The 461,373-nt window shown below is 62.6% G+C and carries 411 protein-coding genes, 6 tRNA genes, 3 rRNA genes and 11 pseudogenes (2 of these 431 running past the window's edge); 262 read left to right on the forward strand and 169 right to left on the reverse strand.

Going from position 1 to position 461,373, the window contains the following annotated elements:
- The 8 genes from PGC08_RS05830 to PGC08_RS05860 all read left to right on the forward strand — a co-directional run.
- Positions 1–362: the 3' portion of a fumarylacetoacetate hydrolase family protein gene (locus PGC08_RS05830; protein ID WP_271709739.1), read on the forward strand. 811 nt of this gene lie to the left of the window's left edge; 362 of the gene's 1,173 nt are visible here — the last part of the coding sequence; its start codon lies off the left edge, out of view; the stop codon is at positions 360–362.
- Between the two features lie 62 nt (positions 363–424).
- A complete protein-coding gene (locus PGC08_RS05835) occupies positions 425–976 on the forward strand; it encodes a cupin domain-containing protein (protein ID WP_271709740.1) in 552 nt (183 codons plus the stop codon).
- Between the two features lie 19 nt (positions 977–995).
- On the forward strand, positions 996–3,458 hold the full coding sequence (locus PGC08_RS05840) for a xanthine dehydrogenase family protein molybdopterin-binding subunit (protein ID WP_271709741.1): 2,463 nt from the start codon (positions 996–998) through the stop codon (positions 3,456–3,458).
- Positions 3,455–4,312 (forward strand): FAD binding domain-containing protein, encoded by an 858-nt coding sequence (locus tag PGC08_RS05845; RefSeq protein WP_271709742.1) that lies wholly within the window; start codon positions 3,455–3,457, stop codon positions 4,310–4,312. Before PGC08_RS05840 ends, PGC08_RS05845 begins: the two co-directional genes overlap by 4 nt.
- A complete protein-coding gene (locus PGC08_RS05850; protein WP_271709743.1) occupies positions 4,309–4,791 on the forward strand; it encodes a (2Fe-2S)-binding protein in 483 nt (160 codons plus the stop codon). The genes PGC08_RS05845 and PGC08_RS05850 overlap by 4 nt, the downstream gene beginning before the upstream one ends.
- 86 nt (positions 4,792–4,877) lie before the next feature.
- Complete coding sequence (locus PGC08_RS05855; RefSeq protein ID WP_271709744.1) at positions 4,878–6,191, forward strand: MFS transporter; 1,314 nt, start codon at positions 4,878–4,880, stop codon at positions 6,189–6,191.
- Between the two features lie 30 nt (positions 6,192–6,221).
- Positions 6,222–6,911 (forward strand): nucleotidyltransferase family protein, encoded by a 690-nt coding sequence (locus tag PGC08_RS19545; RefSeq protein WP_442868155.1) that lies wholly within the window; start codon positions 6,222–6,224, stop codon positions 6,909–6,911.
- Positions 6,912–6,919: 8 nt separating this feature from the next.
- Positions 6,920–8,011, forward strand: a complete 1,092-nt coding sequence (locus PGC08_RS05860) for an XdhC family protein (protein ID WP_271709745.1) — start codon at positions 6,920–6,922, stop codon at positions 8,009–8,011.
- Between the two features lie 1,533 nt (positions 8,012–9,544).
- On the opposite strand, the gene PGC08_RS19550 is transcribed toward PGC08_RS05860, so the two are convergent.
- Positions 9,545–9,853: a helix-turn-helix domain-containing protein gene (locus PGC08_RS19550; RefSeq protein ID WP_442868156.1), complete on the reverse strand. Its 309-nt coding sequence runs from the start codon at positions 9,851–9,853 to the stop codon at positions 9,545–9,547.
- A gap of 79 nt (positions 9,854–9,932) precedes the next feature.
- On the opposite strand from PGC08_RS19550, the gene PGC08_RS05865 reads away from it, so the two are divergent.
- Together PGC08_RS05865 and PGC08_RS05870 are read left to right on the forward strand one after the other, a co-directional pair.
- Positions 9,933–10,547, forward strand: a complete 615-nt coding sequence (locus PGC08_RS05865; RefSeq protein ID WP_271709746.1) for a helix-turn-helix domain-containing protein — start codon at positions 9,933–9,935, stop codon at positions 10,545–10,547.
- Between the two features lie 480 nt (positions 10,548–11,027).
- Positions 11,028–11,690: a tyrosine-type recombinase/integrase gene (locus PGC08_RS05870; RefSeq protein WP_271710044.1), complete on the forward strand. Its 663-nt coding sequence runs from the start codon at positions 11,028–11,030 to the stop codon at positions 11,688–11,690.
- 16 nt (positions 11,691–11,706) lie between these two features.
- Here the strand turns inward: PGC08_RS05870 and PGC08_RS05875 are convergent, their stop codons facing one another.
- The gene (locus tag PGC08_RS05875) at positions 11,707–12,624 is read right to left on the reverse strand and encodes a 1,4-dihydroxy-2-naphthoyl-CoA synthase (RefSeq protein WP_271709747.1); all 918 of its coding nucleotides are present in this window, start codon (positions 12,622–12,624) and stop codon (positions 11,707–11,709) included.
- A 44-nt stretch (positions 12,625–12,668) separates the two neighbouring features.
- On the opposite strand from PGC08_RS05875, the gene PGC08_RS05880 reads away from it, so the two are divergent.
- Positions 12,669–13,751, forward strand: a complete 1,083-nt coding sequence (locus tag PGC08_RS05880; protein ID WP_271709748.1) for an o-succinylbenzoate synthase — start codon at positions 12,669–12,671, stop codon at positions 13,749–13,751.
- Here the strand turns inward: PGC08_RS05880 and PGC08_RS05885 are convergent.
- Positions 13,735–14,439 (reverse strand): hypothetical protein, encoded by a 705-nt coding sequence (locus PGC08_RS05885; protein ID WP_009882901.1) that lies wholly within the window; start codon positions 14,437–14,439, stop codon positions 13,735–13,737. The genes PGC08_RS05880 and PGC08_RS05885 overlap by 17 nt on opposite strands.
- A gap of 23 nt (positions 14,440–14,462) precedes the next feature.
- On the reverse strand, positions 14,463–16,109 hold the full coding sequence (locus PGC08_RS05890) for an alpha/beta hydrolase (protein ID WP_271709749.1): 1,647 nt from the start codon (positions 16,107–16,109) through the stop codon (positions 14,463–14,465).
- 59 nt (positions 16,110–16,168) lie between these two features.
- Here PGC08_RS05890 and menD point away from each other — a divergent pair, with 59 nt between their 5' ends.
- The gene (gene menD, locus PGC08_RS05895; RefSeq protein WP_271709750.1) at positions 16,169–18,103 is read left to right on the forward strand and encodes a 2-succinyl-5-enolpyruvyl-6-hydroxy-3-cyclohexene-1-carboxylic-acid synthase; all 1,935 of its coding nucleotides are present in this window, start codon (positions 16,169–16,171) and stop codon (positions 18,101–18,103) included.
- 172 nt (positions 18,104–18,275) lie between these two features.
- Here menD and PGC08_RS05900 read toward each other — a convergent pair whose 3' ends face one another.
- Positions 18,276–19,694 (reverse strand): HNH endonuclease, encoded by a 1,419-nt coding sequence (locus PGC08_RS05900; RefSeq protein ID WP_009882897.1) that lies wholly within the window; start codon positions 19,692–19,694, stop codon positions 18,276–18,278.
- A 91-nt stretch (positions 19,695–19,785) separates the two neighbouring features.
- A complete protein-coding gene (locus PGC08_RS05905) occupies positions 19,786–21,150 on the reverse strand; it encodes an isochorismate synthase (RefSeq protein WP_271709751.1) in 1,365 nt (454 codons plus the stop codon).
- A gap of 148 nt (positions 21,151–21,298) precedes the next feature.
- On the opposite strand from PGC08_RS05905, the gene PGC08_RS05910 reads away from it, so the two are divergent.
- Genes PGC08_RS05910 through PGC08_RS05925 form a run of 4 tightly spaced genes read left to right on the forward strand, consistent with a single transcriptional unit; the run spans position 21,299 to position 25,426 of the window.
- A complete protein-coding gene (locus PGC08_RS05910) occupies positions 21,299–21,991 on the forward strand; it encodes a demethylmenaquinone methyltransferase (protein WP_009882894.1) in 693 nt (230 codons plus the stop codon).
- Positions 21,988–23,289 (forward strand): geranylgeranyl reductase family protein, encoded by a 1,302-nt coding sequence (locus PGC08_RS05915; protein WP_009882892.1) that lies wholly within the window; start codon positions 21,988–21,990, stop codon positions 23,287–23,289. The genes PGC08_RS05910 and PGC08_RS05915 overlap by 4 nt, the downstream gene beginning before the upstream one ends.
- A 29-nt stretch (positions 23,290–23,318) precedes the next feature.
- Positions 23,319–24,344: a polyprenyl synthetase family protein gene (locus PGC08_RS05920; RefSeq protein ID WP_407060774.1), complete on the forward strand. Its 1,026-nt coding sequence runs from the start codon at positions 23,319–23,321 to the stop codon at positions 24,342–24,344.
- Positions 24,345–24,346: 2 nt separating this feature from the next.
- Complete coding sequence (locus tag PGC08_RS05925) at positions 24,347–25,426, forward strand: permease (protein ID WP_271709752.1); 1,080 nt, start codon at positions 24,347–24,349, stop codon at positions 25,424–25,426.
- Here the strand turns inward: PGC08_RS05925 and rarD (PGC08_RS05930) are convergent.
- Complete coding sequence (gene rarD / locus PGC08_RS05930) at positions 25,423–26,337, reverse strand: EamA family transporter RarD (protein WP_096158413.1); 915 nt, start codon at positions 26,335–26,337, stop codon at positions 25,423–25,425. The two genes, PGC08_RS05925 and rarD (PGC08_RS05930), sit on opposite strands and share 4 nt — an antisense overlap.
- A 70-nt stretch (positions 26,338–26,407) precedes the next feature.
- Positions 26,408–27,328: an EamA family transporter RarD gene (gene rarD / locus PGC08_RS05935; RefSeq protein WP_271709753.1), complete on the reverse strand. Its 921-nt coding sequence runs from the start codon at positions 27,326–27,328 to the stop codon at positions 26,408–26,410.
- Positions 27,329–27,479: 151 nt separating this feature from the next.
- Between rarD (PGC08_RS05935) and PGC08_RS05940 the strand changes: the two genes are divergently transcribed.
- From PGC08_RS05940 to PGC08_RS19555, 3 genes are all read left to right on the forward strand, one after another.
- Positions 27,480–28,898 (forward strand): FAD-dependent oxidoreductase, encoded by a 1,419-nt coding sequence (locus PGC08_RS05940; RefSeq protein ID WP_271709754.1) that lies wholly within the window; start codon positions 27,480–27,482, stop codon positions 28,896–28,898.
- A gap of 153 nt (positions 28,899–29,051) precedes the next feature.
- Positions 29,052–29,966 carry a GTP pyrophosphokinase gene (locus PGC08_RS05945; RefSeq protein ID WP_009882882.1) on the forward strand — a complete coding sequence of 305 codons (915 nt, stop codon included), beginning with the start codon at positions 29,052–29,054 and terminating at the stop codon, positions 29,964–29,966.
- 52 nt (positions 29,967–30,018) lie between these two features.
- A complete protein-coding gene (locus tag PGC08_RS19555; RefSeq protein ID WP_442868157.1) occupies positions 30,019–30,657 on the forward strand; it encodes a TetR/AcrR family transcriptional regulator in 639 nt (212 codons plus the stop codon).
- A gap of 231 nt (positions 30,658–30,888) precedes the next feature.
- Here the strand turns inward: PGC08_RS19555 and PGC08_RS19560 are convergent.
- Both PGC08_RS19560 and PGC08_RS05960 read right to left on the reverse strand, forming a co-directional pair.
- A pseudogene (locus PGC08_RS19560) lies at positions 30,889–31,827 on the reverse strand (5-methyltetrahydropteroyltriglutamate--homocysteine S-methyltransferase); the annotation flags it as partial.
- Between the two features lie 86 nt (positions 31,828–31,913).
- A complete protein-coding gene (locus PGC08_RS05960) occupies positions 31,914–32,405 on the reverse strand; it encodes a YajQ family cyclic di-GMP-binding protein (protein ID WP_271709756.1) in 492 nt (163 codons plus the stop codon).
- 145 nt (positions 32,406–32,550) lie between these two features.
- Between PGC08_RS05960 and PGC08_RS05965 the strand changes: the two genes are divergently transcribed.
- Together PGC08_RS05965 and PGC08_RS05970 are read left to right on the forward strand one after the other, a co-directional pair.
- A tRNA-Tyr gene (locus tag PGC08_RS05965) sits at positions 32,551–32,632 on the forward strand.
- Between the two features lie 125 nt (positions 32,633–32,757).
- Entirely contained in the window at positions 32,758–33,276 is a 519-nt protein-coding gene (locus PGC08_RS05970) for a J-domain-containing protein (RefSeq protein WP_096158415.1), read from the forward strand.
- Here the strand turns inward: PGC08_RS05970 and PGC08_RS05975 are convergent.
- Complete coding sequence (locus PGC08_RS05975; protein WP_271709757.1) at positions 33,273–34,478, reverse strand: M20 metallopeptidase family protein; 1,206 nt, start codon at positions 34,476–34,478, stop codon at positions 33,273–33,275. The two genes, PGC08_RS05970 and PGC08_RS05975, sit on opposite strands and share 4 nt — an antisense overlap.
- Entirely contained in the window at positions 34,475–35,647 is a 1,173-nt protein-coding gene (locus PGC08_RS05980; RefSeq protein ID WP_271709758.1) for a hypothetical protein, read from the reverse strand. The genes PGC08_RS05975 and PGC08_RS05980 overlap by 4 nt, the downstream gene beginning before the upstream one ends.
- A gap of 244 nt (positions 35,648–35,891) precedes the next feature.
- Here PGC08_RS05980 and PGC08_RS05985 point away from each other — a divergent pair, with 244 nt between their 5' ends.
- From PGC08_RS05985 to PGC08_RS05995, 3 genes are all read left to right on the forward strand, one after another.
- Positions 35,892–36,692, forward strand: a complete 801-nt coding sequence (locus PGC08_RS05985) for a glycerophosphodiester phosphodiesterase (RefSeq protein WP_009882871.1) — start codon at positions 35,892–35,894, stop codon at positions 36,690–36,692.
- A 78-nt stretch (positions 36,693–36,770) separates the two neighbouring features.
- Positions 36,771–36,843 (forward strand) — tRNA-Thr (locus PGC08_RS05990).
- 26 nt (positions 36,844–36,869) lie between these two features.
- Positions 36,870–36,943, forward strand: a tRNA-Met gene (locus PGC08_RS05995).
- Between the two features lie 54 nt (positions 36,944–36,997).
- Here PGC08_RS05995 and PGC08_RS06000 read toward each other — a convergent pair.
- Complete coding sequence (locus PGC08_RS06000) at positions 36,998–37,243, reverse strand: hypothetical protein (protein WP_271709759.1); 246 nt, start codon at positions 37,241–37,243, stop codon at positions 36,998–37,000.
- Positions 37,244–37,444: 201 nt separating this feature from the next.
- Here PGC08_RS06000 and PGC08_RS06005 point away from each other — a divergent pair, with 201 nt between their 5' ends.
- The 6 genes from PGC08_RS06005 (at position 37,445) to PGC08_RS06030 (ending at position 41,763) form a co-directional block, all read left to right on the forward strand.
- Positions 37,445–38,230, forward strand: coding sequence for an SGNH/GDSL hydrolase family protein (locus tag PGC08_RS06005; protein WP_271709760.1), 786 nt, complete (start codon positions 37,445–37,447; stop codon positions 38,228–38,230).
- Between the two features lie 116 nt (positions 38,231–38,346).
- Complete coding sequence (locus PGC08_RS06010; RefSeq protein ID WP_271709761.1) at positions 38,347–39,309, forward strand: squalene cyclase; 963 nt, start codon at positions 38,347–38,349, stop codon at positions 39,307–39,309.
- Between the two features lie 112 nt (positions 39,310–39,421).
- Positions 39,422–40,396 (forward strand): intradiol ring-cleavage dioxygenase, encoded by a 975-nt coding sequence (locus tag PGC08_RS06015; protein ID WP_096163006.1) that lies wholly within the window; start codon positions 39,422–39,424, stop codon positions 40,394–40,396.
- A gap of 26 nt (positions 40,397–40,422) precedes the next feature.
- Positions 40,423–40,674: a twin-arginine translocase TatA/TatE family subunit gene (locus PGC08_RS06020; protein ID WP_271709762.1), complete on the forward strand. Its 252-nt coding sequence runs from the start codon at positions 40,423–40,425 to the stop codon at positions 40,672–40,674.
- Positions 40,671–41,450: a twin-arginine translocase subunit TatC gene (gene tatC / locus PGC08_RS06025; protein ID WP_271709763.1), complete on the forward strand. Its 780-nt coding sequence runs from the start codon at positions 40,671–40,673 to the stop codon at positions 41,448–41,450. Before PGC08_RS06020 ends, tatC begins: the two co-directional genes overlap by 4 nt.
- Positions 41,431–41,763: a Sec-independent protein translocase subunit TatA/TatB gene (locus tag PGC08_RS06030; RefSeq protein ID WP_009883617.1), complete on the forward strand. Its 333-nt coding sequence runs from the start codon at positions 41,431–41,433 to the stop codon at positions 41,761–41,763. The genes tatC and PGC08_RS06030 overlap by 20 nt, the downstream gene beginning before the upstream one ends.
- Here PGC08_RS06030 and PGC08_RS06035 read toward each other — a convergent pair.
- Complete coding sequence (locus tag PGC08_RS06035; RefSeq protein WP_009883616.1) at positions 41,760–42,338, reverse strand: hypothetical protein; 579 nt, start codon at positions 42,336–42,338, stop codon at positions 41,760–41,762. The genes PGC08_RS06030 and PGC08_RS06035 overlap by 4 nt on opposite strands.
- Positions 42,339–42,524: 186 nt before the next feature.
- On the opposite strand from PGC08_RS06035, the gene PGC08_RS06040 reads away from it, so the two are divergent.
- From PGC08_RS06040 to PGC08_RS06090, 11 genes and pseudogenes are all read left to right on the forward strand, one after another.
- Positions 42,525–43,352, forward strand: coding sequence for an aldo/keto reductase (locus PGC08_RS06040; protein ID WP_271709764.1), 828 nt, complete (start codon positions 42,525–42,527; stop codon positions 43,350–43,352).
- Positions 43,353–44,096, forward strand: a complete 744-nt coding sequence (locus tag PGC08_RS06045) for a sirohydrochlorin chelatase (protein ID WP_271709765.1) — start codon at positions 43,353–43,355, stop codon at positions 44,094–44,096. It begins immediately after the preceding gene.
- Between the two features lie 154 nt (positions 44,097–44,250).
- Positions 44,251–45,974 (forward strand): annotated as a pseudogene (locus tag PGC08_RS06050) (nitrite/sulfite reductase).
- Positions 45,971–46,744, forward strand: coding sequence for a phosphoadenylyl-sulfate reductase (locus PGC08_RS06055; RefSeq protein WP_009883612.1), 774 nt, complete (start codon positions 45,971–45,973; stop codon positions 46,742–46,744). The pseudogene PGC08_RS06050 and the gene PGC08_RS06055 overlap by 4 nt, the downstream one beginning before the upstream one ends.
- Entirely contained in the window at positions 46,741–47,667 is a 927-nt protein-coding gene (gene cysD / locus PGC08_RS06060; RefSeq protein ID WP_180957509.1) for a sulfate adenylyltransferase subunit CysD, read from the forward strand. The genes PGC08_RS06055 and cysD overlap by 4 nt, the downstream gene beginning before the upstream one ends.
- Entirely contained in the window at positions 47,667–49,013 is a 1,347-nt protein-coding gene (locus PGC08_RS06065; protein ID WP_009883610.1) for a sulfate adenylyltransferase subunit 1, read from the forward strand. The genes cysD and PGC08_RS06065 overlap by 1 nt, the downstream gene beginning before the upstream one ends.
- Positions 49,010–49,810 (forward strand): uroporphyrinogen-III C-methyltransferase, encoded by an 801-nt coding sequence (gene cobA / locus PGC08_RS06070; protein WP_009883609.1) that lies wholly within the window; start codon positions 49,010–49,012, stop codon positions 49,808–49,810. The genes PGC08_RS06065 and cobA overlap by 4 nt, the downstream gene beginning before the upstream one ends.
- Positions 49,807–50,133, forward strand: coding sequence for a ferredoxin (gene fdxA, locus PGC08_RS06075; RefSeq protein ID WP_069599761.1), 327 nt, complete (start codon positions 49,807–49,809; stop codon positions 50,131–50,133). The genes cobA and fdxA overlap by 4 nt, the downstream gene beginning before the upstream one ends.
- A gap of 17 nt (positions 50,134–50,150) precedes the next feature.
- Positions 50,151–51,560, forward strand: a complete 1,410-nt coding sequence (locus tag PGC08_RS06080) for an FAD-dependent oxidoreductase (protein WP_271709766.1) — start codon at positions 50,151–50,153, stop codon at positions 51,558–51,560.
- A gap of 274 nt (positions 51,561–51,834) precedes the next feature.
- Positions 51,835–52,971: an NAD(P)/FAD-dependent oxidoreductase gene (locus PGC08_RS06085; RefSeq protein ID WP_164513947.1), complete on the forward strand. Its 1,137-nt coding sequence runs from the start codon at positions 51,835–51,837 to the stop codon at positions 52,969–52,971.
- 21 nt (positions 52,972–52,992) lie between these two features.
- On the forward strand, positions 52,993–54,240 hold the full coding sequence (locus PGC08_RS06090; RefSeq protein WP_271709767.1) for an MFS transporter: 1,248 nt from the start codon (positions 52,993–52,995) through the stop codon (positions 54,238–54,240).
- A 60-nt stretch (positions 54,241–54,300) separates the two neighbouring features.
- Here the strand turns inward: PGC08_RS06090 and PGC08_RS06095 are convergent, their stop codons facing one another.
- Both PGC08_RS06095 and PGC08_RS06100 read right to left on the reverse strand, forming a co-directional pair.
- Positions 54,301–55,512 carry a serine hydrolase domain-containing protein gene (locus tag PGC08_RS06095; RefSeq protein ID WP_096168102.1) on the reverse strand — a complete coding sequence of 404 codons (1,212 nt, stop codon included), beginning with the start codon at positions 55,510–55,512 and terminating at the stop codon, positions 54,301–54,303.
- Positions 55,513–55,573: 61 nt separating this feature from the next.
- Positions 55,574–57,325 (reverse strand): biotin carboxylase, encoded by a 1,752-nt coding sequence (locus PGC08_RS06100; protein ID WP_271709768.1) that lies wholly within the window; start codon positions 57,323–57,325, stop codon positions 55,574–55,576.
- A gap of 282 nt (positions 57,326–57,607) precedes the next feature.
- Here PGC08_RS06100 and PGC08_RS06105 point away from each other — a divergent pair, with 282 nt between their 5' ends.
- From PGC08_RS06105 to PGC08_RS06185, 17 genes are all read left to right on the forward strand, one after another.
- Positions 57,608–58,057, forward strand: a complete 450-nt coding sequence (locus tag PGC08_RS06105) for an FAS1-like dehydratase domain-containing protein (protein WP_009883602.1) — start codon at positions 57,608–57,610, stop codon at positions 58,055–58,057.
- Positions 58,054–58,497 carry a MaoC family dehydratase gene (locus tag PGC08_RS06110; protein WP_096160994.1) on the forward strand — a complete coding sequence of 148 codons (444 nt, stop codon included), beginning with the start codon at positions 58,054–58,056 and terminating at the stop codon, positions 58,495–58,497. Before PGC08_RS06105 ends, PGC08_RS06110 begins: the two co-directional genes overlap by 4 nt.
- Positions 58,494–59,573 carry a UDP-N-acetylmuramate dehydrogenase gene (locus PGC08_RS06115; protein WP_271709769.1) on the forward strand — a complete coding sequence of 360 codons (1,080 nt, stop codon included), beginning with the start codon at positions 58,494–58,496 and terminating at the stop codon, positions 59,571–59,573. The genes PGC08_RS06110 and PGC08_RS06115 overlap by 4 nt, the downstream gene beginning before the upstream one ends.
- On the forward strand, positions 59,570–61,264 hold the full coding sequence (locus PGC08_RS06120; RefSeq protein ID WP_271709770.1) for a metallophosphoesterase family protein: 1,695 nt from the start codon (positions 59,570–59,572) through the stop codon (positions 61,262–61,264). The genes PGC08_RS06115 and PGC08_RS06120 overlap by 4 nt, the downstream gene beginning before the upstream one ends.
- Before the next feature lie 126 nt (positions 61,265–61,390).
- Positions 61,391–61,463: transfer RNA gene (locus tag PGC08_RS06125), tRNA-Trp, on the forward strand.
- A 98-nt stretch (positions 61,464–61,561) separates the two neighbouring features.
- Positions 61,562–61,837, forward strand: coding sequence for a preprotein translocase subunit SecE (gene secE / locus PGC08_RS06130; RefSeq protein ID WP_009883598.1), 276 nt, complete (start codon positions 61,562–61,564; stop codon positions 61,835–61,837).
- Positions 61,838–61,931: 94 nt separating this feature from the next.
- Positions 61,932–62,840 carry a transcription termination/antitermination protein NusG gene (nusG, locus tag PGC08_RS06135; RefSeq protein WP_009883597.1) on the forward strand — a complete coding sequence of 303 codons (909 nt, stop codon included), beginning with the start codon at positions 61,932–61,934 and terminating at the stop codon, positions 62,838–62,840.
- 207 nt (positions 62,841–63,047) lie between these two features.
- Positions 63,048–63,485 carry a 50S ribosomal protein L11 gene (gene rplK, locus PGC08_RS06140; protein ID WP_069599770.1) on the forward strand — a complete coding sequence of 146 codons (438 nt, stop codon included), beginning with the start codon at positions 63,048–63,050 and terminating at the stop codon, positions 63,483–63,485.
- A 64-nt stretch (positions 63,486–63,549) separates the two neighbouring features.
- On the forward strand, positions 63,550–64,248 hold the full coding sequence (gene rplA / locus PGC08_RS06145; RefSeq protein WP_069599771.1) for a 50S ribosomal protein L1: 699 nt from the start codon (positions 63,550–63,552) through the stop codon (positions 64,246–64,248).
- A 180-nt stretch (positions 64,249–64,428) separates the two neighbouring features.
- Complete coding sequence (locus PGC08_RS06150; RefSeq protein WP_271709771.1) at positions 64,429–65,694, forward strand: helix-turn-helix domain-containing protein; 1,266 nt, start codon at positions 64,429–64,431, stop codon at positions 65,692–65,694.
- A 172-nt stretch (positions 65,695–65,866) separates the two neighbouring features.
- Positions 65,867–67,390 (forward strand): acetaldehyde dehydrogenase ExaC, encoded by a 1,524-nt coding sequence (exaC, locus tag PGC08_RS06155; RefSeq protein ID WP_096158447.1) that lies wholly within the window; start codon positions 65,867–65,869, stop codon positions 67,388–67,390.
- An 85-nt stretch (positions 67,391–67,475) separates the two neighbouring features.
- Complete coding sequence (gene adhP, locus PGC08_RS06160) at positions 67,476–68,495, forward strand: alcohol dehydrogenase AdhP (protein ID WP_009883592.1); 1,020 nt, start codon at positions 67,476–67,478, stop codon at positions 68,493–68,495.
- Positions 68,496–68,900: 405 nt separating this feature from the next.
- Positions 68,901–69,434: a 50S ribosomal protein L10 gene (gene rplJ, locus PGC08_RS06165; protein ID WP_009883591.1), complete on the forward strand. Its 534-nt coding sequence runs from the start codon at positions 68,901–68,903 to the stop codon at positions 69,432–69,434.
- Between the two features lie 57 nt (positions 69,435–69,491).
- Positions 69,492–69,872: a 50S ribosomal protein L7/L12 gene (gene rplL, locus PGC08_RS06170; protein ID WP_009883590.1), complete on the forward strand. Its 381-nt coding sequence runs from the start codon at positions 69,492–69,494 to the stop codon at positions 69,870–69,872.
- 172 nt (positions 69,873–70,044) lie between these two features.
- Complete coding sequence (locus PGC08_RS06175; RefSeq protein WP_122992778.1) at positions 70,045–71,274, forward strand: hypothetical protein; 1,230 nt, start codon at positions 70,045–70,047, stop codon at positions 71,272–71,274.
- Positions 71,271–72,059 (forward strand): hypothetical protein, encoded by a 789-nt coding sequence (locus tag PGC08_RS06180; protein WP_125178032.1) that lies wholly within the window; start codon positions 71,271–71,273, stop codon positions 72,057–72,059. Before PGC08_RS06175 ends, PGC08_RS06180 begins: the two co-directional genes overlap by 4 nt.
- Complete coding sequence (locus PGC08_RS06185; protein ID WP_271709772.1) at positions 72,056–73,213, forward strand: hypothetical protein; 1,158 nt, start codon at positions 72,056–72,058, stop codon at positions 73,211–73,213. Before PGC08_RS06180 ends, PGC08_RS06185 begins: the two co-directional genes overlap by 4 nt.
- Here PGC08_RS06185 and PGC08_RS06190 read toward each other — a convergent pair.
- Positions 73,185–73,997 carry an MBL fold metallo-hydrolase gene (locus tag PGC08_RS06190; protein ID WP_114319673.1) on the reverse strand — a complete coding sequence of 271 codons (813 nt, stop codon included), beginning with the start codon at positions 73,995–73,997 and terminating at the stop codon, positions 73,185–73,187. The two genes, PGC08_RS06185 and PGC08_RS06190, sit on opposite strands and share 29 nt — an antisense overlap.
- Positions 73,998–74,021: 24 nt before the next feature.
- Between PGC08_RS06190 and PGC08_RS06195 the strand changes: the two genes are divergently transcribed.
- From PGC08_RS06195 to PGC08_RS06205, 3 genes are all read left to right on the forward strand, one after another.
- Complete coding sequence (locus PGC08_RS06195) at positions 74,022–75,080, forward strand: GNAT family N-acetyltransferase (RefSeq protein ID WP_271709773.1); 1,059 nt, start codon at positions 74,022–74,024, stop codon at positions 75,078–75,080.
- A 196-nt stretch (positions 75,081–75,276) separates the two neighbouring features.
- Positions 75,277–78,756, forward strand: coding sequence for a DNA-directed RNA polymerase subunit beta (gene rpoB, locus PGC08_RS06200; protein ID WP_009883584.1), 3,480 nt, complete (start codon positions 75,277–75,279; stop codon positions 78,754–78,756).
- 68 nt (positions 78,757–78,824) lie between these two features.
- A complete protein-coding gene (locus PGC08_RS06205; protein WP_271709774.1) occupies positions 78,825–82,697 on the forward strand; it encodes a DNA-directed RNA polymerase subunit beta' in 3,873 nt (1,290 codons plus the stop codon).
- 124 nt (positions 82,698–82,821) lie between these two features.
- Here PGC08_RS06205 and PGC08_RS06210 read toward each other — a convergent pair whose 3' ends face one another.
- Entirely contained in the window at positions 82,822–83,847 is a 1,026-nt protein-coding gene (locus PGC08_RS06210; protein WP_009883582.1) for a 6-phosphofructokinase, read from the reverse strand.
- Entirely contained in the window at positions 83,844–84,530 is a 687-nt protein-coding gene (locus PGC08_RS06215) for a DUF1707 SHOCT-like domain-containing protein (RefSeq protein WP_009883581.1), read from the reverse strand. Before PGC08_RS06215 ends, PGC08_RS06210 begins: the two co-directional genes overlap by 4 nt.
- 139 nt (positions 84,531–84,669) lie before the next feature.
- On the opposite strand from PGC08_RS06215, the gene PGC08_RS06220 reads away from it, so the two are divergent.
- The 5 genes from PGC08_RS06220 to PGC08_RS06240 all read left to right on the forward strand — a co-directional run bounded on the left by PGC08_RS06220 (position 84,670) and on the right by PGC08_RS06240 (position 91,038).
- Positions 84,670–85,914, forward strand: a complete 1,245-nt coding sequence (locus PGC08_RS06220; protein ID WP_193084561.1) for a glycosyltransferase — start codon at positions 84,670–84,672, stop codon at positions 85,912–85,914.
- Positions 85,907–87,982 carry an ArnT family glycosyltransferase gene (locus PGC08_RS06225; RefSeq protein ID WP_271709775.1) on the forward strand — a complete coding sequence of 692 codons (2,076 nt, stop codon included), beginning with the start codon at positions 85,907–85,909 and terminating at the stop codon, positions 87,980–87,982. The genes PGC08_RS06220 and PGC08_RS06225 overlap by 8 nt, the downstream gene beginning before the upstream one ends.
- A gap of 16 nt (positions 87,983–87,998) precedes the next feature.
- On the forward strand, positions 87,999–88,727 hold the full coding sequence (locus tag PGC08_RS06230) for a response regulator transcription factor (RefSeq protein ID WP_271709776.1): 729 nt from the start codon (positions 87,999–88,001) through the stop codon (positions 88,725–88,727).
- Positions 88,728–88,756: 29 nt separating this feature from the next.
- Complete coding sequence (locus tag PGC08_RS06235) at positions 88,757–90,307, forward strand: sensor histidine kinase (protein WP_271709777.1); 1,551 nt, start codon at positions 88,757–88,759, stop codon at positions 90,305–90,307.
- Positions 90,308–90,417: 110 nt separating this feature from the next.
- Complete coding sequence (locus tag PGC08_RS06240; RefSeq protein ID WP_271709778.1) at positions 90,418–91,038, forward strand: hypothetical protein; 621 nt, start codon at positions 90,418–90,420, stop codon at positions 91,036–91,038.
- Positions 91,039–91,150: 112 nt separating this feature from the next.
- Here the strand turns inward: PGC08_RS06240 and katG are convergent, their stop codons facing one another.
- Together katG and PGC08_RS06250 are read right to left on the reverse strand one after the other, a co-directional pair.
- Positions 91,151–93,355 carry a catalase/peroxidase HPI gene (gene katG, locus PGC08_RS06245; protein WP_271709779.1) on the reverse strand — a complete coding sequence of 735 codons (2,205 nt, stop codon included), beginning with the start codon at positions 93,353–93,355 and terminating at the stop codon, positions 91,151–91,153.
- 79 nt (positions 93,356–93,434) lie between these two features.
- Positions 93,435–93,923, reverse strand: a complete 489-nt coding sequence (locus PGC08_RS06250; protein ID WP_009883574.1) for a Fur family transcriptional regulator — start codon at positions 93,921–93,923, stop codon at positions 93,435–93,437.
- Positions 93,924–94,390: 467 nt separating this feature from the next.
- Between PGC08_RS06250 and rpsL the strand changes: the two genes are divergently transcribed.
- The 27 genes from rpsL (at position 94,391) to map (ending at position 111,778) form a co-directional block, all read left to right on the forward strand.
- Positions 94,391–94,765 carry a 30S ribosomal protein S12 gene (gene rpsL / locus PGC08_RS06255; RefSeq protein WP_069599774.1) on the forward strand — a complete coding sequence of 125 codons (375 nt, stop codon included), beginning with the start codon at positions 94,391–94,393 and terminating at the stop codon, positions 94,763–94,765.
- Entirely contained in the window at positions 94,765–95,235 is a 471-nt protein-coding gene (gene rpsG / locus PGC08_RS06260) for a 30S ribosomal protein S7 (protein WP_009883572.1), read from the forward strand. The genes rpsL and rpsG overlap by 1 nt, the downstream gene beginning before the upstream one ends.
- A gap of 96 nt (positions 95,236–95,331) precedes the next feature.
- Positions 95,332–97,437: an elongation factor G gene (gene fusA / locus PGC08_RS06265; protein ID WP_271709780.1), complete on the forward strand. Its 2,106-nt coding sequence runs from the start codon at positions 95,332–95,334 to the stop codon at positions 97,435–97,437.
- A 115-nt stretch (positions 97,438–97,552) separates the two neighbouring features.
- Positions 97,553–98,746: an elongation factor Tu gene (tuf, locus tag PGC08_RS06270; RefSeq protein WP_101639271.1), complete on the forward strand. Its 1,194-nt coding sequence runs from the start codon at positions 97,553–97,555 to the stop codon at positions 98,744–98,746.
- A 499-nt stretch (positions 98,747–99,245) separates the two neighbouring features.
- Positions 99,246–99,554: a 30S ribosomal protein S10 gene (rpsJ, locus tag PGC08_RS06275; protein WP_009379191.1), complete on the forward strand. Its 309-nt coding sequence runs from the start codon at positions 99,246–99,248 to the stop codon at positions 99,552–99,554.
- Between the two features lie 11 nt (positions 99,555–99,565).
- Entirely contained in the window at positions 99,566–100,240 is a 675-nt protein-coding gene (gene rplC / locus PGC08_RS06280) for a 50S ribosomal protein L3 (protein WP_069599775.1), read from the forward strand.
- A gap of 5 nt (positions 100,241–100,245) precedes the next feature.
- Complete coding sequence (rplD, locus tag PGC08_RS06285) at positions 100,246–100,899, forward strand: 50S ribosomal protein L4 (protein WP_009883568.1); 654 nt, start codon at positions 100,246–100,248, stop codon at positions 100,897–100,899.
- Positions 100,896–101,195 (forward strand): 50S ribosomal protein L23, encoded by a 300-nt coding sequence (gene rplW / locus PGC08_RS06290; RefSeq protein ID WP_009883567.1) that lies wholly within the window; start codon positions 100,896–100,898, stop codon positions 101,193–101,195. The genes rplD and rplW overlap by 4 nt, the downstream gene beginning before the upstream one ends.
- 30 nt (positions 101,196–101,225) lie before the next feature.
- Positions 101,226–102,062 (forward strand): 50S ribosomal protein L2, encoded by an 837-nt coding sequence (gene rplB, locus PGC08_RS06295; RefSeq protein ID WP_009883566.1) that lies wholly within the window; start codon positions 101,226–101,228, stop codon positions 102,060–102,062.
- 15 nt (positions 102,063–102,077) lie between these two features.
- The gene (gene rpsS, locus PGC08_RS06300; protein WP_009883565.1) at positions 102,078–102,359 is read left to right on the forward strand and encodes a 30S ribosomal protein S19; all 282 of its coding nucleotides are present in this window, start codon (positions 102,078–102,080) and stop codon (positions 102,357–102,359) included.
- A gap of 42 nt (positions 102,360–102,401) precedes the next feature.
- Positions 102,402–102,788 (forward strand): 50S ribosomal protein L22, encoded by a 387-nt coding sequence (rplV, locus tag PGC08_RS06305; protein ID WP_009883564.1) that lies wholly within the window; start codon positions 102,402–102,404, stop codon positions 102,786–102,788.
- A complete protein-coding gene (rpsC, locus tag PGC08_RS06310) occupies positions 102,788–103,609 on the forward strand; it encodes a 30S ribosomal protein S3 (RefSeq protein ID WP_009883563.1) in 822 nt (273 codons plus the stop codon). Before rplV ends, rpsC begins: the two co-directional genes overlap by 1 nt.
- Positions 103,610–103,612: 3 nt before the next feature.
- The gene (gene rplP / locus PGC08_RS06315) at positions 103,613–104,029 is read left to right on the forward strand and encodes a 50S ribosomal protein L16 (protein WP_009883562.1); all 417 of its coding nucleotides are present in this window, start codon (positions 103,613–103,615) and stop codon (positions 104,027–104,029) included.
- A gap of 2 nt (positions 104,030–104,031) precedes the next feature.
- Positions 104,032–104,283, forward strand: coding sequence for a 50S ribosomal protein L29 (gene rpmC / locus PGC08_RS06320; protein ID WP_271710045.1), 252 nt, complete (start codon positions 104,032–104,034; stop codon positions 104,281–104,283).
- Positions 104,283–104,570 (forward strand): 30S ribosomal protein S17, encoded by a 288-nt coding sequence (rpsQ, locus tag PGC08_RS06325; protein ID WP_009883560.1) that lies wholly within the window; start codon positions 104,283–104,285, stop codon positions 104,568–104,570. Before rpmC ends, rpsQ begins: the two co-directional genes overlap by 1 nt.
- Before the next feature lie 144 nt (positions 104,571–104,714).
- Positions 104,715–105,083 (forward strand): 50S ribosomal protein L14, encoded by a 369-nt coding sequence (gene rplN / locus PGC08_RS06330; RefSeq protein WP_009883559.1) that lies wholly within the window; start codon positions 104,715–104,717, stop codon positions 105,081–105,083.
- 2 nt (positions 105,084–105,085) lie between these two features.
- Complete coding sequence (gene rplX / locus PGC08_RS06335) at positions 105,086–105,454, forward strand: 50S ribosomal protein L24 (RefSeq protein WP_009883558.1); 369 nt, start codon at positions 105,086–105,088, stop codon at positions 105,452–105,454.
- On the forward strand, positions 105,454–106,023 hold the full coding sequence (gene rplE / locus PGC08_RS06340) for a 50S ribosomal protein L5 (RefSeq protein WP_009883557.1): 570 nt from the start codon (positions 105,454–105,456) through the stop codon (positions 106,021–106,023). Before rplX ends, rplE begins: the two co-directional genes overlap by 1 nt.
- 69 nt (positions 106,024–106,092) lie before the next feature.
- Positions 106,093–106,491 (forward strand): 30S ribosomal protein S8, encoded by a 399-nt coding sequence (rpsH, locus tag PGC08_RS06345; protein WP_009883556.1) that lies wholly within the window; start codon positions 106,093–106,095, stop codon positions 106,489–106,491.
- 16 nt (positions 106,492–106,507) lie between these two features.
- Positions 106,508–107,044 (forward strand): 50S ribosomal protein L6, encoded by a 537-nt coding sequence (rplF, locus tag PGC08_RS06350; RefSeq protein ID WP_009883555.1) that lies wholly within the window; start codon positions 106,508–106,510, stop codon positions 107,042–107,044.
- A 2-nt stretch (positions 107,045–107,046) separates the two neighbouring features.
- Entirely contained in the window at positions 107,047–107,427 is a 381-nt protein-coding gene (rplR, locus tag PGC08_RS06355; RefSeq protein WP_009883554.1) for a 50S ribosomal protein L18, read from the forward strand.
- Entirely contained in the window at positions 107,424–108,116 is a 693-nt protein-coding gene (rpsE, locus tag PGC08_RS06360; RefSeq protein ID WP_069599776.1) for a 30S ribosomal protein S5, read from the forward strand. The genes rplR and rpsE overlap by 4 nt, the downstream gene beginning before the upstream one ends.
- The gene (gene rpmD / locus PGC08_RS06365; RefSeq protein WP_009884970.1) at positions 108,116–108,298 is read left to right on the forward strand and encodes a 50S ribosomal protein L30; all 183 of its coding nucleotides are present in this window, start codon (positions 108,116–108,118) and stop codon (positions 108,296–108,298) included. Before rpsE ends, rpmD begins: the two co-directional genes overlap by 1 nt.
- Position 108,299: 1 nt before the next feature.
- Entirely contained in the window at positions 108,300–108,752 is a 453-nt protein-coding gene (gene rplO, locus PGC08_RS06370) for a 50S ribosomal protein L15 (RefSeq protein ID WP_009884969.1), read from the forward strand.
- A gap of 281 nt (positions 108,753–109,033) precedes the next feature.
- Complete coding sequence (gene secY / locus PGC08_RS06375) at positions 109,034–110,335, forward strand: preprotein translocase subunit SecY (protein ID WP_101557429.1); 1,302 nt, start codon at positions 109,034–109,036, stop codon at positions 110,333–110,335.
- Positions 110,336–110,378: 43 nt separating this feature from the next.
- Positions 110,379–110,945 (forward strand): adenylate kinase, encoded by a 567-nt coding sequence (locus PGC08_RS06380; RefSeq protein ID WP_096161018.1) that lies wholly within the window; start codon positions 110,379–110,381, stop codon positions 110,943–110,945.
- Positions 110,942–111,778 (forward strand): type I methionyl aminopeptidase, encoded by an 837-nt coding sequence (gene map, locus PGC08_RS06385; protein ID WP_271709781.1) that lies wholly within the window; start codon positions 110,942–110,944, stop codon positions 111,776–111,778. Before PGC08_RS06380 ends, map begins: the two co-directional genes overlap by 4 nt.
- 39 nt (positions 111,779–111,817) lie before the next feature.
- Here the strand turns inward: map and PGC08_RS06390 are convergent, their stop codons facing one another.
- Positions 111,818–112,063: a hypothetical protein gene (locus PGC08_RS06390; protein ID WP_009884965.1), complete on the reverse strand. Its 246-nt coding sequence runs from the start codon at positions 112,061–112,063 to the stop codon at positions 111,818–111,820.
- A gap of 79 nt (positions 112,064–112,142) precedes the next feature.
- Between PGC08_RS06390 and PGC08_RS06395 the strand changes: the two genes are divergently transcribed.
- On the forward strand, positions 112,143–113,027 hold the full coding sequence (locus tag PGC08_RS06395) for a PaaX family transcriptional regulator (RefSeq protein ID WP_096158459.1): 885 nt from the start codon (positions 112,143–112,145) through the stop codon (positions 113,025–113,027).
- A gap of 30 nt (positions 113,028–113,057) precedes the next feature.
- Here PGC08_RS06395 and PGC08_RS06400 read toward each other — a convergent pair whose 3' ends face one another.
- The gene (locus PGC08_RS06400; protein WP_009884963.1) at positions 113,058–114,203 is read right to left on the reverse strand and encodes a MalY/PatB family protein; all 1,146 of its coding nucleotides are present in this window, start codon (positions 114,201–114,203) and stop codon (positions 113,058–113,060) included.
- Between the two features lie 162 nt (positions 114,204–114,365).
- On the opposite strand from PGC08_RS06400, the gene PGC08_RS06405 reads away from it, so the two are divergent.
- The 8 genes from PGC08_RS06405 (at position 114,366) to rplQ (ending at position 118,988) form a co-directional block, all read left to right on the forward strand.
- Positions 114,366–115,091 carry a hypothetical protein gene (locus PGC08_RS06405; protein WP_271709782.1) on the forward strand — a complete coding sequence of 242 codons (726 nt, stop codon included), beginning with the start codon at positions 114,366–114,368 and terminating at the stop codon, positions 115,089–115,091.
- Complete coding sequence (locus tag PGC08_RS06410) at positions 115,091–115,588, forward strand: MFS transporter (RefSeq protein WP_271709783.1); 498 nt, start codon at positions 115,091–115,093, stop codon at positions 115,586–115,588. Before PGC08_RS06405 ends, PGC08_RS06410 begins: the two co-directional genes overlap by 1 nt.
- 274 nt (positions 115,589–115,862) lie before the next feature.
- On the forward strand, positions 115,863–116,084 hold the full coding sequence (gene infA, locus PGC08_RS06415; RefSeq protein WP_009884961.1) for a translation initiation factor IF-1: 222 nt from the start codon (positions 115,863–115,865) through the stop codon (positions 116,082–116,084).
- Positions 116,085–116,145: 61 nt separating this feature from the next.
- Positions 116,146–116,259, forward strand: coding sequence for a 50S ribosomal protein L36 (rpmJ, locus tag PGC08_RS06420; RefSeq protein ID WP_009884960.1), 114 nt, complete (start codon positions 116,146–116,148; stop codon positions 116,257–116,259).
- A 189-nt stretch (positions 116,260–116,448) separates the two neighbouring features.
- Entirely contained in the window at positions 116,449–116,817 is a 369-nt protein-coding gene (gene rpsM / locus PGC08_RS06425) for a 30S ribosomal protein S13 (RefSeq protein WP_009884959.1), read from the forward strand.
- A gap of 51 nt (positions 116,818–116,868) precedes the next feature.
- Complete coding sequence (gene rpsK / locus PGC08_RS06430) at positions 116,869–117,273, forward strand: 30S ribosomal protein S11 (RefSeq protein ID WP_009884958.1); 405 nt, start codon at positions 116,869–116,871, stop codon at positions 117,271–117,273.
- Between the two features lie 150 nt (positions 117,274–117,423).
- The gene (locus tag PGC08_RS06435; RefSeq protein WP_009884957.1) at positions 117,424–118,422 is read left to right on the forward strand and encodes a DNA-directed RNA polymerase subunit alpha; all 999 of its coding nucleotides are present in this window, start codon (positions 117,424–117,426) and stop codon (positions 118,420–118,422) included.
- A gap of 23 nt (positions 118,423–118,445) precedes the next feature.
- Positions 118,446–118,988: a 50S ribosomal protein L17 gene (gene rplQ / locus PGC08_RS06440; protein ID WP_096158460.1), complete on the forward strand. Its 543-nt coding sequence runs from the start codon at positions 118,446–118,448 to the stop codon at positions 118,986–118,988.
- Between the two features lie 283 nt (positions 118,989–119,271).
- Here the strand turns inward: rplQ and putP are convergent, their stop codons facing one another.
- From putP to purU, 6 genes are all read right to left on the reverse strand, one after another.
- Positions 119,272–120,792 carry a sodium/proline symporter PutP gene (putP, locus tag PGC08_RS06445; RefSeq protein ID WP_271709784.1) on the reverse strand — a complete coding sequence of 507 codons (1,521 nt, stop codon included), beginning with the start codon at positions 120,790–120,792 and terminating at the stop codon, positions 119,272–119,274.
- Positions 120,793–120,855: 63 nt separating this feature from the next.
- Positions 120,856–122,025 carry a hypothetical protein gene (locus tag PGC08_RS06450; RefSeq protein WP_271709785.1) on the reverse strand — a complete coding sequence of 390 codons (1,170 nt, stop codon included), beginning with the start codon at positions 122,023–122,025 and terminating at the stop codon, positions 120,856–120,858.
- Positions 122,022–123,224 (reverse strand): hypothetical protein, encoded by a 1,203-nt coding sequence (locus tag PGC08_RS06455; RefSeq protein WP_271709786.1) that lies wholly within the window; start codon positions 123,222–123,224, stop codon positions 122,022–122,024. The genes PGC08_RS06450 and PGC08_RS06455 overlap by 4 nt, the downstream gene beginning before the upstream one ends.
- 13 nt (positions 123,225–123,237) lie before the next feature.
- The gene (locus tag PGC08_RS06460; RefSeq protein WP_069599783.1) at positions 123,238–123,660 is read right to left on the reverse strand and encodes a hypothetical protein; all 423 of its coding nucleotides are present in this window, start codon (positions 123,658–123,660) and stop codon (positions 123,238–123,240) included.
- A 38-nt stretch (positions 123,661–123,698) separates the two neighbouring features.
- Positions 123,699–125,297, reverse strand: coding sequence for a phenylacetate--CoA ligase family protein (locus PGC08_RS06465; RefSeq protein ID WP_096158463.1), 1,599 nt, complete (start codon positions 125,295–125,297; stop codon positions 123,699–123,701).
- Positions 125,298–125,417: 120 nt separating this feature from the next.
- Complete coding sequence (gene purU, locus PGC08_RS06470; RefSeq protein WP_096161024.1) at positions 125,418–126,269, reverse strand: formyltetrahydrofolate deformylase; 852 nt, start codon at positions 126,267–126,269, stop codon at positions 125,418–125,420.
- 168 nt (positions 126,270–126,437) lie between these two features.
- Here purU and glyA point away from each other — a divergent pair, with 168 nt between their 5' ends.
- Both glyA and PGC08_RS06480 read left to right on the forward strand, forming a co-directional pair.
- Entirely contained in the window at positions 126,438–127,712 is a 1,275-nt protein-coding gene (gene glyA / locus PGC08_RS06475) for a serine hydroxymethyltransferase (RefSeq protein WP_271709787.1), read from the forward strand.
- Complete coding sequence (locus PGC08_RS06480) at positions 127,712–128,599, forward strand: bifunctional methylenetetrahydrofolate dehydrogenase/methenyltetrahydrofolate cyclohydrolase (protein WP_009884943.1); 888 nt, start codon at positions 127,712–127,714, stop codon at positions 128,597–128,599. The genes glyA and PGC08_RS06480 overlap by 1 nt, the downstream gene beginning before the upstream one ends.
- 98 nt (positions 128,600–128,697) lie before the next feature.
- Here PGC08_RS06480 and PGC08_RS06485 read toward each other — a convergent pair whose 3' ends face one another.
- Complete coding sequence (locus PGC08_RS06485) at positions 128,698–129,186, reverse strand: GNAT family N-acetyltransferase (protein ID WP_009884942.1); 489 nt, start codon at positions 129,184–129,186, stop codon at positions 128,698–128,700.
- A 141-nt stretch (positions 129,187–129,327) separates the two neighbouring features.
- Here PGC08_RS06485 and PGC08_RS06490 point away from each other — a divergent pair, with 141 nt between their 5' ends.
- The 3 genes from PGC08_RS06490 (at position 129,328) to PGC08_RS06500 (ending at position 132,403) form a co-directional block, all read left to right on the forward strand.
- Entirely contained in the window at positions 129,328–130,083 is a 756-nt protein-coding gene (locus PGC08_RS06490; protein WP_442868158.1) for an exodeoxyribonuclease III, read from the forward strand.
- A 172-nt stretch (positions 130,084–130,255) separates the two neighbouring features.
- Positions 130,256–131,254: a tryptophan--tRNA ligase gene (gene trpS, locus PGC08_RS06495; RefSeq protein WP_069599789.1), complete on the forward strand. Its 999-nt coding sequence runs from the start codon at positions 130,256–130,258 to the stop codon at positions 131,252–131,254.
- Positions 131,255–131,353: 99 nt separating this feature from the next.
- Complete coding sequence (locus PGC08_RS06500; RefSeq protein ID WP_069599790.1) at positions 131,354–132,403, forward strand: App1 family protein; 1,050 nt, start codon at positions 131,354–131,356, stop codon at positions 132,401–132,403.
- Positions 132,404–132,445: 42 nt separating this feature from the next.
- Here PGC08_RS06500 and PGC08_RS06505 read toward each other — a convergent pair whose 3' ends face one another.
- The 5 genes from PGC08_RS06505 to PGC08_RS06525 all read right to left on the reverse strand — a co-directional run bounded on the left by PGC08_RS06505 (position 132,446) and on the right by PGC08_RS06525 (position 137,244).
- Positions 132,446–133,414 carry an NAD(P)H-dependent flavin oxidoreductase gene (locus tag PGC08_RS06505; RefSeq protein ID WP_271709789.1) on the reverse strand — a complete coding sequence of 323 codons (969 nt, stop codon included), beginning with the start codon at positions 133,412–133,414 and terminating at the stop codon, positions 132,446–132,448.
- 168 nt (positions 133,415–133,582) lie between these two features.
- Positions 133,583–134,359 (reverse strand): enoyl-CoA hydratase, encoded by a 777-nt coding sequence (locus tag PGC08_RS06510; protein ID WP_096161026.1) that lies wholly within the window; start codon positions 134,357–134,359, stop codon positions 133,583–133,585.
- A complete protein-coding gene (locus PGC08_RS06515) occupies positions 134,356–135,414 on the reverse strand; it encodes an enoyl-CoA hydratase/isomerase family protein (RefSeq protein WP_271709790.1) in 1,059 nt (352 codons plus the stop codon). Before PGC08_RS06515 ends, PGC08_RS06510 begins: the two co-directional genes overlap by 4 nt.
- A gap of 1 nt (position 135,415) precedes the next feature.
- Positions 135,416–136,582, reverse strand: coding sequence for an acyl-CoA dehydrogenase family protein (locus PGC08_RS06520; RefSeq protein ID WP_096161028.1), 1,167 nt, complete (start codon positions 136,580–136,582; stop codon positions 135,416–135,418).
- Between the two features lie 146 nt (positions 136,583–136,728).
- Positions 136,729–137,244: a MarR family winged helix-turn-helix transcriptional regulator gene (locus tag PGC08_RS06525; RefSeq protein WP_069599793.1), complete on the reverse strand. Its 516-nt coding sequence runs from the start codon at positions 137,242–137,244 to the stop codon at positions 136,729–136,731.
- A gap of 52 nt (positions 137,245–137,296) precedes the next feature.
- On the opposite strand from PGC08_RS06525, the gene PGC08_RS06530 reads away from it, so the two are divergent.
- The 4 genes from PGC08_RS06530 to rrf all read left to right on the forward strand — a co-directional run bounded on the left by PGC08_RS06530 (position 137,297) and on the right by rrf (position 143,867).
- On the forward strand, positions 137,297–137,971 hold the full coding sequence (locus tag PGC08_RS06530) for an SOS response-associated peptidase (RefSeq protein ID WP_009884933.1): 675 nt from the start codon (positions 137,297–137,299) through the stop codon (positions 137,969–137,971).
- A 560-nt stretch (positions 137,972–138,531) separates the two neighbouring features.
- Positions 138,532–140,065 (forward strand): 16S ribosomal RNA (locus PGC08_RS06535).
- Positions 140,066–140,475: 410 nt separating this feature from the next.
- A 23S ribosomal RNA gene (locus PGC08_RS06540) occupies positions 140,476–143,591 on the forward strand.
- Positions 143,592–143,748: 157 nt separating this feature from the next.
- Positions 143,749–143,867 (forward strand): 5S ribosomal RNA (gene rrf, locus PGC08_RS06545).
- Together the 16S, 23S and 5S rRNA genes form the textbook arrangement of a ribosomal RNA operon.
- Before the next feature lie 284 nt (positions 143,868–144,151).
- Here the strand turns inward: rrf and PGC08_RS06550 are convergent.
- Positions 144,152–144,712, reverse strand: a complete 561-nt coding sequence (locus PGC08_RS06550) for a GNAT family N-acetyltransferase (RefSeq protein ID WP_442868159.1) — start codon at positions 144,710–144,712, stop codon at positions 144,152–144,154.
- 233 nt (positions 144,713–144,945) lie between these two features.
- Here PGC08_RS06550 and gdhA point away from each other — a divergent pair, with 233 nt between their 5' ends.
- Positions 144,946–146,292 carry an NADP-specific glutamate dehydrogenase gene (gdhA, locus tag PGC08_RS06555; protein WP_009884035.1) on the forward strand — a complete coding sequence of 449 codons (1,347 nt, stop codon included), beginning with the start codon at positions 144,946–144,948 and terminating at the stop codon, positions 146,290–146,292.
- Positions 146,293–146,410: 118 nt separating this feature from the next.
- Here gdhA and PGC08_RS06560 read toward each other — a convergent pair whose 3' ends face one another.
- On the reverse strand, positions 146,411–146,926 hold the full coding sequence (locus PGC08_RS06560) for a flavin reductase family protein (protein ID WP_009884034.1): 516 nt from the start codon (positions 146,924–146,926) through the stop codon (positions 146,411–146,413).
- Positions 146,927–146,957: 31 nt separating this feature from the next.
- On the opposite strand from PGC08_RS06560, the gene PGC08_RS06565 reads away from it, so the two are divergent.
- Positions 146,958–147,212, forward strand: coding sequence for a DUF3039 domain-containing protein (locus tag PGC08_RS06565; RefSeq protein WP_009884033.1), 255 nt, complete (start codon positions 146,958–146,960; stop codon positions 147,210–147,212).
- Entirely contained in the window at positions 147,213–148,997 is a 1,785-nt protein-coding gene (locus PGC08_RS06570) for a DEAD/DEAH box helicase (RefSeq protein ID WP_069599796.1), read from the forward strand.
- 37 nt (positions 148,998–149,034) lie between these two features.
- Here PGC08_RS06570 and PGC08_RS06575 read toward each other — a convergent pair whose 3' ends face one another.
- The gene (locus PGC08_RS06575) at positions 149,035–150,354 is read right to left on the reverse strand and encodes a nicotinate phosphoribosyltransferase (protein WP_009884031.1); all 1,320 of its coding nucleotides are present in this window, start codon (positions 150,352–150,354) and stop codon (positions 149,035–149,037) included.
- A 52-nt stretch (positions 150,355–150,406) separates the two neighbouring features.
- Between PGC08_RS06575 and clpS the strand changes: the two genes are divergently transcribed.
- The 10 genes from clpS (at position 150,407) to PGC08_RS06625 (ending at position 160,293) form a co-directional block, all read left to right on the forward strand.
- The gene (clpS, locus tag PGC08_RS06580) at positions 150,407–150,712 is read left to right on the forward strand and encodes an ATP-dependent Clp protease adapter ClpS (RefSeq protein WP_009884030.1); all 306 of its coding nucleotides are present in this window, start codon (positions 150,407–150,409) and stop codon (positions 150,710–150,712) included.
- A 3-nt stretch (positions 150,713–150,715) separates the two neighbouring features.
- Positions 150,716–151,288: a DUF2017 family protein gene (locus PGC08_RS06585; RefSeq protein ID WP_271709792.1), complete on the forward strand. Its 573-nt coding sequence runs from the start codon at positions 150,716–150,718 to the stop codon at positions 151,286–151,288.
- Positions 151,285–152,106 carry an MBL fold metallo-hydrolase gene (locus PGC08_RS06590; protein WP_096158470.1) on the forward strand — a complete coding sequence of 274 codons (822 nt, stop codon included), beginning with the start codon at positions 151,285–151,287 and terminating at the stop codon, positions 152,104–152,106. Before PGC08_RS06585 ends, PGC08_RS06590 begins: the two co-directional genes overlap by 4 nt.
- A gap of 86 nt (positions 152,107–152,192) precedes the next feature.
- Complete coding sequence (gene rph / locus PGC08_RS06595) at positions 152,193–152,915, forward strand: ribonuclease PH (protein WP_009884027.1); 723 nt, start codon at positions 152,193–152,195, stop codon at positions 152,913–152,915.
- A complete protein-coding gene (rdgB, locus tag PGC08_RS06600; protein WP_096161583.1) occupies positions 152,912–153,517 on the forward strand; it encodes an RdgB/HAM1 family non-canonical purine NTP pyrophosphatase in 606 nt (201 codons plus the stop codon). Before rph ends, rdgB begins: the two co-directional genes overlap by 4 nt.
- 182 nt (positions 153,518–153,699) lie before the next feature.
- Entirely contained in the window at positions 153,700–155,202 is a 1,503-nt protein-coding gene (locus PGC08_RS06605) for an ABC transporter substrate-binding protein (RefSeq protein WP_069599801.1), read from the forward strand.
- Between the two features lie 13 nt (positions 155,203–155,215).
- Positions 155,216–156,163, forward strand: coding sequence for an ABC transporter permease (locus tag PGC08_RS06610; RefSeq protein WP_193078710.1), 948 nt, complete (start codon positions 155,216–155,218; stop codon positions 156,161–156,163).
- Positions 156,160–157,062, forward strand: a complete 903-nt coding sequence (locus PGC08_RS06615) for an ABC transporter permease (protein WP_069599803.1) — start codon at positions 156,160–156,162, stop codon at positions 157,060–157,062. Before PGC08_RS06610 ends, PGC08_RS06615 begins: the two co-directional genes overlap by 4 nt.
- Entirely contained in the window at positions 157,055–158,848 is a 1,794-nt protein-coding gene (locus PGC08_RS06620; RefSeq protein WP_193078711.1) for a dipeptide ABC transporter ATP-binding protein, read from the forward strand. Before PGC08_RS06615 ends, PGC08_RS06620 begins: the two co-directional genes overlap by 8 nt.
- A gap of 50 nt (positions 158,849–158,898) precedes the next feature.
- Positions 158,899–160,293: an amidase gene (locus PGC08_RS06625; protein WP_125187867.1), complete on the forward strand. Its 1,395-nt coding sequence runs from the start codon at positions 158,899–158,901 to the stop codon at positions 160,291–160,293.
- 119 nt (positions 160,294–160,412) lie between these two features.
- Here the strand turns inward: PGC08_RS06625 and PGC08_RS06630 are convergent, their stop codons facing one another.
- A complete protein-coding gene (locus PGC08_RS06630; RefSeq protein WP_271709793.1) occupies positions 160,413–162,116 on the reverse strand; it encodes a hypothetical protein in 1,704 nt (567 codons plus the stop codon).
- A gap of 116 nt (positions 162,117–162,232) precedes the next feature.
- On the opposite strand from PGC08_RS06630, the gene PGC08_RS06635 reads away from it, so the two are divergent.
- A complete protein-coding gene (locus PGC08_RS06635) occupies positions 162,233–163,513 on the forward strand; it encodes a cell division protein PerM (RefSeq protein ID WP_271709794.1) in 1,281 nt (426 codons plus the stop codon).
- A 36-nt stretch (positions 163,514–163,549) separates the two neighbouring features.
- Here PGC08_RS06635 and PGC08_RS06640 read toward each other — a convergent pair whose 3' ends face one another.
- A complete protein-coding gene (locus tag PGC08_RS06640; protein ID WP_271709795.1) occupies positions 163,550–163,996 on the reverse strand; it encodes a hypothetical protein in 447 nt (148 codons plus the stop codon).
- A 105-nt stretch (positions 163,997–164,101) separates the two neighbouring features.
- Between PGC08_RS06640 and purN the strand changes: the two genes are divergently transcribed.
- From purN to PGC08_RS06660, 4 genes are all read left to right on the forward strand, one after another.
- Complete coding sequence (gene purN, locus PGC08_RS06645) at positions 164,102–164,722, forward strand: phosphoribosylglycinamide formyltransferase (RefSeq protein WP_101556636.1); 621 nt, start codon at positions 164,102–164,104, stop codon at positions 164,720–164,722.
- A gap of 49 nt (positions 164,723–164,771) precedes the next feature.
- On the forward strand, positions 164,772–166,355 hold the full coding sequence (gene purH / locus PGC08_RS06650) for a bifunctional phosphoribosylaminoimidazolecarboxamide formyltransferase/IMP cyclohydrolase (protein WP_271709796.1): 1,584 nt from the start codon (positions 164,772–164,774) through the stop codon (positions 166,353–166,355).
- Positions 166,356–166,359: 4 nt separating this feature from the next.
- Positions 166,360–166,698 (forward strand): hypothetical protein, encoded by a 339-nt coding sequence (locus PGC08_RS06655; protein WP_009884015.1) that lies wholly within the window; start codon positions 166,360–166,362, stop codon positions 166,696–166,698.
- Positions 166,699–166,837: 139 nt separating this feature from the next.
- On the forward strand, positions 166,838–167,020 hold the full coding sequence (locus PGC08_RS06660; RefSeq protein WP_009884014.1) for an antitoxin: 183 nt from the start codon (positions 166,838–166,840) through the stop codon (positions 167,018–167,020).
- 79 nt (positions 167,021–167,099) lie between these two features.
- Here the strand turns inward: PGC08_RS06660 and PGC08_RS06665 are convergent, their stop codons facing one another.
- Positions 167,100–169,652 (reverse strand): UvrD-helicase domain-containing protein, encoded by a 2,553-nt coding sequence (locus PGC08_RS06665; protein WP_193101963.1) that lies wholly within the window; start codon positions 169,650–169,652, stop codon positions 167,100–167,102.
- Positions 169,653–169,788: 136 nt separating this feature from the next.
- Positions 169,789–170,205 (reverse strand): hypothetical protein, encoded by a 417-nt coding sequence (locus PGC08_RS06670; RefSeq protein WP_009884012.1) that lies wholly within the window; start codon positions 170,203–170,205, stop codon positions 169,789–169,791.
- A gap of 63 nt (positions 170,206–170,268) precedes the next feature.
- On the opposite strand from PGC08_RS06670, the gene PGC08_RS06675 reads away from it, so the two are divergent.
- The 6 genes from PGC08_RS06675 to pth all read left to right on the forward strand — a co-directional run bounded on the left by PGC08_RS06675 (position 170,269) and on the right by pth (position 175,527).
- Positions 170,269–170,340 (forward strand) — tRNA-Gln (locus PGC08_RS06675).
- Positions 170,341–170,372: 32 nt separating this feature from the next.
- A complete protein-coding gene (gene glmU, locus PGC08_RS06680; protein WP_271709797.1) occupies positions 170,373–171,830 on the forward strand; it encodes a bifunctional UDP-N-acetylglucosamine diphosphorylase/glucosamine-1-phosphate N-acetyltransferase GlmU in 1,458 nt (485 codons plus the stop codon).
- On the forward strand, positions 171,823–172,794 hold the full coding sequence (locus tag PGC08_RS06685; RefSeq protein WP_009884010.1) for a ribose-phosphate diphosphokinase: 972 nt from the start codon (positions 171,823–171,825) through the stop codon (positions 172,792–172,794). Before glmU ends, PGC08_RS06685 begins: the two co-directional genes overlap by 8 nt.
- A 103-nt stretch (positions 172,795–172,897) precedes the next feature.
- The gene (locus tag PGC08_RS06690) at positions 172,898–173,935 is read left to right on the forward strand and encodes an alpha/beta fold hydrolase (RefSeq protein ID WP_009884009.1); all 1,038 of its coding nucleotides are present in this window, start codon (positions 172,898–172,900) and stop codon (positions 173,933–173,935) included.
- Positions 173,936–174,095: 160 nt separating this feature from the next.
- Positions 174,096–174,737: a 50S ribosomal protein L25/general stress protein Ctc gene (locus tag PGC08_RS06695; RefSeq protein ID WP_271709798.1), complete on the forward strand. Its 642-nt coding sequence runs from the start codon at positions 174,096–174,098 to the stop codon at positions 174,735–174,737.
- 190 nt (positions 174,738–174,927) lie between these two features.
- Positions 174,928–175,527 (forward strand): aminoacyl-tRNA hydrolase, encoded by a 600-nt coding sequence (gene pth / locus PGC08_RS06700; RefSeq protein WP_009884007.1) that lies wholly within the window; start codon positions 174,928–174,930, stop codon positions 175,525–175,527.
- Between the two features lie 9 nt (positions 175,528–175,536).
- Here pth and PGC08_RS06705 read toward each other — a convergent pair whose 3' ends face one another.
- A complete protein-coding gene (locus PGC08_RS06705) occupies positions 175,537–176,289 on the reverse strand; it encodes a rhomboid family intramembrane serine protease (protein ID WP_271709799.1) in 753 nt (250 codons plus the stop codon).
- A 107-nt stretch (positions 176,290–176,396) separates the two neighbouring features.
- Positions 176,397–177,860 (reverse strand): arylsulfotransferase family protein, encoded by a 1,464-nt coding sequence (locus tag PGC08_RS06710; RefSeq protein WP_009884005.1) that lies wholly within the window; start codon positions 177,858–177,860, stop codon positions 176,397–176,399.
- A gap of 85 nt (positions 177,861–177,945) precedes the next feature.
- Here PGC08_RS06710 and mfd point away from each other — a divergent pair.
- The 5 genes and pseudogenes from mfd to eno all read left to right on the forward strand — a co-directional run bounded on the left by mfd (position 177,946) and on the right by eno (position 184,647).
- Positions 177,946–181,538: pseudogene (gene mfd / locus PGC08_RS06715) on the forward strand (transcription-repair coupling factor).
- 145 nt (positions 181,539–181,683) lie between these two features.
- Complete coding sequence (locus PGC08_RS06720) at positions 181,684–181,878, forward strand: CsbD family protein (RefSeq protein WP_271709800.1); 195 nt, start codon at positions 181,684–181,686, stop codon at positions 181,876–181,878.
- A gap of 106 nt (positions 181,879–181,984) precedes the next feature.
- Positions 181,985–182,467, forward strand: coding sequence for a MazG nucleotide pyrophosphohydrolase domain-containing protein (locus PGC08_RS06725; protein WP_096158488.1), 483 nt, complete (start codon positions 181,985–181,987; stop codon positions 182,465–182,467).
- Positions 182,464–183,278, forward strand: a pseudogene (locus PGC08_RS06730) (tyrosine-protein phosphatase). The gene PGC08_RS06725 and the pseudogene PGC08_RS06730 overlap by 4 nt, the downstream one beginning before the upstream one ends.
- An 88-nt stretch (positions 183,279–183,366) precedes the next feature.
- A complete protein-coding gene (gene eno, locus PGC08_RS06735; RefSeq protein ID WP_009884000.1) occupies positions 183,367–184,647 on the forward strand; it encodes a phosphopyruvate hydratase in 1,281 nt (426 codons plus the stop codon).
- Between the two features lie 358 nt (positions 184,648–185,005).
- Here the strand turns inward: eno and PGC08_RS06740 are convergent, their stop codons facing one another.
- Positions 185,006–186,043, reverse strand: a complete 1,038-nt coding sequence (locus tag PGC08_RS06740; RefSeq protein ID WP_271709801.1) for a DUF559 domain-containing protein — start codon at positions 186,041–186,043, stop codon at positions 185,006–185,008.
- A 553-nt stretch (positions 186,044–186,596) separates the two neighbouring features.
- Here PGC08_RS06740 and PGC08_RS06745 point away from each other — a divergent pair.
- The 5 genes from PGC08_RS06745 to PGC08_RS06765 all read left to right on the forward strand — a co-directional run bounded on the left by PGC08_RS06745 (position 186,597) and on the right by PGC08_RS06765 (position 191,320).
- Positions 186,597–187,088, forward strand: a complete 492-nt coding sequence (locus tag PGC08_RS06745; protein WP_009883998.1) for an FtsB family cell division protein — start codon at positions 186,597–186,599, stop codon at positions 187,086–187,088.
- Positions 187,088–187,618: a DUF501 domain-containing protein gene (locus PGC08_RS06750; RefSeq protein ID WP_096161595.1), complete on the forward strand. Its 531-nt coding sequence runs from the start codon at positions 187,088–187,090 to the stop codon at positions 187,616–187,618. The genes PGC08_RS06745 and PGC08_RS06750 overlap by 1 nt, the downstream gene beginning before the upstream one ends.
- Before the next feature lie 8 nt (positions 187,619–187,626).
- Positions 187,627–188,574, forward strand: a complete 948-nt coding sequence (locus PGC08_RS06755; protein WP_271709802.1) for a Ppx/GppA phosphatase family protein — start codon at positions 187,627–187,629, stop codon at positions 188,572–188,574.
- Positions 188,571–189,866: a S8 family peptidase gene (locus PGC08_RS06760; protein ID WP_271709803.1), complete on the forward strand. Its 1,296-nt coding sequence runs from the start codon at positions 188,571–188,573 to the stop codon at positions 189,864–189,866. The genes PGC08_RS06755 and PGC08_RS06760 overlap by 4 nt, the downstream gene beginning before the upstream one ends.
- Positions 189,867–189,946: 80 nt before the next feature.
- Positions 189,947–191,320 carry an NAD(P)/FAD-dependent oxidoreductase gene (locus tag PGC08_RS06765; RefSeq protein WP_271709804.1) on the forward strand — a complete coding sequence of 458 codons (1,374 nt, stop codon included), beginning with the start codon at positions 189,947–189,949 and terminating at the stop codon, positions 191,318–191,320.
- Positions 191,321–191,461: 141 nt separating this feature from the next.
- Here PGC08_RS06765 and PGC08_RS06770 read toward each other — a convergent pair whose 3' ends face one another.
- Positions 191,462–192,067 carry an NAD(P)-dependent oxidoreductase gene (locus PGC08_RS06770; RefSeq protein ID WP_271709805.1) on the reverse strand — a complete coding sequence of 202 codons (606 nt, stop codon included), beginning with the start codon at positions 192,065–192,067 and terminating at the stop codon, positions 191,462–191,464.
- Positions 192,068–192,147: 80 nt separating this feature from the next.
- Here PGC08_RS06770 and PGC08_RS06775 point away from each other — a divergent pair, with 80 nt between their 5' ends.
- The gene (locus PGC08_RS06775; RefSeq protein WP_009883992.1) at positions 192,148–192,516 is read left to right on the forward strand and encodes a winged helix-turn-helix transcriptional regulator; all 369 of its coding nucleotides are present in this window, start codon (positions 192,148–192,150) and stop codon (positions 192,514–192,516) included.
- A gap of 12 nt (positions 192,517–192,528) precedes the next feature.
- On the opposite strand, the gene PGC08_RS06780 is transcribed toward PGC08_RS06775, so the two are convergent.
- The 4 genes from PGC08_RS06780 to PGC08_RS06795 form a co-directional block, all read right to left on the reverse strand.
- Positions 192,529–193,626, reverse strand: a complete 1,098-nt coding sequence (locus tag PGC08_RS06780) for a carcinine hydrolase/isopenicillin-N N-acyltransferase family protein (RefSeq protein WP_083248697.1) — start codon at positions 193,624–193,626, stop codon at positions 192,529–192,531.
- 107 nt (positions 193,627–193,733) lie between these two features.
- Positions 193,734–194,192: a hypothetical protein gene (locus PGC08_RS06785; protein WP_271709806.1), complete on the reverse strand. Its 459-nt coding sequence runs from the start codon at positions 194,190–194,192 to the stop codon at positions 193,734–193,736.
- 66 nt (positions 194,193–194,258) lie between these two features.
- A complete protein-coding gene (locus PGC08_RS06790) occupies positions 194,259–194,828 on the reverse strand; it encodes a dienelactone hydrolase family protein (protein WP_009883989.1) in 570 nt (189 codons plus the stop codon).
- 78 nt (positions 194,829–194,906) lie between these two features.
- A tRNA-Leu gene (locus PGC08_RS06795) sits at positions 194,907–194,980 on the reverse strand.
- A gap of 162 nt (positions 194,981–195,142) precedes the next feature.
- On the opposite strand from PGC08_RS06795, the gene PGC08_RS06800 reads away from it, so the two are divergent.
- Positions 195,143–196,399, forward strand: a complete 1,257-nt coding sequence (locus PGC08_RS06800; RefSeq protein WP_271709807.1) for an MFS transporter — start codon at positions 195,143–195,145, stop codon at positions 196,397–196,399.
- A 104-nt stretch (positions 196,400–196,503) separates the two neighbouring features.
- A complete protein-coding gene (gene ppk2 / locus PGC08_RS06805) occupies positions 196,504–197,406 on the forward strand; it encodes a polyphosphate kinase 2 (protein WP_009883987.1) in 903 nt (300 codons plus the stop codon).
- A 191-nt stretch (positions 197,407–197,597) separates the two neighbouring features.
- On the opposite strand, the gene PGC08_RS06810 is transcribed toward ppk2, so the two are convergent.
- From PGC08_RS06810 to PGC08_RS06830, 5 genes are all read right to left on the reverse strand, one after another.
- Positions 197,598–198,647, reverse strand: coding sequence for a TIGR01906 family membrane protein (locus PGC08_RS06810; protein ID WP_009883986.1), 1,050 nt, complete (start codon positions 198,645–198,647; stop codon positions 197,598–197,600).
- A gap of 85 nt (positions 198,648–198,732) precedes the next feature.
- Entirely contained in the window at positions 198,733–199,659 is a 927-nt protein-coding gene (locus PGC08_RS06815; protein WP_009883985.1) for an AEC family transporter, read from the reverse strand.
- A gap of 28 nt (positions 199,660–199,687) precedes the next feature.
- The gene (locus PGC08_RS06820; RefSeq protein ID WP_035279090.1) at positions 199,688–200,005 is read right to left on the reverse strand and encodes a hypothetical protein; all 318 of its coding nucleotides are present in this window, start codon (positions 200,003–200,005) and stop codon (positions 199,688–199,690) included.
- Positions 200,006–200,064: 59 nt separating this feature from the next.
- A complete protein-coding gene (locus PGC08_RS06825; protein ID WP_271709808.1) occupies positions 200,065–200,415 on the reverse strand; it encodes a YidH family protein in 351 nt (116 codons plus the stop codon).
- Positions 200,412–200,825, reverse strand: a complete 414-nt coding sequence (locus tag PGC08_RS06830) for a YidH family protein (RefSeq protein WP_009883982.1) — start codon at positions 200,823–200,825, stop codon at positions 200,412–200,414. The genes PGC08_RS06825 and PGC08_RS06830 overlap by 4 nt, the downstream gene beginning before the upstream one ends.
- Before the next feature lie 132 nt (positions 200,826–200,957).
- Here PGC08_RS06830 and PGC08_RS06835 point away from each other — a divergent pair, with 132 nt between their 5' ends.
- The 3 genes from PGC08_RS06835 to hrpA all read left to right on the forward strand — a co-directional run bounded on the left by PGC08_RS06835 (position 200,958) and on the right by hrpA (position 207,350).
- Positions 200,958–202,283: an Nramp family divalent metal transporter gene (locus PGC08_RS06835; RefSeq protein WP_096158499.1), complete on the forward strand. Its 1,326-nt coding sequence runs from the start codon at positions 200,958–200,960 to the stop codon at positions 202,281–202,283.
- A gap of 85 nt (positions 202,284–202,368) precedes the next feature.
- Entirely contained in the window at positions 202,369–202,956 is a 588-nt protein-coding gene (locus PGC08_RS06840; RefSeq protein ID WP_009883980.1) for a DinB family protein, read from the forward strand.
- A gap of 77 nt (positions 202,957–203,033) precedes the next feature.
- Positions 203,034–207,350, forward strand: coding sequence for an ATP-dependent RNA helicase HrpA (gene hrpA, locus PGC08_RS06845; RefSeq protein ID WP_271709809.1), 4,317 nt, complete (start codon positions 203,034–203,036; stop codon positions 207,348–207,350).
- A gap of 16 nt (positions 207,351–207,366) precedes the next feature.
- Here hrpA and PGC08_RS06850 read toward each other — a convergent pair whose 3' ends face one another.
- The gene (locus PGC08_RS06850; RefSeq protein WP_069599828.1) at positions 207,367–207,741 is read right to left on the reverse strand and encodes a hypothetical protein; all 375 of its coding nucleotides are present in this window, start codon (positions 207,739–207,741) and stop codon (positions 207,367–207,369) included.
- Between the two features lie 201 nt (positions 207,742–207,942).
- Between PGC08_RS06850 and PGC08_RS06855 the strand changes: the two genes are divergently transcribed.
- The 12 genes from PGC08_RS06855 (at position 207,943) to PGC08_RS06910 (ending at position 222,090) form a co-directional block, all read left to right on the forward strand.
- Complete coding sequence (locus PGC08_RS06855) at positions 207,943–209,535, forward strand: peptide chain release factor 3 (protein WP_009883977.1); 1,593 nt, start codon at positions 207,943–207,945, stop codon at positions 209,533–209,535.
- Positions 209,536–209,739: 204 nt separating this feature from the next.
- Positions 209,740–210,825 (forward strand): inositol-3-phosphate synthase, encoded by a 1,086-nt coding sequence (locus PGC08_RS06860; protein ID WP_271709810.1) that lies wholly within the window; start codon positions 209,740–209,742, stop codon positions 210,823–210,825.
- A 288-nt stretch (positions 210,826–211,113) separates the two neighbouring features.
- Positions 211,114–212,697, forward strand: coding sequence for an AbgT family transporter (locus PGC08_RS06865; protein ID WP_009883975.1), 1,584 nt, complete (start codon positions 211,114–211,116; stop codon positions 212,695–212,697).
- Positions 212,698–212,932: 235 nt separating this feature from the next.
- Positions 212,933–213,727: a Bax inhibitor-1/YccA family protein gene (locus PGC08_RS06870; protein ID WP_069599829.1), complete on the forward strand. Its 795-nt coding sequence runs from the start codon at positions 212,933–212,935 to the stop codon at positions 213,725–213,727.
- Between the two features lie 262 nt (positions 213,728–213,989).
- Positions 213,990–214,892 carry a dihydrodipicolinate synthase family protein gene (locus PGC08_RS06875; protein ID WP_271709811.1) on the forward strand — a complete coding sequence of 301 codons (903 nt, stop codon included), beginning with the start codon at positions 213,990–213,992 and terminating at the stop codon, positions 214,890–214,892.
- A complete protein-coding gene (locus PGC08_RS06880) occupies positions 214,885–216,369 on the forward strand; it encodes an aldehyde dehydrogenase family protein (protein WP_271709812.1) in 1,485 nt (494 codons plus the stop codon). The genes PGC08_RS06875 and PGC08_RS06880 overlap by 8 nt, the downstream gene beginning before the upstream one ends.
- An 81-nt stretch (positions 216,370–216,450) precedes the next feature.
- Positions 216,451–217,338, forward strand: a complete 888-nt coding sequence (locus tag PGC08_RS06885; RefSeq protein ID WP_096160504.1) for a LysR family transcriptional regulator — start codon at positions 216,451–216,453, stop codon at positions 217,336–217,338.
- A 71-nt stretch (positions 217,339–217,409) separates the two neighbouring features.
- Positions 217,410–217,757, forward strand: coding sequence for a hypothetical protein (locus tag PGC08_RS06890; RefSeq protein WP_009885280.1), 348 nt, complete (start codon positions 217,410–217,412; stop codon positions 217,755–217,757).
- 127 nt (positions 217,758–217,884) lie between these two features.
- Entirely contained in the window at positions 217,885–219,477 is a 1,593-nt protein-coding gene (locus PGC08_RS06895; RefSeq protein ID WP_271709813.1) for a molybdopterin-dependent oxidoreductase, read from the forward strand.
- 207 nt (positions 219,478–219,684) lie between these two features.
- The gene (locus PGC08_RS06900; protein WP_009885278.1) at positions 219,685–219,888 is read left to right on the forward strand and encodes a hypothetical protein; all 204 of its coding nucleotides are present in this window, start codon (positions 219,685–219,687) and stop codon (positions 219,886–219,888) included.
- Positions 219,885–221,423 (forward strand): sodium/proline symporter, encoded by a 1,539-nt coding sequence (locus PGC08_RS06905; protein ID WP_009885277.1) that lies wholly within the window; start codon positions 219,885–219,887, stop codon positions 221,421–221,423. Before PGC08_RS06900 ends, PGC08_RS06905 begins: the two co-directional genes overlap by 4 nt.
- A complete protein-coding gene (locus tag PGC08_RS06910) occupies positions 221,416–222,090 on the forward strand; it encodes a hypothetical protein (protein WP_009885276.1) in 675 nt (224 codons plus the stop codon). Before PGC08_RS06905 ends, PGC08_RS06910 begins: the two co-directional genes overlap by 8 nt.
- Before the next feature lie 56 nt (positions 222,091–222,146).
- On the opposite strand, the gene PGC08_RS06915 is transcribed toward PGC08_RS06910, so the two are convergent.
- Complete coding sequence (locus tag PGC08_RS06915; protein ID WP_101556698.1) at positions 222,147–222,557, reverse strand: VOC family protein; 411 nt, start codon at positions 222,555–222,557, stop codon at positions 222,147–222,149.
- Between the two features lie 18 nt (positions 222,558–222,575).
- On the opposite strand from PGC08_RS06915, the gene PGC08_RS06920 reads away from it, so the two are divergent.
- On the forward strand, positions 222,576–223,499 hold the full coding sequence (locus PGC08_RS06920; RefSeq protein ID WP_069599834.1) for a helix-turn-helix domain-containing protein: 924 nt from the start codon (positions 222,576–222,578) through the stop codon (positions 223,497–223,499).
- Positions 223,500–223,551: 52 nt separating this feature from the next.
- Here PGC08_RS06920 and nhaC read toward each other — a convergent pair whose 3' ends face one another.
- From nhaC to PGC08_RS06960, 8 genes are all read right to left on the reverse strand, one after another.
- Positions 223,552–224,994: a Na+/H+ antiporter NhaC gene (gene nhaC, locus PGC08_RS06925; RefSeq protein ID WP_096158508.1), complete on the reverse strand. Its 1,443-nt coding sequence runs from the start codon at positions 224,992–224,994 to the stop codon at positions 223,552–223,554.
- A complete protein-coding gene (gene iadA / locus PGC08_RS06930; protein ID WP_271709814.1) occupies positions 224,991–226,133 on the reverse strand; it encodes a beta-aspartyl-peptidase in 1,143 nt (380 codons plus the stop codon). The genes nhaC and iadA overlap by 4 nt, the downstream gene beginning before the upstream one ends.
- Positions 226,134–226,168: 35 nt before the next feature.
- On the reverse strand, positions 226,169–226,987 hold the full coding sequence (locus tag PGC08_RS06935; RefSeq protein ID WP_096158510.1) for an ABC transporter ATP-binding protein: 819 nt from the start codon (positions 226,985–226,987) through the stop codon (positions 226,169–226,171).
- A complete protein-coding gene (locus tag PGC08_RS06940) occupies positions 226,987–227,778 on the reverse strand; it encodes an ABC transporter ATP-binding protein (protein ID WP_096158511.1) in 792 nt (263 codons plus the stop codon). Before PGC08_RS06940 ends, PGC08_RS06935 begins: the two co-directional genes overlap by 1 nt.
- Entirely contained in the window at positions 227,775–228,716 is a 942-nt protein-coding gene (locus tag PGC08_RS06945; protein ID WP_096158512.1) for an ABC transporter permease, read from the reverse strand. The genes PGC08_RS06940 and PGC08_RS06945 overlap by 4 nt, the downstream gene beginning before the upstream one ends.
- Positions 228,713–229,813 (reverse strand): ABC transporter permease, encoded by a 1,101-nt coding sequence (locus PGC08_RS06950; protein ID WP_226829747.1) that lies wholly within the window; start codon positions 229,811–229,813, stop codon positions 228,713–228,715. Before PGC08_RS06950 ends, PGC08_RS06945 begins: the two co-directional genes overlap by 4 nt.
- A gap of 2 nt (positions 229,814–229,815) precedes the next feature.
- Positions 229,816–231,381, reverse strand: a complete 1,566-nt coding sequence (locus PGC08_RS06955) for an ABC transporter substrate-binding protein (protein WP_096160500.1) — start codon at positions 231,379–231,381, stop codon at positions 229,816–229,818.
- 171 nt (positions 231,382–231,552) lie between these two features.
- Positions 231,553–233,082, reverse strand: coding sequence for a malate:quinone oxidoreductase (locus tag PGC08_RS06960; RefSeq protein WP_271709815.1), 1,530 nt, complete (start codon positions 233,080–233,082; stop codon positions 231,553–231,555).
- A 64-nt stretch (positions 233,083–233,146) separates the two neighbouring features.
- Here PGC08_RS06960 and PGC08_RS06965 point away from each other — a divergent pair, with 64 nt between their 5' ends.
- From PGC08_RS06965 to PGC08_RS06975, 3 genes are all read left to right on the forward strand, one after another.
- The gene (locus PGC08_RS06965; protein ID WP_096161614.1) at positions 233,147–234,049 is read left to right on the forward strand and encodes a LysR family transcriptional regulator; all 903 of its coding nucleotides are present in this window, start codon (positions 233,147–233,149) and stop codon (positions 234,047–234,049) included.
- Between the two features lie 95 nt (positions 234,050–234,144).
- Positions 234,145–235,278 carry a metallophosphoesterase family protein gene (locus PGC08_RS06970; protein ID WP_096161615.1) on the forward strand — a complete coding sequence of 378 codons (1,134 nt, stop codon included), beginning with the start codon at positions 234,145–234,147 and terminating at the stop codon, positions 235,276–235,278.
- Positions 235,275–237,887 (forward strand): AAA family ATPase, encoded by a 2,613-nt coding sequence (locus PGC08_RS06975; protein WP_271709816.1) that lies wholly within the window; start codon positions 235,275–235,277, stop codon positions 237,885–237,887. Before PGC08_RS06970 ends, PGC08_RS06975 begins: the two co-directional genes overlap by 4 nt.
- A 25-nt stretch (positions 237,888–237,912) precedes the next feature.
- On the opposite strand, the gene PGC08_RS06980 is transcribed toward PGC08_RS06975, so the two are convergent.
- Genes PGC08_RS06980 through PGC08_RS06995 form a run of 4 tightly spaced genes read right to left on the reverse strand, consistent with a single transcriptional unit; the run spans position 237,913 to position 242,723 of the window.
- Positions 237,913–239,643 (reverse strand): class I adenylate-forming enzyme family protein, encoded by a 1,731-nt coding sequence (locus PGC08_RS06980; RefSeq protein ID WP_271709817.1) that lies wholly within the window; start codon positions 239,641–239,643, stop codon positions 237,913–237,915.
- A gap of 52 nt (positions 239,644–239,695) precedes the next feature.
- Positions 239,696–240,847: an acyl-CoA dehydrogenase family protein gene (locus PGC08_RS06985; RefSeq protein ID WP_271709818.1), complete on the reverse strand. Its 1,152-nt coding sequence runs from the start codon at positions 240,845–240,847 to the stop codon at positions 239,696–239,698.
- A gap of 36 nt (positions 240,848–240,883) precedes the next feature.
- Positions 240,884–241,642: an SDR family oxidoreductase gene (locus PGC08_RS06990; protein WP_333937922.1), complete on the reverse strand. Its 759-nt coding sequence runs from the start codon at positions 241,640–241,642 to the stop codon at positions 240,884–240,886.
- A 46-nt stretch (positions 241,643–241,688) separates the two neighbouring features.
- Positions 241,689–242,723, reverse strand: a complete 1,035-nt coding sequence (locus tag PGC08_RS06995; protein ID WP_271709819.1) for a phosphotransferase family protein — start codon at positions 242,721–242,723, stop codon at positions 241,689–241,691.
- A 216-nt stretch (positions 242,724–242,939) separates the two neighbouring features.
- Between PGC08_RS06995 and PGC08_RS07000 the strand changes: the two genes are divergently transcribed.
- Entirely contained in the window at positions 242,940–243,911 is a 972-nt protein-coding gene (locus PGC08_RS07000) for an NADPH:quinone oxidoreductase family protein (RefSeq protein WP_096158526.1), read from the forward strand.
- 40 nt (positions 243,912–243,951) lie between these two features.
- Here the strand turns inward: PGC08_RS07000 and PGC08_RS07005 are convergent, their stop codons facing one another.
- Both PGC08_RS07005 and PGC08_RS07010 read right to left on the reverse strand, forming a co-directional pair.
- Positions 243,952–245,568 (reverse strand): nuclease-related domain-containing DEAD/DEAH box helicase, encoded by a 1,617-nt coding sequence (locus tag PGC08_RS07005; protein ID WP_096158527.1) that lies wholly within the window; start codon positions 245,566–245,568, stop codon positions 243,952–243,954.
- Positions 245,569–245,593: 25 nt separating this feature from the next.
- On the reverse strand, positions 245,594–247,543 hold the full coding sequence (locus PGC08_RS07010; protein WP_271709820.1) for a TRAP transporter permease: 1,950 nt from the start codon (positions 247,541–247,543) through the stop codon (positions 245,594–245,596).
- A gap of 274 nt (positions 247,544–247,817) precedes the next feature.
- Between PGC08_RS07010 and PGC08_RS07015 the strand changes: the two genes are divergently transcribed.
- Positions 247,818–248,933: a TAXI family TRAP transporter solute-binding subunit gene (locus PGC08_RS07015; RefSeq protein WP_231446283.1), complete on the forward strand. Its 1,116-nt coding sequence runs from the start codon at positions 247,818–247,820 to the stop codon at positions 248,931–248,933.
- A gap of 128 nt (positions 248,934–249,061) precedes the next feature.
- The gene (locus PGC08_RS07020) at positions 249,062–249,970 is read left to right on the forward strand and encodes a LysR family transcriptional regulator (protein WP_231446285.1); all 909 of its coding nucleotides are present in this window, start codon (positions 249,062–249,064) and stop codon (positions 249,968–249,970) included.
- Between the two features lie 92 nt (positions 249,971–250,062).
- On the opposite strand, the gene PGC08_RS07025 is transcribed toward PGC08_RS07020, so the two are convergent.
- Both PGC08_RS07025 and PGC08_RS07030 read right to left on the reverse strand, forming a co-directional pair.
- Complete coding sequence (locus PGC08_RS07025) at positions 250,063–251,448, reverse strand: MFS transporter (RefSeq protein WP_114385073.1); 1,386 nt, start codon at positions 251,446–251,448, stop codon at positions 250,063–250,065.
- 448 nt (positions 251,449–251,896) lie between these two features.
- Positions 251,897–252,898: an AraC family transcriptional regulator gene (locus tag PGC08_RS07030; protein WP_271709821.1), complete on the reverse strand. Its 1,002-nt coding sequence runs from the start codon at positions 252,896–252,898 to the stop codon at positions 251,897–251,899.
- A gap of 161 nt (positions 252,899–253,059) precedes the next feature.
- Here PGC08_RS07030 and PGC08_RS07035 point away from each other — a divergent pair, with 161 nt between their 5' ends.
- From PGC08_RS07035 to PGC08_RS07050, 4 genes and pseudogenes are all read left to right on the forward strand, one after another.
- The gene (locus tag PGC08_RS07035) at positions 253,060–254,958 is read left to right on the forward strand and encodes an FAD-dependent oxidoreductase (RefSeq protein ID WP_271709822.1); all 1,899 of its coding nucleotides are present in this window, start codon (positions 253,060–253,062) and stop codon (positions 254,956–254,958) included.
- A gap of 2 nt (positions 254,959–254,960) precedes the next feature.
- Positions 254,961–255,932, forward strand: a pseudogene (locus tag PGC08_RS07040) (maleylacetate reductase); the annotation flags it as partial.
- 60 nt (positions 255,933–255,992) lie between these two features.
- Positions 255,993–256,904 carry a dioxygenase family protein gene (locus PGC08_RS07045; RefSeq protein ID WP_226830311.1) on the forward strand — a complete coding sequence of 304 codons (912 nt, stop codon included), beginning with the start codon at positions 255,993–255,995 and terminating at the stop codon, positions 256,902–256,904.
- A 49-nt stretch (positions 256,905–256,953) separates the two neighbouring features.
- Entirely contained in the window at positions 256,954–257,928 is a 975-nt protein-coding gene (locus tag PGC08_RS07050) for an NADP-dependent oxidoreductase (protein WP_271709823.1), read from the forward strand.
- A 60-nt stretch (positions 257,929–257,988) separates the two neighbouring features.
- Here the strand turns inward: PGC08_RS07050 and PGC08_RS07055 are convergent, their stop codons facing one another.
- The 4 genes from PGC08_RS07055 to PGC08_RS07070 form a co-directional block, all read right to left on the reverse strand.
- Positions 257,989–258,720, reverse strand: a complete 732-nt coding sequence (locus tag PGC08_RS07055; protein WP_096161622.1) for a DeoR/GlpR family DNA-binding transcription regulator — start codon at positions 258,718–258,720, stop codon at positions 257,989–257,991.
- Between the two features lie 48 nt (positions 258,721–258,768).
- Positions 258,769–259,812, reverse strand: a complete 1,044-nt coding sequence (gene pdxA / locus PGC08_RS07060) for a 4-hydroxythreonine-4-phosphate dehydrogenase PdxA (protein ID WP_181871749.1) — start codon at positions 259,810–259,812, stop codon at positions 258,769–258,771.
- A gap of 76 nt (positions 259,813–259,888) precedes the next feature.
- Complete coding sequence (locus PGC08_RS07065; RefSeq protein ID WP_271709824.1) at positions 259,889–261,217, reverse strand: four-carbon acid sugar kinase family protein; 1,329 nt, start codon at positions 261,215–261,217, stop codon at positions 259,889–259,891.
- A complete protein-coding gene (locus PGC08_RS07070; protein ID WP_271709825.1) occupies positions 261,214–262,725 on the reverse strand; it encodes a GntP family permease in 1,512 nt (503 codons plus the stop codon). The genes PGC08_RS07065 and PGC08_RS07070 overlap by 4 nt, the downstream gene beginning before the upstream one ends.
- Positions 262,726–262,946: 221 nt before the next feature.
- Here PGC08_RS07070 and PGC08_RS07075 point away from each other — a divergent pair, with 221 nt between their 5' ends.
- Positions 262,947–265,088: a heavy metal translocating P-type ATPase gene (locus PGC08_RS07075; RefSeq protein WP_271709826.1), complete on the forward strand. Its 2,142-nt coding sequence runs from the start codon at positions 262,947–262,949 to the stop codon at positions 265,086–265,088.
- A gap of 151 nt (positions 265,089–265,239) precedes the next feature.
- Here PGC08_RS07075 and PGC08_RS07080 read toward each other — a convergent pair whose 3' ends face one another.
- Entirely contained in the window at positions 265,240–266,193 is a 954-nt protein-coding gene (locus PGC08_RS07080; RefSeq protein ID WP_096161625.1) for a VOC family protein, read from the reverse strand.
- A gap of 169 nt (positions 266,194–266,362) precedes the next feature.
- Here PGC08_RS07080 and PGC08_RS07085 point away from each other — a divergent pair, with 169 nt between their 5' ends.
- Complete coding sequence (locus tag PGC08_RS07085; protein ID WP_271709827.1) at positions 266,363–268,009, forward strand: acetolactate synthase large subunit; 1,647 nt, start codon at positions 266,363–266,365, stop codon at positions 268,007–268,009.
- A 25-nt stretch (positions 268,010–268,034) separates the two neighbouring features.
- On the opposite strand, the gene PGC08_RS07090 is transcribed toward PGC08_RS07085, so the two are convergent.
- Positions 268,035–268,265 (reverse strand): hypothetical protein, encoded by a 231-nt coding sequence (locus PGC08_RS07090; protein WP_101556655.1) that lies wholly within the window; start codon positions 268,263–268,265, stop codon positions 268,035–268,037.
- 181 nt (positions 268,266–268,446) lie between these two features.
- Here PGC08_RS07090 and PGC08_RS07095 point away from each other — a divergent pair, with 181 nt between their 5' ends.
- Positions 268,447–268,944 carry a hypothetical protein gene (locus PGC08_RS07095; protein ID WP_271709828.1) on the forward strand — a complete coding sequence of 166 codons (498 nt, stop codon included), beginning with the start codon at positions 268,447–268,449 and terminating at the stop codon, positions 268,942–268,944.
- Between the two features lie 78 nt (positions 268,945–269,022).
- Here PGC08_RS07095 and PGC08_RS07100 read toward each other — a convergent pair whose 3' ends face one another.
- The 5 genes from PGC08_RS07100 to PGC08_RS07120 all read right to left on the reverse strand — a co-directional run bounded on the left by PGC08_RS07100 (position 269,023) and on the right by PGC08_RS07120 (position 274,312).
- Complete coding sequence (locus tag PGC08_RS07100; RefSeq protein WP_096158537.1) at positions 269,023–270,084, reverse strand: 2,3-butanediol dehydrogenase; 1,062 nt, start codon at positions 270,082–270,084, stop codon at positions 269,023–269,025.
- A 549-nt stretch (positions 270,085–270,633) separates the two neighbouring features.
- Complete coding sequence (gene rraA, locus PGC08_RS07105) at positions 270,634–271,101, reverse strand: ribonuclease E activity regulator RraA (protein WP_096159559.1); 468 nt, start codon at positions 271,099–271,101, stop codon at positions 270,634–270,636.
- Positions 271,102–271,171: 70 nt separating this feature from the next.
- Positions 271,172–272,197, reverse strand: coding sequence for a D-cysteine desulfhydrase (locus tag PGC08_RS07110; RefSeq protein WP_271709829.1), 1,026 nt, complete (start codon positions 272,195–272,197; stop codon positions 271,172–271,174).
- 37 nt (positions 272,198–272,234) lie between these two features.
- On the reverse strand, positions 272,235–272,711 hold the full coding sequence (locus tag PGC08_RS07115) for a hypothetical protein (RefSeq protein WP_125178056.1): 477 nt from the start codon (positions 272,709–272,711) through the stop codon (positions 272,235–272,237).
- A gap of 257 nt (positions 272,712–272,968) precedes the next feature.
- A complete protein-coding gene (locus tag PGC08_RS07120; RefSeq protein ID WP_114319964.1) occupies positions 272,969–274,312 on the reverse strand; it encodes a dicarboxylate/amino acid:cation symporter in 1,344 nt (447 codons plus the stop codon).
- Between the two features lie 151 nt (positions 274,313–274,463).
- Here PGC08_RS07120 and PGC08_RS07125 point away from each other — a divergent pair, with 151 nt between their 5' ends.
- Together PGC08_RS07125 and thpD are read left to right on the forward strand one after the other, a co-directional pair.
- On the forward strand, positions 274,464–276,320 hold the full coding sequence (locus PGC08_RS07125; protein ID WP_271709830.1) for an acyl-CoA dehydrogenase: 1,857 nt from the start codon (positions 274,464–274,466) through the stop codon (positions 276,318–276,320).
- Positions 276,321–276,467: 147 nt separating this feature from the next.
- Positions 276,468–277,373: an ectoine hydroxylase gene (thpD, locus tag PGC08_RS07130; RefSeq protein WP_101598129.1), complete on the forward strand. Its 906-nt coding sequence runs from the start codon at positions 276,468–276,470 to the stop codon at positions 277,371–277,373.
- 146 nt (positions 277,374–277,519) lie between these two features.
- Here thpD and PGC08_RS07135 read toward each other — a convergent pair whose 3' ends face one another.
- Together PGC08_RS07135 and PGC08_RS07140 are read right to left on the reverse strand one after the other, a co-directional pair.
- On the reverse strand, positions 277,520–278,278 hold the full coding sequence (locus tag PGC08_RS07135; protein ID WP_271709831.1) for a hypothetical protein: 759 nt from the start codon (positions 278,276–278,278) through the stop codon (positions 277,520–277,522).
- Between the two features lie 362 nt (positions 278,279–278,640).
- Positions 278,641–278,889, reverse strand: a complete 249-nt coding sequence (locus tag PGC08_RS07140) for a hypothetical protein (RefSeq protein ID WP_096161630.1) — start codon at positions 278,887–278,889, stop codon at positions 278,641–278,643.
- Positions 278,890–279,106: 217 nt separating this feature from the next.
- Between PGC08_RS07140 and PGC08_RS07145 the strand changes: the two genes are divergently transcribed.
- The 4 genes from PGC08_RS07145 (at position 279,107) to PGC08_RS07160 (ending at position 281,806) form a co-directional block, all read left to right on the forward strand.
- The gene (locus PGC08_RS07145; protein ID WP_096161631.1) at positions 279,107–279,289 is read left to right on the forward strand and encodes a hypothetical protein; all 183 of its coding nucleotides are present in this window, start codon (positions 279,107–279,109) and stop codon (positions 279,287–279,289) included.
- Positions 279,290–279,488: 199 nt separating this feature from the next.
- Positions 279,489–280,361, forward strand: a complete 873-nt coding sequence (locus tag PGC08_RS07150; RefSeq protein WP_271709832.1) for a hypothetical protein — start codon at positions 279,489–279,491, stop codon at positions 280,359–280,361.
- A 346-nt stretch (positions 280,362–280,707) separates the two neighbouring features.
- Complete coding sequence (locus PGC08_RS07155; RefSeq protein WP_271709833.1) at positions 280,708–281,211, forward strand: DUF805 domain-containing protein; 504 nt, start codon at positions 280,708–280,710, stop codon at positions 281,209–281,211.
- Positions 281,212–281,275: 64 nt separating this feature from the next.
- Positions 281,276–281,806, forward strand: a complete 531-nt coding sequence (locus PGC08_RS07160; protein ID WP_226824220.1) for a DUF3237 domain-containing protein — start codon at positions 281,276–281,278, stop codon at positions 281,804–281,806.
- Positions 281,807–281,866: 60 nt separating this feature from the next.
- On the opposite strand, the gene PGC08_RS07165 is transcribed toward PGC08_RS07160, so the two are convergent.
- Positions 281,867–283,213 (reverse strand): MFS transporter, encoded by a 1,347-nt coding sequence (locus PGC08_RS07165; RefSeq protein WP_096161634.1) that lies wholly within the window; start codon positions 283,211–283,213, stop codon positions 281,867–281,869.
- 195 nt (positions 283,214–283,408) lie between these two features.
- On the opposite strand from PGC08_RS07165, the gene PGC08_RS07170 reads away from it, so the two are divergent.
- The 3 genes from PGC08_RS07170 (at position 283,409) to PGC08_RS07180 (ending at position 286,379) form a co-directional block, all read left to right on the forward strand.
- Positions 283,409–284,260 (forward strand): methylenetetrahydrofolate reductase, encoded by an 852-nt coding sequence (locus tag PGC08_RS07170; RefSeq protein ID WP_096161635.1) that lies wholly within the window; start codon positions 283,409–283,411, stop codon positions 284,258–284,260.
- Between the two features lie 42 nt (positions 284,261–284,302).
- Positions 284,303–285,706 (forward strand): vanillate/3-O-methylgallate O-demethylase, encoded by a 1,404-nt coding sequence (gene ligM, locus PGC08_RS07175; protein ID WP_096159552.1) that lies wholly within the window; start codon positions 284,303–284,305, stop codon positions 285,704–285,706.
- 70 nt (positions 285,707–285,776) lie between these two features.
- Positions 285,777–286,379, forward strand: coding sequence for a PadR family transcriptional regulator (locus tag PGC08_RS07180; RefSeq protein ID WP_271709834.1), 603 nt, complete (start codon positions 285,777–285,779; stop codon positions 286,377–286,379).
- 17 nt (positions 286,380–286,396) lie between these two features.
- Here PGC08_RS07180 and PGC08_RS07185 read toward each other — a convergent pair whose 3' ends face one another.
- Positions 286,397–287,029, reverse strand: coding sequence for a phosphatase PAP2 family protein (locus PGC08_RS07185; protein WP_271709835.1), 633 nt, complete (start codon positions 287,027–287,029; stop codon positions 286,397–286,399).
- Positions 287,030–287,287: 258 nt separating this feature from the next.
- Here PGC08_RS07185 and PGC08_RS07190 point away from each other — a divergent pair, with 258 nt between their 5' ends.
- The gene (locus tag PGC08_RS07190; protein ID WP_096159549.1) at positions 287,288–288,289 is read left to right on the forward strand and encodes an acetamidase/formamidase family protein; all 1,002 of its coding nucleotides are present in this window, start codon (positions 287,288–287,290) and stop codon (positions 288,287–288,289) included.
- Positions 288,290–288,321: 32 nt separating this feature from the next.
- Positions 288,322–289,080 carry an SDR family NAD(P)-dependent oxidoreductase gene (locus PGC08_RS07195; RefSeq protein ID WP_271709836.1) on the forward strand — a complete coding sequence of 253 codons (759 nt, stop codon included), beginning with the start codon at positions 288,322–288,324 and terminating at the stop codon, positions 289,078–289,080.
- Between the two features lie 15 nt (positions 289,081–289,095).
- Here the strand turns inward: PGC08_RS07195 and PGC08_RS07200 are convergent, their stop codons facing one another.
- The 8 genes from PGC08_RS07200 to PGC08_RS07235 form a co-directional block, all read right to left on the reverse strand.
- Positions 289,096–289,317, reverse strand: coding sequence for a hypothetical protein (locus PGC08_RS07200; RefSeq protein WP_127362916.1), 222 nt, complete (start codon positions 289,315–289,317; stop codon positions 289,096–289,098).
- A gap of 157 nt (positions 289,318–289,474) precedes the next feature.
- Positions 289,475–290,575: an NAD(P)-dependent alcohol dehydrogenase gene (locus tag PGC08_RS07205; RefSeq protein WP_096159546.1), complete on the reverse strand. Its 1,101-nt coding sequence runs from the start codon at positions 290,573–290,575 to the stop codon at positions 289,475–289,477.
- Between the two features lie 331 nt (positions 290,576–290,906).
- Complete coding sequence (locus tag PGC08_RS07210) at positions 290,907–291,791, reverse strand: amidohydrolase family protein (protein ID WP_271709837.1); 885 nt, start codon at positions 291,789–291,791, stop codon at positions 290,907–290,909.
- Positions 291,792–291,844: 53 nt separating this feature from the next.
- Positions 291,845–292,780 carry a 3-hydroxyacyl-CoA dehydrogenase NAD-binding domain-containing protein gene (locus PGC08_RS07215; RefSeq protein WP_271709838.1) on the reverse strand — a complete coding sequence of 312 codons (936 nt, stop codon included), beginning with the start codon at positions 292,778–292,780 and terminating at the stop codon, positions 291,845–291,847.
- On the reverse strand, positions 292,777–294,819 hold the full coding sequence (locus PGC08_RS07220; RefSeq protein ID WP_271709839.1) for an acetoacetate--CoA ligase: 2,043 nt from the start codon (positions 294,817–294,819) through the stop codon (positions 292,777–292,779). The genes PGC08_RS07215 and PGC08_RS07220 overlap by 4 nt, the downstream gene beginning before the upstream one ends.
- Positions 294,820–294,830: 11 nt before the next feature.
- Positions 294,831–295,673: a crotonase/enoyl-CoA hydratase family protein gene (locus PGC08_RS07225; protein ID WP_271709840.1), complete on the reverse strand. Its 843-nt coding sequence runs from the start codon at positions 295,671–295,673 to the stop codon at positions 294,831–294,833.
- Entirely contained in the window at positions 295,670–297,262 is a 1,593-nt protein-coding gene (locus PGC08_RS07230; RefSeq protein WP_271709841.1) for an acyl-CoA synthetase, read from the reverse strand. The genes PGC08_RS07225 and PGC08_RS07230 overlap by 4 nt, the downstream gene beginning before the upstream one ends.
- Entirely contained in the window at positions 297,259–298,641 is a 1,383-nt protein-coding gene (locus PGC08_RS07235) for an MFS transporter (protein WP_096159541.1), read from the reverse strand. Before PGC08_RS07235 ends, PGC08_RS07230 begins: the two co-directional genes overlap by 4 nt.
- Before the next feature lie 169 nt (positions 298,642–298,810).
- Here PGC08_RS07235 and PGC08_RS07240 point away from each other — a divergent pair, with 169 nt between their 5' ends.
- Complete coding sequence (locus PGC08_RS07240; protein ID WP_096159540.1) at positions 298,811–299,626, forward strand: PaaX family transcriptional regulator; 816 nt, start codon at positions 298,811–298,813, stop codon at positions 299,624–299,626.
- A 938-nt stretch (positions 299,627–300,564) separates the two neighbouring features.
- On the opposite strand, the gene PGC08_RS07245 is transcribed toward PGC08_RS07240, so the two are convergent.
- The 5 genes from PGC08_RS07245 to PGC08_RS07265 form a co-directional block, all read right to left on the reverse strand.
- A complete protein-coding gene (locus PGC08_RS07245) occupies positions 300,565–301,719 on the reverse strand; it encodes a hypothetical protein (RefSeq protein ID WP_271709842.1) in 1,155 nt (384 codons plus the stop codon).
- Entirely contained in the window at positions 301,719–302,666 is a 948-nt protein-coding gene (locus PGC08_RS07250) for a cytochrome c biogenesis CcdA family protein (protein WP_271709843.1), read from the reverse strand. The genes PGC08_RS07245 and PGC08_RS07250 overlap by 1 nt, the downstream gene beginning before the upstream one ends.
- Positions 302,666–303,409 (reverse strand): DsbA family protein, encoded by a 744-nt coding sequence (locus tag PGC08_RS07255; RefSeq protein ID WP_271709844.1) that lies wholly within the window; start codon positions 303,407–303,409, stop codon positions 302,666–302,668. The genes PGC08_RS07250 and PGC08_RS07255 overlap by 1 nt, the downstream gene beginning before the upstream one ends.
- A gap of 67 nt (positions 303,410–303,476) precedes the next feature.
- A complete protein-coding gene (locus PGC08_RS07260; protein ID WP_271709845.1) occupies positions 303,477–304,706 on the reverse strand; it encodes a hypothetical protein in 1,230 nt (409 codons plus the stop codon).
- A gap of 6 nt (positions 304,707–304,712) precedes the next feature.
- A complete protein-coding gene (locus PGC08_RS07265) occupies positions 304,713–305,405 on the reverse strand; it encodes a DsbA family protein (RefSeq protein WP_271709846.1) in 693 nt (230 codons plus the stop codon).
- 169 nt (positions 305,406–305,574) lie between these two features.
- Here PGC08_RS07265 and PGC08_RS07270 point away from each other — a divergent pair, with 169 nt between their 5' ends.
- Genes PGC08_RS07270 through PGC08_RS07280 form a run of 3 tightly spaced genes read left to right on the forward strand, consistent with a single transcriptional unit; the run spans position 305,575 to position 307,510 of the window.
- A complete protein-coding gene (locus tag PGC08_RS07270; RefSeq protein ID WP_271709847.1) occupies positions 305,575–306,144 on the forward strand; it encodes a hypothetical protein in 570 nt (189 codons plus the stop codon).
- Positions 306,141–306,530, forward strand: coding sequence for a BlaI/MecI/CopY family transcriptional regulator (locus tag PGC08_RS07275; protein ID WP_271709848.1), 390 nt, complete (start codon positions 306,141–306,143; stop codon positions 306,528–306,530). The genes PGC08_RS07270 and PGC08_RS07275 overlap by 4 nt, the downstream gene beginning before the upstream one ends.
- On the forward strand, positions 306,527–307,510 hold the full coding sequence (locus tag PGC08_RS07280; RefSeq protein WP_271709849.1) for a M56 family metallopeptidase: 984 nt from the start codon (positions 306,527–306,529) through the stop codon (positions 307,508–307,510). Before PGC08_RS07275 ends, PGC08_RS07280 begins: the two co-directional genes overlap by 4 nt.
- A 68-nt stretch (positions 307,511–307,578) precedes the next feature.
- Here the strand turns inward: PGC08_RS07280 and PGC08_RS07285 are convergent.
- The 3 genes and pseudogenes from PGC08_RS07285 to PGC08_RS07295 all read right to left on the reverse strand — a co-directional run.
- Positions 307,579–308,067 (reverse strand): annotated as a pseudogene (locus tag PGC08_RS07285) (IS3 family transposase); the annotation flags it as partial.
- Between the two features lie 474 nt (positions 308,068–308,541).
- Positions 308,542–309,126 carry a rhodanese-like domain-containing protein gene (locus tag PGC08_RS07290; RefSeq protein ID WP_271709850.1) on the reverse strand — a complete coding sequence of 195 codons (585 nt, stop codon included), beginning with the start codon at positions 309,124–309,126 and terminating at the stop codon, positions 308,542–308,544.
- 114 nt (positions 309,127–309,240) lie between these two features.
- Positions 309,241–310,629, reverse strand: a complete 1,389-nt coding sequence (locus PGC08_RS07295) for an MBL fold metallo-hydrolase (RefSeq protein ID WP_271709851.1) — start codon at positions 310,627–310,629, stop codon at positions 309,241–309,243.
- 495 nt (positions 310,630–311,124) lie between these two features.
- On the opposite strand from PGC08_RS07295, the gene PGC08_RS07300 reads away from it, so the two are divergent.
- Positions 311,125–311,382: a metal-sensitive transcriptional regulator gene (locus PGC08_RS07300; RefSeq protein ID WP_271709852.1), complete on the forward strand. Its 258-nt coding sequence runs from the start codon at positions 311,125–311,127 to the stop codon at positions 311,380–311,382.
- A 70-nt stretch (positions 311,383–311,452) separates the two neighbouring features.
- Here the strand turns inward: PGC08_RS07300 and PGC08_RS07305 are convergent, their stop codons facing one another.
- The 6 genes and pseudogenes from PGC08_RS07305 to PGC08_RS19565 all read right to left on the reverse strand — a co-directional run bounded on the left by PGC08_RS07305 (position 311,453) and on the right by PGC08_RS19565 (position 316,137).
- Positions 311,453–312,223, reverse strand: coding sequence for a sulfite exporter TauE/SafE family protein (locus tag PGC08_RS07305; protein ID WP_271709853.1), 771 nt, complete (start codon positions 312,221–312,223; stop codon positions 311,453–311,455).
- 68 nt (positions 312,224–312,291) lie between these two features.
- Positions 312,292–313,677, reverse strand: coding sequence for an MBL fold metallo-hydrolase (locus PGC08_RS07310; RefSeq protein WP_271709854.1), 1,386 nt, complete (start codon positions 313,675–313,677; stop codon positions 312,292–312,294).
- Between the two features lie 48 nt (positions 313,678–313,725).
- The gene (locus PGC08_RS07315; protein WP_271709855.1) at positions 313,726–314,922 is read right to left on the reverse strand and encodes an NAD(P)/FAD-dependent oxidoreductase; all 1,197 of its coding nucleotides are present in this window, start codon (positions 314,920–314,922) and stop codon (positions 313,726–313,728) included.
- A 164-nt stretch (positions 314,923–315,086) separates the two neighbouring features.
- Positions 315,087–315,512 carry a GntR family transcriptional regulator gene (locus PGC08_RS07320; protein ID WP_271710047.1) on the reverse strand — a complete coding sequence of 142 codons (426 nt, stop codon included), beginning with the start codon at positions 315,510–315,512 and terminating at the stop codon, positions 315,087–315,089.
- 129 nt (positions 315,513–315,641) lie between these two features.
- Positions 315,642–315,827 (reverse strand): annotated as a pseudogene (locus PGC08_RS07325) (GntR family transcriptional regulator); the annotation flags it as partial.
- 208 nt (positions 315,828–316,035) lie between these two features.
- Positions 316,036–316,137 carry a hypothetical protein gene (locus tag PGC08_RS19565; protein ID WP_442868161.1) on the reverse strand — a complete coding sequence of 34 codons (102 nt, stop codon included), beginning with the start codon at positions 316,135–316,137 and terminating at the stop codon, positions 316,036–316,038.
- Here PGC08_RS19565 and PGC08_RS19570 point away from each other — a divergent pair.
- The 3 genes and pseudogenes from PGC08_RS19570 (at position 316,132) to PGC08_RS07335 (ending at position 317,719) form a co-directional block, all read left to right on the forward strand.
- Positions 316,132–316,380, forward strand: a complete 249-nt coding sequence (locus tag PGC08_RS19570; protein ID WP_442868162.1) for an integrase core domain-containing protein — start codon at positions 316,132–316,134, stop codon at positions 316,378–316,380. The genes PGC08_RS19565 and PGC08_RS19570 overlap by 6 nt on opposite strands.
- 42 nt (positions 316,381–316,422) lie before the next feature.
- Positions 316,423–316,902, forward strand: a pseudogene (locus PGC08_RS07330) (cbb3-type cytochrome c oxidase subunit I); the annotation flags it as partial.
- A 517-nt stretch (positions 316,903–317,419) separates the two neighbouring features.
- Positions 317,420–317,719: a hypothetical protein gene (locus PGC08_RS07335; RefSeq protein ID WP_271709856.1), complete on the forward strand. Its 300-nt coding sequence runs from the start codon at positions 317,420–317,422 to the stop codon at positions 317,717–317,719.
- A gap of 207 nt (positions 317,720–317,926) precedes the next feature.
- Here PGC08_RS07335 and PGC08_RS07340 read toward each other — a convergent pair whose 3' ends face one another.
- From PGC08_RS07340 to cmtR, 4 genes are read right to left on the reverse strand one after another with little or no spacing between them, the layout of a single operon-like run.
- Positions 317,927–318,553 carry a vitamin K epoxide reductase family protein gene (locus PGC08_RS07340; RefSeq protein WP_025777896.1) on the reverse strand — a complete coding sequence of 209 codons (627 nt, stop codon included), beginning with the start codon at positions 318,551–318,553 and terminating at the stop codon, positions 317,927–317,929.
- On the reverse strand, positions 318,534–319,154 hold the full coding sequence (locus tag PGC08_RS07345; RefSeq protein WP_271710048.1) for a DsbA family protein: 621 nt from the start codon (positions 319,152–319,154) through the stop codon (positions 318,534–318,536). The genes PGC08_RS07340 and PGC08_RS07345 overlap by 20 nt, the downstream gene beginning before the upstream one ends.
- A 26-nt stretch (positions 319,155–319,180) precedes the next feature.
- Positions 319,181–321,178, reverse strand: a complete 1,998-nt coding sequence (locus PGC08_RS07350) for a heavy metal translocating P-type ATPase (RefSeq protein WP_271709857.1) — start codon at positions 321,176–321,178, stop codon at positions 319,181–319,183.
- Positions 321,175–321,552, reverse strand: a complete 378-nt coding sequence (gene cmtR / locus PGC08_RS07355) for a Cd(II)/Pb(II)-sensing metalloregulatory transcriptional regulator CmtR (RefSeq protein WP_271709858.1) — start codon at positions 321,550–321,552, stop codon at positions 321,175–321,177. Before cmtR ends, PGC08_RS07350 begins: the two co-directional genes overlap by 4 nt.
- Positions 321,553–321,776: 224 nt before the next feature.
- Between cmtR and PGC08_RS07360 the strand changes: the two genes are divergently transcribed.
- On the forward strand, positions 321,777–322,328 hold the full coding sequence (locus PGC08_RS07360) for a TlpA family protein disulfide reductase (protein ID WP_271709859.1): 552 nt from the start codon (positions 321,777–321,779) through the stop codon (positions 322,326–322,328).
- Positions 322,325–323,104, forward strand: a complete 780-nt coding sequence (locus tag PGC08_RS07365) for a cytochrome c biogenesis CcdA family protein (RefSeq protein ID WP_009885369.1) — start codon at positions 322,325–322,327, stop codon at positions 323,102–323,104. Before PGC08_RS07360 ends, PGC08_RS07365 begins: the two co-directional genes overlap by 4 nt.
- Before the next feature lie 149 nt (positions 323,105–323,253).
- Here PGC08_RS07365 and PGC08_RS07370 read toward each other — a convergent pair whose 3' ends face one another.
- The 4 genes from PGC08_RS07370 to PGC08_RS07385 all read right to left on the reverse strand — a co-directional run bounded on the left by PGC08_RS07370 (position 323,254) and on the right by PGC08_RS07385 (position 328,342).
- A complete protein-coding gene (locus tag PGC08_RS07370; protein WP_271709860.1) occupies positions 323,254–325,179 on the reverse strand; it encodes a cytochrome c oxidase assembly protein in 1,926 nt (641 codons plus the stop codon).
- A gap of 91 nt (positions 325,180–325,270) precedes the next feature.
- The gene (locus tag PGC08_RS07375) at positions 325,271–325,810 is read right to left on the reverse strand and encodes a copper resistance CopC family protein (protein ID WP_271709861.1); all 540 of its coding nucleotides are present in this window, start codon (positions 325,808–325,810) and stop codon (positions 325,271–325,273) included.
- A gap of 464 nt (positions 325,811–326,274) precedes the next feature.
- Positions 326,275–327,228: a cytochrome c oxidase assembly protein gene (locus PGC08_RS07380; RefSeq protein ID WP_271709862.1), complete on the reverse strand. Its 954-nt coding sequence runs from the start codon at positions 327,226–327,228 to the stop codon at positions 326,275–326,277.
- A gap of 127 nt (positions 327,229–327,355) precedes the next feature.
- The gene (locus tag PGC08_RS07385) at positions 327,356–328,342 is read right to left on the reverse strand and encodes an arsenic resistance protein (RefSeq protein WP_442868163.1); all 987 of its coding nucleotides are present in this window, start codon (positions 328,340–328,342) and stop codon (positions 327,356–327,358) included.
- Positions 328,343–328,529: 187 nt separating this feature from the next.
- On the opposite strand from PGC08_RS07385, the pseudogene PGC08_RS07390 reads away from it, so the two are divergent.
- The 4 genes and pseudogenes from PGC08_RS07390 to PGC08_RS07405 all read left to right on the forward strand — a co-directional run bounded on the left by PGC08_RS07390 (position 328,530) and on the right by PGC08_RS07405 (position 331,156).
- Positions 328,530–329,125: pseudogene (locus PGC08_RS07390) on the forward strand (recombinase family protein).
- A gap of 136 nt (positions 329,126–329,261) precedes the next feature.
- Entirely contained in the window at positions 329,262–329,678 is a 417-nt protein-coding gene (locus tag PGC08_RS07395; RefSeq protein WP_271710050.1) for a Mu transposase C-terminal domain-containing protein, read from the forward strand.
- On the forward strand, positions 329,665–330,570 hold the full coding sequence (locus PGC08_RS07400) for an AAA family ATPase (RefSeq protein ID WP_180959270.1): 906 nt from the start codon (positions 329,665–329,667) through the stop codon (positions 330,568–330,570). Before PGC08_RS07395 ends, PGC08_RS07400 begins: the two co-directional genes overlap by 14 nt.
- Positions 330,530–331,156, forward strand: coding sequence for a recombinase family protein (locus PGC08_RS07405; protein WP_271709863.1), 627 nt, complete (start codon positions 330,530–330,532; stop codon positions 331,154–331,156). Before PGC08_RS07400 ends, PGC08_RS07405 begins: the two co-directional genes overlap by 41 nt.
- Before the next feature lie 36 nt (positions 331,157–331,192).
- Here the strand turns inward: PGC08_RS07405 and PGC08_RS07410 are convergent, their stop codons facing one another.
- Positions 331,193–331,546, reverse strand: a complete 354-nt coding sequence (locus tag PGC08_RS07410; protein WP_333937881.1) for a hypothetical protein — start codon at positions 331,544–331,546, stop codon at positions 331,193–331,195.
- A 229-nt stretch (positions 331,547–331,775) separates the two neighbouring features.
- On the reverse strand, positions 331,776–333,086 hold the full coding sequence (locus tag PGC08_RS07415) for an ISL3 family transposase (RefSeq protein ID WP_271709865.1): 1,311 nt from the start codon (positions 333,084–333,086) through the stop codon (positions 331,776–331,778).
- Between the two features lie 223 nt (positions 333,087–333,309).
- On the opposite strand from PGC08_RS07415, the gene PGC08_RS07420 reads away from it, so the two are divergent.
- Together PGC08_RS07420 and PGC08_RS07425 are read left to right on the forward strand one after the other, a co-directional pair.
- A complete protein-coding gene (locus PGC08_RS07420) occupies positions 333,310–333,570 on the forward strand; it encodes a hypothetical protein (protein WP_271709866.1) in 261 nt (86 codons plus the stop codon).
- Between the two features lie 93 nt (positions 333,571–333,663).
- Positions 333,664–334,779 carry an HNH endonuclease family protein gene (locus PGC08_RS07425; protein WP_271709867.1) on the forward strand — a complete coding sequence of 372 codons (1,116 nt, stop codon included), beginning with the start codon at positions 333,664–333,666 and terminating at the stop codon, positions 334,777–334,779.
- A gap of 30 nt (positions 334,780–334,809) precedes the next feature.
- Here PGC08_RS07425 and PGC08_RS07430 read toward each other — a convergent pair whose 3' ends face one another.
- A complete protein-coding gene (locus PGC08_RS07430; RefSeq protein WP_096160864.1) occupies positions 334,810–335,505 on the reverse strand; it encodes a response regulator transcription factor in 696 nt (231 codons plus the stop codon).
- 45 nt (positions 335,506–335,550) lie between these two features.
- Positions 335,551–336,993 carry a sensor histidine kinase gene (locus PGC08_RS07435; protein ID WP_271709868.1) on the reverse strand — a complete coding sequence of 481 codons (1,443 nt, stop codon included), beginning with the start codon at positions 336,991–336,993 and terminating at the stop codon, positions 335,551–335,553.
- A 171-nt stretch (positions 336,994–337,164) separates the two neighbouring features.
- On the opposite strand from PGC08_RS07435, the gene PGC08_RS07440 reads away from it, so the two are divergent.
- Positions 337,165–338,058: a DUF4352 domain-containing protein gene (locus PGC08_RS07440; RefSeq protein WP_271709869.1), complete on the forward strand. Its 894-nt coding sequence runs from the start codon at positions 337,165–337,167 to the stop codon at positions 338,056–338,058.
- Positions 338,059–338,142: 84 nt separating this feature from the next.
- Here PGC08_RS07440 and PGC08_RS07445 read toward each other — a convergent pair whose 3' ends face one another.
- The 6 genes from PGC08_RS07445 to PGC08_RS07470 all read right to left on the reverse strand — a co-directional run bounded on the left by PGC08_RS07445 (position 338,143) and on the right by PGC08_RS07470 (position 344,511).
- The gene (locus PGC08_RS07445) at positions 338,143–338,901 is read right to left on the reverse strand and encodes a fructosamine kinase family protein (RefSeq protein ID WP_271709870.1); all 759 of its coding nucleotides are present in this window, start codon (positions 338,899–338,901) and stop codon (positions 338,143–338,145) included.
- Positions 338,902–338,983: 82 nt separating this feature from the next.
- The gene (locus PGC08_RS07450) at positions 338,984–340,426 is read right to left on the reverse strand and encodes a YfcC family protein (RefSeq protein WP_096163103.1); all 1,443 of its coding nucleotides are present in this window, start codon (positions 340,424–340,426) and stop codon (positions 338,984–338,986) included.
- A 123-nt stretch (positions 340,427–340,549) separates the two neighbouring features.
- The gene (locus PGC08_RS07455) at positions 340,550–342,004 is read right to left on the reverse strand and encodes a dihydrolipoyl dehydrogenase family protein (RefSeq protein WP_096160869.1); all 1,455 of its coding nucleotides are present in this window, start codon (positions 342,002–342,004) and stop codon (positions 340,550–340,552) included.
- Positions 342,005–342,022: 18 nt separating this feature from the next.
- Positions 342,023–342,922, reverse strand: a complete 900-nt coding sequence (locus PGC08_RS07460) for a macrolide 2'-phosphotransferase (protein ID WP_096160870.1) — start codon at positions 342,920–342,922, stop codon at positions 342,023–342,025.
- Positions 342,923–342,973: 51 nt separating this feature from the next.
- Positions 342,974–343,705, reverse strand: a complete 732-nt coding sequence (locus tag PGC08_RS07465) for a 3-keto-5-aminohexanoate cleavage protein (protein ID WP_096163101.1) — start codon at positions 343,703–343,705, stop codon at positions 342,974–342,976.
- Positions 343,706–343,740: 35 nt separating this feature from the next.
- Positions 343,741–344,511, reverse strand: coding sequence for a DUF998 domain-containing protein (locus tag PGC08_RS07470; protein WP_333937889.1), 771 nt, complete (start codon positions 344,509–344,511; stop codon positions 343,741–343,743).
- Between the two features lie 187 nt (positions 344,512–344,698).
- Here PGC08_RS07470 and PGC08_RS07475 point away from each other — a divergent pair, with 187 nt between their 5' ends.
- Both PGC08_RS07475 and PGC08_RS07480 read left to right on the forward strand, forming a co-directional pair.
- Complete coding sequence (locus PGC08_RS07475; protein ID WP_271709872.1) at positions 344,699–345,952, forward strand: hypothetical protein; 1,254 nt, start codon at positions 344,699–344,701, stop codon at positions 345,950–345,952.
- An 83-nt stretch (positions 345,953–346,035) separates the two neighbouring features.
- Positions 346,036–346,179 carry a GPGG-motif small membrane protein gene (locus PGC08_RS07480; RefSeq protein WP_164743327.1) on the forward strand — a complete coding sequence of 48 codons (144 nt, stop codon included), beginning with the start codon at positions 346,036–346,038 and terminating at the stop codon, positions 346,177–346,179.
- 94 nt (positions 346,180–346,273) lie between these two features.
- Here PGC08_RS07480 and PGC08_RS07485 read toward each other — a convergent pair whose 3' ends face one another.
- A complete protein-coding gene (locus PGC08_RS07485) occupies positions 346,274–347,188 on the reverse strand; it encodes an Ltp family lipoprotein (protein ID WP_271709873.1) in 915 nt (304 codons plus the stop codon).
- Positions 347,189–347,393: 205 nt separating this feature from the next.
- Here PGC08_RS07485 and PGC08_RS07490 point away from each other — a divergent pair, with 205 nt between their 5' ends.
- Both PGC08_RS07490 and PGC08_RS07495 read left to right on the forward strand, forming a co-directional pair.
- Entirely contained in the window at positions 347,394–347,855 is a 462-nt protein-coding gene (locus PGC08_RS07490) for a nuclear transport factor 2 family protein (protein ID WP_096160874.1), read from the forward strand.
- Positions 347,856–347,937: 82 nt separating this feature from the next.
- Complete coding sequence (locus tag PGC08_RS07495; protein ID WP_096160875.1) at positions 347,938–349,197, forward strand: phospholipase D-like domain-containing protein; 1,260 nt, start codon at positions 347,938–347,940, stop codon at positions 349,195–349,197.
- Positions 349,198–349,225: 28 nt separating this feature from the next.
- Here PGC08_RS07495 and PGC08_RS07500 read toward each other — a convergent pair whose 3' ends face one another.
- The gene (locus tag PGC08_RS07500; protein ID WP_096160876.1) at positions 349,226–349,447 is read right to left on the reverse strand and encodes a hypothetical protein; all 222 of its coding nucleotides are present in this window, start codon (positions 349,445–349,447) and stop codon (positions 349,226–349,228) included.
- The gene (locus PGC08_RS07505; protein WP_271709874.1) at positions 349,444–350,100 is read right to left on the reverse strand and encodes an RNA polymerase sigma factor; all 657 of its coding nucleotides are present in this window, start codon (positions 350,098–350,100) and stop codon (positions 349,444–349,446) included. The genes PGC08_RS07500 and PGC08_RS07505 overlap by 4 nt, the downstream gene beginning before the upstream one ends.
- A 206-nt stretch (positions 350,101–350,306) precedes the next feature.
- Here PGC08_RS07505 and PGC08_RS07510 point away from each other — a divergent pair, with 206 nt between their 5' ends.
- The gene (locus tag PGC08_RS07510; RefSeq protein ID WP_271709875.1) at positions 350,307–350,828 is read left to right on the forward strand and encodes a hypothetical protein; all 522 of its coding nucleotides are present in this window, start codon (positions 350,307–350,309) and stop codon (positions 350,826–350,828) included.
- Here the strand turns inward: PGC08_RS07510 and PGC08_RS07515 are convergent.
- The gene (locus PGC08_RS07515) at positions 350,809–351,735 is read right to left on the reverse strand and encodes a carbon-nitrogen hydrolase family protein (RefSeq protein ID WP_271709876.1); all 927 of its coding nucleotides are present in this window, start codon (positions 351,733–351,735) and stop codon (positions 350,809–350,811) included. The two genes, PGC08_RS07510 and PGC08_RS07515, sit on opposite strands and share 20 nt — an antisense overlap.
- A gap of 144 nt (positions 351,736–351,879) precedes the next feature.
- On the opposite strand from PGC08_RS07515, the gene PGC08_RS07520 reads away from it, so the two are divergent.
- Positions 351,880–352,911: an ATP-binding cassette domain-containing protein gene (locus tag PGC08_RS07520; protein ID WP_092108673.1), complete on the forward strand. Its 1,032-nt coding sequence runs from the start codon at positions 351,880–351,882 to the stop codon at positions 352,909–352,911.
- 110 nt (positions 352,912–353,021) lie between these two features.
- The gene (locus tag PGC08_RS07525; protein ID WP_271709877.1) at positions 353,022–353,753 is read left to right on the forward strand and encodes an ABC transporter permease; all 732 of its coding nucleotides are present in this window, start codon (positions 353,022–353,024) and stop codon (positions 353,751–353,753) included.
- 4 nt (positions 353,754–353,757) lie between these two features.
- Here the strand turns inward: PGC08_RS07525 and PGC08_RS07530 are convergent, their stop codons facing one another.
- Together PGC08_RS07530 and PGC08_RS07535 are read right to left on the reverse strand one after the other, a co-directional pair.
- On the reverse strand, positions 353,758–355,440 hold the full coding sequence (locus PGC08_RS07530) for a hypothetical protein (protein WP_271709878.1): 1,683 nt from the start codon (positions 355,438–355,440) through the stop codon (positions 353,758–353,760).
- A 90-nt stretch (positions 355,441–355,530) separates the two neighbouring features.
- The gene (locus PGC08_RS07535; RefSeq protein ID WP_271709879.1) at positions 355,531–356,910 is read right to left on the reverse strand and encodes a BTAD domain-containing putative transcriptional regulator; all 1,380 of its coding nucleotides are present in this window, start codon (positions 356,908–356,910) and stop codon (positions 355,531–355,533) included.
- A 107-nt stretch (positions 356,911–357,017) separates the two neighbouring features.
- Here PGC08_RS07535 and PGC08_RS07540 point away from each other — a divergent pair, with 107 nt between their 5' ends.
- The 5 genes from PGC08_RS07540 to PGC08_RS07560 are packed head-to-tail and all read left to right on the forward strand — an operon-like array spanning position 357,018 to position 361,259.
- A complete protein-coding gene (locus tag PGC08_RS07540) occupies positions 357,018–358,022 on the forward strand; it encodes a zinc-dependent alcohol dehydrogenase (protein ID WP_271709880.1) in 1,005 nt (334 codons plus the stop codon).
- A complete protein-coding gene (locus PGC08_RS07545) occupies positions 358,023–358,406 on the forward strand; it encodes a 6-pyruvoyl trahydropterin synthase family protein (protein WP_092102483.1) in 384 nt (127 codons plus the stop codon). It abuts the gene before it with no gap.
- Positions 358,403–359,395, forward strand: coding sequence for a glycosyltransferase family 4 protein (locus PGC08_RS07550; protein WP_271709881.1), 993 nt, complete (start codon positions 358,403–358,405; stop codon positions 359,393–359,395). Before PGC08_RS07545 ends, PGC08_RS07550 begins: the two co-directional genes overlap by 4 nt.
- Positions 359,392–360,390: a class I SAM-dependent methyltransferase gene (locus PGC08_RS07555; protein ID WP_271709882.1), complete on the forward strand. Its 999-nt coding sequence runs from the start codon at positions 359,392–359,394 to the stop codon at positions 360,388–360,390. Before PGC08_RS07550 ends, PGC08_RS07555 begins: the two co-directional genes overlap by 4 nt.
- Complete coding sequence (locus PGC08_RS07560; RefSeq protein ID WP_157691299.1) at positions 360,387–361,259, forward strand: lysylphosphatidylglycerol synthase domain-containing protein; 873 nt, start codon at positions 360,387–360,389, stop codon at positions 361,257–361,259. The genes PGC08_RS07555 and PGC08_RS07560 overlap by 4 nt, the downstream gene beginning before the upstream one ends.
- Here PGC08_RS07560 and PGC08_RS07565 read toward each other — a convergent pair.
- The 3 genes and pseudogenes from PGC08_RS07565 to PGC08_RS07575 form a co-directional block, all read right to left on the reverse strand.
- A complete protein-coding gene (locus PGC08_RS07565) occupies positions 361,189–362,043 on the reverse strand; it encodes a RibD family protein (RefSeq protein ID WP_271709883.1) in 855 nt (284 codons plus the stop codon). The genes PGC08_RS07560 and PGC08_RS07565 overlap by 71 nt on opposite strands.
- A gap of 101 nt (positions 362,044–362,144) precedes the next feature.
- Positions 362,145–362,636: pseudogene (locus PGC08_RS07570) on the reverse strand (GTP cyclohydrolase II); the annotation flags it as partial.
- On the reverse strand, positions 362,633–363,454 hold the full coding sequence (locus PGC08_RS07575; protein ID WP_092102471.1) for a CDP-alcohol phosphatidyltransferase family protein: 822 nt from the start codon (positions 363,452–363,454) through the stop codon (positions 362,633–362,635). The gene PGC08_RS07575 and the pseudogene PGC08_RS07570, both read right to left, overlap by 4 nt.
- Before the next feature lie 142 nt (positions 363,455–363,596).
- Between PGC08_RS07575 and PGC08_RS07580 the strand changes: the two genes are divergently transcribed.
- Together PGC08_RS07580 and PGC08_RS07585 are read left to right on the forward strand one after the other, a co-directional pair.
- Complete coding sequence (locus tag PGC08_RS07580) at positions 363,597–364,895, forward strand: amidohydrolase (protein ID WP_271709884.1); 1,299 nt, start codon at positions 363,597–363,599, stop codon at positions 364,893–364,895.
- 65 nt (positions 364,896–364,960) lie between these two features.
- A complete protein-coding gene (locus PGC08_RS07585; RefSeq protein WP_096146765.1) occupies positions 364,961–366,466 on the forward strand; it encodes an acetyl-CoA hydrolase/transferase family protein in 1,506 nt (501 codons plus the stop codon).
- Between the two features lie 37 nt (positions 366,467–366,503).
- Here PGC08_RS07585 and PGC08_RS07590 read toward each other — a convergent pair whose 3' ends face one another.
- Complete coding sequence (locus PGC08_RS07590) at positions 366,504–367,775, reverse strand: ArgE/DapE family deacylase (protein ID WP_271709885.1); 1,272 nt, start codon at positions 367,773–367,775, stop codon at positions 366,504–366,506.
- Positions 367,776–367,893: 118 nt separating this feature from the next.
- Positions 367,894–369,207 (reverse strand): SLC13 family permease, encoded by a 1,314-nt coding sequence (locus PGC08_RS07595; RefSeq protein WP_096146763.1) that lies wholly within the window; start codon positions 369,205–369,207, stop codon positions 367,894–367,896.
- 459 nt (positions 369,208–369,666) lie between these two features.
- On the opposite strand from PGC08_RS07595, the gene PGC08_RS07600 reads away from it, so the two are divergent.
- The 4 genes from PGC08_RS07600 to PGC08_RS07615 all read left to right on the forward strand — a co-directional run bounded on the left by PGC08_RS07600 (position 369,667) and on the right by PGC08_RS07615 (position 375,801).
- Positions 369,667–372,018 (forward strand): HNH endonuclease signature motif containing protein, encoded by a 2,352-nt coding sequence (locus tag PGC08_RS07600; RefSeq protein WP_271709886.1) that lies wholly within the window; start codon positions 369,667–369,669, stop codon positions 372,016–372,018.
- A 274-nt stretch (positions 372,019–372,292) separates the two neighbouring features.
- Positions 372,293–373,765, forward strand: a complete 1,473-nt coding sequence (locus tag PGC08_RS07605; RefSeq protein ID WP_271709887.1) for a sensor histidine kinase — start codon at positions 372,293–372,295, stop codon at positions 373,763–373,765.
- The gene (locus PGC08_RS07610; protein ID WP_271709888.1) at positions 373,762–374,562 is read left to right on the forward strand and encodes a response regulator transcription factor; all 801 of its coding nucleotides are present in this window, start codon (positions 373,762–373,764) and stop codon (positions 374,560–374,562) included. Before PGC08_RS07605 ends, PGC08_RS07610 begins: the two co-directional genes overlap by 4 nt.
- An 87-nt stretch (positions 374,563–374,649) precedes the next feature.
- On the forward strand, positions 374,650–375,801 hold the full coding sequence (locus PGC08_RS07615) for a fatty acid desaturase family protein (protein ID WP_271709889.1): 1,152 nt from the start codon (positions 374,650–374,652) through the stop codon (positions 375,799–375,801).
- A 153-nt stretch (positions 375,802–375,954) separates the two neighbouring features.
- Here the strand turns inward: PGC08_RS07615 and PGC08_RS07620 are convergent, their stop codons facing one another.
- Positions 375,955–376,782, reverse strand: a complete 828-nt coding sequence (locus PGC08_RS07620; RefSeq protein WP_271709890.1) for a hydrolase — start codon at positions 376,780–376,782, stop codon at positions 375,955–375,957.
- A 136-nt stretch (positions 376,783–376,918) separates the two neighbouring features.
- Positions 376,919–378,112, reverse strand: coding sequence for an ABC transporter permease (locus PGC08_RS07625; protein WP_271709891.1), 1,194 nt, complete (start codon positions 378,110–378,112; stop codon positions 376,919–376,921).
- Between the two features lie 122 nt (positions 378,113–378,234).
- On the opposite strand from PGC08_RS07625, the gene PGC08_RS07630 reads away from it, so the two are divergent.
- The 3 genes from PGC08_RS07630 (at position 378,235) to PGC08_RS07640 (ending at position 381,575) form a co-directional block, all read left to right on the forward strand.
- On the forward strand, positions 378,235–378,804 hold the full coding sequence (locus PGC08_RS07630; RefSeq protein ID WP_271709892.1) for a TetR/AcrR family transcriptional regulator: 570 nt from the start codon (positions 378,235–378,237) through the stop codon (positions 378,802–378,804).
- A gap of 187 nt (positions 378,805–378,991) precedes the next feature.
- Positions 378,992–380,314, forward strand: coding sequence for a metal-dependent hydrolase family protein (locus PGC08_RS07635; RefSeq protein WP_271709893.1), 1,323 nt, complete (start codon positions 378,992–378,994; stop codon positions 380,312–380,314).
- Positions 380,315–380,384: 70 nt separating this feature from the next.
- Positions 380,385–381,575: a M20 metallopeptidase family protein gene (locus PGC08_RS07640; RefSeq protein ID WP_271709894.1), complete on the forward strand. Its 1,191-nt coding sequence runs from the start codon at positions 380,385–380,387 to the stop codon at positions 381,573–381,575.
- 63 nt (positions 381,576–381,638) lie between these two features.
- Here PGC08_RS07640 and PGC08_RS07645 read toward each other — a convergent pair whose 3' ends face one another.
- Both PGC08_RS07645 and PGC08_RS07650 read right to left on the reverse strand, forming a co-directional pair.
- Positions 381,639–382,376 carry an MgtC/SapB family protein gene (locus PGC08_RS07645; RefSeq protein WP_009883044.1) on the reverse strand — a complete coding sequence of 246 codons (738 nt, stop codon included), beginning with the start codon at positions 382,374–382,376 and terminating at the stop codon, positions 381,639–381,641.
- A gap of 174 nt (positions 382,377–382,550) precedes the next feature.
- Positions 382,551–385,049, reverse strand: a complete 2,499-nt coding sequence (locus PGC08_RS07650) for an ABC transporter permease (RefSeq protein WP_271709895.1) — start codon at positions 385,047–385,049, stop codon at positions 382,551–382,553.
- Between the two features lie 202 nt (positions 385,050–385,251).
- Between PGC08_RS07650 and PGC08_RS07655 the strand changes: the two genes are divergently transcribed.
- A complete protein-coding gene (locus PGC08_RS07655; RefSeq protein ID WP_069599866.1) occupies positions 385,252–385,908 on the forward strand; it encodes a TetR/AcrR family transcriptional regulator in 657 nt (218 codons plus the stop codon).
- A 39-nt stretch (positions 385,909–385,947) separates the two neighbouring features.
- Here the strand turns inward: PGC08_RS07655 and PGC08_RS07660 are convergent, their stop codons facing one another.
- The 3 genes from PGC08_RS07660 to PGC08_RS07670 all read right to left on the reverse strand — a co-directional run bounded on the left by PGC08_RS07660 (position 385,948) and on the right by PGC08_RS07670 (position 388,468).
- A complete protein-coding gene (locus PGC08_RS07660; protein WP_069599867.1) occupies positions 385,948–386,658 on the reverse strand; it encodes a DsbA family oxidoreductase in 711 nt (236 codons plus the stop codon).
- A 79-nt stretch (positions 386,659–386,737) separates the two neighbouring features.
- A complete protein-coding gene (locus tag PGC08_RS07665; protein ID WP_271709896.1) occupies positions 386,738–387,868 on the reverse strand; it encodes an Rv2578c family radical SAM protein in 1,131 nt (376 codons plus the stop codon).
- A gap of 63 nt (positions 387,869–387,931) precedes the next feature.
- Positions 387,932–388,468 (reverse strand): flavin reductase family protein, encoded by a 537-nt coding sequence (locus PGC08_RS07670; protein ID WP_096160893.1) that lies wholly within the window; start codon positions 388,466–388,468, stop codon positions 387,932–387,934.
- A gap of 305 nt (positions 388,469–388,773) precedes the next feature.
- Here PGC08_RS07670 and PGC08_RS07675 point away from each other — a divergent pair, with 305 nt between their 5' ends.
- The 6 genes from PGC08_RS07675 (at position 388,774) to PGC08_RS07700 (ending at position 397,159) form a co-directional block, all read left to right on the forward strand.
- Positions 388,774–390,114, forward strand: a complete 1,341-nt coding sequence (locus PGC08_RS07675; RefSeq protein WP_096160895.1) for an MFS transporter — start codon at positions 388,774–388,776, stop codon at positions 390,112–390,114.
- Positions 390,115–390,172: 58 nt separating this feature from the next.
- Positions 390,173–391,552 (forward strand): LLM class flavin-dependent oxidoreductase, encoded by a 1,380-nt coding sequence (locus PGC08_RS07680; RefSeq protein ID WP_193069808.1) that lies wholly within the window; start codon positions 390,173–390,175, stop codon positions 391,550–391,552.
- A gap of 137 nt (positions 391,553–391,689) precedes the next feature.
- Entirely contained in the window at positions 391,690–392,994 is a 1,305-nt protein-coding gene (locus PGC08_RS07685) for an MFS transporter (RefSeq protein WP_271709897.1), read from the forward strand.
- 89 nt (positions 392,995–393,083) lie between these two features.
- A complete protein-coding gene (locus PGC08_RS07690; RefSeq protein WP_271709898.1) occupies positions 393,084–394,670 on the forward strand; it encodes an MFS transporter in 1,587 nt (528 codons plus the stop codon).
- 231 nt (positions 394,671–394,901) lie between these two features.
- Complete coding sequence (locus tag PGC08_RS07695) at positions 394,902–396,419, forward strand: NCS1 family nucleobase:cation symporter-1 (RefSeq protein WP_442868164.1); 1,518 nt, start codon at positions 394,902–394,904, stop codon at positions 396,417–396,419.
- 14 nt (positions 396,420–396,433) lie between these two features.
- On the forward strand, positions 396,434–397,159 hold the full coding sequence (locus PGC08_RS07700) for an aspartate/glutamate racemase family protein (RefSeq protein ID WP_096146743.1): 726 nt from the start codon (positions 396,434–396,436) through the stop codon (positions 397,157–397,159).
- 18 nt (positions 397,160–397,177) lie between these two features.
- Here PGC08_RS07700 and PGC08_RS07705 read toward each other — a convergent pair whose 3' ends face one another.
- Genes PGC08_RS07705 through PGC08_RS07715 form a run of 3 tightly spaced genes read right to left on the reverse strand, consistent with a single transcriptional unit; the run spans position 397,178 to position 399,871 of the window.
- Positions 397,178–397,912 (reverse strand): GntR family transcriptional regulator, encoded by a 735-nt coding sequence (locus tag PGC08_RS07705; RefSeq protein ID WP_096146742.1) that lies wholly within the window; start codon positions 397,910–397,912, stop codon positions 397,178–397,180.
- Between the two features lie 33 nt (positions 397,913–397,945).
- The gene (locus PGC08_RS07710) at positions 397,946–399,628 is read right to left on the reverse strand and encodes a DUF885 domain-containing protein (protein ID WP_069601315.1); all 1,683 of its coding nucleotides are present in this window, start codon (positions 399,626–399,628) and stop codon (positions 397,946–397,948) included.
- Between the two features lie 33 nt (positions 399,629–399,661).
- A complete protein-coding gene (locus tag PGC08_RS07715; RefSeq protein ID WP_096160899.1) occupies positions 399,662–399,871 on the reverse strand; it encodes a hypothetical protein in 210 nt (69 codons plus the stop codon).
- Positions 399,872–399,897: 26 nt separating this feature from the next.
- Between PGC08_RS07715 and PGC08_RS07720 the strand changes: the two genes are divergently transcribed.
- The 4 genes from PGC08_RS07720 (at position 399,898) to PGC08_RS07735 (ending at position 404,667) form a co-directional block, all read left to right on the forward strand.
- Complete coding sequence (locus PGC08_RS07720) at positions 399,898–401,094, forward strand: MFS transporter (RefSeq protein WP_096146739.1); 1,197 nt, start codon at positions 399,898–399,900, stop codon at positions 401,092–401,094.
- Between the two features lie 131 nt (positions 401,095–401,225).
- Entirely contained in the window at positions 401,226–402,023 is a 798-nt protein-coding gene (locus PGC08_RS07725) for a carbon-nitrogen hydrolase family protein (protein WP_271709899.1), read from the forward strand.
- A 98-nt stretch (positions 402,024–402,121) separates the two neighbouring features.
- The gene (locus PGC08_RS07730; protein ID WP_271709900.1) at positions 402,122–402,877 is read left to right on the forward strand and encodes a TetR/AcrR family transcriptional regulator; all 756 of its coding nucleotides are present in this window, start codon (positions 402,122–402,124) and stop codon (positions 402,875–402,877) included.
- Positions 402,874–404,667: an MDR family MFS transporter gene (locus PGC08_RS07735; protein WP_271709901.1), complete on the forward strand. Its 1,794-nt coding sequence runs from the start codon at positions 402,874–402,876 to the stop codon at positions 404,665–404,667. The genes PGC08_RS07730 and PGC08_RS07735 overlap by 4 nt, the downstream gene beginning before the upstream one ends.
- Before the next feature lie 130 nt (positions 404,668–404,797).
- Here PGC08_RS07735 and PGC08_RS07740 read toward each other — a convergent pair whose 3' ends face one another.
- Together PGC08_RS07740 and PGC08_RS07745 are read right to left on the reverse strand one after the other, a co-directional pair.
- Positions 404,798–405,118 (reverse strand): hypothetical protein, encoded by a 321-nt coding sequence (locus PGC08_RS07740; protein WP_009884553.1) that lies wholly within the window; start codon positions 405,116–405,118, stop codon positions 404,798–404,800.
- Positions 405,115–406,695, reverse strand: a complete 1,581-nt coding sequence (locus tag PGC08_RS07745) for an acyl-CoA carboxylase subunit beta (protein ID WP_069599879.1) — start codon at positions 406,693–406,695, stop codon at positions 405,115–405,117. The genes PGC08_RS07740 and PGC08_RS07745 overlap by 4 nt, the downstream gene beginning before the upstream one ends.
- A gap of 67 nt (positions 406,696–406,762) precedes the next feature.
- Between PGC08_RS07745 and PGC08_RS07750 the strand changes: the two genes are divergently transcribed.
- Together PGC08_RS07750 and PGC08_RS07755 are read left to right on the forward strand one after the other, a co-directional pair.
- A complete protein-coding gene (locus PGC08_RS07750; RefSeq protein WP_271709902.1) occupies positions 406,763–407,737 on the forward strand; it encodes a biotin--[acetyl-CoA-carboxylase] ligase in 975 nt (324 codons plus the stop codon).
- Positions 407,734–409,317, forward strand: coding sequence for an adenylate/guanylate cyclase domain-containing protein (locus tag PGC08_RS07755; RefSeq protein ID WP_271709903.1), 1,584 nt, complete (start codon positions 407,734–407,736; stop codon positions 409,315–409,317). The genes PGC08_RS07750 and PGC08_RS07755 overlap by 4 nt, the downstream gene beginning before the upstream one ends.
- 240 nt (positions 409,318–409,557) lie before the next feature.
- On the opposite strand, the gene PGC08_RS07760 is transcribed toward PGC08_RS07755, so the two are convergent.
- The 3 genes from PGC08_RS07760 to PGC08_RS07770 all read right to left on the reverse strand — a co-directional run bounded on the left by PGC08_RS07760 (position 409,558) and on the right by PGC08_RS07770 (position 416,079).
- Positions 409,558–412,305, reverse strand: coding sequence for a DNA gyrase/topoisomerase IV subunit A (locus PGC08_RS07760; protein WP_009884549.1), 2,748 nt, complete (start codon positions 412,303–412,305; stop codon positions 409,558–409,560).
- Positions 412,306–412,604: 299 nt separating this feature from the next.
- On the reverse strand, positions 412,605–413,168 hold the full coding sequence (locus PGC08_RS07765; protein ID WP_271709904.1) for a TetR/AcrR family transcriptional regulator: 564 nt from the start codon (positions 413,166–413,168) through the stop codon (positions 412,605–412,607).
- A gap of 238 nt (positions 413,169–413,406) precedes the next feature.
- Positions 413,407–416,079, reverse strand: a complete 2,673-nt coding sequence (locus PGC08_RS07770; protein WP_271709905.1) for a bifunctional acetate--CoA ligase family protein/GNAT family N-acetyltransferase — start codon at positions 416,077–416,079, stop codon at positions 413,407–413,409.
- Between the two features lie 122 nt (positions 416,080–416,201).
- Here PGC08_RS07770 and PGC08_RS07775 point away from each other — a divergent pair, with 122 nt between their 5' ends.
- The 9 genes from PGC08_RS07775 to manA all read left to right on the forward strand — a co-directional run bounded on the left by PGC08_RS07775 (position 416,202) and on the right by manA (position 429,145).
- The gene (locus PGC08_RS07775; protein WP_009884546.1) at positions 416,202–416,789 is read left to right on the forward strand and encodes a DUF5998 family protein; all 588 of its coding nucleotides are present in this window, start codon (positions 416,202–416,204) and stop codon (positions 416,787–416,789) included.
- Positions 416,789–417,952 (forward strand): alkaline phosphatase family protein, encoded by a 1,164-nt coding sequence (locus PGC08_RS07780; protein WP_009884545.1) that lies wholly within the window; start codon positions 416,789–416,791, stop codon positions 417,950–417,952. Before PGC08_RS07775 ends, PGC08_RS07780 begins: the two co-directional genes overlap by 1 nt.
- A 64-nt stretch (positions 417,953–418,016) precedes the next feature.
- The gene (locus PGC08_RS07785; RefSeq protein ID WP_226838478.1) at positions 418,017–419,318 is read left to right on the forward strand and encodes a methyltransferase; all 1,302 of its coding nucleotides are present in this window, start codon (positions 418,017–418,019) and stop codon (positions 419,316–419,318) included.
- Positions 419,319–419,439: 121 nt separating this feature from the next.
- Positions 419,440–420,681 (forward strand): 5-(carboxyamino)imidazole ribonucleotide synthase, encoded by a 1,242-nt coding sequence (locus PGC08_RS07790; RefSeq protein WP_083248704.1) that lies wholly within the window; start codon positions 419,440–419,442, stop codon positions 420,679–420,681.
- 1 nt (position 420,682) lies between these two features.
- A complete protein-coding gene (gene purE / locus PGC08_RS07795) occupies positions 420,683–421,237 on the forward strand; it encodes a 5-(carboxyamino)imidazole ribonucleotide mutase (protein WP_009884542.1) in 555 nt (184 codons plus the stop codon).
- A gap of 37 nt (positions 421,238–421,274) precedes the next feature.
- Positions 421,275–422,423: an acyl-CoA dehydrogenase family protein gene (locus PGC08_RS07800; protein WP_029417529.1), complete on the forward strand. Its 1,149-nt coding sequence runs from the start codon at positions 421,275–421,277 to the stop codon at positions 422,421–422,423.
- 329 nt (positions 422,424–422,752) lie between these two features.
- Positions 422,753–424,282: an LCP family protein gene (locus tag PGC08_RS07805; protein ID WP_096160904.1), complete on the forward strand. Its 1,530-nt coding sequence runs from the start codon at positions 422,753–422,755 to the stop codon at positions 424,280–424,282.
- Between the two features lie 262 nt (positions 424,283–424,544).
- Entirely contained in the window at positions 424,545–427,463 is a 2,919-nt protein-coding gene (locus PGC08_RS07810; RefSeq protein ID WP_240516291.1) for an NlpC/P60 family protein, read from the forward strand.
- Positions 427,464–427,831: 368 nt separating this feature from the next.
- Positions 427,832–429,145, forward strand: a complete 1,314-nt coding sequence (manA, locus tag PGC08_RS07815; protein ID WP_009884538.1) for a mannose-6-phosphate isomerase, class I — start codon at positions 427,832–427,834, stop codon at positions 429,143–429,145.
- 502 nt (positions 429,146–429,647) lie between these two features.
- Here the strand turns inward: manA and PGC08_RS07820 are convergent.
- From PGC08_RS07820 to PGC08_RS07835, 4 genes are read right to left on the reverse strand one after another with little or no spacing between them, the layout of a single operon-like run.
- The gene (locus PGC08_RS07820; RefSeq protein WP_069599887.1) at positions 429,648–430,313 is read right to left on the reverse strand and encodes a 3-oxoacid CoA-transferase subunit B; all 666 of its coding nucleotides are present in this window, start codon (positions 430,311–430,313) and stop codon (positions 429,648–429,650) included.
- Between the two features lie 9 nt (positions 430,314–430,322).
- A complete protein-coding gene (locus PGC08_RS07825) occupies positions 430,323–431,093 on the reverse strand; it encodes a CoA transferase subunit A (RefSeq protein WP_009884536.1) in 771 nt (256 codons plus the stop codon).
- Positions 431,081–431,815: a hypothetical protein gene (locus PGC08_RS07830; protein WP_096146730.1), complete on the reverse strand. Its 735-nt coding sequence runs from the start codon at positions 431,813–431,815 to the stop codon at positions 431,081–431,083. Before PGC08_RS07830 ends, PGC08_RS07825 begins: the two co-directional genes overlap by 13 nt.
- Before the next feature lie 46 nt (positions 431,816–431,861).
- On the reverse strand, positions 431,862–432,989 hold the full coding sequence (locus PGC08_RS07835) for a coenzyme F420-0:L-glutamate ligase (protein ID WP_096146729.1): 1,128 nt from the start codon (positions 432,987–432,989) through the stop codon (positions 431,862–431,864).
- A 479-nt stretch (positions 432,990–433,468) separates the two neighbouring features.
- On the opposite strand from PGC08_RS07835, the gene PGC08_RS07840 reads away from it, so the two are divergent.
- From PGC08_RS07840 to PGC08_RS07850, 3 genes are read left to right on the forward strand one after another with little or no spacing between them, the layout of a single operon-like run.
- On the forward strand, positions 433,469–433,930 hold the full coding sequence (locus PGC08_RS07840; protein ID WP_271709906.1) for a WhiB family transcriptional regulator: 462 nt from the start codon (positions 433,469–433,471) through the stop codon (positions 433,928–433,930).
- Entirely contained in the window at positions 433,927–437,079 is a 3,153-nt protein-coding gene (locus tag PGC08_RS07845) for a glycosyltransferase (RefSeq protein ID WP_271709907.1), read from the forward strand. Before PGC08_RS07840 ends, PGC08_RS07845 begins: the two co-directional genes overlap by 4 nt.
- Positions 437,076–438,533, forward strand: coding sequence for a DUF5719 family protein (locus tag PGC08_RS07850; protein WP_069599891.1), 1,458 nt, complete (start codon positions 437,076–437,078; stop codon positions 438,531–438,533). Before PGC08_RS07845 ends, PGC08_RS07850 begins: the two co-directional genes overlap by 4 nt.
- 20 nt (positions 438,534–438,553) lie before the next feature.
- Here PGC08_RS07850 and PGC08_RS07855 read toward each other — a convergent pair whose 3' ends face one another.
- On the reverse strand, positions 438,554–438,913 hold the full coding sequence (locus PGC08_RS07855; RefSeq protein WP_009884529.1) for a metallopeptidase family protein: 360 nt from the start codon (positions 438,911–438,913) through the stop codon (positions 438,554–438,556).
- Between the two features lie 130 nt (positions 438,914–439,043).
- Here PGC08_RS07855 and PGC08_RS07860 point away from each other — a divergent pair, with 130 nt between their 5' ends.
- The 3 genes and pseudogenes from PGC08_RS07860 (at position 439,044) to ahcY (ending at position 442,395) form a co-directional block, all read left to right on the forward strand.
- The gene (locus tag PGC08_RS07860; RefSeq protein ID WP_069599892.1) at positions 439,044–439,418 is read left to right on the forward strand and encodes a DUF3499 family protein; all 375 of its coding nucleotides are present in this window, start codon (positions 439,044–439,046) and stop codon (positions 439,416–439,418) included.
- Positions 439,415–440,890 carry a phosphomannomutase/phosphoglucomutase gene (gene manB, locus PGC08_RS07865; protein WP_271709908.1) on the forward strand — a complete coding sequence of 492 codons (1,476 nt, stop codon included), beginning with the start codon at positions 439,415–439,417 and terminating at the stop codon, positions 440,888–440,890. The genes PGC08_RS07860 and manB overlap by 4 nt, the downstream gene beginning before the upstream one ends.
- Positions 440,891–440,935: 45 nt before the next feature.
- Positions 440,936–442,395, forward strand: a pseudogene (gene ahcY / locus PGC08_RS07870) (adenosylhomocysteinase).
- A 116-nt stretch (positions 442,396–442,511) separates the two neighbouring features.
- Here ahcY and PGC08_RS07875 read toward each other — a convergent pair.
- On the reverse strand, positions 442,512–443,336 hold the full coding sequence (locus PGC08_RS07875) for an RDD family protein (RefSeq protein ID WP_029417523.1): 825 nt from the start codon (positions 443,334–443,336) through the stop codon (positions 442,512–442,514).
- A gap of 93 nt (positions 443,337–443,429) precedes the next feature.
- On the opposite strand from PGC08_RS07875, the gene PGC08_RS07880 reads away from it, so the two are divergent.
- Positions 443,430–444,428 carry a stage II sporulation protein M gene (locus tag PGC08_RS07880; protein WP_069599895.1) on the forward strand — a complete coding sequence of 333 codons (999 nt, stop codon included), beginning with the start codon at positions 443,430–443,432 and terminating at the stop codon, positions 444,426–444,428.
- 134 nt (positions 444,429–444,562) lie between these two features.
- Positions 444,563–445,759 (forward strand): MFS transporter, encoded by a 1,197-nt coding sequence (locus tag PGC08_RS07885; RefSeq protein WP_219618405.1) that lies wholly within the window; start codon positions 444,563–444,565, stop codon positions 445,757–445,759.
- Positions 445,760–445,903: 144 nt separating this feature from the next.
- On the opposite strand, the gene PGC08_RS07890 is transcribed toward PGC08_RS07885, so the two are convergent.
- Genes PGC08_RS07890 through PGC08_RS07910 form a run of 5 tightly spaced genes read right to left on the reverse strand, consistent with a single transcriptional unit; the run spans position 445,904 to position 451,249 of the window.
- Positions 445,904–447,190 (reverse strand): DUF58 domain-containing protein, encoded by a 1,287-nt coding sequence (locus tag PGC08_RS07890; protein ID WP_271709909.1) that lies wholly within the window; start codon positions 447,188–447,190, stop codon positions 445,904–445,906.
- Positions 447,191–448,285, reverse strand: coding sequence for an AAA family ATPase (locus PGC08_RS07895; RefSeq protein ID WP_009884706.1), 1,095 nt, complete (start codon positions 448,283–448,285; stop codon positions 447,191–447,193).
- The gene (locus tag PGC08_RS07900) at positions 448,282–449,547 is read right to left on the reverse strand and encodes a DUF4350 domain-containing protein (RefSeq protein WP_069599897.1); all 1,266 of its coding nucleotides are present in this window, start codon (positions 449,545–449,547) and stop codon (positions 448,282–448,284) included. The genes PGC08_RS07895 and PGC08_RS07900 overlap by 4 nt, the downstream gene beginning before the upstream one ends.
- Positions 449,544–450,200: a hypothetical protein gene (locus PGC08_RS07905; RefSeq protein WP_271709910.1), complete on the reverse strand. Its 657-nt coding sequence runs from the start codon at positions 450,198–450,200 to the stop codon at positions 449,544–449,546. Before PGC08_RS07905 ends, PGC08_RS07900 begins: the two co-directional genes overlap by 4 nt.
- A complete protein-coding gene (locus tag PGC08_RS07910; RefSeq protein ID WP_009884703.1) occupies positions 450,197–451,249 on the reverse strand; it encodes a DUF7847 domain-containing protein in 1,053 nt (350 codons plus the stop codon). Before PGC08_RS07910 ends, PGC08_RS07905 begins: the two co-directional genes overlap by 4 nt.
- A gap of 135 nt (positions 451,250–451,384) precedes the next feature.
- Between PGC08_RS07910 and mtrA the strand changes: the two genes are divergently transcribed.
- From mtrA to hpf, 5 genes are all read left to right on the forward strand, one after another.
- Positions 451,385–452,065: an MtrAB system response regulator MtrA gene (gene mtrA / locus PGC08_RS07915; RefSeq protein WP_009884702.1), complete on the forward strand. Its 681-nt coding sequence runs from the start codon at positions 451,385–451,387 to the stop codon at positions 452,063–452,065.
- Positions 452,062–454,128 (forward strand): MtrAB system histidine kinase MtrB, encoded by a 2,067-nt coding sequence (mtrB, locus tag PGC08_RS07920; protein ID WP_271709911.1) that lies wholly within the window; start codon positions 452,062–452,064, stop codon positions 454,126–454,128. The genes mtrA and mtrB overlap by 4 nt, the downstream gene beginning before the upstream one ends.
- Positions 454,125–455,846: an LpqB family beta-propeller domain-containing protein gene (locus PGC08_RS07925; protein ID WP_271709912.1), complete on the forward strand. Its 1,722-nt coding sequence runs from the start codon at positions 454,125–454,127 to the stop codon at positions 455,844–455,846. The genes mtrB and PGC08_RS07925 overlap by 4 nt, the downstream gene beginning before the upstream one ends.
- 31 nt (positions 455,847–455,877) lie before the next feature.
- Positions 455,878–456,600, forward strand: a complete 723-nt coding sequence (locus PGC08_RS07930) for a ComF family protein (protein ID WP_069599902.1) — start codon at positions 455,878–455,880, stop codon at positions 456,598–456,600.
- Positions 456,601–456,666: 66 nt separating this feature from the next.
- Positions 456,667–457,326: a ribosome hibernation-promoting factor, HPF/YfiA family gene (hpf, locus tag PGC08_RS07935; protein WP_193078476.1), complete on the forward strand. Its 660-nt coding sequence runs from the start codon at positions 456,667–456,669 to the stop codon at positions 457,324–457,326.
- Positions 457,327–457,454: 128 nt separating this feature from the next.
- Here the strand turns inward: hpf and PGC08_RS07940 are convergent, their stop codons facing one another.
- The 4 genes from PGC08_RS07940 to PGC08_RS07955 form a co-directional block, all read right to left on the reverse strand.
- Positions 457,455–458,519, reverse strand: a complete 1,065-nt coding sequence (locus tag PGC08_RS07940; RefSeq protein ID WP_096160913.1) for a DUF418 domain-containing protein — start codon at positions 458,517–458,519, stop codon at positions 457,455–457,457.
- A gap of 85 nt (positions 458,520–458,604) precedes the next feature.
- Positions 458,605–459,246, reverse strand: a complete 642-nt coding sequence (locus tag PGC08_RS07945) for a response regulator (RefSeq protein WP_096160914.1) — start codon at positions 459,244–459,246, stop codon at positions 458,605–458,607.
- Positions 459,247–459,283: 37 nt separating this feature from the next.
- Positions 459,284–460,426, reverse strand: a complete 1,143-nt coding sequence (locus tag PGC08_RS07950; RefSeq protein ID WP_271709913.1) for a sensor histidine kinase — start codon at positions 460,424–460,426, stop codon at positions 459,284–459,286.
- A 47-nt stretch (positions 460,427–460,473) separates the two neighbouring features.
- Positions 460,474–461,043, reverse strand: coding sequence for a hypothetical protein (locus PGC08_RS07955; RefSeq protein WP_271709914.1), 570 nt, complete (start codon positions 461,041–461,043; stop codon positions 460,474–460,476).
- A gap of 161 nt (positions 461,044–461,204) precedes the next feature.
- Between PGC08_RS07955 and PGC08_RS07960 the strand changes: the two genes are divergently transcribed.
- On the forward strand, positions 461,205–461,373 hold the beginning of the coding sequence (locus tag PGC08_RS07960) for a winged helix-turn-helix domain-containing protein (RefSeq protein WP_271709915.1). The gene runs 1,076 nt beyond the window's last position; the window shows 169 of its 1,245 coding nt (coding positions 1–169); it begins with the start codon at positions 461,205–461,207; the stop codon falls past the right edge of the window.

A 461,373-nucleotide genomic window follows, 5' to 3' on the forward strand; every position in this document is an offset into this window, starting at 1 on the left:
GCCTCGACCTCGAGCTCGAAGTCGTCATCAACGGTGAAGTCGTGAGCCGCCCGCCCTATTCGCACATGCACTGGTCACCGGCGCAAATGCTTGCCCACACAACAGTCAACGGCGCTCCGTTGAGCACCGGCGACTTCTTCGCCTCCGGGACCGTCAGCGGCCCGGACCTCACCACGGTGGGCTCGCTTCTCGAACTGACGAAGGACGGCACAGAACCGCTCAGCACAAAGCGAGGAGCACTCGGCTACCTCGAAGATGGCGACACGGTTGTGGTGCGCGGCCGTGCGAAGTTCGCCGACGGCTCAACTGCCGAACTCGGCAGCGCGGAAGGCACCGTCTACCCCACTGCCCACACTCACTGAATTCTGGGGACCAGCACTCTCGCAGACACTTGCAACTCCGCATCGAACTGAAAGGCACCATCTTGGACATCAATCCCATTCGCGTCATCGTCACCGAGGAAGACACCGGCGGAACAGCCCGCGTCTCCTCCGACGGACCGGCACCACGCATCTTCCACCGTGATCACCGACCGGTTGCCATGACCGACCTCTGGCAGATCTCACAGGTACCGGCTCGCACACACGAGGATGGCAGACAAAAGCCTGACGAGCCGTTCGTCCTCGCCCCAGACGCCGGTGGTGTCAAGTTCCGCATCGTTCAATTCGACCCCGAACCGGAGCACACCGGCGGTCGCACCGATGGCCAGAACGTCTTCGCTGAAATGGGCGCCGACAGCGAACACGTCAACGGTGCCCGACACCCCTACATGCATCGCACGCAAACCGTCGATTTCGGCATCATCCTCCAAGGCAGCATCACGATGCTTCTGGACGAGGAAGACGTCGAAGTCAGCGCCGGCGATGTCGTCATCCAACGCGGCACAAACCACGCGTGGTCGAATCGGACCGATCAGCCATGCCTCGTCGCGTTCATCCTCGCCGATGCCGACGCGAAACCCACCCCCACGCACTGACTGACGAACGAGACGACCAATGCACAATGACGTGACCCACCACCCACCAGACGAGTCCGCAAAAACGCACTCCTCCACAACGAACACCTATGCAGGGTCCGGCCTCACAGGAAAGAACAACCCGATCCTTGCCGCCGGTCGTGCCACATTCCTCGACGACATCGACCTACCGGGGTGCATGACGATGAGCGTCCTGCGATCTCCGCACGCATCAGCCACCATCGATCACATCGACACCACGGATGCGCTCACCATACCGGGAGTCGAACTGCTCATCACCGGACGAGACACGGTCGAGCACAGCTTGAAAATAGGACCGGCCGGCGCATTCGACTTCCTCTCTGTGAAGCAATCGGACCGCTACCCGCTCGCGGTAGATTCAGTGCGCTACGTCGGCGAACCCGTAGCGGCCGTCGTCGCTACAAGCCCCCAGACAGCCGCGCGTGCCGTTGCCGCCATCGATGTCCACTACACCCTGCGCACACCGGTCGTCACGGTTGAACAAGCCCTCGCCCCCGATGCACCATTGGTCGAATCCGATTGGGCGAACAATCTCATGATCGACTGGGAGTTCGGCAAAGGAAGCCTCGTCAACGGCTGCGCCGGCACCTTTGAGACGACGGCCATTGCCGCTCTGACCGCCTCAGGGCGGCTCGACTGCGGTCGAATCATCCCGACCTCGATCGAACCTCGCGGGATCATCGCCCAATGGGATCGCTGGACCGACTCTCTGACAGTCTGGGCATCTACACAAGGCCCGCACGTACTCAAAACTCAGCTCGGCGGAGTCCTCGGACTAGATGATTCCAAGCTGAGAGTCATCATGCCCAGCGTTGGAGGGGCCTTCGGCGGCAAGATCCCGATCTTTCCCGAGGACATCCTCACAGCATGGGCAGCAATTCAGTTGGCGTGTCCCGTGAAGTTCGTCGAAGAACGGCATGAAGCACTGCCGGCGGCGGGCCACTCACGAGACATCGCCTGCGACTACAAGGTCGCGTTCAGCAGCGACGGCGTCATCGATTCCCTCGACATCGAGCTCGCCGCCAACCTTGGAGCGCCTCAGACCTTCGCCGGTTACCTCATGGCCATCGTCACAGCAGGATGCATCCCGGGGTCCTACGACATCCCCAACTCGCACGTGCATCTCCGCGGTGCCGTCACCAATCTAGGACCCTGGCAGGCCTATCGCGGATACGGCAAGGAAGCCGCAACATACTTCCTCGAACGAATCCTCGACGAAGTCGCCGACATCACCGGCGTCGATCGAGCCGAGGTCCGGAAGCGGAACTTCGTGACCTCAGACCAGTTCCCTTACCAGCTCCCGTCTGGATGGATCATGGACTCTGGCGACTACCACGGCACACTCGACCAGGTGCTCGAACTCATCGACGCCGAATCCTTCGAAACACGACGAGCTACCGCGGCAGCCGAAGGACGAGTACTCGGGCTGGGATTCGCCCACGAACTCACCCCAGAGGGATCCTCGCGACCTGGCAGCCTCCTCGGCGGTACCGACAGCACCACCGTGCGCATCAGCCCACGTGGCTACATCACGGTCCTGACTGGAGTCACCTCACCCGGCGGAGGAAACGAAACCGGCCTTGCCCAGATCGTCGCCGACGTCCTCGGTGCTGACATCGACCACATCACCGTTGTGCAGGGCGACACCCTGTCCTGTCCCCATGGCAACGGCAACTACAGCTCGCGCAGTCTCACGATCGGTGGTGCATCCGCACGACTTGCAGCCGAAGACTGCCGCCGCAAGATCGACACCGTCGCAGCGCGGAAACTCGGTGTCGCTGAAGGTACTCTGACCTTCTCACGGGGAGTCATTCATTCGTCCGCGACGGATGCGTCGACGACCATCGGGGAGATAGCCGGTGAAATCTACCGTCATCCGCACGGTGTTCTGATGGACGGAATCGAGCCGAACCTCGAATCAACCAGATCCTTCAAGATGCCCAACGTCCATCATCAACCGGAGCGTACTGGCCTCTACAACCAGTACCCCACGTGGTCTTTTGGCGCGCTCGCGTGCATCGTCGAAGTCGATCCTGCCACCGGTGAAGTGACCGTTGTCGAATTCGCGCTCTCCCACGACTGCGGAGTCGTGGTCAATCCGACCCTCGCGGAGGCACAACTGCACGGTGCCGTGATGCAAGGCGTTGGGGCCGCGCTGTACGAAGAATTTACCTATGACGAGCGCGGCAATCCTGAATGTCCAAGCTTGCGCGAATACACTCTTCCCTCTGCCAGAGAGTGGTTCCCGATCACCATGGGACATCGCTCCACCCCATCGCCATTCACACACGGCGGAATGAAGGGTGTGGGCGAATCGGGTATCAGCGCACCCTCCCCCGCCATCGCCTCGGCGATTGAAGACGCGCTGGCCGGCTACGACTCGCGACTGAAAGTGAAGCTGAAGACCGTTCCCTTCACCCCGGAAAGAGTCTGGAACGCGATAGAGGAGGTGCGCGCATGATCGTCTCTCAACGCGGCGACCACGGCTCGGAGGTCGACTTCTATCGGCCCGAAGACCTGCACGCGCTCTTCGACACTCTGCAGAATTCCCCGCGGGACACGCTCCTCCTCGGCGGCGGGATGACAGCCATGCCCTACCTCAATCGCAACGAGTGGAGCACCTCCTGCATCATCTCCCTCAGCAGAGTTGCCGAATTACGCGGAATTCAAGTCTCCGCGACAACCCTGCGCATCGGTGCGAGCACCACCCATACTCAATTGGCAGAAAGTGCAGAGGTGAGCGCCCATTGCCCCGTCTTGGCCGTCGCCGCGGGGTCCATCGGAGACCTGCAGGTACGCAACCGGGGAACCATCGGCGGGGTCGTAGCGTTTGCCAACTCAGGAGCCGACTACCTGACAGTGCTCACCGCGCTCGACGCAGTCGTCATCCTACGCTCAGCCCACGGCAGCAGACGGATGCCAGTCCGCGACTTCCTCACCGACTCTCGGTCCACTGCGTTGGCCGCAGGCGAGGTCGTTGAGGCGGTCGAGGTCGCATGCGATCCATCACGGCGTGCGCGCTACCTGCGCCTCACCAGGATTCAAGGTGCTCCTCCCGTCCTCACAGTGGCGGCCGTTGCAGGACGGCAGCAGCAGACCCTCAGCATCGGCGGAGCAACACCGACCCCCACGCTTCTCGGACGGAAGGTGTTCGATGCCGAGGCGCACGAGGTCCGCGATCTCGTGCTCTCTGCGGTGGCGGACCCAGCCGGAGAGGCACATGCACCCCGCCGTTATCGACGCCACATGGCCGCGGAATACTCCGTCCGGGTGCTCAAAGAATTGGCTGACAGTCTCGAGGAGGCGCACTCATGACACACACTGTTTCGCTTCACGTCAACGGCAAGCACCAGCAGTCGGAGGTAGATGCAGGCACCCCACTGATCGACCACCTGCGCCACGGGCTCAGGCTCACCGGTGCCCATGTCGGATGCAGGAGCGCAAGTTGTGGAGCGTGCACCGTCCTTCTCGACGGACGCACCGTGAAGTCGTGTTGCGTGCTCGCCGTCGAAGCAGACGGAGCCGAAGTCGAGACGGTCGAAAACGGCGACGACGAGCTCGATGACATCCAGCGGGCATTCGTGGAGGCTCAGGCCATGCAATGCGGCTTCTGCACGCCCGGCATGATCGTCTCCGTACGAGCGCTGCTTGCGGAGAACCCGCATCCCAGCGACGACGAGGCTCGCGCAGCAATACGAGGCAATCTCTGCCGCTGCACCGGGTATACCAACATCCTCAAGGCCATCACCATGGCCGCCGAGAACCGCGATGAGAGTTCGCTCTCGACCGAATGACACCAGCAAGCCAACTGGTCCACGTATCACCTCACAACGATGAGCCGGACGATTTCTCGCTCACCTACACCAAGGAAAGGTCAACGATGACAACTACTCACCACGCTCCTGCGGGAGCCAAATCGCCACGGCAAGCTGCCGTCGCCAGCCTGATCGGCACCATGATCGAGTGGTACGACTTCTTCGTCTACAGCACAGCTGCAGCTCTAGTCTTCAACCACCTGTTCTTCCCCAACTTCGACCCAACGGCCGGAACGTTGCTCGCCTTCTCCACCTTCACCGCCGGCTTCATCGCGCGACCTATTGGCGCAGCGGTCTTCGGTCACTTCGGCGACCGGATCGGGCGCAAACCAATGATGGTCCTCACGATCCTGATCATGGGTATCGCTACGGTCCTCATTGGCTGCCTGCCGTCCTACGACTCCATCGGGACGCTAGCTCCGGTTCTGCTCGTTACTCTTCGCATCATTCAGGGCTTGGCCCTTGGAGGCGAATGGGGTGGTGCCGCATTGATGTCAACGGAGCACGCACCGGAAGCAAACCGGGGGTTCTTTGGAAGCTTCACACAGGCGGGCCTCACTGTCGGACTCGTGCTCGCCATGCTCGTCTTTCTGCCACTCAACCTGCTCAACGACGCGCAGATGGAGGCCTGGGGCTGGCGGATCCCCTTCCTGCTCAGCTCAATCTTCGTGATCGTCGGAATCCTCATGCGCCTCAAGCTCACCGACACCCCCGACTTCAAGAGAGTCAAAAAATCCAATGAGCGCGCGAAGATGCCGCTGATCGAAGTGGTACGCAAGTTCCCCCTGCAGGTGATCTTCATGGCTGGTGCCTCAATGTCATCGGGCATCCTCTTCTACCTAGTGGCCACCTACAACCTCGTCTACACCGCGGACGGTTCAATCAGCCGCAGCTTCATGCAGATACTGGTGATGACCACGTCTGTTCTCGGATTCTTCGTCGTCCTCGCGGCAGGCAAGATGTCAGATCGCTTCCCCCGCCACAAGGTATACCTGTTCGGATTGATCCTCATCGCCATCATCGCAGTGCCCCTGTACGGAGCGCTGGACAGCGGCAACGCCGGTTTCATCGTGGTGACCTACATTCTGGCAACGATCGCGCTCTACATCCCTTACGCAGTTCAGCCGGCGTTCTTCTCCACGGTATTCTCCGCTGATGTCCGATACAGCGGGCTTTCCCTGGGCGTGACGCTGGGACACCTCGTAGGCAGCTCCATTGCGCCACTCATCGCAGGTGCGCTGGTAGCAGCAACAGGCAGTTCGTTCGCCGTCGCCGGGTATCTGCTTGTCGCCACCGTGATCTCCTTTGTCAGCGTCATCGTCCTCGTTCGCCTTAGGAGGCCCGCGGAGTCTGCGCTGGAGCCCTCCGTAGCGGTGTAAATGGACCTCGAGCACACAGTGGAAGCGTCAATGGATTCCGAATCCGAAGCACAGATCGCTGGGCTTGTCCTCGCAGCCGGCTATGGACGCCGCCTTGGGGCTGCCAAAGGTCTTCTGATCGATTCGGACGGGACGCCACGCGTCAGGCGGGTGTGCGATCAGCTCATCGCTGCCGAGTGCCGGCCGCTGGTAGTGCTCGGGCCCGAAGCGTCGTACATACGGTCGCACCTGCCACCGGAGGCATCCAGCGTCGATGTGAGCGAAACGTGCGAAGGCGGCGCACACAAACCTGGCCTCGGGCTTTCGCTCAGAACTGGACTGCAAGTTTTGACGCAGACGACAGCGCAAGCGTGTGCGATCATGCTCATCGATCTACCTGGAGTCACCGCCGCCGCGGTGCTCCGGGTGGTCGGGAGGGCACACACGGCACGCGCCCGAGAGCTGGCGAGCGTTCGAGCGCGTGGCACCTGGGGAGGGCGACCGGGCCATCCTGTTGTGCTCGGTCGTTCGCATTGGCCCGAAGCACTCGATTCTGCCCGAGGAGATCAGGGAGCGCGGATGGTCTTATCTAGGCCAGGCACGGTCGTTGTCGAGTGCGGAGATTTGGGCCACGGGAACGACATCGATCAAGTGAGTGATCTCGAAAGATACGGAATGACGATCGGTACTACGCCGCGGCAAAAGCCCACACCAGACTCAAGACCGCGGCCGAAACCCTGAGGAGGGACATGCGCGACATTGCTGATGAACTGAGAACTTGGGTTGGCTCGGAAACTTTCGCGCTAGCTATGGTCGTCAGGACGTGGAAGTCATCACCGCGACCGGCCGGAACGATGATGGCCGTCAACAAACGTGGCGAGGTCTTAGGCAGCCTGTCCGGCGGATGCGTCGAAGGTGCCGTCTACGAACTCGCACGCGAAGTCATGACCGATGGTAAAACACGCATGGCACACTACGGCGTGGGTGCTGACGATGCTTTCGCCGTGGGTCTCAGTTGCGGCGGCCAACTCGATGTCGTCATCACGTGTGTTGGGGACCAAGGAACAAATGCTGAAGTTCTAGGGAGGTCGCTGGACCTGCTCGACGAAGACCGTGCGTTGACTCTCGGCATTCCGCTCCCCACCTCGGGAATCTGGCCTGCAGATACGAATGAGGAGGGCGGTCTTACGGCCGTCGGCACCGCAACAAACTTCTCGGTTTTCACAGACCTTGAACTGCACCGATGCCAAAGCGAATCGTCGGAGTTCCTTTCCGAAGTCTTCTACGTGCGGGAAGAGCCTCGCCCTCGGTTCCTTGTGTTCGGGGCCATTGACTACGCACAATCACTAGCTGAGGCCGCGGCTTTCTGTGGCTACGAAGTGACGGTCTGTGATGCTCGCCCGGTCTTTGCCACGGCGGCGCGGTTTCCTGCCACCAACGTAGTCGTCGAATGGCCACACCGGTACCTTGCCCGCCAGATCGCCGAGGGCCGTGTTCATCGTTCGACGGTGATCGCAGTGCTGACCCACGACATGAAATTCGACGTTCCGCTACTCAAGGTGGCGCTTCGCAGTCCAGCCGAATACGTCGGAGCACTGGGCAGTCGACGCACCCATACCGTGCGAGTGGAATCGCTCAAAGAAGCCGGCGTCCCTGGAGAGCTGATTCGACGGTTGCATGCTCCCATTGGGCTGGATCTCGGCGCCGAGACACCGCAGGAGACGGCGATATCGATCATGTCCGAAGTCATCCAACTCAAGCGTCAAGGAACCGGAGATCCGCTGAGCGCGATCGATGGCGCCATTCACCGACCAGTAGGCGTGGAATACGCTGCCGTGTGACTGGCTGCGCACCACACAGCGCGTGGCGGCATCCCGAGACCCCCTGTGGAGGTGTCTTCCTCGGTGAGATACATCAGCTCTGTGTCTCACAACGACCTCGTTGTCATGCCTACAGCCTCCTCGGGCCGACATGAAATTGAGAACTCCGACACGCCTCCGACACGAAATTGAGATTCCGACACGAAATCCGAGAACCTACAAGCTGTTGCCGGAGAGTGTCGGTCCAACTTCGGGTTTGGGAAACGGTCCCTGGAGGACGGGCCGATGGCAATCCGGGTCGAGATCCGCCACCGCTGTCTGATCCGATGACGGCGCCAGCGAACAGCTGTTATTCCTGATCGTCACTTCCGCGGTCACGCGGTAACGACACCACAATAGCCACGAGAACCGAAATGACGATGAAGGGTCCGGACACGGTGATGGCTATGCAGCACCTGGCCCCCTTCCCAGTTGCATTGCACCGGCCAGCGTGAAAGCTTCGACCCCGGGTGTACGTCGGCAATGGGGACACAACGGTTCGTCGTTCCGGTTGGGAGCTAAACCGTCGTGTTGGCCGTGCGGGCATTCAGCAACCTCGCGGGGGAGTGCGTTGAGGAGTCGCGTGGTCTCTCCGCGCTCTTCCCGTGCTTGTTGTCCAGCCTTGTCTCGGACTTCGCGAAGGACACGCGCCCTGTAGGCGGGGTCGCTCAGGAGCCTGCCGCTTGCAGAGCGAGTCGTCTTTGGGTCTGCGGTGGCAATGTCAATCATCTCGGTAGCTTCGGCCTGTGTGCAGCTAGCGGCGGATGCAACCTCAGCCACGTCCCTGCTCGCGCCGCCCGCGCGTTTGCGCGCACTGTGGTGGGTGGTCTGGTTATTGATCTGGTCTTGGTCTGGTGGACCCTCCTGCGGGAGGGTGTACGCCACTCCTGTGGGAGGTATGGCGCCCTCCCAGTGGAGGGGCGGTTCCCCTCCTGTGGGAGGGGAACCATCCTCTGGGAGGGGGCGGCCCGGATTAGAGATTTCACGATCCTTTGCTCGTTCCAGGAGCAGATTGCCCCACCGCGAGAAAAGCTCCTCGGAGAGATCTGCCGGTAACGACAACCAATAGACGGCGTTCCATCCAGGGCGACCCGGCGAAACGCAGACAAGTAGCCCGAATTCCTCCAGGGCGCGGATTGCTCTGCGAATTGCCTCGGGCTTACAGCCAGTGTGACTTTGTAGTCGCGCGCTTCCGGGGCGCACGCTACTACCGTCTGGGTCGGCGTAGGTGGCCATGAGTAGTCCGACTAACTTCATCATTGCTGGACTGCTGTGGTGCGACCGAGTTACAACATGGAGCTTTTCTGCTTTGAGGTTGGTGACGGCGCGTTTCCAGTCGAGCTGGCGGGCTGGTGCAACTCGGTCCTTGGCTCCGCTGGTCGCCGTCGGTAGACTATGCATTGAAGTCTCTTTCACGCTAAGGCACTGAATAAGAGTTCTGGCAACTTCGGCAACCGCTGCAACGATTGCCGTATGCGAGTTTCTGAGGGGCGCGTCTATCTTTCGACGCGCCCCTCATACTGTCTCTGTGGGATCTTCGCCGCGACTCGTTCGTGAACTTTCTGACTCGATGTACATTCGAATGTCATCGCTCCTATACACGACTCGGCGTCCGAATCGCACGGAGCGTGGACCAATCCCGGCGTGACGCCAATAGCGGAGTGTTCCCTGCGGAACTCGAAGAAGTTCAGATACCTCAGTGACTGTCAGGAACGCTGGGCCATCCTGGAGAGTGAGGATCTGACGTTCGGGCGGGTTGAATGCAGGCGTGAAGCGAGGGCCGCACTCAACGTTGACGTGTGGTGTCGAAACTGTTCGGCTCATATCAACACAGTAAGCGCATCAATCGAAAATCGCAACTAGCGACTTGCGAAACAAGAGCGGAGTGTATTACTGTGAGTGCATGGCAATAAGAAATGGCGATCAGACCACTGACCAGCGCTTCGGTGAAGTAATCCGCCGACGACGCGAAGCGATCGGGCTAACCCAGGAGGAAGTAGCTACAGTCATGGCCGCCGAGGGTCTCTCCCTTTCAAGCACGAGCCTGGCGAAGGCGGAAGTGGGAACTCGCTCGGTAAAGATCGCCGAGGCTGTTGCGCTTGCACGCGTCCTTTCCTTGCATCTGGACTTACTCGAACTGACCGATTCCGGCGACGAACTGACGGCATTAATGTCACGAGCCTCCGCAGAAGCCGCGACAGCCGTTCGTGCGGCCTCGGAAGCCACAGCGGAAGCCGAGCGGCGGCAAAGGCAAGCTACGGCCCTTGAAGTCCTCAGTCGCGCAAGGACTGAGCCTGCTTCTTGGCCTCGGGGCCTAGCAGATCTCCTGGAGGTCGCGTTCGGAAACGAACGGTCTGCTGCTCGTGCTGGTTTGCAGTCGCTCGGAATACAGTCAGAAATTCTCGACAAGATCGAGAACGAAGAGCCCGTGGTGCGTGGTGGACGTTGGGACTGGGTGGCCTTCGCGGCTGGATTCCGTATTGCGAAGCTGCTTCCTAACCTCAAGATTGGGCAATAAACCGTGGCCAGCATCAAGAGGCGTCCGAACGGGAAGTGGCGAGCACGCTATCGCGATGAGTCTGGACGAGAGCACGCGCGGCACTTCGAGCGAAAGGTTGAGGCACAGCGATGGCTGGACGAGGTCACGGCGTCAGTCATCACGGGGGTGTACGTCGACCCAGGGGCTGGAAAGGTAAGTCTTGGAAAGTTCTACGCTGACTGGGCGGACCGACAGGTCTGGGTTGACTCGACCCGTGCCAACGCGGACCTGAGTATTGCGTCAACAGGTCTTGAAGACTTTCCGATCAAGTCGATCCGGAAGTCGCACATCGAGTCCTGGGTGAAGCGTTTGGTCGGTAACGGGCTTGCTGCATCCACGATCAAGACGAGGTACGTTGTCGTTCGTTCGGCCTTCCGCGCCGCCGTCGCTGACAGGTTCATTGTCGAAGATCCGTGTACCGGAGTTGCCCTACCCCGCCTTCGGAAGCGCGAGGCGGCCATGCGGATACCGACGCCCGAGCAGGTGGGCGAGTTGGTGGCTTGTGCTGATAGCGGGCGAGTTTCAACGCGGAAGGGCTTTGCGGCATACGTTCAACTATGCGCGTTTGCAGGACTTCGCCTGGGCGAGGCCGCGGGTGTCCAGGTTGGGGACATCGACTTCTTGCGCCGAGAACTGCGCGTTCAGCGCCAGGTCCAGCGTGACGGCTCCACCTTCGTTGTACGTGCACCGAAATACAGCTCCGAGCGGACCGTATACCTTCCGGACGCCCTAGTGAACGCTCTGTCGCAGCACGTGGCCAAACACCTACCAGGCGACGATCCTACGAGGTGGCTCTTTCCATATCGTGATGGTCCTCTCTACGACAATGCTGTGATCTGGCGGTGGCGGGCTACCAGGAAGTCAGCGGGACTCACCGAAGTCCGGCTACACGACCTGCGACACTTCTACGCCTCGGGATTGATTGCCGCCGGATGCGACGTGGTCACCGTCCAACGTGCACTCGGCCACGAGTCGGCAAGTACGACGCTCAACACATATGCTCATCTCTGGCCGAAGGCTGAGGATCGTACGCGCGGCGCTGCTGCCAGCCTTATGGAGTCCACTGCGGTTGATACTGCGGACTCTCGGCGGACTCAACCCCGGCTAACCGGCTCTGACTAGGGGTTTTGACCGATACCTAGTAGTACCAGGGGTAGGGAGACCAGTCGGGGTCGCGTTTCTCCAGGAAGGAGTCGCGGCCTTCGACCGCCTCGTCGGTCATGTATCCCAGGCGGGTGGCCTCACCTGCGAAGACCTGCTGGCCCATGAGACCGTCGTCGAGGAGGTTGAAGGCGAACTTCAGCATCCGCTGGGCGTTGGGAGACTTGCCGAGGATCTCCTTGGCCATGGTCAGCGCCGCGGTCTCAAGCTCTTCGTGGACGACGACCTCGTTGACGGCGCCCATGTCTGCCATGTCCTGGGCCGAGTAGGTGCGGCCGAGGAAGAAGATCTCGCGGGCCTTCTTCTGGCCGACCATCTTCGCCAGGTAGGCGGACCCGTAGCCGGCGTCGTAGGAGCCGACATCGGCATCGGTCTGCTTGAACTTCGCATGCTGGCGAGAGGCGATGGTCATGTCGCAGACGACGTGGAGGCTGTGGCCGCCGCCTGCTGCCCAGCCGGGAACGACGGCGATGACGATCTTGGGCATGGTGCGGATGAGTCGTTGGACCTCGAGGATGTGGAGGCGTCCGGCGCGGGCCGGATCCACGGATTCGCGGGTCTCACCGGAGGCGTACTGGTAGCCGGAACGTCCGCGGATGCGCTGATCGCCGCCGGAGCAGAAGGCCCAGCCGCCGTCGCGTGAGCTGGGACCGTTGCCGGTGAGCAGGACTGCGCCGACGTCCGAGGTCTGGCGGGCATGGTCGAGGGCACGGTAGAGCTCGTCGACGGTGTGAGGGCGGAAGGCGTTGCGAATATCGGGACGGTCGAAGGCGATGCGCACGCAGCCCAGGTCGGTGCCGTCGGGTTTGACCGCGCGGTGGTAGGTGATGTCGGTGAAGTCGAATCCGGAGACTTCACGCCACTGGGAGGGGTCAAAGATTTCAGAAACCGTCATGACCCCAACCCTATCGCCTGTCGACTGGCCGATAGGGTTGCCTCATGGCTGATGTGCAGCAGTTTCCGGAGTCGATCGCCGAGCTCGTGCCGAAATTCCACGTTCTCAAACTCCCCATGGTCACTCGATTTCGGTCGATCACCGAACGCGAGGTCATGCTCTTCGAAGGCCCCGATGGGTGGGCGGAGTTCTCCCCATTCACCGAATACGGTTCAGTCGAATCCTCCCGCTGGCTGCAGGCTGCCCTCGAGTTCGCGGGTCTGCTGCCGACTGCTGAGGTTGAGCCCAGCGCCGTCGGATCTGCGGCTGAAACAGTCGGCCAGAGTGTTGCCGTGAACGCGACCCTGCCGGCGTGTGCCACCTCAGAGGTGGGACCGATTCTTGCCCGCTACGGGCCGGTCGGCACAGTCAAAGCGAAGGTGGCCGAACACGGGATCGACTCGCTGCCGGAGGACTGGGACCGGTTGCGCGAATTCCGTCGGCTGTTTCCCGAGACGACTCTGCGCCTCGATGCGAACGCTGGCTATACGCTGCCCGAAGCGCTTGCGGCCTGCACGGAATTCGCGGAATTCGACCTGCAGTACTTCGAGCAGCCGGTCGCGGCAGTTGAGGACATGGCGCGATTGCGTGAGCAGCTCTCGGCCCGGGAGCTGCCCGTGGTTTTGGCCGCAGACGAGTCGATCCGAAAGGCCGAAGATCCGGTGCGAGTGGCCGAACTGGGCGCCGCCGAGGTTGTCATCGTCAAGGTCCAACCGCTGGGTGGGATCGCTGCCGCACGCTCAGTCCTGGAAGCCTGCGGACTGCCGGCCGTTGTGTCATCGGCGTTGGAATCCTCCGTCGGGCTAGCCGCCGGAGCCCAGCTGGCGGCCACGCTGCTGCGCACCCAACGAAGCCGGGAGCTGCTCGGCGAACACCCTGCGTGCGGTCTGGGCACGGGTCGGCTCTTCGCCGAGGATGTTGTGGAGCCCGCTCAGAGCCTGAGGCCCGTCGACGGGCAGATACCTGTTACGCGAATCGTCCCGGACCCACAGCGACTGGAGACGCTGGCGGTGGATCCGGGACGATTCGACTGGTGGGAGAAGCGGCTGCAGGAGTGCTGGACTGCTCTGCTCAGCCGGCGTTCTTGACCGCGTCGACGAAGGCCGCCGCGGTGTCAGGAACGATATTCTCATCGCCGGTGTCGGCGATGTTGGCGGCGGTGACGATGTTGTTGCCCACGCGGCTGGTGACGGTGTCGGTGTTGAGGACGGTCTGCCCACCAGCTTCGATGTTGGCACGCACGCCCACGGTCTCGTCGGCACCGTCAACGGTGGCGTCGAAGGTCTCGTAGGACATGTTCATCTCGATGCCCTGGGACTTGATGGTCACATCACTGCACTTCTCGGCGATCTTGGTCGAGTTCTTGAGCTGAGAACCTGCGGCATCCTCATCGGCCAAGCTCATCAGGGCAACGCTCAACGTGTTGTCTGCGGAAGCTCCTGCCAGGGTGGTGCCGTTGCTCGACTCGCTGGCGTTGAGCGCAGACATTGCCAGATCCTTGCATTCGGCAGGCTCGTATTCGGCACTTTCGAGAGCCTTGATGGCTTCGCTGCCTGAGGCATCTCCGATGTCGACCGACTTGAAGGACTGGCCGCCGGCATTGGTGGATTCGATGATCTTCTTGAGCTGAGCCTCGTCGAGCTGCTTTGCTTCGGGTGTCTCGGCGGCTGCGGACTTCTGCTCTCCTGCAGCCTCTTCTTTTGCGGGCCCGGATCCCGAACAGCCTGTCAGGGCCAATCCGGCGATGAGAGCGATGGCGGGGAGTACGCGTTTCATTGGTGACCTCTCGGAGTCAACGTTCATTCAGAAGGACGAAGGGCGGTCACGATGTTGTGACCGTTATAACCATAAACAGAAGTTGCGGTGGATTTGGCATCGACATGTGCCGAATCCGACACATCTGTTGTTTTGACTGCCGGCTCGTCGTTCTTCGCCGAGGCGATGCGCACTGTCGTGACCTCGGCCTGGCCCACAGTCGTGAAGTGCTGAGTGCGCTTGCCGGGGATGATCGGGTCGTGCATGGCCGCGGCCAGACGACCGGTGAAGGTCAGACGCCCCTTCTTGTCAGCTCGCTGCGGATAGTCGTTCGTTCCGGTGGGTCCGACGACGGAGATGTCGTAGCGGCGGCCCGGTTCATACAGGCCCGGCGTGCGGACTCGGAAGCTTCCGGTGCCGGTCAGGGAGAAGCCGGCTGCGCTGACCGAGCCGAAGCACACGATCTGGGCCCGACGCCGTGAGATCTCGACTCGCCACCCGTGGATGTCGAAGAGCGCATGACCTGTCAGATACGAGAACTCACCACCATCGGCCACCCGGGGACCACCTCGGCGGCGGTCGGAGTTGTTGACCGTGGTGGACTCGGGACGAGGCGCATCGTGATCCTCGACGATGCTGCCGCTGGGTTCGAGACTGCCACCTCGGCGTTCGAGATCGCCACCTCGGCGTTCGACGCTGCGGTGGTCGGAGCTGGCATAGTCGCGTTGGCGGCGCAGGGTCTTCAGCCAGGCTCCCAACTCTCGTTCCCAGCTGATCCAGTTGTGCAGGCCGGTGGTGCGGGGGAACCACGAGTGGCGGATGCCGAGTGAGTTCAATCGCGCGGAGAAGCGTTCTCCCTGCTGGTTGACCATGGATTCGAGGAGGTCACGGTCCTTTGACTCCTCGAGGCTGCCGGAGCCGGCACTGAGCCAGAGGTGAAGACCCTGCAGGTTCTCCGCCAGACCGTAGGGGGAGTTCGCGATCCATTCGTTGCGGTCGGCGACGGGATCACCGAACAGGGTCATCGACTTCGCACCCTCCCGCATGGCAATGATGTCGAAGGCCGGTACCGCAGACAGCGGGTCGAGCGGTGAGGAGAAGGCCGCGGCCCAGCTGTAGCGGTCCGGATGCCAGGCGGCGTACTTCATCGCCCCGTAGCCACCCATGGACAGTCCAGCCAGGAGCTGGTTATCCGGGGCGAAATCCACCGAGAAGTTCTTGGCCAGGAACTCCGGGATCTCTTTGGTGTGGAAGGACGGCCAGTCGTGGACCTCGCTTCCGACAGCCACCCGGGAGTAGGTTCCTGCTCCTGCATCGGGCATGACGACCAGGTAGGGCGAGTTGAGTGTGAGTTCCTCGGCTGCACCGAAGTCAGTCCAAGATCGGAAGTCATCGCCGCCGCCGTGATAGAGGTGGATGACCGGGCTGACCTCCTGCGGGATCCCGGGCAGCAGCACGCGCACACCGACGGTCCGGCCCAGCGCGGGGGAGTAGATGAAGAACTCCCGCAGCCGGTTCGACAGCTTGCGTTTGTCGCGGATGTGCCATTTCCTCGCCTCCTTGCCGCGAGGCTCGGGACCGAGGAACGAGCTGTTCTGGTCGAGGGTTGGGAAGCGTCCTCTGTGGGAGCGGGCAGCAGTCAGCGAACGGATTGCACGCGCCCCAACCGCGAAGAGAATCGATCGGCGCATGGGACAACCGTAGAGAGTCAACGTGAACCGCAGGTGGGTTAGTGGTTGAATATCAGGTGATGTTGAATTCGAGCGCAGTGGCGCAGCAGATTGCCCGTGGGTTGGCTTCGTCCGGAGTCACCGAGGTTGTCATCGCGCCTGGTTCCCGGTCGGCGCCGTTGATCTATGCGCTCGCCCCCCTCGCCGAGGCGGGGGTGATCCGTACGCACGTGCGCATCGATGAGCGTGATGCTGGGTTCTTGGCACTGGGGCTGGCGCGGGGTCTGCGCGCGAAGCAGAGTCGTGCTGGTGGGGTACGGACGCGTGCCGGTACCGCGGGGGGCCGAGACGGAGCAGTGGCCTTGGTGACGACCTCAGGGTCGGCGGTGGCGAACCTGCATCCGGCTGTGCTTGAAGCCTCGTACGGTCACCTTCCGCTCATTGCAATCACAGCGGATCGTCCGGCCCGACTGCGAGGGACCGGAGCCAACCAGACGATCGACGACCAATCGCAGGTGCTCAGCGATGTGCGTGTCCGCATCGATGTGCCCGCAGGAAGTGCTGACGCAGGTCAACTCTTCGCCGAGGCGGTCGCACATTCGCTTGGCCTGGTCACGGATCCGGGCTCGGGCAGAGATTTGGTCACGGGCGCAGCTTCGGACACGGAGTCCGAGTCGGGTACGGGGGAGGTCGGCCCTGTCCAGTTCAACGTGCAGTTCGACGTGCCCCTAGTGCCGACAGTCACGGAGCTCGCCGAGTGGAAGGCAGCAGTGCAGTCATTAGCGGCGAAGAGCGCGAATGAAGCCTCGAAGTCTGCGTTCGCAGGCTCAGATGCTGTCTCGTACTCGGACTCAGCCAAAGATATCTCAGTGAGAATTCTCCCGGGAACGGTCATCGTCGCTGGAGATGCAGGAGGTCACGCGGCCACCGCGTTGAAGTCATTGGCCGAGGAACACGCGATCCCCGTTCTGGCTGAGCCCTCGAGCCCTCTGACTTCCGAGTTGCGAGACTCGAGTGTCGTGGTCCCGGCGCACGCGAGGGTGCTCAGCGAACGCGAGGATCTGCGCACAGCGATCAGAACCGTGATCGTGCACGGAAAACCGACTTTGACCAGGCCCGTTGCTGCTCTGCTTGCCGACTCCGAGGTACTGGTCCAGCGTCTACCTGATGACGTCGACGCCGTGTCACTCTCGGCCAGGTCGTCGGAATCACCTTCGGTCGACGAGGTTGCCGGCAGCGGCGGCGACAGCACTGTCTCCGACGTTGCGGCCGCCCCCAACACCGTCTCAGGCGGGACACCCCTTCACCCGAGCATGGACACGGGTTGGCGAGATGAGTGGGTAAGGGCCAGTGAAGCTATCATCGCCGAGTCGCGTCGGACACGTGAGGTCGAGTCGACGCAGTCGAGCGCACGAGCGATCACCGAAGAGTTGGCCAACCGGGATATCAACCTCTTCGCAGCGAGTTCAAACACGATTCGCTATCTCAGCGAAGCCACCGATGTTCGCGCGCACGTTCACGCGTCGCGCGGGCTGGCTGGTATCGACGGCCTGATCTCCACAGCGACTGGGCTATCCCTTGGTCTTGGTGAGCAGGTGGTGCTCGTCATCGGCGATATCGCAATGCTCCACGACGTCGGCGGTCTGCTGACGCCGAGCGCAGAAGAGGGTGGGGATGTGATCATCGTCGTACTCAACGATGATGGTGGTGCGATCTTCTCCGGGCTCGAACATTCGCAGGAACATGTGGCGCCGTACCTCGAAAGATACTTCACTGTTCCTCACGGTCGAGATTTCAAGAATCTTGCTGTGGGCTATGGATGGGAGTACTCGCGGGTGGGATCCCGCAAAGAGTCCAGCCTGCTCGACGATTTCATCGCGGAGTTCGACTCCAACTCAGAGGTCGATTCCACTTCAGAGATCGGGATGGCCGCGCGTGGTGTCGACGGATTGGAATCAAACCAGGTGACGCGGATGCGTCGCGGCCGTCGGATCATCGAAGTTGACCTGACCTGATTGCACCCGCCCCGATCTGATCTGGCCTGACCCGATCTGACTCGATCTGACCTGACCTGATCTGAGGTCGGGGTGATCCTGGACTGCGCAGTATGAGTCGCAGAAGTGCTCACGTCCGCAACATCGAGCCCCGCTGTTGCCAATAATGCAGCTTCTCAGCCGCGATGCGGGTTCAGCCTGTATCCCTGAGGACCAGCTTGTCGAAGAGCTCTTCTACGGGACTCGGAGCGGGGAAGTCGACAACACCATCTCTCGCATTCTCGGTGGAAGACGAACTCGGACCTGGCGGTGGGTGACTGAACTTGGTGACGAATGGGGGAGTGGCAGTTTCAAATTCTTCGCCGGTGGGGGTGGAGACGGTGAGATCATCGGCAGTTGCCTTGTGCTTCCACCCGGGGTGTTCCTTGGCGTAGTTGCAGGCAGCGCAGAGTCCGGATGCGTTGGACCACTCTGTTTCTCCGCCCTCGGCGACCGGAGTCACGTGATCGGCGTGCTTGATCGGGGCGTCGCACCACGGAGTCCGGCAGACATCGTCACGGAAGACGACCATACGTCGCAACAGACCACGGAAGGTGCGTTTGCGCGAGTCCATGCTGACCAATTGTCCTGTGTCCGGTGAAGTGAACATGCGCCGAATGAAAGTTCTGGCTCTATTCGCCGCCACGAAGTTCCGTGCCGTCTTCGCAGGGAGCGGGCCATAGCTCGGAATCCACGCAGGAACCCGACCGTCCGAGAAGAGACTCTCGGCTTCCATGACGACATGGACCTCGGTGGGTACGTTGTCGGCAGAGTCCTGACCGGTAAGACGTTCCACGAAGATATCTGCCATCAGCTGATTGCGAGTACGGTCGAAGTCTTGGCCGATCATCCCGCGCTCGGCGGCGGTGGCCTCCAAACTCTCATAGGCGGCGACAGCCTGCTGCAGAGGCAGCGTGGCACTGAGCTGAGCCATGCCGTTGTTGAGCGCCTTCAGAGACACATGGCGGTCCGCCCTCGCTGATTCGGCCCTCTCATGCGCATTGTCGGACGACACATTGGCCGCCAGCGCGCGAGCTTCTGTACGCAGCCGGCGACTGCCGGCTGCCGTAGCCCGGTCTTTGAGTTCCTCGTCGACGAACTCACGCTCTTCGGGAGTGAGCCAGGCGGTCTCATCGGCGATGATGCGAGCTTTGGCTTCGGAGATGGATCCGCTGGCCAGAGCCTCAAATGTGCGGGGCAGATCGTTGACCACAGCCTTCGAGGTCGACAGAAATTTTCGTCCTGTCGAGGGTGAGACTCTCTTGGCCAAGGCGATCTCATTGCCGGCGTATTTTCCCTGCTCTCGCTTGGGCACATCATTGGCGGCATCTTCGCGTTGGCGGTGCTGGTGAAAAGCCACAGCCTCACGCGCTTGAGCAGCTGCCGCGGCAGACGTGAGCTCCTCGAGAGCGCGAATGCGCGTCTGAGCCTCCCACGCATCATCTGCTGGTTCGAGGTCACGCAGCGTCTGACACCACCGATCGATATCGGTGGTGATGCCCGGTGTCCGGGCCCACGAACCAGGACCCCGATATTCGGGGTGGTCCGGGTCGTTCGCGGGATGCGTGAACATGTGACAAGGGTATGCCGAGGCACTGACACAGCCACTGACACGAACCGCCAAAACCTTGACACAGTGTCAATCTTGCGAAGCAATCAGACTGTTATTCCAACCCCAGCGCACGGCGCATCGGAGCGAATTTGGCTTCGGTCTCGGCCACCTCGGCGAGGGGATCCGAATCGGGCATGATGCCCGCACCGGCGAACAGGCGGATCCGATTGCGATCCTCGAGCTGTCCGCAGCGCAGGGCGATGCCGAACTGTCCGTTGCCGCGATCGTCCATCCAGCCGACCGGTCCCGAATACCGACCGCGATCGAGCGGCTCCAGCTCATCCACGTGTGCGACCGCGCTGGCCTGCGGGTATCCGCCCACAGCCGCGGTCGGGTGCACGGCCGCGGCGATGTCCAGGGCATTGAGGCAGGAGTCCTCGGGCAGGTGCGCCGAGGCGTCGGAGGCCGAATGGATGACATTGGCCAAGGGCAGCAGGTGCGGTCGCTCGTCGACGCTGACATCGTCGGCGACAGAGCTGAGACTGCGCTGCAGGGAGGCGATCGCGAAGGCGTGCTCGGTGCTGTCTTTGTGCGCGCTCAGCAGCTTCCTGGCTGCCGGCATCTCCGAAGTCGGGTCGTTCTCCACTCGATACGTGCCCGCGAGCACGCGCGAGGTCACGCGGGCGTTCTCCACCCCGATGAGCAGCTCTGGGGTGGAGCCGATGAGACCCGCGACATTGAAGGTCCAGCAGCTGGGGTAGCTGCGGTTGAGCTCACCCAGCACGGACCGCACATCGATGTCATCGTCGGAGGTAACCAGCTCGTCCCGGGCCAGCACGATCTTGCGCAGCGTGGAATCCTCGGTGAAGGGGTCCACCTCGGCGGAGTCTCCGACGGGGGTGAGCATCTGCGAGACCTTGGCGACCAGGTCCGCCCACGAGGAGCTGTCGAGATCACCGGGGGAGGACGTCGCCGAGGTGACTCGGCGCAGCGGTTCGGACTTGAGCACCGGCGGGACAGGGGTCGCGCCCTCAGTGATGATCGATGTCATCCAGACGCGACCACCTCGGCGTCCGAGGACGAATTCGGGGACGTGGATGAGGGAATCGACCTCGGACTCTCCCGAGTAGGCGACGGTGGCGAAGCACATGAGTCCCGAGCCGAGCAGGTCGACCTCGTCCTCGATGCTCGCGGCATCCGTGATGGCCTTCCATGCCTTGGAGAGCTCGGTGAAGCGGTCGCGGCCGCGGGCGCGGATGCGCAGTGTGCGGCCGAAGCCGATGAGACCCGAGGTGTCGCGAACCCAGCAGGAGAACGCCGAGGTGGGCAGGAGTTCCAGCGTCTCCTCGACGGAGGTGGGAAGCCCGGATTCGAAGGGGAAGCCCGGGCTCGGCTCGACGTCGTCGACGAAGCGAGAGCTCACGTGCAGGCGCGGGGGCGCGGTGCAGATGTCAGAGGTGCTGAAGGTCGTAGTCATTTCAGCCCCACTCTAGTCCAGAAAATCGTCGCATCCGCCCCAGCGAATTCGCCGAAGTGGACTGACTGTGGCGAGTTCCACACGGCGAACAGCAGGGAAAACGGCCCGCGAATTCGCCCCCGGGTTCAGGTGTTGAGACAATGGTGGAATGAACCGTGCTCAGCTGGACAAGCAGCCCGACGACGTCGCGTCGATGTTCGATGACGTCGCCTCCCGCTACGACCTCACCAACGACGTGCTCACCTTCGGCCTGGCGCGCACCTGGCGCCGGACTGTCGCACATTCGGTGGCTGCCGGCCCCGGCGAACGTGTCCTCGATCTCGCGGCCGGGACGGGAACGTCATCGATGACGTTCACCCATCACGGCGCCGAGGTGGTCGCCGGCGACATCTCACAGGGCATGCTCTCCGAAGGGCGCCGCAGACACCCCAAGATCGACTTCATCTACGCCGATGCGATGGACCTGCCGTTCTCCGATGCCAGCTTCGACGTCGTCACCATCTCCTTCGGCATCCGCAACGTCAATGACGTGGACACCGCGTTGGCAGAGATGCTGCGCGTGCTCAAGCCCGGTGGCCGACTCATCATCTGCGAGTTCTCGACTCCGACGTTCGACCCCTTCAGCCTCGTCTACAAGGAATACCTGATGCGGGCCCTGCCCGCCGTGGCGAAGGCCGTGTCCTCGAACCCCGAGGCCTACGTCTACCTCGCAGAATCGATCCGCGCCTGGCCTGACCAGGACGAATTCGCTCAGCAGATCCTCGGCGCCGGCTTCGACCAGGTCAAGCATCGCAACCTCACAGGCGGAATCGTCGCCGTCCACCACGCCCTCAAGCCGTGAACGAATTCTCCGCCGAGGTCATCGTCGTCGGGGCGGGCCCTGCCGGATCGGCCATCGGCGCCTACCTCGCGCAGGCCGGCCATGAGGTCATCATCCTGGAGAAATCCGGGTTTCCCCGCGACAAGATCTGCGGCGACGCCCTGACCCCGCGCGCGGTCAAAGAGGTCGGCTACCTGGGCATGGCGACCCCTGAATCCGAGGGGTGGCACAAGAACCGAGGACTGCGCCTCATCGGCGGCGGGCACCGCTTGGAGATCGACTGGCCCGATATCGACGGCACCCCGAACTTCGGGCTGACGAAGCCGCGGATGGGCATGGACGAGGCATTCGCCCGTCACGCCCAGCGCAGCGGTGCCAGGCTGTTCGAGCAGGTCAAGGCCATGTCCCCGGACATCGGCGAGGACGGCTGGATTCAGGGCGTCCACGCCTCCGGCACCGACCATCGTGGTCGCAGGGTGGGTCCCGAGGCGCACTTCAGCGCCCCGATCGTCATCGCCGCCGACGGAGTCTCCTCGCGCCTGGCAGTGGCCATGGGCTTGGAGAAGCGCGACGACCGACCGATGGGTGTGGCGGTGCGTGCCTACCATTCCTCACCGAGGCATGCCGACGACTACATCGAGAGCTGGGTCGAGATGCGCTCGCGCAATTCGGCGGGCGAGTCCGAGGTTCTGCCCGGCTACGGCTGGCTCTTCCCGCTGGGCGACGGCACGATCAACATCGGTGCCGGCCTGCTGGACTCCTCACCTCAGTTCGGTTCCGTCGACTTCCGCACCATGATGGGGCAGTGGATCGCGGACATGGGACACGAGTGGGGCATCGACGAGACCACCTCGTTGGGGCCGATCAAGTCCGCGGCGCTGCCGATGGCCTTCAACCGCACCCCGCACTTCCACAAGGGGCTCCTGCTCGTCGGCGATTCGGGTGGGATGGTCAACCCTTTCAACGGCGAGGGCATCGACTATGCCCTCGAGTCCGCTCGTCTGGCCGCCGAGGTGATCTCCACCTATTCCCGCTACCCGAAGCATGTGATGCGGGAGAAACTGCAGGAATACCCGGCGCTCGTGGGTGACTCCCTGGGCGGCTACTTCACTCTGGGACGCGTTTTTTCCGCCATTATCGGCCACCCTGCACTCATGCAGTTCGGAATCAAGTACGGTATGGGTGTTGACGTTGTGATGGAATTCGTCGTGAAATTGTTGGCGAACCTCTACCGCGACCCGAAGGTCTCTGAGGCTGATCTCATCGACCGGGTGATTTCAGCTCTCACCCGAATCGTGCCGGCCACCAGCAATGCCTGAGCCAAGCAGCGACTACAACACTGACTACGATGAATGACGAGGACATGAGCCACCTAGCCTCTCCGGCGACTTTTATTGGTGCCGATGCCCAGCTTGCGGCGGATATCTCCACACAGTTGGAAGCCGTCGAGCGCAGGCTCTACGAAGTGACCGAGCAGACACGGAAGCTGCCGGACACCACCTCCAAACATCTCCTCGCGGCCGGCGGCAAACGCGCCCGCCCCAACCTGCTGCTGCTCACCGCCCGCCTCGGCGAGGCGAACCGCGATGCGATCATCGATGCGGCCGTTGCCGTGGAGCTCATTCACTTGGCCTCCCTGTACCACGACGATGTGATGGACGATGCTCCAGTGCGCCGTGGTGCACCTGCCGCGCACGAGGTGTGGGGCAATTCCGTGGCCATCCTCACCGGTGATCTCCTGTTCTCAAAGGCCTCCGGTGTCACCGCGAAACTGGGTCCCGAGGCTGTGCGGGTCCAGGCCGAGACCTTCGAACGCCTCGTCCTCGGTCAGCTCAACGAATTTGCCGGTCCGCCGGAGGACGCGGATGCGATTGAGCACTACATTCAGGTGCTCGCGGACAAGACCGGATCCCTCATCGCCACCTCGGCGCAGTTCGGGGTCATGTTCTCACAAGCGGATCAGGCCCTGGCCGAGCCCGTGCGGATCTTCGGTGAACGCGTGGGCATCGCCTTCCAACTCGCCGATGACATCATCGACCTGACGACCACCTCATCGGTGTCGGGCAAGACTCCGGGCACGGACCTGCGCGAACGCGTTCCCACACTGCCGGTGCTCTACGTCCGCGCCGCCGCAGCTGACGGTGACGCGACCGCCGCCGAGGTGGTCGAACTTCTGGATGCGGACCTGAGCTCAGATGAGGCCCTCGAATCCGCCCGTGCCGCTCTGGCCGCCCACCCGGTGACGGCCCGAGCCCGCGCCGAGGCGGTTCGCTGGGCTGACGATGCGAAGGCCGCTCTGGCACCGCTGCCCGACGGAGTGGTCAAGGAATCACTGTTCACGTTCGCTGATTCTGTAGTCACCCGCAGCGCCTGACCATGTCGGATACGGTCCGGGCTCAGCCGCTTGAGGCCCCCCATCGGCGGCGTCTGACTCCGGTCGATTGGATCGGTCTTGGCGTCCTCGTGCTCTTCCTCGTGGTGGGGCTGAGCTGGTCGAAGTGGATGCCTTACTGGGACAAGGCCTGGACGCTGAGCCAGACATCGGTCTGGGACGGCAGTCCGCTCTTCGAAGCCGCTGGGGAGACGTTCTCCCTGTCCGGAGCCTGGGACTTCACGCTCGTGTACTTCACCGCCGTGTGGAAAGCACTGCTCGTGGCGCTCGTGGTGGCTGCTGCCATCGACGCGCTGGTGCCGCGCGATTGGCTGCGGCGTGTGATGAATCGTCGTAGCCACACCAGTCAGTCGCTCGTCGGCGCGGCGATGTCGCTGCCGTCCATGATGTGCACCTGCTGCGCGGCTCCGGTGACTGCCGGCCTGCGCGGTTCGGGGGTCAGGCGCAGTGCTGCCTTGGCGTACTGGGTGGGCAATCCGCTGCTCAACCCCGCTGTTCTGATCTTCCTCGCGCTCATTCTGCCCTGGCAGTTCGTCCTCACCCGTCTCGTGGTGGGACTCCTCATCGTCGTCGGGGCCAGTGCCCTCATCGGCCGTTGGATCAAGGGGCGCGCCGAGGTGGTCCCTGAGCAGAGTCTTGAACCGACCACGTTCTCCGCCCTTCCCGTGCGCTACCTGCGGTCGCTGTCGAAATTCACCCTCATCCTCGTGCCCGAGCACCTGGCCCTGGTCTTCATCGTCGGACTCATCAGTCCGTGGCTCTCGGGTGTCTACGGACTCGAAGCACAGGTCGGCGGCTTCGCGGTTCTCATCGCCGCACTCGTGGGCACGCTCCTGGTGATCCCAACCGGCGGCGAGATCCCGATCATCCTGGCATTGTCGGCGGTCGGAGTGGGCGCGGGCGTCACCGGCGCACTGCTGATCGTGCTTCCGGCACTGAGCATTCCCTCGATGGTCATGGTCGGAAAGTCCCTAGGATGGCGCACCACCACCGCCATGGGAACGGCGGTGGCTCTCGGCGGAGTGCTCTCCGGCGCGGTGCTCGTGCTCGGCAGCTGTGGTTAGAGCCTGCGGCGGCTCTGGCGGATCAGGTCGGTGCAGAGCAGCAGCACGGCGATCCAGATGACGAAGAAGCCGACCCACCGCGTCATCGACATCGACTCTCCGAGGATGTAGACACCGGTGATGAACTGCATCGTCGGCGTGATGTACTGCAGCATGCCCACCCACGACAGTGGAATCCTTCGGGCCGCCGCACTGAAGAGGATGAGCGGAATCGCCGTCGCCGGACCCGTGATGAGGATGATGATGACATGGCCGGCGCCGAGGCCGGTGAACGTCGAGAGCCCCATCGCCCCGAGGATCAGCAGGTAGGCGGCGCTGGGGATGGCCAGTACGGCAGACTCGATCGTCATTCCCTCCAAGGCCCCGACTTGATTGCCGACCTTGTTCTTCACCAGGCCGTAGAGTCCGAAGGAGATTGCCACTGTGAACGAGAGGTACGGCATTCGGCCGAGTCCGAGGCCGACGATGATGACGGCGATGAGTCCGAATCCGGCCGCCGTCCACTGCAGGGGGCGCAGCTTCTCACCGAGGAAGATGACACCCAGCCCGATGGAGATGAGCGGGTTGAGGTAGTAGCCCAGCGACACCTCGACGAGGTGGCCGGTTTCGACTCCGTAGATGAACGCCGTCCAGTTGATGGCGATGAGCACAGCGGCCAAGGTCAGCATCCAGAAGGTGCGACCGGACCGGACGACCTGCCAGGTACGTGCGAATCCGCCGGTGAAGACCAGGAGGACGGCACAGAAGAGCAGAGACCAGACGACGCGATGTGAGACGAGTTCCAGGGCCCCGGTCGGCGCCGCGGCGGCGAACAGCAGAGGGATAAGTCCCCACAACAGGTAGGCGGAGAGGCCGTTGATCAGACCGGCACGGCGGAAGGCGTTCTCATCGGGGGCTGAATTTGCGATCACACACAGAGTCTAGTGAGCCGGAGCGGCCTGCCTGATCACGGGTGTCGTCGGGCCACCGGTAGCAGGGGCTTCAGCCCAAGGAAGGGCGTCGTCGGCTCTGGCGGACCATGTCCGTGCACAGCAGGATGACGGCGATCCAGATGATGAGGAATCCGATCCACCTCGTCGTTGACATCGCCTCACCGAAGAGCGCGACGCCGAGGATGAACTGCATCGTCGGGGCAATGTACTGCAGCATTCCCACCCAGGACAGAGGGATTCGCCTGGCGGCCGCGCCGAAGAGGATGAGCGGAATCGCAGTCAGAGGTCCTGTGGCCAGGAGCAGGACGACGTGCCAGGGCCCGAAGCCGATGAATGTGCCCTCGCCCTGCGCGGCGAGGTAGGCGAGGAAGGCAAGACTGGGAACGGTGAGCACGGCCGTCTCGACGGTCATGCCTTCGAGAGCACCGACCTTCCCGCCGACCTTGTTCTTCACCAGGCCGTAGAGACCGAAGGAGACGGCCACGGTGAGCGCCAGGTAGGGGAAGCGTCCGATCCCGAGGCCGACCACGACGACGGCGACCGCGCCGAATCCGACCGCGGCCCACTGCAGCGGGCGCAGCTTCTCCTTGAGGAAGATGACACCTAGTCCGATCGAGATGAGCGGATTGAGGTAGTAGCCCAGAGAGATCTCGACGAGGCGGCCGGTTTCGATGCCGTAGACGTAGGTCGTCCAGTTCACGGCGATGAGCACGGATGCCAGGGCAAGCAGCCAGAAGGTCTTTCCCGAGCGCATCACCAGCCAGGTGCGGGCGAAGCCCTTGGCGAAGAAGAGAAGGATGGCGCAGAAGATCAGCGACCAGATGATCCGGTGGGCGACGATTTCGAGCGCGCCGGTCGGTGCTGCGGCGGCGAAGAGCAGGGGAATGAGACCCCAGATGATGTAGGCAGTGGTTCCGTATCCCAAGCCGACGCGGCGAAAGGCAGATTCTTCAGGTGCAGAGGCGTTCACAGGCCGAGTCTAGGCAACTCACAGGGCGCTGGTGATTGCGACTGCTGTCTGAGATGCGCCCGAGAGTCGGGATGCGAGTTTCGTCACGTGTTTGTTAGGAGGTCCTTCATTGCCGATACAATCGGAGATGACTTACTAGAGAGGTGTGAGAATGACGCGTCCCTTCCGTGTGGCTATTGTGGGTGCCGGTCCTGCCGGGATCTATGCGGCCGATCTGCTGACCAAGGCTGAGCGTGACTTCGAGGTCAGCATCGACCTCTTCGAACGTCTGCCGACTCCGTTCGGACTCGTCCGCTACGGTGTGGCTCCGGACCATCCGCGGATCAAGGGCATCATCAACGCTCTCATCAAGGTCCTCGACCGCGGTGATATCCGCCTGTTCTCCAACGTGGAGTACGGCGTCGACATCAAGCTGGAAGAGCTGACCGACCGTTACGACGCAGTGATCTTCTCCACCGGCTGCTTCATCGATGCCTCGCTGAATCTTCCCGGAGTCGATCTCCCCGGTTCCTACGGTGCCGCCGATTTCGTCAACTGGTACGACTCGCATCCTGATGTGGGCCAGACGTGGACGCTGGATGCTGAGAAGGTTGCGGTCATCGGCAACGGCAACGTGGCCCTCGACGTGGCCCGGGTGCTGGCGAAGCAGGCCGATGACATGCACACCACCGAGATTCCTGACCACGTCTACGAAGGCCTGAAGTCCTCGAAGGTCACTGACGTGCACGTGTTCGGTCGGCGTGGTCCGGCGCAGGCGAAGTTCACGCCCCTTGAGCTCCGTGAGCTGGGGCATGTGAAGGACGTCGACATCATCGTCTACCCCGAGGACTACGAGTTCGATGAGGGCTCGCTGGCCGCGATCGAGTCGAACAACCAGACCAAACAGGTCGCGAAGACTCTGACCGACTTCACGATGCGTGAGCCTGTCGGTGCCAAGCGTCGTCTGCACCTGCACTTCCTCCATTCCCCGGTCGCCATCCTCGGCGAGGACAAGGTCACGGGGCTGCGCACGGAACGGATGGAGCTCGACGGCAAGGGCGGAGCAGCCGGCACCGGCACCTTCCACGATTGGGAGATCGACGCCGTGTACCGAGCAATCGGGTATGCGGGCACGGCACTTCCGCAGCTGCCGTTCGACTCAGGCAAGGGAGTCATTCCGAACCATGAGGGCCGCGTCGTCGATGCAGAAGCGCAAGCAGCCTCTGCCGATGCAGACGTGGTGCAGGGCGTGTACACGACCGGCTGGATCAAGCGCGGACCCGTCGGCCTGATCGGCCACACCAAGGGCGACGCCCTGGAGACGATCGGCCACATCCTCGATGACCGCGCCGCCGGAGCGCTGACAGAGCCCGTCTACCCGGATGACTCTGCGATCGTCGAACTGCTCGAATCCAAGGGCGTCGACTACGTGGATTGGGAAGGCTACCACCGTGTGGAGACCGCCGAGAAGGCTCTCGGTGAGGCCGAAGGCCGCGAGCGTGTGAAGATTGCGACCCGCGAGGGCATGCTGGCCGAGGCTCGCAGCCATCTGCAGGCGGAAGCCGCCAGTCAGCCAGCCTCCGGGCACTGATTCCGACGAACTCTGGTTCCGACAGACTCTGGTTCTGACAAACTCTGAGTTCGACAGGCACTCGACACAGAAATCTGCGAGCGCGTCACCGTAACGGTGGCGCGCTCGTGGTTTGATGGGAGCAATGACGATCCCTGTGACAGAGGAGGAACGGTGAGTGCGGATTCGGCGATGAGGGAAGTGGTCTCGCAGGCCTATGCGCAGCGCCGTGACGCCTGGGAATCTGCCGCCGTGCGGATCAAGCACTGGCTCAAGCAGCAGCAGAAGGGTCTGCTGAAGAACAAGGACATCTCTCGCCTCGACGTCGACGGGCATCGAATCAAAGATCCGGCTCGCACTTTGGCGAAGCTCGTCGAGAAGGCGGCCGATGATCCCGATCTGCGGGTCTCGACACCTCAGGACGTGGAGAATCACATTCGCGACATCGTCGGAGTCAAGGTGCTGTGCAAATCACCGCGAGACCAGAAGATGATGTTCGACTCTCTGACGGACCCCCAGCAGCTCGGCGCCTTCGCTCTCATCGAGCAGAAGAACTACGTCGACCCACCGAAGCCAAGCGGCTACCGGGCCTGCCACGTGACGCTGCAGATCCCCTCCGATCAGGGGGAGCCTGTCTTTGCGGAGATCCAGGTCAAGACCAGGTTGCAGGACGCATGGGGCGAACTGACCCACGAAGATATGTACAAACCGGGCGCGGCGATGAAGCCCAGTGAGCTGCACGGTGAGTTTGCCCGCGCAATGGCGAACATGCTCGCCACGGTCGATGACATGGCCGACACCCTCGCCGTTGAGCTCTCTGCTCTGACGAATCCGGATCTAGACACCACCGTCCCCTCCGCTGCCGATGACACGATAGAGGTCAAGGTGAGGGCGACAGGACCGAAGTACGCACTGGCGGTCGACGGTGACGGTCGTCAGGGTCTCATTCCTGCATTTGCGGTTCGCAAACTCAGTGACTCCAAGGGCACGATCAAGGTCAATGACTTCATCAGTGTCGATGATCGCCTGCGAGCCACCGTCGAAGAGGATTCGAAGGGTCTCTACTACATCCCGATGGCATTGCCCTGAGGCTCAGTTTCGGCATCGGTACATTTATGGAGCGTCTGCTTCATAAATAATTATGGATCAGTCGTTCTACAATGTAAGTGTGGAAGCGAATAACCGCGGACGACCTCCCGAGTTCGATCGAGCCCGGGCCGTGCTCGAGGCCGCACGACTGTTCTGGCGCCTCGGCTACAGCGGAACGTCGACCCGGGACCTGAGCTCGGCGATCGGGATCTCGACCTCGAGCCTCTACTCGGCATTCGGCAGCAAGGCCGGACTGTTCGGCGAATCCGTTCGGGTCTACGCCCGGCGGTACACGGAACTGTACGAAAAGGCCGTCGCTGCACAGTCCATCAGAACCGTCGTCGATGAGCTGCTGAGGTCCTCGGTCATCGAGTTCACCCAGCCGCCGGACTCACACCCTGGCTGTCTCATCACCAGCGCAGTCATGTCAGAGGTTCCGGCGACGCGAAAGACGCGTGGAGGCATCACCACCATGTTGACGAAGAACGAACGCCTCCTCCGCGACCGCGTCACCACGGCGATCGATGAGGGCGAGATCCTGGGAGGAACCGACGCTGATGCCGTCGCTGGATTTGTGCAGGCGAACTGGCATGGTCTGGCCGCCCAGGCGAAACACGGTGTGAGACGCAACGAGCTGCTGCGGGTCGCCGGTTTCGCGCAGCGGGCGATGTGGTCGACTTACTCGAGATGAGGCATGCGCCTTGGCCAGGGCCTTCACCTCGGTGACCTTCGCCTCGGCGACATCTTCCTCGGCGGGGCAGGCCCGGGCTGAGTCGGCAGCCGGCAGATCGGCATCGGGTGACACCGGTTGGGGAATCAGCAGCAGCGACGTCGAGGTGGAGACGCTGAGCGATTCGCGACCAAGGCACTGCAGGACCGACAGACTAGTCGGCAGGTCGTCTGTTAGCACGCTGCGGGCGTCGATGACACCGGCGACGAGGTGGACCGACGCCGGAGTCTCCGCGGCAATGCGGACGATGTAGTCCGGATCGATCGCGCGGGTAGCCGCGGAGACATCCACACCAAGGGCATCGATGCCCGAATGTGCCAGCGCAGGCAATCCTCCTCGCAGGCTTCCGTGTGGAGCGGTGACGAAGATCTGCGGGCGCGTGCTCGCCCTGCTCAGAGTGGCATAGGCACGGGAGGCCGCCTCGACGAGCTCGGTGTCGGAGTGCTCGTCGACATCGGTCGTAAAGGCAGGTTCGTCCAACTGGACCCAGTCGACCCCGGCCGCAGCAAGAATGCTGATGACGTCGACGTAGGCGGTGGTGAGTTCGTCGAGCCGCTCGAACGCCGAGGTGCTTGTGCCTGGGCTCGTCTGCGCCAGTGCCAGCAGGGTCACAGGACCGATGAGGACAGGTCGGATCGTGTGATCGGCGGCTTTGGCCTCCGCTACGAGTGAGAGCAGATGCTGGGGGCGGGCCCTGAACCGGGTGGAGTCCTCGAGCTCCGGGGCAAAGGGCACTTGTTGCCCCATGCCTCGTGCCGCAGCGAAGTATTCGTCGACGTCGAAGTCGGTGCCGGTCGGCTCTGATGCGACGAGCCCGACGCTTAAGGCAGTGTCGAGGACATGGTCGTAGTGGGTGTAGGAGGCGGGGATCGAATAGTCCTCGTCCAAACCAAGTACTCGCAGGTGACTGTAAATGTTCAACCGCAGGGAGTGCATGGACTGTGAGAACGCCTCGGCATCGAGGCGGCCGGCCCAATAGTCCTTAAGCGCTTTTGTCTGCTCACAGTTCGGGCCAAGGTGCGTATAGCCGGTGATGGTGGCTGTGGGGAATGTGCTGAGCATGCCGCCATACTGCCGCCGGGTTCGGGGCGGTGACGGTGGGGGGAGACCATCGCTGTCACCTGCCGTCATGACCAGGTCACACAGCGACACGAAGAGTCAGGCAGTGACTTGCTGCGTCATGACGGCAGAAGCGACGATTCAACGACAGCGACGACTCAGCGGTAGTTGACGAACTGGACGTCGAGATCGAGGTCCTTGCCCTTGAGCAGGGAGATGACCTCCTGCAGGTCATCGCGCTTCTTCGAGCTCACGCGCAGCTCCTCACCCTGGATCTGCGATTTCACGCCCTTGGGGCCCTCATCCCGGATGTACTTCGAGATCTTCTTCGCGTTGTCCTTGTCGATGCCTTCCTTGAGGCTCGCATCGATGCGGTACTCCTTGCCCGAGGGGTAGGGCTCGCTGTCGTCGAGGGACTTCAGGGAGATGCCGCGCTTGACCAGCTTCGACTGGAAGACGTCGAGGATCGCCTTCACCCGGTCCTCGCTGACGGCCTTCATCTGAATCGCTTCACCGGTCCACGCGATCGAGGCGTCGGTGCCGCGGAAGTCGTAGCGGGAATTGATCTCTTTGGCCGCCTGGTTCAAGGCATTGTCGGCTTCCTGCCGGTCGACCTTGCTGACGACGTCGAATGAGGATTCGCTGGCCATGAATGCTCCTTGTGTGGTGAGAGGATGGACGGGTATCTGGTCACCGAGTGTAGTCGAGACGCATAATTGTGACCTGCGTCTATCGAGTTGGTGATTCGGGGGTCGTGCTTGTAGTATTTTCAAGTGCTCATCGAGCACACACTGCGGCAGATTGCCCGAGCGGCCAAAGGGAGCTGACTGTAAATCAGCCGGCATTGCCTTCGAAGGTTCGAATCCTTCATCTGCCACGCAGACGGAAGAAGCCCTGTGATCATCACCTGATCACAGGGCTTCTTCGCATTCACCCCCATTGCGCAGCCCCGGCCACCTCTATAGCGTGGAGACACGTGGCCAGGACAATGGAGGCACCGCCATGACTGAGGATGAGGCTCCTCGCCGGATCAGCTCGCTCGAAGACCGGAACGCGATCGTCGAATCCGCGCTGGACAAGGCCATCAGACGCGGCGATTTCGACGACCTGCCCGGTCTGGGCAAGCCCCTGTCCGGTCTCCACAACTCGGAAGATCCCGACTGGTGGATCAAGCAGAAGATGGACAGCGAAGACATGAGCGGCGTCGCCCCGGCCGCCTTCCAGCTGCGCAAGGAGAACGCGGTCCTCGAAGACACCCTCGATGCGTTCTCAAAGGAGGCCGATGTCCGCGCCTATCTCGCCGGCTTCAACGATCGAGTCCGGGCCGCCATCATGGACCTGCGGGAGGGCCCACCCGTCTTCACCCCGCCCCGCAAGGTCGAGGACGAGGTCGCGGCCTGGCGCCAACGCCGAAGCGCGAAGACTGCATTAACGACGAACCCGCCCCCGACTCCGACGGATGGTCGGGATCAGGAGCGGGAACAACCGCCTCGGCGATGGTGGCAGCGGAAGCGGAGCTAGCGCTGGGTGCGCAGGCGTTCGAGTGCCAGGTGGGCCAGCAGCGCCGCCTGATCACCGAGCACGGAGTCGTCGAAGATGACGAAGGGGGAGTGGTTGTCTCCCTGCCGTTCCTCGGGCACGTCCGTGCGTTTGGCGCCGAGCATCATATACGTGCCCGGAACCTCGTGCAGGACGAATGAGAAGTCCTCACTGGGCATGATCGGGTGTGCGGAGACCTCCACCCGATCCTCACCCAGCAGGCCGCGGACCTGGTCAAGAGTCCATTCGGTCTCCACCCCGTCGTTGACGGTCACGGGGTACTGCACTTGGAAATCCACCTCGGCGGTGCATCCGTGAGCCTCCGCGATGCCCCTGGCCAGCTGCTTCGACTGGGCACGCACAATGTCCAGCGACTCCTGGGACAGGGTGCGCACGGTGGCGCCGAGGCTCGCCGAAGCGGGGATGACGTTGACAGCATCACCCGCCTGCAGCTGTGTCACGGACAAAGCGATCGGGTCGAAGGTGCTGATGCGTCGGCTGACCATGTTCTGCAGGGCTGTGACGAGCTCGGCCAGGGCAGGGACCGGATCGATCGCCGACTGCGGCTGGGATCCGTGACCCCCGCGCCCGTGGAGGGTGATACTGAGGACGTTGGACCCGGCCTGCAGGGTCCCCGCCTTCGTCGAGACGACACCCTTGGCTCCCATATGGACGTGGGCTCCGTAGGCCGCGATCACTCGAGGCCCGGCGGCGTCGAGGACACCCTCCTTGATCATCACCGAGGCGCCGTTATATCCCTCCTCACCGGGCTGGAACATGAAGACGACGTCGCCGGCGAGCTCGGCGCGGTGCGCATGCAGCAGCTCGACAGCGCCCACGAGGCCCGCGGTGTGCAGGTCGTGACCGCAGGCGTGCATGTTCGCATTCGCCGAGGTGAACGGTTCGTCTGTCTGCTCCTGAATGGGCAGTGCGTCCATGTCCCCGCGCAGGAGGACAGCTGGTGCATCCGCGGGCTTCTGCGGATGAGTGCCACGCAGGACCGCCACCACCGAGGTGGTCTCAACTCCCGTACTGATCTCCAGATCGAGGCCCTCGAGGGCGGCGAGAACCGCAGCCTGCGTGTGCGGCAGGTCGAGGCCCACCTCGGGGTCGGCATGCAGCCGTCGTCGCAGATCCTGCAGTTGCGGCAGCAGAGCGTTCGCCTCGGCGAGGAGCGCGCTCACAGCATTCCCACGAGGACACTGGCGATGATGACTGAACCAGAGCTGACCGAGGTGAAGCCGCCGACAAGCATCGGCGGCAGCATGACATTGAGGAGGGCTTCCTTCTCGTCGTCATCGCGGGCGATGGAGCGTGCCACCTCGTTGGTCAGCAGATAGTCGGCGGGGAAGCCGTACATGGCCGTCAGTGCCACCGACATACCCAGCGGAGCCTTCCACCTCAGCAGCTTCGTGGCGATGTAGCCACCACCGACGATGCCGATGATGCCGATGATGAGGATCGAGATGGTGGGCAGGAACGCGTCGATGACGTCCTGCACGGAGGCCGAGACCAGCGGGGCCATAACGATCGCGATCACGCCGGCCATGGCGACGCCGAAGGAGTTCGACCGTTCCATCGCCTTGTCGGGCGAGAGGCCGATCGCGGTGGCGGCGATGCCGAGGATGAGAGCGAGAATCGATGACGGGATGTGCGTCGGGACGGCCAGCAGTGTCGCGATGGAGCCGCCGACGAGGATGAGGAAGAGCATGAACAGCTGGTTGTCGACGAGGAACGCCGGCAGTGTGACGAGCTTCTTCTTCGTGGCGGCCTCTGCCTCGTCTTCGTGGTGAGCGGCAGCGAGTTCGTGGAGTTCGCCGCTGTCGCGCAGGTTCTTGGCGTAGCGACGGAGCAGGAAATTCGTCATCGGCATCGACGGCAGGGACTGCAGCATGAGCACGAGAGCCGGGAGAACGATGATCGCCGAGGCGGCTCCGGACGCTGTCAGGCCCTCGGTTGTGAGGCTGGTGGCGACGATGCCGCCGGCCAGGGGCCCGGAACCGGCCACGGAGGTCTCGAACCCGAAGATGGGCGCGATGATGAGGAAGATGAGGCCGACGGCGACCGCCATCCCGGACAGTGCGATGACCACTGAACGCCATTGCTTGAGCATCACCCGGAGCGGAATGAGCGTACCCATGTGGAAGAGCAGCGGAGCGACGAGAATCGTGTAGACCTGGACCAGCATCGAGTCATCGATGACGGTTTCCGGGACGATGCCGATCTTGGCGAAGATGAAGATGCCCAGCATCGCCACGAGGAGACTGGGGACTCGGGCCTTGGACCAGATCGAGACCAATTCGCCGACGGCGATGAAGCCGAGCACGATCGCGGCAGCGTAGATGCCTTCCATAGCGATCCTTTCAAAGGTGGTAGGTGGAGCATGAGTGCGGTCGTCACATCCACGACAGTGAGGATATGAACTAACTCACAGAGAGTACGTTATTGCCTGTTCTGCCCCAGTGCCTATGTCTTTCTCAGTATTCAAGATATTGAAAATGCTTCATGGCGGGTCCTGCTGGCTGAGGCATCGGCTGTGGCAGGGCGTCGTGAGAGCGAATTGAGACGAGAACTGGTGCAGGGCATAGGCTGGACGTATGAGCTTTCTGCAGTTCCTGCACGAACGAGGAATCACCGAACGACCAGGGTCGTCCAAGCGCCCCCTGGTGATCGCCCACCGCGGCTATTCCGCGGTGGCCCCGGAGAACAGTCTCGCCGCGGTGGATGCCGCCCGCGCCCTCGACGTGGACTTCATCGAAGTCGACACCTCCACGAGCGCCGATGGGGTTCCGGTCATCCTCCACGACCCCGACCTCGACAGGACCACGAATCGCAAGGGTCCGGTGGCCAACCTGACCGCGGAGGAGCTGTCCTTCGTCGACGCCGGCTCGTGGATGGGGCCGGGATTCACCGGAGTTCGGATTCCCACGCTGGCGGCCGTCATGCGAGATATCCAGCACCGAGGTGGTGAGCTGCTCCTCGAGCTCAAGGGGGAGTGGTCCTCCGGAGCGGTGGCCCAGATCTCAGAGCTCGTCGTCGAGACCGGCACTGCCGATCGGATGGTCGTGCAGTCGTTCAACACAGAGACCCTCGCCGCCTGCAGAGACATGCTGCCGATGGTGTCGCGGTTCCTTCTGCGCATGGTTCCACGCCCCGAGGACATCGAGACCGCACGGGCACTGGGCGCCGTTGCGATCAATCCTTCATACAAGGGATTCTCCATGCGCAGGTCCGTGGTCACCGAGATTCGGGACAACGACCTGGGCGTCTTCGTCTGGACGGCCGATTCCATGAACGAGTGGCGCGAACTCCTCGACGCCGAGGTTGATGGCATCATCACCAACCACCCGGGGCGTCTGCAGGGTTTTCTGGCGGGTCGCTTTGACCCAGTGAAGTGAACTTCCGTGATCTGTGAGTGACGTCACTGAACGCCGATTTGCCCTCGCTGCGCGAAGCCGTGTAAATTCTTACCTGTTGCCCCGATAGCTCAGTCGGTAGAGCATCTCCATGGTAAGGAGAAGGTCAAGGGTTCGAATCCCTTTCGGGGCTCTCGTGCCGCTTAAATGCGGCGCTGGGGCGGGGTAGCTCAGCTGGTTAGAGCGCACGACTCATAATCGTGAGGTCGGGGGATCGAGTCCCCCTCCCGCTACTTCGACGAAAAGGACCTCCACTGTCCGGGTGGGGGTCCTTTCTGATTCACGGCTCAATTCCGCAGCCTCGGCGAGACATCCTCCGCATCCGGCCTACAGTCCGCAAGCTTGCGAAATGCAGTGGCGAGCAACCAGTAGATCGCCGCGGACACGGGGGCGACCAGAATGACCTGCCACCAGGACAGATCCTGTGAGCCCCAGCCCAGGAGCTTGAAGCAGGAGTGGACGCACAGAACGAGGGCCATCAGGATGAGCGCTTCTCGCCGGTTGCGCCGACGGTCGGAGGTTGGCTCCTTCATAAAAAACAAGGCTACCTGAATAATTGAAACTTCAGTGTGTCTATTTTCGATGGACCCGGGGTAGGTGCGGGACTAGGATGATCGTTGCTCAGCCAGTTGACCGATGGAGCCTAAGATGAAAGACCTCTTCCCCCGCAGGCACGAAGCGCACGAACTCGGTTGTCGGCCCTCGTGCGGTCGGGTCCTGATGACGGTGACGCTGTGAGCGGCGATTCCAGCCTGCCGCTGCGCTACATTGCGATCGGCGACAGTCTCTCCGAGGGGGTGGGTGACGAGCCCTGGCACGATGGCAGCCCGCGAGGCTGGACCGATCGCCTGGCATCCCTGCTGACTGCGCACTACGGACAGCACCGGGCCATCCACTATGCGAATCTGGCCGTGCGCGGTTACAAGACGGGCCAGGTCGTCGACACGCAGATCCGGACGGCCATCGCGCTGCGGCCCGATTTCGTCACGCTGACCGCCGGGATGAATGACATCATGCGACCCCGTGTCGACTTCGGCGCGCTGAAGTCCGCCCTCATAGGGATCGTCGAGCCACTGACGGCTGCTGGCACCAAGGTCTACGTCGTCCCCATCCCCAATATCGTCGGAGTCTCGCCAGCTGGGCCGCTGATCAACACCCGTCGACTGCGTCTCAATGCGATCTATCAGCACCTCGTCGATTCCCACGGAGTCCTGCCACTGACCAACACCACCAATTCGGTGTTCGAAGATCCCCGTGCATGGGACGAAGATCGCCTTCACCTTGCCGCGCTGGGCCACGAGCGGCTCGCCTGTGCCGCGGCAGCGAGCTTCGGCGTCCCGATCGACTTCGATTTCCTCAGCCCTCCTGAGGGTCCGGCGCCGGTGCGCACAGCCAGCATCGAGGCACAATGGTGGTGGAAGCACGTCAGGCCGTGGATCTATCGACGGCTGACGGGCAAGTCCTCAGGGGACGGACGAGTGGCCAAGCGCCCTGAACTGGGCCCGATCGTCGACGAATAGTAGTCGTCACCGACGAGTAGTAAGGGGCTGCCTGCCGGGATCTCGACTCATCACCACGACGGTTGCTCCGGACGTAGACTCGGTTTCACACATGTGCCCACCGTAGGGAATCAACGATGATTGACACTCGGCTCAGCAACTGGCTCCTCGACTCCGACCCGGCACTGCGCTGGCAGGTCGAACGCGACCTGTTGGACCGTGACGAAGACATCTGGCAGGCGACTCGGGCGAAGGTGCCGAGCGAGGGGTTCGGCCGTGAGCTTCTGCGTCTCCAGGACGTGGACGGGCAGTGGGCTGGAGGCGCATACTTTCCGTCGGACTTCAGGGGCGAAGGTCCGCAGCCGTGGACGGCCACCACATGGGCGCTCAACCAGCTTCGAGACTGGGGAGCTCCCGCCTCGGCGCTGGAGGGTACCGCTGAGAAGCTGATCCCGGTGCGCTGGGAATACGAGGACATGCCCTATTGGGGCGGGGAAGTCGACGTGTGCATCAACGCGATGACGCTGTCGAACGGCCTGTGGCTCGGTGCCGACGTCGACGCGATCGTCGACTGGTTCCTCGACCATCAGCTCGACGACGGGGGCTGGAACTGCGAATGGGTGGAAGGGTCGACGGTGGCCTCCTTCCATTCCACGCTCAACGCACTGATCGGCCTCCTCGATTATCAGGTGCGCACCGGGGACACGGAGCGGGTTGCGGACGCTCGCGCCCGCGGAGAGGAATACCTGCTGCGTCGCGACCTCTTCCGCAGGCTGTCGACAGGGGAGCCCTTCTATGACCGCGTATTCAGCCTCGCCCATCCTCGGCGGGCCTATTACAACGTCCTCGCCGCGGCCGACTACTTCCGGGAGGCCGACAACACCACCCCAGATCCGCGCATGGGCGAGGCGATCGAGGTCATCAGGTCTCAGCGTCGCAGCGACGGAACCTGGCTGCAGGGACACCGACTGGACGGTGATGTCTGGTTCCACATCGACGCGCCGACCGGTGAACCGTCGAAATGGGTGACCCTCCAGGCAACCCGAGTTCTGCAGTGGTGGGACGCGGCGCAGTCTGCGCCGCGCGACCGGCAGGTCTGATCGATCCACAGGCCCGAGCGATCCACAGGCCTGACATAGGAATGCCACAGTTCGTGGCCAGAGCCGGTCCGCACGATGGAGTCATCAACATCCACCGAACGAAGGACACACCATGGCTCGAGTACCAGAACCAGAGGAGACCCCCGACGGACCGACCTATGAAGGGCGGCTCCTCGATCACCCCGACGAGGAGGTCGTCGACCAGGGCGCGGCGTTCGACATTCGCACCCTCTTCAGCCGTCGCAGCGTCCTCGGGGTCGTCGGCGCCGGCATCGGAACGGTGGCGCTGGCCGCCTGCGGAATGAACTCTGCCTCCGGCAGCGACAGCTTAGTGACGGAGATCCCCGATGAGACCGCCGGCCCCTACCCGGCTGATGGCTCAAACGGTCCGGACATCCTCGAACAATCGGGAATCGTGCGCTCCGACATCCGGTCGAACATCGACGGCAGTGAAACGGTCGAGGGCGTGGCACTGACCTTCACCCTCAAGGTCACCGACATGGCCAATGACAACAAGGCATTCGAAGGGGTGGCCGTCTACGCCTGGCACTGCGATGCACAGGGCCGCTACTCCATGTACTCCGAGGGCGTCGAGGATGCGACCTGGCTGCGCGGTGTCCAAGTCGCCGACGAGAAGGGGGAAGTCACCTTCACCTCGGTCTTCCCCGCCTGCTACACCGGAAGATGGACTCACATCCACTTCGAGATCTACCCGGACGTCGACTCCATCACCGATGCCGACAACGCCATTGCCACCTCACAGATGGCTCTGCCCGAGGACGCCTGCAACGCGGTCTTCGAACTCTCCGCCTACGACGGATCGGCCGAGAATCTGTCCAACGTCAGCCTCGATGATGACAATGTCTTCGGCGATGACGGGGGAGAGCACCAGATGGCGACGATCAGCGGCGACACTGACAAGGGCTACGTAGCCTCGCTGGACGTGCCCGTCGACACAGGCACAGAGCCGACCGGAGGAGCCGAACCCGGAGGCGGCGGCGGGGAAGGCGGCGAACCTCCGGAAGGCGGAGCACCACCCGAGGGCGGCACGCCTGCGGAAGGTGGAGCTGCCTCGGCGGAGAAATAGACGAGCAACCGAAAGGACTTCAGATCATGCTGCACAATCTCACGGGCTGGCACGCCCTCATCGTTTTGGCCATCATCATCCTCGTCTTCGGCGCCGCCAAACTCCCGGCCCTGGCCAAGAGCCTCGGCCAATCGATGCGCATCCTCAAGGACGAAGCATCCGATCCGAGAGGCGACGACAGGAAAGACAACGACAAGAAAGACAACAGCAAGACGGCAGACCAGTCGGCCAACCCGTATGAAGCGGTGACCGACCCCATCGCGCAGCGGCACTCATGAGCACCGCCACCGCCGCACACGCGCCCTCGCCTGCTGCGCAGAAGATGCCGCTGGCCGCGCACCTGAAGGAGGCCCGCACCCGGGCGATGCGCGCGGCGGTGGCACTGCTGGTGGGCACCATCATCGGCTATGTGCTCTCGGAATCTGTCCTCGACGTGCTCCGGGCACCGATCACAGAACTGGCCGAATCTCGCAGCGCATCCTTAAACTATGACAGCGTCACGAGCGCATTCGATCTGCGGCTGCGCATCGCCCTGTATTCGGGAGTCATCCTCTCCAGCCCGGTCTGGCTGACGGAGCTCTTCGGCTTCCTCACACCGGGACTGACAGCCAAGGAGAGGCGCTATGGTCTCGGCTTTCTCGCGGCCGCTCTGCCCCTGTTCGCCTCCGGGTGTGCGACCGGCTTCCTCATCTTCCCGCGCATGGTCGAGGTGCTCACCTCATTCGCCTCGGCCGAAGACAGCACCATCCTGCAGGCCGCCTACTATTTCGACTTCGTCATGAAGACCGTTCTGGCCAGCGGAGTAGCCTTCGTCCTGCCGGTCTTCCTCGTCGTCCTCAACCTCATGGGCATACTTTCGGCGTCTGCCATCGCGAAGAGCTGGCGACTCAGCGTCGTCGCCATCGTGGTCTTCGCTGCCTTAGTGACTCCGGCGGCTGACGTGCTCTCGATGGTCTTCGTCGCCGCGCCCATGGTGCTGCTCTTTCTCACCGCCCTCGCGATCACCTGGATCCACGATCGGAAAGGAACAGATCATGCTCGGTCTCAGCTTTGAGAAGATGCTGATCGCCGGCCTCATCGCCGTCATCGTCATCGGCCCCCGACGCCTGCCCCACTATGCCCAGAAGCTGGGCGAGCTGATCCGCATGTTTCGGGCCCAACTGACAACTGCGCAGACTCGGGCGGCCCAGTCGGTGGGGGCCGAGGACTGGGAGTCACTCGATCCCAGACGCTACGACCCACGGCGAATCGTGCGGGAGGCGCTGCACGAGCCCGCACCCGATCCCGCGCCTGCGCCCGATCCCGCCGAGGCAGGGGATCGGGCCGTCGTCACCGGCTCATCCGGTCATCCCAGGAGGAAGGCTTAGAAGTCGACTTCCTTCTTGTCGAGACCGGGGAACTTGACCTCATACTTGATCATGTTGTCCTTGTGGTCGACGAGTTTGACCGTTCCGAAGTAGGTCTTCTTCTTCGTCTGAACTTCACAGCTGGTCAGTCCCCACCAGTCCATGACCTTCATATCGTCTCTGCACTCGACAGCATCGACGTCCATCTTGAACTTGTTCTTGAACAGGTCGTCGATATCGGCCTGAAGTGATGCCTTCGGGACTGTTCCGTCACCCTCTTTGTTGACCTTGATCCCGTCATCGCTGGCCCACGAGGTGGTTCGGGGAGCGTCGGCGAAGAGATCTTTCGACTTGCTCGGCTCAGGCTCGGCAGATTTGCTGGGGTCCGGGGCCGATGCACTCTCCGACTCGCCTGGGGCCGCCTTGCCCTGCATGCCACCGCCGTCATCGGCCTTCTCGGTCTGCGCCGCCTCATCGGTCTTCTTCTGGGATTCGTCCTTGTCACCGCCGCAGCCAGTCAGCGCCAGGGCGAGAGCGACACCGACCGCGGCGGTGATCGTCCGGGGTGAGAATGCTGCCTTGGTCATCGGTTTCATCGTCATACTCCTCGTGGAACATCGCTGGTGCCCGGTGAGCGATCATCTGGCAATCACGGGCGTCGTTCGTACACAGTCGATTCTGCCATCACCGGGCCCCGATCCGGGCGCTGAGCGTGTGCACATCCGGAGACACATGTGTCGATCCGGGCACATGAGTCACAGAGCCTCGACTACGATGACCGAATGATCCCCACGACGACACTGGCCGATGGCACGGAACTTCCACTTCTGGGACAGGGCACGTGGCACATCGGTGATGATCCTGGGCGACGTCGAACCGAGATCGCAGCATTGCGCCACGGCATCGAAGCCGGAATGACCCTCGTCGACACCGCGGAGATGTACGGATCCGGCCGCTCCGAAGACCTCGTCGGAGAGGCGATCGCACCGGTGCGCGATGAGGTGTACCTCGTCGACAAGGTCCTACCCACGAATGCCTCGGAATCCGGGACCATCGCGGCCTGTGAACGATCCCTGGCCGTTCTCGGCACCGACCACATCGACCTCTACCTCCTCCACTGGCCCGGCCCGCACCCCGTCGAAGAGACGATTGCGGCCTTCGAATCACTCCGTGCCCGGGGCCTCATCGGCGGCTGGGGCGTGAGCAACTTCGACCCGGCCGAGATCGCGGAACTGCCCGCGACGCCGCTGGTCAACCAGGTTCTGCTCAACCCGTCGCGCCGCGGTCCGGAGCACGATCTCCTGCCCGCCCACCGCGATCGTCGCCCCCACATCACGACGATGGCCTACTCGCCGATCGAACAGGGCCGACTGCTTGAGGACCCCACCCTCGCCGAGGTGGCCCGCCGTCACGAAGTGAGCACCGCCCAGATCCTGTTGGCCTGGGCAATGCGCTCCGGTGATGTCATTGCGATACCCAAGGCCTCGACACCCGACCACGTGAAGGCCAATGCCGAGGCAGTCGACATCGCACTGACGAGTGATGACCTCGCCGACATCGATCGTGCATTCCCCGCCCCGACATCGCCGATGCCACTGGAAGTGATCTGAATGCCCCTGCCATCGATCGGTCTCATCTCCCACGGCACCTCGTCGGCAGAAGGGCGCCGGGTCATCGAGGCACTCGCCGCCGCCGTCACCGAGGACCTGGTCTCACGTGGGCTGGCCGCCGAGGTGATGCTGGGTCACGTCGATGTTCAGCATCCCGATGTCGCCGAGGTGCTTTCGACCCTTCCGTCTGATTCCCCGGTTGTCCTTGTGCCGCTGCTGCTCTCCCCGGGCTATCACGTGCATGTCGACCTGGCTGAAGCCGTCCGTGCCGCGGGAGGTGCCGATGGAAGCAAAGCGCAAGGAACAGAGACTCGTGACATCCGACTGACGCCGACGCTGGGACCGGATCCTCGTCTGGCCCAGATTCTGGCCGAGCGTCTGCCGGATCTGGGTGACGAGGACCACGTGGTGCTCGCGGCCGCCGGATCAAGTGACGAGCGGGCCAATGATGCCTGTCGGGACATGGCTGAATCTCTGTCTCATGAGCTTTCAAGGCCCGTCGTTGCAGGGTTTCATGCCGGTGAGGGAGACCGCTTGGGTGAGATTGTTGAGCAGAAAAGAAGGGCTGGTGGACGGGTAGTGCTCTCGAGCTACCTTTTGGCCCCGGGCTTCTTCCAGGACCTCGCTTCGGCTCTCATTTCTGACTCCAGCGACATCCTTGCTCCACCGCTGCTCCATGACGGCGCGAAACCCCCGCCATTGCTGGTCGACGTCGTCCGCGACCGCATAATCTCAGCACTCTGACCGGGCGTCAATTTTCTCGACTCGCAGCGTCATCGTCTGACTTATGACGTCGTGCGTCACGAAACGACATGATTGGACACCCTAATTTGTTGAGCAATCTATTTCTCTTGTAGCGTGACTCACCAAAGGTTCACCGCAGCGTTTGGAGACGATCGTGTCCGCACATGTAGACGAAATCAAGCAAGTTCCGAGGTCCGGGGCTTCCACGCGTCCGGCCCGACCGAAGAAGTCCAACGGTCAGTGGAAGGTCGACGGTCAGGAACCGTTGAACAAAAACGAGATCGACAAGGCCGCAGATAACGGTCTCAACGTGCGCACGCGCATCGAAGAGGTGTACTCCAAGGGCGGTTTCGCCTCAATCGATCCGGATGACCTGCATGGTCGTTTCCGCTGGTGGGGGCTGTACACCCAGCGCAAACCCGGTATCGACGGCGGCCGTACCGCGAAGCTCGAACCCCACGAGCTCGAAGACGAGTACTTCATGATGCGCATTCGCACCGACGGTGGAGCGCTCAATCTCGAGCAGCTGCGCACCATCGCAGAGATCGCCGAGGAGTTTGCCCGTGGCAGTGCGGACCTGACAGACCGTCAGAACATCCAGCTGCACTGGATCGAGATCGAGAACGTGCCCGAGATCTGGCGCCGCCTCGAAGCCGTGGGCATGCAGACGACGGAGGCCTGCGGAGATGTTCCGCGTGGCTTCCTCGGTTCGCCGGTAGCCGGAATCGCCGCGGATGAGCTCATCGATCCCACCCCAGCGATCGAAGAGATCACTCGCCGCTATATCGGCGACCCGAGCCTGTCGAACCTACCGCGCAAGTACAAGACTGCGATCACCGGTCACCCCAGTCAGGACGTCGTCCACGAGATCAACGACTGCTCGTTCGTCGCCGTTGATCACCCCGAACACGGCATCGGCTACGACCTGTGGGTCGGCGGGGCATTGTCAGTTGTTCCCCGCTTCGCCGAGCGCCTCGGTGCCTGGGTCGCCCCGGACCAGGTCGTCGATGTCTGGCTCGGCGTCACGGAGATCTTCCGTGACTACGGCTATCGCCGCCTGCGCAACAAAGCCCGCATGAAGTTCCTGCTGGCCGACTGGGGCCCGAGAAGCTGCGCGATGTCCTCGAGACCGAGTACCTCGGCTACCGACTCGCAGACGGTCCGCCCCCACCGAAGCCCATGGTCTCCGGAGACCACGTCGGCGTCCACCGGCAGAAGGATGGAAAGTACTTCATCGGCACCAGCCTCGTGGCTGGGCGCGCCTCAGGCACGCTGTTCCACCAGATGGCTGACCTGATCGAAGAGTACGGGATCGATCGGATCCGATTGACCCCGATGCAGAAGATCCTCGTGCTCGATGTCGACGAGACTGATCTTGATGATGTCGTCGCCCGCCTCGACGCCCTGGGACTGTCCAGCCGCAAGGACCTGTTCCGGCGCTCGGTGATGGCGTGCACGGGAATCGAATACTGCAAGCTGGCTATCGTCGAGACGAAGCAGACAGCCATCGACGCCGTCACTCGACTCGAAGAACGCCTCGCTGACATCGACCTGCCCCACCCGATCAGTCTCCATCTCAACGGCTGCCCGAACTCCTGCGCGCGCATCCAGACGGCTGACATCGGACTCAAAGGTCAGATCGTGACCACTGACGAGGGCGAACAGGTCCCCGGGTTCCAGGTCCACGTCGGCGGAGGTCTGGCATCGAAGGACCGTGACGAAGCAGGCTTGGGCCGCACGGTGCGTGGACTCAAGGTCACTGTCGACGGTCTCGAGGAGTACGTCGAGAAGATGGTCCGCCGATTCCTCGACGGACGGTCCGAGTCTGAGACATTCTCCGAATGGGCACACCGAGTCGAAGACGAGGAGCTGGTATGAGCACGACACCATCCCGAACCGCAGCACCGCTGCCCACGCCCACCCGCCAGCGTCGCGACATTGACGAGCTCAAGTCCCTCGCCGAGGCGGGGGCTAAGCAGCTCGCGGGCGATCCCGACAACGGCGTGGCCGAGGCCAACCCGGCCGACGTCATCCGCTGGGTCTCACGAAACTTCGACACCTCCACCTGCGCGGTGGCCTGCTCGATGGCCGATGCGGCCCTGCCGCACTATGTCGCCCAGTACCTGCCGGGCGTCGACGTGCTCTTCCTCGACACCGGCTACCACTTCAAAGAGACCTATTCGACCCGCGACGAGGTGGCCAGCAAGGTCGACGTCAACATCGTCGACGTCCTCCCGGAGCAGACCGTGGCACAGCAGGATGCGGAATTCGGTGCCGAACTGTTCAACCGCGACCCCGGCCTCTGCTGTGCCCGGCGCAAGGTCGCACCTCTGAAGAAGTCGCTGGCCGGCTACGAACTCTGGTTCACCGGAGTCCGCCGGGACGAAGCACCGACGCGGGCGAACACACCGCTGGTGACCTTCGATGAGAAGAACGGGCTGGTCAAGGTCAACCCCCTGGCCGCCTGGTCCTTCGACGATCTTCTCGACTACGCCGGTGCCTTCGACGTGCCGGTCAATCCACTGCTGTCGCAGGGGTACCCGTCCATCGGGTGCCAGCCCTGCACCAACCCCGTGGCCGAGGGGGAGGACCCCCGTGCCGGCCGTTGGGCTGGAACCTCGAAAACAGAATGCGGGCTGCACGTATGAGCATCGATCACACACCACTGTCCACACAGAAACCACTGTCCACCCTCGACGTCCTCGAATCCGAAGCGATCCACATCATCCGCGAGGTCGCCGCCGAATTCGAGAAGCCCGTGCTGCTGTTCTCCGGCGGCAAGGACTCCGTCACCGTCCTCCACCTCGCGGCCAAGGCCTTCTGGCCCGCGAAGATCCCGTTCGGTCTTCTCCACGTCGACACCGGTCACAACTTCCCGGAGATCCTGAAGTTCCGCGATGAGACCGCCGCCCACTACGGCATCGACCTGAAAGTGGCGAAGGTCCAGGACTACATCGACGACGGCCGTCTGCGCGAGCGCGCCGATGGAACCCGCAACACCCTGCAGACCCAGCCCCTCATCGACGCGATCGCCGAGGGAGGATACGACGCGGTCTTCGGCGGCGCCCGCCGTGACGAGGACAAGGCCCGAGCCAAGGAGCGCATCTTCTCCCTGCGCGATGAATTCGGCCAGTGGGATCCGAGCAACCAGCGCCCCGAACTGTGGAACCTCTACAACGGTCGCCACGTCAATGGCGAGCACGTGCGCGTATTCCCGATCTCGAACTTCACCGAACTCGACGTGTGGAGCTACATCGCCCGGGAGAACATCGCCCTGCCTCACCTCTACTACGCCCATGAGCGCGAGGTCTTCCAGCGCGACGGCATGTGGTGGTCGACGGGTGAGTTCTCGGCCCCGCGGCCCGAGGAGTCGGTCATCCGCAAGTCGGTGCGCTACCGCACCGTCGGCGACATGAGCTGCACAGGTGCCGTGGAATCCGAGGCCGACGACATCGCCTCGGTCCTCGCCGAGGTGGCTGTGACCACTGTGACAGAACGCGGAGCGACCCGCGCCGACGACCGGATCTCGGCCGCGGCGATGGAAGACCGCAAGAAGGACGGATACTTCTGATGACCACAACACCAGACACCACCGCTGCCACACAGACGAAGACACTTCTGCGCTTCGCCACGGCCGGTTCCGTCGACGACGGCAAATCGACGCTCGTGGGCCGCCTCCTCCACGATGCGAAGGCGATCCTCGCCGATCAGCTCGAGGCCGTGACGCGCACCAGCGAGGAACGCGGCTTCGTCGGCGGCGAGTTCGACTTCGCACTGCTCACCGACGGTCTGCGGGCCGAACGGGAACAGGGCATCACGATCGACGTCGCCTACCGCTACTTCGCCACCGACAAGCGCTCATTCATCCTCGCCGACTGCCCCGGACACGTGCAGTACACGCGAAACATGGTTACCGGAGCCACGACCGCCGATGCCGTCGTCGTCCTCATCGACGCACGCACCGGTGCGACCGAGCAGACCCGTCGCCACCTCACGGTCGTTCACCGTCTGGGCATCAGGCACGTCATCCTCGCGATCAACAAGATCGACCTCCTCGACTACGATCAGGCAGCGTATGCGAAGGTGGAGGCCGAGATCGAAGCGCTGACGGCAGAGATCGGCCTCGACTCGGCCCATCTGATCCCCGTCTCGGCACTGGCCGGGGACAATGTGGCCGAGGCTTCGGCGAACACACCCTGGTACCAGGGCCCCGCACTGCTGGAGCTGCTCGAGAACCTGCCCAGCAAGGAAGAGGACACGGCCGACCTCGAGCCCTTCCGCCTCGACGTGCAGTCGGTGCTGCGCCCGCAGGGCGGACTGGCACCGGGACTCGACCCCGATGAGTTCCGCGACTACCGGGCGGTGACCGGACAGGTCACGTCAGGGCGGATCCGCCTCGGCGATGAGATCGACGTGCATCCGGCCGGTCTGCGGACCACTGTGGTCGGCATCGACACGGCAGATGGCCCGCTGGAGACCGCGGGTGCCCCGCTGTCCGTGGCGCTGCGCCTGGCCGATGACATCGACACCGCGCGCGGCAGCGTCCTTGCCGCGGCCGGAAGCCTGCCTGAACCGCGCAAGGCTCTGCGGGCCGAGGTCTTCCCCTTCACCTCGCAGGGACTGCGCTCCGGTGACCGGGTGCTCGTCAAGGCCGGCACCTCGACGGTCAAGGCGATCGTGACGATCGAATCGAAGCACAACCTGCTGACCGCCGGATCCGAACCCGCCGAGGTGCTCGCCGGCAACGACATCGGCACCGCCGAGGTGAAGTTGGCGACCGCTCTGCCGCTCGCGGACTTCCGTGAGCACGGACGCGCAGGTGGATTCCTCATCATCGATCCGCAGACTGGGTCCACCGTGGCCGCGGGAATCCACACTCCCGAAGACGCTCACACTCCTGAGGGCGAACAGTCATGAGCCTCTTCACTCTTCAGGCACCGGGCAGCGTGCTGCTCATCGGTGCCGGACCCGGTGATCTCGGCCTGCTGACCGTCAAAGGTCTGCGCGCATTGGAATCTGCCGAGGTCATCGTTGCCGACCGCCTCGGCGCGCGTTCGGTCATCGACCAGCTCGAGACCGAGCGCGGGGAGTCACTCGACGCCGAGATCATCGACGTCGGCAAAACCCCGGGACACCACCCGGTTCCGCAGCAGCGCATCAATGAGATCCTCGTCGAACAGGCTCGCGCCGGGCGACGTGTGGTCCGACTCAAGGGCGGAGACCCGTTCGTCTTCGGCCGTGGCGGCGAAGAGCTCGCCCACTGCCACGAAGCCGGCGTCGACGTGCAGGTGGTGCCGGGAGTCACGAGTGCGAACTCGGTTCCCGCCGTTGCCGGAATCCCGCTGACGCACAGGGGACTGGCCACCGCGTACACGGTCATCACCGGCCACGATCAGCTCTCCGAGCTCGGCGGAGGACGCGACCACACGGTCGTCGTGCTCATGGGCATCGGCACGCTGGCACATTCGGCGATGATCCTGGCCCGCGGTGGGCGCGGGGGAGACTGCCCCGTCGCGATCATCGAAGACGGGTTCGGAGACAACCAGCGGGTCACCGTGGGCACACTCGATACGATCGCCTTCCAGGCCGCCCGCCGAGGTGTCCGTTCACCGGCCGTCGTCATCGCCGGCGACGTCGTGACCCTGAGCCCGTACGCCGTCGGAGCCTTCGCCGCAGCGCAGGTGCCCGAGCCAGAACTCATGAGGAACCCATGACCTACATCATCGCCCAGCCCTGCGTCGACTTGAAGGACCGGGCCTGCATCGACGAATGCCCCGTCGACTGCATCTACGAGGGCAGCCGCTCGCTCTACATCCATCCCGAGGAATGCGTCGACTGCGGGGCCTGCGAACCCGTCTGCCCCGTCGAAGCGATCTTCTACGAAGACGACGTCCCGGACGAATGGGAGGCCTACTACTCTGCGAACGTCGACTTCTTCGACACCATCGGATCCCCGGGAGGCGCCGCCGCGCACGGAGTCATCGACGGCGACCACCCCTTCATCGCGGCACTGCCGCCCCAGAACACTGACGACTGACTCTCCTGAGGAGAACCATGACGACGAATCCCTTCCGCGTGGCCATCGTGGGCGCGGGCCCCGCAGGCATCTACGCTGCCGACCTGCTGACCAAGGCTGAGCGTGATTTCGAGATCAGCATCGATCTCTTCGACCGGCTGCCGACCCCGTTCGGGCTGGTCCGCTACGGAGTCGCACCTGATCACCCACGCATCAAGGGCATCATCAATGCCCTCATCAAGGTCCTCGACCGTGGTGACATCCGCCTGTTCTCGAACGTCGAGTACGGTGCCGACATCGCCTTGGGTGAGCTGACAGATCGCTACGATGCGGTGATCTTCTCCACCGGCTGCTTCATCGATGCCTCCTTGGATCTGCCCGGAGTAGATCTCCCCGGCTCCTACGGTGCCGCTGACTTCGTCAACTGGTACGACTCGCACCCGGACGTGGCTCAGACGTGGCCGCTGGATGCTGAGAAGGTTGCCGTCATCGGCAACGGCAACGTGGCCCTCGACGTGGCACGCGTGCTGGCCAAGCAGGCCGATGACATGCACACGACTGAGATCCCCGATCATGTCTACGAGGGTCTGAAATCCTCGAAGGTCACGGACGTGCACGTGTTCGGTCGGCGTGGTCCGGCGCAGGCGAAGTTCACGCCCTTGGAGCTGCGTGAGCTCGGCCAGGTCAAGGATGTCGATGTCATCGTCTATCCCGAGGACTTCGAGTTCGATGAGGGTTCGCTGGCCGCGATCGAGGCGAGCAACCAGACCAAGCAGGTCGCGAAGACTCTGACCGACTTCACGATGAGGGAGCCGGTGGGTGCCAAGCGTCGTCTGCACCTGCACTTCCTCCATTCCCCGGTCGCCATCCTCGGCGAGGATGCAGTCACAGGACTGCGCACGGAGCGCCAGGAATTGGACGGCACCGGGGGAGTCAAGGGCACGGGAGAGTTCATCGACTGGGACGTCACAGCCGTCTATCGCGCCGTCGGCTACGCAGGCACTCCGCTGCCGCAGCTGCCCTTCGACGAGACCAAGCGCGTGATCCCGAATCACGAGGGACGCGTCGTCGACACAGGGCAGCAGGCTTCGGCGGCCGAAGCCGATGTGGTCCAGGGCGTGTACGCGACCGGGTGGATCAAACGCGGACCGGTCGGCCTGATCGGTCACACGAAGGGTGATGCGCTGGAGACGATCGGGCACATCCTCGATGACCGCGCCGCCGGTGTACTCACCGAACCGCTGTTCCCCGACGAGGACTCGATCGTCGAGCTGCTTGAGTCCAAGGGCGTCGACTTCGGGGACTGGGAGGGCTACCACCGACTGGAGGCCGCGGAGAAGGCATTGGGCGAAGCCGAAGGCCGAGAGCGCGTGAAGCTCGCTACCCGCGAGGCCATGCTGCGTGAGGCCCGTGATCATGTCAGAAGCGAATCCCACTCCGGCGCCTGAGCCGAATCAGCCGCTGAGCCGAATCAGCCGCTGAGCCGAACCGCTATCACGCCCCGTCAGTCACTGTTCCTCCCGTTGCACGTGTAGGAACAGTCACCGGCGGGGCGTGATGTGTTTTTGACGGTTGTGTATGGCACGGGCGGGAGGTATCGGCTCTAGCGGGAGGTATTGGCACGGGCGGGAGGGCGTAGGCTCGAGGTGTTCAACAGCCACCGTCCAAGGTGCGCACTCGTCAGAATTTAAGGTTCGCACTCGTCATAGGAGACGCACTGCCGTGATCGACACATCAGCTCGGGTTGCCGTCATCGGCGGTGGAATCGCAGGCGCCTGCGTTGCCTTCGGCCTGGCCTCACGAGACGTCAACGTCACCATCTTCGACGAGGCCATGGCCGGTCAGGCGACCGCTGCCAGCGCCGGCATCATCGCACCCTGGGTCTCGACGAGCACCGGCGCCTACTACGAAACCTATGCCGCCGGAGGCAGCTACTATCCCGAATTCCTCGACCGGCTCAGTGCGCTCGGCATCCCCGAGCTGGGGTACCGCAGATCCGGTGCACTCGTCGTCAACGAGGACCCCACAGCGCTCGCCGAGGCGGCCCGACTCATCCGTGAACGTGCCGCGGGTGCCGGGGCTGTCGCTGGCGAGGTCCATGACATGGACTCGGCGAATCTGCGCGAGATCTTCCCGCCGATCGCCCCGGATATGACAGGGCTGTTCATCTCCGGGGGCGGTCGAGTCGATGGGCGTACCCTGCGCGATGCCATCCTCACCGGAGCGAGGACCTATGGGGCCAGGCTGGTGCACGATTCGGCGAGAACCATCACCAGCGAACACGGCAGGTCCACGAATCCAAGCGGCACATGGAAGGTGGGGACCACCTCGGCGGTGGAGGACTTCGACGCCGTGGTCATCGCCGGTGGAGCGCGCAGCTCGGAGATCCTCGAGCACCTCGGGCACACGGTGGCGATCACCCCGCAGCGCGGGCAGCTCATCCACCTGAGCCTGCGCGGAGCCAACACCTCGCCGTGGCCGACGGTCCATCCGCTCGACCACCACTACATCACGCCCTTCGACGGCGGCAGAGTCGTCATCGGAGCCACCCGTGAGGACGGCGTCGGCTTCGACGTGCGCACCACGGCGGCCGGGCAGAAACAGGTCCTCGACGACGCCCTGAGAATTGCTCCCGGATTGGCCGAGGCCACGATCCTCGAGACACGAGTCGGCGTCAGGCCCATGTCCACACGACCCGGCGGGCTGCCCTATGCCGGAGCAGTCCCAGGGGCACCCGGTCTGTGGCTGGCCTCGGGCTTCGGCGCCGGGGGACTGACCATGGGACCGCTGATCGGCGATGGCTTGGCCGCAGCGATCCTCGGTCAGGAAGCACCCCAGATCGCCCACCTGGGGCTGTGACCATCTTGATAGCCTGAGTCCATGAGTGCGGTGCTGCCCCGAGCCTTTCGGTGGTTCTGGGCGGGCGAAACCGTCTCCGGTTTCGGCACCTGGATCACCTTCCTGGCCCTGCAGGTCATCGTCGTCGACCACCTGCACGCGGGCACCGTGGGCCTGGGGTGGATGAACGCGGCGAGGTGGCTTCCGTACCTGCTGTTCGGACTCGTGCTCGGTGCACTCATCGACCGCGTCCGACGTCGACCCGTCATGATCGCCAGCGACCTCTTCCGCGCTCTGCTGCTGTGCGCCATCCCGGCGCTCTGGGCGTTCGGAGTGCTCAGCCTGGGGCCGCTGCTCCTCATCGTGGCCCTGCTGGGTACAGCAACGCTGGTCAACGACAGCGCCTCGCAGGCATTCGTGCCCCGCCTCGTTCCGCGCGGCGGCCTGCAGGCGGCCCACGCGCGAATCGACGGCACGGACGCGGTTGCCCAGACAGCGGGGCCGGCTCTGGGCGGGGGACTGCTTGCCGTGATCGCGGCGCCGATCGCCGTCCTGGTCAATGTGGTGACCTATCTGTTCTCGGCCCTCGTCGTCTCCCGGATTCGAGTTGAAGAGCCGAGACTTCCCGACAAAGAGAATGTGGGCAAACCGAACCTGCGCAAGGAGATCGCGGCGGGACTGAAGTGGGTGTATTCGACGCCGAGCCTGCGTGACCTAGCGATCTGGACCCACGTCTGGTTCACTGCGCAAGCCATCCTCGCCGCAGTCAGCGCGGACTACTTCCTCAGAGTCGTCGGCATCGACGCCTTCTGGTTCGGCATCGTCATGGCCGGAGGCGGGTTGGGCGGCATCGTCGGCGCACTGCTCTCGCCGCGGTTGGGGGAGTGGTATGGCAGCGGGCGAGTCGTCATCCTCGCTCACCTGTGCTCGGCCGCTGGTGCGCTCATCCTGTTTGCGGCCACACCGCTCGCGGGCCGACTACACGGCGACATTGGGTCAGTGGTCGTTCTCTTCGCCGGGGTAGGGCTGCACGGATTCGCCATCGGACTGAGCAACTCTCACGAGATGGCCTACCGACAATCGATCACGCCAGATGCCTTCCAAGCACGGACGAACACGACGATGCGCGCGATGAACCGGGCAGTCATCGTCGTCGTCTCACCGCTGGCAGGAATGCTCGCCGCAGTCACGAACACGCAGCTCCTGCTGGTCAGCGCCGCGATCATCTTCGCACTGAGTGCGATAGGCCTGTGGTTCTCTCCGTTTCGGACGGCCCGGAGCGGCACCTGAGCCAGTCAGGCACCTGAGCCAGTCCGGTGCCGACCTGAGGTTCACACCGGGCTGGCCTGATCAGTCGACGACGGGTGCGCTGACCGACTTCGCCAGTGCGTCGAAGGCGCGGATCGTGGGGAACAGCTTGCGCGCGTCCTGAGGCAGGCCCCAGCTGGAGAGCTTGACGCCGACGAAATTGGCTCCCGGGTTCATGTAGATCATCTGACCGTGGATGCCCAAGGCCAGGAAGCCATGCGAATCGGGGAACGGGAACCAGAACTGGTTGTGGTACATCCCACCGGGCATCCGATTGTCGTCAGGACCGTCGGCGAAGGCCTTTCTGATGTCAGCATCGCCGGTGAGCGTATCGCCGATCCACGAGGTCGGCACCACCTGTTCGCCCGTGAGCGAGGCACCGCGGTTCGCATACAGGTAGCCGAAGCGGGCCAGATCACGCAGCGTGGTGTTGATGCCGCCGTCGAACATGCCCACGCCGTACTGGTCGGTGGCGATGAGCGCATCGTGTTCGGCTCCGATCCGCGACCACAGCACGCGAGACATCAGAGTCTGCATGCTCTCGCCTGCGATCTTCTCGCACACCCAACCGAGCACATCGGTCTCACACGAACGGTATTCGTAGACGCCGCCGTGCTCGGATTTCGCCTCGAGCGTGGTCAGGAAGTCATACATTCCCGTGGGCTGTCCCGCGGGCTTCGTCTCCGACCAGCCGATCGCCTCTTCGATCTGCCTGACCTCGGACTTGGGGTCGAGGTAGTTCTCTGAGAACTTGATTCCCGAGCGCATGTCGAGGATGTGACGCACGGTGGCTCCGGCGTAGCCCGAAGCGGCGAGTTCGGGTACGTAGTCGGTGACCAGCCGGCTCGGATCGAGATCGCCGGCCCCGGCAAGCACCCCGGCCACGGTGCCGACGAGCGATTTGCTCACAGACATCAGCAGATGCTCGGTGCCCGGACCCATCGTGGAGAAGTACTCCTCGGTCAGGACCGTGCCGTTGTGCATGACCAACCAGGCATCCGTGTCGCTGGCCTCGATGACGCTGCGCACGCTGCGAGCCTCGGAGAACTCAGTCTTCGGGACCTCGACGCTGCCCAGATCCTGCAGATCCGCAGGCAGCTGAGCCACTGGCCCGGTCCCACGCGAGATCGGCGTCGTGGGCAGCACCTGATCAACATGCTGGAACGACCAGCGGACATTGTCGGCATCCTGCCAGTTGTCCTTGTCGATGACAGGGGCGTCGGGCACAGTCTGGTCCGGCGACGTCTCAGTCACTCTTCACCTCTTTGCAGTCGTTTCGGGAAGTCCGTGATGAGATTATCACCACAGGAAGATGTCAATCGCCCTTGGCGCCTGGGCCGCCCAGAGCCGGAGACGGATCCTCTGCCGCGACGGGAACACCTGCGTACATCGCCCGAACGGAATCGATGAAGTGCTTGGCCCTGATGCTCAGGGCGTTCGGCCCTCCGGCCTTCGTCTGCAGCGGGTTCTTGGTCACGAGCACGCCGAGGTCGGCGCCCTTCCACCGGTACTCGCCGGCTCCGTAGATGCGCAGGAAGAACACCTCGTTGCCGTTCTGCAGGGGATGCCAGTCAAGCGCGGCACGCTTGTAGGTCAGGGTCCCGAACTGGTCGAGATAGTACTGACCTGTCAATGGTGAGTGCGTGATGTACTCGGTGATGTCAGCGGTCTCCTTGATGACCATCTGGCTCCACTCATCAGCTCCGGAGAGCTCCTCCCAACGCTCGTTGATCTCATCGACGTCGAGATCGAATTCGACGTCGAGGTATTCGAGCAGGTGGAACAGGAACAGCGGGACGTCGGCATAGGCACCGGCCGTGACGTTCGTGATCGCCGAGGCGCCGGAGATCCGCGGATTGAGCTCGCCGAGCCAGACATCGTCGGTGTCGAGGTCGACGAGCACATCGACCTCGAAGAAGCCGCGGTAGCCGCGCTTGCGCAGCCCCTCACCCATGCGCCGCACCAGTTCCCTGGCCCGTGTGCGCTGGTCTGCGGTGAGTACGTCGGGAGTCATCTCATTGCCGCACCAACCGCCCTTGTACGGAGTGAGCTCGGCGAAGCCCGCCAGCTCGGTGAGGAACGGGCCGACGACGACTCCGCTGCTGGTGATCACGGCTTCCACCGCCACCGGGGTGTTGTTGATGCGCTTCATGATCTTCAGCTGCTGGCCGATGATGTCGTGCTTGTGACGGTCCCAATCCGCCTCGGCGGCGATGAAGAACGTCGTCTTCCCCGAATCGCCGTACGGGGTCTGGACGACGAGGTCGGTGCCCAGGTCCGCCTTCTTCGCCTCTGCGTTCAGCTGCGCATAGGTATCAGCAGTGGTGAGCACGTTGGGCACGGAGAAGGCGCCGGCTTCATTGCCGAGCTTCGTCGTCTCGATCTTCGAATCGAGCTGATTGCGCAGATCCGCGGAGGGCAGGATCAGGTCGTAGCCGAGTTCACGGCAGATGCGCTCGGTCTCCTCGTCGAAGAAGACCATGGCCACCTTCGGCCTCTCGCCGTGGGGCACGTTCGCCGTCATATGGGCACGCACCTCGGCGTTGAGGAGGAGCCAGTTGTTGATCGCCTCGCCGCTGTCGAATTCGACGAACGGCTTGTACCGAGGGGAGAAGACGCGCGGGTGCCCGCCGTCCCAGCCGTCGTAATACGTGATGTAGGAGAAGTTGCGAACCCACCGGTCGAGACCGAGGAGGTTGAACGGGGTCGCGCCGATGAAATAGATCGGTGTGATGTTGGTGCGGAAGAAGTGGCGGACCTCGGAGATATTGCGCAGGGGGCGGCGGATCTGGACCCGCTCTGCCTCTTTGCCCGCATAGGCGGCATCGGTGCCGACATGGACCTCGACATCAGCCGGATCCGGTGCCGAGGTGACAGCCGGGGCAGGCGTGGCAGCGACCTGAGGGCGAGCTTCGGCCGTATTGAGACCGCGTCCTGTGCTGGGAACTGCGACGGCGTCCTTGACCACGCGCTTGTTCGTGCTGGTTCCTGAACCGGTCTGCGGGCTCGGCACGTCCTTGTTCCCAGCTGTCTTCGACGCGGTTGAGTCTGCAGGGTTGTTCGTCATCGCACTACTCCTTGTGAATACATCTGGCCTCACTGCTCGCAGTCACCTGAGCCGTCCGTCCGCGTCATCGCGGTGATGATTCGGAAGCCGAACGTCAAACGTGATGTGGACAACAACTTATACCAGTTTTCGGGGGCTGAGGACGATCGTGCACCAATTGAGTGAACCCGATGCGAATTCGTGGTCAATTCCGCGGTGGGAACCACTGGTCGGGAGAATTCCCCTCCCATGAGGGCAGGCCGCTAGGCTGGGATCACGACGTCTTATCGAAAGAGAGCCACTATGCCGGTGAATACCGATAAGCAGGGGACCAGCTACTCCCTGCCCCGCCCCTACGAGGTGTCGCGGGAGGCCGTCGCGGAATTCGCGTTGGCCACCAATGCCACGGCCGACTACCACTTCGAGACCGAGGCGGCGACCGCCCTGGGCTATCACGACGTCGTGGCACCGACGACGTTCGCCGTGATCATCGCGCAGAAGTCCGAAGCGGCCTACATCAGCGATCCCGACTCCGGAATCGACTTCTCCAAGGTCGTCCACGGTTCGGAGCAGTTCAGCATCACCCGGCCCATCGTCGCCGGCGACTCCCTGGCCGCCACGACCCATGTCGACGGCGTGCGCGCCGCGGGCAGCAACGCCATGATCACCACCCGCACCGAGATCACCGACGCAGCGCAGCAGCCGGTCGTCACCGTGACCTCGACCATCGTCGTGAGAGGAGACGGAGAATGAGCGTCAACGATCTCTCCCAACTGACCATCGGAGACACCGTCGTCGAAGCCGAGATCCCCCTGTCACGGGCCTCGCTCGTCGACTACGCAGGCGCCTCGGGCGATCACAACCCGATCCACTGGTCTGAACGCTTCGCCACCGAGGTGGGCCTTGACGGAGTCATCGCCCACGGCATGCTCTCGATGGCCGTCGTCATCGCCCCCGTCGTCGAATGGGTCGGCGACCCGGGCGCGATCGTCGACTACCGGACACGCTTCTCCGCGCCGGTGCTCGTCCCCGACGCCGAATCCGGCACGCCGGCCACACCCACGGCCACACTGTCGATGACCGCAGTCGTCGGAGCCGTCGACAGCGCAGTGGGCACCGCCCGCATCGACGTCACGGTGAAGTCCGGAGACCAGGATGTGCTCAGCCGCACCCAGATCCGAGTCTCACGGTGACCTCGGAGCTGGCAGACTTCACGACGTTCCACCTCGGCGGCCCTGCAGTGAATCTGCATATCTCGGAGACCCGGGACGAGCTCGTCGAATTCTCTCGTGACCATCCCCTGAGCCTCTCGGCTCGTGAGAACGCCGATGTCCTCTTCATCGGCGGCGGGTCGAACCTGCTCATCTCCGACGACGGCTTCGCAGCCGACGTGTGCGTGGTCGCCACCAAAGGTGTGACGATGACCGAGACCTCGGAGACGGAGACCCGTGTGACCGCCGAGGCGGGGGAGAACTGGGACGAATTCGTCGCCTTCACCCTCGACCGCGGTCTCGCCGGCCTCGAAGCCCTGTCAGGTATCCCCGGCTCCGTCGGGGCAACCCCGATCCAGAACGTGGGCGCCTACGGGACCGAGGTCGCCGAGCTCATCACCTCGGTCGAGGTCTTCGATCGCCTCGCCGGCCAAGTCCGCCACCTCAGCGCCGTCGAACTCGAGTTCGGCTACCGCACCTCGACACTCAAACGTGCACAGCAGAGAACGGGCAGCGCCCAGTACCTGGTGCTGTCGGTGACCTTCGACCTCCACCGCAGCCCGGACTCCCTGCCCGTGCGATACGCACAGCTCGCCTCGGCGCTGGACGTCGAGATCGGGGACACGGTGCCGGCCACCCAGGTCCGCTCCAGTGTGATCTCCCTGCGCAGGTCCAAGGGCATGGTCGTGGATCCAGGCGACCATGACACCTGGTCAGCAGGATCCTTCTTCACCAACCCAATCGTCGATGACCCAGCCACGCTGCCCGCCGAGGCACCGCGGTACCCGGTCACGGACCCGCTGAGCGGGTCGACGATCGAGGGGCAGACGAAGACCTCGGCCGCCTGGCTGATCGAGCATGCGGGATTCTCCAAGGGCTTCAGCGTCGGGGCCGGTCGGGCAAGCCTGTCGACCAAGCACACCCTGGCGCTGACGAACCGCGGTGCTGCCGAGACGAACGACGTGCTCGAGTTGGCGCGGACCGTCGTCGACGGAGTCAATGAGAAGTTCGGCATCGTCCTCGAGCCCGAACCGACGTTCATCGCCTGCTCTCTTTGAACCGGTTGTCTCCCGTGTCGTCTCGTCGGAGAACCGCAGCGCTGCTCATCCTCATGGCTGTGGTCGCAGTCGTGACCCTGCCGTGGGCGCTGTTCTCTGCGCGAGCAGATCTCAGCTTCGGTCCTCACGAGGCCCGTTATCAGATCACCGCCGACTCTCGGCTGACCGTAGACTTCGGGCCCCTTGGCAAGCTGCTCATCCCCGCGGATGAGTATCTACCGCTGGGGCTCGGGCTCACCGTCGACATCGGACAGATCCCTGTCTCGGGAGCCGCTGACGACGACTCTCACGCCGGTGCCTCTGAGCGGCGATCCGATCGAGGCTCCTCCGAGGGATCAGACGGTGCCGGACCGGATGCGGGCGTCGGGGGAGGGGCAGTCGATGCGCTGGGCGGCGACATCGCCTCCTACGCCTCCCTGTTCTCGGCACCGCAGGCGCAGGTCGACGAGATCGTCAACGGACTCACGACCGCGATTCTGGCCCGCTGGGCCCTGGCCGTGTGCATCATCAGCGGTGTGGTCGTGGCCACGGCGTTCGTCCTCGGCCCCGCTCGACTGGCCGGAATCGGCAGAGCCTTCGTCGGCAAGGAACTCATCAGCATCGGACTGGTCACGGTCCTCGTCCTGGCCAGCGTGGGCACAGCGGTCCTCACCAGACCCAAGCCCCTCGTCGCCGACCCCGCTTTCGACGGCACTCCGCTGGCGGGTGCCCAGGTCACGGGCCGCCTCGGCGGGGTCATCGATACCGCGTTCACCGCGGTCAAAGACTTCTCTGAGGACAACGACGCCTTCTACGATCAGGTGCTGGCCAACCTCAACGAACAGTGGCGCACGCGCCCTCTGACAGGCAATTGGTCGGATCAGGGAATGGTCCCGCCTGCCCGGGGAACAGCCCAGGAGACGAACGCCGACGTGTCCACGTTCGTGTTCGGCTCTGATCTGCACTGCAACATCGGCATGGCCCGGGTCGTCGGCGCTGTGTCCCGAATGAGCCACGCGGACGCGTACATCGACGGGGGAGATGTGACGATGACGGGCACCTCGGCGGAGAACTACTGCCTCGACGTGCTCGATGACGAACTGCCCGAGAAGCTGCCGCGGATGATCGTCAAAGGCAACCACGACTCCACCGAGACCACGAGCCACGCGCGCAGCAAAGGCTGGAAGGTCCTCGAGGATTCGAGCGCGGAGATGAGCGGGGTGACGTTCTTCGGCGGCCCCGACCCCAGACGCACCGTGTTCGGATCCGGCCCGCAGCTCGAGACGGATCTCACCGCCGACCAGTACGCGCAGAAACTCAACGACGAAGCCTGCGCCAGCGACTTCGACATCATGCTCATCCACGATGCACGGGTCGGGGCGCCGTCCCTGCGCTCCGGATGTGCCCACTACAGCCTCAGCGGACACTGGCACCGACGGGTCGGCCCTGAGACCTTGGGCAGCGGAGTCCGATATGTGAGTTCGACGACAGGAGGGGCACTGGCGAACGCACTGACCCCGGGGCCGCTGAAGATGGTCGCGGAGCTGAGCATCGTGCGCGTGGACAACAAGACCAAACGGCCCATCGACGTCCAGATCGTCACGGTCAGCCCCAACCAGGCGGTCACGATCGAACCTTGGAAGACCTTCCCGGAACCGGTGCCGCTCATCGCTCGGCCGCCGCAGGAACAGCCCGCCGCAACCGAGGAATAGGGGCAGTGACGATCGAATTTCGGCAGCTCTCGGTGGCCGGTTCGACTAACGGCGGTCACAGACGGTATGCTCGTTTCTCGTGGTTGGACACGACTCGGGGAACACGAATCGAGGGTGTCGAATCGAAGGGGTGTGGCGCAATTGGTAGCGCAACGGTCTCCAAAACCGTAGGTTGCAGGTTCGAGTCCTGTCACCCCTGCGCAGTTGATATCTGCTTGAGTCATATCGGCGTAACGCCGTCCTCGACGGGCTTGAACAATTGTGCTGTCCCAATGGAAACCGACCGAGTGAGGATGTGTGAGCGACACACCGGCAAAGAAGACTGGAGATACGCCCAAGGGCGCCAGTCGTAAGCAGCTCGGGTTCTTCGGACGAATCCTGCAGTTCTTCCGCGAAGTCATCGCGGAGCTGAAGAAGGTCGTCACCCCGACACGTAAGCAACTGGTCAATTACACCCTGGTTGTGCTGGGCTTCATCCTCTTCATGATGCTTCTCGTGGTGGTCCTCGACCTCGTGTTCGGCAAGCTCGTCGGATTCGTCTTCGGCGGAACACCCCTGTGGCCATTGTGGTGAATCACCAACAACGGTGATCACTAGGATTTCAAACACGTTGCAGACCCTTCACTCCCATATGGGAATCACTACACGCGAAGCGAGGAATTGATCGGTGTCGGATACCAGTTCACCTGAGCAGGAAACCCCTGAGACACAGAACGCCACTCCAGAGGAGTCGAGCGTTGCACCAGTGGTGGAAGACGTGGACAACGAAACCTCCGCTGTGAGCGCCGACGACGCACAGGTCGAAGACGCTTCTGCTGAGGAAGCCCCGGTCGCCGAGGCTGCCTCCACTGAGGACGCAGTCGACGAGGTCGTCGCAGACGATGCCGAGACCGATTCAGAGTCGGATTCCGACGAAGAGTCCGAGTCCGACGAAGACGGTGCCGCAGCCGACGAGGTCGACCCGGCCGAAGAGTTCAAGTCGGAACTGCGGATGCAGGAGGGTGACTGGTACGTCATCCACTCCTACGCAGGCTACGAGAACCGCGTCAAGCAGAACCTCGAGAACCGTGCGATCAGCCTCAACCTCGAAGAGTTCATCTTCGAGTCCCAGGTGCCGATGGAAGACGTCGTCGAGATCAAGAACGGCCAGCGCAAGCAGGTCCGTCGAGTCCGCATCCCGGGCTATGTGCTCGTACGTATGGAACTCACCGACGAGTCCTGGGGCGCGGTCCGCCACACTCCCGGTGTGACCGGATTCGTGGGCAACGCCTACGACCCGACGCCTCTGTCCATCGATGAGGTCTTCACGATGCTCGCTCCGATCTTCGAAGAGCGTCAGGCCGAAGCCGCCGCCGCTGAAGGTGTGCAGGCTGAGCAGGCAGCGAAGTCCGCCCCCATCACCGAGGTGGAATACGAGGTCGGCGAGTCCGTCCTCGTCAAGGAAGGTTCGTTCGAGGGCCACCCCGCAACGATCCAGGAGATCCGTCCGGAATCGCAGAAGCTCACCGTGCTGCTGTCGATCTTCGAGCGTGACGTTCCCGTTGAGCTCAGCTTCGACCAGGTGTCCAAGCTCTGATCTGATTGTCAAAGCGCGAAAGGGCCCGGTGAATTCCGGGCCCTTTCGCACATTCACACTCAGTGATGCCTGTCACCGACATTTGCTCCGGGGTCTGCAGGCATGGAATACTGGTGTGGTTTGATCTCGGCTCTCATCGGAAGCTGTTTTCAGACGATGCGCCGTATTTCTCTGGCACATCGAAACTATCAAGATTAAGGACCGTATATGCCTCCCAAGAAAAAGGTAGCCGGCCTCGTCAAGCTCCAGATTCAGGCAGGTGCCGCTAACCCGGCTCCTCCGATTGGTCCGGCGCTTGCCCAGCACGGCGTCAACATCATGGAATTCTGCAAGGCTTACAACGCCGCTACAGAGTCCCAGCGCGGGAACATCGTTCCCGTTGAGATCACTGTGTTCGAAGACCGTTCGTTCACCTTCATCCTCAAGACCCCACCGGCTGCAGAACTCATCAAGAAGGCTGCAGGCGTGAAGTCGGGATCGGCTACTCCACACACCGACAAGGTTGCTCACCTGAGCGCCGACCAGGTTCGCGAGATCGCCACCACAAAGATGCCCGACCTCAACGCCAATGACCTGGATCAGGCTGACCGCATCATCGCTGGCACCGCTCGCTCCATGGGCGTGACCACCGACATCGAGGTCTGAGACCAGACATTTCACTGTGGTAGGGCTCGCGCAGCCCGCACCACGACTGCAAGGAGAGAAGCAGATGGCAAAGCGTTCAAAGGCCTACCAGGCCGCGGCAGAGAAGATCGCCGCAGATGTGACATACGAACCGGCTCAGGCAATCGCCCTGGCCAAAGAGACCACAGTGGCGAAGTACGACGCCACCGTTGAGGTCGCCCTCCGCCTGGGTGTTGACCCACGTAAGGCGGATCAGATGGTGCGCGGCACCGTCAACCTTCCGCATGGTACCGGTAAGACCGCTCGGGTCCTGGTGTTCGCTGCCGGCGACCGTGCAGAAGCTGCTCGTGAAGCAGGTGCCGACTTCGTCGGTTCCGATGACCTGCTGGAGAAGGTGGCCAATGGCTTCACCGACTTCGACTCGGCTGTGGCCACCCCTGACATGATGGGCAAGGTCGGACGTCTGGGTAAGGTGCTGGGTCCCCGTGGCCTGATGCCGAACCCCAAGACCGGCACCGTGACCATGGATGTCGCCAAGGCCGTGACCGAGATCAAGGGCGGAAAGATCGAATTCCGCGTTGACAAGCACTCGAACCTGCATTTCATCATCGGAAAGGTCTCCTTCTCCGAGGAAGCACTGCAGGCGAACTTCGATGCTGCCATCGAAGAGATCGTGCGTCTGAAGCCGAGCTCCTCGAAGGGCCGCTACATCTCGAAGGCAACCGTGACCACATCGAACGGTCCTGCCGTTCCGATCGACGGTTCGTCGATGCGCGTGGTCTGATCCCTGTAAGGGATTGAACCGCACACAGCGAGACTGGGCGGGAAGTGAGACTCTCACTTCCCGCCCTTTCTGTTGTCTGGGAATGCGAGACCGGTCTTGCCCGGATGACCCATCGCGGATAGATTGTGAGCACCGAAGACCACTTTGTGACAACCGCCGATGGGGGTGGACAGCTCAGCCATGCATTCGACTCCGCTGCTTCGCGATGACTATCAGCGCATTGTTCGCCGTGCCCATGACAATCTGGCCTCGCTGAACTTAACTTCGGACACTGGTCCCGGCGTTCGCCCCGCAGTCCTCGAATCCTGGAACCGGTCTCTGGATCGTCTTCGGGACCCGGCTGGAGTGCGTGTGCGCATGGCCTACGAGGCCGATCAGCTCGCCGAGGTGAGACGTCGTCACCCCTTCAGCTCCATCATGGGCCTGCTGCAGTCGCACCTCATCGAACCCGCCAAAGAGGCCGGTCTGCTCGTGGCCCTCGGTGATGAACAGGGCCGTCTGCTGTGGGTCGAAGGTGAACGTGCCGTCCGCAGTCGGGCCGAGGCCATGGGCTTCGTGCCCGGCACCGACTGGTCCGAAGACGTGATGGGCACCTCTGCGCCCGGGCTGGCACTGCGCTCGCGCAGTGCCGTGCAGATCAGTCAGGCCGAGCACTTCTCCGCAGAGGTGCACTCGTGGAGCTGCAGCGCAGTGCCGGTGAGCCATCCGCTGACCGGTCAGGTCCTGGGGATCATCGACGTCACCGGCGGTGATGACGCGGTATCATCCATTGTCCTGCCGTTGCTGAATTCCACGGCACAGGCCGCGGGAGTCGGTTTGTCGAAGCTCTACGCCCCGGGCTCCGGCGGGCAGTCTCCTGCCGGTGCTGGTGCCTATCTCGAAGTCACCAGGTCCCGTCCTCAGCTCTCGAGCCCTGACGGCACCCGAATCACGCTGTCGGGACGACATGCTGAGATCCTGTTGCTCCTGGCGCGCAACCCCGGCGGCATCAGCAGCGCCGGGCTCGCCGATCGGCTATGGGCGCTCGGCGGAAGTGAAGTCACGGTCCGGGCGGAGATTGCGCGGCTGCGCAGAACGATTGACGACCTCGGCGACCTGCGGCTCGATGCCCGCCCCTACCGGCTGCGAGGAGACATCGACAGCGACGTCGAACGCACGCATCGGGGCCTGGCTCAAGGCGACGTGGAGACGGCGCTCAACTTCTATCAGGGGCAGGTGCTGCCCGATTCCAACGCCCCTGGAATCCGGGAGATCGGTGCTGAGCTGCAGGCGCTGATTCGGGAGAGCCTGCTGCAGAACGGGACCTGGCAGCAGCTGTGGCGCTATGCGGGATTGGCCGAAGCTCGCGAGGATTCGGAAGTGCTGATGTCGGTGCTGCGCCTGGCCCCACCCGAAGCACCCGAACGCAATGCGGCCGTCGTGCGACTCGAAGCTCTCGGATACTGACGCTGATGGTGCTCGACAAGGCTTTCGGAAGGGCCGCGGACGCATCGCGATAGGGGCTCAGACAGACAGGCCTGTATGTGTGATGCAACCCACTTGCAACGTTGCCTTGCGTAGCGTGTGGAGCAATCGGAGACAGACATCCGATCGTCGAATACGCATCAAAGGAGTTGCAATGACTGTTTACGCTCAGCCTGGTCAAGACGGATCGCTCGTCACCTTCAAATCACGGTATGAGAACTTCATCGGCGGACAGTGGGTCGCTCCCGTCAACGGGAACTATTTCGAGAACCCGACACCGATTACGGGCAAAGCGTTCTGCGAAGTGCCCGCCAGCACCGCAGAAGACATCGAACTCGCACTCGACGCCGCCCACAAGGCGGCTCCCGCCTGGGGCAAGACCTCGCCCGCGGAGCGCGCCGTGATCTTGAACAAGATCGCTGACCGGATCGAGGAGAACCTCGAGATGATCGCGGTGGCGGAGACTTGGGACAACGGCAAGGCAGTCCGCGAATGCCTCAACGCCGACATTCCTCTGGCCATCGATCATTTCCGCTACTTCGCCGGGGCGATCCGGGCGCAAGAGGGCGGCCTCTCGCAGATCGATGACGACACGGTGGCCTATCACTTCCATGAGCCGCTCGGCGTGGTCGGCCAGATCATTCCCTGGAACTTCCCGATACTCATGGGCGTGTGGAAGATCGCCCCAGCGTTGGCAGCAGGCAATGCCATTGTCCTCAAGCCTGCCGAACAGACTCCGGCCTCGATCCTCGTCCTCATGGAACTCATCTCGGACCTGCTTCCCGATGGAGTCCTCAACGTCGTCAACGGCTTCGGCCTCGAAGCGGGCAAGCCCCTGGCATCGAACAAGCGGATCTCGAAGATCGCGTTCACCGGTGAGACGACCACGGGCCGCCTCATCATGCAGTACGCCTCGCAGAACATCATCCCGGTCACCCTGGAACTCGGTGGTAAGTCCCCGAACATCTTCTTCGATGACGTCAATGCCAAGGATGACGCCTACTGGGACAAAGCCCAGGAAGGCTTCACCATGTTCGCCCTCAACCAGGGCGAGGTCTGCACCTGCCCGTCCCGTGCACTGGTCCAGGAATCGATCGCCGATCCCTTCCTCGAGGCGGTTGCGGAACGGGCGAAGAGGATCGTGCAGGGCAACCCTCTCGACACCGACACGATGATGGGTGCGCAAGCCTCGAACGACCAGTTCGAGAAGATCATGTCCTACCTCGACATCGGAAGGCAGGAGGGCGCCGAGGTGCTCACCGGTGGAGCCCGGGCGGACCTCGGCGGGGACTTGTCCGGCGGCTATTACGTGCAGCCGACCATCTTCAGGGGCAACAACAAGATGCGAATCTTCCAGGAGGAGATCTTCGGCCCTGTCGTCTCGGTAGCCACCTTCAGTGACTACGACGACGCCATCTCCACCGCGAACGACACTCTCTACGGATTGGGTGCCGGAGTCTGGTCGCGCAATGGCAACACCGCCTACCGCGCGGGCCGCGACATCCAGGCAGGTCGTGTGTGGGTCAACAACTACCACGCCTACCCGGCGCATGCGGCCTTCGGCGGGTACAAGGCATCTGGCATCGGACGTGAGAACCACCTGATGATGCTCGACCACTACCAGCAGACTAAGAACCTGTTGGTCAGCTACTCGGAGAACGCCCAGGGCTTCTTCTGAGCAGAAACCGCTGCACCGCACCAGAAGTGCTGCGATAAGAGAGACCACCACAGAGATAGAGAACATCGTCACAAAGGAGCGAATGATGTCAGAAATGAAAGCAGCAGTAGTTGAGGGATTCGGACAGGATCTCGTCGTCGGAGACAACGAGATCCCCGAGCCCGGACCCGGCCAGGCATTGGTCAAACTCATCGCCTCGGGGGTCTGCCATACCGACCTGCACGCGGCACACGGCGACTGGCCGGTCAAACCGAAGGTTCCTCTCATCCCCGGCCACGAAGGTGTCGGAACCGTCGAGAAGGTCGGGCCCGACGTCACAGATGTCAAGGTCGGGCAGATGATCGGAAACGCCTGGCTGTGGAGCGCCTGCGGAACATGCGAGCACTGCCGTCAAGGGTGGGAGACGCTCTGCGAGCAGCAGGTCAACGGCGGTTACGGAATCGACGGATCGTTCGGTGAGTACATGCTCGTCGACACGAAGTTCGCCGCCATCATCCCGGAGGGGTCCGACCCATACGAGATCGCACCCGTGCTGTGTGCCGGCGTCACCGTCTACAAGGGACTCAAGCGCACCGAGGTGAAGCCTGGGCAATGGGTCGTCATCTCCGGCATCGGCGGGCTCGGCCACATCGCCGTGCAGTATGCGGTGGCGATGGGGATGCGCGTCATCGCCGTCGACGTCGCCGATGACAAGCTGGCGCTGGCGAAGAAGCACGGAGCGGAGATCACGGTCAATGCCTTTGCTGAGGAGCCGGCCGACATCATCCAGGAGAAGGTCGGAGGCTCACACGGAGTGCTTGTCACAGCGGTGCATCCGAAGGCATTCGGGCAGGCGATCTCGATGACCCGCCGAGGCGGCACGATCGTCTTCAACGGGTTGCCTCCAGGTGAGTTCCCGGCTCCCATCTTCGACATCGTCCTCAAAGGACTGACGATCCGCGGTTCGATCGTCGGCACCCGTCAGGACATGGTGGAGGCCTTGGAATTCTACGCAGCCGGCAAGATCCATCCGACCTACAGCAAGCGTCCGCTCGAGGACATCAACGCGATCCTCGATGAGATGATCCACGGCAAGATCGACGGCCGAGTCGTCATCGAATACTGACCCGCTCGCCGGCTCAGCCACCTTCCGGGCGCTGCGCAACCTGTCTGCAGGTTGCTCAGCGCCCGGAATGTTGCCAGGCTTGTCGTAGAGGTCGAGATCGGTAGAGGTCGAGATCGGCTGAGCGAGCGATGTGTTCAGCATCTCTGCGGTCGATTGGACTTGGCGCGAGCACCTTCGATAGACTTCAACTACCCAAGACCGTCGGTCTTTCCGGAATCTGCAGAATTCGCAATCGGATCCTGTTGCCCGGAAACGAAGACTCCAATGGAGTGACCCGCGCAGGTGAGCACGAGATTCTTCCGGTGAGTTCCTATGAACTCATCATCCGAAGCGTTTCACGCATACCTGCGTGGAGCGCTTTTTTGTTGTCGGGACACGATCGGCGACTGTACGAAAGGAACTACCATGGCGAGGCCAGACAAGGCAGCCGCAGTAGAGGAGCTCAAACAGCAGTTTGAGAACTCCGATGCTGTGTTGCTGACCGAGTACCGCGGTCTCACCGTTGCGCAGATGAAAGATCTGCGCGTTTCACTCGGTGAGAACGTCAGCTACGCCGTGGTAAAGAATACGCTCACTGCTATTGCAGCCAAAGAAGCCGGAATCAACGACCTCGATGAGTTCCTCAACGGACCCACCGCGATCGCATTCGTCAACGGTGAACCACCAGAGGCTGCAAAGGCATTGCGTAACTTTGCCAAGGCGAATTCTCAGCTCGTATTGAAGGGCGGCTACTGGGATGGTGCCGTCCTCAGTGCTGAGAATGTCAACAAACTCGCCGACCTCGAACCACGCGAAGTGCTGCTTGCAAAGGCAGCTGGCGCAATGAAGGCAAGCCTCCACCAGGCGGCTTACCTCTTCACCGCTCCGATGGTCAAGGCCGTGCGCACTGTCGACGCTCTGCGCGAGAAGCAGGACAACGCTCCTGCCTCAGACGCCTGAGCAACACCCCATAAACCCGGTCACTCACCGTGACCACCAAAGGAAGGACTGGCCACCATGGCTAAGCTCACCCCCGAAGAGCTCATCGAAGGCTTCAAAGAGCTCACACTGATCGAACTCTCCGACTTCGTCAAGAAGTTCGAAGAGGTCTTCGAAGTTGAAGCTGCTGCACCTGCCGCTGCTGTTGCCGCTGCACCTGCTGCCGCTGCTGAGGCTGCCGAAGAGCAGACCGAATTCGACGTCATCCTCGAATCGGCCGGCGAGAAGAAGGTTCCTGTCATCAAGGAAGTTCGTGGGCTCACCTCCCTCGGACTGAAGGAAGCCAAGGACCTCGTCGACGGCGCTCCTAAGGCTGTCCTCGAAGGCGTGTCCAAGGACGCAGCCGAGAAGGCCAAGGAAACACTCGAGGGCGCGGGCGCAACCGTCACCGTCAAGTGATTTCGCTGGCAGCAGTCTGACTGCTGCCGCTTGAAAGAACCCCACAGCTGATGCTGTGGGGTTCTTTCTATCTGTGCTGCAGTGCCCGAGGCATGGGTGCTGGGCCGACAATGTTGCAGACTCGGAACCAATGAGGGCGGGTTCGGCAAGTGGCTCATATTAGTCTTGTCAGGTGACCGAAAGTCGACTGTTGGAAAAGCTGCGATCGCGCATCCGCTCAGCTTGGGATGACGATCCGCTGTTCATCGACCCGATCGTCGAACCGGGACTGACAGCGAACCAGCTGAGCGCACTGCGACGTGCCGCAGACGAAACCGAGAAGTCCGGCATTCCCTATTTCATCGCCATCGTGCCGAAGATGCGCGATACCGTCCGTAGTCGTGATGTCTGGGACAGATTCACGGCCGACCTCGCCTTCCGCGTCCACGAAGCCGGTCGTGCCGAGCAGAGCATCGTCCTGTTCACCATGGCGGAGTCCTCAGCGAAGACGTTCGCCTACGTCGTTGACGACAACGGACCCGCGATGCCTCCCGACTCAGCGATGTTTGCTCGATCGGCCAGCGACGACTTCCTGCCCCTCGAACTGTCCGTTCCCCATCATCTCCGTACCCTCGTTGCGACAGCGCAGGGGGAGGAGCTGCCGCCTCCGCCGGACTTCGACACTCGAGACGTCGGCGAACGCGATGAGGACTACATCGAAGCCACGGGCCTGGACAACGGCAACCCTGATGCGCTCGTATTCGGGGCGGCTGCCGTAACGGCACTCGGCCTGAGTGTGTGGCTGATGAGGCGCCGCGCCAAATATTCGTGGCGGACGAGCCTGACTACGAGCCCCGATCCGGTGAAGGACGAGCGATTGCCCCAACGTGTGGACGGCGCACTCGAACCGCTGCCCGAGCCGTCTGAGTCCGACGACGAGCTGTGGCGGATCTACGACCGCGGCAGACGAGTCCAGGACGCGTTGACAGCAATCATGGATGAGCATCCGGACTGGGCGGACGACAGTGATTTCTCCCACCGCTTCGGTGTGCAGAACCTGCTGACGACCCTCGAATGGGTGCGTAAGCGGCTGCGGGGGACCGCCTCGAAAAAGTCCGAGGCACCGCGGTTCTGCTTCCTCTTTCCCCACCATCGGCACGGGATCGAGAGATTCGCCCTGCGGCAGCGCGGAACCGCGGTCACGGTCGATCTGTGTGCGAAGTGCCGCAGCGAGATCAACGACGGACATGATCCCGAATGTCTCATGGTTCCTCAGCGGCCCGGAGCCAAGCGGTCGAAGCCCGTGCCGTACTTTCAGCGCAGTGACGTGTACGCAGTCGCCGGCTTCGGCAGCTTTCAACCTCTCGAGGATGCCGTGCTCGACGCACACGGAGCTGTCTCTGCGAGAGGACGGCAGCGATGAGAACGTGGATGAGATGGACGCTGGCGCTGCTGGTCTTCGCCGCAGTGGTCGTCGGAACGACGATGTACAGCTCAGCGAAGTTCGACGAAGCGAAGTCTGCGCGGATCGAGGCGGAGAGTGGCGATCAGATCTCCGTCGACTCGATCTACTCGGATCGCGTCGCGAGCCGATACGATCCCGACTACGACAGAAGCCGCTACCAGCAGATTGCGAAGGCACTCGAGACGGACCCGGTCTTCATCGACGAATACCAGGTGGTCGGTGTCGAGGACTCCGAGCTGGCAGCAATTCGCAAGGAGGTCGGTGATCTCACAGAGCCGATCTACGTGGCGATTCTGACCACCTCGCAGCTCGACGCCGCAGACGGTGATGGCGAGCTCACCGCCGCCCGGATCGCGACAGAGCTCTCCGATGATCGTGCCACGGTGCTCGTCGCCAATGAGGTCCACGAGGACCTCGGCCACAAAGGAATCGTCCGCCAGCTCGACGATCCTCTGGAGCTCGACCATGATGCCACGGTCTCACGGCGAGCCCTCGACTATGTTCGGGCGCTGAAGTCCACCGAAGCAGAGGATGCCGAGGGTTCCTATGCGAGGATGATCGATGACAACGGCGATCCCATCGTCGTGGACGTCGACAACTCAAGCGATCCGCGCGACCTGACCTACCCCACGGGCGGAGGAGCCGTGGCAGGCATGGTCCTGGGACTCATCGTCGGAGGCGGAGTCGGCATCATCGGAGTTCTGATCTGGCGATCTATCGGAAAGAGGCTACTAGGACAGTGACAGTCGACGCAGAGCAGGTCGCGAAGGCGCTGCAGACCGATCCCGTCTACATCGAGGAGTCCTTGGCGGGGTCCCTCAATCCCGCCCTTATGGACAAAGCCGAGGCCACGATGGGCAATCTCGACTACGACGTCTACGTCATCGCCGTCGACCAGGATTTTCTCGACAGTGACCTCCTTGAGCAGATCAAGGTCTTCAACGGCGGTGAAGGCGTCTACGTCATGATCAACGGGGGCAGCGCTCTCACCGTCGATCAGCATTTCGAGGACCAGCACGAGCTGCAGATGCAGGTCATGGAACAGCTCTCGATTGCCCGCGACGAATGGAATGTGGGCACGCCGTCGACGACCAAGCTCAACACCCTCCTCGACCTCTATGCGGATCCGCAGACGAAGACCGAGGAGGAAGCCGGCACCGCACAGGAGGCTTCGGGCAGCGAAGTCCAGACTGTCGACGATTCGGGATCGTTCGCTCCGATGTTCCTCGGAATCGCCGTGCTGGTGTTGGCGATCGTGATCGCAGGAATCTGGTTCACACGATCATGGCGGCAGAGGTCGACGAAGAAGCGTTTGCGGATGAAGTATCAACTGCCGGACCGGCTGCTCGAACGGGTTGATTCTCTGCAGCGTCGGTCCCTGCGCGAGACGATCAATGCCGACACCACTGAGATCGCCGACGAGATCGATCGTCTGCAGACGCAGAACCTCGACGCACCCGATTCCGAGAAGGTGGAGAGATCCCTCGACGCCTATCAGATCGCACGCCGGATCGTCGACGACGAGGACTCCGAACGCATCGACCTGGCCGGAGCGATGGTTCTGCTCCGGCAGGCAGGACGAGAGATCGCCGAGGTGGGGGCGGGCAGGACGAAGAAGGCTGGGTCACGGGGACGCAGCAAGCTCCCGCAGAGTCTGTGCACGATCAATCCGCTGCACGGAGAGGCACAGTCGACGACCCGCCTCGATGCCGATGGCACAGGGGTCCGGGTTCCCGTGTGCCGCAGCTGTCAGAACGATCGGCAGGCCGCCAACCAGCTGCAGTGGATCTTCGACGGTGACCGTCCCTATGTCGAAGGCGACAGCGTGTGGGCTCAGACGCTGTTCGGTGCCATCGGCTCAGACCTCGTCACCGCTCTGCACCGACAGGGAAGATGACCCGTTCGCGGGGGAGTGTGCGGTCATGGTCACCGGGCATGACACGGGCAGGCAGAGCCACCTCGGCGTCGGCCTGATTCACCCGCAGCCCCTCGAGGTCCGCGAGCTGACGTTCGACGAATTCCCGGTCAACAGGCACCCCGTGACCGGGCACGAAGACGGTGGCCTCGGAAAACGACAGCAGCGTGTGCAAGCTGGTCACCCACTCACTCAGTGAGGCATCATTGCCGGCCTGCGGGGGATCGCCCTCCTCGATCAGGTCACCGGCGAACACGATCCCCTGATCGATCAGGCGCACGACGAGATCCGCTGTGGAATGCCCGCCCAGCACATGGAACTCGACCCGACATTCACCGAGATCGATCCCCGAATCTGCTCCGGGCGCATCGACGGGGGAGACGTCGACGAGGAGGTCGCCGGGATCCTCGGGCAGCTCGGCGGCGAACTCCGCGGTCTCGGGCGCATTGCGGACGGCGTCGAGGGCGATCCACGCGCTCGCCTCCTGATCTCCTGCGAAGGACTGGGAACCGTGGAAGGTCTCAGCCCCTGCTGCGGCGAGGGTGGCGTTGCCGAAGAAATGATCCCAATGGTCGTGAGTGATGACGGCCGCAAGAGGATTGACACGGCCGGTGGCCTCGAGGCTCAGCTGCTGTGCCCTGGCCGCCAGCTGCTTCGCGGCGCTGGGCCCGGGGCCCGAGTCGACGATGAGGCTGGCGTTCGAGCCGGTGATGATTCCGCAGTTGACTGCGGCCGGATTCTGGGAGAGAACACTGACATTGACCATGTTCGAAGTCTAGAATGTCCGTTCATGGAGATCACTCACATCCCCGCCGGATCTCGCCCTGCGAACGAGATCGAGGAGATCCTCGCCGAGGTGGTCGCCTTCGATGCGCTCATCAACCGGGCATCGGGTCTCGGCGTTGATTTCGATCCGCGCGCGGACGAGGTGCGCCAGGAGCTGCTCTCTCCGAACGAGTACACGAGTCATCAGACCTGGATCGGTCGCCTCGGCGGAGCGATTGTGGCCAAAGGCATCGCCTACCTGACCTTGCAGGACAACCTCGATGTCGCCGATGTGTGGTGCGCGGTTCACCCGGACAAACGACGACAGGGCTTCGGCGCCGAAATGCTGACTGCGATGGAGACGAGCCTCGTCGCACAGGGGCGCACCCAACTGACCAGCTACTGCGAAAATCCCGAGTCGGTCCGTGCGTCCGAAGTGCGCAGTGCCCACCTGGCAGCGGAAACCGGTGCGGGAAGCCTGCCCGCCGGGCAGCCGGATGTCGCGTTCCTGAGCCATCATGGATTCGCCTTCAAGCAGCTGGAGAGGTGCTCGGTGGCGAAGACCGCAGTCGCGGCGAGCTTGCCTCGTGTCGAACTCGATCCCGGCTATACGATCGAGACCTGGAGCGGTCCGACTCCTGAACATCGCCTCGAACAGATCGCCTGGCTGCACCAGAAGATGTCCACGGACACCCCGGGAGCCGAAGAATTCGGCGAAGAGGAGAGCTGGGATGCTGAGCGGGTCCGCGCCCTCGATGAGAGGCGCAGGAAGAATCGGGAGCTGCTGGGCACAGCGTTGGCACTCAAAGGGGACAGCGCCGCCGGATTCACCGAGGTCGCCCACTTCGACGAACGCCCCGCAGTGGGATGGCAGGGGTCGACTCTGGTCGCGCGTGAACATCGAGGGCACGGACTCGGCGCAGCCCTGAAGATCGCCAATCATGTGGCGCTGGGGGAGTCGAGCAGAGTGGAGCGAATCTACACGTGGAATGCGGTGGAGAACTCCTGGATGCTGGCCATCAACGATCGAGGTGGATTCGAAACCTGGGCCTGGGTCGGTCTGTGGAAGAAGCGTCTTGCATGACTTGACCGATTGCTATAAGCTTGATATTTGCGTTGATCTGCCTGTGGCGTGCCTTCATATAGCGGGGGGCACCTCATTTCCACTCAAGTGAACCACGTTGTCGCCCGGTGTCGAAATCTGACACACCAGCGGTCGTCTGCGTGACTTCGGGTGGAGGGTCAACCTATCAATTGGTGAAGCACTCGGAAGGATCCCATTGGCCGCCGCCAACGATAACACCAGGACCGCTAACGCCCCCAAGAGAATCTCCTTCGCGAAGATTCGCGAACCGCTCGAGGTTCCCGATCTGCTCGGTCTGCAGACAGACAGCTTCGATTGGCTCATCGGCTCGGAAGCGTGGCAGGACCGCGTCGCCGAAGCCATTGAAATCGGAGACGATTCCGTAGCAACCACCTCGGGACTCGAAGACATCTTCGAAGAGATCTCACCGATCGAGGACTTCGGTGGATCGATGTCACTGTCGTTCCGGGAGCACAGGTTCGAAGCCGCTAAGTACTCCATCGATGAGTGCAAAGAACGCGACATGACCTACTCGGCGCCACTGTATGTGACCGCCGAATTCATGAACAACAACACCGGCGAGATCAAGAGCCAGACCGTCTTCATGGGTGACTTCCCCCTCATGACCGACAAGGGCACGTTCATCGTCAACGGCACCGAGCGTGTCGTCGTCTCGCAGCTCGTGCGTTCGCCCGGTGCCTACTTCGAGTCCAGCGTCGACAAGACCACTGACAAGGACATCTTCACCGCGAAGATCATCCCTTCCCGTGGTGCTTGGCTGGAGTTCGAGGTCGACAAGCGCGACCAGGTCGGCGTTCGCCTCGACCGCAAGCGCAAGCAGTCGGTGACCGTTCTGCTCAAGGCCCTCGGCTGGTCCGAAGCGAAGATCCTCGAGGAGTTCGGCGAGTTCGAATCGATCCGCGAGACCATGGCCAAGGACACGGTCAACACGCAGGACGAAGCGCTGCTCGACATCTACAAGAAGCTGCGCCCGGCAGAGCCCGCGACCGCTGAAGCGGCACGCAATCTGCTCAACAACCTGTACTTCAACCCCAAGCGCTATGACCTGGCCAAGGTCGGCCGCTACAAGGTCAACCGCAAGCTGGGTGTCGATGCGCCGCTGAGCGACTCGGTCCTCTCGACCGACGACGTTGTCGCCACCATCCGCTACCTGGTGTCTCTGCACGCAGGCGTGGACACCTCCAAGGGTGTGCGTGACGGCGAGGACATCGAACTCAGCGTCAAGCTCGATGACATCGACCACTTCGGCAACCGTCGCATCCGCGCGGTCGGCGAGCTCATCGAGAACCAGGTCCGCACCGGACTCTCTCGCATGGAGCGCGTCGTTCGTGAGCGCATGACGACCCAGGACGTCGAAGCGATCACGCCTCAGACCCTGATCAACATCCGCCCTGTGGTGGCTGCGATCAAGGAGTTCTTCGGCACCTCGCAGCTCTCGCAGTTCATGGACCAGAACAACCCGCTCGCGGGTCTGACCCACAAGCGTCGCCTCTCGGCTCTGGGACCTGGCGGTCTCTCGCGTGACCGTGCCGCCATGGAAGTCCGTGACGTCCACCCCTCGCACTACGGACGTATGTGCCCCATCGAGACCCCTGAAGGCCCGAACATCGGTCTGATCGGTTCGCTGGCCTCCTACGCCCGCATCAACCCGTTCGGCTTCATCGAAACGCCGTACCGCAAGGTCGTCGACGGTGTCGTCACGGATGACACCGAGTACCTGACTGCCGATGATGAGCTTGAGTTCAACATCGCACAGGCCAACGCGCCGCTGACCGAAGAGCAGCGTTTCGCCGAGGTCGAGGTTCTCGCACGTCCTAAGGGCGGCGGCGGCGAAGCCGAGCTGGTGCAGTACGACACGATTGACTTCATGGACGTCTCCGCACGTCAGATGGTGTCGGTCGCATCTGCGCTGATTCCGTTCCTCGAGCACGACGATGCGAACCGCGCCCTCATGGGTGCGAACATGCAGCGTCAGGCTGTGCCGCTGGTGATGTCGGAATCACCAGTCGTCGGAACCGGCATGGAATACCGTGCCGCTGTCGACGCCGGTGACGTCATCACCGCCGATCGCCCAGGTGTCATCACCGAGGTGTCGGCTGACTTCGTCACCGTGCTGGCTGACGACGGCACGATGCAGACTTACCGCGCCGCGAAGTTCAAGCGTTCCAACCACGGAACCTCGTACAACCAGCGCATCATCGTCGACGAAGGCGATCGCGTCGAGGCAGGCACCGTCCTGGCTGACGGACCGTCGACTCAGAACGGTGAGATGGCACTGGGCAAGAACCTCCTCGTGGCATTCATGTCCTGGGAAGGCTACAACTTCGAGGATGCGATCATCCTCTCCCAGCGTCTCGTCCAGGACGACGTCCTGTCCTCGATCCACATCGAGGAGCACGAGGTCGATGCTCGCGACACCAAGCTCGGTGCCGAAGAGATCACCCGCGACATCCCGAACATCTCGCCCGACGCCCTGGCAGACCTCGACGATCGCGGAATCATCCGCATCGGCGCCGAGGTCACCGACGGCGACATCCTCGTCGGCAAGGTCACCCCGAAGGGTGAGACCGAGCTGACTCCGGAAGAGCGCCTGCTGCGCGCGATCTTCGGTGAGAAGTCCCGCGAAGTCCGCGACACCTCTCTGCGTGTTCCTCACGGCGAGATCGGCACCGTCATCGGTGTCCGCGTCTTCGACCGCGAGGAAGACGACGAGCTCTCGCCGGGCGTCAACCAGATGGTCCGCGTCTACGTCGCCCAGCGCCGTAAGATCACCATCGGTGACAAGATGGCCGGTCGTCACGGCAACAAGGGTGTCATCTCGACCATCCTGCCTGTTGAGGACATGCCGTTCCTGGCCGACGGAACCCCCGTCGACATCATCCTCAACCCGCACGGTGTTCCACGTCGTATGAACATCGGCCAGGTATTCGAAGTCCATCTCGGATGGATCTCGAAGCAGGGTTGGAAGATCGAGGGCAACCCCGAGTGGGCTGCAGAGCTGCCGGAAGCCGCTCGCGAAGCCGAGGCCGGCACGAACCTGGCCACCCCGGTCTTCGACGGTGCTCACGAGCAGGAACTGCGTGGACTGCTGGACTCAACGACCCCGAACCGCGATGGGGACCGCCTCATCGACTCTTCGGGCAAGGCCCAGCTGTTCGACGGTCGCTCCGGTGAACCATTCCCGTACCCGATCGCTGTCGGCTACATGTACATGCTCAAGCTCCACCACCTCGTCGACGACAAGATCCACGCGCGTTCGACCGGTCCGTACTCGATGATCACCCAGCAGCCGCTGGGCGGTAAGGCACAGTTCGGCGGCCAGCGCTTCGGTGAGATGGAAGTGTGGGCCCTCGAGGCCTACGGTGCGGCTTACACGCTGCAGGAACTGCTGACGATCAAGTCCGATGACATCCCAGGCCGTGTGAAGGTCTACGAAGCCATCGTCAAGGGCGAGAACCTGCCTGACCCGGGAATCCCGGAGTCGTTCAAGGTCCTCATCAAGGAGATGCAGTCCCTGTGCCTCAACGTCGAAGTTCTGTCGTCGGACGGAGCCGAGGTTGAGATGCGTGACGGCGAGGACGAGGTCTACCGAGCAGCTGAAGAGCTCGGCATCGACCTGTCACGCCGCGAAGCCCAGACCGTAGAAGAAGTCTGAGGACTTCCACTTCAACCGACACAACTTCGCGATGAACGGGATGTTCATCGCCAGGAAAGAGGATTTACGTGCCTGACGTCAATTTCTTTGATGAGCTACGTATCGGTCTTGCCACTGCGGAATCCATCCGCGGCTGGTCACACGGTGAGGTGAAAAAGCCTGAGACCATCAACTACCGCACACTCAAGCCCGAAAAGGACGGACTCTTCTGCGAGAAGATCTTCGGTCCGACCCGCGACTGGGAGTGCGCCTGCGGCAAATACAAGCGTGTCCGCTTCAAGGGCATCATCTGTGAGCGCTGCGGCGTCGAGGTCACCCGCGCCAAGGTTCGCCGTGAGCGCATGGGACACATCGAGCTGGCCGCACCGGTCACTCACATCTGGTACTTCAAGGGCGTCCCCTCGCGCTTGGGCTACCTGCTGGACCTGGCACCGAAGGACCTCGAGAAGGTCATCTACTTCGCTGCCTACATGATCACCTCGGTGGACGAGGATTCTCGCCACCGCGATCTGCCCAGCCTGCAGAACAAGATCGACGTCGAAAAGCAGCAGATCGGCACTCGCCGTGACGCTGACATCGATCGTCGTGCCAAGAAGCTCGAAGAGGATCTCGCAGCTCTCGAGGCCGACGGCGGCTCCGCTCCGGCCAAGAAGAAGCTGCGCGATGTCGCCGAGAAGGAAATGGAGAAGCTGCGCAAGAACGCCGACCGTGAGGTCGACCGCCTTGAGCAGGTGTGGGACCGGTTCAAGAGCCTCAAGGTCAACGACCTCGAAGGCGATGAGAGCCTGTACCGCGAAATGTTCCACCGTTTCGGTCTCTACTTCACGGGTGCCATGGGCGCCGAGGCGATCCAGAAGCGTCTGCTCGACTTCGACCTCGAAGCCGAATCCGAGAAGCTGCGCGAACTCATCGCCACCGGCAAGGGCCAGCGCAAGACCCGCGCCCTGAAGCGTCTCAAGGTCGTCAACGCGTTCCTGACCACTGATAACAACCCCGAGGGCATGGTCCTCGACGTTGTTCCCGTGGTGCCGCCGGAACTGCGCCCGATGGTGCAGCTCGACGGTGGACGTTTCGCCACGTCTGACCTCAACGACCTCTACCGTCGCGTGATCAACCGCAACAACCGTCTCAAGCGTCTGTTGGACCTCGGTGCTCCCGAGATCATCGTCAACAACGAGAAGCGGATGCTGCAGGAAGCCGTCGACTCACTGTTCGACAACGGCCGTCGCGGCCGTCCGGTGACCGGACCGGGCAACCGCCCGCTGAAGTCGCTGTCGGACATGCTCAAGGGCAAGCAGGGACGTTTCCGTCAGAACCTCCTGGGCAAGCGTGTGGACTACTCGGGCCGTTCGGTCATCGTGGTCGGTCCGCAGCTGCACCTGCACCAGTGTGGTCTGCCCAAGACCATGGCTCTGGAGTTGTTCAAGCCCTTCGTGATGAAGCGCCTGGTCGATCTCAACCATGCACAGAACATCAAGTCGGCCAAGCGCATGGTCGAGCGTCAGCACCCTCAGGTGTGGGACGTCCTCGAAGAGGTCATCACCGAACACCCGGTGCTGCTCAACCGTGCACCGACCCTGCACCGTCTGGGCATCCAGGCGTTCGAACCGCAGCTCATCGAGGGTAAGGCCATCCAGCTGCACCCCCTCGTCTGCTCGGCCTTCAACGCTGACTTCGACGGTGACCAGATGGCAGTCCACCTGCCGCTGAGCCCCGAAGCTCAGGCAGAGGCACGCGTGCTGATGCTCTCGGCCAACAACATCCTCAAGCCTTCGGACGGCAAGCCCGTGACCATGCCCTCGCAGGACATGATCATCGGTCTGTACCACCTGACCTCCGAGCGCAAGGGCCTGGCCGGCGAGGGACGCTCCTTCACCGGTCTCGGCGAAGCCATCATGGCCTTCGATCGTGGCGAACTGGACCTCGGTTCGGTCATCACGATCCGTCTTGAGAATGTCGTCCCCGGCGACGATCTTGAGGTTCCCGAAGGTTGGGAAGCCGGCGATCCGCTGGACGTGCAGACCACACTGGGCCGCGCACAGTTCAACGATTACCTGCCTGCCGACTACTCGTTCATGAACTCCACGATCGACAAGAAGGCACTCAGCCGCATCATCAACTACCTGGCTGAGGAATACCCCAAGGTCGAGGTCGCGCAGACCCTGGACAACTTCAAGGCCGGCGGCTTCTACTGGGCGACTCGTTCGGGAATCACGATCTCGATGTCCGATGTGGTCTCACCCGAGGCCAAGACCGAGATCATCGACGACGCCGAAGCGTTCGACACGAAGGTTCAGCAGCAGTACGAACTCGGTGCACTCACCGACGACGAACGCCGCAACGAACTGGTCAAGCTGTGGACCGAGACGACCGAGAAGGTCGACCAGGTCATGCGGACGAACTTCCCGGAGGAGAACTCGGTTCTGCGTCTGGTGGAGTCCGGTGCATCCGGTAACTGGATGCAGGTCCGTCAGCTGGCCGGTATGCGTGGACTGGTGACGAACCCGAAGGGTGAGATCATCCCTCGCCCGATCGTCTCGAACTACCGTGAGGGACTGTCGGTCCTCGAGTACTTCATCGCCTCGCACGGTGCTCGTAAGGGTCTGGCCGATACCGCTCTGCGTACCGCTGACTCCGGTTACCTGACCCGTCGACTCGTCGACGTGTCGCAGGACGTCATCATCCGCACCGCTGAAGCCGATACCAACAAGGGCATCACGCTGCCTGCAGTCGAGCGCGACCACGAGGGCAACCTCGTGCCGCACGAGTATGCAGAGACGAGCCTCTACGGCCGCCTCACGGTCTCAGACGTCTCCGACGCCGATGGCAATGTCATCGTGCCAGCGAAGACCGACGTGACCGCAGAGACGATCGATACGCTGGTCGCTGCCGGGATCGAAGAGCTCAAGGTTCACTCCGTGCTCACCGCCGATTCCGACACTCAGATCTCGGCCATGCACTACGGTCGTTCGATGGCCACCGGAAAGCTCGTCGACATCGGCGAAGCAATCGGCACCGTCGCTGCCCAGTCGATCGGTGAGCCGGGAACCCAGCTCACCATGCGTACCTTCCACACGGGTGGTGCGGCGGCGTCCACGGGTGACATCACCCAGGGTCTGCCGCGTGTGACCGAGCTCTTCGAAGCTCGCACACCGAAGGGCTTCGCTCCCATCGCCGAGGCGACCGGACGTGCCAAGATCGACGACAGCCGCAAGACTCGCTTCGTCGTCATCACCCCCGATGACGGTGGCGAAGAGATCGAGCACGCAGTCTCCAAGCGTGCCCGCCTCCTCGTCGAGGACGGACAGAACGTCAAGGCCGGCGAGCAGCTGGTCATCGGCGCTGTCGATCCGAAGCAGGTGCTGCGCATCCGCGGTCGCCGTGAGGCCGAGCGCTTCCTCGTCGAGCAGGTGCAGAAGGTGTACCGCTCGCAGGGCGTGGGCATCCACGACAAGCACATCGAGGTCATCGTGCGGCAGATGCTGCGTCGCGTGACCGTGATCGAGTCGGGCGACACGAACCTGCTGCCCGGCGAGCTGGTCGACCGTGGCCGTTACCAGGCCGAGAACCGCCGTGTGGTCGCCGAAGGCGGCCAGCCGGCATCGGCTCGTGACGAGCTCATGGGCATCACGAAGGCCTCCTTGGCCACCGATTCGTGGCTGTCCGCCGCGTCCTTCCAGGAGACGACACGCGTCCTCACCGAGGCCGCAATGGAAGGCAAGTCGGACACGCTGCTGGGTCTCAAGGAGAACGTCATCCTCGGTAAGCTCATCCCTGCCGGCACCGGCCTGCAGACTCACCGCGACATCGTGGTGGAGCCGACCGAAGAGGCGAAGGCCGAGATGTTCACGAACAGCTACGGCGACTTCTACGCAGGCATCGGCTCCGATTCCGGATCCGCCATCCCGCTGGAAGACTACGACTACGGCGCCTTCAGCTGAAGCGCCTCATCTGAGTCGCGTTCCTGTCGCTGAGTCTCCGGACTGAGCCGACAGGCACAGCAAGAGGGGCACCCACCAACTGGTGGGTGCCCCTCTTCGCTTATTCACACGGAGCCTGCGTCCGCTAGCCGAAGAGGACCTGAGCCTCTTCCCAGCGCTGGAGCGGAACTGATTTGAGGCGATCGACGGCCGAGGCCATGTCGACCGAGACGATGTCGGTGCCCTTGAGACTGGCCATCTTGCCCCAGTCGCCGTTGTGCGCGAGATCTGCCGCAGCCATCCCCAGGCGCGTGGACAGGACCCGGTCATAGGCCGTGGGGGAGCCGCCTCGCTGCAGGTGTCCGAGGATGGTGGCACGGGATTCGATTCCCGTGATCTCCTCGATCTTTGGCGCCAGGAAGTCCGCAATACCGCCGAGGCGGGTCCGGCCCTTGTTGTCGACACCGCGGTCGGCGACCTGTTCGTCGAGACCCTCGGGAATGAAGCCTTCGGCCACGACGACAATCGGGGCACGACCACGGTCCCTGGCCGAGGTCACCCACTCTTCGATCTGGTCGAAGGAGACGGGAAACTCGGGCATGAGGATCGCGTGGGCGCCACCGGCCATTCCCGCATGCAGTGCGATCCACCCGACGTTGCGGCCCATGACCTCGATGACCATGCACCGGTGGTGGGACTCCGCCGTTGTGCGGAGCCGGTCGATGGACTCGGTCGCGATGGCATGGGCCGAGTCGAAGCCGAAGGTGTAGTCGGTGCCGCTGAGATCGTTGTCGATGGTCTTCGGGACGCCGATGATGTTCAGACCCTCTTCGTGCACGAGTCGGGCGGCACCGGCCAGAGTTCCCTCGCCGCCGATCGCAACGATCGCGTCGATGCCGTGGGCGCTCATCACTTCACGCATCCGCTCCGGCCCGCCGCCCTCATAGGGGTGGGTGCGCGAAGTGCCGAGGATGGTGCCGCCGCGGCCGGAGAGTCCACGAACGTCGAGCATCGACATGTCGAACACATCGTCTTCGAGCAGGCCGCGCCACCCGTCGCGGATTCCGACGAACGTATCCTCGTGGGAGCGAATGCCCTTGCGGACGATTCCGCGGATGACCGCGTTGAGTCCGGGGCAGTCACCGCCGGAGGTCAGTACACCTATCTTCATTCCAATTGCCCCTGATCCTTTGCTCGGTAACCTTTGGCCAAATGCACGTCATGACCAGCCATGAAGGACACGCCCTTGAGGACGAGGGTCCCGTTCGAACCGTCTCCTTTGGCGGAGCCGCGGATCTCATTGCCGGCCATGATGTTGATCGTGTCGTCGCGGACACGCACACCCGGGGGAACGTAGATGTCGTGGCCGGCCATCATCGAATACGAGGTCAGTGACACTGTGACTCCCGGTCCCATCACGTCGCACAGGTCGATGTTGTCGCCGCCCATGAGCGAGTAGGTCGTCACCTCGGCCGTGCCGGCGGGCACATCGAGTTCGCGCCCCGACATGATGGCCACCGAGTTCATCGGCTTCGCTGAGCCCGGTTCGGCCATAGGAGCCAGTGAGGCGGGTCCGGCGCTGCGGGCCAGTGATGTCCCCGCTGTCGTTCCACCACCGGTCTGGCGCTGTAGGGTGCGGTAGAGCTCGTGTCCTTCGGGCAGATCGACGATGAGCGGCAGCAGCTCGTCTAGGTACTTCGCAGAAATCGCCTCATCCTGACGTTCGGCGGTCTCCTCCGGGTCGAGCCGACCGTTGCTGACAGCGTCGGTGATGACTCCGAGAACGGCGTCGCGGTCCTTGTCAGAAGCTCGAATGCGGGGCGCGGGCGAGTGCGGGGGATCTTCTTTGGCCATGACGCCCAGTGTAGCGGGGACCACACTTCGGCAGGAGCGATAAAGGCTATGCGACAGCGATAGGGACTCTCCGACTCCCACAGGCTGGCCACAGCTTCGACCAATGCTGGGCCTAAGACCGAGCGGAACTGTTGTCCTCATGAGACAGCACAGCATCCCTTGGGACCAGGCAGGTCCCCACGCCCACCCGTTCACCGCGACTCACGACGCCCCAACGTCCACGAACGTCGATCTCGTCGTTCCCGTCTACAACGAGGAGGCCAGCCTGGCGACATCCGTCGCAACGCTTCTGAGGGCCACGAGCGAAGGGGACAGCCACGTCACGATCATCATCGCTGACAATGCCAGCACCGACGCCACCCCCACCATCGCCGAGGCGCTCGCTGAGAAGCATCCCGACGTGCGGTATGTGCGCCTGGAGCAGAAGGGCCGCGGCCGCGCCCTGTCGAAGGTGTGGTCGGCCTCTGACGCCGACGTCGTGGCATACACCGATGTGGATCTGGCCACCGACATCCGCGCGCTGGATCCGATGGTCGAGGTCATCCGGTCCGGTATCGCCGATGTCGCCATCGCCAGTCGGCTGCTGCCGGGCCTCGACATCAGCCGCGGGGTGAAGCGAGAGGTCATCTCACGCTGCTATAACCGCCTCCTGAGACTCAGCCTGGGAGTCGGCTACAGCGACGCTCAGTGTGGGTTCAAAGCGATGTCCGCGGAGGCCGCGAAGAAGCTGCTGCCGCTGGTTGAAGACACGGCATGGTTCTTCGACACCGAACTGCTCACCCGAGCCGAATGGGCCGGGCTGCGCATCCACGAATTCGGCACAGACTGGGTCGATGACCCCGATTCCTCAGTCGACGTCCTCGCCACCGCATGGGCCGATGTGAAGGGCATCCACCGACTGCGGAGAACGATCCTCCGTTCCGGGGGACAAACGCTGGGCATCGACGACGTTCCCGCTCCGAACACCGGTGCCCAGATCCTGCACTTCATCGATGTCGGCATCGTCAGCACCCTGTTGTATGCGGTCCTCTTCCTCTTCGGCGTGCAGATGTTCTCACCCACTGTGGCCAACCTCGGCGCGCTTCTCATCTCAACTGTGGCCAATACCGGCCTCAACCGGCGACATACCTTCGGAGTCCGCTCGCCTCACCATGGTCTCGCCGCCCAGATCAAGGGTTTGGCGTCGTTCGCGCTGTGTCTCGGGTTCACCTCGGCGGGGCTGGCCGTTGCCGCGAACTTCACCGGTCCCTTGGCATCGATCGGGACTTTGGCGGTGCTGACGTCGGCGAACCTGCTGGCCACGATCGTGCGCTTCGTGCTGCTGCGGACCTGGGTGTTCGCCATCGGCGCACACCATAACTCGAGGAGTGCACACCATGGATGAGAACCGTTCTGCGAACACCGTGGGCCGGCAGCTGCGCCGGTTCTGGTACCCGGCGGCCCTGACCCTGCTGACCTTGGTCACGATTGCAGGGTTCCTCACCAATCTCAGCGCCAACGGTTGGGCGAATTCCTTCTATGCGGCAGCCGTGCAGGCAGGATCCCAGAACTGGGAGGCCTTCCTCTTCGGCTCCCTGGACTCCGCGAATGCCATCACCGTCGACAAGCCTCCGGCATCCCTGTGGGTGATGGCGCTGAGTGCGCGCGTCTTCGGGTTCTCCTCGTTCTCGATGCTCCTACCGCAGGTGCTGCTGGCCGGAGCGAGTGTGCTGCTGGTGGCCCATTCGACGAGGTTGGCCCTGCACGGACACACCAGTGCCACACTCGAGCGGCTCGCCGCGCTGGGCGCAGGCCTCGTGCTCGCGCTCTCACCGATCGTGGCGCTGATGTTTCGGTTCAACAACCCGGACGCTCTGCTGGTCACCCTCATGGCGGCCGCTGTCGTGGCGACGCAGCATGCGCTGAAAGCCGTGGGCAGCACACGAAGGACTGCGACGCGTGCCGCCATTCTGTGGCTTGGCCTCGCCGGCATCTGCCTCGGCTTCGGCTTCCTCACCAAACAGTTCCAAGTGCTGCTCATCGTGCCGGGACTGGCCGTGGCCTGGGTGCTCTTCGCCCGCCGTTCATGGCTGCACCGGTGCCTTCTGCTGCTGGTTCCGATCGCATCAATGGTCATCAGCGCCGGCTGGTGGATCGCCCTCGTAGAGCTCACTCCCGCAGCCGATCGACCCTATGTGGGTGGATCACAGAACAATTCCTTCCTCGAATTGACGTTCGGCTACAACGGCTTCGGAAGACTGACGGGCAACGAGGCCGGTTCCGTCGGAGGTGGTGGAGGCGGCCAGGGCGGTGGCGGTTGGGGAGAGACCGGTATTGCCCGACTGCTCACCGGCAGCTTCGGTGCCCAGATCGCCTGGCTCCTGCCGACTGCTCTGCTCCTGCTCGCCGTGATCGTCGTTCTTCTCATCCGCGCCGAGGTGGCCCGCCGTCGCCGTCGCCGCAGCACACACCTGCCGGTTGCGCGGACATCGGGCAGTCTGGAAGCTGCCGTGATGATGTGGGGCGCATGGCTGGTGGTGACATGGCTGGTGCTCAGCAATATGAACGGCATCGTCCACGAGTACTACACGGTGGCTCTGGTGCCGGCGATCGCTGTGATCCTCGCCCTCGGAGTCGCGCTGCTTCTCACAACGGCAAGTTACGGCGCCATGCTCCTGCTGGCCCTGGCCTGGGCACTGACAGGGGCGTGGCAGTTCATCCTCACGGCCTCGATGAGCGGAACCCCCGGCTGGCTGCGCTGGAGCGTACTCGTGGTCTCCACCCTGGGCGCACTGTTCCTGATCGGCACCGGCCTCAGGTTCCGAGCGGGCCAAGACGGCCTCAGGTGCAACCGCGCTCTGATGTCGGCAGTGGCATCGATGGCTGTCATCGCCAGCCTGGTGATCCCGGCACAGCTGAGCGTGCGCACGATCGCAGCCTCGACCGAAGGGTCGATCGTCACGATCGCCGGAACGAACTCGGGCATGGGCGGCCCGGGTGGCGGAGGCGGAGGCCCTGCAGGTGGGGGCGGCCCCGCAGGCGACGACGGTGGCGGTGACGGCGAGGACGGTGGCGCCGGAGGCGGCGGGATGGGCGGTCTGCTCAGCGGAGCCACCCCCTCAGCCGAACTCACCGAGCTCCTCGGCGAGGACGCGTCCGACTTCACGTGGGCGGCGGCGGCGACCGGCGCCAACCAGGCCGCGGGCTACCAGCTGGCTGTGGAGGAACCCGTGATGGCCATCGGAGGATTCAACGGCACCGATCCCTCCCCAACTCTCGCAGAATTCAAGCAGCTTGTCGCCGAGGGGCAGATCCATTGGTACATCGGCTCCGGATCGGATGGCCAGGGCGGAGGACCCGGCGGAGGCGGAGGCGGGTCATCCACCTCGGCGGAGATCTCCGCATGGGTTGAGGCGAATTTCGAGGCAACGACCGTCGATTCCGTTTCGCTCTACGATCTGAGCGCCGGATGAGGGGGATAATCGAATCATGAACGCGACTCTCACAGGCGCCGACACAGTACCGGCACGTGTGCTCATCGTCGATGACGAAGCCAACCTGGCCGAGCTCCTGGTCATGGCCTGCCAGGTCAAAGGCTGGGAGGCGGCGAGCGTGGGCACCGGCAGGGATGCGGTGGCGCGGGCCAGGAATGAGCATTTCGATGCGATCGTCCTTGACGTCATGCTGCCCGATCTCGACGGATTCGCCGTCATCGAGAAGGTGCGCGGCGAGGGCATCGACACTCCCGTGGTGTTCCTCTCCGCTCGCGACGAGGTCGATGACCGGCTCACCGGGCTGCGCCTGGGCGGGGATGACTACGTGACGAAGCCATTCAACCTCGACGAGGTCATCGCCCGGGTCGAAGCCAGGCTCCGGCGCAGCGCACCGGTCATCCCCAGCGGTGATGAAGATCTGCTGCGGGTGGGCGACCTGGAGCTCGATGCCCGCTCACACGAGGTGAGCAGAGCCGGTCACCCGATCGATCTCACGGCACGGGAGTTCGAGGTGCTGCTGCTGTTCATGCGCAACCCACGGGCCGTGCTGTCGAAGGCGCAGATCCTCGACCGCGTGTGGGACTACGACTTCGGCGGCAACGGCAACATCGTGGAGTTGTACGTGTCGTATCTGCGGAAGAAGATCGACGCACCGTTCGAGGATCTGCCGAACCTCTTCCACACCAAGCGCGGAGCGGGCTACATCCTTCGGGCCGATCAGTGAAGGCCATTCCTCCTGTGCGCCGGTGGCGGTTGCAGACACGGCTGATCGTCCTCGCCAGCCTCGTCCTGATCCTGGTGGGAGCCGGGACCGGGGCCGCCTCATGGTGGAGCGTGCGGACCTCCCTGATGTCTGATCTCGACAGTCAGTTGGCCGGGATGACCCATCATGCCCGAGTCGATCCCGGGCCCGGACAGAAACCGGGGAACCCTCCAGCCTCGGATGAGACTGATTCCTCCACCTCTGTTGACCAGGCATTGCGCTACCTCTTCCAACCGGGAGTCGGCGACGGTGCTCTCGTGGTCGTCGGCACCGATGACTCTGCCGAAGGCCTGATTGCCGAGGCGGGGCGCGAGCAGCCGCAGACGCTTCCCACGGATGCGGTGGATGCTCTCCTCAACGTCGACGCAGCCACCGGTGGTGAGGAGCCGGACGGGGATCGCAGCGGTGAAGCGGCTGGTCCGGGGGAGGGCGGCGCATCCACGGGGCATCGTTCTGTCGACGTTCCCGGCTTCGGCACCTATCGTGTCGCGGCCTTTGACGACGAAGGAACGACGACTGTCTACGGGGTGCCGCAGAACAGCGTCGATTCGGCGCTTGAAAGAACGGCTTACACGACGGCACTCGCGGTGCTCATCGGCGTGCTCGCCACGGCACTGCTCATGGCCGTCATCATCCACAGGCAGCTGCGCGATCTCAGAGATGTTGCACGCACAGCCAGAGAAGTGACCGACCTCGAGCTGGGGGAGGGGGAGCCCGAACTGGCGCTGCGAGTGCCCTCAGAACTCGCGGTGCCCGGCACCGAGGTCGGTGACGTCGGCGCGTCGGTGAATCGGATGCTCGACCACGTCGGCTCCGCTCTTGACGAACGATATCGCGGGACAGAGCAGATGAGAAGATTCGTCGCTGACGCCTCACACGAGCTGCGGACCCCGATCGCCACGATCAGAGGATGGGCAGACCTCACCCGGCCGTATCGGGACGAGCTTCCTGTCCAGGTGCAGACATCGCTGGGCAGGATCGACTCGGGGGCGATGAGGATGTCCTCGCTCGTCGATGACCTGCTCCTCCTCGCCAGATTGGAAGCCGGCCGACAGCCGACCAAGGAAGACACCGTGGATGTGTCTGCACTGCTTTTGGAACTCGTCGAAGATGCGCACGTGCTCAGCCCGGACCATGAGATCCACCTGGATCTGCCCCCGGATGCCTTGGAGATCCGCGGCGCCGCCGATCAGGTGCGCCAGGCGGTCGCAGTCATACTCACCAATGCGTGCGTGCACACGCCAACGGGCACGCGAGTCCACGTTGAGGCCGAACACATTGAGGAGGCTGGGGCTCAGCAGATGGTGGCCGTTCGCCTCAGCGATGACGGGCCGGGCATCCCCGAAGACATTCGCGACACAGTCTTCGACAGGTTCGTCCGCGGTGACGCGGCACGAACCAGAACTGAGGGAGTGCGCGGAGGCTCATCCGGCCTGGGACTTTCCATCGCAGCCGGACTCATCGAACTTATGCACGGCGAGGTGTCGATGACGACCTCGGAGGGCGGCACCGTGTTCGAACTCCGCTTCCGAGCTGCCTGAAGGTCTCTGGTCGCACCCGCGCTCAACTGCACAGGCTGGACACAGCCTCGACTGAGATTGGCGACAGCACGGCACACGAAAGTGGAATCACTGACAACCAAGGAGATTTCATGACTGAGAACCAGAATCAGAACCCTGCCGACTCTGCCGCCCAGCCCAGCCCTGCCGGCCAGAACAGCACAACGGGTCCGATGATTTCGAACGGCACGAGCGGCACGATGATTTCGAACAGCACTGCCGGCACCATGGATTCGAACGATCGGAAGAAGAAGCGGCGCGTTCCGCTGATCCCCGCCATCCTTGCAGGTGCGGCCCTGTTCATCGTCGGTGGACTCGCCGGAGGAGCGGTAGGAGCTTCGACAGTGCTGATGTCGAATGACAGCGGCACAAGCCAGGGTACGGGTGGTCCCGGCGGCCAGCCGGGAGGCGGCCAACAGGGTGGCGGCCAACAAGGTGGTGCAGGACCAGGCGGAGGAATGGCGCCGGGCGGCCAAGCCGGAGACGGACAGGGTTCGAACAGCCAAGACTCGAACGGCCAAGACTCGAACGGCCAGGACTCGGATGGCCAAGACTCGAACAATCAAGGTTCGGACAGACAGTCGTCCCAAAGTTCGGATGACCAGACGGCCGATGACACCTCGGCGGTGGACGACAGCAGCGAAGAGAACGTTGCTCTGTCCTGGCTGAACTCGGTGTCGCAGGAAGTGGCGGTCCTCATCCGAGAACCCTGATTCCATCTGCCGGGACGGAGTCCTGTTCAGGTCCGGAAACAACTGTGCCCCCACCAATTGCGGTGGGGGCACAGTCATGAGCGCTCAGAACACTCTGCGGAGGAGGCCTCCGTCAGCGGTGCAGATCGAAACGGTCTGCCTCGACGAGCTTGCTCCAGGCCTTGACGAAGTCGTTGACGAACTTGTCCTTGGCGTCATCGGAGGCGTACACCTCGGCGATGGCACGCAGCTCTGAGTTGGCACCGAACAGGAGGTCGATGCGGCTGCCGGTCCACAGCTTCTCTCCGGCGGGGGAGAAGCACTCGTAGACGTTGGCGGACTCGGACGGGCCGACCGGCTTCCAGACATTGCCGAGCTCGAGCAGATTGACGAAGAAGTCGTTCGTCAGCTCGCCCGGGCGATCGGTGAACACACCGAGCTCGGAGTCTTCGTAGTTCGCGCCGAGGACGCGCAGTCCGCCGATGAGCACGGTCAGCTCCGACGGGGTCAGGCCGAGGAGGCTGGCCCTGTCCAGGAGAAGGTGCTCGGCCGAGAGCGGAAGGCCCTCTGTCAGGTAGTTGCGGAATCCGTCGTGAGTCGGCTCCAGGAAGGAGAACGAGTTGACGTCGGTCTGCTCCTGGGTGGCGTCTCCGCGGCCTGTGGTCACCGGGACGCTGACATCATGACCGGCTGCCTTCGCTGCGGTCTCGATGCCGACGGCACCGGCGATTGCCAGAACATCGGCGAAGGAGGCGCCGTTGTCGGCTGCGATGCCCTCGAGGACGCTGACGACCTGATCCAGCTTCGCTGGCTCGTTGACGTCCCAGCTCTTCTGCGGCTCAAGGCGCAGACGTCCGCCGTTGACTCCGCCTCGGAAGTCCGAGCGGCGGTGCGTGGAGGCTGCGGCCCAGGTGGTGGACACCAGCTGGGAGACGGTCAGGCCTGAGTTGCGGATGGCGGCCTTGACTGCCTCGAGACCGGCCTCATCAAGCGGGGTGCCTTCTGGGACCGGGTCCTGCCAGATCAGCTCTTCTTCCGGAACCTCGGGTCCGAGGTAACGGGTGGCCGGGCCCATGTCACGGTGGGTGAGCTTGAACCAGGCACGGGCGAAGGCGTCTTCGAACGCCTTCTGATCGTCCTTGAAGCGACGCGAGATCTTCTCGTAGATGGGATCGAAGCGCAGAGACAGGTCGGTCGTGAGCATGCGGGGCTCACGACGGCCGTCGCCCTGTGCCATCGGCACCATGTCATCGCCGCCGCCGTCGACGGGACGCCACTGCAGGTGTCCGCCTTCGTTTTCGAAGACTTCCCATTCGTAGGCGAAGAGGATGTGGAAGAACTCGTTGTCCCAGCGGGTCGGGTGATAGGTCCAGGTGACCTCGATGCCGCTGCCGACGGTGTCGTTGCCCTGTCCGGTGCCGAAGTCGGACTTCCAGCCCAGTCCCTGCTCTTCGATCGGTGCCGCTTCGGGGTCGCCGCCCTTGTGTGACTCCGGGGCTGCGCCGTGGGTCTTGCCGAACGTGTGACCGCCGGCGATGAGGGCGACGGTCTCCTCATCGTCCATGGCCATCCGAGCGAAGGTTTCGCGGATGTCGAGCGCGGCGGCCAGCGGATCGGGCTTGCCTTCCGGGCCTTCCGGGTTGACGTAGATGAGACCCATGGTGGTTGCGGCCAGGGGCTTCTGCAGTTCGCGGTTGCCCACATAGCGCTTGTCGGTGCCCAGCCATTCGGTCTCTGAGCCCCAGTAGACGTCGTTGTCGGGCTCCCACACGTCCTTACGGCCGCCTGCATAGCCGAAGGTCTTGAAGCCCATCGACTCCAGTCCGACGTTGCCGGCGAGGATGAACAGGTCGGCCCAGGAGATCTTCTTGCCGTACTTCTTTTTGACCGGCCAGAGCAGGCGACGAGCCTTGTCGAGACCCACGTTGTCTGGCCAGGAGTTGAGTGGGGCGAAGCGCTGCTGTCCCTCGCCGCCACCGCCGCGTCCGTCCTGGACACGGTAGGTGCCGGCTGAGTGCCAGGCCATGCGGATCATGAATGGGCCGTAGTGCCCGAAGTCGGCAGACCACCAGTCGGCGTTCGTCTTCTGGAGCTCTTCGATATCGGCCTTGAGCGCGAAGTAGTCGAGGCTGGCGAATTCGGCGTCGTAGTCGAAGCCCTCGTCCATGGGGTCGCGTGCAGGCTGGTTCTTGGCCAAGATCTTGAGATTGAGGCGGTTGGGCCACCAGTGCGAGTTCGCGTCGCCCTGGCTGGGAGCGGCCAGCGACTCGGCCTCGGGCGCAGGCGACGCCGAGGTGGTGTGTGCGACTGGGCAGCCGCCTGTGGAGCTTTCGGTCATTATGTACCTTTCACGGTCGAGCCCCGTCGGGCTCGCTTGAAGACAAAAGGGGTGAGGCTTTGTCGAAGGATGGATCGGCTCAGGCCGCCGAGGTGGCCCCGGAGGCTCCAGCAGGAGATGCTGATCCCGACGGCGATGCGTTGCAGTCGGGGCACAGTCCCCAGAAGGTCACCTCGGCCTGTTCGATGACGAATCCCGCGTCGTGCGAAGGTGTCAGGCATGGAGCCTGCCCGACCGTGCAGTCGACATCGACGATGAGATTGCATGATCGGCACACGAGGTGATGATGGTTGTCCCCGATGCGCCGTTCGTAGCGTGCCACGGACCCGGACGGCTGAATGCACCGCACGAGCCCAACCTCGGTGAGGGTGTGCAGTGAGTCGTAGACGGCCTGATGCGACACCTCGGGGAGCTGCTCACGGACGGCGCGAATGACGGTATCGGTGTCTGCATGCTGATGTTCACACACAGCTTCGAGTACCGCGACTCTCTGTTTCGTCACACGAAGGGAACTGTTCCGCAGTGCTGCGGTCGGCTCCGATTCGTGTCCATGCTTCTTCTCAGCCACGGCTTCAGCTTGCCGCCTTTTCTTGAATCAGTCAAGGAAGCGTGTCGAAGAGTTGTTTTGAGGAAGCGGTAGGCGAGGAGCGGCAGATGAGCAACTCTGACGGGGGAGTGGCGGGTATGTCGCCAAGCGCACAGGCGCTGGTTTTGACCAGATGCACGGGGCCGCGATATTCTAGGATGCGACTGATTGTGTTATCTGCGTTCGCGAATGACCATACCGGATGTTTTGTGAGATCCGGACCATTGTGAGAATTCGTCAGAAGCAGGCCGCCGACGTGTCATTCTGCATAGGTCGTGTGTCATTGCGACACACCCGAGTGCAGGGTTCACTGCGTCGCGCGAATACTGGCATCGGGCGTGAAGCTTCACCCGGTGTTCAGTCGGATATGTCCCACGGTTCACAAGCATGGCTGATGCCATGGCCAATGTGGGAATTAGGTTTATCGAGAAGCAAACGGAGAACGCTTAGTGCCGACAATCCAGCAGCTCGTCCGCAAGGGACGACATGTCAAATCCGCAGGATCCGACGCTCCTGCGCTGAAGAACAGCCCGCAGCGTCGTGGGGTGTGCACCCGTGTGTACACCACTACACCCAAGAAGCCGAACTCGGCTCTTCGCAAGGTCGCTCGTGTCAAGCTTTCGAGCCAGATCGAAGTGACTGCCTACATTCCAGGCGAAGGACACAACCTGCAGGAGCACTCGATCGTGCTCGTGCGCGGTGGTCGTGTCAAGGACCTGCCAGGTGTGCGCTACCGAATCGTTCGCGGTTCGCTTGACACCCAGGGTGTCAAGGGCCGCCAGCAGGCACGCAGCAAGTACGGTGCGAAGAGGGAGAAGAAGTAATGCCACGTAAAGGTCCTGCACCCAAGCGACCGATCGTCATTGACCCGGTCTTCAGTTCGCCGATCGTCACGCAGCTGATCAACAAGATTCTGCTCGACGGAAAGCGTTCGACCGCTGAGCGCATCGTCTACGGTGCTCTCGAAGGTACCCGTGAGAAGAACGGCAATGACCCAGTTGTCAACCTGAAGAAGGCTCTCGACAACATCCGTCCGTCCCTCGAGGTTCGCTCCCGCCGTGTCGGCGGCGCGACCTACCAGGTTCCGGTCGATGTTCGTCCGGTTCGTTCGACGACTTTGGCACTGCGCTGGCTCGTGGCTTACTCCCGCCAGCGTCGTGAGAAGACGATGACCGAACGCCTCATGAACGAGATTCTCGATGCAAGCAACGGCCTCGGTGCTGCTGTGAAGCGTCGCGAAGACACCCACAAGATGGCCGAGTCCAACAAGGCCTTCGCCCACTACCGCTGGTAATCGTTCCTCCCTGGAACCCTGGCCGGTCGGCGTCATAAGGCGCCTGCCGGCCAGGCAGCGGGAGTCGATCACATCATCGAGTGAGAGAGAGACACCGTGGCACTTGACGTGCTCACCGACCTGAACAAGGTCCGCAACATCGGCATCATGGCCCACATCGATGCCGGTAAGACCACCACAACCGAACGCATCCTGTACTACACCGGTGTGAACTACAAGATCGGCGAGACCCACGACGGTGCCTCGACGATGGACTGGATGGATCAGGAGCAGGAACGCGGCATCACGATCACGTCGGCCGCCACCACCTGCTACTGGCACGACAACCAGATCAACATCATCGACACCCCGGGCCACGTCGACTTCACCGTCGAGGTTGAGCGCTCGCTGCGCGTCCTCGATGGCGCCGTTGCCGTCTTCGACGGCAAGGAAGGCGTTGAGCCGCAGTCCGAGACCGTGTGGCGTCAGGCTGACAAGTACGACGTGCCGCGCGTGTGCTTCGTCAACAAGATGGACAAGCTCGGTGCTGACTTCTACTTCACCGTCGACACCATCCGCGAACGCCTCGGAGCCAAGCCGCTGGTCATTCAGCTGCCCATCGGTTCCGAGTCTGACTTCGCCGGCGTCGTCGATCTTCTTGAGATGAAGGCCTACATCTGGCCTGATGAGTCCAAGAAGGGTCAGGACATGACCGAGGTCGAGATCCCTGAGGATCTCCAGGCCAAGGCCGAAGAGTACCGTGCTCAGCTCATCGAAGATGTTGCTGAAGCCACTGATGAACTCATGGAGAAGTACCTTGAAGGCGAAGAGATCTCGACTGCCGAGATCAAGGAGGGCATCCGCTCTCTCGTCGTCAACTCCACAGCCTTCCCTGTCATGTGCGGTTCGGCTTACAAGAACAAGGGCGTCCAGCCCATGCTCAATGCCGTCATCGACTACCTGCCTTCGCCTCTCGAGGTTCCTCCCATGATCGGTGAGAACCCTCGTGACGAGGACGAGAAGCTGACTCGCAAGCCTTCCAAGGACGAGCCCTTCTCGGCCCTTGCGTTCAAGGTCGCGACCCACCCGTTCTTCGGCACGCTGACCTACGTCCGCGTGTACTCCGGACAGGTGAAGTCGGGCGAGGCCGTTCTCAACTCGACGAGCGGCAAGAAGGAACGCGTCGGCAAGCTCTTCCAGATGCACTCCAACAAGGAGAACCCTGTCGAAGAGGCCATCGCCGGCCACATCTACGCGTTCATCGGTCTCAAAGAGACAACCACCGGTGACACGCTGTGCGACCCAGCGAACCCGATCGCTCTCGAGTCGATGACCTTCCCTGAGCCGGTCATCTCTGTGGCCATCGAGCCCAAGACCAAGAGCGACCAGGAGAAGCTGTCGGCAGCCATTCAGAAGTTCGTCAGGGAAGACCCGACATACCGGGTCGAACTGGACGTGGAGACCGGCCAGACCGTGATCCGCGGAATGGGCGAGCTTCACCTCGACATCCTCGTCGACCGTATGCGTCGCGAGTTCAAGGTCGAGGCGAATGTCGGCAAGCCGCAGGTCGCCTATCGTGAGACCATTCGTCGCACTGTCGAGAAGTTCGACTACACCCACAAGAAGCAGACGGGTGGATCGGGACAGTTCGCGAAGGTCCAGGTCACCTTCGAGCCTCTCGAGGTCGAAGGCGATACGATCTACGAGTTCGAGAATGCCGTCACGGGCGGACGTATTCCGCGCGAGTACATTCCGAGCGTCGACGCCGGTATCCAGGACGCCATGCAGCTCGGTGTCCTCGCCGGTTACCCGATGGTCGGTGTCAAAGCGACACTGATCGACGGTGCCTACCACGACGTCGACTCTTCGGAGATGGCATTCAAGATCGCCGGTTCGATGGTCTTCAAGGAGGCCGTTCAGAAGGCGAAGCCGGTTCTGCTGGAACCGGTCATGGACGTCGAGGTGCGTACACCTGAGGAATACATGGGTGACGTCATCGGCGACCTCAATTCCCGACGTGGCCAGATCCAGTCCATGGACGATGCTTCCGGTGTGAAGGTCGTCAAGGCTGTGGTCCCGTTGTCGGAGATGTTCGGTTACATCGGTGATCTGCGGTCGAAGACCCAGGGCCGTGCGGTGTACTCGATGACTTTCTCCAGCTATGCGGAGGTCCCCAAGGCAGTCGCCGAGGAGATCGTCCAGAAGATGCGTGGCGGAGAGTAATCTCCGGTCCCCGGTCGCCACGGTGAGCAAGAACATGTTCACCGAAATGAAAGATAACCAACAAAGGTCTAAGATATGAACCGCATATCTTTTGCCAACCACGAGGAGGAACCCAGTGGCAAAGGCTAGTTTCGATAGGACTAAGCCGCACGTCAACATTGGCACCATCGGCCACGTTGACCACGGAAAGACCACCTTGACCGCCGCAATCACCAAGGTGCTGGCGGACAAGTACCCAGATCTCAATGAGGCTCGCGCCTTCGACCAGGTGGATAACGCACCTGAGGAGAAGGAGCGCGGCATCACCATCAACGTCTCGCACGTTGAATACCAGACCGAGAAGCGTCACTACGCTCACGTCGATGCCCCTGGTCACGCCGACTACATCAAGAACATGATTACCGGTGCTGCTCAGATGGACGGCGCAATCCTCGTGGTTGCCGCTACCGACGGTCCGATGCCGCAGACTCGCGAGCACGTTCTGCTCGCCCGTCAGGTTGGCGTGCCTTACATCGTTGTCGCACTGAACAAGTCCGACATGGTCGATGACGAGGAGCTCATCGAGCTCGTCGACTTCGAGGTTCGCGATCTGCTCTCCAGCCAGGACTTCGACGGCGACAACGCTCCCGTCATTCCTGTCTCCGCTCTCAAGGCGCTGGAAGGCGACGAGAAGTGGGTCAAGAGCGTCGAAGACCTCATGCAGGCCGTCGATGACAACGTTCCCGAGCCGGAGCGCGACATCGACAAGCCCTTCCTCATGCCTGTGGAAGACGTCTTCACGATCACCGGTCGTGGAACCGTCGTCACCGGTCGTGTCGAGCGCGGCGTCCTCCTGCCCAACGATGACATCGAAATCGTCGGCATCAAGGAGAAGTCGTCCAAGACGACTGTCACCGCAATCGAGATGTTCCGCAAGACTCTGCCCGACGCACGTGCGGGTGAGAACGTCGGACTGCTGCTGCGCGGAACCAAGCGCGAAGAAGTTGAGCGCGGACAGGTTATCGTGAAGCCGGGTTCGATCACCCCTCACACGAACTTCGAGGGCCAGGTCTACATCCTGAGCAAGGACGAGGGTGGACGCCACAACCCGTTCTACTCGAACTACCGTCCTCAGTTCTACTTCCGCACCACGGACGTCACCGGCGTCATCACGCTGCCTGAGGGCACCGAGATGGTTATGCCCGGCGACAACACCGACATGTCGGTCGAGCTGATCCAGCCGATCGCTATGGAAGAGGGCCTCCGCTTCGCTATCCGCGAGGGTGGACGTACCGTCGGCGCTGGTCGAGTCACCAAGATCACCGCCTGATACACCATCGATCATTAAGGCTTCGGCCTTGAGTTCGGAACATCGGTTCTGAACGATCGATTCGGAACCCCGGTCCATTGGGCCGGGGTTCCGTGCATTCACAACGGGGGACCGCCTCGGCGAGTGACGTGTCTGACTCACACCGGCACCCGATGATGAAATGCCTCACAAGTCAGATGCCTGGAATTGCGCGGATGAAGTGCTATGTGACAAGATAGTGAAGTTGCGTTTTGGACGTTGACCCCTGCACTGCGGTAGAGATACCGCGAACAGTCCGGAACACTATCGGATCGATGAATCTGCGTGAAAGCGGGTTCGGACCGAGCAGCCAATGAGTAAAAGCGCCGTCGGCCCAGAACGAGGATTGAAAAATCCTCCGCAAGGATTAGCCGACACGCCCGACCTCGGGGGTCGGTCATGGTCAGCCGGCACAGACCACAGACGATTTCGATCGACTGTCGGTTGATGGCCGGAAGTAACTAAAGAAAGAGACGACGCCATGGCGGGACAGAAGATCCGCATTCGGCTCAAGTCGTACGACCACGCTGTGATTGACAGTGCTGCACGAAAGATCGTGGACACCGTCACTCGCGCAGGTGCGACTGTTGTGGGCCCCGTGCCGTTGCCAACGGAGAAGAACGTTTACTGCGTCATCCGTTCGCCACACAAGTACAAGGACAGCCGTGAGCATTTCGAAATGCGCACGCACAAGCGTCTGATCGACATCGTCGATCCGACGCCGAAGGCAGTCGATTCGCTGATGCGTCTCGACCTCGCTGACGACGTCAACATCGAGATCAAGCTCTAAGGGAGGCAAACATGGCGAACAATCGTTCATCAGCTCTCCCTACCACCCGCAAGGTCAAGGGCCTTCTGGGAACCAAGCTGGGCATGACCCAGGTTTGGGATGAGCAGAACAATCTCGTACCGGTGACCGTAGTGGCCGCCGGCAGCAACGTCGTGACGCAGGTCCGCAACGAGGAAACCGATGGTTACCCTGCAGTGCAGATCGCGTTCGGCGAGATCGATCCGCGTAAGGTCAACAAGCCGACCGCAGGCCACTTCGAGAAGGCCGGCGTGACCCCACGTCGTCACCTTGTCGAGCTGCGCACTGCAGACGCTGCTGACTACTCACTGGGCCAGGAGCTCGGAGTCGACACGTTCGACGCCGGGATCAAGGTCGATGTGACCGCAAAGACCAAGGGTAAGGGAACCGCCGGTGTCATGAAGCGTCATGGCTTCCATGGTGTCGGCGCCTCCCACGGACAGCACCGCAACCACCGCAAGCCGGGTTCGATCGGCGGAGCCGCGACCCCAGGTCGCGTGTTCAAGGGTATGCGCATGGCTGGCCGTATGGGTGCAGTCAAGCACACCACCCAGAACCTCACGATCCACGCCGTGGACACCGAGAACAACTTCCTGCTCATCAAGGGTGCCGTACCTGGTCCCAAGGGTGCAGTCGTTCTCGTTCGCTCGGCCGCTAAGGAGGGCTGAACGTAATGACTGATGTCAAGACAGTCGACGTCGTCGATGCCGCTGGTGCGAAGACCGGATCCGTTGAGCTGCCTGCCGAGATCTTCGGCGTGCAGACCAATGTGCCGTTGATTCACCAGGTTGTTGTCGCTCAGCTGGCAGCAGCCCGTCAGGGTACACACAAGACAAAGACCCGCTCCGAAGTACGCGGTGGCGGTCGCAAGCCCTACCGTCAGAAGGGAACCGGTAACGCCCGTCAGGGTTCGATCCGCGCTCCTCAGTACAACGGTGGTGGAGTCGTGCACGGGCCGGTTCCTCGCGATTACTCGCAGCGGACCCCCAAGAAGATGAAGGCAGCTGCTCTGCGCGGCGCGCTCTCAGATCGCGCACGTCTCGATCAGGTGTTCGTTGTGAAGAACCTGATCACCGGCGAAGCACCGTCGACCAAGCAGGCGAAGCTCGCCTTGGCTGGCCTCTCCGATCGCAAGAACACCCTCGTGGTGCTCGACCGTGACGATGAGCTCACCGAGCGCAGCGTTCGCAACCTGCCTCACGTTCACGTGCTCACCTCCGATCAGCTCAACACATACGATGTGCTGATCGCAGATGACATCGTGTTCACCGAGTCAGCGCTGGAGACGTTCCTGGGCGGATACCGCAAATCGGAGGACGCATCATGAGTCTGAACTTCAAGGACCCGCGCGACATCATCGTCGCTCCGGTCGTCTCGGAAAAGACCTACAGCCTGATGGACGAGGGTAAGTACACCTTCATCGTCGACCAGGGGTCGAACAAAACTGAGATCAAGAACGCCATTGAATCGATCTTCAATGTGCAGGTCGCCAAGGTCAACACCCTGAACCGTCAGGGAAAGCGCCGCCGCACTCGCACCGGTTGGGGAAAGCGCAAGGACACCAAGCGTGCCATTGTCGCCCTCAAGGACGGATCGATCGACATCTTCGGTGGATCGCTCTAAGCGATCCTTCGTAAAAGAAGGACAAGACTCATGGGAATCCGTAAGCACAAGCCGACGACCCCGGGCCGCCGTGGCTCATCGGTCGCCGACTTCGTCGAAGTGACCCGGTCTACACCGGAGAAGTCACTTCTGCGCCCACTGCCTAAGCGCGGTGGCCGCAACAGCCAGGGACGCGTGACCACTCGCCATCAGGGCGGCGGCCACAAGCGTCAGTACCGTGTCATCGACTTCCGCCGCCATGACAAAGATGGCGTACCGGCGAAGGTCGCACACATCGAATATGACCCGAACCGCACTGCGCGGATCGCTCTTCTGCACTATGCAGATGGCGAAAAGCGCTACATCCTCGCCCCGCAGAACCTCAAGCAGGGCGCACAGGTTGAAGCCGGTCTGGGTGCAGACATCAAGCCGGGCAACAACCTTGCCCTGCGCAACATCCCAGTCGGTACCGTTCTGCACGCAGTTGAAATGCGTCCAGGCGGCGGTGCCAAGATCGCTCGCTCTGCCGGTTCTTCCGTGCAGCTCGTTGCGAAGTACGGCCGGTTCGCTCAGCTGCGGATGCCTTCGGGCGAAATCCGCAACGTTGATGCGCGCTGCCGTGCGACGATCGGCGAGGTCGGCAATGCCGAGCAGTCGAACATCAGCTGGGGTAAAGCAGGCCGCATGCGTTGGAAGGGCAAGCGCCCATCCGTCCGTGGTGTCGTCATGAACCCGATCGATCACCCACATGGTGGTGGCGAGGGCCGTACTTCGGGTGGTCGTCACCCAGTCAGCCCGTGGGGTCAGTCAGAAGGCCGCACTCGCCGGCCGAACAAAGAGAGCGACAAGTACATCGTGCGCCGTCGCCGGACCGGCAAGAAGCGCTGATTGGAGTACTGACTTATGCCTCGTAGCCTCAAAAAGGGTCCTTTCGTCGATGAACACCTGTACCAGAAGGTGGCTCGTCAGAACGAGAAGAACTCTAAAAATGTAATTAAGACATGGTCTCGTCGCTCGATGATCATCCCGGATTTCCTGGGACACACCATCGCAGTACATGACGGACGCAAGCATGTTCCAGTCTTCATCACTGAAGCCATGGTCGGACACAAGCTTGGCGAGTTCGCACAGACACGGACGTTCCGTGGCCACGAAAAGGACGATCGCAAGGGTCGCCGCCGCTGACGCGGGGCACTCTTACGATCCTAGACAAGAGAGAAGGAAGCGATGGAAGCCAAGGCTAAGGCGCGTTACCTGCGCGTCACGCCTCGCAAGGCTCGGCGCGTCATCGACCTCATTCGTGGTCAGCAGGCGACCGAAGCACTTGCAGTGTTGAAGTTTGCAGAACAGTCGGCATCAGATCCGATTTACAAGCTCGTTGCCTCAGGTATCGCCAATGCGCGTACCCGGGCCGACGAGGAGGGCATTGCGTTCGACGAGAACGAACTGGTCATCTCCGAAGCATTCGTGGACGAGGGACCAACCATGAAGCGGTTCCGCCCGCGAGCTCAGGGTCGCGCTTTTCGCATTGAAAAGCGCACAAGCCACGTTTCAGTGGTCCTGGCCAGCGGTGACGACCTGCCTCAGCGCAAGAGCCGGAAGGGGAACCGTTAATGGGCCAGAAAATCAATCCGAACGGATTCCGACTCGGAATCACCACGGATCACAAGTCAAAGTGGTTTGCTGACTCGACTAAGCCGGGACAGCGCTACAGCGACTACGTGCTCGAAGATGTGAAGATCCGACAGATGATGACCAAGGGCCTTGAGCGCGCTGGCATCTCCAAGGTGAACATCGAACGCACACGTGACCGTGTCCGAGTCGACATCCACACTGCCCGCCCGGGCATTGTCATTGGACGTCGTGGAGCCGAAGCCGACCGCATCCGCGGCCAGCTCGAAAAGCTCACCGGCAAGCAGATTCAGCTCAATATCCTTGAGGTGAAGAACGCAGAGATCGACGCGCAGCTCGTGGCTCAGGGAGTTGCCGAGCAGCTCGCCAGCCGCGTGGCATTCCGCCGCGCTATGCGCAAGTCGATCCAGAGCGCTCAGCGCGCAGGTGCCAAGGGCATCCGCGTGCAGTGCTCCGGCCGCCTCGGCGGTGCTGAGATGAGCCGTTCCGAGTTCTACCGTGAAGGTCGTGTGCCTCTGCACACCCTCCGCGCGAACATCGATTACGGCTTCCACGAAGCACACACCACATTCGGGCGCATCGGCGTCAAGGTGTGGATCTACAAGGGCGATATGACCGACAAGGAGCTTGCTGCCGAGCAGGCTAAGGCTCCTGCAGCTCGTGGCCCCAAGGGCCGTGGGCGCGGCCGTGGAGGCCGTGGTCGTGGTCAGGAAGGCGCAGCAGCACCGCGCCGGAACGACGCAGCGCCGAAGACCGAGAACAACGCCGAAGCCCCCGCGGCTGAGGCCGGATCGGAGGGCTGACACATGCTGATCCCTCGTCGGGTTAAGTACCGCAAGCAGCACCACCCCAAGCGGGGCGGCGCAGCCAAGGGCGGCACCAAGGTGTCTTTCGGTGACTACGGCATCCAGGCCACTGAGCCTGCCTACATCACCAACCGGCAGATCGAAGCCGCACGTATTGCCATGACGCGTTACATCAAGCGTGGTGGCAAGGTGTGGATCAACATCTACCCAGATCGACCGCTGACGAAGAAGCCTGCCGAAACCCGCATGGGTTCCGGTAAGGGTTCGCCGGAGTGGTGGGTCGCCAATGTCAAGCCGGGTCGGGTCATGTTTGAACTCGCCGGTGTGTCCGAGGAAGTTGCTCGCGAGGCGCTGCGTCTCGCGATCCACAAGCTTCCGCTCAAGGCCCGTATCGTGGCCCGCGAAGGTGGTGAGTGAGTATGGCAATCGGTTCGAAGAACCTTTCCATGGACGCACTTGACGGTTATGACAACGAGCGTCTGCTCGAGGAGCTCAAGAAGGGCAAGGCCGAGCTGTTCAACCTGCGCTTCCAGTCGGCCACCGGCCAGCTGGAGAGCCACGGTCGTCTCAAGGCCGTGCGTCGCGACATCGCTCGTATCTACACCGTGCTCAATGAGCGGGAATTGGACATTCGTCCGAACCCTGCTGACGCTAAGGAAGAGGACAAGTGATGGCGGAGACCACCAAGCCCGAGGCAACGCCTGCGGACCGTAACTCCCGCAAGACTGCGCGTGGTTACGTTGTTTCCGACAAGATGGAGAAGACCATCGTCGTTGAGGTTGAGGAGCGCAAGACGCACCGCCTCTACGGCAAGGTCCTCCGCCAGTCGGTGAAGTACAAGGTTCACGATGAGGAGAACGCCGCTGGAATCGGCGACCTCGTCCTCGTGTCCGAAACGCGGCCGGTTTCGTCCGCGAAGCGCTGGCGGCTCGTCGAGATCATCGAACGCGCCAAGTAAGCCGACGCCACCCCTCCCACCCGGTCCCGCCCACGGTCTCCAGCAGATCGTGGGCGGCTACCGGGAACGGGGTGAAATGTCATTAATCCGTTCCGCAAGGCTCATCCAATCGTGTGAGAACCGGCGCGACGACAGGAGAAAATAGTGATTCAGCAAGAGTCGCGACTCAAGGTCGCCGACAACACTGGTGCCAAGCAGATCCTGGCAATCAGGATTCTGGGTGGTTCCGGTCGGCGTTATGCCTCGATCGGTGACACCATCGTGGCAACCGTCAAAGACGCAATTCCTGGTGGAAACGTGAAGAAGGGTGACGTCGTCAAGGCTGTCATCGTTCGCACCGCCAAGGAACGCCGTCGTCCCGATGGTTCGTACATCAAGTTCGATGAGAATGCAGCAGTCATTCTCAAGACTGATGGCGAACCACGCGGAACCCGTATCTTCGGACCCGTGGGACGCGAATTGCGCGACAAGAAGTTCATGAAGATCGTCTCCCTGGCACCGGAGGTGTTGTGAGCATGGCGAACAAGCTCAAGATCAAGAAGGGCGACCTCGTCCAGGTGATTGCAGGCGCCCGTCAGTCACGTGGTGGCGATCGTGGGAAGCAGGGCAAGGTTCTTGCCGTGTACCCGGAACGCAACCGTGTCCTCGTTGAGGGCATCAACCGCGTGATCAAGCACAAGAAGGCAACGCAGACTCAGGCCGGCGGCACTGCCGGTGGCCGTGAGACTCACGAAGCCCCAATCCACGTGTCCAACGTGGCGCTCGTTGATCCCAAGGACAACAAGCCCACCCGCGTCGGATACCGCGAGGAAACCGTTGAACGCGATGGTCGCAACAAGACCGTTCGCGTCCGCGTCTCGCGTCGCACCGGGGAGGAGATCTGATGACGGAAACAACAACGAGCCGTCCAGCGCCACGCCTCAAGCAGGTTTACCGCGATGACATCGTGGCGAAGCTGCAGGACGAGTTCAACTACGCAAACCCCATGCAGGTTCCCGGACTGACCAAGGTCGTCGTGAACATGGGTGTGGGTGACGCAGCACGCGATTCGAAGCTGATCGAAGGCGCAATCAACGATTTGACTCTGATCACCGGTCAGAAGCCAATCGTGACTCGGGCGAGGAAGTCGATCGCCCAGTTCAAGTTGCGCGAAGGCCAGCCCATTGGAGCCCACGTCACCATGCGCGGCGCCCGTATGTGGGAATTCGTCGACCGTGTCATCTCTCTGGCACTTCCGCGTATCCGCGACTTCCGCGGCCTCTCGGATCGTCAGTTCGACGGGAACGGTAACTACACCTTCGGTCTCACGGAACAGTCCATGTTCCACGAGATCGACCAGGACCGGATTGACCGTGTCCGAGGTATGGATATCACAGTTGTGACTACAGCGAGCACCGACGACGAGGGACGTGCTCTTCTGCGCCACCTCGGGTTCCCGTTCAAGACCAAATAATCGCTACGTCGCAGGTCCAAGCGCGCACTGCGCGGGCGGAAACCGTGACGAGGAAGGGCTAGAGCCCAAATGACAATGACTGATCCAGTCGCAGACATGTTGACACGTCTGCGTAACGCCAACTCGGCTTATCACGAGGACGTCAGCATGCCGTTCTCGAAGCTGAAATCCAACATCGCTGAGATCCTCAAGAGCGAGGGCTACATCACCGGTTGGAGCGTCGAAGACGCTCAGGTCGGTAAGACCCTGCTCATGGACCTCAAGTTCGGTCCTAACCGTGAGCGTTCGATCGCCGGCCTGCGCCGTGTGTCGAAGCCCGGACTGCGCGTCTACGCGAAGTCGACCAACTTGCCCAAGGTCCTCGGTGGACTCGGCATCGCCATCCTGTCGACATCGTCAGGTCTCCTGACCGATCGCCAGGCCGCCAAGAAGGGTGTGGGTGGGGAAGTCCTCGCCTACGTCTGGTAAGGAAGGAGAGAAGAATATGTCACGTATTGGCAAGAACCCGATCTCCGTCCCTAATGGCGTAGAGGTCAAGATCGACGGCCAGGATGTCGCCGTCAAGGGACCGAAGGGCGAACTGTCCGTCACCATCGCCGAGCCGATCACCGTATCGCTCGAAGACGGCGTCGTGACAGTGGCCCGTCCGAACGAAGAGCGCGAATCGCGTTCTCTGCACGGACTGTCCCGCACGATGATCAACAACATGATCGTCGGCGTGACCGATGGCTACTCGAAGGCTCTCGAGATCGTCGGCACCGGTTACCGCGTGCAGGCCAAGGGATCGAACCTCGAGTTCGCTCTGGGCTACAGCCACTCGATCACCGTCGAACCTGCTGAGGGAATCTCCTTCACGGTTGACGGACAGACCAAGCTGGCAGTTCACGGCATCGACAAGCAGCTGGTCGGAGAGACCGCTGCCAACATCCGTAAGCTGCGCAAGCCTGAGCCTTACAAGGGCAAGGGTGTGCGCTACGTCGGAGAAAATGTCCGTCGCAAGGTCGGAAAGGCTGGTAAGTAGAGATGGCCTTTGGCAAAAAGGAAAGCTACGGCAAGGGCAGGGCTGCGGCCCGCAAACGTCGTCACGCTCGTCTGCGCAAGCATGTCAGCGGTACGCCGGAACGTCCTCGCCTGTCAGTGACTCGCTCCACGCGCCACGTCTTTGTCCAGGTCATCGACGACACCGTCGGCAAGACCTTGGCATCGGCCTCCACCATGGAAGCCGACCTTCGCACACTCGAAGGTGACAAGACCGGCAAGGCCCACAAGGTCGGCGAACTGGTAGCCCAGCGCGCCAAGGAAGCCGGCATCGAAGCCGTCGTATTCGACCGTGGCGGCAACGCCTACCACGGCCGTGTGCAGGCAATCGCCGAAGGTGCACGTGAAGGAGGATTGGCCCTATGAGCACTGAAGAGAACAAGGAACAGCAGCCAGCTGCTGAAACCCGTACCGATAACAACAGTGATCGCTCCTCACGTGGTCGCGGTCAAGGCGGTCAGGGTGGTCAGGGCGGCCAGGGTCGTGGACGCGGCGAAGGCCGTGGACGCGGCGGTCGCGGTGACCGCGAGGAGAAGAGCCAGTTCATCGAGCACGTCGTCACGATCAACCGCGTGTCGAAGGTCGTCAAGGGTGGACGTCGGTTCTCCTTCACCGCCCTCGTCGTCGTCGGTGACGGAGACGGCATGGTCGGAATGGGCTACGGCAAGGCGAAGGAAGTTCCTGCAGCCATTGCCAAGGGTGTCGAGGAGGCGAAGAAGAGCTTCTTCCGCGTCCCTCGCATCCAGAAGACCATTCCGCACCCGATCCAGGGCGAGACCGCTGCCGGTGTCGTCATGCTTCGACCTGCTGCTCCCGGTACCGGCGTCATCGCCGGTGGTCCGGTGCGTGCGGTCCTCGATGCTGCCGGCGTTCAGGACATCCTGTCCAAGTCGCTGGGATCAGCTAACGCAATCAACATCGTTCGCGCGGCGATCAAGGCCCTCCAGAGCCTCGAACGCCCAGAGCAGGTTGCGGCACGCCGTGGTCTGCCTGTGGACGAGGTCGCCCCTCACGCATTGCTGCGGGCGGCTGCTGAAGGCGAGAGGAAATCCTGATGGCAAAGCTCAAGGTAACCCAGCGCAAGTCCGATATCGGTGGCAAGCCGAACCAGCGCGCGTCGCTGCGTTCGCTTGGACTGAAGCGGATCGACGATGTGGTGGTGTGCGAAGATCGCCCCGAACTCCGGGGAATGATCAACGTCGTGCGTCACCTCGTGACTGTGGAAGAGGTGGATTGATATGTCGAACGATGACTCACTCAAGGTCCACGATCTCCGTCCTGCTCCCGGAGCGAAGACCTCCAAGACCCGCGTTGGTCGTGGTGAAGCTTCGAAGGGCAAGACAGCCGGACGCGGAACCAAGGGCACACGTGCCCGTTACCAGGTTCCTCACGGCTTCGAGGGTGGACAGACTCCGATGCACATGCGTCTGCCTAAGCTGCGTGGGTTCAAGAACCCCGCGAAGGTGACGTTCCAGGTTGTCAATCTTGACAAGCTGTCGGCCTTGTACCCAGAGGGCGGCGACGTCACAGTCGCCGACCTGGTGGCCAAGGGCGCCGTGCGTCCGAAGCAGCCAGTGAAGGTTCTGGGCACCGGTGAGATCACCGTGGCTCTGAACATCACTGCAGACAAGGTCTCGGGTTCAGCACTCGAAAAGATCAAGGCTGCAGGCGGAAGCGTCAGCGAAGCCTGAATGACTCCCGCACAGCGGGTCTGAGGATTTCTCAGGAAGGGGCGGTCACGCAAGTGACCGCCCCTTCGTCGTCCCTGTTTCACGGCTCTGAGGACCGTCACCACAACCGGTAGAAGTGGGTGAGGACACAGGTCCGCCGACAACGGGCCCTACCCGCGGCCCAACGGGCCTCTCGGTTTCAGCCTGACGGTCATACCCTGGTAGTCTTTTGCAGGTATTTGACTCGTTCGCCAGGTCGTATCTGCGACCCTGACTTTTTCATCCCCCAATGAGGAGGACGCTTGATCGGCGCAATTCGGAGGGCCTTCAGAACGCCCGACTTGAGGAACAAACTCCTCTTCACCCTGGGCATTCTTGTCATCTTCCGCCTCGGTTCGTTCATTCCCTCGCCGGGAATCGACTACACCCAGGTTCAGGAGTGCGTGGCATCCCCTCAGCTGAATGAGGGCGGGTTCGCAATGATCAACCTGTTCAGCGGCGGCGCACTGCTGCAGCTGTCGATCTTCGCTCTGGGCATCATGCCCTACATCACCGCCAGCATCATCGTCCAGCTCCTGCGCGTGGTCATTCCGCGTTTCGAGTCCCTCCACAAGGAGGGCGCCTCAGGTCAGGCCAAGCTCACTCAGTACACGCGCTACCTCACCATCGGTCTCGCCGTGCTCAACGCCACCACACTGGTTGCGACCGTGCGCTCCGGTGCCCTCTTCGGCCAGATCGAAGGCTGCACCGACCTCATCACCAATGACACCTGGTGGGGCATCTCCGTCCTCGTCGTCACTTTGGTGGCAGGCACCGGCCTCATCATGTGGCTCGGCGAGCAGATCACCGAGCACGGTGTCGGCAACGGTATGTCGCTGCTCATCTTCACCTCCGTGGCATCGGCGTTCCCCTCCTCGCTGGGAGCCATCTTCCGCGAGCAGGGTGTCGACATCTTCCTCATCGTCATCGCAGTCGGACTCGTGCTCGTGGCACTCGTCGTCTTCGTCGAGCAGTCCCAGCGACGCATTCCGGTCCAGTACGCCAAGCGCATGGTCGGACGCCGGATGTTCGGCGGAACCTCGACCTACATCCCGATCAAGGTCAACATGGCCGGCGTGATCCCCGTGATCTTCGCATCCTCGGTTCTCTACCTGCCCAGCCTGATCTCGCAGTTCTTCGATCCGGAGAGCAAGTGGGTGGAGTGGATCAACACCTACTTCACACGCGGGGACCACCCGATCTACATCGCCACCTACGCACTGCTGACGATCTTCTTCGCATACTTCTACGTCGCGATCACCTTCAACCCGGAGGAAGTAGCGGACAACATGAAGAAGTACGGCGGCTTCGTCCCCGGCATTCGTGCCGGACGACCCACAGCCGACTACCTGAGCTTCGTGCTCAGTCGTATCAACTTCCCGGGCTCGCTCTACCTGGCCTTCATCGCGCTGATCCCACTGATCGCGCTCGTGCTCATCAACGCGAACCAGAACTTCCCGTTCGGCGGCACCTCGCTGCTGATTGTGGTGGGAGTCGGCCTCGAGACCGTCAAGCAGATCGACGCACAGATGCAGCAGCGTCATTACGAGGGCCTGCTGCGCTGACCGTTCCCGACCCGCGGAAATCCATTGGAAGGACACACACCTTATGAGCTCACGTATCATCCTGATCGGCCCTCCCGGCGCCGGCAAAGGCACCCAGGCCGCCCGCCTGTCTGAGGCGCTGAACGTCCCGGCCATCTCGACCGGCGACATCTTCCGTGCCAACGTGAAGGGCGAGACCGAACTCGGCAACCTTGCCAAGCGCTACATGGACGCCGGAGAGTACGTTCCCGACGAGGTGACGAACTCCATGGTCGCTGATCGTCTGGGCCAGGACGACGCTGCCGAGGGATTCCTCCTCGACGGCTACCCGCGTACCAGCGCACAGGTCGACGAACTCGATCGGATCCTCGCTGCTGAGGGCCACGAGATCGAACAGGTCGTCGAACTCACTGCAGACGTCGACGAGGTTGTCGCTCGTCTGCTGGCGCGTGCACAGACCGAGGGCCGCAGTGACGACAGCGAGGATGTCATCCGTCACCGTCTCGACGTCTACGCCGAGCAGACGCAGCCGCTGACCGACATCTACCGCGAACGCGGTCTGCTGCGCCAAGTGGACGGCCTCGGCGAAGTCGCCGAGATCACCGACCGGATCCTCGACTCCATTCGATGATCTTCGGTCCCCGGATCGAGCTGAAGTCACCCGAGCAGCTGGTCACGATGCGCCGGGCCGGTCTGCTCACGAGCGCAGTGCTCAAAGCCGCCCGTGAGGCGGCTGTGCCAGGCGCAACCACCGCCGAGGTGGACGCGGCTGCCGAGGCTGTCATCACCGAGGCCGGGGCCCGGTCCAATTTCAAGGGTTACCAGGGTTTCCCCGCCGTCGTGTGCATCTCCGTCAATGAGGAGATCGTGCACGGCATCCCTGGGGACAGGGTCCTCGAGGCCGGGGATCTCGTGTCGATCGACGGTGGAGCCATCGTCGACGGTTTCCATGGGGATTCGGCATTCACCATGATCGTCGGCGGCGACTCCGCCGGCTCGAGCGCCGATATCGCACTGTCGCGGGCGACGGAGAAGGCGATGTGGGTCGGCATCGCCGCGTTCGCCGCCGGAAACAAAGTCAGCGACATCGGTGACGCAATCGACGATCATGTCTCAAGCGAGGCTCCTGAACTCGGGCTGGTGGAGGAATTCACCGGCCACGGCATCGGCACTGCCATGCACATGCCGCCCGAGGTGCTGAACTATCGTGCGAAGTCGAACGGACCGAAGATCAAATCCGGAATGTGTCTGGCAATCGAGCCGATGCTCACAGCCGGCAGCAGCGAGACCATCACCCTGGCAGACGACTGGACCGTCGTGACAGAGGATGGTTCGCGTGCGAGCCATTGGGAGCACAGCGCCGCCAAGCATGATGGGGGAGTCTGGGTACTCACTGCTGAGGATGGGGGAGTGGCGGGACTGGCACCGTTCGGAATCACACCAGTCCCTCCGGCAGGCTCCTGAGTCCGAAGAACGACCAGGCAGCCGTGCCGATGGTTCGGTTCACGGTTGTGGAGTTCGCTGCGTTCGTTTGAGATCGTTCGTCGTGACGATGTGTATGATGACGAACAGTGCCGAACCTGACATGAGGCTCAGCGCGAACATCCACGCTGCAGTGACCTGAATGTCGAAACCTGCGATCATGAAGGCCACAAAGGTGATGAACGCTGTGATCGATGCGGTCAGGACCGCGGTGGTCCGTGCCCTCTGAAATACTCGTAGATTCGTTTCGTATGCCTCGTCGTCCATGACGCTGCTCCTTGTGTTCGGGGCCGATTTCAGCGGCCGTCTCAACACTATCGTTGTGATTTCACGTTAGGATCTGGTCATGACGGGTGTCCACGATCACACGAAACGTTCGGCAGATGTGGGCGATCGGTATCGCCTGACCCGGATCGCCTTTGACGTCATCTCTGCTTTCGGCTGTCTCCGCGCGCAGGGACTTCCGGGTCCTGTCATCGTCGGGATCCTCGATGAACACGGCTATTCGTCCTCAAGCGTGCACAATCAGCTGGTGAGGATGGTCCACCGGAGCATTCTGACCAGTGAAAAGGTCGGTCGGGTGACGGTCTACCGGTTAGGCGAACGCATTCTCTCCGGATTCATGGACATCGCGGGTGACCGGGAGGCGCCGACGTTCGATGGCTGTTTCCATTCTGCCCTGTACTCGATTCCAGAGACCTCGCGGATGCTGCGCGACCGGTTCCAATATGTGGCCAGGATGCTCGGATATCGGCAGCTGCGCCCGGGCCTCCTGCTGTCCTTCGCCGATCTCTCTTATGAGCTCTCCGCGCAGCTGCCCGAGGTCGCCGAGCCGGGGTGGTGCGAATTTGCGACGATACGGCCCGAGAGCCAGGAGACAGCCGTACGAATGACCTCGCGGGCCTTCGACCTGGAGGCGGCGTCTCTGCAGCTGCCACGCCTCGAGGATGCTCTTGCCGCCTTGAGCCTGAACGACAGACAGCCGGGAGCCGGACATCCGGACATGTCGCTGGTGAAGTTCTTCGACATCTACTTTCAAGTCGCCCAGGCGGTCATGTCCCATCCGATACTTCCGCCCGCGCTGGTGGGACCGGATCAGCCGGCTCTGCGTTTTCGCACGCTGATGGACCGGTGCAATCTGGAGTACTACCTGAGGTTCGATCAGCAGCTGTTGGAGCGCGCAGGCGCCAGTTCGGCCTTCGACCTCATCGAATGGCTGCCGAACAGATAAGACAAGCTGGCAGACGCCGGCGACCTCAGCTCAGAGCGCAGAGGCGATGCGTTCGATCGCTCCGGTCAGGAGTGGGCGGGGGAGGGCGAAGTTGAAGCGGATATGGCCCTCTCCGACCTCGCCGCACAGTCGGCCTTCCGTGATGGCGACGTGGGCACGTTCGTTGAAGTGCTGAGACAGACCGGTCTCGAGACCGTATCCGCGCAGATCCAACCAGGCCAGGTACGTCCCCTCAGGCGGGAGGAATGTGGCATTGGGCAGATGAGCGGAGACCAGATCGGTCAGCAGTTCGCGATTGCCTTTGAGATAGGCAGTGATCTCATCAAGCCAGTCTCCGGACTGGGTGTAGGCGGCCGTGGTGGCGAGAATGCCTGGATTCGATGCAGCGCCGGAGACGAAGTTTCCCTTCTCGGCCCAGATCTCTCTGTCCTTCTCACTGCTGAGGATGAGCTGCGCGCATTTGAGTCCGGGGATGTTGAATGCCTTGGAGGCGGCGGTCGCGGTGGCGGTATGCCCCGCGGTGGTCTCATTCAGGCTCGCATAGGAGATGTGACGGGCCGGCGCATAGACGAGGGGTGCGTGGATCTCATCGGAGAACACACGCGCACCATTGCGCTCGACCACCTCGGCGAGGGCCAAGAGCTCAGCTTCTGTGTAGACCTTGCCGATCGGGTTGTGGGGATTGCACAGCACCAGAGTGGCACCCGGCACCAGGGCCGAGTCGAGGGCGTCGAGGTCGACGGACCAGCCGGTCTCGGAGCGGATCATCGGCACCTCGAAGAGCTCGCGCCCGGTGACCTTGGCGACGTCGAAGAAGGGCATGTAGGCAGGGGTCGGAAGGACGATCGGGGTGTCTGCCGGGGTCAGGTGTGTGAGGATGCCCAGGAAGCTGGCGATGACGTCGCTGGCCAGTTCGACGTGATCGGTCGGGAACTGCCAGCCGTAGCGTTCGGCACAGAACGCCGAGGTGGCCGACTTGAGGTCGGAGACGATCGACTGCGGTGCATAGCCGTAGAGGTCACGCTCATCGACTTCGCGCAGTGCCTGACGCACACCCGGTGCGACTCCGAAGTCCATTTCGGCGATGAATGCGCCGAGGCTGCCCGGAAAGCTCGACCACTTCCGGCCGCCCTTGGCGATGAGTGATTCTTCTGTGATCGAATCCAGGTTCTGCACGTGATGCTCCTTCGATGGCCGGTGTGCGACTGTCGGTTTTCACGCTAGCAGGGCAGGCAGCCGTTGTGGCGCCCGTTCCGACATGCACGGTCACGGACTACAGTGGAACCGGCGGCACGAGCCACTGCCACGATGACAGCCCATGAAGATGTGGAGGCCGGGATGCCAGCACAATCGCACTCTGTCTTCCGGCGCAACCAGTGGGCGCTGAGTCTGGCACAGCTCTTCTCCGGCATCGGCATCGCCACGGGGTTCGCCGTCGGTGGGATCCTCGCCGAGCGTCTGACCGGTCGGACCGAACTCGCCGGATTCGCGCAGACTGCGTCCATCCTCGGCGCGGGGCTGCTCGCGGTTCCCCTGGCGAAGCTGGCCGAGCGCAGAAGCCGCAGACTGGCACTGGCCAGCGCCTACGCGATCGCCCTCTGCGGTGCCATTCTCATCGTGTCGGCCATCCTCCTTGGCATCGACATCGCCTTCTTCATCGGCATGGGCTGCTTCGGCGCAGCGACGGCCGCGGGACTGCAGGGACGCTATGCGGCCACCGATGCCGCTCCCGACCACCTCAAGGGCTCCGCCATGTCCGTCGTCATCTGGGCCACGACCATCGGCTCCGTGATCGGACCCAACCTCTCCGGCCCTGGTGCCGGCATCGGGCGAGCCCTGGGGCTCGATCCTCTGGCCGGGCCCTTCGTCATCGCCATCGCCGGCTTCGGTCTCGCCCTGCTCAGTGTGCTGTTCCTGCGCCGGCTCACCCCCGCCACCCGGGACAGTTCCTCGACCTCCCCGCGCCGAGGCGGCACCTGGCAGGCCATCCGACGATCCCCGAGTGCACTGATGGGACTGCTGAGCGTCGTCACCGGGCACATGATCATGTCGCGACCATGGTGATGACGCCGCTGCACATGGACCATCATGGGCTCGGCCTCGAACTGATCGGCATCACAATCGGCGGTCATATCCTCGGCATGTACGGGCTTTCGCCCGTCTTCGGCTACCTCACCGACAAGTACTCCGCCGGACGAGTCATCCTCGGTGGGCATGCGCTGTTCGCGCTGTCGCTGGTCCTCGGGCTCATCGATGCGCTGGGGGAGTCCTCGTTCCTGCGGCTGTCGGTGGCCCTCTTCGTTCTGGGACTCGGATGGAGCGCGTGCCTCATCGCCGGATCCACCCTGCTGACGAAGGAGATCGACCCCACCCATCGCATGTCGGTCCAAGGACTCTCCGATGCGGGAATGAATTTCGGGGCTGCCGCGCTGGCGGCTCTGTCGGGGCCACTGCTGGCAATCGGCGGGTTCGCCGCGATCACCCTGATGGGCTTCGTCGTGCTTGCCGTAGCCGTCATTGCGAGCATCCGGGCGGGGTACGGCACCGCGCATACGACGTGAGCTCGGGCCAGCCTCGGCGATGGTGGCGGTGATTGTAGGGGAGTTCGCGCGGGGAATCCAGCACCGTGTGGAAGAATATCCGACGATAGTGTAGGGTTGTTGATTGGTCTGTTCTCACTCAACTCACCCTTTTTCAGTTGTGGGCGGCATCTGCCATCCGCAACTTTTCATGTGGTGGGGTGAAACGCAGACCATGGGGTCGTCGGGGTAAATCGACGATACACGATTACGTCGAACGCGAAGTTTTCGCGGGAATACGAGGTTAGCGAACGATATGGCCAAAAAAGAAGGGGTCATTGAGATCGAAGGCTCTGTTGTCGAAGCCCTCCCGAACGCATCGTTCCGGGTCGAGCTGAGCAACGGACACAGGGTGCTTGCGCATATCTCAGGGAAGATGCGACAGCACTACATTCGAATCCTGCCCGAGGACCGGGTCATCGTGGAGCTGTCTCCATACGACCTCTCGCGTGGACGAATCGTTTACCGCTACAAGTAAGGATCTTCGATCATTCGTACCCGCCCCTGCGCAGGGGTAAGGGTCGGAAGAAGGAAAAACCATGAAGGTTAAGCCAAGCGTCAAGAAGATCTGTGAGAATTGCCAGATTACCCGCCGTCACGGCCGGGTCATCGTCATCTGCTCCAACCCGCGTCACAAACAGCGCCAGGGTTGAGCAGCTCTTCGAGCAGATAGAGGCACCCGCAAGGGGCTTCAGCAGCACCACACCCGCGCAGACCTCGCCAGCACCACCGCCTTCTGAGGCAGTGACAGGGCGACACCTTCGGTCGGGGGCCGAGGACCTTGGGAAACCAGGGACAGGTCTGCATCAGCACCTCCGGAACTACAACAGGAGATAGTACCTATGGCACGACTTGCCGGAGTCGACATCCCGCGTGAAAAGCGCGTGGAGGTCGCCTTGACTTACATCTATGGTGTGGGCCGCACCCGTGCGAGCCAGACCCTGACAGAAACGGGAATCAGCCCTGATACCCGTGTGAAGGACTTGAGCGATGCCGAGCTCGTCCAGCTGCGTGACTATATCGAGGGCACATTCCAGGTTGAGGGTGACCTCCGCCGTGAGGTTGCTGCCGACATTCGCCGCAAGGTGGAGATCGGAAGCTACGAAGGCCTGCGTCACCGCCGCGGTCTCCCGGTTCGCGGACAGCGGACCAAGACGAATGCGCGTACCCGTAAGGGACCGAAGCGCACCGTGGCCGGTAAGAAGAAGTAACATGCTCACCCGGTTGACCAGCATCAACCACCTCGATCAGGAGTAAAACACATGCCTCCCAAGTCACGCGCCGCTACAGTGCGCAAGCCTCGCCGTAAGCTCAAGAAGAATATCGTTGCCGGCCAGGCACACATCAAATCAACGTTCAACAACACCATCGTGTCGATCACTGATCCGACCGGTGCTGTCATCTCCTGGGCCTCCTCAGGTGAGGTCGGCTTCAAGGGTTCGCGCAAGTCGACCCCTTACGCCGCGCAGATGGCCGCGGAGTCCGCTGCCCGTCGCGCACAGGAGCACGGCCTCAAGAAGGTCGACGTCTTCGTCAAGGGACCAGGCTCGGGACGCGAAACCGCGATCCGTTCGCTGCAGGCCGCCGGTCTGGAACTGGGCACCATTCAGGATGTCACTCCGGTTCCCTTCAACGGCTGCCGTCCCACCAAGCGCCGCCGCGGCTGATCCTTCCGTGGATCTGTGATTGATGTCGGGCTCAGCCCGGCATCGATCACAGAACGGATTCCAAGATAAACCGAACCGTTCTTCATGGCTTCAGGCCATGACGTGCAGTGCGAACGTCATATAGCGGATGTTCGCTGAAAGGAAGCCCACGTGCTCATTGCACAGCGCCCAACGCTCACGGAAGAAGTCGTCTCCGAGAATCGCTCACGGTTCGCCATCGAACCACTTGAGCCAGGATTCGGCTACACCCTCGGCAACTCACTTCGTCGTACCCTGCTGTCGTCGATTCCAGGTGCCGCCGTCACATCCATCCGGATTGACGGAGTGCTCCACGAATTCAGCACCGTTCCAGGAGTCAAGGAGGATGTCACTGAGTTCATCCTCAACTTGAAGTCCCTGGTCGTGTCCTCGGAATTCGACGAACCTGTCGTTGCCTACCTGCGCAAGCAGGGCCCAGGCACCGTGACTGCCGCCGATGTCTCTGCTCCTGCCGGAGTCGAGATCCATAACCCGGATCTGCATATCGCCACGTTGAATGGTGAAGGCCGTCTGGACATGGAACTGACCATCGAACGTGGACGCGGTTACGTTTCGAGCGCTCAGAACAAGAACGCGGACGCAGAGATCGGTCGGGTCCCCGTTGACTCGATCTACTCGCCGGTTCTCAAGGTCACCTACAAGGTCGAGGCTACTCGTGTTGAGCAGCGCACCGACTTTGACCGCCTGGTGCTCGACATTGAGACCAAGCCGTCGATGACCCCGCGCGATGCCATCGCATCTGCGGGCAAGACACTGGTCGAGCTCTTCGGCCTGGCTCGGGAACTCAACGTCGAAGCCGAAGGCATCGAGATCGGCCCATCGCCGGTTGACGCAGCCCTGGCTGCTGATCTGGCTCTGGCCATCGAAGATCTCGACCTGACCGTGCGCTCCTACAACTGCCTCAAGCGCGAAGGCATCCACACGGTCGGCGAACTCGTTGCTCGCAGCGAAGCCGATCTGATGGATATCCGCAACTTTGGTTCGAAGTCGATCGACGAAGTGAAGGCCAAGCTCAACGAGCTGGGCCTGAGCCTCAAGGACAGTCCCGCCGGGTTCGAAGCCGGTCTCGTTGATGAGGACCAGTCCTACGTCGAAGACGAACAGTACTGATTAAGACCTAGGAGTAAGACACTATGCCAACCCCAACCAAGGGTCCTCGTCTCGGAGGTTCCCCAACACACGAGCGCATGATGCTCAACAACATGGCTGCGGCCCTGTTCGAGCACAAGAAGATCACCACGACCGTGACCAAGGCCAAGCGCCTGCGTCCGGTTGCGGAGCGCATGATCACCGCTGCGAAGAAGGGCGACCTCGCTGCCCGTCGTCGCGTGCTCGGCAAGATCGGCGACAAGTCGATCGTGCACGAGCTCTTCACCTCGATCGCCGAAACCATGGCCGAGCGTCCCGGTGGATACACACGTATCACCAAGATCGGCCCTCGCGCCGGTGACAACGCGCCCATGGCCGTCATCGAACTCGTTCTCGAGCCCTACTCGCCTAAGCAGGCAACTGTGAAGGAAGCCGAGCAGGCCACCGAGACCGCCGCTGCGAAGAACGAACCCGCAGAGGTCGTCGAAGAGGCTCCTGCAGAGACCACCGAGGAAGCAGCCGATTCGGCCGCAACCGACGAGGTCGCTGAAGAGGCAACCGAGGAAAGCACCGAAGAGACCAAGTAAGGCTCCTTCGTCGCAACATCTCAGGCGGGCACCCGATGGGTGCCCGCCTGAAGTGTATTCACAGGGGAGTGGTTGCGTAGCGGGGGAGCTATCGCCCTCCGTAGGAATGAGCGCGTAACACCTACCGGCAGCAGCATGTCGCACCCGGAGTGGGGCAGGAACCACTTAGCGGCTATTCCTCCCGTTGCTGGTGGAGGAATAGCCGCTGAGTGTAGGGCGTAGTGATGGCGACGGGGCAAGTGCGCCCGATGAGCAGGTACTCGTCAGGCGAACTGCCGCATCGTCACTTCACGCGGGAAAGCTCGACAGACTCGTCGAATTCCCGGTCGGTGTCCGCATTGGGCTTGTACGTGAACTTGCTGACCACGATCGCCACAACGAGGTTGACGGCGAAGCCGGGGATGATCTCGTAGATCTGCTCGGTCAACGGGGTACCCAACTGTCCCCAGATGAACGCGACTGCCGCACCCGAGATGAGTCCGAAGAGTGCGCCCCAATTGCTGAGCTTCTTCCAGAAGAGGGTCAACAGGACAACCGGTCCGAACGACGCCCCGAATCCGGCCCACGCGAAGGCCACCAGGTCGAGGATGCTGTTCGACGGCGAGATCGCCAGGAGCACCGCGATGAACGCGACGACGAGAATGCCGAGACGTCCGAGTAGGACATAGGTCTTGTCCTGCAGCGTGCGCTTCGAACCCGTGCGCAGAGCAACGATCTTGTAGAGATCCTCGATGAGCGCCGAGGAGGTGACGACGAGCTGCGAGGAGATCGTCGACATGATCGCTGCCAGCACCGCGGCCAACACGAGTCCCGCGATGAACGGGTGGAACAGGATCTGCGCGAGGTCCAGGAACACTGTCTCCGGGTCGGTCGGCTTCATATCGGCATGATCGGAGAAGTAGGAGATTCCAACGATCGCAGTGGCAATGGCACCGAGGGCCGAGATTCCCATCCAGCCCACACCGATGCGGCGAGCGACCTTGGCATCTGCCGGTGTCCGCAGGGCCATGAACCGGACGATGATGTGCGGCTGACCGAAGTAGCCGAGACCCCAGGCCAGAGCTGAGATCACAGCGAGGTAGGTGCCTCCGGCCCAGAACGGTCCGCTGCCGAAGAGACTGAGCAGGCTGGGATCGATGTCCTTGACGTTGGACATCACGGTTGAGGGACCGCCTGCGTTGAAGACGGCAACGATCGGCACAGCGATCAGGGCGGCGAACATCAGCAGCCCCTGGGCCACGTCGGTGAGCGTGGCACCGAGGAACCCGCCGAACAGGGTGTAGACCATGGTGATGGCCGCGACGATGAGCATCCCGGCCATATAGTTCAGACCGAAGCTCGACTCAAAGAACTTGCCTGCCGCAACCATCCCGGAGGACACGTAGAAGGTGAAGAACACCAGGATGATGATGCCGCAGACGATGCGCAGCAGACGTGTGTTGTCCTTGAGTCGCTGCTCGAAGAAGCTGGGGATGGTGATCGAATCACCGGCCTTCTCGGTGAAGGCACGCAGACGTGGGGCCACGAACTTCCAGTTCACCCAGGCCCCGATGGTCAGACCTACAGCGATCCAGGCTTCGACCAGTCCAGAGAGGTAGATCGCTCCCGGCAGACCCATGAGCAGCCAGCCCGACATGTCAGATGCTCCGGCGCTGAGTGCCGCGACGCTGGGGCGCAGTCCGCGGCCTGCCAGCATGTAGTCGTCGAGGCTGTTCTTGGTCTTGCGGTACGCGAACCAGCCGATGGCCAGCATTCCTGCGAAGTACAGGACGATTGCAATTGTGCGGAAAGTGGTTTCCGTCATTCTTAAGTCGTCTCCTTTTGTAAACCGGGGCGACTCTACAACAGTTTCAGTACTCGACGTGAATCAACTGTGTATTGGCTCCACAGGGCGACGGGAGGAGCGGGGTACCGCTGTTGTCGAGCGTCCGACGGAGAACGCGGCCACTGGCACCGCATGCAGACCATGGTCGTTGAGGAGATAGTCGGAGACAGCGGATCGTGTCTGTGGGCAGTCCTTGATCTCCGAGTGCACGTCAACGCGCAGGTCATGCTGGTCGAGCAGAAGCCACGTTCGCAGCAGGTTTCGCCCCAGCTCGATATCCTGTCTCGCCAGAGAGTCGCCACCTGCGGAAGAGGCGGTGGCGTCCTTGACGAGCACGAGGTGATGCAGCGGCGCGGACCCGTCGGTGGACGCCTGTGCCGGCGACCCTCGGTCTCTCGATGTTCTCCGCACCACCGTGGCCCGCAGGCTGTCCACGAATTCCACGGGTGCCAAGGCCGCCGAGGTGAGCCCACCTATCCACGGCCGCAGGGTGGCCGTGTTGAGTCGGGCGGCGACCGCGGCCAGAGGTCTTGGGATCTGCAGGCAGTCCGCGCTCAACCCGTCTTCGGCGTAGGAGGTCGCTCGGCGGTCGAACCGCAGCCACTCGAGGGTTTCGGTGAAGATGTCAGCATGGGAGTACGAATATCGGGTCGCACGTGCCAGGCTCGTCTCCCACAGGTGATGGGGCACTTCGACGAGTGCCATGCCCTCGACCGGTGCCGTGCCCTCGACCGGTGCCGTGCCCGAGGTAGCCAGCGCCCTTTCGGCGGCACTGAACGCTGAAGCGAAGGGCTCTTCGGCTCGGTGCATCGGCCCCCGATCGACCTGACGGTGATGCAGGTCGGCGGAGGTGAAGTTCGGCCAGAGGTCAGAGGCACCCGACTGGTCGGGGAGGGCTGTGAGGAGCAGTCGGATTTCGAGTGTGGGGCCGCGGCCTCGCACCGATCCGATGCTGACGTCGATGCCCGCCTCGGCGGCGGCGATGGTGAAGGACTCCACCCAACATCCCATGGCCAGATGCAGGTCCTGGGAATTCGGGTCGCCGACCGGAAGGGTGCGGGCCGGATCCACGGCCACGTGCACCTCGGCGGGGGATGCTGGTGTCGTCGCAGGAGCGAAATGAGGAATCCAGGGCTGAGTGTTGTGCGCCGAGGGGGAGCGAGCCGCGTGTGCGAAGAGCTCAGCGATGAGAGTCGCGGTGATCGGCATCATCGTCCGTGCTCCTCGAGCGGGACGGGAGTGCTGGCAGCGGTGAGATGCCGGTCGAGGAAGGTGAGTTCGTGCAGGACCCTGCCGCCTGACCTCTCGAAGACCGCGGCCGAGGCGGGATTGTCCTCGGCGATGAACGTCACCCGCAGCCGCCGGTAGCCTCCGGCGGCAAGGCCGGCGTTGAGATCACGGATGACCAGAGAGAGGATGCCCTGGCCCTGGAAGCGGGGATCGGTGCCCTGAATGATGAGCACAGCATCGCGCAGGCGTCGACGGTTGATGACGAGTTCGAGGATTGCGCGCGGTCCGAGCCGACCGCCGTGCCTGCGCAGGATCGGCACGGGGTCGGGGATGACGAGAGTGAAACACCGGGAAGGTGCAGCCTCGGGCTCGTCGCTGCCGACGATGTCGAGGACGAGAGCGGGATCCATGAGCGCAGGCAACCCTGCCATCTGGGACTGCAGCTGGGCGCGCGAGATCTGGGTGTAGTACGGCAGCTGTGCGAATGCGGCATTGAGCGTCGGCAGCAGTCTGCGGGCGAAGGCACGTAGACCGGTGCGGGAGACCCTGCGCCTGCGTAGGCCGTGCTGAGCCCATTCGGACTCGGAGACGGCGGTGGCCCGCGCGGCAGGGATCGAGCCGACCTCGACCTCCCAGGTGTGGGCTCGGCCCCAGTCGGCGAATCCCGCGCTGTGGAACGAAGGCGCGAAGAAAGCGGGGTTCCAGGCGGAGTCGAAGAAGCCTGGATGCTCGGTGCCGGACAGCAGCAGACCGCCGGTGACATTGGGCAGGGGGGAGACGGGACCGAAGAGCCGTTCGGCCGCGAGCTCCCTGGCCCGTGTGGTGAGGAAGGCGATGAGGTGGTCAAGTGCAGCCTCGTCGGCGGCCTCGATCGCGCCGAAGAAGAGCGTTGTCGGAGCGTGCCCGGCAGCCGAGGGTTCAGGATCCGATACTGCGATCTTCTGGGCCAGTTCCGGCGAGCGATGGCAGATGGTGCGAGCGACGGCCCGACCGGCTGTGTCGAGGATGAGCCACAGTTCGACGGGTTCACTGAACCATCCTCGGTGGGCGAACCACTCTTTGATGTCTGAGGTGAAGAGGGGCACGTAGTGCTCCGAGTCGCCTCGCTGCGCGGCCAACTGCGGTGCCAGCTCAATGAAGTCGGCCAGATCCTGACGAGTCCTGACCCGTTTCGCCTTCATTCGGTGTCGACCTTCATTCGGAGCTGAGCTTGGTGAATTGGTCGATCATGCCCAGCCGGGAGTCCTCGGCCCGGAACTCTCCATTCGTGTAGCCCCACTCCTCGGCGTTGAGGATGCGGATGAATCCGCCCTTCGCCGGGGACGAGCCTGCGCCGCCGACAAGCCATTTCATGATCTCGACGTGTTCAGGGGTGCGGGCATACTTCATGAGGTCATCCCGAGTCGCGAAGGCGACGATGAGGCCGATGCGGTCGGGGAATTCGTAATAGCTGCGGTGCCACATGTACCCGGGCGCCCGTTTGAGTCCCTTCGCCAGTTTGGGCCAACGCCGCAGCTGACCCACCATCACCAGGGGATTGCGATACCTGTTTGCGCCGAGGAAAACCACCTCGGCGCGGGCCTGGGGTGGGGCCTTGGAGAAATCATTCGATCTCATGGGTTCCATTCCTTCGCTGGATGATGGGTGCTGACGTTTCAGGTCCTCTGGACGTACACGTTCTTGATCTTGGCGACATCGGCCGTGAACGGACCGGTGGCGAAATCGTGGATCTCGATGTGGATCTCCGCGGTCGTCGGATCTTCCTTCATGCTCTGTGCGAAGTCTCGGGACACCGAGGCTAGGTGGCCCAGGACTCCGGCTTGGATGGTCTCGGCCATCTCGGCGCGCTCAGGTGCCGACAGCTCCTGGCTGTCCTCGCGCAACTGGATGTGCAGAGTCGGGCGCTGTTCATGGTTGTGCGTCTCACGCAGTTCGATCCGGAAGGACTCGATGAGATGAGCCTGCGGGTTGTCGCGGTAGAGCCCGTTCTCGATGTCGAGCGGGTAGATGTTGGCACCCATATACGAGATGGTGGAATCGGCGCGGCCGAAGAGGAGCACGAACGGCAGCTTCATGCCGTTGTCGGCGAACGCCGTGGAGCATTCGGCGGCCAGCTGCGGATGCCTGCGGGTGAGTTCGACCATGCGGGGGAAGTCGATGAGGGTCGCCTCGTCGCCGATGTTGTAGCGCAGCCGTGGGCTCATCACCGCAGCGGAGTTGATCGTCGCGACGAGTTCCCCGGATTCGTTCGTCTCCAGATAGGTCTCGAGAGGGTTGTACTGGAAGACCATCGGCACTCGGGATTCGGAAGGTCCGAGCACCTCGGCGCGGAAGTCGAGGTCGTGGGCCAGGGCCCGGCGGATGACGACGGAGAGATCGGACTCGCCGGCCATGCCGATCGTGAGGTCGCTGGCTCCGTATCCGGAGTAGACCCGATGGAAGCGTGACTGCACGTAGTCGCGCAGGCCCTCGGTCATGGCCTCACCCCCGACGAAGCCGTTGAGCCGGAACTCGTCCCAGACTCCGGGTTCGGAGTCCATCCGATCGACGAGGTGTTTGAGGAACGGGGGATAGGCGCTGATGAGGTAGGTGTGGCCCGGTCCGAAATGGGCCATCGTGTCGAGGATCTTCTCGAGGTCGGGGCCGGTGTTCTTCACCATGGCGACCTTGGCCATCGCCAGGCCCGTATTCGTTCCCGTGGCCCATGCGCCCATGGAGAAGGCGTTGATGCAGAAGAGGTCCTTGTCTTTGAAGAGCATCGTCACGTAGCCGGCGACGTTCTTGTGGACGGTGTCGAGTTCCTTCTTCGACCGCATCCAGTTGAAGGGTGTGCCGGAGGAGCCGGACGATTCGTCGACGACCGTGCCGGCTCGTTGGATCCGTCCGTCCCAGCAGCGGTGCTCCTCACTGTACCGGCGCACGAAATCATCCTTGGACGTCGGCGTATAGGCATCGAGGTCCCACCATCTGAAGGTGAAGCCGGTTCGTGCGAGATAGTCCTGATAGGCCGGAACATCGAGTGAGGCCTGTTGGCAGATCATCCACGCATTGAGCTTCGCAAAGGGTTCGAGGCCCGGATGGTAGTGCTTGGCCGTGAACCTCCAGATCGCCGGGTGGAGTCGGTAGGCTCCGTAGGCTGCTGTGAGTCCGACGTTGGCCAGGCGCAGGACGGCCTGGCGGGCCAGATTCACCGGACCGCGGGGGATCGGCAGGCGTTGGAGATCGGCGGCAACTCTGGTCTGGGGCTGGCTCATAATGTGACCGTAGCCCAGGTCACCGATCCCCGGGCGGCAAATTTCGAATTTGTGTCAGAATCGCATCATCAACCCGCCGAGGTGGCCGGACCTGCCGGTGGTCTCGCCGAGGTGGTCGGATCAGTTGAAGACGACCGTGCGGTGGCCGTCCATGAGGACTCGGCCCTCGGCATGCCAGGCCACGGCCCGTGCAAGCACGGCGGCCTCGACGTCCTGACCGCGCTGAACGAAGTCGGCGATATTGCGGTTGTGATCGACACGGGCGACGTCCTGTTCGATGATCGGGCCCTCATCAAGGTCAGGGGTGACGTAGTGGGCGGTGGCACCGATGATCTTGACCCCGCGGGCGTGTGCCTGGTGGTAGGGCTTGGCCCCCTTGAAGCTGGGCAGGAACGAATGGTGGATGTTGATGACCCGCCCCTCCAACCGAGCACACAGATCGGGGGAGAGGATCTGCATGTACCGGGCGAGGACGATGAGCTCGACGTCGAGGCTCTCGACGAGGTGACTCAGCCTCGCCTCGGCGGCCTCCTTCGTGTCCCGGGTGATCGGAATGTGGTGGAAGTCGTGGCCGTGGAACTCGGCGAGTGAGCGCAGCGAATCATGATTGCCGGCCACTCCGACGATGTCGATGGGCAGCTGCCCTGAGCTCTGCTGGAACAGCAGGGTGTTGAGGCAGTGGGCGGCCTTGGACACGAGGACGAGGGTCCGCGTCTTCTTCTCCACCGGTTGGAGACTGAGCGTCATGTCGAAACGGTGGGCCGCCTCGGCGAGGGCAGACTCCAGAGTCGTGGCCTCGGCATCCGCGCTCGTGACGAACTGGACTCGGAGGAAGAACTGCAGAGAATCGGGGGAGGAGAACTGCTGGGACTCGGTGATGTTGGCCCCGAGTGAGGCCAGAACCCCGGTCACGGCGTGGACGATTCCGGTTGCGTCCGGGCAGGTGACTCGCAGGATCCATTCTCGACTCATGCGCTCGATTCTAATCGCCTGCCCCACGCTGCCCCGCAACCGGCCCATCATCCGGATGACGAACGGCCCATCGGTGTGATCTGGTTCGCTGTTAGCATTGATTTCGGGTACTCGCGGAGCCGATCGCGGCGTCCCACTCATCACTTTGGATGCCACAGGAGTGTACACATGACTGATAACACGATGCAGGCCTCGCTTGCAGACATCGATCCCCAGATTGCGGAAGTCCTCGACCAGGAGCTGGGTCGCCAGCGTTCGACTCTGGAGATGATCGCCTCGGAGAACTTCGTGCCGCGCGCCGTGCTGCAGGCACAGGGCTCCGTGCTGACGAACAAGTACGCCGAGGGCTACCCGGGCAAGCGCTACTACGGTGGCTGCGAGTACGTCGATGTCGCTGAGACCCTGGCCATCGACCGGGCCAAGAGCCTCTTCGGTGCCGAATACGCCAACGTGCAGTCGCACTCGGGTGCCTCCGCCAACGCTGCCGTGATGCACGCGCTCGCCCGCCAGGGTGACAAGATGCTCGGTCTCTCCTTGGCCCACGGTGGTCACCTGACACACGGCATGAAGATCAACTTCTCGGGCCGCCTCTACGACGTCGCCTCCTACGAAGTCGATCCCGACACTTACCGCATCGACATGGACAAGGTGCGCGAGCGGGCGCTCGAACACCGTCCAGAGGTCATCGTCGCAGGTTGGTCCGCCTACCCGCGTCAGCTCGACTTCCAGGCCTTCCGCGACATCGCCGACGAGGTCGGAGCGAAGCTCTGGGTCGACATGGCCCACTTCGCCGGTCTCGTCGCCGCCGGCCTGCATCCGAACCCTGTGCCCTTCGCCGACGTCGTGTCCTCGACGGTGCACAAGACCATCGGCGGCCCTCGCTCGGGCTTCATCCTCGGCAAGGAGGAGTACGCGAAGAAGCTGAACTCCGCAGTCTTCCCGGGGCAGCAGGGTGGACCTCTGATGCACGTGATCGCCGCGAAGGCAGTGGCGTTCAAGTTGGCCGCCTCTGAAGAGTTCAAGGCTCGTCAGGAACGGACCGTGCGCGGTGCTCAGATCCTGGCCGAGCGTCTCCTGGCCGACGACGTCGCCAACGCCGGAGCCACGGTCCTCACCGGAGGCACCGACGTTCACCTGGTCCTCGTCGACCTGCGCAACTCAGCCTTGGACGGACAGCAGGCGGAGGATCTGCTGCATGAGGTCGGAATCACGGTCAACCGCAATGCCGTTCCGTTCGACCCCCGTCCGCCCATGGTGACCTCCGGTCTGCGCATCGGCACCCCTGCTCTGGCCACCCGTGGGTTCGGCGATGCCGAATTCACCGAGGTCGCCGACGTCATCGCCGAAGCACTCAAGCCCGGTGCGAACGTCGAGGCCCTCAGCGCTCGGGTCGAGAAGCTCAGCGACAACTTCCCCCTCTACGAAGATCTGGAGCAGTACTGATGACAGCACAGATCCTTGATGGCAAGGCCTGTGCGAAGGAGATCAAGGACGAGCTGCGGACTGCCGTCGCGAACCTGGCCGAGCGGGGCATCGTCCCCGGCTTGGCCACGGTCCTCGTCGGCGAGGATCCCGGTTCGAAGTGGTACGTGGCCGGTAAGCACCGTGACTGCGCCGAGGTGGGCATCCATTCCATCCGTCGTGACCTGCCGGAATCGGTGAGCCAGGACGAGCTCCTGTCGGTCATCGACGAGCTCAACGCCGATGACGAATGCACCGGGTACATCGTGCAGCTGCCGTTGCCGTCCCACATCGACACGGACACCGTGCTCGAACGCATCGATCCGGCCAAGGACGCGGACGGGCTGCATCCGACCAACCTCGGTCGGCTCATGCTCAACGTCAACCGGGAGATCACGACCCCGCTGCCGTGCACCCCTCGCGGGGTCATCGAACTCATGCAGCGCAACGGCATCGAGCTGGCCGGCAAGCACGTTGTGGTCGTGGGCCGCGGCGTCACCGTCGGCCGGTCGATCGGCGCACTGCTGACTCGCCGTGAGTACAACGCCACGGTGACACTGACCCACACCGGGACGAAGAATCTGCCCGAGCTGCTGGCTCAGGCCGACATCATCGTCGCCGCCGCAGGATCGGCCCGGATCGTGACCGCCGATGCGGTCAAGGACGGTGCCGTCGTCCTCGACGTCGGAGTCTCACGCGAAGAGGACCCGGAGACCGGGAAGTCGAAGATCGTGGGAGACGTGGACCCTGCCGTCGCCGAGGTGGCGGCTTGGGTGTCCCCGAATCCCGGAGGAGTCGGGCCCATGACTCGGGCACTGCTTCTCAAGAACGTCGTCGACGTGGCCGAACGCGCTGCGGCGGCCGCCTGAACCGAACGACAGTCAGAGACTGACGGCCTCCCACATCTGTGTGTGGGAGGCCGTCAGTCTCTGTTGTGCTGGTCAGACCAGTGTGTGCGCTCTTCGGCTCACTCCTCGAGGAGTTTGAGTTCGAAGAACACACGCGGATTTCCGGCACCCGCGTAGTCTTCGATGAGTTCACCGCTGAACCCGAGCGAAGAGTGGAATGAGATCGCTGCTGAGGAATCCGGCATGGTTGTCGCCTGCACCGATGAGACACCGAGCTTGCGCGCGTGCTCGATGAAATACTGGTACAGGTGCCGACCGATGCCCTGATGGCGGAAATCAGTTCGAGCCGCAACCAGATGGATGTACGCAGGGCCGTCATGGGGGATGACGCCGAGCAGATAGCCGACGATCTCCGAACGATGCCTGGCAACCAAGCCTGAGGTCACGAACTGATGGAACCAATAGGCATCGTGATCGCCGCTGAGGTCCCTGTCTCCCCAGAAGTTCTTCTGCGCACCGAGCAGGAACTCTCGCATCTCACGGGCGTCTACTTCGTCGAGCGGGCTGATGCTCAGCTGCTCAGAATCGAAAGTCTCGTCTACGGCCATTGCGCCTCCTGAAATATGCTTCTTTCCATCACTGTATAACGCCCAGGCCCGGATGAGTAGTGCGCTCATGCCATGATAGGACACATGATTCGGATTGCATCAGTCAACGTCAACGGAGTACGAGCGGCATGGAGAAAGGGGATGCCCACCTGGGTCGATACTGCGAAACCTGACTTCATCACGCTGCAGGAAGTCCGGGCAGCCAACGACATCGCCCTCAAGGTGCTCGAGGACACCGGGTACACCACGATCAGCCATGACGCCGAGGCGAAGGGACGTGCCGGAGTCGCCGTCATGGCTCGGAACGAGCCCGTCGAGGTCCGTGAAGGACTCGGGACGGACGGGTACTTCGATCGGGCCGGTCGATGGCTGGAGACGGACTACCGCCTCGGCGACGGATCGCTGCTGACTCTCGTCTCGGCCTATGTCCATTCCGGTGAGGTCGACACTCCCAAACAGGAGGACAAGTACCGCTTCCTCGACCGGATGACGCTGCGCCTGCCTGAACTGGCGAAACAGGCCGATCACGTGCTCATCACCGGTGACCTCAACGTCTGCCACACCGAACGGGACCTGAAGAACTGGAAGGCCAACCGCAAGAAGGCCGGGTTCCTGCCCGAGGAGCGCGCCTACTTCGACGGTTTCTTCGGCGAGGTGGGCTACGTCGATGTGCACCGCGACCTCAGCGGAGATGTCGACGGCCCCTACACCTGGTGGTCCATGCGCGGGCAGGCCTTTGACAACAACGCCGGGTGGCGCATCGACTACCAGATGGCGACACCGGCACTCGCGAAGGCGGCAGTCAAAGCAACGGTGGACAAGGCCGACAGCTGGGCCGAACGCTGGTCCGATCATGCGCCGCTGGTCATCGACTACGATCTGCCGGCTCCGAAGTAGTCTTCGCAGGCCGGCCGGCTAGGTGTGTGAGGAGCAGAGAAGCTCTTCCTCACCGTCGGCTCGGCCGGAGTAATCCGACATCGTTGCCGTTGTGTGCTCGCGACTGCCGCCATCGGCATCTCGCACGGGGGTGGTCTGCGAAGATGCGGGTGTGAAGTGGCATCATAGTTCTATGATGACTTCTTCTCAGCCACGCACCGTTTCCGGTATTCAGGCCACCTCGGACTCACTTCACCTGGGGAACTACATCGGAGCTCTGCAGCAGTTCGTGGCGCATCAGGAGTCACACGATGCCTTCTACTTCATCGCGAACATGCACGCGATCACCGTCGAGCAGGATCCCACGGATCTGCGCGAACGGACCCTGCGCACGGCGGCGCAGTTCATTGCGGCCGGCATCGATCCGGAGAAGTCGACGATCTTCGTCCAGTCTCAGGTCCCCGCGCACCCGCAGCTGTCATGGGTCCTCGAATGCACCACGTCCATGGGCGAGGCCAGTCGGATGACGCAGTTCAAGGACAAGTCGGCCAAGCAGGACCACGTGTCCCTGGGCCTGCTCACCTATCCCGCACTGATGGCCGCCGACATCCTCCTCTACAACCCGCAGATGGTGCCCGTGGGTGAGGACCAGCGCCAGCACCTCGAACTCACGAGGAACTTGGCCGAACGCTTCAACTACCGGTTCGGTGAGACCTTCGTCGTCCCCGAGGCACAGATCCTCAAAGCCACCGCGAAGATCTACGACCTGCAGAACCCTTCGGCCAAGATGTCGAAGTCCCTGCCCAGCCCACTGGGGCGCATCGACCTCCTTGATGAGGCGAAGTCCCTGACGAAGAAGATCAAGTCTGCTGTCACCGACGACGGCAAGGAGATCGCCTACGACCCGGAGGCCAAGCCCGGAGTCTCGAACCTGCTCACGATCTACTCCTCCCTGACCTCCCGGTCGGTCGACGACATTGTGGCAGAGTACGAAGGGAAGATGTACGGCCACCTCAAGGTCGACCTGGCCGAGGTCGCCGTCGAGACGCTCGCACCGATACGTGAGCGCACCAATGAGCTCCTGCAGGACCGGGCTCAGCTCCAGACGATCCTCGACGCCGGTGCTGAGAAGGCCAATGAGATCGCCGAGGTGACCCTGCGAGACGTCTATGACAAGGTCGGCTTCATCTGAGGCAGTCCCGGTCCGATCCGACCGCGTTCCCGCCAGCCCCCATTCCAGCCCGACCCGAGCAGACCTGACCCGACGTGCGACGAGTGTGAAGGAAGAACCGTGGCGAAGAAGAAACCCGAAGAAGGACCGCTGAACCTCAGTCCGGACATGCTGCACACCGCGGCCCGGCTGGAAGACCGCTTCAACGGCTGGCTGCAGAACCGCGCCACCGACCACACCTATCAGCGCACGGTCATCGCCTATGACACCTACGGCGGAACCGGGTGGGTGAGAGTGCTCGGCCGATTGGTGCTGACGCCGACCGGCCAACCGGCGGCGGACGTGGAGGCGAGCATTCGCGGCTGGAGGTCCTTCGTCAGTGTGCCCCTGCCCAATGACACGGCCTGGGTGCGCGTCAACGACGAAGAGCATATGGTCACCGCCGACCGCGGCGGCATCATCGACACAGTGATACCCGGAGACTTCGACCCGGGAGAGACCGAAATCGAACTGTGGACCGACGGGTCTCTCGTCGATTCCGCCAACGTGCGGATCATCGGTGAGGACTCGACGTTCGGCATCATCTCCGACATCGACGACACCGTCATGGTCACCTCATTGCCACGGCCGTTCCTGGCTGCCTGGAACACCTTCGTCCTCAGCGAACATGCCAGATCGCCGGTGGCAGGAATGGCGGTCCTCTACGACCGAATCACCTATATGCGCCCCAACACTCCGATGGTCTACCTCTCAACGGGTGCATGGAATTCGGCGCTGACGATCAAACGGTTCCTGTCTCGCAATCTCTACCCGATGGGGCCGCTGCTGCTGACCGACTGGGGGCCGACGACGACTCGGGCCTTCCGCTCGGGCAAGGAGCACAAACGCAACTCTCTGGAGCGGCTCTCGCGTGAGTTCCCGTGGATGAAATGGCTGCTCATCGGCGACGATGGTCAGAAGGACGAAGAGGTCTACGGGGAATTCGTGGACAATCACCCCGACAACGTCGCCGCCGTCGCCATCCGCCAGCTCACCGTCGGGGAAGCAGTCTGGGCCGGTGGCCGCTCGAAGCGCCACGGGCGCGGTCAGGGCGTGCCGTGGATCTATGCCCCGGACGGCGCAGGGCTGTCATCGCGCCTGACCGAACGGGGCATCATCTCCACGATCTGAGCTCGCGCCCAGACCGGTCTCGCCTCCCAGACCGGTCTCGCCTCAGAGGCGGGCGCTGAGTTCCTTCTTCGCCGCTTCGTATTCTGCAGCGAAGCCCTCGACGAGCTCTGCGGTGGTGCGCTTGGCACCGAGGACGCCGATGCCCTGTCCTGAGCCCCAGATGTCCTTCCACGCCTTGGAGTCCGAGCCGTCCTTCGTGCCGAAGTCCATCTTCGTCGGATCGGCGTCGGGCAGGTTGTCGGGATCCAGTCCCGAGGCGGTGATCGACCCGCGCAGGTAGTTGCCCTTGACCCCGGTGAAGTAGCTGGAGTAGACGACGTCTTCGGCTGCGGAGTCGACGATCATCTGCTTGTAGTCGTCGACGACGTTGGCCTCGGTCGTGGACAGGAAGGCCGAGCCCACATAGGCGCAGTCTGCCCCGGCGGCCAGGGCTGCGAGGACCGAGCGGCCGTGTGCAATGGCGCCCGAGAGCAGCAACGGCCCGTCGAACCAGGTCCGGATCTCCTGGACCAAAGCGAAGGGGGAGAGCGCTCCGGCATGCCCGCCGGCACCGGCGGCCACGGCGATGACGCCGTCGGCGCCCTTCTCCACAGCCTTATGCGCGAATTTGTTGTTGATGACGTCGTGGAGGACGATGCCGCCGTAGGAGTGGACGGCCTCGTTGACCTCTTCACGCGCGCCCAGGGACGTGACCACGATGGGCACCTGGTGGCGAACCACCTCGGCGAGGTCTTCTTCCAAGCGGTTGTTCGAGCGGTGAACGATGAGGTTCACTGCGAACGGTGCCGCGGGCCGGTCAGGGTTCGCCGAGGTGAACGCGGCGTTGGACTCCCTGATCTCGTCCAGCCAGTCGGTGAGCATCGCAGCCGGCCGGGCGTTGAGAGTGGGGAAGGAGCCGATGATGCCGGCCTGGCACTGGGCCTTGACCAGTTCGGGCCCCGATGCGATGAACATGGGAGAGCCGAAGACCGGCAGCCGCAGCTGGGGGAGAAGATTGGCAAAAGAATTCATAGTGCCTCCTTTGGGTGGATGAACATTTCCACTCTAACTGAACGATTGTTAAAAGTGATCACGGGAACAGAGACGACGATGGCGCAGACGAGTTCGACTCGTCTGCGCCATCGTTCATCTACTGCTTTCCAGTGCCTGCGGCGAGTTGCCGGGGTCAGACACTGAGGATCAGGAATCCGTGAAGTTCGCGTCCCGCTTCTCGACGAACGCGGCCATTCCCTCGGACTGGTCGTTTGTGGCCAGGCTCGAGTGGAAGAGGCGACGTTCGTACTTCAGTCCCTGCTCGAGGGTCGTTTCGAAAGCGGTGTTGACCGCTTCCTTGACCATCGCCGAGGCGATGCGGGACTTGGACGCGATCGTCTGCGCGATCTCGTTGGCCGTTGACAGCAGTTCCTCGGGCTCGACGATGCGTGCGACTAGACCCGAACGTTCGGCCTCCTCGGCATCCATCATGCGCCCGGTCAGGCACATATCCATGGACTTGGCCTTGCCGATGGCCCGAGTCAGTCGCTGGGAGCCGCCCATGCCCGGGAGGACGCCGAGGTTGATCTCCGGCTGGCCGAACTTCGCCTTCGTCGAGGCGATGAGGATGTCACCCATCATCGCCAGCTCGCAGCCGCCGCCGAGGGCGAAGCCGTTGACAGCGGTGATGACCGGTTTGCGGACGTCGGTGAGGCGTGTCCAACCGGCGAACCAGTCGGCTTTGTATGCAGTGGCGAAGTCGAGGTCTGACATCTCCTTGATGTCGGCGCCGGCGGCGAAGGCCTTGCCGCTGCCGGTGATGATGATCGCCTTGACCTCGTCATCGGCGTCGAAGCCGGCGGCCGCGTCGGTGATGTCGGTGAGCACCTGCATGTTCAGCGCGTTGAGAGCCTTCGGACGGTTGATCGTGATGGTGGCAACGCCCTGGTCGACGGCCGTGAGGATCGTTTCGTAGTCGCTCATGCGAACACCTTCTCTTCGTGGTCGGTGGTGAGGATGTCGTTGACTGTTTCGTCGCTGACCTCGGCGAACGAGGCCGGAGACCAATGTGGGTTGCGGTCCTTGTCGATGACCTGCGCGCGGATTCCCTCTTTGAGGTCCGGCAGTCGGGTCAGGGCGACGGCGGCGCGGTAGTCCTGTTCGAGGACATCGGCCAGGGTCATGTCTCCGGCCTTGCGGACGGCTGCCAGGGTGACCTTCACCGAGGTGGGAGCCTTGGTTTCGATCAGTTGTCCGGTGGCATTGGCGTCGGGGTTCTCATGCGCGGCCAAGGCAGCGACGATGTCTTCGGCGCGATCTGCGGCGTAGCACTCGTTGATCCAGCCAGCAGCCTCGGCGAGTTCGTTCTCCGGGGCCTCGGAAGTGTGGCGGGCGATGGTCTCTTCGACATCACCGCCGGCTTCGAGCTCGGCGATGAGTTCTGGGACATCGGCATCGAGCACGTAGTAGTCGGCCAGGCCCATGGCCAGCGCTGCTCCGGCGCCGACAGGCTGTCCGGTCAGTGCCAGGTGGGTGCCCAGTTCGCCCGGGGCGTTGGCCAGCAGGTGTGTGCCGCCGACGTCGGGGAACAGGCCGATTCCGGTCTCCGGCATCCCGATCTTCGTGGAGTCGGTGACGATGCGGTGTGAACCGTGGCCCGAGATTCCGACGCCGCCGCCCATCGTAATGCCGTTCATGATCACGACATAGGGTTTGGGGAATTCGGAGATCGCATGGTTCATCTTGTATTCGCGATTCCAGAATCGGGCGTTCTCATCGGTTCCGGCCACTATGTCGCTGTAGACGGCCTTGATGTCGCCGCCGGCACACAGTCCGCGTTCGCCGCGACCAGTGACCAGAACGGTGTTGATCGAGTCGTCGTCATGCCAGCTCTTGAGGGCGTCATCGATGGCGCCCACCATCTCTTGGCTCAGTGCGTTGATCAGCTTCGGTCTGTTGAGCTCGATCCGGCCCACTCCGTTGGTGATCGAGGTGATCACCGAAGATTCCGTCGGCGGTGCCGAGGTCTCTGTTGTCATATCAGCCCACTCCTGTGCTCTTGCGCGAAATGATCACGCGCATGATTTCGTTGGTGCCTTCCAGAATCTGGTGGACGCGCAGGTCACGCACCAGCTTCTCAATTCCATACTCTGTCAGATAGCCGTAGCCGCCGTGCAACTGGAGTGCCCTATTGGCGACATCGAAGCCCGAATCTGTGGCTGTCAGCTTGGCCATTGCCGAGAGCAGCGAGGTGTTCGGGTCGCCTGAGTCGTAGGCGCTGGCGGCCCGCCACAGGAGGGAGCGGGCGGCTTCGAGTTTGGTCTGCATCTCTGCGACTTCGAATCGCAGGGCCTGGAATGCGGAGAGTTCGGTGCCGAAGGCCTGTCGTTCGCCCATGTAGTCGATGGCCTTCTCCAGCGCGGACTGCCCACCGCCGAGTGAGCATGCCCCGATGTTGAGTCGGCCTCCGTCGAGTCCGGACATGGCGATCTTGAATCCCTGACCGGGTTCGCCGAGGAGGTTCTCCTTCGGTACGCGCACATTTTCCATGATGACCTGTCGGGTCGGTTGCGCACGCCATCCCATCTTCTGTTCGTTGGGGCCGAAGGAGAGACCTTCCATGCCCTTTTCGAGGATGAATGCGGAGATTCCGCGCGATCCGTCCTGGCCGGTTCGTGCCATGACCAGGTAGGTCTCGGAGGTGCCGGCACCGGAGATGAACTGCTTGACCCCGTTGAGGACATAGGAATCGCCGTCCTCTCTCGCCGAGGTGCGCAGGGCGGCGGCATCGGAACCGGCGTTGGGTTCGGTGAGGCAGTAGCTGCCGAGGTGGTCCATCGAGACCAGGGGAGACAGGTACTTCTCCTTCTGTGCGGCATCACCGTACTTGTCGATCATCCACGCCACCATGTTGTGGATGGAGATGTATGCGGCGACCGAGGGGCAGGCGGTCGACATCGCTTCGAAGATGAGGGCGGCGTCCATGCGCCCCATACCGGTTCCGCCGGCCTCTTCGCTGACGTAGATTCCGCCCATTCCCAGATCTGCCGAGCGTTTGATGACGTCGACGGGGAAGTGGTGTTCGGCGTCCCACTCCAGAGCGTGCGGAGCGATCTCGGAATCGGCGAATTCGCGCACCATACCGGAGATCGTCTGTTGTTCTTCGGTGAGACCGAACGGCAGGGCAGCTGCTGTGCTGCGGGACATTGTTCCTCCACGGATAGGGCTATTCACGACCGAGGCTGATCGTTGACGTGATGATGTTCACCACGATACGGAGAAATTACTTGGACGTCCAACTAAATCTCGGCAGTGAGCTCCTGGGGGAACTGTTCAGGAGGAGGGCAGGAGGTTCAGGCGTGGTCTTCGAGCTCGGACCGCAGCGATTCGAGATGGGGGATGAGCTCACCCAGATCGGCCCGGGCCAGTGCCGGTGAGCTGAAGACCTCGTCGTTCAGGGCGGCAGTTGCACGGGAGGAGAGTTCGCGGCCGATCTCGGTCAGCTCGACGAGTGTGGTGCGACGATCGTCGGGGTGGCTGCGTCGCTTGACGAGGCCTGCCTTCTCCAGCCGATCGACCGAATTCGTCGTCGAGGTGGCGTGAACCTGGAGACGGGCCGAGATCTTCGACATCGGCAGGGTCCCTGATTTCGTGAAGGAGAGAAGAGTGAGGACCTCATAGCGTGAGAAGGTCAGTGCGAATGGTTTGAGTGCGGCATCGACCTTGGCCAAGAACAGCTGATGGACCCTCATCACCGAGATCACGGTGGTCATGCCATCGGTGGAGTCGTCCCAACCGTGGGCAAGCCACTGTTTCCTGGATTCCTCGATCGGGTCGAGTCTGCTCGGTGCTGTCTTTTCGGCCGCCATTGTCGACAGTGTAGTGAAGTGAGAAGATAAGCGCATGTGTGGTCGACTCAATATGTCTCTCGATCCGGCAGATCTCGCCGATGAGCTTCGCCTTGACGTGATCTCCTATGACTACACGCCCAGATATAACGTGCCACCAGGCTCCTTCGTGCCGATCGTCGTCGAACGGCTCGATGACAGCGGACAGCTGACCCGTCGACTGGAGACCGCTTCATGGGGGCTGGTCCCCGGGTGGGCGAAGGACACCAAGATCGGGTTCAAGGCCTTCAACGCGAGATCGGAGACGGTTCTCGAGAAGCCGATGTTCAGACAGTCCATCAAGAGACGACGCTGCGCACTTCCGATCCCCGGCTACTACGAGTGGGAGACCACGGAAGCCGGTAAGCAGCCATGGATGATGTCGGCAGCAGGGGCCGACCCTCTGTTCATGGCGGGCCTCTTCGAATTCTGGAAGCAGCCGGACCATTCCTGGTTGGTGTCGACGACGATACTGACCATGGAGGCGGCAGGACATCTGCAGGACGTCCACCATCGGATGCCGGTGTTCCTCGAACGCGGCGCCGTTGATGGGTGGATCGACCCAGCAGTGCCGAGCGCCGATGTTCCTCCGTTGTTGGAATCGACCCTGGAGCAGGTGGACCCGGCGAGCGTGACTCGTCATAAAGTGGGCAAATCCGTGGGGAATGTTCGCAACGACGGTCCGGAGCTCACTGCGCCCGTTGCCTGACTGCTCATTCAGGCCTGCTCACTCAAGAGTGAACAGACTGACCTGCCTCCGAATCGGTCTTCCTCAGCGGTGCCGGACGGGACCGAATAAGCCCGTTTTGCGAAGCAGTCGGGAAGTGTGTAGTGTGTACCGAGTTGCCAGCCCGCAAGGAACGGCAACAGTCGCTCTGATCAGGTTTGATTGCAGCAAATTGAAGATGAACTTCAAGTTGCGAAGATCGAAACAACACTGTAGAGTAAATATCCGCTGGTACGGCGGGCCGCAAGGCAGAAAGTACACAATTGAAACTGACACCCCCAGTGAACACGCCCCAATAATTGGGTCTGTGGTGATGGGTGAGTGTTTGTGGTTTGAGAATCCAATAGCGTGTTTGTTTGAACAAATAGTGATGCCAGAAACATTAAGTATTTCTGGTAAGACAATCACATGTTCACACATTTGTGGCCTCCCCTCGCCGGGTGGTCACGCCAGCATGTGTGGACATGATTAATTGGTCAGCCTCGGTCACCCCGTGATCGTTGGTTGGCTGTCTTGCTGGGATTCATTCGTAACATAATTTTTTTATGGAGAGTTTGATCCTGGCTCAGGACGAACGCTGGCTGCGTGCTTAACACATGCAAGTCGAACGCTGAAGCCCTGGTGCTTGCACCGGGGTGGATGAGTGGCGAACGGGTGAGTAACACGTGAGTAACCTGCCCCCGACTTCGGGATAAGCCCGGGAAACTGGGTCTAATACCGGATATGACCATGACTCGCATGTGTGATGGTGGAAAGTTTTTTCGGTTGGGGATGGGCTCGCGGCCTATCAGTTTGTTGGTGAGGTAATGGCTCACCAAGACGACGACGGGTAGCCGGCCTGAGAGGGCGACCGGCCACACTGGGACTGAGACACGGCCCAGACTCCTACGGGAGGCAGCAGTGGGGAATATTGCACAATGGGGGAAACCCTGATGCAGCGACGCAGCGTGCGGGATGACGGCCTTCGGGTTGTAAACCGCTTTCAGCAGGGAAGAAGCCTTTCGGGGTGACGGTACCTGCAGAAGAAGTACCGGCTAACTACGTGCCAGCAGCCGCGGTAATACGTAGGGTACAAGCGTTGTCCGGAATTATTGGGCGTAAAGAGCTCGTAGGTGGTTGGTCACGTCTGCTGTGGAAACGCAACGCTTAACGTTGCGCGTGCAGTGGGTACGGGCTGACTAGAGTGCAGTAGGGGAGTCTGGAATTCCTGGTGTAGCGGTGAAATGCGCAGATATCAGGAGGAACACCGGTGGCGAAGGCGGGACTCTGGGCTGTAACTGACACTGAGGAGCGAAAGCATGGGGAGCGAACAGGATTAGATACCCTGGTAGTCCATGCCGTAAACGTTGGGCACTAGGTGTGGGGGACATTCCACGTTCTCCGCGCCGTAGCTAACGCATTAAGTGCCCCGCCTGGGGAGTACGGTCGCAAGGCTAAAACTCAAAGGAATTGACGGGGGCCCGCACAAGCGGCGGAGCATGCGGATTAATTCGATGCAACGCGAAGAACCTTACCAAGGCTTGACATACACCAGACCGTTCTGGAAACAGTTCCTCCCCTTTGGGGTTGGTGTACAGGTGGTGCATGGTTGTCGTCAGCTCGTGTCGTGAGATGTTGGGTTAAGTCCCGCAACGAGCGCAACCCTCGTTCTATGTTGCCAGCACGTGATGGTGGGAACTCATAGGAGACTGCCGGGGTCAACTCGGAGGAAGGTGGGGATGACGTCAAATCATCATGCCCTTTATGTCTTGGGCTTCACGCATGCTACAATGGCTGGTACAGAGAGATGCGAGACCGCGAGGTTTTAGCGAATCCCTTAAAGCCAGTCTCAGTTCGGATCGTAGTCTGCAATTCGACTACGTGAAGTCGGAGTCGCTAGTAATCGCAGATCAGCAACGCTGCGGTGAATACGTTCCCGGGCCTTGTACACACCGCCCGTCAAGTCACGAAAGTCGGTAACACCCGAAGCCGGTGGCCCAACCCTTGTGGAGGGGGCCGTCTAAGGTGGGACTGGTGATTGGGACTAAGTCGTAACAAGGTAGCCGTACCGGAAGGTGCGGCTGGATCACCTCCTTTCTAAGGAGCACACATAAGAACCCCAACGTGTCACCCGTACGTGGTGCCGGTTGGGAGCTCAAGGGTGGAACATCATTATTTTCGCTCAACCCGCACAGCGTCGTTAAGGTTCATGCCTTGTCGACGGTGTGATGATGGTGGGCTAGAACGAACACGTTATTGGGTCCTGGAATCACAAACCAACCAGCAATGGTTGGGTGTGGTTTCAACCAACAGGACCAACCCGTCCAGACCAGCAGCCTTCGGTTGTGTGGGTGTGGGTGGTGTTTGGTAGTGGTTTGAGAATCGTATAGTGGACGCGAGCATCAACAGCCCGAACTTTGTTTGGGTTGTTATGTAATGTGATTTTTCTTGTGAAATCTTAGTGTGAAATTTTCGCACACACATTTTGCAACCAAATTTTTTGGGTGTGATGAGTGTGTAAGAGCGCATGGTGGATGCCTTGGCATCAGGAGCCGATGAAGGACGTGGAAATCTGCGATAAGCCTCGGGGAGCCGATAAACGGGCTGTGATCCGAGGGTGTCCGAATGGGGAAACCCCGCCACATGAGAGTGTGGTGACCCGCATCTGAATATATAGGGTGTGTGGAGGGAACGCGGGGAAGTGAAACATCTCAGTACCCGTAGGAAGAGAAAATAAAACATGATTCCGGGAGTAGTGGCGAGCGAAACTGGATCAGCCTAAACCGTGTGCGTGTCAAACGTGCTGGTGTTGCGTATGCGGTGTTGTGGGGAATGCGTGTTCGGTCCAGCATGACCGAGTCGTTGATGTGTGCTGCGTGTAGTCGAAGCTGGTGGGAAACAGTACCGGAGTGGGTGAGAGTCCCGTAGACGAAACATGTGGCCCCGACGATATGTGTTTGCCCGAGTAGCACGATACTCGTGGAATGTCGTGTGAATCTGCCAGGACCACCTGGTAAGGCTAAATACTTCCTGATGACCGATAGCGGATAGTACCGTGAGGGAATGGTGAAAAGTACCCCGGGAGGGGAGTGAAATAGTACCTGAAACCATGTGCTTACAATCCGTCAGAGCCTCCTTGTTGGGGTGATGGCGTGCCTTTTGAAGAATGAGCCTGCGAGTTAGCGGTGCGTGGCGAGGTTAACCCGAGAGGGGTAGTCGTAGCGAAAGCGAGTCCGAATAGGGCGTTTGAGTCGCGTGTCCTAGACCCGAAGCGGAGTGATCTAGCCATGGGCAGGGTGAAGCGTGTGTAAGAGCGCGTGGAGGCCCGCACCCACTTCAGTTGAAAATGGAGGGGATGACCTGTGGTTAGGGGTGAAAGGCCAATCAAACTCTGTGATAGCTGGTTCTCCCCGAAATGCATTTAGGTGCAGCGTTGCGTGGTTCTTGCCGGAGGTAGAGCTACTGGATGGCTGATGGGCCCCACCGGGTTACTGACGTCAACTAAACTCCGAATGCCGGTAAGGTTCAGCGTGGCAGTGAGACAGTGGGGGATAAGCTTCATTGTCGAGAGGGAAACAGCCCAGACCATCAACTAAGGCCCCTAAGCGTGTGCTAAGTGGGAAAGGATGTTCAGTTGCGAAGACAACCAGGAGGTTGGCTTAGAAGCAGCCATCCTTGAAAGAGTGCGTAATAGCTCACTGGTCAAGTGATTGAGCGCCGATAATGTAGCGGGGCTAAGTACACCGCCGAAGTTGTGGCAGCACCCCTTATAGCCGTAATGGTGGGGTGTTGGGTAGGGGAGCGTCGTGCTGGCAGTGAAGTCGCCGTGTGAACGAGTGGTGGAGCCGGTACGAGTGAGAATGCAGGCATGAGTAGCGAAAGACGGGTGAGAAACCCGTCCACCGGATGACCAAGGGTTCCAGGGCTAGGCTAATCCGCCCTGGGTAAGTCGGGACCTAAGGCGAGGCCGACAGGCGTAGTCGATGGACAACCAGTTGATATTCTGGTACCGACGCATAACCGTCAATACCAAAACACACGATACTAACCTCGGTGTTCTTCCGTGATGCCTTCGGGTGTCTGGTTGAAGGATTCTGTGGGACCTGAGTGTGGAGTCGGTAAGCGCGAGGTGTGACGCAGGAAGGTAGCCAGGCCACGCGATGGTAGTCGTGGTCTAAGGTCGTAGCATGTGGGGGTAGGTAAATCCGTCCCCACTCATAGTGTGAGAGCTGATGGGCGCCCCACTTGTGGTGGGGTGATCTGGTGATCCTATGCTGCCGAGAAAAGCATCGGCGTGAGGTTGTGTGTTGCCCGTACCCTATAACCGACACAGGTGGTCAGGTAGAGAATACTAAGGTGATCGAGAGAATCGTGGTTAAGGAACTCGGCAAAATGCCCCCGTAACTTCGGGAGAAGGGGGACCATCCTGGTGAAGCCAACTTGCTTGGTGATGTGCTGGTGGTGGTCGCAGAGGCCAGAGAGAAGCGACTGTTTATTAAAAACACAGGTCCGTGCGAAGATGTAAGTCGATGTATACGGACTGACGCCTGCCCGGTGCTGGAAGGTTAAGAGGACTCGTTAACCCCGTTAGGGGTGAAGCGGAGAATTTAAGCCCCAGTAAACGGCGGTGGTAACTATAACCATCCTAAGGTAGCGAAATTCCTTGTCGGGTAAGTTCCGACCTGCACGAATGGCGTAACGACTTCTCTGCTGTCTCAACCACGAACTCGGCGAAATTGCATTACGAGTAAAGATGCTCGTTACGCGCAGCAGGACGGAAAGACCCCGAGACCTTCACTATAGTTTGGTATTGGGATTCGGTGTGGTTTGTGTAGGATAGGTGGGAGACTGTGAAACTATCACGCTAGTGGTGGTGGAGTCGTCAAGTGAAATACCACTCTGACTATTCTGGATTTCTTAACTTCGGACCCTGATCGGGTTCAGGGACAGTGCCTGATGGGTAGTTTAACTGGGGCGGTTGCCTCCTAAAGAGTAACGGAGGCGCCCAAAGGTTCCCTCAGCCTGGTTGGCAATCAGGTGTCGAGTGTAAGTGCACAAGGGAGCTTGACTGTGAGACGGACGTGTCGAGCAGGAGCGAAAGCTGGGACTAGTGACCCGGCCATGGCTTGTGGAAGCGTGGTCGCTCAACGGATAAAAGGTACCTCGGGGATAACAGGCTGATCTTGCCCAAGAGTCCATATCGACGGCATGGTTTGGCACCTCGATGTCGGCTCGTCGCATCCTGGGGCTGTAGTCGGTCCCAAGGGTTGGGCTGTTCGCCCATTAAAGCGGTACGCGAGCTGGGTTTAGAACGTCGTGAGACAGTTCGGTCCCTATCCGCTGCGTGCGTAGGAAATTTGTGGAGGCCTGTCCTTAGTACGAGAGGACCGGGACGGACGAACCTCTGGTGTGCCAGTTGTACCGCCAGGTGCATGGCTGGTTGGCTACGTTCGGGAAGGATAACCGCTGAAAGCATCTAAGCGGGAAGCCTGCTTCGAGATGAGATTTCCAACCCATTAAGTTGGGGTGAGGTGTCCTATAGATTATGGGTTTGATAGGCCGGGTATGGAAGCACTGTGAGGTGTGGAGTTGACTGGTACTAATACGCCGATCACTCATCAACCCATTTGTTTGGTTGGTGTGTGCGTGTTTCACGCTATGGGTTTTACGAGATATTAACGAGTCACATTGTGTGTGGTGTTCGCGTTCGCTGTACGGTTCTTGGACCGCTACTACACTCTTGAGTCTTTTTGATTCGGGTGGTGGTGGTTTGTTGGTTTTGCGGTGGTGATAGTGGTGGGGAAACGCCCGGTTAACCGTTCCGATCCCGGTAGCTAAGCCCATTCGCGCTGATGGTACTGCAACTTGGTGGTTGTGGGAGAGTAGGTGACTGCCGCAATATTCTTTAGGTTGGCCATCCTGTCGTTGACAGGGTGGCCAACTTGTTTTTGGTTGGGGTCATTCCACTTTGGTGGGGTGGCCCCTTCCCTGCATTCACAGGTGGTGACGGTTGTGGGTGGGGGAGTGCTCGCTGAATCACTTCAGCGAGCACTCCCGTTCCTGCTATTCACGGACAAAGTGCTGATTGCTCAGAGACTCTGAGTTGGCCGATGTGGAGTTCTGACCCTTACGGCTGCTGCCACAGCAACTGCATCGGATCCTCGGACCGGCATTGTCGGGCTCTTAAGCCGGTGAGAGTCCGAGGAAACGACGGACCGGCTCGGCGCCGGCAACTTCCACCGGCTCGGTACCGCGGATGATTTCCTCGGCTGCCAGGATGACCTGCTGCTCAACGCGTGTCTGCCCATCCTGTGCGACGAGTGTCTTGACTCCATTGGGCGTGTACCCGAGTTTCTCTGAGACTCTGCGACTGGCTGCGTTGCCCTCGAAGTACCCGGAATTGAACTCTCTGGCATCGAAATGATCAGCAAACGCCACCAACGCAGCTCCGCGCATCTGGGTCCCGTATCCCTTGCCCTGCTCGTGCAGCGCCAACCACGACCCTGTAGAGACCGCCCGGGCGCGGACGAAGTCCTTTGCACTCACGCCCTGCACGCCGACAGCTCGGCCGTTGACCCTGACGGTGAACTCCATGGTCCAGTCATCGACTCTGAAGTTCGCGCGAGTGCCCCATTGGTACTGGGCGATGGACTGCGCGATTTCCTGAGGAGCGCCAGAATCCCAGTTGACGAGAAATGCAGGAATGTTGTTACGGCGAACCCCACCGGCCGCAATATCAGCCAATTCTGTATAGTCCGATTCGCGTACAGGCGACAACTCCATGTGTCCGCAACGAATTCTTAGGGAAAAGGGCGGCCAAACGTCTTCTAAATCCATAAACCGAGTCTAGCGTCGGATGGATTTCGGCAATGCGAAACTCCGAAACTTGCAATATACCAAACCTTGGCCGCGACACCAGTCTGTCCATTATTCGGTCGTATCCGCTCATGTTATGCGGGTCACGGTAAATTAGTCCCATGAGCTTACATCCATCACTGCAGCCAATCTTCGACACCGTGCTTCATCGCAATCCCGGAGAGTCGGAGTTTCATCAGGCGGTACAGGAAGTTCTCCATTCCTTGGGCCCTGTCGTCGACAAGCACCCGGAATACCTCGAACTCTCAGCCTTCGAACGCCTTTGCGAACCCGAACGCCAGATCATCTTCCGCGTCCCCTGGATCGATGATCAGGGGGTCGTCCAGATCAACCGCGCGTTCCGCGTGCAGTTCAATTCCGCACTCGGCCCCTACAAGGGCGGTCTGCGGTTCCACCCGTCAGTGAACTTGGGCATCGTGAAGTTCCTCGGCTTCGAGCAGATCTTCAAAAACGCCATCACAGGCCTGCCCATCGGCGGAGGCAAAGGCGGATCCGACTTCGACCCCAAGGGTCGCAGTGACCTTGAGGTGATGCGCTTCTGCCAGTCATTCATGACAGAGCTCAGCCGCCACATCGGCGAGTACCGCGATGTTCCTGCCGGTGACATCGGCGTCGGCGGACGCGAAATCGGATACCTCTTCGGCCAGTACAAGCGCATGAAGAACGAATATGAAGCCGGTGTCCTCACCGGTAAGGGTCTGTCCTACGGCGGCTCTATGGTCCGCACCGAGGCGACTGGCTACGGTGTCGTGTACTTCCTCAAGGACATGCTCGCAGCAGCGAAGAAGAACATCGACGGACGCACCGTCTCGATCTCCGGATCAGGAAATGTTGCGGTCTTCGCAGCCGAAAAGGTCGCTGCATTCGGCGGTACGGTCATCACCATGTCCGACTCGGGCGGGTTCATCCACGACCCCGACGGCATCGACACCGACATCGTCAAGCGCATCAAGTTCGAAGAGCGCGGTCGCATCTCCGAATACGTTGACGAACGCGGCGGCCGTGCAAAGTACTACGAGGGCGGCAACGTCTGGGACATCGAGGTCGACGTCGCACTTCCATGCGCGACCCAGAACGAGCTCGACGCCGATTCGGCGCGGACTCTCGTGAAGAACGGAGTCATCGCCCTCGCCGAAGGTGCGAACATGCCCTGCACCCCAGAGGCTGTGAAGACCTTCTCCGATGCCGGTGTGATCTTTGCCCCGGGCAAGGCAGCCAACGCCGGCGGCGTGGCCACCAGTGCCCTGGAAATGCAGCAGAACGCCAGCCGCGACACCTGGGACTTCGACTTCACCGAAGCCCGACTGGCTGAGATCATGGGCGACGTCCATGACAGCTGCGCCGAGGCAGCCGCAGAGTTCGGCTCGCCCGGTGACTATGTGGCCGGCGCCAACATCGCAGGCTTCATCCGCGTCTCCGAGGCGATGCTCGCACAGGGCGTCGTCTGATCTGAGCGACACGCAGCCGGCCTCGAACCGGTGCACAGCGGCCCTCTGCTCATCTTCCAGCTTCGTTTGAGGCTGAGGGACGAGCAGAGGGCCGCTGATATTCAACGATGACCTGCAGTCAGCGTGGCCCGATCGTTCCGTAGCCCTTGCGCCACCGCAGCAGCGGTTTGCTCTTGCTGCTGCTGACTCCGGTTCCCATCGACACGACTTCGCCGACGACGAGGTAGTGCGTGGCGATTTCAAGGGTCTGCGTCTGCCGCAGTTCGAACCATGCGATCGCATCCGTGAGCACCGGCTGGCCCGAATGGGGTGCGGGGAACGTATCGATGCCCTTGAGTGAACCGTAGAGCGGCTGCCCGGACGCACCCAGGCGCTCGGAGACGTCCCGCTGGGAGGAGTTGAGCAGGGAGATGGCGTAGTGATCACTCATCTCCAGGGACTCCATCATCCGTGACCCGCCGTAGATGCTCACCGCCATGGTCGGCGGATCGTAGGACACGTCGAGGAACGAGTCGACGGTGATCGCATGCAGGGCGGTCCCGCGTTTGACTGAGACCACGGCAACAGCGGCGGCAATATCGTCGCTGAGTTCGCGATAGCGTTCTGTGAGCGAATCCTCGTGAGTTCTGTCCATGGGTCTCATTCTAGGGAACTACAATGGAGCCATGACCTATCCAGCATCAGGTGGTTCAGCAACAATCGAGCGTGAGCAGTCCGAGCAGCTTGTTGAACCCGGCGACCACGAACGATTCAGCCACTACGCACCCAAAGACAAGATCATGGAATCCATGGTCACGGGCACACCGCTGATTGCTCTGTGCGGAAAGGTGTGGGTGCCCACCCGCGACCCCGAACGATTCCCCGTGTGCCCGCGTTGCAAAGAGATCTACTCATCGATGTCTGAAGGACCCAAGGAGTAAATGGCCGCGGAACGTCTCCCAGGGACCTCCGCCGCCGAACAACTGCCACCGGCCTTTCCCGAGCGTGCTGCTTGGGGAACGGCCGGAAAGTTGCGTGCGTGGCAGGCAGAGGCTCTCGAACTCTATTTTCGGGAACAGCCGAAGGACTTCCTCGCCGTCGCAACGCCTGGTGCCGGTAAGACCACCTTCGCTCTGCGCGTCGCCGCAGAACTGCTAGCCCAGCGGGTCGTCAACAGGGTCACCGTCGTCGCCCCAACCGAGCACCTCAAGGTGCAGTGGGCTGACTCGGCCTCACGCGTCGGCATCAAACTCGACCCGCACTTCAAGAATGCCCAGGGCAAGCACGCGCCGGGCTATCACGGTGTGGCCATCACCTATGCTCAGGTCGCGGCGAAGCCGGTCCTTCACCACAACCGCACCGCTGCCGGTCGCACCCTCGTCATCCTCGATGAGGTCCACCATGGTGGTGACGCACTGTCCTGGGGTGATGCAGTCCGTGAGGCATTCGGCCCGGCAGTGCGCAGACTCTCCCTGACAGGAACCCCCTTCCGGTCCGATACCTCGCCGATCCCGTTCGTCACCTACGCTCCAGACGAAAACGGCATCCGCACCTCGGTGGCCGACTATTCCTACGGCTACGGCCGTGCGCTCAAGGACTCCGTCGTGCGTCCGGTCCTGTTCCTCACCTACGCCGGCACCATGTCGTGGCGGACGAAGGCCGGGGACGAGATGTCGCACGTCCTCGGTGAGGAGACGACGAAGGACATCAACTCCCAAGCCTGGCGAACCGCGCTCGACCCCTCAGGTGACTGGATGCCTGCCGTCCTCAAGGCTGCCGATATCCGCCTGACCGAGGTCCGTCGCACCGTGCACGACGCCGGCGGACTCGTCATCGCCACCGACCAGGACTCTGCGCGTGCCTACGCGAAGATCCTCCGCGAACTCACCGGAGAGGCACCGACCGTCGTGCTCTCCGACGAAGCCGGAGCCTCGGAGCGCATCGAGAAGTTCCAGAACTCCACGGACCGCTGGATGGTCGCCGTGCGCATGGTCTCCGAAGGTGTCGACGTACCGCGACTGTGTGTCGGGGTCTATGCCACCTCCTCGGCGACTCCATTGTTCTTCGCCCAGGCGATCGGGCGCTTCGTGCGTGCCCGCAAACGCGGAGAGACAGCCTCGGTGTTCCTGCCCTCCGTGCCGATCCTCCTGGCGCTGGCCAACACGATGGAGGTCGAACGCGACCACGCCCTCGACCGGCCGAAGAACGAAGACGAGAACGACGTCGTGGTCTTCGACGATCAGGCCATGGAACAGGCCAACCGCAGCGAAGGTGCCTCCTCCGATCAGCTGGGCTCATTCGAAGCCATCGGCGCCGAAGCGCTCTTCGACCGCGTGCTCTTCGACGGAGGCGAGTTCGGTACGGGAGGTGCGGTCGGCTCCGAGGACGAGCTCGACTTCATCGGCATTCCCGGCCTCCTCGAACCGGATCAGGTCCACGAACTGCTGCGCACCCAACAGGCACGTCAGGCGAAGCGGAAGACCGCCTCCGCACCGCCGGCACCGGAGCCTGAGGTCAGCGAACTCGACCACCGGGCGATGAAGGAGGAGCGCAATCAGCTCCAGAGCCTCGTCGGTGCCTGGTCTCGTCGTACGGGTACGCCGCACGCGACCGTCCACGTCGAACTGCGCAAGGCTTGCGGGGGACCGGCTGTGGCACAGGCGACCCAGGAACAGATCCAGGCGCGGATCAAAAAGCTGCAGGGCTGGTTCGTCGGCAAGAAGTGACGCCTGAGAGCCTCAGCTCAGCTGACTTCGGTCGAAATCATTTGGGGTAGAAGACCGTGGGGATCGCGGGTTCGCCGTCCTGCATGCGGCGGGCCGAACGTGGCAGCTCGGCCAGAGACTCGTCATGGCGGGCGCAGGCCTTCGTGACTCCGGCCGCGCCGATATAGGACTCATCGATCTCACCATCGACGACGAGGTCGACAGTCAGCGAGCGGCCATCGCCGAGGTCGTCTGGCAGAGTCGGGATGCCCACGGCCTCTTCGACCGCGATGGCACCATCGATGAGACGCAGAGCATCTTTGTGCCCTCCCCGGGAGGGCTTGCCTGCCGAGTTCTTCGCCACCGAGGTCCAGGCACCCGATTCGTCGGCTCGGGCCACGAGCTTGTATACGAGCCCGGCCGCCGGAGCGCCCGAACCGGTGACCACCCGTGTTCCGACACCGTAGGAATCCACGGGGGAGGCTGCAAGAGCGGCGATGGCATATTCGTCGAGGTCGCTGGTGACGGTGATGGTGGTGTCGTGAGCGCCGAGGCGGTCGAGGCCGGCACGGACCTCACTGGCCTGCTCGACGAGGTCGCCGGAGTCGATGCGCACACCGCCGAGGTTCTCACCGGCCAGGCGCACAGCCGTGGCCAGTGCTTCCTCGACGTCATAGGTGTCCAGGAGCAGAGTCGTGTCGGTGCCCAATGATTTGAGCTGAGCGGCGAAGGCCTCCTGCTCGGAATCATGGAGAAGAGTGAAGGAGTGGGCGGAGGTGCCGATGGTTCGCAGACCGTACCGGAGTCCGGCGGCGAGATTCGACGTCGACGCGAACCCGCCGATGACAGCGGCGCGGGCGGCCGCGACCGCTGCATGCTCGTTGGTGCGGCGTCCACCCATCTCCGCACAGGGCCGATCTCCTGCGGCCTGCGCCATGCGCGAGGCCGCCGAGGCGACCGCACAGTCATAGTTCATCGCCGAGAGGATGAGCGTCTCGAGGATGACCCCTTCCGCGAACGTGGACTCAATCGTCATCAGAGGTGACCCGGGGAAGTAGATCTCGCCCTCGGCATACCCGCGGATGCTGCCGGAGAACGAGTAGTCGGCCAGCCAGTCGATGGTCCGCGAGTCGACGATCTGCTCGCGGCTGAGGAACGAGAGCTCTTCGTCGCCGAAACGGAAATCCTTGAGCATCTCGAGAATACGACCGGTACCGGCAACGACCCCGTAGCGGCGACCGGCAGGCAGGCTGCGACCGAAGACTTCGAACAGGCTCCTGCGGTGCGCAGCACCTGATTCCAGGGCAGCCTGGACCATCGTCAATTCGTACTGATCGGTGTAGAAAGCCGTCGAACCGGTCCGTGTGAGATCACTCATAGGCGCGATACTACGTCACGACAGCGTCAGTGTTCTGCCGTAAGGTGGAAACGTGAGCAATCCAACGACTCCAGTTCTGGAGCCGGAGGTCGACATTCGACCGGTGACAGAACAGGCAAAGCCATGGAAGACCGTCGTCTTCAACGACCCCGTCAATCTCATGAGCTACGTCAGCTATGTCTTCCAAGCCTACTTCGGGTATTCGACCGAGAAGGCTCACTCGCTGATGCTTGAAGTCCATGAGAACGGTCGCTCCGTCGTCGCCACAGGCGGACGCGAAGCCATGGAGAGGGACACCCAAGCCATGCACGAATACGGTCTGTGGGCCGCGTGCCAACCCGAATCAGGATCCGACTGAGATATGGCTGCAATCGATGCTCGTGGGGACGATGTCGTCCTCAAACTCGAGGACAATGAACGATCCCTCATGCTCACCGTCTTCACCGACCTGGCAGCACTGCTGGCAGAAGACGACAACGAAGACGGTCGCCCCGATTCTGAGAACTGGGAGGCACGTCTCGGGCTGGTCGAACGGCCACGCCCCCAGGACCCTGCGCTGCTGCGGCTCTTCCCCGACGTCGACCCCCTCGACGAGGAACGATCACGGGAGTTCCGACGCCTCACCGAGTTCGATCTCCAGCAGGCGAAGGCCCACAATGTGCGCATCGTGCTCAACGGACTGGCTAAGGGGTCCTCGATCACCTTGAACCACGATGAGGTTCTAGCGTGGATGAAGGGACTCAACGATCTGCGTCTGGTGCTTGCCGTTCGTATGGGCATCGACACCGAGGAAGCCCAAGAAGAGAAATACGCTCAGCGGGAGGACCTCGACGAATCCGAGGAACTCACACTGACCCTGTATGACTTCCTGACCTGGATTCAGGACCGACTCACCACTACTTTGCTCAGCGATCTGCCGGGGGACGACGTATGAAACTCACTGCCATCGGCACCGCCGGCTCCTTTCCCGGCCCCAACTCAGCAGCCAGCTGCTACCTCATCGAAACAGACGAGGAAAAGCCGACGCGCGTCGTCCTCGACCTCGGATCCGGGGCACTGAGCCCGCTGCAGCGCGCGGTCGATACGGACGGGCTGAGCGCGGTCGTGCTCAGCCATCTTCACCCCGACCACTGCATGGACATGACCGGTCTGTACGTCAAGCACTGCTATGACCCGAAGTTCTTCAACGGCAACATCTCCGACACAGGGTCGATCCGCACGAGGACAAGCGTCTTCGCTCCCGCAGGTGCACAGGAACGATTGACACGTGCCTACTACACGGATCCCGGGAAGTCCCCAGTCGCCGCGAGCGCACACGACTCCGACCTCAGCCACGCCTTCGACTTCACCGATATCGATCACGGGACCAGCCACCAGGTGGGCAGCCTGACGATCGAATCCTTCCTCGTCGACCACCCGGTTGAGGCCTATGCCCTGCGCATCACCGACGCCAAGGGCGCGGTGATCACCTATTCCGGTGACAGCGACGAATGCGACAATCTCGTCGCAGCGGCCCGGGGCGCGGACCTGTTCCTCTGCGAAGCCGCCTTCCAAGAAGACCGCGACACTGCTCGCGGCATCCACCTCACCGGCAAACGTGCCGGACGTGTGGCACAGGCGGCAGATGCCAAGTCACTCGTCCTCACCCACATTCCTTCCTGGACGGACTGCTCCATCGTCCGTGGAGAGGCCGCCCGCGAATACCGTGGACCCATCGAACTGGCCAAACCAGGCAACAGCTGGACTGTGTGAGACTCTCCACCGACACAGATCACGACACAGAACACAGTGCACCCAGGACGCAACAGAACAGCACCGACAACCGAAAGAGGCCCACAGTGCGCGCAGACGGACGAAATGCCGACGAACTCCGCGAAGTGACCATCACTCGCAACTGGATCAACACCGCCGAAGGATCCGCTCTGGTGGAATTCGGCAACACCCGTGTCCTCGTTGCGGCCTCACTGACCGCAGGAGTGCCACGCTGGCTCAAGGGCCAAGGCCGCGGATGGGTCACCGCCGAATACGCGATGCTCCCTCGAGCCACGGACTCCCGCAATACCCGCGAGTCCGTCAAGGGCAAGCTCGGCGGTCGCACCCATGAGATCTCCCGACTCATCGGTCGCAGCCTGAGGGCCGTCATCGACCTCGACAAGCTCGGCGAGAACACCCTCGTCCTCGACTGCGACGTCCTCCAGGCTGACGGCGGCACCCGAACCGCATCGATCACCGGAGCCTACGTGGCACTGGCCGACGCGATCGACAAGGGACGGTCGACCGGGATCATCCCCGCTGCGAACAATCCCATCAAGGACTCGATCGCAGCCATCAGCGTCGGCATCATCGACGGTGAACCCGTACTCGATCTGCCCTATGTCGAGGACTCACGCGCCGATACCGACATGAACGTCGTCATGACCGGCAGCGGACAGTTCGTCGAAGTCCAGGGCACCGCCGAAGGCGCACCGTTTGACCGTGACGAACTGGGCACGCTGCTCGACCTCGCAGCCAAAGGCTGTGCCGACCTCACCGGCATCCAGTCGGAAGTCCTGAGCAAATGACCACGTTCGTGCTGGCCACCCACAACGAAGGCAAGAGGCGCGAACTCCTCGCGATCCTCCTGCCCACGTTGGGGGAGGACACGAATGTTCTCACAGCCGCCGAGGCAGGACTCGGCGATATCCCGGAAACCGGGGTGACCTTCGCAGAGAATGCACTGATCAAGGCCCGCGCCGCCGCGCAGGCCACCGGTCACACCGCCATTGCCGATGATTCGGGAATCGCCGTGGATGTCCTCGGCGGGGCACCGGGAATCTTCTCCGCCCGGTGGGCTGGCCGACACGGAGACGATCGAGCCAACCTCGAGCTGCTTCTCGCCCAGCTGTCGGACATCTCGAGCGAACATCGTGGGGCGCAGTTCCGCTGCGCTGCCGCCGCGGTCACTCCCGACGGTCGCGAATTCTCCGCAGAGGGAGTCATGCCTGGGCGTCTGGCCACGAGTCCCTCGGGAGACCACGGTTTCGGCTACGACCCGATCTTCGTGCCCGACGGTTCTGACATCAGCGCCGCACAGATGACACCGGAGGAGAAGAACTCCCGGTCGCACCGGAGAGTCGCCTTCGACAAGCTCGCCGCGGTGCTCGCGGCACAGGCCGGGCTCTGAATCCTGTCCATCGGGCCCGGACATGTTCCGGGCCCGTCCCATTGAGTCTTCTCCACAATCTGGACATCGACTCATCGCCTGGTGAGAACTTCCGCTAAACTGGCGAGGCCGGTGTGCGCCCGCGCACAGTCTGGTCAGAGAAGACGAATGAACCACCGTCGGTTCGTGAAAATGGGAGAGCGATGAAGACTCCGCGCATCAGAACGTGGATGGCAGCCCTGGCTGCCTCGAGCCTGATCCTGACCGGTTGCTCGGCAGGAGCATCGGACTCCGGCGACGAATCCAAGAAGGATTCGATGGCGATCGCGTTCACCGCCGAACCGGTCAACCTCGACTTCACCTCCACCTCGGGCATCGCCATCCCTGAGGCACTGATGGAGAACGTCTACGAGTCCCTCGTCCGCGTCGACGGTGAGGGCGAGATCCAACCGGGCCTGGCCGAGGACTGGGACGTATCCGATGACCGCAAGACCTACACCTTCCATCTGCAGAAGGGCGTGAAGTTCTCCAACGGCGCGGATCTCACGAGCGAGGACGTGAAGTTCTCCTATGAACGGGTGCAGAACGACTGGAAGAACGCACTGAAGTCCAAGATGGACGTCGTCGAGTCGATCGAAACCCCGGATGACCTCACCGTTGAGATCGCCCTCAAGAAGCCGTCCAACACATGGCTGTTCAACCTCACCTCCCTTGTCGGAGCGGTCTTCGACACCGAAGGCACCGACAACCTGGCCAAGGAGGCTATCGGCACAGGGCCCTTCTCGATTGAGAAATTCACCCCCGGACAGTCGATCGACTTCGCAGCCAGAGACGACTACTGGGGTGAGACCCCAGCGGTCAAGAACGTGCAGTTCAAGTACTTCAAGGACGCGGTCTCAGCTTCGAACGCCCTGAAGTCCGGAGAGATCGACGTCGTCTCCAACCTCCAGGCTCCCGAACTGGCCGGAGAGTTCCAGAGCAATGACTATCAGATCATCTCCGGCACCACGAACGGTGAGGTCGTGCTCTCGATGAACAACGCGAAGGGCATCTTCAAAGACAAGAAGGCTCGCGAAGCGGTCATGCATGCCATCGACCGCAAGGCCGTGCTGGACACCGCATGGGCAGGCTACGGCGAGCTCATCGGCTCCATGGTTCCACCGACAGACCCGTACTACGAGGACCTGACGAAGGTCTGGGACTATGACCCGCAGAAGGCCAAGGACCTGATCGCAGACGCCGGCATCGAAGGGGAGACATTCGCCTTCACCGTGCCGAACCTGCCGTATGCGAAGGCCATCTCCGAAATCGTGTCCGCACAGTTGGAAGAGGTCGGGCTCAAAGCCGATATCGAAACTCAGGAATTCCCCGCAGTCTGGTTGGACAAGACCTTCACCGAACACAAGTTCGACATGTCGGTCATCAACCATGCCGAACCCCGGGACATCCTCACCGTCTTCTCCAACGACTACTACATCGGCTACGACGACTCGAAGATCAAGAAGATCGCCGAGAAAGCCGATACCGGCACGGAAGAGGAATACGTCTCAGGGATGAAGACGATCGCGAAGACGATCACCGAAGACGCAGCCTCGGACTTCCTGTTCCTCTTCCCGAACCTCGTCATCGCGAAATCCGACGTCGCCGGAATCCCAGCCAACAGGGTCAACGACGCATTCCGGATCGCGGATCTGAGCTGGAACTGAAGTACCGCCTCCCATGATCACCTATGTGGCCAACCGTGCTGTCCAATTCGTCTTAGCACTGATCGTCGCCTCCGTGGTGGTCTTCGCACTCATGAGCATCCTGCCCGGCAATGCCGCACAGGTCGCCTTGGGAACGAACGCCACCCCAGAGGCGGTCGCGGCACTTGAAGCTCAATACGGACTCGACCAGCCACCGCTCGTGCGCTACTTCGACTGGATCGGCGGAATGCTCACCGGCGACTTCGGCACCTCGTACGTCACCGGTTCCTCGATCACCCCCGTCATCGTCGGCAGCGTCCAGGTCACCGGCATCCTCGTCGTCGCCGCGATCATTCTGGCGATCGTCATCGCCGTCCCGCTGGGCACCTTCGCCGCCCTAGAACAGCGCAACTGGATCGGAGTCACGATCTCCGCGCTGAGCCAGTTCGGCATCGCCGTGCCGAACTTCCTGGCCGCCATCATCCTCGTCATCGTCTTCTCCCTGACGCTCGGCTGGTTCCCCTCCCAAGGGTGGATGGCCCCGGTCGAAGGACTCGGCGGGTTCCTCCTCCGTCTGGTGCTGCCCGTCGTGTCCCTGGCTCTTGTCCAGGCCGCGATCCTCACCAGGTACGTGCGCTCAGCCGTCCTCGACGTCATGCGCGAGGACTACATCCGCACAGCCCGCGCCAAGGGCCTGACTCAGACCAAGGCACTGTTCGTCCACGGTCTGCGCAATGCCGCGATCCCCGTCATCACCGTGGCCGGGGTGCAGCTCGCAACGCTCCTCGTCGGCGCTGTGATCATCGAACAGATCTTCGTCATCCCCGGCATCGGCTCCGAACTCGTGCGTGCCGTGGCCAACCGCGACCTCGTCACGGTCCAGGGCATCGTCATGGTCCTCGTCCTCCTGGTGCTCATCATCAACCTCATCGTCGACGTGCTCTACCCCCTCGTCGACCCCCGGATCAGGAACGCATCATGAGCGAGAACCCGAGCCCAACCTCGGCGAAGGAAATGCCTGTGGAGCGGCGCAGACGCGCGAAGCTGCGGCTCAACGCCTCGATGATCATCGGCGCCGTCCTCATCTTCCTCATCGTCGCCCTCGCACTCGTGTCCTTCGTGTGGACGCCCTACGACCCCAGCACCGTCGACCCGGCCGCCCGACTGCAGTCGGCAAGCCCCGAACACCTCTTCGGCACGGACAAATTCGGCCGCGACACCCTGACCTGGGTGATGTACGGAGCCCGGATCACCCTCATGGTCGGCGTCGTGGCCGTCGGCATCGCCGTGCTCATCGGCACCCCCATCGGCATCATCGCCGCCGTCTTCGCCCAGTACCCGTGGGGTGTGTGGCTGAGCGCGGTGATCATGCGCGCCAACGACATCCTGCTCGCCTTCCCCGCGCTGCTGCTGGCGATCGTCTTCGCCGCCGTCTACCAGCCCGGGACAGGTCCGGCGATGGTCGCCGTGGGAATCGCCGCGATCCCCGGATTCGCCCGCGTCGCCCGCTCCGGAACGATGCAGGTGCTCGGCTCTGAATATGTGCGCGCGGCCAAGGCCTCGAACCGGAGTGCCCCGGCGATCGCCATCGTCCATGTCCTGCCCAACATCGCAGGCATGGTCATCGTGCAGGCGTCCGTGGCGTTCGCGATCTCCGTCCTCGCCGAGGCGGGGCTGTCCTTCCTGGGCCTGGGCACACAGGCCCCGGTGCCCTCGTGGGGCAGAATGCTGCAGGAGTCCCAGCAGTTCCTGTCCACCCAGCCCGAACTGGCACTGTGGCCCGGGTTGTTCATCGCCCTTGCCGTGCTCGGCTTCAACCTCCTAGGCGATGGACTCCGTGACCGATTCGATCCGAAGATGGAGGCCCGCGGCAATGAGTGAGAACCTGCTCGAGGTCCGTGACCTCACCATCACACCGGCCGGGTCACAGGCACCCGTGCTTGAGAATGTGTCACTGAGCCTGGCCCCAGGCGAGAGAGTCGGACTCATCGGGGAATCCGGGTCCGGCAAGTCACTGACCGCGCAGTCCGTGATGGGTCTGCTCCCCGAAGAGCTGCACGCCGAGGGCAGCGTGTCACTGCAGGGGTTCTCCGGAAACATCCTTGATGCCAAGGAGAAGACCCTGGCCCGGATGCGCTCGAACCTCGTGTCCATGGTGTTCCAGGAGCCCATGAGCGCACTCAACCCGCTGATGCGCATCGGTGACCAGATCGCCGAGGCGCTGCGCATCCACGGTGCGGTGGCCCGCGGTGACATTCCCCGCCGGGTCCTCGACCTGCTCACCAGCGTGCACATGCCCGATCCGGGCAGTGCACGGTCTGCCTACCCGCACCAGATGTCGGGTGGCCAACGACAGCGAGTGATGCTCGCGATCGCGCTGGCGAATTCGCCGCAGCTGCTCATATGCGATGAGCCGACGACCGCTCTCGACGTCACCGTGCAGAAGCACATGCTCGAACTCATCGCCGAGCGTGTTGCCGCGGTGCAGGCAGGACTGCTGTTCATCACCCATGATCTGGCCGTCGTCGCCGAAGTCTGTGAGCGAGTCATCGTCATGTATGCCGGACGCATCGTCGAATCCGGCACCGTGCGACAGATCTTCACCGATCCACAGCACGAATACACACGAGGCCTCCTGGCCTCCTCCGACCTCGAAGCCACCGATGGCAACGGCAAGCTCTACACACTCAAAACCGCGCTGTCCTATGCCGGACCGGTGGACGAAACAAGCCCAGTGGACGAAGCCGGCCCGGGCGACGAGGACGAGCTGTCCGTTGCCGCTGGGGCAGCCGACGTGCGGGAGCCAGCTGCTGTGCGGGAGTCAAGAGCCGCCTCGGCGAGGGAAGCACCCACTGTCGGCGGAGTCGCGCCGCTCATCGAGGTCAGCGGGGTCTCGAAGCACTTCCGTTCACGTGGTCTGCTGCTGCGCCGCAGAGCCCCGGTGCGTGCGCTTGAAGACATCAGCTTCAGCGTTGCCTCCGGGCAGCGCTTGGGAATCGTGGGGGAGTCGGGGTCGGGCAAATCGACTCTGCTCAACATCCTCTCCGGACTCGACCGGCCAAGCTCCGGCCATGTGCGGGTCGGTGACATCCGTGTGGAGTCAGCGAGCTCATCGGCGCTGAGGGCTCTGCGTGAGAATCTGCAGATCGTCTTCCAAGACCCCTTCGCCTCACTCGATCCCCGTATGCGGGTCGAAGACATCGTCTCCGAACCCCTCGTCGCCCGCGGCCTGGGCCGGGAGGAGCGATTGGCCAGGGTGGAGGAGATGCTGCAGGCGGTCGACCTCGACACGAAGGCCATGCGACGCTATCCGCACCAGTTCTCCGGGGGACAGCGACAGCGGATCTCCATCGCCAGAGCGCTCGTGACCCGGCCGCAGATCCTGGTCGCCGATGAGCCCGTCTCCGCGCTCGACGTGTCCGTGCGTGCCCAGGTCCTCAACCTGCTCACCGACCTAGTCGATGACTATGCGCTGACCCTGCTCTTCGTCTCCCACGACCTCGGCGTCGTCAAACATCTGTGCTCCGACGTCATCGTGATGAAGGACGGGCACATCGTCGAATCCGGGTCGACCGAGGACATCTACGCGAACCCCCGCGAGGACTACACTCGCAGCCTCATCGCGGCCACCCCCAGCCTGGCCGGTGCGCTCGCCTCAGCGAACTGAGACCGATGCAGCGCCACTGACCTCAGCAACAACAGAAGAAAGGACGGCAGATGAGCCACACCACGCTTGCCGACCACAGTGCAGAAGCCATGACCAGCGGTTACGCATCAAGAGACTTCGACCCGTCCGAGGTCCTGGTCGCAGTCGTCGACCGGATGGATGAGTGCGAACCCGTCATCAACGCTCTCCACCACCGCGACGACGAGCGTTCGAGCGCAGCGGCGAAGGCTAGCGCCAAGCGCTGGCGCGAAGGCAGATCGCTGGGAGCCCTCGACGGGGTGCCGGTGACGATCAAAGAGAACGTGGCCCGCAGGGGAGTGCCGATGCCCAGCGGGCACGCCTGGTCCGAAGTCCCCGTCTCCACGCACGACGCCCCGATCACGCAGCGTCTCGAAGAGGCCGGCGCCGTCATCGTGGGATCGACGACGATGCCCGACTGGGGCATGCTCTCCTCGGGTGTCTCCTCGCTGCACGGAATCACCCGCTCGCCCCTGGACCCGAGCCTGACGACGGGCGGATCCAGTGCGGGTGCCGGTGCCGCCGCCGCAGCCGGTTACGGACCCATTCACATCGGCTCCGACATCGGCGGATCGATCCGGCTGCCCTGCACCTGGTTGGGGCTGGCCGGCCTCAAACCCAGCTTCGGTCGAGTTCCACTCGACGCCCCGTACATGGGGCGATGCGCCGGACCGCTGGCCAGGACCATGGCAGACGTGAAAGCGGCGATGGACGTCATCTCCGCCCCCGATGTCCGTGACTACTCCAGCCTGCCCGCCCAGGGGACTCCCGAACCTTGGGACTTCGACCCGAAAGGACTGCGCATCGGGCTTCAGCTCGATGCCGGATGCGGCGAGCCGGTCAACCCGGAGATCGCATCCACCATCGCCGAGGCGGCCGATCGTTTCGCAGCTGCCGGAGCCGTGGTCGAGACCATCGACGCATTCATCGACGATGAACTGCTGCGAGACATGGACCTGTTCTGGCGAGTCCGCTCGTGGGGTGACCTGCGCGCCCTGCCCGTACAGGAGCAGGCCCTGATACTGCCCTACATTCAGCAATGGGCTCAAGGCGGTGCCGATGTCACCGGGCTCCGACTCATGGAGTGCTACCACAGCGTGCAGGAGATCCGGCGTCGCAGCGTCGCGGCCACAGCCGCCTACGACCTCGTCATCTCGCCCGTCTCGCCCGACGCGGCGTATCCGGCAGAACAGCCCATGCCCTACCCGAAGGTCAACGAACCCATGGGACACATCGGGTTCACAATGCCCTACAACATGTCCGAACAGCCTGCTGGCACGGTCCTGGCCGGATACACCGAGGACGGTCGGACTATCGGTGCCCAGATCTCGGGTCGACGCTTCGCCGACGAACTCGTCATGGCCGCCGGCTCCTGGTTCGAACAGACGGCCGGAGTGCCGGCACCCGTGCGGGCCGCGATGAGCTGAGGAACGACATGCAGCGAGGGCCTGGGTTCGATTGAACCCAGGCCCTCGCTGTCTGCACTGTCTCGCTTCGGTGGGGCCACCTCGGCGAGGTCAGCGACTGTCGTCGCCGATGACTCGAATCAGAAGTCGAAGAACTCGACCGAGAGCTTGTCCCCGTCGATCTTCACACTGCCGGAGACCGACAGTGGGTTGCCGTTGGAGAAGTAGGACGAACCGGCCTTCTTGCCCTGCACGGTGAAGTCGAACTTGCCCGGCTTCTTGGTGAAGAACGAACCGGTGTTCGTGTCACCCGAACCGAAGCTCGCATCGACTTCAGGCATGTCCTTCATTTCCCACTTGGCGGTGTTGCTCTTGGCCAGATCGGCCAGTTTGTCATCGGAGCCGCCGACAGGGATCTCAGTGGGATCGAACTTGATGAACTTGCACTTGGGCTTGATGTCCTTGTTGTCGAAGCACTTCTTGAGTTCCTTCTCGACCTGCTTCTGAACTTCCTTCTGGAAGGCGCTCGTGGGAGCGAGATCAAGATTGAGCGTCGTCGGAGACACCTCCTCATTGTTCGGCTTGTCGCCCGGGGCGAAGGCCTGAGGGAAATTCACCGCAGCCGTGTCCTTGGCTTCACCGACCCATTTGCTCTTGGGGATCGTGAAGTCGTAGTTGCCCGGATATACGGCGAACGAGGTGGTGCCCGACTGTGCCTTGTAGTCCTTGCCATTGACGCTGAGACCATCGGCGGCAGGGATGTCCAGAGAGATCACGTTGAGCGCGGGACCCGTGAGAGTCCACTTGTCGAAGAACAGATCCTGCTTGCCGTCCTTCTTCGCATTCAGCTCGACGTTGTACTTGGAGCCGTCGAGGTCATAGGAGACGACGACTGTGCCCTTGTCCCCGTCGACCTTCGAGGATTCGACCTTCGCGTTCTCAACCTTTGCCGAGGACGCATCCGTGAACTCCTTGGACAGGAGGTCGAGATTGGTTCCCTCTGGGCGTGGAGACGGAGCGATCTTCTCGGCAGCGGCGAAGTCGCCCTTGCTCAACGCTGACACGTAGTCCTTGGCGACCTGGTCGGGTCCGTAGTTGTTCTTGTTGACCGTGTTGACGACGAGGAAACCGACGAGGACGAGAACCATGACGAGCGCGACAGAACCCAGAGCGATGAAGAGAGGCATCCGGCTCTTCTTCTTCTCGGGGCGGGCATCGGCACGTGTCGCGGTCGCTGCGGAACCGGCGAACCCGGGAGCGGGCGCTGGCTGCGGGATTGCCTGGGACTGGCCAGGGCCTGACCCTGTCCGATTGGCATCGGGGCCGGAACCGGTCTGGTAGGGCCCGGACTGACCGGGGGCAGGCTGATACGGCGAATTCTGGGCAGGGCCCGACTGGTACGGGCCGCCCGGGTAGGGTGCGCCGCCCTGGTACTGGCCACCGTGCTGCGGACCACCTTGCTGCTGGCCACCCTGGTACTGACCGCCCTGGTACTGGCCCGGGTGCTGTTGGCCGCCGTTGTAGTTCGGGGCCTGGTTCGAGCTCGCCTGCTGCACCTCGGGGCGCGGAGGCTGGTACTGGCCCGACTGGTTGCCCTGGTTCGGCTGTGGGGGCTGGTTGCCGTTGGCCGAGTCGCTGGCAGCGAACGGAGGGGCCTGATCGTCGCGGTAAGACGGAGCCTGTTCAGGTCCGCTGGCTGACGCCTGCGGGCCGGAGCCGCTTGTGTCCACCGAATCATTGTTGGTCTTGTCCGCCGACGTCTCCGCACCGGATCCCGTTCTGTTGTTCTCGGGAGGGTTTGTGGGAGGTGGCGGGAAATTCGGTTCGTCGTTCCCGTTGCTCATCGTTGGATGCATCCTTCGTGTCTACAAGCGTGTCCTGGCGCAATTGTACTTCCCACTGCAGAGAATCGCGTGGTCAATACCAGGAAGCGGGCTCCGAGTCAGCGAAAATGAGAGAGATGCACACTTCTCCTCACCCTCGAACCCACCGCCATCCGATCCTGATGGGACTGCTGGAGGCCCTGCGAATCGACCTCATCGCCGTCCCCGCGGCGTTCGTCGTCGCCACAGTCTTCTGGATCATCGGACTCGGATCACAGCTGCCGTACTCGATCATTCCCGAGTGGGCGTTCGCCCTGTGGGGCGTCGTCCACGGGCTGAGCGTGTCGACGATCGGCTTCGACTTCTCATTGGCCCCGAGCCTGGTCACACTCGGCGTCTGGTTCTTCTTCGCCGCAGGCGCCAAGCGTCTGGTCGCCGGAATCACCGAAGAGGAATCCGTTGACGCTGACATCATGGACGCCGCGGGGTGGAAGCAGGTCGGCATCGCCTTGGCGACGTACGTCCTCGCGTATGCCGTTCCCATGGTCACATTGACTCTGCTGCTGGGGGAGGGGAGCCCCACACCGTTGGGCTTCCTCCGTATCGGTCTTCTTCTGCTGTCCGCCTCGGCGGCCGGGTTCCTCTGGGTGCGCGGAGTCGATGACATACCGCGACTTCGGGATCTCGACAGCGAGGTCTGGGCGGCCGGCGCTCACCTGGTCAAGCGTCCGCTGTGGGGTTCGGCGTTCCTCGCTGTCCTCGTCATCGCCGCTGGCATCGTGCTGAGGTGGAGTGAGCTGAGCGAATCGCTGCAGGTCTACAGTTCACCCCTGTCTGCCGGTGTGGGCCTGCTCGTCATCCAGATCCTCTTCGCCCCTGGCATCCTCTTCGCTGCACTGTCCTGGATCGCAGGCACCGGTGTGAGCGTGGGAGTCGGAGGTTCAAGTTCGGTGTTCCACACCGCAGCGGGGCCGGTTCCACATGTGCCTGTGCTCCAGCTGCTCGTCGGCGACTATCCGGCATGGACGGCTGCGGCACCGGTGCTGCTCGTCCTGCTCGGAGTCCTCAGCGTCATCCTCGGTCGAGATCATGCCCGCCAGGTGATGGGAGCCTCGTGGCCCGGGCTCGCGACCGCCGCAGTCAAACTGTTCGTCGTGCTCCAGGTCCTTGCAGTATTCGCGCGCGGGGCCATGGGGCCCCTGGGGCTGTCGGCATTCGGGCCATCTCCGCTGACCTCGGCTCTGGTCATCACCGTTTGGGTGGCGGTGGGCATGACTGTCGGGCTGTTGCTGACCAGGCTCTCCGACATGCAGGCTGGGTCGGGATTCTCCGGTGACCGGGATGACTTCGACGATGACGAGGAACCCTTCGGCCACATTGCCGAAGAACGACGCACCGACTACTTCGACGAGGACTGAGCCACGGGCGGTGCCTGAACCACGAGCGGGGATGCCTCAGTTCGTGCCGGGCGGTTCCTGGCCGGTGAGCTGTTTGAACCAGTCGCCAAGTCCGGTCTGGTACTCCGTTGTGCATGAGAGCTGGGCCTGCTGCGTGATGGCATCACGGACGCATTCCTCATACTTCGACTGAACCGGCCAGAGGACGACGGACGACATCGTCGAGAAGATGAGGTAGAGGGCGAGCAGGCCACCCAGAATGCCCAGGGACATGTTGCGCTTCTGCTTCGTCCTGACGACGGCGACGATGTAGCGAATCGCCCAGACGACAGCGGCGATGGCGAAACCGATGGCCGCGACCTTGAACGGCAGCGGATACGTGAACGTCAGGACCGAGGCGAGGATCAGGAGGATCAGGACCAGGCCATGTCGAGCGGGTGCGGCCTGCTTCTCCTCTTCGGGAGTGGGCGCGCTCTTCTCTTCAGTATTGTTTGGTGACGTCACACGAATAGTTTGTCATAGTCCACTGACAAAAGCCTTGACGGCAGAGAGAGTCCGTATTCTGGTGCCCTGACCGACAAGCGAAGATACAAACGTTAGAATGGGTCTGTGCGCATCGTTCTTCTGGCATCCGGCTCCGGTACCCTCACACAGGCAGTCATCGACGCGTTTGCAGATGCGCAGCATGGAGTCGAGATCGTCGGCGTCGGTTCGGACTCGCAGACGGCAGGTGTTCTCGACCGCGCGAATGCCCACTCGATTCCCACCTTCGTCGTCCGGCCCAAGGACTGTGCAAGCCGCGAGGACTGGAACCTCCAGTTGTGTGACGCCGTCGCAGACCTGACTCCTGATTGGGTGATCTCGGCCGGGTTCATGCGGATCCTGGGGCCCACGTTCATCGCGGCCTTCCACAATCGCATCATCAACACGCACCCGGCTCTGCTGCCGGCATTCCCCGGCGCGCATGGGGTGCGAGATGCCCTCGCCCACGGTGTGCGCATCACCGGCGGCACCATCCACCTCGTCGACTCAGGAGTCGATACGGGCCCGATCATCACCCAGTTCGCGGTCCCCGTCAGCGACGCGGACACGGAAGGCACGGTGCACGAACGAATCAAGACCCAGGAGCGGGCCGAGCTCGTACGGCTCCTGACTCACCTTGCCCACCATGACCTCATCATCGAGGGACGGCATGTCAGCGGATATGCCACCTCGGCGTCCCCAGTCTGACCCACTCACCAACCGCACGAAACGGCAATCGAGCCTTCAAGGAGGACTTGTGACAGGAACCCGCGCGATCAAAAGAGCGCTCGTCAGCGTTTACGACAAATCGGGATTGGAGGACCTGGCCCGCGGACTGCACGCCGCCGGTGTGCAGATCGTGTCCACCGGTTCGACAGCAGCGAAGATCGCCGAGGCGGGTGCTGCGGTCACGAAGGTCGAAGAGCTGACCGGGTTCCCCGAATGCCTCGAAGGTCGGGTCAAGACCCTGCACCCGCGGGTCCATGCCGGCATTCTGGCCGATTCGCGCAAATCGGACCACATGAGCCAGCTCGAAGAGCTCGAGATCGAGCCATTCGACCTCGTCATCGTCAACCTCTACCCCTTCTCCGACACCGTGGCCAGCGGCGCCGGCTTCGACGACTGCGTGGAGCAGATCGACATCGGCGGGCCGTCCATGGTGCGGGCAGCGGCGAAGAACCACCCAAGCGTCTCCGTCATCACCGACCCCAGCGACTACCCCGCGGTCATTGAAGCGGCCCAGGGACAGGGCTTCGATCTCGCGGCCAGGCGCAGCTTCGCCGCCCGCGCCTTCGCCCACACCGCCGCCTATGACACGGCTGTGGCCTCCTGGTTCGCCGCCGAGATCGCCTCCGGTGCTGACGACGGCGCATCCGCTGAGGAAACTCAGTCTGCCGGGCAGCCCGCATTCGCCGGGGTGACGGGGGAGAAGCTGACCGACCTGCGCTACGGCGAGAACCCACACCAGGCTGCAGCCGTGTACTCCGACGGAACTCGCGGAATCGCCGGTGCGAAGCTGCTGGGCGGCAAAGCCATGTCCTACAACAACTACACGGACACCGACGCCGCCATCCGCGCCGCCTTCGATTTCGACCGTCCCGCCGTGGCGATCATCAAGCACGCCAACCCCTGCGGAATCGCGCTGGCCGACACCGCTGCCGCCGCCCACAAGGCAGCCCACGAATGCGACCCTCTCTCGGCCTACGGCGGCGTCATCGCCACCAACCGCGAGGTCGACGCCGAGCTGGCTGCCTCGATCAAGCCGATCTTCACCGAGTGCCTGGCCGCACCCTCATTCTCAGCCGAAGCGCTGGAGCTGCTCTCGAGCAAGAAGAATCTGCGTCTGCTCGAACTCGGTGACGTCGACTTCGCACCTGCTGAGATCAAGCCGATCACCGGCGGATTCCTCGTCCAGGACCGCGACGCGTTCCAGGCCGAGGGAGATGCTTCGGAGAACTGGACGCTGGCCGCGGGCCCGGCCGCTGCACCACAGGTGCTCGCCGACCTGGAATTCGCGTGGAAGGCCTGCCGGGCAGTGAAGTCCAACGCAATCCTCGTGGCCAAGGACGGTGCCTCTGTGGGCGTGGGCATGGGCCAGGTCAATCGTGTCGACTCCGCGAAGCTGGCCGTCGAGCGCGCCGGTGAACAGAGGGCAACGGGCGCAGTGGCCGCCTCGGACGCGTTCTTCCCCTTCGCCGACGGACTCCAGATCCTCCTCGATGCCGGCATCAGCGCGGTTGTGCAGCCAGGTGGCTCCATCCGCGATGAAGAGGTCGTCGCAGCCGCGGAGAAGGCGGGGATCACCATGTACCTGACCGGGAGCCGCCATTTCTTCCACTGAGAAGGTGAAGGCCCACCCACGCCATGCCAGGCGTGGGCGCGGCCCGATCGCCAAGCGCTGGATCTACTGGAAACGGCGCTACGCGAACCCTGTCCTGCGCGACTGGGTTCTTCTGGGCTGCCTGCTGGGAATCTTGATCGCCGCCGCATGTACCCTCATCGACTTCCATCTCGGTGCGATCGTGCTGGCAGTTGTGCCGGCGGGACTGGCGATGATGCGCGCAATGCCCGAACCTTGGGCCGAGGTCTGGACCAATCGATCGAAGACCGTCGACATCGCCACCGGCCTCATCTTCGCTGTGGTTCTCGTGGCTTTGGCGTTCGTCGTCCCGGAGTCGCGCTGAAGCTACCGAGCTCACAGAATCGGTTACTTTGTGCATTCCCTGAGAAACGGGAATCTTCGGTTACACCGAAGCGGAATAAGTGGCAGGGTGAGTGGTGTAAGAAGGTTCGCAAGAACCTTTTCCATTGAAGGGAGACAGTATGGGACTCGACGATCTTACAAACAAAGCCAAGGACGCCGTGAATAGCGAAAAGGGTGAAGAGTTCAGCGATCAGGGTCTGGATAAGGCTACTGACTTCGCCAATGACAAGACCGGCGGCAAGTTCGAAGACCAGATCAACCAGGGTCGCGACGGAGTCGACGGAAAACTTGGCAATGAGTGACTTTTAATTCCATCGCCGCGTCCGGCATGGAAAAGCGCCGAGGTGAATTTCATTTCACCTCGGCGCTTCTTTTATGTCCTCAGCCCAGTTTCTCGATGGGGGCGTAGCGCAGCAGGAGGCGCTTCGTGCCCAAGGAGCCGAAGTCGACGACCGCGACCGTCTTGTCACCGACGCCGTTGACCTCCGTCACTGTTCCCAGCCCGAAGGACTCGTGTGAGACCTTCTCTCCCACCGACACGGTGATGACCTCTCGGTTGGGTCGGATCCGATTCGGGAAACCGGCCACAGGTGACGAGGAGTTCGCGGATCCTGAGCGTGAACCAGAGGACCTGCTCGATCCACGTGAAGAGCCGAATCCGCCGCTGCGTGAGCTGGCGTAGCCGCCGCCGAGGCTTCCTCCGCCGTAGCCGCCGGAGGAGAAGCCGCCGCCCATGCTGGATGAGAAGGTGCCGGTGTTCTCCCATTCGATGAGGCTCTCGGGGATCTCGGACAGGAACCGGCTGGGCGGGTTGTACTGCGGCTGGCCCCACATGCTGCGTGTCTCGGCACGAGTCACAATCAGGCGCTGCCTGGCCCGGGTCAGACCGACATAGGCCAGACGCCGCTCCTCGGAGAGCTCATTGGGGTTCTCGAAGGATCGGGCATGGGGGAAGCCGCCGTCCTCGAGTCCGGTGAGGAAGACGACCGGGAACTCCAGTCCCTTCGCCGTGTGCAGGGTCATGAGCGTGACCTGGCCGAGCTCGGCATCAGGAATCTGGTCGGTGTCGGAGGCCAGTGCCACCTGCTCGAGGAAGGCCTCGATCGATGAACCGCCGGCGGAAGGAGCATCGAGGCCCTCATCCGCAGCGTCTGCGCCTGCGTCGTCGGTGCTGTCGCGCGCATCGCCGTCGTCGGCTGAAGAGTCTTCGTCGACCGCAGCGCTTGAGTCGGTCTCGGCTGATTCTGCGTCCGCATCATCGGCGTCTTCGTCGTCTGCGGCATCGGCCAGGGCCCGAGTCGCGACGAAGTCTTCGGCCACGGCCACCAGCTCGGCGAGGTTGTCGACCCGGGACTCGTCCTGCGGGTCGGTGCTCTTCTGCAGCGACTCGAGGTAGCCGCTCTGCTCGAGGATCGCTTCGATGACACGCGAGAGCGGAGCCGCCTCCGCGGTGGCCGCCAAGTCACGCATGAGATCGTAGAACTTCGCCACGGAGGTCTTCGCGCGGGCAGAGAGGTGGACGATCTCATCAAGGCGCCCCAGGGCCGTGTAGAAGCTGATGCCCTCACGATCGGCGAAGTCCGCGACGATGCCCTCGGTGCGATCGCCGATGGAGCGTTTGGGGACATTGAGAATGCGCCGCAGATTCACATCGTCATCCGGGTTGGCCACCACACGCAGATACGCGAGGGCGTCCTTGATCTCTTTGCGCTCGTAGAACCGTGTGCCGCCGACGACCTTATAGGGGATGCCCGAGCGGACCAGGGCATCTTCGATGGCACGTGACTGGGCGTTGGTGCGATAGAAGACGGCAAAGTCACCGTAGGTGTACTTCTCATTGTCGATGAGCTCGTCGACCCGGTCGACGATGAAGCGGGCCTCGGCCTGTTCGTTCTCGGCCACCCAGCCGACGATGGTTTCGCCCGTGCCCTCCGAGGTCCACAGCTTCTTGTCCTTGCGATCCTGATTGTTCGAAATCACAGCGTTCGCGGCATCGAGGATGTTCTGCGTGGAGCGATAGTTCTGCTCCAGCAGAATCGTCTCCGCATTGGGGAAGTCCTTCTCGAACTCCATGATGTTGCGCACCGTGGCCCCGCGGAAGGCATAGATCGACTGGTCTGAATCGCCGACGACCGTCAGCTCAGCACCGGTGGCGCCGCCGGCCCCATCGCCGGCCAGCGCCTTGATCAGGGCATATTGGGCCGGGTTCGTGTCCTGGTACTCGTCGACGAGGATGTGTCGGAACCGTCGGCGGTAGAAGTCGGCCACCTCGGGGAAGGCTCCGAACAGGTGAACGGTCTCAGAAATGAGGTCATCGAAGTCGAAGGCATTGGCCAGGCGCAGACGGGAGGTGTAGCGCTTGAACACATCGGCAAGAACCTCATCGGCAGGATTGTTCGCCCGGGGTATGAAGTCATCGGGTGTCTGCAGATCGTTCTTGAGATTGGAGATTCGGTGCAGCATCGACCGCGGGGTGTACTTCTTCGTGTCGATGCCCAGTTCCTTGAGGATCTGGGACACGAGCCGCTGCGCGTCCTGGGAATCGTAGATCGTGAAGTTGGACTTCATGCCCAGCACCTTCGCCTCCCGGCGGAGGATCCTCACGCACGAGGAGTGGAAGGTCGAGACCCACATGGCACGCGAAGCGGGACCGACGATGGAGCGCACACGCTCGGCCATCTCCTTGGCGGCCTTGTTCGTGAACGTGATCGCCAGGACCTCACCGGGGTGTGCCCGACCGGTGGCCAACGCATAGGCGATGCGCCTGGTCAGAACCGTCGTCTTCCCCGAACCGGCACCCGCCACGATGAGGAGTGGTGACCCGGTGTGGGCAACGGCCTCGCGCTGTCGTGGGTTGAGTCCGGTGAGGAGTTCGGCCGCACGTGAGTCGGCTCCCGGCGTGGCTTCTTCGATGTTTTCAGCTGCAGCAGTCATGTCCGGATCAACGATACCGTCCGGCGCTGACGCAGGGAAAAGAGGTGAAGGCCGAACACAGAGGCGGCCCCGTTCCGATCACCGTAAATCTGGTGATCGGTACGAGGCCGCCTCGGCGAATGGTGAGAGGTGACGATCAGTGGACGAAGACGGCCACCAGGACGTTGATGATCGCTCCGGCGAAGACCAGATGCGCCATCGTCGCCGAAGGATTCTTCACTCCGGTCGCCACTGCTGCATCGGCGCCGGCTCCCGCGGGAGCACCATTGAGAGTGCCGGAGGCGAAGGCCTTCTGCTTCTTGTTGCCGATGAATGCGAAGACGGTGACGAGAATCGCAATGACGAGCTTGATGCCCATCTTCATGTGATTGACCTCGCCGTCACCCATCTCGGCAAGGCCGAGCAGGAGAATCCCGGTGATCAGCTGTAAATAGGAGCCGTGCAGCATGCCGGGAGCGACTTTGGGGGAGCGGATGAGGCTGAAATATCCACCCACGATGATCGCCATTCCGATCAGATGCAGGGCCACTAAAATCTCGCGAAGAATTTCCATACGGTTCATCGTAGTGGCATGATGGTGTCTCGTGAGCGCGGGCCCTCTACTGGCGCACGCTGTTCCGCCCTGGTGTAATGGCAGCACGCCGGCCTTTGGAGCCGTGCAGTATAGGTTCGAATCCTATGGGCGGAGCTGGCCCAATCCGACTTGCGAAGGATTCTAGAATGTCGCAGACCCGACCTACCGCCGTCATCGTTCTGGCCGCTGGCCAAGGCACCCGTATGAAGTCGACCCTGCCGAAGGTCCTGCACCCGATCGGCGGCCGATCCCTGCTCCACCACTCCATCTCGGCGGCAGCAGGTGCCACCCCGGAACACCTTGTCGTGGTCGTCAGGCACGAGCGTGACCAGCTCGTCTCCCATCTCGAATCACTGCCGATCAATTCGACGCAGACCGTTCTCATCGCCGATCAGGATGAGGTCCCCGGCACCGGCCGCGCCACCGAGTGCGCACTGACCCAGCTGCCCGAGGATCTCTCCGGCACCGTGGTCGTGACCTATGGTGATGTGCCGCTGCTGACCGCAGACACGATCAACAGCCTCGTCGAGGTCCACGAGTCCTCCCACAATGCCGTCACGGTCCTGTCCGCCGAGGTGGACGATCCCACCGGCTACGGACGCATCGTCCGCGACGCCTCCGGTTCACTGCTGCGCATCGTCGAGCAGAAGGACGCCAGCGACGACCAGCGCAGCATCCGGGAGATCAACTCCGGCATCTACGCCTTCGACGCTGCGGCACTGCGCGACGGTCTCGCCTCACTGACCACGGACAATGCCCAGGGCGAGAAGTACCTCACCGACGTCATCGGATTCTCCCGCGACGCCGGTCACTCCGTCGCCGCCACGGCCACCCAGGATCTGTGGCAGGTCGAGGGCGCCAACGACCGTGTGCAGCTGGCCAACCTCGGCAAGGAACTCAACCGTCGCGTCTGCGAGAAGTGGATGCGCGCCGGTGTGTCCATCATCGACCCCGACACCACCTGGATCGACATGGACGTGTCTCTGGGTGAGGACGTCACCATCCTTCCCGGTGTTCAGCTCCTCGGTGCCACCGACATCGCCTCCGCTGCCGTGGTCGGTCCCGACTCGACCCTCAAGGACACCGAGGTGGGTGCCGGGGCACAGGTCGTGCGCACCCATTCGGAACTGGCCGTCGTCGGCCCCGGAGCCAAGGTCGGACCGTTCGCGTACCTGCGACCTGGGACCAACCTCGGCGAGGATGGAAAGATCGGCACCTTCGTGGAGACGAAGAACGCCGACATCGGACGGGGCGCGAAGGTGCCGCATCTGTCCTACGTCGGCGACGCCGAGATCGGTGAGGGCTCCAACATCGGTGCCGCATCGGTCTTCGTCAACTACGACGGTGTCAACAAGCACCGCACCGTCGTCGGAAAGCACGCACGCATGGGCTCGGACAATATGTACGTCGCCCCTGTCACGGTAGGCGACGGCGCCTACTCCGGTGCGAGCACAACAGTGCGCAAAGATGTCCCTGCGGGAGCGCTTGCCATAACCGTGGCGCCACAGCGTAACCTGGAGGGCTGGGTCGTCAGCAACCGCCCCGGCACACCTGCAGCGCAGGCAGCCGAGGCCGCATCTGAAGGGGAACCGGCAAGTGAATGAAATAACGACAGCAGGCGAGAAGAAGCTCGTCCTGGTCAGTGGGCGTGCGAACGCCGAACTCGCTGAACAAGTCGCTGAGAACCTGGGGACGGAGCTCCTCCCCACCGACATTTACAACTTTGCCAATGGAGAGATCTACGTCCGGTTCTCCGAATCGGTCCGTGGCTGCGACGTCTTCGTCCTGCAGTCGCACAGTGCGCCCATCAACGAATGGCTGATGGAACAGCTCATCATGGTCGACGCTCTCAAGCGCGCCTCAGCGAAGCGGATCACGGTCATCGCACCGTTCTTCCCCTACGCCCGTCAGGACAAGAAGCACCGCGGACGTGAGCCCATCTCGGCCCGTCTCGTGGCCGACCTGTACAAGACGGCCGGTGCCGACCGCATCATCACCGTCGACCTGCACACCGCGCAGATCCAGGGCTACTTCGACGGACCGGTCGATCACCTCATCGCAATGCCGATCCTCGCCGGCTACGTCAAGGACAAGTACCCCGGCGACCTCGCCGTCGTCTCACCCGACGCCGGTCGCATCAAGGTCGCCGAGAACTGGTCGAACTCGCTGGGTGGAGTGCCCCTGGCATTCATCCACAAGACGCGCGACATCACACGTCCGAACGAAACCAAGGCCAACCGCGTTGTCGGTGAGGTCGAGGGCCGCACCTGCGTCCTCGTCGATGACATGATCGACACGGGCGGAACCATCGTCCAAGCCGCCGATGCCTGCATGGCCGCCGGTGCCACCGGAGTCATCGTGGTCTCGACGCACGCAGTGTTCTCCGGCCCGGCAGTCGAACGCCTGTCGAACTCCGTGGCGCAGGAAGTCATCGTGACGAACACGCTGCCGCTGACCGAGGACAAGATGTTCGACAAGCTCACCGTGCTCTCGATCGCTCCGCTGATCGCCCGCGCCGTGCACGAGGTCTTCGAAGACGGATCGGTCACCAGCCTCTTCGAGGTCTGAGGTACCTTCCGCCGACGCTTCATCTGATTCGAACCCCGAGCCGATCTTTCGGCTCGGGGTTCGTTCTGCCTCGGGAGGTTCCCTCTACACTGGAGACAACAGAGTGAAGGGAACCGTGACGATGTCGTCCCACGATTACAATCGGTACCGAGTCAGCGTCTCCGGCGGCGAACTGTCCGTCGGCGTCTGGGAACCGGTGGCCTTCGAGCCCGGCCGCGTCCCCACCGTGTGCGTCATCCACGGCATCACCTCGAACCATCTGTTCTTCGCCGGTCTGGTCTCAGCGCTGCCCGGGGTGCGCATCATCGGCCCCGACCTGCGCGGACGCGCCGACTCCCATCTGCTGGGCCCACCGTTCGGGATGAAGGCCCATGCCGAAGACGTCCTCACCGCCATCGACACCTTCGCCGAACCCGGTCCGGTCACACTGGTCGGACATTCCATGGGCGGCTTCGTCGCCATGACCCTGGCCGGGATGGGCGCTGGGGTCGATTCCGACGCCGAGGTGGCCGACCGTTTCCGCGGACCTGTCCTCATCGACGGGGGACTCCCGCTGTCCGTGCCGGAGGCAGGCAGCGGCAGCGGCTCGCAAGCGCTCGATGATCTCTACGACCAGGACCTGGACACCGATGATCTCATCGCCCCGGTCCTCGGTCCGGCCGCCGAGAGGCTGTCGATGTCCTTCGGCTCGGTCGAGGAGTACCTCGCCTTCTTCGCCGCGCACCCGGCCTTCGTCGACGGGCTCGACACCGTGGCCACGGAGAGCTTCGTCTACGACCTTGCCGCCAAGGACGATCACAGCTTCCAACCCTCCACCCCAGTCGAGGCGATGCAGGCCGACTTCGCCGACATGTACTCCGGGGGCGCCTATCACAACTCCCTGGCGGCGGTGATGAGCAGTCAGCGACGCCAGGCCGAGGTGACGTTCCTCTTCGCCGAACGTGACCTCGTCGCATCCGAGCCGGGACTCTACCCACCTGAGCTCGTGGCCGCCTACCGGCAGCGGTGGGAGGAGATGGCAGTCATCGACGTGCCGGGTACGAACCATTACGACATCCTGCTCACCGAGACCGGAATCGATGCCTGCGCGACGGCGGTGGTGTCCCGACTTGGTGCCATCGGTGACGGTGAACTAGAATGATGGGGTTGCCTCGGCGAGGGAAACACATGTTTCCGTTATCGACGCGGTCCTGACCCACAGCGCTGACCGGCCCATCGCGGCCGAATCGAGCAGCGACAGTGCGGTTGAAGGCTGTTTCGCCGTGGTGCTTGCAAGATAAGGACACCACGAAGGAGAGAAAATGGCTGACTTCAAACTCATCGCCGAACCCCGCACCGAATTCGGCAAGGGCGCTGCCCGCCGGACCCGCCGCGCGGGACGTATCCCCGCAGTCGTCTACGGACACGGCGGAGACCCTGTGCACATCTCGATTGACGGCCACGCCACCATGATGGCACTCAAGCACGCCAACGCCCTGTTCGAGATCGAAAGCACCGACGGTGCCAAGAACGTTCTCGCCATCGCCCGCGACGTGCAGACCGACGCTGTGACACGTGAGATCGAGCACCTCGACCTCATCATCGTCAAGCGCGGCGAAAAGGTCGAGGTCGACGTTCCCGTTCACATCATCGGCGAATCCGCACCGGGCACCATGGTTCAGCAGGAAGAGTCGACCATCCTCATCAAGGCCGACGCCACCAAGCTGCCTGAGTACATCGAGGTCACCATCGACGGCCGCGCCGCCGGTGAGCACGTTCTGGCCGGACAGATCGAACTGGCTTCGGGCATCGAGCTTGCCGCCGATCCTGAGATGCTCGTCGTCAACGTCTCGGAAGAGGCCGAGATGGACACCGAGTCTGATGCAGAAGAGACCACCGGGGAAGCTGCAGAGGGCGAAGAAGCTACAGAAGGCGAAGCAGAGGAGAAGACCGAGGACGAGTGACCTCGGCTTCTGCGGATGCGCCTGCATGATGGGCGCAGCCTGAGCTGTGAATTCGGTGGGTCGTTGACGAAACGGCCCACCGAATTCGTTTCGCAGGAACGAAGGAATTCGCAGACACGGAACAAACAGGGGCTCCTGACCATTCAGGCGACCTCGATGGGCACGGACACAGTACGAGCGAAGGACGACGATGACGAACGAAGCATGGCTGGTCTTCGGCTTGGGCAATCCCGGCCCCAAATACGAAACGACGCGACACAACATCGGGCAGATGGTCATCGCCGAACTCGCACACCGCATCGGCGTCAATCTCACCCGCACGAAGCTGCGCTCCAACGTCGGCACATCCCGACTGCCGACAGGCTCGATCCCCGGCGTTCCCGGACCGCGAGTGGTCCTGGCCACCTCGACGGGCTATATGAACGAATCGGGCGGGCCGGTCAGACAGCTCGCCGACTTCTACTCGATCGACACCGACCGGATCATCGCCGTCCACGATGATGTCGACATCCCCTACGACACCATCAAGGCCAAGGTCGGCGGGGGAGAGGGCGGACACAACGGACTGCGATCAATGACCTCGGCGCTGGGGACGAAGAACTACCCCCGAATCCGCGCCGGCGTCGGACGGCCTCTGGGCCGCCAGGACACCGCCGACTATGTGCTCAAGCCCTTCTCCAAGGACGAACGCGCAACACTGCCGATCTTCATCTCGGATATCGCCGATGCTGTGGAGATGTACATCGTTGAGGGACTCGAGAAGGTCCAACTCAAATACCACTCGAAATGACAGTGACGGTCACTGCTGGGCAGTCGGTGCCTTCCCTGAAGTGACACCCTGACGCTTGCGGTGGATGATCCAGGCGGCGAGGACGCCGCCGACGAAGCCGAAGAGATGACCCTGCCAGGAGATCCCGTTGTCCTGGGGCAGCATCCCGAAGATCATCGATGCGCCGAAGGTGATGAAGACGAAGAAGCCGAGGGCGAAGTAGACGATCTTGCGGAGAATGTCATCGGTGAACCAGGTGCGCACCGCCAGGTATCCGAAGAACCCGAACACGATGCCTGAGGCACCGACGATGTGCTGTCCGACCGGCAGAGTCGTCAGCCAGGCGCCGAGACCGGAGACCACTGCTGTGATGGCGGTGACGAGCCAGAATCGACGTTGGCCCTCAACGGCGATGCACAGGCCGAGGATGAGGAACGGGAACGTATTGGCCGTGAGATGGCCGAATCCCGAGTGCAGCAGGGGAGAGGTCACCACTCCGTAGAGCGACAGCGGGTTCCAGGACTGCAGGCTGAGCATATCGAGATCAGCAGGCAGGAGGGTGTCGATGATCTCAATCACCCACATGAGCGCCAAAAGGGCGATGACGGGGACGAAACGCGCGAGCCTATGATCGCGGCTGACGCTTGTGCGCAGATTGGCGACCTTGGGCGAGCCTGCCTGTGTGTGGCCGCCTGACCTGGGGGAATCGGAGGCGGTTGAATCGTTGCCGAAGATGAACTGGGATTCTGCGGAGGTGAAGCGAGGGGACTGGTCGGAACTCATGTCTCAATTGTGGGTGATGAAGCTTGGAGAACGCCGAAGAACCGGGGCGCGGAGACAATCGTGTCCGATCCGTTAGGCCCGTTACAGTCTTGAGATCTCGGGGGGCTTCACTCCACCGTTGTGCTGCCGATCGCCTCCTTGTTCTCATCCAGCGCCTCGACGACGATCCGGGAACCGGTGGGGGTGACATCGGCGGCGGTCTCGAAGCCTTCTCGGTCGACGACCGCAGTCTCTGTCAGCTGTTCCTCGCTGTCACCGCTGAGGATGCGCCAGGCCGCGACCTCGGTCGCTCCGTTCCAGCTCATATGCACGCGTGTGATGCCCTCGCCCGGTTCGGACTTCGTCGCAGTCGGCGGTGCCGACGGGGTCGCCTGCCAGTCGAAGCGATAGGCCCGATAGTTCGAGCCGCCCGTGAACGTCGCGTCGTAGAGCAGCTTGCCATCGTTGGTGAACTCGGAGAAGTACGGTTCTGAACCCCAGCCGATGAACACGTTGCCATTGTCCAACTCCTGGAAATTGCCCTGACTTCCCGAGGAACGATCATCAGGAGCCGGGTATTCGGTGTCGACCGTGGCCCTCTTCGCCTCTTCGTCCACGTCAAGGCGCAACCCCCGGGAATCGCCGAGGCGGGGTGCGGCATGATTGTCGAAGAGAGTGATCTTGCCGTCATCGCGGCGTTGAGCATCATGCTGCCAGGCGAAGGCCGCGCCTTCGCCCATCTCGAAGTCGCTGGCGGATCCGCCCAGCACCCACTGCAGGTCAGCGTCCTTGCGATCGAGCTGATAGATCGCGTGCGTGTTGCGGGCAGAGACGAGCAGAGACTTCCCGTCGTCGTCGACGGACACCGAGTTCAGGTGGATGTAGTCGAACGGCTCCTCCTCGGTGCCTTCGCCGTCCTTGAGCTTCGACTCCGTCTGGTCGACGGGAACGTCATCGAGAGTCCGCCATTCGACCACGGGTTCGCCGGTGGCGATGTCGACCTCCTGGACGACTCCCTCCCAGACCCAGCCGTCCTTCGCACCTCCCACAGAGCTGAGATCCGTCTGGGTCTTGATGTAGGACAGGAGAAGCATCGTGTCGTCGTCGGTGATCGTCGTCTCGTGCAGATCCGAGGTCTTGTGCGCCAGGTCCCCACCCATGCCGACCCGGGCGATCTCGTTGTAGCTGTCATCGAGCATGACGACCTCGCCTGCCGTTTCAGGGGTCTGCGCCAGACCTTCCCACCAGGTGAGGACCGGTTCGTCCTGGTATTCCTGGACCCGTAAGTCCCACATCTGTCCCGAACCCTGCCGCGCCCAGACCGGCTCTCCGGCCGAGTCGAGGATGAGCCCGCCGACCCATGACTCCTCATCAGCGGCGGTCTGCCCCTTGGGGGCGATAAACGTCGTGAGGTCCTTCTCTTCCTTCGGTGGGGGAGAGGTGACGTCGATGTCGATCTGCGGCGGGTTGAGGTCGGGTCTGCTGTGGAAATCCCAACGATCGGGTTGGGGAATTTCTTCTTCTTCAGCGGTACATCCTGACAGGAGCAGCGTCGCGGCCGCCACAGATGCGAACAGAGCGCGGTAAGACATACTCTCATCTTCACACGTCCGCGCGCGCAGAGTGCGGAGCACAGGCGTTGTCGTTTCTCGTGTCCGGCCCGTGGCTTAGAATTGCATGGTGCTCAATGGACTCGATCTCACACGCCAGAACCCCACCATCACTGACCTCGTCTCAGCGTTCAACGACCCGGAGACCACCGGTGGGACGATCGATGCGATCAGGGGACTGTGGCCATCGATCCTGCGCCGAACGCTCGTGTCCGCCGATTCCGGCTCGACCACCTCGGCACCACAGCTCATCGTCACGGCCACGACCCGTGAGGCCGAGGACCTGGCCCGGTCGCTGGCGGACTGGGTGGCCGAAGATTCGATCGCGATCTTCCCCAGCTGGGAGACTCTCCCACACGAAAAGCTCTCACCTCGTTCCGACACCGTCGGGCAGCGCCTGCAGATCCTGCACCGCCTGGCCCACCCCAGCCCGGACCGACACCTGGCCTTCATCATCGCCCCGGTCCGCGCCTTCCTGCAGCCCTTGGTCAAGGGGCTCGGAGACATCGAGCCGGTGGAACTGGGCGTCGGAGACGAATACGAGATCGACCAGCTTTCCCAACGCCTGACCGAACTGGCCTACTCACGAGTGGACATGGTCTCCCGCCGAGGTGAGTTCGCGGTTCGCGGCGGCATCGTCGACATCTTCCCACCGACCGACGAACATGCCCTGCGCATCGAATTCTTCGGTGACGAGATCGACGAGATCCGCGAGTTCTCCGTCAGCGACCAGAGGTCCATTCCCGCCGAGGCGGATGCTCAGCCATTGACTCTCTCGGCACCGCCCTGCCGTGAGCTCCTGCTCACCGACTCCATCCGCGAACGCGCGGCCGCGTTGTCACAGACGCTGCCGGCCGCCTCGGACATGCTCGACAAGATCGCCGGCGGCGTCGCCGTCGAAGGCATGGAATCGCTGTCTGCTGTGCTGGCCGATGGCATGGAGCCGATCATCGCCCTGCTGCCCGCAGCCACGAAGATCATCATCACCGAACCCGAACGAGTCCACGCCAGGGCCGCCGACCTCGTTGTGACGACGAACGAATTCCTTGAGGCCGCGTGGTCCGGGGCGGCTGCCGGCGGCGAATCCCCGATCGATCTGTCCGCAGCGACATTCCGGACGATGGAGGAGATGGAGGAGGGCGCTCGCCTCATCGGTCTGGCCTGGTGGGAGCTCGGCGGCTTCTCCACCGATGAAGAACTCGTCTCACCCACCCAGAACCTGTTCCCCGTCCCGGCTCGGGCACCTCGAGGATATGCCGGCGACGTCGAAGCGATCCTCACCGACGTCAAGGGACTCATCCACGACAAGTGGCGCATCCTCGTCCTCACCGAAGGCCAGGGGCCGGGCCAGCGCATGGTCGAGGTGTTCTCGGAAGCCGGAGTGCCGGCGACCTTCGTCGATGACCCGAATGACCTCCCCGAGGCGCTGGTCACCGTCACCACCGCCGCACCCTTCGGCGGGTTCGTCTTCGATGACCTCAAACTGGCCGTCCTCACCGAAGCCGATGTGCTCGGACGCGCAGCCGCCACCTCGACGAGGGACATGCGTCGCCTGCCCACTCGGCGCAAACGCAACCAGGTGGACCCGCTCAACCTGGCGCCCGGGGACTACGTGGTCCACGACCAGCACGGTGTCGGCAAATTCGTTGAGATGACGCAGCGGACGACGGGCAAGGGCCCGAACAAGCACACTCGTGAGTACCTCATCCTCGAATACGCCCCGGCCAAGCGTGGACAGCCCGGCGACCGCCTGTACGTGCCCAGCGACGCACTCGACCAGGTCAGCCGCTACGTGGGCGGGGAAAGCCCGAGCCTGAACAAGATGGGCGGCGCCGACTGGTCGACGACGAAGGCCAAGGCCAGGAAGGCCGTCAAGGAGATCGCGGGCGAACTCGTCCGCCTCTACTCCGCTCGCCAGGCCACAGTTGGCCACACCTTCGGACCCGACACCCCTTGGCAGCGTGAACTCGAGGACGCCTTCCACTATGTGGAGACCGCCGACCAGCTCACGACCATCGACGAAGTCAAGGGCGACATGGAGAAGGCAGTCCCAATGGACCGTCTGATCTGCGGCGACGTCGGCTACGGAAAGACCGAGATCGCAGTCCGTGCGGCATTTAAGGCGATCCAGGACGGTAAACAGGTCGCCGTGCTCGTGCCCACGACGCTGCTCGTGCAGCAGCACTTGGAAACCTTCGCCGAGCGCTACTCGGGATTCCCCGTCACCGTCGGTGCGCTCTCCCGCTTCCAGACGAAGCAGGAGTCGGACAAGGTCGTAGAGGACCTGGCCGCAGGCAAACTCGACCTCGTCATCGGCACGCACAGGATCCTCAGCGGCGAGGTGCGGTTCAAGAGCCTGGGCCTGGTCATCATCGACGAGGAGCAGCGCTTCGGCGTCGAACACAAGGAGACGCTCAAGGCGATGCGCACGAATGTGGACGTGCTCGCCATGTCCGCGACCCCGATCCCACGCACACTGGAGATGGCGGTGACCGGCATCCGCGAGATGTCGACCTTGGCCACGCCCCCTGAAGAGCGTCACCCTGTCCTGACCTATGTGGGCAAGAAAGAGGACAAGCAGATCAAGGCCGCCGTCCGTCGTGAGCTGATGCGCGAAGGTCAGGTCTTCTACATCCACAACAGGGTCAAGGACATCGAGGCCGTGGCCGGTCACATCGCCGAACTCGTTCCCGAAGCGCGTATCGCCATTGCGCACGGAAAGATGAATGAGACCCGCTTGGAACAGGTGATCGTCGACTTCTGGGAGAAGAAGTTCGATGTGCTCGTGTGCACGACGATCGTCGAGACGGGCATCGACATCGCCAACGCGAACACCCTCATCATCGATCATGCTGATCGCTTCGGTCTCTCGCAGCTGCACCAGCTGCGCGGCCGTGTGGGTCGCGGCAGGGAACGTGCCTACGCCTACTTCCTCTACCCGGCGGACACGACACTCACGGAGACAGCTCACGACCGGCTGACGACCCTGGCTGCCCACACCGAGCTTGGAGCCGGCATGCAGGTGGCCATGAAGGACCTCGAGATCCGCGGTGCGGGCAACCTCCTCGGGGGCCAGCAGTCCGGACACATCGAAGGAGTCGGATTCGACCTCTACGTGCGGCTCGTGGGGGAGGCCGTCGCCAACTTCCGCGGGGAGGACACCGAGCCCGAGGCCGATATGCGCATCGAGCTGCCCGTCGACGCACATCTGCCGGCAGAGTACGTCGCCCATGAACGGCTGCGGCTTGAGGCCTATCGGAAGCTGGCCGCCGCGACGAACGAGAGCGAACTGCAGGAAGTCCTCGACGAGCTCGTCGACAGATACGGGCCCTACCCGGAGTCCGTGGGTGTGCTGGCCGATGTCGCCAGGCTGCGGATCAGAGCCAAGGCCTCGGGCATCAAGACGTCGTTGTGCAGGGCAACTTCGTCCGCTTCGGTCCGCTCGAACTTGAGGATTCGCAGGTGGTACGGCTCAAACGCCTCTACCCGAAGTCTCTGCTGAAGCCGGCGATCAGGTCGGTGCTCGTACCCAAGCCGATGTCCGGCAGCGGCTTCGACGCCAAGGAGATGACCGATTCCGACATCCTGCGGTGGGCCCACCAGTTCCTCGATGCGATCGTTCCGGTCGTGGCCTCCGAGGTCGTCGATGCCGGAGTGTGATCGCGGCGAGGTCTCAGACCTGGATCTTCGATGATCGACGCGAGGGCGATCTGCACGTATTCTGAAAGTTCACATTCGACCGTTCTTGCTAGCGTAGAGTGCGAATACGGGTACAGACGTACCGGACGACTTAAGGAGAGCCACCATGGGTTTGGACGACAAGTTCGACAACAAGGCTGAAGAATTCTCCGGCAAAGCAAAGGAGACCGTCGGCGACATGACCGGCGACGACGAGCTCAAAGCTGAAGGGTCTGCCGATCAGCTCAAAGGCAAGACCAAGCAAGTTGGCGAGAAGGTCAAGGACCTCGGCAAAGACGTCAAGGACAAGTTCAGCAAGTAATGAGGAATTCGGCCCCCATCGCACCTGCGGTGGGGGTCATTCTTTTGGTTGGACCAGTGAGGAATCGGAAGGCGGCACGGCAGTGGAGCAGTCAAGGGCATGGGACATGAACGACACCTCGAGCGCTGATGTCCCCGAGGCCGGGACCACCGGAGTCACCCCGGCACAGACGCAGGGAGCGATCGAGGCGATGGCGACTCTGCGTCGCCGGTGCCCCTGGTCGAGCCGGCAGGACCACGGAAGTCTCGAGAAGTATGCGCGCGAAGAAACCGAAGAGCTCATCGAAGCGCTCGAAGACTACCGCAGCGATGCGAGTCCTGCGCACCGGGCGGCCGTTGTCGAGGAGCTCGGAGACGTCTTCTACCAGGTCCTCTTCCACTCGGCCCTGCTGGATGAGAGCGGTTCAGCTCCCTACGGCCACACGCTGGGACTCATCATCGACGGCCTCGAGGAAAAGCTCATACGGCGTCACCCCCTGGCGTTCGGGGAGGACAGCCGTGACGACGAGATGCCTGAGCTCGAAGACGTCGAACGCGAGTACCGCCGAATCAAGACCGAAGAGAAGCAGCAGAAAGACGATAATCAGTGAGCTTGGATCGCATCGACATCGAAGGCACATTCAATTTCCGCGACATCGGAGGAACTCCCACCTCGGCGGGAGATACGACCGTCGGATATGGGAAGGTCTTCCGGTCCGACGGTATTGCCCAACTGACCGACAGGTCGCGAGCCGACATCAGAGCGCTCGGAATCAGAACCGTCGTCGATCTGCGTGACGTCGGGGAACGGTCTAAACTGCCCGATGCACTCGATGGGCTCGATGTGGAGCACATCGAGCTGCCGATCTTCGACGACCATTTCTTTCCCGCGAAGCAGCTCAGCCGCGAGGAGATGAAGAAAGCCGCCGAAGCGACCGGCATGGACCTGTCCGATCGCTCGTTGAGCAAGATCTACGACTCATGATCAATCATTTCGGATCTCGCTTGGCCAAGGCCGTTGATGTCGTTGCACAGAGCTGCGAAGGCGGAGTCGTCTTCCACTGCTCTGCCGGCAAGGACCGGACCGGAGTGGTCGCCGCATTCATCCAGACCCTCCTCGGCGTCGGGCGACACGAGATCCTCGAGGAATACGCGATCACTTCCCAGCACCTCTCGGAAGGATTCCTCGAGAACATCGTCAGAAACTTCGCCGATGCCGGCATCTCCGGCAACCTCGCCGAGACCGCAACAGCGGCACCGCCGGAACTCATGGCCAAAATCCTTGACTCCATCGAGGGAAAGCACGGCGAGAACGGTGTCGAGGCCTATCTGCTTGAGCATGGGATGGACCCGGAGAGTCCGGAGAAGCTGCGCCGACAGCTGCTGGCACCCGTGAACCGCGAAGAATCCGTCCAGGGCTGAGCCGGAGAGCTAGCCCGGTGCCTCGGTGCATTAAGCTGTCCTGCAGGCACATGTTCCCCATGTGAAACCAATTGCGAAGGAGTAATCAGTGGCTGAGATTGTTGCCGCAAACGCCCGTGAAATCCTGGATTCCCGGGGAAATCCCACCGTTGAGGTGGAAGTGCTGTTAGCCGACGAATCCGTCGGTCGTGCCGGTGTCCCTTCCGGTGCTTCCACCGGTGAGTTCGAAGCCGTGGAGCTGCGCGACGGAGACCCGGAACGTTACCTGGGCAAAGGCGTCACCAGTGCTGTTGACGCAGTTGTCGACGAGATCCATGAAGTCATCGTCGGCCTGGAAAGCGATGACCAGCGACTGGTCGACCAGGCTCTGATCGAGCTCGACGGCACCGAGAACAAGTCCCGCCTGGGTGCCAACGCCATCCTCGGCACCTCGCTGGCAGTGGCTCGTGCAGCCGCAGTGTCCGCGGACCTGCCGCTCTACCGCTACCTGGGCGGACCGAACGCGCACGTCATGCCCGTTCCGATGATGAACATCCTCAACGGTGGATCGCACGCCGATTCCAACGTCGACATCCAGGAATTCATGATCGCCCCGATCGGTGCGGCCAGCTTCCACGAAGGACTGCAGTGGAGCGTCGAGGTCTACCACGCGCTCAAAGGCGTGCTCAAGGAACGCGGTCTGTCCACCGGACTCGGTGATGAGGGCGGATTCGCGCCGAACCTCGACTCCAATGCCGCGGCGCTCGACCTCATCCTCGAGGCCATCGAGCTCGCCGGACACCGTCCGGGCCGTGACATCGCTGTGGCACTCGACGTGGCCTCCTCGGAGTTCTACTCAGACGGAGCCTACGAGTTCGAAGGCGAGAAGAAGTCGGCTCAGGACATGGCTGCCTACTACGAGGGTCTGCTGGCCAAGTACCCGCTCGTGTCCATCGAGGACCCCCTGGACGAGAACGACTGGGAGGGCTGGGCCACGCTGACCCAGTCCATCGGCTCAAAGGTTCAACTCGTCGGCGATGACCTCTTTGTCACGAACCCCGAGCGGCTCCAGCGCGGTGTCGACAACAACACCGCGAACTCTCTGCTCGTGAAGGTCAACCAGATCGGTACGCTCACGGAGACCCTCGACGCAGTGTCGCTGGCACAGACCAACGGCTACACGACGATGATCTCCCACCGTTCGGGTGAGACCGAGGACACGACGATCGCCGACCTGGCCGTGGCCACGAACGCCGGCCAGATCAAGGCAGGCGCTCCGGCACGGTCCGAGCGTGTGGCCAAGTACAACCAGCTGCTGCGCATCGAAGAGCAGCTCGGCGACGCCGCCCGGTACGCCGGACGAGGAGCATTCCCGCGCTTCGACGGCTGAGTGAACTTCGCGCGGTCGGCTGAACGACTGCAGCGCTGAGGCGCTGAATGGCTTCATCCCCGAGGCGGGGGTCAGGTGATCATCAAAGGTCACCCGGCCCCCGCCTCGGCGACATTCATCGGTGGGTCGTTGCTGCTGAGGTCGGTGTGCTTCGCGATCACACAACCTCTTCGCGACTTCAAGAACTCTTGGCGATTACACAAAACTACTCCGCGACTCCAAAACCTCCTGTCCCTCGCAGAACACCCCGGGAATACAGCAACTCCACCCGCACCGCGCAATTCATACATTTGCAGAGGTTGTTCATGAAGCTGCGGGCGACGGGTCTATCGAGGCAGCCGACCGCATCGATGGAAAGTCACCTGGCGCTCATGAGGGCCCGCCTGATCTCTTCGAACTTCGCCTCTGTGAAGAGCTCTTTCCACGTGACTCTGATGACCCGCCAGCCCTGATCACGCAGCCATTGTTCTCTGCGCCGTTCGCGTTCGAGTTCGTCCCGTGGCACTCCCGAGCCGAGATACAGCTTTCCAAGTCCATCGATCTCAACGATCAGCCGAGCTGCTTTATGGCAGAAATCGACGCGAATCTTTCTTCGCAGCGAGGGTGCGTCGAACTCAACTTGGGGCACGAAACCGACGAATCCGTGCTGAAAGAACCTCACCGCGGCGATCGACTCGGCGGGGGACTCGCGACGGGCATCGGCCAGTTCGAGGGCGAGATGAACCTTCTTGGTGTTCCTGGTCTCCAGGCATTGCGCCAGAGTCGCCAGGATCTTCTCCCTTGTCGTCAGTCCGCGGTGCAGGGCATCGTCGAGCATCGACACCGAGATATCGGGGTTGTATGTGCGCGCCACGTCAATGAGTGTTCGCTCCAGCGTCGTCACCTCGGTGCCGCGAACTCTCTGACGGTGATGCTTCGGGATTGTCACGCCCCTGACATGGATGCTCTTGAACCTGCGGTTGACTCCAGGGCGCACCACCTCCACCTGGTGAGTGACGGGGTAGGCAATAGGCAGGCCGTGGATGAGGGCAGCGGAGATGTGCGAGAACACCTCGGCCGGGGGAGACGCCGGCGACGTTCGGGTTGCTGTGTCTGATCCGTTCGCGGTGTTAGTTTCTTCCTGCCGTGCCTCCTGACTCTGCTTCTGGAACCTGACTTCGCATCGAGCCATGACTGCGGCGTCGAGCTCTTCGATCTGGTCGCGGAGGTCTCCGTGCTCGGTGAACTCCGAATGAGTTCCTTCAATGATGCTGGCCCACAGTCGCCGATGGCCTTCCACGGAGCAGACGTGTCTGACCGAATAGACGCCGCGAGACAGCCGACGAACGCAGCAGCTTCGAGCCCGCCGAATGTCTGCGTGAGCGAACCCAAGCCGGATGATCTGTTGTGTGGTCATAATCTTGTACATGAAACTAAACTGCATCAAAAGACAGCAAACTACAATGTAGTTTCTTAGGCCTGTGGATAACTCTGTGGGTACATGCGTCTGGCGCGGGGGCTGGGGAGGGGAGTGCGACGGTCGCAAAGTATCAAGGTGCGAGCGACAGGCTTCGTACCTTGCACCGTGAGCGCTAAATCACCCAGTAGCAACACGAGGTTTTAGAGCTGGCGGTGCCGGGAGCTGAACTAGTTGTAGGACGTGAAGGTAAGGGGAGGGCATGCGCCTGCGACGAGGGTGAGGGCCGCGAGCCTGAATGCGAAGGGCGTGTGTCAGCCGCGGCGGCGTCAGACAGAACGGCCGCCTGAGGCGACGGGGCGTGAGTGGCCCGAGCGACGGCCTGAGACGACAGGGGTGGGCGCGCTAGAGAGGCGAGCGAACCGGGCGGATTCAGACTTTCGAAAAATAGAACACGCCACGACACCCAAATCCTCGCAGGCCGGATGCTGACACGGCAGACTTAGATGTGTTGTGACTGCCTTCCCCATCCCCGGTCGCAGAGGAAAGAGACATGGTTCCGAGCAAACCCAGAAACAGCGCCCCCAAATCGGCTCCAGGCCGAGCCGCTCCCCGTCGACGCCCAACGCCGGTCGTCGAGGCTCAGTCCACCGAGGGCACTCGCAAACGGAAACTGTCCTGGCAGACAGGTGTCTTCCTCCTTGTCATCGCCATCGTGCTCGTCACATTTCTTCCCTCGATCAACTCCGCACTCAAGCAGGCACAGCAGATCGCGGCACTCAACAGCGAGATCGAATCGACGAAATCCGAGGTCCAGGGGCTGGAAGAGAAGAACGAGAATCTCAAGGACCCCGCGTACATCAAACGCAAGGCCCGCAAGGACCAGTACTACGTGGAAGAGGGCAAGAACGCGGTCATCGTCACCAACCAGGAGGCGATCGACGGTGACGATCCGGATGCTGACCGTCCGCAGCGCAAGCAAGCCTGGTACCTTGAGTTGCTGGAGTCGATTCAAGAGGTCGGCAATACCGTGGAGAAGGGCTGATGATCACAGAGTGCACCGAGGCGGACTTCGCCATCCTGAAGGAACAGCTCGGGCGGATTCCGCGCGGCGTCGTCGGGATCGCAGCCCGCAGCACATCGGGTGAACCGCTGGTCGTCGCGACCGCTCCCCGGCTCGAAGACAGCACACCCTTCCCCACCACCTTCTACCTCACGCACCCTGCCTTCGTCGCTGAATGCTCACGCCTCGAAGCCTCGGGAATCATGACCGAATGGAGCGCCGAGATCGCCGAAGACGAGGCACTCGCAGCCGCCTACGCCAAGGCCCACGCTGCCTACCTCGCGACACGGTCGGAGATCGGACAGTCTGCCGGAATCGCCGAGGTGGAAGAGATCAAGGACTACACCGCCGGTGGCATGCCCACCCGAGTGAAATGCCTGCACGCTCTCGTCGGACACTCACTGGCCGCGGGTGCAGGAGTCAACCCGATCGGCGACCGCGCCATCTCCTTCATGACCGACGTCCCCACCCCGGCAGGCGCAGAGGGCGCCTCGACCGAGGCAAGCGAATAGGAAAGCTCATGCGCGTAGCCGCCTTCGACTGTGGGACCAATTCCCTGCGTCTGCTCATCGCCGATGTCGACGAGCAGGGTCAGATGACCGAACTGCGTCGCGAAACCCGGATCGTGCGACTGGGCCAGGGAGTCGACGCAACGGGTGAGTTCGCCCCCGAAGCCCTCGAACGCACATTTGCCGCAGCTCGAGAGTTCGCCGAGGTAGCCGCCGAGTACTCACCGGAGAAACTGAGATTCGTCGCCACCTCCGCCAGCCGTGATGTGAAGAACCGTGATGAGTTCTCCGCCGGAATCTTCGGCATCCTCGGCGTCGTGCCCGACGTCATCACCGGTGATGAAGAGGCCCATCTGTCATTCCTCGGCGCCACCGTCGGACGTTCTGCCGACAGCGGCCCGTTCCTCGTCATGGACCTGGGTGGGGGCTCAACCGAACTGGTCCTCGGCATCGAAAGAGTCACCTCGGCGGTGAGCATGGACATCGGATCCGTGCGCCTGACCGAACGACACATGTCCGTCGACGTCCCCGACCAGGCGCAGATCCAGGCGGCCATCGACGACATCGACGCCAACCTGGACAAGGCGGCAGAGATCGTCAACCTCGCTGCGCCGCGGACGATGATCGGGGTTGCCGGCACCGTCACCACACTGACCGCGGGAATCCTCGACCTTGAGAGCTACCAGCGTGAACGCATCCACGGCACCCATCTGCGTGTGGCAGACATCGACGCCGAGGCCGATGAACTGCTGAGCATGGGGCGTGAGGCTCGTGCCGCACTGCCGTACATGCACCCCGGACGCGTCGACGTCATCGCGGCCGGGGGACTCCTGTTCGCCCGCATCGCAGCCCGCATCGACTCTGCAGTCAAGAGTGCCGGAGCCGAGCTCGACATCATGGTCTCGGAGACGGACATCCTCGACGGCACCGCGCTCGACCTCGCGCGCACGCAGTCGTGAAGCCCGTCGCCGCGCGGGAACTGACGGCTCCCAAGCGTCTCCGCGCTGGAAAGCGCACCGCAAAGCTCGCCCTCGTCGGATCCCTGGTGCTGGGTCTGGTCATGGGCACGACTCAGCCGGCGCTTGCTGCACCCGAACCCGGACCCGGGCAGTGGTACATCAAGAAGTACGGCATCGATGACATGTGGAAGAAGTCCACGGGCAAAGGTGTGAAGGTCGCCGTCATCGATTCAGGCGTCAACACCAAACATGAGGACCTCAAAGGCGTGGTCAGCAAGTCCAAGGACTTCAGCGGACTCGACAAAGACGGCAAGACACCCATCGGCGGCAAGACCACCATCCATCACGGCACCGCAGTCGCCGGCGTCATCGCCGGCCAGGGGAAAGGCGCAGGCCCGACGGGAGTCGCCCCCGACGTCGATATTCTCTCGGCCTCGATGTGGTTGGGACCTGAGCGGCCGAAAGAATCCGGCTCGACTCGCGAGCAGGCCGACAAGGCGATCAGGTGGGCCGTCGACTCGGGAGCCAAAGTGATCAACATGTCGCTGGGCTGGGACGATCCTGCCTGGCCTTCAAGCTGGGACGAATCCTTCGCCTATGCCTATGAGAAGGACGTCGTCGTCATCGCCTGTGTCGGCAATGCCTCCCAGGGAGCCACGCAGGCGTGGTCACCGTCGACAGTGCCCGGTGTCATCGGAGTCGGCGGACTGGGTAAGACGAACCGCGTCCTATCCGAATCCACAGCGCCCGGAACGGCCGTGGATCTCATGGGGCCGGCGGAAGACATTCCGATCCCTTACTACTCGGGCGGCTATGCCGAGGGGCAGGGCTGTTCCTTTGCCTCACCCATCGTCTCCGGCGTGGCAGCGCTGATCCGGGCCGAAGATCCCGACCTCAGCGCCGATGAAGTCACCGCCAAGCTGACTTCGACGGCCAAGCCGGTCCCCGGACATAAGGGGCAGAGCAAAAAGGACAAACCGGATCCGATCGTCGGTTGGGGCCGGCTCGATCCGAAGGCCGCGATGAAGTCAGGCGTTCCGAAGACCGTGCCCAGCGCGGCCGACGACCTTGCCGATTGGGTGACGATGCACCGACGCGCGGCATCCGATCCGTCCGAGACCGAAAACGCAGTCCCGGCCGAGGACAACAACCCGAAGGCGGTCGCGCCGAAGGACGTCGTCTCATCACAGTCGACACCCATGTTGGGCTACTCGGTTCTGGGCGCTGGCGCCCTCATTGCGGTGATCCTCTTCGTGCTTTCCGCGGTGGTTTTCATTCGCCGCAGACGGTGATCGAACCTGGTGCTGAACCTCTCATCTGGGGCGTCGAGATTCAATTAGTGAAAGTTTTCACAAAGGCCTAGGATGGGCATATGGCACTCATCAGAAACTCAAAATTGCGTCCTCGAATCCTCGTCGTTGGTGGCGGCTACCTTGGTCTCGTTACCGCTCAGAATCTGTTGAAGAACCTCGGTCGTGGCGAAGCCACAGTGACCGTGGTCGATCCCAACCCGTACATGACCTACCTGCCATTCCTCCCCGAGGTGGCTGCCGGGTCCATCGAGCCGCGTCACGCTGTCGTGCCGCTGCGCCGCAACCTCTCCGGTGCTGAAGTCATCACCGCGAAGGTCACCTCGATCAATCACGGCGACAAGTTCGTCACCGTCGAGCCGGAGAACGACGAAGCGTTCGAGCTCGACTACGACCACATCATCATGGCCGCCGGTTCGGTGGCGCGTGCTCTGCCGATCCCAGGCCTCAAGGAGAACGCCATCGCGCTCAAGCGCATCGAGGAAGCTGTCGCACTTCGCGATCACCTCCTCAGCCGCTTGGCCGATGCCTCGCTGATGGAAGACGATGATGAGCGTCGCAAGGCGCTGACCTTCGTCTTCGTCGGCGGCGGATTCGCTGGCATCGAACTCCTCACCGAGCTCGAAGACGTTGTCCGCTCCGCAGTGGCTCAGTACGAGACGCTGACCGAAGCCGATGTCCGCTTCGTCCTCGTCGAGGCACTCGATCGTGTCATGCCCGAGGTCGGCGAAGCTCAGGCTCGCTGGGTCGTTGAGCACATGCGCGAACGCGGCATCGACGTGTACCTCGAGACCTTCCTCCAGGACTGCACCGAAAAGCACATCAAGCTCTCCAGCGGCGAAGAATTCGACGCCGACACCATCGTCTGGTCGGCTGGCGTCAAGGCCAACCCGATCCTCGTCGACTCGGACCTGCCTCTCGATGAGCGCGGTCGTGTGACCGTGCGCGCCGATCTGCGCGTCGAGGGCGACAACGGTGTGGTCGAAGGCGCTTGGGCCGCCGGCGACAACGCTGCTGTGCCTGACCTCTCCGGTGGCGGCGTGGGCGGCTACTGCGTGCCCAACGCTCAGCACGCCGTGCGCCAGGCACCAGTGCTGGCTGCCAACGTTCTTGCCGCACTGCGCGGAGAGACCGAGTTCAAGCAGTACTTCCACAAGACCATCGGCACCGTTGCAGGTCTCGGCCTGTACAAGGGCGTTTCGCAGATGGGCGACTTCGAAGCCCGCGGCGTCCTCGCTTGGCTGATGCACCGCGCCTACCACGGCTACGCGATCCCAACAGTGGATCGCAAGGTCAAGGTCTTCGGCAACTGGATCCTCAACGCCATCGTCGGCCGCGACGCCATGCCGCTGGCCGATCTCGATGTTCCTCGCAAGAACTTCGTCGAGGCAGCCAACTCGAAGCCGGCTCCGAAGAAGGAAACTGCCAAGGCCTGACGCCTGAGTGCAGGATTCGCCCCAGGCGATTGCCGGTGTGAACCCTGATGAGTTCTGAAGAACGCCGGGAGTGCGATTGCACTCCCGGCGTTCTTGTCATTCACGAGGGGCTGGATCAGAGCGGCTGAGGCTCTGCAGCGCTCAGTTCGCGACGGTGAAGCGAGCGTCGATGTGCTTCGCGTCGACGATCTCATCGACCATGGCCACCGCAAAGTCCTCCGCGGAGATCGAATCGCCGGCAGGCGTCTCAAGTTCGGTTTTGTAGGTGCCTGTGCGCTCACCGGGGCCGATCTCTGGGGCGGGGGAGATCAGAGTCCAGGGGGAGTAGTTGCCGGCACGCATGAGCTCGAGTGCCTTCGTGCCGGTCTCCGACTCAGCCTTGTAGGCCTCTGGGAAACCTTCGGTGTCTTTGAGCATGGTGTCGCCGACGAAGAGCGATCCGGCGCCGCCGACGACGAAGACACGCTTGTCTCCGCTGGCCTGAGCCAGTGTCTCCAGGGCCTGCAGCCACTCTTCGTGTGGTGCGCCGGTGCGGCTGGGGCCGGTTGTCGAGACGATGACGTCATGATCGGCGACGACCTGTCGGTCGAACTCGGCGTCGCCTATATCGCCCTTGAGGTTTGCCGCAGCTCCTGGCACCTCAGCACCGGTTCGAGTGATGGCGGTGATCTCGAGCCCACGCTCTGTGGCTTCCTTGGTGACGCGGGATCCGATCATTCCTGATGCGCCGTACAGTGCGATCTTCATGGTGTGTCCTTTCGTTGGAGTGAGGTACTGCCATAAAGATATCCTTTGAATATCGAGTACCTCAAAGATACTATTGGGATATGAGATTGAGCAGTTCCTGGGAAGGCGATGCCTTCGATCCCGAATGCCCGACCAGAATCGTCCTCGATCGGGTCGGTGACAAGTGGACGGTCCTCATCATCGGAATCCTTGATGAGGGCCCGAAGCGCTTCAGCGAGATCCGTTTGGCGATCGGTGGCATCACACCGAAGGTCCTCACTTCGACACTGCGGTCGTTGGTCGCCGATGGGCTGGTGACCAGAGAGGTCTTCGCCGAGGTCCCTCCTCGCGTGGAGTATGAGCTGACCGACCTGGGCCGGTCCCTGCAGGAGCCCGTAGCTGCACTGCGTCGATGGGCGGAGCTGAACGTGGCGGCGATTTCAGACAACAGGAGCCGTGTGGCGCGTTAGGAAATGTCGGTGTCAGGCGCTGAGCCGGTAGTCGTGTGGCTTCTTGCCGACGACTCGAAGAGTGCCTGCTGAGAGACCGTAGACGCTCTGCCATTGGGTATGCGGTTGCCGCACATCATTGAGTAGATTGACTGCGTCGTCGACGGAGACCTTGCCCCGAGAGGAATCGAGAGTCTTCGCACAGGTGCTGTAACGGGAGTGCGTGATGCGATCTTCTTCGGCGAATGACGACATGTGGAAATTCTCCAGGCACATCCATGGCTGGCCCGATGGCGGACGGATGACAGCGAGTTTGCCGGCATCGAACTCGACGACTGCCTTGGCGCCTGAACGGTCGGCGAGCAGGTAGTGCAGTCCCGGGCCGCCCGCGAAATCGATGTTGTAGGTGTCGAATACCTCGATGGCGTCTTTGACCGTGTCGGCGTGGTCGAGGATCATTCTCTGGACGCCCAGGCCACCCAGCCATTCGCGGCCGTCAACGACTTCGGCTCGTGCCGATGCGTCGGCGGCGAGGCCGATGTAGACCCCGGAATCATTGATTCCATCGAAGGCGTACGCCTCGCAGCGTGGCAGGTCCTGTGTTTTCTGCTTGTTGCCGAGATCTGATTCGGACTCGATGCCCACATAGCGAAGGTCGGTCACAGCCAAGGTCGAGCGACCGTTGTTCAACTTTGATTCCACCACCGAGGCGGGAGCTGGGTCCCAATCGAAATTGCGAGCGACCAGCGGCGCTCCGTCGGCATCGGCGGCTGCGAAGAGAGTACAGGCGTATCCGGTCGGCAGTGCGGCCGCATTCGCTCCATCGGGCGCCGAGGTGGTTGCGGGTGCACCCTCCCAAGTGAGGTGGAACATGGGGTGCCCGTCCAGGCGTGTGCACGAATCAAGGGTCGCCTGCTTCTGCATGTCGGTCTGGGCGATCGACAGAGGCTGGGCATGCTGCTGTGTTCCGGTCTCTGCTGAGGTCGTCGAGGATTTCCCCGGCTCGCTTCCTCCCGCCCCAGATGCGCACCCGGCTAGACCAAGCGATGCCGAGGCGGTGCCGGCAACTAGAAGGGTTCGTCGTGTGATGCCTGCGGTGGTCATCGATGGTCCCGTCATAGACCTGCCCATCTGTGGACTGTAGTCACGGAGCCGCGGCGGCGAGTGAGCGCAACACTGCGGTTGCCGTGAATACTACTCCTATGCGGGGACAGCGATCAGAGGGGACGAAGCCAGGGTCAGCGACCGATCTCCGCGAGCACCTCGGCGAGTTCACGCAGCTCGCCCGCGACACGATAGGTGCGAGGGGAACCGGAGTAGGTCCAATTGCTGGTGATCATCGATGCGCTGGCACCCTTGGTGGTGGCGGAATACTCCTCACGGCTCACCTGCGCCGTTCGATCAGCGATGAGGCGATCACGCAGCTCGGAGGTCAGGCCCTCCCAGTGGTCGGAGGCTTCATAACCGAGCTCGTGCCAATCGCCGCCGGGCTCGCGGTAGGCGATCGGGCGGTTGGTCAGAGCTGAGGCATTGTCCTGAGCCAGTGGTGCTTCGATGCCTGCGCCGTTGCTGGAATCGTCATTGGTCGATGAGGCTGAGAAGAGAACGGCAGGCCCCGGGGTGGAGGCGACGCTGGGATCTCCCAGATCGCCGACTGACTGGGGTGGTGCCTGTGGAGTGAGAAGCAGCTTCGTCATGGCACTATCTTGCCCGGGCCAGAGCAGAGACGCGAACTTGTCTGCGCCCCTGCGCTTCTGCAGTTCTCAGATGTCGGCGAGGAACCCACGAACCCGCTCGAGGAGAACTGCCGTGGCTTTCGGATCGTAGGCCTCGAGGGATGAGTCGAGGAACAGGTGTCCATCGCCCGGGTAGACGAAAAGCTCCGCCGAGGCCGTCGAATCAGCGAGTTCTCGGGCTGAGGGCAGATCCTCCTGGAAGAACTCATCATCTTCCCTGCCATGGATCTGTACGGGCACGTTCGCAGGCCATGCCGACCCGAATTCGGAGACGGGGAGGCAGGCATCGAAGAGAAGCGCGCCCCGAGCATCGTGGCTGGTCTGGGCGAGATTCTGGGCGGTGGCAACTCCGAAGGAGATTCCTGCATAGACGAACCCGCCGTCTGGTGTGGGGAGTGAGGCGGGTCCACGCTGGCGAATCGTGTCGAATCCGACCTCTCCGGCATAGGCGAAGCCTTCTTCGATGGACGCGAACGTGTGGCCTTCGAACATGTCGGGAACGTGCACCGTGTGCCCGGAGGACCTCAGCTCCTCTGCGAATGCGGCGACTCCGTCGGTGAGCCCCTGGATGTGATGGAAGAGCGCGATTTCAGCCATGGCGATGAATCTCCTTTGATTGCCTTCGGCAGATGCTCCGATTGTACGCAGGAGGAGGAGAACGGCGGGAAGAAAAAGTCCCCCCAGTGGGACTCGAACCCACACTTGATCGATTTTAAGTCGACTGCCTCTGCCGATTGGGCTATAGGGGGATATGCGGGCCTTCGCCCATTGTGCAGACACTGCATTCACAGCGCCAGCACTCACTTTATAGCGTACCTGGGCCCGCCGCGATCCGAGACACGGCGACCTCGCCGACGCCGCGATCTGAGACACACCGACACCCTGATTGTGAGACGGCTAGTCTCAAACTCATGACCGAGAATCCGCCCAGCAGACAGGCCTGGGTGATCCTCGTCGTCGGAGTCCTCTCCCAGATGGCAGCCACCATCGCGATCACAGGTCCGGCCTTCCTTATCCCGTACATGCACACGGATCTCGGCTATACGCTGACTCAGGCCGGCACCGTGGCCGCGGCCCCGAGCTTCGGCCTCATCCTCACCCTCATCGCCTGGGGTGCCTTCGCCGACAGATTCGGCGAACGCCTGGCCATGACCCTGGGCATCGCCCTGACCGCTCTGACATCGGGGATCGCCGTCGCTCTGGTCGGCTCACCGGTGTGGATGGTTCTCATCATCGCCGCCTCCGGAGCTGCCGCAGCCTCCGTGAACTCGGCCAGCGGACGCGTGGTCATGGGCTGGTTCCCCCGCCACCGTCGCGGTCTGGCCATGGGCATCAGACAGATGTCGCAGCCCCTGGGCACGAGCGTCGCGGCAGTGACCGTCCCACCCATCGCCGCCTCAGGCGGGTTCAGTGCTTACCTGTGGTTCGTCGTCATCGTCACCGGCGTCATGGCCGTCATCTGCTTCGGACTCGTCAAAGATCCTCCCCGCGCCGAGGTGGTTCCCAGCCCCGTAGTCACGTCCACCGATGATGGACAGCCGGGCCCCACCTCGGCGAGGGGAGCGTCGACGACAACGCCGGCGACGGACAACCCCTACCGGATGGATTCGTTCCTGTGGCGAATCCACGCGGTCTCCGCGCTGCTGGTGATCCCACAGTTCGCGTTCTCCACCTACGGCCTCATCTGGCTCATCGCGAACCAGCACATCAGCGTCGGCATCGCCGGCGGCATCGTCGCTGCCTCACAGATCGTGGGAGCGATCGGGCGCCTCATCGTCGGCGGCCTCTCCGATCGACTCGGCTCCAGGGTCGGACTGATGCGGGTCGTGGCGATCGCAGCGGTCGTCTTCGTGGCGGCGATCGCGCTGACGTCGCTGACGCCGATGCCGATCGTAGCCACAGTGGTGTTCATCCTGGCGTCTGCGATCTCGGTGGCCGACAACGGACTGGCCTTCGCCTCGGTCGCCGAGGCGGCCGGCCCCCACTGGTCGGGCAAGGCCATGGGTACGCAGAACACGGGACAGTTCGTCATGTCCGCGCTCATGGGCCCGGGATTCGGTGCACTCATCACGATCTTCGGCTATCCGCTGTCCTTCGCCTTCGTCGGGATCGCACCCCTGCTCAGCCTGGGAATCATTCCGAAACAGGACATTGATCGGATAACCTGATGTTCATCTTTGCTCAGTACTGTGCCTGAAGACTGGTGACGACCGCGACATGACGAGGCCAAGCCGCTGAAGAAGACGAAAGCTGTCGATGAGAAGGAGCGCCCGTGAACAACCTGCTCAATGAGAATCTGCGCGAATACATCGACAAGCTGCGAATCGAAGGCTACACGGTCGAGGACTCACACACCACGGACCCGCACCTCATCGACCCGATGGGCCGTGCGGTTGAGACTTGGCGTGAGGGCTACCCCTACCCGGAGCTAATGGACCGGGAGGAATACGAGCTCGAGAAGTACCAGCTGCAGGTGGAGCTGCTGAAGTTCCAGTACTGGGGGCAGGACACCGACCGGAAGCACGTCATCGTCTTCGAAGGCCGTGACGCCGCCGGCAAGGGTGGCACGATCAAACGCTTCACAGAGCACCTCAACCCGCGTGCCGCACGTGTCGTGGCACTGAACAAACCCTCGGACAAAGAAGCCGGGCAGTGGTATTTCCAGCGCTACATCAGTCACCTGCCGACCAGCGGTGAGTTCGTCATGTTCGACCGCTCCTGGTACAACCGGGCCAACGTCGAACGCGTGATGAACTTCTGCACCGACTACGAGTACGAGACCTTCATGGGTCAGGCTCCGGTGTTTGAGAAGATGCTCATCGACTCCGGCATCCACGTCACCAAGTTCTGGTTCTCCGTGACACAGCGCGAACAGCGGACACGATTCGCCATCCGCCAGATCGATCCGGTGCGACAGTGGAAGCTGTCTCCCATGGATCTGGAATCCCTGGATCGGTGGGACGACTACACCGCGGCGAAGGAAGAGATGTTCCGCCGCACGGACACCGATCACGCTCCCTGGATCACCATCAAGAGCAATGACAAGAAGCGGGCACGACTCAATGCGCTGCGCTACTTCCTCAACCAGTTCGACTACGAGGACAAGGACACCTCGGTCGTCTACGAGCCCGACCCGATCATCGTGCGCCGCGGCCGCGATGCCGTCGACGACTGAGGTTCGCCGCAGCCGAGGATATTTCGACGCGGCCGGGGAACGAGCCGCTGGGATAAGAAATACTGCGGCCGGGTGGAAGGGGAAAGACCACCCGGCCGACAACCGTGGAGCGGACAGAGTCCGCAGCATTCACTTGGGTATGAGACCCGTATTGGGCATAAAGCCCACGTTGGGCATGAGGCCCGTGGTGCTCAGGCTTCTCGGCGAGCCTTCTTCAGCGCGCGGCGCTTCTTGTGACCTGCGAAGCTGAGCCAGAAGAGGACGATGGCAAGGAGGACGAAGAGTCCGCCTCCGGCGATGCCCGAGTCGACCCAGAACTGCGGTGGGAACAGACGGATGAGGGAGTCATCGCTGTAGAACTCCCAGGTTCCGTCGGAGAAGAAGATCTTGTGGAATCCGCGGAAGAACGTATCCCAGCCGAGGAACGCGAGCACTGCCGCGGCGGCCATGACGACGACGCTGATGATGGCACCCAGGCGCAGTCCGACGTGGATGCCCATCCCGTGCCTGCGTGACATGTAGAGGCCGAAGAGCACGGCACCGGTGAGGCCGATGAGGGCAATCAGGTACAGCAGTGAGATGAGACCCTTGACGTCGGCCATGTGGTTGAGCTCGTCGGAGATGAAGATCGGCTCGCCGTTGGGCATGATGACGTCGGCGAGGTAACGCCGGGAGTCGAGGTTGGCCAGGTAGTCGATGACGTAGGTGCCGTAGTGCTCTCGGTCGGCGGCGCTGAAGCCGAACTGGTCGGCCGGGAACCCGGGACGGAAGTACTCGAACTTGAGGAACAGGCCTGAGGCCACGAACCGCACGGCCAGGGCCAACAGGATGAACGGTGTGGCCAGGGTGATCCAGATGGTGCCGATGATATCGAGGACGCTGCGGCGTCGCTCGGGCACCTCGGGGTCATGAGGTTCGGTCGATGTCGCGGCGTGAGTCACTGCTGCCCAATCGGCTTCGCTCATCACCGCGGTGCGCGCGTTTGCGGGAACCTCACGGGTCCTGGCGGTCTCGGCAGGGTTCGACGAGTGAGCGGGCGCAACGCGCACCGGTCCGGTCGAAGGCTTGGGCTCGTCCTTGGCGATCGGTTCCCTGATGGGGTCGAACGCCTCGGTGTCGGTCGAAGGATCATTCGCGGCCTCCAGCGGAGGCTCCGACTGCTTTTCGGCAGCACTACTGGATCCTGAACTCATCCGCCTGCTCAGGAGGTCTTCGGTCTCGTTCTTCTTGTCTCCAGCCACGTTCCCATTGTCATTGACCCGAGTGGGCAAGCGGGCTCCGACACGCCACAGACCCCCAGATCACCGAGGAGGCCGGGACGGAACGTCAGCCCAGCAGGGCTGCGATGATGACCAGGGTCGGCACGGCCAGCACCGTGGTGATGAAGACCGCATCACGCATGAGTGCCTCGGACTGTCGGTACTGCATGGAATAGATGTAGACGTTCTGAGCTGTCGGCAGGGCCGAGGTGACGACGATGGCGAAGAGCGCGATGCCCGAGTACCCGAGCAGGGGACCGCCGATGACCCAGGCCAGCACCGGCTGGATGACCTGCTTGGCGACCGTGATGTAGGTCAACTGCTTCCTGGTACCCGGTGCCGGCAGCCCCCAGCCGTCCTTGAGCGAGATGCCGAAGGCCAACAGTGCGCCCGGGACCGCAGTGGCTCCGATCATGTCGATGGGCTCGAAGATGAAGCGGGGGAGTTCGAAGCCGGTGGCCGAGGCGGCCACCCCCGCGGCGGCGCCGAGGACGATGGGATTCTTGAGTATCTGGAGGACGCCTGAGTACCAGCGCTGATTGTGCTTCTTCTTTCCCGCGGCGTCGAGGACGGCCATGCCGATGGGTGCGAGGATGAGCAGCTGGAACAGCAGCACGGGAGCGACATATCCGATGTCGTGGAGGACGTAGGCCGCAATCGGGATGCCGAGGTTGCCGATGTTGACGTAGCTGACGGCCCAGGCCGAGAACATCGCCTCGCCGGTGCTGCGTTTTCGGATGTATCGGGTGAGGACGAACAGCAGCACACCCACGATGAGTGCGGACCCTCCTGTGGCCAGGAGAGCAGTGTTGAAGATCAGCCCCAGATCGGTGTCGGCGACCGTGACGTAGAGCAGGGTTGGTGTACCGGCGTAGAAGACGAGCTTCGCGATGACCTGCTGTCCGTTGGGCCCCAGAACCTCGGATCTGCCCAGCACGAAACCGACCAGGATGACTCCTGCGATGACGGCGAAGCCTTCGAAAACAGCCAGCATGGGCTACCGGTGGTCCTCGCTTTCCGGTTCAGGCAGCTTCGGCGGAGTCGACGGCCACATAGGCAGCCGTCGCTGTGACGGCAGCGACGCTGAGCACCGCGGGCCACGCACCGATCTTCTTCGCCAGCGGATGAGAGGCCCCGAACCCGCCGAGGTAGCCCAAGGTCAGCGCCGTGCCGATGGGCCAGCCCTGCTTGGTGAACCATGTGCGGGCCGCGTAGGCACCGGCGGCGGCGAGCACGACTCCGCCGAGGGGGCGGATCCCGGTCTCGCGGGCGGTCAGGTACCCGCCGACGAGACCGACGGCGACAAGCGGTGCGGTTGAAACTTCACGTGCGTCCTTCATGAGGTCCAGTTTAGGCAACGCCGCATTTGAACCGGAGGCCGGTCTCACAACGAGGAACGTCATTCGAGGGAGATCTTGATGACCGAGGCGATTCCGAGAGCGGCGATGAGGCAGACCGAGCTGCTGAGGAAGAGAACCGCCCATGGGGTCGGCCGTCCCCGTTCAGCCCGAATCGATACCGTTCCGAGGCGGTAGCGCCTGACCTGCATGGCGATGGCGGCGATCGCCAAACCTATGCAGATGACGAAGATGACGATGGACAGCCCTTCGAACACGTTGATCCAGCGGACGAACAGGAGGCTGACGACCGTCATCGTCAGACTGGTGCGCAGCCATGACTGGGTCGTCCTCTCCGGCTGCAGCCCCGGATCGGCGTGGGGCTGTGGCCGTCTGGGACTCGGCGTGGTCACAGGACTCCGGCGAAGACCAGAACGAGGAGGCCGGCGCCGAGTGCGGAGGCGAGGGAGACGATCGGAATGATGAGCGGCAGCGGCAGCGAAGTCTTGTGGCGCATGGCCGATTCGATGCGGTGCCACCTGAATGCCGCACCGGCGGCCAGGATGAATCCGATGACCATGAGGACGATGGACAGCGTCGCCCGCAGCCCGGAGGTGAAGATCTCCGAGGTGAAGGCTTCGACCGCGATGCCACCGCCGATGAATGCCAGAGCCGTGCGAATCCACGACAGGAATGTGCGTTCGTTGGCGAGGGTGAATCGCGGATCAGGGTCCTCGCCGTCGGGAAACATCCGTCGGGCGATCCTGCTGCGTGGGTCATCGGGGGTCACGTATCGAGGATAGCCGTTGTCGTCGAATACCATGTCAAGGTACGACGATTTCCGCTGAAGTTCGCTTCCGCCGCGAGGTCGCCGGTAGTGCGAAATGAGCGCAACGGTGAGTTCGATGTCGGTGGTGGCAGCAGTGACAGCCGATGACGAAGGTGTAGACCCGACATGACTGACAGTGACGACAGACCCCTGAACTCCGGACCCGGCGACGGATTCGATCCGGCAGCGAATACCGGCGTGGCCGAAGCCCAAGGACCCGCCAAATGGAAGGTGATCGGTCCCGGACTGGTCGTTGCCGCTACCGGTGTGGGTGCCGCAGATATGGTGGCGACCCTGGTGGCAGGCAGCCAGTTCGGATACGGACTGCTGTGGGCGGTGATCGTCGGTGTGATCCTCAAGATCGTCCTCGTCGAGGGCGCTGGCCGATTCACCTTGGCCACAGGAAAGACGATCTTCGAAGGCTGGACGTCGCTGGGGCGGTGGACGACCTGGTACTTCGGGCCCTACATCATCATCTGGGGATTCGTCTACGGAGCCACCGCGATGAGTTCTGCCGCACTGCCCCTGGCCGCGCTGTTCCCCGGAGTCAACCTCACCGTGTGGGCGATCATCATGGGACTCGCGGGCTTTGCCATGGTGTGGTTCGGACGATATTCCGTCTTTGAGAAGATCACCGCCGCCCTCGTCGGAATCATGTTCGTCACCGTCGTCGGTTTGGCCATCATCGCCGTTCCCAACATCCCGGACATGCTCACCGGACTCATCCCGCTGATCCCGGAAGGCGGTGTCATCTACACTTTGGCTCTGGCCGGCGGTGTCGGCGGCACGATCACTCTCGCCGCCTACGGGTACTGGCTGCGTGAGAAGGGCTGGCACACACCGAAGTGGATGCGCGTGATGCGCATCGACAACTCCATGGCCTACGTGCTGACAGGAATCTTCGTCATCGCCATGCTCGTCGTCGGTGCCGAAGTCGTCCGCGCAGCCGGTGTCGCCATCTCTGCCGATGACAAGGGACTCATCGAACTCTCCGATGTGCTCAAAGCCAAATACGGTGATGTGGTCGGAATCGGCTTCCTCGTCGGTTTCTGGGCCGCGTCCTTCTCCTCGATCATCGGAGTCTGGAACGGTGTATCGCTGATGTTCGCTGACTTCTGGGGACACATGCGCAAGAAGCCGGCCGGTCACCCCGACACCCTGACCGGTGGAAAGTACTTCAAAGCCTACGTGCTGTGGCTGACCTTCCCACCGATGCTGCTCTTCCTCCTGGGTAAGCCGATCGGTCTGATCCTGGCCTACGGCGTGCTCGGATCGCTGTTCATGCCGTTCCTGGCGATCACGCTTCTCGGTCTCCTCAACGGCAAGAAGATCCCGAAGAAGTGGGCGAACAAACTGCACACCAATATTGCGCTGGCCATCACAGCGCTGCTTTTCATCGTCCTCGGCGTCCAGCAGCTCTACTCGAGCCTGGCACCGCTCTGGGGCGGATGATCGGTCTCTAGCCGTACCTGCTGCATCTGCTGCACCTGGGGGAAGAAGTCTGTCCTTCTTCCCTCGGGTGCGGCAGACTTGAAGCATGGCCCGCGATGATGCGATGAAGACGATCCTCAAAAACCACCTGCAGGCATGCCGCAACGATCTGCTGTGGAAGCTCGAAGGACTCAGCGAACGCGACCTGCGGCTGCCGCACACGGCCACGGGGCTCAACCTCGCCGGTGTCGTCAAACATATGGCGAACACGGAGATCGGGTACTTCGGCGACACCTTCGGCAGGCCCTGGCCGAATCCTGGTGAGGCCATCACGCCTGAGCAGTTCGAGACCGACCCGCAGGCCGACTGGTACGCCACTGAGAGCGAGACGGCAGGCTCCGTCATCGACTTCTACACACGTGTGTGGGCCTTCGCCGATGAGACCATCGACACGCACGCACTCGATGCGCAGGGCACGGTTCCTCATTGGCCCGCTGAGAGAGCTGCGGTGTCTCTCAAGCAGATCATGGTCCACGTCATCGTGGACCTCGCGCGGCATCTGGGCCAGGTCGACATCGTCCGCGAGAGCATTGACGGACAGGCTGGGTTGAACCCCCGCAATTCGAATATGCCGGAGGACCAGGACTGGGATGCCTACCTCGCCAAACTGCGGTCGTTGGCGAACAACACCTGAGTCCGTCCATGGGACTGGGCGGGTGGATCCATGGGAGGCGCCCACCTCGGCGGGGCAGACGATAAGCTGGGACTGAAATGGCACATGAGAACTCAGCATCCTCCACCCCGCGCACCGAACCGTCGGCTCCGAGCAAGGACACGAAATCGTCGCGCCCGGACGCGCCGTCCTCGCGCTCTGACTTGCAGCCCTCACCCAAGGGTACGCAGTCGGGGAAGCGATCACCTCGGCGCAGGAACCAGCGGCACAAGAACACCGGGGCAGGACATCGTGAGCGTCGGGCACGGTTGACGGAGGCTCGCCGGTCACAGTCTGTGGACGTCACCTACCCGGAGAACCTGCCGGTCAGTGCCGCCAAGGACGAGATAGCCGAGGCCATCCGCGACAACCAGGTCGTCATCGTCGCCGGTGAGACCGGCTCAGGCAAGACAACCCAGCTGCCCAAGATCTGCCTCGAACTGGGGCTGGGAGTCAACGGACTCATCGGGCACACCCAGCCTCGGCGCATCGCGGCCAGGACCGTGGCCGAGCGCATCGCCGACGAACTAGGCGAGGACCTGGGCGGGACCATCGGCTACCAGGTGCGCTTCACCGCTCAGGTCGCGGACTCAACCCGGGTCAAGGTCATGACCGACGGCATCCTGCTCTCCGAACTCTCCCGCGACAAACTGCTGCGCGACTACGAAGTCATCATCATCGACGAGGCCCACGAACGCAGCCTCAACATCGACTTCCTGCTCGGCTACCTCAAAGAAGTGATGGGGAAGCGGCCCGAACTCAAGGTCATCATCACCTCGGCGACAATCGACCCGCAGTCCTTCGCCGCGCACTTCGACGACGCCCCGATCATCGAGGTCGCAGGCCGCACCTATCCGGTCGAGGTCCGCTACCGTCCACTCGTCGACGATGACGAAGACGACGACGTCGATGGCCCGGGGGAGTCGGGAAGCTACGAAACGGGGCCCGAAGAGCAGACCGAGGGCATCATCGCCGCCTTCGACGAACTCAGCACCGAAGCACCCGGCGACATCCTCGTCTTCCTCTCTGGGGAACGCGAAATCCGCGACACCGCCGAAGCACTCGAAGCTCACCTGCGCAAACGGCCGCGCCTGAGCAATTGGGAAGTCGTACCGCTCTTCGCCCGGCTCTCCGCCGGTGAACAGCAAAAGGTCTTCAAACCGCATTCGCGCCCGCGCCTGGTCCTGGCCACGAACGTCGCCGAAACCTCACTGACCGTCCCCGGCATCAAATACGTCATCGACGTCGGCACCGCCCGCATCTCCCGGTACTCCAACCGCACCCGCGTCCAACGCCTGCCGATCGAACGCATCTCCCAGGCGAGTGCGAACCAGCGCAAGGGCCGGTCGGGACGCACCAGCGACGGCATCTGCATCCGCCTGTACTCGGAAACAGACTTCGACTCACGCCCCGAATTCACCGACCCGGAGATCCTGCGCACGAACCTGGCCAGCGTCATCCTGCAGATGACCGACCTCGGATTCGCGGCCAGCGACAAAGAGATCCTCGATTTCCCGTTCCTCACCCCGCCGGAGGCCAAGGCCGTCCGTGACGGGCGCACCATGCTCGCCGAGCTGGGCGCTCTGACCAGCGATAAGGCGGGAACGATCACGGTCACCCCGACGGGCAGGCAGCTGTCCCTGCTCCCGATCGATCCGCGCCTGGCGCGCATGGTCATCGCCGGCGCCGAGGCGGGATGCGGGGGAGAGGTCACCATCATCGTCGCGGCCCTGTCCATCCAGGACCCCCGCGAACGCCCTACCGAGGTCCGTGCCGCCGCCGATGAGAAGCACGCTCGCTTCACTCACCCGGGCAGCGACTTCCTGTCCTACCTCAATCTGTGGAACTACCTGGATGACCAGCAGTCGGCGCTGACCAGCTCGAAATTCCGGCGCCAGTGCAAGGCCGAATTCCTCAACTTCGTGCGCATCCGCGAATGGCAGGACCTCGTCGGCCAGCTGCGCTCCCTGTCGGGATCGGCCGGCATCCGCGTCAACAAATCCGTGTGGCGTCCAGTGCAAACATCGGCCGCCGAGGTGGGGCCTGGGGCTGCGTCGAACGCGAAGGGGGCGAAGGGGGCCGTGTCGAACGCTGCCGGGTCGAACGCTGCCGGGTCGAACGCTGCCGCAGCGACGACCGGAGCGAAGAGCGCCAACGGCAAGATCGGCTTCGCCGAACTCAGCGCGCAGAAACGCAGTGCGAAGAAGAGCAGCGGATCTGACGGGGCGAACGACTCCGGGCAGAGCGCCGCCAGTGCCCGCCTCGACCCGCATGCCGCGGCCATCCATCGGGCGCTGCTGACGGGACTGCTGTCGATGATCGGCTCCCGGTCCGAGCGCAACAAGGACTATCAGGGAGCCCGCGGCACGCGCTTCGCGATCTTCCCCGGGTCAGGCCTATTCAAGAAGAAACCCGATTTCGTCATGGCCGCCGAACTCGTCGAAACCTCACGACTGTGGGCGCGCACGGTCTCAGCGATCGAACCCGACTGGGTCGTCGAAGCCGCCGGTGACCTGGTGACCAGACAGTATTCGGATCCGCACTGGTCGAAGAAGGCCGGCGGGTCGCTGGTCTACGAGAAGATCTCCCTCTACGGCGTCACCCTCGTCTCCGACCGTCGCGTCGGATACGGCACCTTCGACCGGGAGGCCGCGCGTGACATGTTCATCCGCAAGGGCCTCATCGAAGGTGACTGGCACGAACGCTTCGGATTCCTCGAAACCAACGCTGCCGTCATCGACGAGGCGGAGGCGCTCGCCTCACGCACACGCAACCGCAGGGTCCTTGACCAGGACGATGCCCTCTTCGAGTTCTACGATGAGCGGATTCCGGCCACAATCACCTCGGCGGCGGATTTCCGTGCTTGGTGGAAGAAGCAGAAACGTCGTGACTCGCACATCCTGGATCTGTCCACCTCGATCCTGCTCAGCGACGACAGTGAGGAACTGACCGCCTCGGTGGCCGACGACTTCCCGATGGAATGGGAACTCGTCGACGGGTCCACGGCCAAGCTGCGCTACTCCTTCGAACCCGGCAGCACCGAGGACGGAGTGACCGTCGAACTGCCCGCGGCAGCCGTGCCCCTGGTGGACTCCGACGAATTCTCCTGGCAGGTCCCGGGACTGCGGGAAGAACTCGTCGCCGCCTACATTCGCTCGCTGCCGAAGAACAAACGCCGCTACTTCGTGCCCGCACCGGACGTCGCCCGCGACATCCTTCCAGTCCTCACCCCCTATCGCGGGGCTCTGCCCGAAGTGCTCGCCGCTCAGCTGAGCGAACGCGCCGGCGGAGGAGGCCTGAACGACCTGGTGCCGATCACAGTGACCGCCGAGGACTTCGACCTCGGCCGCATCCCACCTCACCTGCGGATCCGCTTCCGCGTCATCGACGGCACCACCACCGTGGGCATCGGGGAAGACCTGAAGAAACTGACGAAGACCGCGAAACCCCAGGTGCGCAAAGCTCGGGCACAGCAGGTTTCGTTCACTGCGCAGACCGGCATGACCTCATGGTCCTTCGGCGCACTGACCAATCCAGATGAGGCGGAAGTCGGCGCTGTACCCGGGCTCGTGGACCGCGGAACCAGTGTCGACCTCGTCGCCTTCGACACCGCGGCACAGGCGCGACTGTCCTCACGCGAAGGACTCATCACACTGCTGAGCCTGCGCACGAACGAGGCGCTGAAATACCTGCGAGACGGACTCACTACCGATGAGAAGCTGGTCCTCGCCGGCCACCAGAAGACCTCGGACGAGATGCTGCATGCCCTGGTCAGAGCAGGAATCCGCAGTGTCGTCGAAGCCGAACTGGGGGCAGCAGAGACCGGTTGGGTGGCCGATGCCGCAGAGTTCGGTTCGCTCGAGACGAAGGTGCACGCGGCACTGACCGACATGTGCGCGAGCCTCCTGCCTCACCTGATGAAGGCACTGCGCTCGGCCACCGAACTCGACAAACTCGTATCGAAGGCTTCGTCCCTGGCGATCCTGTCCAACCTCGCCGATGTGCAGGCCTGGCGCGGATCGCGGATCACAGGGTCGTCGGTAGCCGCGATGACCGAGCAGATGGTTCGCGATCTGCCGCGCTGGGTGCAGGCCGAGGTGGTCCGCATCGATGGCATGCAGAACTCGCCGATGCGTGACAAACAGCTCATGGACCGCATCAGCGGCAGCGCGGAATCCGTGTTGAAGAAGGTCGGCAACAGGTTCCCCGAACTGGCCAAAGCGGACTGGTCACGCATTGTGGTCTCGGTGCCCAGCGAGTGGCGGGACGTGATCGTCATGCTCGAGGAGCTGCGCGTCAGCCTCTACGCGAATTCACTGGGTACCGCCCACCCGGTGTCGGAGAAGAGGATCGCCAAGGCACTCGCTCAGCTGTAAGCGGCTGGGGTCGAGTCTAGGCGGGGGCCGTGGTGAAGTAGCCGGCGAAGAGCCACCAGATCGGGAGGATCGCCGCGGCGAGGAAAGCCGCGACGGCCCACCAGATGCGCCACTTCCAGGTGCGCCTGCGGGTGCCGAAGAAGAGGAACACGAGATAGAAGACGAGACAGAACGCACCGGAGAGACTGAGCATCACCATGCTGAAGGCCTCCAACCCGGAGGTCCCAAGATCGAAGAGGTAGCTGGTGACCTGCCCGATCTCGAGGGAGAACTTGATCGCCAGCACCAGGAAGGGGATGCCGAGGAGTGCCGCCAAGATCAGCGGCAGGGCCTTGAGCAGGCGTTCCTTCGGTTCAGAGCGTCCGGCGTATTCAACAAATTCCTCGTTCATCGCCATCCAGCATAAACGTGGAATCCGACAGGACGCTGGACGACTGGCTGGCGCCCACTGCAACACTGGGCCTGCCAGCGACGCTGGGTCTGCCAGCGGCACCGTCGGAGATACGGACGCAAAGCTCCCCGACAGGCGTTCAAAGACAACTGTGACTGACCGGACACCCGGTCGGGGACAGAAGAGGGATAAGATATTTTGGTGACTTCTGGCCAGTATTCTGACAAGGACATTCGAACCCAGGCGGACCGCCGCCGGACGTTCGCTGTCATTTCGCACCCCGACGCGGGTAAATCGACGACCACCGAGGCGCTCGCCCTGCATGCGCGAGCCATCGGCAAGGCCGGCGCCACCCACGGCAAGGCCGGTCGCCGCGCCACCGTCTCCGACTGGATGAAGATGGAGCAGGACCGCGGAATCTCGATCTCCTCGGCGGCACTGCAGTTCGAGTACCGGGACGCGGTCTTCAACCTCGTCGACACCCCGGGACACGCTGACTTCTCCGAGGACACCTACCGTGTGCTCTCTGCCGTCGACTGCGCAGTGATGCTCATCGATGCGGCCAAGGGCCTCGAGGCCCAGACCATGAAGCTCTTCGAAGTCTGTGCCCACCGGGGCATCCCGATCATCACCGTGATCAACAAATGGGACCGTGCCGGTCTCGACGCTCTGGAGCTCATGGACGAGGTTCAGGAACGCACCGGCCTGCTGCCTACTCCGCTGACCTGGCCGGTCGGACAGTCCGGTGACTTCAGGGGAGTCCTCGACCGACTCACCGGCGACTACACGAAGTACGACCGCACCGATGCCGGTGCCAACATCGCCGGAGAAGAGACCTATTCGGCGGACAAGGCCATCGAGCTCGAAGGCGATGCCTGGCAGACCGCCGCCGACGAATCCGATCTCCTCGACATGGAAGATCAGAACCACGACCAGGAGACATTCCTCGCCGGCAAATCGACCCCGGTGATGTTCGCCTCCGCCGTGCTCAACTTCGGCATTCACAAACTCCTCGATATGCTCGTCGACCTGGCACCTGCTGCAGAGGCACGTCTGGACAAGGACGATGAGCCCCGCGACGTGGCCGACCCGTTCTCCGGATTCGTCTTCAAGGTCCAGGCCGGTATGGACTCCAACCACCGTGACCGCCTGGCCTACATCCGCGTCTGCTCGGGCGTCTTCGAACGCGGTTCCGTGCTCACCCACGCCGCGACCGGGAAACCCTTCGCCACGAAGTACGCGCAGCAGGTCTTCGGCCGTGACCGTGATGTCGTCGACGAAGCCTTCCCGGGCGACGTCGTCGGTTTGGTCAACGCCAGCGCACTGCGCGTGGGCGATTCGCTGTACTTAGACAAGAAGGTCGAATTCCCCGGCATTCCGACCTTCTCACCCGAGCACTTCATGGTGATCAGGGCCAAGGACTCCTCGAAGTACAAGCAGTTCCGCCGCGGCATCGAACAGCTCGATCACGAGGGTGTCATTCAGGTGCTGCGCTCAGACCTGCGCGGTGACCAGGCTCCTGTCCTCGGCGCCGTGGGACCGATGCAGTTCGAGGTTGCAGAAGACCGGATGAACAACGAGTTCCACGCACCCTGCTCACTTGAGCGCCTCAACTTCTCCCTGGCCCGTCGCACCACACCGGAATGTGTGCCGACCTTGGCCAGAGAACGGTCGGTGGAGGTTCTGCACCGTTCCGACGGTGAGCTGCTCGCCCTCTTCTCGGACAGATGGCGACTCCAAGGCGTGCAGAAGAACCATCCGGATCTGGTTCTGGAGCCGCTCGTCGTCAGCTGAGTACACACACCGCGAACGGCCGTGCCAAGAGCACGAGCGCTCGAATGCCTCGGAATTCGACGAGGAGGTCCGCTGTTTCGATGAGAGGCCTCGCCGTTTTGACGAGGACATTAAGATGAATAGTCGGGGTCATTTCAAGGTGGCCCCAGTTGGGGAGACCTGACGCTCGGGGAGACCCGAAATGACAAAGGAGATATCACAGACGTGGGAACGAAATCGATTCGAGTCGCGATTGCCGGATTGGGCAACTGCGCCTCTTCCCTGATCCAAGGTGTTGAGTATTACCGGGACGCATCTCCGGGCAGTAAAGTACCGGGACTCATGCACGTGGAATTCGGGGACTATCACGTCGGTGATATCGAATTCGTCGCCGCATTCGATGTCGACGACAAGAAGGTCGGTGCCGATATCGCCGAGGCGATCGTCGCCAGTGAGAACAACACGATCAAAATCGCCGACGTCCCCTCGACCGGGGTCCAGGTGCAGCGCGGACCGACTCTGGACGGACTCGGCGAGTACTACCGCGAGACCATCGTCGAATCAGACGTCGAACCCGTCGACGTCGCTCAGGCTCTGCGTGATGCGCGCGCCGACGTCCTCGTCTGCTACCTGCCCGTGGGTTCGCAGGAGGCCGTGGAGTTCTACGCACAGGCCGCCATCGACGCGAAGGTCGCCTTCGTCAATGCCCTCCCGGTCTTCATCGCCGGCACCAAGGAGTGGGACGAGAAGTTCCGCGCCGCCGGTGTGCCCATCGTCGGTGACGACATCAAGAGCCAGATCGGTGCGACCATCACCCACCGTGTGATGGCCAAACTGTTCGAAGACCGCGGCGTCGTCCTCGACCGCACCTACCAGCTCAATGTCGGCGGCAACATGGACTTCAAGAACATGCTCGAGCGCAAGCGCCTCGAATCGAAGAAGATCTCGAAGACTCAGGCCGTAACCTCGAACACCTCGGCCGAGCTCGAACCTCGCAATGTCCACATCGGCCCCAGTGACTACATTGAGTGGCTCGACGACCGCAAATGGGCCTTCGTCCGCCTCGAGGGCCGCAACTTCGGCGATGCCCCCGTGTCTCTTGAGTACAAGCTCGAGGTCTGGGACTCGCCGAACTCGGCCGGAGTCATCATCGATGCCGTCCGTGCGGCGAAGATCGGCCTCGACCGCGGTGTCGGCGGTGCCCTCATCTCCGCATCGTCGTACTTCATGAAGTCACCCCCTGAGCAGAAGGGCGACGACGCAGCCCATGACGCAGTCGAAGCCTTCATCCAAGGAAACCTCGAGCGCTGAGCTAAGTACCGCAGCATACTGAGAATGCCGATCACACGTTCGTGTGGTCGGCATTCTTTCTGTCCCCGTTTCTCAGTACCGGGCGTACGGATGCTCCTCGACCACCTCGGCGAATGCTGCAGTCGATCCAGGATATGAGATTGCCTCGCCGCAATCGGCGTTGTCCATAACACTGAGAACTTGCACACAGTGGTCCCTGCCACACAATGATCATGATCGACCGCCGAGGTGGGCGGCTTAATCCGGATCACCTGCACACCCTTTTCGACGAGTCACCGAGGAGCATCGATGTCGCGCAATGCCGCTGTCAACGACACGAAACCGAAGAAGCCGGCCGAGCTCAGCTGGCTGATGCGTCTGCTGGTCGTCATCGAGAAGGCCGGAAACAAGCTGCCGCACCCCTTCTGGCTGTTCCTGTCCCTGGCCGTAGTGGTCATGGCGCTCTCGGCGATCTTCTCCGCCACCGGTCTGCAGGCAGTCAACCCGGCCACCGAAGAGACGGTGACGGTGACCAACCTCTTCAGCACAGAGTCCCTACGCGAGATCGTCGCGGGAGCCACGAACAACTTCGTCACGTTCCCACCGCTGGGCCTCGTCCTCATCGTGCTCATCGGTGTCGCCGTGGCAGAGCAGTCCGGACTGATCCCGGCAATGCTGCGCGGCACGATCGCCGGTGCCTCACCGAAGTGGATCACCTTCATCGTCGCACTCGCCGGCACTGCGGCATCGATTGCCTCCGACGCCTCATACATGATCATGATTCCCCTCGGCGGACTCGCGTTCAAGGCGGTGGGGCGCAATCCGATGCTCGGCTGCCTCGTCGCCTACGCTGCAACCTCGGGTGGGTATTCGGCAGCACCGATGGTCAACTCAATGGATACGATCCTCGGCGGTCTCTCCACCTCGGCGGCACAGATCATCGACCCGGACTACGTGGTCAGCCCGCTCGCGAACTTCTACTTCAACTTCATCTCGATGTTCGTAGTCGCAGCCGCCGTCACCCTCGTCACCGAACTGCTGCTGTCGAAGCGAGCCGACCAGATCGAACTCGACGAACCCGACGAGAACGATCCCGAGAACTTCGACGTCAAGATGGCGCTGGACTCCAACGAGAAGCGCGGCATGGTCATCGCAGTCCTGTCCATCGTCGCCTGCGCCGCGATCCTGTTCTTCCTCGCACTGCCGAAGGGATCGTTCCTGCGAGACGAAGCCGGTGGATTCGGTCCCGAATCGGGGCTCATGGCAGGAATCGCCGCCATCATCGGCTTCGGGTTCTTCATCGTCGGCATCGTCTACGGCTACGCCACCGGATCGATCAAGAAGACCTCGGACATTCCCGACATGATGGGCAAGGGACTCCTGCCCTTCGTCCCGGTCATCGTCCTCTTCTTCGCAGCCAGCCAGTTCCTGGCGCTGTTCAAGATGTCCAGCCTCGGCGAGATCCTCGCAATCAAGGGAGCCGAGTTCTTCGGCTCACTCGAGACGGGAACATTCGTCATCCTCCTCGGCGGATGGCTGCTCGTCGCCCTCGGCGCACTGTTCCTGACATCAGGCTCAGGACTGTGGACACTCATGGCGCCGGTTCTCGTGCCGATGTTCATGCTCCTGTCCATCTCCCCGGAGACCACGCAGGCCCTGTACCGCATCGGTGACTCGACGACGAACATCATCTCGCCGATGAGCCCCTACTTCGTCGTCGTCCTCGGCTTCATCCAGAGGTACAAGCGAGACGCCGGAATCGGCACCGTGCTGTCCTTCACCATTCCGCTCTCATTCGCAATGTTCGTCCTCTGGGGACTGCTCTTCTTCATCTGGTGGTCCATCGGAATTCCCTGGGGACCTGGTTCGGCCACGAGCTACCACATGGGCTGAGGTCTCAGTCGAGTGACCACACCTGCCACGAAAACAACATCTGCCGTGGAAACGGGAATAATCGACCCCGCGGCCGGCGTTACGATCGTGCAACGCTCGTTGACTTGAGCGCAGGACCATCAGTGACTGTCCAGCTCAAGTGACTAGACTGAGACTATGAAACAACTCTCGTGCGGCATGTCGTCTGTGCGAGCAACCTGCTCAGATCGAAAGGATCTCGACCGTGAGTAACCCCATGATGAACCGGGCCCTCAACCAGGGAGTCCAGGCCGGCCGCAACGAACCGGTCATGTCCGACCAGGAACTCAACAACCTGTTCGACCAGCCCGCCGCGCAGAACCGCAACGCCGGTCCGCAGACCGCCGAACGCGCGATGACCTACGACGACGTGATGATGAAGACCGGTGTGCTCTTCGCCATTCTTCTCGCTGGTGCCGTCGTCGGCTGGTTCGTTCCAGTCCTTGCCCTTCCCGCGATGCTCATCGCCCTGGTCCTCGGCCTGGTCAACGCGTTCAAGAAGGAACCGAGCAAGGCCCTGATCATCGGCTATGCGGTCTTTGAGGGCGTCTTCCTCGGCGGCATCTCCGCGATCTTCGAAGCCCAGTTCTCCGGCATCGTCCTCCAGGCCGTTCTGGCCACGCTCTGCGTCTTCGGCGTCATGCTCGCCCTGTTCAAGTTCCAGGGTGTGCGCTTCGGCTCGAAGATGAAGAAGTTCATGCTCATCGCCGTCGGCGGTTATGCCATCTTCTCGCTCATCAACTTCGGCATCGCGATGTTCACCGGCACCGGTGGCGCCCGCAGCGTCGAAATCAACATCATGGGAATGACCTTCCCCTTGGGTGTCATCATCGGCATCGTCGCCACCGTGCTCGCAGCCATGACACTCATCATGGACTTCCAGATGATCGAACAGGGTGTGAAGCAGCGGATCCCGGAGAAGTACTCCTGGATGTGCGCCTTCTCCCTCATGGTCACCCTCGTGTGGCTCTACATCGAAATCCTGCGCCTCATCTCCTACTTCAGAAACTAGGAGCGCATCGCCTGCCTCACGGACACCACCGAACGGCGGCGACAGCAGCGAAGCGAAGGGCGGATTCCCAGACAGGGAGTCCGCCCTTCGTCGTATCTGAAACGGTGCGTCGGAGCTGAAGCGCCGAGGTTGTTGGTGCGTTTGTGCACCACGGTCTGTAGCTCCGGGCATTGAAGCCCACCGTCTGTCTTCATAGGCTCGCAGTGTCGGAACCAGCAGAACTTCACCGCAGAAGCAGCGCCGAGAGAAGGATGATCCCATCATGAGCGGACCGAACATGCGCGGCGTCTTCGCCGTTCCCACCACCCCCTTCGATTCGAGCGGGGCGCAGAGCGCGAAGCAGACCGCCGCTGGCGTCGAATCCGTGCTCGCTGCCGGAGTCACTGGAATCCTGTGCCTCGGCGCCACGGGGGAGGCCCTGGCACTGAGCCGGCAGGAACGCGATGCCCAGATCCGCACGGTGGTCGACACTGCAGCCGGCCGCGCCCACGTCGTCGTCGGCTGCATGGCCTACACCCCGACGGAGGTGAGCGCACAGATCGCACAGGCACAGCAGCTGGGCGCCGACGCGGCGATGATCACCCCGCCCTTCTACGGTGGGCTCGAACCCGATACGGCCGTCGCCGCACTGCACACGGTCATGTCCACATCCGAGCTGCCGGTCATGGTCTACAACAACCCGCACTCGACGGGGACCGACCTTCTGCCCCAGCACCTCGGGACACTGCTCGACACCGGCAGCTTCTGGAGCGTGAAGGAGACCTCCGGAGCAGCCACAAGAATCCGTGAGCTGCGCGATGAACTGGGCACCGACGTCGAGGTGTTCGTCGGCGCCGACGGCATCGCGCTCGAAGGATTCACCCAAGGTGCCAGCGGCTGGGTCGCGGCCTCCGCCTGGCTCCTGCCGCGACAGTGCCAACAGCTGTGGGATTTTTCGAACCAGGGCAGGTGGGACGAGGCCGTGGCACTGTGGAATCAACTGGCCGGTCCGCTGGGACAGATCGAAGACAGTCCCGCCTTCATCTCCCTCATCAAACAGACGCTGAGCCGGCGCGGGGCTGAGCAGGGCCCCGTCCGTGCTCCGCTGCCCACCGCAGCACCCGACACCGTCGACGCGCTGCTGGCAGCGATCACCGCCATGGAGAAGGAGACCGCACATGTCTGAGAAGAGCGAACTCGCCGTCACCCGCATCCTCGAGGGCAACCTCGGCGTGCATATGAATGGTCGCAGCCTTCCCGGTGAAGGGCCGCACATCGATCTCATCTCCCCGATGACAGGAACCGCGCTGGGGTCACTAGCGGAGGCCTCGACAGCTCAGCTCGACGCTGCGGTCGGGCATGCCCGCCAGGCGTTTGCTTCCGGTCCGTGGGCCCGCGATGCTGCATACCGGGCAGGCGTTCTGCGCAGACTCGCCGAGGCTGTTGAGGCAGATGCGGAGGTCATCGCCCATCTCGATGCCGTCGAGGCGGGAAAGGTGTTCGCCGGCAGCGTCAGCGAGGATGTCCCGGACGTCGTGGCGAATCTGCGCTTCTTCGCCGATCTGCTCGCCCGGGAGGAGGGTCGCTTCCTGCAGGATGACTCCGGCTGGGGCTGGGTGAGAAAGGTGCCTGTCGGCGTCGTCGGGGTGGTGCTGCCGTGGAACTTCCCGATCGCAATGCTCGGCTGGAAGGTCGCTCCCGCACTGGCCGCCGGAAACGCACTTGTGCTCAAACCCTCCGAGGACTCCGTGCTCAGCGCCCTGCACTTCGCACAGCTGGCCACCGAGGCGGGAGTGCCCGACGGAATCATCAACGTGCTCACGGGGACGGGTCCGAGTATCGGGCAGGCGATGGGACTGCACTCCGGAATCGATGTCCTCACCTTCACCGGGTCCGGGCCCACCGGCCGTTCCTTCCTCGAATCCTCGGCACGGTCGAATCTGAAGAAAGTCTCCCTCGAACTCGGCGGACGGGCAGGCTACATCGTCGACAGTGAGTATGCCTCGGACTATGCGACCATCGCTGCCGATATCGCCGGGGCAGCGTTCGGTCAGAGTGGGCAGAACTGCACGGCCTCATCGCGGACGATGTTCATCGGCGACGACACCGAATACGCTCACTTCCGCGAGGCCCTCGTCGCAGCGACAGCTTCGATCACCGTCGGCGACCCCTTCGCCGATGGGACCGATATGGGCCCGGTGATCAACGCCAAGGCCCACCAGCGAATCACCTCGTGGATCGACGAAGCCATCGAGAGGGGCGCAAGTGTCGTCAATGACCGAGTCGAGGTTCCGAGCCAAGGCTATTGGGTTCCGCCGACGATCCTCGAAGGAGTGCCGGGAGAGAGCGAACTCGGTCGTGGAGAGATCTTCGGTCCGCTGACCCAGCTGCTGCGCATGACTTCGCGGGAAGAAGCCGTGAGCGCCATCAACGATGAACCTTATGGCCTGGCCTCGACGGTGTGGTGCGAGGATCTGGCCACGGTCAAGTGGTGGGCCGATCAGATCCGGGTGGGGACGCTTGCGATCAACGGCTACAGCGAGGGAACAGTCGCGACACCCTTCGGCGGAATGCGCGAATCCGGGTTCTGGGGTCGTGACAACGGACCGGAGGCCCTCGAGACCTATCAGGAGTCGATGACCGTGTGGATTGCACAGAGCTGAGGGAGGCAGCTCACGCGTCGAGCAGATGCCCGGGCACCCGGTAGAGTCTTTGACGGAGACGTATCGAGGAGGATCGTTGGCATGAAGGTGGACGCGGAAGATGTCAGGTACTTCCATGTGGTGGCCAACGCCGGCACCCTTGCCCGCGCCGGAACCGAGCTCGGCGTGGATCATACGACCGTCAGCCGGCGGGTGCAGCGTCTCGAGCATGCTCTGGGGATGCGACTCTTCACTCGCACACGGACCGGATGGGAGCTGAACGCCAACGGGGAGAGCCTGCTGCCGGCCGCACGAACTCTTGCGCTCGGCTACGACGTCTTCACCGACGGCGACCCGACGCAGATCGGCCCCGAGGAATGGACGGTGATCACCTCAGACGGCTTCGCCTCGACGATACTCGCCCCTCGGTGCGGGCAGCTTCTCGCCGACGGGCGGGCCATCCTGCGCATCGTCTCCGCACCCTCCTTGGCCTCCCGCGACGGGGTGTCCTACGATGTCGCGGTGGTGCGCTCGCGACCCTCATCGCCGTCGGTGCGCTCGAAGCTGCTGGCACGCTACGAGATCGGCCTGTTCGCGACCGAGGAGTATCTCAGCCGCCATCGACCCATCCGTGACCTGGCTGACCTGGAGAACCACGTCATCGCCTGGTACTCCGATGATCCCGTGGCGGGGATCCCCGAATACGACACCTTGCGAACGAAGCTGCCGACATCGATCCGACTGCAGTCGAACAGCCTCAATGTCCACGAGCAGGCGGCTCTGGCCGGCGTGGGGCTGGCGGTGATGCCGACGTACACTGCCGGTCGCCATGACGAGCTCGTACGAGTCCTGCCGGAGGAGATGAGCTTCCACGGCAGCTACTGGACCGTGCTGCCGACGGCGCAGCTGCGCTGGCAGGTCACCGACAGGGTCATGGCGTTCCTCCACGAAGCTGTTCGTGACGCCGGGCTCACCGTCCCCGGGGAGTGAAAAGTTACAAGCCAACCGCGGGGACGGGCCCGACCTCGGGAACGCGCGTGCACCCGGACTATCATGGGCTCATGAGCACAGCAGAGGCGGATCTTGAGACCGAGGTTCGGCGTCTGCGCATCCGCATCATCGGCCTCAACCCTCGCCAGCTCGCCGAGGCGGGTCCGAATTCTCCCGCCACCGACGCTGGCACCATGTCCAGGAGAGGCACCATCACCGAGGCGCTCGCGCAGTTCTCGGCGATCGGCTCTGATGGTCGTAGCGTCCCCGACCTGGGGGATCAGAGCTTAGCTGACCAGGTCGTCGTCCTCATCGAAGACGGAATGGCATCGACCAAGGCACTCCCGGAAGAATCTCGGCAGGAACGACTGGAAGCGCTGCTCGAAACAGCGATTCGACTCCGTCGCGAACTCGCCTAGTTCCCTTCTCCACCGCGGCCCCGCGAGGCGACGTCATCGATCTGTAAGGTTTTCCGCCCCCTCCGGAAGCCGCAGACGAGGATAATCAACAGCACCAGCCGCTGTCCCGAGAAGGTGTGCACCCTTGATGACCGATCGCCGTCCACTGCTCTTCACCCTCGCAGGCATCGTCGCGACCCTCGTGTACTTCGGCGCCGGCGAGTTCATCTCCGGTGCCTTCTCCGCCACCTCGGCGCCGCTGCTGATCCTGGGACAGACGATCATCCCACTCGTACCCACCGCGATGATCAAGACTGCCATCAGCATCTTCGGGACGAACGACAAGCTCGCCCTCGTCATCACCCTCGTCATCGTCGGAGCGATCCTCGGCGGCGTGATCGGCCGGATCGGCCTGCACCGGCGGGCGCTGTCATTCGTGCTCCTCATCGGCCTCGGCATCCTGCCGGTCGTATTGCTGTTGAGCACAGGAGGATCGTTCCTCGACGCGGTTCCGGCACTCTTAGGGGTGGGGCTGGGATGTGCCGTCTATGTGGGGCTCATCCGCTTCGCCGGTCGGGCCGAGCAGCTCTCCGGTGGCCCAGTCGACAACGACGTGAAGCTCGACGCGGACGCCCATTCCGGCACAGACTTACACCCCGGCACCGACCGGCGTGCCTTCTTCGGTCTGGCTGCGGGACTGAGCGTGGTCGGAATCGCCGCCATCGCGGCCGGACAGTCCGCCGCGATCCTCGCCCGAAATGCGGCAGGAGCGGTGACGAAACTGGTGCTGCCACGGCCGGCCACCTCGGCGCCTAAGATCCCGGCAGGAGCAGATCTGAACATCGAGGGACTCGCCCCGATCATCACCCCCAACGACGACTTCTACCGCATCGACACCACGCTCATCCCGCCGTCCGTTGACGCTGCGTCCTGGTCACTGCGCATCCACGGAATGGTCGACGAGGAAGTCACGATCACCATGGACGAACTGCTCGAACTGCCACTGGAAGAGCACCGAGTCAGCCTGACCTGTGTCTCGAACGAGGTCGGCGGTGACCTCGTCGGCAACGCCACGTGGCTCGGGTACCCGGTGCGCGAACTGCTCAAACGTGCCAAACCTCAGGACGGGGCAGACATGGTGCTCTCGACCTCCGATGACGGCTTCACCGCCTCCACACCGCTTGAAACGCTCACCGATGATCGAGCGTCGCTGCTGGCCGTGGGCATGAACGGCGAACCGCTGCCCCGCGACCACGGCTTCCCCGCCCGACTCGTCGTGCCCGGACTCTACGGCTTCGTCTCCGCGACCAAATGGGTCACCGAACTCGAAGTCACCCGCTTCGCCGACAAGGAGGCCTACTGGACGACGCGCGGCTGGTCCACCCACGGGCCCGTCCTCGTGGCCTCAAGGGTCGACGTTCCCCGCGCCGGTGCCCAGGTCAACCCGAACAAAGACGGCCAGATCGTCACCGCAGGCATGGCCTGGGCCCAACACGTCGGCATCGCCGAGGTGCGAGTGCGCATCGACAGCGGAGACTGGCACACCGCCGAACTGAGCGAAGAGCTGAACTCTGACACCTGGCGGCAGTGGCGGTGTGCCTTCGATGACCTTGAGTCGGGCAGCCACACCGTGACGGTGCGAGCGGTCGATGCTGACGGCAACGTCCAGATCTCCGAACGCAGGCCCGCGATCCCCGGCAGCGCCACCGGTCTCCACGACAGGGACTTCACCGTCGCCTGAGCAGCCGAGTCACACCTGCGGACAGTCAAAAGCCGAGGCTGTCGGACCGCTGGGCCGAGAAGCTTGAGAACTATCTGACAAAACGTTGTATTCTCACCTCAACATGGTGGTGAGCGCCGTGGAAGCCCAGGTCGCCCCGCGCAGCCTGTGGCTCGGCACGGTTCCGACACCGCCAACCCTGTTCAGCGACACAACGAGGTGGTCTCAATGTTCGGTCTCCCGGCGGCAACCGTCGCCATCATCTTCGGCATCCCCGCAATATGGGTGATCTACACGCTCGTCTTCGTCTACCTCTCCCGTGGCTGGAAGGCCGAGGACGTCGCCGAGGACAAGCTCACAGCGGGCGGATCCGGTCCAACCACCTCGGCGCCGGGCCACCGCTCCGAGCCTGAGAACGGGGGAATGGCATGAACCTCGAAACCTGGTTCCTCGTCATCTACTTCATCGCCATGGCCGGCATCGGCGTGTGGACGCTCAAGATCGGCAACAAGGACAGCGAAGGCTACCTTCTGGGCGGGCGCAGCCTCGGTCCGGCAGTGACCGCACTGCGTCTGCAGTCCTCATCGATGTCGGGCTACATGTTCCTCGGCGCCGGCTCCCTGGCCTACACCAAGGGCTACTTCTCACTCTGGTACGCGATGGGTGACATCGGCGGCGGCGTACTCAACCTGTCGATCCTGGGCAGGCGAATGCGCAAGCTCTCCCAGATCCTGGGGTCGCTGACCTCGATCGAATACCTCGAGCACCGGTACCCATCGCCGTGGATCCGCGCGATTGCCGCTCCGGTCGCCGTGTTCTGCATCTTCTTCTACGTCATGAGCCAGTTCATCGCCGGCGGTCGCGGCCTGGAGATGGTCACCGGCATCCCGTACGCGTGGGCGCTGCTCATCGCCGTCGGAGTCATCGTCTTCTACACGTTCCTCGGCGGCTACCTGGCCGTGGCCTACACCGACTTCGTCCAAGCGATCATCATGCTCATCGGCATGGTCTGGATCCTCATCGGCACGATGCAGGCAGTGGGCGGATGGACCGCCGGAAACAATGCCGTCGGCGAGATCAACCCGAACCTGCTGACCATGTGGGGACCCGACGGCTTCGGCTCCGTACAGTGGGGCGTCATCATCGGTGCAGTCCTCGTCTTCTCCATCGGCTACATGGGCTGGCCGCACGTCAACGTCAGTCACATGGCCATGAAACGGCCCTCGGTCGCGCGCACAGCGAGCATGTACGCCACCGGCTTCAACCTGCTCTTCATTCCCGCGCCCTACATCGTGGGCATCATGGCGCTCATCCTCCTGCCCAACCTCGACAACCCGGAGCTCGCGGTCTTCCAGGTCGCGGACACCGTGCTGCCAAACTTCGCCGTGGGCATCGTCATGGCAGGCATCATGGCGGCCATCATGTCCACCGCGGACGCGCTGCTGCTGCAGTCGGGCACGATCGCCAGCCAGGACCTGTTCCAGCGCTTCATCAAGAAGGACATGTCCGACAGCCAGTCGGTGTGGGTCTCACGCTTCACCGTCCTCATCCTCGCCATCATCGGCTACATCGTGGCCGTCAACGATCCACCGGCCGTCGCCGAGGTGGTCATCTTCTCCACTACCGTGCTCGGTGCCGCATTCGTCCCCGTCTACGTCGCCGCAGCCTGGTGGAAGAAGGCCAACGTTCCCGGGGCCATCTCCTCAATGGTCTTGGGCACCGTGTCCTCGGTCGTCTGGCAGCTGACCGGACTCGTCGACGTCACCGGCGTCGACCCGATGGGCATCGGCATCGTCTGCTCGACCCTGGCACTCATCCTCGTGTCCCTGGCCACGCAGAAGTCCCACCCGGTGCCGGCACATGTTGTCGCGGCGTTGAAGGAGACCGACAAGATCGGTGCTATCCCGGCTCACATGCTCACCGGGCAGAACGATGCGCTGGCAGCACAGGTGCCCAAGGATGCGTGAACAGCCGGGACCCGGTGCTGATCGGAGAGAGGAACCGTCCGATCAGACTACCGGGGCTGCTCAGCCGGCAGGCGTCACTGAGCCTGCACTGCGTCTGACTCCGCACATCACCGACGCCGAGGCGCTCGCCGTGTTCGCGCGCAAGCTCCCCGGCGCTCAGGCCGAGGTCCGACAAGTCATTCATCCTTTCTGGTGGACGGTGCTCAGCGCCCGCACTCGAGGTATCTTCGGCCGCTCCCGGAAGAAGTCGTTGAGCAGTGGTGCTGCGGGTGCCGGTGCGGGTTCGGGGCCTGGGGTCGGGCAGCGGATGAACGTCCTCGTCAACGCGTATTCGGGCAAGGGCTTCATCGCCGACTTCGAACCAATCGGCACGCCTGTCGACGCTGCCGTGTGGGACGCTGCACTCGAAGCATCGGACCAGGCTGGTCCGAGACCGAGTCTCTTCGAGGTCTCGCGAACGGCCCGTTCACTGGTGCGGACCAAGGTGCTCAAGACGGTGAAGCTGGGCATGGGAATCACCCTCGATGAGGCGGCGCCACCTCGGGGGATCCTCAAGCCGAATTGGATAGTGACCGGAGCCAATGAGAAGTTCGCGGCGACGATCCTTGTCGACGGACTCGATTCCTCCCATTACATCGTGAGGGTGGAGAAGCTCGAACAGGACTGACAGGCGTCCCCGCGGGGACGCCTCGATGGAACAGTGACCGTGGCGGTACGGATGCGTCAGCCCCAGTTCTTCGCGTCGGTGAGGCAGAACGGGTGGCCGGCGGGATCGAGGAGGACGACCCAGGTGTCTCCGGGCTGCGGATCGGCGCGGGTGGCTCCGAGTTCGATGCAGCTGGCGGCCGCGGCCTCGATGTCATCGGCAGCGAGGTCGAAGTGGAACTGCTTGTGCCCGTCGTCGGGCCAGTCCGGGCGCTTGTGGTCCGGGATCGTCCCGATGCCCAGGGCATTGCTGGGGCCGGTGAGCATTGCGTATTTTTCATCGGAATACGCCACAGGCCAACCCAGCACGGCCGAATAGAAGTCGCCGAGTGCCGCAGCGTCGGGGGCGTCGAGGGTGACCATCGCGAGCTTCGCGACAGGGGTGCTCGCAGTGGTGGAATCGGTGGTTTTCATCTCTGTGTCAGTCATGTCTGCCATTCTGGTTCCATGGACGACGTCGTCGATAGGAAAAACCCGCCACACAGCAAGCAAGCCTCGCCTCCCGACCACTTCTACGGGCGGGTGCTCAAACCCGCTCAGATGATCGAGCACGCTCATTATTCGGCCGTCACCGAGGTGGCCGCTGAGTTGCGCCCGTGGGTGAAACGGTATTGGGCGGTGAATTGGGATCTGTCGGACGGAGAGCGTTATCAGACGGCGACGGTTTCGGAGCCGACGATCAATCTCACCGTCGAATACGGTGACATCCATCGGGCAAATACGAGCGGTCCAGGTATCTGGCTGACTGGTCCGGTGACTGGGCAGCGGTTCGATGTCGGGCTCTTCGGTCGCGGTGGTGTCGTCGGAGTCAACTTCCACCTCGGCGGGACTGTGGCCTTCGCGAACGAAGCGCCCGCGACGATTCGGGATACGACGGTGCCTGCGCGGAGCTGGTTCCCGGGCATCGATGAGGCCCTGGCTGTCATGGATGAGCAAACAGTCGGCGAAGGCCTCGGCGTCGCAGATGGCCTGGCTGCAGCTGTCGGGGTCATCGAGGGTTGGCTGTTGTCATTCCGCCCGCAGATGACGAAGGGCTATGCCAGGTTTCGCCAGATCCTCGGTCTGCTCGATGATCCGACGATCATCAGCCTCGGCGAGTTGGCGGTTCGCACCGACACCAGCGAACGGTCGCTGCAGCGGCTGTTTCAGGAGCACTGTGGCGTCGGGGTCAAGCAGATCCTGGTCCGCGCCCGGATCAGGGACGCCATCGCCGCACTCGACCGGGGGTGGGATGGAGCATTCGGCGATCTGGCCGCGGAACTCGGGTGGTTCGACCAGTCTCACTTCACCGCGGACTTCCATCGGGTCACCGGATACACGCCGAGCGAATATCTCAGCGCTAAAGAGAGGAGCGGACAGTCACAGCAGTGAATCAGGGTGGTGCGGAAAGAGCCGTGCCAGGCGCAGTCGGGACCATCCCAGGTCAGCGGCGTTTGGCGATGCCGATTCCGGTGTATCCGAGAATGATCGCGAAGGCGAAGCCGACGTAGCAGAACACTGCCCACGGGGCGTAGTCGAGGACGGAGACGCCGAGCACTCCGGCCATGTAGACGCCTGCCGAGGACCAAGGAATGAGCGGAACGACGACCGTGCCGGAATCCTCCAGCGTCCGGGAGAGGTTCTTCGCGTCAAGGCCCCGGTCGGCGTAGGCCTTCTTGAACAGTTCGCCTGGGACGATGATCGAAAGGTAGGAATTGCCGGTCACGACGGCCATCGTGAGGCATGAGACCACCGTGGAGAGGACGAGGTCACCTGTGCGCTTCACGAACTTCAGCAGAGACCGGATGATGGTCTCGAGAGCACCGGACTTGGACATGATGCCGGCGAAGGCGAAGGCACTGAAAGCGATGAGGATGACACCGGTCATCGACGCCATCCCGCCCTGTGACACCAACTCGACGACCTGAGGATCCAGATTCTTCAGAGTCGAGGACCCGACCTCGAGCATGTCCGGGGTGAACCCGTCGACGGTGGACGCGAAGATCGATTCGAGGTTGACCTTCTGGAAGATCGCGGCGAGGATGCCGGCGACCAGTGATGAACCGATGATCGTCGGAAGCGTGGGCAGTTTGAGAACCGCTCCGCCGAGGACGATGAGCATCGGCAGGAGCAGGAGGACGTTGAAGGAGAAGAGACTGTCCAAGGTTCCTGTTACGGCAGTGATCTGGTCCGAATCGGTCCCACCGGACTGTTGGTTGATGCCGACGAATAGATACAGTGCCAGTGCCACGACCGTGGCCGGGATCGTGGTGTAGAGCATGTGCCGAATGTGTTCCCACAAGGTCGTGCCGGCAGCGATCGGAGCCAGGTTCGTCGTATCCGACAGCGGTGAGAGTTTGTCACCGAAGTACGCACCGGCGACGATGGCCCCGGCTGTGGCCGCCAGCGGTGCGTCCAAGCCCGCGGCGATTCCCATGAGGGCGACTCCCACCGTTCCGGCCGAACCCCAAGAGGTGCCGGTGATGACCGAGACGATCGCGGAGATGACGAAGGCGATGAGAACGATGAACTGAGCGCTGATGAGTCCCAGCCCGTAGTAGATCATCATCGGAATAGTTCCCGCGATCATCCACGTGCCGATGAGGATCCCGATGGAGATGAGCACGAGCAGAGCCGGCATCGCAGCGTCGAGCTTCTCCCTGATGCCAAGCAGCATCTCCTCCCAGCTCAGCCCCATCCGCAGCGCCACCAGACCGGCGATGATCGCGGAGAGGATCAGCAGCGGTTCGGGTGCGAGCCCGAGAACGCCGTAGCCCACCGCCAGTAATACGAGCATCGCGGCCAGGGGCACCAACGACCAGCCCAAGGATGGGCGTTTCTCCTCGACATCGTCGGAAAGAGTCGTCGTGTCGTGCTCGTGGCTCATTCGAAAGTTCCTTGGATCTGTGGTGTGCCGTCGCGGACGACCTCTCGTCCCAGGGCAAAAGCGAGCTGAATGGTGTGACTGTCATCGGTGAGGAGGATGTCGGCATCGGTTCCGGGGCGCAAGCGTCCCTTGTTCTCGAGGCCAAGGGCGTCTGCCGTATTGGAGGTGACGAGAGAGACGGCTGCAGACAGCTCGACACCAGGCATATCGGCACAGGCCCACACTTGGTCATACAGGGTCGTCTGCTTGGCAACGTCCATGCCGATGAGTCGTCCATCGGAGTCGAAGTCCGGCAGGCTGCCGTTGGCATCGGAAGAGAGGGTGAGACGGCTGAGATCCCCGCCGAGGTCGATGTAGCGTCTCAACGATTTCGTCGTTGTCGACGAGGCCGTCATATCGACTGTGGCACCCTTGGCCGCCAGGTCCACCGCGTCGGCCAGAAGCTCGGGGGACCGGGTGATGTGGGTTGCGTAGATGGCCTGCGGTGCGATCGGATACTCGTCGAGGAGCCGATGCAGCGGGGCCAGGCGGGTCTTGTACGGTCCGACGTGGAAGTGGGTGACGCCGGCCTTGCCGGAAAGCAGCCCACCGACATGAGACTGGCTGACGAGTTCGGCCAGAGCCTCGACGGTGGGTTGGAATGAACGCCGATCCGAGATCGCGACCTCTCCGACGCCGATGACCTTGTCGATGAGAACGACATCATCGACGACGGAACCGGTCAGGGTTCGCGCCGGGACCTGGTAGCTGCCCGTGTAGATGAAGGTGGTGATGCCTTCGGTCTCGAGGGCTCGGGCCTTGGCGAGGAGATCGGCGTGGCTGCGGGTGACCCCGTCGGTGCCCATGCAGCCGATGACGGTGGTGACTCCGGCGCTCACGATGTCGCTGACCACGATCTCGGGGGTGCGGTTGGCATATCCGCCTTCGCCCCCGCCGCCGGCGATGTGGACGTGTGGGTCGATGAAGCCTGGTGTGGCAGTGAGTCCCTGCACATCGATGACGGTCGCGTTGGGCAACGCACTGACAGCCTCGGCGGGCACGTCACCGATGAAGGTGATCTGCTGTCCCTCGATGAGGATGTCCTGCTTCCCGAGCCGTTCCGGGGCGTAGATCTCGGCCCCACGCAGCAATGTCACCATATGTCGTCGTCTCCTTGGGGCTTTCCGTGCAGCGGTTATCCGGGGATGATTCCCTTGCCGTCGACCTTCGGGATGGCCGTAAGCAGCTTCTTCGTATAGGGATGCTGCGGGTCATTCCAGATCTGTTCCGTCGAACCGACCTCGACAATCTTACCTGCCTCCATCACGGCCACACGGTCCGCGATATCACGGACAACGGAGAGATCGTGGCTGATGAAGATCATCGATGCTCCGGAGTCGATGGCCAGGTCCCTCATCATCCGCGCGATCCTGGCTTGGAGGAACGCATCCAGGGAGGCGATCGGCTCATCACCGACGAGCACCTTCGGTCCGGCGGCGAGCGCACGGGCGATGGCGATGCGCTGCCGTTGCCCACCGGAGAACGAGTGGGAGTACCTCTGCGCAGCATCGACGGGCAGATCGACTGCTTCCAGGAGAGATTCCACGGTCCAGTTGTGTTCCGGGTCGAGGGCGAGTGCGTCGGTGAGCTGATCCCTGATGCGTCTGCGCGGGTTCAATGATGCGTAGGGGTTCTGGAAGACCATTTGGACTCCCAGCAGATTTTTGGGCCGACGGCCAAGTCCTAGGGGTTTCACCGGGTGGGAGTCGAAGGTGATGGTGCCGCCGGCAGTCTTTTCGAGTCCGCAGATGAGCTTGGCCAGCGTGGACTTCCCACAGCCGGATTCGCCTACGAGGCCCAACACCTCCGAATGCCCCAGCTGCAATGACACGTCGCTGACGGCTCGGAACCGTCCGCCGCCGTTGAGTTTGTACTCGCAGGAGACGTGGTCGAGTTCGAGCAGTGGTGCTTTGATTGACTGAGGTGTTTCCTCGGTCGTTGTTGTGGTTGTCATCAGCGTGAGACCTCCGCTCCGGGCAATGATTCGATGAGCGATCTGGTGTACTCATGCTGCGGTGCGGTGATCACCGGTTCCCGATCTCCGGTTTCGACGACGAGCCCGTTCTTCATCACGACGATGGTGTCGGCCACCGAGGACAGGACACCGAAGTCGTGGGTGACGAGGAGGACAGCCAGATTGAGGTCATCGCAGAGTTCGCGCAGCAGGCGCAGAATCCCGGCCTGCACGGTCACATCGAGTGCTGTGGTGGGTTCATCGGCGATGAGCACGTTCGGGTCGCAGATGATCGCCGAGGCGAAGGCGATGCGCTGCAGCTGCCCGCCGGAGAACTGGTGCGGGTACTTCCCGATCGCCTCATCCGGGTGGGGGACATGAGTGCGTTCGAGGATGTGGACGGCGCGTTCGAGGGCTTCCTTCTTCGAAGCCTTCTTGTGATGCCGGTAGTGATCGGTCATCTGATCGCCGATGGTGAGCATGGGATGGAATGCCGAGGCCGGATCCTGGAACACCATCGACAGCTGCACGCCGCGCAGACGGTTGTGGACCTTGGGCGGCATCCCCACCAACTCGGTGCCGTCGAAGTCGATGCTGCCGCTCAGCTGGGCACCAGCGGGGGAGAGACCCATGATCGCCAGACCTGTCTGAGTCTTGCCCGAACCGGAGGCACCGGCGACACCGGTGATCTTGCCCGCCTCCAGATCGAACGAGACATCGCGCAGGATGTGCTTCTCCACCTTGCCCGTCGTCACCGACAGGTTGAGGTCTTTGATGCTGATCATGCTCATGAGGTGGTTTCTCCCACTTCCTGTGCGGTATGCGGGTCAAGGGAGTCGCGCAGACTGTCTCCGATGAAGTTGAAGGCCATGACGATCGTAAGAATGCACAAGCCGGGGAAGAACGCGATCCACCAAGCGGCGAACTGCGAGACTCCCTCGCTGATCATGGCGCCCCAGTCCGGTGTCGGTGGAACCACGCCCAGGGACAGGAATGAGAGTCCGGCCATCGTGAGGATCGCCGAGCCCACATCCAGGGTGGCAAGCACGACAACCGGGGAGAGCACATTCGGTGAGATCTCTCGGACCAGTGACTTCCCGGCGCTGAAGCCCAGCAGCCTGCCGGCGACGACGTATTCGCTGTTGCGCGCCGACATCACCAACGACCTGGTGACACGAGCGTAGGAGGGCCAGGAGACGAGGAGGATCGCGATGATGGCGTTCTTCAGACCCGGTCCCAGAGCCGCGGCGATGACCATGGCGAGGATGATGGTCGGGAAAGCGAAGACAAGGTCGGCGATGCGCATGATGATCTCGTCGACGGCGCGACCGAAGTAACCGGCGATCGCACCGAGGACGGATCCGAGCACCGCCGAGCAGATGACGACGAAGACGGCGGCCGGCAAGGTGGTGCGTGCGGCGACGACGAGTCGCGAGAGAACATCACGGCCCAAGGTGTCGGTGCCCAGGAGGTTCTCGCCTCCGGGAGCACTGAGGCGAGGAAAATCCTGGGCCAGCGGATTGAACGGTGCCAGGAGCGGTGCGAACAGCGCCACGATGAGCCAGATGGCCAGAATGATGCCTCCGATGAAACCCAGCGGAGTCCGCAGTGCCTTGGGAAAACGCACCTGCCACCGTTTGACACCGCGGTCGACAGGATTGCGATCTGCCACCTCGGCGGTGGTGGAATCGGTGTTCGTCGGTGGCTGTTTGGGGGTCCCGATGCTCATCGCACCCTCACTCTCGGATCCACGAAGCCGTAGATCAGGTCGACGATGAAATTGACGATGATGTAGACGATGCCGATGACGAGACCCACGCCCATGATGACGGGCAGGTCGAGTGTCGTTGCACCGCGGAAGGCGTATTGGCCAAGACCGTTCCAGGCGAAGACGGTCTCTGTCAGAACTGCGCCGGACAGGAGCGAGCCGAAGGCCAGGCCGACGACCGTGATGATGGGAACGAGAGCACCGCGGAAGATGTATTTGAAGACGACCGTGCGAGCCGGCAGTCCCTTTGCTCTGGCAGCGGTGACGTAGTCGAGGCGGATGATGTCGAGGACGCTGGAGCGGCTGAACCGGGTGAGCAGGCCGATCGTGAACAGGGCCAGCACACACGAGGGCAGAATCAGATGCCCGAAGGCGTTGACGAACGTCGACATCTGACCGGCCAGAAGCGAGTCGACGGTGTAGAGGCCGGTGACCCTCGGCGGTGGGGTGATCCACGGGTCCAGGCGCCCGGCGCCGGGAACGACGCGGAGTTTGAAGAAGAACACGTAGTAGCCGACCGCGGCGATCCAGAAGGTGGGAGCCGAGATGCCGATGAGGCTCAGGGCGCGGATGGCGTGATCGAGAATCGTGTTCTGCTTGAGCGCACTGGCCAGACCGAGGAGTAGGCCGATGATGACCGAGATCAGGATGGCTCCGATACCCAGCTCGATCGAGGCAGGGAAGACCTGCCCGATCGACTGGAGGACTGGTGTTCGGGTCTGGTTGGAAACACCCATATCGCCCTGGAGCAGGTTGCTCAGATACGTGAAGTACTGGACGATGAGCGGCTGGTCGAGACCGAGGCGCTCGCGGGTGGCGGCGACGATCTCCGGATCCGCGGCCGCCCGGTCGCCGAGGATGGCGGCGACCGGGTCGGTGGGGACCAGGTTGGTCATCAGGAACGTCACAACCGTGACACCCCAGATGAGGATGAGGCTGATCCCGATCCGGATGAGGATGTAGCGCAGCAGTGGAGGCAGCAGCGGTGGTTTGATGCGCTGTGCTTCGTCGCTGCTCGGTGGGTGGGCGGTGGAGCTATCGGTGTTTGAGACCGACATCCTCACTCAGCTTTCGCGAAGTCGAATGTGATGTCGGCATTGGACACGTACTTGTTGATGCCCGATCCCACTGCCACGGTGTTGACCGGCTGGACGAGAGGAATCCAAACGGCGGTGTCCGTGGTTGCCTTGTAGAGCTTGGCGTAGGCGGCGTCACGGTCGCCGTCCTTGGCCTTCTCCGCTTCGGCCGCGAGCTTCTCCAGCTTCGGATCGGACTTCCAGTTGACGCGGTCGGCGACGCTGCCGCCGGGGATGAAGACGTTGTAGTTCGTAGGATCCGGGTAGTCAGCACCCCAGGTGCCGATGCCCATGGGCTGCTTGGCCGAGCGGAATCCGTCCAGCTGAGTCGAACTCGGTGCCGGTTTCAGTGCGAGATTGATGCCGGCCTCCTTCAGCTGAGCCTGCAGGGTTTCGGCCAGCTGAGCCAGATCAACTCCGTTGACTGCCTGGTCACTCGAGTAGTGGAAGGGAATCTTCTCACCGTCGTAGCCGGCCTTCTTCAGCAGCTTCTTCGTCTTGGCCAGGTCCTGCTCCGGGGCCTGATCCTTCGGCACGGCGCCGACGAACTCGTTGGGGACGAGGCTGCCCATGCGCTGCGATCCCTCACCGGCGAGGTCGGTGAGCTTGTCGTAGTCGATGGCAGACATGACGGCCTTGCGGAAGTTCGGATCGGCGGCGGGTCCGCCGAGCTTCTCGTCGGTGTTGTTGAAGATGTAGAGGCTGCGCGTCGAGGGCAGGCTCGCGATCTCACCCATGGAGTCATCGATCTGCTTCGCCTGCTCGGAGTTGAGGTCGTAGGCGACCTGAGCCTGGCCGGACTGGATGTCGGTCAGCTGGGTCTCGGCGGAGACGTTGCGCAGAACGACTCGTTTGTACTTCGGTTCCGGGCCGTTGTAGTGCTCGTTCGCCGTCAGCACCACCTGGCTGTCGGCATCGTACTTCTCGACCTTGTACGGACCCGAGCCCTGTGAGTTCTCGTTGAGGAAGGCCTCGGCGCCGTCCTTCTCGTCGGTGGTGCCTTCGTTCTCCTTCACGACCTTCGAGTTCACGATTCCGATCGAGGCGTTGGGAAGAATGTAGGGGAGTGCGGGATTGGGCTTCTTGCTGGTGAGCTCAACGGTCTCGTCGTCGACCTTCTTGATGGAGACTCCGTCGAGGAAGAACGAAGGATTGCCCTTGATGCCCTTGAGCCGTTCAAAGGAGAAGACGACGTCATCCATGGTGACAGGGTCGCCGTTGGAGAACTTCGCGTCCTTCTCCTTGAGCTTCAGTGTCATCTTCTTGTTGTCATCGGACATCTCGAAGGAGCACAGGCCATCGGTCGGCTTGGTCAGGTCGCCGTCCTTGAATTCCAGGGCCGTCTGATAGATCGCGGTGTCGATCGTCGACCCGGTGAACTCGAACTGTCGGTGGGGATCGATCGTCTTGAGGTTGAACGCGGTCTCGGCCACGATCGTGTCGCCGGCGTCACCTCCGCCCTGGTCTCCTCCGCTGCAAGCAGCCAGACCGAAGGTGAGAGCAAGAGCTGAACCGATTGCGAGCGCTCGGCGGGGGAGACGGACCTTCATGTGAGCTTCCTTACGTTAGGTGTTGTAGCTCACACTAAATCCCAATCGGCCCCCGTTCAATCAGCCATGCCACAACGCTGAGTGTTTTCTGCTGTGGCATTCTGCCAATGTCTCACCAGGTGGGAGGCCTGATCTTCGTGTTGTGGTGTCTGGCCTCGCCGAGGTGGCCGTTCAGTTACGCACGGATGTGCCCAGGCCCAGTGCGAGGTCGGAAGCGGCGGAACTGGCCGCAACCGCCTCGGCGTCCCAGTCCGTCCTGTCGATGTCAGGGATCGCCTGGCTCATGACGTCCTTCCAGCCGCGATGCCACTGGGCGGGGAAGGCTGAGCGCAACAGGTCGAGCATGATCGGCACTGCCGTCGATGCCCCGGGTGAGGCTCCGAGCAGTCCGGCGATGGAGCCGTCGGCGCCGACGACGAGCTCGGTGCCCTGCTGCAGGACCCCGATTTTCTTCGGGTCCGGTTTCACCAGCTGTGCACGCTGCCCGGCCGGCACCAGTGTCCACTCGTTGAACCTGGCCTTCGGGTAGAAGCGGGCCAGCTGTGCGAACTTCTTCTTCGGGCTGGCCGCGAGTTCCTTGATGAGGAACTTCACGAGATCGAGGTTCTGCAGGCCTGCGGCGGCGATGACATGGAGGTTGTCTGCTCGCAGGGTGGTGAAGAAGTCACTGAGGTGACCGTTCTTGAGCAGCTTGGTGCTGAACGTCGCGTAGGGGCCGAACAGCAGGTGCTCCTCTTCGTCGATGATGCGTTTGTCCAGGTGGGGCACCGACATCGGGGGAGCGCCGACGGCGGCCTGACCGTAGACCTTGGCATTGTGGCGGTCGACGGCTGACGGAGTGGCGCTGCGGTAGAAGGAGGCTCCCACGGGCAGGACAGCGTAGCCTCTGACCTCGGGGATTCCGCTCTTCTGCAGGAGCTTGAGGGCAAATCCGCCGGCGCCGACGAACACGTGTTTCGCGTTGATCACGAAATCTCCGGTTGGCATCGAGGAGGTGCGAGTGGCCGCTGTCGGGTTCGCGGTCTTCCCGCTGACGGCCCAGCCGTTCTTCGTTGCGCGCAGTCCGGTGACCTCGTGATTGGTGAGGATCTCATTGGCGGCCTGTTCGGTCACGACGTGCAGGAGCCCTCGGGTCAGGGCGCCGAAGTCGACATCGGTCCCGCGCTGATTGCTGGCCGCTGCGATCGGTTCACCATCATCCGTGCGGCCTTCCATCGTCAGAGGCGCCCACTGCGCGATCTCACTGCGACTGGTGGTGAAGTCCGTGTCGGCAAAAAGCGGATCGGCGCGCAGGGTCTCCACGCGCTGGCGCAGGTAGTCCACGTCGGACTCGCCGAAGACGAGGTTCATGTGGATTGTGGAGTGGATGAATTCGGCGGGGTCGAGGCGCCCGGTCTGAGCCAGGTGCGCCCACCACCGGCGGCTGAGGTGGAACTGCGAAGCGATCGAGGCGGCCTTCGTTCCGTTGCCGGGGTCCGGCATGTAGTTGAGTTCGCAGAAACCGGAATGCCCGGTGCCCGCGTTGTTCCAGGCCTCGCTGCTCTCTTCGGCGGTGTCGCCTGCCTTTTCGAGGACGACGATGCGCATATCGGGGGAGAGTTCGGCGAGCATCGACCCCAGGGTCGCTGACATGATGCCTCCTCCGATGAGGACGACATCGGCGTCGGGCAGCTGCTGTGGTGTGGCGGGGCTTCGCTTCATAGCTTCACCATGAGCCTTGAGGAATCATCCGTCCAATGAAGAAAAACATCGATACAATCCGATTATGGATGAAATGCTGTCTGGTCAGTTCCCACAGCTGGCGGCACTGCTCGAACTCGTCGACCAGGACGGGCATATGACCGACGCGGCGGCGGTCCTCGGTATCCCGCAGTCGACGATGAGCCGACGCATCCACGGACTCGAGGACCACCTCGGCGTGCCCCTCATCGTTCCCGATGGCCGGGCGATCAGCCTGACTGCGGCGGCACGCGAGCTCGCCGACTCGATCAGGGGACCGTTGCATGAGATCGGGACGGCCATAACCGACCTCGCCGAGGCGGCCGATCCCGACCATGGCACGATCCGGTTCGGTTTTCCGCTGACGATGGGGGCCGGCCGGATTCCCGATCTGCTCGCCGCCTTCAGTTCGCGGCATCCGGGCATCAGGCTCGATCTCAAGCAGGCACATGGTGCTGAGCTCGTCCGTGATCTGCAGAAGGGGGCCCTTGACCTGGCGATCATCATCCCGGCCCCGGTCGAACTGCCGCATGAGGTTCTGGCCTCCCAGGAGATCGTGGCCGCAGTGCCGGCCGATCATCGTCTTGCCGGTAGGCGAAGCGTCACCGTGGCCCAGTTGGCGGATGAGGAATTCATCGCCAATCCCGCGGCCTACAATCTGCGCAGCCTTACCGACGAGTGGTGCGCGAAGGCCGGATTCGTCCCGCGGGTCAAGACCGAGGTCACCGAGTTCTCCACGATCCGCGAATTCGTCAGTCGGGGGATGGGAGTGGCGCTGATTCCGCGCGATGTGCGGTTCATGGAAGGCATCGCCGAGGTTGAGCTGCGTGGCGGTGACTATGTTCGCGAGGTCTCACTGTGCTCGGCGGTGCGCCAGCCCAGTCGCGTCGTCGCCCGCCTGCGCGACTTCATCCACGAGCGCGCCAGGGAGTGGGAGGCGACTCCGTAGCCTCGGCCGGCATGAGCCGCATCACATTCCATGTCAGTGCCCCGCCATAGGGTGGGTGTGCATACATAGGATGGGGGAGAGCCAAGGAGGAACCCATGAGATTCGTCGCCACAGGAGACTGGCAGTTGGGCATGACGGCGCACTATCTCAGTGCCGAAGCCCGTCCGCGGTTTCATCGTGCCCGCCTCGACGCCGTCAAGCGCTTAGGGGAGATCTCGGCCGAACAGTCCTGCGAATTCGTCATCGTCTGCGGTGATGTGTTCGAGTCCAACCAACTCGACCGCGCCATCATCTCCCGCACCTTCGAAGTTCTCAGTGCCTTCACCGTTCCCGTGGTTCTGCTGCCGGGCAACCACGACCCTCTTGATGCCGCTTCCATATACGACTCTCCGGCCTTCACTTCGCGTCAGCCCGATCACGTCCACGTGCTGCGCGACAGCGAACCGTTCGAGGTCCTTCCAGGCGTCGAGATCGTCGGCGCCCCGTGGTTTTCGAAACGTCCCCAAGGTGACCTGGTCGCCCAGGCAACACAGAACCTCGCCGAGGTGGCCCCGGGTACGGTCCGCATCATCGCCGGTCACGGTGCCGTGAGCACCCTGGATCCGGATCGGGAATCTCTGGCTACGATCGACACGGACAACCTCAGGTCCGTGCTGCGAGAAGACCGAGCCCAGTTCGTCACGCTCGGTGACCGGCACGCGACCTATTCCGTCACTGAGCGAATCTGGTATCCCGGCGCACCGGAAGTAACGTCCCGGCGTGAGAACGACCCCGGCAACGTTCTGCTCGTCGATATCGACCCGCAGACTCATGCGAGCTCGGTGGAGAAGGTACACATCGGACGCTGGTCCTACCTCGTCGTCGACGAGGACGTGAACTCCGATGAGGACGTCACCCACCTTGAGCAGCGCCTGAATGACATTCCTGACAAGGACAGCACCGCAGTGTGGCTCATCCTCAAGGGCACCCTGTCCACCGCGGCGAAGTCGCGACTCGACGAGGTCCTCGACCACGCCCAAGACCTGTTCGCCCTTGTCTCCTTGTGGGAACGACACACGGATATTGCCGTGGTCGCCGCGGATGAAGACTTCGCCGGCCTCGGCTTGAGCGGATACCTGCAGGAAACGCTCGACGAACTGGCGGAATCCGCGACAGGTGAGGACACAACTGCCGAAGCGGCACAGGACGCGTTGGGGCTGCTGTACCGATTTGCGAGGAGCGGATCATGAAATTCCATTCCATCCACCTGCGCAACTACCGCGGCATCGAGGACTCCCGCGTCGAATTCGGTGATGGCGTCACCGTAGTCGAAGGGCCCAACGAAGTCGGCAAATCCTCAATCCATGAGGCCATCACCCATCTGCGCGAAGACAAAGCGAGCTCACGCAAGGCCAGTGTCAAAGAGACCCAACCCGTCGGGGTCGATGCCGGACCCGAGGTGGAACTGCATCTGAGCACCGGGGACTACGAGCTCAAGTACCGAAAGCGGTGGATCAAACAGCCCTTCACCGAACTCAGCGTCATCAGGCCCAGGCCCGAACAGCTGAGCAGCGATGATGCTCATGATCGGTTCCTGGCGATCCTCGCCGAGACCGTCGACGTCGATCTCCTCGACGCTCTCGACGTGGCACAGGGAGAGAGCCTGGCGCAGGCGCCGCTGGCGCAGATCAAGGCACTGCACAGTGCGCTCAACGAATCAGGCGTCGAAGTCGCTGACCATGACGACTTCCTTGACCGGATCGAGGTCGAATACGCGAAGTACTTCACCAAGTCCGGCAAAGAGACCGGAGACTATAAGGCCGCAAATGCCGAAGTCCCGAGTGCCGAAGCCGCCTTTGAGGAACTGCGTGAACGCAGCCGCGGGATGGACGAGCTCGTCGACAACCACGCCCGAGCCGCCGCACGTCTCGAATCGGTCCGTGACCAACTGACACAGGCCGTGACCGACCGTGACCAAGCTGAACAAGCGGCGAAGGCAGTGGCCGAACTCAAAGCAGTGCTCGACCAGGCACTGGAACAGGCGAAGTCTGCGCAACGTGATGAGCAGATCGCCCGGGAAGCTCTGGACCGACGCACACAGCTCATCGAGGATGTTGCCACCGCCGAGGAGACAGTGACCGCTGCGCGAACCTCGTTCACTGAGCTTGAGACGACGCAGAGTGACAAGGACTCAGACTTCGATCGCGCACAGAAGACCCTCGAAGAGAAGCAGAACGCACTCGACGAGGCACGCGCCCTGGCGAAGACTGCAGCCAAAGACGTGACCAAGTCACGTGCCCGCACCGAACTCACCGAACTCACCCGTCGACTCGACACCATTCGTGACCATGATGAGAAGAGGAGCCGGGCACAGGCGACGATCGCATCGATTGCGGTCACCGCCAAGAACGTTGAGGCGCTGATCTCACTTGAGACAGAGGTCAGGATTGCGGAGAACGCAAAGACCTCCGCCGCGGCACAGATCGTCGCGAAGCAACTCGGCTCGCAGTCCATAGACGTCGATGGGACCGTGCTGGGCGATGGCGCGACCGGAGAATTCGCCGCGGTCAAAGATGTGCGAATCACGATCGACGGCATTGCCGACATCACCGTGCGCCCAGGGGCATCACCTGTCGAGCTGGACAAAGCGCTGACCTCGGCGAGGCAGGCCTTCGACGCTGAGCTGCACCGTCTCGACGTCGACTCCGTGGCTCAGGCACGCCAGAGTGCACATGTGCGTGCGGACGCCGAGGCCGTCAAGGCAGAGGCCGATTCGACTCTCACAGTGCTCCTCGGAGACGACAAGCGAGACACGCTTGAAGCCGCACTGGCCAGGGCACAGCAGATCGTTGAGGCCGACGGAACCGACCCAGACAGCCGCGCAGACGAGAGCAATCTCAACGACCTCGAAGCAGCTGTCACCGAGGCCGAGAAGAGCGCCGAGGTCGCACAGTCTGAGGTGGATACCGCACGTACCGAGCTCGAACGCACTCGCACGAGTCGAGATGACGCACGAGTGGAAACGGTTCGAGCACAGACCAGCTTGAAAGAGGCCGAGGCTCAGCATCAGCGCCTGACGAACACCCTGTCCGAGGCACGAACAACGGCCACGGATTCTGATCTGGATGAAGCAGTGAAGACTGCCCAGTCACAAGCGGAGAGTGTAGGCACGCGAGTCGAAGAGGCACGAGTCGCCTACCAGGCTGCCGACCCCGAGACCTTGGAGATGCAGCTGCAGAACGTACGCCAGCTCGTCGACAGCAAGGAGACCCAGCGAGAAGAAGTTCGGCAGGAGGTCGACCGACTGTCGGCGCTCATCGACGACCGCGCCAGCGAGGGCATCTACGAAAAGCTCGCGGCCGCCGAAGAGGCAATGGAATCGGCACAGAAGAAGCAGGCGAGACTGAGCCGTCAGGCGGCGGCAATCAATCTGCTGCGCACCACCGTCCTCAAGCACAAGGAAGAATCCCAGCGGAAGTACGTGGCTCCCTTCAAAGAGCAGATCGAGCGCCTTGGCAGGCTGGTCTTCGGGCAGGGGCTGTCGGTTGAAGTTTCCGAAGACCTCGAAATCGTCTCACGGACTCTCAATGAGCGGACAGTTCCCTTCGAATCACTGTCGGGCGGGACGAAGGAGCAACTGGCGCTCATCGGCAGACTCGCAGTAGCGACGCTCGTCGACACCGACTCTGGGGCGCCGGTCGTCCTCGATGATGCCTTCGGCTTCGCCGATGCCGAGCGCCTCAATGCTCTCAACGTCATCCTCGGCACTGTCGGCCAGAGCGCTCAGGTCATCCTGCTCACCTGCCAGCCCGACCGCTTCGCCCGCCTCGGCGGCGCGAAGACGGTGAGCCTGACTTAATCACTCCCGCAGCAGAATTGCCGGATCAGTCGGCTGCGCTGGTCTTCGCCTCTTGTGCCGCAGCCACGGCATCGGCACGGATCGTGCGGCGCAGGACCTTGCCGGAGCTCGTCTTCGGCAGCTCGTCGATGATCGTCACCTGACGTGGTGCCTTGTACGAGGCCAGCTTCTCCCGACAGAAGGCGACGATCTCGTCTTCGCTGACCGTGTCCGCTTCAGGTCCCGGCTGCAGAGTGACGAACGCAGCGACGCTCTCGCCCCGGTAGTCGTCGGGAATGCCGACGACGGCGGCTTCCTGGATGGCCGGGTGCGTGTAGAGGACATCCTCGACCTCGCGGGGCCACACCTTGAAGCCCGACGCGTTGATCATGTCCTTCTTCCGATCGACGATGAATAGCCATCCTTCGTCGTTCATATAGCCGACGTCACCGGTGCGCAGCTCACCGTCGGGAATCTGCTCCGATGTGGCCTTGGTGTTGTTGATGTATTCGGAGACGACCTCCGGACCCGAGATAGCGACTTCGCCGATCTCATTGGGTCCCAGCGGCTCACCGAGGTCGTCGAGGATGCGGATCATCGTGTCCGGCTGCGGCAGACCGCAGGAGAGATTGCCGCTGTCGGGGTCGACCGGAGCCCTCATCCCCGGGGGCACGATCGCAGCCTGGGCGCAGGTCTCGGTCAGTCCGTAGCCCTGTCCGATGTAGATGCCGGCCTTCTCTTCGAACTTATTAACCAGGCCTTCGGGCAGTGGTGCGCCGCCCGACATCATCCGTTTGAACGGCGCAAAGTGCGCTGGGGTGACGGCCGGATGAGCAAGCATCGCGGTATAGACCGTGGCCGGTCCGGCCATGTATGTCGGCTGCTCCCTGAGGATCAGGTCGAGGAACGCTGTCGGTTCGAAGCGGTAGTTGAGGATCAGACGGGCACCGCCGGCGACGCCCGCGATGAACTGGCAGATGAAGCCGGTGATATGGAAGATCGGTGCCAGGGTGAGGAACCCGTCTCCGGCCTCGAAGGTCGGGGTCCGCAGGCAGTATCGGGAGTTGCTCGACACGGAGGCGTGAGTGCCAGAGGCACCTTTCGCGTTGCCCGACGTGCCCGAGGTGTAGACGACGATCGCCTCGTCCTCAGGCGCGGGAGCCGCCGGGGTGAAGTCCGCATCGAGGTGAGATTCGACGACAGCTTGGAAGTCGGGACGGTCGGGAACCTCACCCGCTCCCGGGTTCTGACCCGGGGTGCCGGGCAGAGCGTCGAACATCGCGAAGATCGAATCGGGGCCCTCGGTCTGGAAGCTGCGGTCATCGCTGAGCACAACGACCGGGATGTTCTCGGCGTACGGAGCCACCCGGTCCAGGAACGCCGCCTTTGAGACCATCAGCCCCTTCACCTCGGCGTCGGCGAAGATGTGTTCGAGCTCCCCGCGATACATCGGATTGAGCGGAACGACGGTGCCGCCCGCCTTCCAGATGCCGTACGTGGCGATCATGAACGCCGGGGTGTTCTGGTCGTAGATGCCGACCCGATCACCGGAGACGATGCCCTTCTCGGCCAGGTACGCGGCGAAGGCTGTGGTGTACCGGTCGAAGTCTGACCAGGTCAGCGTGAATCCGTAGTAGTTGAGTGCCTCCGCCTCGCCGTGGGCGGCAACTGTCGCCGCCAAGTCCGCAAGCGTTGTGGACGTGTCCAAGGTGCGGGGCTCGGTGATCAGGTCGCCCCAGGTGTTCAGCCACGGGCGGGTGTCGAACCAAGTGCTCATTGCTTCGCTTCCTTCTTCTTTGAATGGATGTCGAACAGGCTGTGGTGCCGGACTACTTGCGGTACTTCTTCATCTCGTTGCGAGCGATGGAGCGCTTATGCACCTCATCGGGGCCATCGGCCAATCGCAGGGTGCGCATGTGGGCCCACATGCTGGCCAGTGGGAAGTCCTCGGTGACACCGGCGCCGCCGTGGACCTGGATTGCGCGATCGATGATCTTCAGCGCCATCGCCGGAGCGACGACCTTGATCTCGGCGATCTCGTTCTTCGCGACCTTGTTGCCGTGCTTGTCCATCATGTCCGCCGCGTGCAGTGTCAGCAGACGGGCCTGATCGATCTCGATCCTGGCCTCAGCGATCCAGTCCTGGATGTTCGCCCGCGAGGACAGCTTCTCACCGAAGGTTACGCGCGACTCGGCGCGTTTGACCATGAGCTCCAGTGCCCGTTCGGCCGCACCGATCGCGCGCATGCAGTGATGGATGCGACCTGGACCGAGGCGGGCCTGGCTGATCGCGAAGCCCTCACCTTCGCCCTTGAGGATGTCCTTGGCCGGGACGTGGACGTTGTCGAAGGTGATCTCGGCGTGGCCCTCCCGATCGTGGTATCCGAAGACGGGCAGGTTGCGCACCACGGTCACACCGGGGGCATCGATGGGGACGACGAGCATCGACTGCTGACGGTGCACCTCGGCGTCGGGGGAGGTCTTGCCCATGACGATGAGGACACGGCAGTTGGGGTGCATGCCATTGGAGGCGAACCATTTGCGGCCGTTGAGGACGAATCCGGCATCCGTTGCCTCCATGCGCATCTCGACGTTGGTGGCATCGGAGCTGGCGACGGCGGGCTCGGTCATGGCGAACGCCGAGGCGATCGTCCCGTCGAGCAGCGGCTGGAGGTACTTCTCTTTATGCTCGTCGGTGCCGAATCGAGTGAAGACTTCCATATTGCCGGTATCCGGGGCATTGCAGTTGATGGCCTCCGGTGCGATCTCGATGCTGTGACCGGTGATTTCGGCCAGGGGAGCGTACTCGAGGTTCGTCAGCCCCGGCCCCCACTCGGGATCGGGGTGGAAGAGGTTCCACAGTCCCTGGCTCTTGGCCTCGGCTTTGAGGTCTTCGAGGATCTGCGGCTGAAAGTGCGGGCTGTCTGCCGCAGCCATCTGCTCGGCATAGACGGACTCCGCGGGGTAGACGAAGTCGTCCATGAACTTATTCAGGCGCTCCTGGTAGTCGCGGCCGCTTCAGTCGTTTCCAGCATGTGTGGTCTCCTCGTTGAGTCGGTTCTGATAGCGGCTCATGCCCTTGAGCCAGCGGTCGTAGTCGCTGCCTTTCATGCGGTACATGTCGAGCACCTCGGGGTGGGGGAGGATGAGGAACTGTTCGGCCTCGACCGCATCGAGGGCGATTGTTGCGACTGCCGCGGGTGTGAGCACCGTGCCGGCCTCCGTGACTGCGCTCTGGGCCGGTCCAGACGATCCCGCTGCCCGCAGCAGGTCCGTGTCCACTCCCATCGGGCAGATGACCGAGGCCCGGATGCCATCGTCGCGGTAGGTCAGGGACAGCCATTCGGCGAACCCGACCGAAGCGTGCTTGGTCACGCTGTAGGCTGCCGATCCGATCTGAGTGAGCAGTCCCGCCGCCGAGGCGGTGGCGACGAAATGTCCTGCACCGGCCTCCTTCCAACGGGGGATGAGGGCCTGGGCGGCGCGGATGTGGGCGCGCAAGTTGACGTCGATGACCGTGTCCCAGTCGGCATCAGAACTGCCCAGATCGGGTGGTCCGATGATGCCGGCATTGGCGAAGTACATATCCACTCCGCCGAGGCGGTCGTCGGCGAAGGCGATGAGCTCGTCGATTCCTGCCACTGCGGACACATCCCCGACCCACGAATGTGCCCCGGTGCCGAGCTCGGCAGCAGTGTCGGTCACGGTCTCAGACAGGTCGGCGAGGACGACGGTGGCACTGCGGGAGATCAGTTCTGCGGCAAGGGCGGCACCGATCCCGCCGGCGCTCCGGTGACGATGGCCCTGGTGTCTGCGAGGGTACTCATGCCTTCTCCAACAGTGTCATCGCCTGGCGGGCGAGGTCTTCGACTCCGGCGCCGGCGGCTTCGGGATCAAGGTCGAGGTCACCCATCTTGCCGGTGACCAACCGGGTGTAGACGCCCTCACGGATGCATGCGAGCTTCCACATGGCGAACGCCTCGTAGTACCCGACGTCGTGGACCTCATGGCCGCTGACTTCCTGGTAACGGTCGATGAGTTCAGCAGGCTCGGGGAATCCCAGCTCCGGGGTAGGGACCCAGATGCTTGTGTACTTCTCGGGCACGGAGAGCATGGCGATGAAGTAGCCGAGGTCGGTGAGCACCTCGCCTACTGCCGTGAGCTCCCAGTCGACGACGGCATTGACCGTGCCCTCGGGGGCGAAGATCATGTTGTTGGGTTTGTAGTCGCCGTGGGCCAGACCGACAGGACTGCCTGCCGGGTCGGGCATCCGCTCGGCGAGAGCGTCGTGGACCTCGTGGATGATCGGGGTGTCACGCATCGATATCTGCTCGACCTGACCGAGCCAGCGTCGCAATTGACGTTCGATGAGACCACCGTCGCGGCGCAGATCGCCAAGGCCCACCTCGTCGATGTCGACGCGATGGATGGCCGCCAGCGTATCGACCATGCCGAATGCACACGACCGCTTGTCATCAGGGCCAGGTCCCTCGGGGATGCGCGCCCAATCGGCGGGGGTGTTGATGGCGAAGCCGGGGCAGTGGTCCATGAAGACGAACGGGACGTCAAGGACCTCTGGATCGTCGACGATCTCGACGATGTGGGGGACCGGGACGCTGCTGTCGCCCAGCGCTGCCATGATGCGGCCCTCACGGGCGACGTTATGAGCGCTGCCACCTGTATGGCCCAACGGCGGGCGCCGAAGAACCCACCGGGGAGGCCCGTCGACCATGATCGTGAACGTGAGATTCGAGCGTCCGATGGACATGACTTCGACCTCGAAGTCCTCGACTCCGAACTTGTCTTTGATCCATCGACCGATCGTTTCGGCGTCGAATCCTGCAGGTGCACTGGTCAACTTTGACCCTCCCAAGTGAACAATCGTTCAGTTTCATTTACAGTATTCAACCCGGGCGTGCGAGTCAAGCTGAAATCGTGATGCCGGTCACCGTCGGATGTGATAGGCATGAATAAGTGACGCGGAATGGCGCTGGCCCTGCGACGAAAGCATCGTTGCCGATGAGAGCGCTATGAACCGGTCACCCCCAGAGCATTCGCCGACAGTGAGGAAATCATGAGAGCCATTCGCGTTGCCGCGTTGACCGGACCCCAGGACGTCGAGATCGCCGAGGTGGACCGTCCGAGTCCTGGACCCGGAGAAGTCCTCGTCGAGGTCGCCTACGCAGGCGTGACCTTCCCAGAGCTGCTGCAGACCCGTGGCATGTACCAGACCAAGCACGAACTTCCCTTCGTCCTCGGCTCCGAAGCAGCCGGCATCGTCGTCGAAGCCGGTGAGGGCTCTCGGTTCTCCGTCGGTGACCGGGTCGCGGCAATCCCTGGAAAAGGATCCTTCGCCGAGTACATGGTTGTCAGCGACGAGCAGACCGTTCCCGTGCCCGATGACGTGAGTCTGGCCCATGCTGCAGGAATGCCGATGAACGTGCTCACCGCCGACTTTGCACTGCGACTGCGCGCGCAGGCACAGGCAGGGCAGTCCATCCTCGTCCACGGAGCCGCAGGAGGGCTGGGCTCGGCCACGGTCCAACTGGCGCTGGCCATGGGACTCGAAGTCATCGGCGTGGTCTCGACCGAGGCCAAGGCCGAGACCGTGCGAGAGCTCGGTGCCACGCATGTGGTCATGGCCGAGGGCTTCAAGGACGCGGCCAAGGAGATCTACCCGAAGGGGGTCGACTATGTCTTCGACCCGGTCGGTGGGGACCGCTTCACCGACTCGACCCGTGTTCTTGCTCCCTACGGTCGACTCCTGGTCCTCGGATTCACCGCCGGTGAGATTCCCTCGGTCAAGGTCAACCGTCTGCTGCTGAAGAACATCTCAGTCGACGGCGTGGCTTGGGGTGCGGCGACGCGCGAACGACCGGGATACATCGCGGAACAGTGGGATGCGATCGCCGAATACGTCGCGGCAGGCAAGCTCAACCCCGCGATCCACGCCACCCATCCGCTCAGCGATGCTGCGAAGGCCATCGGCGAACTCGACTCCCGCAGCGTGCGGGGCAAGGTGCTGCTCAAACTCAAGGGGGAGTAGGCCCAGCAGGTAATAGGCCGTCGGTCCGCCGAGGCTGTGCTCAGTTCTCGTAGATCTGGTCGAAGGCACTCATATCGCCGACGACCACGAGTTTCGTCGTCGCTCTCGACATGCCGACGTAGAGCATGTCCACTGCCCGGTCAGGATCACGGAAACCGTTGAGGCAGAGGACGACGACGGGACGTTCGAGGCCCTTGAAACCGAGCACGTGGCCGTAGAAGACGTCTTCGGTGGCGAAGAACTGGTCCCAGTAGGCCGACGTGCCCTCGGTCTCGACGATCGATCGCTGCTCGGGATGTCTGCTACCCGTGGTGAGCAATGCGATGTCATCGGGGTTCCAGCCGGCATCCATGAGGGACTCGACCTGCCCGTCTGCCTCGGCCAGCGCTGACTCGAGGTCCGTTTCGACCCAGTCGATCTCCTCGCCGGGACCGTTGCGAGGAATCGGCGGGTCGAGGGCGAGATCGGCGAAGCCGGCTACGATCTGCTCGGAGTTGCGCAGGTTCTCATCGAGCTGGATCGGGTTCATCGTGATCGGTGATGCGCCCTCCCGGCCGAAGATCCGCTGCCGTTCATCGGTGAAGACGTAGAGTGTGCCGTCGACTTGATTGCGCAGACACGATTGGACGGCTTCCCACCACAGGAGGCTGAAGTCCTGACCCTCGTCGATGACGATCGCGTCGAAGAGATTCTTCCGCGGGCGCTCATCGGCGAGGTCTTTGAGCTGGCGCGGCAGGTGGTGCTCCCAGTACTCGGAATCGTCGTCGCTGCCGGGTGCAGCTCCCCACGAGATCGGCAGGTCATGGAACAGGCCCACGTAGGCGGGGCGATCCTCTTCGGGCCATTGGGCGGTGAAGAGCTGAAGGAACCGGCCCAGGCCGCGGGAATAGCACATGAGGGCGACTCGTTTGCCCTCGCGAGTCAGCGCTTGGGACTTGAGGAGTGCCAGGTAGGTCTTCCCGGTTCCGGCACCGCCGCTGATCTCGGCCCGGTTCTGATGCCGCAGAATGCTGATGAGCTTCGCCTGCTCCCGGCTGAGCTCATCGGCGCGGTCGGAGATCTCCGTGGCCCTGAGGCTGACGTTCTCCACCGCTTGGTTCGTCCGACGCAGGTTCTTGAGGACGAACTCGTGCGGAATCGAGATGTTGTCGCGCTCAGGGGTGAAGTCGTACCTCAGCTGGGTTGAGATGGCACCGGCGATTGAGTCGAGCTGAGTGGAGTCGATGAGCTGGCCTCGGAGCGCGTCCGGCTGATCCCAGCCCTGGGGCAGCTGAGTGTAAGGCAGCACCGCAAGATGGCTGATGGGCCCGGGCAAGGTTGAGACCCGCGAATGCAGATAGTCCACGAGAGTGTGTTTGGCGACCATCGCCTGCTCAAGAGGGGAGACCTTGAGTCGATTGCGGTGACCTTGAGCATCCTGAGTGATCCAACGACCGTCCTCGACGCTGACTCGACCGCCCTTGACCTCGATGACGGCGATTCCGAAACCGGGCCAGAGCACCAGGATGTCGATTTCGACGTCCTTGTCGTCTCCGGTCAGGCGTTGGCCGTGTACCATCGTCGCGTCCTCAGGAAGCTGCTCGCACAGAGCATTCCACACTGCCGCCTCGGCGGTGGAACCATTGAAATCAGGCTGCTGCGGGATCAGTGTGACCATAGCTCGAGACTAACCCAGGGTGTATCTATTTCTCAGCAAGCACGGACTCCTCTGAAAGAGCGTCTTTGTCGATTCCGAGCGGAGTATGCTCGCCCCCGAGGTTCCAGAAGCGGGTGACGAAGAAGCAGACGGCTCCGAGGACAACGCCAATGACCGAGAAGGCGAGCTCTGGCGCAAAGGTCAACAATCCAGCCACGATGAGGAGGGCCCGCATCACCCAGTTGGGCCTACGTCCGACGAAGACCAGCCAGCCTTCGAAGGCGCATCCGAGGAAGATGACCCCGACAATGGCGAAGACGAAGGTAATGAGGACTTCGGGCAAAGGCGCTTGTGCGACGAGGGCAGGATTGAGCGCGAAGGCGAACGGAACCACATATTTCACGGCGCCCAAACGCATCGCGACCAGGGAAGTCTGCATTGGTGGAGTTCTCGCGATATTCGCCGCGGCAAAGGATGCGAGGGCAACCGGGGGAGTGATGTAGGAAACCGTGGCCCAGTAGATGACGAAGAGGTGACCGGCAATCGGATTGACTCCCAGCTCCACGAGTGCCGGAGCCATAACAATGGCGAGGAAGACATATACCGCAGAGACCGTCATGCCCATTCCGAGGACAAAGGATGTGATGGCTGCAGCAATGAGGACAAGGATGAGGTTGCCGGAGAATGCGTTGACGAGTTCGCGAGCAAGCGACAAGCTCACTCCGGTCATCGACAGACCACCGACGATCAGACCGACACCGGCGATGATGCCGAGAATTTCGGCAATTGTCTTACCCGAGCTGTAGAGGAACTCTCCGAATCCCTTGATGCCCATGCGGTACTTCTTGGAGAAGAATGCTACGACGAGCAGGAACCCAACGATCCAGTAGGGAGCCTGACTCTCATTCTTCTGTATCACCAGGAGGAGGACGAGGCCGACGAGCGCCGCCAGATAAGCCCAACCGAGTACGACGACTTTGCCGACATTAGGCAGGAGGTTCTTCGCCACGCCTTTTAGTCCGGACTTGGCGGAATAGGCGTCAGCCTGAACGAAGATTCCGATGTAGTAGAGAAGAGCTGGGATGACAGCGGCGAGTGCAATCTGCCCGTAGGGGACGCCGACGAAGGACACCATAAGGAAGGCGGCAGTGCCCATGATCGGCGGCATAATCGTACCGCCGGTGGCAGCCGTCGCTTCGATGCCGGCCGCGTAGCGTCCGGTGAAGCCCGCCTTTTTCATCGCTGGGATAGTCATCGGACCAGTGGTGAGAACGTTGGAGACGGCTGACCCACTCATCATTCCCATGAAAGCCGAGGAGATGACTGAGACTTTGGCAGAGCCCCCTCGGAAACGGCCGAACAGGCCCATCGCCAGATCGTAGAAGAACGTTGCCCCGCCGGAGTGCTGAAGTGCGACTCCGAAGAGCAGGAAGCCGACGAGAATGGTTGCACCGGTCTGGAGGGGCAGTCCCAGGATGGAATCAACACCCATGGCGTGGATCTGTGCAGCAGTCTTGATGTCGAAGGGGATTCCCTGCAGGAATGGGACCTGAATGTAGGCCGTGAATATCGGATACAAGGAGAAGACCAGCGCGATGATCGTGACCACGAGCCCTGCCGTGCGGCGCAGCGCTTCGAGCACAATGATCCAGAACACGAACGACAGCGCCGAGGCAGTCGGCACGGGTGCGTAGTCCCATCCCAAGGTCACGATGTTCTCTGCATTGACGCAGAAGTAGGCGCAAGTGGTCAGGGTGATGAGGGCCAAAGCGATGTCGTAGATGGGGATCGGCCTGTCAATCTGCGACTTCTTCGCAGGGAAGACGATGAAGACGATGGGAAGGAACGCGGCGAGCACGGCGTACATGTACGCGTTCTTCAGCAGCGAGACTCCGCCCGGATTCCAGAAGAACGCCTGGTTCATCGCAATGAGCACGCCGATCACAGTGAGCGTGATGACGGTGGCTTTCCAGAAAGGGGTGATTCGGACGTTCATTGTCGTTCCTCAACTGATTCGCGGCCGGGGCACTGGCGGTGTAGTGGTGCTGCGTCTGATCCGTCGGCGCGAATGTCTGCACTTCTTCCTTGAAAGTTGCGGACGTGCCCGGACGAATAGTGTGGTGTGTTGCATATATTACTTAAAAGACAATAATCTAGGTTCATATATTCTGCAATATGTGTCAGCGGAACGTCGGTGTCTGAATTTCTGAGACTTCGTTCGTGCTACTGACAACGACACCGTGATCCATGCCGATGTGGAAGGCCGAACAATGAAGTTTCGCGCATTACTCGCAATCCTCTTAACCCTTACGCTGGCCCTGAGTGCCTGCACCCCGCCGACAAAGAAGGTGAATGGGATCCGCGACCCATTGGTATTCGCCACGTATGGCACTGGAACGTCGACCTATGCGGACTTGGCCGCAGTGACGGATGCGGTGTCGACAGATACCGACGCGCGACTGCGCATCATCACCTCCGACACAGCGATCGGCCGACTGGCACCGATGAAGGCCGGGATCGCCCAGATGGGCAGGCTCGGTGATGAGTACATCTTCGGGTTCGAGGGCCAAAACGAGTTCGCCAGCGAGAACTGGGGGCCACAGGACCTGCGGGTCGTCTGGGCGCCGCTGTCGCCGCACTCCCTGCTGACACGCAAGTCCGACGGGATCAAGACCCCCGCCGATCTCAAGGGCAAAAAGATCCCCAACGTGACCGCAAACCCCTCAGTGAACGGAAAGATCGAAGCCTACCTCGCATATGCGGGGCTGACCTTGGACGATGTGGAGCTAGTCGACGTCGCCTATTCGGAGCAGCCAGCGGCGCTTGAGTCCGGGCAGATCGATGCTCTCTATCAGCAGGTCTATGGCTCTTCGCTCTTCGAGCTCGAGTCGAAGTTCGACGTCAGTTGGATTGAACTCGATCCCAAAGACAAAAAGGGAATCGAACGGGTGCACGAGCTGGCACCGCAGCTCAACATCCTGCCGTTCGAAGATGCACCAGGCCAGGAGGAGGGCACCAGCACACACGGCTTCGTCTACACCTTGCCGATTTCCACGTATGCGGATGCTTCGGACGACGAAGTGAAAAAGCTGGTGAGCTCGATGGCATCGACATTCCCGAAGTACAAAGCGTCAACGCTCAATACGCCGAGGTGGAAGCCCGATGATGTGGAGACCATGCCTCGAGTCATTCCCTTCCACCCGGGCACTATCGCGTGGCTCAAGGAGAACGGTCAGTGGACTGACGAAGCGCAGAAGCGCAATGACGAGCTGATCGAGCGTGGAGAGAAGCTTCGCGCGGAATGGAAGAAGTTCATGGACACCAAACCGGATAAGGATGACATTCCCAAGAAGTGGAGCGAGTGGAAGGCCTCGTCCGATCTATAAGAAGCGGGATTCAACAAGGTCTAGAATTTGAGACCACCAGTCGGCCAGCTGCGTATCCGCAGCAGCCGTCTTTGTGGGGAAATGCTTTCGTCCGAGGCAGTGAGTACGAACGGCGTGGAAGGTGAAGAGTGGAAGTTCAACAGGCGCGTGTGTTCATGGCGCTCGCAGAAGAGTTGCATTTCGGCCGGGCTGCGGAACGTCTGGGGATGGGTCAGTCGCTGCTCAGTCGGACGATTCGGCAGCTTGAGGAGGAGCTCGGCGCCACCCTGTTCCAGCGGACTACTCGAAACGTGCGCCTGGCACCGGCAGGGTTAGCACTTTTCGAACCAGCTCGACAGATGATCAGTCTGCAGCGAGTGGCGGTCGATTCGGTGAAGCGCGCGGCGGCTGGAGAAGTCGGGCAATTGGGTTTCGGATTTGCGCGGGCGTCCTCGCGTGGCATGGCCGCCTCGTTGGTGGCGGCGGCATACGAAGACCATCCCGGCATCACCTTCGCTATTGAGTCCAATGTCTTCGCCGACGAAGGACTGACCCGGTTGGCTGATGGGAGTCTTGATATTGCTCTTGTGAGGTGGACCCGGCAACCGCCGACCATCACCGGGCGACCTGTGCTGATCGAACGTCCCGTCGTCACTCTGCCTGACTCGCACCGTCTCGCCCGGAGGAAACTCATTCGCGTCGATGAACTGGCAGATGAAGACCTGCTCTCTCTCCCAGCGAACCCGAACTCAACGCTTCGTGAGACGACAATCCGACTGTGCCATAACGCAGGCTTTTCGCCCCGGGTAATTCTCGAGCTTCCCGACGCTCAGACGATCTCCGCCCTGATCGCAGCGGGCATGGGAATCACCATCACCTTTGACTCGGTCGCTGCAACCATGCGTGAGCCCGGCACAGTGACAGTTCCACTCGACGTTACGAACGAGTCGTCGGTGGTCTATCTTGCACACCTGCGGACTCATGGAAGTGCATCGTTGTCAGCCGTGTTGGCAATAGCGGAGACCGTCCTGCCGACGGTGAGCAGCGCCAGTGAATGATTTTGACTGAGTAGTTTGCTGGCGTGGCCAAGAACTAAGCTCGGGCCCGCTGGAAATCCAGCGGGCCCGAGCTCATCAGGTTCAGTCGAGGATCACTTCTTGTCGTCGACGAGTTCCTGTTCTTCGAAGACGACGTCGGCGCCAGCTTCGGGGAGACCAGAGCCGCGCAGCGACGCGCCCTTCGTCTCCTTCATGAAGATGGTGGCGATGAAGCCGATGACGCAGGCGCCCATCACAAAGTAGGCGGGCACGATCGTGTTCCCTGTCGCCCCGATGATCGCTTCATTGGCTGAAGGTGCGGTGCCGCCGAAGATTGCGGTCGAGACGTTGTAGGAGATCGCGAATCCCGCGAAGCGCACCGGTCCGGGGAACATCGCCGGGAAGGTCGCAGAGATCGTCGAGATCTGCGGAATGTAGAGGACGCCGAGAACCGCCAGGCCGATGAGTGCCCAGATGAAGCCGTTGGCCATGAGCATGAACATCGGAATGGCCGCAACGAACAGGCCGACGAGCGAGAAGTACCAGACTGGCTTGCGACCGACCTTGTCCGAGAGCATTCCGCCGAATGGGATGAGGACCATCATGAACGCCTGGGCCAGGAACATCACCGTCAGCGAGGAGTTCGAGTCCATGCCGACCGGATCCTGCAGGTAGGCGGGCATATAGGACAGCAGCGTGTAGTTGACGACGTTGACGGCGACGACCATGCCGCCGAGGATGAGCAGCTGCTTCCAGTAGTCCCTGAAGAGGATGGTGAAGACTTCCTTGACCGACTTGCCCTGGTCGTTGTCGTCGAGTTCCTCATAGACAGGGGATTCGTCGAGCTTCGTCCTCATGTAGAGGCCGACCACGCCGAGAACTCCAGCGAAGACGAAGGGAATCCTCCAGCCCCAATCCATCATGGTCTCTTCACCCAGGCCCAGCTGGAGCAGCAGAACGAAGAGCGAGCCAGCGGCCATGCCGGCGAGGGTGCCGAACTCGAGGAAGCTGCCGAAGAAGCCGCGACGTTTGTCCGGGGCGTATTCGGCCATGAACGTGGCGGCACCGCCGTACTCTCCGCCCGAGGAGAAGCCCTGGATGACGCGCAGGAGGACGAGGATGATCGGCGCGGCGACGCCGATCGTGGCGTAGCTCGGCAGCAGCGCGATGCAGAATGTCGAGCCGGCCATAAGCAGAATCGTCAGCGCAAGCACTGCCTTGCGACCGAGGCGATCGCCCATCGGACCCCAGACGATGCCGCCGAGTGGGCGGAAGATGAAGGAGACGGCGAAGGTCAGCAGGGCCAGGAGCTGGCCGTGGCTGCCGGGGAAGAAGTGCTGGGTGATGTAGGTGATCGAGACCGCGTACAGGCCGTAGTCGAACCACTCGGTGGCGTTTCCGACCGCCGAGGCGGCAACGGCTTTGCGGACCGTCTTGAGGTCCGGCTCGGGTGGGGCTGCGGGGATGCTGGCCTCGGGATGCGTGTTGGAGTTACTCACGTGTTCCTCCGATCGTGTCGGGCCATCATCGTGATGGCCCTCGTGAGAGAAGCGACTATGCACGCTACGAGCATCTGTTCAGCGAATCAAAACGAAAATGCTGTCAAGCCAACGGCGTGTCCGCCGACCCCTTTGAACTCTGCGACCCTGTGACCAGCGAGTATGTAGAAACAAGCTGAAATCTGATCGCGGGTTGAGGTTCACAGAGAAATCTCTAGATATCGTTACTTCCGGATGGTTGACAGAAAATCACTTCAATGACTGACTTCGTTCGGCGGTGAACCGAGAGTAATGTGCGCATTCCATCGCTTCCGTCATCGGGTTCGTTCCGGGCGCAGCCTGCCAGGGTTATGACGTGGGTGATAGAGAGAATTGGGTCGTGAACTATTGGGCAGTCTGCTCAGGAGCTCAGGCGTTGACAGCACAGCCATCTCGATACCTGCAGCAGCTACCCCGATTTGTCTTGCAGCTGGTTTCGGTGACGCAGTGGCCCGATTCCGAAGCGTTGACGATAGCCGCGCGAGAGCTGGGCTTGCGAGCCGAACCCGCACGCTGAGGCGATCTCGGTCATCGGTGCGTTGGCCCAGATGGGGTCGGCGAGCATGCGGCGAACTGTGGTCAGGCGAGTTTCGAGAATGGTCTGCGGGACGCTGCTGCCAGTGGTGGAGAATAATCGGGAGAGTTGGCGTTCGGAGACGCCGACGAACTGGGCGAGACGAGCGGCGTTGAGCCTGGGATCGCAGTGTGCTTCGGCGATCACGGCCATCGCCTCCTGCAACGGCCCGGAATTCGCCAGCGGTCGTGAGAGCACCCCGGTGAGAAGGTCGAGCAGGCGAGTCTCGAGCCTCTGCCCGTGACGCAGCCCGCGATCCAGGGCTCCGGCGGCCAATTGGGTGAGTTCACGAGCTGCCAGATTGAGTGCGTTGTCGGGGTCGAGGTCGAGCGGAATCGGCCGTCGCACTGAGTCTGCGTCGGTGAGCTGAGCCAGGGTCTCACGGGGGAGTTGGATGACCAATTCACTGACGCCCTGCGGAAAGGTGCGGGAGAATGCGGTGTCACCGTCGCAGATGAGGCCGCGTCCGGGCCCGACGGTGAGTGAACCGGTGCGGTGGTTGAACTCGTTCATACCCTGCAGCGGAATGTAGATGACGACTCCCGACACTGGGTGGGTGGCGACATCTTCCGCAGTCCTCTGCACAGAATGCGGGCTGCCGTTGACCTTCGCGACCCGAATCCGGGGCAGTCGCAGAGTTGCGGTCTGTGCACGCAGCTGTGTGCCTGTGCCCAGTCGCGTTCTCAGCCCGACGAGCATGCTTGCATGATGGGTCTCCCATTCGGTGACCCGGCGGCCAGGCGGCACGGAATCGGTGGAGAACCAGGTCTGTTCGGGGGCGGCCAGTGAACGTGAATCGCCCACTGCGCTCGCCGTCGTCCCACCTCCGCTGACCATGCCCACCATGGTAGTCGCGATGAGGCACCGAGGTGTGCTCGCTCACATTTTTGACGATTTCGGCCATGTTCTCTCCGGCCTCGTGCTCCGCCGGTGTCTGGGTGGCAGGCTGTGGGATCAACGCCATGTTTCACCGCAGCAACAGGCAAGGAGCACCCATCATGGTCATCTTCAACGACGGAGTCGCAGAGACCCGCACCCCTGACTCCCAAGTCGTCGACACCGATGTTCTCATCGTCGGGTCCGGGCCGGCAGGAGCTTCGGCAGCGCTGTTTCTGTCCACCCTCGGCGTGGACAACATCATGATCACGAAGTATCGGTGGACCGCGAATACGCCTCGTGCCCACATCACCAACCAGCGCACGATGGAGATCTTCCGCGACGTCGGGATCGAAGACCAGGTCCTCGCCGAGGCGACCCCGCATGACATGATCGGCGACACCGTCTTCTGCACCTCCATCGCCGGTGATGAGATCGGCAGGATCCTCACCTGGGGCAACCATCCGGCCCGGCATGCCGACTATGAGCTGGCCTCACCCTCGCTCAACTGCGACATCCCGCAGACGTACCTCGAGCCCATCCTTGTGAAGAACGCGACGATGCGAGGGACGCAGACGCAGTTCTCCACCGAGTACCTCTCCCATGAACAAGATGCCGACGGTGTCGATGTGCGTGTGCTCAACCGGCTCACCGGCCGCGAATACACCATCCGCGCCAAATACCTCATCGGAGCCGACGGGGCACGATCCAAGGTGGCCTCCGACATTGAGCTGCCGCTCGAGGGCGACATGGACATCGCCGGATCGATGAACATCACGTTCAAGGCCGACCTGGCGAAACTCGTCGGACACCGGCCCTCCGTCCTCTACTGGGTCGTCCAACCGGGATCGAACATCGGCGGTATCGGAGCAGGGCTCGTCCGCATGATCAGACCCTGGAACGAATGGCTCATCGTCTGGGGATTCGACATCAGCCAAGGAGCCCCGGAGGTCACGGAAGCCGATGCGCTGGAAGTGGTGCGCAACCTCATCGGCGAACCCGACCTCGACGCGGAGATCACCGGCATCTCCCTGTGGGGCAACAACGAACAGTATGCGACCCACCTGCAGAACGGCCGAGTCTTCTGCGCCGGGGACGCCGTGCACAAACATCCGCCGTCGAACGGACTGGGCTCTAATACCTCGATCCAGGATTCCTACAATCTGGCATGGAAGATCGCGGCCGTCGTCAACGGGCAGGCTGCAGACTCCCTGCTTGAGACCTACAGTGTCGAAAGGGCACCGGTGGCCAAGCAGATCGTCACCCGTGCTAACCAATCCGGCCGCGAATTCGGTGCACTCTTCGAGGCCCTAGGGCTCGAACCTGGTCAGTCCGAAGACGAGATGCACGCCGCTATCGCCTCCCGGAAGGACAACTCGGCTGCCGGGGCGAGCAAGCGCGCGAAGGTCAGAGAAGCCATGGAGCTGAAGAACTACGAGTTCAACGCCCACGGTGTCGAACTCGGGCAGCGCTACGTTTCGACCGCAGTCGTCGCCGATGGCCGGGAAGCAACCCCGAACCCACGGGACCCTCAGCTCTACTACGAGGCCTGCACCGACCCCGGTGTTCGTCTGCCCCATGTGTGGATCGGAGACTCGGTGGACAAGCACTCGACCCACGACCTCGCCGACTACTCCCGCTTCACCGTCATCACCGGCACGACCGGGGCTGCATGGGAGGCAGCAGCACGCGAGGTCAGCGACCACCTCGGCGTCGGCATCGACACGGTCGTGATCGGACCCGATCGGGAGACGACCGACCTGTACTTCGATTGGGACCGGGTGCGTGGCATGGCCGAAGATGGGGCCATACTCATACGCCCCGACAAACACATCGCCTGGAGGATCCAGAGCCTGCCGGACAACCCGGCAGCGGAGCTGGAACACACACTGGCATCGGTGCTGGGACGCAGCACCAACGGGACGCCGAGCGATGGAACTTCGAGAGTCGCCGGAACGGCGAACGCCGAAGGTAGCCCGGCACACGCAGATTCCCACGAGAAGGAGGCAGTTCGCTCATGACTATGAACTTCGAACACACCACACTTGGCCAACGCGTCATCTTCGGCGCCGGAGCTGCCGCAGAGAAGATCGCCGCCGAAATCGACCGGATCGGTGCAGACAACGTCATGGTCATCGTCTCCCAGTCAGCCACCGAGAAGGTCACTGACTTCGACAAGCACTTCACCGTGGCCCTGTGGCACCGAGAAGTCGTCATGCACGTGCCCGCCGAGGTGGCCGACCGGGCCGTGGCGGCAGCCCGCGACAAGGACATCGACCTCGTCGTCACCGTCGGCGGCGGCTCGGCGACGGGCCTGGGCAAAGCGGTGGCGCTGGAGACGAAGGTCCCGATCATCGCGGTACCGACCACCTTCTCCGGTTCAGAGGCGACGAATGTGTGGGGGCGGACCGAGAACGCCCGCAAGAAGACCGGAATCGACGATGGCGTTCTGCCGACGACAGTCATCTACGACGCCGAACTCATCCGTGACCTGCCAGGCGACCTCGCTGTGGCCTCCGGACTCAACGCACTGGCACACTGCATCGACTCGCTGTGGGGGCCGCGGGTCGACCCGATCAACCAGGCGCTCGCCCTCGAAGGGATCCGGGCACTGAACGAGGGGCTGCCGTCGGTGCGTGCGGATTCGACGGACATCGACGGACTCGAGCGCACCCTCTACGGTGCCTACCTCGCGGCGGTGGCGTTCGCCTCGGCGGGGTCGGGGATGCATCACAAGATCGCTCACGTGCTCGGCGGCACCTTCAACCTGCCGCATGCGCAGACGCACGCCACGATCCTGCCCTACGTTTTGGCCTTCAATGCTCCGGCCGCGGGGGACGCGGAGCAGCGCATGGCCGCAGCCTTCGGCGCCCCGACCGCGCTCGAGGGACTGCAGCGACTGCGTGCAGCCGTCGACGCACCGAAAGCGCTGTCGGAGCTCGGCTTTACCACCAGCGACATCGCCCAGGCAGTCGAGCTGTCGCTGGCGGCCATTCCTGCCAACAACCCGCGTGAGGTCACCACGGAAGGGCTGACCGAGCTGTTGACTGCGGCATTGCACGGCAGCGACCCAGCCGCCGAAGGTGGACAGAGCCTCACCCCGACGGAAGTTGAGGAGAAGCTCGTCGACACGGTGACGGCCTCATTCGCAGGCTGCACCGACGAACGGCTGACCCAACTCATGACCTCCCTGGTCAAGCACCTGCACGGCTTCATCAGAGACGTGCGACTGACCGAGGCCGAATGGAACGCCGCGATCGAATTCCTCACCAATGTCGGGGACATCACCGATGACCAACGACAGGAATTCATCCTCCTCTCCGACGTCCTCGGCGCCTCCATGCAGACGATCAACGTGAGCAACCAGCCATACAAGAACGCCACCGAGGCGACGGTGTTCGGTCCCTTCTTCGTCGACGACGCACCACTGATCGCCAACGGTGGTGACATCGCCGGGGGAGGGGCTGGCCAGCCCAGCTGGGTCGAAGGAGTTGTCCGCGACACCGAGGACAATCCAATTCCCGGAGCCCGTATCGAGGTGTGGGAAGCCGATGAGGAAGGACTCTACGACGTCCAGCACGAGGACGACCGGGTCTATGGGCGGGCACACCTGTTCGCCGAGGAGGACGGTTCGTTCCGCTTCTGGGGCCTGACCCCGACGCCCTACCCGATCCCAGACGACGGACCGGTCGGGCAGATGCTCGCCGCCACAGGGCGCTCGCCGATGCGGGCCAGCCACCTGCACTTCATGGTCACAGCACCTCAGATGCGCACTCTGGTCACCCACATCTTCGTCGAAGGTGACGAGCTGCTGACCTCGGACACCGTCTTCGGAGTCAAGGAGTCACTCATCAAGAACTTCGAACAGCAGCCGGCTGATGCACCCACTCCTGACGGTCGTGACCTCGGAGGCGAGACGTGGTCACGCACCCGTTTCGACATTGTGCTCGCACCCGAAGGGGCCTGATTATTCCGATGCGCTGGTGTCGATTGTCGGTATCCGACATGATGAGGATATGACTGAAGCAGACAGCAGTGCCCACGCAGACGCAGCGACGATGAAGGCCATGCGCCAGACCGAGTTCGGCGGCCCCGAGGTTCTCCATGAGGTGGAGCTGCCGAAGCCGAAGCCGGGACCCAGCCAGCTCCTCATCAAGGTCAAGGCCTCAGGCGTGAACCCCACGGATTGGAAGCACCGCAGCGGCCCCCGCTTCCTCCCCGATCCGCCCTTCGTTCTCGGCTGGGACGTGTCTGGGACGGTCGAACAGGTGGGTGTCGGCGTGACGCTCTTCAAGCCGGGCGACGAGGTCTTCGGGATGCTGCCCTACCCCTTCGGCGTCGGCGCGCACGCCGAATACGTGGTCGGCCCGACACGAGCCTTTGTTCCCAAGCCAGACGTAGTCGATCACGTGCAGGCAGGAGCTATCCCACTCGTGGCGCTGACGGCGTGGCAGTCCCTCGTCGACACCGCGAAGATCGCTCCCGGTGACCGGGTGCTCGTCCATGCCGCAGCCGGTGGAGTGGGGCACGTGGCGGTGCAGATCGCCAAGGCTCGCGGCGCCTATGTCATCGGAACTGCGAGTGCACCCAAGCATGACTTCGTCCGCGGCCTGGGTGCGGACGAGATGATCGACTACCGCGCGGAGGACTTCGTCGAAGCGGCTCGCGACATCGACATCGCCTTCGACACCATCGGCGGTGACTACCAGCTGCGCTCTCTCCGGACTCTCAAACCCGGTGGAATCATGGTCTCGACGGTTCCAGTTCCCGCTGAGGGTCTCTTCGAAGAGGCCGAAGCTCTGGGAGTTCGGGCCGAGACGATCCTCGTCGAGGCCGACCATGCAGGCATGCTCGAGATCGCTGCCCTCGTGGAGAGCGGACAGCTGCGGGCGACGATCGCAGACACGTTCCCGCTGACAGATGCTGCTAAGGCGCATGCAGCAGGTGAGACGAACGCGACGACAGGCAAGCTGGTGCTGACCATGGAATAAGACTGACCATGGATCGAAGGATTGCGCGGGCTGCTCGACGGTCTGACTGTTCGACGAGGCTCACCCGTGATCGTGGCCATGCGCTCCGAGCTCGTTGATCCAGATCCACCCCTTGGGCAAGGGCGCCCACGCAGCCACATCGCGCCTGGCCTTTGAGTTGTCGGCGAGCACCACGACCTGCTTGGCACGTTCGGCGATGAGCTCCTTCGTCCGTGCCTCGTCGAGGGTCGGTTCGCCGAGTCCTTTGGCAGGATCGACCGCGTCGGCGCCGAGGAAGGCGACATCGACGTGGAGTCGGCTCAGCGCGTGGTCACTCAGCGCCCCCGTCGTCCCGTGGGACATCGTCGAGACCTCACCGCCGACCATGATGACCTTCGGCCCCATCGGGTGGGCCAGAGCCAGCGCGATCTCGAGCCCGCGCGTGATGATGGTGAGATCTTGACGATCGCGGATGCGCTCGGCCAAACGCACCGTCGTCGACCCGGCGTCGAGGAAGACCGTGCGCACGGTTCCCTCGCCGAGGTGGTCCATCGCGGCCGCGGCAATGGCATCCTTGGCCTCGGCGTTGGCCTCCATCCGTTGTCCCAGCGGAGGCTCGACGTAGCCGGCGGCAGTGGCTCCGCCGATCGTGCGGATGACCTCGCCGGTCTCTGACATCTCCCGCAGGTCGCGACGGATCGTCGACTCCGAGGTTGCCAATTCGTCGGCCAGCCGGGAGATGGTCCACGAACCGGTCTTGAGCAGAGACAAGATGTCCTCGCGGCGTTTCTGTGTGCCCGTGCGAATCGCCATGAAGAGACTCCTACTTCGGCAGGTACCGGTTACTTGGACAGGTGCTGGTTACTTGGGTAGGTACTCGGCGCGGATGCCGTCGACGAACGGTGCATAGCCGATGGCTGCGGTGTAGGCCGAACGCATGGTGCCGGCATCGGCGATGCCCTGACCGGCGATGTCGAAGGCAGTGCCGTGATCGACCGAGGTGCGCAGGATCGGCAGGCCCACGGTCACGGAGATCGTGCCGTCGAAGTCGAAGGTCTTCGAAGCGATGTGGCCCTGGTCATGATACTGGGAGAGGATTCCGTCGAAGCGACCCGACAGTCCCTGGTGGAAGACCGAGTCCGCGGGAATCGGTCCGGTGACTTCGAGTCCGGAGTCGACGACGCGCTCGACGGCGGGTCGCAGGATCTCGATCTCCTCGTCACCGAAGGCACCATTCTCGCCACCGTGCGGGTTGAGCGCGGCGACGGCCAACCTCGGCGAGGCCACACCGTAGAGCTGCAGGGCACGGTGGGCGCGTTCGATCGAGTCGACCTGAGTGTCGATGCTCAGTGCGTCGATGGCCTTGCGCAGCGACATGTGGCGGGTGGCGAAGAAGATCTGGAGTTTGTGGTCAGGTACCTTCGTGTTCTCGACGACGAACATGGTGTCCTGCTTGGTCACGCCGGTGAGCTCGCCGAGCATCTCCGTGTGGCCCAGGTGCTTGGACCCGGACTTCCACACGGCCTCCTTGTTGATGGGGCCGGTGACGATGCCGGCGATCTCCTGGTTCATCGCCGCCTTCGTGGCGACCTCGATCGCGGTGACGGCGGCCTGACCGGCACGGGCATCGACGACGCCCCACTCGGGCAGGGAATCACCGAGGACACCGATGTCGAAGACGTCGATGACGCCCTGCCCGGCGGCAGGTGTCGACCAGTCGGTGATCGTTCGCAGTTCGACGTCGAGTCCGAGGACGTCCACGGCGCGTTTCATCACGGCCAGGTCGGCCACGGCGACACCGTGCTGGTCATCGCGGCCGGAGAATTCGGCGAGCACCGTCGCGGTGATCTCGGGGCCGATGCCCACCGGGTCGCCCACGGTCATGGCGAGTACGGGTGCGGTCATGTCAGTCTCCTCAACGTTGTGTTCTCAGGTGTGGTGCGCGCGTCGACATTGCGCCGATGCGCGAATTTGTGGGGGCTCATGCGCGGCCCATTCCTGCGCTCTGCATGAGGTGGTCCAGGCACAGGACTCCCGTGCCTGCGTCTCCGATGAGACCGCCCTTTGTGACGATCGGCAGCCCGGCGGCGCTTCCGCCGACGATGCTCCCGCCCACGGCCAAGGGCACGATCTCGGTGTGGATCTCCATGCCGAGCGCGCCGAGTTCGCCGAGCACGGCCGCGGTGACATCCCCACCGGTGGTGTAGAGGCCGGTCAGTGCAGTGGTGGCCATGAGTTCGGCGGTGATCTGGGCGAGGCGGCGGGGGATGAGCTCGGACTGTTCGTCGGTGAGTTCGAGCAGATCGGTGGCGTCGACGACGGTGGCGACGATGATCGCCCTGACCGCCACTCCGTTCGCTTCGTTGTTCGCCGAGGTGGCCGTGCGGACCAGCTCGACCGTGGCCTGCACATCGGGCAGGTTGTCTTCGTCGAGGGCGACCCGCAGCACCGTGATGCTGGGATCCTCGTCCAGCTTTGTCAGCTGGGTGCGGGTGATTTCGGTCGCGGAGCCGGAGACACCGAGGATGACCCCGGACTCTCGTTTCGGCATCAGCGCTCGAGCTAGGGCGAGACTGCCCGGCCCAGGATCGATGGCCACCCATTCCAGGTTCTCTTCCTGGTTGAGGTCGGCGACGGCGCGGGCGATGAGTTCGATGTGATCGTTCGTCAGCGCGTCGGCCACGATGACCTCGATGCCCGCGGCAAGCGCCTTGAGCACCTCGGCACGGATCGCCTCGGCGCCGGCAAGCACCGTGGACAATTCCACGGTGTGGCACCTGAGTTCGGTGTTCTCCCGCAGAATATCGGCGACGACCGAGCTGTGCATGGGGGAGCGGACGTCATGGCGCAGCTCGGTGTCTTCGAGGAGCTTTCCGTGCAGCAGCTGCTGGCCGCCCACGGTCACCCGACCGGAGGCAGGGAACGCGGGAATGCACAGACCCACCACTCGACCCGAGCCCGCTGCGGAGGCCAACGCTTGTCGGGCACGAACAGCAGCCTCGGCGGTGGGTCCGACATTGCCGCGCAGGGTCGTGTCGATGCGGCAGGCCACGAGGTCGACAGGTCCCGCCTCACGGATGAGCGCATCGGTCAGAGCCGCAGCCTCAGCCGGCTTCAGATGCCGGGAATTGGCATTGACGACGACGGCGTCATAGTCATCGAGCGCGGCGGCGACGCTGACCTCACCGCCGCCGCTGGTGCCGGTGATCGTCATCGTCGCCAGGCCCGCCTCGGCGAACAGGGCGCCACAGGCGTTTCCGCCGGTGAGGTCGTCGGCGACGATGAGGATCCGAGGGCTGTTCTGACTCATACGATCAAGTCGAGCACGAACAGCAGCGGAATGGAACCGGCCCACACGGCGGTGGTGATGCCCGACCAGCCTTTGATGGCACTGATGCCGTCGAGGCCGGTGAAACGGGTGACAACCCAGAAGTACGAGTCGTTGAAGTAGGAGAAGACCATCGATCCGGCGGTGCAGGCCATGACTGCGACCAGCGGGCTCAGACCCAGCGGGGCGATGAGCGGGGCCGTGACCGAGGCTGCGGTGATCATCGCGACTGTGCCCGAACCCTGTGCGATGCGGACCAGGGTGGCGATGAGGAACGGCACGAGGAAGGCTGGGAGGCTGATCGAGGCGATCGCCTCGGCCAGGGCATCGCCGACGCCCGATTCGGTGAGGACCTTGCCGAAGGCTCCACCGGCACCGGTGATGAGCAGGATGAGTCCGGCCGAGGCTGCGCCGTCTGCGAGCCAGTTCTGCACCTTGTTGCGTGGAGTCACGCGAGGCAGCAGGGTGTAGACGGCGAGGATGAGGCCGATCATCAGCGCGATGACGGGGTTGCCGAGGAACGCCAGTGGGGCCACCCAGGACGAGGGTTCGTAGGCGTCGCCGGAGAGTTCGCCCTGAGCGCTTTTGTCGATGGCCGTCGAGACGGTGTTCGCGACGATGAGCAGCAGAGGAACGATGAGAGGGAGGAACCCGAGGAAGGCTCCCGGATTCTTCGTCGCACCGGTTTCGTTGTTGACGGTGCCCGCATTGTCGCCGGAGCTCGCGGTGTCCGCATTGCCAGCGGTCGCGGTGGCAACTGAGCCGTGACCGGCATCGTCGCTGCCGCCTTCGTGGGCTTCGCCGGTGGCATGTCCATCCGCCGAGGTGGTCGTGACCGAGCCGTACACGTCGTGTTTGACGGTGGCGTTGATTACGGGTTCGAGCTTCGGGCCGATCCAGCGGGCGTAGATGACGACCACTGGCAGGAGAAGGACCGTAAAGATGACACCGGTGAGGATGACGGAGCCGATGTCGGCGCCGAGGATGCCTGTGGCAGCCAGGGGTCCCGGGGTCGGCGGCACCATGTGGTGGGTCAGTGTCATGCCGCAGCCCAGCGCCAGTGCGAGGGTGACGTAGCCGCCGCGCTTGACGCGGGCGATGGAGCGGGCCAGCGGGTTCATGATCACGTAGCCGGAGTCGCAGAAGACCGGGATGGACACGAGAGAGCCGACGGTGCCCATGGCCCAGGGTTCGCGGCCCTTGCCGAAGGCGCTTAGGAAGGCACGCGCCAGCGAGTCCGCGGCTCCGGAGACTTCGAGGATCTTGCCGATTCCGACGCCCAGACCGATGACGATGCCGATGCTGGCCAGTGTGTTGCCGAAGCCGGTGGTGATGGCGTCGACGATTGATAGCAGGTCCTGGCCGGCGACGATGCCGGTGACGACCGATGCCGCCAGAAGTGCGATGAAGGCGTCGAGGCGGGTCGCTAAGACGATGACGACGATCGTCGCGATCCCGGCGATGAGCGCCAAGATGAGTTGCAGATCCATGAGATCCTCCGCAGTGAGGCCGACTCAGTCAGCGAGCCGGGGTTGATCCGAGTCGACTCTCAGCGAAGCCGGTGAGTCTGACCCGAAGTTGAACAGCATGAGCAAGTATCGCCTATACATGCGCAACTATGCAATGTGTGTCACGGTTTGGTGCGTGGGCGGGCTATCGTGTGACGATTCATACCCTCGCTTTATACCCCCTAGGGGTATAAGGTGGAGCCATGAATACAGGGCATGCACATGAGAACCACACCGATCACGCGGGACATGATGGCCACACCAGCCAAATGGACCACGACGCCCATGACCCTCACGGCAGTCAAGAGGGTCATGGCGAGCACGCGGGCCACGATGGCCACGATGGCCACGCGGGCCACGGCGACCATGTCGCACAATTCCGGCGGCTGTTCTGGATCATGCTCATCATTGCGATCCCGGTCATCGCCTTCAGCCCCATGTTCGGTCACCTCGTCGGCTACGAGATTCCAGAGACCGGCATCCTCGGCTGGCTGCGCTGGCTCTCACCGATCCTCGGCACGGTCATGTACTTCTGGGGCGGCAAGCCGTTCCTCACCGGTGGGCTCAGCGAGCTGAAGGCTCGCAACCCGGGCATGATGCTGCTCATTGCTCTGGCCATCACCGTCGCATTCCTCTCCTCCTGGGGTTCCTCCCTCGGACTCCTCGATGCCCAACTCGACTTCTGGTGGGAGCTGGCACTCCTCGTCGTCATCATGCTCGCCGGGCACTGGCTGGAGATGCGGTCCCTGGCACAGGCCACCTCGGCACTGGACAGCCTGGCGGCGCTGCTGCCCGATCAGGCAGAGACGATCGTCGACGGTGAAGCTGTGATGGTCGACCCCGCCGACCTCAAGCTCGGCGACACTGTCATCGTCCGCCCCGGTGCGGCTGTCCCTGCTGATGGCCGCGTCATCGACGGTTCGGCCAGCATGGATGAGTCCATGGTCACGGGGGAATCGACGACCGTTCGTCGCGGGGTCGGCGATACCGTGGTGGCAGGCACCGTCGCCACCGACTCCGGGCTGCGCCTGGAGATCACAGCCACCGGCGATGACACTGCGCTGGCTGGCATCCAGAAGCTGGTCTCCGAGGCACAGAACTCGACATCGCGAGCACAGCGCATCGCCGATAGGGCCTCGGCCTGGCTGTTCTGGTTCGCACTCGGCGCCGCCGTCATCACCGCGATCGTCTGGACTCTGGTGGGAATGCCGGACTCGGCGGTCGTGCGCACCATCACCGTCCTCGTCATCGCCTGTCCCCACGCCTTGGGTCTGGCCATTCCCCTCGTCGTGTCCATCGCTACCGAGCGTGCGGCCCGCGGCGGTGTCCTCATCAAGGACCGGCTGGCGCTGGAGACGATGCGCACAGTCGACTCCGTGCTCTTCGACAAGACCGGCACCCTGACCAGGGGCGAACCGAGCGTCACGGCGGTTGAGGTCACGACTGAGAACAGCACAGAGGATGAGATCCTCGCACTCGCCGCAGCCGCCGAGTCAGGCAGTGAGCATCCTCTGGCCCGAGCCATTGTCCGCGCCGCAGAAGACCGTGGACTCGAGATCCCGGCGGCAACGAACTTCTCCTCGTCACCAGCTGTTGGAGTCAATGCTGAGGTCAACGGCGCGGAGGTGGCCGTGGGTGGGCCCTATCTGCTCAGCAAGCACGGCGTGGAGGAAGCTCCGATCGCCGCGCAGTGGAGCAGTGAGGGTGCCATCATCCTCCACGTCCTTCGTGGTGGAAGCGTCATCGGTGCGCTGAGGCTGGCCGATGAGATCCGCCCCGAATCCCGCGAAGCCGTCGATGCGCTGCACAGGCGTGGTGCGCAGGTGGTCATGATCACCGGTGACGCTGAGGCGGTTGCGCAGTCCGTGGCCGCCGAGCTCGGCATCGATCGAGTATTTGCCGGAGTCCACCCTGCCGACAAGGCTGCGAAGGTCGCCGAGCTGCAGGGAGAAGGTCGTAAGGTTGCGATGGTCGGCGACGGAGTCAACGATGCGCCGGCCTTGGCCGCCGCAGATGTCGGCATCGCCATCGGTGCCGGAACCGATGTGGCCATCGGCTCGGCGGGCGTGATCCTGGCCTCGGATGACCCGAGGTCCGTGCTCTCGGTCATCGAACTCTCCCGAGCGACGTTCAGGAAGATGAAGCAGAACCTGTGGTGGGCCGCCGGCTACAACATCATCTCGGTCCCACTCGCCGCCGGCGTCCTGGCACCCATCGGGTTCGTGCTGCCGATGAGCGTCGGGGCGATCCTCATGTCGATCTCCACGATCGTGGTCGCGCTCAACGCTCAGCTGCTGCGGCGGTTGGATCTGCGGCCGGAGGCATCGGCGTCAGCCGCACAGTGAGCGAACTGTTCGGCCGGCGCGACGGTTCGCGACTCGAATTCGGGGGCGACTCCAGCTTGGGGAAGGCGCCATCTCGGGGGAGAGGCCCGTCGCGAAAAAGGCCTTGGCAGGAACCGTAGTTCCTGCCAAGGCCTCTGTCTGAGCGGTGGGATTACCGCGTTAGGGTCTGATCTGTCGTGCTGGTTCCGATTCCCAGGGTCACCTGCGTGCCCCATGGATCGGAGAGGCGGACCGAGCGACCGTCGTCGGCGAAGTCCATCTTCCGTGCTTTCAGGCGAGCGACGAGCGCGTCGAGGTCCTCACGACCCGGCACGGTGATGGCAACATCGCCGAGGCCGAGGCTTGCTGCCCGTGGTCCGGCACCGCGGCTGTTCCAGGTGTTCATCGCAACGTGGTGGTGGTATCCACCGGCCGAGGCGAAGAGGACGCCTGGCATCGAGGCCAGCGTCGGCTCGAAGCCGAGTGCGTCGACGTAGAACTTGCGCGCGGTCGGCACGTCGCCGACCTGCAGGTGGACGTGGCCGATGATACCCGGCAGGGTGTTGGCCCGTGACAGCGTCTGCTCGTCGAGGTGCTCGGCGAGGAAGGCGTTCGGGTCGAGGTAGATCGTATCCATGCGGACCTCACCATCGGCAGAGTGCTTCCACTCCGAGCGGTCGCGGTCGACGTAGAGCTCGATGCCGTTGCCCTCTGGGTCGGTGAAGTAGAAGGCCTCGCTGACGAGGTGGTCGCTCGAACCGACGAACTGGCTGTTTGTGTTCTGCGCAGCGTGAGCAACAGTTGCGGCCAGAGATGCCTGGTTCTCGAACAGGAAGGCAGTGTGGAAGAGACCCGCCTGGGTGCGGTCGACGCCAGGCAGGTTGGGTGTGGCGACGAGCTTGACCAGGGGAGTGGTGCCGCGGCCGAGCACGCGGTGGATCTCGTTGCCGCGCTCCACCTCTTCGAGAGGTTCCATCGCGAGGGCGTTGGAGTAGTAGGTCGACATCTTCTCGAGATCGCCTACGCGCAGGGTGACGGCGTCCATTCCGGTGGCTGCGCTGAGCAGGGTGTCGTTGACGACAGGCGATGCAGTAGCGGATGCTGTGGTGTTCTCGGTGACGGTCATGTCGCCCTCCTGGGTGAGCAATGCTTGCGATCTAAGTAGTTTAACGTTCAACTACCACTGTACAGAGGTATAACCGAGAGCACAAGGCGAATATTCCCGGCCATCAGTTCAGACGCTCGAGCGTTACAGCGGCACTGCGTGATATGACAGAACGAACGGCTGACTGCGGATGCCGAAGACCTCCGTGGCCGACTTCAAGGGAGATGATGGCATGAATGGCGCCGAGAGCCTGCTGGAGACACTGGGTCACAACGGAATCGAGGTCTGCTTCGCCAACCCTGGCACCTCGGAGATGCACTTCGTCGCAGCCTTGGATCGACAGCCCCACGTCCGTGGCGTGCTCGGTCTTTTCGAGGGCGTCGTCACCGGGGCTGCGGACGGCTACTCGAGGATGCTCGACAAACCCGCGGCCACCCTGCTGCATCTGGGGCCAGGGGCCGCCAACGGTCTCTCCAGTCTTCACAACGCTCTGCGTGCCCGGGCTTCGATGGTCAACATCATCGGCGACCATGCCGGCTACCACCGCAGCCTCGACGCACCGCTGACCTCTGACATCGAAGGTGCCGTGCGGCCCTTCAGCAACTGGGTGCGCACCTCGCCCTCGGCGAACTCGATCGCCAAGGACGCCGCCGACGCCATCGGGTACAGCCTCTCCGGGCAGATCAGCTCGCTCATCCTCCCCGCCGACACCGCATGGAACACCGCCGATGAGTACACCCAACCCGTGAACGCGGTCGCGTCTACTCCGATAGCCATCGATCCCGCCGAGGTTGCCGCCAGTGCCGCACGACTGCGAGCCTCCGGTCGGAGAACGGCCATCCTCCTCGGCGGTCGGGCCCTGCGTTCAGCCCAGCTGGAGACGGCGGCTCAGATCGCCGAGGCCACCGGTGCCACACTGCTGGCTGAAACCTTTGCCGCCCGGACTGAACGTGGGGCCGGGCGCCCCGCGGTGACGAAGATTCCCTACCCTGTCGAGCCGTCGGTGGAGCTGCTGAAGGACTTCGATGCTCTCATCCTCATTGATGCGAAGCCGCCTGTGGCTTTCTTCGCCTACCCCGACAAGCCAAGCGTGCTCACTGCCCCTGGCACCACTTTCTTCACCCTCAGCCCCATCGGCGCCGATTCCTCAGAGGCTCTCGAAGCCCTGCGCGAATGCGTGGGTGTGGGTCCAAGCAGCCGTGGGTCGGGCTCGTCCGATATTGCGCATTCGGCCGACCTCGAACTCGTCCGATCCACTCACCGGGCCGAATTCGCCCCGGCGCAGATGCCCAGCGGAACCATCACCGTGGGCAAACTCGCCGCCTGGCTCTCGGGCGCGATCCCAGAGAATGCGATCGTCCTCGACGAATCCATCACCACGGGACGAGACTTCTACGATCAGACCGCTGGATCGCATCCGCATGACTACCTCGGCGGCACCGGTGGGTCCATCGGCTGGGCACTTCCCGTCGGCGTCGGCGCTGCGATCTCCAGTCCTGACAGGAAGGCCATCGTCTTGGAGTCCGACGGTTCGGGCATGTACAACCCGCAGGCGCTGTGGACCTATGCACGGGAGCAGCTCGACGTCGTCGTTCTCATCTTTGCCAATCGGAAGTATCAGATTCTGCGCAATGAGATGTCCAACGTCGGCGTCCCCGACTTCGGGCCAAAGGCCGAATCACTGCTCGACATCGGCAACCCCGCCATCGACTGGGTCTCCCTCTCCCACGGCATGGGGGTGCCGGCAAGTCGGGTCGAGACCATCGAGGAGCTCGACCGCGACTTCCGTGCAGGCCTGGCCGATTCGGGACCACGGCTCATCGAGGTCCTCGTCTGATTCTGCACGCGGCAGGCTGAGCCGGTCAGCTGAAAGTGTCTCCTGATCGAGACTCATCAATGGCTTCGTGTGAGCCATCCGGGTGCCGATAGAGCTTGACGCCTTCGTGCAGTGCAGTTGACTGCATGCGGGCTTCCGAGCTGTCTTCGGTGTATCCGACCTTCTCTCCCTGACCGATATTCACGCTGGTGAATCGTTTGGCCAGGCGGCTGATCGGGTTGGTGGAATTGTGTGATCTCTTCACTTCTGCGGTCATGATGATTCGCCCCACTTCATCGCAGATCCAATGGACTGATTATAGCTCTGGCGGGTGAGAAAGCGCCGAGGAATCTAATCAGAACGAGCTGGCCGATGCCGGTGAATGAAGCGATAGCCGATGAGATCCGCGAGGGGCACCCGAATGCAGGGAACCGGCCGTATATCGATAGGGTGGAGCCATGAAGTCCGCTCCTCAGCTCGTATCGGCGTTGACCGTGGCGCTTGCCCTCTCACTCAGCGGGTGCAGCACCGGTGATTCCGATACTGGTGACATCGAAGCGGGCCAGAGTGCCGAGGTGCCCGGCAGTGATTTCGACACCACCGATGCGCTCGGTGACTTCTTGAGCGAGACCATCGACGAGGTTCATGTGCACCGAGAGTCCGAGAGCAATCCGGACTTCGACCACGACAGAGACGCCGACCGTCTGCACGTCGAATTCCCCTCTGCAGGGATGTTGCACACCGACCAGAAGGCCACTGCCGATGCGGTTCAAGGTGCGGGCAGCGCCGAGTTCGACTATGACGTGCTCATGGTCACCGGCACCACCGACACTGGCACTTGGTCATACATGTTCAGCACCGACACCGTGGATGAGCTGACAGCAGGGGACTCGGTCGTCGAAGCCGACACCGTGTGGGACTCAGCAGATCAGGACTTCGATTCGGTACATCGCTGAGGCAGGCCACGCAGGTCTGACGCTGCTTGGGCTCCACCTCAGTTGAGGTGAAGCCCAAGCAGTACATCGTTAGGCGGATCAGGCTCGCGGGTCGACGATGATCTTCACATGATGCTCATTATTGTTGATGAGTTCGTCGAAGCCTCCGGAGACCAGTTCATCAAGCCCGATGCGTTTGGTGATGAACGGAGCAAGGTCGATCTTTCCGCTGCGCACGAGTTCGATCGTGGACGGGTGGTCACCGGAGTAGCCGATAGTCCCTCTCAGATCGATCTCTTTGAGCACAAGCTTCGGCATATCGACTTCTGGCTTGTGGCCCCAGATGGAGACGTTGACGATCACCGCTCCCGGGCGAACTGCGTCGAGCAGCATGTCGAGGACGACTGGTACCGATGAACACTCGAAGCCGAGGTCTGCGCCTTGACCGTTTGTGCGTTCACGGACCTTCTCGGCTACGTCGCCTTCTCGTGGATCCAGGACTTCGTCGGCAACTCCGGTCGACAGCGCCATCTTCTTCCGCGCCTCGGAGAGCTCGGAGATGTAGACGGTGAGACCTTCCGCCTTGAGCACGGCAGCGGTGAGCAGTCCGATGGGGCCCGCTCCGCCGACGATGGCGACCTGACCAGGCTTCGCGCCGGATCGGACGACCGCATGGTGGGCCACGGAGAGCGGTTCGATGAGGGCAGCCTGATCGAGTGGGATGTCACCGATCGGATGGACCCACCGCCGCTGAACGACGATCTTTTCGGACAGACCACCGCCGCCACCACCGAGCCCGATGAAGTTCATGTCCTTCGACAGCTGATAGTCCTGCCCGATGCTCGTATCGACATCGTCGCCGATGATGAGGGGCTCGACGACGATATTCTGGCCCACTTCAAGATCAGTCACACCCTCGCCGAGGCTGGTGATCGTTCCTGAGAATTCGTGTCCCATGGTCACCGGTGCGGATTCGCCGGAGATCGGATGTGGGTGTCCTTCGGGCGGGACGAAGATCGGACCCTCGAGGAATTCGTGCAGGTCGGTTCCGCAGATTCCGCACCAGGCTACGTCAATTGCGACAGTTCCGGGCTTCAGCTCGGGCTCGGGAATGTCTTCGATGCGGATGTCATTGCGATCATGGAATCGTGCTGCCTTCATATGAGTCGGCCCTTTCGTCATTGAGAGCGAAGCCGGTCTGACCTACAGCAGAGATCATCGGTGACTTGCGAGGGCCGTGGCTCCTAGCCGAGACTCTACTTCGCGACATCCGAACTGTATTGCCGCCTTATCGTCTCGTGAGAATCTTTGCGCTCGGGCGGCAGTCGGAGTCTCTCCTGCCACCAGAACCGAACCGAGGGCACGTTCGGCAAGGCTCCACTGCGATGCACAAGTGGCCCTAGTAGCGCCGCTCATCGCTAACGACAGCTATGTCTGCGACCTCAGAGCGGAGCTGCTCAAGGAGCCGATCGCCTTCTTCCCAATAGTGCTGCTCGTTCTCAGCTGAGTCCCACTCGAAACTTGTACCGTGTGAATCCCTGAAGTGTGCGTTCCAGAACCTCATCAACTCCCTCAGCCCGGATGAAAGTCCATCGGACAGGTCGTAGTCACTGGGGTCCATTGCATATTGGTCGGTGCCGCTTTCCCATAGCGGATGCTTCCGCCCATGATCGGGAAAGTACCTGATCTCGCGCAGTTTCCTGCCCACCGCTACTTCTCCACCACTACACCATCGGGGTCGGCGAAGACCATGGCGCCGGGGCGAATCGTGGCGCCGCCGATCTCGAGGGTGACGTCGAGTTCTCCCTCGCCGGTTTTGGCACTCTTGCGCGGGTTGCTGGCCAGGGCCTTGATGCCCAAGCCCATGGACGACAGCGCCACTCGGTCGCGGACGGCTCCATTGATGACGACTCCGGCCCAACCGTTGCTCACAGCGAGCTCGGCGATCATGTCACCCATCAGGGCAGTGGCGATCGAGCCGCCGCCGTCGATGATGAGTACGGCACCATCGCTGGGCTGGGACAGCGTCGACTTCGCCAGTGCGTTGTCCTGGTAGCAGCGAACGGTTCGGGCCGGACCGGAGAATGAGTCCTTGGCGCCGAAGTCACCGAAGTTCAGGGCAATAGATTCCAGCTCTGGTCCGCGTTCGTCCCAGAGATCGGCGGTCGAGACTGTCATGGTGGTGTCCTCCAGGTAGGTGAGTCACGCAAGCGGATTGTTTGAGAAGACGTTCGTCGTTGGCTCCAGACTATGCGAATGCTCCGGCCCGAGCATAGAGTCCAGGCACTCCACCCGAATGGATGAAGACCACGTGATCGTCGGTCCCGAACCGTCCCTGCCGGACCAGGTCGATGAGACCTGCCGCGGCCTTCCCTGTGTAGACCGGGTCAAGGAGAATTCCCTCGGTCTGGGCAAAGAGCCGCACGGCTTCGACCATCTCTGGGGACGGCAGGGCGTACCCGGTACCGAAGTAGTCGCCGAGGCCGAGACTGCGTTCGCGGGGGACTGATGGAAGTTCAAGGAATGAGGCCACCTCGTCGACGAGGCCCACGATCTTCGGCTCCTGCTCCTCCTGCGAGCGGCTGACGTTGATGCCGACCACCGGAATCTGACTGCCGGCACTGTGCAGGCCGACGATGAGTCCGGCCTGCATCCCAGCAGACCCACTCGGGGTCACGATCGACGAAACGTCCAGGCCCACCTCGGCGAACTGGGTGAGCAGCTCCTGCGCACAATCGACATAGCCCAGGGCACCGGTGACGTTCGAGCCACCGACTGGGATGACATACGGATTGCGCCCCTGAGCCTTGAGCTCGCCAGCAAACTCGTGGGCGCGAGCAATGAGGTCACTGCCGTTGGGATGGACTTCAACCGAGTCCGCGCCGAGGAGGTCGAAGAGCAGGAAATTGCCCGTGTGCTCCGGAGGATTCCCGCCAGCGTCTGCTGGGATCGGCGCACCATCGGAACCGAGGTCTTCTTCGAGGACCAGGTGGCACTCGAGCCCTTCACGCCTGGCGGCAGAGAGGGTGAGTCGACAGTGGTTGGACTGCACTCCGCCTGCGGTGACGAGGGTGTCGGCACCCTGGGCCAGGGCATCAGCGATGAGGAACTCGAGTTTGCGGGTCTTGTTCCCGCCTTGGGTCAGTCCCAGCTGGTCATCACGCTTGATCCAGATCTGCGGCCCGCCCAACTGCCTGCTCAGACGCTCGAGATGGTCAAGCGCGGTGGGTCCGTTGGTGTACCGGCGGCGGGGCAGTGTGTTGAGGTCAGCCATGGTTCCCGAGTCTACTTGCCACCGGCCTTGTGAAGGCTCAGAGTGACGGGTGGGTGGCGTCTTTGAACTGGACATGGTGAACAGCCGGATGCAGGCCATGTGTGGCGCCCTCATTGTTGACGCTGAAGGTCAGCAATTCTTTGGTGACCTTGTTCTGGTAGACCACGGAGGATGATTCCCCGGCCCCGTCGGCGGCGATGCGATCCCACTGCGTCGCAAACACGTCACCATGCTCAGACAGTGCTTTGACCACGCCGGGCGTGGCATACTCGTTGACTTCCTCCTCGGAGCCGACACCCCACGCCTTCACAAGCGCATCCGCGTAGCCGGAGGCATTCGTCGGATGACCATCACTGTGCGCGCCGACGGCAACACTGACCTCAGAGCTCGACCCGGAATCTGCTGGGGAGTGCGTTGCAGCCAGCGCGGATGCGCCGGTCATCCCGACTCCGGCGATTCCGGCGAATCCTGCGATGGCCAATGCTGCTGCGTGTCTGCGAATGGTGGTGGTCATGGCGTCCTTGCCTCCTGCTGGTGGCTGACAGTGCTGGTGCCTGTCAGAGATAGTCATCGATCACGATGATTATCGTCATCTCAGGTGAGCGACGAACAACAGTCCCTGGGAAAACTCTCAGTGACTGTTGCAGTTCTGCGAACTTCACATTGCGATGAGATCGCAGCTTTGAGATATTCGCATGGATCCTTGTGGAAAAGATGATTTGGGAGTCCGACAAGGAGGCTTTCAAGGACGATGTCGAAATCGGATCGTGATCAAGATTTTTCGGTCGAAGCCACCTCGGCGAGGGTGCCCTCCGATTCATCGGTCGTATCGTCATCGGATTTGTCCATCCAGTCCTTCCCGTCCAGGACGCGGGCAACCATCATGGAACTGGCCTGGTCGCCGACCGCGTTGACGGTGGTGGCCGGGGGATCGATGACGGTGCCGATGATCTGGATGATGGGCAGGGCTGCGGCGGGGAACCCGTAGAGGGTGATGATCATCAGCTCGCCGATGAACCCACCCGAGGGGATTCCGGCCATGACCATCCCGGCCAGCAGTGCCACGGCGATGCCGATGAGAATGTTGCCCGGGGTGAAGAAGTCGCGGCCGAAGACGGCGAAGAGGAAGGCGATCTTGAGGATCGCGGACAGGCTCGAGCCCTCCATGTGGATCGTCGCCCCGATCGGAATGATCGTCTCCCGTATATCGCGGGGCACGCCGATGCGCTTGCCGGCTCGGAGATTGGCCGGGATCGCCGCCACCGAGGAGGACGTGCCCAAGGAGATCGCAGTCGGTTCGATGATGTTCGACCAGAACGCAAAGATCCCGCGCCGGCCGCCGGCGAGGAAGGCATAGAGGGTGAAGGCGACGACGAAGTAGACGATGGCCACGGGGTAGTAGACGAGAAAGGCGCGGACGTAGTCACCGACCAGCTGTGCTCCGAGCTCACCGATGAGCGCTGCGAAGTAGGCGCCCAGGCCGATCGGGGCGTAGTACATGATGATCGAGGTGAACTTGAGGAAGACCTCGGAACCGGAGCGGAGGAACTGGGCGAAGGGTTTGCCGACTGCGCCGATCTTGGAGGTGGCGATGCCGACGATGACGGCGAAGACGATGAGGGCGAGCATGTGCTCGGCGGAGAGGATCTTCGAGAAGTCGTCAACGACGAAGGTCGACACAAGCTGATCACCGATCGACCCGACCTCTTCGACGTCCTCGGGTTGGGTCATCTCGACCTTGACGCCCTCGGTGGCTTTGGTGATCCACAGGGCCGCGATCATCACGATCGAGGCGATGATGCCGGTGATGGCGAAGATGCCGAGCATGCTGCCCAGGATCTTGCCCAGCCTGGTGGCTGAGGACATACCCGCCACCGCCGAGGAGATGGAGAAGAAGACCAGCGGCACGACGAGGGTGAACATCATGTTGATGAACAGTGTGCCGAAGGGTTTGATGACCGTGGCCTTTTCGCCGAAGATCAGTCCGATGATCGCACCGATGACGACGCCGGTGAGGATGAGCAGCGGGAACCGATAGTTGCGCAGTATCTGGCCGAGCCTCGATGCCGATTGTGGTGGGGTGCTGGTGGCTGTGGGATCAGCGGTGGATGGCATGAGGAGACGACCTTTCCGGGAATATCTGACCTGCGCGACAGCTCATGGTGACAAGGAGAACTGCCCAGGAGATCCTAGTGGATTGAGCGACCTCGGGCCGGACCAGACCAAACACCTGTACTTAACGATCAATTAGTTTAGACTGAGCTTCGTGAACGATCAGAACCTGGACAATGTTGTCCCACCGGCCACCACCGACTCTCTGCTCTCGGCAGCAGACATCGAGTTCCTCCTCTATGACTGGCTGCACGTCGACGCCCTGTGCGAGCGAGAACGATTCTCCGGGCACTCCCGTGAGACCTTCGACTCGGTGCTGGCAGCCAGCGAAGAACTGGCCAAGGAGCACTTCGCCCCGCACGCCAGAAAATCCGATCTCAACGAACCCACCTTCGACGGTGAACGCGTCACCCTCATCCCCGAGATCAAGACCGCACTCGACCACTTCGCCGAGGTCGGATTGCTCTCGGCGACCATGGACGAGGAGGTCGGAGGCATTCAACTGCCCCAGACTGTGGCCACGGCCTGCTTCACCTGGTTCCAATCAGCCAATATCGCGACCTCGAGCTACCCGATGCTGACCATGGCCAATGCGAGCCTGCTGCTCGAATACGGGACACGCGAGCAGATCGAGTCCTTCGTTCTCCCCGAGATCGAGGGCCGATTCTTCGGAACCATGTGCCTGTCCGAACCCGATATCGGCTCCTCACTCGGTGATGTCACCACCCGCGCCGTCACCGACCCCGACGGCCCCGAGGGCACCTTTCGGGTACATGGGACGAAGATGTGGATCTCAGGCGGCGACCACGAACTGTCAGAGAACATCGTCCACCTCGTCCTCGCCCGCGCCGAGGGCGACGGACCCGGAACCAAGGGCCTGAGCCTCTTCATCGTCCCCAAACACCTCGTCAACTCTGACGGAAGCATCGGCGAACGCAATGATGTCGTGCTCTCGGGCCTCAACCACAAGATGGGCTGGCGCGGGACGACGAACACGCTGCTCAACTTCGGCGAGGGCACGCACACACCCCAGGGCTCGGCCGGTGCCATCGGCTACCTCGTGGGGGAGCGCGGCAAGGGCCTGAACTACATGTTCCACATGATGAACTCCGCACGCATCGGTGTCGGCGCCGGAGCCGTCGCGCTCGGCTACCACGGCTATCTCGACGCCCTGCGCTACGCCCGTGAGCGCCGCCAGGGCCGCTCCGACGACGGCCGCGGCAAAGACTCCCCGCAGGTCCCGATCATCGAGCACGCTGATGTGCGCCGCATGCTCCTGTCCTCGAAGAGCTACGTCGAGGGAGGCCTGGGCCTTATCTTCTATGCCGCCAGACTCCTCGACGAATCAGAAACCGCCGACACCGAGGCCGAGCGTGCCCGTGCAGCACTCCTCCTCGACGTGCTCACTCCGATTGTGAAGACCTGGCCGAGCGTATGGGGCCTGAAAGCCAATGACCACGCGATTCAGGTCCTCGGCGGGGCCGGCTACACCCGCGATCATGCCGTCGAGCAGCTCTTCCGCGACAACCGACTCAACCCGATCCATGAGGGCACCCACGGCATTCAGGCCAAGGATCTCCTCGGCCGCAAAGTCATCATGGGCGGGGGAGAAGGCCTGAAGGTTCTTATCGACGAGATGCGCTCCACCCTCGCCGAGGCGGACGCTGCGACCTCATGGACTAACGAATCCGCGGCGTTGGCCGCAGCAATCGAGCGCATCGAGACCGTGACCGCCGCCGTCTGGAAGTCCGGGGATGCCGTCCATGCGTTGGAGAATGCGTGGACCTACCTCGAGGCGGTCGGGCACACGGTCATCGCCTGGCTGTGGCTGCAACAGGGCATGGCCGCCGAGGCTGCCGCCCAGTCGCGAGGTGACTCGACATTGCTGCGAGGCAAGATGGCCGCCGCTCGCTACTTCTTCATCCACGAACTGCCGCAGACCGAACCCTGGTTCGACCTGGTGGAGACCGGTCCGACGACGTTCACCGGACTCGACGACACCTGCTTGTGAGACTCCTGCGGCCATGAAGCCTCGGTGGAGACTTTCGCCAAAGTGATCCCCTTGCTACGGTGGCGGCACAAGCGGAATGCTGCTGTCGTTCCCACAGATCCTGTCCCGGAGCGGCGAGGCATTCGTCCAATCCGAGGAAGGAGACTGATGACTGTAATCTCACCATCGACAACCACGGATCTCTACCCCACTCGCACCGGCGAGAGGACTGAAGTCCTCGACCGCAGGGGCCCGATCGCCTACGGTTCGGTCGAACAGGGACCTCTCGATGCGAAGTCGCTGCAGCACTACGACGACAAGGGCTATCTCACCATCGACGAGCTCATCACCCCGGAGGAACTCGACACGTTCCGGGCCGAGCTGCACCGCCTAGCCAATGACCCGAAGGTCAAGGACGATGACGCCACCATTGTCGAGGCGAAGTCCAACGAGGTCAGGTCGATCTTCGACATCCACCGCAGCAATGAGATCTTTGCCAAGATCGCCAATGATCCCAGGGTGGTTGCGCGAGCCGAACAGCTGCTGGGCTCCGAGGTCTACATCCACCAGAGTCGCATCAACTACAAGCCCGGCTTCGTGGGCAAAGAATTCTCCTGGCACTCTGACTTCGAGACCTGGCACGCCGAGGATGGCATGCCCGAGCCGCGGGCCGTGAGCTTGTCGTTGTCGCTGACGGACAACTATTCGTTCAACGGGCCGCTGATGATCATGCCGGGTTCGCATCAGCGCTACATCAGCTGCGTCGGCGGCACCCCGGAGGATAACTACAAGAAGTCACTGGTCATGCAGGGCGCGGGCACCCCCGATCCGCAGACTCTGAGTGACTTCGCTGACGAATACGGCATCGATGTCCTCGAGGGTCCCGCCGGTGGCGCGGTCATGTTCGACTCCAACTGCATGCACGCCTCGAACGGCAATGTCACCCCGTATTCGAGGTCGAACATCTTCATCGTCTACAACTCGGTGGAGAACGCATGCGTCGAACCCTTCGCCGCACCGAATCCGCGCCCCGAGTTCGTCGGCAGCACGGATTTCACGCCAGCCGGTTCCTGACATGATGAAGCCCGGCACCTGGATGATCAGGTGCCGGGCTTCGCCCGTTGGGGCAGGGCACTGGATTTGCGGCCTGATGGAGCAACCAAACATTTGCGTCATGACCGTAGAGCGAGCACAGACGCTATCGAAGGCGAAGTCTTCTGTTACTTGTTTCCAGGTTGTGCTGGCGGGCGAGTCAGCGGAGGGTGAATCACCGGAGCCTTGCAGTACCACATTTCGGTTTGACGCTCACCGTTGAAGGTGGAGTGGTCCCTGATGGTGCCCTGCACTGTCACGGCGTCACCGGTCTCCATTCCCTGGTCCTCAGAGGCGAACCAGCGCACCAGGTCCCCCTGTGGGGTCCTCATGATGTAGAGAACACGAGGGTACGGTGACTTGTCGTTGCGGACTACGTGAGCCAACTTAACATAGGCCGTGACTGAGACCTTCTGCTCCTTCTGACCCAACCAGCGTGAACCCGCGGGCCTCGGTGAGTGCACCGCAGGGCCATCGGACCTCTGTTGGCCCTCGTTCTTCGCCAGCGCCTTCTGTCGGGCTTCTTCGAGCCGCTCCTGGTAGCGAGTGAAACCGCTCATCGCGCTCGCCGCAGTCCCGACTTCACGGACGGAAACGTACTCACTGCTCAGCGCGTGACGAAGCGCGGCCTGATAGTCGCTGGTGGGATGTTGCGAGCGGACCCAGATTCGGACACGCCCCGCCTCATCTTTGTCAGACTGGGTGGCGGCAAGCCGCTGGCGCAGTGGCCCGTTGGGGCCTTCCGCTACGAAGCGGTTGACCTGGTCGGGGACCGAGTTTTCGCCTTCACCGCGTGGGACGTAGACCTTACCGTTGAGGCGATGGGCCACAACGGCGGCGCTCATGACCGCTTCCGCCTTCACCTTGCGCTCTGGCTCGGTTCTCACATCTCCGATGTTAAGGCGGTCCAGTTCTTGCTGGGAGGCACCCTGCACACGGATGGTGGCAGACTGCATAACGAAGATAGGGTCATCGGGGTCTGATTGGTGCGAGTGAGTGACGTTCACCTGTACAGGAGGCAGACCCACCTTGTTGCGCTCCTGGTTCATCATTTCGATGCGATCGAAAACTGTGGGTGTGGCAGACGGGCTAACAACGAAGTCGCAGTGTGGGGCGAGATTCGCTGCAGGCTGGATGACGTGTCGGGCGGGCGGCTGGTTCGGTGCTGTTTCAGACAACGTGGCTCTCCTCCTGCCAGCTACAGCAAATCCAATATGGCTTGTACGTGAAGCTGATAGCGCAGTCCGTCTCAGTCGTTTGAGCCAGCCTCCGGATCGACCTTGGACTCGTCGACGGCCTCATGTGAGCCGTCCGGATTGCGGTAGAGCTTCACACCTTCGCCCTCGGCAGCGGCCTGAGCTTCATCTTCACGGTGTTCTTCGACGTACCCGGGAGTCGCACCGTAGGAGACGTTCGGGCCGACGGCCTTCGAACCCACCTCTTCGAGCTTCTCATTGATCTTCTCGGTCTTGTTCTGCTGATCTTGATCATTGTTCATGTCTCAACACCTCGCTCTGCTCAGATCGTACGTGGCCCTCATGCTACTCCGAACGACGACAGGTGTGGGCTGTAACGGCGCTGCCGGTGCTGTCATCGTGGACAACGTGTTCGAAACGGTTCATGAAAAACCTGGATTTGGCGTATCGCAAAGGTGTTTGAGCGCGCATGATGGTGATACCAGGTTCGAGCACTGACATCCGAGGGGAGGTGCAGCCATGTCTGAGAATCATCAGCCAGAGAACGGGCAGGACGAGTCCTCAACCTTCCCCGCCGAGGCGACCGAGGGTTCCGCTGAACGTTCCGAGTCCGCGCAGAGCCGTCACGACCACGACGACAAGATGGTCGACGAATGGGAAGACGAATCCTTCCCCGCCAGTGATCCACCAGGACACTACTGACCGGGTGCACGAGATCTAACGATAACAAGAGCGCACTGTCACGACAGGCCGAGACATCGGTCCGTTGTGGCCGTGCGCTCATGTTGTGTGGCAAAGCTGTGTTGTGGGACAGGAGAACCGAGAGCCTCATCCTCATGGCAGAATCGGCATCAGTGATCACAACATCGGCAGTGAAGCCGCCTGAGAAGAAGGACGATGCATGCAGACCGGTCTCGACGACTCCCCACAGAATTCCCGCAATCGCCGAGGAGCGACCATTGCACGAACCAGCGCTGCGGTCTTCGCTCTCGCGCTGATGCTGACCGGATGTTCCGGTGGAGATGACGGGGGAGGGGCGGACAGCGCTCCGGCTGCAAGCGACAACACGGACCAAGGCTCCGCTCAGGACCCAAGCAAGGGCACTCAGGGCTCGAGCAAGGACCCCTCTACAGCAGAAAGCATGTCGGTCGAAGACCAGATCGCCTATGGGTGTCGGCTGACCGACAAGATCAAGAATGACTTTCCGGATGGCCAGGCCTGGAAAGGAGCGCGGCTGGATTTGGGTGAAGATCGAGTGCTCTCCGAACTGATGTCTGCCGGAAGTCTCCTCGGTGGTGCTTCTCCGCTGGGCGACCCGGTCAACCAGGAGCTGCAGGATCTGGGTCGAGACCTTGTCGGTGCGGTGAACACCTTGAAGAGAGACGAATTCGCAACTCTTGTCGATTCGACAATCGACACTTGCAAGGACTATCTGTCGACGGATTCCTCGGGTGTTCCTTCCACGACGGACACCTCGGCCAAGGGTCAGATCATCTACGGGTGCAAGCTCGTTGAAAAGACCCTCAAGAAGTATCCCGATGAGACTTCATGGGAATCGGCACCGCCGAAATTCGGACAAGACACAGCGCTGAACGAAATCATGACCGCAGGTTCGCTATTCGGCGGGGGCGCAGGCGGCACAAATGATCCTGTAGATGCAGGGCTGGAAGAGACCGGTTTTGAGCTTGTCAAAGGTGGTTCGCAGCTGGACTACGAAGGCCTGCCCACAACACTCGACCAGGCCCGCGAAGGCTGCTCCGACTTCGACGTGTGAACGGCCGCCGGAACTGTCCGACTTGGCGACCATCGACGTTGATGTGGACGCACCGATCACCATCGGCACCACGGTTGAGCGCTTGCGGAAGGTCGTCCCGGTCTGCGGCGGGCCCTGGGTGCAGGCCTGTCCCCGATGATCGCCTCGGCGCTGAGCGTCATTCCCCGCACGGGGCCGTATCTGGTCGGCATCGTGTGGACCCACACCTTCTGCTCTCCAATCGGATGGAGCTCTGGCAGTTGCACATGAACACCGCACGTGAACTTTGCACGAACTTCGTCGAACGGCCGAAGAATTTGATCGTGTTTCCCACGTCACACGACAACCCTGCTTGTAATGTTTATATATGACTCACCTCTCCGTTCCACGGGACTATGCGAGCACGCTTGTGCAGGCGACTGCTGACAGTACTCTGCTGGGTGCTTACACTCCGCTTCCGGGTGCTTCACCGGTCGCAGCGATACGGCGTTACTTCTGTAAGTACGCGGTGTTCTTCGGGCGAGCAAGCCGCAGCGAATACTGGTGGATCGTGCTGCTCAGCACCGTTGTCTACGGCGTGGGTGGGGCGTTGGCCGGGGCCACCCAGATCACGACAGCCGGGGTGAGTCACTTCGGTGGTGTCATCACCGAAGTCAGCAGAGGGGCAGGGCTGATCGGTACGTTTCTGCTGGTGTACTTTCTCGCGACGATTCTGCCCACCATCAGTCTCAGCGTGCGCAGGCTCCATGACGTGGGCTTGAGCGGGTGGTTCGTTCTTCTCGGGCTCGTCCCAATTTTGGGCTCGATCACGTTGTTCGTTCTCTTCCTGCTGTCGAGCAATCCCGCTGGACAGCGATTCGACAAGCGCTGACGGTATACGCTCACGTCAAGACCACTGTGAGTGCCGCCGTCAGCGATCCCGAGGAGACGAACCATTGACCCAGCCATCCGAGAAGTTCGACGACTCAGACTCCGGCGCACCGTCCGCACCATCTTTGAGTGAAATCACCCCTCCGGAGCTGACCTTCCTCGCGACCATCGACGTCGCTGTCGACGCACCGATCACCATCGGCACCACGGTTGACGGCCTGCGCAAGGTCGTCCCGATCCGCGGCGGAAAGGTCTCAGGCCCGGGACTCAGCGGTGAGGTGCTCGACGCTGGCGCCGACTTCCAGCAGTACCCCAGCGACACCGTGGCCTACCTTGCCGCCGACTACGTGCTGAAGACCGACGATGGACACCACATCCTCGTCGAGAACCGGGCGCTACGCACCGGCAGCAGCAGCGATCTGAACAAGCTGATGAACGGCGAACAGGTCGACCCCGCGCGAATCTACTTTCGCTGCGTTCCACGATTGAGCGCCGACCGGGACAGTCCCTACGCTTGGCTCAGCGACGTCCTGTTCATCGGCTCCGGTGTCCGCAGCCCCAACGGCGTGCGCATCGATATCTTCCAGGTCCACTGACACCTGCCAACTCCACTCGCGCTATCCAGTGTCACAGACGCCGGGCCTATGACCTGACCGTCACGCCGCTGCAGTCTCCCTGGAGACTGGGCGACGGTTCGCTTCGACATCGACTCCGCGCATACCCATCAGCACGACGGCGGCCAGGAGCAGAATAACGCCGACGAAGACGTAGATCGCCTGCGGGCTCCACCCACCATCGAGCAGAGCACCTGTGGCGGTCGGGGCGATGATTGCGCCGAAACGGCCGATGCCGATACCCCAGCCCACGCCGGTCGAGCGCAGTGACGACGAGTAGGACTGCGGGGTCAGGACGTAGAGACCGGCGATGCAGCCGTTGCTGAACATGCCCACCAGGACACCGACGATGACGACGAGCGCAATCCAGTGCGCCGTGAAGATGAAGACGGCCATGAGGATCGCGGCCAGCACGGAGAAGCACATCAGCACCGATCGTGTCGACCAGCGTGAGGTGAAGAGTCCGAAGACGACCGAGCCGATGGCCCCGCCCAAGGTCAGTCCGACGGTGACGACCATCGACAAAGTGTCGGTCAGCCCTGTTTCATTCATCAGACGTGGGGTCCACGAGTTCACGAAGTAGAAGCCGAACATCACGATGAAGAACGTTGCCCAGACGACGACGGTGACCCGCCGGTTGCGACGGTTGAACAGTGACATGATTCCGGTGTCGCCCGATTCGCCGTTTTCGACGACGGGGGTGCCGGAGAGGTCAACCGGATCGCTGTGACCGAGCCTGCGGGCAATCACGCCGAGCTTCTTCAGCGCGTTCTCGGGTCGCCGATTGTAGAGATAGGACGGCGATTCGGGAATGAGCAGCAAGACGAGAACCAGGGAGATCGAGGCCATGATTCCGCCCAGGACGAAGACCGACCTCCAGCCTGACGTGGCGATGAGCGAGATCATGACAGACCCGCCGAGTGCTGCGCCGATGCCGTAGCCGGCGGTGTAGATGCTGATGACCAAGCCGCGACGTTTGCGAGTGGCGTATTCCGCGCAGATGACATTGGTGCCCACGAGGATGCCGCCGATTCCCAGTCCTGTGACGACGCGCCAGATGCCCAGCTGAGCCGCCGAGGTGGCGGTGGCGGAGAGGAAGAGACCGCACATATTGACGACGAGAGCCACAATCGTCATGTTCCGTCGCCCGATCCGGTCCGCAACCGGACCCAAGACCAGAGCGCCGATCGCCATACCCAGAAGCGCCGCACTCATAACGAGCCCGAGTGCTGTCCCCGAGAGCCCGAATTCCTCGGTGACCTGGTTCGAAGAGAAGGAGATCGCCAGGACGTCGTAGCCATCCAGTGCGTTGAGGAGGGTGCAGATGCCGACGATCAGCCATTGATAGGCCGACATCCGTGAGGTGTTGATTCGTTCGCGCAGGTCCACCGCATACTCCGATTCTGTGGTGAGATAAGCACCCGCATCATTGCGGGATACCTATGACGATAGGTAAAGCGTGACGATCAGCACAGTATCAGCGGCGCGAGTCTCGGGCAATGGTTTACCTATGGACATAGGCAAATGCCTATGCCTATAGTGATTCCAAGAACCCACCGCAGTGTTCATGAAAGGAACCACCAAGTGGAGGCAACGACCGCAACCCAGGTGCTCGACGACTTCTCCCTGGAGATGACGGGCAAAGACGTCCCCAGCCTCCAGCAGGCCGCCCATGCGATTCCACAGGGAACACGCGTCAACGTCACCTTCCTCGGCAACGAGAATCTTCAGATGCGAGTCGAGGCCGCCAAGGAAGTCCTCGAGCTCGGGTTCGTACCCGTCCCTCACATCTCGGCCCGCAGGCTGAAGTCAGAGACCGAGCTGCGCGAATTCCTCGATGCGCTGCAGCAGGCCGGGGCCAGTGACCATGTCTTCGTCGTCGGGGGAGACCCTGCGAGTCCCGAAGGCCCCTACTCGGATTCGCTCTCGGTCATTCGCACCGGCCTTCTGCAGGAATACGGCGTGACCGAAGTGGGAATCGCCGGCTACCCCGAGGGCCATCCCGATATCGGCACGGACACCCTCTGGGAGCACATGGAGGCCAAGAGCGCTTCCCTGGCAGAGCAGGGAATGGGCCAGGTCGTGCTCACCCAGTTCGCCTTCGACGCCGAGGCGGTTGTGGCCTGGGTCCATGAAGTGCGCGGCCGCGGTATCGAGGCAGATCTTCGCATCGGCACCCCCGGACCTGCAGGCATCAAGCGACTCCTGGGCTTTGCCCGCCGTTTCGGCGTGGGCACCAGCGCGGGAATCGCGAAGAAGTACGGGTTCTCGCTGACGAACCTCTTGGGCACTGCCGGGCCGGACAGGTTCCTCAAGGATCTGTCCTCTTACGAATCCATCACCTCGGCGTCCTCAGGGGTCAAGACTCACTTCTACACCTTCGGCGGACTCGAGGCAACGGCCGAGTGGGTCCAAGATTTCACCGCACAAGCATAAACGGCAGTCACACAGAGATAAGAACAGAGAGGTTCATCGACCATGACCGACAATCTCCAGCAGATCCTCGATTCGACCAACGCCGTCGACCATCTGCGCAATTCGCAGATCGGGTCCTACATCTATCCGGTCGTCCCCGCCGACTTCACCAACTGGATCAAGGAGCAGAAGGCCTGGCGTGAGACCGCTGTCCTCTACGACCAGTCGCACCACATGGACAACGTGTTCCTCAAAGGCTCCGACGCCATCAAGCTGATCTCCGACACCGCGATCAACTCCGTGGCGAAGTTCGCCGTGAACAAGGCCAAGCAGTACGTGCCCACCACAGCATCTGGCCACGTCATCGGCGACGGCATCCTCTTCCATGAAGCCGAAGATGAGTACGTCTACGTGGGTCGCTCGCCGGCATCGAACTGGCTGCTCTACCACGGTGAGACCGGCGGCTACTCGAACCTCGACATCGAGGTCGACCGCAGGTCCCCATCACGGCCCTACGGTCACGCCGTCAGCCGCCGCTACTACCGCTTCCAGATCCAGGGCCCCAATGCTTGGGCGATCATCGAAAAGCTCAACGGCGGCGAGCTGGAGAAGCTGAAATTCTTCAACATGTCGACCATGTCCATCGCTGGCAAGCAGGTTCGCACCCTGCGCCACGGCATGGCCGGAGCCCCGGGTCTCGAGATCTGGGGACCCTATGAGGACCATGACGTGATCAGGGATGCCATCGTCGAGGCTGGTGCCGAGTTCGGTCTGCTGCCCGTCGGTGCGCGGGCCTACCCATCGAACACGCTGGAGTCGGGATGGATCCCATCGCCGCTGCCGGCCATCTACTCCGGAGAAGCCGAGCGCGGCTACCGCGAATGGCTCGGCGCCGACAGCTACGAAGCCACGGGCACACTGGCGGGATCGTTCGTCTCCGACAATATCGAGGACTACTACCTGACCCCATGGGAGCTTGGCTACGGATCGTTCGTGAAGTTCGACCACGACTTCATCGGCCGCAGCGCACTGGAAGCCATGGATCCCGCAGCGCAGCGCAAGAAGGTGACCCTGGCCTGGGACGCCGACGACCTGGGTGAAGTGCTGGCCTCCCCGCTCAATGTCGATGGACCGAATTACAAGTACTTCGACCTGCCCTTGGCCAACTACGGTTCGGCGAACTACGACTCCGTCGTCGACGCCGATGGCAATGTCGTCGGCTTCTCGATGTTCACCGGCTACTCAGCCAATGAGCGCCGAGGTCTGTCCTTGGCCACGGTCAATCCTGATGTTCCCGAGGGCGCTGAGCTCAAGGTCGTCTGGGGCGAACCCGATGGCGGCACCTCGAAGGCATCGGTGGAGAAGCACGAGCAGACCGAGGTCGGCGTCGTCGTCAGCCCCGTTCCGTATTCGACGGTTGCACGCCAGACCTACCGTGGCGGATGGCGCACCGGCCAAGACGTCTGAGAGTTGTAGTCTGAGGGGGTTCGGGCAGTGCGCCCGAACCCCCTCGCTGATTCACAGAATAGGAACCACGATGAGTCTCCGAAGCGCTCTGCTGGCCCTGCTGCGCATCGGCCCGATGTCCGGCTACGAGCTGCAGAAGCAGTTCTCCCATTCCGTCGGCCATGTGTGGCATGCACCCGACTCTCAGATCTACCCGGAGTTGCGGAAGATGGCGAGCGAAGAGCTCATCATCGCCGAGGAGCAGACTCGCGGCTCCGCGGGCATGCGCCGCGTCTATCACGTCACCGAGGCAGGGGAGCGTGCCTTTACAGACTGGATGAACGGTCCGCTGAAGTACCAACGCACCCGCGATGCCGCCCACCTGAGAGCCGCCTACCTCGAGTCAGCCGATCAGGATGCGGTCTACGCCTTCCTCAACGAACACATCAATCACTGGCAAACAGAGCTGAAGGTATGGGAGGACGAGATCGCCACCATCGAGGCTCTCGAATCGCCCATGCTCAACCGTCGCCTGGCGGTCACAGCCGATGAAGATCGTGAAGAGACGATCGCCTACAAGAAGTTCGCCTACGAAGGACTGGCCGCCCGCGCACGATCTGAGATCGACTGGGCAAAGCGGGGGCTGAAGCTCAGTCAGTCACTCGAGAACGCTGGCTCGAAGAATCACAGATAGTCACCTCGTCGGTGGGATCACCGTGAGGCCAGTGCGATGGTCTCCTGCTGTTCTGCCCGCCTGCGCAGACGTCTGTCGCACTCGACCAGGATGCGCAGGAACAGACCGCCTGCGATGAGTCCGGCGATGAGGTCGGTGGCCCAATGCCAACCGAGGAGGAACGAGACCACCACGGAGTTGACGCTGATGGCCACCACGACCCAAGTCAGTATGCGCACGAGTCGTTGGGAGGCATTGCTGTAGTGGGCGATCAGGTAGACGGCCGCACCATAGATGAGCACCGCCTCGGCGGCGTGACCGGAGGGGAAGCTGATGCCGCGGTTGCCGACGTCGAGGAGCCCTCCCTGGAAGAACCTCGGATCGTGCAGAGTTGTCGACGGCCGAGCCAGCAACACCTTCAGGCTGCCGACGCCGAGGTAGAACGCCGCCTCGGTCGCCAAAGCGAAACCAATGGGCCGCCACGACTGGTTTTGGCGAGCAAGCACAATCGCCACGATTGCCAAGACGGGCAGACAGACGGCCTGGCCGGCAATGCGATCCAGAACATTCTGTGCGAACCAGACCAGATCAGGATTGAAGAGATAGAGCCACCGTCGGTTGAGTAGGTAGTCATAGACCCGCAAGGGCCCAGCGGCGGCGATGGCCACCACGACAAAAGCAGTCGCAAGTGCCCAAATTGAGGTTGCCCGAGTAAGCCATCCCTTACTCTGCGCCTGGAATCGGTCAGGACCGGGGGAAAGGCCGATCGGACCATCAGGCGTCGTACGCGAATCGACAACCATCACAGATGAGTTTAGACGCTTCAAAGTACCGACATGGAAACAAGCGAATAACGAATATCGAACCATTGTGAATAACTGGCGCTGGACACCCATTGGCTCTATGACGCAGATCACGTAGCATCAGGTATGGACGTCGTCGACTTTGTTCCTCAGCGTGATCAGTTCGTCTACACCTTCGGCGGTGCAGCACCCGCCGCAACAATCCAGCCCGGCACAGCACTGAGACTGTGGTCCGAGGACGCATTCAACAATGCGATCACCTCGAAATCGGATGTGCCCAGCAGCAAGCTTGATCCACGAATCCTCAATCCCCAAACGGGTCCGTTCTATATCGAAGGAGCCGAACCGGGAGACACACTGGCCGTTCATATTGTGGAGCTGACTCCGGCCCGAAGTTGGGGTGCCTCTGCCACGATCCCGTTCTTCGGCGGATTGACCATGACTGACCGGACCAGCCTTCTCCACGATGCCCTGCCCGAGGCTGTGTGGATCTACGAGATCGATTCGGCAGCACAGACGGTGGGATTTCAGACACGACGCGGCGATTTTGAGCTGGCTCTGCCCCTCGAACCGATGTTGGGCACCGTCGGTGTGGCTCCGGCCGGCAGCGAGGTGTTCTCCTCGCTGACGCCCGAACGGTTCGGCGGCAACATGGACACCCCTGAGATGAAGGTCGGCACCACCGCCTACTTCAACGTCAACGTCGACGGAGCGATGTTCTCCCTCGGAGACGGCCACTACCGGCAAGGCGAGGGAGAGGCGTGCGGGACCGCGGTCGAAGGGGCCATGAACTCAACCGTCATCGTCGACCTCATCAAGGGAGGTGGACCCGTTTGGCCGCGACTGGAGAACGACAGTCACTGGATGATCGTCGGATCCTCACGGCCGATGGAAGATTCCTGGAGAATCTCGCAGGTGCAGATGATCCATTGGCTCAGCGAACTCTTTGAATTGGAGACGATGGATGCCTACCAGCTGCTGACGCAGATCTCCCTGGTGCCGGTCGCCAACGTCGTCGACACCAACTACAGCGTCGTGACGAAGGTGTCGAAGGATCTTCTGCCGCAGCGCAGCGCCTTCGGCGGAATCCACGCGGACCTGCGCGAGCGTGCACGGTCGTTGATGTAGCAACTGCGAGGCACAGAGGAGAGGGGACCGCCGTGGACTTGAAGATCGGTGGGAAGACAGCGATGGTCACCGGAGGCACGCGCGGAATCGGGCGTGCCATCGTCGAGGCGTTCCATGCAGAAGGCGCCAATGTGGCCTTCTGCGCACGGAATGCAGCGGAAGTCGCCGAGGTGGAGGACTCCCTGTCCGCGAATGCGCGGGTCATCGGCACCGTCCTCGACGTCAGAGACGGGGACGCACTGAGGGCGTGGGTTGAAGCCACAGCTTCGGAATTCGGCGAAATAGACATGGTCGTCAACAGCGTGAGCGCACTGGCGATCCCTGACACCGAAGAGAACTGGCATGAGTCATTCAACGTCGACATGATGGGAACGGTCCACTTGTCCAAAGCTGTGCTCCCGTACCTGGAGAACAGCGAGGTCGCCTCCCTGATCTCCATCTCGAGTGTCTCGGGACGTGAGGCGGACTTCGCGTCCGGACCTTACGGAACGATGAAGTCCGCGATCATCGGCTACATGGCCGGGCTGGCGCTGAGCCTGGCAGACAAGGGCATCAGAGTGAATACGGTGTCACCGGGCAACACCTATCACCAAGATGGTGTGTGGCCGGGGATCGAGAAGAGCGATCCCGAGTTGTTCGCTCAGGCGATGGGGCTCAACCCGACAGGTCGTATGGGTACACCCGAGGAGACAGCGGCGAGCGTTGTCTTCCTGTCGAGCCCGCTGTCGAGCCGAACCTCAGGAGCGAATCTCCTGATTGACGGTGCGTTGACGCGTGGGATCCAGTTCTGACCTCACCACGACCTATCAGTCGCGGGAGTCGTCTCCGTCGCCGGAGTCGTCGTGCTGATCCTCGACGCCGGAAGTGGGCTCGTCGCCGGTCGTGTGGTTCTCCGCGTCCCCGTGTGTCTCAGCAGTGTTGTCCTTCACGCCGAAATCGTCTGCATCGGCGACTTCCGAGGTTGGTGCCGCTTCGGCAGCTTTGTCGAGATTCTTAGTGGCGTTGCGGATACCGTCTTCGATCGGCACGATGATCACCCTTCGCGATGGAGTGGGAAGTCATGTCGAGTCTACGCGCGACATAATGCGGTGGCATAGAGCTGGGAGCGGGGAACCTCGGTTGAGATTCCCCACTCCCATTCAGCTATAGATTCGGGGTAAGGCCCCTTAAACCAAGTAGCTCAGGTCAGTAGACAATGATGGGTTTGATCGTCGAGCCTGACTCGCTGTCGGCGAACGCCTGGTTGATGTCCTTGAAATCGTAGGTCTTGACGAGCTTGTCGAACGGGAACATTCCACGCTCGTGCAGCGAGATCAGCTTGGGGATGAACTCGCGAGGCAAGGCATCGCCTTCAACGACCATCGAAACGTTGATGCCGCTGGTCAGCAGCGTCCCGATATCGAAAGGAGCTTCGGTGCCGAGCTTTGCTGCGCCAACGAGTGCGCCGTGGCCGCGCAGAGCCAGCGACTTGGTCATCTGTGAGAACACCTGTGGCACGCCTGTGGTGTCGAGCGCGTAACTGACGCCGCGGCCGCCGGTGATCTCGCGGATGGCCTCCACCGGGTCGGTTTCCTTGGAGTTGACGACGTGGGTTGCGCCGAGTTCCTTCGCGAATTCGAGGCGTGACGGGATGATGTCGACCATGATGATCGTCGTGGCGCCGGCGGCTTTGGCCGCGAGCATACCGGCCAGTCCAACGGCACCTGTGCCGAACACCGCGATGGACTCGCCCGGTGAGGGCTTGAGCACGTTGAGGACTGCGCCGGATCCGGTCATGATGCCGCAGCCCAAGGGGCCGAGGAGTTCGACCGGAGCATCGTCATCGACCTTCACGGCGTTGCGAGCGCGGACGTTCGAGGCGGTAGCGAACGAGGACTGTCCGAAGAAGTTCGAGGACACGGGGCTGCCGTTGTCATCGAACATCTTGCTTCCGTCTTTCCTGCTGCCGCCGAAGTTAAGGTCGTAGAACTCGACGCAGTACTGGGGGTGTCCGGCGGTGCAGTTCTCGCAAACTCCGCAGGACGCAGGAGCCAGAACAACTTTGTCGCCCACCTTGAGATCGACGACATCGGCACCGACAGCTTCGACGATTCCCGAGCCTTCGTGTCCGAGCACGGCAGGAAGGGGAGTGGGGTACCACTGGTCGCGGACGATCGCGTCGGTGTGGCAGACACCGGAAGCGACCATGCGAACCGTGATTTCGTCAGCATGGGGTTCGTCGAGGGTGAGTTCGCGGATGTCCAAATCCGTCTGTGGCGCTGTAGCGACTGCAGCATTGACCTTCATAGTTCCTCCTCATAGAGCAAGCAGAGAACAATTGGCCGCTACCGCCAGTTCTAAGACCTCTTCACAGGGGGAGAAGTGCAACCGGCCATTGGTAGCTCAGGGCCAATCTGTTCAATTTCAACTATATCAATGAACGCTTATATGGGAGGTGTCTGTCGCGTCACGTCAAGGCGCTCGGCCAATGTGCCTATTCCCAGGCCGCTTGGTCGGCAAAAGCCACCACTTCACCGACGTCGCCGCCCTCAGCCGACCGTCCCAATCGTCGATGGATTCGGGCGTGCTGTCCATACTGCGATTTTCCTCTATGGCACGGCATTAGACAATGAAATCCTCACAGCCCCAGCACCCGCACAGCGTTGTCCTTCATGATCAGCGGCACGGCTTCCTCCTTGATGCCCAGGCCCTCGAAGTCGTTGATCCAGCGTTCGGGGGTGATGAGGGGGAAGTCGGAGCCGAAGAGCGTCTTCGTCTTCAGCATCGAGCCGATGGCGCGAGTCAGCTGTGGTGGGAAGTACTTCGGTGACCATCCGGAGAGGTCGATGAACACGTTGGCCTTGTGCGTGGCGATCGAGATCGACGCATCGGCCCAGGGCACGGATGGGTGCGCGAGGATCATCGTCAGCGTGGGGAAGTCCGCGGCCACATCGTCGAGGAGCATCGGGTCGGAGTAGCGCATTTTGATGCCGCGTCCGCCGGGAAGTCCGGCACCGATTCCGGTCTGCCCGGTGTGGAAGAGCGTGACCAATCCGTGTTCTGCGCAGGCTTCGTAGATCGGGTAGTACGTGCGGTCGCTGGGGTCGAATCCCTGCAGGCTGGGGTGGAACTTCATGCCCCTGACCCCGTAGTTACTCGCAAGATCGTGGATCCGCGCGATCGCCTCGGCGGTGTTGAGGGGATCGACGGAACCGAAGGGGATGAGGACGTCGTTGTGTTCGGCGGCCTTCTCCGCGATCATCTCCGACGACACTGGGGGATGATCACCCAGCGCGGTCCTCGCGTCGACGGTGAAGATCACGGCTGCCATGTTCCGCTCCCGGTAGTAGGCGGCGAGGTCATCGACCGTGGGTGTGCGGGGGACCGGGGCCTTGAAGTACCCCGCCGAGGCGTCGAGGAGTTCCCGATCCAGTGAAGTGTGCTGGTGGTCATCGGCCTCGACATGCGTGTGCACGTCGATCGCGGTGACCTTCGAGAGGTCGATATTGGGTTGGTAGATCACGTGTGTCCTTCCGGTAGTGAGATCGTCGGCACAGTAGTCGTGCGTGGCTGGCTCTACGGCAGCTCTCCGTACTTGCGTTTGAGGGCGATGAGTTCGAGCAGCATCTCGTCGCGCTGCTTGGCCATGAGCACCGGATCCTTGCCCTCGAGTTCATCGTCGACACCGGCGACGAGCTTGTCCGTCAATTCCTCGCCGAGGCGGACCTGCCCCAAGTCACGCATCCACACCTCCTGCGGTGGCCCGAGATGCTCGAGCACATGCCGCATCCCTCCCGGTCCTCCGGAAAGTCCCTGCTGCACGAGGGGACCGAGGATCGCCCAGCGCAGACCGGGCCCGTAGGAGATCGCCGTATCGATGTCCTCGACCGAGACCATGCCACGGTCGACGAGCGAATACGCCTCCTGCCACAGGGCCGCCTGCAGACGGTTCGTGACGTGTCCGGGCAGTTCCGCGCGCACGAGGATCGGCTTCTTCCCGATCGATCGGTAGATCTCCAAGCCGCGCTCGACCACCTCGGCGGGAGTGGCCGGTGTCGGCACGAGTTCGACGAGGGGAACCAAATGCGCCGGGTTGAACGGGTGTCCGACGACGATCCGCTCCGGATTCTTCGTTGCTGTGGCCGCCAGCTCGCTCGGTGCGAACCCGGAGGTTGAGGAGGCGATGATCGCAGAAGCGGGCGCTGCGGCGTCAGTCTCGGCGAGCATGGACTGCTTGATATCGAGGCGCTCGGGGCCGTTCTCCTGGACGAAATCAGCATCACTGACCGACTCGGTCAAGGAACCTGCGAAGTGCAGGCGCTCCATCGCCGAGGTGATGTCAGCTTCCCCGGTCACCTTAAGGTTGGCCTCGACCTGGGAGCGCAACCTGGCTTCGGCGCCCTCGGCCGGGTCGAAGGCGGTGACCGTGTGCCCGGTGGCGAGGAATCCCGTCGCCCACGCAGCACCGATGACACCGGTGCCGAGGATCGCGACTGTGAGCGTCTCACTCATGCGTCCACCTTCGCCTTCCGTGCCTTCGCGTAGTCCACATACTCGTCGAGTGACCGCGGATCCTGCAAAGCCCCGGCGCTCGCCACCGACTCGGCGGTCGCCCCCTGGACTATGCGTTTGACCGGGACCTCGAGTTTCTTGCCCGTGCGCCCCAGCGGAATCCGGGTCACCGGCACAACCTCGTCCGGTGCATGCCTGGGGGACAGGCGTGACTTCAGCTCGGTCCTAATCCGCGCGGACAACGCGTCAGTGAACGACACCCCGTCCTCGGTCTGGACGAAGAGGACGAGCTCGCCCATCCCGCCATCGGGATCCTCAAGGTGGATGACCAGGGCATCGGACACCTCGGCGAAGGTGTCGAGGACCGAGTAGAAGTCCGCGGTGCCCAACCGCACCCCGCCCCGATTGAGCGTGGCGTCCGAGCGTCCGGTGACCACGACCCCACCGTCGGTGGTGAACCGTGCCCAGTCGCCGTGGCGCCAGACGCCGGGGTATTTGTCGAAGTACGCAGCCTCATAGCGGACATCACCCTCGGGGCCCCAGAACGTCACTGGCATCGATGGCACCGGCTGGGTGAAGACGAGTTCTCCCAGGTCATCACGAACTTCGTTGCCTGACGCGTCGAAGGCGGTGGCGGCGAACCCAAGGGAGACTCCCGACATCTCACCGGAGTAGACCGGGGTCAGCGGGGATGCCTGGAGGATGCCGGTGCACACATCGGTGCCGCCGCAGCCTACGTTGAGCAGCACGCCCTGGCCGAATTGGTCCATGACCCACTCGTAGCCCTCGGCGGGCAGTGGTGCACCGGCGGCTCCGAACTGGGAGACCGCGGACAGGTCGAACTCCTCGGTGGGGTTGAACCCGGCCTTGCGCGCGGACATGATCGCCCCGGGCGCCACACCCATGAGCGTGGCCTTCGTGTTCGCGGCGATGCGCCAGAGTTCCTTCGGGTCCGGGTAGTTCGGGTTGCCGTCGATCATGACGATGCCCGAGCCGAGGAGCAGCCCGCCGACGAGGGTGTTCCACATCATCCACGCGGTCGTGGAGAACCAGCAGAACTGGCTGCCGGGCCCCAGGTCGAAGTGCAGGGCGTGGTTCTTCAACGTCTCGAGCAGGATGCCGCCATGGCTGTGGACGATGGCCTTCGGCTTGCCCGTCGTGCCCGAGGAGAAGAGGATGAACAGAGGATGGTCGAACGGCACAGGTTCGAATTCCAATTCCGCCGAGGTGGCTCCACCATCCGCGCTCGCCGAGGTTGCCCCGAGTCCCGCATAGTCGACGACGTCGATCGCGTGCTCGAGTCCCGACCCGGACGTGAACGCCTCGCGTGAGTTTTTGTCGAGGCTGAAGTCCCCGTAGCCAACGGTCACGAGGTGGGTCAGGCTGGGGAGGGCGGCGACCACCTCGGCGAGTTCGCCGGTGCGGTCGACGGCCTTGTTGCCGTACATGTACCCGGAGATCGCCAGCAGCACTGTCGGCTCGACCTGGCTGAAGCGGTCGATGACGGACTGGGTGCCGAATTCGGGGGCGCAGCTGGCCCAGATTGCGCCGATGCTTGCCGTGGCGAGGAACGCGACGAGTGCCTCGGGCTGGTTGGGCAGATACCCGATGACGCGGTCACCCTTCTTCACACCCAAGGACACGAGCCCGGCACGGACACGGGCCACCTCGGCGCGCAGCTGCGCGAACGTCAGCGTGGGGTCCTCGCGGGTCTGGGACACCGCGGTCACGGCCACGTCGTCGGCCTGTTCGGGAGTGCCGAATGAGTGTTCGGCGTAGTTGAGCGTTGCACCGGTGAACCAGCGCGCGTGCGGCATGACCCGCTCCTCGAGCACCGAGGTGTACGGGGTGTGGGACTGGACACCGAAGTACTCCCAGACTGATTTCCAGAAGTCCTCGATGTCGGTGATCGACCAGGTATAGAGCTCATCCCAGCCGGTGAACGAGTAACCGAACTTGGCATTGACCCAGCCGAGGAAGTCACCGATCCGGCTGGTCTCGAGAGCGTCGGAGGGAACCTCGCGGATGATTGTCGACATGTCAGCTCCTCTCACTTGTTCACTTTGGGGCCGGAGCCGTCGAGAAAGGCGCGCATGAGGTCCTTGGCCTCGGTGCTCGACTGGGCGACGGTGGCCATGAGGGACTCCATCATGTAGCCCTCGTCGCGGCCGGATTCGACGATGCGCGGCAGCGCCTGGGTGATCGCATAGTTCGTTACCGGGGAGTTCGAAGCGATCGAAGCGGCCAGTTCACGGGCCTTGGCCAAACCTTCACCGGCGCCGACTCGGTAGTTGACGAGTCCGATGGACTCCGCCTCAGCGGCGTTGAAGCGACGCCCGGTGAGCATCATGTCCTGGACGCGGGACAGTCCGATGAGGCGGGGGACGCGGACAGAGGCACCGCCGCCGACGAAGAGGCCGCGCTTGCCCTCGGGCAAAGCGAAGTACGCGGATTCATCGGCCACGCGCAGATGAGCGGCCGAGGCGAGTTCGAGTCCGCCGCCGATGACTCCGCCCTGGAGGACCGCGACGACGGGGATCTGGGATTCGGTGATCCGGTTCATCGTCGTGTGCCAGCCGCGCGAGTGGTGGAGGCCTGCCACGGCGTCGCGTTCGGCCATCTCGGACAGGTCGAGGCCGGCGCAGAAGTGATCGCCGGTGGAGTTGAGGATGATCGCGGAGACCTCGGGCGGAGTGCGGAAGAACTCGCCGAGGCTGGCCACCGTCGCATCATCCAGTGCGTTGCGCTTGGCGGGGCGATCGAGGGTGAGGATGCCGATGTCGCCCTCGGCTGTGAAGCGCAGGGTGTCCGAGATGTCGACGGTGGTCGGCTGCGTGGAGCTGCCGTCACCGTCGGGGGCGTTGGTGAGGTGGGTGGTGGGGAGGTCGGTCATGCGTTGTCCTTTGGTGGTGCAGCTGGTGCTGAGTTGTCAGTATTCGAGGTGGCGGGGTCTGAGCTGCTGGTGTTCGCGTGGGCGCCGAGTCCGCCGGTGGTGCGCAGGGAGACCTTGTGGACTTTTCCGGAGCCGGTGCGTGGCAGGGACTCGACGAAGTCGAAGTACTGCGGAACCTTGTACTTGGCCAGGCGGGTCAGAAGGAAGTCGCGCAGTTTGGCAGCGCTCGGCGGCTGCGAGCCAGCCTCGGCGGAGACGACGATGAATGCGTGTCCGACCTCGCCCCAGCGCTCATCGGCCGCGGCGACGACGGCGGCCTCGGCGACTGCTGGGTGGTCGAAGAGGCTGGATTCCACCTCGGCGGGGTAGACGTTCTCTCCACCGGAGATGAACATATCTTTGAGCCGGTCGACGATGAAGAGGAATCCGTCGGCGTCGAGGTAGCCGATGTCGCCGGTGTGGAACCAGCCGCCGGGGGAGAACGCAGCATCCGTGGCGGCCTGGTTGTTCCAATAGCCGCTGGTGACATTGGGCCCGCGAACGACGATCTCACCGTTGACTCCCGCCGAGCAGGCGTTGCCAGAGGCATCGCGGACCTCGACCTCGGTGAACGGCACGGCCCGTCCTGCCGAGCCTGCCTTGTCCAGGGCGAACGCTGCGGGCAGGAAGGTGCAGCCGGGGGAGGTCTCGGTGAGTCCGTAGCCCTGGCAGAACATGATGTCCTTCGCCTGATACTCCTGGATCAGGGAGACAGGGATCGGGGCGCCACCGGAGTTGACGAACCTCAGCGATGACAGGTCAGCGCTCTCCCACCTCGGCGACTGGAGCATATCGGCGAACATGGTCGTCACACCGGCCATCCAGGTCAGCCCCTCGTGCTCGATGGCATCGAAGGCCCGGTCCACGTTCCACTTGGACTCGAGGAGCATGCGCGAACCGCGCAGGTAGCTGGTCATCACCTGCTGGTCGAGGCCGATGACGTGGAAGAGGGGAGCGGTGACCAGCGTGACGTCGGCGGCGGTGAGATCGGAGTTGAGGAGGAGGTTGAAGGAGTTCCACAGCAGGTTCGCATGCGTGAGCACCGCGCCCTTCGGCCGTCCCGTGGTCCCGGAGGTGAAGAGCAGGAACGCCGGTTCGTCACCGGTGACCTCGGCCGCAGGGACGACAGGCACCGTCGCCGAGGTGGCCGCCGGGTCCCAGTCCACCGTGTCCCGGGCGACGTCGACGCTCAATCCCTCGGCGGTCGCGGCATGCTCGGGGGCGATGATGAGCAGGGACACCTCGGCATTGGACAGTTGATAGTCGAGTTCGGCCGGGGCCAGGCGCCAGTTGAGAGGGATGAAGATGGCTCCCAGGCGCAGGCAGGCCAGCAGGACTTCGATGAGCGCTGGGTGGTTGGGTCCGAGGTAGGCCACCCGGTCACCTCGGCGAATGCCACGTGCATGGAGATCGGCAGCACGGGTCAGCGTGCGTTCGTGCATCTGGACGTAGGAGTAGTCGATGCCGGCGAAGGTGATCGCGGTCTTCTCGCCGTAGTCGATGGCCTGGCGTTCGGAGAGCCGGGCCATGCTGGGGTGGGTGAAGGTCAAGGAATCGGTCCTTCCATGGCTGCTGGTGGGGTGTCGGTCGCCGATGCGGTGCCGGTGGCAGCTGGAGTCTCGGCGAAGTTCTGTTCGGACAGGGTCCGTGATTTCGTCTCTCCCAGGCGCCAGATGCAGAAGATGCTGATGGCGGCGACGATGAGGATGACGATGGAGAGCGGAATGGTCGACGGCGAACCGGTCGAATTCAGAATGGCAGCAAAGAGGACGGGTGAGATGCCCGCGCCGATGCCGGCGATCTGGTAGCCCAGCGAGGCACCGGTGTAGCGGTGCTCGGTGTCGAAGAGCTCCGAGTAGAGGCCTGCCAGTGGGCCGTAGATCATCGGGTGGATGACGCCCTGGCCGATGACCATGCCGATGGTGATGATGAGACCGTTCTTCGTCTCCAGCATGGGGAAGAGGGCGAAGCCCCAAACGGCGATGAGCACGGCACCGGCGATGACGAGTGGTCGGCGTCCGATTGTGTCGGAGAGGCGGGACCAGCCGATAATGCCGAAGATCGCGAAGAAGGAGGAGAAGGACAGGGCGTTGAGAATCGTCTGTCGTTCGATGCCGATCTGCACGCCGTAGGCGATGGAGTAGGTGGTGAGCAGACCCTGGAACATGAACGCGGACAGGCCCACGCCGACCGCGAGCAACAGGGTGAGCGGCTGCTTGCGCAGGGTCGCGATGATCGGGATGCCACGCTTCGGTGTGCGCTTCTTCGCGGCGAGGAACTCCGGTGATTCGTCGACGGCGGAGCGGACGATGACGCCGACGATGAGCAGGATGACTGAGGCGAGGAAGGGCAGGCGCCAACCCCAGGCGATGAAGGCATCCGGGCCCATGGCTGCCAGAGTGCCGGCGATGACGAGTGCGGAGACCAATTGGCCGGTGGGTGCTCCGGCGCTGGTGAAGCTGGCCCAGAAGCCGCGGTTCTTGGTGGCGTGCTCGGCGGACATGAGCATGGCGCCGCCCCATTCGCCGCCGATGGCGACACCCTGGATGACGCGGATGAGGATGAGGAGGACCGGCGCGATGAGTCCGGCCTGGTCGTAGGTGGGCAGCAGGCCGATTGCGGTCGAGGCGATGCCGATGGTGAACATGCTGAGGACGAGCATGCGTTTGCGGCCCAGCTTGTCGCCGAAGTGGCCGAAGATGATGCCGCCCAGGGGACGGGCGAGGTAGCCGGTGGCGAAGGTCGCCAGGCTGGCCAGTGTGCCGACTGCTGGGGTGAGGTTGGAGAAGAAGACGTCTTTGAAGACGAGTGCGGCGCAGACGGAGTAGACGAAGAAGTCGTAGTACTCGATGACACTGCCCAGATACGCCGAGGCGGCTGCTCGTTTGAGCATCGGTGTCGATTTCTCTGGCGATTTCGTGGAAGCCATGTGATCCTCGCTGATTGTGTGGCTTGGATGGTTGCGGTGCGTGCTGGGGGAGGAAGCCCGATCGTCGCTGACCGGGCCCGCATCGATACTATGCAACACAATGTTGTCACGTCAATGAATTGCGATACATGCATCGTTCGCGGTCGGCCGGAGACCGTAAAGTAAGGGCATGACGGTTCAGCCTCAGTCACTCTTCTTCGCGCTCGCCGGCCTGCACATGCTCGATGACCCCAGGCCGCTCAGTGGTGCCTCGATCGTCTTCGTCATGGGCAAGCTCGGGGTAGGGGAGTCGGCTTCGAGGTCGGTGCTCCAGCGGATGACGGCAAAGAAGTTCATCGTGCGGCACAAGGAGGGTCGCAAGACCTTCTATACGCTCTCTGACCGAGGCCGGACGATTCTGCGCGAGGGCCAGGAGAAGATGTTCGCCGGTTGGCAGCCACAGGATTGGGACGGAAGGTGGACCTTCGTGCGTGTCCAGGTGCCAGAGTCGAAGCGGACGCTAAGGCACCAGATGGCGTCGCGCCTGTCGTGGGCTGGCTTCGCTCAGGTGGACGGCGGCCCTTGGGTCGCGCCAGGACCGCATGATGTTGCCACGATACTGGGGCCGGAGCAATCCGAGATCTCCCCAATTGCTGTCTATGGCGAGCCGCAGCCCCCGACCACTGATGAAATGCTTGTCAGCGCGTTCGACTTGGAGGCGTTGGCTGCCGACTATGAGGCGTTTGGCGAGAAGTGGCGTGCTGTAGATCCTGAGTCACTGTCGCCGATAGAAGCGCTAGTCAAGCGTGTTGAGCTCCACTTCGACTGGCTGACTCTGACACGGACTGACCCGCAATTGCCGGGGCGCCTGCTTCCGGAGAGGTGGCCTGGGGCTGCGCTGGGAGAGCTATTTCATGCGGGAAATGACGAATTGTGCACTAGAGAAGCCTCTCAAATGCACAAATTCGTGAATGGCGAGTTGGATTCTTCACCCACTATGAATTGATCTGCAGTCATGGCGGTCCAAATTTCCGGCTAGTGACTAGAGCCAGGAAATACCTGGAGCGAGAAGAACATGGGAGGGGATACTGACATGCTCCTCCTTAACAAGAAGCGTGGCTGGAAGACTCCTGCCTATTTCTCTTGGGACGAGTTCGCGAGCAAGCGACCACAGGGCATTGGGCGAGGATGATGAAGTCGGTTAAGAGAGCTGCGCGATGAGTTGGTTGAAGCGACATTGGACAGGAATCACATTATCCTTCGGGCTTATGATCGTAGTGCTTTCTATGATCCTGCATGGGCTCAGCCTGTCGAGGTTAAAGCAGGGGGACTTCTTCAGTTCCGACTTGTGTCCGCAACCTCCACCGGGGCAGCCGCTCGAATACGGTGGTCAACTCACCGGCTCCGTGTTTCCTCCTTCGATCACTTGCACGGTTGGATCGCAGGACTCCGGGTGGGAAGAATCCCAGACGACCTACGATGTTCTCGCAACTTGGCCATTCTTCATCGGCATCGCGGTCTGTGTGCTGAGCGTGATTTTCTTGGTCATTCGTCGGAGACGACAGCGCAAGCGCGATTGGGGATAAGGCTCGGCCTGGGAGAAAATCCATGGTGGTGGAGAGTGGCTGCGTACGCTTAGGCGAACGCAGCCACTCGCACATTTCACCGTTAAGACGCTTGCTCGCTTGGCCTGCATGTGAAGCCTAGTTCTGAAATGTTTGCATTTGGGTACTGAAACTGACAAATGCTGTCAAGCGGGTTACGTTTCAACGGATTGGACACATATGCCTAGCGACTCCGAGAACCCCACAGACGCCCTATTCGGCCAGATCCTCGGTTACGTGCGAGTCAGCACTGCTGTGAGCTTCAGCGATAATTGGCGGTGTTCTGTCAACACTTCGTGGCTCGTGGGCCTGGACTGGGAACGGGGCAATTCTCCGTTGCTTATTGCTCAGGTACATCCTTGACAACTCTGTCCGTCGCTAGCAACGTTCTGTCACCGGCCCGCAGAGTTCCCAGACCTTGTGACGTGAAGAGGTCAGGAACTGCGACGATGCCCGAGCCCTCGGCAGGGTAGCCCCTGGCGATGCTGCCGGTGGCTGTGTTGTGGACCCGCAGACTCTCGCCCTCGCGCAGATAGATGAGCCCGCCGACGGCAGCCTCTAAGACCACGGGCTCGGGCAGAGAGACGGGCAGTTCGTTCGTGCCCGTCTCATCGATGACCGTCAGGCCCTGCTCGTCCCTCGTGATGATCATCTCCGAGTTCGCATCTCGAGCGATCTCGCTGGCGGACTCGTCGAGGACATCACCAGTTTCTGCATCGATGACGGGCCCGGACCCATCGTCGGCATCGAGGTGAATGAGACCGTCGACCTGTTCGGGGAAGGCTGTAAGCCCCTCGACGCTCCAGTCGTGATCCGCCAGCGGAATCTCCCACGCGGTGTCTCCTCCGTTCGAGGCGGAGAGAGTGTCCTGACCAACGCTGAGGATGGTTCCCTGATATTCGCCGAGGACGCGCGATGTCGAGGATTCGGCACTTGCAACTCCACCGGTATCGGGGTCGAGTGCCACGGTCTCGCCCTGATCAGCAGCCGAGAAGACTACCCCCGGGCCCTGCATCGGACCGGGCACGTCGCTCGGGCCCCACCGTTGCTCCCCCGTTTCGAGGTCATAGGCGGTGGCCGTCACCTCGGTGTCGCAGGTTTTATCGGATGCCGAATCGGTGAGCACTGCCAACGGCGTCCCCTCACTGTCGGCGGTGACACTGAAGCCGGTGCAGCCCGTGGGGCGTGGGGCCTGCCACAGGGTGGTGCCGTTTTTGTCAACAGCGCTGAAGTCCAAATGGTCGTCACCGCTTCCTGCGGACAGGAACACATCGCCGTGGTGCTTGACGTCGAGATCCCAGCCCGGCTCTACGAGCTCGAGCGGTTCGACGATCAGGGGCAACTGCAGATCGGAGGCATCGACCTCGTCGAGTTCCGTACCGACCTGCCTCGGTTCGCGTTCGAACTCGGGTGGTGCCTCGGTCGAGGTGCAGCCGAGGAGAGCCAGCGTGGTGCTCAGGCCGACGGCTATAGTGACGAGTCTGCGCCTGGCCATCAGGGTCTCGGCTCGTCTCTGACCTGCTTTGGAGCCTTTGCAGTCTCCGACCCGGTCACCGTTGCCGTTCCCGTCGCAGTCTCCGTCGGCTCCTGGCCCTCTTCCCTGCCCGTCCTGTCCCTGTTGCGTCGGCGTTCATGACTGAACCACAGGGCGATGGCGACGATTGCCAAGAGGCAGACGACGAGGATGTCGAGCGTGGTCGAGGTCCAGGAGCCCGCCCATTCCTGAATATGGGCAAGGGTGGACGTCGAGACCAGGGACGGTGCCGAGACAAGACCGTTCGTCATCCAGAAGACGATGCCGATGAGGATCATCAGGGCTCCGGTGACCATCGAGATGACGGGTAGCCGGCGGCCGAAGAAGTTGACCGAGCCTCCGCGCATGACCGACCTGGCACGTGGCCCTATCCGCGACCACAGGGCCGCGATGATGAACAGCGGCACGACCATGCCGGCACCGTAGATCGCGAGCATCACACCGCCGAGGAATACGCTGCCTCTCGTGGCCGCCAGAGTCAGGACCGCGCCGAGGATGGGCCCGGAGCAGATTCCGGCAATCCCGCTCGTGGCACCCAGGAGGAAGGTCTTCGTTGCTCCCGTTGCCGTTGCGGATTTGGACCTCATGGCGTCGGCGCCGGGCAGTGCCTTAGCGGGGTCGAACCCGAATCCGAAGAACTGGACGATGCCGAGGATGACGAGGATCACCGAGGCGACGAGGACGATCGTTCCGCGATAGGCCGTGAAGATTGCTCCCAGGGTTCCTGCTCCCATCCCCAGGGGGATGAGGACGAGCAGCATTCCAACGTAGAAGATGACACCGTGGAGCAGTAGTCGTGACCCGGCCCCTACCGTGGAGCCGAAGAAGGCCGGCAGCAGCAGCGCCGCGCACGGGCTGAGCAGTGCGAGGGCTCCGCCGATGAAAGCGCTGAGTAATCCGATGTCCATCAGTTCGCTCCTTCCAATTTCTGTTCTATGGCGTCAACGAAGACGCTGGTGGGTTGGGCTCCGACGTAGGGTTGATCGTCGAGGATGAACGTCGGAGTCGAGAAGGCGCCGAGTTCGGTGCCCAGCTTGGCGTTCTTGTCGACTGCCGCGGCTGTTTCAGAGGAGTTCATGTCCTTCTCGAACTGGTTCATGTCGAGGCCGATATCGGCGGCCACGGATGTCAGCGCTTCGGGAGAGAGGTCCTTCGGCGGGCGTGGTTTGCCTCCGGCGAACAGCTTGTCGTGAAACTCCCAGTGCTTATCCTGCAGAGCGGCCGCGTATGCCGCCTTGGCGGCCTGTTCGGACGCGGAGCCGAAAACGTTGACCTCGCGCCATTCGATGCGCAGATCACCGGAGTCGACGTAGTCGAGCATCTTCGGCAGAGTGTCCTGAGACCAGGCCGCACAGTACGGGCACTGATAGTCGGAGAAGACGACGAGTGTGACCGGAGCATCGACTGGACCCTCGGCCAGTGGGTCGTCATCGTCGCTGTCGAAATCGCTGACATCCTTTTGCTGGGGATCCTCGACCTCGGTGACGACAACATCCGGCGCCGTGTGCTCGCCGGTCGCCTTCTGGGCGGAATTGTCGCCCTGCTCTCGATCCATGAAGAGGATCATGAGCACGAGAGCCAGGGCCGAGGCGATGACCGCGAGGGGTATCCACCAACGATATCGGGGCCTGAGCGCTTCGTGTCTCGGCATATCACCACTCCTGAATTACTATGGAACTTAGTAAAGAGCATGTCATGGTAGACCGGTGCTGCCACGTTCATCTCTGACTCGTAATCAACAACGGTGTCTGTGGGTCACCGATGAGCGCGGCACCGGATTCGGAGATGTAGTGGGGTGCCCCGAGCTGCTTGGTCGCCTTGAGCAGTGGAGTATCTTTCTTGATGGGACTGCCGTCGCGAGCGGATCTGTCTGTGACTGACTGCTCCTCCTGGTCCGAGTCGCTCTCGTTCTCCGGCTCGCTCCCACTCTCTGAGTCGAAGGTGATGAGACCGGCGCCCACGGCGGTGACCGCGGCGTCCTCAGGCAGCGGCGTGCTCCAGCGTTTGGTCCCATCGGCGTCGAAGCCGTGCAGTTCGGACCCGACCGTGACCAGGGTGTCGGTCGATGAATCGAACCAGGCCCCAGAGATCTCGGAATCGACGGTGGCACCCGAGCGCAGGTCGATCAGAGTCCGTGTTTCGCTGCCTGCGTCGCCCACCAGTGCATGGGACTCGCCGGTCGGTTCCCAGGGGATTTCCCGGACCTCGGACGTTGACATGCTGAAGTCCTCGGCTGCTCGGTTCCATAGCTTTTGTCCATCGAGATCCTCACCGACGATGTCACCGCCCTGGCTGCGAACGAGATGTTCACCGAACAGTGCCACCACACGTGGCGAGGCGTCACCACCTTCGCCTGCGTCCTCTCCTTCGGCGGCGACCACGTCTCCGGTGGCCGGGTCGAGTGCGGTGCGGGGACCGCTGGGTCCGATGTAGTCCTTCGGTGCGCCTGCGAAGATGAGGCCGTTGCCCAGCATTGCGCCGGGCGTCTCCACCGGTCCCCACTGTTTCTGACCGGTCTTGAGGTCATAGCCGCTAGCGGTAGGTGTGAGTGAGTTGCCGGTCGAGAGGTCTTGGTCCATGAGGACTGCGATGGGGCCGGAATCGGTGGTGGTGACGAGATAAGCGGAACAGGCTCGTGGACGCTGCGCAGTCCACAGGACCTCCCCGGTCGAATCGACGGCCCGATATTCGAGGCTGTCGTCGTTCTCGTGCATCGACAGGAATGTCCCGTTCGCTTCCTGCGCCGGAGAGTCCCAGCCGGGATCGACGGCTCGTGCCGCAGAGGAATCACTGTCGGCCCCACCGGGATCGAAGCTCGGAGCCTGCGATCCGGCCGGGGTCGGTTCGGACGACTGAGTGTCTGAGCCGAACGCGGAGCAGGCGCTGAGCCCGAGGGCAACGGCGAGAGTGATGGAGAAAACCGACGCGACGGTGGACCGTGGCCTCACGCTTCCTCAGCCTTCCGCCTCGGCGAGGGCATCGTCAACGGCACTGACGAACTCATCCGTCGGCTGGGCCCCCACGAGAGGTTTGCCGCCGATGACGAACGTCGGGGTGCTGGCCACGCCCAGGGAATAGCCCTCTTGGGCATTGGCCTCGAACTCATCATGAGCCTCGACCGAATTCATGTCCCCCTTGAACTTGGTCGGGTCGAGGCCGAGATCCTTGGCCGTGGCCACCAGCGAGTCATCGTCGAGCTCGGACTTCGGGGGATGCTCACCGCCTTCGAACATGGCATTGTGGAACTCCCAGTACTTGCCTTGGAGGCCGGCGGCATAGGCCGCGCGAGCCGCCCTCTCCGACTCCTCACCGAAGACGGCGAGGTCACGCATCTCGATCCGCAGATCACCCTTGTCGACGTAGTCCATCATGGTCGGCATCGTCTCCTCATTCCAGGCCGCACAGTACGGGCACTGATAGTCGGAGAACATCACGAGAGTCACCGGCGCATCGACATCGCCGAGAGCGCGAGAGTCGTCTTCGACCCTGTGCTCGACGAACGACAGGTCGACCTCTTCTTCGCCGGTTCCCGACTCGCTCTGCGATTGTGCGTTCGCGCTGTCGTCGGCGGAGCCTTGGTTGGCGATGACCACACCAATGAGCACTGCGGCGAGAACGATGACAGCTAAAGGTATGAGCCACAACATAGGGCCGCGAGTGGAACGGAACACGGAAGCCTCCTTGGGGGAAGTCGATTCGGGAGAGTCGGGTGGGCACGCACTCGAAGCGGCGCTCCTTGGGACTTTACTATTACGCATAGTATACTAGCTCTCATCGTAAACATACTCTCGGCAGCCGCTCGATGAAGGGACCCTCTTGCTGATCTCCTATCTCTGTGAGGCGACCCAGTCGCTTCGAATGTGGGGCACCCGCCGCATCGTAGTGGCAATCGCGGCGGCCGGTGTCTCTGCGTTCATCATCGGATTGTCCACGGTGCTCATCCCCAACTCCCTCTTCGCCAGAGACATCCCTCCCGAGTGGTGGGACTATCCAGTGTGGATTCTCATGTCGATCCTCCTGGGCCTGCTCATCGCCACTTATATCCGCGAGCCCGGCGCGCAGGTGAAGGGCTCTCGTGGGACGAAGGGTGTTGCCGATGAGATTCCCACGCCGGTCGACGAGGACGTCGATGACAAGCCCCAACGTCGTGGGGGTGCTTTCGGCACCGTGGGCGGCATGCTCGGGTGGTTCGCGGTCGGGTGCCCTGTCTGTAACAAGATCGCGCTTCTGGTGCTCGGCTACACTGGGGCTCTCACATACTTTGCGCCGCTGCAGCCTGTGCTGGCGGTGTTGTCGGTCCTCCTCCTGCTGGTCGCGGTGGTCGTCCGCCTCAAGGGGCAGTTCTCCTGTCCGGTGCCCACTCGTGAAAGGAGCCGTCTGCCATGACATCAAAGTCGGGTTCGACTGAGAAATCATCGCCGATTCGCCTCGGGGCCCTCGAGCAGCAAGTCATGGACCTGTTGTGGGACGACGGGTCGTTGACGGTCAGGCAGATCATCGAGGACCTAGACAATGTTCCCGCCTACACGACGATCGCGACTGTGCTGACGAACCTTGAACGGAAGGGCCTCGTGCGACGTGAGCGACAGGGCAGATCGGTGCTGCACCGTCCGATCATCAGCCGCGAAGAACATGCGGCGACGCTCATGCAGAAGGCGCTGCTCAACGGGGGAGACCGAGCTGCATCGATCCTGCACTTCGTCGAAGGCATCGGAGCCGAGGACGCCGAGCTCCTCCGCGGCTATCTCAACTCCAAAGACGAACGCAGATGAGTCTGCTGCTCATCGGCGCCGGCGCAATCGCTCTGTTCGCCCTCATCTCCCTCATCGGTCCTTTTCTCGTCAGAACGGCCGCGCCTGTTCTCATGCGAGTACCGCGACTGGCTGTGTATGGGCTCCTGTTGGTGTCCCTGATGTGGTGGGCCGTCGTGGCAGCGCTGAGCCTCATGGCGGCCTCGCTGTTCAAGGGGCCGGATGTTCTCCCCGTTCCCCTTGCCGATGTGTGCCAGCGGTGCCTCATCGCAGCCAGCCCGTTCCCCGGGCTGGCACAGGTCGACACATTGGTCCCGGTCGTCCTCTTCCTCATCTTCCCGCTTATGCTCTCCCTCATCTCTGCGGTGTGGGGACTGCACCAGCGAACTCGGCGCAGGCGAGCGAACTCGGCTGCAGCCCAGCGTCTGCGTCGGGACTCGGCGGTCGCCGATATCGATGGCCAGTCCCTGCACGTCCTCGACCAGCAGACTCCCTTCGCATTCTCACTGCCACAGAAATACGGCGGAGTAATCATATCCCAGGCGCTGCGCGTGAGCTTGGACAAGAATGAGCTCGCCGCTGTACTCGAACACGAGAGAGCCCACGTCGAGGGCGGACATCACCGAATCATGGCAATAGTCGACACCTTCGTGCGACCGCTGAATTTCGTTCCCCTGTTCGCCGAGGTGGCCGCCTGCGTTCCCCTCTACCTTGAGATCGCTGCCGACGATCGAGCGCGTCGAACCACCGGGACAATGCCCCTGGCCAGCGCCCTGCTCAAGATTGGGCAGCCTTCGGGTAAGCCCGTTCACCTCAGTGGGCCCTATGCCCTCAACATCGCCGGACCCGACAGGATCCGCCAGTTGGTCTCGCCCGCTAGTATGGCCGCCGGGGTGCCGCCCGTCATTGCTCTGGCCAGCGTGATGGCCGCCTTCGTCGCGGTCTTCTCTTCGGTGTTCTACTCATACGCTGCCGTCCTAACCACAGGGTGCAGTCTTTAGTTAGTCGGGACTGATGCAAGGATCGGTCACAGTGACCTGCCCTACGGTTTGGTTTCCAGTTTGGGTCGCTAGCTTCTGGCGGATGTCAGCGGGTGGGAGACAGCGAGATCAAATTCCGATGGAGTCGAATACCCCAGTGCTGAGTGTCTCCGCTTGCGATTGTAGAACACTTCGATGTACTCGAACATGGCATTTGCGAGCTCGATACGGCTCTTCCACTTCTTGCGGTTCAGAAGTTCGATCTGCATAGACGACCAGAACGATTCCATCATCGCGTTATCAAGGCCGTCCCCGACTGTTCCAAACGAGGGAAGTAGGCCCGCAGCACGGATCTTCTGAGTGAACGCCCATGAGGTGAACTGGACTCCATGATCGGCGTGGACAACCCCGCCGGGTGCCGGCGTGCGCGCCCGGATCGCCATATCGAGTGCATTCACAACAAGCGTAGAATCCTGTTTCGAGTCGATCGCCCAGCCCACGATTTTGCGACTACATGCATCAAGGACCGCCGCGCAGAACACCTTTCCTTCCCGCGTAGGATGCTCCGTGATGTCAGTGCATGGCTTGCTTGATCCTGGTCAGCAATCTCCATGCCACGGCCGCGTAGCTGGTTGATCTGGTCCTGGATCGAAAGCCACGGCTTGAGTGGGTGCACCATGCTGGTCACCGTACCGGAATAAATCCGGCCCACTCCCGGAAGTAGCTCCGAGGCGGGCCGAACGATTGGGGTAATCATAACACTGGCCGCCCACTATTTCCTGCTGTTTGCAGCTATCTCTTGCTACCCCTCGACGGGACTCGAGACTCGTAGGTATTCCCCGCTTTTCCGAGGGTCGTGCCTCACCCAAATTCCCCCGCCAAACTCTTCACCCGGGAACATCCCGAATTGGAGGTTGCGCCGACGACGAAGAGCGAGGCGGCGATTGTGGGGTGTTCAGGAGGTATGAGGGTAGTTTCCAGGCCCGGACCAACGCGACCCGGGCCCGGGGCTCGGGAGGAAACCCGTTGACCGCGGGCCAAGCAGGTGTGTTCTAGGACTTCTTGGGCGGAAGCTGGGCAATGACCGATTCACGAGTCGGCTCGTTGCCGGTTTTGTTCCACGGCATCTTGGCCAGGGCCTTGCCCATGGCACAGGTGTTGGTGACTGCGGAAAAGGTCAGGCCCGCCCCGATGACCCCGGCGACCGTGCGGATCTGTGGGGACAGGAACCTCCCGCCGGCCAGCCCGGCGATCACGAGGGAGCCGGCGGTCATGCGCACCTGGCGTTCCAGGTCCCAGCGCTTGGACCCTTCAACGGTTCGACCGCCGGCCTGCTTGTAGGCTGGGACACCGCCGGCCAGGACATGGGCATTGCCGAAACCGACCGACGCGAGGTTTGTCTTGGCTTCGGTGGCGCGCACACCGGACTGGCAGACCAGCACCACCTTGGTGTCAAGCTTCGAGGCAAGTTCCTCGGCGTGTTCGGCCAGCAGCGGCAGCGGCACGTTGTAGGAACCCAAGATGTGCCGGGATTCGAATTCGGCGGCGGAGCGCACGTCAAGCACCACGACGTTGGAGCCGGAAGCGATCCAGTCCTTGAGTTCTTCGGGGCTGGTGGTCTGGGGAACGGGGTTCATGGCTTGTGGGCCCTTTCTGCCGGACATGGTGCCCGGCCGGTCTCGGATCCAGAAAGGAGGACGCGGGACCAGGAATACGTAGAATTTGTGGTTGAGTGGTGGGCGGTGGAGAAATTAGGCGTTCTGCATGTGCTTCCAGCCGGCGTAGCTTCCCTCGAGCTCGACGACGTTGAACCCGGCACGGCGCAGCGCGGAGGCGGCCACGGAGTTACGGACCCCGGACTGGCAGTAGCTCACGATCACGCCGTCGGCCGGAAGCTTCTCGGTGTGCCAGAGGACTCGTCCGGCGTTGAGCTGGACGGAACCGGGAATGTGCCCGGCGGTGTGCTCGCTCATGTTGCGCACGTCCAGCAGCATGGCGGCATCAAACCCGGCCATGTCGGCCGGGGCCAGAGTCTCCGGAACATAGGCCGGCAGGCCGTTCAGGGACGTGATGTATCCGGCGACCTTGTCGATGCCCACACGAATGAGGTGGTCCCACATTCCGGTGGCGGTCTCGCTGTCCGGAGCCAGCAGCACCAGCGGGCGCTGGTCCGTTTCCGGGTCCATGGCCCATGCGCCATAGCTTGCCGATTTGTTGCCGGCAGGGATGTTCAGGGCCCCGGTTGCGGTGCCCTCGTGGACCAGAGTGTTGTGGCGGGTATCGACCACGCCGATCTCGTCGGCGGCCAGTGCGGTCGCGACATCCCGGGTGGCCAGCTCGGCCAGCGGGGTCCGCTCGCCCAGGATCACCGGGCCCTGGAGATTTTCGCGTTTCATGCGGCCGAAGTAGGCGTGGGCATCGGGCTGCCCGTCGAGCAATGCCTCAACGAAGCCCTCCTCGTCGTTTGACTCGAGGTAGTTGCCCCACCAGGCGAAGTTGCGCTCGTAGCCGACTGTGGAGGACGGGATTGCACCCAGCGCTTTGCCGCAGGCGCTGCCTGCGCCGTGGCCCGGGTAAACCTGCACATAGTCCGGCAGAGCCAGGAACTTGTCCCGAAGCGAGGCGAACAAATCGTGCGCCCCGGCGAATCGGGTGTCGGTACCGCCGGCGGCCTCGTCGAGCAGGTCCGGGCGCCCCAGGTCCCCGGAGAAGACAAAGTCGCCCGAGAGCAGGAAGCCGGGCTGGTCGCTGAAGGCGCCGTCGGTGACCAGGAAGGAGAGGTGCTCGGGGGTGTGGCCCGGGGTATGCAGGGCCTGGACGCTGATGTTTCCGAGCTTGATCGCGTCCTGGTCGAGGAGGCGTTCCGCCTCGAACCCGTACTGCCAGTCTTCCCCGCCCTCGCCCGAGACGTAGATCTCCGCGCCAGTAGCCGCGGCCAGCTCCCGGGTGCCGGAGAGGTAGTCGGCATGGACATGAGTTTCGGCGACGGCGGTGATCTTCATGCTGTTTTTCGCGGCAAGGTCCTGATAGACCTGGATGTCGCGGCGGGCGTCCACCACGAGGGCTTCGCCTTTGGCCTGGCAGCCGATGAAGTAGCTGGCCTGGGCCAGATCTTCGTCATAGATGCGTTCGAGAAGCATTGGTTCCCCTTGTTGTTGGTCGTGGTTTACCTACCCTTCATACCCCTGGGGGTATGAATTTCACATCAAACGATAATACCCCTAGGGGTATGCGTCAAGTCATTCGCTACCTGAACCCCGAAGCCACTTGCCTCACGACAGGGCCGGAGCTTAGTGGCCAAAGAGACGTGCGAAGAAGCCGCCTTCCTTGCTGGGCCCTTTCTGTACGTTCGAGTCGCAGGAGCAGCGCTCATTGCGCGGCACGTGGGCCATGACCTGTTCGACGTGCTGGCCACATCCGGCCCAGGTGGTTTTTTGGCATTTACGGCATTTGACTGCTCGGCACATGTGGTAATTCCTTCGGTTTGGGGTTGTCGATGGAGGCTCGCCTGCCCCCTTGGTCTTTGATTATGTCACATACCCCTAGGGGTATATCGAATCTGCAGTCAACGATACCCCAGGAAACCCCCTGGGGTATATGATTGAGATAAACCAAGACTCTGGAGGAACCCCATCATGGAACTTGAAGTGGACACCATGAAGCCCGTCATCAACAGGCTCAAGCGCGCCCAAGGACAGATCAACGCGGTGGTTCGTATGCTGGAGGAAGGCAGCGACTGCCATACGGTTGTCACCCAGTTGTCCGCCGCTTCCAAGGCCATCGATCGCGCCGGGTTTGCCATCATCGCCACCGGTCTGGAGCAGTGTCTCAAAAGCGAGGACCCCACGGACGACCGTGCCGACATGGAAAAGCTCTTTCTCTCGCTGGCCTAGCCCCGGCCATCGCATGGCATATTCCTAGCCGAATCGTTCAGCTCCCAAACTGGCTTGTCACTCTACTTATTCAGCTGAGAAGCTGAATCGTCTCCTCGGCTACAACGACAGCAGCGATGCCGAGGACGAACACACCGAAGCCCTTGCGCAGTCCACGATCAGGAATCTTGCTGCTCAACCAGAAGCCGACAAATGACCCGATGACCGCGACACCGGCAATACTTAACGCCAGCGCCCAGTCCAACGATGTCGAGAGCGCGTAACCTGCCAGACCGGAGGCGGACTGCATGGTGATCACCAGCAGGGAGGTCGCCACTGCACTGGTCATGGGTAGTCGGGCCAGAAGTGCCAAAGCAGGGACAATGAGGAAACCTCCGCCGGCGCCGACGAAGCCGGACACTAGCCCGACCACGACACCGGTGATAAGAATCTTGACGATCGGTAGCTGTTCGCCTTCGTCATTGTCGCGTTGTTGTTCGCGGCGGCCGCGGATCATCGCAACAGCTGCGACGATCATCACTGCGGCGAAGGAGAACATGAGGATCACCGCCGGTACGTAAGCTCCTACCCGGCCGCCAATAAAAGCTCCCACCATGGCAGCGAGGCCGAAAGTGATGCCAGTTCGCCATCGCACTCGCTTCTTCAGTGCGTGCAGGATCAAGCTGACTATCGAAGTGACACCGACAATGAGCAATGATGAGGGAATCGCCTGGACCGGTTCCATGCCGGTGATGTAGGTCAGCACCGGGACAGCGAGGATAGCGCCACCACCACCGAGCAGTCCCAGAGAGATGCCGATGATCAGGGCGAAGGCGAAAGTGATGATGAGTGAGAAGTCCATGAGCTCCGAATTTCCAGCAGAAAAACGCATCCGGCGGACTCATCCGCCGGATGCGTATGAGTGCAGACCTACTTCTGGGCGGCCTGCCAGCCGAGGTAGCTGCCCTCGAGCTCGATCACGTGATGCCCGGAACGACGCAGAGCGCTAGCGGCGACTGAATTGCGCATACCGCTTTGGCAGAACGTCACGACGGTTCCGTCTTCCGGTAGCTGGTCCTGGTGCCACAGCACCCGGCCTGCACTGAGCTGCTTCGCCCCCGGGATCGACCCGGCTGCGAATTCGGAGGCGTTGCGAACGTCAAGCAAAAGATCGTAGTCGATGGACTCCAGATCATTTGGCGACACCAGTTCCGGCACGACAGTGGGCAGTCCGTCGAGGCTGGTGACATAGCCGTCCACATCGTCGATGCCGACCCGAATCAAGTGGTCCCACAGCATTTGGGCGATGTCCTGGCTACCGGCGAGGAGCACGAGCGGCGGCGAATCGGACTCGGGATCATAAGTCCAGGCTGCGTGTGTGGCCGGCTTGTTGTAGGCCGGGACGTTGATCGCACCGGGCACGGTCCCATTGTGGACTTTATGCTGGTCGCGAGTGTCGACGAACACTACACTGCCGTCCTCAACGTTCTTCTTCACAGCCTCCGTTTCGAGTTCGGTCAGCGGTTCCCGGTGCCCGAGGACACGGGGTCCGTCGCGGTTCTGGCGTTTCATGCGTCCGAAATAGGCTGGGGCGTCGGGCTGGCCGGCCAGCAGTTCGTCGATGAATCCTTGCTCGTCATCGTCGGTGACGTAGCGGCTCCACCAGGAGAAGTTGCGCTCGTAACCGACCGTTGTCGTTGGCACAGCTCCGAGGGCCTTGCCACAGGCGCTACCGGACCCGTGCGCCGGATAGATCTGAACATAATCTGGCAGAGCCAGAAGCTTGTCACGCAGACTGGCAAACATCTGCTTGGCACCTTCGTAGCGGGTATCAGCCCCTCCTGCGGCTTCGTCCAGCAAGTCCGGACGACCCAGATCACCAACGAAAACAAAGTCTCCGGTGAACAAGTACCCGGGCTCATCAGCAGCCGCCCCGTCGGTGAGTTTGAGACTCAGATGCTCCGGAGTGTGGCCGGGTGTGTGGTCGACGGCGATGGTGATGTTGCCAATCGTGATGGTGTCGCCATCGTGAAGGCGCTGCCCTTCGAACCCGTACTGCCAGTCCTGGCCTCCTTCGCCGGAGACGTAGATGGTGGCATCTGTGGCCTGTGCCAGCTCACGGGTACCGGAGAGGTAATCGGCGTGGATATGGGTCTCGGTGACATGTTTGATGCTCATGCCGTTGGACTTGGCTAAGTCCAGATACACCGAGATGTCTCTACGAGGGTCGATGACGATCGCCTCGTTCGTCTGCTGGCAGCCGATGAAGTAACTGGCCTGGGAGAGGTCTTCGTCGTAAATGCGTTCCAATAACATGGTGTTTCCTCCGGAAGAATCGAGGTGCTGTGTGGCGGGTTTGAGCGCTTAGGCACGTCCCTTGAGGATGAGGTTCCAGTACATGGCGGGCAGTCCATAGCGCTTGAGGTACCACATGTCCCGCCGTTCATGTGTGGTGTCGATGAGCGGGATGCTCGGTGCCGGTTGCATGCTGTAGTCAAATTCGGCCAACAGCATGGTCCGGCGTGATGTTGTCAGCGGGCAGGAGGCATACCCTTCGTAGCGCGCTCTCAGCGGACGACGTTCCATGGTGGCCAGAAGATTGTCGACCACGACTGGGGCCTGCTTCCTAATGGCGGCACCAGTCTTCGAGTTCGGTGACGAGCCGGCGTCGCCGAGAGAGAAGATCTCGGGCCAGCGCACGTGTTGGAGCGTGTTGGGGTCGATCTCGACATAGCCATTTGGGTCGTCGGCCTTCGCCACCGGGCTGGCCTTGATCCAGTCAGGAGCTGACTGCGGGGGTACGACGTGGAGTATGTCGTAGTTGACCTCATCACTGCTCTCATTTGCATTGTCCGTGATGGTCACCGTCTGTGCGGCTGGGTCGATCTCGGTGACTTCGCTGCTAAGTCGCACTTCGATGCCGTACCGTTTGACCACCTTGTCAAGCTCCTTGGAGAACACAGGAACGCCAAACATTGCCGGAGTCGGCAAGACCAGTACGATCCGGATCTGGTCGAGGACGCCTTGCTGGCGCCAGTAGTCGGCGGCGAGATAGGCAATTTTCTGCGGTGCTCCGGCGCATTTGATCGGCCCGGAGGGCATCGTGAAAACGGCAGTGCCCTTGCGCATGCCCTTGATGAGCTTCCATGTCTTCGGCGCTAGGTCGAACAAGTAGTTGCTCGAAACGGTTGGTGTCTTTATAGCCTCGGCCATGCCAGGAATCCGATCCCAGTCAAGCTGGATTCCCGGGGACACAACGAGATAGTCGTAGCTGACTTCAGTCTCGGAAGCTAAGGTAACGGTGTGCTCGTCCGGGTGGATTTGGGCCACCGCGTCCTTGATCCACGCCACTCCCTGCGGCATGACCTCCGCCTGCGGGTGCGCACTCTCGCTACGGTCAGCCATCCCACCGCCGACAAGAGTCCACAACGGCTGGTAGTAGTGTTCGGCTCCCGGTTCGACAACTGCAATGTCTTTCTGGCCGGCGTTACGCAAACGGGCCGCCACACTGAGACCGGCATTGCCTCCGCCGATGATGACGACTCTATGGTGCATGCCCATGAATGCTACCCCCTGATTTACTGAAGGTGGTGCCACCGATCAGGTTGATGACGGTGGCATTTAACAGAGCAATTCGAAATCAAAATGTCTGCAGACTCTTAATGTACGTACATTCTGTGCGTTTGTGAACCCCCTTTGAACTCGGGCTGCATCAACAGCAGGGATCAAGGGTAGGTCGTCGAGACGGTAAAGCGGTCACCGCGGATGACGGTTTGCCTCCATTCGATGGCACGGTCACCGATCCGACCGATTCGCTCAATGTAGAAAGCAGCCGCCCCAGGGTCGCAGCACAGCGCGCGAGACTGCTCGGCATTGAGATTAATCGAGTGCAGGGTTTCATTTCCCGACGTCAGAGTCAGCCCGCAGCGGCGCTGCAGCGATTCGTAGAGGGCGGTGTTGCTCAGGTCCATGTCGAGGACTCCGCGCGCTTCGGGGGCCAGCCAGACCTCGTCTTCGGCCAGAGGTTCTTCATCGGCATATCGGGTTCTGACGATATGGACGAGTTCAGTCATCGGCTCAAGGTCCAGATGGCCTGCAGCCTGGGGCGACGTCGACATCTCCGCAGAACGGATGGCACTTCGCTGGCTCATGTGGGCACTTCTGACGGCAGCAAAAAGACTGTAAACGGGACCATACGCGTGTTCCTCGGCGACATGAACGACACGGGAGGCCTGGCCTGGCTGGGCGGAAATCGTGCCGCTGCGACGCAGTGGATCGAGTGCGGCTCTGATAGTCGCGCGGCTGACACCGTACTCTTTCGCCAGTTCGAGTTCGCCGGGAAAGATCCCGCTACTGAACTCACCTGCACGTATTCTAATTTCGAGATCGTCACGGACTGCCGCCCATAGCGGACGCTGTGTCTGTATCCGACTGCCAGCCGACGGGGGTTCTGATGACATGACCATGTCACCAGTGTGCCTGAGTTCGACTCAGATCATTTTCACATTCCTTTTGCGAGGTACCCCGGTCAGTATGCCGAAGACGTCGATCGATCAGGATCAGCACGCATCACGTTCGATGTCGACGAGGCAGTCTTCATGGTCGTAAAGCACTTGTCAATCCCCGGGTTTGATGGAGAGTTTTCTACTTGGAAGTGGTGTGCTCCAACACGAGTTACGCAGCCCGTGACATCGTGCTGAAATAGTTCGCTCGAAACGTTGTGGGAGTCGCGCCATCGAGTGCTCCGTGTGGTCGATACGTGTTGAACCAGTGCACCCACTCCGCCGTAGCGATCTCGACATCATCAATGCCCTTGCTGAGGCCTTGAACTCGGTTTACAAAGCTGAGTTGATTGGTCGGAAAGAGTGGTCGGGATTGATCGAGGTGATGGCAGAGACGTCGAAATGGATCGGGTGGCACAACTGGCAACGACTGCATTCAGCGATCGGATACCGGCCGCTATTCGAAGCTCACGCGGAGTGGACCGACCAGGGCGGTACCACGAGTGTGTCTGCATAGAAAACCAAGACAAACAGCCTCTACGAAATTCAGGGCTTGACATTCGCCGGATTCTACTTCTGGTGGCCAAAGTGGACCGGCAAGATGCTCAACGAAAAGCTCGGACACATCCACTTCTGGATCCTATTCATCGGCTTCCACACCACCTTCCTCATTCAGCACTGGCTGGGCGTTAGCGGAATGCCACGTCGCTACGCCGACTACCTTCCACAGGACGGGTTCACCTGGATGAACCAAATTTCAACAATCGGTGCTCTATTGCTAGGTCTGTCAATGGTTCCGTTCTTCTGGAACGTGTGGATCACCTCGCGCAATGCTCCGAAGGTCACAGTCGACGATCCTTGGGGTTATGGCGGTTCTCTGGAGTGGGCGACTTCCTGCCCACCTCCACGCCACAACTTCACATCCTTGCCGCGTATCCGTTCGGAACGTCCGGCATTTGATGTCAACCATCCGGAACTGCTCGAATACGCCGGGCACAAAACCGCCGGATCACAGAATGACGGAGATAGCATCAACTGACATAGTTGGTCTAGCGGCTGCGCTATCGACTGATACAAGACCCGGCATGGCAAGGGCGACACATGGTTGCTCAGCTAACCGATTCACTGGAGGGAGATCATCTAACAGGCCGCTGCATTTGGCTGATAGCAGTTGCTGGAATAGCTGTGACTTGAATCACTACTTCGTGGGCTGGGGGGGGGGGGGGGGGGCAGTGAGCTACCGTAGCCTTCGAGGCGCTCTCGGCCATGCCCATTCGTATTCTTCCTCTGCTTGACAGCTCCATGCCCGGCTAAGGGCTTTCGGTCTCGGTGCCAACGAGGTCTCTGCACTAGTTGACAAGATACGCCACGAACAGTCCTGTCCCATCGACGAACTCGGGGCAACCATGAGCCATTGCGGTGCCGCGCAAAGGCTGACTCGTAAAGTATGGGAACATTCCGGGCACCGAGTCTGAGCCGGCCAAGCAAAGTGGCAGCCCATCGAAACACTGACACCTAGGAAGCAAGAACAAACCCTTGAAGCCGCAGCAATCGCGATGAGCCTCCTCGAAAATGGCAACTTGACCTGCCAAGGGCGCGAGGCCGGATTATTCCTCCCTGAACCCGACACCTCTATCGATCCGGGGCAACCACAACGGAGGGCATCGCCTGGGTGGCAACCGAAATCCCTTGGCCAAGCTCTTCACGATGCCGTCGAGGAAGCCAAAGCCAATCCTGATAGTGCCCGACAGCTCTTTGACTTCATGACCCTGTACCGCCACGACGATGAGTACGTGGACCGGGTTCGGACCAATTTCGCCGACCTCGGGATCGAACTCGACGATGTGTCACAATAACTCCCGTCAACACCGTCTGCGACACCTAGAATAATTAACGGGTTAAGTGACAAAATCTGATGAGCGGTGGACAGTCGGCCGATATGTCTGTGAGTTGCAGAGGTAGATGGCGGTCCTTTTACAGACCAAAATGGCAGCTCTGTTGGCCAAGTCCCTCCGCTGCGTATCGAGACTACCTAGTGCGGTGACGCCTCGATGCGTTGAGGGTCAAACGAGAGTGGTCCAGTAGTCCCAGAAGCGGTTGGCGATCAGAACGATGATGAGGAGGAACCAGCCAGTCAGGATCGCTCCCCGGTATTCATTGACCAGAGTGATCCACTTTTGTCCCTTGCTCAAGGATCTGAGGTTTCGGGTAGTGGCGTACCAAAAGATGGGGATCGTCACTGCCCACACTGCCATGCAGTAAGGACACAGTGCCCCGATGACGTACAGACTCTGATAGATCAACCAATGCACGAATACGACCGCGAACGTTACACCGATCTGAATGGTGCCCCAATACCAGGCTGTGTATCGCCCTCCAGCGAGAAGACCTGTGCCGATAGCTGCGACGATGGCGAAACCTGCGACGCCGATGATCGGGTTCGGGACACCAAAAGCGGCGGCTTGCGGAGTCCCCATTACCGACCCGCAGGAAAGGATCGGGTTGACGTTGCAGCTGGGGATGTAATCCGGATTGGCTGCTAGTGTCATCTTCTCCACCAGCAAGACCACAGCCGCTATCAACCCGATGAGCCCGCCGACGACGAACAATGCTCCCAGGCCACGAGACGACTTAAACGCGGTTTCTTGTGTCTCCCTGTTGTTGCCAGTCTCAGTCTTCGAGGGCAGCATCGAAGGCCTCCTCCAGGTCAGTGACGCTTTCGGGTTGGAGCTTCTCGCCGTCGAGGAAGAACGTTGGCGTGCCGGTGACACCGAGGGCCTGCCCGTCCTTCTGACCCTGCTCAACGCGCTCGAGTGTAGCCGGATCATCATAGGATGCGGTGAACTGGTCCATGTCCAGGCCGAGTTCCTTAGCGTAACCAGAGAACTTCTCGCGTTGTGATGTCTCCTGGTGGCCCCATTCGTCTACCGTTTCGAACAAACGTTGATACATCGCCTCGAACTCGCCCTGTTCAGCAGCCGCCTCGGCGGCCAGGGCTGCGTTGACGGAGTTGTTATGTAAGGGCATATGTCGCACGACGAATGTGACACGGTCCCCGTATTCCTTTCGCAGGTCCTCGATGACCGGGTAAAGAGACAGGCAGCCTTCGCACTCGAAATCAAGGAACTCCACGAACACTGCTTCGCCACCCTTAGACAAGCGGGGGCTGTCATCGCGGACCAGTAAGTCGGCGGTGTCTGCACTGGTGGGAGCAGTTTCCGGTTCTGGTTCGTTGCTGTCGTCATTGAACACCAGCAGACCGGCGAGGACGAGGGCGGCGACGCCGATCATTGCTAGGGAGATTTTCACGCTGCGGCTCAACGGTCGCTCGCTTTCACTGGGGCAGTCGAGGACGGAGTGCTTCCGTCCCTGACATCGGATGGGTAGATACGGCGTTTCGGGCGGGCGGTCCTGACGCCGTTGAGGATCACGACCACCTCCGCAACCTCATGCACCAGCACGACAGCCGCGAGGCCGAGAACACCGAACAGGGCCAACGGAAAGAGGACCACAATGATTGCTAAAGCCAAGACGACATTGGCAGTCATGATCGCTCGGCCCTTCTTGGCATGTGCCAGGGCATCGGGGATCAACCGCAGGTCGGTGCCGGTGAATGCGACATCGGCTGATTCCACTGCAGCTGCAGATCCGCTCACACCCATTGCGATGCCAACGGTCGCCGAGGCCAAGGCGGGGGCGTCGTTGATGCCGTCCCCGATCATCACCGTCGGTACCTGAGCGGTGGAAGCGCGGATACGCTCGGCCTTGTGCTCAGGTAATTGCTCGGCATGGATCTCATCGATGCCGGCCTGAGTAGCTATCGCCTCGGCAGTACGGGCGTTATCACCGGTGAGCATCACTGTCGAGATACCCTGTTCACGCAGAGCCGCAATCGCCTCAGTCGCCTCAGGGCGCAACTCATCTCTGATACCGATGATTCCACCGATCTGATCATCGACTTCGACGACGATAATGCTCATGCCCTGATCGGCTAGCTCGGCAGCCTGTGTGGTCAATCCGTGAGGGGTGATCCACCGAGGGCTGCCGACGCGCACCCTACGGCCTTCCACTGTTCCAGAGAGACCGTGTCCAGGAAGTTCTCGGACCTCAACGGCCTCCAGGCGGGTTGGTGTGGCGGCGCTGATGGCCTCAGCCAACGGGTGGGTACTCGTCGCTTCCAGTGCTGCGGCGAGATCGAGAACTTCTGCCTCCGTGTAGTCGTTACTGGTGTGGGTGGCCACGACACGAGGCTCGTTGCGAGTGAGAGTGCCGGTCTTGTCGAACGCGACCCGGCGAATGGTGCCAAGCTCTTCGAACGCGGCACCAGACTTGATGACGACACCCAACTTGCTCGCCGACCCGATCGCGGAGATCACCGTGACCGGCACCGCAATCGCCAACGCACACGGTGATGCTGCCACGAGAACCACGAGAGCGCGTTCGATCCAGGTACCCGGGTCGCCGACGACGAACCCAAATGCGGCGATCAGTACGGCGGCAATCAGCACGAGCGGCACCAAGGGCCGAGCGATACGATCAGCCATGCGGGCACGCTCACCTTTGTTTGCGTGTGCCTGCTCGACCAGATGCACGATCTTCGTCAACGAGTTATCACGCCCGTCGGCACTGGCCTCGATGCTGAGAGTGCCCGTGCCATTGACTGACCCGGCCAGGATTTTGTCTCCAGGGGCGACCTCGATCGGGATCGATTCTCCCGTGATAGCCGAGGTATCCACCCACGATCGGCCAGAGGTCACAATCCCATCAGTGGCGACTCGCTCCCCAGCACCGACAAGCAAAACGTCGAGCTCACGGACGTCTGCGGCCGGGATCGTCTCTTCGCCAGTCAATCGGGAGATGCGGGCAGTGTCGGGGATGAGTGAGAGCAAGGCACGCAGCCCCTGCTGTGCCCGGTCCATTGCCCGGTCTTCCAGCGCCTCGGCAACAGAGAACAAAAACGCCAACGCTGCTGCCTCTCCGATGTGGCCGAGCGCGACAGCACCGATCGCGGCAATCGTCATCAACAGCCCCACACCCAAGCGGCCGCGACCGGTGGCTGTGAACAAACGCTTCAGCGTGCCGGGCACGAATGTCCACGCGCCGGCTGCTAAGCCAAGTGCGAACACGACCAGTGCCGGAATCTCCAGACCGATCCATTGCAGAATCAGGCCAGTGGCCCACAGAAGCCCGGAGGCGACCGGCAGCGCCAGGGAGCGATCGCGCCACCACGGTGGCACCTCCTCGTGCTCAGCGACCTCGTCGGCGTCGACTGGGCCTGGGGGTGCGTCGTCGGGTCCGCAGCATTCGCGGCTCACTGCAGGGCCGTCGCTACGGGCTCATCATGAGGCGTGCAGCACCCGGGGACGGAGCATGCTGGATCAATGCAGGGTTCATGTTCGTCGACGGCCAGCGTCACATCAACCAGCGCCATCAGCGCGGCAGCAAGATGGGGATCTGCAATCTCATACCGGGTCTGTCGACCCTCTGGTTCAGCAACGACGATCCCGCAACCGCGCAGGCAGGCCAGATGATTCGACACGTTCGTCCGCGACAGCCCCAGGTCACGTGCCAATTGCGCGGGATAGCCAGGCCGATCCAGCAGGGACAGCAGAATCCGTGACCGTGTCCCATCTGCCATGGCCCGTCCCAATCGGTTCATCACATTTACACGAGAAGCTATAGTCAGCATACAATGACTATACATTAATTGCTGACCTTTCCGCGGAGGTTATTGCCGTCGATCTTGCCCATGTGAGTGACGGTGGAAGTAGCGGGAACCATGTTTCTACATAACGTAGAATAACGTCGAATAACTGTTACCTCAAGGAGGCCCAGGTGCGAGACGCGTATGCACAGCGATCCCGAATCCATACCTTCTCCCGTCTGGCTTATGGGAGCGCTGTTCTAGCGGTCATGCTGGCAGCGATCACCGGATGTGCACCCGCCAACAAAAGTACCGAGGACACTTCCGGATCAAATGATCAGGGGTATGTGTCAGGCACGGGAGTCATCACCCAGATCCCCGAATCGAAGCGCTCAACACCCGTGAAGCTGGCTGGAAACACGACAAACGGGGATGACTTCGACTTGCAAGAATGGCAGGGCAGCCCAGTGATATTGAACTTATGGTACGCAGCATGCCCACCATGTCGAGAAGAGGCACCAGACCTTCAGGAAAGCTACGAATCCTTCCGCAAGGAGGGAGTGCACTTCCTGGGCATCAATGTCCGAGATGAAGCTGCCGCGGCCAACGCATTTGCTCGACAATTCGGCATCACTTACCCCTCCATGCTCGATAAGGAAGGTCAGGCGGTAGCGGCGTTGAGCGGTCTTCTGCCTCCTCAGGCTGTGCCTTCGACGGTGGTTCTCGATTCCAAGGGTCGTCCTGCTGCTCGTGTCGTCGGGATCGTCGATCGCTCGACTCTCGACGGCCTTATTTCCGATGTAATCACCAAGGACACGTGATCGCTGTGGCAACGATCGGTGAACAGTTCTCACAGATAGCAAGCTCGGGCCCGATGCTGCTGGCGATCCCGATTGCCGTGGTTGCCGGGATCATCTCGTTCCTGTCGCCATGCGTGTTACCACTGGTGCCTGGCTATCTTGGCTATGTCACTGGACTTGCTGGGAAGTCACTCGAAGATCAGAAGACATTCCGCGTGGTTATTGGTGTGTTCTTGTTCATGCTCGGCTTTTCGGCTGTCTTCGTCTCAATTGGACTCGTCTTTTCTCTCACGGGAATACTTCTCAGCGCCTGGGCGGACGTGATCAATCGCATCATGGGTGCAATCGTCATCGTGGCGGGGATCATCTTCATGGGAGGGTTGAGTCTTCTCCAGCGGGAGTGGCGTATCAAGAGTCGCCCCCAGGCGGGACTGTGGGGAGCACCGCTTCTCGGCGGAACATTCGCGTTCAGCTGGGCCCCGTGCATGGGGCCGACATTAGCGGCAGTGCTTGCGTTGACGACCAGTTTCGGGCCGACAGGATCCGGTGCCTTGCTTCGCGGAACCATATTGACCCTCAGTTATTGCCTGGGTCTTGGCATTCCCTTCCTGCTTGTCTCTTTGCTGCTCATCAGAGGCGGCGGTCGCATGAGGTGGGTCAAAGATCACCATGCAGCAATTACCCGTGCCGGAGGTGCCGTTCTCATCGGAATCGGAATACTGCTGATCACTGGAGTATGGACTCAATGGGTCAACGGACTGCAGGGTCTCATTGGCGGCTTTTCCACCGTGGTCTGAGACGACCAGTCACAGACACATCTGAACGGGCTGAAGGGGCTCACTCGACGACCGGTCGCGTCAGGTGCGGTGCATTGTGCGGCAACGACTACGACGTTTGTTCTTCGCAGGAGTAGTTGCGCTTCGTCATGGTAAACCGCTTCATTTGATCAGCGGGAGGCATCAGGTAAGGACCGGCTGGTGTCTGTAGCACCGGTGGAAGTTGAGCGGGATTTGTACGAAACGAACGTGGCGAGCACTACTGCCAGAGGCGCAACCCCGATCAGGAGAACTGCCGTGCCTGCATTCTGCTGATCGACGGCGATTGCCGGGCCCCATGTGCGGGCCAGGCCGGCGAACCAGTCCACTTCGAGAACGGGACTCACACCGAAGGCGAGCATATTGGCCCAGAGCAGGAAGATACCTGCGACCCCAGCAATGGTGAGGATCTGCCGGAGACGTGCTCGCGGCTTGGTTCGAGTCCGCATGACCGTGGCCATGAACCAGAATCCGATGACCAGGAAGTACAGATTGGTCACTTGGTGGGCGATCCAGAAATCTAATGCCAGTCGCAACAACGGAGTGTAGTAAAGCAGGGTAAGCGACAGGACTAAAACTGCACCGCTGAACAGCGGATTCCTGACCACTGCGCCAACTGACGGGGTGCTTGCCTCGATCCATTCCCTCGGTCCTCGGCTACCATCGGTACGCCGGGGCACGCTCAGGCGCAGCAAGTCCAGAGGGGCTCCTACCGCCAGGAGAAGTGGAATGAGCACTGCGAGGGCCAGGAGCATGACGGTGTGGGCGCTGATGAGGACCATGCCGTAGATCGTTGGGGCACCACACGTGACATAAACCAGCAGGACAATGCCAGTGAACCAGCTGGCGGTGCGTTTCCGTGGCCATTTGTCTCCAGTCATGCGAGCCTTGCGCACTCCGAGGAGATAGACGGCGGCAGCAGTGAGTATGAACGCTAACCAGAGCCAGTCCCACCGCCATTCGCTGAGCCACCGGTACCAGGTCAGGGCCGGTGGCATGGGATAGCCGGTGAAGACTTCGGCGGGGGTGATCGCTGGCTCGAGTTCAAGCGGGACAGGAGGGGCTGTTCGTCCCAGTGCCGCGGTGACGCCGATGACTCCACCCATGATAAGGACTTCGGCAATGACCAATCGCCAGGCAAGTAGTGTGCCGGATCTGCTTCGGACTTGGGTCATGGCCCATTGGCGATGGGCGAATCCGATGGCTCCAAGCAGCAGGGTTGCGGAGAACTTGATGACGATCAGCTGACCGTAGCGGCTCAGCAGCCCGTCCCATTCGCCGAGGCGGAGGGCAGCGTTGATCACACCGGAGCCAAGGACGAGGAAGAACGCCACGCCGGCCAGTGCAGAGAAGCGGGCGATCACCGATTTTGTCACAAGCGTGGTACTCGTTGAGGCCAGCACGGGGATGGTGACGGCAAGTGCTGCAACGCCACCAACCCAGACAAGGACTCCGAGCCAGTGCACAGCCAGCGCACCGACACCGGCGTAATGGTCGTCGCTGCCTGCAGCATGACCGATCAGTGAAATGGGGACGATGGCAGTCAGCGCGAGCAGGGCTGTGCATGCCAGGCCGGTGGTGGAGCGAAAGAAGAAGGCTAAGTTGCAAACGAGGAAGGCAATGACGGTGATTGCAGCCCAGGCTTGCCCGACGATGAGGTCAGTGAGGAAGTAGGTCAGCTGACTTAAGAAGGCCGCACTACCCGATACTGGCTGGCCCACGAGATTGGCATAGGTCAGCACCGTCACCACCACCACTGAACCCAGCCACACGAACGATGCGGCGACGGCAACGGTCCGCACGAGAGTGAATGCCGGATGGGCAGCCGAATCCTCTTCTGCCGTGTCAGTGTCTTTGGACGGAACGAGTGTTGCCGCGAAGATCAGGCAGCCAACGACCACCCCCAACACCAGATGGTGCACGGTCAAGGCGATCGGTAGCGCCCAACGCACAAATGCCCCGGGGTCCAACGCCTCACGTTCTGCTGCCGCACCGGAGAAGGCCGCACTTGCTATGACAGCAGCGACGGCAACAGCCAGAGTAGCCAGAAGCCACACTATGGATTGCCAGCGCCCGCTCATGGCCCGACGACCGGGAGTAGCACTATTCATCAGTGTGGCCTCGCCGCTCAACGTGCTGTTTCATGTTTCATTGCCTTTTATGCTTCTGTTGCAGGACGAGCGTGACGATAACGAGCACCGCTGCGACAAAGAGAAGGATCCAAACGACGATGAAGCTCGCGGGGAACTTCAAGTCCTCTTCGTCAGCAGCCTGCGCGGTTTCCGTTTGCGAGGGTTCTGGGGCCGAGGAGTCGTTCTCTGTCTGTTTGGGGCTAGGGGCCGAGGAGGGGCTGGCACCGTTCGTCGCGGTGAAGGAGAACGTGCCGTCGATCGGATGAGAATCGGACGAGACCACTCGCCAGGTCACTGTGTATTCTCCGGCAGGCGCCCCGGACTTGATGGGTTGAACAGCGGCGTCGCCATCGATTTCGACATCTCCTTTGGACCAGTTCGTGCCTGAAGAGTCAGTGATTTGGATCTTCGACCCCATCGACAGTGGAGTATCACTAAACGAAATTTCGATGGCCTCGGGAGCGGTACTGAGTTTCTGCCCATTTTCGGGGTTTGTCCCGGTCACGGCTTCGTGTGCCGAGGCTGGTGCGACAGGCAGCAGGAAAGCTACCAACACCAGTGCAAGAACGGTTAACATCCGGTTCGTGGGTCGCGTGATCACTGTGAGCGCCAATTTCTACCTCCTGTAGACAACGGGATTAGAGTACCAGTGCTGGGGTCTGGGACCATCCGTGACTACTCCTCTTAAGTGCCAGTGCACGGCTTTCGATCGCCTCTGTGGGTGGCCAGGAGTGTCACGTTGTGTCCGTACTGTCGAACAGCGGCAAGAAAGGCATGAGCCGCCACCGACCAGGGCCACAGATTCGCTAGTTCGCCACGTTCACCCGCGTGAGGCCGAGGTCAGACACTACGGCGTGGCAGGAGACCGGTCGGTTCTTTACAGCGACACAGAGGGCTATAGTCAGCATTCACTGACTATACAGTACATGCTGACTGTGCGAAGGATGCAGGAATGCGTTGACTGGGAAATAGAACTGAGCTGTACCAAGTTTTACTCATTATGGGAGTGCGTTTGGGTGTTCAGATCGTGACCTCACCGCGGTTTAGTGCCTTGAGGTATTCGTTGTAGGCATCAAGGTCTTTGTCTCCGTGAAGTGCGACTTCGCGATCACGGACTGCATTGTTCTTCGACTCCTGACGAGACCAAGTAATGAGTACGACGAGGAGAATCGCTACCGCTGGCCCCTCGCCGTAGGCCCAAGCAATACCACCCGCAAGCTTCTGGTCCTCCATTACGTCTATGCCCCAGTTTGCTGGCATCTGGGTGAATCGGTCGACTAAAGGCAGGGTTGCCATCATGACAATCACACCGAAGAACGCGTGAAGGCCGGCTTCGAGAAAAGAATGAAAAATCCGTACAACGTGAGACTCGGGCACAGGAAGCGGGTCTGCCGGAATGAGCGTCGCATTGAAGATGATTCCAGTGAAGAGGAAGACGAGTTCAAGGCCGATATGGCCACCAATGCCTGAGCTCAGCACGAAATTCGCAGCATTCGAGAGGTAGAGGCCATAGAAGAGGACGAGGAATAGAGGAATCGAGAACAGTGGATGGACAACGACCTTGCCCACCCACGAGCGTAGACCGAAGATTGCGAGTTTGAGGACGATTCGCCCGGGTAGATTCCGCGGTGACGAACGTAGAAGAAGGGTCCCTGGGGCACCAAGGAGTAGAAGAGGTGGTACAGCCATCATGAGCGTCATCTGTTGGAACATGAAGACTGAGAACATTACTTGCCCGTATCCTTCGATGGCCAGCCCCATGACTGCAGCTAGCAGCAGGCAACCGAGGAGGAACAACACTCCCCGCCAGACCGGCCAGCGACGTCCCCGGATTGCGAGTCGAATCCACCCGATGATGTAGAACAGGGCGAGAATCCCGGCGAGGACGGGAATGACCGGGATTGGTTGTAATTCGAAGCCAAGGAAGGTCTCAATCGAGGGGGCTTTGGTGGGAACCCAGGTGAAATCTGCCATTGAATGTCCTTCCTCGGCGTCTTAGAAATGGACGCGCTTCTCACCAAAGACTACGCGCCGACCCTACGCAGTCGAGAACAAGATCTGCTGGCTGACAGTCGGTCACTCGTCAGGACTTTTGTCGATGCTAAATGGGGGTCGTTGGTGTGTGCTGTGTGACGATACGCGGAATCACTTTGACGTAGACAACCATTCCGACAAGCTCCACTAGTGTCTGAGTGACCACTACGAGGGCCACCAAAGTGAACGGCTCCGGTAGCGCCAATGCTAGCGGCAGCACGACCAGTGAGTTGCGGGTGGCACCACTGAAAACAGCCGCCCGCGTACTTCCGGTATCAAGCCTGAAGATCCTTGAGGTGGCTAGGCCTACCGGGACCATGACGATTAAGAATGCTACGTAGATCGGTACGACGGTCCATAGTGAGGCGACCTCTTCTCCCACGCCGACGATTTGGGACCCGACAACGATGGCGAGGGTACTCATCATCAAGGGCACCATTAAACTCTCCATCGTGGCCATAACGGCCCTACCAACCCTGTTCCTTGCGGCCAGTTTCTGTGTCATGGCTGCCATGGCAAGTGGAATAATGATCAGAATAACCAGCGCTTCAACGAACGGTTTCGGGTCGACGGCTGAGACAACCTCGGGTCCGATGAAGATCAGCAGGTAGGCCGGGAGTGCCACCATCTGGGCCAGCATCAAGATCGGAGCTGTTGCGAGCAGGCGATCGCTCGATGCCCCCGCCAGGCCGGAGAATACAATCACGTAGTCGATGCAGGGAGTCAGTAACACTAGGAGTACTCCCACAAGGAGTGCTTGGTCGCCCGCGATGAAGCGTGAAAGGCCGAAGACGATGAGTGGAACGAAAACGAAGTTTAAGGTGACCGTCGCTCCTATGAACCGTAAGTCGCGCACGGCTCGCCCAATCGCGGCGAAAGGAATTCCCAAAAACGTCGCATAGAGAAGCAATCCAAGGACCGGGTTGATCCAGTGTTCCAGCGTCTCGGACGTGGAGGGAACCAGCCAACCGAACACACCACCGGCAACAATCGCCAGCAGATACAAACCGATCTGTCGGCGTTCCATCGTCTCGACGATACCTTTCATGCTCATCGTGCCAAGTCTAATTCTCTGGCGTTGGCTGCGCTTTCATCGCGACGTTCCAGTTCCTTGGTAGTGGGACACCGAGGACGAGCTACCTCATCGATCGGGCCAGGGCCTGATTTTCCGTCCCATAAGTAAGGCCCAAATCAACGTCCCATCCATTCCGTACAGACACGAATATTGGTACGCTGGGCGCATGGAATTGGGATACGCGCGGGTTTCGACGGTCAAACAAGACTTGGATCGACAGATCGATGCTCTGGCCCAGACCGGCATCGCGGCCGAACGGATCTATGTGGACAAGAAGTCTGGGTCCACGGTCGACGCCCCGGACTGCGTGCAGTCATGGAATACGCCCGCGACGGAGATGTGATCGTCGTCCACACTCTCGATCGGCTCGGGCGAACGGTGCGCGATACTCTGAACCTGATCCATGACCTCTCCGAACGCAACATCGGTGTGCGCAACCTCGCCGACCCGATCAGAGTGGACTCGTCGAACCCGGATGATCCGATGGCGCAGCTATCGGTCGAATCCTGCCTGGCCGGTCTGCGGCCTGCCAGATGTGCTCTATTCCGATCACGGCTCGGACTTCACCTCCGTCCGCCTCGAACGGGTTTGCCTGGACACACAGATCCAGCTCATCCACTCACGCATCGGCGTTCCGCAGGGGCGAGGAAAGATCGAGCGGTTCTATGGCTCCATCACCACCGAGCTCTTGCCGCACCTACCCGGGTATATCCCGCACGGAACGAACGGAGAACCCCTCACGGACCCGGCGTTCAGTCTTGAGCAACTCGACGCGATCCTGGAAAGATTCATCGTCACCGAATACAACCAGCGCCCCCATTCGGAAACCCACCACGCGCCCGTCCACCGCTGGGCATCCTCCGGCTTCATCCCGCGCGCCCCGGCGCGACCGGAGGATTTGGACCTACTTCTGCTGACTGCGGCGACTACAAGGAAGGTTCAACGCGACGGGATCCAGTTCGCCTCCACCCGGTATGTCTCCCCGGTACTGGCCGCCTACGTCGGTGAACAGGTCACCGTCCGGTTCGACCCGCGCGACGTCGGCGAGATCCGCGTCTATTTCAACGATGACTACCTCTGCCGCGCGATCGCTCCCGAACTCGCCGCCGAGTCCGTCTCGCTACGAGAGCTGCAGGCTGCCCGGTCGCAACGTCGCCGTGACCTCAAGCGACAGTTACGCCACCGCCGCAGCCTCGCCGACGCGCTACCCACCGATATCCGTTATGTCCCCCCGCCTGAACCACCCGAAGCGGAACCAGTTGACGTCGACGAAGCCCCACCACGACACGGATTGCGTCTCTATGCCACCGACTGACCCAAAACACAGTCTCCTCAGCAAAGACGATGATGGAAGCCGATTCCTTTTCGGCGATTTCGGGGAGATCAACTCCAGCGCTCCGCCACGGCCGGACTTGCCACCGTTCCAGACAACTCATGAGCATCGCCGCTTCGCAGAGTTCGCCGACGCGGTGCGCACTCATCGCTATATTGGCCTGTGCTGGGGACCACCTGGGGTCGGCAAGACACTTTCCGCCCGGCACTACTCCGGTGTCGATGACTGGGAACAATGGGAATCCCTTTTCACCGACACCCTCGGCCCTGTGCCGGAACGCGTTCTTGAGGCCCGCACCGCGTTCTTCACCCCCACGGTCATGGCCACCCCGAAACAAATAGACCAGAGCCTGCCCCGAGCATGCCAACGCATTTCCTTCGCCGTCGACTTCGCCGAGCACGGCATAGTCGACCCCTACGTTCATACCGAGTCCCGCTCCAGTGGACGCACCGAGCTGCTGATCATTGACGAAGCCGATCGTCTCAAGGCCACCGGCTTTGAACAAGTCCGTGACTACTTCGACCATCACCACATGGGCGTCATCCTCATTGGCATGCCGGGCATCGAGAAACGCCTCGCCCGCTATCCGCAGCTCTACAGCCGTATCGGCTTCGCCCACGAGTACCGCCAGTTGAGCGCGGATGAACTCACCGCAGTCTTGGCCAGACGACTTCCTGCTGAAGGCGATGCAACCGATGGTGGCGTCGCCCACGCAACCGCGATCGCGACTATCGTCCGGATCACCGCAGGCAACTTCCGCCTTGTCGACCGTTTACTCACCCAGATCGAGCGCGTGCAGACTGTGAACAATCTGAACGAGTTGACACCCGAGGTTGTCGAGGCCGCGCGGCAGGCTCTCCTCATCGGCCACTAAACGCCGTGAGAAACGTGCCATTTACCGCTGCGACTCACACAGCACTGCCGACCAGAACCCCAGCCGGCAATACGAAACCATCGGCCAGTGTGACAAGACGTTCGAGGACAAACTCAGCGGGAAGTCCCGCGCCAACCGCACCGGTCTTAACGACCTCATCGACTACGCCCGGCAGGGCGATCACGTTCGCGTTGCCTCGCTGGATCGTCTCGGCCGAGACACCCGAGATCTCTACTCAATCGTCGACGCTCTCACGAAAAAGGGCTGCACGATCACTTTCATCTCCGAGGGCATCACTGTCTCCAAAGACGGCAGCTCCCCCATGCAGGAGCTTTTCCTCACGTTTCTGTCGGGCATGGCGCAGTTCGAGCGCGCGAGGATCCTTGAGCGGCAGCGCGAGGGGATCGAGCTGGCCAAGACTCAAGGCGTCTATCAGCGCAAGCTCAACGAGGAAGACGTTGAAGCCTGCAGAGCGCTGGTGGATATGGGAATTTCCGTTGCTGAGGTAGCTCGCCGCTATGACGTTTCCCGCCAGACCCTCTACAACGCGCTCAACAGTGCAGGAGCCTACTCGCAATCACGATAGTCGGTATTCGCCTACAGGAAGATCGTCATGCGAGTATTAAAAATGCACTGCCTCTGGAAGTTCTACGGCAACGAGCGTCCCCTGGTCGGAGAATATGCAGCAAGCCTCCAGATCACTTAACGTGCTTCGCAGCAGTATTTCCTTTTCCACGCTCCCAGATTCAGCCTCGCCAAAATACAGCCGGTCATTCAAAAAGGGTAAAGTAACGTTGCCTGCAGTTCCGCCACTCAACTTATGTAGCATATCTTCAGAGAAGTACTTTTCGTAAGCCAGCATCTCGATTCCGATAAACTTTCCATCTTCTATAAAATCAACGTTGACTTGCGGATCATTACGAGACACTGAGTGCAGTGTGATAACAGGACGATTTTGAAAATCTGTTTCGCCCATACTGAAATACGATATCTGATTATCTGGGTCTAGAGTATAGTCAAAATTCACGGAATCGGCCCCCCCTCTAATTATTACAGGCGCTTGACGGTGACGCATGCACCATTATTATTAAGTGAGACAAGTATAGTCTTATCCTGATATTGCCAAGTCCCATGCTCTCTGTCCTTGTATGCCTTGCGCCAGTTATTCTCTACCACTGACTCAGCGTGACCCTTGCTTATGTGGCTCATCGTAATTGAGAGTGTAGAACCGGTCTGAAGCCACCGGACTCGAGCAGACACCTGGCGATGTAGTGGGTGATGTTACGGAACCCCAGAGCAGACCCGCGGAGATGTTCAAGCCTGCCGTTGATCGCTTCAGTCGGACCATTGGACGTTCCCGGTCGGCTGAAGAACGCGAGCACATCAGCAGCTCGACGCTTCAGAGTCCTTCCCAACCGTTTGAGCTCAACCAGCCCTGTCGGCAGTTTCGTCGTCAGTGCGTCGATGACCGTTCTCAAGAGCTTCTTGCCCTCGTTCCGGTCGGCGATTCGGTAGGCGTTCACAATGTCTTGGTAAACAGCCCAGGTGACTTCGACTTCGGTGAAACTCGAATCGGCGAACAGGCCTGCGATCCTCTCCTGCTGCTTCGTCGTGAGCAGATCAGAGCCTGTGTGCAGAGTCCTCCTCGCTCGATACAACGGGTCCTTTGCTCGTCCACGATGGCCAGTTGTCTCCTGCTGAATACGACGACGAACATCATCGAGAGCATCACCGGCGAGCTTGACGGCGTGGAAGGGGTCCATGACTTCGACAGCGTCGGGCAGTTCCTCAACTGAGGCTGTTTTGAAGCCGGAGAATCCGTCCATCGCGACGACGTCGATGCCATCACGCCAGTCCTTCGGACGGGCTTTCAACCATTGCTTGAACACCTGTTTCGACCGGCCGGCCACCATGTCGAGCAGACGTGCTGGGCCTGTGGCCTGGCTGATCGGGGTGAGGTCAATGATGACGGTGACGTACTTGTCGCCACACCGGGTGTGCCGCCATACGTGCTCGTCAACACCAATGACGCTGACCCCGCCGAAACGGGTCGGGTCGTTGATCAACAGCCGGCGACCTTCAGCGAGGACGGCGGAGTTCGCGGTGTGCCAAGACACGGCGAGTTTGCTTGCGATCACGGACACGGTGTCGTGGTCGATGACGAGAGCACGCAGCGCCCAGTCGAGGCCGGTTCGAGAGATCTTCGCTCGTGGTGGTGCCGCAGCTGTGGTGTCTTGACGCCATGCGCGGCCGCACTCGATGCATTTGTAACGGCGGAGGCGAATATGAAGCGTAGTCGGCCGGTGGCCGAAGGGTTCGTGGGCCAGCTGGCGGACGACGGTGTCGCGAATGATCCCGTGGCCACCGCACCGACGGCACCAGTCATCAGCAGTGTTGGGCTGGCATTCCAGGATGGCCTTGTGCCCGGTGATGTGCTGGCCGATGCAGGCGAGGTCGAGGGTGTCGAGTCGGCAGAATGTCGTGAGGTCAGGGGTCGAGAAAGTAGGCTTGGCCATGTCGAGGTCTTTCGGATGGACTGTGTGAGAACTTCCATCATCGGAAGACCTCGACGTCTATCCGGGCAGCGACGCGCCGTGTTCTGGAATCACCGATCTACACTCTCAATTACGAAGAGCCGGTATTCTCCAAGCCGCCAACATCATCGACCAACTGCTAGACGACCCCGAGACGATGAGGAGCTTCGGGGCATATAACGTCATCGACTATCTCCTGAATCGCGTGAAGATCATTCGTATGCCGATTGATCGCGGTACGGATCTGAACAAGTATTTTGAGATCATGAATACGCGAGGGGTGCAGCTCAGCGCAATCGACATCGTCAAAGCTCGACTGATGCGCCACCTCAGTGATCCCCACGACCGGTCGCTACTCGGTCAAGTTTGGTCGGCCTGTTCGGATATGGATCACTATGTCTCGATGAGCCTCGTGTCAGGCGATACCGTCAAACGTAGGGCTGTATTCGGCAGTGACTGGGAGTAACTTCCACCAAATGATTTCGGCGAGCTCCGGCGGCGACTGCTTGGCACAGACTCTGATGTCAGCAATCCGTCCGTCGACTCTCAACCTCTGTCTATGACACTTGACGACGCGATTGCAGCGTACTCACGAGTCAACGAAGTGGTAGACACGGACGAGGCGGAAGGCGACAATCGCTTTACCTCACAGATCACGTTTCCCACGCTCCTTCTCCACGCTCTTGCGATTCGCAGGCCCGAATCAGTTGCAAATCGAGAAGATCGCCAGCTCGACGACAAACTGTTGGTCAGCAGATTCACCGAACGGCTCGCAAAACTGCCACGATCACAAAAGGCAAGTTGGGTTCAGGACTTCACGACCGATCTATTGCGCATCAGGTGTCTCTTCGATCGGTTCATCCTCAAACGCGATGCGACATTGGGCGCAGGAAATGAATCAACAACGGACGAAGAACCAGGTAACTGGTCACTCTATCGTCTCTCTCGCGGCGAGTCGGTCAGCCGTGGCAGCAGGCGCGATTCGCCACGGTATCTGCCGAGTTTCTCGAGCGAAGAGAATGGTTCTGATGCAGCTGATGTCCAGCGGAAGGTCATTCTCCTGCAGTCAGCTTTGCGAATTACATACACGTCTCCACGCACCATGCACTGGATCACCGAAGCTCTCAGCTTCGTGGTGCGACATGCTGATCTGAATCAGGAAGTCACGGCACAGGGCTTCCTCAATGTGCTTGAGAATTTTGCACTCGATCGTCTGGAGGCGGCGATGGCGCCAGACCCTGAGAAGGTCGACGTTGACCCGAACGGACATCCTCTTGGATTCGGAATCCCGCGAATCATGTTCACTTATCTCGACTATCTGCTAGTTGAAGAGATGAACGAGCCGTCCTTCACATTCAGTTACCGGACCTCAATTGAACACTTTTCACCTTCAAAAGAGGATGTCGAACATGCCTCAACAGCGACGCATGTTCAAGACCGTGATCTTCTTAATTGGTTCGGAAACCTTGCACTCGTTACCGTGAGCACAAACTCAAAATTCAGCAATAATTCGCCGAGGGAGAAGGCCAACAATCGCCCAGCGCGTAGGCAGAGTCTGAAGCTCAAATTGATGGCTCGCCGTGCGGAGACAAGCAGCTGGAACGATGATGACATCAAGGCTCACCACGAGAAGATGGTGGGGGTTTTGCAGAATGCTCTTGCTCAGCGGCCCTAGCATGGACCTTCTCTGTTGGTCGGGGTCGGCTCAGCGCTGCTGACCGGTCGCCCCAACATTCCCCATCCGAGCTCGCTCCACGATGACAGCGATGTGCACGCGGTTGCTGGTGTCCAGCTTGATGTTGATGCGGTTGAGATGCGTCTTCACAGTGGCGGTGCTCATAAAGATGGAATCGGCGATTTCCTGGTTCGACAGCCCCTGAGCCACGAGGACCGCAATCTCAAGCTCCTTCGCTGTCAGATCAGCCAGAAGCTCTGTCGCCTCGCGCTGCTGACGCCGATCCTGGCCCGTCGTCACCTTGGAGATCAGCTGCTGCATTGATCTCGGGGAGAGAATCGGTTCGCCGATATGGACCTTGCGGATCGACTCTGCCAGAGCCACAGGAGCGACGTCCTTGAGCAGGTAGCCGGCCGCACCGGCCTCGAGGGCGCGGAAGAGATAGTCATCGGTGTCGAAGCTCGTCAGCGACACGACCTTGGGTGGACGAACACTGTTGACCAGCCGCTCAATCGCCTCGATGCCGCCGATGCCTGGCATACGGATATCCATGAGCACGACATCGGGGAAATGCAGTGCCACCTTCTCCAGTGCCTCTTCGCCACTCGACGCAGATCCGACGACTTCGATGTCTTCGGCGGCTTGGAGGATTCCCCGGATCCCGGTGAGGACCATCGCATCGTCATCGACGACGAGCACACGGATCGGGGCAGCATTCTGGGTCATGATCGACACATTACCCGAGGGCAATGACACCGATAGTCCAGCCAGTCAGCTCCGGTGCGCGAAGGGCGGAAGTTTCGCGTCGACGACGAACGATCCCTCGCGAACCCCGATGAAGACCTCACCTTCGAGCATCACCACCCGTTCCTGAATTCCCTGGAGCCCGGCACCCGATCCCGTCGATGACAGATCCCACTGGCCGGTGGGGTGAGAAGTACCCACGCGGGGCGCGGACGTCGGGTAGGGCGGAATGCCGGGAGCCGCCTCGGCGAGGGAATTGGCCGGTGGTTGGAAGTGATTGGTCGACGGCGGCATGGGATTCGCGATGACGACGTGTGCGCCCATGTCAGTTGAGACCGTGACCTCGAGGGTGACCGGGGCACCCGGCGCGTGCTTCATCGCATTCGTCAGCGACTCCTGGACGATGCGATACACCGCCCGATCGAGGACCGTGGACGCGGACTCGACGTCCTGGATGACGATCGACGGGCGGATGATCGTGCCGGTGGACTGCACCGAGGCGACCAGCTGGGGGATCGAACGCATAGACGCCTGACTCGGGGGAGTCGAGGCTTCCTTCTGCTGACCGGGATTGGCCAACGTCCCCTCGCGAACCCCACCCACCAGGTGGCGCAGATCCTCCAGGGAAGCGTGCGCCTCATGACGCAGCGCCGAGGCGGTTGAGGCGACATCGGCATCATCCTTGCTCCCGACCTCGAGCGCTCCGCTGTGCAGGGAGATGACCGAGAGCCGGTGGGAGAGCGTGTCATGGAGCTCGCGGGCGAGGAGTTCACGTTCGGACTGGCGGGCGAGCTCGGCGGAGAGGGAATCATTGCGCTGGGTCTCCCGCGCAGCAATCGTCTCGACGGCTTTCATCCGTTTGGTCCGGCGCAGCAGGGCACCGACGCCGAGGCTGATACCGAGTCCGATGACCGCCGAAGCGATGGTCACGAGGGTGATGGCCAGCAGCGCATCGGCCGGGGGAGCGGGAGCGTCGAGGTTCGTCATCTGCTCGGGGTCGGGCAGGAACAGGATGGCGAAGGGGTTGAGCTGGACCGGTGACAGGCACATGCGCACGGTAGAGGCGATGACTAGGACCGATGCCACCGCTGAGGCGATGATCGCCTGCCGCCGGGATGCTCGGATGACGAGATGGAAGAGCCCGATGAAAAGCAGGAGGGCATCACCCCACCCGATGGTGAGCAGGGCGCCGGCGATGAAGGGGACCCAGGGCCATTTGTGGCGGAGGAAGACTGTTCCCCACACGGGCAAGAGGAGGAGGACGGCCAGCATCCCCGTGTTGCTGATGATGCCGTCGGCGAAGGCCCAGGTGTTCGACGTCAGCGCCATCACCGAGGTGAAGAGTCCGAAGAGGAAGAGGACCACACCGATGATGATGCTCACGGCGATGCGCACCCACTGGGGAACCCGGCGCCGTCGTGGGCGGGGGAGGTTCTCAGGGCGCTGCTGAGGAAATGGTTGACCTGACACACATGAATAGTAGCCGCGGGCTCTGACACGCGTAGTCCACCGATCGGGTGGACCGACTCAACCGATCGGCTAGCCAGTTAGAGCCGATGGGTGGACGTAGAAATCGTGGCTACCCGCGAGGCTTGACGAGTCAGCACGTCACAGCCTTCCGGCAGCCTTTCAAGGAGCATCATGTCCAACCCACACGCACCCCAGAACCCCGGCCAGCCCCAGCAGCCCGGCCCTCAGCCATCCGGCTCCCAGCCGACGGGCCCACAGCAGTGGGCACCGCAGTACGCGCAGTCCGGCCCCAACCAGCCCGGGGCGTACGGCACGGGAGCCGGATCCCTCACCTCAGGGTCATTCCCGCAGGACGGCTCGGCGCAGGGATACCCCGGAGTGCAGCCCGGCTACCCAGGTGAGCATCCACGGCAGCAGGGCTACGTCGGCGGTCCCTATGGGCAGAAGCCGGCGAAGCAGAAGAAACCCCTGCTCAAGCGCTGGTGGTTCTGGCTGCTGATCATCGTTGTCGTCATTGCGATGATCAGCGCGTTGAGTGGCGGCGGAGAGGACACAGCCGATGAAGCCGGTGCCTCATCTGCCCAGGAGGAGAAGGCCGCTGGCGCCGAGCAGAAGGAAGAGAAGGCTCCTGCCGAGGACGGCGGGGACGATCCGGCTGCAGACGCTGAGTTCGGCATTGGTGATGCGGTTGCGGCCGACGGGTGGGAGATCACCGTCGGCAAGGTCGAAGACGGTGTGGCATCGGTCGGCGACGAGTACATGGGCGTCGAGGCTCAGGGACAGTTCGTCACGGTGGCGCTGTCGGTGAAGAACACTGAGTCTGCACCGGACTACTTCTTCGAAGACAACATCAAGCTCGGCGATGACGCGGGCAACACCTACTCCGCCGACTCCGAAGCCGGTATCTACGTCGACGAGAGCTCGATCCTCTTCCTTGAAGAGATCAACCCCGGTAACACCGCCGAGGGAGTGCTGGTCTTCGACGTGCCAGAGGACATCAACCCCGATCGGCTCACCTTCGAAGGCGGAATCTTCTCCGACCCGATCGAGATCTCGCTGAAGTAGGGAGATTCGACTGCGGAGCAATCGGGGTTTCATGTAGGGAGCGGTTCGGTCCAGCGTTGGGACCGAGCCGCTCCTCAAATCTGCCTAAGCCTTGAGCTGATGGGCCCGGTCGACTATCGCCCGCGCCGCATCAAGCGTCTGTCCCAGGAACCCCGCCCCGAACAGCTTCACGTGTGCGAGCAGGGCGAAGAAGTTGTGCACGGGAAGGTCGCCGCGCCAGCCGTCGGGCATCGGATGGACCGCCTCGTAGCCGGCGAAGATCTCCTCAAGATGGGGCGTGCCGAAGAGCGTCAGCATCGCGAGATCCTCGAGCCGGTGCCCACCATGGGCGGCTGGATCGACGAGAGTGCCGCCATCGGGCGTCCACATGAGATTGCCGGACCACAGATCGCCATGGACCCGCGCTGGCTTTTCATGCCCGGCCCCGGAGATGCCGTCAAAGACTCCAGTGGAGATCGCATCGATCGCCGAGGTGATTGTTGCCTGGTGATCCTTCGACAAACTCCCGCGGATGTCGGCAGCGATCGGGTTCAGGCGGCACTCCACCCAGAATTCGGTGAACGTGGCGCATGAGGCGACTTCCACTTCGAAAGGGGAGTCGAGCGGGCCGAACCATGCAGGCTCTGCCGGTGCCCACCCGAAAGAGGGCGCACCGGAGTCGTGCAGCAGCGCGAGCTGGCGACCGAAGCTGAAGGCCGAGCGGGCATCGGGTGAGGCTGATTCGAGGCGATCTAGACGCAGACCGTTCTTATCTTGATCGACAACTCCCACCACGGGAACGACGTCAGGTTCGGCCAGCCACTTCAGGCCGGCAGCCTCGGCGGCGAAGAAACCCGCGGGCACCGGCACGTTCCTTGACGAAAGTATCCATGTTCCCAGGCTAGTAGTGCATCCGTTCAGCTGTAGAAGTGGGGACGACCGCCGATCAGCTGTACCCGATGAGGTGGGCGAACACGACTGCGGCGATCGCGATAGTGATCTGAACTGCGATCAGTGGCAGCATCCAGCGAACCCACTTGATCCAGGGAACCTTGGCCAGCGCTAGCGCCGCCATGAAGAAGCCGCTGGTGGGGAAGCAGAGGTTGCCGATGCCGTCGGCGAGTTGGAATGCCAGGACTGCAGTCTGCTGAGTCACCCCGACCATCTCTGCCAGCGGCGAGAGAATAGGCATTGTCAGCGCCGCTTGGCCGCTGCCGGAGGGCACGATGAAGCTGACCAAGCCTTGGAAGAAGAACATTCCCACGGCCGACAGCCACGGCGGCAGATGGCTGATGCCTGCTGCGAGGTTGACCAGAATGGTGTCGAGGATCTGACCGTCCTGGAAGATCACGAGGATTCCGTAGGCAACGCCGATGACGAGTGCACCGGTGACGAGGTCTCTGGCACCGTCGATGAAGGCCTCGGCGGTTCCGTTCATCCCGAGCCCACCGACAACGCCCATGACGATCCCCATGAGCAGGAAGAGTCCCGCGATCTCCGTGAGGTACCAGCCTAGGGTGGACACACAGATGGCGAGTGTCACCAGCGTGGCGATGAGGACGACGAAGACCAGCTTGTGGCGCAGAGTGAACGTCAGGGTCTCAGTGTCGCCCTTCCGCCGGATCTCGTCGGCGAGGGAGTCCTGACCGTAGAGCATGCCTTTCGTCGGATCCTTCTTCATCCGCTGCGCGTAACGCATGACGAAGACGATCGCGGCACCGAGGAGGAGTACCCAGAGGATGAGTCGCAGCCACATGCCGGAGAACAGGGGGAGTCCAGCGATTCCCTGGGCCACACCGACTGTGAAGGGGTTCATGAACGCGGCCATGAAACCTGAACCGGTTCCCAGGAGCACGACTGCTGCGCCGACCATCGAGTCGTAGCCGAGGGCGACCGCGATCGGCACGAGGATCGTGATGTAGGGGATCGTCTCCTCGGCCAGCCCGAGCATGGCGCCGGTCAGTGAGAAGAACGTCATGAGGACAGGGATGAAGAGAATTTCCTTGCCCCGCAGCTTGCTCGTCATCGCAGCCACTGCAGAGTCAATGGCACCGGTTGCCCGCAGAACACCGAAGGATGCACCGACGATGAAGACGTAGAAGATGATGTCGGCGGCGCCGATCATCCCGTTGAATACCGCGGTCAGGACATCCCAGAACGATGCCGGTGTCGGATCGACCGCATGGAATGTGCCGTCGATGATGACGTCGCGACCATCGACGGTTTTACGATCGAAGACGCCGGCCGGCACGAAGTGAGTGAGAATCGCGGCGATCGCGGTGACGGCCATGAGGATGACGAATACATGCGGCATCTCGCGTTTTCGCCGAGGTGGGGCGCCGGTGGTCTGCTCAGTGACTTGGGTCGGTGGTGTCCCGGAATCGGTCATGGTTCCCCTGCTTCATTGCACGATCACGACAAATGGTGTCTCCGAAACATCACACTACCTTGTGACTTAGGGCAGGTCCGGTCGTGAAAATGACGAAGCTTGGACGCCAGGGGAGTGGCATTGTCACTGTTGGTGGGCAAGCCGCATTCGCCGAGGCAGCCCCTCCAGCAGCGGCAGCCAGAGTTCCGAGGCCGCCGGGAAGCTCGGGACCGCATGGCGCAGGACATGAACGGGCACCTGCCCGACGATCGCCACCGTTGCCGGGTGGATCAGCTCGGCGGCCTCAGGTCCGACGAAGGTGGCTCCGAGGAGCAGGCCGGTACGGACGTCGACGACAATCTGGGCTGTACCCTCGGCATCATCACGTAGCAGCGCGGTGCCGGCGCTGCTTGTGAACGGCAGTTGGGAGATCTCGACTTCGTGCCCATCCTTGCGGGCCTGCGCCTCGGTCTTTCCCACCGAGACGACCTGCGGATCGGTATAGACAACCTGGGGGACTGGCACGTTCTCCGGAATCGCCTCGGCTTCTTCGTCGAGAGCTCGAGCTCGAATCTGAGCGCCGATGACGCGGGCACGGTACTTGCCCCAGTGGGTCAGAGGCACTTCTCCGCTGGCATCACCGACGGCGTAGAGCCACTCCGGCATCGTGCCGGCAGTGATGTCCTTGCCCGTCAGCCCGAGACTCTCCAGGCCCAGATCACCGAGGCGGGGTTTGCGTCCGGTCGCCACGAGGATCTCGTCAGCCTCGAACGTGGATGCGCCGTCTGGACTGTTGGCCTGGATCGTGACTTCTCCGCCATGGATACGACCGAGCCCTTTGTCTTCGGCCCGTTGCCGACTGCAGTCGGTGACCTCGGTGCTCAGATCGACGCTGACTCCGGCTCTTTCAAGAGCCTCGGCGACATGCTGACCTGCGAAGGGTTCGTGTCCGGCCAAAAGGCTGTCCCCGCGTACGAGCATTCGCACTTGTGCACCGAGAGCGGCCATCCAGGTCGCGGCCTCGACGGCGACAACGCCGCCACCGACGATGACCAACGATTCCGGGACCTCCTGAACTCCGGTGGCATCGCGTGATGACCACGGCGCCACATCGGCAAACATCGTCGGCACGGTCGGCTGGGACCCGGAAGCAATGACTACGGCATGTCGCGCCTGCACGAGCACCGGTGTTGGTCCGTTGATGAGGACCTGTCGTTCGCCGACCAGTTGCGCGTGACCACGTTCGACGTGCAGCCCGGCACCTTGTGCCCATTCGACCTGACCGGTGTCGTCGTAGTGCGAGACCCACTCGTCACGTCGTGTCAGAAGCGCTCGCCGTTCAACGGTGGCGCCCTCCAGACCGTCCATGTGCTGACTCGCGGCGCCAAGTTCGATGGGGCGTAGCATCGTCTTCGACGGGATGCACGCATAGTAGGAGCACTCGCCGCCCAGCAGCTCCTCTTCGACGATGACCGCTTCAAGATCAGAATCCTCGGTCGCGTACTGGGCCGCGTTCTCACCGACCGGTCCAGCTCCGATGACGATGACATCGGTGGTCAGGGTCTCCGTATCATCGGGGACGAGATTGTTCGTACTCATATCAAACCTGCGCTTCCATTATTCGCCGGGATTCAGCTGCGCTCTCGCAGCCTCCATATGATCACTGTCGCCGGTCTGCAGAGCGTAGAGTCCCAACTCGACCGGTGAGGTGGAGAACAGTTCGCCGCAGTGCTCGGCGAACTTCGGCCACACCCGGCCGCCCTTGTCCACGTAGCGTTTGAGCGTCGCATCGAATGACCCAGCAGAGACGCTGGCATGGTGAAACATGAAGTCCCGGGCCGGATCGCCGATGGCGGCCGTCGTCCAGTCGAGGATGCTGAGGTTCCTGGGTCCGTCCATGAGCTGATGAGCCGGATACACCTCACCGTGGGTGACCGTCGTGAAGTCGGGCCAATACGCGTCATCGTCCAGCCACGCGGCCCACCGTTCACGCAGGCTTGGGGCCACCTCGAACTCGGCTACGACGCGAGCGATGTCATCACGCTTACGCTGCCTCACCTCGGCGGGGGAGAACTCATCAATCCCCGAGGAACGCACGAGCGCGGGATCAATGGAGTGGAGCTCGGCGAGGAAGTCTGCGAGGGACTGGGCGTAATCGGCCGACTCGACGTCGAAATGCCAGTGCGGCTGACCCTGCTCATCGATCGTCAGTCCAGGTGTGCCCGGCAACAGCGGGTAGGCGATGAGGTCAGCGGTGTGGATCTGCCAGTCGGGGACCGCGACGCTCAGGTGGGGTGCAACATCACGGAGGAATCGGCCCTCGACGGCGGCACGGTCGGTGACGTCCGGGCGACGCGGAATCCTCAGCACCCACGACTGGCCAGCAACCGCCTCGGCGATGGCGACTTGGAAGTCGAGGCCCAACTCATTGACGGCGATGGTCTCGGGGTCGATGTCGAGACCATGTGCCTGCGCCAGATCGCGAATGCCATTGGCCTCCGAGCGGTCGGTCTGCATTGCTCCACCTTTCTTCGTATGCTTCGGTGACCGTGAGCCGATCAGTTCAGTTCAGTTCTCGGTCAAGACCACGGCGGCTTCGACAAGTTCACCATTGTCCTTCGCGACGCGGCCATCGGGGAGCACAGGAGTGTCCTCGAGCCCGGTGCGGATGCCGTGCCCACGGTCGATGGCTCTTCTATTCACGGCCCAGGATGCGACTCCGTCACCGTGATGGACCTGCTCAAGCGTGATACCGGCGGTGGCGAGAGCGCTCTCGATCGCCTCGGCATGGGCGAGAGCTGCCGCAGGATCGCCGTCAAGGGGTTCGACCATGACCCGGTGGCACAGCGGCGCAATTCCTGCGGCGATGAACTGGTGGGCGTCATCGAGACTGAGCAGACCGGCTTCGATGCCGACTCCGCGTTCGGCCAGCAGTTCGGTGATCTCGACGATTCCCGGTTCGCCCTGGTTCGCGGTCACAAGGTCCGGCAATTCGGTCCAGTTGCTGATGAGTTCCAGTCGCTTCTGGGGATTGGGCTCGACCTCCGCCGAGGTGGTCAATGAGATCGCAATTCCGGGACAGGCGGCGCGGACCTCCTGCAGTGTCGCGGCACAATCGTGTGCATCAAGCGATTGCCGGCCGGAAGCGTCGTAGGGATGCAGATGCACAGACTGGGCACCAGCAGCGACGGCGATTGCGGCTTGAGCCGCGATGCTGTGTGGAGTGGTGGGATTGGCCGGGTGGTCGCGGGCGTTGAGTGCTGCCTGTAAGAAGATGCGGTTGTTCTCATTGGCGGCCATGGGCTCAACTCCGAATCGTCATTGCCGGACGTGCATCAGTGTAGTGCCGAGATCGGGCTTTCCGACAGGGGAGTCAGCCTGCCCCGGGCGAGCAGGACTATGCCGAATGTGAGTTCCCAGACGATGATCGCGTACATGCCGATGCGCTCCCACGCACCATCGGGAAGCAGCGTCCCCGGTACAGCCCGAACGTCGACCTGGAGCATGACGATGCCGAGAATCCCGATCAGACCACACACGATGCTGATGACTCCAAGAATGCGGCCGCGCATGAGGTGACTGCTGCGGTCCTTCAGCAGGGAGATGCCGAAGCAGATCGCGGTCAGGTGCCCACCGAAGAAGGCAAGGAACGCGCCGAGGAGGTGGATCCAACCGAGGCCGAGCTCGTTGTTGTGCTGACCGCCGTTGACCACGGCAATGAGCACCATTCCGAGGGCATGGGCGAGAGCACAGACGATGATCGCGACTTGCAGGCGAGGACGCGATCTGGTCGCATTTGATGACCCGCGTGCCGCTGATCTGGCGCGTGCCATGAGTACTGCCGCGGTGGCAAAGAGGAAACCGTGGGCGAGGAACGCGAGGTTCATGAGCGCATGCAACGGTGAATCGATGCTGCGATCACCCAGTGTCTCGATATCGGGCACGCCGAGATCGCTGATGTAATTCATCCCATAGGAATAGTTCGGAAATGCGGATGCTGATGCAGTCTCGGCGAGGAGATAGACAATGCCGGCGAAAATCCAACAGATCGCTGCCATGGCGCTTAAGTCGGGTGTCGCGGAAGCTGCAGATCGATTCCCTCGCATGCCATTAACAATAGGTTGGAGAAATATGCAATAAAAGGGTCTAATCGGGCGAACATATGTTCGACACGCCGAGGTCGTTGCTGTTCAAGCGCTTGTCAGAGCAGTATTGCCGTGCAAATATGAAAACATCCTGTTGATCGGATCCAAATGATCAATGAGAACCGAATAGGCAGCAAGGAGAGAGCGCATGAGTACAACTACCATTATCTGGATAGTCGTAGCGATCGTCGTTATTTTGATTGTCGTCGGCATCATCATTGCGGTCAGTCGTAAGGCCGCAGCTAAGAAGCGCGAACACCAGCGCAAGGAAGCAGCACGGATCCGTCAAGAGACAGCCGAATCCGAGCATGAAGTCCATGCCCGCGAAGCCGACGCCGAGCATCGCAAGGCAGAGGCGAAGAAGGCCGACGCCGACGCCGAAGTGCAGGCAGCGGAAGCCAAGCGCAAGGCCGCCGAGGCTGAGAAGCTGGACGCTGACGCCGCTGAACGCGATCGTCTCGCTCAGGAGAAGCGATTTGAGCAGGAACGCCAGCTCAAGCGCGCCGATGAACTGGATCCCGACGTGGACACTCGCGGCAACCACAAGAACGCACCCGGTGCAGCCGCAGGTGCCGGCGCCGCCGGTGCGGGAGCCGCCGCAGGTGCGGGCGCCGGAGCAGCGGCCGGTCACGACGGTGACCGCCACGACCGTCACCATGACGGTCAGCCCGTTGCAGATGAGCGTCATCACGACGGTCGACCAGTTGCGGACGAACGTCACCACGACGGCCGTCCGGTCGCCGATGAGCGTCACGCAGGCCACGATCCCCGTGCAGCCGAGCAGCGCCCCGTCGATGACGGCCGCCCAGTTGGCGACGGTCGACCCGTTGCCGATGGTCGCCCAGTTGGTGATGGTCGTCCTGTTGCCGACGAGCGTCAGGCACCGCAGGGCCAGCAGCCTCCGGTGGCCAACGACCCTCGCGTCGCTGACCAGCGTCAGGCACCAGCAGGTCAGCAGCCACCGGTTGCCGACCAGCCACCGGTGTCCAACGATCCCCGATTCTCCGATCAGGGTCAGCCACCGCAGGGACAGCAGCCTCCGGTGGCCAACGACCCTCGCGTCGCTGACCAGCGTCAGGCACCAGCCGGACAGGATCCGCGACAGGATTCGCGCTTCGCTGACAACGGTGCAGGCCGTGAACCCGGTGAGCGCCTCGGCGATCGACCAGTCGACGATGGCCGTCCGGTAGCGGACGGCAACAGGCCGGTCGAGGACGATTATCGTATGGGCAGCAACCGCCCAGTCGCGGATGATCGTGGCACTCCTCGGGCTCCCGAAGGCGACCCGCGTGCCGCTGAGAACGATCCTCGTCTCAACGATCCTCGTTTCAGCGAGCGCGGCTACGATCCACGTGCCACCGAACAGCGGACCTTCGAGGATCCGGACACTCCTCGGCACTGAAACAAATATCCCCTCACTCCGATCGGCTCATTACCCGATCGGTGAAACACCCACTATGCAACACCTAAGGAAAGGTCAGGACAATGGCAACAATCCTGTGGATCATTGCAGCACTGCTCGTCATCTCGGGCATCTTCGCAATCTTCCGTAAACAGATCCTCTGGGGAGTCATCCTCATTGTTGTCGGCTGCCTCGTTGGACCGGGCGGTGTGAGCATATTCGGCTAGCAGGCTGAAACTAAGACTGCGGCGCCCCAACCTTGCAAAGGGTTGGGGCGCCGCAGTGCGTTGTGAGCATGTGTGCTCGACAACTTGTCAGCGATCAGCCGTTGAGGTTCTCGATCGCGTAGTCGGCCTGAGCCGTGGTGAACTGACCGCCGTATTCACTTGTCAGCTGGTCGTGGATGGCAGCCGGAGACATCGCCATCTCATTCTGATAAGTCTTTGCTGACTCGAGCGCGTTGTAGTTCCAGTCGGCGTCGATATTGTCGACGGCGTACTGGGCGGCATCTTCGGTGAACTGGCCGCCGTACTCGCTGGTCAGCTGATCGAAGATTCCCTGCTTGCTCATGTGCATCATGTCGGAGTACGTCTCTGCCGAGGTCAGGGCCGAGGTGTACTCAGCCGGAACGTCTGCCTCTGCTGCCTCTTCTTCTGCGGCGGGCTCCTCTTCGACGGATTCCTCAACTGCAGTGTCTTCTGCTGGCACCGCAGCGGGCTCCTCGGCGGGTTCTTCTGCTGGTTCCTCAGCGACAGGGGCTTCCTCTGCTGCGACATTCTCCTGCGGAGCTTCGTCGACGAGGGCCTCTTCTGCAGGCTCTTCGACGGCGGCGGGTTCAGCCTCGGCGCTGGGTGCTGGGTCAGCGATCTGCGTTGACGCTGTCGGCTTCGGTGACAGTATGCCGATGAGGATCCCCAGGGCGAAGAGAGCGCCGGTGACAATCCAGGCGAGTTTCCTGTGCTGCTGGTAGCCGTTGAGCTGCAGGCCCCGATTGTCCTTCTGCGCCCCGCTGAGGGTGAGGATCAGGTCGACCAGCGCCCAGATGCCGAAACCACCAAATGTGATGAGTTTGAGAATTCCGGTGCCGATCTTTCCCAGATAGAAACGATCGACTCCGAGTCCGCCTAAGAAGAGAGAGAAAAGCCATGTTGCAATGAAGGATTTCTGCCCGACCTGCTGCTGAGGTGGAACCCATGCGTGCGCGTAGGTGGTTGGGGGCATCTGCTGCTGTGTCATTATCACTTCCAGTGTTTTCGGTCTGAATCAAGTACAGAAATAGTCTATCGTGTAGTTGAACAATAAACTACAAATTTGAAGTGAGTCTGCTCACTAGGCAGGCAACGCCGGGCAACCTCGGCGGTGCGACACTGTTCTGTCAACGCTCATGCGGGGCTACAGTGGCTGGTGACTCCCGTTGTCATCGGCTCAGAGAGGAACCGTCATGTCAGAGGCACGTCCACCCTTCCCACCGTTCACTGCAGCGACTGCTGCGAAGAAGGTCCAGGGTGCCGAGGACGCCTGGAATACCCGCGACCCGCACAAGGTCTCTCTTGCCTACACACCGGATTCGGTGTGGCGCAATCGCGATGAGTTCCTCTCCGGACGAGAGGAGATCGTCGATTTCCTGACCCGGAAGTGGGAGCGTGAACTCGACTACGCCCTGCGCAAGAGCCTGTGGTCCTACAACGACAACCACATCGCGGTGCGCTTCCAATACGAATTCCACGATGCCGCTGGGCAGTGGTGGCGCAGCTACGGCAATGAGCTGTGGGAGTTCACCGAGGATGGCCTCATGGCACGTCGAGAGGCGAGCATCAACGATGTCACCATCACCGAGGCTGAACGCCGCATATTCGGTCCCCGCCCTGCCGAGGAACACGGAGAGGACATCGATCTGCGCTGACGGAGGGCAACCTCGGCGGCGGTGAAGTTCTTGGGTAAGAGTTGAACGCTGCCTAGATTCGGCAACGTTAGACTGATTCGCTATGGGATCCACTTCGCGCAATCTTCGTCAGGGCATTGACAGCCTCCGTGCCATCGCACCGTGGGCCGCTGTGGGTGCGGCGTGTGCCGTGCCGCTGACTATCGGCGCATCGATGGCAATCGACCTGCTGCAGAAACGCGATCGGGAGCAGCGGGAGGCACCGCGTCCCGGCACCTTCCACGCGGACGTCGAAGACTCCCAGCTGAGCATCTTCACCGACGGCGAGACGCTGTATGAGGACATGCTCGCTGAGATCGCATCCGCCACGGAATCTATTCAGATGGAGACGTTCATCTGGAAAAACGACGAGATCGGCCAGAAATTCGTCGACGCGTTCAACGCCGCAGCCGAGCGCGGTGTCGTCGTCCACCTCATCTACGACGGATTCGCCAACCTCACCATCCCGCACTCCTTCTATGCGCAGCTGTCTGAGCGCATCAAGGTGCTGCGTCTGCCCACGGTAGCCAGGAAGTTCTGGAAGGGGCCGATGCGCTTCTCCGGCCTCAACCATTCGAAGATCCTCGTCATCGACAACAGGGTTGCCTACGTCGGCGGTTTCAACATCGGATCGCTCTACGCCCGGCACTGGCGAGACACCCACCTCAAGGCCGCCGGACCCGGCACCTGGGGACTGCGCCAGGCCATCGCTGAAGTGTGGAACCAGTACCATGACGACATCGACGATCAGATTCCCTGGGTCGCACCGACGGCCTGGGAATCCAAGCTGCGGGTCTCGGCGAACCAGCCGGTCCAACTGATCTATCCGATCCGCTCGATGTACATCAACGCCTTCGAGCGGGCACAGGAGCGCATCTGGCTCACGACCCCGTACTTCATCCCGGACCAGCAGCTGCTGCGCTCACTGATCGAAGCCGCCGAACGCGGAGTCGATGTCAGGGTCATGGTTCCCCAGGAATCCAACCACATCCTCGGCGACTCTCTGTCTCGCGGATTCTTCGAACAGATGGTGCGCTCGAAGGTCACCGTTCTGCTCTACACGGCGTCGATGATCCACGCGAAGATCGCGACAGTCGACGGGATCTGGTCGACGGTGGGGACAGCGAACATCGACCGGCTCTCACTGACCTTCAACTACGAGACCAACGTCGAGATCATCGACGACAAGTTCGCCTCTGAGATGGAGAAGGTGTTCCTGAAGGATGCCGAGCATTCCAAGGAACTCGGCCGTGACTGGCTCGATCGTCACCCGCTGACGCAGGTCATCGAGTTCGCGCTGCGGCCCATGCGCCCGTTCCTGTGAGGGGCTGAGCTAGGTTTGCGGGCTGGACTCAGGACAGGAGCTCGGTGAGGGTCTCTGCTTCCTCGGCGCACACGGCGCACCCGGCCAGATGCACATCCATGGGCACATCGCGGTAGCTCGGGTCGGCCAGTCTCTGCTCGACGAATTCGTCGATGCGGGCGAAGCACTCATCACATGACAGGTACGGGTCCGTGTCCGTGAGCAGCCGGGCGATCACGTCTGGGCTCAGCGGCTGGTGCGGGTCGGTCATGACGTCCTCCTGTCGGGGAGTGCCTCGAGATGACCGGAGGCGATGAGCGCCTCGCGCAGTCGTTTCCGGGCATCGTGGACATTCTTATACAGCGCATTGCGAGTGGTGCCCAGCCTGTGGGCCAGGACATCGATGGGCACATCGTCGACGAGCAGGGCGATCATGATCTGGCGCTGTCGAGGCGTCAGTGCCGTGCCCAGGGACGTGCGGACCGCACGCGCCAGATCGGAGCCCTCGGCGCGGCTGGCCGGCCCGTGATCGGCATCGACGAGCGGCAAGTTCTCCGAGAGCGTGACCTCGCGGTGGCGCCATGCCTGCCGGCGCACGGCGACACCTGCCTGCAGGATGCCGAACTTGAACACCCAGGTGCTGAATCTGCTGCGCCCCTCGAACTCGCCGAGTCTGCGCAGCACCGCGAGATGAGCATCGTCGGCGGCTTGCTGAGCCAGATCCTCCAGGTCAGTCGACCCGGCACCTGGAAGTTGATGCCGCAGCCGCCCCACCTGCAGCCGGGTGGCCTTGAGCAGCAGTTCGTGCAGTCTGCGCTGAGCCGCGAGCCGTTGCGGTGTCTCGGGTTCTTCGAACTCGCCGAGGTGAAGGTGCCAGTTGTCATCGCGCACACAGTCAGGGACAGAGATGGGTACATCACTCACGATCGTCATTGTGCCACCACCAGGCGAAGCAGAGAAGGGTCATAGTTCGTTGGTGTCAGATGGGGGAGATGGTCTTACCTCAATCGGCGAAAAACCTTCCGCGAAACATTTTCTCTCGCCCCGGTAAGACGAGCATGAGGCGTGGACACCAACTGGGTACAGGAGGCCAACAGGCATCCTCCGCCCATTCGTGAAGGGACACGCTCATGTCACACAAACTCGCCACCCCCGAAGACACCGGATCAGGCACCGGATCAGGCACCGGGGCAAGTTCCGGGGCAGTTGGCCTCAGATCTCACCTTGGAAGTGATCGCGCCTTCTTCCTGTTGCGCACCATCTTCACCGTCGCCCCGATCCTGTTCGGGCTGGACAAATTCTTCGGCCTGCTCACGAACTGGGACAGCTACCTGGCACCGTGGATCGATGCGATCGTGCCGGGGACCGCCCATCAGGCCATGTTCGCCGTGGGCATCATCGAGATCGTCGCCGGCATCGTCGTCGCCGTGGCTCCGAAATTCGGATCACTGCTGGTCGTGGCCTGGCTGGCTGGGATCATCATCGACCTCGTCTCCATGGGACAGATCTTCGACATCGCCCTGCGCGACTTCGGACTGCTCGTCGCAGCCCTGGCCCTGACCGCACTCGCCTTCGACCGGCCCCAGAAGATGACGGCGAGCATGATCGCCCGCCTCATCACGAGCTGCCTCATCACAGCCCGTAGGTGGTGAGCTTCTCCTCTTCGTCGACGAGGAGCGTGAAGACATCGGGCCGGGCATAGTGACCAGCGGCATCGAAGTCGAACTTCGCCTGAGCCAACTCGTCGAGGTCGATCGTCGCGAGGAGGAGTCCGGCACCATCGCGCTTCGGTCCGGCGAGCACATGGCCCAAGGGCGAGACGATCATGCTGCCGCCGGAGATCAGCGTGGTGTCGGGATCCTCGCCTTGAAAAGGATGGACGTCGTCGGGCAGGTCGCGGCGCTGCAGGTACTGGTTCGCGCTGATGACGAAGCACCGTCCCTCCAATGCGATGTGGCGCATGGTCGAGGCCCACACCTCCCGCTCATCAACGGTGGGCGCGCACCAGATGTCGACGCCCTTGGAATACATGGTCTGGCGCAGCAGCGGCATGTAGTTCTCCCAGCAGATCGCCGAGCCGAGGGTGCCCAGAGCCGTCTCAATCGTCTCCAGCGTCGATCCGTCACCACGGCCCCAGAGGAAACGCTCTGCGGCGGTAGGGACGAGCTTGCGGTGTTTGGCTGCCAACCCGTCCTCGGGGGTGAAGAACAGCGAGGTGCAGTAGAGGGTGCCGCCGTCACGTTCGATGACGCCGATGACGATGGTCAGCCCATGAGTGCTCGCGGCGTCGGCCAAGGCATCGGTCTCTGGGCCGGGAACGGCAATCGCCGAGTCGAAGTAGCGTTGGAAGTCCTTCCGTCCTTGGGAGGAGCGGGAACCGACCGTGATACCGAAGTCCAGGCCCTTCGGATACCCGCCGAGGTAGGCCTCCGGGAGAACGACGAGTGAAGCTGACTGCTCCGCGGCCTCCCCGATATAGGCAAGTGCCTGTTTGAGTGTGGCTCCGGTATCGAACAACGTGCTGCCGGCCTGAACGGCGGCGACGGTGAACTGCGACATGTGAGGCTCCTTTGATCTGTGACACCCGACGAGGTGGTTCTCAGCCTGTAGCACCTGCCGTCATCGTCTCACCGGTGACCGGATGAAACCAGGGCGAGCCTGCTGTGAAACCACGATGAAACCGGTGGCGTGAACACTGAGGGAATGCAGAACATACGAACAGACCCATCGGTCCAAACCAACGCAGCTGCCTCCGCCACCTCGGCGGTGCGCATTCGCGGACTCGTCAAGACCTTCGGCGACTACACCGCTGTCAACCACATCGACCTCGACATCCGCAGGGGAGAGATCTTCGGCGTCCTGGGCCCCAACGGGGCAGGCAAGACCACGATGATCAACATGCTGGCCACGCTCCTGGCAATCGATGATGGGCACGCCGAGATCTTCGGTGTCGACGTCGCCCGCGAACCCCATAAGATCAGGCAGCTCATCGGCGTGACGGGGCAGTACGCCTCGGTGGACGAGAAGCTGACCGGCCGCGAGAATCTCCAGCTGATCGCCCGACTTCAGGGATTGAGCAGGACCGCTGCGCGGTCCGTCGCCGTCGAACTCCTCGAGGAATTCGGACTGGGTGCTGCCGCCGACAAACCGCTGTCCACGTTCTCCGGCGGCATGCGCCGACGCCTCGACCTGGCCGCCAGCCTCATCACCCGGCCCCCGCTCATCTTTCTCGACGAACCCACCACCGGACTCGATCCCCGCACCCGCAACCAGATGTGGGAGACGATCCGCAACCTCGTTGCCGGTGGCGTCACCGTGCTGCTGACCACGCAGTACCTCGAAGAAGCCGACCAACTGGCCGATCGCATCGCCGTCATCGACCGCGGTCAGATCGTGGCGCAGGGAACCCCCGGCGAGCTCAAAGCCTCCATCGGCGGCTCCAGCCTGCAGCTGATCCTCGGCGACGCCGGCGACGAAGACCGAGCTCGTGCAGTCATCAGCGAGCTCTTCGCCGGCGACGTCGTCCACGTGCCCGATCCTGGAGCGATCACGGTCTCCCTGCAGGTCGCCAGCGATGCGGCCACCGTGCTGCTGGCGCTGCGCGACCATTCGATCGATGTCTCGTCGATCAAGGTGCAGGAGCCCAGCCTCGACGACGTGTTCCTCACCATCACCGGCGAAACCGCCACTGAACCAAGCCCCACTGACGCAAGCAGAGAAGAGATCTCAGCATGAGCACCACACAGACCACCCAAGCCGCACGCCGCGCACCCATCGGCACGGTCAGCACCGACACGAGCTAACTTCCGGCCCGCCCGGGCCTCGTCGAATCCTGGAACCAGACCATGGGATTCGCCGCCCGTGCGCTCAAGCGCATGCGCCGCGAACCCGAGCAGTTCTCCGACGTCGCCATCCAGCCGATCCTCTTCACCGTCATGTTCGGCTTCATCTTCGGCGGCGCCATCAGCGGCGACATCGCGAACTACCTGCCGCTCATGGTTCCGGGCATCCTCGCGATGACCTGCCTGACCGCGAGCATGGCCACCGGCGTGCAGCTGCGCGAAGACATGGACACCGGCATCTTCGACCGCTTCCGCACCTTGCCCGTCGCCCGCATCGCACCCCTGGCGGGGCCGATGGTCGCCGACCTGGTCCGCTACGCGATCGCCGCATCATTGACGTTCCTGACCGGAATCGCCATGGGCTACCGACCCGAAGGCGGTGCCCTCGGCGTGATCGCTGCGATCATCCTCGTCGTCGTCACCGGTTGGTCGCTGTCCTGGGCATTTGCCTACATCGGCACCGTGGTCCGCTCCGCTCAAGGCGCCCAGGGCATCTCGATGATGATCCTCTTCCCGCTGACATTCCTGTCCAACGCCTTCGTCCCTGTCGAATCTCTGCCGAACTGGCTCCAGTGGTTCGTCACCATCAACCCGATCTCACACGTCGTGTCCGGGGTCCGCGACCTTGCGAACACCGGTGCCGTGACCGCCGAGGTGGGATGGGCGCTCGTCGGCTGCGCCGTCGTCATCGCGATCTTCGCTCCGCTGGCGCTGCGGTCCTACCAGCGCAGGTGACCGTTCAAAGTGTGTGCGAGTGCAGCTCGTTCAGGGTGTGCGCGCATTCGTGGAGCTCGACGATCACCTCGGCGGGGGCGAGGTTCGCGAGCATGTAGGTCTCGGATTCAAGTAGGCCTGCCTGTTCGGCTGTCAGGTCATCGGCCAGGGCCCGCCAGTTCAACGAGGGGAAGCCTCGGTTGTAGCTGAGCTTGTCCGCCAAAGCCATCAGCTTGGGAATCTGATCCGCATCGGCATCCTCGCGGTGGTGTCCCCAGACCGCAAGCGCGAACGCGACAGTGCCCAGCACCGGGAAGTCATAGTGACCCCGCTGCTGGGCCGTTGCGCGTTCTGTCTTGTCCAGCAGGATCAGATACTTCTGCCTCGCGTCCTGAAACACCGTCTCCCTCTTCTTCACATCCACCTCGGTGGGGGAGCAGCGGGCACGGACAGCCGTACTCACAGCGGCGCTGACGAGATTCCACGGGGCGAGTCCATCGCTGACGGGAACACCCGGCAGAGGCGCATGGTCACTCCCTGCACCCAGCGCACGATCGAGCAGCGTGAGTCCTTCATCGACCCGGCCGCGCATGAGCGCGAGCTCGGCCCGACCCAGCAGGAGCATGTACCGATGATGGTAGGCCTCGTCATGGTCATTCGACCTCGAGAGGGCATCGAGTTCGGCTTCGGCCGCAGCCACCTCGCCGAGGTTGAGGTGGGCGAACGCGAGCACTGACCGGCATTCGACGGTGTCACCGAGGTCATTGAGCGTCGGGAGCGCGATTCGGGCGTGTTCGAGCGCCTTGGCGAAGTTCCCGAGCTGCAGATGCAGCTGGGACAGGGACTCCCGGTAGCGCGTTGACAGCCACGGCGGATCGTCGACGCGGATATCGGCCATAGCGTGTTCGAGCAGCGTGATCGAGGTGCCGACCTCACCGGCGTTTTCGTTGATTCCAGCGAGGAACGGTGCCGCCAGGAGCCGCGTGAGGCGATCGTCTGACTCGCTGAGTTTGTGAAAGCGGGCAAAGTCCTCCGGGGACTGTTCCGGCGCTTCGGATTCGATGACGGCGATGCCCAGGCGGGTCATGGCGCGGATGAAGGGATCATCCGAGTCCGGGCCCAGCTGCTTGAGCACACGCCGGGTCTCGGGAAGCTCATGCCAACGAGGGAGCATTCCCCACGTTGTCGTCTCGACGGCGAGGACCCGACGGGTCATCTCCGCGAGGTGATCGGGCATCGTCCAGGTCGAGAGGAACCGTTCGATGAGGTCGAAGTGCGTGACGATGTGGATGTGCTCGCCGCTGACCATCCAACATGGGAGCAGGGCCGCGAGCATGGTGACGGTGTCATCATCGTCACGATCGAGGAGACGGCGCAGAACATGCGCGAGGTTGTGTTCCTCGGAGCGCAGAATTCTGACCGCACGCAGCTGAGCAGACCCCATGATGTCGGGGACCGCCTCGGTGCAGAGGCTGATCGCCCAATCGTCGACGGCTGCCTCTGCCTGCGTCCGCTCGCCGGACTCTTCAAGCTTGAGCAGACCATATTCGCGGATCGTCTCGAGCATGCGGAAGCGGACTTCGCCGCCGCGCTCGATGACCGTGATGAGTGATTGGTCGACGAGGTCGTCGACGGCCTGGAGGGGGCTGGCGAATGTTGGTTGTGTCGCATGGGAGCCGAGCACTGCCTCGGCACAGTCGGCACTCAACGCATCGGGCAGGAGCGCAAGGTGGGCCAGGGCCCGGCGGGAATCCTCGCCGAGCAGCTGCCACGACCAGTCGATGACAGCCGAGAGCGTCTAGTGGCGTGCAGGTGCACTCCGATCACCGCCGCGCAGCAGTTCGAAACGGCGGGCCACGTTCTCGAGGATCGTCTCCGGGGAATGCGTGCGCGTGCGTGCGGCCGCGAGCTCGATCGCCAGCGGCAGGCCGTCGAGATGGTCGACCAGTTCGGCGACGACCGGCCGGTTGAGCGTGATGCTCGGGCGCACGGCACGCGCCCGCTGGGTGAAGAGCTCGATGGCCTCGGTACTTGGGAGCTGGTCGAGGTAGTAGGTGTGTTCGGCGGTCAGACGCAGAGGAGTGCGGCTCGTAGTGAGGACGCGCAGATCGGACACGGCCGAGAGCAGGTCGCTGACGAGGTCCGAGACCGCGTCAACGAGGTGCTCGCAGTTGTCGAGGACAAGCAGATTGCGGCCGACACTGAGCTGGGCGATGATGCGGGAGCGCAGATCGGGCAGGGGCGTCTGGCGCTCGATGCGCGAGATCGTCTCCCGCACCTGCAGCGTCTCTGCCACGGCCCCGATGACCTCGTCGGGCTGTCGGATCGTCGCGAGTTCGACGACGCGCACATGCGGCAGGGGGCTCATCCGCGCCAGCTCCTGAGCCAGGCGGGTCTTGCCCAGGCCGCCGGGACCGACGATCGTGACGAGCCTGGCAGAGGAAAGGAGACCGGTGACCTGTTCGAGGTCGTCGTCGCGTCCGAGCAGGCTCGTCGCCGCATACCGCACACCGGAGCGGACCGGTTCGTCCATGGCGAGGAGTTCCTGGTGGACGGCCTGCAGTGCGGGTCCCGAACTCGAACCGAGGTCCTCGGCCAGGCGAGTCTGCACGTCGGCGTAGGCCTGGAGAGCTGCAGGCGTCCCCTTCGCACCGGCGAGGGCACGGAGGAATTCGGCGGTGAGCTTCTCGTCGAAGGGGTTGGCCTCATGGAGTCGGGTGAGTTCGGGCAGAGCTTCACGGTGCCGGCCCTGCTTCGCCGTCGCCACAGCGATGACGTGAACGGCACGGGAATCCTCGCCGAGATCGATGGCAGTGCGAGCCAGCTCCAGCGCTCGGGGGATGTCCCCGACGGTCAGGGCAGCCTCGGCGTCCGTGGTCAGGATGTCGAGAGCCCAGAGGTCGATGTCCGCAGTCTGCAGTGCCAATCGGTAGCCGGTCGTGGTGCGTTCGATGGCCTCGGCGGTGGTCTGGGTTCGGGTCCGGGAGACGAGGACCTGCAGTGCCTTGCTCGGGTGTTCGGGCGGATCATCGGCCCAGATGGCGTCGATGAGGGCCTCGGCGGACAGGCCCCGGGGACCTGCCTCGGCGAGGGTGCGCAGCAGCGTCCGCATGCGCTCGCCCGGGATGGGGCGCGAACGCCAGGAGACGGTGCTCAGAAGTTTCAGCCGAGGATCCACGAGTCCCAGTCTACGAAAGCTTGAGTGAATCGGTGATCTGTGGGCGCTGTCGAACGCCCCTACCCGAGCTTCCTACCCGAGCTCACCTGCGCTGTTAGGATGCTCGTATGGCTTGGCAGTACTGGACCGATGCCCACCGACTGGGATGTTGGAGGGAGGTGATGACTCCTCATGCAGGTACCGACGCGGGTACCGGTGGGGAGCAGATGATGCGGGTGCGCACGACCGCCTCGGCGGTGTCGAAGGGGACTGAAACCCTCGTCCATACCGGCCGAGTGCCACCACGAGTCGCGGAGCTCATGGCCGCCCCGCATCAACTGGGTGATTTCCCCCATCCCGTCTCCTACGGGTATCTCGCCGTCGGCATCGTCGATGAAGGCCCGGCCGCATGGATCGGAACGCGCGTCTTCGGACTGCTGCCCCACCACAGCCATCACCTGGTGGTTCCGGACGATGTCCATCCGATACCCGAGGGCATCTCCGACCATCGGGCGCTGCTGGCCGGAGCCGCTGAAACCGGGCTCAACATCCTGTGGCAGTCACCCCCGCACTACGGGGACCGAGTGGCGATCATCGGTGGGGGCATGATCGGTGCCGCCACCGCTCTGTTGGCCTCGCATCTTCCGCTCGAGCGCCTCGAAATCATCGAGACCAACCCTGACCGACGTGCCCTCCTGACCAGCCTGGGCCTGACTGCGCTCGCTCCCGAGGACGCCGGTGATGACTGCGATATCGTCATCCATACCTCCGGGAGCGAAGCCGGGCTGGCCCGTGCCCTCGAGATCGCCGGCGATGACGGGACCGTCGTCGAAGCCTCGTGGTACGGGGACACGGAGCCCCAGGTGGCACTCGGTGCCGATTTCCACGCCCGACGCCTCTCGATCGTCGCCAGCCAAGTGGGCCAGGTCCCGGCCGGACACCGCGCGCGGAGGACCCGCAGCGAGAGACTGGGTGCCGCACTGAGCGCACTCCACGACGACCGCTTCGACGCCCTCATCACCGGAACTTCGGGGTGGCAGGACCTGCCATGGCTGATGGACGAACTCAGCAGCGACACTGCGCTCGCGACAGCCACCCTGTGCCATGTGCTCGACTACGAAGAAGGATCCTGAATGTTCAGCCTCAGCGTCAACGACCACGTCATGATCGCCCACAGTCTGCCGCACGAATTCTTCGGGCCCGCGCAGGCTCTCCACGGTGCCACCCTCGCCGTCGAGGTGACGTTCACCCGGGAGGAACTCGACGAACATCGTGTCGTCCTTGACATCGGTGAGGCTCTGGCGCTGCTCGACGAGGCCCTGACACCGCTGCGGTACACGAACCTCGATGAGCATCCCGATTTCGCGGGCCGTCTGTCGACGAGCGAGGCGATCGCCGAATACATCGGCACCGACCTCTCCACTTCTCTCGCAGACCGTCCCGAGATCGGGATCACGGTCCACCTGCGCGAGAACCCGCGCGCTGCGGTGTCCTATACCGTTGCGAATCGGCCGTGACCTACACCCTCATCGAACCGGACCTCGGCCGCACCAGCGGGGGACTGCGCTTCAACTCCGAACTCGCCGCCGCGGCCGAGGGGCGGATCGAGCGCATCACCGGGCCTGGGACCTGGCCCGAGCCCTCGGACGAGGACGTGGCCAGGTTGCGCCAGCTGGTTGCACGATGTCAGGAAGCCGGCGATGCTGCGGCTGGGCGCGACCGCCCGGTCCTCATCGACGGGCTCATCGGATGCAGCCTCCCCACACCCCTGCAGGGTCCGATCGTGATGCTCCAGCATTCGCTGGCACAGACACCTGCCGCTGCCCGTCGTGAAGCCGACTGTCTGCGGTCCGCATCCGCTGTGGTGACGACGAGTGCATTCGCCGCCGCCGAGGTGGCCCGGAAGTACGGCATCACCGCCGAGGTGGCCCTGCCCGGAACGCATCCACGTCCCGTGACGCAGCCCGGTTCGCCAGCCCACCTCATCTGCCTCGCAGCGATGGAGGACAACAAGAACCAGCTGTTCCTCGCACACGTCTTCCAGGAACTGAGACGACGCGGCATCACCGATTGGCGTTGCACCCTCGCCGGGCCCATCACCGACACCGACTATGCCGCGGACGTGTGTGATGCACTGGGTGGACTGAGTTCGGTGGATTGTGTGGGCGAACTCGACGGTGCCGCCGTCGATGAGCTCTACCGGCACGCGGACCTGCTTCTCCTGCCTTCGAAGGCCGAGACCTTCGGGATGGTCGTGCGCGAGGCCGCCGCCGCAGCTATTCCTTCGCTCGTGAGCGCGGGCACCGGGGCACAGGAAGCCCTGGTTGCCGGGCACGCACTGGAACTGGACGTCCCCACATGGGCAGATGCCCTGGAACGGTGGATGAGACACGCGACCTACCGAACCGAACTCGCAGCCACGGCGCTCGAAGCTAGGGAATCCTCTGTGCACGGGTGGGACGAGACGGCGCGCACCATGCTCTCCGTCTTGGAGAGCGTCTCATGAACGCCGCAGAACCGGACTGGCTGGATCTGCGGGTGCCCTTCGATGATGCTGCACGACAGTATGCACTTCCGCTCCTGGACAAGGCGGCCCGCGCGCTGAGCCTCGACACGGAACGACAAGTCGGCACAGAACGACAAGTAGGCACAGAACGACCGCTGGTCGTCATCGACCTCGGCGCCGGAACCGGCAACTCCATGCGCTTCTTCGACCGCTGCCTCGCTCAACGACTGCCGGAGCGTCCTCTGCACTGGGTGCTCGTCGATGCCGATGAGTCCGCACTCGAGATCGCGGCCGACAGATTTGGTACAACGGTGCGCACGGTCGCGGCCCCGATCTCCTCCCTGCCGGCCATCGCTGCCAAAGTGCTGGGTGAGGTGGCCACGGAGGTGGGCACAGCCAGCCTGACGGAGGTGGGCACAGCCAAGCCAAGGGGCGAGCGACGAACAGCAGCCGCCGCGTCGCCAGATTCGTGTGATCTCCTCATCACCGGCAGTGCCCTGCTCGACGTGCTCACACGCGAGGACTTGGCGACCATCGTCGAGACGCTGCATCGCTTCTCCGGGGTCGGGCTGTTCCTGCTCAGCATCTCCGGGCAGTGGCGTCTGACCCCCTCACATCCAGATGACGGTGTCCTCGACGAGGCATTCGCCCACCACCAGCTCCGCGAATCACGCCTGGGCACCCACGCAGCGACGGTGCTGGAGACGACGGCGCGCAACACAGGTGCACAAGTGGAGACATCCGCCAGCCCCTGGCACCTCGAAGCACCACGGGACTCGGAGTTCCTCACCCGATTCCTCACCGAACGCGTCGATGCCGCCATCGAGGAGGAACCCCGTCTGCAGGCGAGGGGCCGGGCATGGCTGGAAGACCGGTGGGCCCAGTCTGGGCTCACCGTCGTCGTCGACCACACCGATGTGCTCATCGACGCCACGGTCCAACACGACACGAGGACAGCTCAGCTCGGCACGAGGAGAGGCGAACCGAAGCGATGAGGAGGCTGTGGGTGCGACGGGCGCTCATGCTGCTCATCACCATCGGCTTGCTCGTCCTCACCGTGCGCATCGTCGGGGTCCAGGCTCTGCTCGAAGGCGGACAGGTAGTCACGCCGATGACGGTCCTCGCGGCGCTGGTCCTTGGTCTGCTCGCCACGACCGCCCAAGCCATGCGGTTCTCTCTGCTGCTGAAGCAGACCGGAACACAGGTGACTCGGCGCCGAGCCCTTGCCGACTGCTACTCGGCCGGTCTGCTCAACACCCTCCTGCCCGGTGGACTGAGCGGAGACCTGGCTCGTGTCGCCGCCTACCGCAATACCGGGCCACGCCGGTGGCTGTCTCCGCTGACCGTCGTCGGTGCCGAACGGCTGAGCGCAACCACGCTGCTCTTCATCACGGCCACGCTCGCTCTCATCCCCGTGGCCCCGGCCTTCGCCTGGATCGCCGCAGCGGTCGCCGTGGTCACCGGGGTTCTCTCAATTGTGGGCATGCGGGGGATGAGAGCAGCAACCATCGGGCTCGTGTGGCTGATGGCGGCGGTGACCATCGGATCCTTCCTCGCCCTCTACCTCATCGCGATGCTCGCCCTCGGAGGTCCCGTCATCCCGGCGCTCGCCGTCGTCGGCTTGGCAGCGATGAGCATCCCGCTTGGCGTCGGCGGCTGGGGAGTGCGCGAGGTCAGCGTGAGCATCCTTGCCGGCAGTCTCGCGAGCTCGGTCGAATGGGCGGTCACCACATCGGCGGGCTACGGTCTCCTGGCCGCTATCTCAACGTTGCCGGGCGCGATCACCCTCATGCTCAGGCTGTGGAGGCGTCACCAGGAGAGCGATCAGCATTCTCCGTCGACCCGCCGCTCGCCGACTTGCTGAGCAGGTATTCGGTGCACATGTCCTCACCGAACCGGTAGCGGCGGAACGGGCGACGCAGCGCTTCAGCCATGACCTCAGTGCCCTCGAAGCGGATGCCTGGGACCCCATTGCCGATGAGTACGGGCGCCGAGGTGAGGAACAGTCGGTCGAGCACGCCGGCTGAGAGGAACGATGACACCGTCCGTCCGCCGCCCTCGACCAGGATCGATCCCGAGACATGCTCGCGAATGAGCGAGATGATGGTGGCGGGAGAGATCTCACTGTCCGCCGTCGCTGGCAGCCGAACCATATGGACGTGGTCGCCGATGTCCTTTGGGGGGACAACCTCGGCGCCGGTGAGCCACAGCGTGGGAGCCTCGGGCGAGGTGAGGACGGTCGCTGTGGCGGGGATCCGACCGTGGGGGTCGAGGATGACGCGGACGGGATTCTTCCCGGGGACGGCGCGCACCGTCAGTTGGGGATCGTCGGCCACGACCGTGCCGCAGCCGACGAGGACGGCACCGACAGACGCCCGGATCCGATGGAGATGGGCGCGGTCGATCTGCCCGGAGACGAACTGTGCGTCACCATTGGACGTCGCGATGAAGCCGTCCTCGCTCTGGGCCAGCTGTGCGACGACCTCGTCGCCACCGGCGATCGTGTCGTAGACGGCCAGCGTGTCCTCTTCGCCGACTGTGCTGATTGTGCCGACTGTGCTCGCGGTGTCCCCGGTGTCCCCGGTGCCCTCGGTGTTCGCCTCCGTGGTGTCGACGTGTGGGTGCTCGGCAGGGGCGATATGGTCCATAAGGCGGCGTTTGGCCTCGAGGTATCCTGCGTTCTCCGGCCGTCCGGCACCTGGAGGCTGAGGCGGTCGGCCACCGTGATGCCCATGCCCTCAAGGGCGGTGACCTTGCTCGGGTTCGAGGACAGCAGAGTGATTCGCGGGCAGTCGAGATCGTTGAGGATCGCTGCCGCCGCTGTGTAGTCGCGTGCATCATCGGGCAGGTCGAGAGCACGGTTCGCGGCGACGGTGTCGAGACCGGCGTCCTGGAGGGCGTAGGCGCGCAGCTTGTTCTCAAGTCCGACCCCGCGGCCCTCATGCCCGCGCAGATAGATGAGAATACCGGTGCCGGCGTGAGCAATGGCGGCGAGCGAAGCCGAGAGCTGGTCACCGCAGTCACAGCGATGCGAGCCGAGGGCATCGCCGGTAAGACATTCGCTGTGGACTCGCACGAGGGGAGCATCCACAGCAGCCGGGTCGCCGATCGACATCACTGCGTGGGCCGTTCCATCGTGAGTGTAGGTGCGGAGCGTGAAGAGCCCGTGGACGGTGGGCAGCTTGCTCGGAGGCCCGCCGACCAGGACGGTTGAGTCCGTGCTTCTGTGCAAGGCAGTCATGGTCCAAGTCTACGTACAGGCAGGCGTTCTGAGTCTTCTGCATTCCCCGAAACAGCTTCTGCCTTCTGCGAAGCAGGCTGGAGCCGGGCGAAGTCATCTGCATATCTGTTGGAACCGCCCGGAATCTGGGGTCCGGCATGCCGCTCGAGCCACAGGATGTCGCGGCCGAAGGAGAAGATGAGCGCAGCGAGGGCGATCACTGCGCTCATGATGCCGAGACTCGGATTTGCCAGAGCCACTGGTGACCCAGCGATGAGGAGGAGGATTCCTTGGCTTGCCGCGATCGTTTTGCGCAGGACCGACGGCGGCAGCTGCTGCTGTCTCCAGGCGGGCCGCAGCAGAGCTGCCCCGCGGAAGAGATAGTAGAAGGTGCCTGGCAGAACAACCCACCATCCCCAGATGGGGACGAGTGCGACGGAGAGGACGAGCACAACGAGAGCATCGACGGATTCGTCGAAGTCGGCCCCCGCCGAGGTGGCCCCGGTTCGCCGTGCCACGTAGCCGTCGCAGGCGTCGAGGATGAGCGCCAGCCCACCGACGACGATCGCCGTCCACGAGAAGCCATCATCGCGGATGATGAGGGCGGTGAAGACCATGATGAGTCCGAGCCGTACGGTTGTCACGTCGTCGGCCGGCCGCCACCTCTCGGCGCGGAACAGACTCCGGCCGGCGCCGAGGCCGAAGAGGGCGAGCATGATGAGAACCGTTGACCACTGCGGCTGGAGCACCGCAGAGATCAGAGTGGCAGCGCCGAGCAGGGCCAGCGGCGTGAGGAGTCGGAGGCCGGGTGACTTTCCGGATGAGTGGGAAGTGCGCATGCTTCCGTTCTACCACAGTTGACGAGGTTGTCAGTCGACGACAGCCCAGCCTGTGGCTATCACCGTCATACCTGTGACTATCACTGTCATGAAGCAATAGGATGCGAAGGTATCTTTCTGCCGATCGAATCGAGGTGTGCACGTGAGTGTGGCACTCCAGCTCCAGGACCAGCTCGTCGCTTGGCGACGGGACTTCCACCAGTTCGCCGAGCCGGGATGGACGGAATTCCGGACCACCTCGGCGATCATCACAGTCCTGCGTGATCTGGGCTGGGACACGGTCTACGGACCCGAACTCCACGACGCCGATGCTCGCTTGGGTGTGCCCGGGGCAGACGTACTCGGTGCCGAACGCGAACGTGCAGTGTCGCAGGGAGCCGATCCGGAGCTTGTCGAGGCGATGGGCGACGGTTTCACCGGTGTTCTGGGCGTGCTCGAAACCGGACGCCCCGGGCCGGTCGTGTGCTTCCGCTTCGACATCGACTCGAACGACCTGGTCGAACTCGCCGATGACAGCCACCGCCCCTTTCTCGAGGGATTCACCTCGGTCAACGAGGGCGCCATGCACGGATGCGGGCACGACGGCCACGCCGCCATCGGACTGGGGTTGGCCACGACACTGACGAAGCTTCAGGATGAGCTGGGCGGGACGGTGAAGATCATCTTCCAACCCGCCGAGGAGGGTGTGCGTGGCGCTCATTCGATCGTGGCCGCCGGCTGGTTCGACGACCTTGACCTGTTCGTCGCGACGCATTTGATGGCCAACGGCGAGAAGGGTGCGATCGTGACCGGAGCCGACGGATACCTGGCGAGCACGAAGTTCGACGTCACATTCACCGGGGTCGGCTCACATGCGGGCGGTGACCCGGAAAAGGGGAAGAACGCGCTGTTGGCGGCGGCCTCGGCAACGCTGAATCTGCACGCGATACCCCGGCACTCGGCGGGCGCCAGCCGGATCAACGTCGGAACGTTCCATGCTGGTGAGGGCCGCAATGTCGTGCCGCGGACTGCGACACTTCGCGTAGAGACTCGGGGCGAGTCGAGTGAGATCAACGAGTTCATGTTTGATCGGGCGCAGGACGTCATCGCCGGTGCTGCGACGATGTATGGCGTCGAATACGAGGTGACTGTTGTCGGGAAGGCGGATCAGGAATCGCCGAGCCCGGAGCTGCTGCCCAACATCCGGGACAGCTTCTTAGGAGTGCACGGTGTCTCGGCGATCAGCGATACGAGCGGTATCGGCGGATCCGAGGACGCGACGGCCATGATGAAACGTGTCAAGGAACGCGGCGGCCTGGCCACCTACGTCCAAATCGGTATGGATACTTCGTGGGGCCACCACACCGAACGCTTCGACGTCGACGAGGACATGCTCGCCGTTGGAGTGGAAGCTGAGACGAAGATTGCGCTGGGGGCGGGGGAGTTCCTAGCTGGGCGGTAGGAGCGGCATAGGTCTTGGGTGAGGCGGAGCCCGTGGCGGAATCGGCGTCCGATAAACTCATGTGAATGTCGAGAATTACGTGCCCTGACCTGAGCTCTAAGGTTGTCACCGCGGATGCAGCGGCTGTTCATATCGGTCACGGTGACCGTGTTGCAATGAGCGGATTCACCGGTTCGGGATATCCGAAGGCTGTGCCCGGTGCCATCGCCGAGCAGGCCCGAACCGAGCATGATCAGGGTCGTGACTTCGGCATCGAACTGTGGACCGGGGCCTCGACTGCGCCGGAACTCGACGGAGTCCTCGCCGAGGCGAACGCTGTGAGCAAACGATTGCCCTTCCAGTCCGACCCGGCGATGCGGAAGTCGATCAATTCCGGCGACACCGAGTACGTTGATACTCATCTCAGTCATTCCGCCCAACAGGCCTGGTTCGGCTTCTACGGCAACCTCGATGTCGCCGTCGTCGAAGTCGCAGCCATCCTGCCCAACGGTCTGCTGGTTCCCGGCAGTTCGGTCGGCAACGCGAAGACATGGCTGGACCTCGCCGACAAAGTCATCCTCGAGGTCAACTCCTGGCACCCACGTGCCTACGAAGGCTTCCACGACGTCTACTACGGCACTCGTCGGCCACCCGAGCGTCTGCCCATCCAGCTCCTGGAACCCATGCAGCGCATCGGCGACCCCTACCTGCGGGTCGATCCTTCCAAAGTAGTTGCCGTCGTCGAGACCACGGCACCAGACAGGAATCTGGCGTTCAAACCCGCCGACGAGGACTCGAAAGCCATTGCCTCCCACCTCGTCGACTTCCTGCGCCATGAGATCCAAGCCGACAGGCTGCCTCCCGAGCTGCTGCCGCTGCAGTCCGGAGTCGGCAACGTAGCCAACGCCGTCATGGGCAACCTGGCTGACAGCGAGTTTGAGGGCCTGACCGCCTATACGGAGGTCATCCAGGACGGGATGCTCGACCTCATCGACAACGGCAAGCTCGCTTCGGTGTCGGCCACCGCCTTCTCGCTCTCGGCCGAGCGGGCAGCGGACTTCAACGAGAACATCGAGTCCTACAAGGGACGCATCCTCCTGCGCACGCAGGAGATGTCGAATCATCCGGAAGCTATCCGCCGCCTCGGCGTCATTGCGATCAATGGGATGGTCGAGGCCGACATCTACGGCAACGTGAATTCCACCCACGTGATGGGCTCATCCATCATCAACGGCATCGGCGGGTCCGGCGACTTCGCTCGCAACGCCTACCTCAACTTCTTCGTGTCGAACTCGATGGCCAAGGACGGAGCGATCTCCTCCATCGTGCCCTTCGCCAGCCATATCGACCACACCGAACACGACACCCAGATCCTCGTCACCGAGCAGGGGCTGGCCGATCTGCGCGGTCTGTCCCCGGTCGCGCGAGCACGCAAGATCATCGCCAACTGTGCGCACCCGAGCTACCGCGACCGCCTCGGCGACTATCTGGATCGGGCAATCGCAGAGAACCCGAACGGACGTCATACCCCGCACCTGCTGGGCGAGGCTCTGTCCTGGCACGGGAACTTCCAGGCCAACGGGAGCATGTGAAGCCTGCCTGTGCGGGTTGCAGATCCAAAGTGCCGAACTATTCGTCGATGCCGCACCATTCGGCGATGAAGAGCGCCATGGATTTCGTGCACCTGCGCACTGATTCGATGCTCACTCGTTCGTCGAAGCCGTGGATGTTCTCCGAGACAGGGCCGTAGACCAGAGTCGGCGTATCGCCGTAGTTGATGAAGACTCGACCGTCGAGATAGCCGGGAGTGGTGAAGCTGGTGAGGACTGTGCCGAAGGCTTGCTGGTGAGTGCGTTCAAGCAGCTCTTCGGCATCGCTGCGGGGCTCGAGGACGTAGCCTTCGGCGTAGAACCCGTTGGGAGTCAGAACAGTTTCAAAGGTCGGGCGTGAACTCGTTCCGGCATCGGACACGCACTTTTCGACCTCGGCCCAGGCATCATCGGCGTTCGTTCCGGGGTAGGTGGCCACGCGGACCTGGAGTTCGCACCAGGCAGGCACGCTCGAGGGCCAGTCGCCGCCGCGGATCTCCCCGAAGTTGAAGTTGATGGGGTGGTCGAGGTCCTCGAAATACGGATGATCGGCCTTGCAGTCATTCCAGGTCTGTTCGAGCACGCGCAGAGCCTGCATCACATCGAACGCGGCATCGATGGCGTTGAAGCCATTGGCCATCTCTCGTGGGTGAGTGGGGTTGCCGGTGACCCGGACCGTGAACCAGAGGACCCCCACATTGGCTCTGACCAGGGCATCTTCCTCGGGTTCGGAGATGATGACCGCGTCTGCGGTGTATCCGCGCAGCAGAGCGGCCAGGGATCCGTTTCCGGTGCATTCCTCCTCGACGACGGACTGGAGGTGGATGCGACCAGTGAGGTTGAAGCCGGCTTCACGGATGGCATCGAAGGCGAACAGGTTCGCGACGAGACCTGCCTTCATATCTCCGGCACCGCGGCCATACATCCACCCATCGGCCACCTCGGCGTCCCACGGAGAACGAGACCATTTCTCCTCTGGTCCCTGCGGTACTACATCGATGTGGCCGTTGAGGATCAGGGACTTCCCGACGTCCCGAGTGGGCTGGTACGTGCCGACGACATTGGTCATCCCCGTGTAGTCGACGGTGGAGGGGCCGTAGCCCGGATGCGACGTCAGCTCGGGGGAGTCGATGGCCCACCGGTCGATGTCGAGGCCGAGCCTGTGCAAACGGGACTCGATGAGATTCTGTGCGGGTTCCTCATGTTCACGTCTGGACGGCGAGTTCACCAGCTCGGCGGTCGCCGCCAGTTGTTCGTCGAATTGGGCGTCGACTGCCGCGAGGATCCGTTGTTGTGCGTCGTTGGTGATCATCGGCTCTCCTTCGAGCGCAGCTCGTTCTGCGCGGTGGGCTCAGCTCCTGTGCTGACCGTCTGCAGCGACTCTAGGGGAGTGCGACCGTGGATGCAGCAGCAGTCTCACATTCTCTGTGTCATGTTGTCAGCATCGTCGGCACTGCGGCGACGACCCATGCGAGTCCGGGACCGATGAGGCACATGAGGCCGGCGTATCCGATCATCTGCTTGTAGTAGCGGTCGCGGATCGTTGAGTGCACATTGGCGAGCAGCATTGCACCGTTGGTCGAGAACGGGCTGATGTCGACGATGGTCGCAGCGATCGCCAATGCGGCGACGAAGCCGCCCACGTGGACATCGCCTGATTCGAGGAACGGCACGGCCAGGGCGATGACGACGCCGATGATCGCCAATGATGACGCCAATGCTGAGATCAGACCCGACATGTAGAAGAGCAACAGGGCAGCCAGCAGGGGAATGCCGATCGCCGAGATCCCGGCGGAAACCCACTCGACGGTGCCTGCTGCTTGGAGGACGGAAATGTAGGTGAGCACCCCGGTGATGAGGATGACGACCGACCAGGACACCTTGGTCATCGCGGCCTTGCCCGCTGCCGGGTTGATGAAGGTGAGCACGATGGCGATCGTGATCGTCACGATCCCGACATCCCAGCTGAAGATCAGCACGGACAGAGCCATGGCGATCAGTCCGATCAGGGTCGGAACCTGGCTTCGCGTCAAGCGGACGGTGTCGGTTTTGACCGCGGAGTTCCCGGTTCCGGGACTCTGGATTTCGGGACTCCCGGAATCGGGACTCTTGGTTTCGGCGGACAGGGCATCGTCCGCCTCGGCGCGCAATCCGGGTCGACGGTGAAGGACGAAGTAGACGACGAGTGCGAAGATCAGGTTGAAGATCAGCGGTGCCAAGAACAACGACAACGGGGTCGGAGTCAGGCCGTTCTTGGCGAGGTAGTCGTTGATGAAGATGCCATAGACGCTGATGGGGGAGAAGGCACCGGCCAATGCGCCGTGGACGACGAGGAGGCCGACCATGAACTGATTGATCCGATGCTTGCGCGCGAACGACAACGCCAGCGGGGCGATGATGGCCACGGCGAAGAGCGCACCCAGTGCGATCAGAATCGCGGTGAGGGCGAAGAAGATCCACGGCATGAGCGAAGTCCGGCCACCGACGAGCCTGACGCACCAATGGACGATGACCTCGATGACGCCGTTGTTCTGGGCGAAGCCGAACAGATAGGTCAGGCCCACGAGCGTGAGGAACAGGTCGACGGGGAAACCGGCGAGGAACTCCTCCGGGGCCTGGTGGAGGACGAGTCCGCCGACCCCTGCCGCAGCAACGAAGCCCAGCAGGCCCATGTTGATGTCGCGCCAGGTTCCGATGACGAACATCAGTCCGAGGACGATCACGCAGATCAGTTCAGCACTCATGGGAGCGGTGTCTCCTTCATCTTCACAATTTCGATTTCCGGCGTCTTGCTATGGCGCGGCACGGTAGTGGCGGGTGTCTGTTGCGGCGGTGGATGACTGCGACCCGGCGCGGTTGCAGCGTGGCCGCAGACGAAACCGCACGTCACACGCTCTTTAACCTAAACGAAATCTCATCTGCTGACCGCGCTATCTCGCTATGTAGGCGGCAGTGGGGTGGCTTCGGCTCAGCTGGGATGGGACCGCAGAAACTTGCTGGCGATCTCGTGTCAGTGCCGTTTGAGAGTATTGAACAACGAACAGAACTTGTGAATGGCAAGACACTTCTACCGGATCGGAAGATTTCTTAAGAATAGGGCTATACAAATAAGATTCGAATACTATAGAATATAAATATCATTTAATACATTCAGTGTTCTACTCACTCTTCCCGACGATGACGTACGAGGCAGGTGACACACGATGAAAAGCGCATCCTCAACCACCAACGAGCAACACCGCGAAGAAGGTAAAAAGGCCGACTCCGCTGGCAATGACGCCGGCGAGAATGCTGGTGAAAACGGAACACCCCGTTATATCGTTCGCTATGAATCCAGTGTCACCAATCTCGGCAGTGCATCTGCAGAGTATGACCAAGCGCAGCTGAAGGTCTACGAGCTCAGTGCCGGTGTCATACTCGAGCAGGTCATCCAGCACTACGGCACAGACGTTCCCGAAGGGGATGACCCCTACACGGTCGCCACGATTGCCAGCTCAGTTGATCGATGCAAAGAATCTTCAGGCACAGAGAAGGGTAAGGGAACCGAATATCTGGTGACTGCGAGCGATCTTGCCTGGAATATTTCACCGTTGGGTGATCGTGACTTCGACCAAAGCTGCACGGACCTCGTGGTCGTTTCCGATACATCGTCTGCGGTCATGGCCTATGACGCCGAGTTCGCGAAGAAGGTGCGTTCGCCAAAGGTCGAACCCGAGCCCGAGACTGTTGAACCTCCAGACTTTCCTGGCTTTGAACCGGACACCGATTTCTCGCGTTGGGTCCACGACCAGGTGTTCACCGAGGACATCGCTGAGATCTCCGCGATCTTCGGAACATCTACTCCGCGCACCTATCGCCGCCTGGCTGCGGCGATGACTGTTATTCACGGACTCCCGCGATTCGCTGACCGTGTTCGTGAGGGAGAATTCACGCAGGCGCACGTCGATGCCGCCGCCGACTTGTGTCAAACGGTTGCCATGCGGTTCCTGCCTCGACTGGACGAGTATCTTTCCGTCAGGCGGGCAGACGTGACGAGCGAATATTTCCGAACTGCTCTGCGTAAGAAGATTCAGCTTCTCGAGCCTGCAACAGACCGGGCCGAAACAGCTGCACGTCGGCGCCGAGTTGATATCGACACTTTCAAAGACGGAACCGCATGCTTGTCGTTGACAGGTCCAGCCGCTGAGGTGAATGCGAGCTTCCAGCGCATCCAGGCCATGGCGAGGGCAATTTATGCGGGGAATTCCAATACGTTCAATCTGGCGCCCGGTGTGGAAATCATCGACGAGCGCACCATCAGCAATCTCATGTTCGACATTGCCATCCGCCCTCAGCCGAAGCTCAGTATCAAGGTGAAAAGGATCGACCCGGTGACGGGAATCCAGACCACCTCCGAATCCTCACTTCTCGATGACAACGGGACTCCGCTGTTCGACTTCGACGACCAGGGTGTGGTCGGGCTGACGAAGTGTGCGAAAGGCGCTGAGGCATCACCTGAGGGTGGAACAGCCTTTGCTCCTGGTACACCACAGCAAGACGAAGTCACGGAATATGACATAACGGTCGGCATGCCCACCGACCAGTGGTGGTTGGCGAACCAAGCAGCCGTGGTGGTTACGGTTCCGTATCTGACGTTGAGCGGCGAATCGGAGCTTCCGGGCACACTGACAGACGGTTCTCCGGTGCCAGCAGAAACTGCACGGCGCATCGGCGCTCGTTCGAAGACGATGACGAGAGTCCTGACGGATCCGGCTACAGGTACTCCCGTCGACGCGAAAGCGACGACTTACCGGATTCCCAACGATGTGCGGAAGACGCTCATTGCAAAATGGGCGATCTGCACAGTACCGGGGTGCAGTCGAAGAGCAGAGAAGTCAGAGATCGACCACATCGTTCCCTTCGACCATGATCACCCTGACCGGGGCGGCCTCACTCGATTCACCAATCTGCATCCGCTGTGCAAAAAGCATCATGCGGTGAAGACTGCGCGAAACTACTTGGTGCGAATGCCGAAATCTGGCCTTGTCGAATACGAATTCTCCCATGGTGTGACCGCCGGTGTTACGGCTCCAGACCAACCTGTCGATGCTGCTCAAGCACTTGAGCTCTATGCACTATCGGGGATCAGTCCAAAAAGGTGGCGGCTCCCAACAGAAATGGTTCCTCCGCCACCGAACATTCTTGTGCTCACGCCCGGCGAGACGACGATTCGAAAACGTGACGAGGAAAAGCAGCGCGAACGAGAACGGGCAGACCATCAGCAATGTCTGCAGGAGAACTATGACCTCGCAAAGGCCAAGCGCCGACAACTGATGATCGATCGGATGCAGGATTGGGACAATGCAGTATTCCAGCTCTGCCTGCCGCCCGGGTCGGATCCTGTGACCATGAAGCGACTACCTCGGGGTCGTCGCAGAGGCTATCCGCGCTCCAGAGCGAAGAAGGGGCCCGATGGTTGGTCTTCGAAGAGTGAGTACATGCGAATGAGCAGAGCCTGGCAAGCCGCACGCGTGCAGTGGGAACATGACAGCGCGAATGACCCACCACCATTCTGATCCTCGCTTCACTGATCTGAGCCCCCAACTGTGTAGTTTGAACCTCGCTTCACTGATCTGAATTTCACTGGATCGGTCTGAACGTTTGGCAGAGGCCAGGGACCACCTCGGCGGTCCTTGGCTTCTGCTGTCTGGTCTGTGCGGCCCGGAGAGGGGCAGGTTTGGGACTCTCACGGGACGCATAGCTGTGTTTGCTAATGTCACACTGACGAAGTGTGCCAGGCGATTCGACCCCTCGGATCGGTTCAGAGCCGCAGAAGGAGAACCGGAATTCGTGCTGCTCAGCAAGCTGTTCGACAGATTCCTGCCAGCCGACCGCAGATTCAACCCTGAGGCTCTGGCCTGGATAGCGGTGATCTTCACCGCCATCGTGATGCTCGCAGTCGAATCCTCGATCGCGGTGGGAGTCCACGAAGCACCCGTCGCGCTGGCATTCATCATCACCGTCATCCACGCAGGATCGATGCCGCTGTCAATGCTGCGCCCACTCTTCGGCGTGATCGTCTCAGCCATCGCCTGTGGTGTCCTACCGCTGCTCGGCCCGTATCTTGCCGGCAATCCATGGCCGTGGATGGTGCCGATGATGATCACTCAGATCCTCATCATCCTCATCGTCGGACTCCGCGCCCACTGGGGCGTCGCATTGGCCGCGCTGCTGGCCAGCATCGCCGTCTCTGCGGCCGCAGCCGTGATCGGACATTTCCAGTACCCCGAGAGTCGGTCGGAATCATCGATCGTCAACATCGTCATCTTCTCCTGCATCGCCGGCGGCTTCTACGTGGCTGCCATTATCGTTCAGCAGTGGCACCTGATCCGTTCGCAGCTGCTGCAGGAGCAGGAGAACACTGCCGAGGAGCATTCGAAGCGCGTCGTGGTCGAGGAGAAGACGCGAATTGCCCGCGAACTCCACGACATCGTCGCCCACAGCATGTCGATCATCAACATTCAGGCCTCGAGCGCACCATTTCGCCACCCCAATATCGATTCGGATGTGGAAAGGGAATTCGAGGACATCTCCGTCTCCGCTCGCAATGCCCTCACCGAGATGCGAGGACTTTTAGGGGTGCTGCGCAATGAGGAATCGAACCAGCAGCTGGCACCTCAACCCAAGTTCTCCGGGGTTGAGGGCCTGGTGAAGAAGGCACAGCAGGCTGGAGTCAAGGTCACCATGGAACGCAGCGGGGGACCGCTAGATCGCAGCCTGCGCGACAGCACCGGGCTGGCCGGGTATCGCATCGTCCAGGAAGCGCTGAGCAACGCCATCCGTCACGCCACTGAATCGCAGATCCATATCAAGATCGACAGCGGCGGCACCGCTTTGTGGATCAATGTCTTCAACACCGCGGGAAAAGGCCCCTCTGAGGCCGCGAAGAACGAAGTTCACCGTCATCAGGGGCTTATCGGGATGAGGGAACGCGCGTCCTCGGTCGGAGGCGAACTTCGGACCGGCTGGACCGGAAGCGGAGGCTTCGAAGTGGCGGCGGTGCTGCCGCTGTCCGTGGCCGATGCGCGCAAGTCAGGCTCAGATAAGCCCGGTTCACGCGAAGCTGACGAGACAGACGAAGCTGACGAGACAGACGATCGCGACGTCAGCGCCGACCAGGACATAGGTGCGGACCCGGACGCCGACACAGGCACAGACACAGGCGCAGAAGACGTCACTGCCGCAGAGGCAGACGCGCTCACAAGCGCCGAGGCAGACGACACAGCGGGTCAATCGCAGGGTGACGAGAGGAGCAACGCGTGATTCGCATCGTGATTGCCGATGATCAGGCAATGGTTCGAGCAGGCTTCGCCGCGTTGTTGGACGCACACCCCGACATCGAGGTGGTGGGCCAGGCACAAGACGGTGTCGAATGCGTCAGCCTTGTCGCCGAGCTGAAGCCCGACATCGTCCTCATGGACGTGCGCATGCCCGAACTCGACGGCATCGAAGCCACCCGCGAGATCCTCTCGGCCCGGAGCCGTCAATCCGCGAACACTGCTGCGTCGGTGAACGCTGGCAAACCTGGGTTCGCCGGCCAGACTGGGATCGCCGGCCAGCCCGCGAACGCAGAGATATCGAAATCGACTGTGTCCACCTCAGAGACAAGCGGCATCGCCGATGACGTTCCGCGCATCATCATGCTCACGACGTTCGACATCGACGACTATGTCTTCGATGCGATCCGTGCCGGTGCCAGCGGCTTCCTCCTCAAAGATGCCCCACCCAATGAGCTCGCCGAGGCGGTGCGGGTGGTGGCCTCGGGTGATGGGCTGCTGGCCCCAAGCGTCACCCGTCGCGTCATCGAGCATTTCGCCGCGGGGCCGCAGACATCGAACGCGGAGGCGCTGCCTGATCTCACCGACCGTGAACGCGAAATCCTGGTGCTGGTGGCACGCGGCCAGACGAACACCGAGATCGCTGCCTCACTGTTCATCGCAGTGCAGACCGTTAAGACCCATGTTTCGCGAATTCTCTACAAACTCGACGCCCGAGACCGCGCTCAGGCAGTCATCGCCGCCTACGAATCCGGGCTCGTCGTGCCCGGCGCCCAGGTCTGATGACATAACCCCCTACCGGAGTAGGGGGTGGAATACGGTGCTCTGGGGTGATGCCAAGACGATGATCCACCTCGTACCGTAAGTAACATGGAACCAGTAGATGTCGTGAATAGGTCGCTGTCGACGCCCACTCTTGGAAAAGAGTCAAGGGCCGAGGTGCTCGAGAAGAGGCGAGCTAATCGCGGTACCGAGAAGCAGGAATTCACCAGCGATTTCAGTGCGCTGATGGCCCAGGTCAAAGAGGCTGGTCTGCTGGCTCGACGACCCGGCTGGAACACGCTGCGCTTCGTCCTCCTCGGAATCTCCTACGTCGTCGCCTTCGCGATGCTCTTCCTCATCGGCGAAAGCTGGTGGCAGATGGCCACGGCCGTCGTCTTCGGAATCCTCTTCACCCAGACGGCTTATGTCGCCCACGATGCGGCTCACCGTCAGATCTTCACCAATGGCAAGGTCGGCGAGTGGGTGTCGACCATCATCGGCAACCTGTTCATCGGCCTCAGCTTCGGCTGGTGGCTGAAGAAGCACAACGCTCTCCACCACGCCAATCCGAACAAGGCCGGCGTCGACGGCGACATCGCCCCCGGTGCACTGATCTTCGACCCTGCAGATGCCCAAGGACTCACCGGGTTGCGCAAGTGGCTTGCGGCCCATCAGGGTTGGTTCTTCTTCCCGCTGCTGACTTTGGCGGGAGTGCAGCTGCACGTGAACTCGGTCAAGGCGATTCTCGTCGGCCAGTCCTCGATCAAGCGCCGTTGGATCGAAGGCATCTTCATCGGCATCCGCATCATCGGATTCCCCCTCATCGCAATCTGGGCCGCCGGACCACTCATCGGCATCGTCTTCACGATCGTCCAGGTCATGGTCTTCGGTGTGCACATGGGCGGTTCGTTCGCTCCCAACCACAAGGGACAGCCGATCGTTCCCAAGGACGTGAAGATTGACTTCCTGCGCCGCCAGACACTGATGTCACGCAACATCTCGGGCGGACGTCCGATGGGCTTCCTCATGGGCGGACTCAACTACCAGATCGAACACCACCTGTTCCCCAGCATGCCCAGCGTCAACCTGCACAAGGTTCAGCCGATGGTCCGCGAATACTGTGCTCAGAAGGACATCAAATACACGGAGACGACGCTCTTCGAATCATTCGGCATCATCGTCCGCTACCTCAACCGGGCCGGACTCGGTCAGGCTGATCCCTTCGACTGCCCGGTCACCGCGCAGTTCCGCTCACGCTGAGCTAGCCGCACATCTCCATCGGCGAACAAGCCGACCAGGACGATTCCCCGCGAACCCCCACCGCCACCTCGGCGGTGGGGGTTTCTGCTTCGTGCATGTTGCTCAGGTCGTCGAGAATCAGGCCAGGTGCTCGGATCAGGCCAGGTACACGAATCAGGTCAGGTGGTCGTGAGCACCGGAGACCCACTCGGCATAGCGCTCGGCCGAGCTCGCCACCGCCTCTTTGGCTCCGCTCGAGATCATCTGCCCGAAGTTGCCGTACATGCGATCGAAGTCGAGGTCAGCCACCGAGGCGGCGATGCCTCTGACGACTCGCGCAGACAGCGGCAGATAGTTGGGGAAGCTGCGCATGAACGTCACCCAACCCGACCGGGCCACCGGTGCGATCGAATCTCCGCTGAGCATGACGCCGCGGCCGTCCTGACCAGTCCACAAAGCCACAGCGCTGCCCGGGAAATGGCCGCCCGTTCGCTGCAGTCGGACGCCGGGAACGGGTTCCGCGACGTGATAGTAACGCCAGATGTTGGGGCCCTCGCGCTGAACCCAGTCGGCATCGGCACGGCAGACGAAGATCGGGGCATCGTCAAAGGCCGCGCTCCACTCGAGCTGCAGGCCGAACATGTGGGGATGGCTGGCAGCGATGGCCTGAACACCGCCGAGGTCGGAGACTGCGGCGATGACGTCCTCGTCGATGTAGGGCGGGACTTCGAAGAGCAGATTGCCGTGCTCGGTCTGTGCCAGATAGCATGTCTGTCCGATGCCCAGCTTCGGTTCCACCCGCAGAGCATAGAGGCCGGGTTCGCGTTCGACGATGGAGACGCTGTGGTGTTCGGATTCGAGCTCGTCACGCGTCGTCCAGTCCTGGCCTGACTCCGGCAGCCACTGGCGCTCATCCGAACAGATCGGGCACACATCCGGTGGAGGCGTAGTCGTTTCGACACCGCACGTTCGGCAGATCGTCACGTTCGTCAGTGCTGTCATCGGGGAAAACCTCCTGCACCCGAGGATAGTCCTCGGGTGCAGGAGGGGCCAGATACCCGAGGTCGGGTGTGGCCCGACGTACGCTGATCTGGTCGCCCACGTGGGGGAGAGCCGGTCGTGGGAGAGTCCAGGCAGCTCAGCTCACAGCGGCGCGCTTCTTCGAATGGGCCAGAAGGTGACCGACGAGGATGAGGGCGATGCCCAGGACGAACCACCCGATGAGCACCCACCACTGCATCGCCATGGGCGCGTCAGGGAAGTAGGAGAGGTCTCGAAGTAAGGTTCCAGAGGCGCCCGGGACCAGGAACTGACCGATGTCTCCCCAGGCTCCTGCGAGGAATTCCTTCGGTGCTTGGAGCGAGGCGATCGGGTTGCCGATGAACATCGTCAGCACTGCGCCGATGGCAATGCCGCCTGGCCCTATCAGTGAGACGAAGCCGTTGATGAGGGCAGCCGTCGCCGCCACAGCAAGGCCGGCAGCCAGCACGTTGAGTCCGAAGTTGCCCTGCAGAATGCCGAACCAGGACTGCAGAACGAGAGTGAGTGCGAGTCCGCCGATGGCACCGTAGGCCAGTACCGCGACGGCACGCATGCGGCGCGAGTGGACGATCATGCTGGTGAGCACACCGCCGACGATTCCGCCGATGGTCAGAGGCAGGCCGGCTATCGCGAGGCCGGCACCGGTGGAGTCATTGTCGTTGAGCGGAACGACGTCGGTCACCGTGACCTGGGGGACCTCCATCGCCGAGGTGGTTGGGGCCTGTGCTTGCTCACCGGGGTTTTCCTGGGGTCCGGCAGGACCCTGAGATGCAGGGCTTTGAGATGCTGGGCCTTGAGATGCTTTCGCCAATGCGTCCTGCATCTCCTTCATTCCATCCTGCATTCCCGACATCGCCTGTTTGTCGATCTTCTGCTGCATCTGTGAGGCGATCCCATTCAGCTGTTGGGCAACGGCGGGGGAGGCTGCGGTTGAGGTGAGGATCTCGGGTTCGTCACCAACGATGAATGCTCCGTAGACCTCTCGCTCACGGATGAGCTGTTGCGCCTCGGCGCGGGAATCGACCTTCTTGAGATCGAGCATTCCCTCGGGAGCGTTCGCTGTGATCTGATCGATCTGCTTCTGATCGCCGACGGCTGCCACCGGAAGGTCCTTGGGCTCGGATGTCACGGTCGGCCAGCTGAACGCCAGCAGAATGATGGTGACGATGGCCGCGGCGAAGACAGCTGCGAGCAGAGCCTGCTTAAGGCTGGGTTTGGGTGCGCCCTTGGCTGGTTCGGCCTCGGGGCCCGTCTCGGCTGAGTCCGAGGTAGCGAGGATTCTCGTCTGCATGCCTGTCCAATCATTGAAAACGAATACTCGTTCTTTTTACTCTTGCGGGTACGATATATCAAGAATGGTCATTCGTTTTTGGGGGATTGGTGCCGAAGGTCACGGACGAACACAAGGAAGCCATGCGCACGCGGATTCAGGATGCCGCGCTTACGTGCTTCTCTCGCAAGGGCTTTGCCGGGGCGTCGATGGCCGACATCATCAAGGAGGCGGATCTCTCCGCCGGTGCCGTCTATGTCTACTACTCGTCCAAGGCCGAGCTCACTCTCGATGCCGGCAGGCGAATCATGGAACAGCGGGCAGCCGAACTGCAGGACTTCGGCTCGGCAGACGAGGTCCCGCCTCCTCAGCAGGTATTCCCGAACCTGCTGAACATGATTCTCCGCGACACACCATTCGCCCCGCTGCTGTTGCAGGTGTGGGCGGAAGCATCGCACTCGCCCGCCTTCGCGAAGGTCGCAGCGAAGATCTATACAGACCTGATTGACCGCTTCACGGCCTATCTGAGTGCGTACTTCCACCGGGGAGCAGGGCTGAGTGCAGATGCGGCGGAGGCGAAAGCTGAGCAGATCGCTCCCGCGGTCCTTGCGCTGATGCAGGGCGCGATCGTGCAGCATGCGATCTTCGGTGAGGATTCGCGTGAGCGCATTGCCAGCGCCATCGAAGCGCTGCTGACAGAGATCGCGGACTGAGGCGCTGCCCGAAGGGCTCGAGGTGTAGAAGTCTGCGTCTGAGGCTCCAACCTCGCGCCTGGGTTCGAAGTTCTCTGGCCGAAACTCTTTTAGGCCATGATGCGATCACTGCGCACCGCAGGGCGAAGAATGGTCAACAATGGCACCTGAAGCGCACGCTCGTCTGTCGAAAGGACCACGACCTCCCATGTCGATCGCCTACCTCCCCGCCACGAACCGCGAATCCGAGCACATCATCCTGCGCGGGGCCACTCTCATCGACGGCAACGGCGGTGACCCGATCACAGACTCCGAGATCGAGGTCCGGGACGGACGCATCGTCTACGTCGGGTCCCGGCGCGACGAAGGAGCCACCTCGACGAGGGAGGGCAACGACGCAGGTGACACGTCCCCTCGTGTCATCCAGCTGCAGGGCAAGACGATCATGCCCGGCTTCATCGACTCCCACGTGCACTTCGGACTCACGGTCGAGAACCCGGCGGCCAACCTCGCCCGCTTCGCCTCCGAGCGAATCGTGCGCAGCATCGTCAACGCCCGGAACACGCTCATGGCCGGAGTCACCACAGCACGCGACCTGGGTGGAACGGACCGCGGCATTCGCGACAGCATCGAGCAGGGACTGATCCTGGGACCGCGGATCCACCTGGCCATCAGCCCGCTGTCACCGACCGGTGGGCACACCGACTTCACAATGCCCAACGGCATGCCCACCATGCCCCCGATGCCCGTCGACCCGATCATCGACACCGATGACGATGTGCGCCGGACCATTCGCACCCTCGTACGCTCCGGGGCCGACGTGATCAAGGTCTGCACCACCGGTGGCGTCTCAAGCCCATCGGACACTCCCGACGACATCGGCGTACCTGAGGAACACGTGCGCCTCATCGTCGAAGAGACCGCCAAACGAGCAGGTCAGCCCGTCGCTGCCCACGCCCAGGGGGCCGAAGGCATCAAGGCCGCCATTCGCGGCGGAGTGCGCTCCGTCGAACACGGCTACGGAATCGACGACGAAGGCATCGAGCTCATGCTCGAACACGGCACCTTCCTCGTCCCCACGCTCAGCAGTGCACTGCGGATCCCGGATCCGAAGAATGTTCCCGGCTACCTGTACGAGAAGAAGGTCAAATGGTCAGCGATCGCACGCGAACGCGTCGCAGTTGCCATGGCTGCCGGGGTGAAGGTCGCACTGGGAACCGACGCTGGCGTGTGCCCGCACGGGCTCAACCTGCGCGAGGAGATGCACGCCGTCGAACTCGGTCTGACACCGATGCAGGCGATTGTGGCGGGTACGAAGAACGCGGCCGAACTGCTGCGGCTCTCAGCCGACGTGGGCACTCTCGAGGAAGGCAAACTCGCCGACCTCGTCGTCGTCGACTTCGATCCCCTGGCCGAAATCGCCGCCTTGGCTGAACCCGACAATGTCAAAGCCGTCGTCCAGGGCGGATCCCTGGTCAAGGACTCCGCCGGTTGGTTCGGCTCCGCCGCTGTCACCTCGGCGCTCGGATGATATTGACTCCGCCACGCACTATTTGCACGCCATCTGCACTCACCATCTCGACCACAGAAGAGGTACTTCAATGACGACCGACTTCCGGACAGAGGCTCTGTCCCTGACCACCGAACTGCGTGACCTGCGCCGCGAGCTTCACCGCAACCCCGAGCTGGGCCTGGAGCTGCCCTTCACTCAGCAGAAGATCCTCGACGCGCTCGAGGGCCTGCCGCTCGAGATCACCACAGGTCAGGACCTCAGCTCGGTCATCGCCGTGCTTCGCGGCGGCAAGCCCGGTCCCACGGTTCTGCTGCGCGGAGACATGGATGCCCTGCCCGTCACCGAAGCCACCGGACTCGACTACGCATCGATCAACGGAAACATGCACGCCTGCGGTCACGACCTGCACGTGACGGGTCTGGTGGGAGCGGCCAAGCTCCTGTCCGCTCATCAGGCAGAGCTGGCCGGGACGGTGGCATTCATGTTCCAGCCCGGCGAAGAGGGACCGGGCGGAGCCCAGCGCATGCTCGACGAAGGGATGTTCGAGACAATCGGATCGACTCCCGACTCCGCCTATGCCATCCACGTCGCCCCGGGAGTTCCCGGCACATTCGTCAGTCGTCCCGGCACCGTCATGGCCGGAGCCAATACGCTGCACGTGACGATGCACGGCAAAGGTGGGCACAGCTCCCGCCCCGAGGACGCCACCGATCCCATTCGTCCGCTCCTGGAGTTCGGCCAGGCACTGTATTCGATGATCACCGGATCGTTCAGCGTCTTCGATCCCATCGTCGCCGAGGTGACTCAGCTGGAGGCCGGCAACGCCGTCAACATCATTCCCGCGACGGCGAAGCTCGGTGCCTCCGTGCGTACCATGTCGGCCGATACGACGAAGAAGTTCCCTGCAGCCGCGACCCGCCTGGCAGAGTCGATCGCCGCCGCACACGAATGCACCGCCGCGGTGGTGTGGACCGAGCAGTACCCCGTGACGGTCAATGACGCGCAGGAAATCGAGTTCGTTGCCGAGACGCTGACCGAAGCCTTCGGGGCGCATCGCTACGTGACCGCCCCCAACCCGGTCATGGGTTCCGAGGACTTCTCCTTCGTTCTCAATGAGGTACCCGGGGCGTTCTTCTTCATGTTTGTCTCACCGGACGACGTCGATCCTGCGACCGCTGCGACGAATCACTCGCCTGAGGTCCTCTTCGACGACGCACACCTGCCGGACCAGGCTGCGGCGCTGGCCACCATTGCCTGGCAGCGGACCTTGCGAGGCTGAGTCCTGGCCTGAGGCGCACGGGCCTGAAGCCCACCGGCCTGCGCTGGCATGCGAGGGTCCGGGTCAGACGGTGTCGCCGTCCTCGTCGACCGAGTGGACCCGGTCCTCGCGCATACTCACCTTGTCCACGCCGGACAGCTCCATCAGGGGAGGGATCAGGAGGTGCAGAGGTGGCCTGCCCTCGAACTTCACGTCGATCTGGACCATCTTCACTCCGTCTTCCGATTCGAAGCGTTTGGAGTCGAGGATCGTGTTCGAATACCCCATGTTTCCGGCCACGGCGAGGATATCGCGGAGGATCCCGGACCCATCCTTATAGGCGATGCGCAGCAACTTGCGGTGAGAGTCGTCGGGGATGCGGCGGATCAGGGGAGCGATGACGAACAGGGTCAGCAGATGGAGTGCGGTGAGCATCATGGCCAGCGACAGCATTCCCGCGCCGCAGGCCATGCCCACGGCGGCTGTGACCCACACGGTGGCGGCCGTCGTGAGCCCGCGCACCATGTTCCGGCCCTTGAAGATGACACCGGCACCAAGGAAGCCGATGCCCGATACGATCTGCGCGGCGATCCGCGACGGATCGAGGCGAGCCTCGTCGCCGAGCACCGCGGCGAACCCGTAGGCGGAGACCAGCGTGAACGCGCACGTGCCGATGCCCACGAGAACATGTGTGCGATAGCCGGCGCTCTTCTGCCGGAACTGCCGTTCGAAGCCGATCAGAGAGCACAGGACAAAGCTGGCCAGAAGCAGTTCCGCCTCGACGAGGCCGGTCGGACCGAAGAATTCGATGTGAGAACCCATAATGCTTCTGACTTTAGCCCCTCACCTGTGCACGAAGTCGCCTTTCGCTATGAACACCGAGCACTGAACACTGCACCACACGTCAGAACAGGCCGGCGCGAGGTGGTTGTCCACCTCGGCGCCGGCCTGTCTGGGTCACGCGGGAACCGCAATCAACCGATCACACAGTGGCGATCACACAGTGGAGGGGATCCACTCCTGCTGATCTGATGACTCGGACCGATCGGCCGCCTCGGTGGGGCGATTGCTCATGCCATCGCCTGCGGTCGGTGCCATCGTGGGCCTGGAGGAGAGCCGGTGGTAATCGTTCGGATCGTCTTCGACGATCGTCGACTGCACGGTCTGGCCCGACTGTCCGAACTGGCTCGACTCGGCACTGTCCGATGCGTCAAAACCCTGCGCACCTGCAGATCCCGGTGCTGACTTCGGTCCTTCGAGGGCCTTGGCCTGCTTCCGGGCCTGCTTCTTCTGCTCCCGCTCACGTTCGAGGTGGAGGTTGCCGAAGTCATGCTCAGTCCGCGGCGGCTTGATGCTGTCGATGAGGAACACCAGCGCCAGGGACACGAGACCCCAGAGTCCGAGGACCTGCATATGCTCGGTGACCACATCGCTGTCGAAGTAGATGATCGAACGGATGGTCTCCACCGCGGCTGCCATCGGCAGGAAGTCGTGCAGCGTGGTGAAGAACGACGGGATCATGTACTCGGAGATCGCCCCGTTCGAGGCGGGCATTCCGGCGAACATCAGCGTGCCGATGACCGGAATGATCGCGAGCATGCCGATGAGTCTCTCGAAGACCATCGCGAACATGGCGATGCAGAAGATCGCGATGATCCCGGCTCCCCACAGCTGCGCGAAATGACCGTCGACGGCACCGGTGATCGGACCGGCGATGAGGGCGACGACCAGAGACATGAACGGTGCGTAGGCAGCGGTCAGCGGAATCATCCGCTTCAGCGGTCGACTCCACGGGTTCGCGTTCGCGCCGACGATGACGACCATGAAACCGGCCAGGATCCAGCCCATGGCGATGTACATGACGACCACGCCGTTCTTGTCCCGATCCGGCAGGGGCGCAACGTTGTCGACGTCGAGTTCCATGTCCTGCGCCGAAGCGACCTGATCGAAGATCCGGTTGACGACCTGGTAGGCACTGTTGTTCCCGGCCTCGTTCGCAATGAGACCGAACTCGGCATTCTTCTGAGTCGGCAGGACGAGAGCCGCGACCTCGTCACGGTCTTCGACCTGAGCTCGTGCCTCTTCCTTGTCCGACGTGGCGGTGAAGTCGAACATGTCTTTGCCCATTGACTTCTCGAGGTCGGCGATGGTGTCCTTCGCCTGCTCGGTCGAGGAGCCGACCACAGTCACGGGCATGTCCTTGGGCGTGGGGGAGCCCATCGCGCCGAGCATGAAGGTGAGCATCATCGTGACCATCGCCAAGGGGAAGACGATGAGTGAGATGTAGCGCCACACCTTCGAATCCGGGCGCCGACCACCGTGCAGCGAGGGAATATTGACATCCAGCGGCTTCGGATCCGGATTGCGTCGGTGGGAGATGAAGTCATAGGCCTTCGTCAGCAGCAGACCGACGACGGCTCCGATGGCCAGGACCAGGAGGTGCTCGGTGACTCCTGCGCCGTCGAAGTACAGCACGGATCGCAGTGCTTCGCCGATCGCGGGCATGGGCAGAATCTCGTGCGTGAAGCGGTAGAACGCCGGCATCGTGTACACGGGGTAGGACAGGTTCGACGACGGCATACCGAGGACCATGAGGAAGAAGATGCCGACGATCACGCCCAAGGCACCGACGATTCGGGTGATGAACAGCTGCATGCAGGAGATCGCGAACACGCCCAACCAGGCTATGCCGAGGACTGGGACAGTGTCCTTGACATCGACGATGTCGAGAATCGGGCAGACAACCGTCCAGACCAAGCCGGCGATCACCGCGGCCCAGGCTCCGAGGATGGGGACGATGCGTTTGAACTTCAGCAGTTCGGGCGAATTCGAGCGCAGCACGCTGAAGGGCAGGTATCCGGCCATGACGATGGCTGTCATGAGGAACATTGCCCCGAGTCCCGACGGATCGTTGTCCGGCAAGGACGCAATGTCCTCGGTGGCGACGTCGAGGCCCTCTTCCTGCAGGGCGGGCATGACGAGACCGGTGACCGTCGTCTGCTGTTGAACTCCGGCACCTCCGGCGGTGTAGAGCGTGGCCTTATCGCCCTCGATGACAACCGCCGCCGAGGCTTCGCGATCGTAGACCATCTCACGTGCGGTGTGAGCATCCTCGACCGTGTCGACGTCGAGGGCATCCGGTTCGGCACCGTCGAGTGCGAACTTGATGTCCGCGGCCTTCGAATCCGAACCGGCCACCACGACGGGCATGTCGTTGGCCGAGGGGGAGTGCATGGTGCCGAGGTAGCCCGTGATCATCATGCCCACCATGATGAGCGGCATGATGAAGATCGCTGCCGTCCGGCCGATCAGCTCTGCCTTGGCGCGTTTGGCGGCTGCAGCCTCTGCATCGGCATCGGTGGTGTGCTGCTCGTTCGTCGACTGCGGTGCCTGGTCGTGGTCCTGGCTGTCGTCGTAGTCGTGATCGTGCCTGGTGTCGTGTGAGTCATGCTCACGGGCCTCGCGGCGGGTGAGCGGCGGTGGTGGTGTGGCCACTGTCGTCCTCCTGATGGATCGGAAGTCGAGTGATCACCGTTGACCACCTTGAACTCGACTACTTTAAGACACGTGACTTAGAATTGTGAAATCGACAGAGATTTGCCAAGGTGAGGGCGATGCTCGCCGAGGTGGTCAGGCCGCTGATATCGCGGCAGGGAGTCCGCGTCGTGAGCCACTTGAGAATGAAAGAATAGGGACTATGGGAAGCCAGAGTGACAGAGCGCGCGAGGTGCTGCTCAACTCCGCAGAGGAGCTCTTCGCCATCCACGGCATCGATGCGGTGTCGAATCGCCGCATCGTCGACTATGCCGGGGCTGCGAATCATTCCGCGATCTCATACCACTTCGGAGGGCGAGACGGTCTGCTGCGCGCACTTATGGAGCGTCATGTCGCCGCGATGTCCCTGCGCCGAGACGATTACATCGCTGGCCTGGGGGAAGCTCCGAGCATTCATGATTACGTCCGCAGCAGAATGGGCCCGTTGTTCGATGTTCTCGCCGATCTGCCGCGGCCCAGCTGGCGTGCACAGTTTCTCGCGCAGATGGGAATCGTGCCCTCAGCCGTCGAGATTATGAAGTCCGTGTTGGCTGAGTCCTCGCTGCCTGACGGGTTGAGATTCATCCACGGCGAGATGGAGGGTATTCCCGAAGGGGTCCTGCGCGGCCGGGCCTATCTGCTGGCCCATATGGTCACCAGCGCGTGTTCTGACCAAGAGGTGAGGATGAATGAGGGGACCCACAAAGGTGACTGGGAGCAGGTGGGGCGATTCCTCATCGATGCCGCCGCTGGCATGATCGCAGGCCCCGTGACATCACCGGACGGTGCGATCCGCTATCCCTCGATTCCGTACCTGTAACGGGTGGCTGCGCGAGGATAAATGTCTTGCGGGACTGAATCAGTCGCAGCCTTCGGGCCCGCACACTGCGCCATCGCGAAAGGCTTCGTCTCCGCCGGCAAGCACTGTGAGCTTCTGGCTTTCTCCCCACGCGGTCTCGAGCGCTTGTGTGAATGCCTCGGGAGGCTGGGCACCGGAGATTCCGTATTTGCGGTCGATGACGAAGAACGGGACTCCGTTGGCACCCAGTGCCTGAGCCTCGGCGATGTCGGCCTTCACCTCGGCGGTGTACTCATCGGTGGAGAGGACGCGACGGGCCTCGTCGGCGTCGATGCCAACGGCGCGGGCCACCTCGGCGAGATACTCGACGTCACCGATGTTGCGGCCCTGCTCGAAATGACCGGACAGAAGGGCTTCCTTGGCCTGGCTCATAACCCCGTGGGACTTGGCCAAGTGGAGGAAGCGATGAGCAGTGAAGCTGTTGGCCACGACGATGGAATCAAAGTCATAGTTCAGGCCCTCGCCAGCGGCCTGCGCGGTGACGTGATCGAACATCTGTCGAACCTGCTCGGCGGGCATGCCCTTGGCCTGGCTGAGGTAGTCGGTCTCGGTTCCCGCATAGTGCTCGGGCAGGCTCGGGTCGAGCTGGTAGCTGCGCCATTCGACCTCGACGTCATCCTTGTGCGCGAAGCCGTCCAAAGCGGTCTCGAAGCGACGTTTTCCGATGAAGCACCAAGGGCAGGCGATGTCCGACCAGATTTCAATCCTCATGACAGCTAGAACCCGAGCGTGAGACGGGTTATTCCCCGGTCTTGGGTGCTGGAGCGAGCGCTGGCCTGGTGGGTTCGAATCAGAACAGCGCTTCCTGTGGCGGGGGAGTCAGGCTTGCGGCTTGAGCTGCGGTCGACGTTGCGGCCCCGGACCGCGTCCGGTCTCCGCGCTTCGTCATCGGGTAATCATCGTCGGCGGAGCCGCGCAGGTCGTAGGCGTCGATGAGCGGATTGATGCGCCGGCTCAGCCAGGCGCGGTACTCCTTCGACGCATAGGAGGACTTCGCATACATCCGGCGGTAACGGGGGAGCAGCTCGGGATGTTCGCGTTCGAGCCATTCGAAGAACCACTCGCGAGCACCCGGTCGGAGATGCAGGGCACCATAGACCACGCGGCTCGCGCCGGCCTCCTTGATGGCGCTCAGCGCGGCATCAAGATGGTCCATGGAGTCGGTGAGCTTCGGCATCACCGGCATGAGGAAGACCGTGACGTTGAAGCCGAGGTTCGCGGCCGCTCGTACTGTTGCCAGGCGTGCTGTCGTCGTCGGTGTGCCCGGTTCGATCGTCTGCTGGAGGGTGTCGTCAAAGACGGCGATCGACATGCTGATCTCGACATCGACGTCCTCCCTGGCGCGGGCGAGCAGCGGCAGGTCGCGGCGCAGCAGCGTGCCCTTCGTCAGCACTGACATCGGGGTGCCGTGCTCGGCCAGAGCGGTGATGATGCCAGGCATGAGAGAGTAGCGGCCCTCGGCTCGCTGGTAGGGATCCGTGTTCGTGCCCAGGGCCACCAGCTCACGTGCCCACTTCGGTTTGGCCACCTCGGCGGCGAGGACCTCTGGGGTGTTGACCTTGACGATGACCTGCCTGTCGAAGTCCTGCCCGGAATCAAAATCGAGGTAGCGGTGAGTGCTGCGGGCGAAGCAGTACACGCAGGCATGAGAGCACCCGCGGTAGGGGTTGATCGTCCAGGTGAAGGGCATCGAACTGGCCGCGGGCACCTTGTTCAGGGCCGACTTCGCCAGCACTTCGTGGAAGGTGACGCCTGCGAACTCCGGGGTTCGAACACTGCGCACGAGTCCTTTGAGGCCGAAGAGTTCGGCGGGTGGGGCAGTGGTGGCTGATTCGACCGGGCCCGCTTCTGCACCAGCCGACGCTGAGCCGGTCTGTGCGCCAGGTGTCGGTGTAAGCGTGCTCTGCTGATTCCACCTCATGACTACATTCGAACACGTGTTCGAGTGTGAGTCAAGGGTGCTCGGGGTGGCAGGTGATGCGCTCTAGGGGGCTGTCATGCCCTTGAACTCGCTGCGATGGAAGACGAGCGCATCGGTGTTCGGTGGGTCATCAGCCCGGACGTCCGCGCCCTCCAGGCTGGTGGTGTCGAGGATTTCGAGCAGTGCGACGGTGTGGTCGCCTGCCTCGACCTCGTTGTAGAGGCGCGTCCACAGGTGGGCGGGGCTGCCGGGGATGGTCAGCGCACCATCGGTGGTGATCACGGGGTCGATCCCAGAGAATCGCGAGGCACGATCCTTCGAAGCCAGCTGCCTGACCAGGAGCGACTGATGGGCGCCGAGGAGGGAGACTCCCAGTGCGGGTGCTGCCCGCAGCAATGGCCACGTGCTCGAGGTGGTCTGCACCGCAACGCTGATCAGAGGTGGGTCGAGCGAGACACCTGCGGTCACCGTTGAGGCGACCAGTCCGAGGGGTGTGCCGTCGACTTCGGCGCCGATGAGTGCGACGGCCTGGGGGAAGTGGGAGAAGGTCTCACGCAGAGCATCCGGTGACACGGCTGCGGCTCGTGCGATCGTCGTCATGAACTTGCCTCCGGTGGAATTGGGCTGTTGAGCGGCTGTGACTGCTGAGATCTTCCGCTCAACAAAGCCTTACTGATCTCAAGCGATCATCACAGATATCGCCGACAAGTGCATCCCGATATGACACCAGTGAGTCTTCGTGCGTCCCCATATGACGATCAAAGTCCAACAGTGACGCGGCGACACGAACCGCCACAGAGTCCCTAGATTGCTCAACGAAACTCAGACACTGATAAAGCACCTGACCACGGTAAAGCACCAGGTTCTGAAGAGACACCCTGACCACGTCGATGAGGGAGAACCCCATGTCACAGACCTCCGCAGTGGAGACGATCACCCCGGACCCACCTCGGCGATTCCTGGACGGGAAGAAGCGCGTGCTCGCCTCGGCCTTCGCCGGCACCACCATCGAGTGGTATGACTTCTACCTCTACGGCACCGCCGCCGCACTCATCTTCAACGTCCAGTTCTTCCCCAGCGGCAGCGAACTCGGCAGCAGCCTTGCCGCATTCGCCAGCCTCGCCGTCGGATTCTTCGCCCGACCGTTGGGCGGCATCATCGCCGGACACCTGGGCGACCGAGTCGGACGCAAGGCCTTACTCGTCGTCTCCCTGCTGTCCATGGGCATCGCCTCGACGCTCATCGGTCTGGTGCCGAACTTCAACACCATCGGCTGGTGGGCCGCTGCCGCACTTGTCGTCCTGCGCATCGTCCAGGGACTCTCCGCCGGCGCGGAATGGGGAGGATCGGCACTGCTCTCGGTCGAACACGCACCCCCACGCAAACGCGGCCTGTTCGGATCCTTCACCCAGATCGGATCCGCCGCGGGCATGCTGCTGGCCACCAGCGCCTTCTTCTCCGTACAGACCCTCCTCACCCCCGAGCAGTTCGAATCCTTCGGCTGGCGCATCCCGTTCCTCGCCTCGGCACTGCTCGTGGCATTGGGACTCTGGATCCGCCTCGGCGTCTCCGATGCCCCAGAGTTCCAGGAACTCAAGGACTCCGGCAACGTCGCCAAGGCACCTCTGCGCGACGTCCTGACCAAGCACCCACGCGTCCTCCTGGTCACGATCGGCCTGCGCCTGGCACAGAACAGCGTCTTCTACCTCATCACCGTCTACATGCTCAGCTACCTGGCCGAGAACCGCGACGACTCGACCGCCGGCGTCACCGCCGTGATGATCGCCTCCGCCATCGGCCTGTTCACCGGGCCTCTGTGGGGATGGATCTCTGACAAAGTCGGTCGCAAACGCGTGACCATCGGCGGCATCATCGGAGTGGCCGCCTTCGGGTGGATCTTCTTCGCCTTCCTCGACGCCGGCCCACTGGCGTTCCTGCCCATCGTCGTCATCCTCGGCATGAACCTCGCCCACGACGCCATCTACGGACCCCAGGCAGCCTGGTTCGCCGAGCAGTTCCCCATCGAGATCCGCTACTCGGGCGTGAACATGGGCTACCAGCTGGGCACCGTCATCGGCGGAGGCATCATGCCGATGGTCGCGGCACTGCTCTACGTCATCGGCGGCCACTCACCGTGGCTGATCTGCGGCTACCTCACCCTGCTGTGCCTGCTTTCACTCATCGCAGCACTGGCGGCGAAGGACCCCGCCCGGGAGCTGGCGATCAGCGCCCGCGCGGGCGACTGAGCTCGCACCTGACTCCTACTGACCTGCCACCTGACACCGACAAGGAAAGAGACACACGATGACGAAACCGATCATTCTCAATGCCTTCGACATGATGACACCTGTCCACCAGTCACCAGGACTGTGGCGCCACCCGGAATCACGAGTCGAGGAATTCACCCAGCTGAACTTCTGGACCGATCTGGCCAAGACCCTCGAGGAAGGAGGATTCTCCTCCCTGTTCCTCGCCGACATCCTCGGCGTCTACGACGTCTACGGAGGCAATGCCGACGTCACCAACCGCGGGGGAGTCCAGTTCCCCCTCCTCGACCCGCTCGTTGCGGTGCCCGCCATGGCAGCGGTGACGAAGACGCTGGGATTCGGTGTGACCGCCTCGGTGACCTACGAACAGCCCTACCTGCTGGCCAGGACGCTGACGACCCTCGACCACTTCACCAACGGGCGCGTGGCGTGGAACATCGTCACCAGCTACGTGGACTCCGCGGCACGCAACCTGGGACTAGAAGGCCAGATCCCACACGATGAGCGCTACGACCGGGCCGACGAGTACATGGACATCATGTACAAGCTCTTCGAAGGCTCCATCACGCCAGAGGCACTTCGCGCCGACGCCGAGGCCAATGTCTTCGTCGACCCCGACCAGGTTCGCGATATCAATCACGAGGGCAAGTTCTTCACCGTCCCCGGGCAGGCGCTCGCCGTGCCCGGCCCGCAGGGAACACCGCTGCTGTTCCAGGCCGGCGCCTCCAAGCGCGGACAGGAATTCGCCCTCGACCACGCCGAGGCGATCTTCTTCTCCGGACCCACCCCGGAGATCCTGCGCACCTGGGTCGACAAGGTCCGCGACGGACTCGAAGAACGCGGACGGGCCCGCGACAGCGTGAAGATCTTCGCGCTCGCCACCGTCGTCGTCGACGACACCGACGAAGCCGCAGAGGCCAGGCTCGCCGACTACACGCGCTACGTCGACACCGAATCCGCACTCTCCCTCTTCGGAGGCTGGACCGGCGTCGACCTCTCAGGTGCCAATCCCGAAGACCCGCTGGAATACGTGGCCACCGATGCGAACCAGTCCGCGCTCGCCTCATTCACCACGATGGCCGGTGATAAGACCTGGACCATCCGCGACCTCGCCGAGTTCGTCGCCATCGGCGGACGTGGACCGGTCATCACCGGTGCACCCGCAACGATCGCCGACGAGTTCGAACGTTGGATGGACGAGGCCGACATCGATGGTTTCAACATCGCCGCGGCCGTCCGCCCTGCCGACGCCGAACGGTTCACGAAGTACGTCTCGCCCGAACTGCGTCGTCGCGGTCTCCTGCCCGAACCCGTCGAAGGTGCCACAGTCCGTGAGCAGCTCACGGGACAGGGACCCCGGCTGGCCGATGATCACAAGGGTGCAGGATTCCGGCTGGGATCTGACGCTCTGGTGTGAGCCTGCGCGGGCAAGTTCGACTAGGTGGCCGGTAGATGAGCATTTCGCAGTTGACCTGCGAGTTCATCTGCCGGCCACTTCTGGTGGATAATGGTCTGCGGCCATTTTCCGATCCGCCGATCACCTGAGGATCCCGCATGAGCGCTGCGACGCCCAAGACAACTGCCGAGGCCACCTCGGCGCCCGCCTACAAACGCAAGGCGCTCTTCGCCGCGGCTGTCGGATACGGGCTCGACGGCTTCGATCTGCTCATCCTCAGCTTCGCCCTCGGCGGGATCATCGCCACCTTCGGACTCAGCGACGTCGAGGCAGGGTCACTGTCGACGATCACCCTCTTCGGAGCGGTCCTCGGCGGCATCATCTTCGGATCACTGGCCGACCGCTACGGTCGCGTCCGGGTTCTGACCTGGACCGTTCTCATCTTCGCCGTGTTCACCGGACTGAGCTCAATCGCGCAGGGATACTGGGACATGGCCGCCTACCGGTTCATCGCCGGCATCGGAATCGGCGGCGAGTTCGGCATCGGCATGGCATTGGCCGCCGAGGCGGTGCCGGCCAACCAGCGTGCCCGAGCCACCTCATGGGTGGGCGTGGGATTCCAGATCGGCGTCTTCGCCGCCGCGATCGTCTCCGCTCCGGTGATCGCCCTGTGGGGTTGGCGGGCGCTGTTCGTCATCGGTCTCTTCCCCGCCATCTTCGCCTTCGTTATTCGCCGAGGCGTCGAAGAGCCCGACAAGTTCGTGCAGTCCCAGCGGAGTCGTATAGCGGGGGAGCCGGAAGGCTCAGGGGCCGAATCTGACTCTGACGGGACGCCCCAAGCTGCCGCGGATCTTCCGACGTTTGGCGCGAAGATCCGCGCGCTGGTCAAGGACAAAGCGACCGTGAAGATCACCTTCGCGCTGATCGTCCTCTCGACGGTGCAGAATTTCGGGTACTTCGGCATCATCGCCTGGCTGCCCAACTATCTGTCCGAGAAGATGGACCTCGGTGTCACGAAGGGATCGCTGTGGACGGCGGTGACGGTGATCGGAATGCTCGCTGGCATCCTCATCTTCGGACAGGTCGCCGACAGACTGGGCAGGCGTCAGGCATTCTGGATCTTCCAGGCCGGGGCGATCGTCTCGATCCTCGTCTACAGCCAGATGACCGACCCGACTGCACTGCTCATCGGCGGCTTCTTCATGGGAGCCTTCGCCAACGGCATGCTCGGTGGACATGGTGCCCTGCTTGCAGAGATGTATCCCACGCAGGTGAGAGCCACGGCGCAGAACGTCGTCTTCAACATCGGTCGCGCCCTCGGCGGACTCGCGCCCGTGGTCATCGCTCTGCTCGCGGACTCCTTCGGCTTCGCTTTCGCTCTCGCGCTCCTGCCGACCATCTACCTCATCCAGTTCCTCGCCATGTTCCTGCTTCCGGAGAAGCGCGGCGTCGAACTGGAATAGGTGGACAACTCAGACGACCCGGCGGCCCGTGACATATTGTGACGGCCGGGGGAGCGGGCGAGGACGCGCCCAGACCATACTGAGCGATTGTGAATAGTCCAGAATCTGCCGGCACTTCGGCACATGCACCAGACAAGACCGACTCAGGCCCCACCTCGGCGACGGAGGGCACTGCCAGCGGGACGAAGTCTTCGCGGATCATCCGCAGCGCCTCCGACATCCACTCGGTCCTCGCCGAATTCGGATCCCAGGGTACGAAGACCAAAGCGGTCATCATCCTCGCCCTCGGCGGGATCTTTATGGACGCCTATGACTTCTCGTCTTTGGCCTTCGGCATCACCGCGATCAAGGAGCAGTTCGGGCTCTCCGGCTTCATGACCGGGCTCGTCAACGCCTCGATCATGGTCGGAGCAGTCATCGGTGCTCTCTTCGGCGGATACCTCGTCGACCGCTTCGGGCGCTACAAACTGTTCATGGCCGACATGGTCTTCTTCGTCGTCGCCGCCATCGGCTGTGCCGTGGCTCCCAACGAATGGGTCCTCATCTTCTTCCGGTTCATCATGGGCATCGGTGTGGGCCTCGACCTGCCGGTGGCGATGGCCTTCCTCGCCGAGTTCTCCAAACTCAAGGGCAAGGGAAACCGCTCTCAGCGCGTCAACGCCTGGTCACCTGCCTGGTACATCGCAACGGGCATCGGGTATCTGGTCGTCCTCATCATCTTCGTCACCCTGCCCTATGACCAGCACGCCATCCTGTGGCGAATCGTCGTCGGCTTCGGTGCAGTTCCCGCCCTCATCGTGCTCCTCGTCCGCCGCCGCTACCTCGCCGAATCACCGGAGTGGCTGGCCAACCAGGGCGACCTGCGCGCGGCCGTGGACGTCATGCGCTCACACCACAACCTCGATGTCAGGCTCGCAGACGACGCGAAACGCAGCCCATCGGAATCGACGGATACGGTGGAATCGGCTGATACGATCGCGAACGAAACATCCACTCCGCAAGCACCCACGAGCCAAGCATCTCAGCCTCAAGCGCCCAAGCGCGGAGGCAAGTGGAGCGGGTTCGCAGAACTCTTCGCCCCGCAGTACCGCGTGCGCACGATCGTCGCCCTCTGCGTGTCCGTGTTCTCCACCTTCGGCTACAACGCCGTCGCCTACGGCACCCCGCTGATCATCACGACGCTGTTCCACCAGACTCCGCTTGTCACGATCATCGCCTCACTCGTCATCAACCTCGGGTTCGGGGCCATCGGCGGACTCTTGGGCATGACGATCGTCAACCGGTTCGGCACCCGCCGCATCACGCTCGTGGGCTTCGCGATCCAGGCCGTCGCACTGGCCCTGCTGGCCATCGTCGGCATCCCGACCGGTGCCCTCGTCTTGGTATCGGTGGCAATGCTCGCGGCCTTCGTCTTCGCGCAGGCAGGTGGGCCCGGAGCCAACCTGATGAACTACGCCACCCTGTCCTACCCGACGAGGCTGCGTGGAATCGGCATCGGATTCAACCAGTCCGTGCTGCGTGCGTTCTCGATCGTCTCCCTCATCATGTTCCCGATCCTGGCCGGTTCGATGGGCACCGGAGTCTTCTGGATTGTTGCCTGCGCACCGCTGGCCGGAGCCATCGCCGTGGGCATCGTCAAGTGGGATCCGACGGCCAAGGACGTAGAAGAAGAATAAATGGTATGCCAAAAATCCTATGGCTGAACTGTCGGGTTCAAGCCCGTGACCAGCGGCTGAGCCGCTCGCACGATCCCTGTAGTTGAGCGTATCGACGGCTCTGTTGCAAATGTGTCATTGCGCACAGTCTGTGACTGGGGTTACGCTGAGTTCGAAAGAACCCGCCGTCGCAGCGCAGTGGTATTCAATTTGGTATCCCAGCTCTGTGCCCTGCAGATTTGAGTGACACCCATGTCAAAGACCGAGGCCACGCAGGACTCAGCACCGAAGTGGATGGGGCCGAGCCCCGAACAGCTGGCGGCGCATCGCATCAGTCCCCGGTTCTACAACTCGGATCTGGCGCCCAGTCGCAAAGAAGGGCGCAGTTGGACGGCCTACAGTGTCTTCACTCTCTGGGCCAACGACGTTCACTCGCTGGGCAACTACGGGTTCGCTCTCGGACTCTTCGCCCTGGGCCTGGGGGCCTGGCAGATCCTCGTGGCGCTGCTCGTCGGTGCCGCACTGCTCTTCTTCCTGCTCACGCTCTCCGGCTTCATGGGTCACAAGACGGGCGTGCCCTACCCGGTGATGAGCCGCATCGCCTTCGGCGTCCACGGCGCGCAGCTGGCGGCATCTGTGCGCGGAATCGTCGCCATCGCCTGGTTCGGCATCCAGACCTACCTGGCCTCGAGCGTCCTCAACGTCCTGCTCATCACCCTCATTCCCGGTCTCCAGTCGTGGGCCGACACCGAGTTCCTCGGACTCTCCGGGCTGGGCTGGTTCTCGTTCACGCTGCTCTGGATCGTCCAGGTCATCATCGTCAGCTACGGCATGGAGATGATCCGAAAATACGAGGCGATCGCCGGACCGATCATCCTCGTCACCTTCGTCTTACTGGCCATCTGGATGCTCTCCCGCGTCGACTTCTCCATCTCCTGGGCCAGAGAGGACGCCCTGTCCGGGTGGCCGATGTGGATGCACATCCTCGGCGGTGGGTCCCTGTGGGTCGCGATCTACGGCACCTTCGTCCTCAACTTCTCCGACTTCACCCGCGCTGCGAAGAAGAAGGGATCGATCGTCGTCGGCAACTTCTGGGGCATCCCGATCAACATGCTCGTCTTCGGCCTCGTCGTGATCTCCCTGGCCGGAGCTCAGTATAAGATCGACGGCACGGTCATCACCTCACCGGCCGACATCGTGCAGACCATCGGCAACCCGATTCTGCTGGCGCTGGCCTCCCTGGCGCTGCTCATCCTCACCGTCGCGGTCAACCTCATGGCGAACTTCGTCGCTCCGACCTACGCGTTGACGAACATGTTCCCGCGTCATCTCGACTTCCGCAGTGCGGCCATCATCAGCGCGGTCATCGGGTTCGTCATCCTGCCCTGGAACCTCTACGACTCACCCGTCGTCATCGTCTATTTCCTGGGCGGACTCGGCGCTCTGTTGGGACCCCTGTTCGGCGTCATCATGGTCGACTACTGGGTGATCAGGAAGACGAAGGTCAACGTTCCCCAGCTCTACACCGAGGCGGGAGACGGCGAGTACTTCTACCACCGCGGAGTCAACTGGCGAGCCATCGGCGCCTTCATCCCCGCCTCCGTCATCTCCCTCGTCTTCGCTCTGGTCCCGGCATTTGCCGGACTCTCGGAATTCTCCTGGTTCAGCGGAGCAGGCATCGCGGCCATCATCTACTTCATCATCGCCCGCCGGAACTTCACCTTCCGCGAGGTCGACGGCGAAGAGATCGCCGTCCCCACCACACACTGATTGAGAGCCCTGCCATGAGAATTCTCATCGTCAACGTGAACACGACTGAGTCGATGACTGAGGGCATCGCCCGCGCGGCACGAGAAGCCGCCTCGGCGGGCACCGAGATCATTGCACTGACCCCCACCTTCGGAGCCGAATCCTGCGAAGGCAATGTCGAGAGCTATCTCGCGGCGCTGGGTGTTATGGACGCGGTGATGAAATATCCGGGGGAGTTCGACGCCGTCATCCAGGCCGGGTACGGAGAACATGGGCGCGAAGGACTCCAGGAACTCCTCGACGTGCCCGTCATCGACATCACCGAGGCGGGAGCAGCGCTGGCGATGTTCCTCGGCCACAGGTACGCGGTCGTCACGACGCTCGATCGCACCGTTCCCCTGATCGAGGACCGGCTCCTCTTAGCGGGACTCAACACGCACTGCACCTCGGTTCGTGCCTCCGGGATGGCCGTGCTCGAGTTGGAGAATCAGCCTGAGCGCGCCGTAGAGGCGATCGCTGATCAAGCCGCCGAGGCGGTCGAACGTGACCGTGCAGAGGCCATCGTCCTCGGGTGCGGGGGAATGGCCGATCTTAAGCAGGTCATCGTCGAACGCTGCGATGTCCCCGTCGTCGACGGGGTCACCGCCGCAGTGAAGCTGGCCGAATCGTTGGTCGGCCTGGGACTGAAGACCTCGAAGGTGAGGACCTACGCGCCGGCTCGTCCGAAGCAGTTGAGCGGTTGGCCCTTCAGCGCAGCGTGACCTCAGCAGTGTGTGAACTCAGTCCTCGTGTGACTCGGTTCCTTCGGCTGACTCAGTTTCCTCGCGTGACTCAGTTCCCTCATCGACAGCCTTGGCGAGGCGTTCCTTGTGCTTGTCGTGCTGCTCCTGGCTCGTCCCGAGGTGCCGGGCGGCCAGATCCCTGACCTTTGTCTGATCGCGATGGGCGATGGCGTCGTAGAGCTGAGCATGCTCGGTGGCGACGAAGTCGAGGTCATCGTGCTGGCTCAGCTGCCAGCGCATACGGGAGTCGAGGAGCTCACCGATCTCGGCCAGGAGCCGATTGCCGGAGAGCTCGGTGACGATGGCATGGAAGTCCGCGGCCGAACGGTGGGCGCCGACCACATCGCCGGCCTTCGACAGTTCCTTGCCCTTGGCCATGGTGGCCTCGAGCTTGGCCAAACCCTCCCGATTGTGTCGCTGTGCGGCGAGTTCGAAGGACAGGATGTCGAAGACTGTCCGCACTTCGTTGAGGTCGGCGATGTCACTGGGGGAGAACTCGCGCACCGTCGACCAGGTGTTGGGTCGATTCGCCACCAGTCCCTCGGCAGCGAGCTGCTTGAGAGCCTCGCGGATCGGCACACGACTGACCCCGAGCTCGGTGGCCAGGTTCCGCTCCACCAGCTTGCTGCCGGGCAGACGGATTCCGTCGATGATCTCGTTGCGCAGCACTTCGGTGACCCGCACTGTCTCAGAGCGCGGGCCATCGCTGCGAGGACTGTCATTGTTCTTCACCAGGTCATTCTCCCACCAGTGTTCTGCGCAGCGTCAGCGCTTCATGGCTCGGCCGAGGGCATCGAGGCCGACCGATCCCAGGTTCAGCGCCTTGGTATGGAAGGCCTTGAGATCGAAGTCGGCTCCGGCTCCGGCCTCGGCCTCGGCCTTGGCCTCGTCGCGGAACTGCTCCCACAGGCGCTGCCCGATCTTGTAGCTCGGGGCCTGTCCCGGCCAGCCGAGGTAGCGGTCAAGTTCAAAGGCGAGGAAGGACCGGTCCATGGCGACATTGTCGGTGAGGAACTGCCAGGCCTTCTCCCGGTTCCAGGTCCCACCGCCGAGGCTCTCGGGTGCATCGAGTCCCAAGTGGAAGCCGATGTCGAGGACCACCCGGGCCGCGCGCAGTCGCTGCGAGTCGAGCATTCCCAGGTAGTCGCCGGGATCGTCGAGGAAGCCGAGGTCGGCCATGAGCTTCTCCGCGTACAGGGCCCAGCCTTCACCATGTCCGGAGACCCAGCACATGAGTCGGCGCCAGCGGTTGAGGGTGTCAGAGACATAGGTGGCCTGGCCGACCTGCAGATGGTGGCCGGGCACGCCCTCGTGATAGACGGTGGTCTTCTCCTGCCAGGTGGCGAACTCGGTGACGCCTTCGGGCACCGACCACCACATGCGGCCCGGCCGAGAGAAGTCGTCGGTGGGGCCGGTGTAGTAGATGCCTCCGGTGGCCGAGGGGGCGATCATGCATTCGATCGTGCGCACCGGCTCGGGAATGTCGAAGTGGGACTTGCCGAGTTCCGTGATGGCCTCGTCGGCGACCTTCTGCATCCACTCCCGCAGCCCCTCCGCTCCGTGCAGGGTCCGCTTGGGATCCTTGTTGAGCGTCTCCATGACCTCGAACAGATCGGCCCCGGGCTGGATCTTCTCCGCGACCTCGCGCTGCTCGGCGTCGATGCGGGCCAGTTCTTCAAGCCCCCATGCGTAGGTCTCATCGAAGTCGACCTCGGCGCCGAGGAAGTCGCGCGAATACAGGGCGTAGGCCTCACGACCGCAGGCCTCATTCTCCGGCGCAGCCGGGAGAAGTTCGGCAGCCAGAAAATCGGCGAGCTGGGAAAAGGACTCACGGCCCGCCTCGGCGTGGGTGCTCAGCTGTTCGCGCAGCGACGACGGGACGTCGGTGGCACCGGCGATGAGCTGGTCGAAGTTGCTGCCGGGTTCGGCCAGCGTGCGAGCCTGTTCGATGACCTTCTCGATCTGGATCCGGGCCGCGACCTGACCACGGCTCTTAGCCAGGGCCAAGGACTCCTGATAGCCGGCCACAGAGGTCGGGACGGCCTCCATCGTGGTGGCGATGGTCTCCCAGTCCGCGGTGGTGTCGGTGGGCATGAGGTCGAAGGCGTCGCGGATGGACTGCAGGGGAGATTCGATGACGTTGAGGCTCGAATGTTTGAGCCCGGCGTCGAAGTAGTCGCGTTCAACGGTCAACCGGTCGCGCATTGCATCGATGGTCACGAGGTCGACGTCGTCGAGTTCGGCCGTCTTCTCAACCTCGGTGAGCTTGGCCAGCGTTTCGACGGTGAGATCGTTGGCGGCAGCCAGACCGGCGGGGGAGAAGTCATCGAAGCCCTTCGCGCCCTCAATGCCGAGGTAGAGGGCGAGGGACGGGGAGAGCGCAAGTGATCTGTCGACGAATTCTTCAGCAACGGCATCAACGGCCGAAGGGGTTCTCTTCTGGGTCATGATTCTCACCCTATATGACTGAGAACACAGCAATCAGGCGACTAGAGCAAGATCACCCTGAGATGGACCGCCGCCGACGGGGACCACCGGATAGCATGGATTGGTTCCCAGCCCGATCTCAGAAATCAGCCCGATCTCAACGATCAGCGATTCGCCGATCACAGCCGATCGACACTGACCGCAGGCACCGATCTCACCGGGCAGGCTGTTCCCACCGGGCAGCTTGGGGACTGAGCGCATCATTCGACAGGAAGAGAGACTGATCTTCAGTGGCACGGGCACAGCTATGGACCAAGGACTTCGTCGTCGGCATCGGTCTCAACCTGTCGATGTCGATGGTGTTCTACCTCCTCATGACGTCCATGGCCGGCTACGCCGTCGCCAGATTCTCCGCAGGCGAGGCCGCTGCAGGCTTCGCGTCCTCCTCCTTCGTCGTCGGTGCCGTCGTCGCACGTGTGCTGACCGGAAAGTACCTGGACTTCATCGGTCGGCGGAAGCTGCTCATCATCACGATGGCGATCTCGATCCTCGCCTCCGTGGCCTATATCTTCGCCGACACCCTGGTCTGGCTCCTCGTCATCCGCATCATCCACGGCATCGCCTTCGGCGCCGGCAACACGGCCATCATGACCGCGATCCAAAGCGTCATCCCGTCCTCCCGCCGAGGTGAGGGCACCGGTTACTTCGGCACCGCCACCACGCTGTCGACGGCTTTAGGGCCCTATCTGGGTGTCATCCTCCCGCGGGCCTATGACTTCCCGATGCTCTTCGCCGCCTCGGCGTTCATGTCACTCGTCGCCTTCATCCTCTGCGTCATCATCAAGCTGCCCAAGCAGGAGCTCAGCGACTATCAGCGAAGCAGCAAATGGAACCTCAAACTCTCCACCCTCGTCGATCCGGCAGGGCTGCGGATCGGTTCGATCATGCTCGTCGTCGGCACCGCCTACGCTGCCGCGCTCGTGTTCCTCGCCGGCTATGCCGAGGACAACGGGGTCGCCAGTGCTGCTTCCCTGTTCTTCGTCGCCTTCGCCGTGGCCTCACTGATCGCACGACTGTTCGTCGGTCGCCTGCAGGACACCCTCGGCGACAACTTCGTCATCTATCCCGTCTTCATCTTCAACCTCGTGGGCAACATCCTGCTGGCCATGTGGCCGACCATGACGGGAATCATCCTCGCCGGCGTCTTCGTCGGACTGGGCTTCGGCTCGCTCATGCCGTGCATGCAGGCGATCGCCGTGAAATCGGTGCCGATGTCGCGCGTAGCCGTCGCCACCTCCTCATTCTTCCTGCTCCTTGACGCCGGATCCGGCATCGGCCCGATCATCCTCGGCGCCATCATGCCGCTGACCGGCGGCAGCGGCATGTTCATGCTCTGCGGCGGTCTCGTCATCCTGGCCATGATCCTCTACTACTTCGTCCACGGCCGTCGCCGAGGTGGTCGCCCAGGTCGCGAATACCTGCACTGAGGACGGTGTCGGCTGAGCTTGGTCACTGCCGGATGGACTTGGTCACTGCCAGCTGGACGGAGGTTTCTCCACGCGTGCGATCGCGGTAGCCTGAACGCACCGTTGACATCTCTGGATCGCAAGGACTGGCCATGAAATTCGCACTCGCGCAGATCAACTCCACCACCACGGTTGCGGACAACCTCGACAAGGTCCGGGACTACACCAACAGGGCCGCCGAGGCTGGAGCCGAGTTCGTCGTCTTCCCCGAGGCCACGATGTCCGCGTTCGGGCCCGGCCTGCGCGATGTCGCCGAGGCGAACACCGAGTCGTGGCGGTCGGAGATGACCCAGCTGGCAGCCGAGGCCGGAATCACCGTCATCGTCGGCGAGTTCGCGACCTCAGGTGAGAAGGTGATCAACCTGCTTGCCGTCTACACGCCAGAGGGTGAGCGCCGCGACTATGCGAAGATCCACCTCTACGATGCCTTCGGGTTCAAAGAATCCGATACAGTCGTCCCCGGTGCGGACCCGGTCGTCATCGACCTCGACGGTGAGAACGTCGGACTGACCCTGTGCTATGACATCCGCTTCCCGAAGCTGTATGCAGAGATCAGCCGTCGTGGTGCCAAACTCGCCATCGTCTCCGCGTCCTGGGGTGCGGGGAAGGGCAAGGTCGAACAATGGGAGACTCTGGCTCGTGCCCGGGCACTGGACTCCAACATGTTCGTTGCCGCCATCGGCCAGGCCGACCCCGAAGTCAGTGGTGTGGAGGTGCCGAAGAAGGGACCGACCGGCGTCGGCCACAGCCTCGTCTCCGATCCCTTCGGTCACGTCATCTCCTCACTCGGGGGCGAAGAGGCTCTTGACGTCGTCGAGGTTGACCTCGCCGTAGCTGACAAGGCCGCCGAGGCGATTCCGGTGCTGGCGAACGCGAAGCTCGGGTACTGAGGCTGACTCAGGGGAGAGCTTGAGTCCGGCTGAGAATGTGCCGTAAAACACGGTAGTTGCACTTGAGGCAAAAATGCACCGAGTGCAATAATGTGAATATGGATTCCACATCTTCTAGCGAGCCCGAGGGGCTGCGCGAACGCAAGAAGCGCGAACGCGGTCAGGCTCTGCGTCAAGCCGCCCTCGATCTGGCACTCGAGAACGGGTACGCCAACGTCACCGTCGAAGACATCTGCGAACGCTGCGGAGTCTCACGGCGGACCTTCTTCAACTACTTCTCCAGCAAGGAAGAGGCACTGCTGGGCCGCGCCGACACCGTCTTCGACGATGAGGACCAGCCCGACATCGCAGCGTTCGAGGCAGGCGGCCCGGACGGGCGGCTGCTGTCCGACCTCCAGCACCTGCTGGCCTCGGTCGTGCGCACGCGCTTGAACAAGCGCGAAGAGATGCACCAGTATCACCTGTTGATGAAGCAGGATCCTTCGCTCATGCAGGTTCAGATGTCTCGCATGGGCAACAATGAGCGCCTGTTCCGCGAGATGATCCAACGTCGCCTCGACGGGGGAGCGACGGACTCGGGAACCTCTGCGACCGACGAGAACTCAGCGTCCGACGTGAACCGCAGGGCCACCTCGGCGACCAATAGCTCTTCTGACGATTCCGGCTCAGGCCACTGCCATGACGACGGCGACGGGGTGTCGGTGTCCATCCGCGCCGAGGCCCTGGCTGCATTGGCGATGATGTCGATCAAGGCGACGTTCATGCGTCTGCGCAAGGTCGAGGGCGACCCGGCCCCGGTCATCGAAGAACTGTTCGACGAACTACGAGACATCTTTGAGGAGGAATCGGCATGAGTTCAGCAATCGAAACTGCGGAGAAAGCCCCGATCGTCTTGACCAAGAAGACGATCGTCCTGATCTTCTCCGCGCTCATGGCCGCCATGTTCCTGGCGACCCTGGACCAGACGATCGTGTCGACGGCAATGCCGACGATCGTGGGTGAACTCGACGGTGTCGAGCATCAGGCCTGGCTGGTCACCATCTACCTGCTGGCGATGACCATCGTCATGCCGCTGTATGGAAAGTTCGGCGACATGTGGGGTAGGAAGGTCATCTTCCTCGTCGCGATCGCGATCTTCGTCGTCGGCTCATTCGGGTCCGGCATGGCCCAGTCCTTCTGGGAACTCATCGCCTGGCGCGGCTTCCAGGGACTGGGCGGCGGCGGTCTGATGATCCTGTCGCAGGCCATCATCGCCGACATCATTCCCGCCAGCGAACGCGGCAAGTACATGGGCCCGCTCGGCGGCCTGTTTGCGATCTCGAGCGTGCTCGGTCCGGTCCTGGGTGGATTCTTCACCCAGCACATGGACTGGCGCTGGTGCTTCTGGATCAACGTCCCGATCGGCATCATCGCATTCTTCATCGCGCTCTTCGCCCTCAAGCTGCCCAGCCACAAGTCGGATAAGAAGGTCGACGTCCTGGGCATCATCTTCATGGTGGCAGCGACCTCGCAGCTGATCCTCGTCACCAGCTGGGGCGGTCACGACTATGACTGGAACTCGCCGACCATCATCTCCCTGATCATCGGCACTGTGGTCTCCGCTGCCATCTTCGTCTATGTCGAATCCAAGGTCAGCAACCCGATCATCCCGATCTTCCTGTTCAAGAACAAGACCTTCGTCCTCTCGACAGTCATCGGCCTGCTGCTGGGCCTGGGCATGTTCTCCGCAATGGCGTTCCTGCCCACGTTCATGCAGATGGCATCCGGGACAGATGTGACAGGATCCGGCCTGCTCATGCTGCCGATGATGGCCGGTGTCATGCTGACCTCCATAGTCTCCGGCTTCATCGTGTCGAAGACCGGCAAGTACAAGATCTACCCGCTCTTCGGCACCCTCATCGCCGGCATTGCTCTGGCCTGGATGACCACGCTGACGGCCGATACCTCGATGGTGCTCATCGGATGCATGATCTTCACCATGGGCTTCGGCCTGGGCCTGGTCATGCAGATCATCGTCCTCGTCATTCAGAACTCCGTGGCCCCGGAGCTGGTGGGCACCGCAACCTCGACGAATAACTACTTCCGCGAGATCGGTGCCTCGGTGGGCACGGCACTGTTCGGGTCGATATTCACCTCCCGGCTGGCAGACAAGGTCGGCGAAGCGATGTCGCAGGCACCCGGCGGCGCGGCAGCCGGTGGAGCCTCCACCGACTCGCTGACTCCGGAGTCCGTGGCCTCACTGCCCGGACCCATCCATGACCTCGTGGTCAATGCCTATGCGGACGCCCTGGCACCCTCGTTCTGGTACATGGTTCCGGTTTTCCTCGTCGCCTTCGTCCTCGCCTGGTTCCTCCCGCAGCTCAAGCTCTCCGACGTCGCCGGAATGGTGGCTCGTGGTGAAGCTGTCTACGGTGAGGACCTGGGCGGTCCTACACGAGGAGTCGTGAACGATTCGGGCGAGTCGGCGACTGCAGACACAGCGGCGGGTTCGGACGAGTCGGTGGCCGGTGAACGTGGTCCTCAGCGTCTGAGCACGGTCACCGTCGATGACGGATACGCGCCGCGTCCTGGTCTCGATACCGGAACCATCCACCAAGTGGAGCCTGGGGCCGACCCTGAAAAGGACCAGTACCGGCTGAGGTAAGCAGGCCCCACAGCGAACGGGCTGCACCGGTGACATGATTTGGGCGCGACAGAAGATCTGTCGGCGCCCAAAGTGTGTCTGGCTGCTGAGCTCGCTGACCTGTCAACGTCCCAGCAGCAGCGTCCCGGTGTCAGCGACCCAGCGTCTGTGTCCAGGCCTGCGGCAGTCGCTTGCGGACGTTGCGACGTGGCGCGTTGAATCCGGCACGGTCGTGCTTGGCCGTCTCCATCTGATCCAGGGCAGCAGCCTGATTGGCGGCGTAGGCAAGAGCCACCTGGCGGATCGCGACGACGGCCGCCACCGCTGCGGCGCTGGCCATATCGTCGCTGACAGGTTCGCCGTCGTGTGCGTGCACCTGTGTTCGGTCCTCGACCGAGGTGGAGGTGGCTGCGGCGTCGTCGGCCGAGGTCGGCGCGGCGTCGTCGGCGGGCTGTGAAACGTCCTCACTCATAGTGGGATGTTACCGTGCTTGCGCGCTGGAGCGTCAACATGCTTGTTCTTCAGCGCCCGCAGCCCGCGCACGATCCGGTTCCGGGTTTCGCTCGGTTTGATGACCGCGTCGATGTAGCCCTCTTCGGCCGCCAGATACGGGTTGAGGAGGGCATCCTCGTAGTCCTGGATCAGTTCGTCACGCAGAGCATCGACGTCTTCGCCTGCCTCGCCGGCGGCCTTGAGCTTGCGCCGATAGACGATGTTGGCAGCCCCCTGGGCACCCATGACCGCGATCTGGGCGCTGGGCCAGGCAAGGTTGAGATCGGCGCCGAGCTGCTTCGAGCCCATGACGCAGTATGCTCCGCCGTAGGCTTTGCGGGTGATGAGCGTGATCAGCGGAACCGTGGCCTCACCGTAGGCGTAGATGAGCTTGGCGCCGCGGCGGATGATGCCGCTGAACTCCTGATCGGTGCCGGGCAGGAATCCGGGCACGTCGACGAAGGTGAGGATCGGAATGTTGAACGCATCGCAAAGGCGCACGAAGCGGGCCGCCTTTTCCGAGGCATCGATGTCCAATGTTCCCGCCAGCTGCATCGGCTGGTTCGCGATGACGCCGACGCTGACTCCTTCGACGCGTCCGAAGCCGGTGACGACGTTCGGGGCGAAGAGTTCGGAGACCTGCAGGAACTCCGCATCGTCGAGGACGGTGGTGACGACGTCGAGGATGTCGTAGGGCTGAGACGGCGAATCCGGCATCAGCGTATCCAGGGCCTCGTCCTCAGGTGCGACGCTCAGGTCCGATTCGAACTCGTCGGCATCGGCGGGGTCGAGGTTGTTCTGGGGCAGGAACGAGAGCAGGTCGCGCACATAGTTCAGTGCATCGTCTTCGTCGCTGGCCAGGTAGTGGGCATTGCCGGAGACGGTATTGTTCGTGCGTCCGCCGCCGAGGTCCTCGTGACCGACTTCTTCGCCGGTGACGGTCTTGATGACGTCGGGACCGGTGATGTACATGTGGCTGGTCTGATCGACCATGATCGTGACGTCGGTCAGCGCAGGGGAGTACACGGCACCGCCGGCCGAGGGCCCCATGATGAGCGAGATCTGCGGGATCACGCCGGAGGAGGCCACGTTGAGGCGGAAGATCTCCGCGAACAGGGCGATCGAGCCCACACCCTCCTGGATCCGGGCGCCGCCGGAGTCGTTGATGCCGATGATGGGGCAGCCCAACTTGATCGCAAGCTTCTGGACCTTGACGATCTTACGGCCGTTCGCCTCGGCGAGGGAGCCGCCGAGGACGGTGAAGTCGTGAGCGAACACGGCCACGGTCCGGCCCTCGATCGTGCCCAGACCGCACACCACGCCGTCACCGTCGGGGCGATTGTTCTCCATACCGAACTGGTGGTTATGGTGGCGGGCGAACTCGTCGATCTCCTGGAACGAATCCTCATCGAGGAGTGCCTCGATGCGTTCGCGAGCGGTCTGCTTGCCGCGCTTGTGCTGGTTCTCCACCGACTTCTCATTGCCGGTGTGGGCCGCATCCCGGCGCTGGACGAAAGCGTCGATGCGCTCGGCTGTTGTTCGTGGGGTATCCGTCATGCCTCCACAATAACGACGCAGGGTGCGATCATTGTGCACTCTCGCCAAAAGAATCTAAAGTGGTCTGGTGAACAGCCAACACATTCCCTTCCTCGTCGATGTCGAATCACTGCGCCGCAAGGCCGCGGACCGTGGTTTCGATCTCCCTACTGTCATCTGGGACGACGTCTGTTCGTCGACGAACGACGAGTTGGCCTCACTGGTCCGCGGGCAGACGCAGCTTCGCGAGCACCCCACCGATCGCACTCGCCGTATCGCAGCATCCGACGGCATCGACCTCGCCGAGGTGCCCGCCCAGTTCTCCGTCTACGGCACCGATCATCAGAACGCCGGACACGGGCGCCTGGGCCGGACCTGGACCGTGCTCCCGCGTCGTTCGCTGACGTTTTCGATCCTGCTGGAGCCCGGTGCCGTCTTCGACTCCTGGGGATGGATTCCCCTGATCGCCGGTGAGGCAGTCAGATCTGCCATCGCCGAGGCGGGAGTGCCTGCCGTACTCAAGTGGCCCAACGATGTGCTCACCGAAGACGGAAAGAAACTGTGCGGGATCCTGGCCCGAGTCGAACCGGCGCCGAGCGGACCGCGAATCGTCTTGGGGATGGGGATCAACACTCGCCTGCAGCCAGATGATCTGCCACGTGAGAGCGCCAGCTCGATTGCCATCGAAACGGACACCGACGGTTCAGAAGTTGCTCATGAAGACTTGTTAATCTCAATCCTGAGCACACTGATTGCTGCCTACAGGGAGCTTGTCGAATATGACGATGATGATTTCAGCCGCAGCGCAGCCGGCGCCAAGGTGCGTGCGAACATGGTGACCCTCGGGACCCGGGTCAGAGTCGAACGCCCCGACGGAAGCAACCTGTACGGCCGAGCCACCGGACTCGACTCCAGCGGCGATCTCATCATCGACAACGACATCAGTGTCAGCGCCGGCGACGTCCACCACCTGCGACCGGCCGCCGAGTCTGCTGACGAAGCTGAGCCAGCAGTGTCGAACGAGCCAGCAGTGACGAACACGGAAGTCGAGGGCCACAGATGACAGGTGTCTCGGACTTCACCGCCGAATTCAACATCGTCGCCGACGACGGTCAAGACCCAGTCGACGAGCAGCAAGGTCCTGTCGATGAGTCGCCGAACTCGGCCGACGCTCCACAGGCTTCGGCCGATGAACCTCAGGGTGTCGCAGATGAGTCCCACGGCTCCGGCCAGGAGAGTCACGACTCGGTCCAAGAGGTTCACAACTCAGCGTCATCGGGCATGAACTCGATACCAGTGGTCACGGAGGACCAGATCGACGATTCGCCCACCTCCAACGCACCTCCCGCGGCCACCCCACCCCCTTCGATGCCGGGAATCGAGCACGGTGATGACGACCTCCCGGCCACCTCGGTGACGGGTTCCGTCCCCAGAGGCGAGGACGGTTCCAGCGGTGAGACGGATTCGTCCGAGGCCTCGGGACAGCTGGATGAGAAGGCTCGCGGAGACTTCTTCGGAGGGCTGCATGAGGACCCGCGAACTGCGGCCCTGCAGATCGTCGGCGAAGGTGACGAGGACGAAGACGAGACCGTCTACGAAACGCGCAGCGCGGCCGAACGCCTCGAGGAGATCCTCCTCGACGGCAAACGCGTGCTCGACCGTCGCGAAGCGGCAAAGCTCGGCGGCATCTCCACCGTCTCTGCGCGCAAGATGTGGCGTGCACTGGGCATGTCGCAGACCGACGGCACGGAGAAGGCCTACACCGTCAGCGATGCTCACGCACTGCGCATGTGGGCTAAGCCCGTTGCCGACGGCCTCATTGATCAGTCCACTGCCCTGTCACTGGCCCGCGCGATCGGTCAGACCACGGACCGTCTGGTCGTGTGGCAGATGGAGACGCTCGTCGACTTCCTCACTGAGGAGGAGGGCCTGACCGATCCCGAGGCCAGACGCGACGCGCTGCAGCTCGTCGAGGACATGGTCGATCCTCTGCAGAAGATGCTGACGTATTCCTGGCGGCGCAACCTCGCCGAGGTGATGGGACGGCTCAACGTCAACGTCTCCGATGGTCTGGCCATCGACAACAGGCAGGGCTGGTACGACTCCTCGATGCCGCTGGCACGCGCGGTCGGCTTCATCGACCTCGTCTCCTACACGCGTCTTTCACAGAAGATGGAGCCCAGACAGCTGGCGAATCTGGTGCAGGAGTTCCAGGGCATGGCCTACAACATCGTGGCCACCGGAGGCGGTCGAGTAATCAAGACCGTCGGCGATGAGGTGTTCTTCGCCGCCGAGACGCCGTTGGCCGGAGCAGAGATCGCGATGACCTTGATGGAGCGTGTGACTGCGGCCGAGGATCTGCCGCAGGCCCGCGTCGGGTTCGTCTGGGGCAGGGTCCTGTCTCGCCTGGGCGACATCTTCGGGTCGAGCGTCAATCTGGCTGCCCGGCTGACCGCGGTTGCCGATCCGGGAACGATCTTCACCGATGAGGACACGGCTCGGGTGCTCTCCGCCTCGGATGCCTATGTGTTCGAGCGGCGCGAATCTCTGTCGCTCCAGGGGCTGGGGGAGACCGGTATCGGCGAGATGAAGCGCGGTACGGCCGCCCAAATGCAGCTGGATCTCGACGACGACGACAACTGAGTCAGAGACTCCAACTGAGCCAGAGGCTCCAACTGAGCCAGGTTCCGCGACGCATCACGCACCGGTTGGTCTACACAGCACCGTTGGCTGCGCTGCGCACTGTTAGCCGTAAGGCATACAGTTGCAGTGGTTGTTTGTGCGAATACGGGTACCACGTGTGCAGTGATCTGTGATCGCAATCACTGCTGACGACAGGGCAGCTTTTCTCGTCCGATATCTCGGAAAGCCCTGCCAGGTTCCTCAGAACAGTGCGGTGTCGTCATCGTCGTCGTCATCATGGGAGACGATGACGGCGTCGTCGGAGTCGATCTTCGAGCGGGCGATCTCTTCCTTCGCCTCATCGAGATCCGGCCCGCCGTCGAGGTCGAGATCGAGTTCACCGAAGTTCGTCGCCAGGCCCTGAGTGCGCGTGGCAGCCGAGGACGATGAGCCCCCGCCGGAGGCCGCACCCCCGTCACCGGAAGCGTCAGTACCTGCCGCGCCTGAGTCACCTGCACCGGCTCCGCCGCCTGAAAGGGCCGCCTCGGCGTCACCGAGGCGGGGGACCGTCCCGATGACGTCGATCTTGGATTCCAGCGGCGAACCGGTGGCATCGCGCCTCGACATCTCGGCTGGCAGGGTCCTGGCCCCACCCGCCTGCGCAGCGGCCTGCGGAGAGTCGCCGACCCATGCCAGGGACAGCTCGGTCTCTCCCTTGAGGAACTTATGGGCACGCACACCCGAGGTCGCACGACCCTTGGTCGGATATTCGGAGAAGTCGCTGACCTTGATCGATGACGAGGGTGCGCCGTAGAAGTTCTCGCCGCTGGCGACGGTGACCACGGCGAACGTGCCGATGTTGGTGTCGGCGTCGCCTTCCTCATCGGTCTTGGCCGCCTTGGGCGTCATTCCGAAGAAGAGGGCGCGCGCATCGGCGGCAACCTTCATACCTGCCACACCAGAGGCGTTCCAGCCTTGGGCTCTCAGCCCGGAGGCGTCGAAGGCCAGCAGCTGTGCGTTCGAGGTCACGAACACAGCCAGGGACTCATCGATGTCCTTCGGCTGGGCGACGCCGATGACGGAGTCCTTGCCCTTGAGCGTGATCGCTTCCCATTCGCTCTTGTTCGGCCGCGCGGCCACGGACACGCGTTTGACGACTCCGCCCGCGGTGCCGAGGACGAATTCACGATCGAGGTCGATGAGGCCGAGGACGGTTTCGTTCTTCTCCAGCGTCACGTAGTCGGCGATCTTGACGCCGCCGGCGACGTTGGGCCGGGTTGCGGCCGGGGGCAGGGCTGGCAGGTCGACGACATCGACCATGTGCAGACGACCGGTCGAGGTCACCGCACCGACCTTGCCCTGAGTCGTCGACACGATCTCCGAACGCAGCGCGTCGTGGCTCGAGCGCTTCCCGACCCTCTGCAGCGGTGAGGCATCGGCGGTCCGGGCGATCCGGCCCGATGTTGAGAGCAGGACTCGGCAGGGGGCGTCGGCGATCTTGAGGTCTGCCTGCGCCTTCTTGCCCTTGGCAGAGAGCTCCTTCATCGAGCCTTCGATGAGGACCGTGCGCCGAGGTGAGCCGATGGCTTCCGCCGTCGCCTCGAGTTCGGTGGCGACGAGTTCACGCAGCTTGGCCTCATCGGCGAGCAGGTCTTCGAGGTAGGCGATCTTCTTGCGCAGTTCGTCGCGTTCGGCCTCGAGTTCGATCCGCGAGAACTTGGTCAGCCTGCGCAGCTGCAGGTCGAGGATGTAGGTGGCCTGGAGCTCCGAAAGTTCGAAGACGTCCATGAGGCGGGTGCGTGCCGTGGCCGCATCGTCGGAGGAGCGGATGAGCTGGATGACCTCGTCGATGTCGAGGATCGCAATGAGCAGACCTTCGACGAGGTGGAGGCGGTCCTTGGCCTTGCGCAGCTGGAACACCGTGCGGCGTCGGATGACGTCGATGCGGTGGGCGAGGTAGACGGTCAGCAGTTCGCGCAGACCCAGCGTCCGTGGCTGACCGTCGACGAGGCAGACATTGTTCATGCTGAACGATTCCTCGAGCGGGGTCTGCCGGTAGAGTTCGGCGAGGACAGCCTCCGGATTGAACCCGTTCTTGATGCCGATGACCAGGCGCATGCCGTTCTTGCGGTCCGAGTAGTCATCGATCGAGGCGATGCCGGTGAGCTTCTTCGCCCCGACGGCGTCCTTGACCTTGGACACGACCTTTTCGGGGCCGACGAGGTAGGGCAGCTCGGTGACGACGATGCCCTTGCGCCGGGCGTTGATGTTCTCGATTGAGACGGTGGCCCTGGTGCGGAACGTTCCTCGTCCGGTCTCATAGGCTTCGCGCACACCGTCGAGTCCGATGATCCGCCCGCCGGTGGGCAGATCAGGGCCGGGGATGAAGCGCATGAGCTCGGCAAGGCCGGCCTCCGGATTGCGGATCAGGTGGCAGCAGGCGGCGATGACCTCACCGGGATTGTGCGGGGCCATGTTCGTGGCCATGCCCACGGCGATTCCGGAGGTGCCGTTGATGAGCAGGTTCGGGAATGCGCTGGGCAGAACCTCGGGCTGAGTCAGAGTGTTGTCGTAGTTTCCGACGAAGTCGACGACATCTTCGTCGAGGCCGGCGATCATCTGCATCGAGGCCGATGTCAGTCGGGCCTCTGTATAACGTGGGGCGGCTGGGCCGTCGTCGAGGGAACCGAAGTTTCCGTGGCCGTCGACGAGCGGAACGCGCATGATGAAGCTTTGGCTCAGGCGCACCAGGGCATCGTAGATTGCGGTGTCACCGTGAGGGTGGAGCTTGCCCATGACATCGCCGACGATGCGGGAGGACTTCACATGGCCGCGCTCCGGGCGCAGACCCATGTCGCCCATCTGGTAGACGATGCGGCGTTGGACCGGCTTGAGGCCGTCACGTGCGTCGGGCAGTGCGCGGGAGTGGATGACCGAGACCGCATATTCGAGGAACGAACTCTCCATCTCCGACGAGACGTCGACATCGATGACTCTGCCTTCGGTCATGGAACTCCTTTGACGCACGAATTTTCCGCTCAGGGCGCTCTCTCACACGCCGAGGCTTCGCATCGGCAACGGAGAGCACCCGTCGATTCTAGCGTTCGATTTGAGTTCTACGGCTCAAGCCCGCTTTTCCGGGGCGTCCGTGTCGTTGTCACCAGAGTGCCCGAAGCTGCGTCTCCGGTCCGTAAGCGTCGTGTCAAAGTGTGTGTCTGTGCTGCCAGGTGGCTGCAGAACCGTATCGGGTGTCTTCAAAACTATGCGAGGTGGATCTCAGGTCTGTGCCAGCGGAGTGTTCGGCCCGCTCAGAGAGTTGAGGCCCGTTTTGCTTTGTCGTCTACCCAGGTGAGGAACTGCCCCATGTACGTTTCGACGTGGGAGCGATCGGCCGTTCCAGCGATCAACTCGGTGATCATCATTCCCATCACGGAGCTGTTCATCGTGCGAGCCATCTCAGCATCGACGTTGGCCAGCCGCATGACGAACTCGTCGATCTTCTCTGTGTTCCTCTGCTTCGCGGCCATGGCCTCGTTCGGGAGCGCGGGGTCGAGGCTGAGCATGATCATCGTATAGAAGCGGTTCCGGTCTGTGGTCAGCCAGTTCATGCAGAAATCGACGGCGATCTCCTGCGCGGGCTTTCCGCTGTCCCGGAACATGTCCGGCAGGCGATCGAGCTGCTGCGAGTTGAGGTCTCCGATGCGTTCCATGATTCCTGTGATCAGGGCGTCGCGGGTGCGGTAGACATTCGATGTGGAGCCAACCGGCAGCTCGGCAAGGGCATCGACTGCCCTGTGGGTGAGTCCACGAACTCCCTGTTCGGCGACTACAGCGATCGCGGAGTCGGTGACGACGTCTCTTCGTGAAATCATTTCTTTCTGGCCTCACTCTCGTGAGCACCCGCAGTACGGGTGCCTTTTGGATGGTGGATGGCCAGTGACTGGCCACAGACTATGGCCAATGTTTGGCCACACACTAAAACACGAATTTATAACGTTTCGTGTCGAACGGATACAGACACTACCTGCAATAGAGAAGAATTGGTATAAGACTCGCCAAACTGCCAGTCGGTTCTCACTAAATGGGGCATATCTGCAATCCCCTGGCGTGTCAGCTCAACAGCCTCCGTGTCGAATCGATGCGAGTGGAATCGGTGAGCAGGTCAATTCTCACGCTGAGCAGATGTCCGCCGGTCACGGTGGCGACCATTGGGTGGATTTCGAGCTCGAGGATCTGCGGGTGTCTCTCGACGATCACGGAAAGACGTTCGAGCACGTCTTTGAGCGGGTCGATGTTCACCGGTGGCAGACCCCGATAGCCGAACAGCCGCGGCGAGGATTTGACCGACCGGATCATGTCTTCGGCATCCTTGTCCGTCAGCGGCGCCACGCGATGTTCGACATCGCCGAGCAGCTCGGTCGTGTCCCCAGCTAAGGAGAACGACAGCAGGGGGCCGAGCAGACGGTCCTCGCCGGCGCGGATGACGCAGGGAACTCCCGGTGGTGCCATGGCCTGCACATCGACCAGCGGCTCATCTTCGTCGAGGAGGGAGCTGATGGTCTCCTGGATCGCGTGGAAATCCTCGCGCAGCTCTTCGGGTGAGTCGATGTTCAGCCGCACACCGCCGAGCTCCATCCGATGGCGCAGGGTGTTCGACACTGCCTTGAGCGCAACCGGATAGCCGATCTCGTCGGCGGCGGCCAACGCCTCGTCCACCGAGGCGGCCGTGATGTGGGGCAGCACTTCGATCCCATAGCAGGAGAGCAGGGAACTCACCTGATCTCGGCCGAGCCGGACGGGCTTGCCCGGCCCAGCCTCGGAGAGTGCGGATTCGATGATCGTGCGCACGCCCTTGTCATCAAGGTCCTCGACTTCGAGGAAGCGGCCGTGATCGGCACCTCGCCAGCGCGCATAGTCGGTGGCACGAGCCAATGACCATACGGCGTCCTCGGGGCCCACGTAGCTGGGCACCGTGTGCGAGTTCCGATTGCCCTCGCTGTCGCTGAGGTGGGTCGTCAGCTCATCCTGGACACCCTGGATGCCGAGGAAGCAGGCCACGGTCGTCTTCTGTGAACGGGCAGCCGCCTCGGCGAGGTGAGCTGCGATCTCGGCCTCCTCCGCCCCAGCAGAGGGGGTGAAGGTGACGATGACGGAGTCGATGTCCGTGCGGGCATACATCGCCTCGAGTTCGTCCCGGAACGTCTCGGCCTCGACCTCGGGGTGCAGCGACACCGGGTCGGCTTCGACGTGCAGTCCCTCGGCACGGGCGCGTTGGACGACGAGGGTGGCCATCGCCGCCGAGTTGCCGATGACGCCCAGGCGCCTGCCAGCCGGAAGCGTCTGAGTCGAGAACACCTGGGCTAAGTCGAAGAGCTGGTGGATCGTATCGGCCCTGATCACCCCGGCCTGCCCGAGCACCTGATCAAGGGTGTGCGGTGCCAGTGACGAGGTGCGCACGATGTGACCGGGCGGAAGTTCACGTCCGGTGAGATCGGATTTGATGACGATGACGGGTTTGACGCGGGAGACCCGTCGCGCAATGCGGGCGAATTTGCGCGGGTTGCCGATGGATTCGAGGTAGAGGGCCACGGTCTTCGTCGCCGGATCCTCCTCCCAGTACTGGAGGACGTCGTTGCCGGAGAGGTCCGCGCGATTGCCGGCGGAGACGAACGTGGAGATGCCCAGGCCGCGCTTCTTCGCCGCCGCCAGCAGCGCGGTGCCCAGCGCACCCGACTGACTGAACAGGCCCAGCGTGCCCGATGCCGGGAGGAACGGGGCCAACGAGGTGTTCAGTGAGATGTCCTCGGCTTCGTTGACGAGGCCGAAGGAGTTCGGGCCGACCACGCGCATTCCGTAGGCGCGGGCGGTGGAGACCAACTGACGTTGCAGCTCAGCTCCGGCCTCACCGGTCTCAGCGAATCCCGAGGAGATGACGAGGACCGCCTTGACTCCATGAGCCGCGCACTCCTGAACCACCTCGGTGGCCGATTCCGCCGGCACCGCGATCACAGCCAGGTCGGCCTTGCCGGGGAGATCTCCCAAGGTCGGGTACGCCTGGACTCCGGCGATCTGGTCGGCTTCCGGATGGACGACCCAGAGGTCGCCCGTGAACTTCGCCGCGGTGATGTTGCGGATGAGGAGATGGCCGGTGGAGTTGCGTTTGCGGCTGGCGCCGATGACCACCACCGAGGTGGGGTGGAGGACCGTGCGCACGCTCAGGGCCTCGGCCCTGTGCTCCCGAGAGGCCTGAACCTCGATGGATCGTGCCGTCGGATCGATGTCGAAGTTCACGGCCACGACACCGTCGTCGAAGCCGCGGGTGACCTCGTAGCCGGCGGCCTGGAAGACCTGGAGCATCGAACGATTCTGGGGGAGCACCTCGGCGGTGAACTTGCGGATCCCCGATTCCCGGGCGGCGGCCGCGAGGTGTTCGAGGAGGATCGAACCGATGCCGCGTCCCTGATGGGCGTCGGCGATGTTGAAGGCAACCTCCGCCGAGGTGGCCGAGATCTTGTCGAAGCGTCCGACGCCGATGATGTCGTCGCCGATGAGCATGATCAGCGCCACTCTGTCATGGTGGTCGACGTTGACGAAGCGCTCGAGGTCGCGCTTGGGCAGCCTCGGCAGAGGCGCGAAGAAACGCAGGTAGACGGACTCGGGCGATTGGGCCTCGTGCATCCGGGACAGGGCCTCGGCGTCGGCGGGAACGATGGGGCGCAGGTGGGCCGTGCCGCCGTCGCGCAGGACGACATCGGCTTCCCAGCCGGCAGGATAGTTTTCCATGCTCCCAGCATAAGCGGACGGCGAGAGTCCCTGACCGTACATGAACTGCAAGGTCACCGAACAGGAGCCGAAGGAACGGTGCGAAGTGGGAAGAGTCGGGCGAGTACGGCACAATAGGAGTCATGGCTTTACCCGAAGTTCTCGTCCACGATCTGCAGTCGGCCGGATACTACCCACAGCTCACACAGGGGATTCTGGCTGATTCTCTGTTCGACGAACCGGTTCTCGCGCACTTCGTCCACATCGACACTCATGTCGACATCGAATCGATTCACCGGCACGTCACCGCGTTCGTACTCACCGAGACGCGACTGCTGCTTGCGCACGTCGACGACGATCCCAACGTCGCGCCCGGCTCCAAACCGCGTGCCGTGACGAGCAGCGAAGACATCGAACTCTCACGCCTGGGCACCGTCATGGTCGGCCGGACGTTTGCCGACCCGGCCGCCTACATCCCCGGTGACAAGCCCGTCGAGGTGTCATTGACCATGTCCTGGGGCGCCTCCCGACGGATCGAAGCCTTCCCCGAGACCTGTGGGGACCCGGACTGCACAGCCGACCACGGCTACGGCGGATCCATCTTCTCCGAAGACGTCATGCTGCGCGTCTCCGCCGAAGCTGAGGGCCAGTCTGCCGTTGACCGGATCGCGGAGTTCGCCGGTAAGCTGCGTGCCGCCGTCTTCCACGCCAGGCTTCGGTCCCGCCGCTGATGGCAGATGGGACAACCTCACCCCTGACGGGGCCGCCCGACTATTCCGGGCCCATCCTCTCCGACGTGGTCCCGGCTGCGGCGCTCAGCCTCGGCGCGGGTGAGATCTTCGACGACACGGCACGGGCCAGGGCACAGTCCCTGGGACTCGACCGGGAGTCGCGGACGACGATCGTCGTCCTCATCGACGGTATGGGGGAGAGCCAGCTGCGCCAGTACAGCGGCTACACCCCTTTCTTCCGTTCCATGGCGGCCTCGCGGCGAACCCTGTCCACAGGGTTTCCCTCGACGACCGCGAACTCCCTGTCCTCACTGGCTACGGGACGTCTGCCCGGTGGCCACGGCGTCGTCGGGTATCGCGTCCTCGACCCGTCCAAGGATACTGTGTTCAACCAGCTGACCTGGGACCTCGATGTCGACCCTGTCTCTTGGGTGCCCGACGCGACCCTGTTCGAACGCCTCACCGAGGCCGAGGTCGATGTGGTCAGCCTCGGGGAGGCGAAGTTCGCCGGACGCGGACTCAACCGGGCCTCCCTGCGCGGCGGACGGTTCCGTGCCTCGAAGACGCTTGAAGAGCGCTGCGCCCAGGCCATCGAAGAGGCGAAGGCTCCCGGCCGGCGGCTCGTCTATCTCTACTGGGGCAACCTCGACAAGACCGGACACGTTCACGGTTCCAACTCCTCGCAGTGGACCGAGGAACTCGAACACGTCGATCTGGCTCTGTCTCAGCTGGCCAACGGCCTGCCGGCCGATTCGACGATGGTCGTCACCGCTGATCACGGAATGGTCGACATCGACCACACCCTGCGCCTCGACCTCGCCGATGCACCCGCGCTGCGCTCAGGGGTCAGGCACGTCGGCGGCGAACCCCGGGCAGTCCACCTCTATGCCGAGGACGGCGCCGAGGCTGACGTGTACTCGGCCTGGACCGAGACCGTGGGGGAGCGGGCACTCATCCTCAGCCGTGACGAGGCCATCCGGCGAGGCTACTTCGGCCCCGTCGACCCTCGGTTCCGGCAGCGCATCGGGGACTTCATGATCATCTGCCGCGACGAATTCGCCATCGTCGACTCGGACAACGAATCCGCCTCCGCGATCGCGCTCATCGGACACCACGGTTCGACGACGGAACGCGAGCTGCAGATTCCCCTGCTCGTGGTCTGAGCCGGGTGGCCGAGGACGAGATGCACCGCGATTCCCCGATGACCAGATGCCTCAGGAGGCCCCGTTGACCGAGCTCGAGTGGACCGAAGACGGTGCCCGACGATCGGCGACCTGGCATTCGGAGAACCAGTCCGCAGCCCCGACGCAGGTGACGGTCATCAGCGACGACATCACCGCCGATGCCGCCTACCGTCTGGCACGATCGGGGACCGCGCTGCTGTGGCGCGGGGACTATCACAACGGGCGTCAACTGCTGCAGGCGATGGACCGCCGTTTCAAGCGCCACAGTGAGCACCGTGGCGGCGGTCAGCAAGGGGCGACCGGTAGAAACGGTCGCCGCGGCGGCAAGCGTGGGACAGCCGGCAATCACGGGGCAACCGGCAATCACGGGGCAACCGGCAATCGCGGTGACCTCAGCGCACTGGGAGCCTTCGAAACGCAGCGTCGCTTCATCGCCGAACGAGCCCGTCTGCTCGGTACACTCATCGTCGAACTCGATGGCGACCACCAGCTGAACCTGCGTCGCGCCCCCGATGTCAGTCTGGCCTGCGAGGCCGCCTACGGCCCGTCGACGGGACCGATGTGCGTCTCGCTGACCGAGCTGAACGGGGTGCTGAGCGCCTACCAATGGCAGCTCAAGGGCGTGTCCATTCCCGCCCTCGGCGCCGACGTCCACCCGCGCTACGGGGTATTCTCCCCGATCCGCGGAGAATACGTCGATCTGGTCGCCCAGACACCATTTCCCGGGGCCGAACCGGCCACTGATGCTTCGTCGGCACCGGAGGCGTCGGCACCACAGTCGTCCGCACCAGAGCCATCGGCACCACAGACGGCTTTCGACCTCGGCACGGGCACCGGCGTGCTCGCCGCCGTGCTGCTGCGCCGCGGTGTCGAACGGGTCGTGGCCACGGACATCAACCCGCGTGCTGTGGCCTGTGCCCAAGAAAATCTGGATCGATTGGGATTGGCTTCATCCGCCGAGGTGGTCGAAGCCGACCTCTTCCCATCAGGTCGGGCCGATCTCATCGTGTGCAACCCGCCGTGGCTTCCTGCCCGCCCGACGTCGGCCCTCGAAGCCGGCATCTACGACCCGGGATCCGATGTGCTCCACCGCTTCATCGACGGGCTAGCCGCGTATCTGAACCCGGCGGGCGAGGGCTGGCTGATCCTGTCCGATCTGGCCGAACATCTTGGCTTGCGGACCCGGGAGGCGCTGCTCGAGCGCATCACCGCTGCGGGCCTGCGCGTCCATGATCGACACGATACGACCCCGCGCCACCCCCGCGCCTCGGACACTACCGACGAACTCCACAAGGCACGCGGTGCCGAAGTCACCTCGCTGTGGCGGCTGCGCCTGGCCACCTGAGGCCACGCCACTTGGGGCCACGCCACTTGAGGACAAGCCACCTGAGGTCGAGCACTCCTCCCACCGAGCGTGAGACTCACATGATGAACCTGCGCGTCCCATGTCCGCGGCGGACGATAGGATGGCGAACGTGACTTTTCCTCGTGTTGGTGTCATTGGCGGCGGCCAATTGGCACGTATGCTTGCCCCTGCCGCAGAAGCCCTCGGCATCCGCTTCTCAGTTCTCGCTGAGACCGCGGACGCCCCGGCCACCCAGGTCATCAATGAGGTGAGCGTCGGAGACTATACGGACTTCGCGACCCTCAAGGCCTTCGCCGAGACCGTGGACGTGGTCACCTTCGACCACGAGCATGTTCCTCCGGAACACCTCCAGGCCCTCGCCGAGGCGGGTCACGCGATCCGCCCGGGACCGCAGGCTCTCATCTTCGCTCAGGACAAGATCCTCATGCGCCGACGCATGGACGAACTCGGACTGCCGAACCCCGCCTGGGCAGAGATCACCTCCCGCAGTGACATCGAAGCCTTCGCCGACCGAGTCGGGTACCCCTTCATCCTCAAAACACCTCGCGGCGGCTATGACGGCAAGGGCGTGCGAGTCATCGACAGCCTCGACGAGGCTGCAACCTGGCTTGACGAGGTCGGGCAGCTGCTGGCTGAAGAAAAGGTCGACTTCACCCGCGAACTCGCCGTGATGGTCGGACGCTCTCCGATGGGGCAGACCGCGGTATGGCCCGTTGTGGAGACCTGGCAGCAGAACGGGGTGTGCAAAGAAGCAGTCGCACCGGCACCGGGACTGGCAGCCGAGAAGTCGAAGGAGATCACCGAGGCGATCCTCAAGGTCGCCGGAGCCCTCGACGTCACCGGTGTGATGGCCATGGAGCTGTTCGAGACCGCGGACGGCTTCCTCATCAACGAATTCGCCATGCGACCCCACAACACCGGCCATTGGACCCAGGACGGGGCGGTGACAAGCCAGTTCGAACAGCACCTGCGCGCGGTCCTCGACCTGCCCCTGGGCAGCCCCGCAGCTCGGGAGGACGTGTCTGTGATGGTCAACATTCTCGGCGCAGACCACGAGGACCTCTACCATCCCTATCTCCATGTGATGGCTCATGACCCCGCGATCAAGGTCCACCTCTACGGCAAGGGTGTGCGCCCGGGCCGAAAGGTCGGCCACGTCAATGCCTACGGACGCGATGCCGCCCTGGTGCTCGCTCGCGCCCGCCATGCGGCGGACTTCATCGCCGGCGTCGACGTCGATCCGCACCCGCAGATGCCGGCTCCGACCGACCTCGACGCCAACGCCGGACCGTCGACCGACGACACCGGCAGCAGCGATGCCACCCGCGACGAAAGGGACTGATATGTCGACAGATGATGGGAACTCAGGGGCCGCCTCGGCGAAGGAATCTGCAAATTCCGGCTCAGCCGTCGTCGGAATCGTCATGGGCTCGGACTCGGACTGGCCGACGATGAAGGCCGCCGCAGAAGCGCTCGACGAACTCGGCATCGACTCCACCGCCGAGGTCGTCTCCGCCCACCGTATGCCCGAAGACATGGTCGAATGGGCCAAGACCGCAGCCGACCGCGGCCTGCGCGTGATCATCGCCGGCGCCGGGGGAGCGGCCCACCTGCCCGGGATGATCGCCTCAATGACCTCACTGCCGGTCATCGGCGTGCCGGTCCCATTGAAGTACCTCGACGGAATGGACTCGTTGCTGTCCATCGTGCAGATGCCCGGCGGGGTCCCCGTGGCCACCGTCTCGATCGGCGGGGCGAAGAACGCAGGCCTGCTGGCGGCCCGCATCCTCGGCGCCGGCGACACCGACTCCGCGGCGCAGATCCGGCACCGTCTCGATGAACATCGGAAGTCCCTCCGGCAGGTCGCTCTCGACAAAGGGCAGGCTCTGCGGCGATAATAGAACTACTTAACGAGCGATCAGTAATAGGAGAATGATGTTCGACCTCTACCAGCCCAGCGAAGAACACGAAGAGATTCGCGCCGCCGTGCGCAACGTCGTCGAGAAGAAGATCACCCCCTTTGCCGCCGAGGTCGACGCCGACTCCCGCTACCCGCAGGAAGCCCACGACGCACTGGTTGAGACCGACTTCTTTGCCGCACACATTCCCGAAGAGCACGGCGGCATGGGTGCCGATGCACTGGCTGTGGCCATCATCATCGAAGAGGTCGCCCGTGGCTGTGCCTCGTCCTCGCTCATTCCGGCCGTGAACAAACTCGGCAGCATGCCCGTCCAGCTCGGGGGCAGCGAAGAGATCAAGGCGAAGTACTTCCCACAGGTCGCCCGCGGCGAGGCCGGGTTCTCCTATGGCCTCTCCGAGCGCGAAGCCGGCTCCGACACCGCCTCGATGAAGACTCGTGCCGTCGCAGACGGCGATGATTGGATCCTCAACGGTGTGAAGACCTGGATCACGAACGCCGGCGTCTCCGAGTACTACACGGTTATGGCTGTGACCGACCCCGACGGTGCACGCGGTCGCAACATCTCCGCCTTCGTCGTGGAGAAGTCCGATGAAGGATTCACCTTCGGTGAGAAGGAGCGCAAGCTCGGCATCAAGGGCTCGCCGACACGTGAGCTCCTCTTCGACAATGTCCGTCTGCCCGGCGATCGCATCATCGGTGATCCCGGTGAAGGGCTGAAGATCGCCCTGCGAACCCTCGACCACACGCGCGTGACTATCGCCGCACAGGCCGTGGGCATCGCGCAAGGTGCACTCGACTACGCGATCGGCTACGTCAAGGAACGTCAGCAGTTCGGCAAGAACATCGCCGAGAACCAGGCCATCCAGTTCATGCTCGCCGATATGGGCATGAAGCTCGAAGCCGCCCGCCAGCTCACCTACACCGCGGCAGCCAAGAGCCAGCGCATGGACGAGGACCTCACGTACTTCGGTGCGGCGGCGAAGGCCTTCGCCTCGGATGCGGCCATGGAGATCACGACCGACGCCGTGCAGCTGCTCGGCGGAGCCGGCTACGTCGTCGACCACCCGGTCGAGCGGATGATGCGTGATGCGAAGATCACACAGATCTACGAAGGCACGAATCAGATTCAGCGCATGGTGATGGGGCGCAAGCTCATCGCCTGATGCCACACCCGCCTCGGCGGGAAAGAATCCGGACTTCGAGGAGGAAGGCCACTGCCAGCAGGCGGTGGCCTTCCTCTGTGTCCTGGGTCTGCAGGGGAGGGCGGGGCAGGTCTGTGACGGGGTCTGCGAGGGGGTCCGTGTGACCAAGTCCACCTGTCACCACGCGACATGCGCAGGTGAAATGTGCCGGAATCCCGGGTTCTCACGCGCCACAATGGATGAACACAGTGGACTCTCCAGAAGGTTTGGCACAGTGGACTGCGTCGCTGCGGGCTTCGGACCCGCGTGTGTGGCCATCACAGCAACGAGCACGAAGCAAAGGTAGGTCAGTGGCCGAAACGAGATACGTCGACCCCATCCATCACCCGTCGTATGCCTCACAGCCGACGCGTGATGTGCGGGCGTGGATTCTTCTCCTGATCAGCGTGCTCATCCCCGGGGGTGTGCAGCTGCTGTTCCGGTCTCGCCGCTGGGCAAAGGTCTCGCTGTCGATCACCGCGATCAGTTGGATCCTCGCGATCATCGCGCTCGTGGTGATCATCATCGATAAGAAGTTCCTCTTCACGATCGGCACGAACCCGATCCTGCTGACATTCCTCATCATCTGGCTTCCGGTCATCGCGATCAATTGGATCGTGTGCCTCTTCGACACGCTGCGCCGGATCAAGCTGGTCACGCTCTCGGCAAGAGCCCGCAAACGCTTCCTCGCTGCATTCTGTGCCCTCGTGCTCATCGTCGTGGGCCCCTTGGCCTGGGGCACGACGCTGCTGGACTCCCAGCGTGGGCTGATGGCCGACCTCTTCTCCTCGGGCAAGGCGGCGAAGCCCGTCGATGGGCGCTACAACATTCTTCTGCTCGGATCTGATGCGGGCAAGGGGCGCACCGGCATCCGCCCGGATTCGCTGTCCTTGGTCTCCATCGATGCGAAGACGGGCAAGACCGTCATCGTCGGCCTGCCGCGCAATATGGAGAACGTGCCGTTCCCCAAGGACTCACCGCTGCACAAGTACTACCCGCAGGGGTACAACTGCGGTGATGAATGCCTGCTCAACGCCGTCTTCCAGCAGGGCGAGCAGCACAAGGACGAGTTCGAGAATCCGAAACGGGCCGGCGAGCAGGCCACGATGGATGCCGCCTCGGCGATCACCGGACTCGAAGTCCAGTACTTCGCCATGGTTAATCTCAAGGGATTCGAGAACCTCATCGACTCTCTGGGCGGCATCACGCTCGTCTCCGGCAAGCGTGTGCCGATCTCCTCAAAGGTCGATCCGACCACGGGCGAACACGGACCGGTCAAGGGCTGGATCGAACCGGGCAAGCAGAAGCTCGACGGCTTCCACGCCCTGTGGTTCGCCCGTTCCCGTGAGTTCTCCAGCGACTACGAGCGCATGATCCGGCAGCGCTGTGTCCAGACCGCGATGGTCAAGCAGCTCGATCCCGCCACGGTGCTGACCCGATACCAGGAGATCGCTAAAGCCACTCCGGGGGCCCTGGCCACCGACATTCCCTCCTCCGAGGTCGACGACTTCGTGGACCTGGCGTTGAAGGTGAAGTCGCAGAAGATCGAGTCGCTTGACCTCACTCCGCCCAACGTGACACCATCTGATCCTGATTTCGACGCCGCCAGGACCTTGGTTGCGGACACCATCGAAGAGTCGTCCAAAGACGCTGAGAAGGACAAAGGCGCTCAGACGGCCCCCGGCGGCTCTGCCGGAGCCGTTGCCGGGGTCAACGCAAGTCTTAGGACTGTTGGGAGCGTGGGCGGAACCAATCCGCAGATCAGTGCGCAGGGCAGTGCCGAAGGCGGCTCTGACGAGGACAAAGAGAGCGCGGAGAGAGAAATCTGCTACGTGCCCTGAGGCAGACATCACGTTCCCGGAGCACGGTGGTTCTGTCCTCAGCGAGAATCTGCAGCAGATTCCCGGAAAAAGTTTCTCTCGGTGTGTCCCGTGTAAACACTGGGAACCACACCCGTGTAATTTGCTTATTTTGTTATTTGGCTAGTCTGACACGCCGTATATGTGTAACAATTTTGAGATGTTGGGATTACCCACCGTCCTGCCAACGGTGAGATGATTCCAGGGCCTGAACTTCCCTGACTTCCTCGAAAAGGCTGTAACGATGAAATACTTATTGCCCACAGTCGCGGGCTGCGCTTCGGTCGCACTCGTCGGCACCTTAGCGGTCACGGCACCGACTGCCTTCGCGGCATCGACAGAACCAGAAGTGACCCAGAAGGCGCTGAGCGTGAGCGAAGACGGACTCAACGTCCCCGGCGCCCGCGATTCCAGTGATTCCACTGCCACCGCCGCCAACCAGAGCGCAACGAGCAACCTGCCGAACATCTTCAAGTCGCAGACCGCTGTCGCTTCGACGAATGTGCCAGACATCGTCAACGTGAGTGCGGGTGCTTCGGCCGCTGCATCCACGGGGTCGGTCAATCCGGTTTCTGCCAGCCTGTCTTCCCCAGAGAGCGGCAACGGATCCGCAGGTGCCCAGGACTCCGCCCCGGCGGCTGAACCGTCGGCACCGGCTGCGGAGCAGGAGGAGAAAGACGGCGCGTCAGAGGACGCGAAGTCTGAGAACTCCGAATCGTCCGAGGACTCGAAGGACAGCGACGACATCTCGGGCTCAGTGCGTCAGAAGACCGAGGACGGCGTCAACATCGCGCTGATCTCCGACGTCCTCGACGTGCCGACGAACAACCCGAGCCTCATCGGCTTCACCTTCTCGCAGTCGAAGTCGAACATCCGGATCCAGGTCCGCGTCAAGAGCGGTTCTGAATGGGGCAACTGGCAGTCACTCGATGAGGAGCAGAAGGAGCAGGCGAAGAACGAAGGCTCCGAGCCGTTCACCGTCAACCGCGCTTCGGGTGTGCAGATGCGCATCCTCGGCGACAAGGCTCCCAGCGACGCCGAGCTCGTCCTCGTCGACCCGAAGCAGAATCCCAACGATGCTGCTGCTGTGGCCGAGAACGACCCAGTAGAGCTCGAGCCACAGAACTCGACCTCATCCGACAGTGCGGCAGACACCGCTGAGTCGACTCCCGACTCGAGTGCGGATTCTGCGAGCACCGAGACCGCGGCCGCTTCAGGCCAGGCCGAGGTCACCAATCAGAACTACGTGCCCGGATCTTCATCCGTGAGCACCGTCGCGAAGTCCGCTAAGGTGCCGAAGCCGAAGATCGGCTCGCGCAGCTCCTGGGGCGCCAAGGCATACAAGGGCAGCCCGGACTACGCCAGCAGCGTCAAGCAGGCGGTCGTCCACCACACAGCCGGCTCCAACAGCTACTCGGCTGAAGACGTCCCGTCGGTCCTGCGCGGTATCCAGTCCTACCACCAGTCGGGCCGCGGCTGGAGCGACGTCGGATACAACGTCATCGCCGATAAGTACGGTCGTCTCTGGCACGCACGCGGCGGCGACATCAAGAAGGCCGTTATCGGTGCCCACGTGGCCGGACACAACACCGGAACCTTCGGCATCTCAGTGCTCGGCTCCTACGACAAGTCGGCTCCGCCGAAGAAGACCCGGGACGCTGTCGCCTCGGCGATTGCCTGGAAACTCTCGCTCGATGGTGTCAAGCCGAGCAAGTCGACCGTCGTCGCGCACCGCGACCTCGCGAACACCAGCTGCCCCGGTGACGCCTTCTACTCCAAGATGGGCGAAATCCGCTCAACTGTCACCGACATCATGAACTCCGGTGATCTGCCGTCCGATGAGAAGAAGGACGACGACAAGAAGGACGACAGCAAGAACAAAGACGACGGTAAGAAGGACGACGGCAAGAAGGAAACGCCGAAGCCCAAGACCGCGATCGAAAAGTACGCTGCCGACCACAAGAAGGAACTCGGCAAGGCCACTGGCAAGGAACACGATGTCAAGGGCGTAGCCGGAGCACGTGCTCAGACTTACGAGAAGGGCAACGTCTACTGGTCCAAGAAGACCGGTGCGTACCACCTGACCGGAGCAATCAAGAACTCGTTCAAGGGTGACGTTGTCACCCAGTTGGGACTGCCCACCTCGCAAGAGAAGGGCGGTCTGAAGGACGGGGGATCGGCACAGTCGTTCCAGAAGGGCAAGATCTACTGGTCGAAGGACACCGGTGCTCACTACACCACCGGCACCCTTCTGAAATATTGGGGTGACAAGGGGACCATCAAGGGTCACCTCGGTTACCCCGAGTCGGACCCGGTCTACAAGGACGGGCGAGGCGAGCAGCTCTTCGAAGGTGCTCGACTCGTCTGGGCCGAGGGCTACGGAACCACAGAGTTCTCGCCCACAGGAACGATCGACGGCGGTGTCGTCGACAACAACGGTCCGGGTGATTCTGAAGACGCCAATGCTTCCGGTGGTGCCGATGCGTCGGCACCACCGGGGGACAGCGCCACAGATGGCGGTTCGGCTGCAGACTCCGGGGAAGGTTCTACAGACGACAAAGACGCCAAGGGTGACGACAAGGATTCCAAGGACGACAAGTCCAAGGACGACGACAAATCGGACGACGATAAGTCGAAGACCGAAGAGCCCAAGGGCGATTCGAAGGGTGACGACAAGTCGAAGGACGACAAGTCCAAGGACGACGACAAGTCCAAGGACGATAAGAAGGACGACAAGTCGAAGGACGACAAGTCCGATGACAAGAAGGACGACAAGAAAGACAAGCCGTCCAAGGCAGAGAAGATCCAGGCTCAGCGTGACTCCATCATCAAGGAGGCGAAAGCCCACCTCGGTGTGAAGTACGTCTGGGGCGGTACGTCGCCGACGAAGGGCTGGGACTGCTCGGGGTACACCCAGTACGTCTATGGCAAGCACGGCATCAAGCTGCCGCGCACAACCAGCCAGCAGCGCAACGCCGGCACGGTCATTCCGGCCAGCGAAGCGAAGGCTGGCGACATGATCTGGATCCCAGGTCATATCGGCATCATCTCGGAGACGAAGGGTCAGATGTACGACGCTGGCTCGACCCGGACGAACACGACGAAGCGCAGCTACAGCTGGATGCTCGATCGTGGAGCAAAGGTCATCCGCGTCGTCGGCTGATGACAGCAGCATCGCCTTCATCGGGCGAGACTGCACAGAGAAGTACCCATGCCTCGTGGCCGGTTCCGAAAGGGACCCACGAGGCATTTCGCGTCCCACGAGACGTTTCGTCTATGGGGTTCAAGTGCAGACCGGCTCTGGATTTCCAGAAGCTGATGCCGCTGCCGACCATTCGAACTTATGAGGGCAACCCCACCGGCCTGTGCATTTGCCCTGGTAACACCCGGTGAATTGCAGATGTCTTGGCCTGAACAGTCAGTGAAGCCACTCCCGAAATCGATGATTAGTCGAGGTGAACGCGCTAACGTGGAGAAGCACACACGGCATGTGTGTACATCCGATGATTCCAGCCGAAGGGGACCAAGACAGTGCGTCGATTGCACAACACGGTCAAGAATTTCGCGTGGGGCAGCACGGACGCGATCCCGGCAATCCTGGGTACCGCACCCGACGGCACTCCCTGCGCCGAGCTCTGGCTCGGAGCTCATCCCCTCAGCCCCTCGCGGTTGGACAACGGACAGTTCGATCAGCAGAGCTCGACTCACCGGTCGGCGCAGCAGGGCTCATCGTCATCTGTTGATGTGAAGACGAACAGCACCACGGTCGGCCCCAACCTCATCGAATACCTTGCCGGTGATCCTGCCGGACTGCTGGGCCACGACTCTGTTCAGGTCTTCGGGCCACGTCTGCCCTTCCTTCTCAAGGTTCTCTCCGCGCAGAAGGCACTCTCCATTCAGGTTCACCCGAACCCCGAGCAGGCGGCCCTCGGGTTCGCCCGCGAGGAATCCGAAGGTCCCGACCTCGATTCCCCGACGCGCAACTACAAGGACCCCTCGGCCAAACCGGAACTCATCTACGCTCTGACTGAGTTCCACGCCTTGACCGGTTTCCGGTCCCGCAAGGCCGTGCGCTCCACCTTCGAACGCCTGCTGTCGCTGTCCCTGTCGCCGACCTCACTGGACTTTCTGGGTGATGTGCTCTCGGCGCTGAAGTCCGTCACCGAAGCCAAGGCCTTTGCCAGGGCCGTCGAGCTCGTCCTCGGTGACTCTCGGTCCGCAGGATTTGTCGACGAGGTTGCCGGACAGGATCTGGCAGAACTTCCCGACGGCCATATCAGCCGTTCGGGCACGGCAGTTGACCCTGCAGAGACCTTCCAGGAACTCGTTGCTGACTACCCGTCCGATCCCGGTGTGCTGGTGGCGCTCATGCTCAACCGCGTGCACCTGCAGCCCGGTGAGGCCCTGGCGATGGAATCCGGCGTCCTGCACGCCTACCTCGGCGGGACCGGGATTGAGGTCATGGCCTCCAGCGACAACGTTCTGCGCGGGGGACTGACGAACAAACACATCGACATCCCCGAACTGGGCAAGGTCGCAAAGTTCACTTCCGCCAAGCCTCGGATGGTCGAACCCGACCGTGACGGAATCCTCCTCGGGGCGACTGAGGACTTCGCACTGCAGTCGCTGCGGTGCCCTCGACTGACTCAGATCGAACGCCGCGGCGCCAGCATTGCGCTGTGCACCTCGGGAAGCATCACACTGACGTCGCTCGGGTCCACGGTGACACTGACACGTGGTCAGAGCGTCTTCATCGCGGCGAACGAGCCCACAGTGACCGCTGACGGACACGGCGACCTGTTCGTGGCCACCACCGGCCTCGACAACTCGCTGCCCTTCGCTTGAACTTTCCGCAGCTGGTCAGAGACTACTCGCAACTGGTCTGAGCCGGCTGCGTTTTGGCACCACGCACCGTGAGCAGCAAAGCACCCCTTTGCTGAGGTGCCTTTTGGCACGGAGTGTAGGCGGTGCAGAACGAACTGTTGTCTGTGATGGTAACGGGGTGCTCAGCGACCAACAGGGTGTTGAGTGGCTTGCGGTGCGTGGTGAGTCTGGTCGCCGCTGCGCTGATCGCCTGCGACCATCCTGCGAAGCGCTCTCTGCAGACGGCACAACATACCCGCAGCACAGTGCTCCCTTGTGCCTTCCCTGCACAGCGCTCCTGACATACGGAAGAGTGGCACACGGAAGAGGCCGTCCTCGGCCGAATTCCTCTGAAGGAATCGGCCCAGGACGGCCTCTCATCAAACTGCCGGGACGATCAGACCTAGCGCCTCTGCCGCGCCGCTAGTCACCTAGCGTGACCGCGGCGCGCCGGCCATCCGGCCGACATCCGAGAGTCAGCGTCTCAGGCTGCGTCGACGGAGATGGTGGCGACGTCGTCGGGGACGTTCACCTCGGCGCCGGTCTTCTCCTTGACCTCATCGACGGTGACTCCGGGAGCCAGTTCGACGAGGGTGAAGGAATCTCCACTGACGTCGAGCACGGCGATGTCGGTGATGATGCGGCTGACGACGCCCTTGCCGGTCAGAGGCAGCTCGCAGCTCTTCAGCAGCTTGTGCGAACCGTCCTTGGCGACATGGTCCATGATGACGATGACGCGCTGCGCACCGTGGACGAGGTCCATGGCACCGCCCATGCCCTTGACCATCTTGCCGGGGATCATCCAGTTCGCGATGTCGCCGTTCGTTGCGACCTGCATCGCGCCGAGGATCGCGGCATTGACCTTGCCGCCGCGGATCATGCCGAAGCTGGCTGCGGAATCGAAGTACGAGGCACCGGGGGCCATCGTGACGATCTCCTTGCCGGCGTTGATGAGGTCGGGATCGATCTCGTCCTCAGTCGGGTAGGGACCCACGCCGAGCAGACCGTTCTCCGACTGGAGGACGAGGTCCACGCCCTCGGGCAGGTAGTTGGGCACGAGGGTCGGCATTCCGATGCCCAAGTTGACGTAGCTGCCGGCTTCGAGCTCTTGGGCCGCGCGGGCCGCCATCTGGTTTCTTGTCAATGACATATCGGCTCCTCAGGCTTCGCGAACGGTACGTTTTTCGATGGGCTTGTCGGCGACCTGTTCCGGGGTCAGCTCGACGACGCGGTGGACGAAGATGCCGGGCACGTGCACGTCATCAGGATCGATCTCGCCCGGTTCGACGAGCTTCTCGACCTCGGCGATGGTGATTCGAGCCGACTGGGCGGCTGGGGGATTGAAGTTCCTGGCTGAGGAGTGGAAGACGAGGTTGCCGTGGCGGTCTCCGACGGCGGCGCGGACGAGCGCGTAGTCGGGTGCCAGTGACTCCTCGAGGACGTATTCCTTCTCTTCGCCGAAGGTGTCGAAGACGCGGGTGTCCTTGGCCGGTGATTCCTTGACCACATTGCCCTCGGTGTCGTACTTCCACGGCATGCCGCCGTCTGCGACCTGGGTGCCGGCTCCGGTGATCGTGTAGAACGCGGGGATTCCGGCGCCACCGGCGCGCATCTTCTCTGCCAAGGTTCCCTGCGGGGTCAGTTCGACCTCGAGCTCGCCGGAGAGGTACTGGCGTGCGAATTCCTTGTTCTCACCGACATAGGAGGCGATGATGCGTCGGAGACGGTGGTCGGCGAGCAGCAGGCCCAGGCCCCGCCCGTCGACTCCGGCGTTGTTCGAGATCACTTCGAGGTCCTTGGCGCCCTGTTCCTTGATCGCGCGGATCAGGAACTCTGGGACACCGACGACACCGAAACCGCCCACGGCGATCGATGATCCATCTGCAATATCGGCTACCGCCTCGGCGGGCGTATCAACTACTTTGTCCATGAGCCCAGTCTGCCACGGACCTCGCCGAGGCTGCTCGCCAGGTCCGCAACGCGAGCGTCGTCCATGCCATTGGCCAACACAGATTCACCCCCGCGCAGGAGGTGATCCAGGAACGTCGCCCACTCCTGCGGTTGCGGGGTTGAGTTCGCCACCAGGATGCCGGAGCCGGAATCATCGGCCGGGTCGGCCCACGCGATCTCCTCGTCACCGACGAGGAGCGTTCCGGTGGCCTGCAGTCGCCGAGGTGTGACATCCGGGTAGGCCCGGATCGCTGAGTTCACATCGATGAAGTCCTCATCGACCGGTGTGCTCAGGGCCAGCGCGGGCGGGTTGTAGACGAAGACCTCTTCTGCCGCGGCCAGGCGCTCATCGTTCTCATGGCCCAACGGCACCAGCGCGTGGAAGTCACCGTCGAGCGCGGTGGGTGTGTCCGCCGAGGCGGCCGCACCGTCTGCCTGATCCTCTTGAGATCCAGCTCCGAGGACGACGCGACCATCGGCGAGGAGGACACTGAGGATGGCGACGAGCTCGCGCCAGTGCAGTCCGGCAGGCATTGGGACGAAGAGCGTGAAGTCGGGGCCGAGCCCATAGTCTCCGAAGAGTCCGACTCCCTTATTCACCCAGTTCGCCACGACGGGACCGGTGAGGTCGAGTCGGTCATAGTCGGGCCCGCGCCAGAACAGGACGGGTCCGCCGGTGCGGCTGATGATGGAAAGATCCACGAGGCAGACCTGCTTTCTCGATATACGTCAGAGGGTGGGGGTGTTGTCAGGGGTTGAGGAGTCCGATGTTGATGCGGACTCCGCGGGGGAAGGCGCCGAGCTCGCCATCGGCCCACTCCCATTTCGTCGTCGCGCTGAGGTCTTCGGCGAAGAGTGCGGTGTGCATGCGCTCGACGAGTGAACCGAGGCCGACCATCGCCTCGAGCAGGGGAGGCCCACCGGCCTGCGGGGTCGCGGGCGAGTCGGAGGGGGCCATGGTGATCCGTGACCCGGAGCCTTCGATGCGCATCCGCCAGGCGGCCTGCCCGGGGGTGCGTGATGACCCGGCTCGGACGACGCGGATGGCGCGGGAGACACGTTCGAGGATGTCGTCGCTGTTGTCCCCGGCCGCGGCACGTCCGGGCAGCTCTGTGACTCCGAGCCCGCGATGGATCGCTTCGACGTGGCCGTAGCGGAACCAGTCCTCGCCGAGGTCGCGGCTGAGCGCCTTCGCCCCGGCCCGACCATTGTCCAGGTAACCACCGGCGCCCCGGACGAGTGCCATCGGAAGGCCGCGCGATGATCCCTTGACGAGATCGGCTGCGGCGGCGATCTCGTCGGCGACTGCGCGGACGGTCACCGATTGCACACGACCGTCGCCGTCGGGCTTGCCGCGCTGGTCATCGAGTCCGGAGAAGCCGGAGAGACCGAGCGCGAAGTCGCCGACTCCGATCCTCCACGGCCGCGAGATGGTGTCGGAGATGACGACGCCGATGCGCACTGAGAACGCCTCTTCGACCCGCAGCCGCAGCTTCTGGGCCGAGGCGTCGCTGTCGACTGGGTGAAGGACAACGGCTCCGCCGGAGTTCGACTGGTCGAGGCCGGCCGCCGCCTGCACGGTGCCCGAATGGGTGCGCACGATCTGGACGGTGGATCCGGAGGCATAGGTGCGTTCGGCGACGAGGTGGTTCGACGACTCCTTGACGAGTTCCTCGAACTCCGCCCGGTCGTTGACGGAGAGCAGACGGCCGTCAGCTTTGGACACGACCTTCGAGGCGATGACGAGGATGTCACCGTCCTTGAGGTCGATCCGATTGCGACGCAGAGCGTTGACAAGGATGGCTGCCAGATCGGAACCGGGCGAAATGTCCTCCTCCACGGGAGGTGCATAGACGGTGAGGAGTCGGTCGTTCATCACCGCGTCCGCATCGTCGTCGGGCAGCCTCGGCGCCCGTTTTCTGGGTGCGATTGCTGGGATCGGGCGACGATCGCGAGTGATTCGACTCTCATGACTCCATAATCCCACCGACGGCGAATGATTTCTAAATTCTCCAGATTTGCTCAGGCGCGCACCATAGGTTGTGTCCATCCCAGATAGTGGTCGCTACATGTGGTGTTCTCGGCGCGTGTGTATGTGAAGGTGTGTTCGAATAACTCTCCGGCGGCCTCTGCAATACTCCACGAGGGCTTGACGGGGCGGTAATGACACGCGTGTAATTTATACTTAACAGGGGAACGCACTTAGCACGAATCCTCGGATTCGAGCATCCACCACGCTGATGCCGTCAGCACGAGCTTCACCTCCGGAACCATCCGGGGAGCCGGTCGCACCCAGACCATTTCACTCCTCGAACGGTACCGGAACCGGAGCTCGCAGTGGTAGGTGAGCTGAGCGTGAGAAAGGGGAAAACCGTGCAAAGCGCACAGAGCAAAAGGCAGGAGAGGGAAGACTTCTCCACAGTCGTGCCCGGAGTCACTTCTCGAAGTGCCGAAGACTGGTTCGTCGAACCAGGAGCACGAACACCGGATACTCTGCCTGATCCATTGGCGATCGATCCGAACGATCTGACACCGCTTCCCACGGATAACTCCGCAGTATCACCGCTTTCACTGCTCTTCGGGGCAGCTGAGGACGGTGAGCTTTCCTGGCAGGACCAAGCGCTGTGCGCTCAGACCGACCCCGAGGCGTTCTTCCCCGAAAAGGGCGGATCGACTCGTGAGGCCAAACGTGTCTGCGCCTCGTGTGATGTCCGGTCAGACTGCCTCGAATACGCGCTGGCGAATGACGAGCGCTTCGGAATCTGGGGCGGTATGTCTGAACGTGAACGCCGCCGACTCAAGAAACAGGTCGTGTGAAACCTGCCGTTACAGTTGTCCTCGCCTCAGGCGATGACAGCAGCAGGGTCGAGCTCGAAACAGCTCTGAGCAAGTCCTACCCCGAGATCCCGATCGTGGATCTCGGGGGTCTTGCCGTCACAGAGGCCATGGCACTCCCCGAAGTCGCCGACAGCACCCATCTGTGGTTCCTCACCGCAGACTCACGCCCCGAGCCCGAATGTCTTGAAGAACTGCTCGAGGCCATCGGCGCGACAGAATCGATCGCCGCCGTCGGTCCCAAGATCATGCACTCAGATCACATCGTCTCCGCAGGCGTCACCACCACCTCGGCGGGAGCCAGGGTCAACCCCGTCGCAGACGGGGAGTACGACCAGGGCCAGCGCGACGGGCAGTCGGAGACTCTGGGTCTCGATCTGCCCGGCATGCTCATCGCCACCACGGAGCTGGAGAGGATCGGAGCACCCTCTAGGGTCCTCGGCGTTGCCTACCGTGGTCTTGAATACTCGCGTCGACTCCGCGACCTCGGCCGCAGAGTCGTCGTCGCCCCAAGCGCCAGACTCACGGTCTCCACCGCACTGGCCTCCCAACTCGGTTCCTCCCCGCTGCCACCTCTGTCGAAATCTCAGATCCGCACGGAACAGCGCTACCGACTCAGCCTCGCCAGCCCCGGCTTCCTCAGCATCTTCTGCCTCCTCGTCCTCACCCAGCTGAAGAACACTCTGGCGGGTCTGCTGTCGAACAACGTCCGCGCCGCCTCCTGGTATTTCTCTGCGCTGCTCGGACTCGGCGCCGACGCCGGCACGACCGCCCGGCTGAGGCGCTCGAACGCCCGCCGCAGTCGCCTCGCCAAACGCACCACCGACTCTCACGTGGCCCCGCTGTATGCGGACCCGGACGAACTCTCCGTCCAACGTCGGAGCATGAACTCCGCCGAGGAGGCCCGTCTGGCCCAGGCCGAATCCGCAGCCGATACCGGCCCCGGGCACGGCGATGAAACAGAACTCAATCCCGTGGGCGATACGGAAGAGGCCATCGACTCGTTCTCACGACTCGAGGTCACCGGCGGTGCCGGGCTCTTTCGCAGCCCTCTGACCTACCTCCTCATTGCGGCCGTGGCACTGAGCGGCTTCGTCTCCTTCCGACTCTTCGGCACCGGCCACCTCGTCGGCGGTGCCGTGGGCTCGACCGATGTCAGCCTCGGTGACCTCGTCAGGCGCCTGCTCAGCCCGAATCTCGACGTCTCCACCGGCGCCGCCGTGCCCAGCGACCCCTATCAGCTGGTCATCGCAGTCCTCAGCCTGCCGTTCCTGGGCCACGTCGACATCATGGTCCGCACCCTCATCCTCCTCGCCCCGATCCTGGCCGTCATCGCCGCCTACACCGCGGCGGGCACGATCGTGAAGAGGAAATGGGTGCGCGGATTCGCCGGGCTGCTGTGGATCGCCGCCCCGCTCTTCGTCACCGCGCTCTCAAACGGACGCCTCGGCGTCATCTTCGTGTGGATCGCGGCTCCGCTCTTCGTCATCGCCCTCCGCCGCAGCCTGCGCACCGGGTCCATCGCCGCTGCCGCAGGTGCCGGACTCCTGCTGTTCCTGATGGTCGCCGGCGTGCCGCTGATGCTGCCCCTGGGAATCATCCTCACCGTCGTCCTCCTGTGCACCGGTCGCGGCCTGCGCCACCTGTGGCTGCTGGCTCCGACCCTGTTCCTGGCCTGGCCCTGGGTGGTCGGCCTCGTCACCGAACCCGGCGCCCTCTTCGTCATGCCCGGACAGACCTTGGCCCCACCAGCCCCGCCGACCTACCTCCTCGCGGTCGGCTTCCCCTCAACTATTGACATGACGTGGCTGTCCGACCTGCTTGCCGCGGTCGGCATCAGCGGAGTCAGCCCGGGACTGCTCCAGCTGTGGGTACCGGTCCTGGTGCTGCCGATGCTCATCCTCGCGTTCCTCACGGTCATCGAAGCTCACCTCAAACTCTCCCGGCTGACATGGGCCGTGGGCCTCTACCTCACCGGTCTGCTGGTGGCCACCGGACAGATCCTCATCCCGGCCCAGACCGGGCCCTTCCATCTCATCGGCTCCTATCCTGCCGCCGGACTGACCCTGCTCAGCTTCGGCGCGATCATGCTGCTGACCCTCGGAGCCCAGGCCACGACGACGAAGTCGACGAACTCCCGCCGGCTGCCCATGCGCGGCCTGACCGGGTTGGTGGCCATCGCAGCCGTCGGACTCATCGTCGTCAGCGTCGGATCCGGCACCACCTCGGCGGGCACCACTTCGGGCGGCGCACTCACTACGCAGGAGCACGGCACTGTTCCGGCCTTGGCCGCTGACCGGGCCGCCGATGATGTTCAGGCGCGCACGCTGCGCCTCGACGTCGTCGACGGCGAGGTCCGGGCACGGCTGCTCTCATCTGCCGACGGGACGGTCATCGGCACCTCGACCATTCACTCCGCCGAGGCGGTCGGCGGCTGGCCGTGGGAGCGCAGGCCCCTGCCCATCAGCGAGGACGAGACCCTCATCGCGCAGGCCGCCGCAGCACTGTCGGCCGATGATGCCGGTGACGTCCGCGCCATCCTCGGCGAGCTGGGCGTGGACTTCGTCCTCGTCGACTCGGATGCGAAGAACCTCCGCAATTCGGTGGCAGCAGCCGACGGTGTGGTCGAGGTCGGTCCGACCGAGTCTGGCGGACTGTGGCAGGTCGACACCCCCTACAACGGTCGCTTCCTCGTCCGCGAGCCCGACGGTACGTTGAGCACGGCACCGATGGACGGAACCACCGCCGAGGTGGCTGCAGGTGAGGACGGGCGCACCCTGATCGCCTCCGACGCCAGCGGCAACATAACCGCCAGCATCGATGGCAAGGACCTGCCGGCCCCGGAGAAGCCCACGAACGACTGGGCCGCCGAATTCTCACTCCCCGCATCCGGGGGAGACGTCGAGCTCAGCTACGGCTCTGAGTTCTATGCACCGGGAGTCATCCTCGGTTGGGTCCTCGGGCTGCTCACCATCATCGTCGCAATCCCCTTCGGATCTCAACGGCAGAGCAGGGCCTGGTCGCGAACGACTCGTGCGAGATCTGAGAAGAAGGCTCGCACGACATCGCAGCGAGCCGAGACGGCACCGAAGTCGCGAGCACCCGAGCAGACAGTGGAGGCGAAGCCATGAAACACATGCGCAGCATCGTGACCTTCGCGGCGATCGCCGTGCCCGGCGTCCTCGTCGCCACCACTTCGTTCCTGACCCCGCTGACCCCGGGTACCCTCGACCGCAGCCCCGAACAGGTGAGGATGCCCACCGCAGACACCCGCGTGATCTGCCCCGGCCCGTTGCTGACCGATGACGAAGCTGAAGGCACCGACGCGGAATTCGTCGATGACTCGAACGTGTCCACCCGAGTCGTCTCGGCTTCCGCGCCGATCAGCGCCGCCGACGGTTCCGTCTCGGCCGCACGCCTGCAGGTCGCGGATCTGGGAGGCTCGGCCAACTTCGACAACCCCAACTCGGACGGCTTCATCTCCGGTGACGATCCGATCGATCAGACCAAACTCATCACCGGGTTCGCCCGCCCCGGAGCACCGGCGCTGACGACCGGCGTCGAAACAGTCGAAGGCACATCAGGTGACCTCACCGGTCTGGCAACGCTGACCTGCGGGGCAGCCGCCAGCAACTTCCGGATCCTGGCAGGCTCGGGTGCTGCAGGATCGAATTCCCAACTGCTGCTGAGCAACCCCGGTGACGTTCCCGTCCAGGCCGAGGTCGCACTCATGACACCTTCGGGACAGCGCGGGGAGCCGACAGAGGTCAGCATCAAGGCAGGGAAGCAGCGCGCCATCCGCCTGGGCGGTCTCGCCGGCGGAGCCGAGTCTCTGGCAGTCGACGTCAAGGTCGACGGGGGAGTCGTGTCCGGTTCCCTCCAGGAGACGGTGCTCGACGGTCTGACCCCCAAGGGCATCGACTTGGCCACAAGCGGGGCGGATGCTGATTCGCAGCAGGTCGTGACCGGACTCAACGGCAAGGACGCACGACTGCGTGTGGCCAACCCGAGTGATGACCTCGCGGAGGTCTCCCTCAAGGCCTACGGACCCGATGGTGAGATCGACATTCCCCGTTCATCCATGACCGTGGTCGCGCATGGAGTCGCCGAGGCGGATCTCGGCGATCTGGAGGCCACCAGCGTCATCCTCGACTCGGACCAGAGCATTCAGGCCAGCGCATTCATTGGCCAGGACGGGGAGAAGGGCAGCGCGGACTTCGGAAGCGTCAACGCCACAGACACCCTCGCCGACTCGCAGATCATGGCCCTTCCGCGCACGGGCACCGGAAAGCTCTACCTCTCACCGGGCCAGGGGCAGGTGCAGGTCAGCGGCATGCTCGATGATGGTTCGCTCACTGAGCCGCAGTCGATCGACCTCAACCCCACCGGCACCACCGAGTTCAGCCCCGCCGAGGTGTCCCCGGACGCAGTGCGGGCCATCGTCATCAGCGGTGAGAACGCCTCAGGATCACAATCGGACGGTGTCCATGCCAGCTATGTGGTCACCACCGACTCCGGGATCTCCTCGGTCCAGCCGGCACCGGCACCGGCCGGCGTGGCCTACCGCGACATCCGACTCGGCTGAGGCGGGGACAGAGAACTCGGCTAGGAGTTCCGGAGGATCTCGACCTGGTCGGCGACCACCTCGGCGATGAGGGAATCGCGCTGTCCGCTACTGTGATACTCGATCACCCGACGGTAGAGGACGATGTGCGTGAGCCGGTGCGCGGTGGCGGGAAACACCCTCCCGAATGCAGGTTCGGTCGAACTGGCCGGTGGGACGGCATCGATGGCCAGCACCACCTCGGCGAGCAGTGCCGGTTCTTGGGCCCGTTGGCGAGCGAACTCCTCGGCCGCGACACGGGCGAAGCTCTCGGATCGGCGCTGACGGGCGGGCACGTCGGCTAAGAACAGCGGGGACCGCAGTCCACGGCCGTGCCGATCACGGTGACGCCTGGTACTCATGAGTCAATATTGTACTGACCATACGGCCCTGGCTGTCGGGGACAGGCGGTGCTCGCGTGTAAAGTGGTGGACTGTGTCAGCCGTGAGATTGTGTTCAAAAGTCAGCTGTTCGCGCAGTGCCACAGCCACCATGACGTACGTGCACGCTGATGCCTGCGTCGTCATCGGTCCGCTGTCGCGTCGCTCCGAACCCGGTGCCCACGACCTGTGCGCCGATCATGCCGCCAAACTGACCCCACCGGTGGATTGGCAGCTCATCCGCATCGGGGGTGAGCAGGCTCCGCCCGAACGAACCCGTGACGATCTTCTGGCCATCGCCGACGCCGTCAGGGAAGCAGCAGGCCGCCCCGGGAACGGCGCTCGCACAGGCGGGGGCGCATCTGCCTCGTCATCTGACTCTTCATCTACCTCGTCGACGGGCTCGCCTGCGGGCTCCGAGAGCCGAAACGACGGCTCCGTGCAGGGCCGCAAGCACGGTCACCTGCGCATCATCGGCGACTCATGACCACACACCACGCCACGTCCGATCCCAGCCGCACACCCGGTCCCGACCTCGTCGCGGCCCGCACGAGGGCGCTCGAGGCCGCGGTCGGTGCCTATGACATCCGGGGGCGCATCCCGGACCAGTTAGAGACGGATGTGCTCTTCGCCCTCGGCTGGGCCACGGCCACCGCGATGGCTGAACTCCATGACACCGCCGAGGTGGTCGTCGGCCACGATATGCGCCCCAGCTCACCCGGCTTCGCCCACGCATTCGCCGCCGGCATCGAGTCCGCCGGCTTCCGGGCCGTCTTGCTGGGACTGTGCTCGACCGATCAGCTGTACTTCGCCTCAGGCATCTTCGATCTGCCGGGTGCGATGATCACCGCCAGCCACAACCCGGCCGACTACAACGGGATCAAGATCTGCGGTCCACGTGCCGCCGGAGTCAGCCTTGCCTCCGGCTTGGGACGAATCAAGGACCTGGCGCCGCAGGCACCCACATTCAACGACGCTCCTGAAGTCGCGGACGACGAGTCCGCCGCGGCGGACATGCGCGGCCGCTATGTCGAACGCATCCGCACCCTGACCCACGTCGACGAGGTCAGCGGACTGAGCGTCATCGTCGACTGCGGCAACGGCATGGCGGGCCAACTCCTCGGCGAGGTCTTCGGCACCGACGCCGGCTATGCTCAGGTGCCCTTCGAGGCCATCGGCCTGTTCACCGAACTCGACGGCACCTTTCCCAACCACGAGGCCAACCCGCTGAAGCCGGAGAACCTCCTCGATGTCTCCCGCGCGGTCGTCGACCAGGGTGCGGATCTGGGATTGGCCTTCGACGGCGATGCCGACCGCTGCTTCTTCATCGACGAAACCGGAGCGACCATGTCTCCTTCGGCAGTCGGGGCGCTCGTCGCCGAACGCGAGATCGCTCGTGCCAAGACAGCAGGCGTGGCTGAACCAGTCGTCATCCACAACCTCATCACCTCCCGCAGCGTGCCGGCCACGATCGCGGCCGCGGGTGGGCGAGCAGTGCGTTCGAAGGTCGGCCACTCCGGCATCAAAACCCTCATGCGCTCCGAAGAGGCGGTCTTCGCCTGCGAACATTCCGCGCACTTCTACTTCCAGGAGTTCTACGGCGCCGACTCCGGCATGCTCGCCGCCTGCCACCTGATCGCCGCCCTGGCGAATACCGGGGCACCTGCCTCACGGCTCGTCGCCGACTACGATCTCTACGTCCAATCGGGCGAGATCAACTTCACGGTGGCAGACCCCGATGCAGTTCTCGCCGCCTTCGCCGCCGAATCCTCTGACTTCCCAGCCAGCACCATCGATGACCTCGACGGCATCGGTCTGCAGGGCGAGGACTGGTGGGTCAACCTGCGCAAGTCCAACACGGAGCCACTGGTGCGACTCAACGTCGAAGCCAGCGATCCGGATCGTCTGCGCGAACTGACTGCACAGGCCAGTGAATTCGTCGAAGCCCGCAGGCAATAGACTCAAACGCAGACGACAACAGTTTCCGTTCCCGATGGAGGTACCGTGCTCGATTCCACCGACTACAAGGTTGCCGATCTGAGTCTGGCCGAGGCGGCCGGCACCAGATCCGACTGGCCGAACGCGAGATGCCAGGGCTCATGGCTCTGCGCGAAGAATTCGGCCAGAGCAAGCCGCTGACCGGGGCCCGCATCGCCGGAAGCCTGCACATGACAGTGCAGACAGCTGTGCTCATCGAAACCCTCGTCGCCCTCGGGGCGCAGGTGCGCTGGGCCAGCTGCAATATCTTCTCCACCCAGGATGAGGCCGCCGCTGCCGTCGTCGTCGGCACCGGAAGCGTCGACGCCCCCGCCGGTGTGCCGGTCTTCGCCTGGAAGGGTGAGACCCTGGAAGAGTACTGGTGGGCCGCGGACAAGATCTTCGACTTCGCCGAGGGCGCCAACCTCATCCTCGACGACGGCGGCGACGCCACCATGTACGTCCTCAAGGGTGCTCAGGCCGAAATCGATGGGGGAGTCCCAGCCGCTGGCGAGGACGACCCGGAAGAGTTCAAGGTCCTCCTGGCACAGGTGCAGAAGTCACTCGAGGCCTCGCCCGGTCGCTTCGGACGCATTGCCGCTGGCATCAAGGGCGTCAGCGAAGAGACCACCACGGGCGTCAATCGTCTCTACCGTCTGGCCGAGGAAGGAAACCTCCCGTTCCCGGCCATCAACGTCAACGACTCGGTGACGAAGTCGAAGTTCGACAACCGCTACGGCATCCGCCACTCCCTGCCCGACGGCCTCAACCGCGCTACCGATGTCCTCATCGGCGGCAAGATCGCAGTCGTCGTCGGCTACGGTGACGTCGGTAAGGGAGCCGCCGAGGCGCTGCGCGGTCAGGGTGCCAGGGTCATCGTCACCGAGATCGACCCGATCTGCGCCCTGCAGGCGACGATGGACGGCTACCAGGTCGAGAATCTCCCCGCAGTGGCACCGACGGCGGACATCATCATCACGACCACCGGCAACACGCGTGTCGTCGGGGTCGAGGTGCTGACCAGTCTCAAGCCCGGAGCGATCGTGGGCAACGTGGGTCACTTCGACGATGAGATCGATCTGGCCGGACTGGCCAAGATCTCCGGAGTGACGAAGGTTGAGATCAAGCCTCAGGTCCACGAATGGCGCGTGCCTGTGCCGGCTGATCTTGGGCTCGATCGTGACCAGACGGACTTCCTCGTCCTCTCCGAAGGTCGCCTGCTCAACCTGGGCAACGCGACCGGTCACCCCTCGTTCGTCATGAGCGCGTCGTTTGCCAACCAGGTGCTTGCGCAGATCGAACTCTGGGTCCGTGCCGATGATTACGACAACGATGTGCATCGCCTGGCGAAGGAACTCGATGAGAAGGTCGCCCGTCTCCACCTGCCGGCGCTCGGAGCCAAGCTGTCCGAGCTGTCGAAGGAACAGGCCGAATACATCGGTGTCGACGTCGCCGGACCTTACAAGCCTGAGCACTACCGGTACTGAGGTTCCCTGACGTTCTCAGGCCCGGCTCCCATCGACTGGGGGTCGGGCCTGAACTGTCTGTGGTTCTGCTTGTGTGGGGTGTATTGGAGCTGAGCGTGTAGGTGGGTGTGCGGCCTTCAGCGGCTCTGGAGGCTCAGTCCGTGGGGGAGAGTGTTGACGCCGGCGCGGAAGGCTTGAGACTGTTCGGCTCGGCGCTGCTGTTTTGCGAACTCGGCGGACCGTTGCCGGTGGATGACCGCTGACAGGAACTGTTCGGGCATCGTCCCCTCTGGTGGCGCGGGTGCAACATAGGGATTGAGCTCGGTAGCAAGTTCCTTCGCCCGCTCCCAGCGCGAATCGCGACCCAGATTCTCCGCCATCGACAGGAACTGGACGATTCGCCGGTGCAGTCCGGCCGGAAGTGTGGCTATGTCGGTCTCGGCCAGCCAATTGTGCAGATGCGGGGAGACGTGCGTGCGGATCGGCTGGGGTGGGGAGGTGCGTTCACTCACGGCCATCGTCCCGGCCATGTAGTCGCCGAGGCGTTTGGACTGTGGGGAGATCAAACCGGAGAGAGCAGCCACACCGCCGCCGGTCGACAGGATCTCGAAGGGCCAGAGGATGGCCCGAATGAACGAATGCCTGGCTCGTACGGCGCCGCCGTCATCGCGGACGACTCGCAGGCCGAGGATGAGCTTGCCGAGTGAGCGTCCGTGGGTGAGGACTTCGACGATCATCGGCAGGAGAACGAACACCGAAATGCTCATGATGGTCATGACCGATGTCAGCAGCAGCTCGTTGACCTCAAGAATCTGCAGCAGGAACCAGAACATGGCGATGATGAGCCCGATGTTGACGATCGAGTAGACGATGAAGTCGATGAGGCAGCTCAGCGCACGTGCCGCCAGGGCAGCAGGCTGAATGCTCAATTCGACGGCTTCTCCCGTCACCAAAGTACTCACAAATCCATCCTGTCATAATTCCCATCCCCACTTCACGGCGGATCGCCTGCCACCCACATTCGGAGCGGCGGGACTCTCAGATAGGGTTGAAGCATGGACCCGAATCTGCTGGCCGAACTGCACGGCGACAAGTGGCGAGAACTGTCCATGCTGGCCAAGCAGAACACGTTGAATCCGGCGCAGACACACAGGTTCCTCGACCTCTACCGCGATGCGTCGAAGGATCTCTCACGGATCATGACGGTCGCACCCGACTCGGTGGAAGCCGCACGTCTGTCGGCGATCGTCCATCGCTCGCGCAACCATCTATCCGCGGTCCCATCCGGTGGTCTGAGCGGTCTCTCCCGCTTCTTCGTCATCAGCCTGCCGCTGTCGATCTATCGGCTCCGCTGGGACTTCCTCATCGCCGCAGTGTTCTTCCTGGCGGTCGCGAGCCTCGCTGGGATCTGGGCGGGAATGCATCCGGAGGTCCTCGAGACCTTCGGAGATCACGCCTTCCGCAAACAGTTCGCCGAACATGATTTCGTCGAGTACTACAAGGAGAACCCGAACGGATTCTTCGCCGTAGGTGTGTGGACGAACAACGCGTGGATCGCAGTGCAGTTCGTGCTCCTGGGCATCACCGGAGTCTTCGTCGTCTCAGGACTGTTCTCCAACGCCGTCAACGTCGGCTTCTCCGGTGCGATGATGTTCGAGTTCGACCGCGGTTCGGACTTCTTCCTCTACATCCTCCCGCACGGCATCCCCGAGATCAGCTGCATCATCCTCGCTGCAGCCGCGGGGCTGAGGCTGTTCTTCGCCTGGGTGGTGCCGGGCCCACAGCTGCGGCGGAACAAACTCGCCTCGGAGGCCAGATCACTGCTGACAGTCGCCGGGGGACTGGTCATCATGCTGTTCATCTCGGGTCTCATCGAAGGCTTCGTCACCCCGAATCCGATTCCGCCGGCGCTCAAAATCGCCATCGGCGTCGCCTATACGGCCGCAGTCATCGCCTATGCCTGGTACTTCGGCAAACGTGCCGCCAAAGCCGGCCTCAGCGCAGACCTCGATGAGCATCAAGCCGGCTACTCAATCCTCGCCACCGACAGGTAGGGTCGCGTCGAACCACAGTCGCACAAGGCGCCTAGCCTCGGGCGAAAAGCAGACCACGAATAGGTAGCGCGCATGCTGAAGGCCAAGTCCGGCGGATCTACATGAGGTTCCTACGAACTCATCCGGGCTTCAGCATGCTGTGGGCCATCAACTTCACCTCCTCTATGGTGGGTTGGTCAATGGGGATTGCCCTCAGCGTTCACATCTACCAGCTGACCGGGTCAGCCTTGTGGACCGCCATCTTGGCAGCCACACCGACGGTCTCGGCAATAGTGTTTGGCCATCTGGCTGGCACGGTGGCTGATCGCTGGAACCCCCTGCGAGTAGTCCAACTGACCTTGCTGGCACGCGTCGTCGTCCTATTGGGACTCTTCGTGGTTGCTGAATCACCTGTTTGGTTGGCGATTTTGGTCTTTGTGCAAGCCGCCGTCCAGCAGATCTATCGGCCAGCGGAGCAGGTATTGATAGCTGACTTTGTCTCGGCTGAGGACCTACCCGAGGCAAACGGGCTCAATTCGTTCGCGTCGAACGCGACCCGGCTCGTTGCTCCGGCGTTGGGTGGCTTCGTCATCGCCGTCGTAGGGTTCGGCTGGACCGCGCTTGGGATGACCGCATTTATGGCTTGCTCGGCAATACTGAGTCTCACGCTGGGCCGCTGGTTCCAACAGTCGCCACCGAGCGAAGATGCGGAAATGCCAGACGGTTCCAAATCAGTCGGAACATATCTGAAGCTCTTACGCCGGAGCCCCCGGGCACGCGGGTTAGTCCTTCTCCAAGTGCTCGACGCCGTCAAAGAGGGCCCTCTGTCTGCGTTGTTCCCCGTTCTGATGCTGGGAGTAGTCGGTGCGACGTCCACTGAGATGGGACTGGCCAACAGCGCCTTCGCAGTGTCAGCAGTGGTGGCCGGCCCGCTGATCGGTGTGGTGATCAAACGCCTTGGTTATCAGCTGACGGTTGTGGGCGGAGCCGCCGTGGCGTACAGCCTGATCGTTGTTCTTGTGATCTGGCCTTCCTTCCCCATGGCGGTCATCGCATTCTTTCTGTCAGGGTTGCCTTTCACCGTGTCGTGGGTGGGAAGTCAGACGTGGCTGCTGCTGACTGCACCGCGATCGATGAGGGGCCGCGTTGTCGGTACGAATGGAGCTGTCTATTCGTGCTTCACCCTGATTACTATGCTGGGCAGCGGAGTCCTGGCCGACATGATCGGTGTCCGATGGGTGATAGGAGTTGCCGCAGGCGTGGCACTCATTGGTCTCGTTCCCGTCCACCTTCTATTGCGATCCGTGCCGAAACCAACCGACGCGTCTGCCGAATCAGAAGGGCAGAAATGACCATCGCTCCACCAGACTAAACCTCATCTGTGCCACCGCATTCGAGCGGGGCAGTGATCGTTTCTTCACCAATTGAAACGGTGAGGGGCGGACTGAGTATCCAAAGTGATAAGCGCGCACCCGAAACTGGCTTGGGGCTGCGGTCTAGAGCTTCCCGGTGGCCTTGAGATTGATGTAGAGATCGGCCAATGCGCCAGGCAGATCGTCGGGGCCCGCCTCGACGGACTGGACACCGGCACCGCGCAGATGAGTCTGCAGTGACTTCGACGTCAGCAGCTCCGATTCTGCGGCTGCGGCGGTGAAGATCTCGTCGGTTCCGTCACGTCTGGCAGCCAGTTCACGCAGTCCGGGATCCTCGACAGAGGCCAGGACCACACGGTGGCGGGCCAGGAGCGTCGGCAGGACCGGCAGGATCTCATCGGAGACGCTGCCCTCGTCCAACGCTGTGACGAGGACGACGAGGGCATGCTGGCGCGACGTGGCCAGAACGGTCGAAGAGATCTGCTCCCAGTCGGCATCGTAGAGTTCCGGATGCACCGTGGTCAGTGCCACCGACAGGTCATGGACAGGGTCCTTCGACCGATGACTCGAAGCGATGGCACGAATGCGAGCATCGGCGACGACGACATCGACGCGGTCACCTGCGCCCGAAGCCAGAGCCGTCAGCAGCAGAGCAGACTCCAACGCCGCATCGAAGACCGTGCCGTCTCCACACCGGCGTGCTGCCAGCCGGGACGAATCGACGACGATGACGACCCGGCGGTCACGTTCTGGCCGCCAGGTCTTGACGACCAGGTCCTGGGCCCGGGCACTGGCCCGCCAATCGATCGAGCGCACATCATCACCGTCGACGTAATCGCGCAGCGAATCGAACTCCGTGCCCATGCCGCGGATCATCACCGCCGAGCGACCGTCGAGCTCACGCAGCTTCTGGGTCTTCGACGGCAGTTCACGTCGAGAGATGAACGGCGGCAGGACGCGCACGATCGCAGGAACGTCGAAGCTCTTCTGGCGGGCGATCAGGCCCACGACGCTGCGACTGCGGATGGTGACTTTGTCACCGTGCAGGGCACCACGACGCACCGGCAGGAGCTGAGTGACCACCTGCGTGTTCTCCTCCGGCGCAAGGTCGAGCCGCGAACGGGTGCTCTTCGCCCCGGCACTGGGCGACCAAGCATCCCGGACGGCTAGGCGAAGTCGTCTGGGGGAGTCGTTGACCACTGTGAGAGTGGAATGGGTGGGGTCTCCCAACCGGACCATCGGTCCCGGTGTGCGCTGAAGGGAGGCCAACCTCGGCGGCGGTGTGAGGAAGAAGTCGACGAGCGCGAGGAGGACGATGATGCCGGCGACGATCAGCGCGCTGGTGAACCCCGGCATGAGCATGACGGGGATGATCCCAAGCAGGGTCAGCAGGAGCAGACGTGTGGTCATTCAGCGCGGGACTTCGGTGGTTGCGATGATCGAGTTGAGGACCTGATCGACGTTGAGCCCGTCCATCTGAGCCTCCGGACGCAAGATCACACGGTGGCCCAGAGTCATATGAGCGAGGGCCTTGACGTCGTCGGGTGTCACGTAGCCGCGACCTGACAACCAGGCATAGGCGCGTGCGGCACCGAGCATTCGGGTGGCGCCACGAGGGGAGACGCCCAAGGCCAGGGACGGTGCCTGCCTCGTGGCTCTGGCGAGGTCGACGATGTAGGTGATGACCTGTGGGGCGATGTAGATCTCGGCGATGCGCTCGCGCGCCTGCGCGATCATGGCCGCGTCGACGACCGGGGTCAGTCCCGCCTCGGCGAGGTGGGAGGCATCGAAGCCGTGGGCGTGACGGTTGAGGATCTCGAATTCCAGATCGCGTTCGGGCAGTCCGAGCACGAGTTTGAACAGGAAGCGGTCGAGCTGAGCCTCGGGCAGAGGGTAGGTGCCCTCATACTCCAGCGGGTTCTGGGTGGCAGCGACCATGAACGGTTCGGGCAGGGCACGGGACCCGCCGCCGACGGAGACCTGGTGTTCCTCCATGGCCTCGAGCAGAGCCGACTGGGTCTTGGGCGGGGTGCGGTTGATCTCATCGGCGATGAGGATGTTGGTGAACACGGGTCCGGCTCGGAACTCGAAGTTCGACACGGATGCGTCATAGACCAGCGAGCCGGTGACATCGCTGGGCATGAGGTCCGGCGTGAACTGGATGCGTGTGTTGTCGAGGCTGACCGAGGTGGCGAAGCTGCGCACCAAGAGGGTCTTGGCGACGCCGGGCACACCTTCGAGCAGGACGTGGCCCTGGCACAGGAGGGCGATGAGCATGCCGGTGACTGCTTCGTCCTGGCCGACGACGGCCTTGGCGATCTGCGTGCGCACATCGACGAATGCCTCGCGCAGCGGGTCGCGTTCCTGGGCCGGCTGCTGTGGGGCCTGCATCGGCTGAGCCTGCTGGGGCTGCGCCGGCTGCTGCGGCTGTTCCTGTGACGGGGCCTGTTGCGGCTGCGCCGGTTGCTGGGGCTGGGCGGAGTTCTCTCCCGGAGTCTGTGTCATGAGACCTCGCTTTCGATGAGGGTGAGCAGATGGACGATGTTCGCCAGATCTGAGTCGGTGTGGGGCACCGCGGAGGAGAAGACCGACTCGATTTGGGCCGGATCGCGGCCCGTGGAATTCGAGATGCCGACGATGATGTCAGTCAGGCCCGCCTCGGGTCCCAGCGCCAACCGCTTCGCAATGCGCAGCAGGGCACCCGTGCGCAGGGTGTGCAGGGCTCCGGTCCGGTCATGGCTGCGTGCAGCCAGAGCCGCTCGACCGTGCACCGTCTCCACTGCGGGAACGATCACCGGCAGGCGTTCGACGGCCAGGGGACCGAACCTGCGGCCGATGATGAGGAGGAGGACGATGATGCACGGAACCAGCCATACGGCTCCGGCGATGAACCAGCTGGGCACATAGTCCAGCGTCGATGGTGCCGATTCGGAGTCAGCGGACTCGGTGGGGTAGTAGACGACCAGATGGTCGGTCTGTGAGAGTTCGGAGAGTACCAGCGAGGCATGGCCCTCTTCGTCGATGCCGGCGTTGGTCGCCCAGGTGGAATTGCCGAGGACGGTGACGGGAAAGTCGCCCTTTCCTCCGCCGCCCTGGTCGACGATGAGCTGTCCGTGAGCCGATCCGGGAGTCACTGCGCCGCCGTCGATCTGCGAGACACCGGGACCGGCGAATGGGTAGCAGGCGCGAAGACCCTCGGTTCCCTTCCTGGCTTCGGCATACTCGTAGTCACCGGTCTCTACCGGGCCTGCAGCCTCGGCTGAGGGCACAGCACAATCTGGCTGTGAGATCTTATCCGGAGACGCCAGCGGACTGAGGCTGTCATTGACCGTGATGCGGTCGGTGAATTCCTGGACGGCATAGCCGGGGTCGATGAGCACGAGACGGTTGTCCTCGGCTGCCAGTTCGGACCGGAAGCCATCGATGTCGCCCTGGGAGAGCGTCTCGGCCTGCGTGGGAATCAGCAGTGACGTGTCGGGTTGTCCGGCGGCTTTATGGGCTGTGTCGAAATCCTCGGTGGTGGTGACGTCGACCCCCTGGTCGCGCAGGGTCTCGACCATGGCCTTCGTGCCGTCGCGTGAAGTGGAGTCGTAGTGCAGCGGGGCATCGGTGCCCCGGTCGGATGTCATCAGCATCGTCGCGATCACAGTGATGAGGATGGCGACGGCCGCGACGATCCATACCCCAGCCGATCTCAGGCGAGCCGTCACCGGCACGGCCGCACTGGAACGGGTTCCCCTGGTTGCGACGTCGATGAAGGCGCTCATGATGCCACCGCCGATCGCTGCCGAGGGTTCAAGGCGCTGAGCCTGCCATCGAGTGCCTGGAATTCGCCATAGGTTGTCTGCAGCGAATCGTCCGAAGTTCGGTCGCGTTCCTCACCGAAGAGGAGGTCGTTGAAGACGTTCGCCACGCGAGCCAGCTCTCGCCTGTGCTCGGGCAGGTGCTCTCCGGCGGTGCGGCTGAGTTCGCTGGCCGTCGACGCCGAATCGAGAGTCACGATCTGCTTCTGCGAGAGTACGGCGAAGATGGCACGGGCGGAATCGATGACCGCGGTCCTCATATCCCCACGTTCGGCAGCGGCCCGGGCGCTGTCCCTCCACGGACCGGGCTGCGGTGACGCAACAACGGGGTCGAATGCCGACAGCGGAAGGCTGGTCTTCTTCAGCCCGACGCGCCTGACTCGCCAGATGATCAGCGCGATGATGGCCGCGAGGGCTGCGACGACGATGAGCAGCAGCCATGGCGAGTTGCCGTCCAAGGCGGTGGAGACGAGTGAGTCCCAGATACTGCTGAGCCATTGTCCGAGCTGTTCCAAGGGTGTGAGATCGGTGTTCGAGTATTCGTCTTTGGATAGTTCGTCTTCGACCAATTCGCGGCCGGTTTCACGATCGATGGGGGAGCTGCTGAGGATGCTCATGCACTCCCCTCCTCACGGCGGATGAGAACCAGGTCGAAGCCTTCGGAGCGCATGCGCTGGTCGAAGTAGCAGACGCAGACGAGGCAGGAGAAGTAGGCGAAGAGGATCGCCGAGGATACGGTCGTCAAGATCAGGAGAGCGGCTCCGGCGACGACGGTGATGACCGTGATCGACGTGGAGGATGCGGCAGCGGTCCCGATGGCAAGCGTCGCGATGACGGTGAGGACCGAGACGAGCGGGGTGATGATGAGCTGGACCAATTGGTTGGACAGGAAGTAGCCGAGCCCCAGCTGGCCGAGGGTGCGCCAGAATCCTCGCCCGGTCAGCGTCCACGAACGGCGCAGTCCCGCACGCACGCCCAAGCCCTCGACGGCGATGGCCGAGCCGGTGAAGGCGAACCGCAGGTTGAGCCAGATCAGGGCGCACACCCACAGCCCCAGAGCGACGAGCGCGGTGACGATTGCAACAACCGGATTGTCGGCCAGGGCGAACAGAACTGAGGGAAGACTGAGTAGAAGCAGCAGGCCGAGGTTGACGGCACCCAGGAGCAGCGCGGCGAGAATGAGCGTCCACCGGCGCCCGTGCAGAGACCTCCACGACTGCGTCAAGGTGGTCTTGCGTGCCCCGAACGAGGCCTCGGCACCGCTGGCGGCCAGCCCGGCGAGGAAATGGGCCACGCCGAGGCTGAGCAGGCTGATCGCGAACGATCCCATCTGCGCGAGCAGGAAGAACCCGGACATCGCATCGTCATTGCTGACGATGTCGTTGAGGAAAGGCAGGAACTGCAGGACGACGAAGGTTCCCAGCGCGGTCAGAATCAGAGTCCAGAGCGTGAATACGATGAGAGCGGCACCGATGGTGAGGCCGGGAATGAACCTCAGCAACCGGAAACCGGAATCGAGCACCTCGAAGAAGGTCAGCGGTCGTTTGGCCAGGATTCCACGCGGGGAAGGCGGGTGCCATTCGTGATGCGTCGGGCCCTGATCTCGTCGTTGCCACTGACCGGTCTGCCAGTCGACCTCTGAGGTCCACGCATTCGATCGTCCCATCACCGAACAATCCTGCCATGTTTCGCGGCCCGACGCCGAGTCGAATCGCCCCCGAAGCTGTGTTCACGACATCTGCATTCAGCGGTGGGGGTGTCGAGGTCGAAAGATTGGACGCTCATAAGCGACAATGGGAGGATGAACGCTCGTATCCTCGTAGTTGATGATGACACGGCTCTGGCCGAAATGATCGGAATTGTGCTCAAAAGTGAAGGCTTCGAACCCTTCTTCTGTGCCACCGGCGATCAGGCTTTCGACGAATTCCAAAAGGTGAATCCGGACCTCGTCCTCCTCGACCTCATGCTGCCCGGGAAGGACGGACTCGAGGTCTGTCGGGAGATCCGGGAGATCTCCTCCGTGCCGATCATAATGCTCACGGCGAAATCGGACACCGTGGACGTCGTCCTCGGCCTGGAGTCCGGTGCCGATGACTACGTTCCCAAACCGTTCAAGCCCAAGGAGCTCATTGCCAGGGTGCGGGCCCGCCTGCGCATCTCCGAACCGCAGGCGCCGGAACTGCTCACCGTCGGCGATGTCGTTGTCGACGTCGCCGGTCACACGGTGACCAAGGGCGGTTCCCCGATCTCCCTGACCCCGCTCGAGTTCGATCTGCTGGTGGCGCTGGCCCGCAAACCCTGGCAGGTCTTCTCCCGTGAGACCCTGCTCGAAGAGGTGTGGGGCTACCGGCATGCGGCGGACACCCGTCTTGTGAACGTGCACGTGCAGCGACTGCGTTCGAAGATCGAGCGTGACCCGGAGAAGCCGGACATCATCGTGACCGTTCGCGGCGTGGGATATAAGGCAGGCAGAGCGGCGTGAGTCCCACCTCGGCTGTGGGCGGAGCGATCCGCACCGCAGCCTCGGCGGTCCAGACGTTCTGGAGGTTCCTCCTCCGTTCGTTCAGCCATTCCCTGCAGCTGCGGATCGTCGTCCTCACCATCGTCCTCACCTCCGTGGCCATCTTCGGAGTGGGGACGTACATGTCCCAGCAGATCTCACGTGGCCTCTTCGACACCCGGCTCCAGTCCCTGTCCTCTCAGGCCGGGACCATCGTCTCCGAGCTGCGCAGCCTCGCCCCCGTCGACGGGCAGGCGGTGACTCAGGAGAACCTGAGCTCTCAGCTCTCTTCGATCTACAACCGCTCCACCGGTTCCGTGTACTCGCTGTCGTTGGAGCCCAGTGATCCGAACTCATCGTTCTCAACCGTCAGTGCGGGGAAGACGGAGTCTGATGGCTCCGCCGTCGAGGTGCCCGCCACCGATGAGCTCAAGGAGGCCATCGGCAAGGCCCCGACCGATGACATGCTCTACCAGTCCGTGGCCCTTCCCGACGGTTCCGGTCCCGGTCTGCTGATCACTCAGGAACTCCAGATCCCAGGTGCCGGTCAATTCCAGCTCTATTATCTGGGTGACCTGTCCGAGCAGCAGGACACCCTCGACTTCGTGCAGCGTTCGATGCTCGTCGCAGCCCTTGTCCTCGTCGTTCTCGTCGGTGCTGTGGCCTGGATCGTCACCCGGCTCGTGGTGACTCCGGTTCGCACCGGCGCCGAGGTGGCACGTCTGATCGCCGATGGTGACCTGGACGAGCGCATGCCGGTTCACGGCAATGACGAGATCGCGGTGCTGGGGGAGTCCTTCAACGACATGGCCGACACTCTGCAGCATCAGATTCAGCAGATGGAGCGACTCTCCGTCCTGCAGCGACAGTTCGTCTCCGACGTCTCCCACGAGCTGCGCACACCCCTGACCACGATCCGGGCCGCCGCAGACCTCATCTACGATGCGCGCGACGACCTCGATCCGGTCACCTCCCGCAGCGCGGAACTGCTGAACTCGCAGGCGGAGAGGTTCGACAATCTCCTCTCGGACCTGCTCGAGATCTCCCGCTACGACGCCGGTGCCGCCGCCCTCGTGGCCAAGCCCGTCGATGTTGGGGCCATCGTGACCTCGATCATCGAAACGGTGTCGATGGTGGCTGACCAGATGTCGACGAACATCGTCGTCCACGCCCCGTCCTCGCCGGTGATGGCCGAGGTCGACCGCGTGCGCATCACCCGTATCGTGCGCAACCTCGTCGTCAATGCGATCGAACACGGAGAGTCCAATCCGATCGACATCTATGTCGCCTCCAACGCCGAGGCGGTGGCCGTGAGCGTGCGTGACCACGGGGTGGGCATGAACGAAGAGCAGGTCGAGCACGTCTTCGACCGCTTCTGGCGTGCGGATCCCGCCCGCAAACGCACCTTGGGCGGTTCTGGTCTGGGGCTGGCCATCTCGCTCGAGGACGCTCACCTGCACAACGGCTGGCTGCAGGTCTGGGGCAAATTGGGAGAGGGCTCGTGTTTCCGCCTGACCATTCCACGCCGTCCAGATCAGGAGATCACGTCCTCACCTCTGCCTCTGCCGCCACGAGATGCGCAGATCCAGGGTGCCGCCCTGGTGGCCGGCCCGCTGTCCTCGGACGGTTCCGTGCGGATCCAGACGGGCTCGATTCCCATCGTGGTCGAGACCGGTCAGACTGGCCCCGCCCACGACGGCTTCGTCGATGAGCCTGAGGTCATCAGCGGTGATTCGGCCATCATCGACGACGGCACCGATATTGACACCGACTCCGACGACGAGACACTTGATGTCGACGAGGCTGGCACAGCCACGGAGGTCAGTGACGACCCGGATGCCGCGAATGACTCTGAGGCGCGCAAGGGTTCTGAGACTCGCAAGGACTCGGATACCGGGAGGGACTCGGAGGGCGAGCCCGACTCCGACGCCGAGGCAGGCAGCAGTGAGCCCGAGCCCGACTCTGCTGGCGACGCCGAAATTCACATCGACATGGACACCGTTTGGCACCCCAGCACCACTCCCGAAGGAGGATCGAAGTCATGAAGACTCCCCGCCGTAGGAAGAGTCTGCAGATGCTCATCCTCGCCATCTTCGCCACCATGGCGCTGGGAGCCTGTTCCTCGATCCCGAGCAGTTCGCCCGTCGGTCACATCAAAGCGGGATCCGGTGACCCCGGAGCCAGCAGCGCCCGTATCCCTGACGGCCCTGAACCCGGTGACAGCATCGGTGAGATCGTCCGCGGATTCTTAGCAGCCGGTGCGGGTACCGGAAACAACTTCTCCGTCGCCAAGTCCTTCCTCACCGAGGCCGAGGCCCAGGAATGGAATCCGCAGGAGTCGGTGTCAATACTGCCCAACGACACCGATCTGGACTCGCTCAACGCCGGAGTCACCTCCGACAACAAAACGCTGACGATGTCGGCCCCGGTCGTCGGGCTCGTCAACTCCTCGGGCATCTACAATTCCACCAAGCCGGGAACTCAGTCGAACATGGAGTTCTCGCTGCGTCAGGAGAACGGGGAGTGGCGCATCGCCTCGGCGCCCGATGGTCTGCTCATCTCCGAGACAGAGTTCCAGACGATCTTCCTCAACTACTCGCTGCAGTTCTTCACCTCCGACTACTCCTACCTAGTCCCGGACTCCCGGTGGTTCCTCCGGTCCTCGTCAACACCGACGGCGCTCATCAACGAACTCCTCAGCGGACCGGCCTCGTACCTCTCGAGCGCGGTCGTGACCGCAATCCCTGATGGTGCGAAACTCAGCGACACCAACGTGGTGACCATTGAGAACGGTGTTGCGCATATCGCCTTGGGCAGCCAGGGAGATGCGCCGACAGACAGAGAGAAGGGGCTGATCCGACAGCAGATCGCGTCGACGCTCAAGGTCATCCCCTCCATTTCGAGCATCGAGCTGACCATCGGCGGACAGCTCGTTTCGGAGAGTCTGCAGCCGAAGACCGATTCCTCCGTCCAGGTCGACGGTCCACCCGTGGTGCTGTCCCAGGACCGGCTCTCACGCATCTCCGGCACGACAGTGGCCAAGGTCGAGAACAGCCCGAATCTGGCTAAGGCCAAAGCCAGCGATCCAGCCGTGTCCTTCGACGATTCGCTCTACGTCTACCTGCAGAACTCCGGTAAGGAGCTCATGCGGCTCAAGGCCGATACCGTTGATGCGACTCCGATCTTCAAGGGCAAGAAGCTCGTCCGCCCCAGCATCGACCGGTTCAACACGGTGTGGACCGGAGAACGCGATAACAAGGGCAAGCTCACCGCCATCGGCGAAGACAGCAAGGAGTACTCGATCGCCACGGACTTCCTCTCCGGTCGAGATCTCATCGACCTCGAAGTCTCACGCGACGGGACACGGATCGCGCTGCTGAGCCGGCACAAGGGCGAACCCTCACGCATCGACGTCGTCGGCATCCCGCGTGACAAGGCGGGCAACCCCTCCAGCGCTGTGTCCGATGCCCTGATCGAGGTTGGATCGAACTTCGACGAGGTCAAGGACATCTCGTGGGCGGGATCGACGTCGCTGGTGGCCATGGCTGCGATGGAAGGCGATGAGGTCCAGCCGTTCCGCATCGGTGTCACCGGACCTCCGGCGCAACTGGGAGAGGTCCCCGACGGCAGCCGCATCGCCTCGGGCGAGGACGGACGTTCGATTCTCGTGACGAGCTCATCAGGTGAGATCTACTCCTACAATTCCAACGCCTGGCAGAAGCTCGTCGACATCACGGCCAAAGACCCCTCCTATCCGGGCTGAGGTGCGCAGCGCGGCGAGGTAGATTTCTCCCATGGGCCTGCTCACCGGATTCGGCGAACTCTTCCTGCCCCGCCGGTGCGCCGGCTGCGGGCGGGAGGACGTCTCATTGTGTACGGCCTGTCTGCATCTCCTCGGCGGCATCCCGCGCGCCATGGAACCTCGATACGGTCAGATTCCCGTCGTCGGCGTCTCGGAATACAGCACCCAGATTTCTCATATGGTGGTCAACTTCAAAGACAACGGACGCCGCGACATTCTCGACCCGCTAGCCCTGGCACTTGCACGCTCCATCACCGCGGCCTTGGAATTGGCTCATCATTCGGGTGGGAGGGTCAGACTGTTTCCCGCGCCGAGCTCCCCGCAGGCGCTGCGTCGTCGAGGTCGTTCCCATACGGCGGCATTGGCCAGACGCGCCGCGCAGCTGGTTCCCGAACTGTCACTGGAGGTCATCGATGTGCTCCTCACCAGACACCACCATGATCAGGTCGGTCTGGGAGCACATGCCAGGGAGGCCAATGTGGCCAGATCGCAGTATCTCAACCCGACGATCCTGGACTCAGCGATTGGGCGACCAGGCGGCGAAACGGAGTCGGAATCGGGTGTGGATCTTCTCATCGATGATTTCTCAACCACCGGCGCAACCTTGGCAGAAAGCGCAAGGGTATTAGCATCGGTGCAGATCAGACCCGCTGCAGGAGCCGTTCTCGGTCTCGGCCGCGGGGGCACTCGATTTGTCTCTCCCTTTACTGTATAACGGTGTTTACCCATCCAAGGGAATGGGATCGGATGAATCCGAAGAACGAGTCGCTAAGGACGCATCATGGACATTGTTGTCAACGGACGTCAACTGACCATCTCCGACAGTTTTCGGGCCCACATTGAGGACAAGATCGCCAAGGTCGAGCAGCTCGCACCGCGAGCGCAACGAGTCGAAGTGCACGTTGCTCACGAGAAGAACTCTCGTCAGCCCGAAACCAGCGAACGAGTCGAACTCACTGTAGTGGCGAAGGGACCGGCCATTCGCGCCGAAGCCATGGCAAGCGACAAGTATGCGGCATTGGATCTGGCCTGGGCGAAGCTCGTCGAACGATTACGGCGTGCCAGGGACCGCAACAAGGTTCCTCGAGCCGGCCACCATCGGAAGGAATCGACCGCAGAGGCACTCGCGAAGATGCCCGTGGCCGATTCGCTCGTCCCCGAGGATGGCGAGGCGATCGACGCGAACGCGTCCGCGAACAACGATCAGACGAACGGTCGGATCAAGGCTGAAGGCGATTCGCCGGTGGTTCTGCGTGAGAAGACGTTCAACGGCTCACCCATCGGCATCGAGGAAGCACTCAACCGGATGGAGCTCGTCGGACACGACTTCTACCTGTTCATCGACGAGGAGTCGAGCAAACCCTCCGTCGTCTACCGCCGCAAGGGCTGGAGCTACGGGGTCATCGCCCTTGACCCGGAGCTCGAGCCAGTCGCCGACTGAGCCGAAATCGACAGTGCTGACTCAGGCTGAGGGGCACTGATTCGAACTCAGATAAGAATACGAACACGATCGCCGAGGTGGGAGGGCCCACCTCGGCGATCTGTGTCTGTGGATATGTCGGTGGTGTTTCAGGCTCGTGTACCCTCACGTCCCCAGGTGACCAGTCGCCACAGCCTCTCCAAGGGGCCCTGCCCGACGAAGCGCAGCCATAGTGCGGAGACGATGATCTGGATGATCATGATGCCGAGGCAGATGAGGACGCCTGCCAGGTATCCGCCATGGTCATCGAACTGGGTCAGGTCGGGCTCAATGGCCTTCACGCCCAGAATGAGCAGTGTGGCTCCGATGTAGTTGCTCAGCGCCATCCGACCCAGCTGTGCGAAGACCTGCCTCAGAACCGCCTCGGCGGGGGTGAGCATGAGCAGCATGACGATGACGACGAGGCACAGGGCCATGGTGATGCCGAGGCCGGCTGTGATCCACATGTGCACCTGGCGGGTGATGTAGTCGGTGAGCAGGAATCCGGTGACGGAGATGGCGGCGCTTGCGGCTCCGATCAGGGCCAGCCGGCCGGGATGGCGCAGTGCGCGGCGGATGGTGTCTGCGTAGCCGGCGGCGAAGCCCAGCAGGAAGAGTCCGGGGATGATCACCTGGCCACCGCCGAACCAGACCCCGGCGGTCAGAAGCACCCCTCCGGCGATCGATGTGGTCGCGGCCAGTGCGCGGGCTGGAATCCACGTCGCGGGCAGAAGGATGACGATCGCGACGATTGCATAGGGCAGCAGAGCCTCACCGGGCTGCAGGAACGCGTGGCCGACGCCGAGGAGGGCCAGGAACAGGAAACGGCGCAGCAGTGCGAGCCTGGGTCTGGGACTGCGGGCCCTGGCCGAGTTCCACATGATGCCGAAGCCGATGCCGAAGAGCAGAGAGAAGATCGGGAAGAACCTGTTCTGCACGAAGTCCTGTTCGAACCTGTAGAAGCTCTGGACAGCGCCGGTCTCGGTGACTGCGTCAAGGCCGAACAGCGGCGGCAGATTGACGATCATGATGCCGCACAGCGCAATACCGCGTATGACGTCGAGGGCCGCGATGCGGGATCTGGGTGCAGTGCGTGAGCTGTGGGGCTCGGTCGTGGTGCGTGTGGGGGAGTCGGTCGGTGCTGTGGACGGGTGGCCGCTGGTGTCTGAACTCATGTGTTCCATCCTGGTTCACCCCGCCCGCCGCCGACATCGGCACAATGGCCGGACTCCGCGATCAGGGGTCAGCCATTCGGCCGATTCATCGCCCCGAATTCATTGCCCCGGACTCCCACATCCGTGCAGCGATCTCGACCCGGTTGCGGGCACCCAGGCGCGTCTGGATGCTGCCCAGATGAGACTTCACGGTCCCCAGCGAGATATAGAGCTCGGCACAGATCTCCTGGTTCGTCCGCCCCCGCGCCACGAGGCGAGCGACGTCGTTCTCCCTTTCGCTGAGTCCGGCGAGGCGGTCCTCGCCCGTTCTGGTGTCCTGGGCGCGGCGGCTGAGCAGATCCAGGGTCAGCGACGGTGAGATCAGCGCGTCGCCGTTCGCGGCGGCCCTGACTGCGGCCAGCAATAGGTCCGGGCCGGCATCTTTGAGGAGGAATCCGCTGGCGCCGCCGGCCAGGGCCGCATCGACGTAGTCGTCATCGTCGAATGTCGTGACCATGATGACCTTGGAGATCGGCGTCAGCCGGGGCAGGGCGGCGAGCCCGTCGAGCTTGGGCATGCGGATGTCGAGGAGGATGACATCGGGGCGTTCGCGTTTGGCCAAGGCGATGGCATCGACGCCGTCAGAAGCCTGCCCGACCACGGTGATCGACTCATCGGCGTCGAGGATGAGGGAGAACCCCATCCGCACCATTTCCTGATCATCGACCAGCGCCACCGTAATCACGATCGTCCTCCGTCGGCTCGTGTCGGACTCATCCCTGAACTCACGGGTTCAAGGGTAACCGAGTCTCAAGCACCCAGCCCCCGTCGTGACTGGGCCCGGCGAACAGATCCCCGCCGAGGTGGTCGACCCGTGTGCGCAGCCCGTGGAGCCCGGTTCCGCTGCCGGCCCCGATCCCACCAGCACCGGTCCCGCCTGCACTGGGGCCGTTGATCACGGTGAGGATGATGTCACGACGTGACCCGTCATCGGGCATCGACGAGGTGGTGGTGAGCAGCCGGACCGTGATCGGGACGCGGGACCCGGCATGGCGACGGATGTTCGTCAGTGCCTCGGCCAGCACCCGGTCGAGGACGGGCCAGATGGTGGTGGGGACCGCCTCGGTATCGGTGCCGTTGAGGTCGAGGGTGAGGTCCTCAGCCTCGGCGAAGCCATTCGCCCGGTCGACGAGCCCCTGGAGGCCGGAGACGACGGGGGACCGGGCACCGGAATTGCCGGGGACGGACGTGGTGTCTGAGACCAACGACCGGATCTCCTCCAAGGCACGTGTGCCTGACTCCTCGATCTTGGACAGGGCAGTCCTGAGTATCCCGGCGTCCTCGCTGCGGGCCGCGGCTTGGGAGAGGACGACGATCCCGGTCACCTCGTGGGCGACCAGATCGTGGAGTTCGGTGGCCATCCGACGTCGCTCCGCCTCGGCGGCGGTGGCCTGACGTTCGAGCAGGGACCGGTCGACCATGCGCAGCAGGAGGCCCAGGGACAGACTCGCCACGATCACCGTCGAGGCACCGAAGGCGAAGGTGATCCCGTCGGGTATGAGGCCGGGGACGACGACGTTGCCCACCGAGAGCAGGATGAGCAGCAGCAGCTGGAGGCCAGTGGCGAACCAGCGGGAGAGCATGACCACAGTCACCAGGCTCAGCCACATCACAGTCGGGCTCAGGGTCGACGCTGCCGCGACCGGGATGAGCGCGAGGATCAGAGCGAGCGCGGCGAACGGCAGCAGTGAGATCTGAGGCCTCGTGACCCCGGCGGCAGCTCTTTGGGTGCGGATGAGGATCGGGAGCGCGGTGGCCAGCGCAAACAGATCGGCGATGATCACCAACCAACCCGAGCCGGTGAGCACCTCTAAAGCGAAGGTCAGAGGCAGGGGGAGGAGCCACAGCCACGTGATCACAGTCTTCATCGCATCCCAGTCTAATCGGGGCGGGTGTGCAGCGGCGCGGTGGAACTTCAGGTCGTGGGGGTTGACTGGTCGCTGTCGTGGGAAGAACGGTATTCGAGTTCGACGACCACGCCGGTCTTGGTTACGGCTGCTCCGTGCTCGCTCACGCCTTCCTCGACTTCGATCTCGCCGGCCAGTTGTCCGTCGGCGAACAGTCGCAGCGTGCGGTCCTTGACCTCGGAGGTGTAGGTGACCTTTGTGCCGTTGACCATCGCGGAGTCGGTGAACGATCCGTCCGCGCGCTCATTCGGGTCGACGTCTCCTGCGGGATGGTCGCAGGTCACGAAGCGTGTGAGACGGTCTGCCCGACCGTGGCTGAGACGGTGGACGAGCAGCTGGTCCTTGTTGGTCCCGGCCTGCAGCGCAAGATCGACGTAGGTGAGGTCCACGGAGTCCTGGATGGCGAAGAGGATGTATAGGCGACCATGGACGTCGATCCCGGTGGAGTCGACTCCCTGGTCATCGAGATAGTCCTCGACCTGGTTTTCGAGTGAGAGCTTCGACTGGTGTTCCCAGACGAAGAGTCCTCCGATGGCAATTGCGATGATGGAGGTGAGAGCGATGATGGCCTTCTTCATGATGTGTCCTGGTGCCTTTCGTGGGGGAGTTGTGGGTGTCGTGGTGACAATGACCATCCTTCCGGCAGACGGTCGTGCCGCCTTCGGCCGAACGGCTGGTTCCGATCGGCCGGATGGACGGATTTCCGTGCCGTGTCAGTGCGGTGGCCTACTGTGGGTCCATGCAGAAGATGACACTGTCGGCAGCACGCAGGACTGCAATCGCTGCAACGGGCCTCGACCGGCCGCGCCCGGCCCAGGTGACGGCACGACACCTGAAATCGACCTTTGCCAGATTGGGTCTGACCCAGATCGACTCGGTCTCACGCGTCGTCCGAGCCCACTACCTGC

The sequence above is a fragment of the Brevibacterium sp. BDJS002 genome (assembly GCF_028201555.1).
GTDB classification, from domain to species: domain Bacteria; phylum Actinomycetota; class Actinomycetes; order Actinomycetales; family Brevibacteriaceae; genus Brevibacterium; species Brevibacterium aurantiacum.

What these genes read in the sequence shown, in the direction of transcription:
- PGC08_RS06380 (WP_096161018.1), top strand. Translation starts at nt 110,379, where the DNA reads ATGAGCTCACGTATCATCCTGATCGGCCCTCCCGGCGCCGGCAAAGGC.
- PGC08_RS07510 (WP_271709875.1), top strand. Translation starts at nt 350,307, where the DNA reads ATGTCACACAAACTCGCCACCCCCGAAGACACCGGATCAGGCACCGGA.
- PGC08_RS07730 (WP_271709900.1), top strand. Translation starts at nt 402,122, where the DNA reads ATGGATTCCACATCTTCTAGCGAGCCCGAGGGGCTGCGCGAACGCAAG.
- menD (WP_271709750.1), top strand. Translation starts at nt 16,169, where the DNA reads ATGTTGAATTCGAGCGCAGTGGCGCAGCAGATTGCCCGTGGGTTGGCT.
- PGC08_RS06745 (WP_009883998.1), top strand. Translation starts at nt 186,597, where the DNA reads ATGGTTCCGAGCAAACCCAGAAACAGCGCCCCCAAATCGGCTCCAGGC.
- PGC08_RS06830 (WP_009883982.1), bottom strand. Translation starts at nt 200,825, where the DNA reads ATGGTATTCGACGACAACGGCTATCCTCGATACGTGACCCCCGATGAC.
- PGC08_RS07630 (WP_271709892.1), top strand. Translation starts at nt 378,235, where the DNA reads ATGCGCACGCGGATTCAGGATGCCGCGCTTACGTGCTTCTCTCGCAAG.
- PGC08_RS06455 (WP_271709786.1), bottom strand. Translation starts at nt 123,224, where the DNA reads ATGAAGGCGAAACGGGTCAGGACTCGTCAGGATCTGGCCGACTTCATT.
- PGC08_RS06770 (WP_271709805.1), bottom strand. Translation starts at nt 192,067, where the DNA reads ATGAAGATCGCACTGTACGGCGCATCAGGAATGATCGGATCCCGCGTC.
- PGC08_RS07810 (WP_240516291.1), top strand. Translation starts at nt 424,545, where the DNA reads ATGAAATACTTATTGCCCACAGTCGCGGGCTGCGCTTCGGTCGCACTC.
- rplX (WP_009883558.1), top strand. Translation starts at nt 105,086, where the DNA reads ATGGCGAACAAGCTCAAGATCAAGAAGGGCGACCTCGTCCAGGTGATT.
- PGC08_RS19545 (WP_442868155.1), top strand. Translation starts at nt 6,222, where the DNA reads ATGGATTCCGAATCCGAAGCACAGATCGCTGGGCTTGTCCTCGCAGCC.
- PGC08_RS06195 (WP_271709773.1), top strand. Translation starts at nt 74,022, where the DNA reads ATGGAGATCACTCACATCCCCGCCGGATCTCGCCCTGCGAACGAGATC.
- PGC08_RS07255 (WP_271709844.1), bottom strand. Translation starts at nt 303,409, where the DNA reads ATGCCGAGACACGAAGCGCTCAGGCCCCGATATCGTTGGTGGATACCC.
- PGC08_RS06955 (WP_096160500.1), bottom strand. Translation starts at nt 231,381, where the DNA reads ATGAAGGTCCGTCTCCCCCGCCGAGCGCTCGCAATCGGTTCAGCTCTT.
- PGC08_RS06880 (WP_271709812.1), top strand. Translation starts at nt 214,885, where the DNA reads ATGTCTGAGAAGAGCGAACTCGCCGTCACCCGCATCCTCGAGGGCAAC.
- PGC08_RS06490 (WP_442868158.1), top strand. Translation starts at nt 129,328, where the DNA reads ATGCCCACCTGGGTCGATACTGCGAAACCTGACTTCATCACGCTGCAG.
- rpsE (WP_069599776.1), top strand. Translation starts at nt 107,424, where the DNA reads ATGAGCACTGAAGAGAACAAGGAACAGCAGCCAGCTGCTGAAACCCGT.
- PGC08_RS07280 (WP_271709849.1), top strand. Translation starts at nt 306,527, where the DNA reads ATGAGTCTGCTGCTCATCGGCGCCGGCGCAATCGCTCTGTTCGCCCTC.
- PGC08_RS06015 (WP_096163006.1), top strand. Translation starts at nt 39,422, where the DNA reads ATGGCTCGAGTACCAGAACCAGAGGAGACCCCCGACGGACCGACCTAT.
- PGC08_RS07400 (WP_180959270.1), top strand. Translation starts at nt 329,665, where the DNA reads ATGCCACCGACTGACCCAAAACACAGTCTCCTCAGCAAAGACGATGAT.
- PGC08_RS06240 (WP_271709778.1), top strand. Translation starts at nt 90,418, where the DNA reads ATGACTGAGAACCAGAATCAGAACCCTGCCGACTCTGCCGCCCAGCCC.
- PGC08_RS07100 (WP_096158537.1), bottom strand. Translation starts at nt 270,084, where the DNA reads ATGAAGGCAGCACGATTCCATGATCGCAATGACATCCGCATCGAAGAC.
- PGC08_RS07380 (WP_271709862.1), bottom strand. Translation starts at nt 327,228, where the DNA reads ATGGCAGATTTCACCTGGGTTCCCACCAAAGCCCCCTCGATTGAGACC.
- PGC08_RS06865 (WP_009883975.1), top strand. Translation starts at nt 211,114, where the DNA reads ATGTCGCGCAATGCCGCTGTCAACGACACGAAACCGAAGAAGCCGGCC.
- PGC08_RS06890 (WP_009885280.1), top strand. Translation starts at nt 217,410, where the DNA reads ATGAGCACAGCAGAGGCGGATCTTGAGACCGAGGTTCGGCGTCTGCGC.
- cobA (WP_009883609.1), top strand. Translation starts at nt 49,010, where the DNA reads ATGAGCCTCTTCACTCTTCAGGCACCGGGCAGCGTGCTGCTCATCGGT.
- PGC08_RS06575 (WP_009884031.1), bottom strand. Translation starts at nt 150,354, where the DNA reads ATGAGTGATCTCACACGGACCGGTTCGACGGCTTTCTACACCGATCAG.
- PGC08_RS07645 (WP_009883044.1), bottom strand. Translation starts at nt 382,376, where the DNA reads ATGGGTTCTCACATCGAATTCTTCGGTCCGACCGGCCTCGTCGAGGCG.
- PGC08_RS07555 (WP_271709882.1), top strand. Translation starts at nt 359,392, where the DNA reads ATGAACGCCGCAGAACCGGACTGGCTGGATCTGCGGGTGCCCTTCGAT.
- tatC (WP_271709763.1), top strand. Translation starts at nt 40,671, where the DNA reads ATGAGCACCGCCACCGCCGCACACGCGCCCTCGCCTGCTGCGCAGAAG.
- PGC08_RS07660 (WP_069599867.1), bottom strand. Translation starts at nt 386,658, where the DNA reads ATGAGGATTGAAATCTGGTCGGACATCGCCTGCCCTTGGTGCTTCATC.
- PGC08_RS07145 (WP_096161631.1), top strand. Translation starts at nt 279,107, where the DNA reads ATGTCTGAGAATCATCAGCCAGAGAACGGGCAGGACGAGTCCTCAACC.
- PGC08_RS06585 (WP_271709792.1), top strand. Translation starts at nt 150,716, where the DNA reads ATGGCTGCAATCGATGCTCGTGGGGACGATGTCGTCCTCAAACTCGAG.
- PGC08_RS07700 (WP_096146743.1), top strand. Translation starts at nt 396,434, where the DNA reads ATGAGAATTCTCATCGTCAACGTGAACACGACTGAGTCGATGACTGAG.
- PGC08_RS05885 (WP_009882901.1), bottom strand. Translation starts at nt 14,439, where the DNA reads ATGAAACGCGTACTCCCCGCCATCGCTCTCATCGCCGGATTGGCCCTG.
- PGC08_RS06515 (WP_271709790.1), bottom strand. Translation starts at nt 135,414, where the DNA reads ATGACAACAGAGACCTCGGCACCGCCGACGGAATCTTCGGTGATCACC.
- rplL (WP_009883590.1), top strand. Translation starts at nt 69,492, where the DNA reads ATGGCTAAGCTCACCCCCGAAGAGCTCATCGAAGGCTTCAAAGAGCTC.
- PGC08_RS05970 (WP_096158415.1), top strand. Translation starts at nt 32,758, where the DNA reads ATGACTGAGGATGAGGCTCCTCGCCGGATCAGCTCGCTCGAAGACCGG.
- PGC08_RS07095 (WP_271709828.1), top strand. Translation starts at nt 268,447, where the DNA reads ATGAAGTCCGCTCCTCAGCTCGTATCGGCGTTGACCGTGGCGCTTGCC.
- PGC08_RS07680 (WP_193069808.1), top strand. Translation starts at nt 390,173, where the DNA reads ATGACGAAACCGATCATTCTCAATGCCTTCGACATGATGACACCTGTC.
- PGC08_RS06870 (WP_069599829.1), top strand. Translation starts at nt 212,933, where the DNA reads ATGATGAACCGGGCCCTCAACCAGGGAGTCCAGGCCGGCCGCAACGAA.
- PGC08_RS07940 (WP_096160913.1), bottom strand. Translation starts at nt 458,519, where the DNA reads ATGAGTTCAGACACCAGCGGCCACCCGTCCACAGCACCGACCGACTCC.
- PGC08_RS05870 (WP_271710044.1), top strand. Translation starts at nt 11,028, where the DNA reads ATGCGGATACCGACGCCCGAGCAGGTGGGCGAGTTGGTGGCTTGTGCT.
- PGC08_RS06720 (WP_271709800.1), top strand. Translation starts at nt 181,684, where the DNA reads ATGGGTTTGGACGACAAGTTCGACAACAAGGCTGAAGAATTCTCCGGC.
- glyA (WP_271709787.1), top strand. Translation starts at nt 126,438, where the DNA reads ATGACTGATAACACGATGCAGGCCTCGCTTGCAGACATCGATCCCCAG.
- PGC08_RS06450 (WP_271709785.1), bottom strand. Translation starts at nt 122,025, where the DNA reads ATGATGCCGATCACCGCGACTCTCATCGCTGAGCTCTTCGCACACGCG.
- PGC08_RS07760 (WP_009884549.1), bottom strand. Translation starts at nt 412,305, where the DNA reads ATGACCGAAGGCAGAGTCATCGATGTCGACGTCTCGTCGGAGATGGAG.
- PGC08_RS06660 (WP_009884014.1), top strand. Translation starts at nt 166,838, where the DNA reads ATGGGACTCGACGATCTTACAAACAAAGCCAAGGACGCCGTGAATAGC.
- PGC08_RS06105 (WP_009883602.1), top strand. Translation starts at nt 57,608, where the DNA reads ATGCCGGTGAATACCGATAAGCAGGGGACCAGCTACTCCCTGCCCCGC.
- PGC08_RS07800 (WP_029417529.1), top strand. Translation starts at nt 421,275, where the DNA reads ATGTTCGACCTCTACCAGCCCAGCGAAGAACACGAAGAGATTCGCGCC.
- PGC08_RS05865 (WP_271709746.1), top strand. Translation starts at nt 9,933, where the DNA reads ATGGCAATAAGAAATGGCGATCAGACCACTGACCAGCGCTTCGGTGAA.
- PGC08_RS07575 (WP_092102471.1), bottom strand. Translation starts at nt 363,454, where the DNA reads ATGCGCACTTCCCACTCATCCGGAAAGTCACCCGGCCTCCGACTCCTC.
- PGC08_RS06780 (WP_083248697.1), bottom strand. Translation starts at nt 193,626, where the DNA reads ATGGGCAGGTCTATGACGGGACCATCGATGACCACCGCAGGCATCACA.
- PGC08_RS06670 (WP_009884012.1), bottom strand. Translation starts at nt 170,205, where the DNA reads ATGGAAATTCTTCGCGAGATTTTAGTGGCCCTGCATCTGATCGGAATG.
- PGC08_RS06740 (WP_271709801.1), bottom strand. Translation starts at nt 186,043, where the DNA reads ATGACCACACAACAGATCATCCGGCTTGGGTTCGCTCACGCAGACATT.
- PGC08_RS06530 (WP_009884933.1), top strand. Translation starts at nt 137,297, where the DNA reads ATGTCTCTCGATCCGGCAGATCTCGCCGATGAGCTTCGCCTTGACGTG.
- rplJ (WP_009883591.1), top strand. Translation starts at nt 68,901, where the DNA reads ATGGCGAGGCCAGACAAGGCAGCCGCAGTAGAGGAGCTCAAACAGCAG.
- manB (WP_271709908.1), top strand. Translation starts at nt 439,415, where the DNA reads ATGACCACACACCACGCCACGTCCGATCCCAGCCGCACACCCGGTCCC.
- PGC08_RS06225 (WP_271709775.1), top strand. Translation starts at nt 85,907, where the DNA reads ATGGATGAGAACCGTTCTGCGAACACCGTGGGCCGGCAGCTGCGCCGG.
- PGC08_RS07140 (WP_096161630.1), bottom strand. Translation starts at nt 278,889, where the DNA reads ATGAACAATGATCAAGATCAGCAGAACAAGACCGAGAAGATCAATGAG.
- PGC08_RS06895 (WP_271709813.1), top strand. Translation starts at nt 217,885, where the DNA reads ATGACCGATCGCCGTCCACTGCTCTTCACCCTCGCAGGCATCGTCGCG.
- fdxA (WP_069599761.1), top strand. Translation starts at nt 49,807, where the DNA reads ATGACCTACATCATCGCCCAGCCCTGCGTCGACTTGAAGGACCGGGCC.
- PGC08_RS06055 (WP_009883612.1), top strand. Translation starts at nt 45,971, where the DNA reads ATGAGCACGACACCATCCCGAACCGCAGCACCGCTGCCCACGCCCACC.
- purU (WP_096161024.1), bottom strand. Translation starts at nt 126,269, where the DNA reads ATGAGTCGAGAATGGATCCTGCGAGTCACCTGCCCGGACGCAACCGGA.
- PGC08_RS07085 (WP_271709827.1), top strand. Translation starts at nt 266,363, where the DNA reads ATGCCGAAGACCTCCGTGGCCGACTTCAAGGGAGATGATGGCATGAAT.
- PGC08_RS07455 (WP_096160869.1), bottom strand. Translation starts at nt 342,004, where the DNA reads ATGAGTACGAACAATCTCGTCCCCGATGATACGGAGACCCTGACCACC.
- PGC08_RS05860 (WP_271709745.1), top strand. Translation starts at nt 6,920, where the DNA reads ATGCGCGACATTGCTGATGAACTGAGAACTTGGGTTGGCTCGGAAACT.
- PGC08_RS06000 (WP_271709759.1), bottom strand. Translation starts at nt 37,243, where the DNA reads ATGAAGGAGCCAACCTCCGACCGTCGGCGCAACCGGCGAGAAGCGCTC.
- PGC08_RS05855 (WP_271709744.1), top strand. Translation starts at nt 4,878, where the DNA reads ATGACAACTACTCACCACGCTCCTGCGGGAGCCAAATCGCCACGGCAA.
- PGC08_RS07585 (WP_096146765.1), top strand. Translation starts at nt 364,961, where the DNA reads ATGTCGAGAATTACGTGCCCTGACCTGAGCTCTAAGGTTGTCACCGCG.
- PGC08_RS05985 (WP_009882871.1), top strand. Translation starts at nt 35,892, where the DNA reads ATGAGCTTTCTGCAGTTCCTGCACGAACGAGGAATCACCGAACGACCA.
- PGC08_RS07765 (WP_271709904.1), bottom strand. Translation starts at nt 413,168, where the DNA reads ATGATTTCACGAAGAGACGTCGTCACCGACTCCGCGATCGCTGTAGTC.
- PGC08_RS05850 (WP_271709743.1), top strand. Translation starts at nt 4,309, where the DNA reads ATGACACACACTGTTTCGCTTCACGTCAACGGCAAGCACCAGCAGTCG.
- PGC08_RS06695 (WP_271709798.1), top strand. Translation starts at nt 174,096, where the DNA reads ATGGCTGACTTCAAACTCATCGCCGAACCCCGCACCGAATTCGGCAAG.
- PGC08_RS07010 (WP_271709820.1), bottom strand. Translation starts at nt 247,543, where the DNA reads ATGAACGTCCGAATCACCCCTTTCTGGAAAGCCACCGTCATCACGCTC.
- PGC08_RS07695 (WP_442868164.1), top strand. Translation starts at nt 394,902, where the DNA reads ATGTCAAAGACCGAGGCCACGCAGGACTCAGCACCGAAGTGGATGGGG.
- PGC08_RS07620 (WP_271709890.1), bottom strand. Translation starts at nt 376,782, where the DNA reads ATGACAGCACTGACGAACGTGACGATCTGCCGAACGTGCGGTGTCGAA.
- adhP (WP_009883592.1), top strand. Translation starts at nt 67,476, where the DNA reads ATGTCAGAAATGAAAGCAGCAGTAGTTGAGGGATTCGGACAGGATCTC.
- PGC08_RS06625 (WP_125187867.1), top strand. Translation starts at nt 158,899, where the DNA reads ATGAGCCACACCACGCTTGCCGACCACAGTGCAGAAGCCATGACCAGC.
- iadA (WP_271709814.1), bottom strand. Translation starts at nt 226,133, where the DNA reads ATGGTGACATTGCTGCGTGGGGCCGAGATCTACGCCCCGGAACGGCTC.
- PGC08_RS07900 (WP_069599897.1), bottom strand. Translation starts at nt 449,547, where the DNA reads ATGAGCGCCTTCATCGACGTCGCAACCAGGGGAACCCGTTCCAGTGCG.
- PGC08_RS06100 (WP_271709768.1), bottom strand. Translation starts at nt 57,325, where the DNA reads ATGACGAACAACCCTGCAGACTCAACCGCGTCGAAGACAGCTGGGAAC.
- PGC08_RS06615 (WP_069599803.1), top strand. Translation starts at nt 156,160, where the DNA reads ATGAGCGAGAACCCGAGCCCAACCTCGGCGAAGGAAATGCCTGTGGAG.
- PGC08_RS06875 (WP_271709811.1), top strand. Translation starts at nt 213,990, where the DNA reads ATGAGCGGACCGAACATGCGCGGCGTCTTCGCCGTTCCCACCACCCCC.
- PGC08_RS06620 (WP_193078711.1), top strand. Translation starts at nt 157,055, where the DNA reads ATGAGTGAGAACCTGCTCGAGGTCCGTGACCTCACCATCACACCGGCC.
- infA (WP_009884961.1), top strand. Translation starts at nt 115,863, where the DNA reads ATGGCCAAAAAAGAAGGGGTCATTGAGATCGAAGGCTCTGTTGTCGAA.
- PGC08_RS06605 (WP_069599801.1), top strand. Translation starts at nt 153,700, where the DNA reads ATGAAGACTCCGCGCATCAGAACGTGGATGGCAGCCCTGGCTGCCTCG.
- PGC08_RS06910 (WP_009885276.1), top strand. Translation starts at nt 221,416, where the DNA reads ATGCGTGAACAGCCGGGACCCGGTGCTGATCGGAGAGAGGAACCGTCC.
- PGC08_RS07655 (WP_069599866.1), top strand. Translation starts at nt 385,252, where the DNA reads ATGGGAAGCCAGAGTGACAGAGCGCGCGAGGTGCTGCTCAACTCCGCA.
- PGC08_RS07955 (WP_271709914.1), bottom strand. Translation starts at nt 461,043, where the DNA reads ATGAAGAAGGCCATCATCGCTCTCACCTCCATCATCGCAATTGCCATC.
- PGC08_RS06970 (WP_096161615.1), top strand. Translation starts at nt 234,145, where the DNA reads ATGAGATTCGTCGCCACAGGAGACTGGCAGTTGGGCATGACGGCGCAC.
- PGC08_RS07500 (WP_096160876.1), bottom strand. Translation starts at nt 349,447, where the DNA reads ATGACCGACCCGCACCAGCCGCTGAGCCCAGACGTGATCGCCCGGCTG.
- PGC08_RS07925 (WP_271709912.1), top strand. Translation starts at nt 454,125, where the DNA reads ATGAAGACTCCCCGCCGTAGGAAGAGTCTGCAGATGCTCATCCTCGCC.
- PGC08_RS06750 (WP_096161595.1), top strand. Translation starts at nt 187,088, where the DNA reads ATGATCACAGAGTGCACCGAGGCGGACTTCGCCATCCTGAAGGAACAG.
- rplB (WP_009883566.1), top strand. Translation starts at nt 101,226, where the DNA reads ATGGGAATCCGTAAGCACAAGCCGACGACCCCGGGCCGCCGTGGCTCA.
- PGC08_RS07675 (WP_096160895.1), top strand. Translation starts at nt 388,774, where the DNA reads ATGTCACAGACCTCCGCAGTGGAGACGATCACCCCGGACCCACCTCGG.
- PGC08_RS07300 (WP_271709852.1), top strand. Translation starts at nt 311,125, where the DNA reads ATGGAACTTGAAGTGGACACCATGAAGCCCGTCATCAACAGGCTCAAG.
- PGC08_RS07075 (WP_271709826.1), top strand. Translation starts at nt 262,947, where the DNA reads ATGAATACAGGGCATGCACATGAGAACCACACCGATCACGCGGGACAT.
- PGC08_RS07090 (WP_101556655.1), bottom strand. Translation starts at nt 268,265, where the DNA reads ATGACCGCAGAAGTGAAGAGATCACACAATTCCACCAACCCGATCAGC.
- PGC08_RS07560 (WP_157691299.1), top strand. Translation starts at nt 360,387, where the DNA reads ATGAGGAGGCTGTGGGTGCGACGGGCGCTCATGCTGCTCATCACCATC.
- PGC08_RS07895 (WP_009884706.1), bottom strand. Translation starts at nt 448,285, where the DNA reads ATGACACAGACTCCGGGAGAGAACTCCGCCCAGCCCCAGCAACCGGCG.
- PGC08_RS06180 (WP_125178032.1), top strand. Translation starts at nt 71,271, where the DNA reads ATGAGAACGTGGATGAGATGGACGCTGGCGCTGCTGGTCTTCGCCGCA.
- PGC08_RS07320 (WP_271710047.1), bottom strand. Translation starts at nt 315,512, where the DNA reads ATGAGCCAGCGAAGTGCCATCCGTTCTGCGGAGATGTCGACGTCGCCC.
- PGC08_RS07250 (WP_271709843.1), bottom strand. Translation starts at nt 302,666, where the DNA reads ATGGACATCGGATTACTCAGCGCTTTCATCGGCGGAGCCCTCGCACTG.
- PGC08_RS07385 (WP_442868163.1), bottom strand. Translation starts at nt 328,342, where the DNA reads ATGAGCATGAAAGGTATCGTCGAGACGATGGAACGCCGACAGATCGGT.
- PGC08_RS07335 (WP_271709856.1), top strand. Translation starts at nt 317,420, where the DNA reads ATGAGCCTCCTCGAAAATGGCAACTTGACCTGCCAAGGGCGCGAGGCC.
- rpsG (WP_009883572.1), top strand. Translation starts at nt 94,765, where the DNA reads ATGCCACGTAAAGGTCCTGCACCCAAGCGACCGATCGTCATTGACCCG.
- rplW (WP_009883567.1), top strand. Translation starts at nt 100,896, where the DNA reads ATGAGTCTGAACTTCAAGGACCCGCGCGACATCATCGTCGCTCCGGTC.
- PGC08_RS05980 (WP_271709758.1), bottom strand. Translation starts at nt 35,647, where the DNA reads ATGGAAGGCATCTACGCTGCCGCGATCGTGCTCGGCTTCATCGCCGTC.
- rplF (WP_009883555.1), top strand. Translation starts at nt 106,508, where the DNA reads ATGTCACGTATTGGCAAGAACCCGATCTCCGTCCCTAATGGCGTAGAG.
- PGC08_RS07080 (WP_096161625.1), bottom strand. Translation starts at nt 266,193, where the DNA reads ATGACCGTCACCGAGAACACCACAGCATCCGCTACTGCATCGCCTGTC.
- PGC08_RS07885 (WP_219618405.1), top strand. Translation starts at nt 444,563, where the DNA reads ATGCTGTGGGCCATCAACTTCACCTCCTCTATGGTGGGTTGGTCAATG.
- PGC08_RS06755 (WP_271709802.1), top strand. Translation starts at nt 187,627, where the DNA reads ATGCGCGTAGCCGCCTTCGACTGTGGGACCAATTCCCTGCGTCTGCTC.
- PGC08_RS07050 (WP_271709823.1), top strand. Translation starts at nt 256,954, where the DNA reads ATGACTGAAGCAGACAGCAGTGCCCACGCAGACGCAGCGACGATGAAG.
- PGC08_RS06885 (WP_096160504.1), top strand. Translation starts at nt 216,451, where the DNA reads ATGAAGGTGGACGCGGAAGATGTCAGGTACTTCCATGTGGTGGCCAAC.
- PGC08_RS07715 (WP_096160899.1), bottom strand. Translation starts at nt 399,871, where the DNA reads ATGATGCGCTCAGTCCCCAAGCTGCCCGGTGGGAACAGCCTGCCCGGT.
- PGC08_RS07005 (WP_096158527.1), bottom strand. Translation starts at nt 245,568, where the DNA reads ATGGTCACACTGATCCCGCAGCAGCCTGATTTCAATGGTTCCACCGCC.
- PGC08_RS07890 (WP_271709909.1), bottom strand. Translation starts at nt 447,190, where the DNA reads ATGACCACACGTCTGCTCCTGCTGACCCTGCTTGGGATCATCCCCGTC.
- PGC08_RS06965 (WP_096161614.1), top strand. Translation starts at nt 233,147, where the DNA reads ATGGATGAAATGCTGTCTGGTCAGTTCCCACAGCTGGCGGCACTGCTC.
- rpsC (WP_009883563.1), top strand. Translation starts at nt 102,788, where the DNA reads ATGGGCCAGAAAATCAATCCGAACGGATTCCGACTCGGAATCACCACG.
- PGC08_RS05925 (WP_271709752.1), top strand. Translation starts at nt 24,347, where the DNA reads ATGTCGGATACGGTCCGGGCTCAGCCGCTTGAGGCCCCCCATCGGCGG.
- PGC08_RS07520 (WP_092108673.1), top strand. Translation starts at nt 351,880, where the DNA reads ATGCAGAACATACGAACAGACCCATCGGTCCAAACCAACGCAGCTGCC.
- PGC08_RS07115 (WP_125178056.1), bottom strand. Translation starts at nt 272,711, where the DNA reads ATGACCACCACCATTCGCAGACACGCAGCAGCATTGGCCATCGCAGGA.
- PGC08_RS07235 (WP_096159541.1), bottom strand. Translation starts at nt 298,641, where the DNA reads ATGGCTTCCACGAAATCGCCAGAGAAATCGACACCGATGCTCAAACGA.
- PGC08_RS07880 (WP_069599895.1), top strand. Translation starts at nt 443,430, where the DNA reads ATGGACCCGAATCTGCTGGCCGAACTGCACGGCGACAAGTGGCGAGAA.
- PGC08_RS19550 (WP_442868156.1), bottom strand. Translation starts at nt 9,853, where the DNA reads ATGAGCCGAACAGTTTCGACACCACACGTCAACGTTGAGTGCGGCCCT.
- PGC08_RS07110 (WP_271709829.1), bottom strand. Translation starts at nt 272,197, where the DNA reads ATGGCTGACCTCAACACACTGCCCCGCCGCCGGTACACCAACGGACCC.
- pth (WP_009884007.1), top strand. Translation starts at nt 174,928, where the DNA reads ATGACGAACGAAGCATGGCTGGTCTTCGGCTTGGGCAATCCCGGCCCC.
- PGC08_RS07635 (WP_271709893.1), top strand. Translation starts at nt 378,992, where the DNA reads ATGTCGATCGCCTACCTCCCCGCCACGAACCGCGAATCCGAGCACATC.
- PGC08_RS05875 (WP_271709747.1), bottom strand. Translation starts at nt 12,624, where the DNA reads ATGACGGTTTCTGAAATCTTTGACCCCTCCCAGTGGCGTGAAGTCTCC.
- PGC08_RS07780 (WP_009884545.1), top strand. Translation starts at nt 416,789, where the DNA reads ATGGCAGATGGGACAACCTCACCCCTGACGGGGCCGCCCGACTATTCC.
- PGC08_RS06905 (WP_009885277.1), top strand. Translation starts at nt 219,885, where the DNA reads ATGAACCTCGAAACCTGGTTCCTCGTCATCTACTTCATCGCCATGGCC.
- PGC08_RS06800 (WP_271709807.1), top strand. Translation starts at nt 195,143, where the DNA reads ATGACCGAGAATCCGCCCAGCAGACAGGCCTGGGTGATCCTCGTCGTC.
- PGC08_RS06065 (WP_009883610.1), top strand. Translation starts at nt 47,667, where the DNA reads ATGACCACAACACCAGACACCACCGCTGCCACACAGACGAAGACACTT.
- PGC08_RS07275 (WP_271709848.1), top strand. Translation starts at nt 306,141, where the DNA reads ATGACATCAAAGTCGGGTTCGACTGAGAAATCATCGCCGATTCGCCTC.
- PGC08_RS06150 (WP_271709771.1), top strand. Translation starts at nt 64,429, where the DNA reads ATGCATTCGACTCCGCTGCTTCGCGATGACTATCAGCGCATTGTTCGC.
- nhaC (WP_096158508.1), bottom strand. Translation starts at nt 224,994, where the DNA reads ATGAGCCACGAGCACGACACGACGACTCTTTCCGACGATGTCGAGGAG.
- PGC08_RS06725 (WP_096158488.1), top strand. Translation starts at nt 181,985, where the DNA reads ATGAACGACACCTCGAGCGCTGATGTCCCCGAGGCCGGGACCACCGGA.
- ligM (WP_096159552.1), top strand. Translation starts at nt 284,303, where the DNA reads ATGACCGACAATCTCCAGCAGATCCTCGATTCGACCAACGCCGTCGAC.
- PGC08_RS06215 (WP_009883581.1), bottom strand. Translation starts at nt 84,530, where the DNA reads ATGGCCAAAGAAGATCCCCCGCACTCGCCCGCGCCCCGCATTCGAGCT.
- PGC08_RS06920 (WP_069599834.1), top strand. Translation starts at nt 222,576, where the DNA reads ATGGACGACGTCGTCGATAGGAAAAACCCGCCACACAGCAAGCAAGCC.
- PGC08_RS07540 (WP_271709880.1), top strand. Translation starts at nt 357,018, where the DNA reads ATGGCTTGGCAGTACTGGACCGATGCCCACCGACTGGGATGTTGGAGG.
- PGC08_RS07710 (WP_069601315.1), bottom strand. Translation starts at nt 399,628, where the DNA reads ATGACCCAGAAGAGAACCCCTTCGGCCGTTGATGCCGTTGCTGAAGAA.
- rpsH (WP_009883556.1), top strand. Translation starts at nt 106,093, where the DNA reads ATGACAATGACTGATCCAGTCGCAGACATGTTGACACGTCTGCGTAAC.
- PGC08_RS06010 (WP_271709761.1), top strand. Translation starts at nt 38,347, where the DNA reads ATGATTGACACTCGGCTCAGCAACTGGCTCCTCGACTCCGACCCGGCA.
- rpmJ (WP_009884960.1), top strand. Translation starts at nt 116,146, where the DNA reads ATGAAGGTTAAGCCAAGCGTCAAGAAGATCTGTGAGAATTGCCAGATT.
- PGC08_RS07035 (WP_271709822.1), top strand. Translation starts at nt 253,060, where the DNA reads ATGGTCATCTTCAACGACGGAGTCGCAGAGACCCGCACCCCTGACTCC.
- PGC08_RS06390 (WP_009884965.1), bottom strand. Translation starts at nt 112,063, where the DNA reads ATGGACGACGAGGCATACGAAACGAATCTACGAGTATTTCAGAGGGCA.
- PGC08_RS06790 (WP_009883989.1), bottom strand. Translation starts at nt 194,828, where the DNA reads ATGGCTGAAATCGCGCTCTTCCATCACATCCAGGGGCTCACCGACGGA.
- hpf (WP_193078476.1), top strand. Translation starts at nt 456,667, where the DNA reads ATGGACATTGTTGTCAACGGACGTCAACTGACCATCTCCGACAGTTTT.
- PGC08_RS07835 (WP_096146729.1), bottom strand. Translation starts at nt 432,989, where the DNA reads ATGAACGACCGACTCCTCACCGTCTATGCACCTCCCGTGGAGGAGGAC.
- PGC08_RS07465 (WP_096163101.1), bottom strand. Translation starts at nt 343,705, where the DNA reads ATGGCCGCCAATGAGAACAACCGCATCTTCTTACAGGCAGCACTCAAC.
- PGC08_RS06465 (WP_096158463.1), bottom strand. Translation starts at nt 125,297, where the DNA reads ATGAGCCAGCCCCAGACCAGAGTTGCCGCCGATCTCCAACGCCTGCCG.
- PGC08_RS07450 (WP_096163103.1), bottom strand. Translation starts at nt 340,426, where the DNA reads ATGACCGATTCCGGGACACCACCGACCCAAGTCACTGAGCAGACCACC.
- PGC08_RS06710 (WP_009884005.1), bottom strand. Translation starts at nt 177,860, where the DNA reads ATGTCTTACCGCGCTCTGTTCGCATCTGTGGCGGCCGCGACGCTGCTC.
- PGC08_RS07150 (WP_271709832.1), top strand. Translation starts at nt 279,489, where the DNA reads ATGCAGACCGGTCTCGACGACTCCCCACAGAATTCCCGCAATCGCCGA.
- PGC08_RS06505 (WP_271709789.1), bottom strand. Translation starts at nt 133,414, where the DNA reads ATGAATTCTTTTGCCAATCTTCTCCCCCAGCTGCGGCTGCCGGTCTTC.
- gdhA (WP_009884035.1), top strand. Translation starts at nt 144,946, where the DNA reads ATGAGCTTACATCCATCACTGCAGCCAATCTTCGACACCGTGCTTCAT.
- PGC08_RS07595 (WP_096146763.1), bottom strand. Translation starts at nt 369,207, where the DNA reads ATGAGTGCTGAACTGATCTGCGTGATCGTCCTCGGACTGATGTTCGTC.
- PGC08_RS19555 (WP_442868157.1), top strand. Translation starts at nt 30,019, where the DNA reads ATGGATCAGTCGTTCTACAATGTAAGTGTGGAAGCGAATAACCGCGGA.
- PGC08_RS07820 (WP_069599887.1), bottom strand. Translation starts at nt 430,313, where the DNA reads ATGTCATTGACAAGAAACCAGATGGCGGCCCGCGCGGCCCAAGAGCTC.
- PGC08_RS06030 (WP_009883617.1), top strand. Translation starts at nt 41,431, where the DNA reads ATGCTCGGTCTCAGCTTTGAGAAGATGCTGATCGCCGGCCTCATCGCC.
- PGC08_RS06815 (WP_009883985.1), bottom strand. Translation starts at nt 199,659, where the DNA reads ATGCTGGCTGTTTTCGAAGGCTTCGCCGTCATCGCAGGAGTCATCCTG.
- trpS (WP_069599789.1), top strand. Translation starts at nt 130,256, where the DNA reads ATGATGACTTCTTCTCAGCCACGCACCGTTTCCGGTATTCAGGCCACC.
- PGC08_RS06230 (WP_271709776.1), top strand. Translation starts at nt 87,999, where the DNA reads ATGAACGCGACTCTCACAGGCGCCGACACAGTACCGGCACGTGTGCTC.
- PGC08_RS06915 (WP_101556698.1), bottom strand. Translation starts at nt 222,557, where the DNA reads ATGACTGACACAGAGATGAAAACCACCGATTCCACCACTGCGAGCACC.
- PGC08_RS07425 (WP_271709867.1), top strand. Translation starts at nt 333,664, where the DNA reads ATGACACTTGACGACGCGATTGCAGCGTACTCACGAGTCAACGAAGTG.
- rplV (WP_009883564.1), top strand. Translation starts at nt 102,402, where the DNA reads ATGGAAGCCAAGGCTAAGGCGCGTTACCTGCGCGTCACGCCTCGCAAG.
- PGC08_RS07855 (WP_009884529.1), bottom strand. Translation starts at nt 438,913, where the DNA reads ATGAGTACCAGGCGTCACCGTGATCGGCACGGCCGTGGACTGCGGTCC.
- PGC08_RS06785 (WP_271709806.1), bottom strand. Translation starts at nt 194,192, where the DNA reads ATGACGAAGCTGCTTCTCACTCCACAGGCACCACCCCAGTCAGTCGGC.
- PGC08_RS07665 (WP_271709896.1), bottom strand. Translation starts at nt 387,868, where the DNA reads ATGAGGTGGAATCAGCAGAGCACGCTTACACCGACACCTGGCGCACAG.
- PGC08_RS07525 (WP_271709877.1), top strand. Translation starts at nt 353,022, where the DNA reads ATGGGATTCGCCGCCCGTGCGCTCAAGCGCATGCGCCGCGAACCCGAG.
- PGC08_RS07470 (WP_333937889.1), bottom strand. Translation starts at nt 344,511, where the DNA reads ATGCGAGGGAATCGATCTGCAGCTTCCGCGACACCCGACTTAAGCGCC.
- PGC08_RS07515 (WP_271709876.1), bottom strand. Translation starts at nt 351,735, where the DNA reads ATGTCGCAGTTCACCGTCGCCGCCGTTCAGGCCGGCAGCACGTTGTTC.
- PGC08_RS07310 (WP_271709854.1), bottom strand. Translation starts at nt 313,677, where the DNA reads ATGTTATTGGAACGCATTTACGACGAAGACCTCTCCCAGGCCAGTTAC.
- PGC08_RS07950 (WP_271709913.1), bottom strand. Translation starts at nt 460,426, where the DNA reads ATGAAGACTGTGATCACGTGGCTGTGGCTCCTCCCCCTGCCTCTGACC.
- PGC08_RS06850 (WP_069599828.1), bottom strand. Translation starts at nt 207,741, where the DNA reads ATGAACGAGGAATTTGTTGAATACGCCGGACGCTCTGAACCGAAGGAA.
- PGC08_RS06590 (WP_096158470.1), top strand. Translation starts at nt 151,285, where the DNA reads ATGAAACTCACTGCCATCGGCACCGCCGGCTCCTTTCCCGGCCCCAAC.
- PGC08_RS07565 (WP_271709883.1), bottom strand. Translation starts at nt 362,043, where the DNA reads ATGGACCATATCGCCCCTGCCGAGCACCCACACGTCGACACCACGGAG.
- PGC08_RS07065 (WP_271709824.1), bottom strand. Translation starts at nt 261,217, where the DNA reads ATGAGTCAGAACAGCCCTCGGATCCTCATCGTCGCCGACGACCTCACC.
- PGC08_RS07205 (WP_096159546.1), bottom strand. Translation starts at nt 290,575, where the DNA reads ATGAAGGTCAATGCTGCAGTCGCTACAGCGCCACAGACGGATTTGGAC.
- PGC08_RS06035 (WP_009883616.1), bottom strand. Translation starts at nt 42,338, where the DNA reads ATGAAACCGATGACCAAGGCAGCATTCTCACCCCGGACGATCACCGCC.
- PGC08_RS06665 (WP_193101963.1), bottom strand. Translation starts at nt 169,652, where the DNA reads ATGACTGCTGCAGCTGAAAACATCGAAGAAGCCACGCCGGGAGCCGAC.
- PGC08_RS05910 (WP_009882894.1), top strand. Translation starts at nt 21,299, where the DNA reads ATGAACCGTGCTCAGCTGGACAAGCAGCCCGACGACGTCGCGTCGATG.
- PGC08_RS07015 (WP_231446283.1), top strand. Translation starts at nt 247,818, where the DNA reads ATGAAGTTTCGCGCATTACTCGCAATCCTCTTAACCCTTACGCTGGCC.
- PGC08_RS07460 (WP_096160870.1), bottom strand. Translation starts at nt 342,922, where the DNA reads ATGCAGACCGACCGCTCGGAGGCCAATGGCATTCGCGATCTGGCGCAG.
- exaC (WP_096158447.1), top strand. Translation starts at nt 65,867, where the DNA reads ATGACTGTTTACGCTCAGCCTGGTCAAGACGGATCGCTCGTCACCTTC.
- rpmC (WP_271710045.1), top strand. Translation starts at nt 104,032, where the DNA reads ATGGCAATCGGTTCGAAGAACCTTTCCATGGACGCACTTGACGGTTAT.
- katG (WP_271709779.1), bottom strand. Translation starts at nt 93,355, where the DNA reads ATGACCGAAAGCTCCACAGGCGGCTGCCCAGTCGCACACACCACCTCG.
- PGC08_RS06480 (WP_009884943.1), top strand. Translation starts at nt 127,712, where the DNA reads ATGACAGCACAGATCCTTGATGGCAAGGCCTGTGCGAAGGAGATCAAG.
- PGC08_RS06410 (WP_271709783.1), top strand. Translation starts at nt 115,091, where the DNA reads ATGACGCCGCTGCACATGGACCATCATGGGCTCGGCCTCGAACTGATC.
- PGC08_RS06705 (WP_271709799.1), bottom strand. Translation starts at nt 176,289, where the DNA reads ATGAGTTCCGACCAGTCCCCTCGCTTCACCTCCGCAGAATCCCAGTTC.
- PGC08_RS07340 (WP_025777896.1), bottom strand. Translation starts at nt 318,553, where the DNA reads ATGCTGCCCTCGAAGACTGAGACTGGCAACAACAGGGAGACACAAGAA.
- PGC08_RS07905 (WP_271709910.1), bottom strand. Translation starts at nt 450,200, where the DNA reads ATGAGCATCCTCAGCAGCTCCCCCATCGATCGTGAAACCGGCCGCGAA.
- PGC08_RS06570 (WP_069599796.1), top strand. Translation starts at nt 147,213, where the DNA reads ATGGCCGCGGAACGTCTCCCAGGGACCTCCGCCGCCGAACAACTGCCA.
- PGC08_RS07410 (WP_333937881.1), bottom strand. Translation starts at nt 331,546, where the DNA reads ATGGGCGAAACAGATTTTCAAAATCGTCCTGTTATCACACTGCACTCA.
- rpsM (WP_009884959.1), top strand. Translation starts at nt 116,449, where the DNA reads ATGGCACGACTTGCCGGAGTCGACATCCCGCGTGAAAAGCGCGTGGAG.
- PGC08_RS07475 (WP_271709872.1), top strand. Translation starts at nt 344,699, where the DNA reads ATGAGTACAACTACCATTATCTGGATAGTCGTAGCGATCGTCGTTATT.
- PGC08_RS05900 (WP_009882897.1), bottom strand. Translation starts at nt 19,694, where the DNA reads ATGTTCACGCATCCCGCGAACGACCCGGACCACCCCGAATATCGGGGT.
- PGC08_RS07480 (WP_164743327.1), top strand. Translation starts at nt 346,036, where the DNA reads ATGGCAACAATCCTGTGGATCATTGCAGCACTGCTCGTCATCTCGGGC.
- PGC08_RS07055 (WP_096161622.1), bottom strand. Translation starts at nt 258,720, where the DNA reads ATGGCGATTCGCACGGGCACACAGAAACGCCGCGAGGACATCTTGTCT.
- PGC08_RS07120 (WP_114319964.1), bottom strand. Translation starts at nt 274,312, where the DNA reads ATGCCATCCACCGCTGATCCCACAGCCACCAGCACCCCACCACAATCG.
- PGC08_RS07155 (WP_271709833.1), top strand. Translation starts at nt 280,708, where the DNA reads ATGACTCACCTCTCCGTTCCACGGGACTATGCGAGCACGCTTGTGCAG.
- PGC08_RS07490 (WP_096160874.1), top strand. Translation starts at nt 347,394, where the DNA reads ATGTCAGAGGCACGTCCACCCTTCCCACCGTTCACTGCAGCGACTGCT.
- PGC08_RS06835 (WP_096158499.1), top strand. Translation starts at nt 200,958, where the DNA reads ATGACTGACAGTGACGACAGACCCCTGAACTCCGGACCCGGCGACGGA.
- PGC08_RS06630 (WP_271709793.1), bottom strand. Translation starts at nt 162,116, where the DNA reads ATGAGCAACGGGAACGACGAACCGAATTTCCCGCCACCTCCCACAAAC.
- rplK (WP_069599770.1), top strand. Translation starts at nt 63,048, where the DNA reads ATGCCTCCCAAGAAAAAGGTAGCCGGCCTCGTCAAGCTCCAGATTCAG.
- PGC08_RS07315 (WP_271709855.1), bottom strand. Translation starts at nt 314,922, where the DNA reads ATGGGCATGCACCATAGAGTCGTCATCATCGGCGGAGGCAATGCCGGT.
- PGC08_RS06765 (WP_271709804.1), top strand. Translation starts at nt 189,947, where the DNA reads ATGGCACTCATCAGAAACTCAAAATTGCGTCCTCGAATCCTCGTCGTT.
- PGC08_RS07220 (WP_271709839.1), bottom strand. Translation starts at nt 294,819, where the DNA reads ATGTCGACAATCATCCGCGAGGTTCCCTCCGACGCTCTCGAGACCAGC.
- PGC08_RS07215 (WP_271709838.1), bottom strand. Translation starts at nt 292,780, where the DNA reads ATGAGTGAGACGCTCACAGTCGCGATCCTCGGCACCGGTGTCATCGGT.
- PGC08_RS07850 (WP_069599891.1), top strand. Translation starts at nt 437,076, where the DNA reads ATGAAACACATGCGCAGCATCGTGACCTTCGCGGCGATCGCCGTGCCC.
- rpsS (WP_009883565.1), top strand. Translation starts at nt 102,078, where the DNA reads ATGCCTCGTAGCCTCAAAAAGGGTCCTTTCGTCGATGAACACCTGTAC.
- rplQ (WP_096158460.1), top strand. Translation starts at nt 118,446, where the DNA reads ATGCCAACCCCAACCAAGGGTCCTCGTCTCGGAGGTTCCCCAACACAC.
- PGC08_RS05890 (WP_271709749.1), bottom strand. Translation starts at nt 16,109, where the DNA reads ATGCGCCGATCGATTCTCTTCGCGGTTGGGGCGCGTGCAATCCGTTCG.
- PGC08_RS06210 (WP_009883582.1), bottom strand. Translation starts at nt 83,847, where the DNA reads ATGAAGATAGGTGTACTGACCTCCGGCGGTGACTGCCCCGGACTCAAC.
- PGC08_RS07245 (WP_271709842.1), bottom strand. Translation starts at nt 301,719, where the DNA reads ATGGCCAGGCGCAGACTCGTCACTATAGCCGTCGGCCTGAGCACCACG.
- PGC08_RS07345 (WP_271710048.1), bottom strand. Translation starts at nt 319,154, where the DNA reads ATGATCGGCGTCGCCGCCCTCGTCCTCGCCGGTCTGCTGGTGTTCAAT.
- PGC08_RS06405 (WP_271709782.1), top strand. Translation starts at nt 114,366, where the DNA reads ATGCCAGCACAATCGCACTCTGTCTTCCGGCGCAACCAGTGGGCGCTG.
- PGC08_RS06080 (WP_271709766.1), top strand. Translation starts at nt 50,151, where the DNA reads ATGACGACGAATCCCTTCCGCGTGGCCATCGTGGGCGCGGGCCCCGCA.
- PGC08_RS07790 (WP_083248704.1), top strand. Translation starts at nt 419,440, where the DNA reads ATGGCGAACGTGACTTTTCCTCGTGTTGGTGTCATTGGCGGCGGCCAA.
- pdxA (WP_181871749.1), bottom strand. Translation starts at nt 259,812, where the DNA reads ATGACCGCACCCGTACTCGCCATGACCGTGGGCGACCCGGTGGGCATC.
- PGC08_RS06975 (WP_271709816.1), top strand. Translation starts at nt 235,275, where the DNA reads ATGAAATTCCATTCCATCCACCTGCGCAACTACCGCGGCATCGAGGAC.
- PGC08_RS07265 (WP_271709846.1), bottom strand. Translation starts at nt 305,405, where the DNA reads ATGTTGTGGCTCATACCTTTAGCTGTCATCGTTCTCGCCGCAGTGCTC.
- rpsJ (WP_009379191.1), top strand. Translation starts at nt 99,246, where the DNA reads ATGGCGGGACAGAAGATCCGCATTCGGCTCAAGTCGTACGACCACGCT.
- rplE (WP_009883557.1), top strand. Translation starts at nt 105,454, where the DNA reads ATGACGGAAACAACAACGAGCCGTCCAGCGCCACGCCTCAAGCAGGTT.
- PGC08_RS06395 (WP_096158459.1), top strand. Translation starts at nt 112,143, where the DNA reads ATGACGGGTGTCCACGATCACACGAAACGTTCGGCAGATGTGGGCGAT.
- PGC08_RS06635 (WP_271709794.1), top strand. Translation starts at nt 162,233, where the DNA reads ATGCACACTTCTCCTCACCCTCGAACCCACCGCCATCCGATCCTGATG.
- rdgB (WP_096161583.1), top strand. Translation starts at nt 152,912, where the DNA reads ATGACCACGTTCGTGCTGGCCACCCACAACGAAGGCAAGAGGCGCGAA.
- PGC08_RS06525 (WP_069599793.1), bottom strand. Translation starts at nt 137,244, where the DNA reads ATGGCGGCCGAAAAGACAGCACCGAGCAGACTCGACCCGATCGAGGAA.
- rplO (WP_009884969.1), top strand. Translation starts at nt 108,300, where the DNA reads ATGTCGAACGATGACTCACTCAAGGTCCACGATCTCCGTCCTGCTCCC.
- rpsQ (WP_009883560.1), top strand. Translation starts at nt 104,283, where the DNA reads ATGGCGGAGACCACCAAGCCCGAGGCAACGCCTGCGGACCGTAACTCC.
- map (WP_271709781.1), top strand. Translation starts at nt 110,942, where the DNA reads ATGATCTTCGGTCCCCGGATCGAGCTGAAGTCACCCGAGCAGCTGGTC.
- PGC08_RS07190 (WP_096159549.1), top strand. Translation starts at nt 287,288, where the DNA reads ATGGACGTCGTCGACTTTGTTCCTCAGCGTGATCAGTTCGTCTACACC.
- PGC08_RS07775 (WP_009884546.1), top strand. Translation starts at nt 416,202, where the DNA reads ATGGCTTTACCCGAAGTTCTCGTCCACGATCTGCAGTCGGCCGGATAC.
- PGC08_RS07545 (WP_092102483.1), top strand. Translation starts at nt 358,023, where the DNA reads ATGTTCAGCCTCAGCGTCAACGACCACGTCATGATCGCCCACAGTCTG.
- cmtR (WP_271709858.1), bottom strand. Translation starts at nt 321,552, where the DNA reads ATGCTGACTATAGCTTCTCGTGTAAATGTGATGAACCGATTGGGACGG.
- PGC08_RS07770 (WP_271709905.1), bottom strand. Translation starts at nt 416,079, where the DNA reads ATGGAAAACTATCCTGCCGGCTGGGAAGCCGATGTCGTCCTGCGCGAC.
- PGC08_RS07430 (WP_096160864.1), bottom strand. Translation starts at nt 335,505, where the DNA reads ATGACCCAGAATGCTGCCCCGATCCGTGTGCTCGTCGTCGATGACGAT.
- rplD (WP_009883568.1), top strand. Translation starts at nt 100,246, where the DNA reads ATGACTGATGTCAAGACAGTCGACGTCGTCGATGCCGCTGGTGCGAAG.
- PGC08_RS06485 (WP_009884942.1), bottom strand. Translation starts at nt 129,186, where the DNA reads ATGGCCGTAGACGAGACTTTCGATTCTGAGCAGCTGAGCATCAGCCCG.
- PGC08_RS07290 (WP_271709850.1), bottom strand. Translation starts at nt 309,126, where the DNA reads ATGAACCCCGTTCCCCAGACCACCAGCCCCGAAGAACTCAAGGACTGG.
- thpD (WP_101598129.1), top strand. Translation starts at nt 276,468, where the DNA reads ATGACTGTAATCTCACCATCGACAACCACGGATCTCTACCCCACTCGC.
- PGC08_RS07495 (WP_096160875.1), top strand. Translation starts at nt 347,938, where the DNA reads ATGGGATCCACTTCGCGCAATCTTCGTCAGGGCATTGACAGCCTCCGT.
- glmU (WP_271709797.1), top strand. Translation starts at nt 170,373, where the DNA reads ATGTCGCAGACCCGACCTACCGCCGTCATCGTTCTGGCCGCTGGCCAA.
- PGC08_RS07910 (WP_009884703.1), bottom strand. Translation starts at nt 451,249, where the DNA reads ATGGGACGATCGAATGCGTGGACCTCAGAGGTCGACTGGCAGACCGGT.
- PGC08_RS07685 (WP_271709897.1), top strand. Translation starts at nt 391,690, where the DNA reads ATGAGCGCTGCGACGCCCAAGACAACTGCCGAGGCCACCTCGGCGCCC.
- PGC08_RS06560 (WP_009884034.1), bottom strand. Translation starts at nt 146,926, where the DNA reads ATGGACAGAACTCACGAGGATTCGCTCACAGAACGCTATCGCGAACTC.
- PGC08_RS05940 (WP_271709754.1), top strand. Translation starts at nt 27,480, where the DNA reads ATGACGCGTCCCTTCCGTGTGGCTATTGTGGGTGCCGGTCCTGCCGGG.
- PGC08_RS05920 (WP_407060774.1), top strand. Translation starts at nt 23,319, where the DNA reads ATGAATGACGAGGACATGAGCCACCTAGCCTCTCCGGCGACTTTTATT.
- rplC (WP_069599775.1), top strand. Translation starts at nt 99,566, where the DNA reads ATGGCGAACAATCGTTCATCAGCTCTCCCTACCACCCGCAAGGTCAAG.
- PGC08_RS06110 (WP_096160994.1), top strand. Translation starts at nt 58,054, where the DNA reads ATGAGCGTCAACGATCTCTCCCAACTGACCATCGGAGACACCGTCGTC.
- PGC08_RS06220 (WP_193084561.1), top strand. Translation starts at nt 84,670, where the DNA reads ATGAGACAGCACAGCATCCCTTGGGACCAGGCAGGTCCCCACGCCCAC.
- PGC08_RS06565 (WP_009884033.1), top strand. Translation starts at nt 146,958, where the DNA reads ATGACCTATCCAGCATCAGGTGGTTCAGCAACAATCGAGCGTGAGCAG.
- PGC08_RS07755 (WP_271709903.1), top strand. Translation starts at nt 407,734, where the DNA reads ATGACAGGTGTCTCGGACTTCACCGCCGAATTCAACATCGTCGCCGAC.
- PGC08_RS05840 (WP_271709741.1), top strand. Translation starts at nt 996, where the DNA reads ATGCACAATGACGTGACCCACCACCCACCAGACGAGTCCGCAAAAACG.
- PGC08_RS06020 (WP_271709762.1), top strand. Translation starts at nt 40,423, where the DNA reads ATGCTGCACAATCTCACGGGCTGGCACGCCCTCATCGTTTTGGCCATC.
- PGC08_RS07225 (WP_271709840.1), bottom strand. Translation starts at nt 295,673, where the DNA reads ATGACCGACCTCCCCACCACCCACCTCACCAACGCCCCCGACGGTGAC.
- PGC08_RS06900 (WP_009885278.1), top strand. Translation starts at nt 219,685, where the DNA reads ATGTTCGGTCTCCCGGCGGCAACCGTCGCCATCATCTTCGGCATCCCC.
- PGC08_RS06040 (WP_271709764.1), top strand. Translation starts at nt 42,525, where the DNA reads ATGATCCCCACGACGACACTGGCCGATGGCACGGAACTTCCACTTCTG.
- PGC08_RS06610 (WP_193078710.1), top strand. Translation starts at nt 155,216, where the DNA reads ATGATCACCTATGTGGCCAACCGTGCTGTCCAATTCGTCTTAGCACTG.
- PGC08_RS07615 (WP_271709889.1), top strand. Translation starts at nt 374,650, where the DNA reads ATGGAACCAGTAGATGTCGTGAATAGGTCGCTGTCGACGCCCACTCTT.
- PGC08_RS07670 (WP_096160893.1), bottom strand. Translation starts at nt 388,468, where the DNA reads ATGACGACGATCGCACGAGCCGCAGCCGTGTCACCGGATGCTCTGCGT.
- PGC08_RS07860 (WP_069599892.1), top strand. Translation starts at nt 439,044, where the DNA reads ATGACGTACGTGCACGCTGATGCCTGCGTCGTCATCGGTCCGCTGTCG.
- PGC08_RS06985 (WP_271709818.1), bottom strand. Translation starts at nt 240,847, where the DNA reads ATGGACGACTTCGTCTACCCCGCGGAGTCCGTCTATGCCGAGCAGATG.
- PGC08_RS07930 (WP_069599902.1), top strand. Translation starts at nt 455,878, where the DNA reads ATGGGCCTGCTCACCGGATTCGGCGAACTCTTCCTGCCCCGCCGGTGC.
- rraA (WP_096159559.1), bottom strand. Translation starts at nt 271,101, where the DNA reads ATGACAGTCTCGACCGCCGATCTCTGGGACGAACGCGGACCAGAGCTG.
- PGC08_RS05960 (WP_271709756.1), bottom strand. Translation starts at nt 32,405, where the DNA reads ATGGCCAGCGAATCCTCATTCGACGTCGTCAGCAAGGTCGACCGGCAG.
- PGC08_RS06520 (WP_096161028.1), bottom strand. Translation starts at nt 136,582, where the DNA reads ATGTCCCGCAGCACAGCAGCTGCCCTGCCGTTCGGTCTCACCGAAGAA.
- PGC08_RS06510 (WP_096161026.1), bottom strand. Translation starts at nt 134,359, where the DNA reads ATGAGCGACTACGAAACGATCCTCACGGCCGTCGACCAGGGCGTTGCC.
- PGC08_RS06960 (WP_271709815.1), bottom strand. Translation starts at nt 233,082, where the DNA reads ATGAAGCGAAGCCCCGCCACACCACAGCAGCTGCCCGACGCCGATGTC.
- rpsK (WP_009884958.1), top strand. Translation starts at nt 116,869, where the DNA reads ATGCCTCCCAAGTCACGCGCCGCTACAGTGCGCAAGCCTCGCCGTAAG.
- rplR (WP_009883554.1), top strand. Translation starts at nt 107,047, where the DNA reads ATGGCCTTTGGCAAAAAGGAAAGCTACGGCAAGGGCAGGGCTGCGGCC.
- PGC08_RS07240 (WP_096159540.1), top strand. Translation starts at nt 298,811, where the DNA reads ATGACGGTTCAGCCTCAGTCACTCTTCTTCGCGCTCGCCGGCCTGCAC.
- hrpA (WP_271709809.1), top strand. Translation starts at nt 203,034, where the DNA reads ATGGCACATGAGAACTCAGCATCCTCCACCCCGCGCACCGAACCGTCG.
- PGC08_RS07415 (WP_271709865.1), bottom strand. Translation starts at nt 333,086, where the DNA reads ATGGCCAAGCCTACTTTCTCGACCCCTGACCTCACGACATTCTGCCGA.
- PGC08_RS07295 (WP_271709851.1), bottom strand. Translation starts at nt 310,629, where the DNA reads ATGCTTCTCGAACGCATCTATGACGAAGATCTGGCCCAGGCCAGCTAC.
- rplP (WP_009883562.1), top strand. Translation starts at nt 103,613, where the DNA reads ATGCTGATCCCTCGTCGGGTTAAGTACCGCAAGCAGCACCACCCCAAG.
- PGC08_RS06840 (WP_009883980.1), top strand. Translation starts at nt 202,369, where the DNA reads ATGGCCCGCGATGATGCGATGAAGACGATCCTCAAAAACCACCTGCAG.
- PGC08_RS06045 (WP_271709765.1), top strand. Translation starts at nt 43,353, where the DNA reads ATGCCCCTGCCATCGATCGGTCTCATCTCCCACGGCACCTCGTCGGCA.
- PGC08_RS06980 (WP_271709817.1), bottom strand. Translation starts at nt 239,643, where the DNA reads ATGAGCACTTGGTTCGACACCCGCCCGTGGCTGAACACCTGGGGCGAC.
- PGC08_RS06775 (WP_009883992.1), top strand. Translation starts at nt 192,148, where the DNA reads ATGAGATTGAGCAGTTCCTGGGAAGGCGATGCCTTCGATCCCGAATGC.
- PGC08_RS07735 (WP_271709901.1), top strand. Translation starts at nt 402,874, where the DNA reads ATGAGTTCAGCAATCGAAACTGCGGAGAAAGCCCCGATCGTCTTGACC.
- PGC08_RS06090 (WP_271709767.1), top strand. Translation starts at nt 52,993, where the DNA reads ATGAGTGCGGTGCTGCCCCGAGCCTTTCGGTGGTTCTGGGCGGGCGAA.
- PGC08_RS07360 (WP_271709859.1), top strand. Translation starts at nt 321,777, where the DNA reads ATGCTGGCAGCGATCACCGGATGTGCACCCGCCAACAAAAGTACCGAG.
- PGC08_RS07640 (WP_271709894.1), top strand. Translation starts at nt 380,385, where the DNA reads ATGACGACCGACTTCCGGACAGAGGCTCTGTCCCTGACCACCGAACTG.
- PGC08_RS06190 (WP_114319673.1), bottom strand. Translation starts at nt 73,997, where the DNA reads ATGGTCAATGTCAGTGTTCTCTCCCAGAATCCGGCCGCAGTCAACTGC.
- PGC08_RS05845 (WP_271709742.1), top strand. Translation starts at nt 3,455, where the DNA reads ATGATCGTCTCTCAACGCGGCGACCACGGCTCGGAGGTCGACTTCTAT.
- PGC08_RS06950 (WP_226829747.1), bottom strand. Translation starts at nt 229,813, where the DNA reads ATGTCGGTCTCAAACACCGATAGCTCCACCGCCCACCCACCGAGCAGC.
- PGC08_RS07600 (WP_271709886.1), top strand. Translation starts at nt 369,667, where the DNA reads ATGAAAAGCGCATCCTCAACCACCAACGAGCAACACCGCGAAGAAGGT.
- PGC08_RS07440 (WP_271709869.1), top strand. Translation starts at nt 337,165, where the DNA reads ATGTCCAACCCACACGCACCCCAGAACCCCGGCCAGCCCCAGCAGCCC.
- PGC08_RS07745 (WP_069599879.1), bottom strand. Translation starts at nt 406,695, where the DNA reads ATGACGGATACCCCACGAACAACAGCCGAGCGCATCGACGCTTTCGTC.
- rplA (WP_069599771.1), top strand. Translation starts at nt 63,550, where the DNA reads ATGGCAAAGCGTTCAAAGGCCTACCAGGCCGCGGCAGAGAAGATCGCC.
- PGC08_RS07625 (WP_271709891.1), bottom strand. Translation starts at nt 378,112, where the DNA reads ATGCAGACGAGAATCCTCGCTACCTCGGACTCAGCCGAGACGGGCCCC.
- PGC08_RS06940 (WP_096158511.1), bottom strand. Translation starts at nt 227,778, where the DNA reads ATGAGCATGATCAGCATCAAAGACCTCAACCTGTCGGTGACGACGGGC.
- cysD (WP_180957509.1), top strand. Translation starts at nt 46,741, where the DNA reads ATGAGCATCGATCACACACCACTGTCCACACAGAAACCACTGTCCACC.
- rpmD (WP_009884970.1), top strand. Translation starts at nt 108,116, where the DNA reads ATGGCAAAGCTCAAGGTAACCCAGCGCAAGTCCGATATCGGTGGCAAG.
- PGC08_RS07725 (WP_271709899.1), top strand. Translation starts at nt 401,226, where the DNA reads ATGAAATTCGCACTCGCGCAGATCAACTCCACCACCACGGTTGCGGAC.
- PGC08_RS07000 (WP_096158526.1), top strand. Translation starts at nt 242,940, where the DNA reads ATGAGAGCCATTCGCGTTGCCGCGTTGACCGGACCCCAGGACGTCGAG.
- PGC08_RS07825 (WP_009884536.1), bottom strand. Translation starts at nt 431,093, where the DNA reads ATGGACAAAGTAGTTGATACGCCCGCCGAGGCGGTAGCCGATATTGCA.
- putP (WP_271709784.1), bottom strand. Translation starts at nt 120,792, where the DNA reads ATGACGGAAACCACTTTCCGCACAATTGCAATCGTCCTGTACTTCGCA.
- PGC08_RS07030 (WP_271709821.1), bottom strand. Translation starts at nt 252,898, where the DNA reads ATGGTCAGCGGAGGTGGGACGACGGCGAGCGCAGTGGGCGATTCACGT.
- PGC08_RS07070 (WP_271709825.1), bottom strand. Translation starts at nt 262,725, where the DNA reads ATGGATCTGCAACTCATCTTGGCGCTCATCGCCGGGATCGCGACGATC.
- PGC08_RS06935 (WP_096158510.1), bottom strand. Translation starts at nt 226,987, where the DNA reads ATGACAACCACAACAACGACCGAGGAAACACCTCAGTCAATCAAAGCA.
- PGC08_RS07590 (WP_271709885.1), bottom strand. Translation starts at nt 367,775, where the DNA reads ATGATCACCAACGACGCACAACAACGGATCCTCGCGGCAGTCGACGCC.
- PGC08_RS05905 (WP_271709751.1), bottom strand. Translation starts at nt 21,150, where the DNA reads ATGACTACGACCTTCAGCACCTCTGACATCTGCACCGCGCCCCCGCGC.
- PGC08_RS06820 (WP_035279090.1), bottom strand. Translation starts at nt 200,005, where the DNA reads ATGAAGGACGCACGTGAAGTTTCAACCGCACCGCTTGTCGCCGTCGGT.
- PGC08_RS06460 (WP_069599783.1), bottom strand. Translation starts at nt 123,660, where the DNA reads ATGAGATCGAATGATTTCTCCAAGGCCCCACCCCAGGCCCGCGCCGAG.
- mtrA (WP_009884702.1), top strand. Translation starts at nt 451,385, where the DNA reads ATGAACGCTCGTATCCTCGTAGTTGATGATGACACGGCTCTGGCCGAA.
- PGC08_RS07485 (WP_271709873.1), bottom strand. Translation starts at nt 347,188, where the DNA reads ATGACACAGCAGCAGATGCCCCCAACCACCTACGCGCACGCATGGGTT.
- PGC08_RS05880 (WP_271709748.1), top strand. Translation starts at nt 12,669, where the DNA reads ATGGCTGATGTGCAGCAGTTTCCGGAGTCGATCGCCGAGCTCGTGCCG.
- PGC08_RS06945 (WP_096158512.1), bottom strand. Translation starts at nt 228,716, where the DNA reads ATGAGCATCGGGACCCCCAAACAGCCACCGACGAACACCGATTCCACC.
- PGC08_RS07180 (WP_271709834.1), top strand. Translation starts at nt 285,777, where the DNA reads ATGAGTCTCCGAAGCGCTCTGCTGGCCCTGCTGCGCATCGGCCCGATG.
- purE (WP_009884542.1), top strand. Translation starts at nt 420,683, where the DNA reads ATGTCGACAGATGATGGGAACTCAGGGGCCGCCTCGGCGAAGGAATCT.
- PGC08_RS07305 (WP_271709853.1), bottom strand. Translation starts at nt 312,223, where the DNA reads ATGGACTTCTCACTCATCATCACTTTCGCCTTCGCCCTGATCATCGGC.
- PGC08_RS07740 (WP_009884553.1), bottom strand. Translation starts at nt 405,118, where the DNA reads ATGAGTGAGGACGTTTCACAGCCCGCCGACGACGCCGCGCCGACCTCG.